Origin of the sequence: Actinoplanes teichomyceticus ATCC 31121, assembly GCF_003711105.1 — a bacterium.
GTDB classification, from domain to species: domain Bacteria; phylum Actinomycetota; class Actinomycetes; order Mycobacteriales; family Micromonosporaceae; genus Actinoplanes; species Actinoplanes teichomyceticus.
The window spans coordinates 925,271-1,386,643 of the sequence record NZ_CP023865.1; the positions used below are offsets into that span (position 1 = coordinate 925,271).

At 71.6% G+C, this 461,373-nt stretch carries 388 protein-coding genes, 8 tRNA genes, 3 rRNA genes, 1 other RNA gene, 11 pseudogenes and 1 riboswitch (1 of these 412 running past the window's edge); of the genes and pseudogenes, 231 read left to right on the forward strand and 180 right to left on the reverse strand.

Annotated elements, in window-relative coordinates:
* Positions 1-399 precede the first annotated feature (399 nt).
* From ACTEI_RS04250 to ACTEI_RS04260, 3 genes are read right to left on the reverse strand one after another with little or no spacing between them, the layout of a single operon-like run.
* On the reverse strand, positions 400-774 hold the full coding sequence (locus tag ACTEI_RS04250; RefSeq protein WP_122976442.1) for a DUF779 domain-containing protein: 375 nt from the start codon (positions 772-774) through the stop codon (positions 400-402).
* Positions 775-776: 2 nt separating this feature from the next.
* Positions 777-2,300: an acetaldehyde dehydrogenase ExaC gene (gene exaC, locus ACTEI_RS04255; RefSeq protein WP_122976443.1), complete on the reverse strand. Its 1,524-nt coding sequence runs from the start codon at positions 2,298-2,300 to the stop codon at positions 777-779.
* 32 nt (positions 2,301-2,332) lie between these two features.
* Positions 2,333-3,601 carry a sigma-54-dependent transcriptional regulator family protein gene (locus tag ACTEI_RS04260; protein WP_122981908.1) on the reverse strand — a complete coding sequence of 423 codons (1,269 nt, stop codon included), beginning with the start codon at positions 3,599-3,601 and terminating at the stop codon, positions 2,333-2,335.
* 73 nt (positions 3,602-3,674) lie between these two features.
* Here ACTEI_RS04260 and nfi point away from each other — a divergent pair, with 73 nt between their 5' ends.
* The 13 genes from nfi (at position 3,675) to hpf (ending at position 17,774) form a co-directional block, all read left to right on the forward strand.
* Positions 3,675-4,328 carry a deoxyribonuclease V gene (nfi, locus tag ACTEI_RS04265; protein WP_122976444.1) on the forward strand — a complete coding sequence of 218 codons (654 nt, stop codon included), beginning with the start codon at positions 3,675-3,677 and terminating at the stop codon, positions 4,326-4,328.
* A gap of 84 nt (positions 4,329-4,412) precedes the next feature.
* The gene (locus ACTEI_RS04270) at positions 4,413-5,792 is read left to right on the forward strand and encodes a phosphomannomutase/phosphoglucomutase (protein WP_122976445.1); all 1,380 of its coding nucleotides are present in this window, start codon (positions 4,413-4,415) and stop codon (positions 5,790-5,792) included.
* Positions 5,793-5,833: 41 nt separating this feature from the next.
* The gene (locus tag ACTEI_RS04275; RefSeq protein WP_122976446.1) at positions 5,834-6,025 is read left to right on the forward strand and encodes a Trm112 family protein; all 192 of its coding nucleotides are present in this window, start codon (positions 5,834-5,836) and stop codon (positions 6,023-6,025) included.
* Entirely contained in the window at positions 6,025-7,248 is a 1,224-nt protein-coding gene (locus ACTEI_RS04280) for an SIS domain-containing protein (RefSeq protein WP_122976447.1), read from the forward strand. The genes ACTEI_RS04275 and ACTEI_RS04280 overlap by 1 nt, the downstream gene beginning before the upstream one ends.
* Positions 7,245-8,207 carry a cation diffusion facilitator family transporter gene (locus ACTEI_RS04285; RefSeq protein WP_122976448.1) on the forward strand — a complete coding sequence of 321 codons (963 nt, stop codon included), beginning with the start codon at positions 7,245-7,247 and terminating at the stop codon, positions 8,205-8,207. The genes ACTEI_RS04280 and ACTEI_RS04285 overlap by 4 nt, the downstream gene beginning before the upstream one ends.
* A gap of 26 nt (positions 8,208-8,233) precedes the next feature.
* The gene (manA, locus tag ACTEI_RS04290; RefSeq protein WP_122981909.1) at positions 8,234-9,412 is read left to right on the forward strand and encodes a mannose-6-phosphate isomerase, class I; all 1,179 of its coding nucleotides are present in this window, start codon (positions 8,234-8,236) and stop codon (positions 9,410-9,412) included.
* 1,253 nt (positions 9,413-10,665) lie between these two features.
* Positions 10,666-11,523, forward strand: coding sequence for a helix-turn-helix domain-containing protein (locus ACTEI_RS04295; protein ID WP_122976449.1), 858 nt, complete (start codon positions 10,666-10,668; stop codon positions 11,521-11,523).
* A 51-nt stretch (positions 11,524-11,574) separates the two neighbouring features.
* Positions 11,575-11,778 (forward strand): DUF397 domain-containing protein, encoded by a 204-nt coding sequence (locus ACTEI_RS04300; RefSeq protein WP_122976450.1) that lies wholly within the window; start codon positions 11,575-11,577, stop codon positions 11,776-11,778.
* Between the two features lie 185 nt (positions 11,779-11,963).
* Positions 11,964-12,653: an MtrAB system response regulator MtrA gene (gene mtrA / locus ACTEI_RS04305; RefSeq protein ID WP_122976451.1), complete on the forward strand. Its 690-nt coding sequence runs from the start codon at positions 11,964-11,966 to the stop codon at positions 12,651-12,653.
* 29 nt (positions 12,654-12,682) lie between these two features.
* A complete protein-coding gene (mtrB, locus tag ACTEI_RS04310) occupies positions 12,683-14,329 on the forward strand; it encodes an MtrAB system histidine kinase MtrB (protein ID WP_122976452.1) in 1,647 nt (548 codons plus the stop codon).
* On the forward strand, positions 14,329-16,164 hold the full coding sequence (locus ACTEI_RS04315) for an LpqB family beta-propeller domain-containing protein (protein ID WP_122976453.1): 1,836 nt from the start codon (positions 14,329-14,331) through the stop codon (positions 16,162-16,164). The genes mtrB and ACTEI_RS04315 overlap by 1 nt, the downstream gene beginning before the upstream one ends.
* Positions 16,161-16,880 carry a ComF family protein gene (locus ACTEI_RS04320; protein ID WP_122976454.1) on the forward strand — a complete coding sequence of 240 codons (720 nt, stop codon included), beginning with the start codon at positions 16,161-16,163 and terminating at the stop codon, positions 16,878-16,880. Before ACTEI_RS04315 ends, ACTEI_RS04320 begins: the two co-directional genes overlap by 4 nt.
* Positions 16,881-17,159: 279 nt before the next feature.
* On the forward strand, positions 17,160-17,774 hold the full coding sequence (gene hpf, locus ACTEI_RS04325) for a ribosome hibernation-promoting factor, HPF/YfiA family (RefSeq protein ID WP_122976455.1): 615 nt from the start codon (positions 17,160-17,162) through the stop codon (positions 17,772-17,774).
* Here hpf and ACTEI_RS04330 read toward each other — a convergent pair.
* A complete protein-coding gene (locus ACTEI_RS04330) occupies positions 17,758-18,849 on the reverse strand; it encodes a GNAT family N-acetyltransferase (RefSeq protein ID WP_122976456.1) in 1,092 nt (363 codons plus the stop codon). The genes hpf and ACTEI_RS04330 overlap by 17 nt on opposite strands.
* Positions 18,850-19,033: 184 nt before the next feature.
* Here ACTEI_RS04330 and secA point away from each other — a divergent pair.
* Both secA and ACTEI_RS39280 read left to right on the forward strand, forming a co-directional pair.
* Positions 19,034-21,554 (forward strand): annotated as a pseudogene (secA, locus tag ACTEI_RS04335) (preprotein translocase subunit SecA); the annotation flags it as partial.
* Positions 21,555-21,643: 89 nt separating this feature from the next.
* Positions 21,644-21,940 (forward strand): annotated as a pseudogene (locus tag ACTEI_RS39280) (SEC-C metal-binding domain-containing protein); the annotation flags it as partial.
* Positions 21,941-22,774: 834 nt separating this feature from the next.
* Here the strand turns inward: ACTEI_RS39280 and ACTEI_RS04340 are convergent.
* Together ACTEI_RS04340 and ACTEI_RS04345 are read right to left on the reverse strand one after the other, a co-directional pair.
* Positions 22,775-23,263: an Rv3235 family protein gene (locus ACTEI_RS04340; protein WP_187645919.1), complete on the reverse strand. Its 489-nt coding sequence runs from the start codon at positions 23,261-23,263 to the stop codon at positions 22,775-22,777.
* 441 nt (positions 23,264-23,704) lie between these two features.
* Entirely contained in the window at positions 23,705-23,932 is a 228-nt protein-coding gene (locus ACTEI_RS04345) for a helix-turn-helix transcriptional regulator (protein ID WP_122976458.1), read from the reverse strand.
* A gap of 146 nt (positions 23,933-24,078) precedes the next feature.
* Between ACTEI_RS04345 and ACTEI_RS04350 the strand changes: the two genes are divergently transcribed.
* Positions 24,079-24,609 carry a DUF6912 family protein gene (locus ACTEI_RS04350; RefSeq protein ID WP_122976459.1) on the forward strand — a complete coding sequence of 177 codons (531 nt, stop codon included), beginning with the start codon at positions 24,079-24,081 and terminating at the stop codon, positions 24,607-24,609.
* Positions 24,610-24,615: 6 nt separating this feature from the next.
* On the opposite strand, the gene ACTEI_RS04355 is transcribed toward ACTEI_RS04350, so the two are convergent.
* Complete coding sequence (locus tag ACTEI_RS04355) at positions 24,616-25,752, reverse strand: hypothetical protein (protein ID WP_187645918.1); 1,137 nt, start codon at positions 25,750-25,752, stop codon at positions 24,616-24,618.
* Positions 25,753-25,897: 145 nt separating this feature from the next.
* Between ACTEI_RS04355 and pruA the strand changes: the two genes are divergently transcribed.
* The 10 genes from pruA (at position 25,898) to ACTEI_RS04405 (ending at position 36,314) form a co-directional block, all read left to right on the forward strand.
* On the forward strand, positions 25,898-27,526 hold the full coding sequence (gene pruA, locus ACTEI_RS04360; RefSeq protein WP_122981910.1) for an L-glutamate gamma-semialdehyde dehydrogenase: 1,629 nt from the start codon (positions 25,898-25,900) through the stop codon (positions 27,524-27,526).
* A gap of 236 nt (positions 27,527-27,762) precedes the next feature.
* A complete protein-coding gene (locus tag ACTEI_RS04365; RefSeq protein ID WP_122976460.1) occupies positions 27,763-28,278 on the forward strand; it encodes a PadR family transcriptional regulator in 516 nt (171 codons plus the stop codon).
* Positions 28,279-28,330: 52 nt separating this feature from the next.
* Positions 28,331-29,443, forward strand: a complete 1,113-nt coding sequence (gene prfB, locus ACTEI_RS04370; RefSeq protein ID WP_122976461.1) for a peptide chain release factor 2 — start codon at positions 28,331-28,333, stop codon at positions 29,441-29,443.
* A 141-nt stretch (positions 29,444-29,584) separates the two neighbouring features.
* Positions 29,585-30,265, forward strand: a complete 681-nt coding sequence (gene ftsE / locus ACTEI_RS04375; RefSeq protein WP_122976462.1) for a cell division ATP-binding protein FtsE — start codon at positions 29,585-29,587, stop codon at positions 30,263-30,265.
* Between the two features lie 66 nt (positions 30,266-30,331).
* Complete coding sequence (gene ftsX, locus ACTEI_RS04380; RefSeq protein ID WP_122976463.1) at positions 30,332-31,207, forward strand: permease-like cell division protein FtsX; 876 nt, start codon at positions 30,332-30,334, stop codon at positions 31,205-31,207.
* Between the two features lie 113 nt (positions 31,208-31,320).
* The gene (locus ACTEI_RS04385) at positions 31,321-32,565 is read left to right on the forward strand and encodes a M23 family metallopeptidase (protein WP_122976464.1); all 1,245 of its coding nucleotides are present in this window, start codon (positions 31,321-31,323) and stop codon (positions 32,563-32,565) included.
* Between the two features lie 52 nt (positions 32,566-32,617).
* A complete protein-coding gene (gene smpB, locus ACTEI_RS04390; RefSeq protein ID WP_122976465.1) occupies positions 32,618-33,094 on the forward strand; it encodes an SsrA-binding protein SmpB in 477 nt (158 codons plus the stop codon).
* 71 nt (positions 33,095-33,165) lie between these two features.
* A complete protein-coding gene (locus tag ACTEI_RS04395; RefSeq protein ID WP_122976466.1) occupies positions 33,166-33,882 on the forward strand; it encodes a cellulose binding domain-containing protein in 717 nt (238 codons plus the stop codon).
* Between the two features lie 26 nt (positions 33,883-33,908).
* Positions 33,909-34,290: a transfer-messenger RNA gene (gene ssrA, locus ACTEI_RS04400) on the forward strand.
* Positions 34,291-34,604: 314 nt separating this feature from the next.
* The gene (locus ACTEI_RS04405) at positions 34,605-36,314 is read left to right on the forward strand and encodes a DUF262 domain-containing protein (RefSeq protein ID WP_122976467.1); all 1,710 of its coding nucleotides are present in this window, start codon (positions 34,605-34,607) and stop codon (positions 36,312-36,314) included.
* A gap of 138 nt (positions 36,315-36,452) precedes the next feature.
* Here ACTEI_RS04405 and ACTEI_RS04410 read toward each other — a convergent pair whose 3' ends face one another.
* From ACTEI_RS04410 to ACTEI_RS04420, 3 genes are all read right to left on the reverse strand, one after another.
* Positions 36,453-36,827, reverse strand: a complete 375-nt coding sequence (locus ACTEI_RS04410; RefSeq protein WP_122976468.1) for a type II toxin-antitoxin system VapC family toxin — start codon at positions 36,825-36,827, stop codon at positions 36,453-36,455.
* The gene (locus ACTEI_RS04415; protein ID WP_122976469.1) at positions 36,824-37,075 is read right to left on the reverse strand and encodes a type II toxin-antitoxin system Phd/YefM family antitoxin; all 252 of its coding nucleotides are present in this window, start codon (positions 37,073-37,075) and stop codon (positions 36,824-36,826) included. Before ACTEI_RS04415 ends, ACTEI_RS04410 begins: the two co-directional genes overlap by 4 nt.
* 535 nt (positions 37,076-37,610) lie before the next feature.
* Positions 37,611-38,717 (reverse strand): glycoside hydrolase family 19 protein, encoded by a 1,107-nt coding sequence (locus ACTEI_RS04420; protein WP_122976470.1) that lies wholly within the window; start codon positions 38,715-38,717, stop codon positions 37,611-37,613.
* Between the two features lie 433 nt (positions 38,718-39,150).
* Here ACTEI_RS04420 and ACTEI_RS04425 point away from each other — a divergent pair, with 433 nt between their 5' ends.
* From ACTEI_RS04425 to ACTEI_RS04465, 9 genes are all read left to right on the forward strand, one after another.
* Entirely contained in the window at positions 39,151-40,344 is a 1,194-nt protein-coding gene (locus ACTEI_RS04425) for a thioester domain-containing protein (protein ID WP_122976471.1), read from the forward strand.
* 710 nt (positions 40,345-41,054) lie between these two features.
* Complete coding sequence (locus tag ACTEI_RS04430; RefSeq protein ID WP_122976472.1) at positions 41,055-42,584, forward strand: Re/Si-specific NAD(P)(+) transhydrogenase subunit alpha; 1,530 nt, start codon at positions 41,055-41,057, stop codon at positions 42,582-42,584.
* Between the two features lie 4 nt (positions 42,585-42,588).
* Positions 42,589-44,007 (forward strand): Re/Si-specific NAD(P)(+) transhydrogenase subunit beta, encoded by a 1,419-nt coding sequence (pntB, locus tag ACTEI_RS04435; RefSeq protein ID WP_122976473.1) that lies wholly within the window; start codon positions 42,589-42,591, stop codon positions 44,005-44,007.
* Positions 44,008-44,191: 184 nt separating this feature from the next.
* A complete protein-coding gene (locus ACTEI_RS04440) occupies positions 44,192-45,730 on the forward strand; it encodes a glycosyltransferase family 39 protein (RefSeq protein WP_122976474.1) in 1,539 nt (512 codons plus the stop codon).
* 40 nt (positions 45,731-45,770) lie between these two features.
* Positions 45,771-46,811, forward strand: coding sequence for a hypothetical protein (locus ACTEI_RS04445; protein WP_122976475.1), 1,041 nt, complete (start codon positions 45,771-45,773; stop codon positions 46,809-46,811).
* Positions 46,808-47,905, forward strand: coding sequence for an ACP S-malonyltransferase (locus ACTEI_RS04450; protein ID WP_122976476.1), 1,098 nt, complete (start codon positions 46,808-46,810; stop codon positions 47,903-47,905). The genes ACTEI_RS04445 and ACTEI_RS04450 overlap by 4 nt, the downstream gene beginning before the upstream one ends.
* Before the next feature lie 34 nt (positions 47,906-47,939).
* Positions 47,940-48,770: an ACP S-malonyltransferase gene (locus tag ACTEI_RS04455; RefSeq protein ID WP_122976477.1), complete on the forward strand. Its 831-nt coding sequence runs from the start codon at positions 47,940-47,942 to the stop codon at positions 48,768-48,770.
* Positions 48,771-48,808: 38 nt separating this feature from the next.
* Positions 48,809-52,429 carry a type I polyketide synthase gene (locus tag ACTEI_RS04460; RefSeq protein WP_122976478.1) on the forward strand — a complete coding sequence of 1,207 codons (3,621 nt, stop codon included), beginning with the start codon at positions 48,809-48,811 and terminating at the stop codon, positions 52,427-52,429.
* The gene (locus ACTEI_RS04465; RefSeq protein WP_164465831.1) at positions 52,426-54,486 is read left to right on the forward strand and encodes an MATE family efflux transporter; all 2,061 of its coding nucleotides are present in this window, start codon (positions 52,426-52,428) and stop codon (positions 54,484-54,486) included. Before ACTEI_RS04460 ends, ACTEI_RS04465 begins: the two co-directional genes overlap by 4 nt.
* A 229-nt stretch (positions 54,487-54,715) precedes the next feature.
* Here ACTEI_RS04465 and ACTEI_RS04470 read toward each other — a convergent pair whose 3' ends face one another.
* From ACTEI_RS04470 to ACTEI_RS04480, 4 genes and pseudogenes are all read right to left on the reverse strand, one after another.
* Positions 54,716-55,873 carry an NB-ARC domain-containing protein gene (locus ACTEI_RS04470; protein WP_239082296.1) on the reverse strand — a complete coding sequence of 386 codons (1,158 nt, stop codon included), beginning with the start codon at positions 55,871-55,873 and terminating at the stop codon, positions 54,716-54,718.
* A gap of 153 nt (positions 55,874-56,026) precedes the next feature.
* A pseudogene (locus ACTEI_RS39285) lies at positions 56,027-56,293 on the reverse strand (helix-turn-helix transcriptional regulator); the annotation flags it as partial.
* A 340-nt stretch (positions 56,294-56,633) separates the two neighbouring features.
* Positions 56,634-57,017 carry a hypothetical protein gene (locus tag ACTEI_RS04475; RefSeq protein ID WP_145831113.1) on the reverse strand — a complete coding sequence of 128 codons (384 nt, stop codon included), beginning with the start codon at positions 57,015-57,017 and terminating at the stop codon, positions 56,634-56,636.
* A gap of 171 nt (positions 57,018-57,188) precedes the next feature.
* Positions 57,189-57,677, reverse strand: a complete 489-nt coding sequence (locus tag ACTEI_RS04480; protein ID WP_122976482.1) for a hypothetical protein — start codon at positions 57,675-57,677, stop codon at positions 57,189-57,191.
* A gap of 231 nt (positions 57,678-57,908) precedes the next feature.
* On the opposite strand from ACTEI_RS04480, the gene ACTEI_RS04485 reads away from it, so the two are divergent.
* The gene (locus tag ACTEI_RS04485) at positions 57,909-58,715 is read left to right on the forward strand and encodes an SAM-dependent methyltransferase (protein ID WP_122976483.1); all 807 of its coding nucleotides are present in this window, start codon (positions 57,909-57,911) and stop codon (positions 58,713-58,715) included.
* Between the two features lie 143 nt (positions 58,716-58,858).
* Here the strand turns inward: ACTEI_RS04485 and ACTEI_RS04490 are convergent, their stop codons facing one another.
* A complete protein-coding gene (locus ACTEI_RS04490) occupies positions 58,859-59,524 on the reverse strand; it encodes a hypothetical protein (RefSeq protein WP_122976484.1) in 666 nt (221 codons plus the stop codon).
* 646 nt (positions 59,525-60,170) lie between these two features.
* Positions 60,171-61,199 (reverse strand): glycoside hydrolase family 11 protein, encoded by a 1,029-nt coding sequence (locus tag ACTEI_RS04495; protein ID WP_122976485.1) that lies wholly within the window; start codon positions 61,197-61,199, stop codon positions 60,171-60,173.
* A gap of 499 nt (positions 61,200-61,698) precedes the next feature.
* Here ACTEI_RS04495 and ACTEI_RS04500 point away from each other — a divergent pair, with 499 nt between their 5' ends.
* A complete protein-coding gene (locus ACTEI_RS04500; protein ID WP_145831112.1) occupies positions 61,699-62,028 on the forward strand; it encodes a hypothetical protein in 330 nt (109 codons plus the stop codon).
* Between the two features lie 747 nt (positions 62,029-62,775).
* Here the strand turns inward: ACTEI_RS04500 and ACTEI_RS04505 are convergent.
* A tRNA-Ala gene (locus ACTEI_RS04505) sits at positions 62,776-62,848 on the reverse strand.
* Positions 62,849-62,940: 92 nt separating this feature from the next.
* Positions 62,941-63,498 carry a YqgE/AlgH family protein gene (locus tag ACTEI_RS04510; protein ID WP_122981911.1) on the reverse strand — a complete coding sequence of 186 codons (558 nt, stop codon included), beginning with the start codon at positions 63,496-63,498 and terminating at the stop codon, positions 62,941-62,943.
* Between the two features lie 116 nt (positions 63,499-63,614).
* Between ACTEI_RS04510 and ACTEI_RS04515 the strand changes: the two genes are divergently transcribed.
* Positions 63,615-64,421, forward strand: coding sequence for an S-methyl-5'-thioadenosine phosphorylase (locus tag ACTEI_RS04515; protein WP_122976487.1), 807 nt, complete (start codon positions 63,615-63,617; stop codon positions 64,419-64,421).
* A 48-nt stretch (positions 64,422-64,469) separates the two neighbouring features.
* Here ACTEI_RS04515 and ACTEI_RS04520 read toward each other — a convergent pair whose 3' ends face one another.
* A complete protein-coding gene (locus ACTEI_RS04520) occupies positions 64,470-64,853 on the reverse strand; it encodes a response regulator transcription factor (protein ID WP_122976488.1) in 384 nt (127 codons plus the stop codon).
* A 144-nt stretch (positions 64,854-64,997) separates the two neighbouring features.
* Here ACTEI_RS04520 and ACTEI_RS04525 point away from each other — a divergent pair, with 144 nt between their 5' ends.
* A complete protein-coding gene (locus ACTEI_RS04525) occupies positions 64,998-65,837 on the forward strand; it encodes an LLM class flavin-dependent oxidoreductase (protein WP_122976489.1) in 840 nt (279 codons plus the stop codon).
* A gap of 39 nt (positions 65,838-65,876) precedes the next feature.
* Here ACTEI_RS04525 and ACTEI_RS04530 read toward each other — a convergent pair whose 3' ends face one another.
* The 9 genes from ACTEI_RS04530 to ACTEI_RS04570 form a co-directional block, all read right to left on the reverse strand.
* Positions 65,877-66,470 carry a type IV pilus inner membrane component PilO gene (locus ACTEI_RS04530; RefSeq protein WP_122976490.1) on the reverse strand — a complete coding sequence of 198 codons (594 nt, stop codon included), beginning with the start codon at positions 66,468-66,470 and terminating at the stop codon, positions 65,877-65,879.
* Positions 66,470-67,177: a PilN domain-containing protein gene (locus ACTEI_RS04535; RefSeq protein WP_122976491.1), complete on the reverse strand. Its 708-nt coding sequence runs from the start codon at positions 67,175-67,177 to the stop codon at positions 66,470-66,472. Before ACTEI_RS04535 ends, ACTEI_RS04530 begins: the two co-directional genes overlap by 1 nt.
* The gene (pilM, locus tag ACTEI_RS04540) at positions 67,177-68,199 is read right to left on the reverse strand and encodes a type IV pilus assembly protein PilM (RefSeq protein WP_122976492.1); all 1,023 of its coding nucleotides are present in this window, start codon (positions 68,197-68,199) and stop codon (positions 67,177-67,179) included. The genes ACTEI_RS04535 and pilM overlap by 1 nt, the downstream gene beginning before the upstream one ends.
* Before the next feature lie 36 nt (positions 68,200-68,235).
* Positions 68,236-69,021, reverse strand: coding sequence for a prepilin peptidase (locus ACTEI_RS04545; RefSeq protein WP_122976493.1), 786 nt, complete (start codon positions 69,019-69,021; stop codon positions 68,236-68,238).
* Between the two features lie 87 nt (positions 69,022-69,108).
* On the reverse strand, positions 69,109-69,612 hold the full coding sequence (locus ACTEI_RS04550; protein WP_122976494.1) for a type II secretion system protein: 504 nt from the start codon (positions 69,610-69,612) through the stop codon (positions 69,109-69,111).
* Between the two features lie 128 nt (positions 69,613-69,740).
* Positions 69,741-70,973: a type II secretion system F family protein gene (locus ACTEI_RS04555; RefSeq protein WP_122976495.1), complete on the reverse strand. Its 1,233-nt coding sequence runs from the start codon at positions 70,971-70,973 to the stop codon at positions 69,741-69,743.
* A 2-nt stretch (positions 70,974-70,975) separates the two neighbouring features.
* The gene (locus tag ACTEI_RS04560) at positions 70,976-72,076 is read right to left on the reverse strand and encodes a type IV pilus twitching motility protein PilT (protein ID WP_275412252.1); all 1,101 of its coding nucleotides are present in this window, start codon (positions 72,074-72,076) and stop codon (positions 70,976-70,978) included.
* Positions 72,077-72,244: 168 nt separating this feature from the next.
* Positions 72,245-73,912 (reverse strand): GspE/PulE family protein, encoded by a 1,668-nt coding sequence (locus ACTEI_RS04565; protein ID WP_122976497.1) that lies wholly within the window; start codon positions 73,910-73,912, stop codon positions 72,245-72,247.
* A gap of 69 nt (positions 73,913-73,981) precedes the next feature.
* Entirely contained in the window at positions 73,982-74,944 is a 963-nt protein-coding gene (locus ACTEI_RS04570; protein ID WP_187645917.1) for a GlxA family transcriptional regulator, read from the reverse strand.
* 19 nt (positions 74,945-74,963) lie between these two features.
* Between ACTEI_RS04570 and ACTEI_RS04575 the strand changes: the two genes are divergently transcribed.
* Complete coding sequence (locus ACTEI_RS04575; RefSeq protein ID WP_122976499.1) at positions 74,964-76,295, forward strand: MFS transporter; 1,332 nt, start codon at positions 74,964-74,966, stop codon at positions 76,293-76,295.
* A gap of 9 nt (positions 76,296-76,304) precedes the next feature.
* Here ACTEI_RS04575 and ACTEI_RS04580 read toward each other — a convergent pair whose 3' ends face one another.
* Complete coding sequence (locus ACTEI_RS04580) at positions 76,305-76,619, reverse strand: STAS domain-containing protein (RefSeq protein ID WP_122976500.1); 315 nt, start codon at positions 76,617-76,619, stop codon at positions 76,305-76,307.
* A 95-nt stretch (positions 76,620-76,714) separates the two neighbouring features.
* Here ACTEI_RS04580 and fxsT point away from each other — a divergent pair, with 95 nt between their 5' ends.
* Entirely contained in the window at positions 76,715-79,135 is a 2,421-nt protein-coding gene (fxsT, locus tag ACTEI_RS04585; protein WP_122976501.1) for an FxSxx-COOH system tetratricopeptide repeat protein, read from the forward strand.
* Between the two features lie 18 nt (positions 79,136-79,153).
* Here fxsT and ACTEI_RS04590 read toward each other — a convergent pair whose 3' ends face one another.
* The 3 genes from ACTEI_RS04590 to fxsA form a co-directional block, all read right to left on the reverse strand.
* Entirely contained in the window at positions 79,154-80,821 is a 1,668-nt protein-coding gene (locus tag ACTEI_RS04590; protein ID WP_122976502.1) for a putative bifunctional diguanylate cyclase/phosphodiesterase, read from the reverse strand.
* A 181-nt stretch (positions 80,822-81,002) separates the two neighbouring features.
* Positions 81,003-82,439, reverse strand: coding sequence for an aKG-HExxH-type peptide beta-hydroxylase (locus ACTEI_RS04595; RefSeq protein ID WP_122976503.1), 1,437 nt, complete (start codon positions 82,437-82,439; stop codon positions 81,003-81,005).
* A 14-nt stretch (positions 82,440-82,453) separates the two neighbouring features.
* Entirely contained in the window at positions 82,454-82,642 is a 189-nt protein-coding gene (gene fxsA, locus ACTEI_RS04600; RefSeq protein WP_122976504.1) for an FxSxx-COOH cyclophane-containing RiPP peptide, read from the reverse strand.
* Between the two features lie 164 nt (positions 82,643-82,806).
* Here fxsA and ACTEI_RS04605 point away from each other — a divergent pair, with 164 nt between their 5' ends.
* Both ACTEI_RS04605 and ACTEI_RS04610 read left to right on the forward strand, forming a co-directional pair.
* On the forward strand, positions 82,807-83,373 hold the full coding sequence (locus ACTEI_RS04605; protein ID WP_145831111.1) for a YbaB/EbfC family nucleoid-associated protein: 567 nt from the start codon (positions 82,807-82,809) through the stop codon (positions 83,371-83,373).
* Positions 83,374-83,422: 49 nt separating this feature from the next.
* Positions 83,423-83,755 carry a hypothetical protein gene (locus ACTEI_RS04610; RefSeq protein WP_122976506.1) on the forward strand — a complete coding sequence of 111 codons (333 nt, stop codon included), beginning with the start codon at positions 83,423-83,425 and terminating at the stop codon, positions 83,753-83,755.
* Positions 83,756-83,774: 19 nt separating this feature from the next.
* Here the strand turns inward: ACTEI_RS04610 and ACTEI_RS04615 are convergent, their stop codons facing one another.
* Positions 83,775-84,059, reverse strand: a complete 285-nt coding sequence (locus ACTEI_RS04615) for a DUF427 domain-containing protein (protein ID WP_122976507.1) — start codon at positions 84,057-84,059, stop codon at positions 83,775-83,777.
* A gap of 159 nt (positions 84,060-84,218) precedes the next feature.
* Between ACTEI_RS04615 and ACTEI_RS04620 the strand changes: the two genes are divergently transcribed.
* Entirely contained in the window at positions 84,219-85,301 is a 1,083-nt protein-coding gene (locus ACTEI_RS04620) for a hypothetical protein (RefSeq protein WP_187645916.1), read from the forward strand.
* Positions 85,298-86,839, forward strand: coding sequence for a hypothetical protein (locus tag ACTEI_RS04625; protein WP_122976509.1), 1,542 nt, complete (start codon positions 85,298-85,300; stop codon positions 86,837-86,839). Before ACTEI_RS04620 ends, ACTEI_RS04625 begins: the two co-directional genes overlap by 4 nt.
* Before the next feature lie 71 nt (positions 86,840-86,910).
* Here the strand turns inward: ACTEI_RS04625 and ACTEI_RS04630 are convergent, their stop codons facing one another.
* From ACTEI_RS04630 to ACTEI_RS04640, 3 genes are all read right to left on the reverse strand, one after another.
* Positions 86,911-88,719, reverse strand: a complete 1,809-nt coding sequence (locus ACTEI_RS04630; RefSeq protein WP_122976510.1) for a SpoIIE family protein phosphatase — start codon at positions 88,717-88,719, stop codon at positions 86,911-86,913.
* Positions 88,720-89,166: 447 nt separating this feature from the next.
* Positions 89,167-90,009: a bifunctional DNA primase/polymerase gene (locus ACTEI_RS04635; RefSeq protein ID WP_122976511.1), complete on the reverse strand. Its 843-nt coding sequence runs from the start codon at positions 90,007-90,009 to the stop codon at positions 89,167-89,169.
* A gap of 200 nt (positions 90,010-90,209) precedes the next feature.
* A complete protein-coding gene (locus ACTEI_RS04640) occupies positions 90,210-91,505 on the reverse strand; it encodes an AAA family ATPase (protein ID WP_122976512.1) in 1,296 nt (431 codons plus the stop codon).
* Positions 91,506-92,758: 1,253 nt separating this feature from the next.
* Here ACTEI_RS04640 and ACTEI_RS36720 point away from each other — a divergent pair.
* The 12 genes from ACTEI_RS36720 to ACTEI_RS04695 all read left to right on the forward strand — a co-directional run bounded on the left by ACTEI_RS36720 (position 92,759) and on the right by ACTEI_RS04695 (position 108,433).
* Positions 92,759-92,923: a hypothetical protein gene (locus ACTEI_RS36720; protein WP_164465833.1), complete on the forward strand. Its 165-nt coding sequence runs from the start codon at positions 92,759-92,761 to the stop codon at positions 92,921-92,923.
* 239 nt (positions 92,924-93,162) lie between these two features.
* A complete protein-coding gene (locus ACTEI_RS04645) occupies positions 93,163-93,831 on the forward strand; it encodes a hypothetical protein (RefSeq protein ID WP_122976513.1) in 669 nt (222 codons plus the stop codon).
* Between the two features lie 116 nt (positions 93,832-93,947).
* Complete coding sequence (locus ACTEI_RS38880; protein ID WP_262384650.1) at positions 93,948-94,079, forward strand: hypothetical protein; 132 nt, start codon at positions 93,948-93,950, stop codon at positions 94,077-94,079.
* Positions 94,080-94,260: 181 nt separating this feature from the next.
* Complete coding sequence (locus ACTEI_RS38885) at positions 94,261-98,529, forward strand: AAA domain-containing protein (protein WP_122976514.1); 4,269 nt, start codon at positions 94,261-94,263, stop codon at positions 98,527-98,529.
* Positions 98,530-98,865: 336 nt separating this feature from the next.
* Complete coding sequence (locus ACTEI_RS04660) at positions 98,866-100,551, forward strand: EAL domain-containing protein (protein WP_122976515.1); 1,686 nt, start codon at positions 98,866-98,868, stop codon at positions 100,549-100,551.
* Between the two features lie 19 nt (positions 100,552-100,570).
* On the forward strand, positions 100,571-100,960 hold the full coding sequence (locus ACTEI_RS04665; protein ID WP_122976516.1) for a cupin domain-containing protein: 390 nt from the start codon (positions 100,571-100,573) through the stop codon (positions 100,958-100,960).
* A 190-nt stretch (positions 100,961-101,150) separates the two neighbouring features.
* Entirely contained in the window at positions 101,151-101,606 is a 456-nt protein-coding gene (locus tag ACTEI_RS04670; protein WP_122976517.1) for a MarR family winged helix-turn-helix transcriptional regulator, read from the forward strand.
* Positions 101,607-101,971: 365 nt separating this feature from the next.
* On the forward strand, positions 101,972-103,057 hold the full coding sequence (locus tag ACTEI_RS04675; protein WP_122981912.1) for an S-(hydroxymethyl)mycothiol dehydrogenase: 1,086 nt from the start codon (positions 101,972-101,974) through the stop codon (positions 103,055-103,057).
* Positions 103,058-103,150: 93 nt separating this feature from the next.
* The gene (locus ACTEI_RS04680; RefSeq protein ID WP_122976518.1) at positions 103,151-103,342 is read left to right on the forward strand and encodes a hypothetical protein; all 192 of its coding nucleotides are present in this window, start codon (positions 103,151-103,153) and stop codon (positions 103,340-103,342) included.
* A gap of 508 nt (positions 103,343-103,850) precedes the next feature.
* The gene (locus ACTEI_RS04685; RefSeq protein ID WP_122976519.1) at positions 103,851-104,957 is read left to right on the forward strand and encodes an FAD-dependent monooxygenase; all 1,107 of its coding nucleotides are present in this window, start codon (positions 103,851-103,853) and stop codon (positions 104,955-104,957) included.
* 136 nt (positions 104,958-105,093) lie between these two features.
* Positions 105,094-106,851, forward strand: a complete 1,758-nt coding sequence (ctaD, locus tag ACTEI_RS04690) for an aa3-type cytochrome oxidase subunit I (RefSeq protein WP_122976520.1) — start codon at positions 105,094-105,096, stop codon at positions 106,849-106,851.
* Positions 106,852-107,011: 160 nt separating this feature from the next.
* The gene (locus ACTEI_RS04695; protein WP_122976521.1) at positions 107,012-108,433 is read left to right on the forward strand and encodes an MFS transporter; all 1,422 of its coding nucleotides are present in this window, start codon (positions 107,012-107,014) and stop codon (positions 108,431-108,433) included.
* Positions 108,434-108,510: 77 nt separating this feature from the next.
* Here ACTEI_RS04695 and ACTEI_RS04700 read toward each other — a convergent pair.
* The 3 genes and pseudogenes from ACTEI_RS04700 to ACTEI_RS04715 form a co-directional block, all read right to left on the reverse strand.
* Positions 108,511-108,825: pseudogene (locus ACTEI_RS04700) on the reverse strand (GNAT family N-acetyltransferase); the annotation flags it as partial.
* A gap of 529 nt (positions 108,826-109,354) precedes the next feature.
* Positions 109,355-109,936, reverse strand: a complete 582-nt coding sequence (locus ACTEI_RS04710; protein WP_122976522.1) for an isochorismatase family protein — start codon at positions 109,934-109,936, stop codon at positions 109,355-109,357.
* 8 nt (positions 109,937-109,944) lie between these two features.
* On the reverse strand, positions 109,945-111,231 hold the full coding sequence (locus ACTEI_RS04715) for a nicotinate phosphoribosyltransferase (RefSeq protein WP_187645915.1): 1,287 nt from the start codon (positions 111,229-111,231) through the stop codon (positions 109,945-109,947).
* 118 nt (positions 111,232-111,349) lie between these two features.
* Here ACTEI_RS04715 and clpS point away from each other — a divergent pair, with 118 nt between their 5' ends.
* The 5 genes and pseudogenes from clpS to ACTEI_RS04740 all read left to right on the forward strand — a co-directional run bounded on the left by clpS (position 111,350) and on the right by ACTEI_RS04740 (position 114,068).
* The gene (clpS, locus tag ACTEI_RS04720) at positions 111,350-111,640 is read left to right on the forward strand and encodes an ATP-dependent Clp protease adapter ClpS (protein ID WP_122976524.1); all 291 of its coding nucleotides are present in this window, start codon (positions 111,350-111,352) and stop codon (positions 111,638-111,640) included.
* Positions 111,641-111,660: 20 nt separating this feature from the next.
* Positions 111,661-112,161 carry a DUF2017 domain-containing protein gene (locus ACTEI_RS04725; RefSeq protein ID WP_122976525.1) on the forward strand — a complete coding sequence of 167 codons (501 nt, stop codon included), beginning with the start codon at positions 111,661-111,663 and terminating at the stop codon, positions 112,159-112,161.
* A 62-nt stretch (positions 112,162-112,223) separates the two neighbouring features.
* A pseudogene (locus ACTEI_RS04730) lies at positions 112,224-112,720 on the forward strand (M67 family metallopeptidase).
* A gap of 62 nt (positions 112,721-112,782) precedes the next feature.
* The gene (locus ACTEI_RS04735; protein ID WP_122976526.1) at positions 112,783-113,097 is read left to right on the forward strand and encodes a MoaD/ThiS family protein; all 315 of its coding nucleotides are present in this window, start codon (positions 112,783-112,785) and stop codon (positions 113,095-113,097) included.
* Between the two features lie 5 nt (positions 113,098-113,102).
* Complete coding sequence (locus tag ACTEI_RS04740) at positions 113,103-114,068, forward strand: PLP-dependent cysteine synthase family protein (protein WP_122976527.1); 966 nt, start codon at positions 113,103-113,105, stop codon at positions 114,066-114,068.
* 14 nt (positions 114,069-114,082) lie between these two features.
* Here ACTEI_RS04740 and ACTEI_RS04745 read toward each other — a convergent pair whose 3' ends face one another.
* On the reverse strand, positions 114,083-114,469 hold the full coding sequence (locus ACTEI_RS04745) for a hypothetical protein (RefSeq protein ID WP_122976528.1): 387 nt from the start codon (positions 114,467-114,469) through the stop codon (positions 114,083-114,085).
* 272 nt (positions 114,470-114,741) lie between these two features.
* Here ACTEI_RS04745 and ACTEI_RS04750 point away from each other — a divergent pair, with 272 nt between their 5' ends.
* From ACTEI_RS04750 to ACTEI_RS04775, 6 genes are all read left to right on the forward strand, one after another.
* Positions 114,742-115,488 (forward strand): MBL fold metallo-hydrolase, encoded by a 747-nt coding sequence (locus ACTEI_RS04750; protein WP_122976529.1) that lies wholly within the window; start codon positions 114,742-114,744, stop codon positions 115,486-115,488.
* A 64-nt stretch (positions 115,489-115,552) separates the two neighbouring features.
* Positions 115,553-116,767 carry a glycosyltransferase gene (locus ACTEI_RS04755; protein WP_122976530.1) on the forward strand — a complete coding sequence of 405 codons (1,215 nt, stop codon included), beginning with the start codon at positions 115,553-115,555 and terminating at the stop codon, positions 116,765-116,767.
* Positions 116,768-116,777: 10 nt separating this feature from the next.
* On the forward strand, positions 116,778-117,506 hold the full coding sequence (gene rph / locus ACTEI_RS04760) for a ribonuclease PH (protein ID WP_122976531.1): 729 nt from the start codon (positions 116,778-116,780) through the stop codon (positions 117,504-117,506).
* Positions 117,503-118,117, forward strand: coding sequence for an RdgB/HAM1 family non-canonical purine NTP pyrophosphatase (gene rdgB, locus ACTEI_RS04765; protein ID WP_122976532.1), 615 nt, complete (start codon positions 117,503-117,505; stop codon positions 118,115-118,117). Before rph ends, rdgB begins: the two co-directional genes overlap by 4 nt.
* 244 nt (positions 118,118-118,361) lie before the next feature.
* A complete protein-coding gene (locus ACTEI_RS04770; protein ID WP_122976533.1) occupies positions 118,362-119,429 on the forward strand; it encodes a MerR family transcriptional regulator in 1,068 nt (355 codons plus the stop codon).
* On the forward strand, positions 119,429-121,060 hold the full coding sequence (locus ACTEI_RS04775) for an MFS transporter (RefSeq protein ID WP_122976534.1): 1,632 nt from the start codon (positions 119,429-119,431) through the stop codon (positions 121,058-121,060). Before ACTEI_RS04770 ends, ACTEI_RS04775 begins: the two co-directional genes overlap by 1 nt.
* Positions 121,061-121,280: 220 nt before the next feature.
* Here the strand turns inward: ACTEI_RS04775 and hutH are convergent, their stop codons facing one another.
* The 6 genes from hutH to ACTEI_RS04805 form a co-directional block, all read right to left on the reverse strand.
* Entirely contained in the window at positions 121,281-122,816 is a 1,536-nt protein-coding gene (gene hutH, locus ACTEI_RS04780) for a histidine ammonia-lyase (RefSeq protein ID WP_122976535.1), read from the reverse strand.
* Positions 122,817-123,057: 241 nt separating this feature from the next.
* Positions 123,058-124,248 (reverse strand): imidazolonepropionase, encoded by a 1,191-nt coding sequence (gene hutI, locus ACTEI_RS04785; protein WP_122976536.1) that lies wholly within the window; start codon positions 124,246-124,248, stop codon positions 123,058-123,060.
* On the reverse strand, positions 124,245-125,546 hold the full coding sequence (locus ACTEI_RS04790) for a formimidoylglutamate deiminase (RefSeq protein WP_122976537.1): 1,302 nt from the start codon (positions 125,544-125,546) through the stop codon (positions 124,245-124,247). Before ACTEI_RS04790 ends, hutI begins: the two co-directional genes overlap by 4 nt.
* The gene (locus ACTEI_RS04795) at positions 125,543-126,697 is read right to left on the reverse strand and encodes an allantoate amidohydrolase (protein WP_122976538.1); all 1,155 of its coding nucleotides are present in this window, start codon (positions 126,695-126,697) and stop codon (positions 125,543-125,545) included. The genes ACTEI_RS04790 and ACTEI_RS04795 overlap by 4 nt, the downstream gene beginning before the upstream one ends.
* Complete coding sequence (gene hutU / locus ACTEI_RS04800) at positions 126,690-128,324, reverse strand: urocanate hydratase (RefSeq protein ID WP_122981915.1); 1,635 nt, start codon at positions 128,322-128,324, stop codon at positions 126,690-126,692. Before hutU ends, ACTEI_RS04795 begins: the two co-directional genes overlap by 8 nt.
* A 70-nt stretch (positions 128,325-128,394) precedes the next feature.
* Positions 128,395-129,240 (reverse strand): MurR/RpiR family transcriptional regulator, encoded by an 846-nt coding sequence (locus ACTEI_RS04805; RefSeq protein WP_122976539.1) that lies wholly within the window; start codon positions 129,238-129,240, stop codon positions 128,395-128,397.
* A gap of 448 nt (positions 129,241-129,688) precedes the next feature.
* Between ACTEI_RS04805 and ACTEI_RS04810 the strand changes: the two genes are divergently transcribed.
* Together ACTEI_RS04810 and ACTEI_RS04815 are read left to right on the forward strand one after the other, a co-directional pair.
* On the forward strand, positions 129,689-130,021 hold the full coding sequence (locus ACTEI_RS04810) for a helix-turn-helix domain-containing protein (RefSeq protein ID WP_122976540.1): 333 nt from the start codon (positions 129,689-129,691) through the stop codon (positions 130,019-130,021).
* A complete protein-coding gene (locus tag ACTEI_RS04815; protein ID WP_122976541.1) occupies positions 130,018-130,635 on the forward strand; it encodes a hypothetical protein in 618 nt (205 codons plus the stop codon). Before ACTEI_RS04810 ends, ACTEI_RS04815 begins: the two co-directional genes overlap by 4 nt.
* 23 nt (positions 130,636-130,658) lie before the next feature.
* Here the strand turns inward: ACTEI_RS04815 and ACTEI_RS04820 are convergent, their stop codons facing one another.
* The 5 genes from ACTEI_RS04820 to ACTEI_RS04840 all read right to left on the reverse strand — a co-directional run bounded on the left by ACTEI_RS04820 (position 130,659) and on the right by ACTEI_RS04840 (position 135,031).
* Positions 130,659-131,870, reverse strand: a complete 1,212-nt coding sequence (locus tag ACTEI_RS04820; protein ID WP_122976542.1) for a hypothetical protein — start codon at positions 131,868-131,870, stop codon at positions 130,659-130,661.
* A 19-nt stretch (positions 131,871-131,889) separates the two neighbouring features.
* Positions 131,890-132,978 (reverse strand): XRE family transcriptional regulator, encoded by a 1,089-nt coding sequence (locus ACTEI_RS04825; protein WP_122976543.1) that lies wholly within the window; start codon positions 132,976-132,978, stop codon positions 131,890-131,892.
* Between the two features lie 190 nt (positions 132,979-133,168).
* A complete protein-coding gene (locus tag ACTEI_RS04830; RefSeq protein WP_122976544.1) occupies positions 133,169-133,609 on the reverse strand; it encodes a ubiquitination-like system serine protease family protein in 441 nt (146 codons plus the stop codon).
* Positions 133,606-134,781 carry a ThiF family adenylyltransferase gene (locus tag ACTEI_RS04835; RefSeq protein ID WP_122976545.1) on the reverse strand — a complete coding sequence of 392 codons (1,176 nt, stop codon included), beginning with the start codon at positions 134,779-134,781 and terminating at the stop codon, positions 133,606-133,608. Before ACTEI_RS04835 ends, ACTEI_RS04830 begins: the two co-directional genes overlap by 4 nt.
* Positions 134,756-135,031, reverse strand: coding sequence for a multiubiquitin domain-containing protein (locus ACTEI_RS04840; RefSeq protein WP_122976546.1), 276 nt, complete (start codon positions 135,029-135,031; stop codon positions 134,756-134,758). The genes ACTEI_RS04835 and ACTEI_RS04840 overlap by 26 nt, the downstream gene beginning before the upstream one ends.
* A 303-nt stretch (positions 135,032-135,334) precedes the next feature.
* Between ACTEI_RS04840 and ACTEI_RS04845 the strand changes: the two genes are divergently transcribed.
* The 6 genes from ACTEI_RS04845 (at position 135,335) to ACTEI_RS04865 (ending at position 140,352) form a co-directional block, all read left to right on the forward strand.
* A complete protein-coding gene (locus tag ACTEI_RS04845; protein ID WP_145831110.1) occupies positions 135,335-135,697 on the forward strand; it encodes a hypothetical protein in 363 nt (120 codons plus the stop codon).
* Positions 135,694-136,656, forward strand: coding sequence for a hypothetical protein (locus ACTEI_RS04850; RefSeq protein WP_122976548.1), 963 nt, complete (start codon positions 135,694-135,696; stop codon positions 136,654-136,656). The genes ACTEI_RS04845 and ACTEI_RS04850 overlap by 4 nt, the downstream gene beginning before the upstream one ends.
* A 223-nt stretch (positions 136,657-136,879) precedes the next feature.
* On the forward strand, positions 136,880-138,130 hold the full coding sequence (locus ACTEI_RS36725) for a hypothetical protein (protein WP_164465834.1): 1,251 nt from the start codon (positions 136,880-136,882) through the stop codon (positions 138,128-138,130).
* The gene (locus ACTEI_RS04855; protein ID WP_164465835.1) at positions 138,127-139,152 is read left to right on the forward strand and encodes an ImmA/IrrE family metallo-endopeptidase; all 1,026 of its coding nucleotides are present in this window, start codon (positions 138,127-138,129) and stop codon (positions 139,150-139,152) included. The genes ACTEI_RS36725 and ACTEI_RS04855 overlap by 4 nt, the downstream gene beginning before the upstream one ends.
* 563 nt (positions 139,153-139,715) lie before the next feature.
* Positions 139,716-140,021 carry a hypothetical protein gene (locus ACTEI_RS39290; protein ID WP_222942275.1) on the forward strand — a complete coding sequence of 102 codons (306 nt, stop codon included), beginning with the start codon at positions 139,716-139,718 and terminating at the stop codon, positions 140,019-140,021.
* The gene (locus ACTEI_RS04865) at positions 139,987-140,352 is read left to right on the forward strand and encodes a hypothetical protein (protein WP_122976551.1); all 366 of its coding nucleotides are present in this window, start codon (positions 139,987-139,989) and stop codon (positions 140,350-140,352) included. Before ACTEI_RS39290 ends, ACTEI_RS04865 begins: the two co-directional genes overlap by 35 nt.
* A 395-nt stretch (positions 140,353-140,747) precedes the next feature.
* On the opposite strand, the gene ACTEI_RS36735 is transcribed toward ACTEI_RS04865, so the two are convergent.
* The 3 genes from ACTEI_RS36735 to ACTEI_RS04880 all read right to left on the reverse strand — a co-directional run bounded on the left by ACTEI_RS36735 (position 140,748) and on the right by ACTEI_RS04880 (position 145,702).
* Positions 140,748-141,251: a hypothetical protein gene (locus ACTEI_RS36735; protein WP_145831109.1), complete on the reverse strand. Its 504-nt coding sequence runs from the start codon at positions 141,249-141,251 to the stop codon at positions 140,748-140,750.
* A 504-nt stretch (positions 141,252-141,755) separates the two neighbouring features.
* Entirely contained in the window at positions 141,756-143,996 is a 2,241-nt protein-coding gene (locus tag ACTEI_RS04875) for a DUF262 domain-containing protein (protein WP_122976553.1), read from the reverse strand.
* A complete protein-coding gene (locus tag ACTEI_RS04880; protein WP_203723598.1) occupies positions 143,993-145,702 on the reverse strand; it encodes a DUF262 domain-containing protein in 1,710 nt (569 codons plus the stop codon). The genes ACTEI_RS04875 and ACTEI_RS04880 overlap by 4 nt, the downstream gene beginning before the upstream one ends.
* Positions 145,703-146,581: 879 nt before the next feature.
* Between ACTEI_RS04880 and ACTEI_RS04885 the strand changes: the two genes are divergently transcribed.
* Together ACTEI_RS04885 and ACTEI_RS04895 are read left to right on the forward strand one after the other, a co-directional pair.
* Positions 146,582-148,714 carry a zinc-ribbon domain-containing protein gene (locus ACTEI_RS04885; RefSeq protein ID WP_122976554.1) on the forward strand — a complete coding sequence of 711 codons (2,133 nt, stop codon included), beginning with the start codon at positions 146,582-146,584 and terminating at the stop codon, positions 148,712-148,714.
* Positions 148,715-149,119: 405 nt separating this feature from the next.
* Positions 149,120-150,751, forward strand: coding sequence for a hypothetical protein (locus ACTEI_RS04895; RefSeq protein ID WP_145831108.1), 1,632 nt, complete (start codon positions 149,120-149,122; stop codon positions 150,749-150,751).
* Between the two features lie 258 nt (positions 150,752-151,009).
* On the opposite strand, the gene ACTEI_RS04900 is transcribed toward ACTEI_RS04895, so the two are convergent.
* The 4 genes and pseudogenes from ACTEI_RS04900 to ACTEI_RS04915 all read right to left on the reverse strand — a co-directional run bounded on the left by ACTEI_RS04900 (position 151,010) and on the right by ACTEI_RS04915 (position 155,219).
* Positions 151,010-151,870: an HNH endonuclease gene (locus ACTEI_RS04900; RefSeq protein ID WP_164465837.1), complete on the reverse strand. Its 861-nt coding sequence runs from the start codon at positions 151,868-151,870 to the stop codon at positions 151,010-151,012.
* A 386-nt stretch (positions 151,871-152,256) separates the two neighbouring features.
* Positions 152,257-153,090, reverse strand: a complete 834-nt coding sequence (locus ACTEI_RS04905) for a PDDEXK family nuclease (protein ID WP_164465838.1) — start codon at positions 153,088-153,090, stop codon at positions 152,257-152,259.
* 248 nt (positions 153,091-153,338) lie between these two features.
* Positions 153,339-153,771 (reverse strand): annotated as a pseudogene (locus ACTEI_RS04910) (transposase); the annotation flags it as partial.
* A 56-nt stretch (positions 153,772-153,827) separates the two neighbouring features.
* Complete coding sequence (locus ACTEI_RS04915) at positions 153,828-155,219, reverse strand: PIN-like domain-containing protein (protein WP_145831107.1); 1,392 nt, start codon at positions 155,217-155,219, stop codon at positions 153,828-153,830.
* A gap of 878 nt (positions 155,220-156,097) precedes the next feature.
* On the opposite strand from ACTEI_RS04915, the gene ACTEI_RS04920 reads away from it, so the two are divergent.
* Positions 156,098-156,955 carry an IS5 family transposase gene (locus tag ACTEI_RS04920; RefSeq protein ID WP_122976141.1) on the forward strand — a complete coding sequence of 286 codons (858 nt, stop codon included), beginning with the start codon at positions 156,098-156,100 and terminating at the stop codon, positions 156,953-156,955.
* Positions 156,956-157,008: 53 nt separating this feature from the next.
* Positions 157,009-157,665 (forward strand): hypothetical protein, encoded by a 657-nt coding sequence (locus ACTEI_RS04925; protein ID WP_122976559.1) that lies wholly within the window; start codon positions 157,009-157,011, stop codon positions 157,663-157,665.
* Positions 157,666-157,715: 50 nt separating this feature from the next.
* Here the strand turns inward: ACTEI_RS04925 and ACTEI_RS04930 are convergent, their stop codons facing one another.
* The 5 genes from ACTEI_RS04930 to ACTEI_RS04950 form a co-directional block, all read right to left on the reverse strand.
* The gene (locus ACTEI_RS04930) at positions 157,716-158,456 is read right to left on the reverse strand and encodes an HNH endonuclease (protein ID WP_164465839.1); all 741 of its coding nucleotides are present in this window, start codon (positions 158,454-158,456) and stop codon (positions 157,716-157,718) included.
* 110 nt (positions 158,457-158,566) lie between these two features.
* On the reverse strand, positions 158,567-160,123 hold the full coding sequence (locus tag ACTEI_RS04935; RefSeq protein WP_164465840.1) for an AAA family ATPase: 1,557 nt from the start codon (positions 160,121-160,123) through the stop codon (positions 158,567-158,569).
* Positions 160,124-160,400: 277 nt separating this feature from the next.
* Positions 160,401-161,102 carry a hypothetical protein gene (locus ACTEI_RS04940; RefSeq protein ID WP_122976562.1) on the reverse strand — a complete coding sequence of 234 codons (702 nt, stop codon included), beginning with the start codon at positions 161,100-161,102 and terminating at the stop codon, positions 160,401-160,403.
* Positions 161,099-161,413: a type VII secretion target gene (locus tag ACTEI_RS04945; protein ID WP_164465841.1), complete on the reverse strand. Its 315-nt coding sequence runs from the start codon at positions 161,411-161,413 to the stop codon at positions 161,099-161,101. The genes ACTEI_RS04940 and ACTEI_RS04945 overlap by 4 nt, the downstream gene beginning before the upstream one ends.
* A gap of 1 nt (position 161,414) precedes the next feature.
* A complete protein-coding gene (locus tag ACTEI_RS04950; RefSeq protein ID WP_145831106.1) occupies positions 161,415-161,597 on the reverse strand; it encodes a hypothetical protein in 183 nt (60 codons plus the stop codon).
* Between the two features lie 93 nt (positions 161,598-161,690).
* Between ACTEI_RS04950 and ACTEI_RS04955 the strand changes: the two genes are divergently transcribed.
* Complete coding sequence (locus tag ACTEI_RS04955; protein WP_122976565.1) at positions 161,691-162,074, forward strand: YbaB/EbfC family nucleoid-associated protein; 384 nt, start codon at positions 161,691-161,693, stop codon at positions 162,072-162,074.
* Between the two features lie 209 nt (positions 162,075-162,283).
* Here ACTEI_RS04955 and lexA read toward each other — a convergent pair whose 3' ends face one another.
* The 5 genes from lexA to ACTEI_RS04980 form a co-directional block, all read right to left on the reverse strand.
* On the reverse strand, positions 162,284-162,922 hold the full coding sequence (lexA, locus tag ACTEI_RS04960; protein WP_122976566.1) for a transcriptional repressor LexA: 639 nt from the start codon (positions 162,920-162,922) through the stop codon (positions 162,284-162,286).
* Between the two features lie 521 nt (positions 162,923-163,443).
* Positions 163,444-163,989 (reverse strand): SLOG family protein, encoded by a 546-nt coding sequence (locus tag ACTEI_RS04965; protein ID WP_122976567.1) that lies wholly within the window; start codon positions 163,987-163,989, stop codon positions 163,444-163,446.
* Positions 163,990-164,353: 364 nt separating this feature from the next.
* Positions 164,354-165,382 (reverse strand): hypothetical protein, encoded by a 1,029-nt coding sequence (locus ACTEI_RS04970; protein WP_145831105.1) that lies wholly within the window; start codon positions 165,380-165,382, stop codon positions 164,354-164,356.
* A gap of 74 nt (positions 165,383-165,456) precedes the next feature.
* Positions 165,457-166,284, reverse strand: coding sequence for a hypothetical protein (locus tag ACTEI_RS04975; RefSeq protein ID WP_122976569.1), 828 nt, complete (start codon positions 166,282-166,284; stop codon positions 165,457-165,459).
* 152 nt (positions 166,285-166,436) lie between these two features.
* A complete protein-coding gene (locus ACTEI_RS04980; RefSeq protein ID WP_145831104.1) occupies positions 166,437-167,246 on the reverse strand; it encodes a hypothetical protein in 810 nt (269 codons plus the stop codon).
* Between the two features lie 335 nt (positions 167,247-167,581).
* Here ACTEI_RS04980 and ACTEI_RS04985 point away from each other — a divergent pair, with 335 nt between their 5' ends.
* Positions 167,582-167,833: a helix-turn-helix domain-containing protein gene (locus ACTEI_RS04985; protein WP_122976571.1), complete on the forward strand. Its 252-nt coding sequence runs from the start codon at positions 167,582-167,584 to the stop codon at positions 167,831-167,833.
* Positions 167,834-168,217: 384 nt separating this feature from the next.
* On the opposite strand, the gene ACTEI_RS04990 is transcribed toward ACTEI_RS04985, so the two are convergent.
* The 5 genes and pseudogenes from ACTEI_RS04990 to ACTEI_RS05005 all read right to left on the reverse strand — a co-directional run bounded on the left by ACTEI_RS04990 (position 168,218) and on the right by ACTEI_RS05005 (position 174,521).
* Positions 168,218-169,432 (reverse strand): hypothetical protein, encoded by a 1,215-nt coding sequence (locus ACTEI_RS04990; protein ID WP_239082585.1) that lies wholly within the window; start codon positions 169,430-169,432, stop codon positions 168,218-168,220.
* Positions 169,433-169,678: 246 nt separating this feature from the next.
* A pseudogene (locus ACTEI_RS39295) lies at positions 169,679-170,107 on the reverse strand (TniQ family protein); the annotation flags it as partial.
* Positions 170,104-171,255, reverse strand: coding sequence for an AAA family ATPase (locus tag ACTEI_RS04995; protein ID WP_164465843.1), 1,152 nt, complete (start codon positions 171,253-171,255; stop codon positions 170,104-170,106). The gene ACTEI_RS04995 and the pseudogene ACTEI_RS39295, both read right to left, overlap by 4 nt.
* Before the next feature lie 102 nt (positions 171,256-171,357).
* Positions 171,358-173,616: a DDE-type integrase/transposase/recombinase gene (locus tag ACTEI_RS05000; RefSeq protein WP_145831103.1), complete on the reverse strand. Its 2,259-nt coding sequence runs from the start codon at positions 173,614-173,616 to the stop codon at positions 171,358-171,360.
* Positions 173,607-174,521 carry a TnsA-like heteromeric transposase endonuclease subunit gene (locus ACTEI_RS05005; protein ID WP_145831102.1) on the reverse strand — a complete coding sequence of 305 codons (915 nt, stop codon included), beginning with the start codon at positions 174,519-174,521 and terminating at the stop codon, positions 173,607-173,609. Before ACTEI_RS05005 ends, ACTEI_RS05000 begins: the two co-directional genes overlap by 10 nt.
* Before the next feature lie 272 nt (positions 174,522-174,793).
* Here ACTEI_RS05005 and ACTEI_RS05010 point away from each other — a divergent pair, with 272 nt between their 5' ends.
* Positions 174,794-175,606: an MOSC domain-containing protein gene (locus ACTEI_RS05010; protein ID WP_122976575.1), complete on the forward strand. Its 813-nt coding sequence runs from the start codon at positions 174,794-174,796 to the stop codon at positions 175,604-175,606.
* Between the two features lie 85 nt (positions 175,607-175,691).
* The gene (locus tag ACTEI_RS05015) at positions 175,692-176,657 is read left to right on the forward strand and encodes an expansin EXLX1 family cellulose-binding protein (protein ID WP_122976576.1); all 966 of its coding nucleotides are present in this window, start codon (positions 175,692-175,694) and stop codon (positions 176,655-176,657) included.
* A gap of 323 nt (positions 176,658-176,980) precedes the next feature.
* Here the strand turns inward: ACTEI_RS05015 and ACTEI_RS05020 are convergent.
* The 3 genes from ACTEI_RS05020 to ACTEI_RS05030 form a co-directional block, all read right to left on the reverse strand.
* Positions 176,981-177,064 (reverse strand) — tRNA-Leu (locus tag ACTEI_RS05020).
* A 286-nt stretch (positions 177,065-177,350) separates the two neighbouring features.
* Positions 177,351-177,827, reverse strand: coding sequence for a thioredoxin-dependent thiol peroxidase (bcp, locus tag ACTEI_RS05025; RefSeq protein WP_122976577.1), 477 nt, complete (start codon positions 177,825-177,827; stop codon positions 177,351-177,353).
* Positions 177,828-177,848: 21 nt separating this feature from the next.
* Complete coding sequence (locus ACTEI_RS05030; protein WP_122976578.1) at positions 177,849-178,277, reverse strand: S-adenosylmethionine decarboxylase family protein; 429 nt, start codon at positions 178,275-178,277, stop codon at positions 177,849-177,851.
* 263 nt (positions 178,278-178,540) lie between these two features.
* On the opposite strand from ACTEI_RS05030, the gene ACTEI_RS05035 reads away from it, so the two are divergent.
* Positions 178,541-178,912, forward strand: coding sequence for an Asp23/Gls24 family envelope stress response protein (locus ACTEI_RS05035; protein WP_122976579.1), 372 nt, complete (start codon positions 178,541-178,543; stop codon positions 178,910-178,912).
* Here ACTEI_RS05035 and ACTEI_RS05040 read toward each other — a convergent pair.
* From ACTEI_RS05040 to ACTEI_RS05055, 4 genes are all read right to left on the reverse strand, one after another.
* On the reverse strand, positions 178,909-179,901 hold the full coding sequence (locus tag ACTEI_RS05040; protein WP_122976580.1) for a hypothetical protein: 993 nt from the start codon (positions 179,899-179,901) through the stop codon (positions 178,909-178,911). The genes ACTEI_RS05035 and ACTEI_RS05040 overlap by 4 nt on opposite strands.
* Positions 179,898-180,638, reverse strand: a complete 741-nt coding sequence (locus ACTEI_RS05045; RefSeq protein ID WP_122976581.1) for a DsbA family protein — start codon at positions 180,636-180,638, stop codon at positions 179,898-179,900. Before ACTEI_RS05045 ends, ACTEI_RS05040 begins: the two co-directional genes overlap by 4 nt.
* A complete protein-coding gene (locus ACTEI_RS05050; protein WP_122976582.1) occupies positions 180,635-181,117 on the reverse strand; it encodes a MauE/DoxX family redox-associated membrane protein in 483 nt (160 codons plus the stop codon). The genes ACTEI_RS05045 and ACTEI_RS05050 overlap by 4 nt, the downstream gene beginning before the upstream one ends.
* Positions 181,118-181,184: 67 nt before the next feature.
* Positions 181,185-181,733 (reverse strand): sigma-70 family RNA polymerase sigma factor, encoded by a 549-nt coding sequence (locus ACTEI_RS05055; protein ID WP_122976583.1) that lies wholly within the window; start codon positions 181,731-181,733, stop codon positions 181,185-181,187.
* A 96-nt stretch (positions 181,734-181,829) separates the two neighbouring features.
* On the opposite strand from ACTEI_RS05055, the gene ACTEI_RS05060 reads away from it, so the two are divergent.
* The 4 genes from ACTEI_RS05060 to ACTEI_RS05075 all read left to right on the forward strand — a co-directional run bounded on the left by ACTEI_RS05060 (position 181,830) and on the right by ACTEI_RS05075 (position 189,547).
* A complete protein-coding gene (locus ACTEI_RS05060; RefSeq protein ID WP_122976584.1) occupies positions 181,830-183,491 on the forward strand; it encodes a copper resistance CopC/CopD family protein in 1,662 nt (553 codons plus the stop codon).
* A gap of 133 nt (positions 183,492-183,624) precedes the next feature.
* A complete protein-coding gene (locus ACTEI_RS36740) occupies positions 183,625-188,304 on the forward strand; it encodes a hypothetical protein (protein WP_164465845.1) in 4,680 nt (1,559 codons plus the stop codon).
* 519 nt (positions 188,305-188,823) lie between these two features.
* Positions 188,824-189,381, forward strand: a complete 558-nt coding sequence (orn, locus tag ACTEI_RS05070; protein WP_239082584.1) for an oligoribonuclease — start codon at positions 188,824-188,826, stop codon at positions 189,379-189,381.
* A gap of 90 nt (positions 189,382-189,471) precedes the next feature.
* Positions 189,472-189,547, forward strand: a tRNA-His gene (locus tag ACTEI_RS05075).
* Positions 189,548-189,635: 88 nt separating this feature from the next.
* Here the strand turns inward: ACTEI_RS05075 and ACTEI_RS05080 are convergent.
* Complete coding sequence (locus ACTEI_RS05080; protein ID WP_122976586.1) at positions 189,636-190,037, reverse strand: hypothetical protein; 402 nt, start codon at positions 190,035-190,037, stop codon at positions 189,636-189,638.
* A 23-nt stretch (positions 190,038-190,060) separates the two neighbouring features.
* Complete coding sequence (locus ACTEI_RS05085) at positions 190,061-190,525, reverse strand: Panacea domain-containing protein (RefSeq protein ID WP_239082583.1); 465 nt, start codon at positions 190,523-190,525, stop codon at positions 190,061-190,063.
* Positions 190,526-190,815: 290 nt separating this feature from the next.
* Here ACTEI_RS05085 and ACTEI_RS05090 point away from each other — a divergent pair, with 290 nt between their 5' ends.
* From ACTEI_RS05090 to ACTEI_RS05100, 3 genes are all read left to right on the forward strand, one after another.
* On the forward strand, positions 190,816-192,072 hold the full coding sequence (locus tag ACTEI_RS05090) for a glycoside hydrolase family 12 protein (RefSeq protein WP_122976588.1): 1,257 nt from the start codon (positions 190,816-190,818) through the stop codon (positions 192,070-192,072).
* Between the two features lie 80 nt (positions 192,073-192,152).
* Positions 192,153-192,671 (forward strand): SigE family RNA polymerase sigma factor, encoded by a 519-nt coding sequence (locus ACTEI_RS05095; RefSeq protein WP_122976589.1) that lies wholly within the window; start codon positions 192,153-192,155, stop codon positions 192,669-192,671.
* Positions 192,664-193,494 carry a hypothetical protein gene (locus ACTEI_RS05100; protein ID WP_122976590.1) on the forward strand — a complete coding sequence of 277 codons (831 nt, stop codon included), beginning with the start codon at positions 192,664-192,666 and terminating at the stop codon, positions 193,492-193,494. The genes ACTEI_RS05095 and ACTEI_RS05100 overlap by 8 nt, the downstream gene beginning before the upstream one ends.
* 373 nt (positions 193,495-193,867) lie before the next feature.
* Here ACTEI_RS05100 and ACTEI_RS05105 read toward each other — a convergent pair whose 3' ends face one another.
* The 6 genes from ACTEI_RS05105 to ACTEI_RS05130 form a co-directional block, all read right to left on the reverse strand.
* Positions 193,868-194,353 carry a hypothetical protein gene (locus tag ACTEI_RS05105; RefSeq protein ID WP_164465846.1) on the reverse strand — a complete coding sequence of 162 codons (486 nt, stop codon included), beginning with the start codon at positions 194,351-194,353 and terminating at the stop codon, positions 193,868-193,870.
* Positions 194,354-194,450: 97 nt separating this feature from the next.
* Positions 194,451-194,705: a hypothetical protein gene (locus tag ACTEI_RS36745; RefSeq protein WP_145831101.1), complete on the reverse strand. Its 255-nt coding sequence runs from the start codon at positions 194,703-194,705 to the stop codon at positions 194,451-194,453.
* A 55-nt stretch (positions 194,706-194,760) separates the two neighbouring features.
* Positions 194,761-195,378 (reverse strand): DUF6518 family protein, encoded by a 618-nt coding sequence (locus ACTEI_RS05110; protein ID WP_122976591.1) that lies wholly within the window; start codon positions 195,376-195,378, stop codon positions 194,761-194,763.
* Between the two features lie 298 nt (positions 195,379-195,676).
* Positions 195,677-196,681, reverse strand: coding sequence for an MsnO8 family LLM class oxidoreductase (locus tag ACTEI_RS05120; RefSeq protein ID WP_164465847.1), 1,005 nt, complete (start codon positions 196,679-196,681; stop codon positions 195,677-195,679).
* A gap of 46 nt (positions 196,682-196,727) precedes the next feature.
* On the reverse strand, positions 196,728-198,209 hold the full coding sequence (locus ACTEI_RS05125) for a GGDEF domain-containing protein (RefSeq protein ID WP_122976592.1): 1,482 nt from the start codon (positions 198,207-198,209) through the stop codon (positions 196,728-196,730).
* Positions 198,210-198,520: 311 nt separating this feature from the next.
* Positions 198,521-199,177: a hypothetical protein gene (locus ACTEI_RS05130; RefSeq protein ID WP_122976593.1), complete on the reverse strand. Its 657-nt coding sequence runs from the start codon at positions 199,175-199,177 to the stop codon at positions 198,521-198,523.
* Positions 199,178-199,908: 731 nt separating this feature from the next.
* On the opposite strand from ACTEI_RS05130, the gene ACTEI_RS05135 reads away from it, so the two are divergent.
* Positions 199,909-200,505 (forward strand): hypothetical protein, encoded by a 597-nt coding sequence (locus ACTEI_RS05135; protein ID WP_145831100.1) that lies wholly within the window; start codon positions 199,909-199,911, stop codon positions 200,503-200,505.
* A gap of 954 nt (positions 200,506-201,459) precedes the next feature.
* On the opposite strand, the gene ACTEI_RS05140 is transcribed toward ACTEI_RS05135, so the two are convergent.
* Both ACTEI_RS05140 and ACTEI_RS05145 read right to left on the reverse strand, forming a co-directional pair.
* Positions 201,460-202,716: a L,D-transpeptidase gene (locus tag ACTEI_RS05140; protein WP_122976595.1), complete on the reverse strand. Its 1,257-nt coding sequence runs from the start codon at positions 202,714-202,716 to the stop codon at positions 201,460-201,462.
* A 151-nt stretch (positions 202,717-202,867) separates the two neighbouring features.
* Positions 202,868-204,124 carry a L,D-transpeptidase gene (locus ACTEI_RS05145; protein ID WP_122976596.1) on the reverse strand — a complete coding sequence of 419 codons (1,257 nt, stop codon included), beginning with the start codon at positions 204,122-204,124 and terminating at the stop codon, positions 202,868-202,870.
* 134 nt (positions 204,125-204,258) lie between these two features.
* On the opposite strand from ACTEI_RS05145, the gene ACTEI_RS05150 reads away from it, so the two are divergent.
* The 3 genes from ACTEI_RS05150 to ACTEI_RS05160 all read left to right on the forward strand — a co-directional run bounded on the left by ACTEI_RS05150 (position 204,259) and on the right by ACTEI_RS05160 (position 205,480).
* Positions 204,259-204,334, forward strand: a tRNA-Lys gene (locus ACTEI_RS05150).
* Positions 204,335-204,405: 71 nt separating this feature from the next.
* Positions 204,406-205,368, forward strand: coding sequence for an SEC-C domain-containing protein (locus ACTEI_RS05155; RefSeq protein WP_122976597.1), 963 nt, complete (start codon positions 204,406-204,408; stop codon positions 205,366-205,368).
* A gap of 36 nt (positions 205,369-205,404) precedes the next feature.
* Positions 205,405-205,480 (forward strand) — tRNA-Lys (locus ACTEI_RS05160).
* 35 nt (positions 205,481-205,515) lie between these two features.
* On the opposite strand, the gene ACTEI_RS05165 is transcribed toward ACTEI_RS05160, so the two are convergent.
* Both ACTEI_RS05165 and ACTEI_RS05170 read right to left on the reverse strand, forming a co-directional pair.
* The gene (locus ACTEI_RS05165) at positions 205,516-205,725 is read right to left on the reverse strand and encodes a hypothetical protein (protein ID WP_122976598.1); all 210 of its coding nucleotides are present in this window, start codon (positions 205,723-205,725) and stop codon (positions 205,516-205,518) included.
* A 146-nt stretch (positions 205,726-205,871) separates the two neighbouring features.
* Positions 205,872-207,668: a glycoside hydrolase family 9 protein gene (locus ACTEI_RS05170; protein WP_164465848.1), complete on the reverse strand. Its 1,797-nt coding sequence runs from the start codon at positions 207,666-207,668 to the stop codon at positions 205,872-205,874.
* Between the two features lie 111 nt (positions 207,669-207,779).
* Between ACTEI_RS05170 and ACTEI_RS05175 the strand changes: the two genes are divergently transcribed.
* The 3 genes from ACTEI_RS05175 (at position 207,780) to ACTEI_RS05185 (ending at position 210,854) form a co-directional block, all read left to right on the forward strand.
* Complete coding sequence (locus tag ACTEI_RS05175; RefSeq protein ID WP_122976600.1) at positions 207,780-208,508, forward strand: NADPH-dependent FMN reductase; 729 nt, start codon at positions 207,780-207,782, stop codon at positions 208,506-208,508.
* 452 nt (positions 208,509-208,960) lie between these two features.
* Positions 208,961-210,226, forward strand: coding sequence for a cytochrome P450 family protein (locus tag ACTEI_RS05180; RefSeq protein WP_122976601.1), 1,266 nt, complete (start codon positions 208,961-208,963; stop codon positions 210,224-210,226).
* 19 nt (positions 210,227-210,245) lie between these two features.
* Positions 210,246-210,854 carry an FIMAH domain-containing protein gene (locus ACTEI_RS05185; protein ID WP_145831099.1) on the forward strand — a complete coding sequence of 203 codons (609 nt, stop codon included), beginning with the start codon at positions 210,246-210,248 and terminating at the stop codon, positions 210,852-210,854.
* Between the two features lie 100 nt (positions 210,855-210,954).
* Here the strand turns inward: ACTEI_RS05185 and ACTEI_RS05190 are convergent, their stop codons facing one another.
* The 4 genes from ACTEI_RS05190 to ACTEI_RS05205 form a co-directional block, all read right to left on the reverse strand.
* Positions 210,955-215,748 carry a DNA repair ATPase gene (locus ACTEI_RS05190; RefSeq protein WP_122976603.1) on the reverse strand — a complete coding sequence of 1,598 codons (4,794 nt, stop codon included), beginning with the start codon at positions 215,746-215,748 and terminating at the stop codon, positions 210,955-210,957.
* Positions 215,745-217,667, reverse strand: a complete 1,923-nt coding sequence (locus tag ACTEI_RS05195; RefSeq protein ID WP_122976604.1) for a flotillin family protein — start codon at positions 217,665-217,667, stop codon at positions 215,745-215,747. The genes ACTEI_RS05190 and ACTEI_RS05195 overlap by 4 nt, the downstream gene beginning before the upstream one ends.
* The gene (locus ACTEI_RS05200) at positions 217,667-218,230 is read right to left on the reverse strand and encodes a hypothetical protein (protein WP_122976605.1); all 564 of its coding nucleotides are present in this window, start codon (positions 218,228-218,230) and stop codon (positions 217,667-217,669) included. Before ACTEI_RS05200 ends, ACTEI_RS05195 begins: the two co-directional genes overlap by 1 nt.
* A gap of 90 nt (positions 218,231-218,320) precedes the next feature.
* Complete coding sequence (locus ACTEI_RS05205; RefSeq protein ID WP_122976606.1) at positions 218,321-218,980, reverse strand: DUF305 domain-containing protein; 660 nt, start codon at positions 218,978-218,980, stop codon at positions 218,321-218,323.
* Positions 218,981-219,109: 129 nt separating this feature from the next.
* Between ACTEI_RS05205 and ACTEI_RS05210 the strand changes: the two genes are divergently transcribed.
* Positions 219,110-220,525, forward strand: coding sequence for an LVIVD repeat-containing protein (locus tag ACTEI_RS05210; RefSeq protein WP_122976607.1), 1,416 nt, complete (start codon positions 219,110-219,112; stop codon positions 220,523-220,525).
* 33 nt (positions 220,526-220,558) lie between these two features.
* Here the strand turns inward: ACTEI_RS05210 and ACTEI_RS05215 are convergent, their stop codons facing one another.
* Together ACTEI_RS05215 and ACTEI_RS05220 are read right to left on the reverse strand one after the other, a co-directional pair.
* Positions 220,559-221,713, reverse strand: coding sequence for an RsbRD N-terminal domain-containing protein (locus ACTEI_RS05215; protein WP_122976608.1), 1,155 nt, complete (start codon positions 221,711-221,713; stop codon positions 220,559-220,561).
* A 105-nt stretch (positions 221,714-221,818) separates the two neighbouring features.
* The gene (locus ACTEI_RS05220; protein ID WP_122976609.1) at positions 221,819-223,651 is read right to left on the reverse strand and encodes a sensor domain-containing diguanylate cyclase; all 1,833 of its coding nucleotides are present in this window, start codon (positions 223,649-223,651) and stop codon (positions 221,819-221,821) included.
* Between the two features lie 185 nt (positions 223,652-223,836).
* Here ACTEI_RS05220 and ACTEI_RS05225 point away from each other — a divergent pair, with 185 nt between their 5' ends.
* A complete protein-coding gene (locus ACTEI_RS05225; protein WP_122976610.1) occupies positions 223,837-224,181 on the forward strand; it encodes a hypothetical protein in 345 nt (114 codons plus the stop codon).
* A 663-nt stretch (positions 224,182-224,844) separates the two neighbouring features.
* On the opposite strand, the gene ACTEI_RS36750 is transcribed toward ACTEI_RS05225, so the two are convergent.
* The 4 genes from ACTEI_RS36750 to ACTEI_RS05240 form a co-directional block, all read right to left on the reverse strand.
* Positions 224,845-225,306: a hypothetical protein gene (locus ACTEI_RS36750; RefSeq protein ID WP_145831098.1), complete on the reverse strand. Its 462-nt coding sequence runs from the start codon at positions 225,304-225,306 to the stop codon at positions 224,845-224,847.
* Positions 225,307-225,514: 208 nt separating this feature from the next.
* Positions 225,515-226,339, reverse strand: a complete 825-nt coding sequence (locus ACTEI_RS05230; RefSeq protein ID WP_122976611.1) for a S1 family peptidase — start codon at positions 226,337-226,339, stop codon at positions 225,515-225,517.
* 237 nt (positions 226,340-226,576) lie between these two features.
* On the reverse strand, positions 226,577-226,792 hold the full coding sequence (locus ACTEI_RS05235; RefSeq protein WP_122981920.1) for a DUF397 domain-containing protein: 216 nt from the start codon (positions 226,790-226,792) through the stop codon (positions 226,577-226,579).
* A gap of 41 nt (positions 226,793-226,833) precedes the next feature.
* Positions 226,834-227,682, reverse strand: a complete 849-nt coding sequence (locus tag ACTEI_RS05240; RefSeq protein WP_122976612.1) for a helix-turn-helix domain-containing protein — start codon at positions 227,680-227,682, stop codon at positions 226,834-226,836.
* Between the two features lie 250 nt (positions 227,683-227,932).
* On the opposite strand from ACTEI_RS05240, the gene ACTEI_RS05245 reads away from it, so the two are divergent.
* From ACTEI_RS05245 to ACTEI_RS05255, 3 genes are read left to right on the forward strand one after another with little or no spacing between them, the layout of a single operon-like run.
* Positions 227,933-228,574 carry a GOLPH3/VPS74 family protein gene (locus ACTEI_RS05245; protein WP_164465849.1) on the forward strand — a complete coding sequence of 214 codons (642 nt, stop codon included), beginning with the start codon at positions 227,933-227,935 and terminating at the stop codon, positions 228,572-228,574.
* Positions 228,571-230,178 carry an APC family permease gene (locus ACTEI_RS05250; protein WP_307837895.1) on the forward strand — a complete coding sequence of 536 codons (1,608 nt, stop codon included), beginning with the start codon at positions 228,571-228,573 and terminating at the stop codon, positions 230,176-230,178. The genes ACTEI_RS05245 and ACTEI_RS05250 overlap by 4 nt, the downstream gene beginning before the upstream one ends.
* Before the next feature lie 9 nt (positions 230,179-230,187).
* Positions 230,188-230,802 carry a GNAT family N-acetyltransferase gene (locus ACTEI_RS05255; RefSeq protein ID WP_122976614.1) on the forward strand — a complete coding sequence of 205 codons (615 nt, stop codon included), beginning with the start codon at positions 230,188-230,190 and terminating at the stop codon, positions 230,800-230,802.
* A gap of 10 nt (positions 230,803-230,812) precedes the next feature.
* Here ACTEI_RS05255 and ACTEI_RS05260 read toward each other — a convergent pair whose 3' ends face one another.
* A complete protein-coding gene (locus ACTEI_RS05260) occupies positions 230,813-231,367 on the reverse strand; it encodes a hypothetical protein (protein ID WP_122976615.1) in 555 nt (184 codons plus the stop codon).
* A gap of 511 nt (positions 231,368-231,878) precedes the next feature.
* On the opposite strand from ACTEI_RS05260, the gene ACTEI_RS05265 reads away from it, so the two are divergent.
* Positions 231,879-233,600: a cellulase family glycosylhydrolase gene (locus tag ACTEI_RS05265; protein WP_239082582.1), complete on the forward strand. Its 1,722-nt coding sequence runs from the start codon at positions 231,879-231,881 to the stop codon at positions 233,598-233,600.
* A 359-nt stretch (positions 233,601-233,959) separates the two neighbouring features.
* Here ACTEI_RS05265 and ACTEI_RS05270 read toward each other — a convergent pair whose 3' ends face one another.
* From ACTEI_RS05270 to ACTEI_RS05280, 3 genes are all read right to left on the reverse strand, one after another.
* Positions 233,960-234,589 (reverse strand): LysE family translocator, encoded by a 630-nt coding sequence (locus ACTEI_RS05270; RefSeq protein ID WP_122976617.1) that lies wholly within the window; start codon positions 234,587-234,589, stop codon positions 233,960-233,962.
* A 385-nt stretch (positions 234,590-234,974) separates the two neighbouring features.
* Positions 234,975-237,785 carry a glycoside hydrolase family 3 protein gene (locus ACTEI_RS05275; protein ID WP_122976618.1) on the reverse strand — a complete coding sequence of 937 codons (2,811 nt, stop codon included), beginning with the start codon at positions 237,783-237,785 and terminating at the stop codon, positions 234,975-234,977.
* 167 nt (positions 237,786-237,952) lie between these two features.
* Positions 237,953-239,131, reverse strand: a complete 1,179-nt coding sequence (locus tag ACTEI_RS05280) for an ROK family protein (protein ID WP_239082581.1) — start codon at positions 239,129-239,131, stop codon at positions 237,953-237,955.
* Between the two features lie 206 nt (positions 239,132-239,337).
* Here ACTEI_RS05280 and ACTEI_RS05285 point away from each other — a divergent pair, with 206 nt between their 5' ends.
* The 3 genes from ACTEI_RS05285 (at position 239,338) to ACTEI_RS05295 (ending at position 242,878) form a co-directional block, all read left to right on the forward strand.
* Complete coding sequence (locus ACTEI_RS05285; RefSeq protein WP_239082580.1) at positions 239,338-240,945, forward strand: extracellular solute-binding protein; 1,608 nt, start codon at positions 239,338-239,340, stop codon at positions 240,943-240,945.
* Between the two features lie 65 nt (positions 240,946-241,010).
* Positions 241,011-241,937 carry an ABC transporter permease gene (locus ACTEI_RS05290; RefSeq protein WP_372443287.1) on the forward strand — a complete coding sequence of 309 codons (927 nt, stop codon included), beginning with the start codon at positions 241,011-241,013 and terminating at the stop codon, positions 241,935-241,937.
* Positions 241,934-242,878 carry a carbohydrate ABC transporter permease gene (locus ACTEI_RS05295; protein ID WP_122976622.1) on the forward strand — a complete coding sequence of 315 codons (945 nt, stop codon included), beginning with the start codon at positions 241,934-241,936 and terminating at the stop codon, positions 242,876-242,878. Before ACTEI_RS05290 ends, ACTEI_RS05295 begins: the two co-directional genes overlap by 4 nt.
* Before the next feature lie 124 nt (positions 242,879-243,002).
* Here the strand turns inward: ACTEI_RS05295 and ACTEI_RS38060 are convergent, their stop codons facing one another.
* The 3 genes from ACTEI_RS38060 to ACTEI_RS36760 all read right to left on the reverse strand — a co-directional run bounded on the left by ACTEI_RS38060 (position 243,003) and on the right by ACTEI_RS36760 (position 246,996).
* Positions 243,003-243,785 (reverse strand): peptidase inhibitor family I36 protein, encoded by a 783-nt coding sequence (locus tag ACTEI_RS38060; protein ID WP_239082579.1) that lies wholly within the window; start codon positions 243,783-243,785, stop codon positions 243,003-243,005.
* Between the two features lie 49 nt (positions 243,786-243,834).
* Entirely contained in the window at positions 243,835-244,695 is an 861-nt protein-coding gene (locus ACTEI_RS36755) for a peptidoglycan-binding domain-containing protein (RefSeq protein ID WP_164465850.1), read from the reverse strand.
* A gap of 150 nt (positions 244,696-244,845) precedes the next feature.
* Complete coding sequence (locus ACTEI_RS36760; protein WP_164465851.1) at positions 244,846-246,996, reverse strand: glycosyl hydrolase family 95 catalytic domain-containing protein; 2,151 nt, start codon at positions 246,994-246,996, stop codon at positions 244,846-244,848.
* Between the two features lie 45 nt (positions 246,997-247,041).
* Between ACTEI_RS36760 and ACTEI_RS05325 the strand changes: the two genes are divergently transcribed.
* Together ACTEI_RS05325 and ACTEI_RS05330 are read left to right on the forward strand one after the other, a co-directional pair.
* Positions 247,042-249,051, forward strand: coding sequence for a beta-galactosidase (locus ACTEI_RS05325; RefSeq protein ID WP_122976625.1), 2,010 nt, complete (start codon positions 247,042-247,044; stop codon positions 249,049-249,051).
* A gap of 10 nt (positions 249,052-249,061) precedes the next feature.
* Positions 249,062-249,646, forward strand: coding sequence for a hypothetical protein (locus tag ACTEI_RS05330; RefSeq protein ID WP_122976626.1), 585 nt, complete (start codon positions 249,062-249,064; stop codon positions 249,644-249,646).
* Between the two features lie 4 nt (positions 249,647-249,650).
* Here ACTEI_RS05330 and ftrA read toward each other — a convergent pair whose 3' ends face one another.
* Entirely contained in the window at positions 249,651-250,616 is a 966-nt protein-coding gene (ftrA, locus tag ACTEI_RS05335; protein WP_372443286.1) for a transcriptional regulator FtrA, read from the reverse strand.
* 77 nt (positions 250,617-250,693) lie between these two features.
* Between ftrA and ACTEI_RS05340 the strand changes: the two genes are divergently transcribed.
* On the forward strand, positions 250,694-251,122 hold the full coding sequence (locus tag ACTEI_RS05340; RefSeq protein WP_122976628.1) for a rhodanese-like domain-containing protein: 429 nt from the start codon (positions 250,694-250,696) through the stop codon (positions 251,120-251,122).
* A gap of 7 nt (positions 251,123-251,129) precedes the next feature.
* Here ACTEI_RS05340 and ACTEI_RS05345 read toward each other — a convergent pair whose 3' ends face one another.
* Both ACTEI_RS05345 and ACTEI_RS05350 read right to left on the reverse strand, forming a co-directional pair.
* Positions 251,130-251,804: a maleylpyruvate isomerase family mycothiol-dependent enzyme gene (locus ACTEI_RS05345; RefSeq protein WP_239082578.1), complete on the reverse strand. Its 675-nt coding sequence runs from the start codon at positions 251,802-251,804 to the stop codon at positions 251,130-251,132.
* Complete coding sequence (locus tag ACTEI_RS05350) at positions 251,801-253,027, reverse strand: FAD-binding protein (protein WP_122981923.1); 1,227 nt, start codon at positions 253,025-253,027, stop codon at positions 251,801-251,803. Before ACTEI_RS05350 ends, ACTEI_RS05345 begins: the two co-directional genes overlap by 4 nt.
* Positions 253,028-253,300: 273 nt before the next feature.
* Here ACTEI_RS05350 and ACTEI_RS05355 point away from each other — a divergent pair, with 273 nt between their 5' ends.
* The 3 genes from ACTEI_RS05355 (at position 253,301) to ACTEI_RS05365 (ending at position 256,046) form a co-directional block, all read left to right on the forward strand.
* Complete coding sequence (locus tag ACTEI_RS05355; RefSeq protein WP_122976629.1) at positions 253,301-253,858, forward strand: PadR family transcriptional regulator; 558 nt, start codon at positions 253,301-253,303, stop codon at positions 253,856-253,858.
* 155 nt (positions 253,859-254,013) lie between these two features.
* A complete protein-coding gene (locus ACTEI_RS05360) occupies positions 254,014-254,892 on the forward strand; it encodes a response regulator (protein WP_122976630.1) in 879 nt (292 codons plus the stop codon).
* A gap of 284 nt (positions 254,893-255,176) precedes the next feature.
* Entirely contained in the window at positions 255,177-256,046 is an 870-nt protein-coding gene (locus ACTEI_RS05365) for an MHYT domain-containing protein (RefSeq protein WP_122976631.1), read from the forward strand.
* 203 nt (positions 256,047-256,249) lie between these two features.
* Here the strand turns inward: ACTEI_RS05365 and ACTEI_RS05370 are convergent, their stop codons facing one another.
* The 3 genes from ACTEI_RS05370 to ACTEI_RS05380 form a co-directional block, all read right to left on the reverse strand.
* A complete protein-coding gene (locus ACTEI_RS05370) occupies positions 256,250-256,579 on the reverse strand; it encodes a PRC-barrel domain-containing protein (protein WP_122976632.1) in 330 nt (109 codons plus the stop codon).
* 183 nt (positions 256,580-256,762) lie between these two features.
* Positions 256,763-259,240 carry a lipopolysaccharide biosynthesis protein gene (locus ACTEI_RS05375; protein ID WP_145831096.1) on the reverse strand — a complete coding sequence of 826 codons (2,478 nt, stop codon included), beginning with the start codon at positions 259,238-259,240 and terminating at the stop codon, positions 256,763-256,765.
* Positions 259,241-259,564: 324 nt separating this feature from the next.
* Positions 259,565-260,824 carry a magnesium and cobalt transport protein CorA gene (locus tag ACTEI_RS05380; protein WP_239082577.1) on the reverse strand — a complete coding sequence of 420 codons (1,260 nt, stop codon included), beginning with the start codon at positions 260,822-260,824 and terminating at the stop codon, positions 259,565-259,567.
* Positions 260,825-260,930: 106 nt separating this feature from the next.
* On the opposite strand from ACTEI_RS05380, the gene ACTEI_RS05385 reads away from it, so the two are divergent.
* From ACTEI_RS05385 to ACTEI_RS05410, 6 genes are all read left to right on the forward strand, one after another.
* Positions 260,931-261,929, forward strand: coding sequence for a helix-turn-helix transcriptional regulator (locus tag ACTEI_RS05385; protein WP_164465852.1), 999 nt, complete (start codon positions 260,931-260,933; stop codon positions 261,927-261,929).
* Between the two features lie 497 nt (positions 261,930-262,426).
* Entirely contained in the window at positions 262,427-263,425 is a 999-nt protein-coding gene (locus tag ACTEI_RS05390) for a glycosyltransferase family 2 protein (protein WP_203723751.1), read from the forward strand.
* On the forward strand, positions 263,422-265,695 hold the full coding sequence (locus ACTEI_RS05395) for a hypothetical protein (protein ID WP_122976634.1): 2,274 nt from the start codon (positions 263,422-263,424) through the stop codon (positions 265,693-265,695). Before ACTEI_RS05390 ends, ACTEI_RS05395 begins: the two co-directional genes overlap by 4 nt.
* Positions 265,692-267,011: a lipopolysaccharide biosynthesis protein gene (locus ACTEI_RS05400; protein ID WP_122976635.1), complete on the forward strand. Its 1,320-nt coding sequence runs from the start codon at positions 265,692-265,694 to the stop codon at positions 267,009-267,011. The genes ACTEI_RS05395 and ACTEI_RS05400 overlap by 4 nt, the downstream gene beginning before the upstream one ends.
* On the forward strand, positions 267,008-268,225 hold the full coding sequence (locus tag ACTEI_RS05405; RefSeq protein ID WP_122976636.1) for a glycosyltransferase family 4 protein: 1,218 nt from the start codon (positions 267,008-267,010) through the stop codon (positions 268,223-268,225). The genes ACTEI_RS05400 and ACTEI_RS05405 overlap by 4 nt, the downstream gene beginning before the upstream one ends.
* Positions 268,222-269,382: a glycosyltransferase family 4 protein gene (locus ACTEI_RS05410; RefSeq protein ID WP_122976637.1), complete on the forward strand. Its 1,161-nt coding sequence runs from the start codon at positions 268,222-268,224 to the stop codon at positions 269,380-269,382. The genes ACTEI_RS05405 and ACTEI_RS05410 overlap by 4 nt, the downstream gene beginning before the upstream one ends.
* Here ACTEI_RS05410 and ACTEI_RS05415 read toward each other — a convergent pair.
* A complete protein-coding gene (locus ACTEI_RS05415; RefSeq protein ID WP_122976638.1) occupies positions 269,375-269,908 on the reverse strand; it encodes a GNAT family N-acetyltransferase in 534 nt (177 codons plus the stop codon). The two genes, ACTEI_RS05410 and ACTEI_RS05415, sit on opposite strands and share 8 nt — an antisense overlap.
* Before the next feature lie 25 nt (positions 269,909-269,933).
* Here ACTEI_RS05415 and ACTEI_RS05420 point away from each other — a divergent pair, with 25 nt between their 5' ends.
* Both ACTEI_RS05420 and ACTEI_RS38890 read left to right on the forward strand, forming a co-directional pair.
* On the forward strand, positions 269,934-271,388 hold the full coding sequence (locus tag ACTEI_RS05420; RefSeq protein ID WP_239082576.1) for a beta-N-acetylhexosaminidase: 1,455 nt from the start codon (positions 269,934-269,936) through the stop codon (positions 271,386-271,388).
* 132 nt (positions 271,389-271,520) lie between these two features.
* Entirely contained in the window at positions 271,521-273,908 is a 2,388-nt protein-coding gene (locus tag ACTEI_RS38890) for a M48 family metalloprotease (RefSeq protein ID WP_280525897.1), read from the forward strand.
* A gap of 285 nt (positions 273,909-274,193) precedes the next feature.
* Here ACTEI_RS38890 and ACTEI_RS05435 read toward each other — a convergent pair whose 3' ends face one another.
* From ACTEI_RS05435 to ACTEI_RS05445, 3 genes are all read right to left on the reverse strand, one after another.
* Positions 274,194-275,501 carry a helix-turn-helix transcriptional regulator gene (locus ACTEI_RS05435; RefSeq protein WP_122976639.1) on the reverse strand — a complete coding sequence of 436 codons (1,308 nt, stop codon included), beginning with the start codon at positions 275,499-275,501 and terminating at the stop codon, positions 274,194-274,196.
* 79 nt (positions 275,502-275,580) lie between these two features.
* Positions 275,581-276,579: a hypothetical protein gene (locus ACTEI_RS05440; protein WP_122976640.1), complete on the reverse strand. Its 999-nt coding sequence runs from the start codon at positions 276,577-276,579 to the stop codon at positions 275,581-275,583.
* A 12-nt stretch (positions 276,580-276,591) separates the two neighbouring features.
* Positions 276,592-277,254, reverse strand: coding sequence for a hypothetical protein (locus ACTEI_RS05445; RefSeq protein ID WP_122976641.1), 663 nt, complete (start codon positions 277,252-277,254; stop codon positions 276,592-276,594).
* 387 nt (positions 277,255-277,641) lie between these two features.
* Here ACTEI_RS05445 and ACTEI_RS05450 point away from each other — a divergent pair, with 387 nt between their 5' ends.
* From ACTEI_RS05450 to ACTEI_RS05465, 4 genes are read left to right on the forward strand one after another with little or no spacing between them, the layout of a single operon-like run.
* Positions 277,642-280,443 (forward strand): sensor histidine kinase, encoded by a 2,802-nt coding sequence (locus ACTEI_RS05450; RefSeq protein ID WP_122976642.1) that lies wholly within the window; start codon positions 277,642-277,644, stop codon positions 280,441-280,443.
* Positions 280,443-280,862 carry a roadblock/LC7 domain-containing protein gene (locus ACTEI_RS05455; RefSeq protein WP_122976643.1) on the forward strand — a complete coding sequence of 140 codons (420 nt, stop codon included), beginning with the start codon at positions 280,443-280,445 and terminating at the stop codon, positions 280,860-280,862. The genes ACTEI_RS05450 and ACTEI_RS05455 overlap by 1 nt, the downstream gene beginning before the upstream one ends.
* Before the next feature lie 10 nt (positions 280,863-280,872).
* Positions 280,873-281,238, forward strand: a complete 366-nt coding sequence (locus ACTEI_RS05460; protein WP_372443284.1) for a DUF742 domain-containing protein — start codon at positions 280,873-280,875, stop codon at positions 281,236-281,238.
* Positions 281,219-281,815 carry a GTP-binding protein gene (locus ACTEI_RS05465; protein ID WP_122976645.1) on the forward strand — a complete coding sequence of 199 codons (597 nt, stop codon included), beginning with the start codon at positions 281,219-281,221 and terminating at the stop codon, positions 281,813-281,815. The genes ACTEI_RS05460 and ACTEI_RS05465 overlap by 20 nt, the downstream gene beginning before the upstream one ends.
* Before the next feature lies 1 nt (position 281,816).
* On the opposite strand, the gene ACTEI_RS05470 is transcribed toward ACTEI_RS05465, so the two are convergent.
* Positions 281,817-283,481: an AfsR/SARP family transcriptional regulator gene (locus ACTEI_RS05470; RefSeq protein WP_122976646.1), complete on the reverse strand. Its 1,665-nt coding sequence runs from the start codon at positions 283,479-283,481 to the stop codon at positions 281,817-281,819.
* A 112-nt stretch (positions 283,482-283,593) separates the two neighbouring features.
* Here ACTEI_RS05470 and ACTEI_RS05475 point away from each other — a divergent pair, with 112 nt between their 5' ends.
* Complete coding sequence (locus ACTEI_RS05475; protein WP_122976647.1) at positions 283,594-284,373, forward strand: hypothetical protein; 780 nt, start codon at positions 283,594-283,596, stop codon at positions 284,371-284,373.
* A gap of 46 nt (positions 284,374-284,419) precedes the next feature.
* Here ACTEI_RS05475 and ACTEI_RS05480 read toward each other — a convergent pair whose 3' ends face one another.
* Together ACTEI_RS05480 and ACTEI_RS05485 are read right to left on the reverse strand one after the other, a co-directional pair.
* Entirely contained in the window at positions 284,420-285,469 is a 1,050-nt protein-coding gene (locus ACTEI_RS05480) for a LacI family DNA-binding transcriptional regulator (RefSeq protein ID WP_164465853.1), read from the reverse strand.
* A 65-nt stretch (positions 285,470-285,534) separates the two neighbouring features.
* Positions 285,535-285,732, reverse strand: a complete 198-nt coding sequence (locus ACTEI_RS05485; RefSeq protein ID WP_122976648.1) for a hypothetical protein — start codon at positions 285,730-285,732, stop codon at positions 285,535-285,537.
* Positions 285,733-285,842: 110 nt separating this feature from the next.
* Between ACTEI_RS05485 and ACTEI_RS05490 the strand changes: the two genes are divergently transcribed.
* Positions 285,843-286,901: a lactonase family protein gene (locus tag ACTEI_RS05490; protein WP_122976649.1), complete on the forward strand. Its 1,059-nt coding sequence runs from the start codon at positions 285,843-285,845 to the stop codon at positions 286,899-286,901.
* Positions 286,902-287,149: 248 nt separating this feature from the next.
* Complete coding sequence (locus ACTEI_RS05495) at positions 287,150-288,871, forward strand: substrate-binding domain-containing protein (RefSeq protein WP_122976650.1); 1,722 nt, start codon at positions 287,150-287,152, stop codon at positions 288,869-288,871.
* A 66-nt stretch (positions 288,872-288,937) separates the two neighbouring features.
* Here ACTEI_RS05495 and ACTEI_RS05500 read toward each other — a convergent pair whose 3' ends face one another.
* Complete coding sequence (locus tag ACTEI_RS05500) at positions 288,938-290,071, reverse strand: ROK family transcriptional regulator (protein ID WP_122976651.1); 1,134 nt, start codon at positions 290,069-290,071, stop codon at positions 288,938-288,940.
* Positions 290,072-290,155: 84 nt separating this feature from the next.
* Between ACTEI_RS05500 and xylA the strand changes: the two genes are divergently transcribed.
* From xylA to ACTEI_RS05525, 5 genes are all read left to right on the forward strand, one after another.
* Complete coding sequence (gene xylA / locus ACTEI_RS05505; protein ID WP_122976652.1) at positions 290,156-291,340, forward strand: xylose isomerase; 1,185 nt, start codon at positions 290,156-290,158, stop codon at positions 291,338-291,340.
* 2 nt (positions 291,341-291,342) lie between these two features.
* A complete protein-coding gene (xylB, locus tag ACTEI_RS05510; RefSeq protein WP_122976653.1) occupies positions 291,343-292,743 on the forward strand; it encodes a xylulokinase in 1,401 nt (466 codons plus the stop codon).
* Positions 292,744-292,952: 209 nt separating this feature from the next.
* Positions 292,953-294,410, forward strand: coding sequence for a pectinesterase family protein (locus ACTEI_RS05515; protein WP_122976654.1), 1,458 nt, complete (start codon positions 292,953-292,955; stop codon positions 294,408-294,410).
* A 2-nt stretch (positions 294,411-294,412) separates the two neighbouring features.
* Positions 294,413-295,885 carry an RICIN domain-containing protein gene (locus ACTEI_RS05520; protein WP_122976655.1) on the forward strand — a complete coding sequence of 491 codons (1,473 nt, stop codon included), beginning with the start codon at positions 294,413-294,415 and terminating at the stop codon, positions 295,883-295,885.
* 155 nt (positions 295,886-296,040) lie between these two features.
* Complete coding sequence (locus ACTEI_RS05525; protein ID WP_122976656.1) at positions 296,041-297,495, forward strand: MFS transporter; 1,455 nt, start codon at positions 296,041-296,043, stop codon at positions 297,493-297,495.
* Here ACTEI_RS05525 and ACTEI_RS05530 read toward each other — a convergent pair.
* The 7 genes from ACTEI_RS05530 to ACTEI_RS05555 all read right to left on the reverse strand — a co-directional run bounded on the left by ACTEI_RS05530 (position 297,409) and on the right by ACTEI_RS05555 (position 302,821).
* On the reverse strand, positions 297,409-299,034 hold the full coding sequence (locus ACTEI_RS05530) for a glycoside hydrolase family 13 protein (RefSeq protein WP_122976657.1): 1,626 nt from the start codon (positions 299,032-299,034) through the stop codon (positions 297,409-297,411). The genes ACTEI_RS05525 and ACTEI_RS05530 overlap by 87 nt on opposite strands.
* Positions 299,035-299,061: 27 nt before the next feature.
* On the reverse strand, positions 299,062-299,757 hold the full coding sequence (locus ACTEI_RS05535) for an HD domain-containing protein (RefSeq protein WP_244940667.1): 696 nt from the start codon (positions 299,755-299,757) through the stop codon (positions 299,062-299,064).
* A gap of 66 nt (positions 299,758-299,823) precedes the next feature.
* Positions 299,824-300,876 carry an MHYT domain-containing protein gene (locus ACTEI_RS05540; protein WP_244940668.1) on the reverse strand — a complete coding sequence of 351 codons (1,053 nt, stop codon included), beginning with the start codon at positions 300,874-300,876 and terminating at the stop codon, positions 299,824-299,826.
* Positions 300,877-301,055: 179 nt separating this feature from the next.
* Entirely contained in the window at positions 301,056-301,199 is a 144-nt protein-coding gene (locus tag ACTEI_RS36765; protein WP_014688232.1) for a GPGG-motif small membrane protein, read from the reverse strand.
* Between the two features lie 46 nt (positions 301,200-301,245).
* Complete coding sequence (locus ACTEI_RS05545; protein WP_122976660.1) at positions 301,246-301,998, reverse strand: metallophosphoesterase family protein; 753 nt, start codon at positions 301,996-301,998, stop codon at positions 301,246-301,248.
* The gene (locus ACTEI_RS05550; RefSeq protein WP_122976661.1) at positions 301,995-302,243 is read right to left on the reverse strand and encodes a hypothetical protein; all 249 of its coding nucleotides are present in this window, start codon (positions 302,241-302,243) and stop codon (positions 301,995-301,997) included. Before ACTEI_RS05550 ends, ACTEI_RS05545 begins: the two co-directional genes overlap by 4 nt.
* The gene (locus ACTEI_RS05555; RefSeq protein WP_122976662.1) at positions 302,240-302,821 is read right to left on the reverse strand and encodes a nucleotidyltransferase; all 582 of its coding nucleotides are present in this window, start codon (positions 302,819-302,821) and stop codon (positions 302,240-302,242) included. The genes ACTEI_RS05550 and ACTEI_RS05555 overlap by 4 nt, the downstream gene beginning before the upstream one ends.
* 138 nt (positions 302,822-302,959) lie before the next feature.
* On the opposite strand from ACTEI_RS05555, the gene ACTEI_RS05560 reads away from it, so the two are divergent.
* A complete protein-coding gene (locus ACTEI_RS05560; RefSeq protein ID WP_122976663.1) occupies positions 302,960-303,706 on the forward strand; it encodes a dTMP kinase in 747 nt (248 codons plus the stop codon).
* Between the two features lie 57 nt (positions 303,707-303,763).
* On the opposite strand, the gene ACTEI_RS05565 is transcribed toward ACTEI_RS05560, so the two are convergent.
* Positions 303,764-304,447 (reverse strand): SDR family NAD(P)-dependent oxidoreductase, encoded by a 684-nt coding sequence (locus ACTEI_RS05565; protein ID WP_122976664.1) that lies wholly within the window; start codon positions 304,445-304,447, stop codon positions 303,764-303,766.
* Between the two features lie 545 nt (positions 304,448-304,992).
* On the opposite strand from ACTEI_RS05565, the gene ACTEI_RS05570 reads away from it, so the two are divergent.
* Entirely contained in the window at positions 304,993-305,994 is a 1,002-nt protein-coding gene (locus ACTEI_RS05570) for a sigma-70 family RNA polymerase sigma factor (RefSeq protein WP_122976665.1), read from the forward strand.
* 87 nt (positions 305,995-306,081) lie between these two features.
* On the opposite strand, the gene ACTEI_RS05575 is transcribed toward ACTEI_RS05570, so the two are convergent.
* The 3 genes from ACTEI_RS05575 to ACTEI_RS05585 form a co-directional block, all read right to left on the reverse strand.
* Positions 306,082-307,053 (reverse strand): C40 family peptidase, encoded by a 972-nt coding sequence (locus ACTEI_RS05575; protein WP_239082572.1) that lies wholly within the window; start codon positions 307,051-307,053, stop codon positions 306,082-306,084.
* Positions 307,054-307,067: 14 nt separating this feature from the next.
* Positions 307,068-307,218, reverse strand: a riboswitch (cyclic di-AMP (ydaO/yuaA leader).
* 175 nt (positions 307,219-307,393) lie between these two features.
* Positions 307,394-307,720, reverse strand: a complete 327-nt coding sequence (locus ACTEI_RS05580; RefSeq protein ID WP_122976667.1) for a DUF3817 domain-containing protein — start codon at positions 307,718-307,720, stop codon at positions 307,394-307,396.
* Between the two features lie 72 nt (positions 307,721-307,792).
* Positions 307,793-308,224, reverse strand: coding sequence for a hypothetical protein (locus ACTEI_RS05585; protein WP_122981929.1), 432 nt, complete (start codon positions 308,222-308,224; stop codon positions 307,793-307,795).
* An 85-nt stretch (positions 308,225-308,309) separates the two neighbouring features.
* On the opposite strand from ACTEI_RS05585, the gene ACTEI_RS05590 reads away from it, so the two are divergent.
* Positions 308,310-308,561 (forward strand): DUF6158 family protein, encoded by a 252-nt coding sequence (locus ACTEI_RS05590; protein ID WP_122976668.1) that lies wholly within the window; start codon positions 308,310-308,312, stop codon positions 308,559-308,561.
* Positions 308,562-308,579: 18 nt separating this feature from the next.
* On the forward strand, positions 308,580-309,104 hold the full coding sequence (locus ACTEI_RS05595; RefSeq protein ID WP_122976669.1) for a DUF1360 domain-containing protein: 525 nt from the start codon (positions 308,580-308,582) through the stop codon (positions 309,102-309,104).
* A 3-nt stretch (positions 309,105-309,107) separates the two neighbouring features.
* Here the strand turns inward: ACTEI_RS05595 and ACTEI_RS05600 are convergent, their stop codons facing one another.
* Positions 309,108-309,320: a hypothetical protein gene (locus ACTEI_RS05600; RefSeq protein ID WP_122976670.1), complete on the reverse strand. Its 213-nt coding sequence runs from the start codon at positions 309,318-309,320 to the stop codon at positions 309,108-309,110.
* 363 nt (positions 309,321-309,683) lie between these two features.
* Here ACTEI_RS05600 and ACTEI_RS05605 point away from each other — a divergent pair, with 363 nt between their 5' ends.
* Complete coding sequence (locus ACTEI_RS05605; protein ID WP_122976671.1) at positions 309,684-310,523, forward strand: GAF and ANTAR domain-containing protein; 840 nt, start codon at positions 309,684-309,686, stop codon at positions 310,521-310,523.
* 50 nt (positions 310,524-310,573) lie between these two features.
* Here ACTEI_RS05605 and ACTEI_RS05610 read toward each other — a convergent pair whose 3' ends face one another.
* The 5 genes from ACTEI_RS05610 to ACTEI_RS05630 all read right to left on the reverse strand — a co-directional run bounded on the left by ACTEI_RS05610 (position 310,574) and on the right by ACTEI_RS05630 (position 314,587).
* Positions 310,574-310,885, reverse strand: a complete 312-nt coding sequence (locus ACTEI_RS05610; RefSeq protein WP_122976672.1) for an antibiotic biosynthesis monooxygenase family protein — start codon at positions 310,883-310,885, stop codon at positions 310,574-310,576.
* A gap of 68 nt (positions 310,886-310,953) precedes the next feature.
* Entirely contained in the window at positions 310,954-312,684 is a 1,731-nt protein-coding gene (locus tag ACTEI_RS05615; protein WP_122976673.1) for an MDR family MFS transporter, read from the reverse strand.
* On the reverse strand, positions 312,681-313,202 hold the full coding sequence (locus tag ACTEI_RS05620; RefSeq protein WP_239082571.1) for a MarR family winged helix-turn-helix transcriptional regulator: 522 nt from the start codon (positions 313,200-313,202) through the stop codon (positions 312,681-312,683). The genes ACTEI_RS05615 and ACTEI_RS05620 overlap by 4 nt, the downstream gene beginning before the upstream one ends.
* Before the next feature lie 46 nt (positions 313,203-313,248).
* Complete coding sequence (locus ACTEI_RS05625; protein ID WP_122976675.1) at positions 313,249-313,848, reverse strand: class I SAM-dependent methyltransferase; 600 nt, start codon at positions 313,846-313,848, stop codon at positions 313,249-313,251.
* Between the two features lie 259 nt (positions 313,849-314,107).
* Positions 314,108-314,587, reverse strand: a complete 480-nt coding sequence (locus tag ACTEI_RS05630; RefSeq protein WP_122976676.1) for an AfsR/SARP family transcriptional regulator — start codon at positions 314,585-314,587, stop codon at positions 314,108-314,110.
* Positions 314,588-314,801: 214 nt separating this feature from the next.
* Here ACTEI_RS05630 and ACTEI_RS05635 point away from each other — a divergent pair, with 214 nt between their 5' ends.
* On the forward strand, positions 314,802-315,458 hold the full coding sequence (locus ACTEI_RS05635; RefSeq protein WP_122976677.1) for a response regulator: 657 nt from the start codon (positions 314,802-314,804) through the stop codon (positions 315,456-315,458).
* A 102-nt stretch (positions 315,459-315,560) separates the two neighbouring features.
* Positions 315,561-317,003: a hypothetical protein gene (locus ACTEI_RS05640; protein ID WP_145831095.1), complete on the forward strand. Its 1,443-nt coding sequence runs from the start codon at positions 315,561-315,563 to the stop codon at positions 317,001-317,003.
* Between the two features lie 34 nt (positions 317,004-317,037).
* Here ACTEI_RS05640 and serA read toward each other — a convergent pair whose 3' ends face one another.
* Positions 317,038-318,255 carry a phosphoglycerate dehydrogenase gene (gene serA, locus ACTEI_RS05645; RefSeq protein WP_122981930.1) on the reverse strand — a complete coding sequence of 406 codons (1,218 nt, stop codon included), beginning with the start codon at positions 318,253-318,255 and terminating at the stop codon, positions 317,038-317,040.
* A 364-nt stretch (positions 318,256-318,619) separates the two neighbouring features.
* Between serA and ACTEI_RS05650 the strand changes: the two genes are divergently transcribed.
* Positions 318,620-319,618: a hypothetical protein gene (locus ACTEI_RS05650; protein WP_122976679.1), complete on the forward strand. Its 999-nt coding sequence runs from the start codon at positions 318,620-318,622 to the stop codon at positions 319,616-319,618.
* A 279-nt stretch (positions 319,619-319,897) separates the two neighbouring features.
* Here ACTEI_RS05650 and ACTEI_RS05655 read toward each other — a convergent pair.
* Both ACTEI_RS05655 and ACTEI_RS05660 read right to left on the reverse strand, forming a co-directional pair.
* Positions 319,898-319,970: transfer RNA gene (locus ACTEI_RS05655), tRNA-Arg, on the reverse strand.
* Between the two features lie 13 nt (positions 319,971-319,983).
* The gene (locus ACTEI_RS05660; protein WP_122976680.1) at positions 319,984-321,063 is read right to left on the reverse strand and encodes an alpha/beta hydrolase; all 1,080 of its coding nucleotides are present in this window, start codon (positions 321,061-321,063) and stop codon (positions 319,984-319,986) included.
* 184 nt (positions 321,064-321,247) lie between these two features.
* Between ACTEI_RS05660 and ACTEI_RS05665 the strand changes: the two genes are divergently transcribed.
* The 9 genes and pseudogenes from ACTEI_RS05665 to ACTEI_RS05705 all read left to right on the forward strand — a co-directional run bounded on the left by ACTEI_RS05665 (position 321,248) and on the right by ACTEI_RS05705 (position 331,545).
* Positions 321,248-321,865: a single-stranded DNA-binding protein gene (locus ACTEI_RS05665; RefSeq protein WP_239082570.1), complete on the forward strand. Its 618-nt coding sequence runs from the start codon at positions 321,248-321,250 to the stop codon at positions 321,863-321,865.
* Between the two features lie 239 nt (positions 321,866-322,104).
* Entirely contained in the window at positions 322,105-322,563 is a 459-nt protein-coding gene (locus tag ACTEI_RS05670; protein ID WP_122981931.1) for a hypothetical protein, read from the forward strand.
* Between the two features lie 43 nt (positions 322,564-322,606).
* Positions 322,607-323,569: pseudogene (locus ACTEI_RS05675) on the forward strand (cobalamin biosynthesis protein); the annotation flags it as partial.
* Positions 323,570-323,853: 284 nt separating this feature from the next.
* On the forward strand, positions 323,854-325,389 hold the full coding sequence (locus ACTEI_RS05680; RefSeq protein ID WP_122981932.1) for a cobyric acid synthase: 1,536 nt from the start codon (positions 323,854-323,856) through the stop codon (positions 325,387-325,389).
* Between the two features lie 266 nt (positions 325,390-325,655).
* Positions 325,656-326,735, forward strand: coding sequence for a M48 family metallopeptidase (locus tag ACTEI_RS05685; protein WP_122981933.1), 1,080 nt, complete (start codon positions 325,656-325,658; stop codon positions 326,733-326,735).
* A gap of 44 nt (positions 326,736-326,779) precedes the next feature.
* Complete coding sequence (locus tag ACTEI_RS05690) at positions 326,780-328,126, forward strand: dipeptidase (protein ID WP_122981934.1); 1,347 nt, start codon at positions 326,780-326,782, stop codon at positions 328,124-328,126.
* A gap of 18 nt (positions 328,127-328,144) precedes the next feature.
* Entirely contained in the window at positions 328,145-329,623 is a 1,479-nt protein-coding gene (locus ACTEI_RS05695; protein ID WP_122976683.1) for an FAD-dependent monooxygenase, read from the forward strand.
* 29 nt (positions 329,624-329,652) lie between these two features.
* Positions 329,653-329,946 carry a hypothetical protein gene (locus ACTEI_RS05700; protein WP_239082569.1) on the forward strand — a complete coding sequence of 98 codons (294 nt, stop codon included), beginning with the start codon at positions 329,653-329,655 and terminating at the stop codon, positions 329,944-329,946.
* Between the two features lie 72 nt (positions 329,947-330,018).
* Positions 330,019-331,545, forward strand: coding sequence for an ATP-dependent DNA ligase (locus ACTEI_RS05705; RefSeq protein ID WP_122976684.1), 1,527 nt, complete (start codon positions 330,019-330,021; stop codon positions 331,543-331,545).
* Positions 331,546-331,722: 177 nt separating this feature from the next.
* Here ACTEI_RS05705 and ACTEI_RS05710 read toward each other — a convergent pair whose 3' ends face one another.
* A complete protein-coding gene (locus tag ACTEI_RS05710) occupies positions 331,723-332,190 on the reverse strand; it encodes a hypothetical protein (RefSeq protein WP_122976685.1) in 468 nt (155 codons plus the stop codon).
* Between the two features lie 271 nt (positions 332,191-332,461).
* Positions 332,462-333,253: pseudogene (locus ACTEI_RS05715) on the reverse strand (SURF1 family cytochrome oxidase biogenesis protein); the annotation flags it as partial.
* Between the two features lie 137 nt (positions 333,254-333,390).
* Here ACTEI_RS05715 and ACTEI_RS05720 point away from each other — a divergent pair.
* Together ACTEI_RS05720 and ACTEI_RS05725 are read left to right on the forward strand one after the other, a co-directional pair.
* Positions 333,391-336,039 carry a cobyrinic acid a,c-diamide synthase CobB gene (locus ACTEI_RS05720; protein ID WP_239082566.1) on the forward strand — a complete coding sequence of 883 codons (2,649 nt, stop codon included), beginning with the start codon at positions 333,391-333,393 and terminating at the stop codon, positions 336,037-336,039.
* A 422-nt stretch (positions 336,040-336,461) separates the two neighbouring features.
* Positions 336,462-337,118, forward strand: a complete 657-nt coding sequence (locus tag ACTEI_RS05725; protein ID WP_122976688.1) for a TIGR03086 family metal-binding protein — start codon at positions 336,462-336,464, stop codon at positions 337,116-337,118.
* Between the two features lie 289 nt (positions 337,119-337,407).
* Here ACTEI_RS05725 and ACTEI_RS05730 read toward each other — a convergent pair whose 3' ends face one another.
* Positions 337,408-338,358, reverse strand: a complete 951-nt coding sequence (locus tag ACTEI_RS05730; protein WP_122976689.1) for a GlxA family transcriptional regulator — start codon at positions 338,356-338,358, stop codon at positions 337,408-337,410.
* Positions 338,359-338,430: 72 nt separating this feature from the next.
* On the opposite strand from ACTEI_RS05730, the gene ACTEI_RS05735 reads away from it, so the two are divergent.
* Positions 338,431-339,096 carry an HD domain-containing protein gene (locus ACTEI_RS05735; protein WP_122976690.1) on the forward strand — a complete coding sequence of 222 codons (666 nt, stop codon included), beginning with the start codon at positions 338,431-338,433 and terminating at the stop codon, positions 339,094-339,096.
* 106 nt (positions 339,097-339,202) lie between these two features.
* On the opposite strand, the gene ACTEI_RS05740 is transcribed toward ACTEI_RS05735, so the two are convergent.
* Positions 339,203-341,347 (reverse strand): transglycosylase domain-containing protein, encoded by a 2,145-nt coding sequence (locus ACTEI_RS05740; protein WP_122976691.1) that lies wholly within the window; start codon positions 341,345-341,347, stop codon positions 339,203-339,205.
* Between the two features lie 186 nt (positions 341,348-341,533).
* Between ACTEI_RS05740 and cobC the strand changes: the two genes are divergently transcribed.
* From cobC to cobA, 3 genes are all read left to right on the forward strand, one after another.
* Positions 341,534-342,586, forward strand: coding sequence for an Rv2231c family histidinol phosphate aminotransferase CobC (gene cobC / locus ACTEI_RS05745; RefSeq protein ID WP_239082565.1), 1,053 nt, complete (start codon positions 341,534-341,536; stop codon positions 342,584-342,586).
* A gap of 47 nt (positions 342,587-342,633) precedes the next feature.
* On the forward strand, positions 342,634-343,635 hold the full coding sequence (gene cobT, locus ACTEI_RS05750; RefSeq protein ID WP_239082568.1) for a nicotinate-nucleotide--dimethylbenzimidazole phosphoribosyltransferase: 1,002 nt from the start codon (positions 342,634-342,636) through the stop codon (positions 343,633-343,635).
* Positions 343,636-343,723: 88 nt separating this feature from the next.
* Positions 343,724-344,932: a uroporphyrinogen-III C-methyltransferase gene (gene cobA / locus ACTEI_RS05755; protein WP_122976694.1), complete on the forward strand. Its 1,209-nt coding sequence runs from the start codon at positions 343,724-343,726 to the stop codon at positions 344,930-344,932.
* A 162-nt stretch (positions 344,933-345,094) separates the two neighbouring features.
* Here cobA and ACTEI_RS05760 read toward each other — a convergent pair whose 3' ends face one another.
* Positions 345,095-346,507 carry an alpha,alpha-trehalose-phosphate synthase (UDP-forming) gene (locus ACTEI_RS05760; protein WP_122976695.1) on the reverse strand — a complete coding sequence of 471 codons (1,413 nt, stop codon included), beginning with the start codon at positions 346,505-346,507 and terminating at the stop codon, positions 345,095-345,097.
* A 114-nt stretch (positions 346,508-346,621) separates the two neighbouring features.
* Here ACTEI_RS05760 and ACTEI_RS05765 point away from each other — a divergent pair, with 114 nt between their 5' ends.
* The 5 genes from ACTEI_RS05765 (at position 346,622) to ACTEI_RS05785 (ending at position 350,744) form a co-directional block, all read left to right on the forward strand.
* The gene (locus tag ACTEI_RS05765; protein ID WP_239082564.1) at positions 346,622-347,176 is read left to right on the forward strand and encodes a hypothetical protein; all 555 of its coding nucleotides are present in this window, start codon (positions 346,622-346,624) and stop codon (positions 347,174-347,176) included.
* A 96-nt stretch (positions 347,177-347,272) separates the two neighbouring features.
* Positions 347,273-348,949: an energy-dependent translational throttle protein EttA gene (ettA, locus tag ACTEI_RS05770; RefSeq protein ID WP_122976697.1), complete on the forward strand. Its 1,677-nt coding sequence runs from the start codon at positions 347,273-347,275 to the stop codon at positions 348,947-348,949.
* 57 nt (positions 348,950-349,006) lie between these two features.
* Positions 349,007-349,372, forward strand: a complete 366-nt coding sequence (locus tag ACTEI_RS05775) for an acyl-CoA thioesterase (RefSeq protein ID WP_122976698.1) — start codon at positions 349,007-349,009, stop codon at positions 349,370-349,372.
* A complete protein-coding gene (locus tag ACTEI_RS05780) occupies positions 349,372-350,028 on the forward strand; it encodes a DUF8185 domain-containing protein (protein WP_187645978.1) in 657 nt (218 codons plus the stop codon). Before ACTEI_RS05775 ends, ACTEI_RS05780 begins: the two co-directional genes overlap by 1 nt.
* Positions 350,029-350,153: 125 nt before the next feature.
* Positions 350,154-350,744, forward strand: coding sequence for a type III secretion system chaperone family protein (locus ACTEI_RS05785; RefSeq protein ID WP_122981937.1), 591 nt, complete (start codon positions 350,154-350,156; stop codon positions 350,742-350,744).
* 170 nt (positions 350,745-350,914) lie between these two features.
* Here the strand turns inward: ACTEI_RS05785 and ACTEI_RS05790 are convergent, their stop codons facing one another.
* The 4 genes from ACTEI_RS05790 to ACTEI_RS05805 form a co-directional block, all read right to left on the reverse strand.
* The gene (locus ACTEI_RS05790) at positions 350,915-352,174 is read right to left on the reverse strand and encodes a WD40 repeat domain-containing protein (protein ID WP_122976699.1); all 1,260 of its coding nucleotides are present in this window, start codon (positions 352,172-352,174) and stop codon (positions 350,915-350,917) included.
* A 63-nt stretch (positions 352,175-352,237) separates the two neighbouring features.
* A complete protein-coding gene (locus ACTEI_RS05795; RefSeq protein WP_122976700.1) occupies positions 352,238-352,651 on the reverse strand; it encodes a globin in 414 nt (137 codons plus the stop codon).
* A 79-nt stretch (positions 352,652-352,730) separates the two neighbouring features.
* Positions 352,731-354,074: an MFS transporter gene (locus ACTEI_RS05800; protein ID WP_239082563.1), complete on the reverse strand. Its 1,344-nt coding sequence runs from the start codon at positions 354,072-354,074 to the stop codon at positions 352,731-352,733.
* Positions 354,075-354,339: 265 nt separating this feature from the next.
* Entirely contained in the window at positions 354,340-355,425 is a 1,086-nt protein-coding gene (locus tag ACTEI_RS05805) for a mechanosensitive ion channel family protein (RefSeq protein ID WP_122976701.1), read from the reverse strand.
* A 190-nt stretch (positions 355,426-355,615) separates the two neighbouring features.
* On the opposite strand from ACTEI_RS05805, the gene ACTEI_RS05810 reads away from it, so the two are divergent.
* Positions 355,616-356,170 carry an HNH endonuclease gene (locus ACTEI_RS05810; protein ID WP_122976702.1) on the forward strand — a complete coding sequence of 185 codons (555 nt, stop codon included), beginning with the start codon at positions 355,616-355,618 and terminating at the stop codon, positions 356,168-356,170.
* Positions 356,171-356,193: 23 nt separating this feature from the next.
* Here the strand turns inward: ACTEI_RS05810 and ACTEI_RS05815 are convergent, their stop codons facing one another.
* Positions 356,194-356,958 (reverse strand): class F sortase, encoded by a 765-nt coding sequence (locus tag ACTEI_RS05815; protein ID WP_239082562.1) that lies wholly within the window; start codon positions 356,956-356,958, stop codon positions 356,194-356,196.
* Between the two features lie 49 nt (positions 356,959-357,007).
* Positions 357,008-357,517 carry a hypothetical protein gene (locus ACTEI_RS05820; RefSeq protein ID WP_122976704.1) on the reverse strand — a complete coding sequence of 170 codons (510 nt, stop codon included), beginning with the start codon at positions 357,515-357,517 and terminating at the stop codon, positions 357,008-357,010.
* A 202-nt stretch (positions 357,518-357,719) separates the two neighbouring features.
* Here ACTEI_RS05820 and ctaJ point away from each other — a divergent pair, with 202 nt between their 5' ends.
* Both ctaJ and ACTEI_RS05830 read left to right on the forward strand, forming a co-directional pair.
* The gene (gene ctaJ / locus ACTEI_RS05825; RefSeq protein WP_122976705.1) at positions 357,720-358,010 is read left to right on the forward strand and encodes an aa3-type cytochrome oxidase subunit CtaJ; all 291 of its coding nucleotides are present in this window, start codon (positions 357,720-357,722) and stop codon (positions 358,008-358,010) included.
* The gene (locus ACTEI_RS05830; protein ID WP_122976706.1) at positions 357,997-358,386 is read left to right on the forward strand and encodes a DUF5130 family protein; all 390 of its coding nucleotides are present in this window, start codon (positions 357,997-357,999) and stop codon (positions 358,384-358,386) included. The genes ctaJ and ACTEI_RS05830 overlap by 14 nt, the downstream gene beginning before the upstream one ends.
* An 8-nt stretch (positions 358,387-358,394) precedes the next feature.
* Here the strand turns inward: ACTEI_RS05830 and ACTEI_RS05835 are convergent, their stop codons facing one another.
* Positions 358,395-358,988, reverse strand: coding sequence for a Uma2 family endonuclease (locus ACTEI_RS05835; protein ID WP_122976707.1), 594 nt, complete (start codon positions 358,986-358,988; stop codon positions 358,395-358,397).
* Positions 358,989-359,136: 148 nt separating this feature from the next.
* Complete coding sequence (gene pepN, locus ACTEI_RS05840; RefSeq protein ID WP_122981939.1) at positions 359,137-361,695, reverse strand: aminopeptidase N; 2,559 nt, start codon at positions 361,693-361,695, stop codon at positions 359,137-359,139.
* A 100-nt stretch (positions 361,696-361,795) separates the two neighbouring features.
* On the opposite strand from pepN (ACTEI_RS05840), the gene ACTEI_RS05845 reads away from it, so the two are divergent.
* From ACTEI_RS05845 to ACTEI_RS05860, 3 genes are all read left to right on the forward strand, one after another.
* Positions 361,796-362,422, forward strand: a complete 627-nt coding sequence (locus ACTEI_RS05845; protein WP_122976708.1) for a mycothiol-dependent nitroreductase Rv2466c family protein — start codon at positions 361,796-361,798, stop codon at positions 362,420-362,422.
* Between the two features lie 264 nt (positions 362,423-362,686).
* Positions 362,687-363,883, forward strand: coding sequence for a DUF1015 family protein (locus ACTEI_RS05855; protein ID WP_122976709.1), 1,197 nt, complete (start codon positions 362,687-362,689; stop codon positions 363,881-363,883).
* A gap of 7 nt (positions 363,884-363,890) precedes the next feature.
* A complete protein-coding gene (locus ACTEI_RS05860) occupies positions 363,891-364,808 on the forward strand; it encodes an alpha/beta hydrolase (protein WP_122976710.1) in 918 nt (305 codons plus the stop codon).
* Positions 364,809-364,935: 127 nt separating this feature from the next.
* Here ACTEI_RS05860 and rpiA read toward each other — a convergent pair whose 3' ends face one another.
* The 3 genes from rpiA to ACTEI_RS05875 form a co-directional block, all read right to left on the reverse strand.
* Positions 364,936-365,637, reverse strand: a complete 702-nt coding sequence (gene rpiA / locus ACTEI_RS05865; protein ID WP_122976711.1) for a ribose 5-phosphate isomerase A — start codon at positions 365,635-365,637, stop codon at positions 364,936-364,938.
* Between the two features lie 96 nt (positions 365,638-365,733).
* The gene (locus tag ACTEI_RS38065; RefSeq protein ID WP_239082561.1) at positions 365,734-366,144 is read right to left on the reverse strand and encodes a hypothetical protein; all 411 of its coding nucleotides are present in this window, start codon (positions 366,142-366,144) and stop codon (positions 365,734-365,736) included.
* A gap of 29 nt (positions 366,145-366,173) precedes the next feature.
* Positions 366,174-367,397, reverse strand: coding sequence for a GNAT family N-acetyltransferase (locus ACTEI_RS05875; protein ID WP_122976712.1), 1,224 nt, complete (start codon positions 367,395-367,397; stop codon positions 366,174-366,176).
* 102 nt (positions 367,398-367,499) lie between these two features.
* On the opposite strand from ACTEI_RS05875, the gene ACTEI_RS37695 reads away from it, so the two are divergent.
* Positions 367,500-368,318, forward strand: a complete 819-nt coding sequence (locus ACTEI_RS37695) for a DNA-directed RNA polymerase II (protein WP_187645979.1) — start codon at positions 367,500-367,502, stop codon at positions 368,316-368,318.
* Between the two features lie 27 nt (positions 368,319-368,345).
* Positions 368,346-369,242 (forward strand): glycosyltransferase family 2 protein, encoded by an 897-nt coding sequence (locus ACTEI_RS05885; protein ID WP_122976713.1) that lies wholly within the window; start codon positions 368,346-368,348, stop codon positions 369,240-369,242.
* Between the two features lie 6 nt (positions 369,243-369,248).
* Here the strand turns inward: ACTEI_RS05885 and ACTEI_RS05890 are convergent, their stop codons facing one another.
* Together ACTEI_RS05890 and ACTEI_RS05895 are read right to left on the reverse strand one after the other, a co-directional pair.
* Positions 369,249-369,755: an SRPBCC domain-containing protein gene (locus tag ACTEI_RS05890; RefSeq protein WP_122976714.1), complete on the reverse strand. Its 507-nt coding sequence runs from the start codon at positions 369,753-369,755 to the stop codon at positions 369,249-369,251.
* Complete coding sequence (locus ACTEI_RS05895) at positions 369,752-370,072, reverse strand: ArsR/SmtB family transcription factor (RefSeq protein ID WP_122976715.1); 321 nt, start codon at positions 370,070-370,072, stop codon at positions 369,752-369,754. The genes ACTEI_RS05890 and ACTEI_RS05895 overlap by 4 nt, the downstream gene beginning before the upstream one ends.
* Before the next feature lie 294 nt (positions 370,073-370,366).
* Here ACTEI_RS05895 and ACTEI_RS05900 point away from each other — a divergent pair, with 294 nt between their 5' ends.
* The 4 genes from ACTEI_RS05900 to ACTEI_RS05915 all read left to right on the forward strand — a co-directional run bounded on the left by ACTEI_RS05900 (position 370,367) and on the right by ACTEI_RS05915 (position 373,002).
* Positions 370,367-371,170, forward strand: a complete 804-nt coding sequence (locus ACTEI_RS05900) for a DUF2382 domain-containing protein (RefSeq protein ID WP_122976716.1) — start codon at positions 370,367-370,369, stop codon at positions 371,168-371,170.
* Between the two features lie 129 nt (positions 371,171-371,299).
* Entirely contained in the window at positions 371,300-371,524 is a 225-nt protein-coding gene (locus ACTEI_RS38070; protein WP_239082560.1) for a preprotein translocase YidC, read from the forward strand.
* A 119-nt stretch (positions 371,525-371,643) separates the two neighbouring features.
* Entirely contained in the window at positions 371,644-371,871 is a 228-nt protein-coding gene (locus ACTEI_RS05910; protein WP_122976717.1) for a hypothetical protein, read from the forward strand.
* Positions 371,872-372,045: 174 nt separating this feature from the next.
* Positions 372,046-373,002, forward strand: a complete 957-nt coding sequence (locus ACTEI_RS05915; RefSeq protein ID WP_239082559.1) for an SDR family NAD(P)-dependent oxidoreductase — start codon at positions 372,046-372,048, stop codon at positions 373,000-373,002.
* Between the two features lie 247 nt (positions 373,003-373,249).
* On the opposite strand, the gene ACTEI_RS05920 is transcribed toward ACTEI_RS05915, so the two are convergent.
* Complete coding sequence (locus ACTEI_RS05920; protein ID WP_145831094.1) at positions 373,250-373,453, reverse strand: hypothetical protein; 204 nt, start codon at positions 373,451-373,453, stop codon at positions 373,250-373,252.
* A gap of 383 nt (positions 373,454-373,836) precedes the next feature.
* Between ACTEI_RS05920 and ACTEI_RS05925 the strand changes: the two genes are divergently transcribed.
* Both ACTEI_RS05925 and ACTEI_RS05930 read left to right on the forward strand, forming a co-directional pair.
* Complete coding sequence (locus ACTEI_RS05925) at positions 373,837-375,012, forward strand: TolB family protein (RefSeq protein ID WP_164465854.1); 1,176 nt, start codon at positions 373,837-373,839, stop codon at positions 375,010-375,012.
* A gap of 327 nt (positions 375,013-375,339) precedes the next feature.
* On the forward strand, positions 375,340-375,609 hold the full coding sequence (locus tag ACTEI_RS05930; protein WP_122976721.1) for a hypothetical protein: 270 nt from the start codon (positions 375,340-375,342) through the stop codon (positions 375,607-375,609).
* Positions 375,610-375,981: 372 nt separating this feature from the next.
* On the opposite strand, the gene ACTEI_RS05935 is transcribed toward ACTEI_RS05930, so the two are convergent.
* Positions 375,982-376,527: an RICIN domain-containing protein gene (locus ACTEI_RS05935; RefSeq protein ID WP_164465855.1), complete on the reverse strand. Its 546-nt coding sequence runs from the start codon at positions 376,525-376,527 to the stop codon at positions 375,982-375,984.
* Between the two features lie 971 nt (positions 376,528-377,498).
* Between ACTEI_RS05935 and ACTEI_RS05940 the strand changes: the two genes are divergently transcribed.
* The 4 genes and pseudogenes from ACTEI_RS05940 to ACTEI_RS05955 all read left to right on the forward strand — a co-directional run bounded on the left by ACTEI_RS05940 (position 377,499) and on the right by ACTEI_RS05955 (position 382,014).
* Positions 377,499-378,977 carry a DUF1996 domain-containing protein gene (locus ACTEI_RS05940; protein ID WP_122976723.1) on the forward strand — a complete coding sequence of 493 codons (1,479 nt, stop codon included), beginning with the start codon at positions 377,499-377,501 and terminating at the stop codon, positions 378,975-378,977.
* A gap of 59 nt (positions 378,978-379,036) precedes the next feature.
* On the forward strand, positions 379,037-379,531 hold the full coding sequence (locus ACTEI_RS05945) for a DUF305 domain-containing protein (RefSeq protein WP_164465856.1): 495 nt from the start codon (positions 379,037-379,039) through the stop codon (positions 379,529-379,531).
* Positions 379,532-379,668: 137 nt separating this feature from the next.
* A pseudogene (locus ACTEI_RS05950) lies at positions 379,669-381,029 on the forward strand (tyrosine-type recombinase/integrase).
* Positions 381,030-381,468: 439 nt separating this feature from the next.
* Positions 381,469-382,014 carry a hypothetical protein gene (locus ACTEI_RS05955; RefSeq protein ID WP_122976725.1) on the forward strand — a complete coding sequence of 182 codons (546 nt, stop codon included), beginning with the start codon at positions 381,469-381,471 and terminating at the stop codon, positions 382,012-382,014.
* Between the two features lie 129 nt (positions 382,015-382,143).
* On the opposite strand, the gene ACTEI_RS36770 is transcribed toward ACTEI_RS05955, so the two are convergent.
* Entirely contained in the window at positions 382,144-382,296 is a 153-nt protein-coding gene (locus tag ACTEI_RS36770) for a hypothetical protein (RefSeq protein WP_164465857.1), read from the reverse strand.
* A gap of 105 nt (positions 382,297-382,401) precedes the next feature.
* On the opposite strand from ACTEI_RS36770, the gene ACTEI_RS05960 reads away from it, so the two are divergent.
* Entirely contained in the window at positions 382,402-383,334 is a 933-nt protein-coding gene (locus ACTEI_RS05960) for a 5'-nucleotidase (protein ID WP_203723743.1), read from the forward strand.
* A 238-nt stretch (positions 383,335-383,572) separates the two neighbouring features.
* On the opposite strand, the gene ACTEI_RS05965 is transcribed toward ACTEI_RS05960, so the two are convergent.
* A complete protein-coding gene (locus ACTEI_RS05965) occupies positions 383,573-383,911 on the reverse strand; it encodes a hypothetical protein (protein ID WP_203723742.1) in 339 nt (112 codons plus the stop codon).
* Between the two features lie 93 nt (positions 383,912-384,004).
* Between ACTEI_RS05965 and ACTEI_RS05970 the strand changes: the two genes are divergently transcribed.
* A complete protein-coding gene (locus ACTEI_RS05970) occupies positions 384,005-385,006 on the forward strand; it encodes a restriction endonuclease (protein WP_122976727.1) in 1,002 nt (333 codons plus the stop codon).
* 225 nt (positions 385,007-385,231) lie between these two features.
* On the opposite strand, the gene ACTEI_RS05975 is transcribed toward ACTEI_RS05970, so the two are convergent.
* Both ACTEI_RS05975 and ACTEI_RS05980 read right to left on the reverse strand, forming a co-directional pair.
* The gene (locus ACTEI_RS05975) at positions 385,232-385,702 is read right to left on the reverse strand and encodes an NUDIX domain-containing protein (RefSeq protein WP_239082558.1); all 471 of its coding nucleotides are present in this window, start codon (positions 385,700-385,702) and stop codon (positions 385,232-385,234) included.
* Positions 385,703-385,726: 24 nt separating this feature from the next.
* Entirely contained in the window at positions 385,727-386,944 is a 1,218-nt protein-coding gene (locus ACTEI_RS05980) for a helix-turn-helix domain-containing protein (protein ID WP_122981943.1), read from the reverse strand.
* A gap of 345 nt (positions 386,945-387,289) precedes the next feature.
* Here ACTEI_RS05980 and ACTEI_RS05985 point away from each other — a divergent pair, with 345 nt between their 5' ends.
* From ACTEI_RS05985 to ACTEI_RS38075, 7 genes are all read left to right on the forward strand, one after another.
* Positions 387,290-387,556: a hypothetical protein gene (locus tag ACTEI_RS05985; protein ID WP_239082557.1), complete on the forward strand. Its 267-nt coding sequence runs from the start codon at positions 387,290-387,292 to the stop codon at positions 387,554-387,556.
* The gene (locus ACTEI_RS05990) at positions 387,553-387,828 is read left to right on the forward strand and encodes a hypothetical protein (RefSeq protein ID WP_122976728.1); all 276 of its coding nucleotides are present in this window, start codon (positions 387,553-387,555) and stop codon (positions 387,826-387,828) included. Before ACTEI_RS05985 ends, ACTEI_RS05990 begins: the two co-directional genes overlap by 4 nt.
* Positions 387,829-387,911: 83 nt before the next feature.
* On the forward strand, positions 387,912-388,637 hold the full coding sequence (locus tag ACTEI_RS05995) for a GntR family transcriptional regulator (RefSeq protein ID WP_122976729.1): 726 nt from the start codon (positions 387,912-387,914) through the stop codon (positions 388,635-388,637).
* Positions 388,638-388,758: 121 nt separating this feature from the next.
* Positions 388,759-389,178, forward strand: a complete 420-nt coding sequence (locus ACTEI_RS06000) for a hypothetical protein (protein ID WP_122976730.1) — start codon at positions 388,759-388,761, stop codon at positions 389,176-389,178.
* Between the two features lie 100 nt (positions 389,179-389,278).
* A complete protein-coding gene (locus tag ACTEI_RS06005) occupies positions 389,279-389,512 on the forward strand; it encodes a hypothetical protein (RefSeq protein ID WP_149100730.1) in 234 nt (77 codons plus the stop codon).
* A complete protein-coding gene (locus ACTEI_RS06010) occupies positions 389,509-389,730 on the forward strand; it encodes a hypothetical protein (RefSeq protein ID WP_122976732.1) in 222 nt (73 codons plus the stop codon). Before ACTEI_RS06005 ends, ACTEI_RS06010 begins: the two co-directional genes overlap by 4 nt.
* A gap of 5 nt (positions 389,731-389,735) precedes the next feature.
* The gene (locus ACTEI_RS38075; RefSeq protein ID WP_239082556.1) at positions 389,736-392,102 is read left to right on the forward strand and encodes a site-specific integrase; all 2,367 of its coding nucleotides are present in this window, start codon (positions 389,736-389,738) and stop codon (positions 392,100-392,102) included.
* Between the two features lie 93 nt (positions 392,103-392,195).
* Here the strand turns inward: ACTEI_RS38075 and ACTEI_RS06025 are convergent.
* Positions 392,196-392,266 (reverse strand) — tRNA-Gly (locus tag ACTEI_RS06025).
* A gap of 129 nt (positions 392,267-392,395) precedes the next feature.
* Here ACTEI_RS06025 and ACTEI_RS06030 point away from each other — a divergent pair.
* The 7 genes from ACTEI_RS06030 to ACTEI_RS06060 all read left to right on the forward strand — a co-directional run bounded on the left by ACTEI_RS06030 (position 392,396) and on the right by ACTEI_RS06060 (position 398,588).
* Positions 392,396-392,469, forward strand: a tRNA-Pro gene (locus ACTEI_RS06030).
* A gap of 38 nt (positions 392,470-392,507) precedes the next feature.
* Entirely contained in the window at positions 392,508-393,857 is a 1,350-nt protein-coding gene (tig, locus tag ACTEI_RS06035) for a trigger factor (protein WP_164465858.1), read from the forward strand.
* Between the two features lie 207 nt (positions 393,858-394,064).
* Positions 394,065-394,700: a ClpP family protease gene (locus ACTEI_RS06040; protein ID WP_122976734.1), complete on the forward strand. Its 636-nt coding sequence runs from the start codon at positions 394,065-394,067 to the stop codon at positions 394,698-394,700.
* 11 nt (positions 394,701-394,711) lie between these two features.
* Positions 394,712-395,374: an ATP-dependent Clp protease proteolytic subunit gene (locus tag ACTEI_RS06045; RefSeq protein ID WP_122976735.1), complete on the forward strand. Its 663-nt coding sequence runs from the start codon at positions 394,712-394,714 to the stop codon at positions 395,372-395,374.
* A 210-nt stretch (positions 395,375-395,584) separates the two neighbouring features.
* A complete protein-coding gene (gene clpX, locus ACTEI_RS06050) occupies positions 395,585-396,874 on the forward strand; it encodes an ATP-dependent Clp protease ATP-binding subunit ClpX (protein WP_122976736.1) in 1,290 nt (429 codons plus the stop codon).
* Positions 396,875-396,984: 110 nt separating this feature from the next.
* Positions 396,985-397,518 carry a GNAT family N-acetyltransferase gene (locus tag ACTEI_RS06055; RefSeq protein ID WP_239082555.1) on the forward strand — a complete coding sequence of 178 codons (534 nt, stop codon included), beginning with the start codon at positions 396,985-396,987 and terminating at the stop codon, positions 397,516-397,518.
* A 275-nt stretch (positions 397,519-397,793) separates the two neighbouring features.
* Positions 397,794-398,588, forward strand: coding sequence for a carbon-nitrogen hydrolase family protein (locus ACTEI_RS06060; protein ID WP_122976738.1), 795 nt, complete (start codon positions 397,794-397,796; stop codon positions 398,586-398,588).
* A gap of 17 nt (positions 398,589-398,605) precedes the next feature.
* Here ACTEI_RS06060 and ACTEI_RS06065 read toward each other — a convergent pair whose 3' ends face one another.
* Positions 398,606-398,821 (reverse strand): hypothetical protein, encoded by a 216-nt coding sequence (locus ACTEI_RS06065; RefSeq protein ID WP_122976739.1) that lies wholly within the window; start codon positions 398,819-398,821, stop codon positions 398,606-398,608.
* Between the two features lie 607 nt (positions 398,822-399,428).
* Between ACTEI_RS06065 and ACTEI_RS06070 the strand changes: the two genes are divergently transcribed.
* From ACTEI_RS06070 to rrf, 3 genes are all read left to right on the forward strand, one after another.
* Positions 399,429-400,945 (forward strand): 16S ribosomal RNA (locus ACTEI_RS06070).
* Positions 400,946-401,284: 339 nt separating this feature from the next.
* Positions 401,285-404,392, forward strand: a 23S ribosomal RNA gene (locus tag ACTEI_RS06075).
* Between the two features lie 110 nt (positions 404,393-404,502).
* Positions 404,503-404,619 (forward strand): 5S ribosomal RNA (gene rrf / locus ACTEI_RS06080).
* The 16S, 23S and 5S rRNA genes sit together here, the layout of an rRNA operon.
* A gap of 317 nt (positions 404,620-404,936) precedes the next feature.
* Here rrf and ACTEI_RS06085 read toward each other — a convergent pair.
* A complete protein-coding gene (locus ACTEI_RS06085; protein WP_122976740.1) occupies positions 404,937-405,674 on the reverse strand; it encodes a hypothetical protein in 738 nt (245 codons plus the stop codon).
* Positions 405,675-405,748: 74 nt separating this feature from the next.
* Between ACTEI_RS06085 and ACTEI_RS06090 the strand changes: the two genes are divergently transcribed.
* The 3 genes from ACTEI_RS06090 to ACTEI_RS06100 are packed head-to-tail and all read left to right on the forward strand — an operon-like array spanning position 405,749 to position 410,133.
* The gene (locus ACTEI_RS06090) at positions 405,749-408,388 is read left to right on the forward strand and encodes a valine--tRNA ligase (protein WP_122976741.1); all 2,640 of its coding nucleotides are present in this window, start codon (positions 405,749-405,751) and stop codon (positions 408,386-408,388) included.
* Between the two features lie 27 nt (positions 408,389-408,415).
* On the forward strand, positions 408,416-409,741 hold the full coding sequence (locus ACTEI_RS06095) for a bifunctional folylpolyglutamate synthase/dihydrofolate synthase (protein WP_122976742.1): 1,326 nt from the start codon (positions 408,416-408,418) through the stop codon (positions 409,739-409,741).
* On the forward strand, positions 409,738-410,133 hold the full coding sequence (locus tag ACTEI_RS06100) for a DUF4233 domain-containing protein (RefSeq protein ID WP_122976743.1): 396 nt from the start codon (positions 409,738-409,740) through the stop codon (positions 410,131-410,133). The genes ACTEI_RS06095 and ACTEI_RS06100 overlap by 4 nt, the downstream gene beginning before the upstream one ends.
* 127 nt (positions 410,134-410,260) lie before the next feature.
* On the opposite strand, the gene ACTEI_RS38895 is transcribed toward ACTEI_RS06100, so the two are convergent.
* Positions 410,261-414,046 (reverse strand): VOC family protein, encoded by a 3,786-nt coding sequence (locus ACTEI_RS38895; protein ID WP_280525898.1) that lies wholly within the window; start codon positions 414,044-414,046, stop codon positions 410,261-410,263.
* A gap of 150 nt (positions 414,047-414,196) precedes the next feature.
* Here ACTEI_RS38895 and ndk point away from each other — a divergent pair, with 150 nt between their 5' ends.
* The 4 genes from ndk (at position 414,197) to ACTEI_RS06125 (ending at position 420,614) form a co-directional block, all read left to right on the forward strand.
* Complete coding sequence (gene ndk, locus ACTEI_RS06110) at positions 414,197-414,613, forward strand: nucleoside-diphosphate kinase (protein ID WP_122976744.1); 417 nt, start codon at positions 414,197-414,199, stop codon at positions 414,611-414,613.
* Between the two features lie 159 nt (positions 414,614-414,772).
* Entirely contained in the window at positions 414,773-416,293 is a 1,521-nt protein-coding gene (locus ACTEI_RS06115) for an alkaline phosphatase D family protein (RefSeq protein WP_122976745.1), read from the forward strand.
* Positions 416,294-416,694: 401 nt separating this feature from the next.
* Positions 416,695-419,805 carry an isoleucine--tRNA ligase gene (ileS, locus tag ACTEI_RS06120; protein WP_122976746.1) on the forward strand — a complete coding sequence of 1,037 codons (3,111 nt, stop codon included), beginning with the start codon at positions 416,695-416,697 and terminating at the stop codon, positions 419,803-419,805.
* Positions 419,806-419,945: 140 nt separating this feature from the next.
* On the forward strand, positions 419,946-420,614 hold the full coding sequence (locus tag ACTEI_RS06125; RefSeq protein ID WP_122976747.1) for a lysophospholipid acyltransferase family protein: 669 nt from the start codon (positions 419,946-419,948) through the stop codon (positions 420,612-420,614).
* 3 nt (positions 420,615-420,617) lie between these two features.
* Here the strand turns inward: ACTEI_RS06125 and ACTEI_RS06130 are convergent, their stop codons facing one another.
* Positions 420,618-422,024, reverse strand: a complete 1,407-nt coding sequence (locus ACTEI_RS06130) for a hypothetical protein (RefSeq protein WP_122976748.1) — start codon at positions 422,022-422,024, stop codon at positions 420,618-420,620.
* 243 nt (positions 422,025-422,267) lie between these two features.
* Between ACTEI_RS06130 and ACTEI_RS06135 the strand changes: the two genes are divergently transcribed.
* The 10 genes from ACTEI_RS06135 to ACTEI_RS06180 all read left to right on the forward strand — a co-directional run bounded on the left by ACTEI_RS06135 (position 422,268) and on the right by ACTEI_RS06180 (position 435,617).
* A complete protein-coding gene (locus ACTEI_RS06135; protein ID WP_122976749.1) occupies positions 422,268-423,065 on the forward strand; it encodes an alpha/beta fold hydrolase in 798 nt (265 codons plus the stop codon).
* Between the two features lie 29 nt (positions 423,066-423,094).
* A complete protein-coding gene (locus ACTEI_RS06140) occupies positions 423,095-425,605 on the forward strand; it encodes a SpoIIE family protein phosphatase (RefSeq protein ID WP_122976750.1) in 2,511 nt (836 codons plus the stop codon).
* 150 nt (positions 425,606-425,755) lie between these two features.
* The gene (locus ACTEI_RS06145) at positions 425,756-427,699 is read left to right on the forward strand and encodes a TIGR03960 family B12-binding radical SAM protein (protein WP_122976751.1); all 1,944 of its coding nucleotides are present in this window, start codon (positions 425,756-425,758) and stop codon (positions 427,697-427,699) included.
* Positions 427,700-427,748: 49 nt separating this feature from the next.
* Positions 427,749-428,483 (forward strand): TIGR03936 family radical SAM-associated protein, encoded by a 735-nt coding sequence (locus tag ACTEI_RS06150; protein ID WP_122981947.1) that lies wholly within the window; start codon positions 427,749-427,751, stop codon positions 428,481-428,483.
* Between the two features lie 130 nt (positions 428,484-428,613).
* Entirely contained in the window at positions 428,614-432,144 is a 3,531-nt protein-coding gene (locus ACTEI_RS06155) for an Rne/Rng family ribonuclease (RefSeq protein ID WP_122976752.1), read from the forward strand.
* Positions 432,145-432,247: 103 nt separating this feature from the next.
* Complete coding sequence (locus ACTEI_RS06160) at positions 432,248-432,778, forward strand: hypothetical protein (protein ID WP_122976753.1); 531 nt, start codon at positions 432,248-432,250, stop codon at positions 432,776-432,778.
* A 159-nt stretch (positions 432,779-432,937) separates the two neighbouring features.
* Positions 432,938-433,252, forward strand: coding sequence for a 50S ribosomal protein L21 (rplU, locus tag ACTEI_RS06165; protein WP_030443077.1), 315 nt, complete (start codon positions 432,938-432,940; stop codon positions 433,250-433,252).
* Positions 433,253-433,260: 8 nt separating this feature from the next.
* Entirely contained in the window at positions 433,261-433,518 is a 258-nt protein-coding gene (gene rpmA, locus ACTEI_RS06170; RefSeq protein WP_122976754.1) for a 50S ribosomal protein L27, read from the forward strand.
* An 83-nt stretch (positions 433,519-433,601) separates the two neighbouring features.
* On the forward strand, positions 433,602-435,110 hold the full coding sequence (gene obgE / locus ACTEI_RS06175) for a GTPase ObgE (RefSeq protein ID WP_122976755.1): 1,509 nt from the start codon (positions 433,602-433,604) through the stop codon (positions 435,108-435,110).
* 57 nt (positions 435,111-435,167) lie between these two features.
* Positions 435,168-435,617 carry a GNAT family N-acetyltransferase gene (locus ACTEI_RS06180; protein ID WP_122976756.1) on the forward strand — a complete coding sequence of 150 codons (450 nt, stop codon included), beginning with the start codon at positions 435,168-435,170 and terminating at the stop codon, positions 435,615-435,617.
* Here ACTEI_RS06180 and trpS read toward each other — a convergent pair.
* Positions 435,606-436,601 carry a tryptophan--tRNA ligase gene (trpS, locus tag ACTEI_RS06185; protein ID WP_122976757.1) on the reverse strand — a complete coding sequence of 332 codons (996 nt, stop codon included), beginning with the start codon at positions 436,599-436,601 and terminating at the stop codon, positions 435,606-435,608. The genes ACTEI_RS06180 and trpS overlap by 12 nt on opposite strands.
* Before the next feature lie 264 nt (positions 436,602-436,865).
* On the opposite strand from trpS, the gene pepN (ACTEI_RS06190) reads away from it, so the two are divergent.
* The 7 genes from pepN (ACTEI_RS06190) to ACTEI_RS06220 all read left to right on the forward strand — a co-directional run bounded on the left by pepN (ACTEI_RS06190) (position 436,866) and on the right by ACTEI_RS06220 (position 444,145).
* A complete protein-coding gene (gene pepN / locus ACTEI_RS06190; protein WP_122981948.1) occupies positions 436,866-439,358 on the forward strand; it encodes an aminopeptidase N in 2,493 nt (830 codons plus the stop codon).
* 280 nt (positions 439,359-439,638) lie between these two features.
* Positions 439,639-441,138, forward strand: coding sequence for an ATP-binding protein (locus ACTEI_RS06195; protein ID WP_122976758.1), 1,500 nt, complete (start codon positions 439,639-439,641; stop codon positions 441,136-441,138).
* A 14-nt stretch (positions 441,139-441,152) separates the two neighbouring features.
* A complete protein-coding gene (gene nadD, locus ACTEI_RS06200; protein ID WP_122976759.1) occupies positions 441,153-441,758 on the forward strand; it encodes a nicotinate-nucleotide adenylyltransferase in 606 nt (201 codons plus the stop codon).
* Positions 441,759-441,797: 39 nt separating this feature from the next.
* A complete protein-coding gene (gene rsfS, locus ACTEI_RS06205; protein WP_122976760.1) occupies positions 441,798-442,202 on the forward strand; it encodes a ribosome silencing factor in 405 nt (134 codons plus the stop codon).
* The gene (locus ACTEI_RS06210; protein WP_122976761.1) at positions 442,199-442,828 is read left to right on the forward strand and encodes a histidine phosphatase family protein; all 630 of its coding nucleotides are present in this window, start codon (positions 442,199-442,201) and stop codon (positions 442,826-442,828) included. The genes rsfS and ACTEI_RS06210 overlap by 4 nt, the downstream gene beginning before the upstream one ends.
* A gap of 35 nt (positions 442,829-442,863) precedes the next feature.
* The gene (locus tag ACTEI_RS06215) at positions 442,864-443,265 is read left to right on the forward strand and encodes a hypothetical protein (protein ID WP_122976762.1); all 402 of its coding nucleotides are present in this window, start codon (positions 442,864-442,866) and stop codon (positions 443,263-443,265) included.
* Positions 443,266-443,299: 34 nt separating this feature from the next.
* Positions 443,300-444,145, forward strand: a complete 846-nt coding sequence (locus ACTEI_RS06220) for a DegV family protein (RefSeq protein ID WP_122976763.1) — start codon at positions 443,300-443,302, stop codon at positions 444,143-444,145.
* Here the strand turns inward: ACTEI_RS06220 and ACTEI_RS06225 are convergent.
* A complete protein-coding gene (locus ACTEI_RS06225) occupies positions 444,142-445,188 on the reverse strand; it encodes a DUF1444 domain-containing protein (protein ID WP_122976764.1) in 1,047 nt (348 codons plus the stop codon). The genes ACTEI_RS06220 and ACTEI_RS06225 overlap by 4 nt on opposite strands.
* A gap of 9 nt (positions 445,189-445,197) precedes the next feature.
* Positions 445,198-445,959 (reverse strand): putative protein N(5)-glutamine methyltransferase, encoded by a 762-nt coding sequence (locus tag ACTEI_RS06230; protein WP_122976765.1) that lies wholly within the window; start codon positions 445,957-445,959, stop codon positions 445,198-445,200.
* A gap of 533 nt (positions 445,960-446,492) precedes the next feature.
* Here ACTEI_RS06230 and ACTEI_RS06235 point away from each other — a divergent pair.
* From ACTEI_RS06235 to ACTEI_RS06255, 4 genes and pseudogenes are all read left to right on the forward strand, one after another.
* Positions 446,493-447,329, forward strand: coding sequence for a ComEA family DNA-binding protein (locus tag ACTEI_RS06235; protein WP_122981949.1), 837 nt, complete (start codon positions 446,493-446,495; stop codon positions 447,327-447,329).
* Positions 447,326-449,827 (forward strand): ComEC/Rec2 family competence protein, encoded by a 2,502-nt coding sequence (locus ACTEI_RS06240; RefSeq protein ID WP_122976766.1) that lies wholly within the window; start codon positions 447,326-447,328, stop codon positions 449,825-449,827. The genes ACTEI_RS06235 and ACTEI_RS06240 overlap by 4 nt, the downstream gene beginning before the upstream one ends.
* Before the next feature lie 668 nt (positions 449,828-450,495).
* Positions 450,496-451,479 (forward strand): DNA polymerase III subunit delta, encoded by a 984-nt coding sequence (gene holA, locus ACTEI_RS06250; protein ID WP_122981950.1) that lies wholly within the window; start codon positions 450,496-450,498, stop codon positions 451,477-451,479.
* Positions 451,476-451,790 (forward strand): annotated as a pseudogene (locus ACTEI_RS06255) (hypothetical protein); the annotation flags it as partial. The gene holA and the pseudogene ACTEI_RS06255, both read left to right, overlap by 4 nt.
* A 1,233-nt stretch (positions 451,791-453,023) precedes the next feature.
* Here the strand turns inward: ACTEI_RS06255 and rpsT are convergent.
* Together rpsT and ACTEI_RS06270 are read right to left on the reverse strand one after the other, a co-directional pair.
* Positions 453,024-453,290 carry a 30S ribosomal protein S20 gene (rpsT, locus tag ACTEI_RS06265; protein WP_122976768.1) on the reverse strand — a complete coding sequence of 89 codons (267 nt, stop codon included), beginning with the start codon at positions 453,288-453,290 and terminating at the stop codon, positions 453,024-453,026.
* A 160-nt stretch (positions 453,291-453,450) separates the two neighbouring features.
* On the reverse strand, positions 453,451-454,458 hold the full coding sequence (locus ACTEI_RS06270) for a phosphotransferase (RefSeq protein ID WP_122976769.1): 1,008 nt from the start codon (positions 454,456-454,458) through the stop codon (positions 453,451-453,453).
* A gap of 54 nt (positions 454,459-454,512) precedes the next feature.
* Here ACTEI_RS06270 and ACTEI_RS06275 point away from each other — a divergent pair, with 54 nt between their 5' ends.
* The 4 genes from ACTEI_RS06275 (at position 454,513) to ACTEI_RS06290 (ending at position 458,292) form a co-directional block, all read left to right on the forward strand.
* Entirely contained in the window at positions 454,513-455,046 is a 534-nt protein-coding gene (locus ACTEI_RS06275; protein ID WP_122976770.1) for a DUF4240 domain-containing protein, read from the forward strand.
* Positions 455,047-455,114: 68 nt separating this feature from the next.
* On the forward strand, positions 455,115-455,960 hold the full coding sequence (locus ACTEI_RS06280) for an MOSC domain-containing protein (RefSeq protein ID WP_122976771.1): 846 nt from the start codon (positions 455,115-455,117) through the stop codon (positions 455,958-455,960).
* A 96-nt stretch (positions 455,961-456,056) separates the two neighbouring features.
* Entirely contained in the window at positions 456,057-457,934 is a 1,878-nt protein-coding gene (gene lepA / locus ACTEI_RS06285) for a translation elongation factor 4 (RefSeq protein ID WP_122976772.1), read from the forward strand.
* An 82-nt stretch (positions 457,935-458,016) separates the two neighbouring features.
* A complete protein-coding gene (locus ACTEI_RS06290; protein WP_122976773.1) occupies positions 458,017-458,292 on the forward strand; it encodes a GlsB/YeaQ/YmgE family stress response membrane protein in 276 nt (91 codons plus the stop codon).
* Between the two features lie 333 nt (positions 458,293-458,625).
* On the opposite strand, the gene ACTEI_RS06295 is transcribed toward ACTEI_RS06290, so the two are convergent.
* The 3 genes from ACTEI_RS06295 to ACTEI_RS06305 form a co-directional block, all read right to left on the reverse strand.
* Complete coding sequence (locus ACTEI_RS06295) at positions 458,626-460,257, reverse strand: PAS domain-containing protein (RefSeq protein WP_122976774.1); 1,632 nt, start codon at positions 460,255-460,257, stop codon at positions 458,626-458,628.
* Between the two features lie 115 nt (positions 460,258-460,372).
* Positions 460,373-461,221, reverse strand: a complete 849-nt coding sequence (locus ACTEI_RS06300; RefSeq protein ID WP_122976775.1) for a hypothetical protein — start codon at positions 461,219-461,221, stop codon at positions 460,373-460,375.
* Between the two features lie 81 nt (positions 461,222-461,302).
* On the reverse strand, positions 461,303-461,373 hold the final stretch of the coding sequence (locus tag ACTEI_RS06305) for an enoyl-CoA hydratase-related protein (protein WP_372443296.1). 700 nt of this gene lie beyond the right edge of the window; the window shows 71 of its 771 coding nt (coding positions 701-771); the start codon falls outside the window, past its right edge; the stop codon is at positions 461,303-461,305.

The window sequence follows — 461,373 nt, forward strand, 5'->3', positions numbered from 1 at the left end:
GGATGCTGCCGGACACCCGTCCGTGAACGTCAAATCGCGCGCGCCGGGGAGTACGGCGGCCTGCGGCGCCTCGCGAGCGGGCCGCGGGCCACGGCGGTTTGCGGCGCCTCGCGAGCGGGCCGGGGGCCACGGCGGTTTGCGGCGCCTCGGGACCGGGCCGGGGGCCACGGCGACCCGCGGCGCCCCGGGACCGGGCCGGGCCCGATCGGCCACGGTGGACAGGGCTTCCGGGACGCCGGCGCGGTCATCCGCCGGGCGGGCCGTCCCGCCGGGAGGCGAGCACGCTGATCACCGGCGTGGACGGCGTGGGCGCGGACGTGCTGCCGCACCGGCAGGGCTCGGGCGCGGGACGGTCAGGAGATCGGGATCGTGCTGCCGCCGGAGGGCGCCTCCGGGGGCCTAATCGGCCAGCTCGGCCCGTTCCCGGTCGGTGAGCAGGCGGGAGCGGATGAGGAAACGGACACCCTCGGGCGCCTCCAGCGAGAAGCCGGCGCCGCGCCCGGGGACCACGTCCACCGTCAGGTGGGTGTGCTTCCAGAGCGCGAACTGCGCGGCCGACATCCAGAACGTGATCGGCTCCGGCACTCCCTCGATCGCCAGAGACTCCAGGAGCACGTCCGAGGCGCCGGTGCGGAATTCGCCCGCCGGGTAGCACATCGGCGAGCTGCCGTCGCAGCACCCGCCGGACTGGTGGAACATCAGCGGGCCGTGCTGCCCCCGCAACCGCCGCATCATGTCCGCGGCGGCCGGGGTCACGTCGACACGGGACACCATGGTCAGAACAGGCCCATGGCCTTGGGGGAGTAGCTGACCAGCAAGTTTTTGGTCTGCTGGTAGTGGTCGAGCATCATCCGGTGGTTCTCCCGGCCGATCCCGGACTGCTTGTACCCGCCGAACGCGGCGTGCGCCGGGTACAGGTGGTAGCAGTTGGTCCACACCCGGCCGGCCTGGATCGCCCGGCCGGCGCGGTACGCCCGGTTGATGTCCCGGGTCCACACCCCGGCGCCGAGGCCGTACAGGGTGTCATTGGCGATCGTGATGGCGTCGTCGAAGTCGGCGAACGGCGACACCGACACCACCGGCCCGAAGATCTCCTCCTGGAAGATCCGCATCGAGTTGCGGCCCTCGAAGATCGTCGGCTGCACGTAGTACCCGCCGGCCAGGTCGCCGCCGAGCTCGGCGCGGGCGCCGCCGGTCAGCACGCGGGCGCCCTCCTGCCGGCCGATGTCCAGATACGACAGGATCTTCTCCAGCTGGTCGTTGGAGGCCTGCGCGCCGACCTGCGTCTCGGTGTCCAGCGGGTTGCCCTGCCGCAGGTTCTCCACCCGCTTCACTCCGGCGGCCAGGAAGTCCGCGTAGTGGCCCTGCTGGATCAGCGCCCGGGACGGGCAGGTGCAGACCTCGCCCTGGTTGAGGGCGAACATCGCGAAGCCCTCCAGAGCCTTGTCGAGGAATTCGTCGTCGGCGCCGCTCACGTCGTCGAAGAAGATGTTCGGGCTCTTGCCGCCCAGCTCCAGGGTCACCGGGATCAGGTTCTCCGAGGCGTACTGCATGATCAGGCGGCCGGTGGTGGTCTCGCCGGTGAACGCCACCTTGGCCACCCGGCTGGACGAGGCGAGCGGCTTGCCGGCCTCCACCCCGAAACCGTTGACGATGTTCACCACCCCGGCCGGGAGCAGGTCGCCGATCAGCGAGAACAGGTAGTGGATCGAGGCGGGGGTCTGCTCGGCCGGCTTGAGCACCACGGCGTTGCCGGCGGCCAGCGCGGGCGCCAGCTTCCAGGTGGCCATCAGGATCGGGAAGTTCCACGGGATGATCTGGGCGACCACGCCGAGCGGCTCGTGGAAGTGGTACGCCACGGTGTCGGAGTCCAGCTCGCCGGCGGTGCCCTCCTGGGCGCGGATGACGCCGGCGAAGTAGCGGAAGTGGTCGACGGCGAGCGGCAGGTCGGCGGCCAGCGTCTCGCGGACCGGCTTGCCGTTCTCCCAGGACTCGGCGACGGCGAGCTTCTCCAGGTTCTGCTCGATCCGGTCGGCGATCCGGTTGAGGATGTCGGCCCGCTCGGCCGGTGAGGTGCGGCCCCACGCGCCGGCCGCGGCGTGCGCGGCGTCCAGAGCCCGTTCCACGTCGTCGGCGGTGCCGCGGGCGATCTCGGTGAACGGCCGGCCGGTGACCGGCGTGGGATTCTCGAAGTACCCGCCCCTGGCCGGTGCGACGTACTCGCCACCGATGTAGTGGTCGTAGCGGGACTGGTAGCTGACGATGGCGCCCTCGGAACCGGGCGGGGTGTAAGTGGTCACGGGTCTCGCCTCCTCTTCGAGGCGGACGTTAGTCACGCGGACGTTGCACCAACGTTGCACGCGTACTCGCGGGCCAGCTCGGCGACCCGGCGGGCGGCGACCGGATCGTCCGGCGCCATCGAGGCGTAGGCCTCCCACAGCTCCAGGTCGTCGGCGCCGCGTGCGCTGCCCAGCCAGGACTGCAGCAGCCGCCGGTCGCCGCCGGTCGAGACCGCGGCGCGCACCCGGTCGTCGAGCATCCGGCGCAGGCGGACGACACCGGGCGCGTCCGAGGCCGGCAGCACCGGACCGGGGTACGCCGCCACGGCCTCCGCCACGCGGCCCCGGTCCAGCAGCCGGCGTACCCGGCCGAAGTCGGTCTCCACCTCGGCGCGCAGCCGGTAGGGCCGGGAGTCGAGCAGCTCCGGGCCGAGGATCCGGCGCAGCCGGGACAGCTCGGCACGCACCGTCACCGGGTTGGAGTCGTCGCCGTACAGGTCGAAGCCGAGCTGGTCCCCGGTCTGCCCCTCCGGGTGCAGGGTGAGCAGGACCAGCAGCTCGGAGTGCCGGCGGCCGAGCCGCAGCGTGCGGTCACCCAGCGCAAGCGACGCGTCGTCGCGGCCGAGCGCCGTGACCGCCGGGCGGGCCCGGGCCGGTTCCCACCCCCGCAGGTACGCCTCGGCCGCCAGCGCCGTGGCCCGCACCAGCGCCAGGCTGTGCGGATTCGCCAGATGATCACCACCGGTCACGTCGACCGCGCCCAGCAGCATCCCCGTGGCCGGGTCGTGGATCGGCGCCGCCGTGCACGTCCACCGCTGCACCGGGCGGCTGAAGTGCTCGGTCGCGAAGATCTGCAGCGCGTGATCGACGGCGAGCGCGGTGCCCGGGGCGTTGGTGCCGGCGTGTGCCTCGTCCCAGCGCGCGCCCGGCACGAAGTTCATCGAGGTGGCGGCGCGCAGGGTGGCGGCGTCGCCCTCGACCCAGAGCAGCCGGCCGTGCGCGTCGCAGACCGCCAGGATGTGGTCGCCGTCCTCGGCCAGCCCGCCGAGCAGGTCCCGGACGAGCGGCATGACCCGGGCCAGCGGGTGGGCCGCGCGGTACGCCCGCAGCTCGGCGCCGCAGAGGTCGATCGGCGCGGTGCTGTCCGCCCCGATCCAGGCGGCCGAGCGGGCCCAGGACGCGGCCACCACCGGACGCATCAGCTCCGGGTGGGTCCGCGTGGCGACGTCGTGCCCGTTGAGGAACCGCTCGTGGGCGCGGCCGACCTGCCGGATCCGTTCGGCCGGGTCGGCGCCGGGGGGCAGGGCAAGCCACGGGTTCACCGGCAGCACCTCCAGACCCACCCATCGTGACGCGCGCCACGACCGGAGACAACAGTCTCTATGCTGACGGGCCGTGCAGCCCTGGCCCCGTACCGAAGAGGACGCCCGTGCCGTGCAGGACCTGCTGCGCGGCCGCGTCGTCGCCGCCCCCGGCCCGGCGTCCCCGGCCACCGTGGCCGGCCTGGACGTCGCCTACGACGACTCCGGGCAGCGGCTGGGCGCGGCCGTGGTCGTGCTGGACACCGGCGACCTGTCCGTGCTCGACACCGCGGTGGTCCGGGGCCGGCCGGCCTTCCCGTACGTCCCCGGCCTGTTCGCCTTCCGCGAGGTGCCGGCTCTGCTGGCGGCGCTGGACCGGCTGACCGTGCGGCCGGAGGTGCTGATCTGCGACGGACACGGGTTGGCCCATCCGCGCCGCTTCGGGTTGGCCGCGCACCTGGGCGTGCTCACCGATCTGCCGTCCTTCGGTGTCGGCAAGACGCGGCTGGTCGGCGAGTGGGAACCGGTCGGCGCGACGCGGGGCAGCCGCTCGGCGCTCGTCGACGGCGGCGAGCCGGTCGGCGCGGTGCTGCGTACGCAGACCGGGGTGAAACCGGTCTTCGTCTCCGTCGGACACCGGATCGACCTGGACCACGCCTGCGCGCTGACGCTGCGGCTGGCGCCGCGGTACCGCCTGCCGGAGACCACCCGGGTCGCCGACCGTGTCTGCCGTGATCTTCTCACTTGACGGCCCGGTCGGGCGGATAAAACCTTGTCGCGGCCGGTGCTCCGATACCCTCGCCCCAACAGGGCTTTCCGAAGGAGTGAACGGGTGCTTGATCTGTCGCAGATCATCAAGGCGTACGACGTCCGGGGGGTCGTCCCGGACCAGTTCAACGAGCCGGTGGCCCGGGCGATCGGCACGGCGTTCGTCGAGATGCTGCGCGAGTCCGGCGACGAGCCCGACCAGATCGTGATCGCGCACGACATGCGCGAGTCGGGTCCCGGCCTGGCCGCCGCGTTCGCCCGGGGCGTCAACGCGGCCGGCACCGGTGTGATCAACATCGGACTCGCCTCGACCGACCAGCTGTACTACGCCTCCGGGTCGCTGAACCTGCCCGGCGCGATGTTCACCGCCAGCCACAACCCGGCGCAGTACAACGGGATCAAGTTGTGCCGCGCCGGCGCCCGGCCGGTGGGCCAGGACAGCGGGCTGGCCGTGGTCCGGCAGCGGGCCCAGCAGTTGCTCGGCGACCTGAACGCGGAGGCCGACGGGCCGTCCCGGGTGGTCGAGCGGGACCTGCTCGGCGCGTACGCCGAGCACCTGCGCTCGCTCGTGGACCTCACCGGCATCCGCCCGCTCAAGGTCATCGTGGACGCCGGCAACGGGATGGGCGGGTACACCGTCCCGGCCGTGCTCGGCGACCAGGTGCTCGCCGCGCTGCCGCTGACCATCGTGCCGCTCTACTTCGAGCTGGACGGCTCGTTCCCGAACCACGAGGCCAACCCGCTGGACCCGAAGAATTTGGAGGACCTGCAGCGGGCGGTGCGCGAGCAGGGCGCCGACATCGGCCTGGCGTTCGACGGCGACGCCGACCGCTGCTTCGTGGTGGACGAGAAGGGCGACGCGGTCTCGCCGTCGGCGATCACCGCGCTGGTCGCCGCGCGGGAGCTGGCCAAGTTCCCGGGCAGCACGATCATCCACAACCTGATCACCTCGGCCGCGGTGCCGGAGATCATCACCGAGCGCGGCGGCAAGCCGGTACGCAGCCGGGTCGGCCACTCGTTCATCAAGGCGGAGATGGCCGAGACCAACGCGGTCTTCGGCGGCGAGCACTCGGCGCACTACTACTTCCGGGACTTCTGGTTCGCCGACACCGGGATGCTCGCCGCGATGCACGTGCTGGCCGCGCTCGGCGGGCAGGACCGGCCGCTGTCGGAGTTCGCCGCGGAGTACGAGCGGTACACCGCGTCCGGTGAGATCAACTCCACGGTGACCGATGCCGCCGCCCGGACCGCCGAGGTGCGGGCCGCGTTCCCGGACGCCCGGGTGGACGATCTGGACGGGCTGACCTTCCAGTTCGACGACGGGGCCTGGTTCAACCTGCGGGCGTCCAACACCGAGCCGCTGCTGCGCCTGAACGTGGAGGCGCCGGACGCCGGGCGCATGGCGTCGCTCAGGGACGAGGTGCTTGCCATCGTTCGCGGATAGGATCGCGGGGACCATGCTTCGCCGCGCAAAGGAGTAGATCGGTGGCGCTCGATCCGCAGTTGCTGGACATCCTGGCCTGTCCGGACACTCACCACGCGCCTCTCGACTACGACGCCGGCGGGCAGACGCTGACGTGCACGGAGTGCGGCCGGATCTTCGACGTCCGGGACGACATCCCGATCCTCCTCCTCGACGAGGCCCGCCGTCCCGGCGCCGCGGGGGAGGGGAAGTGATGGTCAACCCGCTGGAGGGCGGCGCCGGCGTGCACGGCCACCGGGTCGCCGACGAGTCGCTGCTCAACGACGAGAAGTCGATGCTCGGCAACGACCCGGGCGGCATGCTGCGGGCCACCGCCTCGGCCGGCGCCCAGGTCCGCGAGTCGGCGGCCCTGGCCGCCGAGGTCGACCTGACCATGCTCGCCGACGAGGGGCGGCCCCGCGCCGTCGTGGTCGCCGGCATCGGCACCGCCGGCCTGACCGGCAACATCCTGTCCACCGTCGCCGGCCCGCGCTGCCCGGTCCCGATCATCGGACACCGCAGCGCCGGCGTGCCCGGCTGGGTCGGCGCGGCCGACGTGGTGATCGCGGTGTCCGCCTCCGGCCGCAGCCCGGAGGCGCTGGCCGCGGCCGAGGCGGCGGCCCGCCGCGGCGCCCGGCTGGTCGCCATCGGCAACCCGGACTCCGAGCTGGAGGCGCTGGCCGAGCGCGCGCGGGCCCCGTTCATCGGCGTGCCGCGCCGCGCGCCGGCCCGCGCCACGCTCTGGGGCCTGGCCGTCCCGGTGCTGCTGGCCGGCCGCGCGCTGGGCCTGGTCAAGGTCACCGAGGCGGACATCGCGGAGACCGCCACCCGGCTGGACGCCGACGCCGAGCGCTGCCGTCCGGCCGCCGACTCGTTCGTCAACCCGGCCAAGGCGCTCGCCCTCGGCCTGGCCGGCTCGGTGCCGATCGTCTGGGGCTCGTCCCCGCTGGCCACCGTCGCGGCCCGGCGGTTCGCCGACACCCTGGCGGCCAACGCGCGGTACCCGGTGATGGCCGGCGCTCTCGGCGAGGCCGGCCGCGGCCGGGTGGGCCTGCTGGACGGCGTCTTCGGCGGGCTCGCCGAGTCGTCCCGGGACATCTTCGCCGACCCGGAGGACGAGGACGACACGGTCACCCGGCTGCGCCTGGTGGTGCTGCGCGACGGCGGCCTCAACCCCGAGGACGACGCCGACGAGCCGGTCGCCGTCGAGGAGCGCCGCGCGGACGCCATCCAGACACTCGCCGATCGACGTGGCGTACGCTGCGACGTGCTGACCGCCGAAGGCGGTTCGGCGCTGGAACGGCTCGCCTCCCTGGTGGCGGTGCCGGACTTCGCGTCGTTGTACCTGGCCCTGGCGCACGGCTTGGACCCGATGGCCGTGCCCGCCATCAGTGAGATGAAGGAGCTGTCCAACCCGATGCCAGAGGGACTTCAGTGAGCGCCGAGGGCGGCACCAAAGCGATCATCGCGGCGCTGAGCGCCAACCTGGGTATCGCCGCCACCAAGTTCGGCGCCTGGGCGCTCACCGGATCGTCGTCGATGCTGGCCGAGGCCATCCACTCGGTCGCCGACTCCGGCAACCAGCTGCTGCTGCTCCTCGGCGGCAAGCGGGCGAAGAAGGCGGCCACCCCGGAGCACCCCTTCGGGTACGGCCGGGAGCGCTACATCTACGCGTTCATCGTCTCCATCGTGCTGTTCAGCGTCGGCGGGTTGTTCGCGCTCTACGAGGCGTACCACAAGATCCAGCACCCGGAGCCCATCACCGAGTGGAAGTGGGTGCCGGTCGCCGTCCTGGTGATCGCGATCGGCCTGGAGTCGTACTCCTTCTACACCGCGATCAGGGAGTCCAATCACACCCGGGGCAAGACCTCCTGGGTGGACTTCGTGCGCCGGGCCAAGGCGCCGGAGCTGCCGGTGGTGCTGCTGGAGGACGCCGGCGCGCTGGTCGGTCTGGTGCTCGCGCTCTTCGGCGTGGGGATGACCCTGATCACCGGCGACGGCATCTGGGACGGCATCGGCACCGCGGCGATCGGCATCCTGCTGGTCGTGATCGCGGCGATCCTCGCGGTGGAGACCAAGAGCCTGCTGATCGGTGAGGGCGCCAACCCGGAGACGCTCGCGACGATCGAGAGCGCGGTCCTGGCCGGCTCCGGCATCGAGCGCGTCATCCACATGAAGACGCTGCACCTCGGCCCGGAGGAGCTGCTCGTCGCCCTGAAGATCGCGGTGCCGCGGACCGAGCGCGCCGACGAGGTGGCCCGGCACATCGACGAGACCGAGAAGCGGATCCGGGACGCGGTCCCGATCGCCCGGGTCATCTACATCGAGCCGGACATCTACCGCGCCCGCGAGACGTCCGACGCGACCGTGACCTCCGCCCCGCCCGCCACCGCCTGACAACTGCTAATTTGCCGGGTATGACCGTGTACCCGCTGACCGGAGTGATCCGGCCGTACGCCTGGGGATCCCGGACCGCGATCGCCGAGCTGCAGGGCCGCCCGACCCCCACCGAGGGGCCGGAGGCGGAACTGTGGCTCGGCGCGCACCCGGGTGACCCGTCCACTGTGCCGGGCCCGGACGGGCCGGTCACGCTGACCACCCTGATCGACGGCGACCCGGCCGGCCAGCTCGGCGCCGCCGTCGCGGAGCGCTTCGGGACCCGCCTGCCGTACCTGATGAAGGTTCTCGCCGCGGCCGCCCCGCTCTCGTTGCAGGCGCATCCGGACCTCAAGTACGCCGCCGAGGCCTTCGCCCGGCAGGAGGCCGACCCGTCGCTGCCGAAGAACTACACCGACGGCAACCACAAGCCGGAGATGCTGGTCGCGCTGACGCCGTTCGACGCGCTCTGCGGGTTCCGGCCGGCTGAGGTGTCCGCGGCCGTGCTCACCGAGCTGGCCGTGGCCGACCTGGAGCCGGTGGTGGCCGTGCTGCGCGCCGGTGACCTGTCCGAGGCGGTGCGCCTGCTGCTCACCTGGCCGGTGGACCGGCGTCCGGCCCTGATCGACGCGGTGGTGGCCGCCGCGGCGTCGGCGCCCGCCGACCACCCGCACCACGAATCGTTCCGGCTCGCGACCGAGCTGGCCCGGCACTACCCCGGCGACCCCGGTGTGCTCGTCGCGCTGCTGCTCAACCTGGTGCACCTGGCCCCCGGCGAGGCGATCTGGATGCCCGCCGGGAACCTGCACGCGTACCTGAACGGCCTGGGCGTCGAGCTCATGGCGGCCAGCGACAACGTGCTGCGCGGCGGCCTCACCCCGAAACGGGTCGACGTCGACGAGCTGCTCCGGGTGCTGCGCTTCGAGACCCTGGACGACCCGCTGCTGCACGGCGCCGAGATCGCGCCGGGCGTGACCTCCTGGCGGGTCCCGGTGCCCGACTTCGAGCTGTACCGGGTCGAGCTCACCGCGGACCGGCCGCCGGTGACGCTGCCCGGGCACGGCCCGCGGATCATCCTGGGCGCGACCGGCGACGTCCACGTCGGTGCGGAGCACGGGATCCCGGTGACCCTGCAGCCGGGCACGGCGGCCTACGCCCCGGCCTCCGGGGGGCCGCTGACGGCCGCGGGCCTGGGCACGCTCTTCGTCGCCGCGGTGCCGGACTGACCGTTCCCCGGCCCGCCGCCTTGAGGCGGCTCGTCGGCGCTTCGCTGCCCACTGGTGCGCGGGCTGCGGCCGGGCGGTCTGCCGGTGGTTCACTGCTGCGGCTGGGGCGGTCTGCCGGTGGTTCACTGCTGCGGCTGAGGGCGGTCCGTCGGTGATTCGTTTGCTGCGGCCTGACCGGATCGTCAGCGGTTCGCGCGTCGCCTTGGGCCGGTTCCGCGGTGGTTCGTGCGTCGTCTCGGCCGGTTCCGCGGTGGTTCGTGCGTCGTCTCGGCCGGCTCTGCGGCGGTTCGCCGCCGCGCCGCCATGCTCTCGCCGGGAGCGGTGGCGCGGCGTGCGGTGCCGAGATCGAGCGCGACGCGCCCGAAATTTCTCGAAAAACCTTGACATGGCATGTGCGGAGTGTGAATCTATAACCACGCAGCGTCATTGGTGATCGGGGGGTCCCACGGACGCGCGCGGTACCAAACCGGGGGGATGAACGGGGCGGCAGGCTCAGGCTTGTCGCCCCGTTCGCTGTCCGGGGCAGTCCGGCCGGGCGGCGCGGCCTCCGTGTCGCGCTGGGCCGCCGCGCGTGCCCGGCCTCCACGTCGCGTGGGCTGGCGCGCGTGCCCGGTCTCCGCGTCGCGTGGGCTGCCGCGCGTGCCCGGTCTCCATGTCGCGGTGGACCGCCGGTCTCCATGTCGCGGTGGACCGCCGGTCTCCATGTCGCGGTGGACCGCCGGTCTCCGGTCGCGCTGGGCCGCCGCGCGTGCCCGGCTCCGCGCCGCGCTGGGGCCGCTGGTCTCCGCGTCGTGGTCGGCCGCCGCGCGTGCCCGGCTCCGCGCCGCGCTGGGGCCGCTGGTCTCCGCGTCGTGGTCGGCCGCCGCGCGTACCCGGGTCTCCTCGTCGCGGCGGGCCCGGCGCGCATCCGATTCCCCTCGGCGGGCGCCGCATTCGGCCCGAAGTCGGCTTCCGGACGCAATCGCCGGTCGAGTCCGTCGGTCACCTATACGTGTGACTACTCGAATCGTGATCAACCGCCGCCGCGCCCGGTCCCGCCACCGCTGACCGATCTTGGGAGCGGCGGGCGGCCAAGCCTCCGACCTGCGCCGCGATTGCGGAAAGGTGGCGGCCGTCACTGCGGAACAGCGGCGGGCGTCATCGCGGAAATACGCGTTCTTCCGGAGGCGGGGGAACGGACAAGTCGAGCGCTTTCCCCGCCGATCGGCATTGCAACTTGCAATGGGCCATTGATGCGCCGATATGGTGGCTCCGTGGCGAGGCCGACATCGACAGCGCGCCGGGAACTCGGCGGCGCATTACGCCGGCTCCGTGGCGAGCGCCGGGCGGTGGATGTGGCGACCGCGCTGGGCTGGTCGGAGTCGAAACTGAGCCGGATCGAGACCGCACACACCGGGATCACCGAGGCGGACCTGGACCGCCTGCTCACCCTCTACGGGCTGCCGGCCGAGGAGCCGGAGCGCGGCCGCCTGCGCGACCTGGCCCGGGAGGGCCGGGTGCGGGCCTGGTGGGCGCCGTACCGGTCGTCCGTGCCGGACCCCTACGACGAATACCTGGCGCTGGAGGCCGACGCCACCCTGATCTCCCAGTGGGAGGCGCAGGTGATGCCGGGTCTGCTGCAGACCGACGAGTACGCCCGCGCGGTGATCGAGACCGGCGCGGACATCGAGGACAACGACGTCATCCAGCGCCGTCTGACCGTACGGATGAGTCGTCCCGAGCGCTTCTTCCGCAAGCACCCGGAACCGCGCCTGGACGTCGTCCTCGACGAGGGCGTGCTCCTGCGCGAGGTCGGCGGCCGGCAGGTGCTGCTGCGGCAGTTGGAGCGGCTGCTCGTGGCGACCGGGCAGCCGGGCGTGGAGGTGCAGATCCTGCCGTTCGAGGCCGGCGCGCACGCCGGGCTGACCGAGTCGTTCCTGGTGCTGGAGTTCGCCGAGGGCACGCGTAATCCGGTGGTTCACTCCGAAGGGCTCACCGGCGGTCACTTCCGGGTGAAGCCGGAGGAGATCGAGATGTACCAGGATGCGTTCGATGACCTGCGGGAACGCGCTCTGTCGCCAGAAGAGAGCCGAACGGTCATCGCTGAGACGAGGGACCGGTTGGCTCGTTGAGCGTCTGCGTTGCTGTCCAATGGAAGTGCATTTTCCACGGAAGGAGAAACCATGCAGGACGCCACGATCACTTGGCGTAAGAGCAGCCGGAGTGGCGCTGCTGGGCATTGTGTGGAGGTCGCCAACGCTCCCGCAGCGGTGCTGGTGCGCGACTCCAAGGACGTCACCGGACCGGTGCTGAGCTTCGACGCGCGGGACTGGACCGGCTTCCTCGCCGGGATCCGCGCGGGAGAGTTCGACCGGCCCGGCGCGTAAGAGCCGATACATCGCGATGACGCGCCACGGGCGGTCCCGGCCAGGGACCGCCCGTTTTTATGTCTTCCCGCACGTTTTCCGGGCCCCGATGCCTTCTGGGCCGGGTGACTTCTCGCGTAGGCTGCCGGGCAAGATCGCCCCCCGGGTGGCGCGGGGGCCGGGAGGACAGTGCAATATTGGACCGCATGAGAGCCCGGGTACTGGTCGTCGACGACGATCCCGCGTTGGCCGAGATGCTCGGCATCGTGCTGCGCAGTGAGGGATTCCTGCCCTCGTTCGTCGCGGACGGCGAACGCGCGCTCGCCGCTTTCCGGGAGAACCGCCCGGACATCGTCCTGCTGGATCTGATGCTGCCCGGCATGAGCGGCATCGACGTCGCGCGCGCGATCCGCGCCGAGTCCGGCATTCCGATCGTCATGCTGACCGCCAAGAGCGACACCGTGGACGTGGTCCTGGGCCTGGAGTCCGGCGCCGACGACTACGTGGTGAAACCGTTCAAGCCCAAGGAACTGGTCGCCCGGATGCGGGCCCGGCTGCGCCGGGGCGAGGACGCCGCGCCGGAGATGCTGACCATCGGGCCGCCCGGCAACCAGATCAACATCGACGTGCCGGCGCACACGGTGTCCCGCGACGGCGAGGAGGTCAAGCTCACCCCGCTGGAGTTCGACCTGCTGGTGGCCCTGGCCCGGAAACCGCGCCAGGTGTTCACCCGCGAGGTGCTGCTCGAGCAGGTCTGGGGTTACCGGCACGCGGCGGACACCCGTCTGGTCAACGTGCACGTGCAGCGGCTGCGCGCGAAGATCGAACCGGACCCGGAACGACCCGAGATCATCCTGACGGTTCGTGGTGTCGGCTACAAGGCGGGCACCGGATAGTCGCTCGCAGCGGTTAACCTTGCCGCGACATGCGTGCTCCGGCTTGGCTACCCGAACGTGTCCGCCGCCCCCTGCGGGTGGTGCGGCGCCACTGGCGCGTGGTCGCGTCCCGGCTGGAGAGGTTCACCTCGCCGGTGCGCCGCTCCTGGCGGCGCTCCCTGCAGGTGCGCGTGGTCACCCTGACCCTGGTCGCGTCCAGCCTGCTGGTCGGCACGTTCGGCTGGTTCATCGCGGACCGCAGCGCCAAGATCCTGCTGCACCGCGCCCAGGACGAGGTGTCGGCGTCGCTCAAGCGCAAGGTGGTCTGGGCGTCCCAGCAGCTCACCGTGCACCCGCAGGCGTACGATCCGCAGCTGCCGAGCACCATCAGCGAGACCGTCAACGAGCTGTACGACGGTGACCAGGCCGACGACAGCGGCACCGTGGTGTCGATCCGCGCCGAGCGGTACCCGGAGCTCGCGCCGCAGACCGTGCCGGCGGTCGACACCGGCGAGCTGATCACCCCGGAGCTGATCCGCGCGGTCGCCGTCGACGGCCGGGTCGCCCAGCAGATCCGGACCGCCGAGGTCGGCGGGCGCACGACGAAGTACCTGGTCTACGGCTCCCCGGTGCCGTCGAAGTTCGGGCACGTCGAGCTCTACTACATGGTCCCGCTGACCACCGAGGACCGCGCCGCCAACCAGATCCGCAACACCGTGCTGGTCACCGGCCTGGCCCTGGTGATCCTGCTGGGGGTGGTGGCCGGTCTGGTGACCCGGCTGGTGGTCACCCCGGTCCGGGTGGCCGCGCGGACCGCGCAGCGGCTCTCGGCCGGCCTGCTGGACCAGCGGATGAGGGTGGAGGGCGAGGACGACCTCGCGCTGCTCGCCGCCGCGTTCAACCAGATGGCGGCGAACCTGCAGCGGCAGATCGTCCGGCTGGAGGAGATGTCCCGGCTGCAGCGGCGGTTCACCTCGGACGTCTCGCACGAGCTGCGCACCCCGCTGACCACGGTGCGGATGGCCGCCGACCTGATCTTCTCGGAGCGCGACGAGTTCGACCCGGCCGTGGCGCGCAGCGCCGAGCTGCTGCAGGCCGAGCTGGACCGGTTCGAGGGCCTGCTCACCGACCTGCTGGAGATCAGCCGGTTCGACGCCGGGTTCGCCGCGCTGGACGCCGAGCACACCGATCTGGTGCCGATCGTGCGGCGGGTCGCCGAGCGGCTCACCGGGCTGGCCGAGCGGGTCGGCGTCGAGCTCCAGCTGCGCCTGCCGGACACGCCGGTGATCGCCGAGGTGGACCCGCGCCGGGTCGAGCGGGTGCTGCGCAACCTGGTGGGCAACGCGGTCGAGCACGGCGAGGCCAGGCCGGTGCAGATCACCCTGGCCACCGACGACGCCGCGGTGGCGATCACCGTGCGCGACCACGGCATCGGCCTGAAGGCCGGTGAGGAGCGACTGGTCTTCAACCGGTTCTGGCGGGCCGACCCGTCCCGGGCCCGGCAGACCGGCGGCACCGGCCTGGGCCTGTCGATCAGCGCGGAGGACGCCCGGCTGCACGGTGGCTGGCTGGAGGCGTGGGGCGCCCCCGGGGAGGGCGCCCAGTTCCGGCTGACCCTGCCGGTCCGGGCCGGGGACCGGCTGGTCGCCGCCCCGCTGCCGTTGATTCCCCGAGACCGTACGGCGGAGGTGAGCTGATGCGTCCCCGGCACGCCGGCCCGATCGCGTTGCCGGTCGTGGTCACCCTCCTGGCGCTGCTGACCGGCGCCTGCGGCATCCCGGACGCGACCGGGGTGAGCGAGGTCGGCGCCGGCCCGTCGACCGGGATCAGCTCCGGCGACGACTCGGCCGTGACCGAGGTCGCCCGGGAGGACGTGCTCACCGACCGCGTCCAGTTCGTCGCGAACTATCTCAAGGCCGGGGCCGGCGACGTCGATTCGGCGGCCGTGCGGCTGCGGAAGTTCATGAGCCCGGACGCGGCCCGCCTGTTCAAGCCGACCGGCACCGACCTGCGGGTGATCCGCCTGGTCGAGGCGCCGTTGAACACTCCGGGTCAGGACCTGGTGAAGCTCACCTACGAGCCGGTCGGCACGCTGGACAAGTTCGGCCTGCTGGAGCCGGCCACCGAGAGCCGCCGCGACACGTACGAGATCCGGGTGGGCAACCTCCCCGGCCGCAGCGGCCTGTTCGTGACCGAGGCGCCCCCCGCCCTGCTGATCAGCGACGACGCGCTCGACCAGTTCTACGAGCAGAAGACCATCTACTTCTGGAACACCGAGTACACCGCGCTGGTGCCGGACGTGCGCTACATGCCCAGATCGACGCCGGCCGAGCAGCGCCCCAACACGATCATGACCTGGCTGCTGAACGGGCCGGCCCCCTGGCTGTCGGTCGCCGACCTGGACGAGGGCACCGCGGTGGTGGGCAAGGTGCCGGCGGCCGACAACAACCGGCTGCAGATCCCGTTGCAGGCGCTACCGGCCGACGACGCCGCGCAGGCGCTCGACCGGTTGCGCCGCCAGCTGCAGTGGTCGCTGCGGCCGCTGCTGCCGGGCGAGCTGGACCTGAAGATCGGCCACGCGGACGCCCACACGTACACCGGCGACGACTACCTGGCCGACAATCCGGCCGCCCGGCTGGTCGAGGACCCGGAACGCTTCGTGGTGTACGGCGGCCGGATCCGCCGGATCTCCGGCTCGCCCGGGTCGGTCGAGCCGGTGCCGGTGCTGAAATCGGACGAGAACCGGGACGTGGTGTCCGCGGCGTTGAGCACCTCGAAGACGCACGCCTTCGCGGCCGTGGTGACCGACGGCGGGCGCCAGGCGCTGCGGGTGGCCTCCGGCGAGCTGGGCCAGCAGGCCCCGCTGCAGCCGATCACCGGCCTGCCCGGCCCGCTCGGGCAGCCGGCCTGGGCGGTCACCGCGGACGGCTCGGCGGGCGGCGCGATCGGCCTGATCACCGCGAACGGCCGGTTGTACTCCTTCCCGGCCGGCCGGGGCGCCGCGCGGCAGATCCCGTGGACCGGCCAGGGCACCCGGATCACGTCGGTGGCGGTGGCCCCGGACGGCCGCCGGGTGGCCCTGGTGGTGGACGGCAAGCTGTACCGCGCGGCGCTGAGCACCGGTGGCGACACGCCGGTGCTCGGCACGCCGCAGCAGCTGCGCCCGGCCGACCTGGCCTCGGTGACCGCGGTGGACTTCAACAGCGAGGGCTGGCTGACCGTGGCCGGGGTGCGCGCCGAGGACCGCCGGGTGACGATCGTGGACGTGTCGATCGACGGCGCGCTGCAGTCGCCGCGGCTGTCCGACCTCGGCGACAAACCGGTGACCGCGCTGAGCGTGTACCCGGCCAATCCGCAGGACGCGAGCCCGCTGAGCGGGCGGTCGTTCTCCCGGGCGGTCTGCTACAGCGCCGAGGGCAAGGCCTGGGAGGCGCTCTCCACGCCGGATCAGATCGGCGCCGACAAACTGGCCGGGCCGGCCGGGAACCAGCCTCCCGGGACCGTGCCGACCGCGCCCTTCTACCTGGAATGACCGGCCTGCTGGGGGAGCTCGCCGACCTGGTCCTGCCCGGGGCGTGCGCGGGCTGTGGGGTGCAGCGCGTCCGGCTGCGCCGGGGCGCCTGCCCGGCGTGCGTGGCCGAGCTGGAGGGGCTGCGACCGTACCGTTGCGCCCCGAACCCGCCGCCGCCCGGCTTCCCGTCCTGCGTGACCGTCGGCCCGTACGGCGGGGCGCTGCGGGGCGCGTTGCTGGCGTACAAGGAACGGGGCCGGCACCGCCTCGCCGGGCCGCTCGGCGCGCTGCTGGCCGGCGCGGTGGCCGCGGTCGCGCCGCGCGACCGCCCGGTGCTGATCGTTCCGGTCCCGTCCACCCGCGCGGCGCGCCGGGAGCGCTACGGCGACCACATGTCCCGGCTGACCGCGCACGCGGTGCGCCGGTTGCGGGCCGCGGGCTGGTCCGCCCGGGCCGGGCAGCCGCTGCGGGTTCTGCCGCGGCCTGACTCCACGTCACTGGACGCTGCCGGAAGGTCCACCGCCGCTGTCAATTCGCTGCGAATCATTCCGGCCCGAATCGGCGTTCTGCGGCGCGGCGACGCGATGCGAGGCACGCTGGTGGTAGCGGACGACATCGTCACCACCGGGGCCACGCTGGCCGCGGCGGTACGTCGTCTAGAGGAGGCGGACATGCAGGTCACCGGCGCCGCAGTGCTGGCAGCGACACAACTTCGCCGAGGCTGTCCGGGATTTTGACTACAGTCACGCCTTCGTTCGCCGATAGAGGCGAACGTCAGCCGTCCGGTATCCCAACGAGGGGTGACTCGTCAGGATCGGCAAGTTAGCGTCTAGGTGACGAGGGTACGGTCGATCAACTTACCCGCCACCGGGAGCGCTTCTCGCCGTACCGGAAAGGAGTCGTCTCACCAACCTCTGCCGCGTAACGCCGTCTCCGGGCACGCGGCATCCCTCTGGAGGCAACACGATGCGCCGGCTACCGGCGCCCCATGTAAAACACGTTGGGGGAGGTCACGAGTGGACATTGTCGTCAAGGGCCGCAACGTAGAGGTTCCCGACCACTATCGAGAGCATGTCGCCGACAAGCTGAGCAAGGTCGAACGGTACGACCAGAAGCTGATGCGCGTGGACGTGGAGTTGTTCCACGAACGAAACCCGCGCCAGTCCGACACCTGCCAGCGGGTCGAGATCACGGTCATGACCAAGGGGCCGGTGGTTCGCGCCGAGGCCCAGGCACAGGATTTCTACGCAGCTCTGGACTGCGCCATCAACAAACTGGACGCCCGGTTGCGCCGCTCCGCGGACCGGCGCCGCGTCCACCGCGGACGGCACGCGCCGGTCTCGGTCGCCGCCGCCACGGCCAACCTTCCCACCGATCTGACCACAGGCGCCACCGCCACGCTGACCGCCGAACCGGCGGCTGACCTGGCCGAGCACGACGAGAGCCAGCCCTGGCGCATCGTGCGCGAGAAGGAGCACTCCGGCGAGCCGATGACGGTCGACGACGCGCTCTTCCAGATGGAACTCGTCGGGCACGACTTCTATCTGTTCCTGGACAAGGAGAGCGGCCGACCCAGTGTCGTCTATCGCCGTCGAGGCTACGACTACGGCATCCTCAGCCTGGCTGTGTGAGCTCCCCGCCGGAGGCCTGCGCCAGCAGGTCTTCGGCGAGCAGCACGAACTGGACGTCGTCGTGGCGGGTGCCGGCCACGCCGGGCAGCCGGGAGCGCAGGTAGGCCTCCCGCCGGAAACCGGCTTTCTGCAGCACCCGCTGCGACCCGATGTTGTCCGGAAGCGTGCCGGCGATCAGCCGGACGATGCCGGTCTCCGCGAACACCCACAGCGCCACCAGCTGCGCGGCCCGGGTGGCCAGGCCGCGCCCCCGGAAGCCGGGCAACATGCTGTAGCCGATCATCGCCTGCGCGGTGGGCGGTTCCTGGTAGTGCAGCGAGATCTCGCCGGCCGGCGCGCCGCTCACCGCGTCCAGCACGACCATGTCGGCCTTGATGCCGGCCAGCCAGTCCGCCGCCGCCCACGAGCAGCGCCGGCGCACCTGCTCGGGGCTGGGCGGCAGCGGCGGCACGCTGGTCGCCACCACGTCCGGCTGGCTGTGCAGCTCGGCGTAGAAACCGGCGTCGTCCTCGCCGAGCGGGCGCAGGGTGACCACGCCGTCGGTGAGCTCGCCGCCGGGCAGGTCGGGCAGCAGCCGTTCGGCCGGCTCGCCGGGGTCCCCGGCCAACCGGGCGTAGACCAGCACGTCGTCGTGTCCGCCGGCCGGGTTCGGCAGCGCGCCGCGCCGCTCGCCCTCACGGGTGTAACCGGCGGCCAGCGCGACCCGCTGCGCCACCGGGTTGTCCGGGTGGATCAGCAGCTCCAGCCGGTGCAGGGCGGGCATCCCGGGCCGGCCGCCGAGCGCCTGCTCGCTCAGGGCGCGCAGGGCGGCCGTCGCGATCCCGCGCCGCCGGGCCCACGGCGCGACCCAGAACCGCGCCTCGGCGGCGCCCCGCGAGGGCCGCGAGTGGTCCAGATCGATGCCGCCGACCGGGTCGCCGGCGCCCGCGGCGGTTATCACGTACGAACGATCGCTGCTCGTGGCCGGGTCGAGCGGCAGGAACCGGCGGCCCGCCGGATCGTCGCGTGCCGCGGCCAGGGCTGCCTCGTCCTGCGGGCCGGCGGCGCGCAGATGTACCCGGGTGTCGTGCTCCACCGCCCCATCCTTCCGCAGACTCGCCCGCGCGCGAAACGTGATCCAAACGGTCGCGGACTGCGCTCTCAGCGAACTTCCTGCCCCGTTTGATCCCTTTTGTGAGCTTGGCGGGAGGCTCGGGTCACAGGCTTGGAGAGAAGGTGCCTACGATGGTTCGGCAGACTGTCTAGGGGAGCGCTGACCCGTGTCGATATTGGAAAAGATCCTCCGTGCCGGCGAAGGCCGCATGGTGCGCCGGCTCAAGTCGATCGCGGACGCGGTCAACTCGATCGAGGATGACTACGTCGACCTCACCGACGACGAATTGCGTGAGTGCACCGAGCAGTTCAAGCAGCGCTATCAGGACGGCGAGTCGCTCGACTCGCTGCTCCCGGAGGCGTTCGCGGTGGCTCGGGAGGGCGCCAAGCGCGTGCTCGGCCAGCGGGCGTACGACGTCCAGCTGATGGGCGGCGCCGCCCTGCACTTCGGCAACATCCCGGAGATGAAGACCGGTGAGGGCAAGACGCTGACCGGTGTGTTCCCGGCCTACCTCAACGCGCTCAGCGGCGAGGGCGTGCACATCATCACGGTGAACGACTACCTGGCCCAGCGGGACGCCGAGTGGGTCGGCCGGGTGCACGTGTTCCTCGGCCTGACCGTCGGCGTGATCCTGCCCAACCGGCCGGCCGCCGAGCACCGCGCGGCGTACCAGTGCGACATCACCTACGGGACGAACAACGAGTTCGGCTTCGACTACCTGCGCGACAACATGGCGTGGTCGAAGGACGAGCTGGTCCAGCGCGGCCACAACTTCGCGATCGTCGACGAGGTCGACTCGATCCTCATCGACGAGGCGCGGACCCCGCTGATCATCTCCGGCCCGGCCGAGCACTCCGCCCGGTGGTACGGCGAGTTCGCCGCCATCGTCAAGCGCCTGGAGCGCGGCAAGGACGGCTCCGGCGACTACGAGGTCGACGAGGCCAAGCGGACCATCGCGATCACCGAGCGGGGCGTCGCCAAGGTCGAGGACCGGATCGGCATCGACAACCTCTACGAGTCGGTGAACACTCCGCTGGTCGGGTACCTGAACAACGCGATCAAGGCCAAGGAGCTGTACAAGCGCGACAAGGACTACATCGTCAGCCCCGAGGGCGAGGTCCTGATCGTCGACGAGTTCACCGGCCGCATCCTGCACGGCCGCCGCTACAACGAGGGCATGCACCAGGCCATCGAGGCGAAGGAGGGGGTGGAGGTCAAGCAGGAGAACCAGACCCTGGCGACGGTCACCCTGCAGAACTACTTCCGCCTCTACAAGAAGCTCGGCGGCATGACCGGTACCGCGCAGACCGAGGCCGGCGAGTTCAACAGCGTCTACAAGGTCGGCGTCGTGACCATCCCGACGCACCGGCCGATGATCCGGGTCGACCACCCGGACGTCATCTACAAGACCGAGCGGGCCAAGTTCAACGCGGTCATCGAGGACATCGCCGAGCGGCACGCCACCGGCCAGCCGGTCCTGGTCGGCACGGTCTCGGTGGAGAACTCCGAGATCCTGTCCCAGCTGCTGCGCCGCCGCGGCATCCCGCACAGCGTGCTGAACGCGAAGTTCCACGCGCAGGAGGCCACGATCATCGCGCAGGCCGGCCGGAAGGGCGCGGTCACCGTGGCCACGAACATGGCCGGTCGAGGCACCGACATCCTGCTCGGCGGCAACCCGGACTTCCTGGCGGCCCAGGAGCTCGCCCAGCGCGGCCTGGACCCGGTGGAGAACCCGGAGGAGTACGCCAAGGCCCTGGAGGAGGTCCTGCCGGTCGTCAAGGAGGCCTGCGAGGCGGAGTCCGCCGAGGTGCAGGCCGCCGGTGGGCTCTACGTGCTCGGCACCGAGCGACACGACTCCCGGCGCATCGACAACCAGCTGCGCGGCCGGTCCGGCCGGCAGGGCGACCCGGGCGAGTCCCGGTTCTACCTGTCGCTGCAGGACGACCTGATGAAGCGGTTCCGCGCCGGTGCGGTCGAGGCGGTCATGGAGCGCTTCAACATCCCCGAGGACGTGCCGATCGAGTCGAAGATGGTGACCCGGCAGATCCGCAGCGCGCAGACCCAGATCGAGGCGCAGAACGCCGAGATCCGCAAGAACGTGCTGAAGTACGACGAGGTCATGAACAAGCAGCGGCAGGTCATCTACGCCGAGCGCAAGCGCGTGCTCGACGGCGAGGACATGCACGAGCAGGTCACCCACATGATCGACGACGTCATCACGGACGTCGTCACGGTGGCCACCTCCGAGGGGTACGCGGAGGACTGGGACCTGGAGCAGCTCTGGACCAACCTCAAGCGCCTCTTCCCGCTCTCGCTCACCATCGAGGACGTGATCGAGCAGGCCGGCGGCGAGCGCAACGCGATCGACCAGGAGTTCCTGATCGCGCAGCTCAAGCAGGACGCGCAGGCGGCCTACGCGGCCCGCGAGGAGGAGCTGGGCGCCGAGGCGATCCGGGAGCTGGAGCGGCAGGTGCTGCTCGCGGTGATCGACCGCAAGTGGCGTGAGCACCTCTACGAGATGGACTACCTGCAGGAGGGCATCAGCCTGCGGGCCTACGCGCAGCGCGACCCGGTGGTCGAGTACCAGCGCGAGGGCTTCGACATGTTCAACCAGATGATGGACGGCATCAAGGAGGAGGCCGTCGGCTTCGTCTTCAACCTGGAGGTCCAGGTCGAGGAGCAGCCGGCCGTCACGGTCGACCCGACCCAGGCGTACGAGCTGCCCAAGGTCGGCGAGGAGGCGGCCGACGAGCCGGTCGGCGAGCCGCACGAGCACGTCGAGGTGCGGGCCAAGGGGCTCGGCGGCAACCGCCCGCAGAACCTGCGGTACACCGCTCCGGCGATCGACGGCGAGGCGGGCGGCGGCCGGCCGGTGATCCAGCCGGAACCGGAGGTGCCGGTCGCGTTCAGCCCGGGCGGCTCCCCGGTCCCGCCGAGCCCCGCGCACACCAGCGCGGCGCGCGCCACGTCCGGCCAGGCCGAGTCGAACGGCCCGTCCCGTAACGCTCCCTGCTACTGCGGCTCGGGCAAGAAGTACAAGCGCTGCCACGGCGCCCCGGGCGGGGCGGCCTGACCCGCGACGTCCGACGAGACAGCCCGTGCCCGGCTCCGGCCGGTGCACGGGCTGTTCCCGTTCCCGGGTTCCGAGGGGCTGCCTCGTGCCGGGCGCCCTGGACGCGCCGGGCGCTGGACGTCACCGTGGGGCGCGCTCTGTGCGGGCGTTGCTGGGCGCTCGTGTCGGGCTGTGGGGTGGTGTGCGCGCGTCGCGGGGGTCACCGTGGGGTTGCGTTGTGTGTGGGCGTTGGTGGCGGTTGTTGCGCGTGGTTGTAGTCCGCCGTGGGGCGGCCGTGTGGGGCTGTGGGGCGGTGTGCGCGCGTCGCGGCGGTCGCTGTGGGGCCTGCGTTGTGTGTGGGCGCTGGTGGCGGTTGCTGCGCGTGGTTGTAGTCCGCCGTGGGGCGGCCGTGTGCGGGCTGTGGGGCCGGTGTGCGCGCGCTGTCGGAGATCGCCGGTAGGGCGGCCTGTGCGGGCCGTTGGACGGTGGTTGCGCGTCGCTCCGGGGTCGCCGTGGGGCACTCGTGTGCTGGGCCGTTCGGCGGGTGCGGGCGTCGCCCGAAGTTGGCGCGAGGCGCTCCGCGGACCGGGGCGGGGTCGTTCGGCGGAGTGCGGGCGTCGCCGGGAGTCGGCGCGGGCGCACCCCGGGGCCGGATGGGGGCTACCCGCTGTTCGCGCCCGGGTCTGCGGGGCCGCCGCGGGTCTGCGGGGCCGCCGCGGGTCTGTCGGGCCGCCGCGGGTCTGCGGGGCCGCCCCGGATCTGTCGGGCCGGGCTCGGGTGCGCCGGGTGGGACCCGGAACGGCCACCGCCTGTGCCGCTCGGTGGACGCCCCGGGTGCCGGCCCTGCCGATCCCGTCAGATGAGGCGCAGTGTGGTGGCGCACCAGGCGTCGTGATGGAACTCCAGCCGGAACGCCATGGCCCAGGTGCGCTCGCCGGTGACGAGGGCGACGGCCACCTCGACCGCGCCGCGCCGTGGTTCGCAGAGGTTGACGCGGAGGACGGCGACCGGCGACGGCCGGTGCGGACGCCCATCGCCGGGCCGCCGCGGGCGGCGCATCTCGGCGACGCGGCGGGCGCCGGCCAGGCCCTGCGCGACCACCTCGGCGGCCTCCGCGGGCAGAGACACCCGGCGCAGGTGGGCGGCCGGTCGATGACCGTTGAGCACCTCGACGCACATGTGCACGAACCGCTTGACCGCCAGCTTCGCGTCCCCGGACGCGCCGGCCACCACCGGCGCCGCGGCCGGGACGGCGAGCTGCCCGCGCCCGGGCCCCGGACCGGCGCTCCAGCGGCCGTGCGCGTCATGGCCCGCCGGACGTGTACGCGACCCGGCGTAGCCCACCGGTCCCGTCCCGCCCGGTCCCGGGACGCCCGTCGCTTCGTGGCCCGGCGCCCGCGCTTCGACACCCCGCGCTTCGACACCCCGCGCTTCGACACCCCGTGCCGTGCCGCCCGTCCCGGTGGCTCCCGCCGGGCCCGTCCCGGCCCGCCGTGGCCTGCCCGTGCTCGCGGGGCGGGGCCACTCCAGCGCCAGCTGCTGGGCGGACGGCCACGCCTGGGGCGCCAGCTCGTCGTCGAAGGGAGGGTCGTACCGCGGGACCGGGCGCAGGCGAATCGCCGGCCGGGACCCGGCGGGTGCAATCTCGACCGCGGACCGCATCTCCACCGCCCATCCTTGCGTTTGGCTCCGTTTGCTTACGACTGCCTCAGTCTGGTCCCGACCGGCGTCCGTGGTCAATCCCGCTCGGGGCATCCGGAAAGAGGCGCAAAAGGAGCGATCCGCTCACTCCGCCTCGCGTTCGGTGAGCGGGTTGTCCCGCACCCACGCGGCCGTCTCCGCATACTTCGCCTGGATGTACTCCTCCAGCCTGGCGCGCTCCACCCGCCACTGACCGCGGCCACCGATCTTGATCGCCGGCAGTTCGCCGCTGCGCACCATGTGATAGACCTGCGAATCCGAGACGTTCAGCTCGGCCGCCACGTCGGACAGCAACAGGAACCGGGCCTCCACGTGGCCTCCCACTCTCGATCCTTCGGCAGCTTGAGTTTGCCACCGTTTGCCGCCGGCAGCCGAGTCCGGCTCCCGGATGTCCACGATTCGGAGACGCCTGGTGGAATGGGCCTCTCCCGGCCCGCGGCGGCGGTGTACTGACCGGGATGGCGAAGCAGGAGGAGAACGTGCCGATCACCGAGCTGGTCCGGGTTTACGTGCCGGCCACCGTGCCGATGCTGGCGGCCCTGCGGGACGAGGGCCGGCTCGGCGACGGGGCCATGGTCGCGCACGCGGTGACCCCCGCGCTCCGGGAGTGGTACGCCGAGGGCGACGACGAGGAGTTGGAGTACGTGGCCTTCACCCGTGCCGCGCAGGGCGCTCTGCAGCTGCTGCGGCACGACGCCGCGGCGCCGCGGCGTCGGGTGGTGGTCTCCGCCGACGTACCGGGCTCCTCCCTGGTCCGGGAGGACGTCGAGCTCGGATCGAGCACGGTCCGCCTGCCCGGCCCGGTGCACCTGGGCCAGGTGGCGAGCATCCACGTGGACGGGGCGGAGGCGACCGAGGCGGTCGCGGCGGCCGCCGAGGTGGTCGAGGAGGCCCTGGCGGGCGACCCGGACGCGCAGTTCACCGTCGACGGCGCCGAGGATCACGAGCTGGAGTGGTACGCGGTCTCCGAGCTGGACGAGCTGGTCTGAGCCGGATCAGTCCCGGTCGCCGGCCGGGGCCGCCCCGGCGGGCTGTGCGGCCTCCGGAGCGGGCGCCGGCGCCGACTCGCCCGTGGGCGCGGTCTCGCTGATGCGCGCGGTCTCGGCGGCAGGCGCGGTCCTGCTGGTAGGTGTGGTCCCGGCAGCGGTCCCGGTCTCGCCGGTGCGCGTCGGCTCCTCGCCGGTGCGCATCGCCTCCTCGTCGGTGGCCGCCTGCTCCTGCGGGTCGTCGGCGGGCGACAGGGTCCGGCCGACCGCGATGATCGCCGAGATCGCCCCGAGGAAGAGCACGATCATCGAGCCGTTCAGCCGGGAGGTGCTCAGCATCTGCTGTACCGACTGTTCCAGCTCGCTGACCTTCCCGGCCAGCTGGAGCACCTGCGCGCCGGCGGTGCGGGTGAGGATCTCGGCGAGCACCAGCAGCGCGCCGGGGCCGGCGCCGGCCAGCGCGTAGAACGGCCAGCGCAGCTCGAGGTCGCCGGCGCGGCGCCGGGCGCGACGCAGCACCGCGTACGACATCAGTCCGGCCGTCAGGCCGCCGAGCGCCGACTGCCCGAAGGCGAACCAGCGCGACACCCGGGCCATCTCCGCGGTGCTCCCGGCGCCGAAGGCGTCGAGCACCGGGTTCTGCAGGTACTTGTTGACCAGGAAGCCGAGCACGAAGACCGCGACGGAGGCGGACCCGGCGCCGGCGATCACCGGCGGAACGCGGAAGCCGGCCAGCGCCCCGCCGATGGTGGCGGCCGCGGCCACCGTGCCGCCGACCGCCGCGTAGATCGTGCCCTCGGTGTTGATCGAGATGATCGGCAGCGCGCACAGGACGCCGACCAGCAGGCCGGCGCCGGTGGCGACGGCGAACCGGGTGGTGGCGCCGAGCGGCCGGCGCCGGGCGATCAGGGTGAGCGCCAGCAGCGCCACCGCCGCGCCGCAGACCATGGCGGCCGAGACCGCGCCGGGCAGCGCGTACGCCGTCGAGGTGACCTCCATCGCGGCATCCGCCCGCGAGGTGATGCTGGCCCGGGCCGACTGGAGCATCGCGGCGGTCCAGCCGAGCGCGGCGACCGCCAGCAGGATCGCGGTGAGCCGCGAGACCTCGCGGGTCTCCGGGGCGGTCTGGGGCTCGGGGACGCTCATGGGGGCCAGGGTAACCGGCGAACCTGCGGGCACCTGACCGGCCGTCGGACAAGTGCGAGGATGGACGGACATCGCCCCGGCGACCCCGGGGGCGGCCCCTCCGTCACATCTCACTCACGAGGTCGAGCAGGTCGAGGAGCAGAACATGGACGCTCGGTTCACCGTGCCCACCCCCCGCAACGAGCCGGTCCGCGGCTACGCGCCGGGCAGTCCGGAACGAGCCTCGCTGGCGCGGCGGATCGCCGCCCTGCGCGGCGAGCGACCGGAACTGACCATGACCATCGGCGGCCGGCAGCGGATGGCCGACGGCCCGGCGATCGAGGTGGTGCAGCCGCACCGCCGGCACGAGGTGCTCGGGGTGACCGGCAACGCGTCCCGCGCCGACGCCGCGGCCGCGGTGCAGGCGGCCAAGGAGGCCGCGCCGGACTGGCGGGCGCTGCCGTTCAGCGAGCGGGCGGCGATCTTCCTGCGCGCCGCCGAGCTGCTCGCGGGCGGCTGGCGGGACACCCTGAACGCGGCCACCGTCCTGGGGCAGTCCAAGTCCTGCTACCAGGCGGAGATCGACTCGGCCTGCGAGCTGATCGACTTCCTGCGGTTCAACGTGCACTTCGGCGAGCGGCTGCTGGCCGAGCAGCCGGAGTCGGCGCCCGGGGTGTGGAACCGGTTCGACCACCGCCCGCTGGAGGGCTTCGTCTACGCGATCACCCCGTTCAACTTCACCGCGATCGCCGGGAACCTGCCGTCCGCGCCGGCCCTGATGGGCAACACCGTGGTCTGGAAGCCGGCGCCGACACAGCAGTTCGCGGCGCACTTCACGATGCGGCTGTTCGAGGCGGCCGGGCTGCCGCCCGGTGTGATCAACATGGTGACCGGCGACGGGCTGGCGGTGTCCGAGGTGGCGCTGACCGATCCGGATCTGGCCGGCGTGCACTTCACCGGCTCCACCGCGACGTTCCGGAAACTGTGGCGCACGGTGGGGGAGCACATCGAGCGCTACCGCACCTATCCGCGGCTGGTCGGCGAGACCGGCGGCAAGGACTTCGTGTTCGCGCACGCCAGCGCCGACCCGGACGCGCTGTTCGCCGCGCTGATCCGGGGCGCGTACGAGTACCAGGGCCAGAAGTGCTCCGCCGCGTCCCGCGCCTACGTGCCGCGGAGCCTGTGGGAGGGCGGCCTGCGCGACCGGCTCGCCGCGGCGGTCGCCGCCATCCGGTACGGGGACGTCACCGACCTGTCCGTCTTCGGCGGCGCGGTGATCGACGACCGCTCGTTCGCCCGGCTGGCCGGGGCCCTGGACCGGATCAAGAACAGCGCCGCCTGCACCGTGCTGGCCGGTGGCACGGCCGACGACTCCGAGGGCTGGTTCGTCGCCCCGACACTGGTGGAGTGCACCGATCCGACGCACGAGGTGTTCACCACCGAGTTCTTCGGCCCGATCCTGGCCGTGCACGTCTACCCGGACGACGACCTGCGGGCCACCGTGGAGCAGGCCGACGCCGCCGCGCCGTACGCCCTGACCGGTTCGATCTTCGCCACCGACCGTTCCGTCGTGGACTGGGCGCAGAACGCGCTCCGGTTCACCGCGGGCAACTTCTACATCAACGACAAGCCGACCGGGGCGGTCGTGGGGCAGCAGCCGTTCGGCGGCGCGCGGGGCAGCGGGACCAACGACAAGGCGGGTTCGATCCTGAACCTGCAGCGGTGGGTCTCGCCGCGCACGATCAAGGAGACGTTCGACCCGCCGGTTACGTGGGAGTACCCCCACATGGGTTGATTGTCCGAATGCACACGGCGACTCGCGGGGATCTGGGCGTTTCCTGCCCTGGACTGCCCGTCTGACCGGTTAACTGCTCCATTTTACCTGGTCAACCGGCTGTCGGGCGGCGAAACGCCCGGTCCGGGGGTTCGGTGTCGGACTGTCTGTGCGGGACAGTCGTTTGTGGAGGCGCAAACTGGACGGATCGTGCGAAATCCTGGACGCCGGAGCGACAAAGTGGCAGCTTAGAAGGCATGCCCGACTTCCAGATCAATCCCACGGCTGCCGCCTTGCTGGGCCTGCTTCACGAGGGGCCGATGACCGGTGGACAGCTCATGGCGGCTGCCGAACGCCGCCTCGGGCCCTACTGGTCGATGACGCGGAGCCAGGTGTACCGCGAATTGCCCGTACTGGCCGAAATGGGGTATGTACGCCTCGGCAAGCCGGGCCCGCGCTCCAGCCAGCCCTATGCGATCACCGCCTCCGGCAAGCGCGCCTTCGGGCGCTGGCTCACCGAGACGCCCGGGCGGGACGCGCTGCGCAACCCGGTCGCGCTGCGGGTCGCCTTCGGCCAGCAGCACAACCCCGACCAGTTGCAGACCCTCTACACCAACGCCAACCAGTACCACTCGGAAGCCCTGGCGATGGCGAAGGAGCAGGCCAAGGAGGCCAAGAAGAACGACGATCCGTACGGCGCGGCCGCGCTGGAGTTCGCCGTCGCCTACCACAAGGCGGCGCTCAGCTGGCTGAAGACCGTTCCGTCCGAATGAGTTGAGGACGCCCCGGCCAGTGATCTGGCCGGGCGGCGTAGTCTTGGGTGTCGTGACCGCTGCCGACTTCCCCGAACAACTCAAAGCGCTCGACGCCACCCTCCGCAACATCGAGAACGTCCTGGACGTCGACAAGCTGCGACGCGACAAGGCGGAGCTCGAGGAGCAGGCCTCCGCCCCCGACCTCTGGGACGACCAGGCTCGGGCGCAGGAGGTCAACAGCCGTCTGTCGTACGTCTCCGGCGAGATCTCCAAGCTGGAGCGCCTGCGCACCCGGCTCGACGACGCCGGCCTGCTGCTGGAGATGGCTGAGGACGAGGGCGACGCGTCGTCGATCGCCGAGGTCGGTGACGAGATCACCGCGCTGACCAAGGCCATCGAGGAGATGGAGGTCCGCACCCTGCTCTCCGGGGAGTACGACTCCCGCGAGGCCCTGGTGGCGATCCGGGCCGGCGCCGGCGGTGTGGACGCGGCCGACTTCGCCGAGATGCTGATGCGGATGTACCTGCGCTGGGCGGAACGCCACGGCTACCCGACCGAGGTCTACGACACGTCGTACGCGGAGGAGGCCGGCCTCAAGTCCGCCACCTTCACCGTCAAGGTGCCGTACGCCTACGGCACGCTGAGCGTCGAGTCGGGCACGCACCGGCTGGTCCGGATCAGCCCGTTCGACAACCAGGGCCGCCGGCAGACCAGCTTCGCCGGTGTCGAGGTGATGCCGGTGGTGGAGCAGACCGACCACATCGACATCCCGGAGAACGAGATCCGCGTGGACGTCTACCGCTCCTCCGGCCCGGGCGGGCAGAGCGTCAACACCACCGACTCGGCCGTGCGCCTCACGCACATCCCGACCGGCATCGTCGTCACCTGTCAGAACGAGAAGTCCCAGCTGCAGAACAAGGCGTCCGCCATGCGGGTGCTGCAGGCCCGACTGCTGGAGCGCAAGCGCCAGGAGGAGGAGGCCAAGCTGGCCGGTCTGAAGCAGGACACCACCGGATCGTGGGGCGACCAGATGCGTTCGTACGTCCTGCACCCGTACCAGATGGTGAAGGATCTGCGCACCGAGTTCGAGACCGGTAACCCGACGTCGGTCTTCGACGGCGACCTGGACGGATTCATCGAGGCGGGCATCCGCTGGCGCAAGCAGAATCAGGTCGCGGCCTAGCAAGATTCATCACGGTGAGCGACCCCGCCTGAGCGCTCGGTCAGGCCGGGGTCGCGCCGTTTTTGTTGTTGCCGCAGGTGGCGAAGATTCCCGACCCCGGCAGGCTTGGCGATTTCGTTACACCGCGTAGACTCCAGTCCCGTGATTCAGCTCGAGAACGTGACGAAGACGTATCCGAAGGCGTCTCGGCCGTCGTTGGACAATGTCAGCGTCGGGATCGAGAAGGGTGAGTTCGTCTTCTTCATCGGCCCCTCCGGTTCCGGCAAGTCGACGATCATCAAGCTGCTGTTGAAAGAGGTCTCGCCGACCCGCGGCAAGGTGGTGGTGAACGCCAAGGACGTCACCTCGCTGCGCTCCTGGAAGATCCCGCACTTCCGCCGTTCGATCGGCTGCGTCTTCCAGGACTTCCGGCTGCTGCCCAACCGCACCGCGTACGAGAACGTCGCGTTCGCGCTGGAGGTGATCGGCAAGACCAAGGCGGTCGCCCGTCGCGTCGTTCCCGAGGTCCTCGAGCTGGTCGGCCTCGGTGGCAAGGAGCACCGGTACCCGCACGAGCTGTCCGGTGGTGAGCAGCAGCGTGTCGCGGTGGCCCGGGCGTTCGTGAACCGTCCGCTGATCCTGCTCGCCGACGAGCCCACCGGTAACCTCGACCCGGACACCTCGATCGAGATCATGCGGCTCCTGGACCGGATCAACCGGACCGGCACGACCGTCGTGATGGTCACGCACGACTCCAACATCGTCAACCAGATGCGCCGCCGGGTCATCGAGATCGAGAGCGGACGGATCGTCCGTGACCAGGCCCGCGGTGTCTACGGCTGAGACCGGCTCCGCCCTCATGTTCAACGCTGAAGCAGCAACACGCGGAGTCCCGGAAGGATCCCCCCGATGCGCGTGAAGTACGTCCTCAACGAGGTCCTGGTGGGCCTGTGGCGAAACGTCACGATGACGGTCGCCATGATCATCACCATGTCCGTCTCGTTGACCATGCTGGGCGCCAGCGTGCTGATGTACCTGCAGGTCGACCGGATGAAGGACTTCTACTACGGCGAGATCGAGGTTTCGATCTTCCTGGCCGACAACGTGACCGACGGTCAGCGTCAGGCGATCAAGGCCAAGATCGACGGGAGTCCGCTGGTCAAGGAGAGCGCCTACGAGACCAAGGAGAAGGCGCTGGAGCGCTTCAAGGTGCTCTACGCCGACTCGCCCGACTTCGTGGCCGCGGTGAACGTCAGCAGCCTGCCCGAGTCGTACCGGGTGAAGCTGAAGAACCCCGAGGACTACGAGCAGTTCGCCAAGCAGGTCGAGGGCGAGCCGGGGATCCAGCGCATCATCGACCAGCGCGAGTTGTTGCAGAAGGTCTTCAACATCTTCAACTCGGTCCAGCTGATGTCCCTGGTGGTCGCGGCGGTGATGGCCTTTGCCGCGTTGCTGCTGGTGGGTAACACCATCCAGGTCGCCGCGTACAGCAAGCGCCGAGAAGTCGCGGTCATGAAACTCGTCGGCGCCTCGAACTGGTTCATCCAGGCGCCGTTCGTCCTGGAGGCGGTGGTCGCCGGCCTGTTCGGCGCGATCCTGGGCTTCGTCGCGCTGTTCATCGGCAAGATCGTCCTACTGGACAACAAGCTGCAGGCCCTGACCGCGATCCTGACACCCGTGCCGAGTGGCAACGTCTGGTTGATGTTGCCCCTGCTGGCCGGTGTGGGCGCGTTGGTCAGCGCGGTGACCGCCTGGGTCACCCTGCGGTTCTACCTCAAGGTCTGACCCGTACCGGGACCTTTGCCGACGAAGGCCGCGACCCTGCCGGGTCGCGGCCTTCGCGGCCTTCGGGCGGTTTACGCTTTTGCGAGCGATTAGTCAGAGTACGGTGACTCCCCGTGAGGTACCGCCGACCGAACCCGCTGCTGGCCGCCTGTCTCTGCCTGCTCAGCGCCGCCGGCCTGGTCATCGCCGCGCCGGCGCCCGCGCCGGCCGACCGGGGCGACGCCGCGCGGGCCGCCGAGGCGGTACGCCGGGCCGAGTCGCTGCTGGAGAACGCCGGCGCCACCGCCCGGGCCGCCGCCCGCCGCCTCGCCCTCGCCTCGTCCGCCCTTCCCACCGCGCAGCACCGGGTGGCCACCGCCCGCGGCGTCGTCATCGCCACCCGGGTGCAGGCCAACACCGCGCGCCAGCGCGCCGAGACCGCCCGGCAGCACCATCGGAAGATCGCCGCGGACTGGACGGCCGCGGAGGAGCGGGTGGCCGGCGCGCGGGCCCGGGTCGAGCAGATCGCCCGCAGCAGCTACATGGGCGGCTCGGTGGTCCGGTTCAACCTGCTGGTGTCGGTGACCGGCCCGGTCGACCTGATGGACCGGATGAGCCTGGTCGACGCGATGGTGCGCCAGGAGAGCGAGGACGTACGCCGGCTGGTCGGCGCCCGCCGGCAGGCCCGGATCGCGCAGGACCGGGCCGGCGCGGCGCAACGCTCCGCCGAGGCGGCCGAGGCCGAGGCCGCCGCCCGGCTCCGCGACGCCCAGGCCGCCCAGGCCGCGGCGATCCGCGCCGAACGCGACGTCTACCAGCTGGTGCTGGCCAGGCGCGCGGCGCTGAGCGCGGCGAACGCGCAGCGGGCCACGGTGCTCGCCCAGTACCGGGCGGCGCTGGCCGCGGAACGCAAGATCCGGGCCAGTATGCGCGGCTGGGAGAGCCGGTCGGGATACACCGGGCCGTACCGCGGCCGGCTGCTGATGCCGGTACGCGGCTGGAAGAGCAGCGACTACGGCAACCGGTACGACCCGTACTACCGGGTCTGGCAGCTGCACGCCGGCACCGACTTCGCCGCCGGTTCGGGCACCCCGATCCGGGCCGCCGCCGCCGGACGGGTGATCCAGGCCGGGTGGCGCGGCGGATACGGCAATTACACGTGCGTCAGCCACGGCCGGGTCGCCGGGACCGGATTCTCCACCTGTTACGGCCACCAGTCCCGGATCCACGTCCACGTCGGCGAGTACGTACGGCAGGGGCAGGTCATCGGTTCGGTCGGCAACACCGGCGCGTCCACCGGGGCGCACCTGCACTTCGAGACCCGATTCGGCGGCGCGCCCCGCAATCCGCTCGATTACCTGCCTCCCTGCCTCTGCTGACGGCCGCGATAGGATTGATCGGTTCGGTTCCCTCGTCGAAGGAGTCCGCGGTATGCCACGCGAACAGGGGCGCAAGCTCGTCGCCTCCAACCGCAAGGCGCACCACGACTACGCGATCCTGGACACCTACGAGGCGGGCATGGTGCTCACCGGCACCGAGGTGAAGTCCCTGCGCGCCGGGCGCGCCTCGCTGGTCGACGCGTTCGGCCACGAGAGCAACGGCGAGATCTTCCTGCACGGGATGCACATCCCGGAGTACACCCAGGGCACCTGGACCAACCACGAGCCCCGGCGGGTCCGCAAGCTGCTGCTCAAGCGCGACGAGATCCACAAGATGATGGGCAAGCTGCGCGACGACGGCGTCACGCTCATCCCGCTCGCGGTCTACTTCCAGAACGGGTACGCGAAGGTCGAGCTCGGCGTCGCCAAGGGCAAGAAGAGTTACGACAAGCGCCAGGACATGGCGGAACGGGACGCCAAGCGCGAGATCAACCGCGCCCTGGGCCGCCGTGCCAAGGGCATGGCCTGACGGGGTATCCTGCCCCGCCAGCTTGTTGATCACTTCGTTCTTGCTCGACTCTTCCACGAGGAGACCGGCTGTTGTCCAAGCACAGAGACCGCCAGTTCTTCATCGCCCGATCGGTGTTCGGGCTGATCGGGGCCGTCCTGGTCGGCCTGGTCGGGTGGATCGCGGTGCGGGCCGGTGGTCCGGCCTCCGCCGACGACACGCCGGTGATCGTGCAGCCCTCGGCGGACCTGCGGGCGGTCGAGTCGACGGTGGCCCCGCTGCTCACCGCGTCGGCCGTCGCGGCCGGCTCGCCCGTGCCCTCCGCGTCGCCGTCGGCCCCGGTGTCGTCGTCCGCCTCGCCGTCGGCCTCCGCGTCGACGTCGGCCTCGGTCTCGCCCACGCCGTCGAGGAGCTCGGCGTCGCCGACCCCGTCCACGACGTCGAAGAGCGCCACGCCGTCCCCGAGCCGGACCAGCCCCGCGCCGACCGCCTCGAACGACCTGAGCGCGACCTACGCCACCACCGCCTCGTGGGGCGACGGCTTCATCGCGACGGTGAAGGTGGTCAACAACGGCTCACAGGCGCACGACTTCACGGTGACCGTGAGCTATCCGTCCGGCGTCGGCCTGAACCTCCGCGGCGCCTGGAACGGCTCCGCGAGCGCCAGCGGCAACACCGTCACCATCCGCGGAAACTCGCTGGCCGCGGGCCAGAGCGTGACCGTAGGATTCCAGGCCGGCAAAGCCACCCGGGAGCGGATCCGGGCGACCGGGTGTGCGGTCACTGGCGGAACCTGCCGGGTGAGCTAAGATTGTCAGGCTGTAAGACATGTCCAGGGGGTGACTGGTTTCGACTTCGTACGTGGAGACAGGGGAAGCGAGCCGAGGAAGCCGACGTCGTCTCGAGAATCGGTCGTCGGAAAACTATAAGCGCCAACGATAAGTTTGACGCTGACCAGTACGCTCTCGCCGCCTGAGGCAAGTAGCGTGGTCTGTCGGTCTGGGAGCGCCTCCGTCCCAGTTGCCGGCATCAGCTAGGAGGCTGGCCAATCGGTCCCGGTCGCGGGGACCGTGCGGCGAGATCAATCAGCGACTGGGCCCGTCGTCCGGACTTGCTCACGTGAGCCGGAGGGCCGAGTAGGGACATAGTGAGCTGCGCTCGGAGAAGCCCTGACAAAACAACGAAGGACCCGGGTTCGATTCCCGGCACCTCCACGGCTCAACGGCCCCCGGTTCGCGGACAGCGCGAACCGGGGGCCGTTCCGGTTTGTCTGCTCCAAGGGCCGAGCCGCCGGATGTCTCGCGTTTCGGTGGGCGCGGCCCGCTGCCACCACGTGGTGGGCACTGCCCGCCCTTTGCGCCTCTCGCATCCTCGCGAGGGAGAGTTCGACGGCTCGTGGTGCCCTGAACTGTCCTTGAGCCGTACCGGTTTCCCTGGGGCGCGGGAAGCGCCCTGTTGGTAGCTCGGATGTGGCTGAATGGCGGAGTGGAAGGCGGTGTGTCCGTACCGGCTTGATCGGTAGCCTGGCGGCGTGGGCATCCAAGGACGTGAGTACAGCATCGGGCAGATCTTGAACTCGGCCGCCGGCAAGGTTGAGGTTCCGCCCCATCAGCGCCCATACAGCTGGGAGAACGCGGAGCTCAAGGAGCTCTGGGAAGACCTCATGTCGTTCAGCGACAATCTGTCGGGCAAGACGCCGGAGGGTAAGCAGTACTTTCTCGGAAGCATCGTCGGTCTGGAGAAGCCGGAGGAACGCTCCCTGGAAGTTCTGGACGGGCAGCAGCGGTTAGCCACAATCACCATCGCTTTGGCGACCATTCGTGACCTGCTCCATGAGGCAGGCCGTCAAGACCTGGCACAAAAGGTCAATATCGGGCAGATTGTCGCTAGTTCGAAGATGCTGGACGCGCCGCCAGAATATGTCCTCAAGCTGGGCAGGGTGGACGACGGATTTTTTCGGTTCACGGTGCTCGCTTATCCACCCGAGGAGCAAAAGAACATTCAGGCGAAGACGGCGAGTCAGCAAGCGATTCTGCGCGCCAAGAAGTTCTTCCGGAGCCAGATCATCGCGCATGGGGAGAGTCATGGTCTAGCACTCTCCGCCGTTGCTCTCCGTCTGCATCATGTGGTGATCAATCAGCTGACCGTGGTGCGCGTGTCGTCCGAGGCATTCGACGACGTCACCGACGTTTTTGAGCGTCTCAACGATCGCGGCAAGGGGTTGTCTACGCTCGATCTGCTGCGTGTCTATCTGATCGGAAAGAGCCCGAAGCAAGCCCAGGCGGACGTGGAGGAGGCGTGGGCGACCGTCTACGAGCTCTCGCAGTCCGCCACCAAGGTGGATGCTTTTCTGCGCCATAGCTGGATCACGCATCGCGGTGACGTTAAGAGCCGGTCGTTGTACAAAGAAATCAAGGCGGTCCTCGACTCGCCGGACCAGCCCGCCCCGCTGAACAACACTGTGCAGTTCAGTCAAAGCCTCGCCCAGGATGCCGAGCTCTACCGGAAGATGGTGGAGGGCAAGCATCCGGACGACCGGTGCTCCTACTGGCTTCGGGCCATCGGCACCTTGGGCGCCTCGAATCTCTGGCCGGCCGCGTTGGCGGGAAGCGCGGTGTGGGCGAACGTCCCTGACTACACCAACTACGCGACGTTGCTGCAGCGCCTGGTCAGCACGTTCGTGCGTTGGAACGTCATCTCGGGCGGGGAAAGTACTGTCCTTGAGGAGGCGGCGTTCCGAGTCGCCCGGATTGTTCGGGCTGGTGGAGGTGTCGAGGAGGCATCCGCGCTGCTCCGTCCCTATTTGCAAGAAGATGAGGCGATCGTGAGATCGTTCCAGAGGCTGTCGGTCGTTCGTCCTGGATATCAGCGGTACGTTCTCGAAGCGCTGGAAGATTGGTACGCGAATCCGAAGAGCAGCATGCCTCCGGAGAAGCCGGTGTCCGATGCAAAAACGCTCTGGATCGAACATGTCTACCCGCAGAGCCCGGACAAGCATTGGGGCCGGTGGGTCAAGCATGACGAGTATCTCAACCGTCTCGGTAACCTGACCCTGATCCATAAGCGGGTTAATGCGGCGATGAAGAATGGGGACTTCGCGGCCAAGAAGGCGCGCTACCGGGAGAGTGGTCTGCTTCTCAACGGTTATTTTGAGGGCGTGGACAGCTTCTCTCCGCAGGTCATCGATCAGCGGCAGTTCGAGATGGCGAAATGCGTTCCCGAGGTATGGAAAGCGTTCTAGTGCTCCAGCTCGCGGAAACGTGATCCGGCGGCGGTCGTTTTGGTTCGGCTGGTCCGGGGCTGAGCCCGCGGTAACCCCGGGTTACGGGGGTTGCGGCGCCTGCTCAGTCACGGTGTGGTGAGACCGTCGCCGATCGGCTCAGACGGCCAAGATGTCTATGTCATATTTCCGTATCTCGGCGTCGCGGGTCACCAGGGTCAGATGTTCCACCCCGGCTTGGGCGATGAGCATTCGATCGAATGGGTCCCGGTGGATGAGCGGAAGCCGTCCAGCGGCGATGGCGTGCTCGGCGGTAATATGCAGGTGCCGGAAGCCACTGTCGCGGATGCGTTCAGGGAGGTCGGCTGGTATGTCCAGCTTGCCGATCGACTGCTTGACGGCTACCTCCCAGATCGTCGCGGGGCTGACGTAGACGTCCGGCTCGTGGTCGAGTCGTTCCTTGATCTCGGCAGCGAGGGTAGGGTCGTCCGTCAGCCACCAGAGCACGACGTGGGTATCCAGGAGCAGGCTCATGTGAGACCGAAATCCCGGGCAATGGCTTCGTTCACCGCAGGGGAGTCCCAGTCGTCGGTTACGACGAGTTGGCCGGCTAGCGAGCCTCGGGCGGCTCTGTCGACCCTGCGGTTGAGCGGGATCACTTTGGCGACGGGGGTGCCGGCACGGCTGATGATGATTTCTTCGCCGTGCTCGACCCGCTCGATGATCCGTGAGAGGTTGGTCTTTGCGTCATGGATGTTGAACTGTGCGGCTGCTTCCGGCATGGCTGCCTCCTTAGCTAAGAGGCTAGCCCGATGACGCGGCACTGAGCGAGACTCGTGTGTCGAACGCCCGGGCTTCGACTCGACTCGGCCGTCTGGCTGCTACGTCGTGACATGGCGACAGTCGTCGAGAAGGTCGATATCGTGCCGACCACCTCATGTGTCGAGGTAGTGGCCTTGACGGGCGGCGATCTCTAGGTCAGTTGCCGTGATCGTGTGTCGGATCCAGCAGGGGTGCTGCTGAAGCAGCCCGGCGTCCGCCTGAGCGATGCTTTCCCGCAGGCGACGAGCGTTCACGGCCGAGCCGATAGCGTGCAGTGTCTTGTTCAGGGACGTAGGCTCTGGCGTATCACCAGTGCCATGCCGCGATGCCTGCCGTGCCGCCGCTGGAGAGCGCTCGCCGGTCTGCCGACAAGCGTGCTGGTCGACCCGGTTCCGCGCTGCGGCTGCCGCCGGCCAGTTCCGGAGCCCGGCCCCGGTGGCCCGCCCGCCGGGCGCGCCACCGGAGCCGTCACCGGCCTGATCGCCGGCCCGCCGGTCAGCAGGACAGGTTGCCGCCGGGGCTCACGCCGAGGATGGCGGCGAACCGGTTGTACGCGTCCACCCGGCTCTGCACCTGGGCCGGATTGCCGCCGTTGCACTCCAGCGACCCGTTGATGCTGCGGATGGTCTCGCCGAAGCCGCGGCCGTTGACCATGGCGTCGTGCGGGGTCATCGTGCCCGGGCCGCGCTGGGTCATCCAGTACCAGATCGCGGTCTGGTACGCGACGGACGACTCGTTCTTGACCCGGTCGGGGTTGTTCAGCAGGTCGATGCCGAGCGCGTCGCCGGCCGCCTTGTAGTTGAAGTTCCAGCTCAGCTGGATCGGTCCGCGACCGTGGTAGGCGCTCTGCCCGGCCGGGCAGCCGTACGGCTGGTTGCGGTCGCAGTAGTGCGGCCAGTTCGCCTGGTTGATCTCCTCGACATAGACCAGGCCGCCGGACTCGTGGTTGACGTTCGCCAGGAAGGCCGCGGCCTCCTGCTTCTTCACCGTGTCGCTGCCGGTGGTGGTGAACGCCGGGAACTTCTTGATCGCGTCGAGCAGGCCCGCGTACGAGTAGAACGGGATCCGGTTCGGGAACATCTGCTGGAACTGCGCCTCGCTGACCGGGAAGCCGCTGGACCCGCCGGTGGGCGGCGCGGTGGTGGTGCCGCCCCCGCCGGTGCAGGTGTACGGCGACCAGTACCAGGTGCTGATCACCGGGTCGTAGCCGGGGTTCTCGTGTGAGGCCCGGTAGTACTGGCCGTTGGTGTAGCGCACGATCGAGCCGGTCGCGTAGAACTGCCCGGCGACCCAGTTCGGGTAGTTGCAGCCGCTGCCGGCACCGGCCGGGGGTGGTGTGGTGCCGCCGCCGCAGGCGCCGTTGTCGCTCCACACGCCGGAGCCGCCGGTGCTCGGGGTCTCGCCCTGCGTCCACCACTTGGCGGTCCAGTTGTGACCGTTGTACGAGGCGCGCTGGTTGGCCGTGTAGGCCGCCGAGCTGCTGTACGCGGCGACGCAGGCCTCGGCCGCGTCGGACGCGGTCATCGGGATGATCGCCGCAGCGGCGCCGGCCACGGCGACACCGGCTGTGGCCAAGATCGACAGAAGCCGTCTTCTGGGCATGGCTCACCTTCCGTGCGTCCGGGGACGCACTGGCATGAGGGGGATGGAGGAGTCATCGACTCAACTAGATGCCGGGCGGTGAAGTCAAGATATCTGTAAACAAACTTCAGGGTTTGGTCGGGGGTGCGTTCGGTGTCCACCCGCGACCTCGGTAAGGTCCATGATCATGCGCCGGGAAAGGCCGATCGCGTTGCGCATCCACTCCACTTCGCACCGCCACAATTGTCTTCATAGGCGTGACGGATCGGTCGCGGTGCGCACATGTTTCGGCTTTCCGGCGCTGATCGGACCGAAGGGCACGTGACATTCAGATAAGTCTGTGCTCATAATGCCGCGTCAGTTCCCGCGCGTGGATTCGCAGAATCCCCGGGAACGGCGAACTCTGCCGTCCGCCATGCGCGGACGATCCCCTTCGGAGAGGTGCAAGAACCTGATGTTCGGAAAACGAGGACGGCTCTGGGCGCGGACCGCGCTCGCCGCCGTCGCGGGTGGCGCCCTGCTGCTCGGCTCCGCCACGCCCGCCGCAGCCGACGAGCCGGTCACCGGTGTCCCCACCACCATGCCGGGCGGCGGGGTCACGCTGCTGCTGAACGAGAAGCGCATGTCGATCGGCGGCCTCAGCCTCTCCATTCAGGAGCAGCAGGGGGTGCCGGTCTACTGCATCGACTTCCACACCCCGGTCGCCACCAAGCAGAAGTACGTCGAGGGCACCTGGGACCAGTCCGAGGTGAAGAACCTCAACAAGGTGCAGTGGACCCTCGCCCACGGCTACCCGAACGGCGACGCCGCCAAGCTGCTCGCCGCGGCCGGGGTCCAGGCCGGCGGCCTGACCGACGCGAGCCGCGACAAGCTGCTCTACTTCGCCACCCAGACGGCGGTCTGGCACTTCAGCGACGGCATCACGCTGGGCGGCTGGCAGGCCGGTCGCTCGCTGACCGACCAGGCGAGCTACGACGTCATCAAGAAGGTCTACGACTACCTGACCACCAACGCCGTCGACCAGCCCGAGCCGACCAGCGAGCTGGCCGTCGCCCCGGGCAGCGCCACCGCGAAGGCCGGCGAGAAGGCCGGACCGTTCACGGTCAAGGGCCCGGCGGACGCGATCAAGGTCACGGTCACCGGCGGCAGCGCCGTGGACGTCGACGGCAACCCGATCTCCGCGACCACCAACGGCGGGCAGTTCTGGCTGACCGCCGAGCAGGCCGGCAAGGCCACCGTCAAGGTCACCGCCGAGGACTCCGTCTCGTTCGGCCGGGTCTTCCTGTACAGCGGCGGCAAGGACAAGCACCAGAAGCTCATCCTGGGCAGCAGCGTCGGCAAGACGGTGACCGCCGAGGCCGAGGCCACCTTCACCGCGGCGCCCGTCGCGCCGTCCGCGTCGTCCTCGTCCTCGTCGTCGGCGTCCCCGGCGCCGTCCGCGACCACCTCCGCGCCGGCTGAGGCCACCCCGTCGGAGAGCCCCTCCGCCGCGGCGCCCGCGACCAGCGCCTCCTCGGAGGACGGCGGCGAGCTGGCGCTGACCGGCGCGCCGACCGCCACGGTGATCGGCGGCGGCGTCCTGCTGCTGCTCGTCGGCACCGGCCTGTTCCTGCTCGTCCGCCGCCGGCGGGTGAACTTCACCGCCTGACCGGGCGCCCCGGCGCGGATGTCCGGCCGGCTCGCCCGGCACGGAGCATCCGCACCGGCTCCAGCATGATCGAAGCGGCCTCCCGATCGCGAAACCCGCGATCGGGGGGCCGCTTCGCCATATCCGCGGTGCGCCGCGGTCTGCCTCCGCCGTCGAGGTGGGCCGCGAACCGGCCGCTCCGGCGCCCGGCCGCCCTTTTCCCGGGTACGGCTCCGGGGCCCCGTGCGCAGGCTCGGCAGCCGGGCCCCGTGGTGGACCCGCGCGGCGCCGCGGGCGTCCCGGCGGGGTCCGTGCACCCCGGCGCCGCCCGGCCGGGACGGGCGCACGGCGCCGCGGGTGTCCCGGGACCCGCGGCGCGGCTGCGGACCCCGGCTGGCGCGCCGGATCACCCGTACGGAGGGGTGGCGTCACGAGTGAAGAGTTCCGCCCTTCGGGGGCGGGGCGAACGGCCCGTGCGGCGCGGGCCGGGGACCCGGCACGCTGGAGGCGCGGCGGAACCACCCGGTGCACGTGGCGCATGATTAGCTTGGAATTACTGAGAGTGATGTGATGACTTGTACTGTGACAGCGGTCATGCGCGGAGTTACGCTACCGGCGAGTAACAAGCTCATTCCTGGAACGCGTTCTTGGTCGGCATCCGTGAAGACACCCTCCTTCGCGTGTCCGCCGTAGGTCCGGCACCGTCGCTAGAACTGCTGGGGAGTCGATTGATGATCATTGGTGTTCTGGGTGAGTCCGATCCGGGCGAGAGGCGCGTGGCGGCCACCCCCGCGACCGTGGAGCAGCTGCGCAAGCTCGGCTACGAGGTGGTGGTGGAACCCGGCGCCGGACGCCGGGCCTCGTTCGCCGACGAGGCCTACGCGGACGCGGGCGCGACGATCGGCGACCCGTACCGGGCCGACGTCGTCTTCACCATCAACGCGCCGGAGCCGGCCCGGCTGGACCGGCTCCGGGCCGGGGCGACGCTGATCGGCGTCTTCAACCCGCGACTGAACGCCGAGCTCGTCCAGGAGTTCGCGCGGCGGCCGATCACCGTGCTGTCGATGGACGCGGTGCCCCGCATCTCCCGGGCCCAGTCGCTGGACGTGCTCTCCTCGATGGCCAACATCGCGGGATACCGCGCGGTCGTCGAGGCGGCGCACGCGTTCGGGCGGTTCTTCACCGGGCAGGTGACCGCGGCCGGCAAGGTCCCGCCGGCGAAGGTGCTGGTCGCCGGCGTCGGCGTGGCCGGTCTCGCGGCGATCGGCGCGGCCGGCAGCCTGGGCGCCGTCGTCCGGGCCACCGACCCCCGGCCCGAGGTCGCCGACCAGGTCAAGTCGCTCGGCGGGGAGTACCTCGCGGTGCGGGCCGCCGACGTCGAGGTCTCGGCCACCGGGTACGCCAAGGAGATGTCCGACGACTACAACGAGCGGGCCGCGCGGCTCTACGCCGAGCAGGCCACCGAGGTCGACATCATCATCACCACCGCGCTGATCCCGGGCCGGCCGGCGCCCCGGCTGATCACCGCGCCGATGGTGGCGAGCATGAAACCGGGCAGCGTGATCGTCGACATGGCGGCGGCGAACGGCGGCAACGTCGAGGGCACCGTCCCCGGCGAGTCGATCACCACCCCGAACGGCGTGACCATCATCGGCTACACCGACCTGGCCGGCCGCCTGCCCGCGCAGGCCTCCCAGCTCTACGGCACCAACCTGGTGAACCTGATCAAGCTGATGACACCCGGGCGGGACGGCACCCTCGTGCTCGACTTCGACGACGTCGTGCAGCGCGCGATCACCGTCGTACGGGAAGGGGAACTGACCTGGCCACCGCCTCCGGTGGCGGTGTCGGCGGCGCCGGCCCAGGCGGCGCCGGCGGCCACCGCGCCGAAGGCCGTGGCGCAGCCGCCGGCCGCCGGCAGGAACCGGGGGCTCGCCCTGGTCGGCGCCGGGGCGCTCGCGCTGTTCCTGCTCGCGGCACTGGCGCCGGCCGCGCTGCGCGGACACCTGACCGTTTTCGCGCTGGCCATCGTGATCGGGTACTACGTGATCGGGCACGTGCACCACGCCCTGCACACCCCGCTGATGTCGGTGACCAACGCGATCTCCGGGATCATCGTGGTCGGCGCGCTGCTGCAGCTCGGGCACGGCGGCCTCGCGGTGACCGTGCTGTCGCTCATCGCCATCCTGCTGGCCAGCATCAACGTCTTCGGTGGCTTCGCGGTGACCCGCCGCATGCTCGCCATGTTCACCAGGAGCTGACCCGATGACCATCGAAACGGCGGCCCAGGCCGCGTACCTCGTCGCCGCTCTGCTGTTCATCCTCGCGCTGGCCGGGCTGTCCCGGCACGAGAGCGCCCGGCTCGGCAACCTCTTCGGCATCGCCGGGATGGCGCTCGCGCTGGTCGCGACGGTCGCGCTGGCCCTGGTCGGCGACCTGAGCGGCACCGGGCTGGTGCTGTTGCTGGCGGCGACCGGCGTCGGCGCCACGATCGGCCTGTACCGGGCCGGCAGGGTCGAGATGACCGGGATGCCGGAGCTGATCGCGCTGCTGCACAGCTTCGTCGGCCTGGCCGCCGTGCTGGTCGGCTGGAACGGCTACCTGCACGTCGAGGCCGACCCGGACGGCGCCGAGGCGGGCGTGCTGCGCGCCCAGGAGCTGCTCGGCATCCACAGCGCCGAGGTGTTCATCGGCGTCTTCATCGGCGCGGTGACCTTCACCGGCTCCGTCGTGGCGTTCCTCAAGCTCAGTGCCCGGATGAAGTCCCGGCCGCTGATGCTGCCCGGCAAGAACCTGCTCAACGTGGGCGCGCTGACCGCGTTCGTGCTGCTGACCGTCTGGTTCGTGATCGACCCGCAGCTGTGGCTGCTGATCGCGGTCACCGCCGTCGCCCTGCTGCTCGGCTGGCACCTGGTCGCCTCGATCGGCGGCGGCGACATGCCGGTCGTGGTCTCCATGCTCAACAGCTACTCCGGCTGGGCCGCGGCGGCCTCCGGCTTCCTGCTGGAGAACGACCTGCTGATCGTGACCGGGGCGCTCGTCGGCTCGTCCGGCGCCTACCTGTCCTACATCATGTGCAAGGCGATGAACCGGTCGTTCCTCTCGGTCATCGCCGGCGGCTTCGGCATTGAGGCCGGCCCGGCCGACGACACCGACTACGGCGAACACCGCGAGATCCAGGCCGAGGCGGTGGCGAAGATGCTCAGTGAGGCCGAGTCGGTGATCATCACGCCGGGCTACGGCATGGCGGTCGCCCAGGCCCAGTACGGGGTCGCCGAGCTCACCCGCAAGCTGCGCGAACGCGGCGTGGACGTCCGCTTCGGCATCCACCCGGTGGCCGGCCGCCTGCCCGGGCACATGAACGTGCTGCTCGCCGAGGCCAAGGTGCCGTACGACGTGGTCTTCGAGATGGACGAGATCAACGACGACTTCGCGCGCACCTCGGTGGTGCTGGTGATCGGCGCCAACGACACGGTCAACCCGGCGGCCACCGAGGACCCGTCCAGCCCGATCGCCGGGATGCCGGTCCTCAAGGTGTGGGAGGCCGGCGAGGTGATCGTCTTCAAACGGTCGATGGCGTCCGGGTACGCCGGGGTGCAGAACCCGCTGTTCTTCCGGGAGAACAGCGCGATGCTCTTCGGGGACGCCAAGGACCGGGTGAACGACATCCTGCGGGCCTTCTGACGCTCGCCGCGGCCACGGCCGGCGCGACGCCCGGACTCCGGTCCGGGCGTTTCGCGTCGGTGGCCGTCGACCGGCATGTTCACCGGCAGAACGTCCGGCATCGTGAGGTTGCCGCCGATTCTGCCGGGTCACCGCGGGGTCACCGCTCGTACGCTCGCTGACGTCCCGACAAGCCGGAGGCGTCATGACCAGCGAACGGATCGCGACAGGCGGCGGCCACGTGCCGGCCGCCGCAGCGGCCCGCACCGTCGTGCCCCCGGTGGCCTGGCCCCTGCTGAGTGCCGTCGCGGGCGTGGCCGTCGCGGTCATCGTGGCCGCCGCCGGCCGTTACGGCCCGCACCGTGACGAGCTGTACTTCATCGTCGCCGGGCGGCACCTGGCCTTCGGCTACGACGACCAGCCGTCCCTGGTTCCGCTGCTCGCCCGGCTCATGGACGCCGTCGCCGGCGGGTCGCTGACCGTGCTGCGCCTGCCGAACGCGCTCGCGGTCGGCGCCACGGTGCTGCTCACCGGCCTGCTCGCCCGCGAGTTCGGCGGCGGCCGGGCCGCGCAGGCGCTGGCCGCGGCGGCCTGGGCGACCGCGCCCGCGGTGCTCGTCGCCGGTCGGATGCTGGTCACCCCGCCGTTCGACATCCTCGGCTGGACGGCGGTCGCCTACCTGTTCGCCCGCTGGGGCCGTACCCGCGACGACCGGTTGCTGCTGGCGCTCGGCCCGATCGTCGGCCTGAACCTGCACGTCAAGACGCTGCCGTTGCTGTTTCTGGCGGCGTTGGCGGTCGCCGTCGCGGTGACCGGCCCCCGCGAGGTGCTGCGCCGGCCCGCCCTGTGGACCGCCGCCCTCGTCGCCGTCGCGGTGTGGGCGCCCAACCTGTGGTGGCAGGCCGCCAACGGCTGGCCGCAGTTCCACAAGGCCGTCCAGCTGTCCGGCGACGGGCTGTACGGCACCCGCGCCGAGCTGCTGCCCGCCCAGCTGCTCTACATCGGCCCGCCGCTGGCCGCGATGTTCCTGCTCGGCCTGTGGCGGCTGCTCACCGACCGGTCCGGTGGTCCGCAGCGGGCGCTCGGGGTGGCGTTCGTGGTGGTTCTCGGCCTCGTGTTCGTCACCGGCGGGCACGCCTACTACCCGCTCGGCGCCATGCCCGCGGTCGTCGCCGCCGGCGCCGTGGCCGGGACCGCCTGGGCTCGTACGGCGGCGCGCCGCCGCTGGCTCGGCGCGGCCGTGGCCGCGAACGCGGCGCTCAGCGCGGTGGCCGCGCTGCCGGTCCTGCCGGTCGACCGGTTCGCCGGCTCGCCGGTGGCCGCGCTCAACGTGGACGCCGGCGAGATGATCGGCTGGCCGGAACTGGCCGCGACGGTGGCCGGCGTGTACCGCACCCTGCCGCCGGAGCAGCGCCGCACCGCGGTCGTCTTCGCCCAGAACTACGGCGAGGCGGGCGCCCTGGACCGGTACGGCCCGGCGCTGGGCCTGCCCCGGCCGTACAGCGGGCACGTCGCGTTCTGGCGCTGGGGGCCGCCCCCGGACGCCGCCACCGGCCCGGTCATCGCGGTCGGCTGGTTCACCGCCGAATCGCTCGCGCCGCTGTGCGCCGCGCCCGTGGTGGTCACCCGGCTGGACAACGGTCACCGGCTCGCCAACACCGAGCAGGGCGCACCGGTGTGGCTCTGCGACGCACCGCGGCAACCGTGGTCGGTGGCCTGGCCGGCGCTGCGCCACCTCGGCTGATTCCTCCCTCCCTGCCCCTTTCGGCGAAAGGAACCCCACCGTGCCCGTTTCTCCACTGACGACCATCAGTGGCGTCGACGGCATCGTCAACCAGGACCGGGTCAACCACCTGAACTGTCGCAAGGGACAGCTGCTGGCCGTGACCGCGAGCCGGTCGCCGTGGAGCGACCTGCTGCTGTACGGCGCGCTCGGCTCGACGTTCGCGATCTACCGGCACTGCTTCCGCCGCGGCGGCTACCGCTGGGACTTCCCGGCGCCCTACGTCGTGGACGAGGATCTCGCGCTGCTCGGCTTCCAGGCGCCGCGCCTGGCCAAGCTGGATCTGGCCGACGTCCGCGCCGGCCTGCCCGACTTCATCGCGCGGGACCAGCCGGTGTTCTTCGACGCGCCGCGCGGGGACTTCGGCTACTGGGTGGACTTCATGCGCCGCACCGGCACGGTCCCCGAGGAGTACCGGGAGCTGCACTCGTACCTGGTGGGCGGGCTCAGCGCGGACGGCGAGACCGTCCTGATCGTCGACAACACCACCGACAACCTCCAGTTCCAGCGCTTCGAGATCCCGATGGCCGACCTGGTCGCCGGGTACGCCCGCGAGCCGCAGCGGTGGTTCCTGGACTGCCAGACGCTGATCCGTACCGGCGAGCCGGACTTCGCCGGGTTCGTGGCGCGCTACCGGGCGTTCGTCGAGAGCTGGCAGGACGGCTTCGAGATCTACGACCTGATCGCCGACAGCCTGCCGTCCGAGCGGACCCGCTTCGAGCACACCTACCAGACGCCGAGCGTCAACAGCCTCGCCCTGCTGGCCGGATCCCGCGGCATGTTCCAGCGGTTCCTGCGGCACACCGGGCACAGCCCGCAGCTGGCGCACCGCTACGAACGGCTCGCCTCGGCGATCGCCCTGCTGCAGGACCAGGCCGCCCGGTTCCACGGCGGCGCCGCCGACGTGTCCCTCGACGACATGCGCCGCGACCTGCACGCCCTGCGGCTGCGCGAGCAGGACACGGCCCGGCTGCTGCGCGCGGACCTGGGCCGCGGCCCGGTGTCGTTCCCGGCGGCCGACGCCCTGGCCGGCCGGGCATGACCGAGGGGGAGGGGATGCGGCAGCTCTACATCTTCGACGGGCTGGCCGGCAGCGACGGGCCGCCGCTGGCGCAGCTGCGCGCGCTGGCCGCCCGGCCGGAGAACACCCGGTTCTTCCGGGTCGCGGCCGAGGCGGTCCAGGCGAGCTTCGACCACGTCGGCGCCCAGGTGTACCGGCGTGAGCTGCCCGGCGGCCTGCCGCTGCGCGAGCTGCTGACCGGCCCGCCCGCGCCGCCCGCGGTGCTCGGGCACTCGCTGGTGCAGGGCATCTGCGCGCACGTCTACCAGCTGTGTCTGCTGCAGCCGGGGCCGGACGCCGCCCCGGCGCCGGTCGCCGCGGCCGGGCACAGCATGGGCGTGCAGGCCGCGATCGCCGCGGGCCGCCGGCTCACCGACCGCCGCTCGTTCCTGCGGTTCAGCCGCGCCTCGATCAGCCTGGCCGCGATGATCATGCTGCGGTGCCACCAGGTGTTCGAGGAACGGGTGGCGAGTCCGGCGGTGACCCGCGCGTACCAGGAGCGGGCGGCCGCCCCGGCGGTGCGGCCCACCGCGATGGCCGCGGTGCTGGCGATCGACGAGGCCGACCTGCGTGCCCGGGTGGCGGCGTACGCCGGCCCGGTCGAGCTCGCCATCGTCAACTCGGCCCGCTCCCACGTGCTGGCCGGGACGCCCGGCGCGCTGGCCGAGTTCTGGCTGGCCAACGCCGACGACTTCGAGCGGCGGCGGGTGCGCTGGATGTTCCTGGCCAGCACCGCGCCGTTCCACTCCAGCCTGCTCGCCCCGGCCGCCGAGCTGATCCACGGCGACCGGGGGGTCCTCGACTACGAGGTCACCGGCGACGGTCTCGCACTACCGGTGTACGTCGCCGAGGAGCCGCGCAACCTGCAGGACCGGCCGGACCTGTGGCTGGATTTCGTCGAGCAGTCCTTCTGCCGCCCGGTCGACTGGCTCACCACCGTGACCACGGCGGTCGCGGCGACCCGCCCGGACCAGGTCGTCGACTTCGGGCCCGGCCCGGGGGCCCGGCTGTTCACCCGGGAGAGCCTGCGGCACGCCGGCTACTCCGTGCCGCTGAAGGCGCTGGCGCCGCGATGAACCCCACCCTCCATCGAGCAGGCAGGAGAGCATCATGAACGGACTCGTCTTTCCCGGACAGGGCGTCCAGCGCAAAGGCATGGGCGGCGAGCTGTTCGACGACGCCAAGGACCTCGTCGAGGAGGCCGACGAGCTGCTCGGCTACTCCATCGTCGAGCTGTGCCTGCAGGACCCGGACGGCCGGCTGGCCGACACCCGGTACGCCCAACCGGCCATCTACTTCGTGAACGCGCTGGCGGCCCGGGAGCGGACCGCCGCCACGACCTACGACTGGTTCGCCGGGCACAGCCTCGGCGAGTACAACGCCCTGCACGCCGCCGGGGTGTTCGACCTGATGACCGGGCTGCGGCTGGTCGCCGCCCGCGGCGAGCTGATGGCCGGCGTCACCGGCGGCGCGATGGCCGCGGTCACCGGCCTGCCGGGCCGGCTCGTCGAGGGCACCCTGCGCGCCGCCGGCCTGCGCCAGGTCTACGTCGCCAACCGCAACTCCGACCGGCAGACGGTGATCGCGGGCGACCGGCTGGAACTGCGCCGGGCGATCCAGGCGGTCCGGGAGGCCGGCGCGGCGAAGGTCACCCCGTTGCCGGTGAGCGGCCCGTTCCACACCCCGCTGATGGCCCCGGCGGCCCGCGAGTTCACCCGTACGCTGTCCGGTTTCGCCTTCGCGGCCGGCCACACACCCGTCATGTCCAGCGTCACCGCCGACGTCTTCGACCCGGCCGAGGCCGCCGGCCTGCTGAGCCGGCAGATCGCCGAGCCGGTCGAGTGGGTCCGCACGGTCCGCGCCCTGCGCGCGGCCGGCGTCACCGACATCGACGAGGTGAACGGCACCACCCTGACCACCCTGATGGGCCGGATCCGCTGACCCCGGCCCGACGACCAGCTTCGAACAGCGAGGTAGGCATGGCGAAAGACATCGCGATCATCGGTATGTCCGTCGAGGTGCCGGAGGCGCGGAACATCCACGACTTCTGGCAGCTCATCCGCACCGGCCGTACCCTGACCCGGCCCTTCCCGGCGCAGCGGCGGGCCGACATCGAGCAGTACGTGGAGTACCAGCGCGACTCCGCGATCGCCGAGTGGACCGAGCGCAACATCTCCTTCCACGACGGCGCCTACCTCGACCGGGTGGACTCGTTCGAGCCCGAGTTCTTCCAGATGACCCCGAAGCAGGCGAGCGTCGCCGACCCGCACCAGCGCCTCATCCTGCGCAACATGTACCTGGCGCTGGAGGACGCCGGCTACACCGGCGAGCGGGTGGCCGGCTCCCGGACCGGCGTCTACGTCGGCTTCGCGGCCAACCCCGGCTCGTCGTACCTGGAGTACTGCTGCCGGATCGACCCGACGCTGACCCAGCTCGGGCTGACCGGCAACATCACCACGATGCTGGCCAACCGGCTGTCGTACCTGATGGACCTGCGCGGGCCCAGCATGGTCGTCGACAGCGCGTGCTCGGCCTCGCTGGTCGCGGTCCACCTGGCCGTCAACGCCCTGCTGGCCGGCGACTGCGAGATGGCCGTGGTGGCCGGCTCCCGGATCGTGCTGGCCCCGGTGCAGCACCCGAACACCCGGATCGGCATCGAGTCGTCCGACGGCATGACCCGGACCTTCGACGAGGCCGCCGACGGCACCGGCTACGGCGAGGGCTCCGGCGTGGTGGTGCTCAAGCCGCTCGACCGGGCCGTCGCGGACGGCGACCAGATCCACGCGGTCATCAAGGGCAGCGCGGTCAACCACGACGGACACTCCAGCAGCATGACCACCCCGGATGCCGCCGCCCAGGCGCGCCTGCTGCTGGCCGCCTGGTCGGACGCCGGCATCGCCCCCGAGACGGTGGGGTACCTGGAGGCGCACGGCACCGCCACCCGGGTCGGCGACCCGATCGAGTTCGACGGCCTGCAGCGCGCGTTCCGCGAGCACAGCGACGCCACCGGGTTCTGCGCGGTCGGCACGGTCAAGGCGAACATCGGCCACCTCTTCGAGGGCTCCGGCGTCGTCGGCCTGATCAAGGCGGTGCTGACCCTGCGCGAGCGCGAGGTGCCGCCGCTGGCCGGGCTCACCACCCCGAACCCGCGGCTGGACTTCGCGAACGCGCCGGTCTACCTGCCGACCTCGGCGCAACCGTGGCCGCAGGGCGCGACCCCGCGCCGGGCCGGGGTCAGCGCGTTCGGGCTCGGCGGCACGAACTCGCACGTGGTGCTGGAGGAGTACGCCGGGCAGCCGCCCGCCGCGACGCCGGGCGCCGGGCCGTACCTGTTCACCCTCAGCGCCCGCACCGAGACCTCGCTGCGCCGCCTCGTCGACCGCTACCTCGACTGGCTCGGCGAGGGCCCGGCCGCCGGCAAGTCGCTCGCCGACATCTGCTGGACCACCAACGTCTCCCGCGCCGGGCACCGGAAGCGGATCGCCTTCGTGGTACGCGACGTCGCCGAGCTGCGGGCGCACCTGGCCGCGTACGCCGACGGCGCGCCCGTCCCGGCGGCCCCGGCCCCGGACGAGCTGGCCACCCTCCGCGACGACTACCTGGCCGGCGCCGACGCCGATCTGCTGGCGCCGTACCGGGCCGCCCGCCCCCGGATCGTCGGGCTGCCCGGCTACGAGTTCGACGAGCAGCGCTGCTGGGTCGACTTCCCGGCGGACTGGGCGGCGCGCTGGGGTGGCGGCAGCCGCCCGGAGCCGGTGTCCTACACCCAGACCCACGAGGTCGGGTTCGCGCCGACCGACCCGGCGCCGGCCGGCGACCCCGCCGAAGCGAGGGTGCTCGCGCTCGTCGACCCGGAGTGCGCGGCCGGCACGGCGCTCGACGCGGCGCTGCCGGCGGGCGCCACGGTGCTGCGCCTCGGCGAGGACTTCCAGCTCGACGAGGCGGACCTGGAACGGGTCGCCGACGACGCGATCGACGAGGAGTACACGCACGTCGTGCACGCGCTCGCGGTCGAGGCGACGCCCGCCGGCGACCTGGCCACCTTCGACGCCCGGGTGCACAAGAACCTGACGTCGCTGCTCATGCTCGGCAAGGCGCTGATGGCCGCCGGCGGCCGGCTCACCTTCACGGTTCTCACCCGCCGGGCGGTGGCGGTGACGGCCGGCGAGCCGGAGGTGGTCACCGAGAACGGCTCGCTCGTCGGGCTCGCGAAGTCGATCGCCCGCGAATACCCGTACCTGACCGTGCGGGTGGTCGACGTGAGCGACGACGTGCCGGCCGAGCGGCTGCGCGACGAGCTGCTGTGCGCCGAGCCCGGCGTCTACGTGCTGCGCGGGGAGACCCGTTACCACGAGTACTTCGCCGAGCTGCCCGAGGTGCAGGAGCCGGGGCAGAGCCGGCCGTACCTGAGGTCCGGCGGGGCGTACCTGATCACCGGCGGCACCGGGGCGATCGGCCTGGCCATCGCCCGGTCGTTCGCCGCCGCCCAGCCGGACGTGCACCTGACCCTGCTCAGCCGCTCCGGCCTGCCCGAGCCGGCCGAGTGGGACGCCGTGCTCGCCGCCGACCCGGACAGCGCGGTGGCCGGACGCATCCGCGCCGTCCGGGAGATGACCGCGCTGGGCGCCGAGGTGACCGTGTCGGCCGTGGACGTGGCGGATCCGGAGCAGCTGGCCGCCGTGGTCGCCGGCATCCGGCAGCGGCACGGCCGGGTGGACGGCATCGTGCACGCGGCCGGCGTACCCGGCAACAACCCGGTCGTCGACCAGGACGTCGCGCAGTTCGCCTCGGTGCTGCGCCCCAAGATGCACGGCGCGTTCCTGCTCGACCAGCTGACCGCGGACGACCGGCCGGACTTCGTGCTGCACCTGTCCTCGGTGGCGGCGAGCATGCCGGCGCTGGGCCAGTCGGACTACGCGGCGGCCAACTTCTACCTGGACAACCTCGCGATGGCCAACACCGACCCGAACTGCCACGTGCTGGCGATCGACTGGGTCGCGTGGAAGGAGATCGGCATGGCCGTCGACTACGGCATCGGCGAGGACATGTCGTTCAAGGCGATCCCGACCGCGCAGGGCGTGGCGCTCGTGGACTCCGGCCTGCGGTCCCGGCGCCGCCGGATCTTCGCCGGTGAAATCAACTACGGCAACGAGCTGATGAACTTCATCACCCTCTATCCGCTGGCCATCGAGCCGGTGATCCGCGAGCGGATCGCCACCGGGATGGCGCAGCTGGAGGAGCGGTCCCGGGTGGCGATGGGCCGCATCCGCGACGCCATCGCCTCCACCACGGTCGAGCTGGCCGGACGCCCCGACGGCGGGTACACCGCCCGCGAGTGGATGGTCGGCCGGTGCGTCGCCCACGCCTTCGGCTTCTCCACCGTCGATGTCGAGGCCGACTTCCGGGACATGGGCGCCGACTCGGTCTCGGCGCTGACCGTGGCCACCCACATCAGCGCCTGCCTCGGCACCCCGTTCGACGCGATCGACCTGCTCACCGAACGCACCGTGGCCGGGGTCGCCCGCTTCATCGACGAGATGCACGGCCCGATGGGCGACGACCTCGCCATCGCCGACCGGGAACCGGTGGCCGCCGGGTGAACGACCTGACGCGGGGGCCGGTCCTGGCGGCGATCGTCCGGTTCGGCCTCCCCCTCGGCGTCGCCAACCTCGCCCAACAGGGGTACCTGCTGGTCGACAGCGCCATCGTCGGCCACTACCTCGGGGTGCCCGGGCTGGCCGCCGTGGGCGCCAGCCAACCACTGTTCACCCTGCTCAGCGCGGTGTTCATCGGGATCGCGACGGCCTTCACGGTGCGCCTGAGCCACCGGACGGGCGCCGGCGTGGCGCCGGACCGGGCCGTCGCCGGCGGACTGGTCCTTCTCACCCTGGGCTGGTCGGTCGCCTGCCTGGCGCTGACCGTGCTGTTCGCCGACCCGTTGCTGCACCTGATCGGCGTACCGGATCCCATCGCCGCCGAGGCCCGGCGGTTCCTTCTCGGGCTCGCCGCCGGCCTGCCGGCCGTCTTCGGGCTCGGCGCGGTCACCGCCGTCCAGCGCGGGCTCGGCGACCCCGGCTCGGCGATGTCCGTCACGATCCTGACCAGCGTGCTGAACGCCGCCTTCGTGTGGTGGTTCGTCGGCCCGCTGGACGGCGGGATCACCGGGGCCGCGCTGGCGACCGGCGTGGCCAACCTGCTCGGTCTGGGCGTCGCGCTGCTCCAGGTGCGCCGCGTCTGGCGACCGGCCGCCACCCCGGCGGCCGGCCTGCGCCGGGAGCTGCGCGAGACACTCCGGCTCGGCGTGCCGATGGGCGCCCAGCAACTGCTCATCGGGCTCGGGGTGCTCGCCCTGGTCGGGATCGTCACACCGTACGGCGACGTGGCGCTCGCGGCGGTCACCGTGGTGGCTAGGCTGGAGCTGTTCATCGGGCTGGTGTTCCTCAACCTGTCCGGCGCGCTGATGGCCTTCGTGGCGCAGAACCGCGGCGCCGGGCGGCCGGACCGGGTCCGCGACGGCGTACGCCGCACGCTGTGGCTCACCGTCGCCCTGACCGCGGTGGTCTCGGCCGGCATGCTCCTCGGGCGTACGCAGATCGCCGCCGCGTTCGGCGGCGACCCGGCGACCCAGCAGGTGATCGTCCGCTATCTGGAGATCACCGGCCCGTTCCTCGTGCTCTACACCGTGATGGTGGTGGCCCACGGCTGGCTGACCGGCATCGGCCGCCCAGCGGTGCCGCTGATCTGCACGGTGCTGTCGTTCGTGCTCGTCCGGCTCCCCCTGTCGTATCTGTTCGGCATCTGGTGGGGCGTCGACGGCATTCTCTGGGCGATCGTCGCCGGCTGGCTGGTGGGCGCCGCCTACACCGCTCTCGCCGCACGCCGCCGCTCCCATCCCGCACCCACCATGGAGGACACCGTGGACACACTGAAGATGGTCGACCTCGGCCCCGGCCTCACCTTCTGGGCGCCCAGCGAGCGCGAGGCGCGCTTCGTCTACGAGGAGATCTTCGAGCAGGGCTGTTACGCCGGGCTGTCCCTGCCGGACGACGCGTTCATCGTCGACGTGGGCGCCAACATCGGGCTCTTCTCCTACTTCATCCGGCAGCAGCGGCCGGGCGCGCGGATCCTCGCGTTCGAGCCGATGCCGGAGACGCTGGCGGCGCTGCGCTCCAACGCCGACCGGCACGGTTTCGCCGATCTGCGCATCGAGGAGTGCGCGCTGGGCGCCGACCACGAGGAGAAGGTGGAGTTCACCTACTACCCCCTGCTGCCCGGCAACTCCACCCGGTACCCGGAGGAGAAGGAGCTGCAGAAGTCGGTCATGGTGGAGATCGAGCCGCCGGACGACGTCGTCCGCGAGCTCACCGGCGAGACGGTCGTCGCGGAGGTGCAGCGGCTCTCCTCGTTCCTGCGCGCCGACCAGCGCGTCGACCTTCTCAAGATCGACGTGGAGGGGGCCGAGCTGGACGTGCTGCGTGGCATCGACGACGAGCACTGGCCGCTGATCCAGCACGTGGTCCTCGAGGTGCAGGACATCGAGGGGCGGCTCGCCGTCATCCGCGACCTGCTGGCCGGGCACGGCTTCACCGTCGACATCCAGGCCGCGCCGATGATCCCGGCCGCGGTCCGGCACTTCGTGGTACGCGCCGGTCGCTGAGCGCGGGCTCGTCCCGCGCGGCCGTCGGGCGATGGGTGCGCCCGGCGGTAGGACGGCTGCATGCGGCGGTGCGGTGGGTGCGCCCGGCGGTAGGACGGCTGCATGCGGCGGTGCGGCCGGTGCACCGGCGGCAGCGCTGGTGCACCCGGCGGCCGGGCCGGTGCACGGCGGGTGGGGCGGTGTCCGGGGCCGGGCCGGTGTCCGGCGGCGCCTGGCCGGGCCCGGGCGGTCACGGCGGTCCGATGGCGACCGCGCCGCGCATCGCCGTCCCGCCCAGCCCGCCGGCCCGGGAACGTACCGCGATCGAGTGCGGCGCCGAGCCGCGCACCGCGCGGCGTACCCGGCCCAGCTGCCACCGCGCCGCCCGGTCCCGTGCCACCGCCCGGCCCGGCCCGTCGTCATCGAGGCATTCCGCGGCGAACGACCGGACGAGCTCGTGGAAGCTGTAGCGGTCGGCCGTGCCCTGCAACAACCCGGCGTCGAGCAGGTCCTCGCACGCCGACGCGGCGGTCTCCTCGTCGATCCCGGACACGGCCGCGGCCAGCGCGGCGTGGAAGTCGGCGCCGGGAATGACCGCGGCGCTGCGGAACACCGCGGCGGCCACCGGGTCGAGCTGCCGGTACGACTCGGTGAACGCGGCCCGCAGATCGAGGTCCCCGGCGTTGAGCAGGCCGAGCCGTCGCCGCTGGTCGCGGAGCCGGTCCAGCAGGTGCCGGACGCCCCACGCGGGCCGGCTGGCGAGCCGGTTGCCGGCCACCCGCAGCGCCAGCGGCCATCGGCCGCACACCCGGACCAGCTCGTCCATGGCCGACGGGTCGGCGGCGACCCGCCGGTGACCGGCCGAGGTGGCGAGCATCTCCCACGCCTGGTCGTGACCGAGCACGTCGAGCCGGATCCGTTCCGCGACGTCGAGGCCGCTCAGCGGGCGCCGGGCGGTGACCAGGACCGCGGCGCACGTGCCGGCCGGCAGCAGCGGGCGGACCTGCGCCTCGTCGTACGCGTCGTCGAGCACGAGCAGGATCCGGCGGTCGTGCAGCAGGGTGCGGAACAACCCCTCCCGGGCCGCTCCCGGTGCCGGGATCGCCGACTCCGGCACGGCCAGCGATCGCAGCAGGTGGGCCAGTACGTCCGCGGCGGGGACCGGCCCGCCCGGCGCCGCTCCGCCCAGGTGGGCGAAGAGCTGCCCATCGGGGAACCACCCGGCGATCCGGTGTGCGGCAGCGACGGCGACGCTGGTCTTGCCGATGCCCGGCGCGCCGTGCACCAGCAGGACCGGCCCCCGGTGCGGGCCCGCGACCGCGGCTCCACCGGTGCGCCGGGCGATCATGGACAGCTCCGGCTCCCGTCCGACGAGGTCGGTGGGCGCGGCCGGAAGCTGGCGCGGCACCGGGACCGCAGCCGGGTCGTCCAGAGCGACATCACGTATCGCTGTTTCGCTGTGACCACCGGAAAAGCGGTTCATCTCGCCCAGCGCGACGAACCGATTGCGGACAACGTCAGAAAGCCGTAACGCGTCGGCAATCAGATGTACCGTACGCCGGTGCGGATTGCGCACCCGCCCGCGCTCCAGCTCACGGATAGTACGCACACTGGAGCCCGAGATATCGGCCAGATCCTCCTGGCTCATCCCTGCGCAACGCCGTAAGCTGCGGAGATAGTCGCCGAAGCGCTCCTCGTCGGACACGACCGGCACCCCTCTCGAATAGCTGCCGCTGACGGATAGGCATCGATGATGGCATGTCGACGCCAGCAGAAAGTGGGTTGAGCCGGGCATCCGACTGCTGGTCCTCGGAGACATGGAACACATTGACGGACCAATTGTTAACCGGTTCAGTCAGTAGTCACATTGGCGCACACTCCTCTTCGGACCGGCGCAATGACCGCGGGGGTGACGGCCCACAAACAGCGCCGCCGAGCGTGCGGTTGGGTCCGCCGGCTCGCGGGGTCTCTGCGCCGGATGTCGCAGGTGACCGGTGGGGTGCCGGAGGTGATCGGCGGGTGCCGGAGGTGACTGACGGGGTGCCGGAGATGATCGGCAGGGGCCGGAGATGATCGAGGGCGAGATGCCACAGGTGATCGACGGCTCCGCGGCCGCCGCATCGCCGGGGTGGTCCGGTCCGGCCACGCGGGCCGGACCGGACCGGACCTCAGCCGGCGGTCACGGTCAGGACCGGAGGACCGCTGGGGATCGGGTTGCCGGCGTTGTTCGGGTAACCCCACATGCTGGTGTTCCCCGCCTCATCGGTCAGCGAGAAGCCGATCGTGTACTGCCCGGGTTCCAGCCGGCCGGTCGACACCGCGAGGTGGAAGACGCCGGTGCCGTCGTCGTGCTCACCGCCGGACATGGTCCAGGTCAGATTGACGGTGGCGTAGTCCTGCGTGACGTCGACCTGTGCGCGGTCGAAGGCGATCGACTTGATCTCAAGAGCCGGACCGGCAGCCGGCGCGGAAACCGCCGGAGTCGTGAACGACAGGGTGGCCGCGGCAGCCGCCACGGTTGTCCCGAGCGCGCGGAGGCGCCACAACCTCATCTGCTCTCCCCGTACAACAAGATCTTTCGATGGATGGCGCCTGACAACAGCCACGGGGTACGACAGGAACCGCGTCAGGAGACCGGGCGGTCAGCACGGCGGTGCCCGCCGCGCCGCCGGACGCCCGGTCGGAACCGGATCCTGCTCACGGACGCCGAACCGGCGGCCGGTCTAGACGTGCCGGGGCAGCAGCCTGGCGGAGATCGTCACGTCGCGGAGCTCGGCCCACCGGACGGTGCCGTAGTAGTAGTCGTCGTTCTTCTCCCAGAGGAACCCGTCCGGGATGGCCTGGGTGGGCTCCGGGTTGTCGCCGTACCACCAGGTCGCCCGCACCGTGCCACCGTCGCGGGCCTGCAGCTCCAGCAGGCCGCCGCCGCTGTGCCGGGCGGTCGTGGTGAACAGGACGGTCAGCGCGATCCGCTCGTGCGGTACGCGGCCGATCCAGCGCCCGGACTTTTCCTGGTGGGCACCGGGATGGTCCGGGCGCACCACCACCGCGACACCGTCCGGATCCCAGGCCGCGTACGCCTGCTTCAGCAGCTCCCCGTCCACCAGGACGTACCGGCCGGCGAGCACGCCGTCGCGGGCCAGGGCACGCGAGCGGGCCGCAAGGAACACGGGGTCCCCGAGCTCGGCGGGATCGATCGCGTCGGCGCCCATACCCGCATGCTATCGCCGCGTTCCGCCCGTGATCATGCGGCGAGCGGCGCCGGCAGCCCTTTCCGGAAGGACCGGGGCCGACACCGTCGAGCGCGCTTGCGGACGGTCGTCCGACCGGCACGCCGCCCGGCGTTTCCGAGCATCCCGTCGGATCGCGTGCGTCCGGCCCGCGGCCTTCCGCGCCGGCCGCCCACTTGCGTAACCGTCCCTCCGGCGCGGAAGAATGCGCTCATGACCGAGGACCGGGGACTGCCCGCACAGTCCAAACTAGACACTACGGTTCCGCACTCGGCGCGGATCTGGAACTACTGGCTCGGCGGCAAGGACAACTTCGAGGTCGACCGGGCCGCCGGCGATGAGGTGATCGCGCACATCCCGGACATCCCCATCGGTGCGAAGGCCGAGCGTGCCTTCCTCAAGCGCGTGGTCGGATTTCTCGTCGGCGATGCCGGCATCCGCCAGTTCCTCGACGTCGGCACCGGGCTCCCCTCGGCCGACAACACCCACGAGGTCGCGCAGTCCCTCGACGCGAGTTGCCGGGTGCTCTACATCGACAACGACCCGCTCGTCATGGCGCATGCGCGTGCACTTCTGGCCAGCACGCCCGAGGGCGCCTGCGACTATGTCGAAGCGGATCTGCGCGATCCGGAGAGGATCCTCGCGTCCGCGCGGGAGACGCTCGACTTCTCGCAGCCCATCGGGCTGATGCTCCTCGGCGTCGTCAACCACCTCATGGACGACGACGTGGCATACGGCTCCGTCGCGCGGTTGGTGCAGGCCATGCCCGCCGGCAGCTACCTGGTGCTCAGCCACTCCACCGCGGAGATCCACGGCGAGCCGATGCTGCGCGTGATGCGGGAGACCACCGAGCGCGGCGGCACGCCGATCCGCGCCCGGACGAAAGTGGAGCTGGAGCGCTTCTTCGACGGGGTGGATCTGCTGGAGCCCGGCGTCGTGACGTGCTCGCGCTGGCGCCCCGAGCCCGAGTCCGATGAGCCGGAGGTCTATCTGTTCGGCGGTGTCGGCCGCATCGGGTGAGCTGAGCGTCGAGGGTGATCGGTCAGGAGGGCATCCGAACGAGATGCCCTCCGACGTGAAGGCCCGGTCCTGCCGCCACCACCGGGCCGGGTCCAGGAGCCCGGATGAGGGTGCCTCGCCCGGGACGGGCGTGGAGCCCGGAGTCAGAGTTGCTCGACGAACCCGAGGCGGTCGACCGTCAACCTCACCACCTGACTGTCGACGACTGCTTGGAGCGCTGTTCGGTCCGGAACCTCCGCCAGCGTCAGTTCCAGACACTCGTCCCTGAGGTGAACGCCATCCGGTCGATACGCCCACGATTTCGCCAGTTCCACGACGAAGGCGGTCTGTTCCGCCATCACCCGCTCCGACCGGCTGAACCTGGCGAGAGCGAGCAGGTTCTTCACCTCATTGCTCGGCCCGCGTCCGGACACCGGGTCCGAGAGCAGATGGTCCCGATACGCGCCCAGAATCTCGTCCAGTGTCGGATTCCGGTCAAGAGGCAGGGGCGACTGGGCGCGTAACCGATCTGCCGCGTCCCGGATGTCGGCCTCGCCGGCCGTCGCCGACACGCTCTCGTTGCCGCCGTGCCGCCCGGCGAGCCGATGCCCCAGACTGAGCGAGATCACCGGAAAGTCCATGGTGAGCGGGTGGACATGCGAGGTCGGGAAGTAGTGGTCCCGGCCGGGTACCTGATCGAGGCAGATGCCCTGCAGCACCGGCCCGATACGGCGCAGAAGGCGCATCGGTCGCCAGATGTCGAGGCCGGGGAACGACTCCTGCCACGCCCGGCTGATTCGCCGCCGAGCCTTCGCGTCGATCCCTGCCACAAACCTAACCGTATCGGACGGATGGGACGGCTCGGACCCTCATCGCCTCGCACGCGCCGCCGATCGCATTCCACGAGCGTCGTAGACCTCCCACTGACGACCGTGGTATCCGAAGGTCACATGGTGTACGAGCCGGCGGCCATCGCTGATCCGTGTGATTGACGCTGTGCGGCGACCTCGGCGGGTTGTGGTTCGGCGTGAGGGGGTGAGGCGGGCTTCGCGGAGCAGGTCGCCGCCCCTGTAGCGGGCGGGTTCGGCTGGCCCGACGACTCGACGCCATCGAGGGAACTCCGCTCGCTCGGGCCGGGAAGTTCCGGCCGGCGTGCTCCATCTGCCCGCCGGATCACGCGAGCGGTATCGGCGGGGCGCACGAGACCGGCCGTCGCGTGCTGGGCCGAGGCTTCTTCGCCGAGGTTCTGCCGGCCGATGGGCGGCACGCCGCCCGCGGGGGAGCCGCCGCGCTGCTCGCTTCCGTGGTCACCGTGACGCGGGGTGTCCGGGGGGCTCGGTCAGGCGGCGTTCCCGATGGTCGTACCGATGGAGGCGATGCCCGCGCATCGACAGCATCCCGCTGCTGCCGTCCTCATGAAGGTGGCGCGGCGGGTTCGCCCGCCGCGCCACCGGTGCTCTCCGGGTGTCGGTGCGGTCAGCTCGTCCGGCAGGTGACCGTCGGCCAGGTCCAGTTGCCGTTGGCCATGATGGTCACGCCGAAGTTGTTGCCGTTGCCGTTCGGCCGGGCGGTGACGGTCCCGGTCGTGCCGCTGACCGAGGCGTTCCAGCTGTTCTGGATGCTCTGGCCGCCGTTGAGGTTCAGCGTGACGGTCCAGTTGCTGGCGTTCTGCACCGCCACGTTGAGGTTGAACCGGTCACCGTACTGCTGGCCGGCGGAGAGAACGGCCGTGCAGTTGCTGCCGGGGTCCTGCGTCGGCCCGCTGGTGGGCGTGGTCGGGTTGCCGCCGCTGCCCTCCCGGACGGTGATGTCGGAGCTGCCCTGGCTCTGGTAGCCCTCGGTGGCCATGATCTGGTAGCTCCAGCTCGTGCCGAGGTTCAGGCCGGCACGCGCCCAGGCGTCGAAGTGGTTGGCGGTGGTGATGGTGCCGCTGCTGCGCTTCTGCTGGCGGACGCTCCAGTACTGGTAGAACGTCGCGGTGCCGTCGATCGACGGCTGGTTGACCCGCTGGGTGCGCAGGATGTCGTACGTGCCGCCGTCGGTGGTCACCGTACCGAGCCGCTGGGCGCCGGTGCTCGGGTTGTAGCTGCCGTAGTTCTCGACGATGTAGTACTCGATGAGCGGGCTGCGCGTCCAGCCGTACAGGGCGAGGTAGGTGTTGTTGTTGCCCGGGTTGTAGTTGCCCGAGTAGGTGATCGTCCGGCGGCTGCCGGTGGCCCAGCCCTTGCCGCCGACCCAGTTGTTGGTGCTGCGGTCCCAGCTGCTGGAGTACCGGCCGTCGGCGCGCAGCGTCATGCTCGCGTTGCCGCTGTCCTTCCAGAACGAGAAGTAGTACCCGTTGTGGGTTCCGGTGGTGTTCGAGCTGACGGTCCGGTCGGCCTCGGCGTGCGCGGCACCGGCCGTCAGCACGCCGGCGACGGTCATCGCCACGGCGCAGGCGGCGCCGGCCAACAGGCGGAGGCGGCCGCGCCTGCGGCGGTTCGGGGAAGCGAGATCTGCGGTCATCTGAGTGCGTCCTCCTGATGAGGGGGCGGGGAGCGGCTCCACGGGCACGACCACCCCGGGTCGGGATGTGTCGGTGACGAAGACGGCATCACCGTGCATCGATGTCGCCCCCGTGGTGGGGGTGACAGCTATTGAAGCCTGTCATTGCGCGATCCTGACTCGCCGGCCATCAGCTTGTCAACAACTTTCGGAAATCTTTCGGAAATACCGAACTTGATCTTCCGTGATCGTTGTGGAGATAAGGGGAGGTGGCGGCCACTTTTGACCCTCCTCGCGATGCGGATGTGTTACCTGCTGACTACAGGGAAGTGGCGTCGATACCGAGAGTTCCGAAACTTTCGGAGCCTCGTGCGGCGCGCCCGCGGCGACGGCGGGCGGATCGGCCCCGCACCGGTCAGGGCCGCCGGGCGGCCGGACCGGATCAACGCGTTCGGCGCTCCCGGGACCGAGGTACGGGCCTGCGACGTCATCCCCCTGCACATCAGCGGACGGGGTGGCGATGACCGCCCTGCTCATGATCGGTTCCGTCCTGCCGCTCGTGCGCCTGGTCGGCCTCGCCGTGCTGCTCCGGGCAGACGAGCCGGCGGCGAGGGCCGAGCGAGCCCCGGCGGGCGGGCCCCGAGCGGGGTCCGGCGGGCGGGCGTCGAGCGGGGTGGGCGTCGAGCGGGGTCCGGCGGCGAGGGCCGAGCGGGGCCTGGCCTGGATCCGGATAGAGCACGCCGGCCTGCTCGCCGCCGCCCGCGCCACCCTCGCCGCCCACCCGGGCGACGAGGAGGACCTCTTCTGCTACGTACGCGACGAAGTCGCCGCGCAGCGGAAAGCGCGATGAGGGCGTACGGCAGGCGACACCGCCGGTGGCGCCCTCAGGGACAACCGCTGCCCCTGGTCGCCGACGAATCCCGGCTCGCCGGGACCGTCGCCGGTCGCGGTCGGCTGGCTTACCGCTACCGCTCCGAGCTGGCCCCCCGGCCACGGTGGCCGTCATCCTCGACCTGACGGCCGCCGTCCTGGACCACTACCCGACCATCACCCTGCCCGGCAGCCTCCGTGAGGAGATCACCAAGCGAATGGGCACCGCCCTGACCAACGCGGCCGGCATCAACGCGGATCTCCACGCGCGCATCGGGGAACGGCTTGGCACCCCGAGCACCAGGAGTACAGGACCGCCTGCTCGACCTGGTCGGCGACCCGGGTCAACCGCAGGAGAAGAGCGCCGCACGACTGCGCAAGATCCGCGACGAGCGGGCCGGCTCGCCGAGCAACTCGACGACATCGAGGAACCTCCGCTCATCAGGCCCCGCGAAGTTCTGGCCGACCTGTCCAGTTTGCTCACCCAACCACGCGAGGTGTACCGGCGGGCCGCGCCGGACCGGCCGTCGCGCGCTGGATCGGGCGTTGTTCGCCGAGCTCTTTCCCGACCGGCGGGCCCGCATCGCCGGTGACGAACCCGCAGGGCTGATCGCTTCCGTGGCCACCGTGATGCGGGGTGTCCGGGGGCTCGGCCCCCGGAGCAGAAATGACGAAGGGCGACCCGGATCCGCGTTTCCCGCGGACACGAGTCGCCCATTCGCGCTCGTGGAGCTGAGGGGACTCGAACCCCTGACCCCCACACTGCCAGTGTGGTGCGCTACCAGCTGCGCCACAGCCCCTTGCTGCACTGCTTTCTTCCGTCGTCCCCGGCGTTTCCCCCGGGCACGCTGGAAATACTACACACCCCTCCAGGGGCCTCTGCAGCACCCCCTCAGTTGAGCGAGACGTCCGGGGGGAAGTGGGCCACAGCAGCCAGAATGTCGCCCTGGCGGCGCAGGACCATGGCCCACAGGTCGTCCGGCCGGTTCACGAAGGGGTCGCCGGGGAGGGCGTCGAAGACGAACCAGGAGCCGGCGGCGATCTCCTCCTCCAGCTGGCCGGCGGACCAGCCGGAGTAGCCGGCGAAGACCCGGATGCCGGCCACGTTCTCGCGGAGGCGCTCCGGGTCGGCGGAGAGGTCCAGGGTGCCGAGTGAGCCTGCGACCGGGTGGAAACCGGTCACCCGCTTCTTCACCTCGGGCCGGGTGCGGGCCAGGCAGATCGCCGACTCCGGCTGCACCGGGCCGCCCTCGAAGAGCACGGCCGGGTCGCCGGCCAGCTCGCCCCAGTTGCCGAGCACCTCGGCGACCGGCACCTCGGTGGCCCGGTTGAGCACCACGCCCAGGGCGCCGCCCTGCTCGTGGGCCACCAGCAGCACGACCGTACGGTCGAAGTTGGGATCTTTGAGGGTGGGCGTGGCCACCAGCAGCTGGCCGGTCATCGACTCCATCGACCGGCCTCCGATCCGCTGCCCCTCACCGAACACGGGATGCCTGCCGCTCGCTCGACGTCATCGCCATGCTCAGCACATTAGCCTGCGTTTCCGGCCACCGATAAGGTCTGCGCATGAACCCGTCACCCCCGGCAGCAGAGATCGGCGTCATCGGCGGTTCCGGCCTGTACACGCTCCTGGACGGCGCCATTGAACATCAGGTGCAGACGCCGTACGGTCCGCCATCCGACAGCATCACGGTGGCCGAGGTCGGTGGCCGCCGGGTGGCGTTCCTGCCCCGGCACGGCCGCGATCACCGGTTCGCGCCGCACGAGATCCCGTACCGGGCGAATCTGTGGGCGCTGCGCTCGCTCGGGGTGCGGCAGATCATCGCCCCGTGCGCGGTCGGTGGCCTGCGGCCCGAGCTGGGGCCGGGCACGTTCGTGGTGCCGGACCAGCTGATCGACCGGACCAGCGGGCGGGTGCAGACGTTCTACACCTCCGGCGCGGTGCACGTCTCGTTCGCCGACCCCTACTGTCCGGCCGGCCGGGCCACCGTGCTGGAGTCCGCCGCCGGGGTGGACGCGGTCGACGGCGGCACCATGGTCGTCGTGGAGGGTCCGCGGTTCTCCACCCGGGCCGAGTCGCGCTGGTTCGCCTCGATCGGCGGCACGATCGTGAACATGACCGGTCATCCGGAAGCTGTGCTGGCCCGTGAGCTGGCCCTCTGCTACACCCCGATCGCCCTGGTCACCGACCTGGATGCGGGCGTCGAGGGCGGGCACGGGGTGACGCAGGAGGAGGTCTTCCAGGTCTTCGCGGAGAACATGTCGCGCCTGCGTGACGTGCTCCTGGAGGCGGTGACCCGGCTGCCGGCCGAGCGCACCTGTCCCTGCAAGGATGTGCTGGCGGGTGTCAAGCTGCCGTTCGAGCTGCCCTGAGGCGGCCCGCCGTCCCCGGGGCACGCCGCGGCGTGCCCCGGCCGCGGCTCAGCCGGCCGCCCGGCGGCTGATCAGCGTCTGGAGCTCGGCGACCAGCGCCTTGGGGGCGAGTGGCTTGCCCAGGTAGCCGTCCGCGCCGGAGATCAGGCCGGCGTCCACGTCGTAGGCGTGGTTGTTGCCGGACACCATGAGGATCGCCATGTCCTTGATGTCCGGGGTGTTGCGGGCCAGCTGGCACAGCTCCATCCCGTTCATCGACGGCATCCGTACGTCGGTGATCATGCCGATCGGTTTGGCGACGGTCATGATGCGGGCGGCGGTGTGGCCGTCCTTCGCGCCGACCGTGCGGTAACCGGCGGCCTCCAGGGTGACCGCCAGCATGTCACGGACGTCGGCGTCGTCGTCGGCGATCAGGATCAGGTTCTGGTTCATGTGGGCGTGTCCCCTCCTCGTCGACCCTCCTCATCGGCGGGCGGCCGCACGACGACAGGCATCGCGCGGTTGCGGTCGCGGTGCGGTGTCTGCCTGCGGCAGAAGAATGCGGCGTACGGCCGGTCGGGTGGGCAGACTCCGGCAATGGCCACCTTCTGTCTGCACACCCAACCGACCGGCGCCGCCGACTGGCTCGACCTGGCCCGGCGTGCCGAGGCCGCGGGCTTCGAGGCGCTCTACGTCGCCGACCACCCGGGCACCTGCGCCGCGCCGTTCGTGGCGCTGGCCGCGGCGGCCGCGGTCACCAGCACGATCCGGCTCGGGTCGTACGTGCTCAACGCCGGGGTCCGGGAACCGATCCTGATCGCGGCCGACGTCGCCACCCTGGACGTGGTCTCCGGCGGCCGGGCCGTCCTGGGGATCGGGGCGGGGCACACCCCGGCGGAGTGGACCGCGGTCGGGCGGGAACGTCCCGGCGTGCGGGACCGCGTCGACCGCTGCATCGCCGTCGCCGAGGCGACCGCGCGGATGCTGGCCGGCGACGGGCTGGAGAAGCCCCGCCCGGTGCAGGACCGGGTGCCGCTGCTGTTCGGCGGCGGCAACACCCGGCTGCTGCGCTGGGCGTCCGAGCACGCCGACCGGATCGGGCTGTCCGGGCTGGGCCGCACCCTGGCGGACGGGCACATGCACCGCGCGCGGTTCTGCCCGGAGCAGGTCGACGCGCAGGTCGAGCTGGCCGGCTCGACACCGGTGGAGGCGCTGGTGCACCACGCGGAGCTGACCGACGACGGGGGCGCGGTGTACGCGCGGTGGGCGAAGGACGCCGAGATCAGCGAGTCCGAGATGGCCGCCACGCCGTACGTGCTGGCCGGGACCGAGGCGGAGATCCGGGCCAAGCTGGCCGCGAACGAACGCCGCTGGGGCCTGACCCGCTACACCGTCCGGCGCCCGGCGTTCGAGGTCGCGGCCGCGCTGATGGCCTGAGCCGGGCCGGCCGGGCCGCGGTGGATGCCCGGCCGGGTGTCACTGGGTGGTGGCCACCGTGGTGGTGGAGGTGGCGGTGTTGCGGAAGGCGACCAGGGTCAGCGCCATCTCGGTCTGGTCGTAGCCGTCGGCCTCGCGGCCGTCGATGGTCAGGTTCGCCGTCTGGATCAGCACCGCGCGCGGCTGCGAGCCCTGCAGCTGCTTCACGAATCTGCTGATGTCGGCGACCTTGCCGACGGCGTTGAGCGTGATCGGCAGTTCCTCCACGGTGCTCACCGCCTTGCTCTGGGTGCGCCCGGTGGCGGAGTACGCGGTGACCTCCACGTCCAGCTTGGTGCCCATGTTCTGCAGCTGGCGCAGCAGGGCCGGGATGTCGTCGCCGTCCGGCAGCGCCTTGCGGTTCTTCGCCAGCTCGTCCTGGTACTTCTTCAGGTTGGCGTTGTCGGCCTTCAGGTCGGACAGCTGGCGGCGCAGCGTGGCCAGCTGGGCGGTGGTGTCGTCCACCTGGCTGCGCACGTCCGACGCCTCGGTGTACTTCGGGCTGATCAGCAGGAACCAGCCGGCGGCGATCAGCAGGGCGATCACGGCGAGGCCGCCGAACAGCCAGATCCGGTCGGTACGGCGTACGTTCATCACTTGCCTCCGGCCTTGCACTGCGCCGCGCTGAACCGGCCGCAGAGCCCCTTGTCGGTGATCAGCAGGGTCAGGGTGAACTCGACCTCCGGCTCGTCCTGCCGCTCCGGATCGTCCTGCTGGGTGACGCTGGTGACGAACGGGTCGGTCACGTAGGTGAGCTTGGCGAGCGCGTCGACGTACTTGGCGACGGCCTTCTTGTCCGGGGCGGTGCCGGTGACGTTGAGCTGGCCCAGCCCGGTGTTGGCGGCGCTGCCGGGGGCGTCGTCCGGGGCGAGCCCCCCGGTGATCCCGGTGAGCTCCACGCCGGCCTTGTCACCGGTGCTGCGCAGCAGGTCGTAGAGGTTCTGCCAGGACAGGTCCTTGGCGAGCAGCTTCTCCAGCTGCTGTTCCATGACCTTGTTGCTGTTCTTGGTCTGGGTCAGCTTCTGGAACTGCCCCTGCTGGCTCTGCACCGCGGTGATCTGGCGGGTGACCTGGCCGAACTCCTTCTCGGCCTCCTGCTTCGCGGTGGTCGCGTGCCAGTACCAGCCGCCGAGCAGCGCCAGCACCAGGAAGGCGGCGCTCAGCACGACGGCGCGGGTGCGCCGGGCCCGCCGGCCGTCACTGATGTCCTGCGGCAGCAGGTTCGCGCGGATCGGCAGGATGCGGGCCGCGTGCCGCGGGGAGACGCTCGGGTCCAGCGGCATCAGTGCGGTCGTGGTCATCAGGCCGCTCCCAGGGTGAGACCGATCGACACGGCCGCCGACGGCACGAAACTGTCGAATCCGCGCTCCCGGGCGCGGCGGGTGTCGCGCAGGCGGGAGGTGCTGTCCGCGTACATCACCCCGATGCCGAGCTGTTCCTGCAGGTGCTCGGCGAGACCGGGCATGAGCGCGCCGCCGCCGCACAGCGACAGGCGGGTGACCTGCTTCTGCCGCTCACCGGAGGCGAGGTAGGTGAAGGAGCTGCGCAGCTCGCTGGCGAGCGGGCGGACCGCGTCGGTGATCGCGGCCACGCTGTCCGGGTTGCCGTCGCCGTGCAGGCCGTACCGGCACTTGAGCTCCTCGGCCTCGGCGGCCGGGACGCCGAGCCGGGTGGCGATGCTGCTGGTGATCTCGGCGCCGCCGCGGGGCAGGGTACGCACGAACAGCGGCTCGCCGTCGGCGTGCACCACCACGCTGGTGTGGTCGGCGCCGATGTCGACGATCGCCTCGACCTGGGTGTCCAGCCGGGAGGCGGCGCGCAGCAGGGCGAACGAGGCCAGGTCCACGCCGGTCACGTGCAGGCCGGCCCGCTCCACCGCCTGCACCAGGTCGACCACCGCGTCCTTGGGCATGGCGATCAGCAGGCCGCGCACGGTCGCGCTCTCGCCCGGCTTCTCCAGCGGGTAGAAGTCCAGCAGCGAGCGTTCCACCGCCAGCGGCAACGCGTCCTTGACCTGGAACGGCAGGGCCTGGCGCATCTGACCGGCCGGCAGGTTGGCGATCGACATCTCGCGGACCACCAGCTGCGGGTTGGTCACGCCGAGGCTGACCCGCTTGGTGCCGAACCGCGACGCCGCCCAGAGCTGCTTGAGCGCGCTCGTGACGGTGACCGGGTCCTGCACCACGCCGCCGTGCACGGTGCCCGGGGCCAGCGGGATCTGCCCGAAGTTGGTCAGCGAGTATTCGTCCTTGGAGCGGCGGACCTCGACCGCCCGGATCGAGGACGAGCCGATGTCCAGCCCGATCGGTGTTGCGCCAGCCATCGGTCTTCCTTTCTTCCTTCCTACACGAGCTATCGGTCAGTAGGTGGCGGGCATGAGCAGCCCGGCGTACCAGTCGGTGATCGGCGTCGCGGCGAAGACCGCGAGGAACGCGCCGGCCAGCATGTACGGGCCGAACGGGACCCGGCTCTTGCGGCCGACCGCCCGCACCAGCAGCAGGACCGCGGCGACCAGGCCGCCCAGCAGGAAGGCGCCGAGGGTGCCGACCGCCACCGCGCCCCAGCCGAGCCAGCCCAGGTGCAGGCCGAGCAGCGGGGCGAGCTTCACGTCCCCGCGGCCCATGCCCCAGAGGGCGAGCACCCGGTAGATCAGGTAGAGCAGGCCGGCGGCGAGCGCGCCGCGCAGCAGGGCGCCCGGATCGCCGGTGAGCAGGGCGGCCGGGACGAGCAGGGCGGCGGCGACCGGGTACGACGGCCGGACGATCCGGTCGGGCAGCCGCATGACGTCCAGGTCGATCAACGCCAGGGCGATGGCGACGGCGGCCAGGTAGAGGTAGCCGGGCAGCGCCCAGGACCAGCCGAACCGGGCGGCCACCGCCACGAACAGGACGGCGGTGCCGGCCTCGACCAGCGGGTAGCGGGCACTGATCGGGGTGGCGCAGTCGGCGCACCGGCCGCGCAGCAGCAGCCAGCCGAGCACCGGGACGTTGTGCCAGGGCCGGACCGCGTGACCGCAGGCCGGGCAGTGCGAGCCGGGGTGGACCAGCGACTGGTCACGGGGCACCCGGTGGATCACGACGTTGAGGAACGAGCCGATCGCGAGACCGAGCACGCCGACGACGATGAGCAGCGGGGCCAGTGGCATGGCCGGCTCCTTCCTTGTCGAGCGTGGCCGGGGGGAACGACGCGGGTGGCGCCGGAGGGGCGCCACCCGCGTCGATGGTGCGGTGGATCAGCAGGTGGCCCGGGTCAGGGAGCCGCTGACTGCCTGGACCGAGCCGCCGGCCGAGGAGTCGTAGCGATACCACTTGCCGCTGCCGCCGGCGTTCTTCGCGCAGATCTTGTAGGTGGGCGTCGTGTTGGTGGCACCGGCGGGAACCAGCACGTAGCCCAGCTCGGTCTTGTCCGACAGGGTGATGGTGGCCGGCGAACCGTTGGCGCCGATCCCCGGCAGGGTCAGGGACGAGCCGCCGGCCGTGTCCTTGGACGCCGGGTACTGGTTGCCGTTGTTGGTGTAGAACTGCTCCACCGCGCTGATGGCGCCGCGCACGTCGGACTGCGCCGACTTGTCGGCCGCGCCCTCGCGGTAGTTCAGGTAGACCGGGACGGCGATCGCGACGAGGACGCCGATGATGACCACGACGACCAGGAGCTCGATCAGGGTGAAGCCCTCGTCGGCCTGCTTGGCGCGCAGCTCGTTCTTCTTGGCGGCCAGGCGGGCGGTGACGTTCTGCATGTGGGGTGCCTCCGTGGGCATCAGGAGTGGAGCGGGGAAGGGGAATCCGGGCTCGGGTGCCCGTGAGGTGGTGCGCCGGCCGTCGGGAGCGGCCGGGTCCTGCTCGCGTGCCTCGTCGCACGCCGGTGTCAGTTCGACTGGATGTTCTGGTAGACCGAGAACATCGGCATGTAGAGACAGATCACCATGCCGCCGACCACGGCGCCCATGACGAGCACCATGATGGGTTCGATCGACGCGGCCAGGGACTCGGCAGCGGAGTCGACCTCTCTGTCGTAGAAGTCGGCAACCTTGTCGAGCATCTGACTGATCTGACCGCTCTCTTCCCCGACCTCGATCATCTGGTTGACCATCTCGGGGAAAATCTTGTGGTTGCGCAGCGCGGTGGACATCGGCTGGCCGTCACGCACGGTGGCCTGGACGTCCTTCATCGCGATGTTGATCACCTCGTTGCCGGTGGTCTCGCCGACCACCGCCAGCGCCTGCATGACCGGGACGCCGACGTTCAGCAGCAGGCCGAGGTTGCGGGAGAACCGGCTCATCGCCAGCTTCTGCAACAACTGCCCGAAGACCGGCAGGCGCAGCTTGAGCCGGTCCACCTTCAGCCGGAAGTCGGCGCTGGTCCGCAGCTGCCGCTTGTAGGTCAGCGCGCCGCCGATGCCGGCGGCCAGCACCAGCGGCCCGATCCACCACATGTTGTGGCTGGTCGTGACCAGGAACTGGGTGATCGCCGGCAGCTCGCCGCCGAGGCTCTTGAACATCCCCTCGAAGATCGGAACGATGAAGATCAACATCGCCGCGATCAGTACGAAGGTGAAGGCCAGCACGATCGCCGGGTAGGTCAGCGCGCCCTTGATCTTGCCGCGGAGCGCGGTGTCCTTCTCCAGGCTCTCGGCGATCTGCTCCAGAGCCCGGTCGATCATGCCGCCGGTCTCGCCGGCCCGGATCATCGCGACCATCAGCCGCGGGAAGACCCGCTCGTGCTTGGCCATCGACGCCGAGAGCCCGCCACCGGCGGCCACGTCGGTACGCACCTCGCCGATCGCCTTCTTCAACGGCGCCGACGAGGTCTGCTCCTCCAGGATCGACAGCGAACGCAGCAGTGACATGCCCGACGAGGTCATCGTGGCGAACTGCCGGGCGAAGACCGCCAGATCCTTGAGCTTGACCCGGTTGCCCAGGCCCGGGATCTTCAGCTCGCGCTGCAGACCCTGGCCGGCCTCGGTCAGGCCGAGCGGCATTTCGCCCCGCTGCCGGAGCATGTGCGTGGCCGCCGCCTCGTTGGGGGCCTCGATGGTCCCCTTGGCCTTCTTGCCGGAGGCGTCGATGGTGCTGTAGGTGAAGACCTTGTTGACGGCCATGGTCAGCCCCGCCCGACGAGTCGTTTGAGCTCTTCCGGCGAGTGGCTGATCTCCAGGGCGGTCTGCATGGTGATCACGCCCTCCCGCACCTTCTCGGCCAGGTGCTGGTCGAAGGCGAGCATGCCCTCGTTGCTGCCGGCCTGCATGAAGGACGGGATCTGGTGCGACTTGCCCTCCCGGATCAGGCTCCGGATGGCCGGGGTCGCGGTCAGGATCTCGCAGATCACCGTCCGGCCCTTGCCGTCCGCCTTGGGCGCCAGCGCCTGGGTGATCACACCCTGGAGACTGGCCGCCAGCTGCGCGCGGATCTGCAACTGCTGGTGCGGCGGGAAGATGTCGATGACCCGGTCGATGGTCTGCGTGGCGCTCTGCGTGTGCAGCGTGGCCAGTACCAGGTGACCGGTCTCGGCCGCGGTCAGCGCGGTCGCCGTGGTGGTCAGGTCGCGCAGCTCACCGACCAGGATGATGTCCGGGTCCTGGCGCAGCGCGTGCTTGAGCGCGCTGGCGAAGGTCTCGGTGTCCGAGCCCACCTCGCGCTGGTTGACGATGCTGCGCTTGTGCGGGTGGAGGAACTCGATCGGGTCCTCGATGGTGATGATGTGCTCGGCCCGGCTGCGGTTGGCCAGATCGAGGATCGCGGCGAGCGTGGTGGTCTTGCCGGAACCGGTCGGGCCGGTCACCAGCACCAGACCGCGCGGCAGGTGGGCGAAGCGGCCCACCGACTCCGGCATGCCCAGCTCGTCCAGCGGCTTGATCTTGTGGGGGATGGCCCGGAACACCGCGCCGCACGAGTTGCGCTGCATGTACAGGTTGCCGCGGAAGCGGGAGACGCCGACGATGCTGTGCGCGAAGTCCATCTCCTGCTCGCGCCGGAAGGTCTCCCACTGGGTGCGGGTGACCGCGGCGCGGGCCAGCAGCTCGGTGTCCGCCGCGTTCAGCTTGCCGTAGCCGGGAACCGGGCGCAGCGAGCCGTCGACCCGCATCATCGGCGGCGACCCCACCGTCAGGTGCAGGTCGGAGCCGCGCGACTCGACCAGCGTGATCAGCAGCTGGTCGAGCACGGCGAGGTCGTCCGGGCTGGCCGCCATATGCGGCTGCCGCACCTCGTGCTCGATCGTGTCCACTGTCCCGGCCCTCTCGCTCGCGTTCCGACGCCTGTTGAATCGGCACCGCGGTCACCCGGTTTAGTAGCGACTCGGGTGCCGTGCAGCGGCGGACCGCGGACGCCGGCGCCGGGCCCGGACGGCCACCGGCGGTGTCCGCGACAGCGGTCAGACGGCCACCCGGGAGATCTCCCGGACCGAGGTGAGGCCACCGGCCGCCTTGGCCAGGCCGTCGGCGCGCAGCTCGTACATGCCCTGGGCGAGCGCGACCTCGCGGATCTCACCGGCTGAGGCGCGCCGGATGGTCAGCGACTCGATCTCCGGGCTGATCGGCATCACCTCGTGGATCGCGATCCGGCCCTTGTAGCCGGTGTTCGCGCAGTTGCGGCAGCCCACCGGCCGGTACAGCACCTCCGGGAAGGCCAGGTCCTCCAGCGGCCAGCGGGCGCCGAGCACCTCCTCCTCGGTGGGCGCGTACGCCTCCTTGCACCAGTCGCAGAGCCGTCGCGCCAGCCGCTGGGCCAGCACGCAGTCCAGCGACGAACCGACCAGGAACGGCTCGATGCCCATCTCGGTCAGCCGGGTGACCGCGCCGGGCGCGTCGTTGGTGTGCAGGGTGGACAGCACCAGGTGGCCGGTGAGCGAGGCCTCCACGGCGATCTGCGCGGTGTTGCCGTCCCGGATCTCACCGATCAGCACCACGTCCGGGTCGGAGCGCAGGATGGCCGGCAGCACCGCGGCGAAGGTCAGCCCGGCCTTCGCGTTCACCTGCACCTGGTTGATGCCGCGCAGCCGGTACTCGACCGGGTCCTCGACGGTGATCACGTTGACCTCGGGCTTGCTGATCCGGCCCAGGGTGGCGTACAGGGTGGTCGACTTGCCGGAGCCGGTCGGGCCGGTGACCAGCACCATCCCGTGCGGCTTGCTGAACGACGCGGAGAACCGGGCCAGGTTGTGCTCGGTGAAACCCAGCTTGCCGATGTCCAGGTCGATGCCCCCGGTGTCGAGCACCCGGAGCACGATCTTCTCGCCCCAGACCGTCGGCAGCGTGGCGGTACGCAGGTCGACCGTCCGGTCCCGGATCAGCGCGGTGATCCGGCCGTTCTGCGGGACCCGCTTCTCGGTGATGTCGACGCCCGACATGATCTTGAGACGGGAGGTGAGCGCCGCCATCACGCCGCGCGGCACCACGTCCACCTCGTGCAGCACGCCGTCGATCCGGTAGCGCACCCGCATGTCGTCCTCGGTGGGCTCCAGGTGCAGGTCGGAGGCGCGGTTCATGACCGCCTGCTCGATCAGGCTGTTCACGTACCGGACGATCGGGGCGTCGTCGGCGCTGGTCTGCTGCGCGGCCATGCCGGCCGAGTCGTCCAGCCCGGCGTCGGCCAGGTCGCCGAGATCGCTGTCCTCCCGCTGGAGGCGCTCGATGATCCGCCGCACCTCGCTGCGGGCCACCACCACCGGGCGCACCGTCATGCCGGTGGCGGCCCGGACGTCGTCGAGCGCCACCACGTCGGCCGGGTCGGTCACGCCGACCACCAGCTCGCCGTCGTTGATGGCCAGGCCGAGCACCCGGTGCCGCAGCACCACCGGCAGCGGGATGCGCTTGAGCGCGGTCGGGTCCGGGGTGAAGCCGACCAGGTCGAGGGTGTTGATCCCGAACGCGGCGGCGGCCGCCTGGGTCAGCTGCTCCTCGGTGACCACCTGGTCGTTGATCAGCACCGCGCGTACCGAACGGCCGCTGCGCTGCGCCTCCTCGGCCGCGGCGTCGACCGCGTGCGGGTCGACGCCGATCTGCTTCAGGGCATCGAGCAGCGGACGGAAGGTTTGATCCATGGAATCCTCAAGCGCGGCGGCACGGGGTATACACCCCTCCATCGGACATCGCGTCGCAAACCTGAGTTGCTACCCGGCGTGCCGGAACGTCCGCCGGTACGCCGACGGCGCGACCCCGATCGTGGCGTGCAGATGCTGCCGCAGGGCGGCGGCGCTGCCCAGCCCGGAGCGCCGGGCCACCACGTCCACCGCGAGGTCGGTGGACTCCAGCAGCAGCCGGGCGTGCTCGACCCGCTGGCGCAGCAGCCACTGCCGCGGGCTGGAGCCGGTCTCGTCGCGGAACCGCCGGGTGAACGTGCGCACGCTCATCCGGGCGTGCCGGGCCATCTCCTCCAGGGTGACCGGCTCGCTCAGCCGGTCGAGGACCCAGGCCCGGGTCGGCTCGGTGCCGGACCCGGCGGCCGGCGGCACCGGGCGCTCGATGTACTGCGCCTGGCCGCCGTCGCGCCAGGGCGGCACCACGCACCGGCGGGCCGCCGCGTTGGCCACCTCGGCCCCGTAATCGGACCGCACGATGTGCAGGCACAGATCGACCCCGGCGCCCACCCCGGCCGAGGTCAGCACGTCGCCGTCGTCCATGAACAGCACGTCGAAGTCCCAGCGGACCCGCGGGTAGAGCCCGCCGATCCGCTTCGCCCAGCCCCAGTGCGTGGCGGCCGGGCGGCCGTCCAGCAGGCCGGCCGCGGCCAGCACCGAGGCGCCGGTGCAGATCGACACGATCCGGGCGCCGCGATCGGCCGCGGAGTGCAGCGCCGCGCGGACCGGCTCGGGCAGCGTGCCGTCGGTGACCGGGCCGCCGGCGTTGATGCCGGGGACGAGCACGGTGTCCGCGCGCTCGGCGGCGCTCAGCGGATGGTCCGGCGTCACCGTGAAACCGGCCGCGGTGCGCACCGTGCCCTCGCCGCAGAACAGCACCTCGTAGGGGCGCCCGCGGGCCACCCCGTGCCGCGCGGCGCCGAACACCTGGGCCGGGACGCCGAGATCGAAGGGGACGACGGCATCGAGGACGAGAACGGCGATCACATGCGGCATGGCCCGATTCTTGCGCACGATGGCCTACTGGCCACTCGTCCGGGCGGGCCGGCGTACCCAGAATCGGACCGTGAAACCACGCTTTCATCCCGCCTGGGCGGTCGCCGCGGTCGCGTTCGTCGCGCTGATCGGCGCGGCCGGCTTCCGTTCCACGCCGTCGGTCATGCTCCAGCCGCTGCACGAGGAGTTCGGCTGGTCGCTCGGCACCGTCTCCGCCGCCGTCTCGGTGAACCTGCTGCTCTACGGGCTGACCGCGCCGTTCGCCGCGGCGCTGATGGCCAGGTTCGGCATCCGCCGGGTGGCCGCCGCCGCCCTGGCGCTGGTCGCGCTCGGCTCCGGGCTGACGGTGTGGATGAACTCCAGCTGGCAGCTGATGCTCTGCTGGGGCGTGCTGGTCGGGCTCGGCACCGGCTCGCTCGCGCTGGGCTTCGTCGCCACGATCACCGGACGCTGGTTCGTCCGGCACCGCGGGCTGGTCACCGGGGTGCTCACCGCCGGCGGGGCCACCGGAAACCTGATCTTCCTGCCGCTGCTGTCCCGGATCACCGAGGCGAACGGGTGGCGCACGGCGGCGCTCACCGTGACGGTGGTCGCGCTGACGGTCGTACCGCTGATCCTCTGGCGTCTGCGGGACCACCCGGCCGACCTCGGGGTGACCGCCCTCGGCGGGGTCACCGAAGTGCCGGCGAAGCCGGCCGGAGGGGCCGCCCGGCTCGCCCTCGGCGCCCTCCGCGACGCCGCGCGGACGCGGGCCTTCTGGCTGCTCGCCGGCGGCTTCGCGATCTGCGGGGCGACCACCAACGGACTGGTCGGCACGCACTTCATCCCGGCCGCGCACGACCACGGCATGCCGGCCACCACGGCGGCCGGTCTGCTCGCCCTGGTCGGCGTCTTCGACGTGGTCGGCACGATCGCCTCCGGCGCGCTGACCGACCGGGTGGACAGCCGGATCCTGCTCGGCGCGTACTACGCGCTGCGCGGGCTGTCGCTGCTGGTCCTGCCGTCCCTGCTGGCCGCCGTCGCGCACCCGGGGATGCTGGTGTTCATCCTGTTCTACGGCCTGGACTGGGTGGCCACCGTGCCGCCCACGGTCACCCTGTGCCGCGAGTACTTCGGCGCGGCCGGGCCGGTCGTCTTCGGCTGGGTGTTCGCCTCGCACCAGATCGGCGCGGCGGTCGCGGCCACCGCGGCCGGCCTGGTCCGCGATCAGCTCGGCGAGTACACCTGGGCCTGGTACGGCGCCGGCGCGCTCGCCCTGCTCGCCTCGCTGCTGAGCCTGATGCTCTTCGCCGGCAAGCACCTCAAGCCGGTCGCGCCCGGGCTCGGGCTGGCCGTCCCGGCCGACGCGTGACGCCGGGGCCTACGGAATCACCTGGACCACTTCCATCAGGCCGCTGAGCACGAGGATCTGCCGCACGCTCGCACTCGGCCGGGCCAGCCGGAAATCGATCGCCTGATCGCGGGCCCGCTGGAACCCGGAGATCAGCGCGCCCAGCCCGGTCGAGTCGATGAACGCCACCCCGGCCATGTCCACCACGATCCGGCCGGGCCGGCCGGCCACCGCCTCACCCAGCGCCACGCGGACCTGCTCGACGGTCAGCACGTCGATCTCCCCGCGCAGCGAGACGGTGGTGGTGTCACCGTCCGCATCCAGGCTCGTCACTTGTTCGATCACCGGGGGGCCTTCCGTCTCGCAGGAGCGCGCCCGCTTTGCTGCCGCGGGGGTTCCACGTACGGTAATCGGCATCACCAAGATGTGAGGAGCACGGTGTGCCGATCCGTGGCGGTCTGCCGCCGCGCAACCCCCGCTTCGTGGGCCGGGAGGAACTGCTCACCCGCGTGCGCGGTCTGCTCGGCAACGGTCCGGTGGTGCTGCTGCCGAGCCCGGACCACCAGCTCGGCGGTACCGGTCGTACCCAGTTGGCGGTGGAGTATGCCTACCGCCACGCGGACGCCTACGAGCTGGTCTGGTGGATCCCGGCGGAGCAGAGCGCGGGGATGCGGGCGGCGCTGGCCGGGCTCGCCCAGAAGCTCGGCCTGCCCGAGGCCCGCGACCTCAACCGCACCCTGGGCGCGGTCCGTGACGCGCTGAGCCGGGGCGAGCCGTACCGGCACTGGCTGGTCGTCTTCGAGAACGCCAACCGGCCCGAGGACATCATGCCGTACCTGCCGTCCGGCGCCGGGCACGTGCTGGTGACCAGCCGTAACCCGCGCTGGACCGCCGAGGTGGCGCAGGTGCTGCCGGTGCCGGTGTTCGACCGCTCGGACGCCGTCGACCTGCTCCGCGGCCGGGTCACCGAGCTGTCCGCGGCGGACGCCGACCGGCTCGCCGACCGGCTCGGCGACGTGCCCATCGCGCTGGACCTGGCGGCCGCCGTACGCGCCGCCACCGGCTGGCCCGTCGACGAATACCTCGACCGGTACGACCGGCGCGCCGCCGAGCTGGCCTTCCCCACCCCGATCCGGGTCGCCTGGGGGCTGGCCGCCGAGGCCCTCGACCGCGCCGCCCCGGCCGACCGGGTGCTGCTCGAACTCTGCACCTTCCTGGCCAGCGCCCCGATCTCCTGGCAGCTGCTCTGGGCGGCACGCACCCTGCCGCTGGAGGAGGAGGTGGCCCGCACCGTCCGGGTGGAGCGCCGGCTGCGGGCCGCGATGCGGCGGATCGCCCGGTTCGGGCTGGCCGGGCTGGACCCCTCCGGCGAGCGGCTCACCGTGCACCCGCTGATCCGCGGCATGTTCGGCCAGGAGCTCAGCTCCCAGCGGCACGCCGGGCTGTTGCGGACGGTGCGCGGGATGCTGGCCGCCGCCGACCCGGGCGACCCGGACAACCCGGCCGGCTGGTACCGCTACGCCGAGCTGGCGCCGCACCTGATCCACTCCGACCTGCTCGGCGGGGAGGCCGAGGAGGCGCGCCAGCTGGTGATCAACTGCATCCGGTTCCACTACGCCCGCGGCGACTACGACTCCAGCCGCGAACTGGCCGGCGCCGCGGTGACCCGCTGGCGTGACGCGCTGGGCGAGTCCGCCGAGCAGACCCTGCTCGCCTCGTTCCATCTGGCCAACGCGCTGCGGGCGGTGGGCCGTACGGCCGAGGCCCGGAACCTGAACCTGCACACCCTGCGCACCCAGCGGGAGGTGTTCGGCGCCGACGACGAGGCCACCCTGGCCACCGCCAACAGCGTCGGCGGCGACCTGCGGATGCAGGGCCACTTCGGCCAGGCCCGGCAGCTGGACGCGGACAACCTGGTGCGGTACCGGCGGCTGTTCGGCGAGAGCTTCCCGACCGCGCTGCGCTGCGCCAACAACCTCGGCATCGACCTGCGCCTGCTCGGCGACTTCCGGGGCGCCCGGGCGCTGGACGAGCAGACCCTGCGGCACCGGCAGGCGGTCCTCCTCGACGGGCACCCGGAGACGTGGGCGTCGCGGGCCGCGCTCGCCTACGACCTGTTCGGGCTCGGCGACTACGCCGGGGTCGCCGCCGTGCTCGCCGGGCACGCCGAGCACGTCGCCGAGGATCACCCGTTCGCGCTCTGGGCCGGCCGGCTGACCGCGATGGCCGCGCACCGCCGCGGGCTGCCCGAGGCCCGTGAGCTGGCCGCCGCCACCCTGGCGGCGTGCCGGCAGCGGTTCGGCGACCTGAGCGTCGACACCCTGGCCACCGCCGTCTCGTCGGCCAACTGCGCCCGCGCCGCCGGTGACCTGGCCGGCGCGCACGAGCTGCTGGAGCGCGCGGTGATCCGGCTGCACGCGGTGCTCGGCGACGAGCACCCGTTCACCCTGGCCGCCTCGGCGGGCCTGGCCGGGGTGGTGCGCGCGGCCGGCCGGCACGCCGACGCCCGCACCATCGACGAGGAGGTGCTCGGCGGTCTGCGGCGCAGCGTCGGCGCCGATCATCCGTTCACGCTCAGCTGCGCCAACGGGCTGGCCGCGGACCTGTTCGCGGCCGGTGAGGCGCAGCGGGCCCGGGAACTGGCCGCGGACACCCTGCGCCGGTCCCGGGTGGTCCGCGGCGCCGACCATCCGGACACCGCCGCCTGCGCGTGGAACCTGGCGCTCACCGACGGCGACCGGGCGGCCCGTCAGCAGGCGCTGGCCGCGCTGGCCAAGGCGTACGGCGACGGCCACCCGGTGTTCCGGGCGACCGCCGCCGGGCAGCGGCTGGAGACCGACATCGATCTGCCGCCGCTGTGACCCGCGCCGCCGTGCGGCTCAGGCGCAGATGTCCCTGTCGGCCTGCCGGTCCAGCAGCTCGGTGACCCCGAGGGCCGGCATCGGGCGGGCGAAGTGGTACCCCTGCGCCCGGCTGCACGCCAGCTCCCGCAGCCATTCCGCCTGCGCGGCGTCCTCCACGCCCTCGGCCACCGGCGCGAGGTTGAAGGTGCGCGCGATGTGCAGCACCGCCTCGGCCACCGACGCGCCGCCGCTGTCCGGCATCGCCTGCACGAACGACCGGTCGATCTTGACCACGTCGACCGGCAGCGCGCTCAGGTGGCTGAGCGAGGAGAAACCGGTGCCGAAGTCGTCCAGCGCGATCCGCACACCGAGCGACTTCAGCTCGCTGAGCACCCGCGCGGACTCCACCAGGTCGGTCAGCGCGACCGACTCGGTCAGCTCCAGCACCAGGTGCTCCGGATCCAGCCCGGTGCGCTCCAGGATCGCCCGGACCTCGGCGACCAGGTGCGGGTTGGTCAGCTGGGAGGCGGACAGGTTGACGTTCATCTCGAAGCCGGGGAACTGGCGCTGCCAGTTCACCGCCTGCCGGCAGGCCTCCTCCAGCACCCAGCCGCCGAGCCGGGGGAGCAGGCCGAGCGACTCCGCCATGTCCAGGAAGACGCCCGGCGGGACCAGGCCACGCTCCGGGTGCCGCCAGCGGACCAGCGCCTCCACGCCCACGGTGTGCTCGCCGTCCAGGTCGACGATCGGCTGGTAGTGCACCTCGAACTCGCCCACGTCCAGCGCGCGGAGGATGTCGCCCTCGGCCTTGCGGCGCTGCTCCTCCAGGGCGAACAGCTCCGGGTCGAACCGGCGCACCGTGCCGCCGCCGTCGAGTTTGGCGCGGTGCAGCGCCTGGTCGGCCTCGCGCAGCACGGCGTCGATCCCGCCGCCCGCGGTGATCGCGACCCCGGCGCTGGCCCGGACGCTCATCGTGACGCCGTCGAACTCCAGCGGCCGGTGCATCTCGGTGAGCACCCGCTCGGCGACCGCGACCGCGGCCTGCTCGTCCTCCAGCCCGGGCAGCAGCACGACGAACTCGTCGCCGTCGAGCCGCGCCACGGTGTCGTTGGCGCGGACGTTCGCGGCCAGCCGCTCGGCCGCCGCGCGCAGCAGGTCGTCGCCGATCTCGTGGCCGTGGGTCTCGTTCAGCTCGCGGAAGCCGTCCAGATCGACCACGATCACCGCGGTCATCGTCCGGCTCGCCTCGGCCAGCTCGTGTCCGGCCCGCTCCAGGAACATGCGGCGGTTGCCGACCCCGGTCAGCGGGTCCCGGTACGCCTGCCGGGCCAGCAGCGCGCGCTGGGTGCTCAGGTCGCGGATCAGCGCCCCGTCCGAGCCGGCCCCGGCCCAGCGCCGGAACAGCACCGCGACGGCCATGCCGAGCAGCAGCCAGATCGCGCCGGCCGCCAACTCACCCTGCACGTGCCGGATGCCGCTGACGGCCAGCGCCGCGGCGGTCGGCGCGAACCGCAGGATCGGCCGCTCCGGCACGACCAGCAGCATCGCCAGGCCGAGACAGAGCGCCGCGGCCAGCGGCACGAGCCGGGCCGTCCAGGTCACGTCCGCGGCATCCGCCGGCCACACCAGCAGTACCAGCGAAGCCAGCACGATGCCGTCGTCGACGACGCGCCGCATCCGGTCCAACAGTGCTCTGCGAGCCACGATCCACCTCCAGCCGCTCACATCGGGCCGGTGACCGCCCGGTTGAGTGATCCGGCTCGCGTTCCACACCTGCTACCGAACGCAGAACCGCAGGTCAACCGAGTTGCAACCGAGCGCCGCCGGGCCGGGGCGGCGGCGTCGCTCGTGCGGCCGGGCGTCCGCCGGCCGGTGCGTCCGCGGGTCAGCGCGACAGCCAGGCGGCCAGGTCCGCGATGTCGGCCTCCGGCGCGGCGAGCGCCGCGGCGCGGACCAGCTCCGGCCGGTGGCGCAGGGCCGGCTGCGGGGCGACGAGAGCGAGCCCGCTCCAGGCCGCGCCGTCGGCGCGGTCGCGGCGCACAGCTTCCCGGTACGCCGTGAGCGCGGCCGCACCGTCGCCCCGCACACAGGCGGCGTCCGCGGAGCCGGCGGCCGGAGGGTCGCCGCGCAGCACGGCCCGGATCAGGCGCAGCCGGGAACCCGCATCGGTGACCCGCCGGCCGGGGGCCACCACGGAGGCCACGGCCGGGGCGGCGCGGCCGGCCCGCCACGCCCGGGCCACGGCGGCCACGTCGTCCGGCGCGATCGTCAGGTTCCGCAGCCGCCAGCGCGCGTGATGGTCGGCCCGGGCCAGGTCGGCCAGCCGGACCACCTCCGGATCGACCGGCTCGGCCAGCCACGGTTCGACCTCGTCCCGCAGGGCGGTCACCAGCCGGGCGCCCGCCGCGGTCAGCCGGCCCCCGCCGAGCAGCCGGCCCGCCATCCGGTGCACCGCCGCCCGCCAGCGCGCGAACTCGAACTCGGCCTCACCGCCGCACCCGCCCCGCAGCTCGGTACGCCAGAAGCGGGTCACGGCGAGGAAGGCGTAGCCCCCGTGCAGGATGCCGAACGTGGGGCGCGGATCCTCCCGCCACGGTGAGTACCCCGGCTCCGTACCCGGGTGGACCAGCTCGAACAGGCCGTGCACCGCGTTCAGCACGCTGTGCTGCGTCTCGTGCAGCAGCGCGACGGCCAGCTGGACGCCGCTGGCCGGGGCGGACAGCGCGACCGCGCCGAACGCCTCCGCCGACGTCGCGCTCACCCCCTCGGCGAGCGGGTCCGGCCGGGCCGGGACGATCACCCGCAGCACCCCGGCGAGCGTGCCGGCCGCCTCCGGGTGCCGGGTGACCAGGATCGTCCAGGCCGCGTCGAGGTGCTCGCGCCACCGCGCCACCTCGTCCGGGCGCAGTGGCGCGGCGGCGGGCAGGCCGAGCAGGTGGCGCAGCGGGCCGCGGTCGTCGAGCCGGACGGTCAGGCGGCGCCCGGCGCAGGTCACGCTGAGCGGGTGCCCGGCCGGCTCGGGCAGGTCGCCGAGCGCCGCCCGGCCGGGTTCGGCGGGCGGGCCGGTGCGGAGAGCGGCGAGCGCTCGGGCCGCCCACAGGCCGGTCATCGGGTCGGCGCAGTGGGCGCGGAACTCGTCGGAGCTCAGCGCGTGCAGCCGTACGTACCAGGCGGGGTCCTCGGCGACCGCGCGCCGCACCTCCCGCAACAGGAGCAGATGGCGGCTGAGCCGGGCTCGGCGCAGCACGCCGAGCGCGCCGGCCGAGGGCCGGCCGGCGCCGAGGCCGGCCAGCTCGGCGTCGGCGAGCCGGAACGGGTGCAACGGAGCCGGGCCGTTCAGAGCGCCGAGTTAAAGCCGGCGATCTGCTCGCTTGGGCCGGCCAGATCGTCGGCCAGGCGGCGCAGACAGCGCTCCAGCGCGGAGTCGTCGCGGGCGACCAGCTCGGCCAGGGTGGATCCGGAGACGTCGAGCATCGCGGACTGCCACTCCGGCGCGTGTCCGTCGTCCGGCTGACCGGTCTCCACGGCACCCCCCTCTCGATCGTGGCGGTCGATGCGTTGCTTGAAGGTTACGGCGGTCGCCGGGTCGGGTGAGCGCCGGGAGTCGCTACCGTGGGTGCTCGCGGGGATGGCGCGGTCGTGATCTGATGGGACAACACCACCGCGATTCGGTAACGGAGGGCGAGAACGTGCTGGGTGGAGATCTGGGCGCTGGCGACGGCGCGCCCCGCCCGCGGGGCGCGGCAGCCGCGTTGGCGGACCGGGTGGCGACGCTGCGCGCGTCGGCCTCCGGTGCGGACGGCGCGATCCTGGTCACCGTGGCGAGTTCCGGCAATGTGACCGGGCTGCAGCTGGACGAACGCTGTCTGGGCCTGGGCGCGCCCGGCCTGGCGGCGGAGATCCTCTCGACCGTCCGGCGGGCCCAGTCGGCGCTGGCCGACCGGGTCGCGGACGCGGTCGAGCAGACCGTCGGCGCGCGGACCGAGACCGGCCGGGCCGTGCTCGACAGCTTCGCGCGGCGCTTTCCGGCGGAGCCGGACGGGTGGCGCGGGCCGGCGGAGCCGGACGGGTGGCGCGGGCCCGCGGAGCCGGACGGGTGGCGCGGGCCCGCGGAGCTGGGCGAATGGTCCGGGGCGGACGCCGCCCCGGTGATGCCGGCGCCGCCGCCGTTCCCGTCCTTCACCGCCACCCCGACGTTGCCGCACCAGACGCCGGGCAACGGGTTCGAGAGCGGGCGGGACAGCCGTGCACGCTGAGCCGAGCCCTCGCCTGCCGCGGCGCGGACCGGCGCCGCCGGTCGACCGGATGAGCAACGCCGAGCTGGCCCGGATGGTCGAGGCCGAGCATCCCTACCGGGGCAAGGCGCTCTTCGAGCTCTGCGACCGGTTGCCGCACGACGACGACGCGGTCGGCAAGGTGGCGATGCTGACCCGGCTCACCTCGCTGCGCCGGGCCCGGCTGTTCGACCGGGTGTCGCTGGCCTGGTCGGCGATCATCGCGCTGCTCGCGGCGGAGACGGCGAACGCGCGGGGCGAGGCGTATGCCGCCTTCCGGGCGCTGGATCCCGACGAGCAACGGGACATGCTGGACTATCTGGAGGTCACCGCGATCGAGGAGGCCCACCCGCGCATCGCGTGAGTGGGCCTCGTGGTCGGGTCTAGCTCTGCACCTGCACGTCCTTGCGGAAGGCGATGCGGTCACGGATCGCCGCCGCGTCCGGCTTCGGGTCCGGGTAGTACCACGCGGCGTCCGCGACGGTCTGCCCGTCGGTGCGCAGCGAGTAGTACGACGCCCTGCCCTTCCACGGGCAGACGGTGTGCGTGTCGGAGGGGATGAGCAGGTCCTCGCGGACCGAGGCGCGAGGGAAGTAGTAATTCCCCTCGATCACCACCGTGTCGTCGCTCTCCGCGATCACTTCGTCGTTCCAGATGGCCTTAGGCATGTCCCGAACCTAGCGCGCTACGCGGAATACGACGGATATGCGCGATTTATTCACCTCTCGGGGGTGAAACCCGGTGCCATTGCCGCCGCCGGGTAAGAAGATCTACAGTCTCTGGTTGGTGCGCCCCCGTAACGCCCAGCCCCGATCAGAACGGCCCTGATGACCCGGCTCGACCAGCTGCGCGGCCCCGGGAAGGCCAAGCGGCACAACGCTCGCACGATCGCCGCCCTCACCGGCAATCCCGGCTGCAACCGGCGTGCCGTGCTGGACGCGGCGGGCGTGGACAAGCTCAAGCTGGCCGAGGCGGTCGGCTTCCCGGGCAGCTTCGGCCAGTCCCGGTTCGCGCTCACCCGTGGCAACGCGTTCGAGGCGATGCTCAAGGCCGACGACTGCGCGCTGCTGCGCTCGGCGCTCGGCGCCGGCGACGCGAAGCTGCGCTACCAGGATCTCGGCGCGGACTCCGACGACACGCTCACCGACCGGCACGAGCGCACGCTGCGGCTGCTGGCCGGGGCCGAGGCCGCGCTGATCGACCACCCGCTGCTCACCCTGGAGGTGGCCGGCCAGACCGTCTACCTGGAGCCCGACCTGGTGGCGTACGCGCATCGGGGCCGCCTGCAGGTCGTCGAGATCAAGTCGTTCGCGATCGTGGACGGCCAGGCGGACAGCGCCAAGGTCTCCGCCGCCGCGACCCAGGCCGCGGTCTACGTGCTCGCGCTGCGTGAGCTGCTCGGCCGGCTGGGCATGGACCCGCTGCTGGTCGACCACGAGGTCATCCTGGTGTGCCCGGAGAACTTCGCGATGCGCCCGGTCGCGGTGCGGCTGGACGTCCGCAAGCAGCTGGCCACGCTGCGCCGGCAGCTGTCCCGGCTGTCCTCGGTCGGCGACCTGATCGCCGCACTGCCGGACGGGCTGACGTTCGACCCGAGCCGGCCGGCCGAGGAGCTGACCGCGGCGCTCGGCCACGTGGCGCCGCGCTACGCCCCGGAATGCCTGTCCACCTGCGAACTCTCGGTGTTCTGCCGGCACGAGGCGGCGGGAACCACCGGGGCGCTGGGACGGCCGGTGCGGGAGGCGCTGGGCGGCATCGAGAGTGTGGCCGAGGTGCTCGCGCTGGCGTCCGGGGCCCGCGAGCCGGAGCCGGCGCAGGCCGAGGCCGCCGCCCTCCTGCGCGCCGCGCTGCGCCTGCGCGAGGAGGCGGTCGCCGCCGCGGACGGCTCCCGGGCCGGGGCCGCCCGTTGAGCACGCTCACCGCGCTGGCGCGGGCGCAGGCCGTCGCGGCCGGGCGGGCACAGCCCATCGCCACCGTCCGCCACCTGCACGTGCACGACCATCCGATGGTCCTGATCCCGCTGGCCATGGCCGGCGAGGCCAACGCGCCGCTGGCCGCCCTGGCCGGCACCGACCCGGCCAGCCCGGAACTGCTGGTGGTCACCCAGCCCCGGGACCGCGACGAACGATTCCGGTTCGCCGACCGGCTGGGGCGGATCCTGATCCGGTACGTCGACTCGTTCACCGACGCGACCGAGGACGTCCCGACCGACCGGGGCAAGGACATCCGGACCCGGTACGCCGACGCCCCGCAGCTCTGGGTGCCGAACCCGGGTGGCGTCGACTTCCTGCGCCTGTTCGGCCGGTCCACCCGGTTCCGTACCGTGGACGGCGAACACCCGGTCCCGGCCACCGTGCCGCTGCTCGGGCGCTGGCTGACGTTCTTCGCCAACAGCGCCGAGGTGCCCGGCTCGTCGCTGCTGGCCAACGCGGTGCAGGCGCTCACGCTGCACTGGGCCACCGGGCAGAGCGGCGCCGAGGACGCCCAGCTCGGCGTGCTGCTCGCGTGGATAGAGGAGGGGGCCGAGGCGGCCCGGGCGGTGGAGAACGGGCCGGTCGCCGGGCCGGCCACCGATCCGGACTTCGACAACCGGGTGCTCGGGCCGCTGATCGAGCGGGACGCGCCGGAGCTGCCCGAGGTGCTGCGCGAGCTGATGCTGCCCACCTGGGAGCGGATGTGGCGGACCCTGAACCTGCTGCGCCGGCTGCCGGCAGGCTCCCGGGTGGCCGGGCGCTGGGACGGGGACAAGGACGCGTACACGGCGTTCGCCCAGTACGTCGCGGAGGGCGGGGCGCCGCAGCCGCGCCGGGACGGCGCGGTCGCGGCGGCGGCCCGGCTGCAGCGGCTGGAGAGCGCGGCCGCGCGGTACGCGGTGCAGCGCGCCTTCGACGACCCCCTGGTGCTGGCGGAGTATCGGCTGGCCGGGGCGGCGTTCGCCGGGACGGTGACGCTGGCCGCGCCGGACCGGATCGACGACAGCGGGAAACGGCCGGTGCTGCGGCCGCGGATCATGGTGCGGACCGCGGAGGCGGTCCGGGTCGAACCGGGCGCGGTGCTGACGTCACCGGCGCGCCCCGGCCAGAAAGCCCGGGTCGTCTCGGTCACCCCGGTCCCGGCGGCCGGCCTCGCGGCTTCCGCGGGCGATCGGGCTGCGGTCCCCGCGGCGGACCGGACCGGGCTCGCGGCTCCTCCGGGCGATCCGGCGGTGGCCGCCGCGGACCCGGCCGCAGCCCCGCCGGTTGCCGGGGAGTTCGATGTGCTGCTGGAGCTGTCCGGTGGGATGGGGCGCAAGCTGGTGGCCGAGCCGGGCAGCGTGCCGGCGGTCGGTGAGCGGCTGGTGCTGACCACGTTGAGCGACGAGTTCCGCCGCGGTGGAGTCCTCCCAGACCCCTCCGAGACGCCCTGGACCCACGGCGGCCCGCCGGTCGGCGACGAGTCGCCCGCCTGATGCCGCCACCGGGTCGGGCGCGGCGGCGGTGAGCGGCCGGAACGCGGCCACGGGTGGACGGCGATGTCCCCTCAGCCGGTGAGCCGGACCAGCAGCAGGGCGATGTCGTCGCTGCGGCGGGAGGCCACCTCCAGCAGCCGGTCGCACAGCTCGTCCCCCGGGTACACCGCGCAGGAGCGCAGCACCTCGGCGAGCCGCGTCACCCCGTCGTCCAGCATCTGATCGCGGTCCTCGACCAGGCCGTCGGTGTAGAGCACCAGGGTCGAGCCGGGCGGGACGTACCGGACCGAGGTGGTGCGCGGCTCCTGCAGGGGCAGGCCGAGCAGCGGCTCCGGCGGCACCCACCACACCTGCACCCGGCCGTCCGGCAGGAGCAGCAGCGGTGGCGGGTGGCCGGCGTTGGCGAAGCCGATCGCGTACCCCGACCAGGACTGCCGGACCCGGGCCAGCACCGCGGTGGCCGCGGCCGGCACCCGCAGACCGTGCAGCGTCTGGTCGAGCTGGGCGAGCAGGACACCGGGCTCGTCGTTGCGGCCGTACGCATTCCCGCGCACCAGGTTCCGCAACTGCCCCATCGTGGCCGCGGCTTCGATGTCGTGCCCGGACACGTCCCCGACCGCGACCATCACGCTGCCGTCCGGCTGGGCGAAGGCGTCGTACCAGTCCCCGCCCACCGCCGCGCCGTCCTGCGCCGGCAGGTAGCGGGCGTGTAGTTCCACCCCGGGCAGCGCGGGCAGCTCGGTGAGCAGGCTGCGTTGCAGCACCTCGGCGACGTGCCGCTGCTCGCGGTAGAGCCGGCTGTTCTCCACCGCCAGCCCGGCCCGGCGCCCGATCTCCGCCGCGATGCGCTCCTCGGCCTCGGTGAACGGCGGCCGGCCCGGCCCGTTGACCAGCAGCACCGCGCCCAGCACCCGGCGCCGCACCGGCGAGATGATCGGCGCGACCATCGACGAGCCGAGCCCGGCAGCGGTGGCCAGCGCCGCCAGCTCGGCGTCGCTGACCCGGCCGCGCAGTTTCTGCGGGCCGTCGGCGTGCCGCACCGGCCGGCCGTGCCGGCGCGCGGCCAGCACGACCGTCTGCAGGTCGGTGCGGGAACGGGCGGCCAGGTCGGCCAGCCGGGCCATGTCGGCGGCCCGCGCCGGATCCCGGTGTGCCGCGCTGACGTGCGGCGCGGCGCCCGGTGCGTCGGCGTAGGTGACCACGCACCAGTCGGCCAGCCCGGCCGTGACGATCCGCCCGAGCCGGCCCATCGCCTCGTCCACGTCCATCGTCGCGGCCAGCGACTCGGTCAGGTCGGTCAGCAGCTCCAGCTGCTGGTGGGCCGACTCGGCGGCCCGCTGGGTCTCCTCGGCCACGGCCCGGGCGATCCGCAGGCACACCTCCGACGAGCAGACCGCGGCCAGCTCGGTGAGCAGCGCGACCTCGCTCGGCGTCCAGTCCCGTGGCTCGCGGTCCACCGCGCACAGCGCGCCGACCACCAGGCCGTCCGGGTCGGTGATCGGGGCGCCGGCGTACGAGATCGCGCCGACCTGGGTGATCGCCGGGTTGCCGCACATCCGCGGGTCGGCGCGCACGTCTGGGATCACCAGCATCTCGCCGGCCACCACCACGTGCCGGCTGAACGAGTGGGTCAGCGGCATGATGCGGTCACTGGCGAACGGCTCCGGCATGCCGACCTGGCCGGCCAGGTACTGCTTGTCCGCGTCGACCAGACAGACCACCCCGATCGGGGCGTCCACCAGCTTGCGGACCAGCATCGCCACCCGGTCGAACGCCTCGTCCGGCCCGCGGCCGCCCAGCCGCCGCACCGAACGCAGGCGCACCGGATCGGCGAGCACACTCTGCTCGGTGTCGCCGATGACGTCCCACTGAAGCACCATCGCCCCCCGGCCGGTCGCCTGTCAGGCTACCGGCGCGGGCCGCGTGCGGTCCCGCACGCTGCCGACCCGATCATCCGTTTCCGGTGGGCCGATCGGCCGGTATCGAACCCCTCATCCGTGCCAGCGCCCCAGGTGAGCGCTATATTGACCGACCGCGGCGATAGGTGACTCATCCCACAGTCACCTGTTCGTGCCGCGGGCCCGGCGCCGCCCGGCGCGGCGTGCGACCCACAGCCGGGTCGTGTGGCCGCTGAGGCCGCTCATGCCGCGGGACCGCTCAGGGGGCGTGGTCGCTCAGGCGGCGTGGCCGCTCAGGCGGCGTGGCCGCTCAGGGGGCGTGGCCGCTCAGGGGGCGTGGCCGCTCAGGGGGCGTGACCGCTCAGGCCGCTCGGGCCGCGTGGTCGCTCAGGCCGCGTGGCCTTCAGGTCGCTCAGGGGGCGTGGCCGCTCAGGCGGCGTGGCCGGATGGGCGGTCGAACGGCCGGCGGGCGCCCGCCCGCATACCGGACCGGATGGTGCCGCGGATCTCACCCGGCGCCAGCCCCGCGTACCGCGCCGCGGCCGTCAGCTCGCGGCCGACCACGGCGGCGTCGAGCAGGCCCGCGCCGACCAGCCGGCCCAGGCCGAACGCGGCCCGGTTCAGCGTGTCGTTGCGGCAGCCCACGGCGGCGGAGGCGACCCGCTCGACCGCGGCGGCCAGGGCGACCTCGGCATACCGGTCGGGGTGGGCCAGCGGTGCCGGCGGCGCCGGGGGCGGACCGGCGATCATGGCGAGCAGCGCGGGCGGGCCGGCCGGCAGCGCCGGACCCGGGCGGCGGATCCAGGTGTACCCGGTGCCGGTGGCGTGCCGCGACGGCGGGGCCAGCACATATCCGCCCGCGCCGCGCCAGTCCAGGCCGGGCAGCAGGCGGACCCGGTTGCCGAATCCGGTCGGGTGGAACCACAGGTGCCGGCCGCCCCGGCCGGTGCGCACCTGCGGGCCGGGCGGGACGTCGCCGCCGAGCAGGTGGCGCAGCCCGTGCCAGCCCTCCGGCGAGTCGACGTCGGCGACGTCCATGAAGACGCCGGTGCGCAGGCCCACGTTGGCCCGTGGCCAGTGCGCCCACCAGAGCTGGATCTGGCGCGGATCGGTGCTCGCCTCGCGCACGCCGTGCCGCGATCGCGGGTGCTTGCCGGGACGGTCGCATCGGGCTCCCCGCCGGCAGGAACAGCACCCACCCCGGTCAGGCGTGTGCACCGGCAGGACGGGGATGCCGTGCCGGGCGTACGCGAGTGCGGCCGTGAGCGACATTAGAACAACCGTACGACAGATCCGGCTCCCCGGCAGCGCCCGGACCGCACGTGCCAGGCGACCCGGCTGCCCGCGCGCCGGGCGATCTCCGCGTCCCCCGGGCGGACCGGGCGCCCGTGGACGGCCACTGCGGCGAGGTGACCGGCGTCCGGCGCCGGCCGTGACAGCGGCCGGCGCGGCGTTCGACGGCCACCGCCGGGTCACGTCCGGTACAGATGCGCCAGCATCGCGTGGTTCGCCTCCCAGCCGTCCGGGAACCGGACCGGCACGTTCAGGTGCACCGGCTCGATCGACGGGTGCGCGTCGAGCAGCTCGGGGATGCCGGCGCGGGTCACCACCACGCACGCGTGCCGGTGCCGTGAGGTGAGCACGCAGAGGCGACCGGACTCCAGGTGGAAGGCGGTGGCGTCGCGTCGGCCGGAGAGCGGGTGCAGCACCACGGTGAGGTCGTACTCCCGGCCCTGCAGGCGGTTCGCGGTGTCGACGGTGACGCCCGCCGCCTCCGGCGGCAGCAGCGCGCGGATCGCCGCCGCCTGGTCGCGGTGCGCGGCGCCGATCGCGATCCGGCCGGGCGTGAGCACCCCGCTGCCGGCCTCCGAGGCGGCCACCCCGCCACGGGCCAGAGCGCGGGCGGCGAGCCGGGCGCAGGCCGCGGCCGCCTCGGCGTCGGTGCGCACGGTGAACCGGGCGGGCAGCTCGTGCAGCCCCCAGCCGGTCTTCGCCGCGACGTCCAGCACCCGGTCCAGGTCGGTCTCGGCGGGCCGCTCGAAGCGCAGCGTGCGCTCGCCCGGGCCGGTGCCCGAGCGGAACCCGGTGAACGGGTAGAACGCCTCGGCGACCACCGGCGCGGCCGACGCCGGCAGCCGCCAGGAGACCGGCAGCCGATGCACCGGAAGGTCCGGGTTGTGTCGCAGCAGCACCGCCACCGCGCTCTGCATCGGATCCCAGGACAGGCCGGTCCAGCGGTCCACCTCGACGGTGGAGAACGGGTCGAGCTGACCCGGATCGCCCACGAACAGCGCCCGCTCGAAGCGCGGCGCGACCCGCAGCAGCGCGTCCGAGCGCATCTGGTACGCCTCGTCGACGATCGCCCACGGCCAGCTGCCCTCGGTCACGGTGGCCCACTTGGCGGCCGTGCCGATGGTGACGGCGGGGGACGCCAGGTCCGGCACCTTGGCCGCGACCCGGCAGTTCGGATGCTCGCGGACCCGGTCGGTGCGCTGGTAGTCGACCGCGGACAAGCGGCCGACCGTCACCTCGGGGCTGCGCGCGCCGAGCCGCTCGATCAGGTCGTCGACCTGCTCGTTGGTCTGCGCCACGATCATCAGCGGCGCACCGGTCGCGGCCAGCTCCCCGGCCGCGCGCACCACGAGCGTCGACTTGCCGGCGCCGGGTGGGGAGTCGACGACGATGCCGCGATGCCGTCCGGAGCGGAGATCGCCGAGCACCGCGGCGATGACGGTGGCGGCCTCCTCGGCCGGGCTGACGGAACTCACCCGGGCACGGTAGCGCGGTCCGCCCGCGGCCCCCGTCCGGCGGGCGCGAGGGCCACCACGGTGGCAGTCCGCCGGTGTGGGCGGGCAGCCGCCACCCGGGCGTCCGGCGGGCCGGACGGGCCGGCTCCGTCCGGGCGCCGCGCGGCGGTGTGAGCGCTGCCGGCGGGGCGGCGGAACCGATCCGCCGCGCCGGCGCCGGTCGTACCGAAAGGCCGTGAAGTTGATCCGGCGGCGCGCCGCGACCGCCGCGTCCGGCCGGTTTCCGCGGCGTTCCGGCGCGGCGACCGGAAAGGTGCGGCGTGGCCGGACCGACCCTGTCCACGGCCGCCGCGGGATTCCCCGGCGGCGGCGCTCGGCGTACCCGGAAAGGGATCGATCGGCGTGACGCGGCGCCGCGCCGGAACCGTGCGGCGGCACGCCGGGCCCTTTCATGGATCGGGATTAATGGACACGACACCGGCGGCGTCGCGGCCCGCCCGGCGGCCGCCGGGCCGGGTTCCGGCCTCGCGTCGCCGCCCGGCGTCCACCCGGGTCGTCGTGCCGCTGCGCGCCACCCCGTCGCCGGCCGTTCGCGCGCATCGGGCCCGGTGACGGCTCGTGGCCGGGGCGGCGATCCGGGCCGGCGATGCCCGGCGCGGCCTTGCGGTCGTGCCGGGCGGCCCGGCGCGAGGCGGTGCGACCAGGCGCTCCGCGTCCGTCCGGGTGCGGCGCGCGGCGGTCGCCGGCGTGGCCCCGGGCGCCTGCCGCCGGACCGAATGCAATTGTGCCGCGCCGCGCCGCGGGGTGCGGCCGTCCGCTGATTGGCGCCGGTGCCGCCGATCCGTTCGGAAGCGATGTCGCGGGCCGGTCGAATCGCGTCCGTTCCACTCCATTGGCGCTTCCGGCGTTTCCCGGTCGCCTTCATCCGGCCGTGCCGTTTCGTTCGGGAATTCCTTTGTCATGAGCCCGGCGCCGCCATTGTGGCGGTGTTGCGGCCCGCGGGCGACGGTGGAATCACGGCTTTTCGGCGCGCCGCCCGGGGCGCCCGCGGATATGCTCTCCGGTGGTGCGGCGTCACCGGCTCCGGCGGGCCGCGGGCGGGTCCGATCCGCAAGATCCACTTCGCGCCGCCGGCCGGTTGCCGGACTTCGTGGCCGGCGAACGAATGTTCTGACGGGTATCCGACACTCGCCCTGGCCGGCTTGCGCGGAGCTGGGGGCTCGGCCTGCTGATGGCATCCGGGACGCGACCGGATGGATCTAGGTGAAAGCGGGATGCAGTGGATGGAAGTGGTTTCGATCCTCGGCGGCCGCCCGGGCGCCCCGGCCAAGATGATCACCAAGTGGGTCATGGCGCAGGTGATGGACCTATTGATCATGCCGTGTGTGGTGATGTTCGCGGAGTCGTCACCGGTCGGAAATAGTTCAGGGGTTCAATAGTGGGTGCGCAGGAATAGCGAAACCGGCCTGCAACTTGCGCGTGCGGTTCGCCGCGCAAGTTGCAGGTTCGGTCATCTCCGCGCGCGACGCCCCGGCGTGGTGGCTAATCGTTGATCGACACCCGAGATTACATTCATCGTGATTTTTATGATCTCGTTGTGGCCCCTTCCAGTCGATCATTGGAAGTGCAACTCTTCTAGCCAGCAGTGACGTCTACATCACGGACGGTGGTGGTGGGAATGCGTCCAGACGTTCTCGTCGGTCCGAGCGATTGGCTGGTCGAGCAGTTCGGTGACAAGGTCGCCGACGAACTGTGGACTCGGGTGCCGGAAGCGCTGAGCACGGCCATCGACCGCGAGGTGCACGCCCACCCGGCCATGACCCAGACCGTGGAGCGCGTGCTGGGCAACCCGCGGTGGCCGCTGCCGTACGAGGAACTCGTCCTCTTCCTCGGCACGCTGCCCGGCGCCGAGATCATCAGCGTCCCGAAATCGGTCTACCAACTGGTCCTGATCAACGGCCACGTCCTGGTGCCGTGGTGCTACGGCCAGTCCGCGCTGATCTCGATGGCCGACGCCGAGGTCGGCCGCTCGTTCGGCCGGCTCGCCCGCGAGCTGCTCGGCCGGTTCGGCCCGCAGTGGCGCCGGTCCCCGGTGGAGTCGCCGCTCCCGCTGGACGCGGTCGACGAGCGCGAGGTCGCCAAGATCTGCGCGGCGATCGCCCGGATCGAGCCGAAACCCGAGGTGGTCATCGCGGGGTACGCCGGCGCGCCGAACCTCGGCCTGCTCCGCGCCTGCCTCGGCGAGGTCAAGTCCACCGACAACGGCACCCTCAACTGGAGCCACCTCGACGACCTGCCGTTGCCGCCGCCGGTCATCCCGCGCCCCCGGCGTATGCGGTTCCCCTGACCCCTGTGCCGCGGCGGGCCGGAGCCGCCTGGTGGACGCCGCCCTCCCGCCCTGGGCGGCGTCCACCGGTTCCGGCGCAGGTTCCGCCCCGGGCCCTGCTCCAGCGGCTCCGGCGGATGGGACGCCCGGCCGAGGTCGCGGAGGTGGTCACCGTCCCGCTCTCCGACGCGGCGGCGTTCCCCAGCGGCGCGATCATCCCGCTGGACGGCGGCCGGTCCGCCGTCGGCCGCGACCCCGAGGAGGCCTGATCCCGGTGCGGCGGACCGTGCCTCCGAAGCACGTGTCCGGGCCCGGGGAGGCCTGATCCCGGTGCGGCGGACCGTGCCTCCGAAGCACGCCCCCGGCCGTCGCGATCCCGGGCCGGACGCCCCGCTACGGGCTGACCACCGTGCCGACCGGCGGGCGCGCCCCGCCTCTAAACTCCACGGGATGGAGTCGCCCACGACGATCCGGGACCGGGCTGTCGCGGTCGCCGACTACCTCCTCGCGGTGCGCGCGCAGATGGACCGCCCGGCCCGCACGGTGCCCTCCGACGCGCACTGGCTGGACGCCCTGCCGGCACATCCGGACTGCCGGACCGGCCCGGGCCCGGACGGCGCCTCCTGGCTGCGGGTCGGCCGCCCGAAGCCACCGCCCCCGGTCACTTTGCGCCCCGAGCCCGCTGCTGACGTCACCGGCGGTGCCGAGCCCGCTGCTGACGTCACCGGCGGTGCCGAGCCCGCTGCTGACGTCACCGGCGGTGCCCAGCCCGCTGCTGACGTCACCGGCGGTGCCGAGCCCGCTGCCGGCGCCGAGGCCGACGTCATCGCCGGTGCCGAGCCCGCCGGCGCCGAGCCCGCCGCCGACTCCGAGGCTGCCGAGCAGACCCGTGACCTGCACCGCCGGCTCCTCGACCGGATGCACCAGCTGGACATGGCGGCCGCCACGACCGAACTGGTCTGGGGACACGGCATCCTGGAGACCGCGATCGACGGCGCCCGGGTCCGCTATCCGCTGGTCGCCACCCCGGTCCTGATCGAGTACGACGCGGACCGCGCCCTGATCACCGTCTCCCCGTCCGGTCCGGCCCGGCTGCAGACCGATGCCCTGCACGGCCTCGACGAACGGCATCTCGCCCGGTTGCGGGACCTGGCCGGGCCGGGCGGCGTGGTGCAGGTCGATCTCTGGGACGACCTCGAACGCCGCGAGTTCTTCCAGCGTGCCCTGACCTGTCTGGGCCACGACCGCGCCGTGCTCGTGGCGGGCGCGGCTGCGGGGCCGGGGGAGCGGGCGTCGGTCCGCGATACGGCCGTTCTCTTCGCCCGCCCACGCCAGCGGCAGCTCCGCGGTTTCCTGGAGAATCTGCGCGACCGCCTGACCGCCGGGCGCGCCACCGATCCGGTCGGCGCCCTCGCCGCGATCCTGGCGCACGAGCCGAGCCGGCTGGCCATGCCGGACGACCGCGCGCGGGACTGGCGGCGGGTCGGTGAGCGGCTGCTCATGCCGCTGCCGACGAACGCCGCGCAGGAGTCGATCGCGCGCCGCCTGGCCCAGCACCGCAACGTGGCCGTTCAGGGTCCGCCGGGTACCGGTAAGACGCACACCATCCGCAATCTGATCTGCCATCTGATGGCGAACGGCAAGCGGGTGCTGGTGGTCGCGCAGAAGGAGGAGCCGCTGCGGGTGCTGCGCGACGGCCTGCCCGAACAGGTGCGGGCGCTGTGCCTGGCGGTGCTCGGCCGCACCACCGATCAGCTGGCCCAGCTGCAATTGGCCGCGCGGGAGCTGTCCGACCGGGCCGCCACGCTCGACATCGAGGCGCAGGCGCGCCGGGTGGAGCGGCTCACCACCGGTCTGGAGGAGGCCGAGCGGGAGCTGACCGACGCGATGGCGGGGCTGCGGCTGATCGCCGAGAGCGAGGCGGCGACGTACCGGATCGGCGGGGTGAGCCTGCTGCCCGCCGAGGTCGGCGCCTGGCTGCGGGAGCGGGCCGCGGCGCACGGCGGGATCCCGGACTCGGTGTCCGGCCCGCCACCGCTGACCATCGAGGAGTTCGCCGCGCTGCTCAAGCTGGCCGCCCGGCTGACGCCGGACGACCGGGCCGCCGCGATGCGGCCGCTCCCGGAGATCATGGACCTGCCGGACGCCGCCACCGCGGCGGCCCGCCGGGCCGGGATCTCGGCGGCGCGGGAGCGTCTGTCCCGGTTGTCGGAGCATGTCGACCTCGCTTGCGTACGCCGTGAGCAGCAGACCGCCCACGCCGAGCTGACGAGCGATCTGCGGGATGCGGTCGCCTGGCTGCGCCGCCGCGAGGGCACCTGGACCGACCGCCTCGGCCGGTTGATGGACGACCAGCACTGGCGCACCCTGTGGGCGGACCACGTGTCCACCGTCGCGGCGCTGCTCGACGAGCTGGCGGCCGGCGCCAGGGAGCAGGCCGGGCACCGCGTCGAGATCGGGGCGACCCTGCTCGCCGAGCCGAGACTGCTGCTCGCCCGGCTGGCCGAGATCCGGCAGCGGTTCGCCGCCGGCCGGGGGCTCAACCGGCTCCTGCAGGCCGGGCTGTTCCGGGTCGCCGAGGAGATCCGGGTGGACGGTGAGCCGATGCGCACGGTCACGGACGTCGATCTGGTGGCCGCCCGGGTGCGGCGCGCGCAGGCGCACCGGCGGCTCGGTGACGTCTGGGTGGAATGGGTGGAGCGGCTGCGGATCGACGAGCCGAGCGGCGGCTGGACCGACCCTCCGGTGTGGGCCGGGGCGCTGCTGGCCGAGGCGGCCCAGTCGCTGGAGTTCGATCTGCGGCGCTGGCCCTCGTTGGTGGAGCGGGTGACCGCCCGGGTGCCGCAGGCCGGCCTGCAGCCGGACGGCGCGCGACTGGCGGCGGTGGCCGAGATGATCGACGGGGCCGGTGAGGTCTTCGGCCTGGACCATGCGCAGGCCGCGGAACGGGCGGTCACCGAGCGGCTGGCGCCGTGGCCGGAGCTGGCCGCGGCCTGGCGCACCCTGGACGGCTGGGACGAGGCGATCGCCGAGATCCGGCGGGTGGCCCTGCTGCAGCCGGACGTGCTGCGCTTCCAGGCGCTGCACGACCGGCTGGCGGCGGTCGCGCCGGAGTGGGCCGCGAAGATCGCCACCGGGGGACATCCGGTGGTCTCCGGGCCGGCTTGCCTCCAGGCGTGGGAGTGGCGCCGGGCGCAGACCTGGTTCGACAGCGTGGTCGGCGACGTCGACCCGGCGGCGCTGGGCCGCCGGGTGGAGCGGGCCCGGACGACGATCCGGCGGCTGACCGGCGAGCTGGTGGTCGCCTCCGCCTGGCTGGAGGTGGCCCGCGCGTTGGACGACCGGCGCCGGGCCGCGCTGGCCGACTGGACCACCGCGCTGCGCAAGATCGGGAAGGGCGCCGGGCGCGGCGCCGCGCTCTGGCAGGCGCACGCGCAGCGCGCGCTGGAGTCCGCGGTGGCCGCCGTGCCGGTCTGGGTCATGTCGGTGGACCGGGCGATCGAGCAGTTCGCCGGGGGCGCGAAGTTCGACGTGGTGATCGTGGACGAGGCGTCCCAGGCGGATCTGTTCGCGCTGCCGGTGCTGTCCCTGGCCGAGCGCGCCGTGGTGGTCGGCGACGATCAGCAGGTCGGCCCGCAGCTGAGCTTCGTCGGCCCGGTGCAGGGGCTGATCCGGCGGCATCTGAGCGATGTGCCCTCGGCCGAGCACTTCGACCCGGAGTCGTCGCTCTACGACCACGCGGTGCGCCGGTCGCCGGAGCGGATCCTGCTCACCGAGCACTTCCGGTGCGTGCCGCAGATCATCGAGTTCTCCTCGCGGCACTACTACGCCGGCAAGATCATGCCGCTGCGGGCGGATCGGCCGTCCCTGCCGCCGATCCGGAACGTGTACTGCCCGGACGGGGTCCGGCGGAACCTGCCCGGCTTCGGTGAGGTCAACCCCGACGAGGCGGACGCGCTGGTCGACCGGGTCACCAGGATCGTCACGGATCCCCGGTACGACGGCCGCACGCTCGGCGTGATCAGCCTGCTCAGCAGCGGTGGGCAGGCGGGTTACCTGCTCCGGCGGATCCGCGAGGCGATCGGCGAGGACGAGATCCAGGCGCGGCGGCTGCGGGTCGGTGACGCGTACACGTTCCAGGGCGACGAGCGGGACGTGGTGCTGCTGTCCATGGTGGTGTCCGGCCGGGACCAGCGGATCGCCGCCTTCACCAGGCGGGACTACCACCGGCGGATCAATGTGGCCGCGTCCCGCGCCCGCGACCAGCTGTGGATCTACCACTCGGTGCGGCCGGAGGAACTGCTCGCGGACGACGCGCGGGCGCTGCTGCTGTCGTACGCGATGCGGCTGCCCGCCGCCCGGACCGCCGCGAGCGATCCGGCGGCGGCGTGCGAGAGCGATCTGGAGCGCTACGTCCTGCGGCTGCTCGTGGCCCGGGGGCACCGTCCGATCCGGCAGTTGCCGATCGGCGACCATCGGATCGACTTCGTGCTGGACGCGCCGGACGGCCGCCGGCTGGCGATCGAGTGCGACGGCGACGCCTGGCCGGGCGCGGAGCGGTGGGAGAGCGACATGCGCCGGCAGGCGCTGCTGGAGCGGGTGGCCGACTGCGTGTTCGTCCGCATCCGGGGCAGCGTCTTCGCGCGCGAGCCGGAGGCGGCGATGCGGCCGGTCTGGCAGCGGATCGCCGAGCTGGAGATCCGGCCGGCCGCCGATTGACGATCACGTACAGCGAGATTGCCGGAACGTGGCGTGCATGTGGACGGCGCCGGGCGGGTAGGAGATCGCGCAAGGTTCCCCGTCGGATACTGGTAGTGACTGTCCGTCATGGAGGGCGAGACGCTTTTCGGTGGAATTGAGCGGTAAAGCGGTCCGCCGTTCGGTTGTTTCGATACTCTGGATGGGCGATAATTCCCTGCTCCTGGCCTTGCCTACGGAAACGTCAAAACTTTGACTCTGGCGTCCCCTGTTACTACGGCCCGGTGACAGGTCGTAATAGGTGAGGGGCCCGGCGGCAGGTGAGGCGGCCGTGGCCAAGGGGGGAGGTGTCGGCGGATGACCGTGCCCGAGGAGCGGGAGCGCTGTGCGTTCCCGGCGACGCCGCTGCCCGAGCAGCGCCCGCCGGCGCCGGACCGCGCGGCCTGGTTCTCCTACACCGCGGCCAGCGACCAGATCGTCTGGTCCGCCGCGCTCTCCGCGATGCTCGGCCGGGCGCCCGCCGAGAAGGAGATGACCCGCCAGATCCTGGCTCGCTACGTGCACCGGGACGACCTGGCCGCGGCGCTGGGCGCGATCACCGAGGTCTGGACCACCCGCGCCGGCGTGCCGGTCACCGTGCGGCTGATGCGTGGCGACGGCGGCTGGTTCGACGTGGACTGCCGGCTGGAACCGATGATGAGCCCGGACGGCACGGTCCGCGGCATCCGCGGCACGGTGCGCGACGTCACCGCCCGGGAACGCGCCCGCCGGGAGGACGACCGGCTCACCCGCCGCGGCGAGACCGTGCAATCCTCGCTGATCGAGCCGGACCCGGCCACCGGCCTGCTGACCCGGCCACGGTTCGCCGACGAGATCGACCGTGCGCTGCGCCTGGCCGCCGGCGCGCTTCTGGTGCTGCGGGTGCAGGCCGAGGGCGCCGGCGACGGCGGGGCGGGAGTACGCCCGGAACGCAACGCCGACCTGCTGCACCGCGCCGCCCGCACGCTGGAGGGCCGCCTCGCCCCCGAGCAGCTGCTCGGCCGGGTCGGACCGAACGAGATCGCGGCACTGCTCCCGGCCACCACCTGGACGGTCGCCCGCAAGCAGGCCGGCGCCCTGGTCGAGGCGCTGCGCGCGGACATCGGGGCGCGGGTCTGGGGCGGGCTGGTCCGGTTCCGCCCGGACGGCGAGGCGGGCAGCCACGATCTGCTGATCGACGCCGAGCAGGCGTGGCGGCAGTCCCGGGACGCGGACCGGCCGCTCACCCTGGTCGCGCATCCGGTGCCGGCCCGGGACCGGCAGGGGTCGTACCGCAACCGGGTCGCCGACGCGCTGGGCACCGACCGGTTCACCCTCTACTCGCAACCGATCCTGGAGTTGCAGACCAACCGGGTGACCCGGCACGAGCTGCTGCTGCGGGTGCTCGACGAGGCGGACGGCCCGCAGTCGCCGATCCAGGTGCTGGACACCGCGGAACGGCTGGACGCGGTCTTCGACATCGACCTGTGGGTGGTGGAGCGGGCCATGCGGCTCGCCGCCGAGCAGCCCGGGATGGGCCTGCAGATCAACCTGTCCGGCCGATCGGTCGGCGATCCCCGGCTCACCGCGGAGGTCGAGCGCCTGCTCGCCCAGTACCGGGTCGATCCTCAGCAGCTGACCTTCGAGATCACCGAGACCGCGCTGATCGGCAACCTGAGCGAGGCGCGCCGATTCGCCGACCGGATCCGGGATCTCGGCTGCTCGCTGGCGCTGGACGACTTCGGGTCGGGCTACGCGTCGTTCCGCTATCTGCGGCTCTTCCCGATCGACCTCGTCAAGATCGACGGGGAGTACGTCGTCGACCTGGTCGACAACCCGCAGGACCAGGTGCTGGTGCGGGCGCTGGTGCAGGTGTGCCAGGCGTACGGGATCCACACCGTGGCCGAATTCGTGCAGGACGACGCGACCCTGCGGATGTTGCGCGAGCTCGGCGTCGACTACGTCCAGGGCTATCTGATCGGTCGCCCGTCGCCGGTCGTGCCGGGCCGGTTGCCGAGCGCCTGAGACGGGTACACGTGGGCGCATGGAGCACTTCACGATCGCCACTGTCGCCGAGAAGAGTCCGGATTTCCGCCGCGTCCTGTGGACCGGCAAGCACACCCAGCTCGTCGTCATGACCATCCCACCGGGTGGCGAGATCGGTGAGGAGGTCCACGAGGTGGACCAGATCCTCACCTTCGTCAGCGGCGTCGGCAAGGCCGTCGTCTCCGGGCAGACCCGCTCGGTCGCCCAGGGCGACCTGGTGGTGGTGCCGGCCGGGCGCAAGCACAACTTCCTCAACGACGGGCCGAACCCGCTGGTTCTCTACACCGTGTACGGCCCGCCGGAGCACGCCGACGGCGCGGTGCACAGGACCAAGGAGGAGGCGGACGCGGCCGAGGAGGCGGGCAAGGACGAGCCGCCGTCCGCATGACCCACGGGTACACGACGCCGGAACCGGCCGAGGCCCCCCAGCCAGCCGGTTCCGGCGTCGTGTCGGGGTAGAAAGTCCTCGGACAGCGTACTCGCTGAGGTTCACGTAAGTCGATCGATTCGGTGACCCGCTGTGGATTGCTGTCCGCCCGGCCCATGCCGGACTGTCCGAACGCCACTAACCTTCGAGCATGGACGAGCCCCGCTGGTTGACGCCGGAGCAGCAGGCGACCTGGCGGCGGCTCGTCGAAGTGCTGGTCAAGGTGCCCGCGGCGCTGGAGGCCCAGCTGCAGCGGGACGCCGGCCTGACGCACATGGGCTATCTGGTGCTGATGACCCTGTCCGAGCGGCCCGACCGCCGGCTCCCGATGAGCCACCTGGCCCGGCGCGCCTGCGCGTCGCTGTCCCGGCTCTCGCACGTGGTCAGCCGGCTGGAGCAGCACGGCTGGGTGCGGCGCGAGCGGGACCGGACCGACGGCCGGGTGCAGATCGCGGTGCTCACCGAGGAGGGGCACGCCAAGGTGGTGGCGACCGCGCCGGGCCACGCCGAGGCGGTCCAGCAGCTGATCTTCGACCGGTTGACGGCCGCGCAGGTGCGCCAGCTCAACCGGCTCACCGGCGCTCTGCTGGATGATCCACCCGCCTGAGCCGTCCTGCGGCGTGCACGGCAGTCCGGTTCCGTCCCGCGGTGTGCGGTCTGGCCTGCGCCGCGGTGTGCGGTCGCGCCCGTCGCGCGCTGTGCGGTCGCGCTCGTTCCGCGCTGTGCGGTCGCGCTCGTTCCGCGCTGTGCGGTCGCGCTCGTTCCGCGCTGTGCGGTCGCGCTCGTTCCGCGCTGTGCGGTCGCGCCCGTCGCGCGCTGTGCGGACTCGCCTGTCCCGTGGTGTGCGGACTCGCCTGTCCCGTGGTGTGCGGACTTGCCCGTCCCGCGGCGTTCGGGATCTCGCCCGTCCCGCGGCGTGCGGATGAGAGGGTGGTCCGGATCGGACCGGTCGACGAGGAGAGGTGCGGCGAGATGAGTCAGCGGGTTCGGGGCGTGATCGCCCGGGCGAAGGGCAAGCCGGTCGAGGTGGCCACCATCGTGGTGCCCGATCCGGGGCCGGGCGAGGCGGTGGTGCAGGTGAAGACGTGCGGGGTGTGCCACACCGACCTGCACTACCGGGAGGGCGGCATCAACGACGAGTTCCCGTTCCTGCTCGGGCACGAGGCGGCCGGCGTGGTCGAGGCGGTCGGCGCCGGGGTGACCGACGTGGCGCCCGGCGACTTCGTGGTGCTGAACTGGCGGGCCGTCTGCGGCGCCTGCCGGGCCTGCACCCGGGGCCGGCCGTGGTACTGCTTCGCCACCCACAACGCGGCGCAGAAGATGACCCTGGAGGACGGCACCGAACTGTCCCCGGCGCTGGGCATCGGCGCGTTCGCGGAGAAGACGCTGGTGCACGCCGGGCAGTGCACGAAGGTTGACCCGCAGGCCCGGGCCGCGGCGGTCGGGCTGCTCGGCTGCGGCGTGATGGCCGGGCTGGGCGCGGCGATCAACACCGGCGGGGTGACCCGCGGCGACTCGGTCGCGGTGATCGGCTGCGGCGGGGTGGGCGACGGCGCGGTGGCCGGCGCGGCGCTGGCCGGAGCGACCACGATCATCGCGATCGACACCGACGACCGGAAGCTGGAGTGGGCCCGCGGCTTCGGGGCCACCCACACGATCAACGCCCGGGAACACGACGTGGTGGCCCGGGTACGGGAGCTGACCGGTGGCTTCGGCGCCGACGTGGTGGTCGAGGCGGTCGGCCGTCCGGAGACGTACGAGCAGGCGTTCTACGCCCGTGACCTGGCCGGCACCGTGGTGCTGGTCGGCGTGCCGACCCCGGACATGCGGATCGAGCTGCCGCTGCTGGACGTCTTCGGCCGCGGCGGCGCGCTCAAGTCCAGCTGGTACGGCGACTGCCTGCCCAGCCGGGACTTCCCGATGCTGACCGAGCTCTACCGGCAGGGCCGCCTCGACCTGGACGCGTTCGTCACCGAGGAGATCCCGCTGGACCAGGTGGAGCAGGCGTTCGCCAAGATGCACACCGGAGAGGTGCTGCGCTCGGTCGTCGTCCTGTAGCCCCTACGTCACGCGCGGGGTGGCGGACGTCGCCCCGCCGGTGAGCGTGATCGGGCGCCCACGCCGCGCCCCGGCCCGGGTCACCGCCGGGGCGTGGCGCCGGTTCCGGTCAAGGTCACTGACCGGAACGCGAGCGTGCCCGGCACGGTGATCCTGCGGCGGGGCGTGCAGGCGATGCAGTCGCCGCGCACCACCGCGCGCGATCCCGAGCCGAACCGGGTGGTCAACCCGCCGCTGTCGGTCTCCTTCCGGACGGCAACGTGCGTCGGAGCAGCGACCGCATAACGCGGCGTCATGACCAGGCGACTCGACGTGGACCGTGGTCGTGCCGCGGTCCCGGCGGCCTCCGGAGCCTTGGTCGTAGCCGGGGCGGCGGCCGCCAAGTCCACAGCGGCGTTGGTGACCGCGGGTCGACGCGAGCCGGGTGTTGTACCGCTTGAGCCGGTAGAAACCACCCGCACGAACGTCGGTGGAACCGGAATTGTCGTACCCCGATGGTTGGGTCTCGTGCATGCCGCCGTCGTTTCCCCCGCCGCATCTGCCCGGCCTGCCGCTCGCCGCGCCGGTGGCCGGGATGCGCAGGCTCGTCCGGGCGCGTCGCGCCGTCGCGCTGGCCCGGGCGAGTCGCGCCTTCCACCACTGTGGCACCACCCGATCGGAGGACAGCGAGGCGCCCGCCGGCGCCGCGCCCTCCCCGGATCGGCGTCGGTGGTGATCGCAGGTTTCCCGCGAGGGTGGCGCGCGGTAGTGTTCTGGCTCCGACGCGTATCCATCGACAGGGAGGCGTTGGCCGATGACGTTGCGCATCCTCGTGGTCGGCGCCGGCATCGCCGGGCTGGCCGCGGCCCGGGGTCTGCGGGTCGCGGGCTTCCGGCCGGACGTCGTCGAGGCCCTGCCCGCCACGATGAGCCCGGCGGCCGGCATCTACCTCCCCGGCAACGCCTCTCGCGCGCTGCGCCTGCTCGGTCTCGACGTCCCGCTGCGCCCGCTCGGTGACCTGATCTTCCGCCAGGTCTTCCTGGACGCCCGCGGTCGTGAGCTGTTCCAGATGGACGTCGCCGGGCTCTGGGCCGGCGTCGGCGAGTCCCGCGCGCTGTCCCGCGCCGATCTGCAGCAGGTGCTGCTCACCGGGGTCGGCGGCGAGGTGCGGTATGCCACCGGGGTGCGCGACGTGCAGGTCGTCGACGGCGCCGCCAAGGTCGAGTTCACCACCGGCGCGATCGCGGAGTACGACCTCGTGGTCGGCGCGGACGGGCGACGCTCGACGGTCCGGGAGAGAGCCGGGCTGGGCGGCCCGGCCACGCCGACCGGCCAGGTCGTCTATCGCGCGGTGGTCTCCGGCGGCCCGCCGCTCACCGACTGGACGGCCGTGCTGGGCCGGCGCGCGCAGTTCGTCGCGATGCCGATGGGCGGCCGCCGGGTCTACTGCCACGCCGACGAGACCGCGCCGGACGCCCCGGACCCGGTCGACCCGCTGGGGCGGCTGCGCGAGGTCTTCGGCTCGTTCGGCGGCCCGGTCACCGGCATCCTCGACCGGATCGAGAAGGTGTCCGTGGCCCGGACCGACGAGGTGGTCCTCCCGGCCTGGTCGCGCGGGCCGGTCGTCCTGGTCGGCGACGCCGCGCACGCCACCGCGCCGACCCTGGCCCAGGGTGCGGCGATGTCCTTCGAGGACGGTTATGTGCTCGGCCAGGAGCTGCGCCGCTCGGCGCAGGACATCCCGGCCGCCCTGCACGCCTACGAGCAGCGGCGCCGGCCGCGCTGCGCGCAGGTGCGCGACCGCACCCGTGAGCGGGACCGGACCAGGGACGTGCCGCCGTCGGTGCGCGACCCGATGCTGCGCCGCCGCGGCGCCCAGATCTTCACCGATCATTACCGGGGTCTCGCCGCGCCGGTCTGACGCCGGACCCTCGTCCTAGGTGGTCCTTTGGTCACCCCGCGAAGGCCGAAGGTCGGTGGGGGACTATTCTGCCAGCGAGGTACGCCCGATCTTCGCGGCGTGCCGAGTGGGACGAACGAGACAACGGAGGCAATTCGTGACGACCGTTGCGCCGTCGCCGATCGCGACCCGTCCATATCCGGTGCGACGGCAGGTCAAGGGTTCGGCGCTGGCCCGAATCCTGCGCACGACGGACGCGAAGCAGATCGGGATCATGTACATGATCACCGCCTTCGTGTTCTTCCTACTGGGCGGCCTCATGGCGCTGCTGATGCGCGCCGAGCTGGCCCGGCCGGGCATGCAGTACCTGTCGCCCGAGCAGTTCAACCAGCTGTTCACCATGCACGGCACGATCATGCTGCTGTTCTTCGCGACACCCATCGTGTTCGCGTTCGGCAACTACGTGGTGCCGATCCAGATCGGCGCGCCCGACGTGTCGTTCCCGCGGCTGAACGCGTTCGCGTACTGGCTCTACCTCTTCGGTGGCCTGATCACCATCGGCGGGTTCCTGACCCCCGGCGGCGCGGCCGACTTCGGCTGGTTCGCCTACACCCCGCTGAGCGACTCCCTGCACTCGCCGGGCGTCGGCGGGAACATGTGGGTGGTCGGGCTGGCCATCTCCGGTCTGGGCACGATCCTCGGCTCGGTGAACCTGATCACCACGATCCTGACCCTGCGCGCGCCGGGCATGACCATGTTCCGGATGCCGATCATGGTGTGGAACATGCTCGTCACGGCGCTGCTGGCGGTGATGGTCTTCCCGTTCCTGGCGGCCGCGCTGTTCGCCCTCGCCGCCGACCGCGTGCTCGGCGCGCACGTCTTCGACGTGCAGACCGGCGGCCCGATGCTGTGGCAGCACCTCTTCTGGTTCTTCGGCCACCCCGAGGTGTACATCATCGCCCTGCCGTTCTTCGGCATCATCACCGAAGTGATCCCGGTCTTCAGCCGCAAGCCGGTCTTCGGCTACAAGGGCCTGGTCGCCGCGACGCTGCTGATCGGCGCGCTGTCGATGAGCGTGTGGGCGCACCACATGTTCGTCACCGGTCAGGTGCTGCTGCCGTTCTTCAGCTTCCTGAGCTTCCTGATCGCGGTCCCGACCGGCATGAAGTTCTTCGTCTGGATCGGCACCATGTGGCGCGGCCAGATCAGCTTCGAGGCGCCGATGCTCTTCGCGGTCGGCTTCATGGTGACGTTCCTCTTCGGCGGCCTCTCCGGCGTGCTGCTGGCCTCGCCGCCGATCGACTTCCACGTCTCCGACTCGTACTTCGTGATCGCGCACTTCCACTACGTGCTCTTCGGCACGATCGTGTTCGCGGTCTTCTCCGGCATCTACTTCTGGTTCCCGAAGATGTACGGCCGGATGCTCGACGAGCGCCTCGCCAAGGTGCACTTCTGGCTGACCTTCATCGGCTTCCACACCACCTTCCTGGTGCAGCACTGGCTGGGCACCAAGGGCATGCCGCGGCGGTACGCCGACTACCTGCCGACCGACGGCTTCACCACGCTGAACACGGTCTCCACGATCGGCTCGTTCATCCTGGGCGCGGCGACGCTGCCGTTCCTCTACAACGTGTGGAAGTCGTACAAGGTGGGCAAGGTCGTCACCGCGGACGACCCGTGGGGCCACGGCAACTCGCTGGAGTGGGCCACCACCACCCCGCCGCCGCTGCGCAACTTCGACCGGATGCCGCGGATCCGCTCCGAGCGGCCCGCCTTCGACCTCAAGTTCCCCGAGCTGGCGGCCGGCGAGCAGTCGCTGGCCGGTCCGCCGGAGGGCGGCGCCCGGGTGTTGACCCGCGAGTCCGACGGCGGGGCGACCTACCCCGAGGACGTCACGGACAACCGCGACAAGTAACGATCTTCACGACCGGGCCGGCCCGCGCTTGCAGCAAGCGCGGGCCGGCCCGTTTCGCACCCGTTGCCAGAAAACCGGGGCCGGGCACGTGAGCTGCGCCAAAGGCATTGGTTTCTGTCGTACGCCTGGGAGAGGATCGGCGGCGGAGGTCAGGATCGTCATGTTGCTCAAGCCTTACCGGGAAACCCTGGCGCTGCCCAAGATCCCGTCGTTGCTGGTGGTCGCCACGCTGGCCCGCGTCCCGATCGCGGCCGCCGCCGTGGTGCTCACCCTGCACGTGGTCACCGACCTCGACCGGGGTTACGGCGCGGCCGGGCTGGTGGGCGCGGCCGCGACGATCGGCGGGTCGCTCGGCGCCCCGGTGATGGGCCGGCTGATCGACCGGCGCGGCCTGCGGCCGGTGCTGGTGCTGACCACCGTCGCCGAGGTGATCTACTGGCTGGTGGCGCAGGCGCTGCCGTACTGGGCGCTGCTGCCGGTCGCCGTGCTCGGGGGCTTCCTGGCCCTGCCGGCGTTCTCGGTGGCCCGTCAGTCGATCGCCGCGCTCACCCCCGAGTCGCACCGGCTGCCCGCCTTCGCCCTCGACTCGATGACCACCGAGCTGTCGTTCATGGCCGGCCCGGCCCTCGGTGTGCTGATCGCCACCAGCGACGCCGGACCACGCGTCGCCATGCTGACCCTGGCCGGCGGCATCCTGCTCGCCGGTGTCGGCCTGTGGCTGCTCGACCCGCCCACCCGGGCCGAGCACGAGGCCCCGGTGTCCGCCGGGGAACGCGTCGCCCGGCGGGAGTGGCTCAAACCCCGCTTCGTCGCCATCCTCGCCGTCACGATGGCCGCCACCCTGGTCCTGTCCGGCACCGACGTGTCGGTCGTCGCGGTGCTCCGCGAGTCCGGGCAGCTCGGCTGGAGCGGCCTGGTGATGTCGCTGTGGGCGCTGTTCTCGCTGGTCGGCGGCTTCGCCTACGGTACGGTCCGGCGCGGCGTGCCGATCCTCGCGCTGTTCGCCCCGATGGCCGTGCTGACCGTCCCGGTCGGACTGGGCGGCGAGCACTGGTGGCTGCTGGCCGTGCTGCTGATCCCGGCCGGCATGCTCTGCGCCCCGACCATCACCGCCAGCTCCGCCGCGATCAGCCGGCTGATCCCGGCCGGCGCCCGGGGCGAGGCGATGGGGCTGCACAATTCGGCCCTCACCGTCGGCGTCGCGCTGGGCGGTCCGCTGGCCGGCCTGGCCATCGACAACCTGGGCCCGAAGTGGGGTTTCGCGGCGGTCGGCGCGGTCGGCGTGCTGGTCGCGCTGATCGTCCTGCCGGCCGAGCTGCGCCGCCGCCCCGGCGCCCCGGCCGATCCGACCGACGCCGCCGCGCCGTCTCCGGGTGCTGCGCCGTCGCCGGTGGTGCCGGGGGCTGCGTCGTCTCCGGGTGCTGCGCCGTCGCCGGTGGTGCCGGGGGCTGCGTCGTCTCCGGGTGCTGCGCCGTCGCCGGCTGCGTCGTCTGCGGCCGCTGCATCGGCTGCGTCGGCTCCGGACGCCGTGCCACCGGCGGTGGCGGCGACGAGCGCGGCGCCGGGGTCCGCTTCGACCTGACGGCGGCCGCCGCGCCCCCGTGGTGGCGGTGGGGGACCGCTGCGCCGGGCCGCCCCGGCGCTTCCGGTACATCGCTCCTAGAACTCCAGGTACATCACGTGCAGGCCGACCCGGCCGCGCGTGGGGTGCTCGAAGGCGCGCGGGACGGTGCCGATCACCTGGAACCCCAGGCGGCGGTACAGGCCCACGGCCGCGGTGTTCGACTCGGCGACGGCGTTGAACTGGATGCCGGCGTACCCCTGGCGCCGCGCCCAGTCGATGACGAACCGGCAGAGGGCGGCGCCGACGCCGCGCCCGCGGCTGCCGGCCGCGACCATGAAACTCGCGGTGGCGACGTGGGCGCCGGGTCCGGGCCGGTTCGGCCCCATCTTCGCGGTGCCGGCGATGCGCTCGGCCGCCCCGGCCGCGTCCCCGCCGGGCCCCTCTCCCGGTACGCCGGAAGCGCCGTGCCCGCCGGACAGCAGCGCGCCCGCCGGTACGCCGGAAGCGCCGTGCCCGCCGGACAGCAGCGCGCCCGCCGGTACGCCGGAAGCGCCGTGCCCGCCGGACAGCAGCGCGCCCGCCGGTACGCCGGAAGCGCCGTCCTCGCCGGACAGCAGCGCGCCCGCCGGTACGCCGCCCCGGAGGCGCTCCGCGCCGGCGTCCGCACGGGAGCGGACGGGCTCGGCGGCCACCACGGTCAGGCCGGGTGGGCGTTCCAGCCAGATCTCCCGCGCCTGCGCCTCGGTCATCGCCGGGTCGTAGGTGTACGTGTCGGCGGCCCGCACCACCTGCCGCACGATCGGCCACACCTGAGCCCAGTCCGCCTCGGCGAACGGGCGGATCACCGCGGCGGGGCGGCGGGCCAGTTCCGGCCGGCCGGGCGCCCGGCTCGGGTCCCGGGGAGGGGGTGGCGCCGGGGCGGCGGGTCCGGCCATCGGGTCAGACCGGGTCGACGACCGGGGCGCCGGTGGTCGTGATCGACGCGGCGCGGAACTGCTCCAGGGCGGCGGCGGTGGTCGCATGGGCGACCCCGGCGGTGAGCTCCAGCACCACGGTGGTGTCGAAGCCCTCGGCGGCGGCGTCCAGCGCGGTGGCTCGTACGCAATGGTCGGTCGCGATGCCGACGACCTCGACCTCGGTGACACCCCGGCCCCGCAGCCACCCGGCGAGGGTTTCGCCGCTCTCGGTGCGGCCCTCGAAGCCGGAGTACGCCGCCCGGTGCTCACCCTTGTGGAACACCGCCTCGATCCGGTCGGTGACCAGCTCGGGATGGAAGTCGGCGCCGGACGAGCCGACCACGCAGTGCGCCGGCCAGGAGTCGACATAGTCGGGATGGTCGCTGAAGTGCGTGCCCGGGTCGATGTGGTAGTCCTTCGTGGCGACCACGTGGTCCCAGCGCTCGCCGGCCTTGGCGAGCACCAGCGAGATGCCCTTGGCGACCGCGGCGCCGCCGGCGACCGGCAGCGATCCGCCCTCGCAGAAGTCGTTCTGCACGTCCACGATGATCAGCGCGCGTGACATGGGACCCCCTAGACGGTGGGAATGATGATGACCGGGATGGCGGGGTCGCCCGCGGAAAGTTTGAGGCCCTCCCACGGGATGGAGATCAGGCACTGCCGCAGGTGGTCGCGGGACTCCAGCAGGCTCGGGCGCTCCTGTGGCTCGCCGTCGGCGATGAACGTGCGCTGCAGCAGCCGGTCGTTGGCCTGGTGGTCGGGCACGCCCTGGGAGACGATGACCTCCTCGATCGCGGTGCCGGTGGGCTTGTGCCGGCGCACCGCGGTCTTGCGGCCGCCGACCGTCGCCTTGTTCTCCGAGCGCTTGACCACCGGGCGGCCGGCCACCTCGACCAGCTTGTAGACCAGGCCGGCGGTGGGCGCCCCGGAGCCGGTGACCACCGCGGTGCCGGCGCCGTACATGTCGACCGGCTCGGCGGCGAGCGTGGCGATCGAGTACTCGTCCATGTCGCCGGAAACAATGATCTTCGTTTCCGTGGCGCCGAGCGAGTCGAGCAGCTCCCGCGACTGCTGCGCCAGCACGGACAGGTCCCCGGAGTCGATCCGCACGGCCCGCAGGTCCGGCCCGGCGACGGCGATCGCGTTGCGGATGCCCTGGCTGATGTCGTACGTGTCGACCAGCAGCGTGGTGTTCTTGCCCAGCGCGGCCACCTGAGAGCCGAAGGCGGCCGGCTCGTCGTCGTGCAGCAGGGTGAACGCGTGCGCGGAGGTGCCGGTGGTCGGGATGCCGTAGGCGCGGCCGGCGGCCAGGTTGGACGTGGACGCGAACCCGGCCAGGTAGGCGGCCCGGGCGGCGGCGACCGCGGCCTGCTCGTGGGTGCGCCGCGAGCCCATCTCGATGATCGGGCGGCCGCGGGCGGCGGTGACCATGCGCGCGGCGGCGGCCGCGATCGCGCAGTCGTGGTTGAGCACCGAGAGGATCAGCGTCTCCAGCACCACGCACTCGGCGAACTTGCCGGAGACGGTGAGGATCGGTGAGCCGGGGAAGAACAGCTCACCCTCGGGGTAGCCGTCGATGTCGCCGGTGAAGCGGTAGTTCGCCAGCCAGGCGGCGGTGGGCGCGTCGATCACACCGGACGAACGCAGGTACTCGATCTCGCCGGCGTCGAACCGGAACCCGGCGATCATGTCGATCAGCCGGTCGGTGCCGGCGACCACGCCGTAGCGGCGACCGGTGGGCAGGCGACGGGCGAAGACCTCGAACACGCACGGCCGGTCGGCGGTGCCGTCCTTGAGGGCGGCGCTGATCATCGTCAGCTCGTAGTGATCGGTCAGCAGGGCCGGCGCGATGGTCTCCACGGTCCCTACCCTATTGCGCTCGTGGCGGTACCGCGGCCGGTGCCCCGGGAAGGGGCTTTCACCTGCGGTTCGGTGCTCCGGTTCACAGGTACGGCGCAACCGGTGGCACCATGGGGGCATGGCGTTGCCTCAGGTTGCTCCCGTCGAGACGCCGGAGATCGAGGAAGTACCGGCCGCTGACCGGCCCTGGGTGACCATCGTCTGGGACGATCCGGTCAACCTCATGTCGTACGTGACCTGGGTCTTCCAGAAGCTCTTCGGATACAGCAAGGAGAAAGCCGAACAGCTGATGATGGACGTGCACACCAAGGGCAAGGCGGTGGTTTCCACCGGCGCCCGGGAGCGCATGGAGATGGACGCCAACCAACTGCACGGATACGGTCTCTGGGCAACTGTGGACCGAGCCTGACAAAGCGGGTGGGGAAGAGCATGTTCCGACGCAGCGGCGGTCAGTGCGTGGCCACGTTCGCGCACGACGAGGTGCGTGTCCTGCGGAAGGTGGCCGCCGAGGTGGTGGGGCTGCTGACCGACGGGATGGATCACACCGATCCGGTGGTGGGCCGGCTCTTTCCGGACATCTATCCGGACCGGCCGGAGGACTCCAGCGAGTTCCGGCTGTACACCGAGGGCGACCTGAAGACCGCCAAGATCGATCAGGCCGGCGCGATCCTGGCCGCGCTGCCCGACGAGGGCGAGGGCGAGGTCCGGCTGGACGGCGAGGCCGCCGAGGCCTGGCTGCGGGCGATCAACGACGCCCGGCTGGCGATGGGCACCCGCCTCGACATCCAGGCCGACACCGACCTGGCCGAGGAGCTGGACGACGCGGTCCTGGAGGACCCGGGTTCCAGCCGGGTGTTCCAGCTCTCCGTCTACGCCTACCTGGGCTACCTGCAGGAGTCGCTGCTCAACGCGCTTCCGGAGATCGAGTAGCGACCCGGAGTGTGTGCCTCGCCACGCACGGCTCGGCAGAATACTTCGGTAATGTGAACGACGTGCTGACCATCGACAGTTCGATCGTACGTGCGATCGTCGCCCACGCCCGCCGGGACCACCCGGACGAGGCCTGCGGTGTGGTTGCCGGCCCGATCGGCAGCGACGTGCCCACCCGGCACATCCCGATGGACAACGCGGCGCGGTCGATGACGTTCTACGAGTTCGACTCGATGGAGCACCTGCGGGTGTGGCGCGAGATGGACGACAACGACGAGGAGCCGGTGGTCATCTACCACTCGCACACCGCGACCGAGGCGTACCCGTCGCGGACCGACATCTCCTTTGCCGGTGAGCCGAACGCGCACTATCTGCTCATCTCGACCCGCGAGCCGGATTCCGAGGAGATCCGCTCGTTCCGTATCGTGGACGGTGTGGTGACCGAGGAAGAGGTCAACATCGTGGATGCGACGGTGAAGTCGTGAAGGTGAGTGCCGTGCAGTCGTACATGTTCGGGCAGAGCCCGGTGTCGGTCGTCTACGAGTGTCCCTGTCGCTAGACAGCGACCGATCGACCCCTGCCCGCAGTTCGGCTTTCTTCCTTTCTAGGAGCATGACAATCATGGCTATCGAAGTTCGCGTCCCCACCATCCTGCGCAGCTACACCGGCGGCGCGAAGGTCGTCGAGGGCGCTGGCGACAGCCTCTCCGCCCTGATCGACGACCTGGACGCCCGGCACAGCGGCATCAAGGGCCGGCTGATCACCCCCGAGGGCGGCCTGCACCGCTTCGTCAACATCTACGTCAACGACGAGGACGTCCGCTTCCTCGGCGCGCTCGACGCCAAGCTGAACGACGGCGACTCGGTCACCATCCTCCCGGCCGTGGCCGGCGGCGCTCTCGGTTTCGCGGCCGCCGCCGCGCTGCTGGGCCGCTAGAAGCGATGGCTCGCTTCGAGAGCCTGCTGGACGCGTGCGGGGGCACGCCGCTCGTCGGCCTGCCCCGCCTCTCCCCGGCGGTGCCCGAGGGGGCGCCGCCGGTGCGGCTCTGGGCCAAACTCGAGGACCGCAACCCGACCGGCAGCATCAAGGACCGTGCCGCGCTGTTCATGGTGCGCGAGGCCGAGGAGTCCGGGCACCTGCGCCCGGGCGACACCATCCTGGAGCCGACCAGCGGCAACACCGGCATCGCCCTGGCCATGGTGGCCAAGCTGCGGGGTTACCGCCTGGTCTGCGTGATGCCGGAGAACGTCTCGGCCGAGCGCACCCAGCTGCTCCGGATGTACGGCGCGGAGATCATCTTCTCGCCGGCCGCCGGCGGCTCGAACCAGGCGGTGGCGACCGCGAAGCAGATCGCCGCCGAGCACCCCGACTGGAAGATGCTCTACCAGTACGGCAACCCGGCCAACGCCCGCGCGCACTTCGAGACCACCGGCCCGGAGCTGCTGCACGACCTGCCCACGATCACCCACTTCGTGGCCGGTCTGGGCACCACCGGGACCCTGATGGGCACCGGGCGCTTCCTCAAGGAGAAGGTCGAGGGCATCCAGATCATCGCCGCCGAGCCGCGGTACGGCGAGCTGGTCTACGGTCTGCGCAACATCGACGAGGGGTACGTCCCCGAGCTGTACGACGCCAGCGTGCTGGACCGCCGGTTCTCGGTCGGCACCCGGGACGCGGTGCTGCGGACCCGCCAGCTGGTCGAGGTCGAGGGGATCTTCGCCGGCTTCTCCAGCGGCGCGGTCCTGCACGCCGCGCTCGCGGTCGCGCACGAGGCGGTCAAGGCCGGCAAGCGGGCCGACGTGGCGTTCGTGATCCCGGACGGCGGGTGGAAGTACCTCTCCACCGGGGCGTACGGCGGCACCCTGAACGACGCGGAAGAGGCCCTCGAGGGCCAACTCTGGGCCTGAGCCGCCCGGCGCCCTCAGTAAGCGACGGCCAGCAGCAGCGCGCCGGCCATCGGTGGCGCTGCGCTGAGCAGCAGGATCCACGGCAGGGCACGCCGGTGGACGGCGAGGAACGCGCCGACCGCCGGCGCCACGCTGAGCATGGTCAGCAGCGCCAGCGCCGGCAGGTACCATCCGGGCGCGCCGCGCAGCACCGCGATCACCGCGTACAGGCCCACCCCGGCGCCGGTCAGGCCGAGCATCGCGGTGTACCCGGCCATGGTGAGGACCCGCGCCGTGCCGGGCGCCGGGTCGCCCTCCGCCGGGAACCGGAACACCGCCGGCGCCTCGTCCCACGACGGTTCGAACGACCCGATTTCGGGTACCGCGTTGCGTGAGATGCGGGTCGGCTCGACCGCGGTCACATGGCCTCCATCAGATCGCCGTCAGTCCTCACTCAAAGCAACGCGGAGGGCTTACCGGACGTGACGGTGGAAAAGGTGACGACCGAGGTCACAGCGGCTGTGATGTACGTTGTCGATTTAGCGACAAATCGATCAGTCCTGTACGTCAGGCAGGGGTCACGGCGTACGCTTCGCTCCGTGATTGACTGGTCTGACAAGTCCAGCGCGGACCGGTCGGGCGGGGCGTGGACGACCCGGATGTGGCCGACCCAGTGTGAGTCAGAGGGACCCGCATGCGACTAACCGTTCTCGGTTGTGCCGGCAGTTTCCCCGGCCCCGAGTCGGCTTGTTCGGCCTATCTCGTGGAAGCCGAGGGATTCCGGCTGCTCATCGACTTCGGGTCGGGAGCGCTCTCCGCCATGCAGCGGTACTCGGACATGCGGTCCGTCGACGCGATCCTGCTCACCCACCTGCACTGCGACCACATGTTGGACGCATGCACCTACGTCGTGGTCCGGCGCTACGATCCGGCCGGCCCGCTGCCGCCGCTTCCGGTGTACGCGCCGATGGGCGCCGCCGAGCGGATCGCCGCCGCGTACAGCGCCGAGGGTGAGCCGGTGGACGACGTCTACACGTTCTACGGGCTGCAGCCCGGCACGTTCCCGATCGGGCCGTTCCAGGTCACCGTGGACCGGGTCAACCATCCGGTGGAGACATACGGCGTACGCATCGAGCACGACGGCCGCGTGCTGGCCTACTCGGCCGACACCGCGCCGTGCGAGGCCCTGCTGCGCCTGGCCGCCGGGGCCGACCTGTTCCTCTGCGAGGCGAGTTACATGGACGGCGTGGTCAACCCGCCGGACCTGCACCTGACCGGCGGCGAGGCGGGCGAGGCGGCCACCAAGGCGGACGTCGCCAAGTTGTTGTTGACACATCTTGTCCCGGCCTGGGCCAGTGAGGCATCTATTGTGGAAGCGGCCGGTGCGGCGTACGCGGGACCGGTCGAAGTCGTCCGCCCGGGGGCCAGATACGATCTCTGAGCCGGTACGGGGGTGAGATCGGCTTACACCGGTGCACCACGTGTCGTGACTTTGGAGTTGTTGCATGCGCATCGTTCGCCTGGCCAACTTCGTCACGGTCCACACCGGCGGCCTGCGGACCACCCTGCGCGAGCTCGGCAAGGGATACCGGCGGGCGGGCCACGAGCCCGTCCTGATCATCCCCGGCCGGCGGTTCAAGGATCAGCAGGTCCGGCAGGGCCGGGTCATCACGCTGCCCAGCGCACCCATCCCGCGGACCGGCGGGTACCGCGTGCTGGCCGGGCGGCGTGAGCTGATCAGGCTGCTGGACAGCCTGGAACCGGACCGGATCGAGGTCTCCGACCGCACCACGCTGCGCTGGACCGGGAACTGGGCCCGCCAGCGCGGGGTCCGGTCGATGATGGTCTCCCACGAGAGCCTGGCCGGGCTGCTCGGCGTCTGGGGCATGCCCAAGCGCGACGCCCTCGCCGACCGGCTGAACCGGCGTACCGCGGAGGCCTTCGACACCATCGTCTGCACCACCGCGTACGCCGCCGCCGAGTTCCGCCGCCTCGGCGTGCCGAACCTGGTCGAGGTGCCGCTCGGTGTCGACCTGAAGGTGTTCCACCCGAGCCGGATGGACATCGGGGTCCGTTCCCGCTACGCCCGCCCGGAAGAGCTCCTGATCGTGTACGCCAGCCGGCTCTCCGGGGCGAAACGCCCGGAGCTGGCCGTCGACACGGTGGCCGCGCTGCGCAACGGCAAGGTGCCGGCGGTGCTGGTGATGGCCGGGGACGGCACCCGGCGGGCCGCGCTGGCCTACCGGGCGGCGCGACTGCCGGTACGTTTCGCCGGGCACATCTCCGACCGCAAGGCCGTCGCCGCGCTGCTCGCCTCGGCCGACGTCGTGCTCGCGCCCGGGCCGGTGGAGACGTTCGGCCTGTCCGCGCTGGAGGCGCTGGCCTGCGGCACCCCGGTGGTGGTGGACCAGCAGAGCGCGCTGCCCGAGGTGATCGGCGAGGCCGGGGCCGCGGTCCCGGGCACGCCGGACGCGTTCGCCGACGCGGTCTCCCAGTTGATCGAGCGCCCGCGGGACGAGCGGCGCGCCATCGCCCGCTCGCGCGCCGAGCAGTTCAGCTGGTCCCGCTCCGTCGAGGGCTTCCTGCGGGCGCACGACCTCGCGCCGGCCCCCGCCGCCGCGCCCGTCCCGGCGCCGTCGCTGATCCGCCCGGCGGTCCCGCGACCGCGCCTGGTGCGTGATGCCGGGGCGGACGAAGCCGGCGCGCCGCGTTACGCATAGGGTTGGGGTCATGGCGCGACCCGACGGCCGAGCGGCCGACCAGCTGCGACCGGTGACCCTGACCCGGCATTGGAGCATCCACCCCGAGGGATCGGTGCTGGTGGAGTTCGGCAACACACGAGTGCTCTGCACCGCCAGCGTCACCGAGGGGGTGCCGCGCTGGCGCAAGGGCTCCGGGCTGGGCTGGCTCACCGCGGAGTATGCGATGCTGCCCCGGGCCACCAACACCCGTGGCGACCGGGAGAGCGTCAAGGGCAAGGTCGGCGGGCGTACCCAGGAGATCTCCCGTCTGATCGGCCGCAGCCTGCGGGCCTGCATCGACCTCAAGGCGCTCGGCGAGAACTCCATCGTGCTCGACTGCGACGTGCTGCAGGCCGACGGCGGCACCCGGACCGCCGCGATCACCGGCGCCTACGTCGCCCTGCACGACGCGGTGACCTGGCTGGCCCAGCGCAAGGCGCTGGCCGGCAAGATCGACAAGGTGTTGCACTCCTCGATCCAGGCGGTCAGCGTCGGGATCGTCGCCGGCGAGGCCCGGCTGGATCTGATGTACGAAGAGGACGTCGCCGCCGAGGTCGACATGAACGTGGTGTGCACCGGCGCCGGTGACTTCGTCGAGGTGCAGGGCACCGGGGAGAACGGCGTGTTCCGCCGGGCCCAGCTGGACGCGATGCTGGACCTCGGCGTCCGCGGCTGCGCCGAGCTGGCCGCCGCGCAGCAGAAGGCGCTGGCCGCGTGAGCGCCCGCCTGCTCCTCGCCACGGGGAACCGCAAGAAGCTGGTCGAACTGCAGCGCATCCTCGACGCCGCGCTCGGCATGAGCCAGATCGAGCTGGTCGGGCTGGGCGACTTCCCGGGGTACCCGGACGTGCCCGAGACCGGGCTCACCTTCGGCGAGAACGCGCTGATCAAGGCCCGCGAGGGCGCCAAACGGACCGGCCTGCCGACCGTCGCCGACGACTCCGGCCTGGCGGTGAACGCGCTCAACGGCATGCCCGGCGTGTTCAGCGCCCGCTGGTCCGGCCGGCACGGGGACGACGCGGCCAACCTGGACCTGGTCCTGGCCCAGGTCAGCGATGTCGCCGACGAGCACCGCGGCGCGGCGTTCGTCTGCGCGGCCGCGCTGGTTTTGCCGAACGGCCGGGAGCACCTGGTCGAGGGCCGGCAGACCGGGCGGCTGTTGCGCGCCCGGCGCGGTGACGGCGGCTTCGGGTACGACCCGATCTTCCTCGGTGACGGGCAGGAGCGGACCAACGCCGAGCTGGAGCCGGCCGCGAAGGACGCGATCAGCCACCGCGGCAAGGCGTTCCGGGAGCTGGCCAAGGTGATCGCCAAGGAGCTGCCGCGCTGAGTCCCGCCGCTGGTCGGGGTCTCGGCGGGGTGCGGTGGGTCGTGCCGCTGGTCGGGGTCTCGGCGGGGTGCGGTGGGTCGTGCCGCTGGTCGGGGTCTCGGCGGGGTGCGGTGGGTCGTGCCGCTGGTCGGGGTCTCGGCGGGGTGCGGTGGGTCGCGCCGGTGGTCCGGGTCTCGCCGGGTTGCGGTGAGCCGCGCTCCGGCGGGTTGACTTTGCCCCTGGGGCAAGGTTCAGCATCGAGGACATGCTCTCGATCGGCGCGTTCGCCCGGGCCACCCGGCTCTCCACCAAGGCTCTCCGGCTCTACGACAAGTTCGGCCTGCTGCGGCCGGCCGTCGTCGACGAGACGTCGGGCTATCGCTTCTATGCCGAGGAGCAGCTGGAGCAGGCCCGGTTGATCGCCTCGCTGCGCCGTCTCGGCATGCCGCTGGCCGAGATCCGGCGGGTCTGCGCTCTGCCGCCGGAGGCCGCGGCCGAGGCGGTGGCCAGGCATTGGGCGCAGGTCGAGGCGGAGACGGCCGCGCGCGCCCGCCTCGCCGGCCTCCTCGTCGAACACCTCGCCGGCCGAGGCCGGGCCACGGTCCGCCTCGGCCTGCGGTGCGCGGCCAGCGCCCGGCCCGGCCCGGTGCGGGACACCAACGACGACTATGCGTACGCCGGATCGCGCCTGCTCGCCGTCGCCGACGGTATGCGCGGCCCCGGCAGCGACCGGATCGGCGCGGCGGCGGTGGCGGCGCTGAAACCCCTGGAAACCCTGGAGACCCTCACCGTCGCGGCCGACGACCTGCTCGGCGTGCTCGCCGACGCGCTGCGCGAAGCGGAGCGGGCAATCGCGGAGATCTCCGAGGACGCGGTGACCACCCTCACCGCGCTGCTCTGGTCCGGGTCCCGGCTGGCCCTGGCCCACATCGGCGACACCCGGGCCTACCTGCTTCGCGACGGCCGGCTCGGGCAGATCACCCATGACCACACCTACGTGCAACAGCTGATCGACGAGGGCCGGCTGACCGCGGCCGAGGCGGCCGTCCACCCGCAACGGTCGCTGCTGGTGCAGGCGCTGACCCCCGGCGGTGGCGCCTGGCCCGACCTGTCGGTGCACGACGCGCGCGCCGGCGACCGGTATCTGCTGTGCACGGACGGGCTCTCCACCGTGGTGCCGGCGGCGGAGCTGCGCGGGGTGCTGGCCGGGCCGGGGGAGCCGGGGCAGATCGTCGGTGAGCTGATGCGGCGCGCCTATGCGTACGGCGCCCCGGACAACGTGGCGGTGGTCGTCGCCGACGTGGTGCGGCTCGACGAGCCCGAGGCGGCGTGATGGACCGGCGCCCGCTGGCCATCCCGGCGTACCGCCGGATGTGGCTCGCCTCGCTGGTGTCCGCGGTGGGCGGATCGTTCAGCGTGGTCGCGGTGCCGGTGCAGCTCTACGCGACGACCGGTTCCTCCGCGACGGTCGGGCTCGCCGCGGTGGTGTCGTTCGTGGCGCTGGCCGGCTCGGCGCTCGGAACCGGTGCGCTGGCCGACACCCGGGACCGGCGTCAGGTGCTGCTGGCCGCTCAGTCCGTCCTCGTCCTGGCCCATCTGGCGCTGTGGGCGCAGGCGGCGCTCGGCGGCGTCCCGCTGCCGCTGCTCCTGCTGCTGGTGGCCGGCCAGGGGTCGAGCCTCGGCGCGATCAGTACGACGTCCGGCGCGGTGCTGCCCCGGCTGGTCCCGGCCGACCTGCTGCCCGCCGCGAACAGCCTGAACTCTCTGGTGCGTTCCACCGGCTCCATCCTCGGCCCCACCCTGGCCGGCCTGCTGATCCCGCTGACCGGCCTGTCCACGCTCTACCTCTGCGATGCGCTGGCCCTGCTCGCCGCCCTCCGCGCCGTCCACCTCCTCCCGCCGCTCCCGCCGCTCCCGCCGTCGGCCGCGTTCCATGCCGGCGCGCCGTCCGCCGGTGGTTCGTCGTCCTCGCCGTCCGCTCCCTCCCACGTCGGCGCGTCGTCCGCTGGTGGCTCGTCGTCCTCGCCGTTCCACGCTGGCGCGCAGTCTGCTGGTGGTTCGTCGTCCTCGCCGTCCGCTCCCTCCGACACCGCCGCGTCGTCCGCCGCTGGCGCGGCTTCTTCGCCGTCCCCGCCGCGGCTCTCCTCCCGGGTCGGCGCGTCCTCCTCGCTGTCCGGGTCCTCTCCGTCGGACGCCTCCTCCGCCCGGCCCGCCGCTTCCGCACCGCCCGGCACGGTCCCGGGCCGGGCAGCGCGAAGCGTGGCGGGGCAGGTGCTGGCCGGTTTCCGCTACCTCGCCGGCAGCCGGATGCTGCTCGCGGTGCTGGCCGTCGATCTGGCCGCGATGGTGTTCGGGATGCCGGTGGCGCTCTTCCCCGAGCTGGCCGAGCGGGTGTTCGGCGGCCCACCCGGTGGCGGGCCGACGCTCGGCCTTCTCTATGCCGCCTATCCGGCCGGGGTGGTGCTGGCCGGGCTCGGCTCGGCCGCCTTCACCCGGGCCCGGCGACACGGCCTGCTGATGGCCGGGGCCGCCCTCGCCTGGGGCGTGACGGTGGTGCTGTTCAGCCTGACCACCCGGCTGTGGCTGGCCCTGGCCGTGCTGACGCTGGGCGGGGCGATCAACCTCGTGCTGAGCACGTTCCGTAACGCCATCTCCCAGGACTGTGCGGATGACGCCATGCGCGGCCGGATCCAGGGCGCGCTGATCGTCGTGCTGGTCGGTGGCCCGCAACTGGCCAACCTGCTGCACGGCTGGATCGGCTCACTCGCCGGGCCGCGCCTGACGATCGCCGCCGGCGGACTGCTCACGGTCGCCACGGTGGCGGCGATCGTGCGGGCAGTTCCGGAGCTGCGCCGATACTCGGTGTGCCAACCGGAGGCGGCCACCGGCCCGGGGAAACCCCCTCCGGCGAGCCGGCCAACCCACCCTGATGGCGGTGCCGGGCGGCTCGGCGGTGCGAGGTGATCGTTCCACCTTGATGTCCGTGCCGGGCGGCTCAGCCGTGCCGGGTGATCTTCGATTCTGATGTCCGTGCGGGCGGCTCGGCGGTGCGAGGTGATCGTTCCACCTTGATGCCCGTGCGGGGCGGCCTGGCAGGCGGGGGTGATCCCGTCCCCCTGACGCCCGCGCCGAGCGGGATCAGAGGGATCAGGCCTCCGAGGAGGAGAGCTCAGGGGAGTACGGATCAGAGGAGTGGGCCGGTGGCGGATTCGATGGTGGCACGCAGGCCGGGGCCGGCGACCACCGCGCGGGCCTGCTCCAGCACCGGGGCCAGGAAGACGTCCGGGCCGGGCCGCCCGGCGAACGGCTCCAGGGCGGCCATCGCGGCGCGGCCCGCCGGGGACGGTGTGATCGGCGCGCGCAGCTGCAGGCCGCGGACGGCGGCCAGGAGTTCGACGGCGAGGAGGCTGGTGAGGTTGTCCAGGACGGTGCGGAGTTTCTTGGTGGCGGCCCAGCCCATCGAGACGTGGTCCTCCTGCATGCCGCTGGTGGGCAGCGAGTCGACCGAGGCCGGGGACGCCAGCCGGCGGTTCTCGGCGACGATCCCCGCGGCGGTGTACTGCGCGATCATCAGGCCCGAGTTCACCCCGGCGTCCGGGCTGAGGAACGGCGGCAGGTCCCGGCTGCGGGTCACGTCGAGCAGGCGGTCCACCCGGCGCTCGGCGATCGCCCCGACCTCGGCGGCGGCGATGGCCAGGAAGTCCGCTGCGAAGCCGAGCGGGGCCCCGTGGAAGTTGCCGGTCGACTCGACCCGCCCGTCCGGCAGGACCACCGGGTTGTCGACCACCGAGACGAGTTCACGGGCGGCCGTGACCCGTACGAAATCGAGCGTGTCCCGGGCCGCGCCGGCGACCTGCGGCGCACAGCGGATCGAGTACGCGTCCTGTACCGCGTGGGCGAGGTCCTCCCGGTGCGAGTCCATGATCGCGGAGTCCTGGAGCAGGCGGTGGATGTTGGCGGCGGAGGCGGCCTGCCCCGGGTGCGGCCGGATCGCGTGCAGCTCGGGCAGGAACGGCCGCTCCGAGCCGAGCATCGCCTCGGTGGCCAGCGCCGCGGTCACGTCCGCCATCGCGAACAGGTGCTCCGCGTCCGCGATGGCCAGCAGCAGCATGCCGAGCATCCCGTCCGTGCCGTTGATCAGCGCCAGCCCCTCCTTGGCGGCCAGTTCCAGGGGGCGCAGCCCGGCCGCGTGCAGGGCGTCGGCGGCGGGCGCCCGCTCGCCGTCCTTGCCGACCACCCAGCCCTCGCCGAGCAGCACGATCGCGCAGTGCGCGAGCGGGGCCAGGTCACCGGAGGCGCCCAGCGACCCGTGTTCCGGCACCCACGGGGTGATGTCGTGGTTCAGCAGGTCGATCAGGCCCTGGGCGAGCACCGGGCGGACCCCGGAGCGGCCCAGCGCCAGCGAGCGCACCCGCAGCAGCATCATCGCCCGTACCACCTCGCGGGGCATCGGCGCGCCCACCCCGGCGGCGTGCGAGCGGATCAGCGCGTGCTGCAGCTCGGCGCGGCGTCGCGGCTCGATCGAGGTGTTGGCGAGCGCGCCGAAACCGGTGGAGACGCCGTACACCGGCCGGCCGGAGGCTTCGATGCCGTCCACGATGGCGCGGCTGGCGGCCATCGCCTCGACGGCGGCGGGGGAGAGCTCGACCCGGGCGTCACCGCGTGCCACGGCGAGCACGTCGGCGGGGTCGATCCCGGTGGGCTGGACGATCACGGTCATTGCGGCACTCCGTCGTGCATGGTGGCGGCTGGGACGGTGGAGGAGGCAGCGGCGGCGGGCGCCCGCCGGATCCCGATGGAACGGCCCGCCCGGTGCCTGTGGGGTGTCGGTCCGCGGTGGCCGGCCGGGGCCGGTGTCGCCGGTTTCTCCGGGCGGCCCGCCCGGTGCGTGTCGGGTATCGGTCCGCGGTGGCCGGCCGGGGCCGCTTTCTCCGGGCGGCGGCCCGCCCGGCTGGCCGTGGTCACCGCGGGGCTCCGACCGGGCGGCCGCCGTGCACCACGGTGCGGATCAGGGGCATCCCCGGGCGGTACGCCAGGTGCAGGCAGGACGGCGCGTCCAGGATGATCAGGTCAGCCCGCGCACCGACCCGGAGCACGCCGATGTCGTCGCGGCGCAGGGCCCGCGCCCCGCCGAGGGTGGCCGCCCGCACCGCCTCGACCGGCGTCATCCGCATCTCCCGGACCGCCAGCGCGATGCAGAATGCCATCGACGAGGTGAACGACGACCCGGGGTTGCAGTCCGTGGCCAGCGCCACGGTCACCCCGGCGTCCAGGAGCCGCCGCGCGTCCGGGTACGGCGACCGGGTGGAGAACTCCGCGCCGGGCAGCAGCGTGGCGACGGTGCGGTCGGACCAGCCGCACGTGCAGATGCCCGACCCCGACGAGGCGAGCGCGTCCACGTCCGCGTCGCTGAGGTGGGTGCAGTGGTCGACGCTGGCCGCCTCCATCTCGACGGCCAGCCGGACGCCGGGGCCCGGGCCGAGCTGGTTGCCGTGCACCCGTACGCCCAAGCCTCTGGCCCGGCCGCACTCCAGGATGTTGCGGGCCTGGTCCTCGTCGAACGCCCCGCGCTCGACGAACACGTCCACCCACCGGGCGTGCGGGGCGGCGGCGGCCAGCATCGGTCCGCAGACCAGGCCGACGTACTCGTCCGGCCGGTCGCGGTACTCGGCCGGCACCACGTGCGCGCCGAGGAACGTGGTCTCGGTGGTGAACTCCGACGCGATCCGCAGCGAGCGGGCCTCGTCCGCGACGTTCAGGCCGTACCCGGACTTGATCTCGATCGTGGTGGTGCCCTGCCGCAGCGCCTCGCCGACCAGGCGCCGCGCATTGCGGCGCAGCTCCTCGTCGCTCGCCGCCCGGGTGGCGCCGACCGTGGTCCGGATCCCGCCCCCGGTGTACGGCTGCCCGGCCATCCGCGCGGCGAACTCGCCGGCCCGGTCCCCGGCGAAGATCAGGTGCGCGTGGCTGTCCACGAAGCCGGGCAGCACCGCCGCCCCGTCCGCGTCGATCCGCGCGTCGGCGTCCGGCGCGTCGGCGGCCGGGCCGATCCAGGCGATCCGCTCACCGTCGACGATGACCGCGGCGTCGCGCGACAGGTGGTGGTCGGCGTTGGTGAACAGCTCGCCGATGTTCGTGATCAACAGGCTCATCGGAGCACCCCCTCGATCGTCTCGCGCAGGAGCCGGGGCACGTCCATCGCGTGGTGCCGGCCCCCGGTCACCACCGGCCGCCCGTCGACGACCACGTCGGTCACGTCGGCCGCCGTGGCGGCGAAGAGTACCCCGGCGGGATCGATCCCGGCGGTCCGGGCGCTGGACAGCGACACCGCTACCAGGTCGGCGCGCTGCCCGGTGGCGATCTCGCCGGCGTCCGGCCAGCCGAGCGACGCGTGCCCGGTGGCCGTGGCCGCCCTCAGCAGCTCCCCGGCGCCGAAGTGCCCGCGCCGCCGGGTGGCGAGCCGTTCGTCGAGTTCCACCCCGCGCGCCTCCTCGAAAAGGTCGATCACCGCGTGGCTGTCGCTGCCCAGGGTGAGGGTGGCGCCCGCGTCGGCGAGCGCCCGGGCCGGGCCGATGCCGTCGGCCAGGTCCCGCTCGGTGGTCGGGCACAGGCACACGTACTGCCCGGCCAGCAGGTCACGATCGGCATCGGTGAGGTGGGTGGCATGCACGGCGGTGGTCATCGGCTGCCAGACGCCCATCGTGTCGAGCAGCTCGGCGGGGGAGCAGCCGTGTACGGCCTGACACTGCTCGTTCTCCGCCGGCTGCTCGGACAGGTGCACGTGGACCGGCAGCCCGTCGGTGCGCCGCGCGAACGTCGCCATGCCCTCGACCGGCGCGGCGCGCACCGAGTGCAGCGCCGCGCCGATACGCACCCCGGCCCCGCCGCGCAGCCGGTCGAAACGGGCGTGCCAGCCGTCGTAGCTGCCGTCGGAGAACCGCCGCTGCACGCCGTCGAGCGGTGTGCCGTCCACGCCGGCGGTGAGGTACACCGTGTCGAGCAGGGTGATCCGGATGCCGGCCGCGGCGGCCGCCGCGATCAGGGCATGGCCCATCGCGTTCGGATCGGCGTACGGGGTGCCGTCCGGGCCGTGGTGCAGATAGTGGAACTCGCCGACGCAGGTGATCCCGGCCAGCGCCATCTCGCCGTAGACCGCCCTGGCGAGCGTGAAGTAGTTGTCCGGGTCGAGCCGGCCGGCGACCCGGTACATCAGCTCCCGCCAGGTCCAGAAACTGCCGCGGTCGTGGTGGGTGCGACCGCGCAGGGCCCGGTGGAAGGCGTGCGAGTGCGCGTTCGCCAGTCCGGGCAGGACCAGTCCGGTGAGCCGGGTCGCCGAGGGGTCCGGCGAGCCGGGGGTGACCGCCCCGAACCGCCCGTCGGCCACCTCGATGCGGACGTCCGGCTCGACGCGGCCGCCGACCCAGGCGTACTCGGCCAGATAGGCGGTCACGTCAGCGACTCCAGCACCCGGGCCAGGGCCGCGACCCCGGCCTCGCAGTCGGCGTCGGTGGCGTTCTCGGCGGGCGCGTGCGACACCCCGGTCGGGTTGCGCACGAACAGCATCGCGGTCGGCAGATGCGCGGAGAGCACCCCGGCGTCGTGGCCGGCCCCGGTCGGCAGGATCGGCGCGTCGCCGAGCAGGGCGGACAGCCGCCGGGCCAGTTCGGTGTCGAAGGCCACCTCGGCGGTGACCGATTCGGCGACGACCGACACCTCGGTGCCGTCCAGGCCGGCCCGCTCGGTGGCTTCTTTGAGCACCGCTTCGAGCAGCCGGTCGAGCGTCGCGGTGTCCGCGGCGCGGGCGTCCAACCATCCGCGGACCAGCGACGGGATGGCGTTGGTGGCGTTCGGTTCGGCCTCGATGCGGCCCATGGTGGCGTGCGCCCCGGCCAGCCGGGCCTCGCGGTTCGCGGCCAGCACGGTGTGCGCGAAGGTCAGCATCGGGTCGCGCCGGTCGGTCATCCGGGTGGTGCCGGCGTGATCGCCCACGCCGGTGAACTCCATCCGCCACCGCCCGTGCGGCCAGATCGCGCTGGCCACCCCGACCGGCGCCGCCAACGCCCGGCCCTGTTCGATGTGCAGTTCCACGAACGCGGCGAGGCCGCCCAGCGCGGCGACCCGCCCGGTGGGCGCCGCCCCGAGCGCCGTGCCGAACGTGACCCCGTCCCGATCGGTCAGCGCCGCCGCCCGCTCCGGCGTGATCGCCCCGGTCAGCAGGCGCGAGCCGAGGCAGGGCACGCCGAAACGCCCGCCCTCCTCGTCCACGAACGCCGCGATCGCGATGCCGCGTGGCGCGGACATCCGGTCCAGGGCGAGGAAGGCGCTGACGATGCCGAGCGGCCCGTCGTAGCCCCCGCCGTGCGGGACCGCGTCGAAATGCGAGCCCGTCAGCACCGTCCCCGGCGCCCAGGGCGCGCCGCACCAGGCGAACAGGTTGCCGTTGCCGTCCCCGGTCACGGTCATCCCACGCCGGTCCGCCTGCGCCCGGAACCAGTCGCGCAGCGCCAGCTCGGGCGGGGTCAGGGCGTACCGCAGGTAGCCGCCGCCGCGAGTGCGGCCGATCGGGGCGATCTCGGCCCAGAGGGCCGCGAAGTCACTCATCGCGCATCGGGATCCGCACACCGGACGCGGACGCCGACTCGTAGCCCGCGTCCACGTGCCGCAGCACGCCCATCGCCGGGTCGTTGGTCAGCACCCGCTCGATCTTCTGCCCGGCCAGCGCCGTCCCGTCGGCCACGCACACCTGCCCGGCGTGGATGCTGCGCCCGATCCCCACCCCGCCACCGTGGTGGATCGACACCCAGCTCGCCCCGGAGGCCGTGTTGACCAGTGCGTTCAGCAGCGGCCAGTCGGCGATCGCGTCCGAGCCGTCGAGCATCGCCTCGGTCTCCCGGTACGGCGAGGCCACCGACCCGGAGTCCAGGTGGTCCCGGCCGATCACGATCGGCGCCGACACCTCGCCGCGCGCCACCATGTCGTTGAACCGCACCCCGGCGCGGTCCCGCTCGCCGTAACCCAGCCAGCAGATCCGCGCCGGCAGGCCCTGGAACGCGACCCGCTCGCCGGCCAGCCGGATCCACCGGGCCAGCGGCTCGTTGTCCGGGAAGAGGTCGAGCACGGCGCGGTCGGTGGCGGCGATGTCGGCCGGGTCGCCGGAGAGCGCGGCCCACCGGAACGGTCCCCTGCCCTCGGCGAACAGCGGCCGGATGTAGGCGGGCACGAAACCGGGGAAGTCGAATGCCCGGGCGTAGCCGGCCAGCTGGGCCTCACCGCGGATCGAGTTGCCGTAGTCGAAGACCTCGGCGCCGCGGTCCAGGAAGCCGACCATCGCCTCGACGTGCCGGGCCATGCTGGCCCGGGAGCATTCGGTGAACTCGTCGGGCTTGGCGCGGGCGAGCGTGGCGGCGTCGGCGACGTCGACGCCGATCGGCACGTAACTGAGCGGGTCGTGCGCGCTGGTCTGGTCGGTGACGATGTCGATGTCGACGCCGCGGCGGAGCAGCTCGGGGAAGACCTCGGCCGCGTTGCCGACCACCCCGATCGAGACGGCCGACCTGGCGGACCGGGCGGCCAACGCCCGGGTCACCGCATCGTCCAGGCTGTCGGCGATCACGTCGAGGTAGCGGGTGTCGACCCGGCGCTGCAGCCGGGCGCGGTCCACGTCGACGATCAGGCAGACACCGCCGTTCATGGTCACCGCCAGGGGCTGCGCGCCGCCCATGCCGCCGCACCCGCCGGTCAGGGTGAGCGTCCCGGCCAGGTCGCCGCCGAACCGTTTGGCGGCCACCGCGGCGAACGTCTCGTAGGTGCCCTGCAGGATGCCCTGCGTCCCGATGTAGATCCACGAGCCGGCGGTCATCTGCCCGTACATGGTCAGGCCGAGCTGCTCCAGCCGGCGGAACTCCGGCCAGGTCGCCCAGTCGCCGACCAGGTTGGAGTTGGCGATCAGCACCCGCGGCGCCCACTCGTGCGTGCGCAGCACCCCGACCGGCCGGCCGGACTGCACCAGCAGGGTCTCGTCGCCGCGCAGCCGGTCGAGCTCGCGGACGAGGGCGTGGAAGGACGGCCAGTCCCGGGCCGCCCGGCCGGTCCCGCCGTACACGACGAGATCCTGTGGCCGTTCGGCCACGTCCGGGTCGAGGTTGTTGAGCAGCATCCGCTTGGCGGCCTCCTGCGGCCACCCCATGGCGGTGTACGCGGAACCGCGCGGGGCACGGATCTCGTTCATCGTCTTCTCCTCCCTGTGCGGTCGCACCCGGCGCCGCCGGTGCGCTGCGCCGGGTGCGACCGGTGCGGTCTCACGCGACGAAGATGTTCCGGCGGGTGGCGGACGCCTCGAACTCCTCCAGGCGCCGCTGCACCGCCTCCGGGGCGGCGTCACACATCGCCTCCAGCAGCACCATGGCCATCGTCATCGGCCCGGTGTGCAGGTCGAACACGAGCTGGGTGCCGACCGCGGCGGGCAGCACCACGTCGGCCGTGCCGGCGACCGGGCTCACCGCCGAGTCGGTGATCGCGACCACGGCGTACCCGGCGGCCTTGGCCTCGTGGACCGCCTCGACCGACTCGCGCGGGTAACGCGGCAGCACGATCGCCAGCATGGCACCGGCCCCGGCGGCGCGGGCCTGATCCAGCCGGTCCAGCAGTCCGGTCCCGCCGCTGTCGAGCACCCGCACGTCCGGGAAGACCTTGGCGGCGAAATAGCCGAAGTACGACGCGAGTGGCGCGGCCGCGCGCAGGCCCAGCACCGGCAGCGGCCGGCTGGCGGCGAGCAGCCGGGCCGCCTGCCGTACGCCGTCGGGCCGGTGCAGGTCGTCGGCGAGCCGGCGCAGGTGCTCGGTCTCGGCCAGCACCGCGCGTTGCATCCCGTTCTGCCCGGCCGGCTCGCTGGGCGCGCCCGAGGCGACCGCTCGCAGCTCGCGGCGCAGCGCCGGATAACCCGAGTAGCCCAGCGCCATGGCGAACCGGGTCACCGACGGCTGGCTCACCCCGGCCAGCGCGGCCACCTCGGCCGCGGAGAGGTAGGCGGCCTTCGCGGCGTGTTCCACCAGGCTGTGCGCGATCCGCCGCTGGGTGGGCGTGAGCCGCGCCCCCTGGAACAGATCGAGCACCCGCTCCGCCGTCCTGACCACCCCGTCATTCACATGGTCAGCCTATGCATAAAAACTTTCACAGGCCAGTGCCTCACCCCGCCCGACGTGTTGTGAGCTTTAGTTTTAGTTGGCGCTTTGAGAGTCAGTTGGCGCGTCTGTTGGGGATAGTTGGCACCCGGAGCGCCGGGAGGGGCGCAAGCGGCTTCCGGCGGCGCGGTCGTCTTGCCCGCCGATGCTCTCGAGGCGTCTCGGCAGAGTGAGGCTGGCGTTCCCCGTACGAGACGGGCAGCCGACTCGATGTAAAGCCACCATCCATCTCCTCCTTGCCGGTACAACTAGCCACCCCGGGGACCGGATGCGAGTTCGAGGTCGCGTCTGCTGGGGCTCGCCGTGTGATCCCTTGTTGGGGCCGGCAGGCCTGAGTTCAACCATCGAACTTTCAGCAGTCTGGGACTGTGAACGCGTTGAATAGCGAATCGCGATTCGCTATTCTTTGCTCATGGCGGGACAGGGGGTGCGGCAGGTTTCATCCGCGATCTTCGGCAACAAGTACCGGCTCGAACTGCTGCTCGCACTTGCTTCGGCGGCCGAAGAGGGGATCTGCGTGAAGGACTTGGCCGACGCGTGTGACGCGCCGACGAGTGTGTTCCAGCCGCAGCTACGTGCGCTCATGTCCGCTGGTTTCGTGCGACGGTTACCACAGTTGGGCCAGAACCGGCGCGTGTTCTATGCGTTGACCGATATGAGCACCTGGACAGGGCTCCGCCGGCTGGTGCAAGATCTCCAGCCTGACGAGTTGCGGACGGGCGTCAGGGAGGGGGCGAACCGATGAGCGTCGCAGCGACGTTGGAGCGGTTCGCGGCCACGATGCCGCAGGCCGCCGCGCGGGACGAGATCGGTGTCGCCCGAGTGAGGTGGCTCGGGACACGCGGCTGGGTTGCCTACAGCCCTGATCGAGCGCAGCAGCAGTTCAGGAAGGCGAATCGAATCCCGCCGATCCTCGCCCTCGACCTACTCGACACGCTGATGTACCTGCCCTTCGGGCATGAGGTCGCGGTGCAGTCGATGGCCGTGGCCGCGCAGCGGCGCCTGCGGCGCCTGCCGGCCGGTGCAGTGACCTGGTCCTCGACCACGGTCACCCGGCGGATCGCTCCGCCGGTCACGCCGCTGCTTGCGATGGTGCAGGCCACAGATTGGGCGACGGGGCTACGCGCGGCGTCGCGGTTCGCGATGTACTGCCGCCGCCTCATGGTGATCCCCGAACTGCCGGCTGATGAGCGAGCCGCCTTGGCGGAGGCCTCGTTCTACGGCATCGGCGTCGCCGTGCGCCGTGGCGAGTCGCTGACGACGGTGCTTGAGCCGGAGGAGTTCACCGAGTGGCAGCCGACAGCGGCCTGGTGGCGGTTCACTGAAGAAGTCGCTCGCGGAGCCGGGAAGGAATCCTGAACCCGGCTCACCCGGCGTCAGGATCACTCGGCCGGCCACGCCGGTAGCTTCGCCCACCGCTTCAGGGGCTCTTGGGGCTCGAAGGAGTCGGGTCGGAGAAGTCGCGTGGCGAACATTTTGTGCTCTTTGACCGCGCTTTCACAGATGTTGCGCCAGTAATCGGCGCGCTCCCGCACGGTCGGCTGATCGAGCAAACCCTCAGCGATGACGGTCCAGGCCGCGACGGCGTGCGCGATCGCTTCAGGCTGATCCTCCTTCTGCAGGAACCGGGTCAATGCCTGGTCGCCGCAGGTACCGCAGTGGCATCGGGGGGCGCGGCTCGGTGCCGCACCGCACAGCTCGTTGATCTTCGAGCCCTTCCACCAGCACATGAGATCCGGGACCAGGACGCTGGGTGACTTGTCGCGGCCGTTGAACGACAGCGGCTCGCGCGGATACGGCACGGTGTGCCGGATGCTGCCGCCGGTGCCGATCGCCGCGGCGAACGCGCCGTGGGCGACCAGGTCTAGGCCGTTGAAGTCGGTGCAGATCGGCATGAGCGGCACGGTGGCTGCCAGGGTGCGCAGGTTCGGGATGATCCGCACGGACTGGGTCAGAGGATCGCCCTGCTTACCGAGAACGAGTGCGATCGGGCAGCCGGCATCGTGCAGGATCGCCTGGGTCTGGGTGAAGAAGGCCCGGTCGATCAGGGAGATGTCCAGCGGAGCCACGAACAGTGTGTCGGTGCGTCCGAGCGCTTTGACCTGCTGCGCGGCGGCCGCAAGGCTGGCCGTGTCCCCAGCGCCGATGTAGCCGGTCGGGGTGCACGCTACCGTGTAACCCGCCTTGAGCTGGGCGTCCAGCACCTGCTCGAGGGTGGGGTTGGTGCCGGCCAGGCCATCGTCCGGCAACAGGAAAGGCTTATCCGGCGTGGCCTGGTGGTGACCGTAGGCGTCGGGGTCGATCGCGATCGGGCCGTCGTAATCGAGACCAGCGACCTGGGGGATCGGTTTGCCCGGCCCCGGGCCGGTGATCATGAGGCCGCTGCGGGCATGGTCGATTACCGGCAGAACAGTGGGGATGTGGGTGCGGCGGGTGTACACCAGCACCCGATCGGCCAGCGTGCCGACGGCGCCCGCAGGGGTGGGCGGATGCGGCTGATGGCCCAGCCACTGCCAGCGTTCTGCCAGGTCACCCGCCGGGTTACCGTGCGTCGGGGCGGCGGAAGCCGCCACCTTGTCGCCAGGTTCGGTCATTGTCCATCCTGGTGCGTGCTCAGTCGGCGACGGCGTCACCGAACAAGTTGGTCAGGCGTGCCGGTGTTGTTCCGGCGGCTGCGGCCGCGGCATCGAGCCCGCCGGTCGCATGGATCGCTGCCCGGACGATCTCGGGCACCCGGCGCGGTCGTTCTGCCGGTAACGGATCCGGTTCCTCGGTTCGCCAGCCGAGGGCGGAGATCTGCGCGTTGATCGTCCGGTAGCGAGAGTCGGTGATGACCGCAAGGTCAGCAGCACGGCGCAGGACAGCGGCGGCGGAGATCCGCCACTTCGCCTTGAGCTGCAACAGCCGGGCCGGCGTGACGGGCGCCGCCGTCAGATCGGGATAGATGCCGGCGTTAGGGGCGAGGAACTCCCCGGCGAACGCCTGGGCCATCTCCTCGGCGTCCACCCCGGCGCCGGGAACGCAGACACAGTGCCCGAGCTCGTGCATCAGCGTGAACCGCTGGCGGTCGATCGGCGCATCGGTGTTGATCACGAAGATGGGTGCCTCGCCGGGTGGATGCAGGCTCGTCGCGTCGACCTCACGCCCGCCCAGTGACATCGGCACCACCAACGCCCCGAGCTGCTCAGCGATGGTGGTGGCGGAGGCGATCGCGCCGGGCGGAACGGCCAGTTGGGCCCGGAGCTGTGCGGCGACGGCCTGCGGGCCGACGACACCTTCCACCCTGGTTGCCGACGCCGAGAACGTTGGCAGCGGGGTTCCGGCGACGTTCGCCAACCGAGTCAGGTGCAGCCGGGTCAGATTGATCTGGGCGTGCAGCCGCCGCAGCGTCGACGCCTTAGTGGAACGCCGGTTGCGGTGGTACAGGCAACCTTCGCCCAGGGCCCACAGCTTGACGTCGGCGGTCAGCAGCTCCGGCGTGGTCTCCAGCGCAGTGGCGAACTGCCGCAAGCGCACACCGGTCACCGACAGCGCGCCCTTCTCCGCCCGTGAAACATAGCCTTGGGTGGTTTTGGCGCCGTTCTGGTTCAGGGTGCTGAGGCGTTCGGCGACCTCGGCCTGGGTCAGGCCTAAAGCTTCGCGCGCGGCGACCAGCAGCTGGGGATTCGCTGCCGGTTCATCGATGGTGAAGAGCGCGCTCACAGAACATACCTTAACTCATGCCGACGAAAATGCGTGAAAATATTCCGAGCAACATTCCAGGGGGTCCGGTTTGGTATCCAGCGGCTGCGGTCAACAGCGCCACGGCACCCACCGGGCCGGTGCCGGTCACCACCTCGCGAGCGGTGATGACCAGCACCTCGCCGCCCCCGGGCGGGATCGATACGCGCCGTCAGGCGCGCTTGCCACCAGGAAGGTGCCGCCTCAGCCACGCCCATGCGGTCGCGGCCACCGGCCGCAGCCGCCCCGCGAAAACACCCCAACGCCGACCCGGACTACCGGTCGGGTGGTCGCCGGTTGGCTCCCCGCGCCGCGCGGGGATCTCGGGGTCACGATCGCGGGCCCACTGGATCCGGTTCTGGCGGATGAAGTAGTGCGAGCGGCACGGTTGATTCCAGTTACCGATCGACGGGTGCAGCGTGACGGACGCCCCGTCGAAGGTAAGGCTCCAGCCGGTGCGGCTGATCGGAGTGACGATCTCGTTCCCGCACCCGCACGCACACCGATGCAGGGCGGTGGCGTACGGGATCGAGACGTAGAGCACCCCGTCGTCGAGGACCTCGGGGGCCGAGTCGACGAAGCGGTGCTCGAAGACGGTTCGCCGGGTGATCATGTCTGGTCGTCACCGACCAGACAGTTGGTGGCGATGGTGTACACGCTGTGGTGCTCGTGCTCGAGGTCGGCGTAGAAGCCGCGCTCCTTCTTCCACTTGATCACCGCGAAGACGGCGTTGAGCGCGTTGAGCTCACCGATCTGGATGTTGGTGCCGTATTCGTCTTCCCCGCCGTCGTCGAATGGGATCCGCCGGCGGTCCCGCACGTGGTCACGTTTCCGCGGGGTGCTGGTGGTGGTCCGCAACTGCCCGGCGATCATCCCGTCGGCGGTGTAGAGGCCCATGCCGACGTCGACGAATGCGATCCCGGCGGCTTCCATCACCTTGACCAGATGCCGCTTCGCGGCGCCCTGGTCCATACAGAGGAAGACGAACGACATCGAGTTCAGCTCACCGGCGGTGGACTCGTCGAGGAAATACGGGTGAGCGACGATCCCGCGGCGCATCGCCCCGTACAGCCCGGCGTAGTGATCGACCTTCTTCGGCCGCTCCCGCAACTGCTGCACCGACGGCGCTCCGGGCGCCCGGAACGCGTTGTGCTGCAACAGGTCGTCGCCGTCGAACAGATGGATCTCGCCGATCGGCGCCTTCGCGATCAGATCCAGCACATACGAGCCGCTGCCGCCGAGACCGACGATCGCGACCCTGGGCACGACCAGCTTCGCGTTAATCTCCGGAATGCCCGCGCGGCTGCTGGCCGTGTCGAGGTACCGGAAGACCGACTCCGCCTCGTCGGTCTCCTCGACCCGGAACGTGCACGCGGTCGCCGTGGGATCCACCACGGCCACGTGCTTGCCCAGCAACGCCACGTAGGTCGTTATCTTGGCGTAGAAGTCCGGATATCCCTCGTCGGGCTTGCAGGAGAACATGAAGTTCACCGTGAGCTCGGGCGTGATCTGTTCCTGGACCGGGCTGTTGATTACGGTATGGGGCCGGCCCTGGTCGTCGCACGGCTGCTCACCCGCGAAACGAACCACGTGGTCCTGCGGGGCGACGGTGACGTCACCGGCCAGGTTGAGCGGGCATACCAGGACACCGAAACGGACCTGCCGCTGCGCGTTGAGGTACGGGACGTGCGAGACCACGAGGTGACCGTTCTCGACGGTCACCTCGTAGCCCTCGTCGCGTAGCCGGCGCAGATCGGCGCTACGAGCGACGAGTGCGCGTGACATCGAAGATGGTTCCGTTCTTAACGGTGACCGTGCCGCCCTCGCTGAGGTTGCCGTCGCGCTGCGGGCCGACGGCCCGATGATAGGTGACGGTGAAGACCACGTCGCCGCCCTGCGCGCCGGGGAACGCGAGAGCGACGACCTGCGCGAAGCTGAGCGTGCGGTCCTCGACCGTACGCTCCCGGGTGTTGACGATGATCTTGTAGCGGTGCCGGACCTGCCGGTCCTGCTCCGCGATGCCGATGTCGGACATGGGGACCCCCCTTGCTTTGTGCGGTGTGGACGCCGGTGACCCCTCCGGCGTCCTGCTTCTGCCGATCTCTGACGGCGCACCGCTGCCGCTTGTCCGATCTCGAACACCGTCACTGTGTGTGTCGGTGATCACATGTCCGGAATGGGGGTGTGAAGTAGTGGTTGCGGCGGCTTGCACCGCAGGTCACGGACGATGCCGACCGTCGATACCGGAGTGTCGGCTAAGTTGCCTCAGCACGGTCGGTATCGTGTTTGTCGCCGTTCGCCGACGTGAGCCGGGCGGTAGGCAGGAGAGCAGTCCACGATGACGTGGCCCAACCAGCGGTTGTGGCAGCCGTACGTCGGCCTAGTCGCGGTATTGCCCCGCGACTACTACAACGAACGGGATCCGCACGCACGCCGGCCTACGGTTGTGGTGCGCGTCCGGCAGACGGACCGTGCCTGCCTGGTCATGACCCGGACCAGTGATCCGCTGATCAACCACACCGGCGACATCTGGCACGACAAGGACCCGGAACTGCTCTGCGACCGGCAAGGCTGGTGGCAGCCCCACCGGGTTCATCCGGTTGACTTCGGCGCCTACGACGACGAGGACACCAAACCGCACAAGAGGATGACCGGCGACCTGCTCGCCCGCATCATCGCCGCCTACGAGGAGTTCGCATGAGCGCATGGGCGGAGCTGCGGCGCGACGGCGCCTTCGGGACCACCGCGACCGTCGAGCTGTACCGGTGCGTCCGGGCGGTCGCCCGGGCGGGAAACTTCCCCCCGCCGACCGGCCACCAGCAGTGGACCATGGACGCGATCATGGAGACCGCGCACGAGGTGTTCGCGGACGCGAAAGGACCGCAACGCCTCGTCGAGCTCGCGATGAAAGCGCACGACGACGACAGCTTCCGCCGGGTGCTGGAACAGGTCGTCCGTAACTTCCTGCGGGAGAAGGCTCGGGCCACGACTAAGGGCCGGCTGATCCGCCGGCTGCGGGAGGTCCTGGACGACGACGCCCGCTTCCGGGTCGTCGCCGACGGCCAGCCCGGCGCTGGCCGCAACATCGAACTGGCCGACGGCACGACGCCCGGAGTCTGGAACGGCCGGCTCAGCGACCTGGTCACCGCGGCGTACAAGGTGACCGACGTGACGATCGTGCGGTGGCGCTTCGATGCCCGCCGCGAGTCGCCGGTGGCCGACGCGCAGAGCCTGGCCGATGTCTGCGAAGCCACCCTGCGGGCCGCCGGGGCGTCCGTGGCCGTGGCAGAGCTGGCGGACGTGGTCGCCGCCCGGTTCGCCGTCGGGCCGACGCCGGTGGTCACCCCGGTCGACGACGTCGATGCGTGGCTGCCCGGCGTCGACAGCATCGACCTGGCCGAAGCCGAGGCCGACGTCCGCGCCGGCGCTCAGCGCCTACTCGGTCAGCTCACCTCCCGTGAGCAACTGGTGCTCGCCTACCTGGATCAGCCGGTCCGGCAGATCGCCGATCACACCGGGCTCGGCAAGAGCGTCGCCGCGCAGATCGCCGCCCGGGTCAAGGAGATCGCCGGGCAGGTACTCGGCGCCGAACCGCGCCGCGACGACATGCTGAGCCTCGCGCGAGCACTGGCCACACCCCGACCGCCTAATGATCATTAACGGTCAGGCGGGGCCAGCCGTGGTGCGTAATGATGACGCCACGACGGCCCCGCGGGGCCGGACAGGACGCGGCGGTGCGCCGTTTCAACTAAGTACACAGGTCAAGTGGAGAGGGCATGAGAATGCGGGGAGATGACCTGCGGAAGGGTAGGCACGTGGTGACCCATCAGCCCATTTGTTCACGACTGAGGCAGGCCGGCACCGGCCTGGCTGGTGTACTGCGATGACCGGTGACTGGTCGAACCGCTACGACCCGGCGCAGCAGGTCTTCGCCAATGTCGACCTGAACCCGCCGGTCGCGATCGCCGGAGCCCACCTGCTCGACACCGAACTGCTGGCACCGTCGCAGGCCGGCAGTAAACACCTGGCCGAATGCGGCTGGTGCCAGCAGCGGCAGCAGGCCGCCGGCGGTCACTATGACGACGGCCTCGACGACGACGCCTTTCTTCAGGCTGCCTACCAGCGCGCCGTCGACGGCGGGACCGCCGCCCTCGCGCCGCTGACCACCCTGTCACCCGAACTGCTGGAACTGACCGCGCCCACCGACGCCCGCGACGACGTCGCGGTCGGGCAACTGTGGCGGCTGCGGTGGCAGGACGTCACCGAACTCGCCTTGGTCGTCAAAGTCGACCGCTGGTGGGTGACCGTCGCCCCGGTCACCATCGACGTGAACGCCGCCGACGAGTTCAGCCTGATCATGCCGGCGTCTGCCAGCCTGCTGGGCACCGACTTCGCGGTCTGCTTCAGCCTGGAGAGCACCGTCCCGCTGTTCGTCTTCGACCGCCAAGTCACCCCAGCCAGCCGGCCCACCCTCGACGCGCACCAGGCTGCCGCTCAGCTACCACCACCCGAAGTGATCAAAGACGTCTGGCGGGCCTGGCGCCGGGGAGTCGCCGGCCCCGCTGGTCTGCCCTACGGCCTCCCTGTCGACGACGCCGACCTGGACCGGCGCGAACTGCGCAACGCCGTCGCCACCGGATTCACCCACCTCGCCAGCGCCGCCGCTTGCGTGCCCGGTGACCCTGTTGGTGACGTCGTGCCGCTCCTGCAACAGATCAAGAGCCTTGGTCTGCCGCCGGCCGAGATGAAGGTCCGCTCGGGTCTCGACGTGACCGTCTTCGTGCGGATCAAGAAAGGCGGCCGTGTCACCCGTGACGAAGCCGCGCAGCTGACCTCATTGCTCGGCACCGACACCCGCGCCATCCTGAACGCGAATCCGCCGTTCGACGACGCCTTAGTCACCGAAATCAGCCGGCCCGCACACCGCCCCGCACTGCGAACACTGGCCGGAACTCACAGTTCTGAAGACGACCAACGGTGGAGGATGGCGGACAAGATTGCACCGCAGGCCGCCCGCACTGTCAGCACCGCGTCGACAGCCGGAGCCGGCGCCATCGACTGGGCGGCAAAAGTGGCGGTATATCTCCAGCAGCATCTCACGGAGCTCGGCGATCCCTCGGAGGACCGGCGGTGAGAAGCAGCCACCAGCAGTTGATCGACGCGCTCGTCTCGGTGACGCTCGATTACCTGACCGACATCGGCGTTGACGTCCATGACCTGGCCGCCGACCCCGTCACGGTGATCCAAACCGTCGACGGCATCGTCATCGACTGGGTCGATCCCGCCTCGCTCGGAAACGGTTGCGCAGTCGCTGCGCTCTACTCTGGCACCGAGGCCCCGCCCCGGATCTCGGTGCTGCGAGACGCCTCGCAGGGACGACGAAACTTCTCTCTGCTACACGAGTTCGGCCACCACCTCTGCGCCCGGATCGACGACATCGCCGCCGCCCTGTGGGAACTGCCCGACGGTGACGAAGGACCGTTCGAGGAAGACCTGGTCAACCAGTTCGCCGCCGCGATTCTGCTGCCCGCCGATGTCGTCAGCGAAGCCTTTGCGGACGGCGTCACCGCAGCCGCGGTGCTGCGCCTCTGGCAGGGCACCACAGCCTCACGCGAGGCCTGCTGCGTCGCCGCTGCTCGCTGCCTGCCCGCACCCGGCTACGTCATGCTGCTCGAACCCGGCGGCAGCAGCCAGTTCGCCGCCCGGCATGGCGACATGCTGCCCATCGCCCGCGACAGCCGGCAAACCGGCACCCGACTGCGTTCCGCGCTGCGCACGGGCACCGCCCGAGGCCTCGACCGGCCGACCTACGCCAGCGGAGTCAGCGGACAGGAAATGTACCTCGACGCCCGCACCGCCGGTGGCTACACCGTCGCGGTCTGGGTTACCGATTCACCGGCCTGGCAATCCCTGGCGGCACCGCTTGCCGCAAGCCCTGTAAATCTCGATGGACACTGCGATGACTGCGGCAAGGACTTCCAGACCTGGAAGCCACCTTGTACCACCTGCGGCGAGCCATCTTGTCCAGATTGCAACGCCTGCGACTGCGCGCCCGGAGGTCCCCGGCCCGTCGATGAGCGGTTGTGCATGTCCTGCTTCCTCAAGCTGCCGCTGCGGGAGTTCGACGGAGATTCGACCACCTGCATGCAGCACTGAAGCCCCCGCCGCAGACGCCGGCCCAATGAGAACGTTTTCGTCGGCACTGGCCCGTCGGGCCGGCTACGCGAGACGAACGTCACACCTACTCCGCATAGTCGAACGGGTGCTCATAATCTGCCCGACGCTGGCCGATGCCGCACTTCGGGTTTGTCCAGGCCTTCGATCGGGTGACGCATGTGGCGCCCGGGATCACGGTCAGGAAGTCTTGCGGGCATAAATCCCGCCGATAAGCAGGTGGAGGACCGCTATGGCAGCGCGCGCGAGTGATGGCGACGAGAACTGGCAAGCCGGACGCCGAGGCCGTGTCAACGGTCGCCGTCCTCGGCGAGGTGGCCCGCCGGGCCGGCCGGATCGCGGACCGAGCCATGCGGATCAGCTAAGTCATCCCCACCCCCGGATGCCGGTACTGCTGAGGTTCGATCCACACGACAAGGGCCCGGTTGAACAGGCATTTCGCAGGCTCGCGCTCATGGTGGCGGATCTCCCTGGCGCTGAGTGATCTCGTCATCTGTACGCCGAGATCGCGGGTACGCAAGCGGGAGACGGCGCCCGTACGGCCTTTGGTTGCGCGGCTGGTCGAGAGCATGGCTGGCATGCCGGCGTACGTTGGCAACAACCGCCTCGAGGTGCTGTCCATCAACCAGTTCGGCTGGGCCCTGCTCACCGATCTGGTCGGGTGCGGCCCCGGGCGTGATCGAGATTTCTTGAGTTGTTCGGTACTCGTTCCACGAGCATCACGCCGAAGACCTCGACCGCTCGTACTGCTGGAGAACAGGTTCGCCGCGCCGCTGGCGCCGCTGGACAACGCCGACGATACCCTCAGCGTCGCTGTTGCTGCGCCAGGCCGTCCTCGTCATTCTGCGTGACGCGGACTCTGACCAGCATGTCAAGGACCTGCTGAACATCACCACCGAACTTGCCGTGATCGCCCTGGCGAGAGAAGCTCTCGAGAGAACCTGGAAGGAAGCTGGCGTGGCCGTCGACCTGTCACAGACTGAACTGGCTCAATCATTTCGGGCTGAGGGACGCTCCGAAGGGCAACTGGCTACCGTCGCAGCGATCCTCCGGCACCGCGACGGCCTCGCCGAAGACCAGCTGAGCGACATCGCCGAGAAGCTGGTCGCACACAACGGTGACGAGGCGGGCTTCACCGCCGCCGTCACTCCTGTGGAGGAACTCATCGGGTTGCTCCGGTAAGCGAAGACCTCCGAACATCATCCAGTCCGTGACGACCTCACGGGCCGGATTTCTGCCCCAGGGATGGGGCGAGTTCGATCCGGCGTGCACCTCTGTGGTGCTGCGGACCGTGTCGGACCTAGTGTCAGTGGACGTCTTCGACTGCGGTCGACGCATCGGGCTGGGAAGTTCCAGCACATCAGGGCCGTTCCCCTCGGCGCCATCGTCGGCCCACCGCAGCTCCTTCAAATCTGGGCTGGAGGCGGCCATCTGCATCGATAGTGGTCGGCGCGCCTGCTGGCCGGTCTGGGCCATGCCGCGGTCATCGCACTAACGCTCCAACCCTGGGCTATCGGAACGTGAGTCCACGGGATTCTCGGTCGAGACGTGGTTCACGGTGAGCTGTTCTGATCGGGTCAGGCAATCTGGACGTCGAGCCCTTCCATCTCCAACGCTTTGGTGAGAACACTCCGGGCCCTTTCACCGAGTTGCGCGAACCTCATGTTATATCCGGTCTGCCATGTCGTATCGGCTCGGACGATTCGGTAATCGGCCCGGCAGTCGTCTACTACCGCCCCGAAATCCTCATTGAGCTCTTCGGGATCCAACTGCAAGACGACCAGTCCGGTGGGGAATCCGATCTTTGCCGAGACCTGATCAAGCGTGGGATCAAACATGAGTCGCTCTTGAGGCGTGTATAAGACCAGATGCCCGGCTCCTGCCCAATCGCCCAAAGACGACGTATGGGCAACAGCGGTGTCCTCAGCCACGTCGAAGGCTGTACCGAGTTGGAACGCTCCGGTGCGCCCGTGGGCGAGGACAGTGACGGGTACGGGTTCAGTTCGGATGCGCAGCAGTCCGGCCACACGGTCGAGTTGCGCAACCCTTTCTATGCATTCGGCTCGCTGCGCGTTGAGCATGTTGATCAGGCGCGCGGAACTATAAAGCAGCTGGACCCGCGTGGTGCCTGGCAACGAACGAAGCCCATTCTGCTGCGATGACCTTCCCATCGTCCCCCCTACTGACGTCCAGCGCTTCGGTGCCGGTCGTCAGCGTAGCGGGGCAGGTGCCGCGCCGACTTTGCTGTCCTACCTGCCGGTGAATCCTTAGTTGGCCCTCGATACGACGATGGCGGACGGCGGGTGGGACACAACCCGTCTTTCGATGGACGGGCGCCGCCTGGAGTAAATGTCCGGGCGGCCGGTGACGGGCGTCACCGGCTCTTGGCGGCGGTCTGCGGTGAGGGTTTGGCCCAGCCGTTCTCGTTGGGTTGAGGGTCGGCCGGCGAAACGACTTCGTCGATACGGTCGAGGGTCTCGGCGCTGAGTTCGACGGTGGCGCGAGCATGTTCGAGATGTTCTGTCGGGAGGGCTCTGACGATCGGAGCGGTGATTGCGCGGTGGCGCGAAGCGTTCGCAACTCCGTCATAGCCCGGCGGCAATGAGGTCCTTGAGCAGCTGCACTCCCTTTTGGACGCGATCTTCATCATCGAACAGGCGGCCGTCGCGTTGGTGTTGCGGGAGCCGCAGCAGATTGTCATCCCCGATTCCCCAGGCATGGCAGACTGCCGTGAAGGCCAGGAGATCAGCCTCGGTGGGTGGCGGCATGAGCTGGAAGCCTTGAGTGACGCATCTGATTGCTGTCCTGCTCTTGTACAGGGTCATCCAACGCGCGGCGGTCTCGTAACCCATGAACCACGGATCTTCGACAGCGCCCGGACAGTCGACCTCTTCCCACACAGCCAACAGGAACGGGTCGCGGTACCAGCTGTTCAACTGGGTCTTGTCCAGCATGCACAGCCGGAAGCTCATGTGGCCGCCTTCGGCGAAGTAGATTCCTGACTTTCCCGCGCGCATGGCGTCGTATTTGACGAGGTAGTACCGCCAGTCGAAGGTGTCTTGTTCAGCGAGCCAGTCATTGCGAATCGTGCGCAGCGCGCCGGGTAGGTCGGTGGTAGCGCCGGCGACTGCGTCAAGTAGTTCGGCAAGGACCTTCGCGGTACGGCTCAGGTTAGCCCGCCGTGTACCGGTGAGCAGCTCACGCCACCAGCGATCATCTTCGGGGGATCCAAACCTGAAGGAACGGGGATTGCGGCGCCGGGAATAGTCGCCGGTGGCCAGGAGGGCGCCGGTCAAAGCCGGCCACAGGCTTTGGTCAGCCATGATCTTCCGGAAAAGGGCTGCACGGGCGGGGAGCCGGTCGGCATCGAGTTCGATGCCGACGAGGGAGCCGCGCAGCAGCCGATGATCCTCAAGATCGAATACGATATCGGTCAGGTCGGGATGTACCGCGAGGAACGCGGCCTTGGCTCTCTCATCGTCGATTTGGGCTTCGTTGAAAGCCGACAGATTCGCCAACGCTTGCTCATGTGAGGAGCCGCGGACCAAGGCCGCGACTTCCCGCACGAGGGCGGGCATGTTCTCCAGACGAAGCTCGTTGCTAGAAGCTTCCAGCAGATTGCGCAGGATCCGGAGCCGGCGGGGAAATCCCTCGGTCCGGTGGATGCGGTGGATGAGGACGGCGTACAAGGTGAGGGTCTCGGCCCAGCCGAACGGCCGACTTCCGCCAAATGTATAGCTGTCGCAGCAGGCCCGGAAGTGGTCGATCTGCCTGGCGCCGAATAACAACACCTTCTCCGAGCGACGCGAGATGTCATTAGTCAACAGGCCTGCGAAAAGGCTGGCGACATCGATGTCCCGCCAGGCGTCGAAGGCGTCGAAGAGGAAGTCGAGGTTAGCAGGACCGTTCGCGGTGTCCGGGCTGAATACGGCCTCTGCTCGTGGCTCCAGCCGCCCTCGGGCGATTGTTCCGTTCTGCCACTCGGTGACCTGGGTGACGAAGGCGAAGTAACGAATGAGCTCATCGTCAACGATGTCGTCGGTGCCGCGATAGGCCCAAAACACATCAGACCAGGCGCCGTCGATGCGTTCAGCGAACTCTGCTGCCCGCGGTGAGCCTTCCAGCGCCTTCTCGAACCTGGCCTTGAAGTTCTCGAATGGCGTCAGCGGCTTACCGCGGGAGTTCATCTTGATATAGAGCTCGTCACCGGCGCCCATCTCCTCAATAGGCAGCAGGTGGAACGAGATCGCCGGTTCCGCTTCGTCGGTAAGCCGTACCCAGGCCATTGGCAGGTCGATGTCGTGGAAGCGGCTGTCGATCGCGTCGATCATCACCAGCATGGACCGGATGGTCGGATCGTGACGCCACACGTGCAGGTACCACGACTGGTCTTTGATCCAGGCGGACGGGTTCGTGACCGTCGCAGGCGGCGGGTTCTCGGTGAGCCGCTCGCAGAACAGCCGCGCACTGGCTCTGGTTGCATAAGAGAACCGCGTCCAGTCCAGGCCGGCCTCGAGTCGTTCCGTGCGGAAGGCGATATACCAATGAAGTAGGAACAGGGTCGTGAGCCGTTGCTGACCGTCTAGCGGCCGCAGCGTGCCGTCTCGGACGTCACCGTAGACGAAGTCCAAGCCCACCCGGGTTTCTCCGGCGGCCGCCGCGAGCAGGACGTCGAGGAAATCGGATCGTATGTCGGCGACGTCGGCGTCGGCTCGTCCCTGGGCGTAGTCGCGCTGGATCAGCGGGATCTCGATACGTTCGATGGTGAGGGCTTCGTCGTCACGGGGACAAAAGAGGCCGACGTAGCTGGTGACGATGCCGCTCATACAGTGTCCGAATCGGTGAGATATGGGGTGAGCAGACGCAGCATCTCGGCGAGGTAGCCTTCCCGGTCCTTGGCTCCCCAGAAATGCAGCTGCTGAGCGGGCGCGTCGGTGTAGTACTTCAGGAACGCGTCGCGCGTGCACGCGGGTATGTACGTGCCGGCCTTGTCCCGTTCGATGATCGCTTGCCGTTTCACCTCGAAGACGGAGTTGCTCAGGGCGCTGTTGTCGCCACTAGCGAGTAGAGCGAGGTTGGCGATCGAGTGCACCTCGTCGCCGGTGTTGCCATCGGCGGAGAGGCGGCGAACGATGCGGTCTTCGAGTTCACGGAACTTGTCCTCGGGCAGCGGGCTGGTCGCCAGCGCGGCGGCGATGTCGGCGAGCAGGCTGTCGCGTTCGGCCTCGTCGTCGGCCGGGACGGCCGTCAACGCCTCGCGGTGCAGCCGAAGCCAGGCCGTCCACTGTTCGGCCCGGCGCAGGGGCTCCGCATTCTGGGCGTGGATGTGTTCCAGCGACCAGGTCCCGGACGCGTGAGCTTGGAATGAGTACCGCTCGGAGGAGCGGGTACGCCGGCGGATGGACTCCACGTTCATCAGTAGCAGGACCTCGGTGCACTTCTCAGCGGGGTATGTCAGCTCTTTAACCTGGTCAGCTGACCTACTGAGCCGGGCGCGGATCCGGTCTGTGAGGGCGACATCGAGCGCGGATCTGGCCTGGTCGCGGGCGAGGTCCACCACAGCCTCGAACGGCTCCCCGACCGCCACCAGAAAACCGATCCGGTGATAGAGGTCCCGGTCTTCGTACCAGCCGAGCAGCATCGAGTGCATGTCCTGGATGTCGTTCCACACCGCGTGCGCCGACTGCTCGATGCGGGGCCGCAACGTTTCAAAAGTGTGAAAAAGAGGCCGCGGCCCTCTTGCCGGCGGCTTGGCGATGGCGTCGGCAAGGGTGTCGAGGATCAGGCGAATGTGTGTCGCCTCTTCACGGGCCTTCTTGGTGACGAACGCCCAGACCTCGGGCGCCCGCAAGTCCCGTTCGATCACATCCCATTGCGCCGCGACCTCGTGGGCCCGGTCGGTTTGCCCGGCCGTGTCGCGAATCCTGGCCAGCAGCAGCGCCTTGATGAGTTCGGCGTCGGTCAGCGGGATCCGGCCGACGTTGAGTCGCCGGAAGAGTTCTTTGGAGTCCATGTGCGGGGGCGCTTCGTACCAGATGACCTGTACGAACTTGGACATGGCGGTGTACAGGTCGATCGCTGCCTGTAGCTGATTAGGCTGACGTTCAAACCACCCGCGGATGCATTCGTAGGCTTGGTATATGTGAAAGAAGTCGATGTTGCGGGTGTGATCGTCGGCGTTCAGTTCCGACAGGTAGACATGGCTCTCCGGCCTCGTTTCGTACTCCAGGGAGTAGCGCGGGTTCGCTGCGGGAAGCGCGTTGCGCCGGATGTACTCAAGAATGAGAAAGAGTGTCGTCAAGCGCTGCTGTCCGTCTACAAGCTCCCACTTGCCGTTGGTCAGCTTCTTCACCACGATGGGCTGAAGATAGTACGGTTTGCCGTCGCTGTTCTGGATGTCGTCCAGTAGCCGGCCCACCTCGTGCTCGCCCCACCGGTAGCCGCGCTGATACCCGGGAACGAAGAAGTGACCGTCGATGTCGCCGACGAAGCGCCGGTGCAGTGTCGCCTCTTCGAAGATCGGATCAGGCACGCCCACAATCTAGCTGAACGGTGGGTGGGACTGGGAGGTATCAGCGCTCGTGCGAACAAAGCTTCGCCTGCTGCGCGAGGCCAGACGGATCCCGTCGGCACCCATCGGGCGGCACGCTTGTGTTGATGCCGCGCATCGACGTCGACACAAGCGTTGGAGCACCCGTCTCAACTCATGGCACCAAGCGCAAGACCGGACGCTGGTGTGTCATCCCGAGGAGTTCCCGCGTCCGGGCGACAGACCAGCCGATTCCTGGGCGAGCACCGGGACACTCAATCCGGTTTCGCGGGCTGCGAGGTCGAATGCCTGGCCCAGCATGACCGGCTGCTCGCCGGGATAGCGGCCTACCGACTCAGTAGCGAAACCGGGGTATGACGGAGTTCCGCGAGGCGCCGCCATGCCGGCCTGCCGCCTGATCCGACAGAATCCGGATCTCGCGGCAGCGATACAGCAACGAGTCGACCGAAACTCTCCACGCCTGTTGCAGTTCGGCCAGGCGGCGCAGATCAGCTCGAGCCGGCAGCGCCGGCTTCCGTGGACCGGGCGGCGCGTAGGCGGATCAACGTCACGTTGCCGGGGCCATCGTCCATTGTGACCCGCGGGCCTGGTCACCCGGACCCGGCGGCCGTTGTCACCTCATTGCTGCCCTCATTTAAACAGTCCACCGCACACGCGCTTCATATCAGAGAGGCGACAGTGAGGGCCTATCTCACGCGCCTTCGAGAAGCTCTGCGCGTCCGACCGGAGCTCTGCTGTCCGGCGGGCCATCAACCTCGGCCTGCTCGATTGACCCACCCGCTGCCAGGCGTTCCGCGACATCGTGAAGACCCTCGCGATCGACGATCTTGAAATGTCATACCCTGCTGAGAATATGATCAAGTGACAGATACACCGGCTCGTCAGCGGACGCCTCTCCGTGAAAGCCACCCCACACTCGTCGTTCAGATCCATCCCGTACGCAACGGTGCTCTGGACGTAGCCGCACTCAGCTTCGGCAGCAACCGTAAGGTGTGGTGGCAATGCGCGGTAGCACCGGATCACGAGTGGGAAGCGATCGTGTCCAGCCGAGCCCGAATGGGCAACGGATGCCCGAGCTGCGCCGGCTATCAGGTGTCGGTGACAAACTCATTGGCTACGCGGTTTCCGCAGGTCGCTGCCGAACTGGATCCCGATCGCAACGACGGCCTGACCGCCGACCAGATCGTTGCTGGCAGCAACCGCAAGCTGTGGTGGCGCTGCACCGCCGGCCCCGACCACACATGGCTCACCACTGTCAGCAGCCGCACCAGAGGTGGCACCGGGTGCCCGGCTTGCTCCGGAAATCAGGTGTCGGTGACGAACTCACTGGCCGCCCGGTTTCCGCAGGTCGCTGCCGAACTGGACTCCGATCGCAACGACGGCCTGACCGCCGACCAGATCGTTGCTGGCAGCAACCGCAAGCTGTGGTGGCGCTGCACCGCCGGCCCTGACCATCAATGGCAGGCGACAGCCAACCGCAGAACCAGCCAGGGCACCGGATGCCCGGCTTGCGCCGGCTACCAACTGTCGGTGACAAACTCGCTGGCCGCGCGATTCCCGCAGATTGCCGCGGAACTCGACATGGACAGCAACGACGGCCTCACCGGTGACCAGATCGTCGCTGGCAGCACCCGGAAGGTGTGGTGGCAGTGCATCAAGGGAGACGATCACCGATGGCAAACGACGATAGACAACCGCACTAGCGGCGGGCACGGCTGCCCATGCTGCGCCGGACGTAAGCCATCAACCACCAACTCGCTCGCTGCTCTGTTCCCTCAGATTGCCGCTCAGCTAGATCGTGAACGCAACGATGGCCTCACCGGGGAGCGCATCGTCGCAGGTAGCAACCGCAAGGTGTGGTGGCAATGTCCCGAAGCAGCCGATCACCGCTGGCGAACTACGGTCAGCAACCGTACTGGGCTCGGTCACGGTTGCCCTTGCTGCGCGGGTTTGCAGGCGTCGGTGACCAACTCACTCGCCGCTCGTTTCCCCGTGATCGCAGCCCAACTGGATCCCGACCGTAACAACGGGCTCACCGCCGACCAGATCGTTGCTGGCACCCACCTGCGCGTGTGGTGGCGCTGCCCCATCGCCGCAGACCACCTTTGGCAAGCCAGCGTCGTGGACAGAACCAGAGCTGGTCATGGTTGTCCAGGCTGTTCAGGGCGTCAGGCGTCGGTGACCAACTCACTCGCCGCCCGCTTCCCTGCGATCGCAGCCCAACTGGATCCCGACCGTAACAACGGGCTCACCGCCGACCAGATCGTCGCCGGCAGCAGCAGCATGAAGGTGTGGTGGCGCTGCCCCGTTGCTGATGACCACCGATGGCAGGCCACGCCAGGAAGCCGCACCGGGGGTGGAAACGGTTGCCCGGCGTGCGCGGGGCAACAGGCGTCCGTGACTAACTCACTCGCGAGCCGATTCCCGGAGTTGGCCGCCCAGCTCGATCCCGTCCTCAACGGTGAAATCACGGGCCATCACCTGGTCCCCGGCAGCGATCGGAAGGTGTGGTGGCGGTGCATCGTTGATGTGAGTCACGCTTGGCAAGCCACCATCGCCAACCGAATCAACGCGGGCAGTGGATGCCCCGACTGCGCAGTCACGGGCTACAAACCGAATCTTCCAGGTTTCATCTATCTGCTTACCCGCGGGGATTCCACCATCCAGCGCAAGCTGGGGATTACCAACGTTCCCAAGCGCAGGCTCACAACACATACACGCAACGGCTGGACGGTCTTGGAGGTTTCCCCAGCGTTCGACGGCGCCGAAGCCCGGCGGGTAGAGAACGGCTTCTTCGCGCTACTGGCCTCACGTGGCGTGCGGCAACAACGCGCCGACATCGTCGACCGCTTCGATGGATACACCGAAACGTGGGCCTACGATCACCTTCCGATCGACTCATTGGCCGAGGTGTACGTGCTGATCGGCTGGCAGCCAAAAGAGCTGGATCCCCACCAGATCCCGCTGCCCACCGAGACCAATCCCGAAAGCTGACGAACTTAAGCAGCGGATCGACGACGTCTCGCCGCAGAAGAGGCCTGCCCAACTCCGGCGACCTCGGTCACTGCCAGTGGTGAGCGCAGGGGTGACGCGGATTGACGTTGCCGATGTGGCCGCGTAGTTCGCGCAGGTCTACCCGGCCGATGCGGTGGTGTAGGACGTCGACGGTGTCCACGGAGCCAGATGTCGCCATCGGCAGCCGCTTCGATGCCCCAGGACTTCCCCGGGTATGCGGATGCCGCCATCGCCTGTAGCCGTGGAGCCGGTGTGGGGAACAATGACTACTACTGGCCGGCTTGGCATCGTCGATATCCGAGTGTCGGCCGCCTCGAACCAGCCGTACGTCACGGAGCCGAGCGGATGACGGCGTCGGGTCACACGGCCCGGAAGGGACATGTCGTGGTGACTGAGGCGCCGGACGTTGCTGAGCCCGACCTGGTCTATTGCGTGCACGGCACGTTCGCCGGTGATCGCGAGGGCAACGACGTCGGCAGCCGGTGGTGGCAGCGGGGAAGCGCCACCTGGCAACAACTCGAGGAGCGGCTGCCTCCGGGCACGGCCCTGCCTGCTGACGACATGCCTCTGTTCCATTGGACCGGCCGTAACTCCCTCGCTGACCGCCTGGACGCCAGCCATCGGTTGCTGGCACGCCTTCTGGAACTCGAAAGTCGCGGACGGCCGTACCACCTGATCGGGCACAGCCACGGCGGATCCGTGATCTGGGAGGCGCTCATCACCGCCCATCTCATGCGCGAGCAGCGCACCGTCTTTCCCGCAGTCCGGCCCTACTTGCAACAACTGGGCCTGATACCTCCTGCGCCGCGCCGGACAGCCTGGCGACGAGTCGCCGATTGGCCCGACCCCCACCGCTTCCCGCCAGCCGGGCGGACAAAAGATGAGTATGCCCGGCTTAGCCCTCTTCTGGAACTGAAGCACCTGCGGAGCTGGACGACGGTCGGCACGCCGTTTCTGCACTATCTGCCGCAACACAAGAGCTTCGTCGTTCGGGGCTGGCCACATCATGCCTTCTCCCTGGTGAAAGTGGGGCAGAGCCGGGCCATCGACATCCTGTTCGCAGCGCTTCCTCAGGTCTGGATGATCATCCCGATCTTCGCGGTCCTCGCGGCACTGTCCGGCGAAGCAGTGATCGGCCTATCGGTCGCGGTAACGACCTTCCTGCTTGGCATAGTTCCGACCGGGTGGGAGAGCCGCCGAAGCACCGCACGCTCGGTGAGCACGCGCGCGGTCGCCGCCCGCGAGGCCGCCGCCCGCTTCGGCGACCGATGGCTCGGACTGTGGGCGCCCACCGACGAGGCCATCACCGGGCTGAGCAATACCATCGGCGCTGGCGGGCCTTCGTACCGACGGCTCTGCGTTGAGCCGACCAACCGACCAACCGTCCCCGCCGAGCCGGCACCGCCTACCCCCGCGGAGCTCCTGCCACTTCCCATGATCAAGCTTGGTGTTCCCGGCTACACCGGGCGCCTCGCGCCGGATGCGGTTCCGTGGAGCAACCGCATCATCCGTGGCCCTCTCGCCACGATCGTCAATCACACTGCGGCGCCGCTTGCGCAACGTCTGGTGGCCGGCACGATGGTGCGCGCCGCGCAGGGGTCGGACATCCCCGGCACGGTACTCGCCTACGTCAGCGCTACTCCGCTGCCTTTCGATCAAGTCCCCGACGGACTGCCGGTACGTGTCGCCGCTGACCTGGAAATACAGGCGACGAAGCAGACCGGTGTCCTGGGCGCGAGTGTCCGCCAGGCGTACGCGCAGGCCGCCCTCAATGGCCTGCCGATGCGTACGCTCGGCGGCGCTGTGGCGCGTATCCCCGCCGCCGACACCGCGCTGGTGCATACCTCGTATTTCGGCAACGATGCCGTTCTTGAGCTGATATGCCAGCAGATTGGTCGTACTGCCAGCAGCCCCGGCCAGAGCAGTACAGCGGATCAGGACCTGGTTCGGTGGCACGATGAGACAGCTGCGGCCACCGCGGCGAAGCTCGCGCGCTACATCACGACCAAGACCTGACTGCCGCCGAGGATGTCGTCGGCGTCATGAAGGCGTACGTCTGATTTCGGCAGTGAGTATCGCACCGACAGAGCCAGCCATGTCCACGACTCGGTGGCGGGTGGTTAGTGATCTTGCACCCTCCGTGCCGCCCGACTGGCCCGCGCCGCGACTGAAACGGCGCACATACGATCTCGGCCAGCGAGCATCCGGGTCAGCATCCTCAGGCACGCGGATGCCTCGGCTGCGACGTGCGCCGGGCCGGGGGGCTCGGCCTGATTATTCGACGAACGTGACGATCGTCTTGGACCGCCGCCGCAGCTGGTTCATCTCCGATTCCAGCCGATAGGTCTTACGGGAGTTGCACAGCCAGTGAGCGCACTGGACGTTGTCGCGTCGGTGCTTGCCTCCGCGTACTAGCGGGATCACATGGTCAAGGCTGACCGACCAGAGGTTCGGGAAGATTAGGGTCCGGTCGACCGGCTGTTTGCAGATGCCACAGACCCAGCCGTCGCGTTCGTAGATCTCGATGTCGGTGAACTTCTCGGAAGCCGGATCCCGGCGCGCAAGCCGTCGGTTGCGTTTGTTGTTGCGGTTCTTGACCCGGCGGATCTCCGGCCGATCCTTGAGCCACTGCTGAGACTGCTGCTTCCACGCTCGTTCGGCACAGGACGGGCACCGTTTACGGAAGTTTCCGTTACGCCCGATCTGCTCGATGGTCTTGCCGCAACCGAGGCAGGTCGTGCGCCACACCGTCGGTGGCAGCGCATTCGCATCCCGGCGCGCCTGCTCGGCGCGACGTGCATACTCCGGCCGGCAATCCCGGCAACAGACGGGGATCTGACCATGCCGGGCAACCGGCCTCGCCTCGCCGCAGATGACACAGGTGAAGACGACGGGCCGCCGGGCCGTCGTCGCCGCCCGGTTGCGGGCGTTCTGGCGCTGCCGCAAGTTCGCTGTCGTGCACGACAGGCAGTTGCGGGGCGGGTTGCCGCCGCGTGCCTTCCAGCCAAACTCGAGCCCGCAGGCGCCGCACGTGTAAACCTCCGGTCGCCTCGGATAGTTGTCGGCGTAGTACTGGCGGGCGTACTGGATCCGCCGCTCACGGTTGTGAGATTCGGCGCAGGATGTGCACCGCACCGGCCGCTTCCCTCGTCCCGGGATCTGTGGCAGCGGACCGTCGCAGCCGACGCATCGGCGCTCCAACTCCGCCCGAATGCGCGCCTCGCGTTCCGGTGCGCGCTTACGGCGCTGAGCTTCCCGTGTCTGCTGACGCTTGCGTTCGCGCTGGCAGTCGCCACATCGCGGGGAATGACGGCCACCTCCGGTGACCAGGGGGAGTTCCCTCGGGCAGTCCTCACACCGCCGGATCTTCGTCTCCACGCCTTCTGTAGTCCTTCCTGTTGGTCGAGCAGGTCATGCAAACTGATGAGCCCATCGAGGCCGTTGCGTGAGTCGTGGTACGGCCCGGCAGGGGCGATACTGCTAAGCGCTCCGGGTACCGCCCAGCGGCGGTCGACACGCCGCTACGCTTGACGGCCGAGGTGTCGACGCAGTTCTTCCACCAGACGGCGCTTTAACTCGTCGTCGGTCCCGAGGTCCTCGACGGCAAGCCGGACCACCGGAATCCCTGCCCGCTGCCATTGCAGGTCCCGGTTGCGGTCGTCGACATAACGGCGTTGGTTGCGGTGGTGCGGTCCGTCGGTTTCGACGATGACAGCGCTGCCCCGTCCGAGAACCAACAGGTCAGGAGACCAAGTGTTTCCGCTGCGCAACCGCACTCCGGGCAGCGGAGCGATCGCGATGGCGTCGTGCTCGGGCATCGCGGCCTGGAGCTGCGACAGCGCCTGGTAGACCCGCAGTTCCTCCTTGCTGCCGAAGGTGAGGCCGTCCTGCACGGGATGATTGGCGGCCCCGGACTCTCGGCGAGCCTGATTGGTCGGCCTCTCCAGGCGCTGTGCGTAACTTGTGCGCCAGTCGCCCTCGATGACCGGCAAGGCCGGCCGCACGCGCACGGAGGTGACGTCCGGTCGACTGTTGCGCTCCGCGACGTACTTCAGAGTGTTGGCGATGCGCTGCCGAATCTCTTCGGTGAACCGCTCGACGAGATGGTCATCGACGTCGAGGACCGCGACCCGGGAATAAATCTTCACGGTGATCAGGTCGTACTCGCTCAGACCGAACGGCGGGCTCACCTGTTGTGTGCGAAGCAGTTCGTCGGTGTCGACGATCGTGATAGCTCGGACGTCGACGAGCAACGCCACCGATTGATCGTCACCGCGCTGGGCGAGCAGACCCGCGGTCTGGCCGAGGATCCGGTCGCAGACCTCTACCTCGTTATGATCCCACTCGTCTGTCACCGTCATACCCCCTCAGGCCGGCCCGCGATGAGGGTATGCGTGAGGTATGACATTCCCGCAGCCGTGCGGCATCAGCCGAGGGACGTGGTGAGGCGACCGGCTCGCAACGCGGCCCCGTGTTCACCCGGCGGCCGCCGACACCGCGTGGCTAGGCAGATCCACCACGGTCACCCAGCACTGCGGCTTCGGCCCTGATCTACTGGTGAGAGCGCCTGAACGTCAAGGTCGAACGCGCAAACTCAGCGGCACAACTGCCGGTCGATCACGGCATTCCCGCCGCGCTGAGCGGTAGGCGAGAAAGACACCGATCTGGCAGTTCTCGATCCGCCCGCGTTCCCGGAATGCCGCCGGCCTACACCCGCAGACTCCGCACCCTCTCCAGGAAGCAGGTGTCGTCGATGATCAGCACTCCGCCCGGGTCGCCTAGATGCTCGATCACGTAGTCGCGTACCTCGTCACGCACAGCGTCGATTTCCCAGTCCGCCCTCCGCAACAGCCGCGGCGTCCCATCCGGCGATAAGTCACCGGCCTGCTCGGCCAGGGTCCAGCCCTTTCTCGCGATCAAGACCGGCGACCAAGCCCGGACGGATACCGCCGAGCCCGCCGTGGCCCTGGCCGGGTGAACCGAGCATGCAACCGGTCCAACCCACCCTGCCACTGATCAATCTCGCTCGCCGCCATGCACCACGCAAGAGGGCTGACCATCGATATGTTGATCTGCCGAATGCCGTTGAGCGCTAGAGGGGGAGTTCGTCCTGGCCGTCGACGAGATCAGCGAGGTCGGTGAGGTCTCTCATCTCGACGCCGAGGCTTCCCCCGAGTTTCAACTCGAGTGGCGTATACGACCCCGTATAGATCATCACCTTATGGGTGGCCGGCAGCGCGTCCGCGGCAACGACGAGTCCAGCCAGCGCCGTATGCATGTTGTGTCCGGACGTTCGAACAGCGATGGCGGTCTTCTGTCCACCGCGGTGCACGACCATGTCCGCTCCCGACTCCCTGACCTGAAGATCGGCCACCTCATATCCCGCCCGGGCGTACAACCGCGCCACGAGCGTGGCGAGCTGGTCGATGCCGAGGCGATCGAAGATGTTGTCGAGGCCCTGAAGCAGGCGATGGGTTAGCAGGCCGATGTTATCGGGGGGAGCGGTGGAAAGCCCTTCGGCCTGTTCCAGGGTTTCGTCGGAGATGTCGGCGTTGAGGAAGGTCTTGGCGCCGGTCAGGAAGTCGTGCAAGGTGACCATGAGTAGTTCGGCGCCGGTTTCGTCGTACATTTCCTGGACCAGTTCCGGCCGGGCCCTCACCGGATGGCGGTCCTTGTCATCGAGGACCCACAGGTCCTCTTTCACGTCGGTGGTGATCCAGACGACCTTCGTGAAATCGCCCTCGCCGTAGCGGAGCCTGTCGAGTACCTGGTACCAGAGGATCACATCGCCGGCGGCGCCGAGCGCGTTCTTGTTCTCGGCGTCCCTGTAGCCCGGCGGGATCTGGTTGGGGAACCGATACTCGACCGTCTCCTGGACGATTTGCCGTACTCGCGCCGCGTCGTAACGAGGGCCGACCTTGCCGTCGAGGATCGTCGACAGCCGCGCCAGGATGAGATCCGTGGACGCGTCGGCGAAATCCCGGACCGTCACGTCATGCCCGCCTTGGATCGCCGAGAGTTCGTCGGTCACAGGGCTGAGCATGTCCGTCAGTCTCGTCTTGATGTCGTCCTTGGCGAGACCATGCTGAGCGGCGTGCCATTCGGCTTCGGCTAGGTACTTCGCCCGGTAGTCGGTAAGCGTCTCCACAGCATCGCTGATCGCCCTGATGGCCTTATTCAGGGAGTCGCTGACCTGCTTCTTGGTTTCGCTGTGGCGCTTCTTCTGGTCCGGAAGAACTTTGTCGCGGTTGCGCGCGAACTCCAGGGCTGACTGGTGCGGAACCCACAGCCTGTCCTGGTGGTTTTCCAGGGTGCTCAGGAGTTGCTCGCGGGCGGCCGGGCCGATGCGATAACAGCCGAGCAGGATGTTCGCGTCCGGGACGAATAGGCCAGACTTGAAGTAATTGTCCTGGATGCTTTGCTGCCCCAGCCAACCTGGGAACATGCTCCGGAACTCGGTCCGCTCGCCTGTCACGCTGGTCATGGTATTGCGGTCTAGTTGTTGCCCGAAGCCTGAACCTTCCACGTCATGGAACCAGCCCCACAAGCAGAGGTCGCATGGCATGCCGCGGATCCGGTAAGTCTCGGGAGGAGACTTGTCGGCTGGCGACTTCGGTCCGCAGTACGCCGCCGTCGGGTGCTGGGACGACGTTGAGCCCAACGGCTCCAGCGGAGGCTGGATTGATCACAGCCGTCGTCGATACGACCTCGACGTACGTCGACCAGGGTGCGGGCCGGCCGTCGTCGTCCCAGAAGACAGTCTCGGCGCCGGTCGCGAACAGCCCGGCGTTGAGTGACGCGATGGCCGCCGCCGTGGCTACCGCGTCCACCGAGTTTCCTCGCCAGCCTGGAGAACTACCGGCGATGACCACACGCAATAGGTGTCTTTCCGGCCGTGACAAGACACCGAAATGGCGTGTCGGCGACACACGATCCGCGGGTACGGTCAGCATCCGTGACCGAAGCAGATGCGGGCCAGGCACCGTCATGGCAGCCATTGAGCCGACGAGAGGCCGGAATCCCGGCCGGCGGTTTCGTCGAGGACATGCCGGATTGGCTCTACACCCAGGTCCAGGAGTGGCTCTTCCGAGTGCTTCAGTACATGCCGGGGCCAGTGACGACATTGCGGCCGGGACACGGTCTGACTGGACGTTTTAATAACGTTGGTGAGTTATCGGAGGGTTGAGAACCCGCGATCATGGCTACGGCTGGCCGATACGCCCGAATCAACCCTTTCGAGATGACTCTGATATGAGGAGATCTGCGGCCTTTGATCCCTCGATCGTGTTTGATTAGTTTTCCGCCCGGAATCGACGGACCTGGTGTCCCCCTCGCCCGCCGATGCCACCGTATCCCCAGGTCATGACCGAACGACGCGCATACCCATCCGACTTGTCCGACGCTCGCTGGGCCCTGATCGAGCCGCGCCTGAGCGCCTGGCGCCAGGCCCGCACCGACGCCCGAACCCAGCTCGGCATCAAGGGCCGCGTCCCCACCCACGACCTGCGCGAGATCTTCAATGCGATCCTCTACGTCAACCGCACCGGCATCGCCTGGCGCTACCTGCCCCACGACTTTCCTCCACATGCGACGGTCTACGGCTACTTCGCCTTATGGAGCAAGGAAGGGATCTTCACCGAACTCAACTACAACCTCACCGGACTCGTCCGCGACCACCACGGCCGCACCGTCGAGCCCACCGCAGCGATCATGGACACCCAAAGCATCAAGACATCCACGAACGTGCCGCTCGAAACCCAGGGCATCGACGCCGGCAAGAAGATCGCCGGCCGCAAACGCGGCATCATCACCGACACCCTCGGCTTACTGCTCGCTGTGCTCGTCACCGCCGCCAACGTCAGCGACAACGTGATCGGCAACGACCTGCTCGACCAGGCCACCGCCACCTACCCCACTCTGGCCAAGACCTGGGTCGATGCCGGTTTCAAGGTCAAAACCGTCGAACACGGCGCCACACTCGGCGTCGACGTCGAGATCGTCACCAAAGACCCACAGGTCAAAGGCTTCAGCGTCACCAAACGGCGCTGGGTCGTCGAGCGCACCCTCGGCTGGCTCATGCACCACCGCCGACTCGCCCGCGACTACGAAACCCTGCCCGGCAACTCCGAATCCATGATCACCCTCGCCATGATCGACAATCTCGCCCGCCGGCTCACGGACGAAAACACCCCAACCTGGCGAGACCCCCAAATCACATAGCACCACAAAATACGTTAATCAGACGTCCTCTGAGTGCCGATACCCGCCAGATCATGTTGCGCATCCGCACCACCGTCCAGCCCTGGAATCTGCCCGCGGACGACCCGGCATTCCTTGATGCCGTCGACGCCGCGATCCGTTGGATCGACTGGGGTGACTGGTCATCATTTCGTACCGAGCACGGCAGCCCCGAGTCGTTGGAAGCGATTCTCGACGCCGCAAACTCGATGTGGCGTGCCACCCGCCGCGGCCTTGAACGGCGCCAGAACCCCACCGTCACCGCCGCGAACGCGATAGCGACGCGCGACGCCGGCGACGAGGCAGCCCGACATCTCGCCGCGGCGTGGGACGCCGCCTACGGCCGCCAGCCGGACCCGGACAAGGCCTACGACCAGGCCGTTCTCGCCGTTGAAGCAGTCGCTTGCCCGCTGGTCTGCCCGGCTGATCCCCGCCGGACCCTGGGCACCGTGATCAGGGATCTGCGCAACCAGAGCAGCCGCTGGCGACTGACCATCGGGGATCGCCTCGGCCAGCCCGCCGAGCCGGGGCGGCTCATCGAGATGCTGGCGCTGCTATGGGAAGGACAATCCCGTCATGCCGGCAGCCCGAACTCCCGCACCCAAACTCCGGCGGAGGGTGAGGCAGCGGTGCACCTGGCGGCCACCCTGGTGCAGTGGCTCGGCCATGGCGTGCTGTACCGGCTGCCCTGAGGCGCCTGCCGCCACACTGTCAGCGATCGAGGGCGATCTTTTGCGAAGGTCTAGAGTTCGTCGACGAAGGTCCGGTCCGCGGCCATCGCCTCATACGCGGCACGCTGCCAGCAGTTGACGGAGGTCGAGACCCAGCTCTGCGCGCTCGCCCGGAGGTGTTTTGCGAGCAGCTGCGAGCCTCCGGCGCTACGCAGGTCCGCGCGCAAGCCTCGTTCGCCGGCGATTAGCCGCTGTGCTTGGATGGTGTAGAGCTCAGCCAGCGCGTATTGCTTGAACTGATGTCGGATTCGATTCGCGATCACCTCCGAAAACGACCCGTCCGGTTCCGCGAAGAACTGCACGACCGGAGGCAGTCCAGGCAGTAGCCGTGCCGTCAGCCACCTACCGGTATCGGCATGCTCGAAATACGGGTGGAGCGGTTGTTCGTCCGCGGCGGCCGCGGTCCTGTTGTTCTTGCGGTGGTTGCATGGGGTGCAGGCTGGCACGAGGTTGTCCGGGGTCACCGACAGCAACGCGAACTCGGACTTCGGCAGAACATGGTCCAAAGTATCGGCCGGAAAGTGCCCGCAAAACGGGCACGCGTCCGCGGCAGCGGACACCAGGAGGTCGTAGACGACCCGGCCGGCCTTGTTCTGCACCAATCCCTCCGAGTACAAGCGGACCAGTTCGGCCCGGTCGTCCTTGTTGGGCCTGACCGACGGGTCCTTCTCGGTCCTGTTACGCAGAGCGGAAAGATCATGAAGGCCGCCGGCCATCGCCGCCTGGGCGTATACGACCGCGGCTGCCGCCACGTGCGGCGCCAGCTCCGTCAGGCGGGCTCGACGGCCTGTGTCCCGGACCCCGCGCGCGCACGCTTCATACATGTGGGCGGCACTGATTCCAGGCCTCCGGAGAGGCCACATCAAACACCGCCAGCACTGTCACGAATCGCGACCAAAGCCCGCGCGATCCCGCGGGCTTCCAGGCCGAGGCGGTCTTTGAACAGCTCGAGAATCGCTTCGTAGGACAGGCCGGCGTCGACGGCCTCACGGATCACACGGTGGTAACCGGAGTGCGTCACCTCCAGGGAAAACACCTCATGGGTGAGAACACCCACGTTCTCTCCGAACGTCTCCATCGTCGGCCGGCGCGGATCGCTGACCACTCCGGTCGCGTGGATCACCCACACGCAGTCCGACGGCACTTCCTGCAGGACGACTGGTGAGTGCGTCGCCACGATCGCAACACCGTTACGGTCGAGCAGCAACTCTGACAGCGCCGTGATGAACGCTGCCAGGAGCGGCGGGTGCAGATGAGCCTCCGGCTCGTCCAGAACGACAAGGGTTCGTTCGTGAACGAGTTCGACCAAGCTCGTCATGATCAGCAGCACGATGGCATGACCAGAACTGAGCCGGCTGAACATGGACGTCGCCAGGCGCTGCCGGTCCTCGAACGTAACGGCAAGGAAGTTCTCGACCCAGGCCTCATCCTCCAGGAAACCGGACCCCGGATAGCGCAGCGTCTTGACCGCACGTAGCCACCGATCGGCCGCCTCACCGACCAAGCAAGCATCCAGGCTGGCCGCGAAGCGCTGAGCCAACTGATCACGTGTCGAGGGGGTAGCTTCCTCCCCGTCATGTGGTTGATGAACGCCGATGCGCCGGTATGGCAGAACTTGGCTTTGCTCAGGAATGTCAACGAACGCGTCGAACGCACTGAACGAAACGGCGACCACCCCGCCGGAGAAGGTCACCATCGGTCCTGGGTCACGCTCGATGATCCTGCCGACCTCCGACTCCACCGCGGCTGAGTCGGCAACCGCTCGGGTGAGGCCACGCAGCAGGTGCGATTTGCCGGCGGAGTTCCGCCCGATTATCACGTGGATGTTCGTCGGCGGGAGCCGATTCGGTACCACCGCGAACCTCAACGGCTGCGTCCAGAGTCGTGAGTCCGCCGAGTTGAAGAACGACGCAGGCTTGTAGTCGAACACGTACTCGGCAATCCGGTCGCCGCCGATAGCGGCTCGGTGAAACTGTGCCTTGACCACCTCAAGTGGAAGATCACGTAGCAGCGAGGTCAGAGTGACATCCTCGTGGCGGGCTCTTTCCAGCAGAGCTGGCTTGTAAGCCAAGTCGTTGAGGGCGGTGAGAACCTCGACCCGTACATCAGGCCCAAGTTGCTGCAGCCGCTCGTAGTACGTCGCTTCCCTAGCAAGTGAGAAGAACGCGGCGTCGAGTCTTTCGAACCGATCCGGCAAGCTCGGAGCGGCATCCCAGTCGACCGGGACACCGAAACCGCCGATTCGCACGTTGCCGATGTCGTGAGGTGAACCGTCGTGATCGATCAGAACCAGGTAGAACTGAGTGACGTAGCCGAAGTCGTTCCAACGGTCTTCGATCAGGTAAGCGAAGCCAGGGAGGGCCGGCACCTGAGAGCCACTCGGCACACGCGTGCCACGCGGGAGCCGGACGAACTGCACGAACACCCTCCATCGCACTCACCAATGGGCGCGTGATTTCATCGGTCGGTTGGGACCCGCCCACTCGCACAGTAACGGCTGGTGGCTCGTACCCTGCTCGTATCCGGTCGGCGGCATCTCACTCGTCACGCTAGATCACTGAAGGTAGCTGCGGTGTACCCGCGTCCCCGGGAACGAGGATGTTTGTCTGTCGCGGCCGGGTTATCTCGATGGAGGGAGACGGGATCCGCGCCGGCTGCGGTTTCCGTATGGTCGCCGACCTCTGCCGTGCCATCGGTCAGTCGCCGCCGAATAGTTCCTTGCGCTCTTTACGTACTTTGCCGACGTCCTCCGGTGACGCCTCGGTCCAGATGGCGCCGACCTCTACGAGCCATAGTGCGAGCCACATCACCGCTTTGGCGCACTGCTCGAAAATCCAGCCGAACCCGTCACCGAGCGCACCGGTCAGGCCCATCACCGCCAGCAGAACCTTGTCGAAAACAGCGCGTAGCCCTGCCCAGATGAATGCGAGCTGGCCGGTGTTGCCACTGCCGCCGGAGCGGATGAGCAGCAGGACGGTGACGACCACGGCGGTCACCGCGGACACGTAGGCGATCGCGTCACCGATCCACCGCAGCATTGCGCCGATCGCGTACAGAAGCAGAGCGACCAGCATCAGCAGTGCCGCGACGATGAACAGGATGATGGCGCCGATCCAGCCCAGGACCAGCAGGATCCAGTCCAGGGCGCTGCGGCCGCTGTCTCCACCGGCGCCCTGCCAGGCTAGTTCGGTCCGGGTCTGCGACAGTTCGGCGGTCAGGGTGTTCAGGTCGTCGGCGATCGACCGGTACTCGTGCAGCGAGGCGGTGATGCGGTCGAAGTCGGCGTCGATCTGGCGCAGCGGTTCGAGGATGTCTGGCAGCGGCTCACCCATCAGGGATTCGAGCCGGCGCACGCCGGACATGTCGATGCCGTACTTGGCCTCGACGTCGGTGCTCATCCGATGTCCCGTAGCAAGTCCGCGGATCTGGTGTCGGTGTCCTCGTATCGTGCCGCAGCCGTCGAGATCCTGCCCGAGGTGTCGGAGAGCATCTGCGACGCCAGCCGCAGACCGTCGGTGAAGACCGGCCGGGCGTCGTCCCAGATCGTGCCAGCACGCTGCCCGTAGTCCGCCTCCGGGAAGTCCCCGGTTGTCAGTCCCCGCTGGCCCGCTTCCGCCTTCTGTGTGAGGTGGCTGGCATGGTCGGCGTAGCCCCGCAGGCGAGCGGCGACGTTACGCAGGTGGTCGGGATCGACGTCGAAGGGTGTCATGTCAGTCATCCCCTGCTCCGAGATAGCGGCCGGCGGCGAACAGGACCGCAGCTGCGCAGAGGATGTACCCGGACCACAGCAGCCCCTGAACCGCTGTGTCACCGAAGTCCGGTGAGGTCAGCACGCCGATCACCAACGCGACAACAGAGGCCAGGGCTCCGAGCACGCCGACGGCGAGCGCCACCGCGGCAAGTCTGCGTAACACCCTGCCGGTTCTCGGCGCCGACACCATTGATGCCCCCTGTACACCGATCGAAGTCGATTACAGTAATCGTCTATGGCTACCGCTGGGGACCCTGGCCGGTTCATCGACCGGATGAACAGTCTGTCGGGTGTCGGCCTCTCCGATGATCGCCTGGTCAGAGTCGGTGTCGACGGATCCGGTACGCCGCAGACTGTCGTCATCGAACCCGAGGCGATGCAGTTGAGCTGTCAGCAGCTGAGCGCATCAGTGCTGACGGCTGTCACGGCCGCCCTCGACGACGTTCGTGGGCAGGTCGCCGCACTCATGGAGAGCGAGCTCATGGTGCAGCCCGACGATTTCGGGTCAGCGTCTGCGTCGCCGGAGGCCGCCGTGTGGCGGTTGTCCCGGCAAGCGGAACAGACGATGGGCGACTTCGACGCTGTTCGTCGGCACCTGTTCGACCGCTTGCCGGAATGACGGCAACTCGGCCATAGCTGTCACATCACCGCTTTCCTGGATGAGCCCGTACGGCAGGTGATTCAGGTCGGTGCTGGTCCAAACCGTCCCGGTCGGTGGGTCCCAGCGGGGACTGGCTGGTGTGCGGTCGCTGTCTCGAACCAGAGTTACAGCCACGCCAAAATCCGGTTGATCATTACGCTCATCACTTCTCTTTAGACCCTCGCGTCTCACAAATGCCGCAGAACGCTGACCACCTTGCCGAGGATGACGGCGTGATCTCCGGCGATGGCCGGGTATGCGGTGTTACGCGGCAGCAACTGAACATGTCCGTTGCTACGGTGCAACTGTTTGACCGTTGCCTCGTCGTCGAGCAGCGCGGCGACAACCTCCCCCTGCTCGGCGTTCGGCTGCTGCCGAACCACAACGATGTCTCCGTCGCAGATCGCCGCATCGACCATCGAGTCGCCGCGAACCCGCAGAGCGAACAGCGTGCCTCTGCCAGTCACGATGATGGGCAGAGCCAGCCATTCCTCGATCATCTCGTCGGCGAGAATCGGCCTACCGGCAGCGACGGCACCCACCAGCGGAACCAGCACCCGCTCAGGCTCCGCCTCCTCGACGGGGCGAAGCAAGCTGATGGCCCGAGGCCCCGGCTGGCGGGTCAGCCAGCCGCGGCGTTGCAGCGCGTCGAGGTGATACGTGACCGCAGAGGGAGAGCTCAGCCCCACCGCCAGCCCGATTTCACGGACCGTCGGCGGGTATCCGTACCGTCGCACCCAGTCCTGGATCACGCCCAGAACGCGACGTTGTTGCCAGGTCAGGCCCGCAATCGGTTCGCCGTCATCGCCGCTAACACCCGTCTTCACCTGGAGAAACTAACACTTCTTCGATCATATGTACGATAGCCGGATTGGGTGTCGCCCGTAGGTGGTCCGCGCTGATTGTGTGCGCGATTCCGTTCGCGCGAACACAATCAGCACGAACTGGAAGTGCGGCCCCTGTAGAGGACTGACCGTCTGTGTGGCATCTCGTGCGGGCGCGGTAGCGATCCGCGCCGTTCCCATTCCGGTGGATGTTCGGCGTAGCCGTCCCGTCGCTTGCTGGCTCGCCCGCCATCGGGGAGATCGCGTCGACCGTCCCTAGCGATCCTCATCTGGGCGCGTAGCGAAGTAACGGTCCAACGCACTGCTGTCGAATCTAGGATCAATCGTTTGCTTTTGCCGCCCGGCTCCGGTGGAACACGCAGTCACGCGCCCGGTACTGCCGGGATCGGCGTTTCTTCGCTGGAGGGCCCTTATTGATCGATGTTCTTCAGCCGCGAGACGAAAGCCGAAGCGCCGTAAAAGTGAAGGAAGGCGCGTCCGTCTCGGACGTACCGCGGCGCTAGTCAGGCGGGTGGCAGGTCGAACAGGCCCGGCGGTGTCGGCGGCTCGAGCCTCAGTTCGCGGCGGATCCGGTTGGTGCGATTGCTCGGGAACTCGTCCTGGCTCAGCCAGCGGCCGACCTGCGGATTCGCGGCGGTAACGAGCCACACCGGGACTCCGGCGAGTAGGCCCCGCAAGCACATGTCAAACGTCCCGCCAGCTGCCGGATCGAACCGGTCTTGGAAAGCGACGATCAACCGAGGTCGTTCGTCGATCAGCATCAGGGTGTTGCGCTCCGGTCCCGCGAGCCGCCAGTCATCCGGCCGGCTGTGCCGCATCGCGACCCAATCGACCGGATAGCAGCGGTGCTGCCGTGTGCTCAGGGCATGGGCTTCGCACCAGCGGTGCGCCGCGCTGTCGGCTCCGGTAGCCGCCCCCTCGATGACGACGAGACGATCGCCGTGCCGGGCGGCGAGCCGGTCAAGAACTGCGGTGACCGTCCCCGGCCATCTCCAGCTGCGGCTCCCGCAGACCAGGACGCGGGGATCACGTAAGACAAGGAGGCTCACTTACTTACCGCTTCTGGCGATGTGACCATTGTTCTGCCTGACGGGCCAATGGTTCATGCCGACGCTTTCGAGGCGCTCAATGGTGCGGTCATCGTCGATGCGTCCGATCCGGGCGCGTCCGCGAGGTCGGCCTGCCGCTGTGGGCCCTGGTTCCACAGGTGCATCCCGACCGGCTCCAGGGTGAGACACAGTCCCACACTGCGCAGCAACTGTCCGGTGAGCATTCCGTGGATCCCGCATGACGCGTAACACCGCATGAATGATCGAAATCTCCGGTGCCGCCTCTACTGCGGCAGTCTCGTCCGCGCCCTCTTGACCAGGAGGCATGTCCTACACCGACCTCAGAAGGAGCATGGTCAACGTACTACGACGCCTGTGACGTCCTCTTAAGCCGCCGGTACGCCTCGGCCATGCTCAGACCCGCCGCCCGGTACGCCTCGTACTGGGCGACATCGCGCCAGCGGACTCCGACGGGTGCGGCCCAGGCCACGCCCGCAGCCTCGTCGCTGTCAGAGCGGGAGATGATCACCTGGTCGATGTGCGGTAATCCGGCTCCGCCGCTGACAGCGGCGAAGATCGCGGCCATCGGCAGGCGGTGGGGGGACAGTAGATCGGTGCGGGCGGATGCTGCTTGCAGGAGCCAGCCGGTCGCACCCGCTGCTCGGGCGGCGGTAACCGCGCGGCGGGCGGCCTCGTCGTAGGCGTCACGGGTTAGGCAGCCGGTGACACTGGTAGCCCACCGCAGACTGCTCAGCAGTTGCCGGTCGGCATCTGGGTCAGCGAGGGCGGCGGAGAGCCAGTGGAGCAAGGCGGGGTGTGGCTGAGGGCAGCGCAAGATGCGCCTGCGGTGCGCCGGCCGGCGGCGGCCGGGACGGACTCGCACGCTGCGCCCGGGCATCCGGCGGAGCCGGCCCAGCGCCTGTGCCGGTGTCATCCGATCTACTCGGAGCAGGTCGTAGTAGTGCCGCTGATGCGACGAGAGCCAGTCGGGCGCCGCCCACGCCCGGGCGGTCACGTCGGCCCAGGTGCCGCAGTAGTTTGCCGTGATGGTGACCTCGACGAGGTCGATGTCGGGCAGCGGGCGGGGCCTCGCGATTTCGTCGAGGTAGCAGACCGCAATGTCTGCGTCACTCTGACGCTGTAGCCACTGCGCTGGTAGCAACTGAGGGTCGTTGCAGGCGACCTCGATCTCGATGATCGGCAAGCTCTTCGTCTGCTCGCGGGCAGCGGTGAGCGCCCGGTCGGCGGCTTGGATATACGAGCCCGAGCTCAGACGGCCGGTGGTGACCGCCCAGGCGATCCGGGCGCGCAGGAGGGGGTCGACACCGTCGGGGTCTTCGCGGAACTGTGTGTGCCACCCGGATAGCACCGGATGCGGTTCGGATTCGCTCATGCCCGGTGCCCTTCCGGAACAGACGGTGGCTGCTTCCCCAGAGGGGCCAACACTCACTCTTGGACCCAGCGGGGTCAGGCGTTGATTGTCTGCACTGCGGCACCCCGTGCCGGGACCGCAGCGGCAGTGGTCGAGTCTGATTGATGCCGTTCGCGGCGGCTGTTCAGCAGACAGTTGGCGTGATACCACCGGCGTCGCCGCACGGGCCGACCGGCGGCGATGAGATCCCCGACCGCGATGGGATCATCACAATAGGCACACTGCCCGCCATCGAACTCGGCGGCGACGGTCTGGCGTGCCAGACCGAATGCCATCATCAGGCCTGGGTCGTCGGCTCGAGACTCGACGGCGCCCGACGGTGACGTATGGCCGCAGCCGAGGTCGCCAACGAGGCCTTGCGGTGCTGCCGTGACGGTTCCGCAGTCGGCGCAACGGGTCCATTGATAACCGCCGGCCAAGAGCGTAAGCATTGATTGTTGCTGGTTGTCGACCGGTCCGATGTCGGTCATCTCCTTGGGGGCAGGAATGTCGCCGACGTTGTAGAGCACGAGATTGGCCAGCCACCGGCTGTCTCTGATCGGGGCGATCGTGTGCAGCCCGTGAGCTTCGCAGCGCATCCCCGGGGTGTACTGATGGCGGGCCGTACAGTGCTCGTTCACCTCGGTAGCCGCCGCGAACTCCCGCCATCGGCGGTAGTCCGGCATGCTGGCATGTTCACCCGGCACCTGCATCCAGATCCGCTGCTGCGGCAACCAGAAGTCGGGTTCGTATTCGCTGCCACCACTCAATGGAAAGGTGATAGGTCGATACGACCATGGCACGCCGAGGTCCTCGCAAATCAACGCCCAGCGGGCGTGTAGGAGGGTAGAGAACCCCACACCGGCGTACTGGGTTTTGGTCATGATGCCGTTGCTTCTCTCGTCTCGATGACTGTTAGCCGGGGCGTCGTGTGACCCGAGCCGACGCGGTCTTCATGCACTGCGCTTGAGGTGGACCTCGACACGGCGCGGCGCGCGGGGAAAACCTGGGCCTATCGACGGCGGATACAGCAGGTTCAAGCAGCGGATCCCTGAGAAGCACTGAGTTCCCGGTGGTTCGGCTGTGTGCCGTGCCCGTCATCGCCGCAGTCGTCGCTGAGTCGCAGGTGACATTCGGCGTGATACCACCGTCGGCTCCGCACGGCGGTGCCCGCAATGATCAGCTCGCCGAGACGAAACCAGGAACGACACCCAGCGCAGGTGCCGTCTTGCAGCGCCACCGTCGTATACCGGGCGGCGGTAAGAGCTCGTTGCAGCAGAGGATCGTCGGCGACTCCGTTGTGCATGGCGTCGTGCTCGCATGCCGCGTCGACCGCGACGTCGTCGTTGACCGCACTCACCGTGCCGCACTGGGCGCATCGACGCCATCGGTAGCGCCAGCCCACGCCGGAATACATCGAACTGCGACGGCTGCTATCGAACATCCCACTCGCCTCGGCATCTGTCGCGTCGGGCAACCCGCCGCCGGCATAGAGAACCAGGTCTGCTCGTCGCGCCTTCGGCAGCCACGGCACGGTGTGCGGGTACAGGTGGTGGTCACATTCCGCGCCGGGGGTGAACCGTTGACGCGCCCGGCAGCGCACAGTGTCGGCTGCCGGCGCGAACTGCCGCCAGTCGGCGAAGGCTTGGTTGTTCCAGGACACCGCCCCGATCTGCAGCCAGTACCGCTGTCGAACCAGGTGGAAATCGGGCGTAAACGGCCGGCCATCGGGCAGCGTAATCTCGATCGGGCGGAACCGCCATTCAACGGCTAGGCCGTGCAGGAGTACGGCCCACTGAGCGTGCAAGAGCGTCGGAAACCGGACGTCTTTGAAGCGGATCTCCATGGAAGATGGCTGGCTTTCCGTGTCGAGTAACAGGGCTGCCATACCCCTGGCCGGGGAGATGAGGTCACCTAACACAACCGCAGTCAAAGCCCCGCGTCAGGAGACCAACAGGCCGACCAGCAGACCGGACCACGGCCTGCAGGCGCACCAGCGGTGACCATACCTCGTAGTGCGCTACAGCGCACAACGAGCAACGGCGGTGTGTCCCCCGTTCGAGCAGTAGCCGTAGGCGAACGTGCCACCAATCGCCGGACCTCCCTACACCAGCCCGCCGCTGCCAACTTTGTGCGCTACAGCGCACTGACAAGTCGACCATGTCCGGATTGCCTTGAGCAGTGATCACCCAACGCCCCGCATACGACTATGCGGCCCTGGGCGTGGCGATCTCGAAAGCTAGACGCGCCGCAGAACTCACGGTGGAGGCGCTCGGGGAGCGCAGCGGCGTCTCCAGACGCCATCTGATCGACATCGAGCAGGGCAACAAGAAAGTTTCAGCCGGACTTCTCTATGCGATCGCCGCAGGCCTCGGTATTGACGGAGGCGACCTGTTCCGGGAGGGGTACCCGGACTCCGCGCGGGACAGCTAGCGGGAGGGGCTGCCAGCCCTGGCCTGACGCCACAACCGGCACTTTCATAAAGGCGCTACGTCTGATCCACTCACCCTCAAGAGCTAACGCAGCGCCGGTCGTTCGCCTTGGTTCAGAGGCTGTACCTGCCGCTAGGAGCCGCATGCTGAATCATCGGACAGATGGCAGGTCGTCCGTTGGCATGGATTTGCATAAGCACAAGCGTTTGGCTTTCGTCGCCATCAGCGACACCAAGCGCCGAGGACAGGAGGCTAAGGCGCGTGAGTCTGCTGATCCCAAGCCGCCGATTGAGAGGCTGACGCTTTTGCGCGGGAGGATGTGCCGGAGACGTGCCGTCCTTAGGTAGGCGCTCGGCGGCTGGGCCCGCCCGGGGGATGGGCACAGCTAGGCGGCGTCTATTCGGCGAGCTAGAGTCTCCGCGAACTCCGTCAGGATTTCGTTCAAAGTACCATAAAAGTTACTTTCTCGCGGTTGTTGGATGCGTCGATAAATGCTTGCTAAGTAAAGCCTGCGTCTCATCCCGTATGTCTCGCGGGTTTCCGCCATGCCGTATCCTGGCGCGAAGAAGTGCTCCGTTCCAGTCACCTTCTGCCAAACAAATATCGATCCCGCTATTCGCTTTAAGTCGCCTATTCTTGCATTTCCTGGTGTTCGTACGTCAGCTACTAGCGCGTCCCATTCGGGAGGGCTGATCTGCCATCCGTGAAGACTTCCGCGACGTTGAGCGTAGTTGATCGGATTCGAAGAGCAGTCGATGTGGTCCGCCAATGCCATGACAGCTCGCGTATATACCTCCGGATCCGCTTGCCTGAGAGCCCAAAGCCTAACCACTTTAATGCTCGATGTGCATCGAACTACTGATTGAGGCGTGTCTGGCAGGCCAAGTTGTGCCACGGCCCTATCGACGGTTCCACCTTCCGCTATCTGCACCAAGTGCACTGCTACCGCGCGCCGGATTCGCACCTCGCTGATACCTGGAAGGTGCGCCAGGAAAGTATCAAACCACGACTGCTCCAAGAACTGAGCAACGTGCTTTGACCCAAACTGCATACGGCGAATCGGAACATCCAAACCTCGGGCATGCCTGTGTCTTACCTGAGGCTGCAAGATTGGTGCGACGGCACGCCGCATTCCTTCACTGGAATCAGGTAAGGAATGACGGAAAGCCCGTGTCCATGGCTCGCGGCCGACGCGGCGGGCGCTGTAACTAAGAAGATGCCGAACTCCAGCGGTCAAAACTTCCGAGGAGCTCGCCGTCAAAAGCTTATCTGCGATTGCAATGAGGGAGGCGCAAGCGGTAATGTCTGTAGGCGGTGTCCGGGCTAAGAGGAAGAGATTTCGCTCGATAGTAGTATTCTTATGGGTGCTGCTCTCCACGGTGCGCCGTTCGGCCTCAAGGTAATCGCCGAGAACGGCTGTGATCGGGGAATATGGAATCAAGTCTTCTGGTAACGGCCATGACAGGCGAATGAGCTGCGACATCACCATAATGTCAGTAAAATATTGATAGGGACTGGCAGCAGATCCCAAGACGCCGATTTCATTTCCGCGCAAGGCCAGGTCGATGCGGCGCTGAGTATCGAGAAGCTCGCTGGGCATCGTTGACGTGAAGTGAGAGCTCTCGGGGAGCCATAGACCGCAGGCCGCCATCATACGTTCCTGGCGGCCGCGGGGCCGGTCTGGTGTCTCCCTGCATTGAAGAGGGTTCAGGGATCCGTCGGACCATCTCGGAATAACGCGGTGATGCTTCCGCAGGCTGAGGTGTCCACGTGGACACCTATCGGCCAAGTAGGTTTGATGAACAGTGCAGCCGAACACCACCGGAAAACGCCACACTCTTCGCCAGGCACCTCCAAATCTTCCTGTATCCGTATCAATATCATTTTTGAGACAGCTGGGACAGAATCGTGTATGTGAAGTGAAAAGCCAGGGATCCCTGGCAAATCTGGCGCCGCCGCGGCCGGCTGTGCTGACGCGTGGTAGAGCTGGCGGGTATACGCCTGCATACCCACCCAAGAAGAGAGACTTTGCCTCATCGAGGCTAAGCCTCGTTGATTCCGCGAACCGGGTAAGAGTATGAGGATCAACACTTGACAGCAGTCCCTGCCACGTCCCAAGGCGTTGACCCGATCCCCGTGCGCGGTCCAATCCGACAACGACGGCCAGCCGTGCGGGAGAGGTCCTCAGCCGAAACGATAGGCGAAGCAGGTACCCCACTATGGATTCATCCGACAGCGGATCCAGGCTCCTAGGAAGTGCCGTCCAGCGGTTCATGCGTGTTGCCGGTCGGGGATGCCTTGGTCGTCGAGCGTGCCATTGTGAGGGCGCTTGCCGGCTTGATGTTGCGCGGGTGCCATCAGGGGCGCTCGCGGCACGTCGGGTACCTCGCCGGCAGCCGCTACTCGGGAGTTGTCCTTGCTGGGGTCAATCGTGCACGTATCTAGCAAAGATTGCGTTATGTTTTCACCACCACTGGTGATCGCTTTGAAGCTCGCTGTTCTTATCAAGATTTTGAGTAATCCAACCACCCCGTTCGTCCGACGGAACAGATACTCCGGCATCGTGCCCTCAGTGAGCATCCCCGGACGCTTTTCCCAGAGCGGTAGATAATCTTCGATCACTTTCAGGTGTGTGGTCCATGCCTCGATCTCTTCCGGAGAGTTCCTGCGAAAAGGCATGAGGTGGTAGAGCGGGCAGCGTCGGCCAAGCTGCTCCGGAAGGTCGTCACCGAAACGGGCGGCGGACGCGCTGGGATTGGTGCCCCCGACAGGTCCGCGGAGTCCGGACCCAGGGATGTCGACCCCCGTCAGCATGAGAGTTATACCCATGTCCATGAACTCGCGTAGGAGATTCAGGGCATGCTCATCATCTTTTCGGTATAGCTTCAAACGAGTGATGTCGTCGATTGCTAGAACGCAAACGTCATGGTCTCTCAGGGAATCGTGTACCAGATTTGTCAGTTCTCCCTCATTCATGTCGCCGTAATCGGCACCAAAAAAACGCAGGATCCGTTCACACAACCTCTTGGGCGTAGGCTTCGCGGGGGTCTGGACGTAGACGACTGGTATGTGCTCATCCCTGGTTCCCGCAATATACCTAGGATTTGATCCACTGAACTGTCTTAGTCGATATTCCTCGAACTTCGCCAGGATCCTGCAGATGGTCTCTGTTTTGCCTTGAAATCCTCCTCCCGTTGTCATAACTCCTGGCACGGTCTCTTCGCTCTCGACCAGAGAGTTCATGATGAGTAAGGCATCGATTTCGTCGGTAATGGCCAAAGACATTGGTGTTTCCTGCATGGGAAGGTTGGCGCAGGTGCGAAGGCGGTCCATTGTATGCGCCCGCTGCGCTTCGGCGTCCATCTTTTTATATTTCTTGCGTTTTATAGTCGGTGCCGGCTTGAATGAGTCGCGGTTCGCCACCCATCTCCGCCACCCTGCGAGGGTTGTTCGAGAGCGGAGGGAGTTCGGCATGTCGTCGATTTTTGAAATCGACGACGTTGTTGCCCCTCGACGTGGCATGTGTCACTCCTCGTTGATCTTCGGAGCTTTTTTGGCCTTGGGAGGCAAGTCGTAGAAGCCCGAAGACCCAGAGCCTAGCTGTAACGGTGCGGCAGGCTCGGGACGCCCGGATAATGCTTTTTCGCGACGCTTTGCTTGCGCCTTATCGATGGCATTCTGCTCTTCCTGCCGGCGCTCTCTCGCTGTGCGCCGGGTGGGCTTCTTTTGCTCCGGAATACGCGGCTGATCAGATGTTAACCGCTGGTCCACCTGCGCAGGTCTGTCGGCTTGAGCGGTTTCAGCGCTCAAGACTTCGCGAGCGCGGGCCACTCGGTCTTTTTTGGTCTTCGTCGTGTACCAGTCGTCTATGCGACTGTATTCATCGAGCAAGTCCAGGAGAAATGGCAGAAGGTCTTTGTCTGATCGGGGCCGTAGTCCGGCGTCTCGCGCCTTTGCTAGAGCAGCTTTGACCGTAGTGTCACTGAACGCGGGTAGCTCGGCGCCTTCGGGTATCCCGACCCAAGCGAGCGAATGCCAGGTGTCGGTCGTGTCGTCATGGAAGTACACATGCCGGACATCGCGAGGATCTCGAGCGACTCTCCAACCCTTATGCTTTCCTCCCCTGGGGGAGTACTTGGGTTTGCCGGCAAGAATCGCGCCGTAGTACCAGAGCCCGCCGACATGGACACCACGGTTCGGCTGGTTAGCGAGGTAGTGCTGGCGAAGCACCTCGTAGTACAGCTCCGGCCTTGGAATCTCCATGGCGAAGCCGTCTTGTTCCATCGCTGCTGCGAACAGCGTGTTCGGACTGTGATCGCCGGTGGGGTCCCAGGCCGGGCCGGCCCCATCGAGCTTGCGGTTCTGCCAGTACCCGACGACCCAGGTGGCGATCAGATGCTCGAGCTCCTCGATGTATAGGACTGCCCCGCCCTCCGGATCCGGACCGCGGTCGGCCACATCGACACCGGTATACGAGATCAGCTTCTCGAACAGCAAGCTGCGGATTGCCCCGAACGCTCGCTCAACCGCCTGTTTGTCAGTAGGCCTGAGCAGCCGAGAAGGCCGGATAGAGGAGCGGAGAACCCGCAGCACCTCCCGCACGTGATAGTTGCGGTACACCGAGCCGTGGTCGGTGGTCACCGTTTCCGGGTGGAGGAACGGCAGTCCCGCTACCGAATATCCGGCAAAGTCAGCGACCAAATCCTTCGGGATACCCGGATAAGGCCAGGCAAGAGCGCTCGACCAGCCTGGCCGCATCGGCAGCGGCATCGTCATGTCACGCAGAACCATCGCGACGTCGAGCGCGCTGTCGGAGAGGAGGGTCAACCTGAAAGCCACGATTGAGTGCGTGTACAGATCCAGGGCAAGGGTCAGGTGTACCGAGACGACTTCGCCGAACACCGACTCCCGCACCTTCACCGGGACGATCGTCGTGTCCAAGGCGACTACCTGCCCTGGCCGGTGAACTACCAGAAAGTTATGACGCACCCTTGGCAACGGCTCGTTGACATACCGTCGACGAGTGCGCGATTTGCCGAACCACTCGAACCAGATCAACCGAAAGGTCGCGTACTTTGGCACCTCGTCAAGTGACTCAGGGCCATACTTTTCCCGCATAAGCTGCTGAACCAGCACAACATGGGTTTTCATACTGATATCGGAACGTTCGAACGTCTCTTGATAGACCTGATGGATTGCTGCGTGAGCACGTTCCGTCAGCGGGCGATGACCCGTTCGCCGACGGGTCCAGCGACCATCGGCGCAGCCGACGTAGCCATCAGAGCCGCGTTTGCTCTCCCAGCGCTGCAGCGTCCGATAACTGGCCCCGCGTATCCCCAGAAGCTTTTTCTCGAGCGATCGCAGATTATTCAGCTCAATAATCTTCGCCCGACGCCTTTCCGTCAGCGTCGTACGGTCAGGGTCATAGCAAGGTTTTGGCTCGCCCTCCGCCGGTAGCAGCGGGTCACCACTGCGGAATCCGCAGTGAACCTCCTGTAAGTGCTCCTCCCGAAGCATGGCCCGATCCCGTTGGATCTCCGTGAGATCCGGGTTCGGCGATAGACGTTCGCTGAAGGCGTTTGTCGAGGCTGCATCGGCGGGCTGTTGCAGATCGGGGTGGTAGATCAGTTCGGACAACGTCATCTTGATGCCCTGCCTGTTGGGCGAGGTCAGAGACAACTCCGAGCGATGAGGCGCGACCTCTTTGACGGTCCACTTCTGGCCGCCGAGAACCACAACCGCACCCGGTTTCAACTGGATGCGCCGGTTGGGAGTCAGGACCACGGCTGCTCCTCAACGCGGTACACCATGGTGGCGTCCCCGAACGGAGCGCCTAACTCGATCGAGAGACGCCGGTGCCACAACAGATGGCGCGTGTACGCCCGCGCGATCACCGGGTAGGAGGTTGCCTCAGCGATCTCCGCGAACAGGCGCGGGCCTTCCTCGACCGTGCTTAGTACTTGACCGATCATGTTCCGGACGTTGCTCAGCGGCCGCCGCTCGGCGGCGAAGTTGCGCAGGACTGAAACGCCATACGGATGCCACCCGATGACCGCCGCATATCGCCAACCCGCTGCCAGCGTCACCTCGGCGGTCGCCGCGAAGTCGATCAGCGTCTTGGCAGTCAGACGTCTCTCAGGGCGCACGTCAATCAACCACTGGCCGGTGCGGGTAATCGCCAGGAAATCGGGTGTGTGTTCGCTTCGGCCCTCATGAGTCCTGTACGTCAGTTTGATCGGCTGGGACAAGGTCTCAATGAGGTCGCCAGCGAACTCCAGTGCGAGGAGGAGGTTCGCTTCAAGTCCCGATTCGGCTCCGTGGTGGCGGGTTGTGACACCCATGTACTCGAGGCTCGGTCTGTGCTGCTGCTTTTTGCTCCATGTGAACTGACGCATGAGCTGGAGACCCGCCGATGGCATGGCGCCCAGCTCGGAAGCCGGCGCTACCACCTCGCCCGAGGTTGTTCTCCATGCAACCGTCCACTGCTGCGCCCACGGCCCACTGAGGTCCAGCTGCTCGCGGTCGGAGTTCGAGCTGGGCAAGATCTCGGCCAACTGATGCCATGAGCAGTCATGGGACCAGCAGCCGACAAGGCCCCTCGCTGAGGAAGGGCCGCCTCCAGGTGCAGGGCCATGCGTAGTCATGAGTACATGAGACTTCTGCGCAGATGCCCTTAACAAGGCATGCATAGGCTGAAGCGCCAACTATCACTGAAAAAGGTGACAACTAAACCTAAAAACGATCTATGTCCTCGCAGGTCGCGAAGTACTGATGGTGTCAACTAAAACTAAAACTCACAACGACCCGGATCAGCCCTCCGCGGCGGGCGGCCGCTGTCCCGGCCGACCGGGTCGTCGCCGGTGCGGGAGTCCTGGCGGCGGGCAGCCGGTTCACCCGGGCGGGGCCTCCCGGGAGGCGGGAGCGGGGTGGCGTACCGGAAGGGACGTGAAAGGGTGGAGCCATGCGGATCACGCAGCTGCATTCGTACCCGGTCAAGGGTTGCCACCGCCTGGACCACGACGAAGCCGGAGTGGAACCCTGGGGCCTGGCCGGCGACCGCCGCTGGATGATGGTCGATGCCGAAGGCGTCGGCATCACCCAGCGGGACACCGCGCGCCTGACCCGGCTCGCCGTGCGGCCGCGCCCCGGCGGCCTGCGCCTGAGCGCGCCCGGCCTGCCCGACCTCGACGTGGACGAGCCCGCCGGCGGCCCGAAGGTCGCGGTCCGGGTGTTCCGCAACAAGCCGGAGGTCCCCGCGCGGCTGGCGGAGAGCGCATGGAGCAGCGCGTTCCTCGGCCGGGACGTGCGGCTGGTCTGGCAGGCCGACCCGACCGGGCGCGCCGTCGCCGAGTACGCGCTGCCGGGCGACCGGGTCAGCCTCGCCGACGGCTACCCGGTGCTGCTGGCCAACGCGGCCTCGCTGGCCGCGGTCAACGGCTGGCTGGCCGAGCGCGGCGACGAGCCGGTGCCGATCCACCGGTTCCGGCCGAACCTGGTGCTCGACGGCGCGCCCACCTGGGCCGAGGACGGCTGGGTGGGTCGCCGGCTGCGGATCGGCGACCTGGTCTTCCGGGTGGCCAAGCCGTGTTCGCGGTGCCGGGTCACCACGATCGACCAGGAGACCGGGGTGGCCGGTCGGCAGCCGCTGCACGTCCTCGGCACGCACCGGCGGTTCGACGGCGGGCTGATGTTCGCGGTCAACCTCATCCCCGAGCTGACCGCCGGGGACACCGCCGTGCTGCGCGTCGGCGACGAGGTGACACCGCTCGAGTGACCCGGCGCTCCATAGCGGTACGCGTGTCTTAGGAGTGTCTTAGGAAATTTGCTGGGAGCGCTCCAACGGACCAGTATCGCTGGGCGTGAGTGCTCATCGACGCCCGTTCCCGACCCGATGGCTCGCCGCCGGCGGCGCGGCCACCCTCGCCGGCATCATCGGCGTGGCCCTGCTGCTGCAGACCGGAGGGTCGGCCTGTGCCGCGCCGCCGAGCGCCAGCGCGAAGACCGGCCAGGCGACCTTCTACGACCTGGCCGCCACGTCCGGCAACTGCTCGTTCGAGGTGCCCGCCGACGATCTCTACGTGGCGCTCGGCCCGGACCAGTACGCCGCCGGGGCCTCCTGCGGCGCGTACCTCGACGTCACCGGCCCCAAGGGCAGGGTTCGCGTCAAGGTCTTCGACTCCTGCCCGGAGTGCGCCACCGGCCACCTGGACCTGAGCCGCACCGCGTTCAAGCGGATCGGCGCCGAGGTCGACGGGATCATCCCGATCAAGTACAAGCTGGTCACGAACCCGTCCGTGCCCGGGCCGATCTCCGTGCGGATCAAGGAGGGCGCCTCGCAGCACTGGTTCGCCGCGCGCATCGACAACCACGCGAACCTGCTGTCCTCGGTCAAGGTCGCGGGCTCCGGCGGCAGCTTCCGGACCGCGCACCGCACCGACTACAACTACTGGCTCATCGACAGCGGCGCCGGGCCCGGACCCTACAAAATCAAAATCACCGATGTGTACGGCAACAGCACCACGGTGTCCGGCATCGACATGAGACCCGGAGTGGTGCAGAAGACGTCGGCCTCGCTCTCCGGCGGCTCCAGCACGGTCGCCGAGACGGCCGCCCCCGCCACGACCCGAAGCTCCGCGTCGCCGGCCGCGAGGAAGTCGTCCGCGCCGGCCAAGCCGACGACCGCCGCCCCGTCGCCGGCGTCGCCCGCGCCGGCGGTGAGCGCGCTGCTCGCATCGACCGAGGCGGTGCCGAGTGCGACCGGGAACGCGCTGGTTGATCTGGCGGCTGGGGAGGTCGACGCTTCCGCCTCCGCTGAGTGCGGATAGGTTCGCGCGGCTGGTGCTGGTGCTGGTGCTGATTGTTCGAGCGGGCAACGCTGAGCAGCAGTGGCCGGCGGTTTGCCGCATTCACCCGGGTGCCCGTGAGCATTCCCGGACCTTCGGCGCGATCGCCGACCGACGGCGCGCCGAGTCGACTGTCCACACCCCTGTGGAAAACGATCGCGGACGCGGCGCGGGGTCGGCGACGACCGAGCACCCTGTCTGGCGGCGGCGGCCGGGATGCCGCGCCGGCCACCGCGGTCCGGGGCGCCCGAGGCGCTCGGCCCGGACGACCGGCGGTGCCGGCAGCGGGACCCACCGACCGTTTGTGCGGGAGAAGGGACTCGAACCCTCACGCCCTCTCGGGCACGGGCACCTAAAACCCGCGCGGCTGCCAATTTCGCCACTCCCGCCCGTCTCGCCCATCACGAGCAAAGCGTTGGGTGGAGTCTAGACGGTCGGGCCTGCCATCGGCTCCTCGGTTCAGGTCGAACGTGTCGTCCGGGTATCGACCGCGGTGTCCGGCTGACGGTGGTTGCGAGCGTGCACGGCGGCCGCCTTGCGGGTTGGCTACCGCATGACGGCCGCCGTGAGTCCGGGCCGCTCCGCGCCGGTGCGGGCCGGGCGGAGTGCCCTTCTCATCGGCGCGGCCGGTCCGGACTTGCACACTTTCCGGGATTTCGTGCCGGATCCCGGAAATCAGTCCAGGCCGAGGTCGCGCCGCAGCTTGGCGACGTGCCCGGTCGCCTTGACGTTGTAGAGGGCGCGCTCGATCGAGCCGTTCTCGTCGATCACGAACGTCGAGCGGATCACGCCGGTGACCGTCTTGCCGTAGAGCTGCTTCTCACCGAACGCCCCGTAGGCCGTCAGCACGCTCTTGTCCTCGTCGCTGACCAGCGGGAACGTGATCGCGTCCCGCTCGCGGAACGTGGCGAGCTTGGCCGGCTTGTCCGGGGAGATGCCGATCACCTCGTACCCGGCGGCCTGCAACGACGCCAGCGAGTCGCGGAAGTCGCAGGCCTGCTTGGTGCAGCCGGGCGTCATGGCGGCCGGGTACGCGTACAGCACGACCTTGCGTCCGCGCAGGTCCTTGAGCGACAGGTGCTCGCCGGTGTCGGTGGGAAGGGTGAAGTCGGGCGCGGCGTCGCCGGCGCCCAGACGCACGTTCTCAGTCATGGGTCCGACGATAGTGCCGGGTCACGTGCCCACCCGGTGGCCTCTCCAGAGTCGCCCGGCGGCGGTCAGATCGCGCGGCCACTCCTCGCCGCGGCGTCGCAGGGCCTGCTCGGTGATCTCGAAGTCGCCGACCAGTCGCCGGAACTCGGCGAGCACGTCGGCCTCCCGGAACGGCTTGCAGGAGAACACGTTGACGAAGATCTCCCGCAGGTGCGGATAGGTGTGGATGGCGGCGTGCGACTCGGCCAGGATCACCACCGCCGACTTGCCGGCCCGCTCCGGCGGGCCGCCCTCGGTGGCCACCATCGGCCCGGCGATCACCGTCATGCCGATCCGCTGCACCAGTTCCCGCATGAACCGGGTCAGCGCCTGATCGTCGTCGAGCGCCGTGACGTCGGCTATGCCGGACAGGCGCAGCGTCAGCTCGTCGCCGTAGTGGTCGTTGCCCATGACGCCTCCCAAGGCTGTGAAACGTACGTTACCGGCCGGAGAAGCCGGTAAATGTGCCACGTTTCCGCTGGCCAGGGCGGGAGCGCGGGTGTTTGCCGAATCCGTTCCGGCGGGGCATGGTCACCGTGAATTCCGTATCGGAAACACCGTGGAGAATGGGATTTCCGGTGTTCCACTACGGACAGTCGGATACCGGTCTGGCGGCGCCCCGTGGATCTTCAGTACGCTCCCGGGCAGACGCGTCGAGAGCGGAGATCAGGGTCATGACCGAGCCCACGGGCGGTATCACGGCGAACGGCACCACCACCGTCTCCGGCGAGGTGGTGGAGAAGATCGCCGCCGCGGCGGCGCGCACCGTCCCCGGGGTGGCCGACCTCGGCGGCGACGTCGCGCGCTTCGTCAACAGCGTGCTCGACAGGGTCGGGCTGGACCAGGTCGGCGACGCCAGCCGGGGCGTCTCGGCCCGGGTCAAGGACGGCACGGTGACGGTCGACGTGGTGGTCGTGCTGGCCGCCGGCACCGTCGTCGCCGAGGTGACCAGCGCCGTCCAGCAGAAGGTCACCGAGGCGGTGCAGGGTTACGGCCTGCGCGTGCTCGCCGTCAACGTCAACGTGGACGACATCGCGATCGGCTAGTCCGCCGTCGCGCCGGTGGCCACCGGCTCCGCGGCGGGTACGGCGGCGCGCATCCGGAGCAGGCCGGTCAGCGCCAGCGCGGCGCCCGCCGCGATGGTGACCGCCACGCAGGCGCGGGCCAGCCAGTCCGGGCCCGCGGCCGGGACCACGGCTGCCAGGAACGCGTCCGAGCTGCCGAAACCGGCGAAGGCGGCCAGCACGAAACCGGACAGCGCCAGATAGAACGGCGGGTGCCGCCAGGCCGCGCCCACGGCGAGGGCCCCGGTCACGAGGAGCACCCCGGACCAGCCGGCGCCGTCCAGGCCGCGCATCACCGCGTACGACACGGTGGAGGCAGCGGCACCGGCCGCGAGCGGCGCGACGCACCGCGGCCAGACGCGGACCAGGGCCGTCAGGCCGGCGCCGAGCAGGACCACCCCCACCCACCAGGCCCAGGTGAGCGGCGGCGGCTCGTAGTCGAGGGTGCCCCGGATCTCGAAGACCCGGGCCTGGTCGCGCAGCGGCACCGCCCAGTCGCGCAGCCGGTGCGAGTGATCAGGGTCGGCCACCGCCTGGGGCGGGCGGGCCGGGCCGAGCCAGTGCGTGCGCTGGTCGTGCCAGCGGACCGTGGTGCCGGCGGAGATCCGCTGCCAGGCGGGCGCCGTGGTGGGGTCGGCGGTGGCCGGCACGGGGGTGTCCCCGGCCAGGGTCTCGTTGAGGTACGCCGCGGGTGACGCCGCGTTGCGGTAGACGCCGTCCGGGCGGATCTCCAGGTACGGCTCGCCGGAGTAGCCGAGCACCTCGATCGGCCGTCCGGTGTCGTTGGTCAGCTCCAGCCGCGCGCCGCCCTCGACGGTGCGCACCGAGAGGCCGTCCAGCGGGCCGGTGACGCCGGTGATCTCGGTGCGGTACGACGTGACGTTCGCCCCCTCGCCGCCGTGGGCGAACGCGGGCGTGGCCGGCACGATCGTCGCGCCGGCCGTGGCCAGGATCAGGGCGACGCGCCTCACCCGGCCGCCCTGTCGATGGTCTGGGTGATCAGGTCGATGCCGGGCACCGTGTCGTCCGGCCCGGTGAGCTGCTTGCCGTTGACCGCGATGCTCGGGGTGCCGGTGAAGCCGCGCGCGGAGAAGGTGTCGGTCGCCTTCGTCACCCACGGCTCGTACGTGCCGTCCTCCACCGCCGCGACGAACCTGTCGCTGGTCAGCCCGGCCGACCGGGCCAACTCGACGATCGTCGCGGTGCTCAGGCCGGTGCTGCCCTCCGCCGGCTGGTTGGCGTAGAGCGCGTCGTGGAGCTCGGTGAACTTGCCGTCCTCGGCGGCCGCCGCGGCGGCGGCGGCCGAGCGGGTCGAGTACCGGGTGCCGTTCGAGTACCGGTCCAGGATGGACACCACGTGGTACCGCAGGGTGATCTTGTTGGAGCCGGCGAGCTGCCGCAGCGTGGCGCCGCTGGTGGCCTCGAAATTCTTGCAGTTCGGGCACATGAAGTCCTCGTAGAGGTCGACCGTGACCGGCCCGCTGCCGACGGCGAACGCGGTGCCCTCGTCGACCGCCGCACCCGGGATGACCAGCTTGCCCTGGTCCCGGCCGGAGACCGTGGCGTACCCGATGAAACCGGCGATGAGCAGCACCGCGACCACCGCCACCGAGGTCCAGATGGTCACTTTGCGGCGCCGTTCCGCCGCGCGCTGCTGCTCGATGATCTTCCGGGCTTTCGCGGTCCGGTCCCGATCCGCCTTGCTCATCGTTCCCCCATCAGCACACCGTCGAGTGAGAACCGGGTACGCGGCCGCCACAGCAGGATCCCGGAGAGCGCCAGGAAACCGAGGTCACGCAGGATGTCCAGGCCGTAGGCGGTGTCCCGGCCGGCGGCGAGCTCGCCGCCGGAGCTGAAACAGCCGCAGTCGATGCGCAGGCCGCGCGCCCAGGCCGAGACGATGCCGGCGATGAAGATCACCAGCAGCACCGCGGAGATCGCCGCGGTGAGCCGGGTGGACAGGCCGATCAGCAGCAGCAGGCCGAGCGCGATCTCCAGGAACGGCTGGATCCCGCCGATCACCTTGGCGACGTCGTACGGCATCAGGTCGTATGCGTTGACCGCGCGCGCCGACTCCGCCAGGTCACCGATCTTGGTGGCGCCCGCGACCAGCCAGACGGCGGCCAGCCCGAGCCGGGCCACCGTGGAGATCCACGGCCAGACCGCGGGCCGCGTGGTGGTTTCCATGGTCACACCCCGTTAGACGGAGATGATCGGGCTCTGGTTCCGGCGTACGTCCGGTTTCCCGAGTCTCTCAGCTGGCCTGGGCCCGGGCGACCGCGGTGACCAGCTCGTCGCGGGCCCGGGCGACCCGGGACCGGATGGTGCCCACCGGCACGTCCTCCACCTCGGCGGCCTCCGCGTACGACAACCCGAGCACCTGCGTCAGCACGAACGCGGTGCGCCGCTCCTCACTCAGCCGGCCCAGCAGGTCGGCGCTGCTGAGCCGGTGAGCCGGGTCGGGCGCCGGCGCGTCGGTGGCGACCTGCGCGGCCAGCCGGACCGCCAGCTTCCGGCGGCGCACCACCGCCCGCAGATGGTCCGCACAGGTGCGCCGGGCGATGCCGAGCAGCCAGGTACGCACGGTGGAGCGCCCCTGGAACGAGGCCAGCGCCCGGAACGCTCGCAGATAGGTCTCCTGGGTCAGGTCGTCCGCGGCGCCCGGGTCGATCAGCGCGGCGGTGAACCGCCACACCTCGGCCTGCGTCGCGCGCACGAACGCGGCCTGCGCGACCGGGTCGCCGTCGCGGGCGGCCAGCGCCAGCGCGGTGGCCTCGTCCCTGTCGTCGTCCCCAGCCGTCACGAGGCGTCATGGTACGCGGCGCGGGACCATCTGGAACCATGCGAGGGCCACACGGCACTACCCGCACGTGGCCGAACGGATGGGTGATCAGAGAGCATGGCCGTCATGACCGTTGACCGACGCCGGGGCGCGACCGTTCTGATCGGGCTGCTGATCGGCCTGGCCGGGGTGCTGCTGTCGGCCGTTCCGGCCAGCGCGCACGCCGCCCTGGTCAGCAGCGACCCCAGCACCGGCACGATCGTGCCGGACGCCCCCAACAAGGTGACCCTGACCTTCAGCGAGTCGGTGCAGCTGATCACCGGGAAGATCCGGGTGATCGCGCCCGACGGCGCGCGCGCCGATCAGGGCGAGCCGTCGGTGGACGGGACCCGGGTGTCGATCCCGCTGCGCTCCGGGGGCGGGCGGGGGACGTACCTGGTCACCTTCCGCGTGATCTCGGCGGACAGCCACCCGGTGAGCGGCACGATCACGTATTCGGTGGGCGCGGCGTCGACGCCGCCCGCGGCGGACGACGGCGAGGGCGTCCGGGCCGACCCGGTGGTCCGGGCGCTCATCCCGGTCGGCAAATATCTCGGGTACGCCGGACTGGTGCTCCTGATCGGCCCGGTGCTGGTGCTGGCACTGCTGTGGCCGCAGCGGCTGTCCCGGCGCGGACCCGGCCGGCTGATCTGGACCGGCATCGGGCTGGTCGCCGGCAGCACCGTGCTCGGGCTGTGGCTGCAGGCGCCGTACACGCTCGGCACCGGCCTGCTCGACGTCCGGGTCGGCGACCTGCGCGACGTGCTGGGCAGCACCTTCGGGGCGGTGATGCTGGTCCGGCTGGCCGTGGTCGTCGCGGCCGCGTTCCTGCTGCGGCCGCTGCTGGTCGGCTCCGGTGGCGAGTCGCGGCTCGACCTGGCGCTGCTCGGCGTGCTCGGCGTGGCGGCGCTGGCCACCTGGCCGCTGACCGGCCACCCGACCGCCTCGCCGGTGGCGGGGGTGTCGGTGGTGCTGGACACGCTGCACCTGGCCGCCATGTCGGTCTGGCTCGGCGGCCTGGTCATGCTGTTCGGGTTCCTGCTGCCGCGCGCCGACGCCCGCGAGCTCGGGGCGATCCTGCCGATCTGGTCGCGCTGGGCGTTCACCGCGGTCGGCGCGCTGCTGTTCGCCGGTGTGGTGCAGGCGCTCATCGAGGTGTCCTCGCTGGACGGGCTGTTCAACAGCACGTACGGGCGGCTCATCCTGACCAAGGTGGCGCTGGCCGCGATCGTGATCGCGATGGCGGCGTACTCGCGGAAGCTGGTCAGGGAGCGCAGTGCCGAGGAGTCGCCGCGCGGGCTGCGCCGGGTGGTGCTGGCCGAGCTGGGGATCACCGCGGTGGTGCTCGGCGTCACCGCGGCGCTGGTGCAGATCGCCCCGCCGCGGACCGCGGAGGCGGCGTCGACCACGGCCACGTCCACCACGGTCACCCGGACGCTGACCGACAAGACCATGTCCCTGCAGGTCGACATCTACCCGGCCGCGGTCGGCAACAATTCGATGCACCTGTACGCGTACACCCCGGACAACAAGCCGCTGCCGGTGATCGAGTGGCGGGCGACCGCCGCCCTGCCGGCCAAGAACATCGAGCCGATCGAGATCCCGCTGCTGCGGATCACCGACTTCCACGCGATCGGGGAGTACGCGCTTCCGCAGGCCGGCGAGTGGACGTTCAAGTTCACCGCCCGGACCAGCGACATCGACCAGACGACGTTCACCATGACCGCGAAAATCTCCTGATCGCCGTACGGCGAAGGCCCGTTCCGGATCGGATCGGGCCTTTGCCGTATCTATCGAGGGCCGCCTGATCGTTTGACCATTTTGGGGTCATTTGCCTCGGTATGGTGCGCGCAGTAGGGCCTGAGAAGGGGGAATGAACATGCGGCTGTTCCGGCCGGTCCTCGGCATGCTGCTACTGACGATCGGACTGCCCGCGCTGCTGACCGGGGGATGCCTCTGGGCCGTTCTGCGGCACCGCGACGCCGGCGGCGCGTTCAGCGCCGAACTGCAGCGGCTCAGCGTGCCCGGATACGCGATCGTCGTACCCGACGTCGACCGCCTGCTGCGCGACGACGCCTCCTTCGCCCGGATCGGCGACACCGAACTGCGGGTCACCGCGTTCACCGCCGCCGGCCCGGCGTTCGTCGGACTGGCCCCGGCCGACGCGGTCGCCGGATACCTGCGCGGCGTCCCGCACACCGAGATCCGCGGCGTCCAGGTCGGCACCGGCGAGCTTCCCCTCACCACGGCCGCCGTCAGCGGCGTCCAGGTCCTGCCCTCCGCCCCCGGCCGCCAGGACTTCTGGACGCGCACCGGCGGCGGCGCGCTGCGCTGGAGCACCACCGAACTCACCGGCGCCCACAGCCTGGTGATCATGAACGCCACCGGCGCCGCCGACCTGCGCCTCAACGGCACCGTCGAAGCGCGCCCCGGCTGGCTGGACCCGGCCGCATGGGGCCTGCTCTCGCTCGGCGCGCTCCTGCTGATGGCCGGCGTGGTGGTCCTGGCCACCCCGAGCCGCCGCCGCGAAGTGGTCTATGTCGTCGAGCCGAGCCAGGTCCCGGACCTGATGCGCGCCATCGGAGCGCCGATTCCGCTGCGCGCCCTCGCCCCGATGAGCACCGCCCATCTCGACCGGGGCGCTCCGCCGGTCCCGGCGTCGAGCGGCGTGAACGACGGCACGCCGCGCGGCCTTGACGGAGCTGCTCCGCTCGTCCCGGCGTCGAACGCCGCCGGGGACGGCTTCGGCGGCGATGTTCCGTTGCTCGCCGCGTCCAGTGCCACCGGGGACGGCGTCGCACGCGATGTTCCGTTGCCCGCCGCGTCGAGCGCCGCCGGGGACGGCGTCGCGCGCGGTGCCGGCCACGGCACGGCGCGCCGACCGCGCACGCTGGCCGATTCCCGGCCGGTGCGCCCGCCGGCGCTGCCGCAGTTCGCCTGGCCGCCGAAGAACCCCGGGCTCACGGGCGGCGGTTCGGTTCCGCTCTCGCCCACCCCGGCCGGCACCCTTTCCGGTACGCCGATCAGCACCCCCGGTCACCAGGACGCCCCGGACGGCATCCGCCCCGGTGGAATCACTCCCGTGGTGCCGGGCGCCCTGCCGATCCCCGCGGTCCCCGGCCGGTCAGATCTCCACGCGCCCGACGCCGCACCTCCCGGCGTCCCCGAACCGGCGCTCGGCGCGGTCGTCGGCCTCGAATCGGCGTCCGGCGCGGTTGTCGGCCTCGAACCCGCACCCAGCGCGGTCGCCGGCCTCGATACGGCGTCCGGCGCGGTTGTCGGCCTCCCATCGGCGTCCGGCGCGGTCGTCGCCCCCGAAGCCGCGGCGGGCACGGTCATGGCCTCCGGAGCCGCGGCTGCCGCAGCCGTGGACGCCGCCGCGACGGCCGGAACCGCTGGCGCTGACCTGACCGGTTCCACCGGCTCGGCCGCCACGGTCGCCGCCACGCCGAACCCCGCCCCGGGAAAGCCGCTGGGCCTGCTCGGCGACACCGGCCCGCGCACCGCTCCGCCGGGATCCCGCCCGGACCGGCCCGGCCGCCGGCGCGGCCCGGCCCCGGCCGACCTGGCGGAGTTCCACGCCACCGCGGTCGGCGCCTGGGTCGCCGAGACCGCCCCGGAGCGTGCCCGCCAGACCGAGGCCCGGGCCGCCGCCGCCCTGGCCGAGGCCGCCCGCACCCGCGCCGCCAAGTCGTCGCCGGCCGCCGGCGGGACCGCCCGCACCGGTCCGACCTCCCCGCCGGGCGAGACCCCCGAGGCCGCCACGGGCGGGTCCGCCGGGGTTGCCACGGGCGGGTCCGCCGGGGTTGCCACGGGCGGGTCCGCCGGGGTTGCCACGGGCGGGTCCGCCGAGGTTGCAGCCGCCCCATCGACCGGGGAGGGTGGCGCGGACGCCATCGGGGCGACAACGGGCCGCACGGCCGACACCGCTGGGACGTCCATGATGGATGCCCCCGAGGCCGCATCGGCCGGCGCCGAGGTCGAGCGGGCGCATCCGGCTGACGAGAGCGGGAGCGCCGAGGACCGGCAGCCGGGCACAGCCGAGCATCCGGTGGATGCCGGTGGGCGGCCCACGCGGGACCGGCGCAAGGACGGCGCAGGCCGCAGGACCGGCGTCTGGCCGGCTCCCGCGCCGCGCCGAGTGGCGCTACTGACCGGCCCCGGTGCCACGGACTGGGCGGCGACCGGCCTGACCCGGATGGGCGGCGGCCGGCCGTCCTCGAAAGCAGGCCGGCCGGCCGGTCCGGACGCGCGGCACACCGATGCGTCTCCGAGCGCGGCTGGCGACACCACCCCGGTTCCCGCCGAGCGGGCGTCGGACGGGAGGTCCCCGGACCCGTCGAGCGCCCGGCCGTCTCCGGCCCTCCGACAGCGGTCCGGCGAGCCGGAAGCCGCCGCGCCCGCCGCGGAGCCGCCCACCGGGGAGCCGGAGTCGGCCGTCCCCCCGCAGCCGGCCCCGGCCGATGCCGACTCCACCCAGCCGGCCGAACGCACCGCCACCGAGCCCGGAACAGGCGTGCCCACCGCGTCCGGAACGCCCACGCCCACCGGCTGCGGAACGGCCGCGCCCGCCGAATGCGGAACGGCCGCGCCCGGCAGGTCCGAAATGGCCGCGTCTGCCGAGTCCGGAACGGCCGCGCCTGCCGAGTCCGGAGCGGCCGTGCCCGCCGAGTCCGGAACGGCCGTGCCTGCCGAGCTCGGCGCGGGCAACCCGCAACGGATCGAGAACCGCCCGGACTCCGCTGCCGGCGAAGACCTCGATGCCGGGGCGGAGACGATCGTGCCTCCGGAGGCCCTGCCGGAGTCCGCGGGGCGGGAGACCGAACCGGTTGGCGCTCCCGCCTCGCCCACCCGGCCGGAGACGCAGGCCGCCGACCAGGGTGATACCAGCATCACGGTGAACGGAGGCACAGCCGCGGGTGATGGCATGACCGCGGCAACCGACGCTCCCGGCAAGCCGGAGCCGTCCGCGGCCGTCGCCGTGGCGGTCGAGGGCGAGGGTGATCCGGTTCCGGAGGAGGAGAAGCGGGACGAACCCAAGCCGCCGATCATCCCGATTCCCACGCGCCGGCCCCCCGAGCTCGCCAAACCGGTGCCCTCTGCCCGGACGGCCGGGGAAGAGCGACTGTCGATCCACGCGGCCGAGGCGGGGCTGCCGGTCCCGAGGATCGCCGACGAAGCGGGGGAATCGACCGGTGTCGCCGAGGCGGGGCTGCCGGTCCCGAGGATCGCCGACGAAGCGCGGGAATCGACCAACGCGGCCGAGGCGGGACTGCCTTCCGCCCGGGCTGTTGAGGGCGCGCGGGTGTCGGTCCACCAGGCCGAGGCGGGGCTGCCGGGGGCGGAGGAAGCTGTGGCGGCGGAGATCGGGAGCGGTGATCGTACGCCGGAGGCGACCGTGGTCGACCGGCTGCCCGGTGGCGAGAAGCCCGCGGTGACGCCGGGGCCGGCACGGAAAAAGGCGACCACCGGTCCGGCCCGTGCCCTGATGCCGAAGCAGGCCGCCGCCCGGCGAGCGGCAGCCGGCGCGGGGGAGCGGCTCGGCGATCACAGCGGTGTGGGACAGCGGCCACCCGCCGTCGACGGCGCGGGCGAGCAGTCCGGGACTCCGGGTTCCGAGGTGGGTGCGGCAGAGCAGGTTCCGGATCCGGAGATCAAGGCTCCGGTCAAGCCCGCGGCGAAGCGGACCGGCGCGAAGCGGGCCCCGAACAGCCCGATGGCCCGCGCCCAGGACCGGCTCAGCGGCGCCGCGGCGGACCGTCAGCCCGGCACGACCGGGGCGCGTAAGGCCCCGGCCGCCTGGGTCAAGGCCGCCGAGTCGGTCTCGGCTCGCGCCGCCGCCCCGTCGGATCCGGCGTCAGCCGCGCCACCTGCGTCGGCCGAGCCAGCTGCGTCGGCCGAGCCACCTGCGTCGGCCGAGCCACCTGTTTCGGCCGCGCCACCCGCGCCACCCGCGCCACCCGCGTCGGCCGAGGCCGTGCCGTCCGAGGCGGAGGCTCCCGCGACGCCCAGCCCTGCGGCGCGGAAGTCCCGCCCACGGGCGGCATCGACTCGCACGGCCGCCAAATCCGCGGTCAAGGCGACTGCGGCAGCTAAGCGCGCGGCGGCGGAGCCCGCGGTGCAGGACGCGACTGCGCCGGGCAGCGCCGCCGCCGGGAAGCCGGCACCTGAAAGCCTGCCCGCTGAGACGTCGTCAGCGGGCAGCGTGCCCGTCGTGAAGTCGTCAGCGGAGGGTGCGCCCGCTGGGATGTCCCCGGCAGAGATCGGCCCCGCGACGGAGCCCGGAGGGGCGAACCTGTCTACCGGGCTGGAGGTCGCGGAGCGGCTGGTGGCGGCGGAAGGTGCCGTCGCGGGCGACCCGGGCCCGGCCCCGCCTGCCGCGGGCAGCGACCAGCCGGCGGAAGACGAGCACGAGGCCACCGATCCGGGACAGTCGACGGAGCGTATGCCCAGCTACCGCGAGGAGGCCGCCGAACTTCTGGCCGCCGGCGACCGCAAGCGCCGCCGCGCCACGACCCGCAGCCGTCCCAAGAGCGCGGCCGAGGAGAGCTGAGCGAGGAGAGCTGACCGAGATTGATCGCCCCCGGCGAGGCCGGGGAACGAGGGCCGCCCGCCGGGCGGCCCTCGTCGTCACCGAGCACGGGGGACCGGCGGCAAGCGCGCCTGGCGTCGAGCGATGCCGGCTTGTTGCTCCACGGGCTCCGACCGCGCGGTCACGGATGCCCGGTGTGTCCGGGACGTCCATGACGGCTGGTGTGTCCGGGACATCAATGGCCGCCTGGTGTGTCCGGGATGCCGATGGCTGCCTGCCGTGTCCGGGGGTCCAGAGCCCGAAGGGGCTCTCCGCGCTGCCGACACGGAGAGCCCCGTTACCGGGGGGAACGGAGTAACCGAAGGGGGCTTCGTCCGTTAAACGCACTTTACCCCCTCAACCCGCCAACCGGGAAGCCGCACCCCTAAAGCGGACAAACAACGCGAAGGTCGGCTGGGGTGACACTCGCGTCGAACAACCTCGCGGCCTGCGGCGTACGCTGTTCGGGTGGCGGATCTTCTGGTGTGGATCGACTGTGAGATGACCGGTCTCGACCTGGGCAAGGACAAGCTCATCGAGGTCGCGGCGCTGGTCACCGATCCCGAACTCAACATCCTGGGCGAGGGTGTCGACCTGGTCATTCACGCCGACGACGCGGCACTCGACGCGATGCCCCCGGTGGTGCGCGACATGCACGCGAAGTCCGGGCTGACCGAGGAGGTGCGCCGCTCGACGCTCACCATGAGCGAGGCCGAGGAGATCATCCTGGCGTACGTCAAGGAGCACGTCCCCAACCCGCGCACCGCGCCCCTGTGCGGCAACTCCATCGCCACCGACCGGGGTTTCCTGTCCCGGGACATGCCCGCGCTCGACGCCCACCTGCACTACCGCATGATCGACGTCTCGTCGATCAAGGAGCTCTGCCGCCGGTGGTACCCGCGGGTGTATTTCGGGCAGCCGGCCAAGGGGCTGTCGCACCGCGCGCTCGCCGACATCCGGGAGAGCATCCGTGAGCTGGAGTACTACCGCCGCACCATCTTCGTCCCGCAGCCCGGCCCGGACGTGGAGACCGCCAAGGCGGTCGCCGCGGACCTCTGACGCGCCGGAGGCGTAACCCGCTCGACGGGCCCGGCGGGCGTGTGGCTATGATTGTCCGGCACCACGGGGAAGGTTTCCTGTGCGGGCATGGTGGTCGTAGCTCAGTTGGTAGAGCACCGGGTTGTGGTCCCGGGTGTCGCGGGTTCAAATCCCGTCGATCACCCCAACGGAAGTGTGGACGAGAGGGTCTGACCGCGAGAGCGGTCAGACCCTCTCGGCGTTGTGGGTGTCGGAATCCGGTGGCGGGAGCGCGCTCAGGGCGCCGGCTCCGGCCGGTCCATGCCGTCGGCGCGCCGGACCTCGGCGGGCGTCAGCGCCTGTACGGTGCGGAACTTGCTGCACTCCAACCAGGGCGGGTTCTCCGCCTCGTGCACCCGGAAGAAGCACTGGACCCGGAAGTAGCCCGTGTCGTCGTCGAGCCAGTCGGCGCCGGGCACCCACATCCACCGCTGGTTCCCTTCCGGGTCGTTCTGGCGGCTGACACGCGCGGCGGCCCACCACTCCAGGCGCTGTCTCAGGCGGGGCCACCACCGGTCGACGCGGTGCACCACGTCGTCGGGGGGATGCGTGGTGTCGCGCCAGCGGGCGATCTGAACCCGGAATTCCCGCAGATCCCAGTCACCCCAGATGGCCCACGCGTCCGGATCTCTCGTCACGCATCCCCCTCGTCCTCGTGCGGTCAGGGTCGCCCGGCGGCCAGATGTGCCTCCACCTCGGCGATCTCGGCGCGGTTCGGGCGTTCGTCGTCCGGGTCGTCGGTCTCGTCCGGCCGGCGGAACCAGTCGGTCAGCCAGGCCCACTCGATGCGGGCCTCGTCGCCGGCCTTGCGGGCGAGTTGCCAGGGCAGGGCGGCCTGCACGAGCGTGCGCAGGTCGGCGGCGGACAGGCTGCTGTAGCGGACGAGGACGTCGCTGATGGTGCCGAGGAGGGCCGCGCCGGTGATCGGTGTCGGTTCGTCGATGTCCGTCTCGTCGAGGGTGACGCCGCGTTCGGTGGCGTACAGCGCTTCCACGAACAGCGGCTCGTCGGCCCAGGCCAGGTGGTGGCCCTGAGCGAAGAACAGCAGCAGATGCTTCTTGGCGGTGCCCAGGCCGGGCCGGCGGCCCTCGATGGCTGCGATGACGTCGGTAACGCTCGTGGTCATCGGCGGACGGTATCGCCAGGTGCGGTGGTGCACAGTCCCCCGATGCGGGGCCGTTACGCCGGATGGCATGATCCCCTTCAATCCGTAAGCGCCAGTTACACTCACGGTAATTTCGCCGCCCGGTCGGCACAGTCCTCGATCCGACGTTGCGGTGATGGCTGTCGATCCCTTCCGGGCGGGTGCGGTCGGGCGGGCCGGATCCGGGGAAAATTTCCCGGCGGGCGCGCAACCTTTCCGGTCCGCGGGGCCACTGGGATGGTGATCACCCCTCATCCCCCGGGAGTCCCCTGATGCTCGCCAAGCGTTTCGTCGTGCCGCTCGCGGTGGCGACGGTCGGCACCGGCGCCGCGGTGTTCGGCGTCCTGAACGCCGACGCCGCCGAGGTGGCCGGCTGCGCCGTCACGTACACCGTCACCAGCCAGTGGAACGCGGGCTTCACCGGCGACGTGAAGATCCGCAACACCGGCGCCTCGGCGATCGACGGCTGGACCCTCGGGTTCGCGTTCCCCTCCGGCCAGAAGCTCGCCTCCGGCTGGAACGGCACCTGGACCCAGACCGGCGCCACGGTGACCGTGACCGACGCCGGCTGGAACAGGAGCATCCCCGCCGGGGCCACCGTGGCGCTCGGCTTCAACGGCACCTGGGCCGGAGGCAACGCGATCCCCACCGGCTTCACCGTCAACGGGGTGACGTGCGGCGCGAGCGCCACCGCACCGGGCACGGCCGCACCGGGCGGGACCGCGACCCCGACGGCGGCTGCGACCCCGACCAGGACGGCCGGCGCCTCGCCGACCGCCACCAGGACGTCCTCCGCGGCCCCCACCGCCACGGCCAAGCCCATCGCCACCGCCGGCCGGGGGCCGGAGAACTGCACCGACTACGCCGCCCTGGTCCGCGGCCAGTACTGGGTCAACAACAACGTCTGGGGCCGGGCCGACGGGGCCGGCAACCAGTGCGTGTGGGAGAACGGCCTCTCCGGCGACAACCTCAGCTGGGGTACGAACTGGACCTGGTCCGGCGACACCACCAAGGTCAAGTCGTACGCCAGCGCCGTCCTCGGCTGGCACTGGGGCTGGAAGGCCACCGGCACCGGCCTGCCGGTGCGGCTCAGCGCGGGCAAGGCGGTCCGGGCGAACTGGAACTTCGCGGTCACCCAGAAGACGTCCAACATCATGAACGTCTCGTACGACCTGTGGTTCCACACCACGAGCAACCCCGACTGGCAGGACCAGCCCACCGACGAGGTGATGGTCTGGCTGTACCGCTCGGGTGGGGCCGGGCCGGTCGGCACCAAACAGGCGACCGTCATCGTCGGCGGCACGACCTGGGATCTCTACAAGGGCAACATCGGCTGGAACGTGTACTCGTTCGTGCGTACCTCGAACACCACCTCCGCCGACCTGAACCTGACCGACTTCACGAACGACCTGGCGGGGCGGGGATGGCTCGACAAGACCAAGTATCTGTCCAGCGTGCAGGCCGGAACCGAGGTCTTCACCGGGTCGGGGCAACTCGACACCAGCGCCTACTCGGTGAAGATCAGCTGAGCCCGTCCGCCCCGGGCGACGCCCCCTCGTCCCGGGGCGGACGGCACGTCCCGTATTCCCTGACGGTCAGGAAGAGCCGCGTGCCGGAGCGAGACGCCGAACGCGCCTTCAGGCGCTTCTTCGACGAACACCACACCGATCTGTCGCGCCTCGCGTACCTCGTCACCGGCGAGACGCAGGTCGCCGACGATCTGGCGGCGGACGCGTTCGTCGAGGTCTGGCGGCACTGGGAGCGGGTGCAGCAGGCGCAGAGCCCGATCGCGTACGCCCGCGGCATCGTCACCAACCTGGCCCGCCAGTGGATCAAGCGGCAGAGCCGGGAGCGGTCCGGGTTGCTGCGCCTGGGTCTGCTGCGGCGCGAGCGCGGCGAGACCGACACCCCCGCGGTCCTCGACGTGCGCGCGGCGCTGCGGCGCCTTCCGCTGCGGCGCCGCGAGTGCGTCATCCTCCGGTACGCCTTCGACGTCCCGGAGAAGGAGGTCGCCGAGATCCTCGGCATCTCGGTCGGTGCGGTGAAGAGTCACACGTCGCGGGGCGCCGCGCAGTTGAGCGAGTTCCTCCGGGAGATGCCGCTGATGATGGGAGGTCACCGTGGCTGAGCGGCCCCAGTCCGACCTGGGTGCGGTGCTGCGCCAGGAGGCCGAGCGGCACGTGCCGGACAGCGAGGCGATGTTCGCCCGGATCAACCGGCGACGCGCCACCCCGGTGCGGCACACCGCGCCACCCCGCACGCTGTGGGGCTTCGCCGCGCTGCGCCCGGTCGCGGCCGCCTTCTCGGTGGCGGCCACCCTGGTCGCCGGGTTCACCGGGATCCGGCTGCTGACCGGTGACGATCCGCGGGACACACCGGCCGCCACCACCGGTACGCCCTCGGCCGCCCCGACCAGCAACCCGCCGCTGCCGCCGGCGACGACCCGGCCGGCCCCGGGCACGAGCGACCGGCCGCAGCAGACCGGCGGCGGCGATGACAGCCCGACCCGGACACGGTCCGGCCGGACCCCCTCCTCGGCGCCGCCGTCGTTCCAGCCGGTGTCCGGTTTCGCCAGCTCCACCGGTGTGATCAACCCCTACTCGACGGAGACCTGGGCGCAGAGCGACGTGGCGATCACCACGACCCGTGAGCTCACCGCGCTGGACGTGGCGATCAGCGTGACCCGCACCGAGGGCGTGCAGAACACCGGCAGCTGGAGCACCATCCCCAACGCGATGATCAAGATCACGCTGACCGAGGAGAAGGAAGCGCTGATCTACCGCTTCACCCTCGTACCGGGCGGCACCCTGGCGGCCGGCACCTACACCTTCGCCGCCCAGTACCAGCACGCCCCCGGCAAGCGCGATCCCAGCCGCGACCTCTACCGCGCGACGGCCTCCGGCGGAGGTCGGAAAGCGGAGGTCACGGGCACTTTCGTAGCCGCGGGCTGAGCCGCCCCGGCGGCCGAGGCTCGCCTCCCCGGCCGGGCCCGATCGACCCGAAAGGTCGGGCCCGGCCACCACCCCACGCCGCCGGCGCCCGGTGGTCCCGGTGCGCTCCCGGCCCTCCGCTCCGTCCGGCCGCCGCTCTGACCCGCCGGTTCGTGCGGTGCGGTCCCGGCCGTTCCCGTTCGGCCTCCGTTCCCGCCCGGCCATCCCATTCGGCTGCTGATTCCGCCCGGCTGCCGTTCCGGTTCGGCTGTCGTTCCCGTTCGGCCTCCGATCGCGCTCGGCTGCTGATTCCGCCCGGCTGCCGCGGCGCGTCCGAGCCGCCATCCGGGGCCTCCGGCTCGCTGGTCAGTGAGGTGTCCATCCGCATCGTTGGTCAGCCGGCCGCGTCCAGGCCGCTGTCGGCGCAGACCTGCGACATGTCGGCCGCGGCGGCGCTGACCGCCGCCACCGCATCCGGCTCGCCGGCGCTGCCATGCGAGGCCACGGCTTTCTCGTACGCCCGGGCGAGCGCCGTCGCGGCATCGGCCACCGGCGCATCCGCGGTCGCGCTGGCATCGGTGATCTCCTGGATCACCCCCGGCTCCATCAGCGACGCCGCGCGGATCGCCGCAGCCAGCCGCCCGCAGGTGAGCAATCCCGGCGGATCATCGACCGGCGACGACGCGCCCGGCGCACCGCCCGCTCCGCTCGCCGCACCGGATGCACCCGCCGGCCCGCTGACCGCGCCGGGCCCGCCTGCCGGCGCGCTGGCCGCAATGGACCCGCCCACGCCGCCCGGCGCAGGGCCCGTCCCGGACTCGCAGCCGACGATGCCCGCAAGCACGGCCACCGGCAAGACGAACCGCACAACTGCCGCCATGACCCCAAGCTACGGCCCGAGGGCCCGCAGCCGGCGTCCATCCGCTCAGACCCGTCAGCAGAGACCTGTGACGGCATGGATTTCCAGCGATACGAATTCAGGCGACGAATCGGTATGAACCACCCAGGCGCCAACCGTCCACGTCCGACCGCCCATCGCCGGCCCGCAGCCCCGTGGGGCTGGTTGCCGGGTGGGCGTTCCACGGCCACCGGATCGACACGTGTCCGCTGGCAACGTTGGTCACTCGCGCTTCGGTGAACACGCAGGAGACCTGAAGCACGTCGCCGGCACGGAATTCGTTGTCGACCACGAGGCGAAGATCCTTCGCCGGGTCATCGGCTTCGTCGAACAAACGGCGAGGTCCCTGCTGTCGGCGCCGCGGCCGTGCCCGTCGTGCCAGCCTCTGATCAGCGGAATCCGGTGAGGGACAGCAGGACGTATCCCACCGTGGTCAGCGGAAGGGCGAGCAGCAGCGCGAGCCCGCGCTGAGGCCAGGACCGGCTCACCAGCACGGTGAGTGCCACCCCCAACGGGACCAGGACAACGGTGTACTCAACGGTGTCCGCGGTTTCGTAGTTCGGGTCCCCGATGCGCCTGAGCTGCATCGTGGCCTCGGCGAACAGCACCGCACCCGGCATGGCTGCGGCGGCTGCGCGAAGACGGCCCCCGGTTCGCGCCAGTACGCCTGCCGCACCGAAGACCGTGCCGGCCACCACGCCCGACCCCATCCACAGCAACGCGGTTGCGTTGTACATGCTCGCCGGGGCATCACCCTGGATGAGCGTGGCGGCGAAGTAGTAGCTCGGCACGGCCAGGACCAGGCAGACGATCGCACCGAGGATGCCGACCGGCAACGTCCACCGGCTGAGGAAGGTCAGCAGGAACGCCGCCACGGCCCAGACCGCGATGGAGTTGCCCAGCCCGCCGAACGGAAAGGGCACGTACTTGATCCATACGAAGTCAAGGGCGCCCAAGAGCACGCTCGCGACGGGAACTACTACGGCCACGTTCCGGTTGATCGCCATGATCGCTGATCGTAGGAACCTGAGGAGCCCGGCACATCGAACCGCGGATGGACCACGCGGCCCGATGATCCGCCGAAAGGTAGACCGCCGGAGCAGGCACCCTCGACGCGTCACGCCACGGTGAGCCGGTCCGGGCCCGCCACCGGATTCCGTCGATGATCGTTCTGATGGTCCGTCTGCGCGGCCGATCACGGCCCGGGCGGCGACCGGTCGCAGACCTACCGGGCGCTCAGCCGGGTGGTCCCGGCGCTCGAGGCACGCGGCCTGCGATCCATCGGCGCCCTGACCGGCCCGGGCGTCAGCCGGCCTCCGCGCGACCGAACAGGGCCGCGAGCGTCGCGTCCGAGGCTGCCAGGGCGGCCCGGTCGAAGGTGCTGCCGGCCGCGACCAGCTCGGCCGCGCCGGTGCGCTCGACCAGCTCGGCCAGCCGGCTCTCCACCTGGGCCGGCGTGCCGGTGATCGCGGACGCGGCGCTCCGTTCGACGTACTGCTGCTGCCGCGGCGTGCGACGGGCGGACCGGACCGCGGCCACCGGTTCCAGGGGCGGGAACACCCCGGTGGTACGGCTCACCGCCATCGCCCAGGCCTCGGGCAGGATCAGTTCGGCGGCCTCCGCGGCGGTGTCGGCGACCAGCACGTCGAGGCTGACCGCCACCCACGGCTCGGGCCGCGTGGCGGTCGGCCGGAAGGCCCGCCGGTAGCCGGCCAGCGCCTCCCGCCCGGGCGCCGGGTCGCCGCCGACCCCGAGCAGCGGACCGCCCACGATCACCGGCAGCCCCAGCTCGGCCGCGATCGGCAGGCCCGTGCCGGTGGCGAGCACGTACAGCGGCACCGGGCCGTCCGGCTGCGGGTGCAGGCCGATCTCGGCCGTCCCGGTCAGGAAGGCGCGCAGCTCGGCCAGGTCGGCGGCGAAGTCCCGGTCGGTCTGGCGCAGCGCCCGGCGCACCGGCGCGGTGAAGCCGGGCGAGCGGCCCAGCCCCAGGTCGACGCGGCCCGGCGCGAACGCGGACAGGGTGGCGAACTGTTCGGCGACCACGAGCGGCTGGTGGTGCGGCAGCATCACCCCGGCCGAGCCGAGCCGGATGCGGGTCGTCGCGCCGGCCAGCGCGGCGAGCAGCACCGCCGGCGCCGCGCCCGCGACGCCGGGCACCCCGTGGTGCTCGGCCACCCAGATCCGGTCGTAGCCGAGCCGTTCGGCGTGGGCCGCGCGGGCCACCGTGCCGCGCACCGCCGCCGGCTCGGGCTCGCCGGCACGCGTACGGGAACGGTCCAGCAGGGAGAGCCGGGGCGCGGAATCGATCACGCCAGGTGCAGCGTCGCCGGGCGGAGGCTTGTTCCTCGGCTCGCCGTCACGCCGACCGGGGCAGCGGCGCCGCCGGGTCGCGCGCCGGGCGGGTGCCGGCCTTGCGCGCGTACATCGCCATGTCCGCCTCGTGCAGCAGCAGGTCCGGATCCCAGGCGGGCCCGGCCGTGGCGGCGCCGATGCTGGCGCGCAGCGGCACCACCGCGTCGCCGATCGGCACCTCGGCGTGCAGCGCCTCGGCGAGGGCGGCGGCCAGCTCGGCGCGGCGCCGCGGGTCCGGGTCCTCGACCAGCACGGCGAACTCGTCACCGCCGAGCCGGGCCACCACGTCGGTGCCGCGCGCGCAGCCGCGCAGCCGGCGGCCCACCTCGGTGAGCAGCTCGTCGCCCGCCGCGTGGCCGTAGCGGTCGTTGACCGGCTTGAACCCGTCGAGGTCGATGAGGAAGACCGTCGGGGTGGCCGCCACCGTCAGCCGGTCCATGAACAGCGCCCGGTTCGCCAGCCCGGTCAGCCGGTCGTGGTAGGCCAGCTCGCGCAGCCGCTCGGACAGGTCGGCGATCTGCCGGAACGCGGCGAGCTGCCGCAACCCGACCAGGACGCCGCAGACGAACATCCCGACCAGCAGGATCCACGCGTGCGCGGTCAGGCCGTGCCGCAGCAGCTCGACGACGAGCAGGGCGAAGGTCGCCACGATCGCCAGGTACGGGGTGAGGCTGTACCGGAGACCGCGCTCGCGCGCCGGGGCGTCCGGCGCGCCGGCGTGCAGCAGTTGAAGCCGGGCGCCGGCCGCGAGCAGCAGCGCGCCGACCACCTCCAGGCTCAGCACCGCCCCGGCGTGCGCGAGGGCCCAGCCGTCCGGCAGCCCGAGCAGCACCCCCTGGCAGCCCGCGGCGACGCCGCAGACCCACCCGGTAACCGGGGCGAACGGCGGGTTGCCGCCCATCAGCAGCTTGATCATGGCGAGGACTTCCAGGAACAGCGGCGCGGGACCGGTCACCAGCGCCGCGATCCACTGGACCTGGGACTGGCCGGCCTGGTCGCCGGCGGTCAGGTCGATCGCGTAGAGGCTGACCGCGGACGCCGCCACCATGACGGTCGTGACGTCCAGCCGATACCGGATCCGGGCCTGCCCCGAGGCGACCGCCGGCGGCCCGCTGAGCAGCCCGACCAGGACCGCCGCGGTTCCCGCGCTGAGCGCCGTGGCGTACGCGCCGGTGCCCAGCACGACGCCCGGCGCGCGGGCGTCGCGGATCGCCGCCGCGAACTGGATGAGCCCGGCGAGCACGAACCCGGCGCCGGCGAGCACGCACGTGCCCCACAGCCGCCGGACCCCGCGCGACGAGGTCGTCCGGGCGACGCGCCAGCTGATGACGGCGAACCCGGCGAACCCGGCGGTCACCACCGGCCACACCACCCGCCCGAGCCAGGCCGCATCGCCGACGGCGCAGCACGCCAGGACCACCACGGCCACCGCGCCGAGCAGGACCAGTCCGCCGTCGACACGCCGGACGGCACCGATCCGCTCCATCCCGCATCCCCTCGTCCGCCGGCTCACCCGAGCCGACCCCTACCGATCGGCAGGCCCTTGGTGCGGTTGAGCCGCCGGCCCGGCCGGGTTGCGGGCCGGTCGCACGACCGCGTTCCGTGCGTTGCGCCGCCCGCGCGCCCGCTGCCGGGACGGGCGCCGGAGCAGCGAGCGACGAGAATGTCGGACCACCGAACCGGCCCGCGCGGCGACCGGGGCGCGGTGACGCCCGAACCGGGCTCATCGCGATCAACTCGACGAACAGCTCGTCATGACGGACTTCTCGTGGCGCCTGGCCGGCGAGCCGTAGCCGGCTAGCCTTCGGTGATCTTGGCCGGGACGGTAGGGGCTGGCAGCGGGTCGTAGCCGGTGATGGTGAGCGTCCAGGCACCACGCGCCATCTTCATGGTCAGGCCGGTCAGGCGGCCCTGGGCATCGAGGGTGGCGGTGAACGGAAGCCGGTCCCCGCCGGTCAGGTCGGCCGCCACTGGCAAGAGCTCGCCGGGGGCGGTCTTCATCGCGCTGGTGTCGATCTGGCCGGTCAACGTCGTTCCGGTCAGGGTGACGTCGCGGGCGGCGGTGAGCAGGGCGGTCGCGCCAGTGCGGTCCGGGTTGTCGAAGGTGAGTCCCAGCCTCGCACTCCTCTCGGCGTACGGCTCCGCGGCCAGGTCGAGGTGCTTCCAGGCGCCGCCGTCGGTTCTGGTGTACTCGTCAGTGCCGACGAGGACGAACTCGTAGACGATGCTGTCAATGGTGGAGCGATGGGACCAGGCCGGTTGGTCGTGGTCGTAGACACCCTCGATCTTCTGGCCCGGAAGGGTGACGGTGTAGCGGTAATCGCCGGAGGTCAAGCCCACCGCGGCCAGCGCCAGGTCGGGCTTGGCGGGGGTGTCTGTCGCGGGCGTGGCGTCGTCGCAGGCGGCCAAGGTGAACAGGACACAGAGCGCGGCCGTCGACCGCCGGATGATCATGTCGCTGATGCTAGGCGGTGAATGACCTGGCAATCGCATCGCTGTTCATCGCCCATAATGCCGCCGGTTGCTCCACCCGAAGTCATCCAGTCATCGGTACAGTCGTGGTCATGTTCCGGATGCCATGAAGGCGGCGAGGCTGTAGTGAGCATCTGCTCCAACTCGCCCAGAAACTGCGGCATCTCGTCCGAGAAAAGCTCCCGCCTTCCGTACGGTTCGATACCGTCAAGCATCGGGGTCGACCTGCCGCGAGCCGGCCGCCCTGAGCGGCACGCTGTCCGCGGCTACTCATTTACTGGTGACGAATGTCGGCGGTGCGACGAACACGACATCGCGTATGGGCGGGAACGGCGTGCAGATCGCCGCAGCGCCTGTTCGGCCGCGGTCACCCGGGAATCACTGGATTCGGGTACGCGGCACGCGATTGGCGCGGCGATCCGTCCAGGGTCGATTGCCGGCCTGCTCGCAATGCGAGATGCTACGCCACCGATCCGCCTTCCGCGATGTTGGCATTCTTCAATACCGGAACGACTTCGGCGTGCAGTCCGAGCAGGCACCTCCCCACGGTCGCGCGGATCCCGGCATGTGACATTCCGTGCACCGGCATTATAGGCAGCGCTGACGGACCGGCGACCCGTTGTGCGCATGGATCGGACAAGCCCGGGACGACCCGAAACCGCAGCCGGCCCGGCGTAGCATGTCCGGAGAACTTGGCTCTTTCCGAAACAAGCATGGAGAACGACATGGCATTCGGAGCGGACCAGAACATCAACATCGCAAACGGTTCTGGACAGGACATTTATGTTTTGGCAGCGGGAAACACGGCCTGGACGATCGCTGATGTACTCGGCAACGCGGCGCTCATGTTCACCGGCATCGGCGAGCTGAAGGGCATCGTCTCGGCCGGTGAACTGCCCGCGGCGATCAACACCATCGGCGACCTCTACAAGGCGCTGCGCGTCGGCGCCGCCCTCGTCCGCGCCGGCGGCCGGGGCTACGAGGCCGGCCAAGCCGTCGTGAACGCCTTCAAGAAGAACTCGGCCGACATCCCGAACGGTCAAGTCAAAAACGTACGGGAACAGGGCACCCTCAGCACCTTCCTGAACCCGAGCGGCATCGCCGGCCTGCTCGGTGCGGGCACCGTCTCACTGACGATCATGAGTAACGACGGTTTGCAGGTCGCGCAGTTCAACAGCGGTCCCGACGACTCGTGGATCGCCACCAGCAACCAGACGATCGTGCGCTCCGTCTACGGCACGCTCTGGGACCAGGATCCCTCGGCCGGCTCCCAGAGCTGGCCGGTGGTCCCTGCCGCAGCCAACGCCTGACAGGCCTCGAATCCCCGCGCGCGCAACCCGGCTCCCGGAAAGACTCGCCGGGGCCCGCGTACACCGCGGTCCGCCAGCTCTCGTCGTCGACTGCACCACCGGCGGTGACACGCACCGCGATCCTGCAGGCCATCCTCGTCCTGCACCACGTCGATAACCCGGTCTGCCAAGGTTGATGAACGTTCATTGTAGAATGCGAAATCAGACCTGGAATTGATCGGCTGTCCGATCTCCCGGTCCGGGGATCTTTCCGGAGCCACTTCAAGTCGTACACCGACAGTGGGCGTTATGCGGCCCGGGTAACCACCGTCAGTGCCAGCCGGGTGTGTCGGGCTGGTGGTGGTGGGTGTTATGCGGCCCAGGGTGACCACCGTCAGTGCCCGCCATCCTTGCTCGTCCGGTCCCGCAGGCGCCCGCTCCTCCGACACAGACGCCAACCCCGCCCGCTGCCGGCCCGCAGCCGTGACCAACCCGCTGCCGACACCGCCATGCCGGAATTCCGCACCAGCAAACCCGCAGCCGCGGCAGAACCGCGCGCAGGCAAGGTTGTGGGCGGGGATGGTTTACGCAGGGATCAAGCCTGACCGCCCGGAGTGGGCCATCCCCGCCCAAAACCGTCCCCCTCGCGGCCGCTACGGAACCTGCGCGGCCGCTACGGAACCTGCGCGGCCGCTACGGGAAAACCCACCACGGGCCAGAAGCCGCCGAAGCGTCAACGACGGCCGAAGCGCCGGCGCGGCACGGGCTGCTCGGACAGAGCCCCGGCGGCAACGACAGCGCGGCAGGCATCGTCCGGAAAACCCGGTGGGGGCGGCAGCCGTGGCGTCCGGAAGGTCTTCCGGGAGCGCTGCGCCCGATCCGGTGGCGGGTCGCTCGGAGCGCACCCACCGACGGAAAACGCAACGCGGGCCCGGTCGTAACGACCAGGCCCGCGCCGAGCGGGGATGCCGGGGATCAGTGCAGGGCGCTGCCCTTCTTGTACTGCTCCCAGCTCATGTTCCAGTCCGTCCAGCCGTTGCCGTTCTTCAGCTTCTCCTCGGTGCCGGACACCGTGATCACGTCACCCATCATGGTGCGCTTGAACAGCCACGCCCCCATGGCCTCGGAGACGTTGACGCAGCCGTGGGAGACGTTGGCGCGGCCCTGCACGCCCTCGGACCACGGGGCGGCGTGGATGAACTGGCCGCTCCAGGTGATCCGCTGGGCGTAGTCGATGTCGGTGCGGTAGCCGTTCTTCGGGTCGGTGTCGGTGGTGTCGAAGACGGTGTGCTCCTTCTTCTCGATCACCACCATGGTCCCGCTGGACGACGGCGTGCTCGGCTTGCCCAGGCTGACCGGCAGCGTCTTGATGGTCCGGCCGTCCTGCTTGACCGTCATCTTCTTGGTCTTGTTGGAGACCGTCATGATCAGCGAGCGGCCGATCTTCATGTCGACGCTGAGGTCCGAGCGGCCGTACCACCCGTCACCCATTTTCACGCCCTTGAGCTGGACCTTGTAGAAGACCTTCGAGTACGCCTTCCAGTACACCTTGGGCCGGTAGTGCACCTCGGTGGAGCTGACCCAGTGCCAGGTGCCAACCTGCGCGGGCGTGGCGGTGACCACCATCTTGCGCTCGACGTCGGCCCGGTACTTCTCCGGGATCGAGCGGCTGAACTTGATGATCAGGGGCATGCCGACCCCGACGGTGTTCCCGTCGCCGAGGAAGCTGGTGACGCGGACCAGCTTCGCCGGCTTCTTCATCGTGGTGAAGGTGCTGGTGACCGTGTTGTTCTTGCCCTCGGTCGCGGGGGTGGTGACGGTCACCGTGTACCTGCTGCCCCAGTCCATCGACTCGCTGGGGTGCCAGACGTTGTCGTCCTTGTCGACGGTGCCCTTGACCTCTTCGCCCTTGGCGTCGGTCACCTTGACGGTGGTGTTCTCCGGGTCCTCGCTGGTGTATTTCACGTCGGACCAGGCCTCGACGCCGGTGGCGGCGGCCTTCGGCGAGGTCACCGCGACGGTGCTCAGCGTCGGCTCGGGCGACGGGGACTCGGACACGGGGGCGCCGGCCGCGTTGCCGCTGCCGTTGCCGCCCTGCCAGCTCGGCGACTTGCTGCCGCTGCACGCGGCGGTGAACAGCAGGCTGCCCGCCAGCAGCGCGACGAGGGTCGCGCGCACCCGGCGACCGCTGCCGGCCGGCTGGCTCAACCCCGCCGACCGAACTCCATCCATTTCCATGGTCCCCTCACGGCGTCGTTTCTCCCCGGCGCCCAATACTGCTCCATGAAAGCCAGTTGACCAATCCCGGTTTCGTGCCGGAGCTCACCGGTTGCCCGGTCGGCACGGCCCGGCGAACGCGGGGCCGCGCCGGGCCGGGCGCCGGTCAGCCGAGGTCCGCCGGCACCGGCAGCGCGCTGCCCGCGGCGAACTTTTCCCAGCTCACGTCCCACGGCGTCCAGCCGTTGCCGTAGTCCAGCTTGTCCTCGGTGCCCTTCACCGTGACCGGGTCCCCGACCAGGGTGCGGTCGAACAGCCACCTGGCGTTCGACGGCGACACGTTGACACATCCGTGCGACACGTTCCGGTGACCTTGCGCATAGGTGGACCAGGGTGCGGAGTGGATGTACTGCCCGCTCCAGGTCAGCCGCTGCGCGTAGTCGATCGGGGTCTTGTAGCCGTTCACCGGGTCGGTGTCGGTGGTGTCGAAGACGGTGTGCGCCATCTTCTCGATGATCACCATCGTGCCGCTGGAGGACGGGGTGCTCTTCTTGCCCAGGCTGACCGGCATGGTCTTGACCACCTTGCCGTTCTTCACCACGGTCATCTTCTTGCTGGCGTTGTCCACCTTCATCTCGAGCCTGCGCCCGATCTTGGCGGTGGCCGAGCGGTCCCGGTCGCCGTGGTAGCCCTTGCCGGTCGGCAGGCCGCCGACCGCGATCCGCACGGTCAGCACGGTGCCCGGCTGCCAGAACTGCGGCGCCCGGTAGTACGCCTGGGTGCCGCTGGACGTCCACGACCAGGTGCCCGGCTGGGCCGGTGAGGTCTCCACGAACATCCGCTTCTGCACGGCGGCGCGGTCGGCCTTCCGGATGCCCGGGTTGAACTCGACGACGACCGGCATGGCCACGCCGTACGTGTGGTCGTCGAACAGGTAGAGCCCGGTGCCGGTCCGCCGGCCGGGGGCGCCCATCGTGGTGAACGTCGTCCGCGCCGTCGTGGTGGAGCCGTCGGCGGCGGTGGCGGTCACCTCCGCGGCGTACTTCTCCTTGGTCTTGAGGGTCTTGGCCGGCACCCACGCCGAGCCGTCCGCGCGCAGCTTGCCGGAGACGGCCTTGCCCCGGCTGTCGGTGAGTTTGACCGAGGTCACCTCGCCGTTGCTGACCTTGACCCCGATCTCGGCGCTGACCGGCACGTTCTTCTTGCCGGCGGCGGGGGTGACCGACAGCGTGGCCGGGCCGGCGCCGGTGGTGGTGCTCTCGGTGACCGGGGACGCGCCCGAGGCCGCTGAGGCGGACGGGGCGGCGCCGGCGGCCAGGGCCGGGTCGGCGAGCGCCGGCTTCCGGTCGTCACCGCAGGCCGCGAGCGGCACGGTCACGGCCAACGCCAGCAGTGTCGCCACACAGCGGCGGAAGTCAACCATCGTCGTGCCCCGTTCTGGAGTTCTCGGCGCAGACATACTGCCGCATGGGCGCAAGTCATGGGTCCCCCTTACGGAGGGAAGCGGGCGATTTCGAGGATCTCCCGAGCCCGTGCTACCGTTTTCGTCGTTGCCAGGCGTCGCTAGCTCAACTGGCAGAGCAGCGGACTCTTAATCCGCGGGTTGTAGGTTCGAGTCCTACGCGACGCACCACAGGAGCGAAGGCCGCGCGACACCACCGGTGTCACGCGGCCTTCGTCGTGTTCGCCGGGTTAGGGTGGCGCGTGCCCTCCGACGCCACGCTCACCCTCGACGACCTCGACGCCATCGCCCACCGGGCGGCCGGGCTGGACGACCCGTCCCCGGTCGTCGCCGAGCTGGTCGCCGCGGTCGAGCAGGGCCGGCTCGCCGAGCCGGCCGACGCGGCACACGCGTTCCTGCTGGCCTCGGAGATCACCGAGCGCGCCGGCGATCTCCCGGCGGCGCTGGGTCTGGCGGAACGCGCGGCGGCGGCGCCGGGCGCGGACGGCTTCGTCCGCGCCGGTCACGCCGAGCTGCTGGTCAGGTCCGGGCACGCGGAACAGGGTCGGGCGGTCTTCGCCGATGTGCGCCCGGAGCTGCTGCAGGACCCGCTCGCCGCGTCGTACCTGTCGGAGTCCCTGGAGGCGGCCGGGCTGGCCGGCGTGGCCGAGGAGTGGCTCTCCGCCGCGGTGCGCACGCTGCTGTCCGGCGACCAGCCGGTCCTGGACCGGGTGGAGGTGATGTTCGCGCTGGTGAAGGAGCGGCACCGGGTGCGTGAGGGCCTCGGGCTGGAGCACGACGAGCTGGACGACCTCTACCACGAGATGCAGGTCGCGGTGGACACGCCGGATCCGGACGAGGGCCGGGCGCTGCTGTTCTGGCCGGAGGCGGAGCTGGCCGCGCTGCTGGCCCGCTGGCCCGGGCAGGCCGAGACGTACGGGTCGGACTGGGACGAGCACCGCGCCGGGCTGGAGCGGACCCTGGCCGGCTGGTCCGGCTCCGGGGTGGTCCGGCTGGGCCTGTTCGTGGGATCGGTGGACGGCCTGCTCGCCTTCGCCGCCGAGGAGGGCGTGGATCCGGCGGACCCGCAGGCGCACCTGGAGTACGCCGACGTGGTCGGGGAGACCGCCGGCGCGGTCGAGTGGCCGCCGCAGCGCAACGCCCCGTGCTGGTGCGGCTCCGGCGTCAAGTACAAGAAGTGCTGCCTGCCCCGCTCCCGGGGCTGATTCCGCGGGTGTGCTAACGTTCTTCCTCGTTGGCAGGCGCTGCTAGCTCAACTGGCAGAGCAGCGGACTCTTAATCCGCGGGTTGTAGGTTCGAGTCCTACGCGGCGCACCACAGAGAAGGGCCCCGATCCGGGGCCCTTCTGCTTTTCACCCGGCGTGGCCGTCGACCAGGACCCGGTCCAGCGGGTTGAGGCAGATCACCGCCACCCGGCTGCAGAAGTCCGCGCACTCGGCGTCGTGCCGGGCCAGCCAGGCCGCGGCGGCCAGGGTCTCGCCGCACATCGCCGCGGTGTACTCGCCCGGCCGGGCCGGCTCGGGCCACCCGTCGATCGCCACGGTGAGGTCGGATTGCGTCATTGCAGTCACACTCCCGGTCGTTGTCCGATGCCGGTCGCGCCGGGCAGAGGCGGTCCGGCCGCCACCGCCCGGCAACCCTGCCCGGCGCGACTCGCATCGAAGTACGCCTACCGCCGGTGAACAGTTCACCGATCGGCGGACCGGGGTCAGCCGGCGGCGAGGGCGAAGGCCAGCATCCCGGTCGCGGTGAAGTCGATCGACGGCTCGTTGGTGGCGGAGATCCGCATGTCGTCCAGGTACTGCGCGTCCGGCCGGTCGAACCGGGTGTAGGCGCCGGCCGAGCACAGCGTGCGCGCCTGCGCCAGCTCCAGCGACTCGACCCGCTCGGCGGTGTTCGGGCCGTTCACCACGGCGCCGGTCATCGGGGTACGGGTGAGCGTCGCGATCTGGTCGTGCGGGCATCGCGGGTACGCGTCGCCCGCCCCGATGACCAGCGACATCCCCCAGCCGTTGGCGCCGAGCACCACCGCGCGCTGGGCGGTGGCGAACGCCGCGTACCGGTCGTCGCCGGTCATCCGCCGGTAGAGCGCGGCGGTGGCGGCCCAGCCCAGTTGCCGGGCCGCGTAGTCCGCTCCGCCGCTGCCGGAGGCCGCGCCCATCGGATCGGCGGCGGCCGCCTCGACCGCCCCGTTCAGGCGGCCGCGCAGGTCGTCGACCAGCTCGCCGGCCGGGGCCAGCCGGTACAGCTCGGCGTCGGCGAGCGGGGTGACGTCGTACACGCTCAGCCCGTCGTCGCCACCGGCGGCGGCGTCCGCCCAGCGCTCCGCCTGGTCCACCCACTCGGCGGCGCGCGGGTCGTCGAGCGCCTTGCCGGCCAGGGCCAGCTCGGCCGCGCCCAGCGCCAGATCGTCGGCCCAGCTCCGCTCCGGGTAGAAGGCGTGCGGCACGGTCGTGACCAGGTCGCCGGCGCTGATGTCGGCCTGCCCGAAGATCCGGGCGGCGGTGTCCAGGCGGGTGTGCGCGCGGCCGGGGTCGTCGGCGGCGTCCAGCTGGGCGGCCAGCGCGAAGGCGGCGGCCACCCGGCCGGCCAGGTTGGGGCTGATCGGCTCGCCCGGCTCGGCGGCCCGGAAGACCGGCCGGTACCGCTGGTAGTAGCGGCGGTCGCCGGGCTGCACCACCAGCGCGTCGTCGTCCTGCGGCAGCCGCCAGCTGTCGTGATCGCCCAGGAAGTGATCGTTTCCGGCCACTCCGACCTGGGTGTACAGCACGCCGTCGCGGTACATCTTGGTCAGCCACGCCAGACCGTGATCGATCTCCGCGGCCAGGGTCGCGGGCGCCGGGCCGTCCCGCCGCACCAGCTGCAGGAGGATCAGGGCGTACGCCGTGGTGTGGGTGAACTTGAGGTAGTCGCCGGCGTCGTACCAGCCGCCCTCCACGTCGATCGTCGTGCCGGTGGACTCCAGGGAGGTGTCCTCGTCGGCCGGGGTCTCGTAGACCGTCGCGGCCCGGTCGGCCAGGTGCGCCGGGGAGCGCCGCCACGGGCCGTCGACCTGGCCGGCGCCGTCGCGGTGGGCCTGGAAGTAGCGCACCGCGTCGGCCAGCAGCGGCGTGTACAGCGCCGGCGCGGTGTCGATCCGGAACGGCGGCGATTCCGCGCGGACGCGGTCGTCGACGCGTACCCGATAGGTGCCCGGCGTCCGCAGGTCGCTGAGGTCCAGGGGGTGGACCGCGCGGTAGTGCGCATTCCAGGCGCCCCGGCCGGGGCCGGCGGCGACCGTGCGGACCGCGCGCCCGCGCTCGTCCACCACGGTGGCCTTCGCGCCGGTGACGTCGGCCGGCGCCAGCAGCATCGCGACCTTGCTCTCCCCGGTGGCCCAGCCGACCTGATCGAGGCGGACCAGCGCGGCCGGCCGCACCGGGCGCGGCGCCGGCCGCGGCGCCTCGCACGACGTGGTCACGAGCAGGAGCAGGATCAACGGTACGCAGCGCAGGGGTGATCTCACGAGGCGCAAGCCTCACCGAGCCCCGATTCGACCGGCCGCACCCGGTGTGCGCCGAAGATCTGACAGTTCGCTGTGAGCGGGCGTTCGGCGCGGGGTCGTATCGTCGGCGTCATGACCCGCGTCCTGCTGATCTCGGGGAGTACTCGCGAGGGCTCGCTGCACACCGCGGCCCTGCGCACCGCGGCCCGGTTCGCCCCGCCGGAGGTCGATGCCACGCTGTATGCGCAGCTGGCCGGCCTGCCCGCGTTCGTGCCGGGGGAGCCGGCGCCTCCGGAGCCGGTGACCGAGCTGCGCCGCCGGGTGGTCGCCGCCGACGCGCTGCTGCTGTGCACCCCGGAGTACGCCGGATCGCTGCCGGGCAGCCTGAAGAACCTGCTCGACTGGCTGGTCGACGGCGGCGAGCTGACCGGCCGGGCGGCGGCCTGGCTGTCGGTGGCGGCGCCGGGCCGGGACGAGGGGGCCCGGGCCGGGCTGGAGTCGGCGCTCGAGCACGGCGGCGCGCGCCTGCTGCGGGCCGCCTGCGTGCGGGTGCCGCTGGACATCCGCTCCGTCGACGAGCACGGGCTGGTCGCCGATCCGCGGTTGCACACCGCGCTGGGCGACATGCTGCGGGCGCTGGTCCGCTGGTCGGCGCCGGAGCCTCGCCGGGAGCCGTCCTGGCAGGTGCAGTCCAGCCTCTACCCGGTGATCACCGGATCGGACGCGCCCGGCTTCGGCCGCCGACCGGATTTCCGCGGGCGACCGGACCTCGGCGGTGGGCCGGATTTCGGCGGTCGGCCCGACTTCGGCGGTCGGCCGGATTTCGGCGGGCCGCCGGATTTCGGCGGTCGGCCGGGCTGATCCGGTGCGGGCGCCGGGTGTCGTGGGCCGGCGGCGCGGGAGCGGCCCGACCGCGCGTCGGGGGTCAGCCGTCGCTGAGACGATCTTTAAAAGAACCTCAAGTCCCGGACCGGATCCGCCAGTCGTGGCGCATAGTGGACACCCGAGCCGCTCCCGGAAGGGAAACCGTCACTGTGGCCAGCGCCGACCCGTTGCACCCCCGTATCGTTGCGATCACTCAAAGTACCTTCGTCGGGTCGGAGCGCCCGGTCCGCCCCGCACCGCGCCGGCCCCGCCTGCCGGTGCGCCCGCCGCGCTCGCCGCGCCGCTGCGGCGGCTGACGGGCGGCTCACCCGCCGGAGCGACCCTGCGCGAACACGGGTGGCACGCCGTGCGGCGAACGAGCGATCTGCGCGTTCTGCCCCCGGATAGCCGGTATTGTCGGCAGTCGATACCGATCCACGGAGGGAACGATGACGCAGGAGATCGTCGACCTGGGCGACCCGGCATTCCAGGCGGACCCGCACCCGGCGTACGCGTCCTGGCGCCGCACCGGGCCGGTCCGCCGCGCCCGGCTCCCCAGTGGCCTGCCGGCCTGGGTGATCACCCGCTACGACGACGCCCGGCGGGCGCTGGCCGACCCGCGACTGTCCAAACGGTCGTACCCGATGGGGTCCGGCCTGGCCACCGGCCAGGGGCGCGCCGCGACCGGAGCGCCCGCCGTGGGCGGCTCCCGGACGGCCGGCGCCGCGTCGGCCGGCGACCTGGCGCCCGGGATCGGCGCCGCGATCTCCCAGCACATGCTGGCGGTCGACCCGCCGGACCACACCCGGCTGCGCCGCCTGGTCTCGGCCGCCTTCACCGCCCGCCGGATCGAGGCGCTGCGCCCGCGCATCGAGCAGATCGCCACCGAGCTGCTGGACGCGATCGACGGCGAGACCGAGGCCGACCTGATCGACGCGTTCGCCTTCCCGCTGCCCATCCAGGTGATCTGCGAGCTGCTCGGGGTGCCGGTCGAGGACCGCGACGACTTCCGCGACTGGTCGAACGCGGTGGTGGCCGGCTCGCAGGCGGGCCCGCGGCTGGCCCCGGCGATCGAGGCGATGGTCCGGTACATCCACGCCCTGATCGCCGAGCGCCGCGCCGAGCCGGGCGACGACCTGCTGTCCGGGCTGATCCAGGTGCGCGACGCGCGGGACCGGCTGACCGAGCAGGAGCTGTCCTCGATGGTCTTCCTGCTGCTGGTGGCCGGGCACGAGACCACCGTCAACCTGATCGGCAACGGCGTCTACCTGCTGTTGCGCGACCGTGCGGGGTGGGAGCGGTTGCGCGCGGACCGCGCGCTGCTGCCGGGCGCGATCGAGGAGTTCCTCCGGTATGAGGGTCCGGTGGAGACGGCCACCTTCCGGATCGCCACCGAGGACGTGGAGATCGGCGGCGTGACCATCCCGGCCGGCGACCCGGTGGTGGTCGTGCTGCTGTCCGCCAACCGGGACGCCGACCACTTCCCGCACGCCGACGAGCTGCGCCTGGACCGGCCACCCGCGCACCACCTGGCGTTCGGGCACGGCATCCACTACTGCCTGGGCGCCCCGCTGGCCCGGCTGGAGGCGCAGATCGCGTTCACCGCGCTGCTGGACCGGCACCCGGACCTGCGGCTCGGCGTCCCGGTGCACCAGCTGCGCTGGCGGCCCGGCCTGGTGGTGCGCGGCCTGGAGCGGTTGCCGGTCGTTCTGTGAAAGCGGCATGATGTCGGCCGTGTCCGACCGCCATGATCCACGACCGTCCGCCCCGCACTGGCCCACGGCGGTGCTGCCGACGGTGGCCGAGCGCAGCCGGGAGCAGGTGGCCGGCCGGCGCCGGCGGATCGTGCTCGGCTCGGCCGGCGCCTTCCTGGCGCTGTCGATCGGCTACTGGGCGGTGTCCGACCCGGACGACGACACCCCGGCGCCGGCCGCCGCCCCGGTGACCGCCTCCGCTGCGGCGCCCGTCGTGACCACCACCGAGCCGGAGGCGACCGCCGAGGCCACCACCACGTCACCGGCCGCCCCGCCAGCGGCCACCGCTGAGCCGGTCGCCACCCGGCAGGTCCGGCCCGGCGCCCTGCTCGCCCAGATGCAGCGCGAGATCAACCTGCTGGTCCGGCGCGAGCAGCTGGAGCGCGACGACGCCGAGTCGCTGACCAAGCGGCTGCGCAGGGTGGCCGAGCAGCTGCGCCGGAACGAGCCGGAGGCAGCCGCGCGCCGGCTCAAGGACTTCGCCAAGAAACTGGTCGGCCTGCACCGGGACGGCGACATCAGCCAGGACGGGTTCGACGCCCTGGCCCGTGGCGCCGGCCTGCTGGCGCGGCAACTCCCGCCGCTGTGACGGTCGCCGCGGCGGCGCCGGCCGCCAGACCGGCTCGGCCCGGCCACGCCCGGGCGACGGCTGTCCCGCCGGGCCGGCGCCGCGGCGGGACCACCGCGCCTCACCCGGCGAGCCGGCCGATCGCCGCCTCCACCCCCGCGACCCGGTCGGCCACCAGCGCCACCGCGCCCGCCGCGCGCACCATCGGATCCGCGTCGGTCCCGCCCAGCGCCTGCTCGCGCAGGTAACCGGCCTTGACCTCGGCCCACCGTGCGGCCCGTGCCGGATCCAGCCGGCCGCGGATCTCGGCCAGTTTCAGCAGGTTCGCCTCCGCGCCGCCGGTCAGGGTCTGCGCCTCGCCCCGGTAGTGGTCGTCGAGCACCCGCTCCAGCTCGTCGTCGTTCATCGCCGGCACGATGCGCTCGGCGAGCTTGTTCATGTCGCGATAGGAACCCTGCAGCTGGAACGGCGGTTCGGTGCGGCTCGCGCCGGCCTGCGCCGCCGACGCGATGTACGCCTGATTGACCCGCAGCACCACCCGCTGCACCCGCCGCATCCGGCGCAGCACGGCGAGGATCTGCTCCAGCTCGGCCGCCGTATACGGGTACGACAACCGGTCCGCCCGAGCCGTCTCGTCACCGTCGGCCAGCCGCAGCAGCAGCGGCAGGTCCCCGGCGTCGCGCGCGGCCAGTGGCGCCAGCACGGTGTTCGAGGTCAGCGCGTTCTCCAGATAGGACAGCGCGAACAGGTCCTCGCGGCCGGCCAGCACGTCGCCCAGGTTCCACACGTCGGCCCGGTTGGCGAGCATGTCCGGGATCCGGAACCGCCGCCCGCTCCCGGTGTACGGGTTGCCCGCCATGCACACCGCGAACCGCTTGCCCCGCAGGTCGTACGTGCGGGTCCGGCCGTTCCAGACGCCCTCCATCCGGCGCTGCGCGTCGCACAGCGAGATGAACTTCTGCAGCAGCTCGGGGTTGGTGTGCTGGATGTCGTCGAGGTGGAGCAGCACGTTGGTGCCCATCTCGAGGGCCAGCGAGATCTTCTCCACCTCCTGCCGCGCGGTGGCGTCCGGGGCGTCGGCCGGGTCCAGCGAGGTGACGCCGTGCCCCAGCGCCGGCCCGTTGACCTTGACGAAGACCAGGCCGAGCCGGTCCGCGACGTACTCCATCAGCGTGGTCTTGCCGTAGCCGGGCGGGGAGATCAGCAGCAGCAGTCCCGACCGGTCGGTCCGCTTGTCGTCGCCGGCCGCGCCCAGCTGCCGGGCCAGGTTGTCGCCGATCAGCGGCAGGTAGACCTCGTCGAGCAGCCGGTTGCGCACGAACGTGGTCAGCACCCGCGGCCGGAACTCGTCCAGCCGCAGCCGGTCGCGTTCGGCGGCGGCCAGCGCGGCCCGCTGCCTCTGGTACGCCCGGTAGGCGGGCATCCGGACGGTCCGGAACTCGGCGGCCCGCGGCAGCAGCTCGTCGATGCGGATGTCCAGGTGCCCGTCGGTGATCCGGGGGTGCACCCCGAGCAGCCCGGACACCGTCTCCCGGGTGGCCGCCGACACGTCGTAGCGGGTCAGCGCGGTCCCGGTGAGCTCGACGGCCACCGCCTCGTCCACATCGGATGCCCGGCCCGCGTCCGGCTCGGCCGCCAGGAACGCCGACAGCCAGGCGTGCGCCAGCTGACGCCGGGCCGCCGGGTCGGACTCCAGGGTCCGCAGATCGTCGGTGAATCGCGCGCCACCCGGCTTGCGGTGGAACCGGTCCAGCAGGGTGCGTGCGCCCGCGCTGGTGGCGAAGCCGTGCCCGGCGGCCAACTCCTCGACCAGGTACCCGCCGACCGGCGCGCCCGCCGCGGTGTCCAGCTCGGAGCGCAGCTCGTCCAGGGCCGGCCCGGCCGAGCCGAACAGCTCCCGGGCCCGGACCAGCGAGGAGGCCCGCAGGGACCAGAGCCGGCGCTGCTCGGGCGTGGTGCGCAGCGCCCAGAACAGCTGCGCCTCGGCCCGCATGGACGCGTCGAACCGCAGCAGCCCGGCCGCGGCGTGCAGGCGCAGCAGCGCGTCCAGGATCGTGGTGGCGTCGGCGTCATGCACGCCGCGCTCGTACCCCTCGTCGTACCGCTGCTCGGCGGCGCGGCGCACCAGGTCCCGCAACGTGCCGCCGACCTGGGCGGCGGCCGCGGCGGCCGGATCCTCGGCGAGGATCGCCGCGGCCAGATGCTCGGCCCGGTACAGGTCCCGGGACTCGGAGATCAGCGGCTGGTCCCAGAACCGGCGGGTCTGGGCGAAGGCCGGGTCGAGGACCGGCGCGCGGTAGTTGGTGCCGGTGATCGCGTACGCCAGGCCGCCGTCGTGCGGCACCAGGGTCAGGTCGATCGCCTGCTCGTTGACGGCGAAGGTGTGCCGGCCCAGCCGGATCCCGCCGTCCCCGAACAGGTCGAGCCGGTCCCGCAGCGCCCGGCCGGCCTCCTGGCGCGCCGCCTTGAGCCGCCCGTCGAGCTCCTCGGCGCGGACCGTGTCGCCACCGGCGCGCAGCTGCGCGGCGACCGACCCGACCTTGGCCACCATCGGATCGGTGGCGAAGTACGTGTTCACCTCGTCCGGGTCGCGCAGCGTGGTGATCCGGCGGTGCACCACGTCCAGGATCCGGCGGGCCGAGTCGGCCAGTCTGTCGGCGCGCCGGGCCCGCTCGTCGACCAGCGACTGGCGGCGGCCGGCGATCGCCTCGTACACCTCGGTGCGTTTGGCGGCCAGCCGCTCGCCCGCGTCGTCGACGTCGCCGAACCGGGTCTCCAGCGTCTCCACCTGCGCCATCAGCCGGGCCAGGTGCTCGTCGCAGCGCTGCGGGGTGTCCGCGGCCGCGAGCGCGGCGGCCACCGACTGGCCGAGGAGCGCGAATTCGGCGGCGAACGCGGCCCGGCCCTCGACCGCGGCCAGCTCGCGGCGGCGGCTCTCCAGGGTGGCCCGGGCCCGGTTCAGCCCGCCCAGCACCGCGCCGATGCGCTCCAGGACGGACACCCGCACGGTGGCGTCGGCGATCTCCAGCCCGCCGACCACCTCGGTGACCACCTGCAGGCCGTCGGACTGCTCGGTGATCCGGGCCGCGACCGGTTCCGCCTCGGCCACCGTGCCGATGCCGCTCGCCTGGGCGGTCAGCTCCTGCACCCCGGCCTGGTAGTCGGCGAACGCGTCCGGCCGGCGCAGGAACTCGACCGCCCGGCGGGCGGTCTCGTCGGTCGCGCGGACCAGCGCGTCGGTGATCCGGTCCAGCGCGGCGACGTCCGCGTAACGCATCTCCCGCAGGCCGGCGAGCTTTCCGCGCTCCCGGCGCAGCTCGGCGAGCCGGCTCACCCAGCCGCCGGTGGTGGCCGGCGCCTCCGACCCGGCGCGCCGGATCAGCGTGTCCGCGGCCGTCTCCGCCCTCGCCAGGGCCTGCGCCGCCTGCTCGGTCAGCGCCTGCACCGAGGCGAACTCGTCGAGCACCTGGACGGCCGTGGCGCGCACCTCGGCCAGCGGCGCGGCGAGGTTCTCCAACTCCGGATCGGCCAGCCAGTGGTAGGTGTCGAAGGCCCGGGTGCAGGCCGCGATGATCGCCTCGAAGACCGGCCCGGCGGCGGACATCTCGTCCACCATCCGGGTCACCGAGAGCGCGTCGGCGATGCCCCGGACCAGGTCGGCGTTGCCGATCCGGCCGAGCGGCCCGGTGGCGGCGGGCTGGGCGGCGGCGTGGGCGTCCGAGACGTACGGCGTCCGCCACATCTGCACCGGGTGCACGCGCGCCGGTTCGTCGCCGGGACTGCGCAACACCACCAGCGTGCCGTCATCGAAGATCGCGTAGCCGTGGCCCGCGATCGGCGTCGCCACCTCCTTGCGGATCACGTTGTACGGCAGCAGCAGGTACCGCCCGGACCCGGCGTCGTGGAAGACGTGCAGCACGTCCTCGCCGTTGACCGAGCGGATCACCCGCTCGAACGCCAGCCCGCTGGTGTCCTGGTCGAACGTCTTGGCCACCCCGGTGGACAGGTAGTACCCGCCGGGGAAGATGACGCCCTGGTCCTCGGGCAGCCGGCGGCACGCCTGGCCGATGCCGTCCAGCCGGCGCACGTCCCGGGTGCGGGTGTTGAACACCAGGTGCCGGTAGGTGGTCTCCTGGTACGGCAGCACGCGCAGCAGGATCAGCGGCCCGACCCGGGCGTACGCGATCTCCGCGTCCGCCAGGCTCTGCAGCGGCTCGTCCACCGGCTCGGAGAAGACGCCCTCGCCGTCCTCGGTGTTGTTCTCCACCTTGACGGTCAGGGTGCCGCCGACCGTCTCGACGAACACCTCGTCCTCGATCGACACGTGCGGGTGCCGGCCCGGCACGTGCTGCTCGCGGGTGGTCGGCGTCCAGGTGAAGTCGTGCGTGGGCGGGAGCACGTGGTCGCGATCCCCGCGCGCGTCCTGGTAGGTCACCGATCCGTCGAGGCCGACCCGCCAGCGCAGCACCTTGAGGTCGTCGGCGCGCGCGCCGGTCTGGAAGACGGCCAGCAGCAGCCCCTCGAGCCGGCGCAGCTGCCGCAGCCGGGTCTGCCGGTAGTAGCGGTACAGCTCGGCGAAGTCCCGGCGGAAGCCCGGGTCGTCCAGCAGCCCGGGCGCCTGCGCCGGCTGGAGGTCGCGGTCCACCACGGTGAACACGTCCTCGACCGAGGTCTCGGCCTTCATCCCGAGGAACGCGTTCGCCCCGAACAGCAGCGCCTCGCCGGCCGGTGCGATGTCGGCCGGGACGCTGCTGTTGGCGGTCCGGATCCGGTCGGCGCCCAGCAACTCGGTCTGCTGGGCGCCGAAGGCCTCGACCCGGCGGTCGTTCAGCGTCTCGGCCCGCGCGGCCAGTTCCCGCGCCTTGGCGCCGAGCCGGGTCCGCAGCACCTCATAGGTGCCCGCGTCGATGGTCACTCAGCCCGGTCCTTCCGGACGGAGTTGGCCACCGCCGCCGCCACGCTGAGGTTGGCGACGTCCGCGGTGGAGACCGCACCGGCCACCTTGCGCAGGTCCTCGGCGAGGTCGCCGTCGCCGCCGAGGTAGCGGGCGCCGACGGTCTGCGCCACCGAGCTGTGCTCGACGAACCCGTCGATGCTCTTGCCCAGCGCGATCGAGCCGACCAGCTTGTCGAAGAAGACCGAGTCGCCGCCGACGATGTCGATGTCCGCCTTCTCCAGCCCGGCCGCGAGCACCAAGGCCTGCGCCTCGGCGATCTCCTTGTGCACGTTGATGCCGGCCAGCCGGATCTCCTTCTCGGTCTCCAGCCGCAGGCGGTACTCCTCGTGCGCCCGGGTGACGTCGTCGAGCGTGGCCATCGCGCCGGCCTTCTGCTGCAGACCCTCGGCCTCGCCCTTCAGCCTCTCCTTGATCGCCTCGGCGGCGACCAGCGCCTTCTCCCGCTCCACGGCGGCCTCGGCGCGACCGGTCTTCTCGATCACCTCGGCGTCACGCTCGCGGACCTGGACGTCGGCCAGGCCGGCCGCGGCCGCCTCCGCCTGCAGACCCTCGGCCAGCCGGATCTTGGCGCGGGCGTCCAGCTCCGCCGACTGCTGCCGGGCCTCGGCCAGCAGCAGCTGCTCACGGGCCTTGAACTGGGCCGCGGCCTCCGCGGCCTCCGCCGCCTTGATGTCCTTGACCAGGGCCTCCTGCGCCTGCGCCTCGGCCTGGATGACGACCGCCTGGCGGGTCCGCTCGGCCTCCTCGACGGTGCGCAGGCGCTTGATGTTCTCCTCCTGCTCGGCGACCGTCTTCTCCACCACGATCCGCTCCCGGATCACCTCGGCCATCGACCGCTTCTCGGTCTCGACCTCCTTGTCCTTGGCGATGGTGGACAGCTCGGTCTCCCGCTCGCGGCCGATCACCTCCAGCATCCGGTCCTTCTCGATGCGCTCGGTCTCGATCGCGATGACCCGCTCGCGGTTCTTCTCGGCGACCGCGATCTCCCGGTTCTTGTTCTCCTGCTGCACGCCGAGCTGCTGCTCGGTGCGCAGCCGGGCGGCCTCGGCACGCAGCGTCTCCTCCGCCCGGGCCAGCGCGATCTCGGCCTCCTCGCGGGCCCGGACGGTCTCGATCTCCCGCCGCTGCTTGATCTCCGCGTCCGCCTTGCGGCGCTCCAGTTCGAGGATCGCCTCGCGGGCGTCCACGTCCTGCCGGGTGATCTCCTTCTCCTCGTTGCGCCGGAAGTCGTTGGTGCGCACCGCCTCGATCGCGGTCAGCTCGGTGATCTTCCGGATGCCCTGGGCGTCCAGGATGTTCTTCGGGTCCAGCGAGGTGAGCGGGGTCTGTTCGAGGAAGTCGATGGCCGCGTCCTCGAGGCTGTAGCCGTTCAGATCGGTGCCGATCACCTCGATGATCTGGTCCCGGAAGTCGTTGCGCTTGGTGTAGAGGTCGACGAAATCGAGCTGCTTGCCGACGGTCTTGAGCGCCTCGGAGAACTTCGCGTTGAACAGCTCCTGCAGCGTCGACTCGTTGCTGGCCCGGCTGGTGCCGATCGCCTGCGCCACCTTGATCACGTCTTCGGTGGTCTTGTTGACCCGGACGAAGAAGGTGATCCGGATGTCGGCGCGGATGTTGTCCCGGCAGATCAGGCCCTCCCGGCCGGTGCGGGAGATCTCGATCGTCTTCACCGAGATGTCCATGACCTCGGCCTTGTGCAGGACGGGCAGCACCACCGCGCCGGTGAAGGTGACGTCCACCCGGCGCACCTTGCTGACGATCAGCGCCTTGCCCTGCTCCACCTTCCGGAACATCCGGCTGAGGAAGAACAGCACGCCGATCACGACGAGTACGACGACGGCGATGAGCACACCGAGACCGGTGGAGACAACGTCCATCAAAGGCCTTTCCTGGCGATGTCGGCGGGAACGACCCAGAAGAACTCGCCCTCCGGGTCGGTGTCGTAGATGAGGGCGACGGTGCCGGCGGTCAGCCGGTCGGCGCCGGCCTGGCGGACCTGGACGATCGCCGAGGAGCCGTCCGGGGCGCGGACCTCGGCCTGGCCGAACGTCGTGGTCACCCGCCCGGTGCGGATGACGCAGGTGAGACCGACGAAGTCCGCGCGGGAGGCGTCCGGCCCGGTGGGCAGCAGCCGGCGCAGCGGGATCGCGACCAGCCGGGTGACGGCCGCGGCGGCCACCAGGGCGGCGACCGGGATCACGCCGAGCGGGACCGCCCCGTGCCACTGCGCGCCGGCCAGCGTCCCGAACCAGGCCAGCGCCACCAGCAGCGACACGAAGACCGGCGCCGGAATCCCGAGCAGCGCGCCGGCCTCGCTTCCGGCCTCCGGGTCGGCGCCGCCGGCGATCACCACGATCCAGTACCCGACGACCAGGATCAGCAGCGGCGTCAGCAGGACGGTCGGGAAGCTCAGCGCAGCCTCGATGAATCCGTTCCCCATGAGCCCGTCCCGTCCTCCCGGTAGCGGCCCACAGGGTGACAGCCCTCGTCAATCGTGGCTGTCCAGCGGTCGCGGCGCGGGCGGCCCGGGTCAGGTCAGGCCGAGATCTTTCAGGCGGCGGATCTCGCTGCCCTGCTCGACCGCCGTCTCGTTGGCCATTTCGGACAGTCGCTGATCCGCCCCGCTGCGCAGCAGGTCCCCGGCCATCTGCTGGGCGCCGCGGTGGTGGGCGATCATCATGACGACGAAGCGGCGGTCGAAGTCCGCGCCCCGGGCCGCGGTCAGTGCGCCGATCGCGGCCGGCGTCTGCATCCCGGGCATGTCACCGTGGTCGTGGCCGGGGTCGCTCTCCGGCTGCCCGCGGTCCTTCAGCCAGGCGCGCAGCACCCCGATCTCGGGACCCTGGGCGGCGCTGATACGGGCGGCGAGCGCGCGCAGCCGGGTGCTGCCGGCCCGGTCCGCGGCCAGCCCGGCCATCTCGACCGCCTGCGCGTGGTGCGCGATCATCATCTGCGCGTACGCCACGTCGAGCGAGTTGTACGCCGATCCGTCCGGCGCCCGCACCCGATCGGAGTCGGACACCTGCGCGGACTCTCCGGGCCGCCCGGGCAGCACCACCCGAACCGGTGGGGCCGACGCCGTCGCGGTCGTCGGCCGCTCCTGCGGGGCCCGGACCAGCAGCACGACGACCACCGCGCCGAGCAGCGCCGCGCCCGCCGCGGCCCAGGCCCACCCTCGTTGCCGATCCATCGATTCTCTCCCGCCGCACGTCCCGCCACCCGGCTCCGGCGGCTATCGTAACGAGAGCCATCGATGCCGTCGGTGGGACGCGCACACCCACATGCGGGTCGCCGGTGGCTCGCAGCCGGAAGGAGCTCCATGAAGCATCTGGCCTCACGAGGGCTGGCCGCCATCACCGTCCTGCTCGGCCTGGTGACCGCCGCACCCGCCCGGGCCGGCACGACCACCGTGCCGGGCGTGGACGAGATCGTCAGCAGCCCGAACATCACCCAGGTCGGTCACGTCGACAACAAGACCGGCGGCCCGTTCGCCGCGGAGAACTCGTACAACACCGACTGGGCCTTCCGCGGGACGTACGCGTTCGGCGGCAACTACAACGGCTTCACCGTCTACGACATCAGCGACCCGCGCCACCCGCGGATCGCCACCCAGGTGGTCTGCCCCGGGTCGCAGAACGACCTGTCCATCCACGGCGACCTGCTGTTCCTCGCCACCGACTCGCAGCGCTCGGACGACTCGTGCAACAGCGCCCCGGTGCCGGCCAGCGCGCCGGCGGAGACCCCGCGCTGGGAGGGCATCAAGGTCTTCGACGTCAGCGACCCGCTGAACCCGCGCTACGTCGCCGCCGTCAAGACCGACTGCGGCTCGCACACCGAGACGCTGGTGCCCGGCCGCGGCCGGGACCGGTCGGTCTACCTGTACGTCTCGTCGTACAACCTGTCGCGCGCCAGCGTGCCCAACTGCGCGCTGCCGCACGACAAGATCTCCATCGTGAAGGTGCCGCTGCGTGACCCCGCGGCCGCGGCCGTGGTGGCGACCCCGGTGCTGTTCCCGGACGGTGGCTTCGAGGGCGACGAGGACAGCTCGGCGACCACCGGGTGCCACGACATCACGGCGTACCCGCAGCGGGGCATCGCGGCGGGCGCGTGCATGGGCGACGGCGTGCTGTTCGACATCCGCAATCCGGTGGCGCCCACGGTGATCACCACGGTCCGGGACACCGAGAACTTCGCGTTCTGGCACTCCGCCACGTTCAACAACAACGGCACCAAGGTCGTCTTCACCGACGAGCTGGGCGGTGGCGGGGGCGCGACGTGCAACCCGACCGTCGGCCCGGAACGCGGCGCGGACGCGATCTACGACATCGTCGGCAAGGGCAAGCGGCTCACGCTGGAGTTCCGCAGCTACTTCAAGATCCCGCGGGAGAACGCCGCCACCGAGAACTGCGTGGCGCACAACGGTTCGCTGATCCCGGTGCCCGGACGCGACATCATGGTGCAGGCCTGGTACCAGGGCGGCATCTCGGTCTGGGACTTCACCGACTCGCGCAAGCCGGTGGAGATCGCGTACTGGGAGCGCGGGCCGCTGAGCATCGAGCGCCCGGCCTTCGGCGGCTCCTGGTCGGCGTACTGGTACAACGGCCACATCTACTCCAGTGACATCCAGAAGGGCCTGGACGTGCTGAAGGTCGACGACCGCCGGCTGCGCGGCGCGGCGCACTTCCGCGCCCGGCAGTTCAACGCGCAGACCCAGGACGACTACCGCACCTGGTGAGGCATGGAGTGAGGCCGGCCCGCCGGGCCGGCCTCACTCCGCGAAGGCCGCCTGCGACCACGCCCACAGCGCCCACCACCAGCGCACCGTCTCCAGCACGGTGAGCTGCTCGCCGGCCGCCCCGAAACCGGTCAGCTCGTGCAGCCGCCGCAGTCGGTAACGGACCGTGTTCGGATGCAGATGCAGCGACCCGGCGGTCAGGTCCAGCCGCTGCCCCCGGTCCAGGTAGGCCAGCGCGGTCCCGGCCAGATCCCGGTGGAAGTCGTCGGCCGGGTCCAGCGCGCCCAGCAGCTCGTCGCGCAGGAAACCGGCCAGCATCGGCTGCCCGGCCAGCGCGGTCTCCCCGGCCAGACCGGTCACCCCGTGCGGCCCGGTCATCCCGCGGACGCGAGCCGCGTGCAGCGCGGCGAGGGCGAGACGGTGCGCGGCGGCCGCGCCGGTCAACGGTACCGGCGGAGTGCTCACGACCAGCGCCGGCGGCGTCCCCCCGGCACACCCCGGCAGCCGTGGCGTCAGGCCGCTCAGCCGCCCGCCGACCGGCGCCAGCACGCCGCCGCAGCGCGCGAACGCCTGCTCCAGCTCGCGCACCCGCGCCGGATCCGTGGCATCCGACACCACGCAGTGGTACCGCCCCTCGACGGTCAGCCCGAACCGGCCCAGGTCGCCACCGGGGTCCGTCCCGTCGGCGCGGTCCGGGCCGAGCAGCAGGTGCCGTAGCACCCGCATCCGGGCCGCCCGCCGGTCGGTGTCCAGTTGCCGCTGCGCGGTCCGGTATCCGTCCAGCACGTGCCGTTCCAGGGCGTTGCCGTACCGGTCCAGGCGCAGCAGGCCCTGCAGCAGCACGTGGTCCGGCAGCCCGGCGGCCCGGCCCCGGGCGATGGCGATCTCCAGGATCCGGCTGCGCCCGCCGTGCACCCCGGACAGCAGCGCCCCGACCGGCACGCCGAGTGCCGCGCCCTCCGCCCCGAACCGCACCGCGTCGGCGAAGTCCTCGTCATCGGGCTCGCCGGCGCGCAGGAACGCCGTGCAGCCGGCGGTGATCAGGGCGGCCACGTGCCGGCGGCTCTCGGCCGGCGGCAGCCGGGCCGCCTCCGGCGACTGCGCCCGTGCCGAGGCGACCACGTCGTCCACCAGCCGGGGATCGGCGACCAGGGCGTGAACCAGGGTGGTGAGCGCGTTCGCAGTCATCCGTCGCCCATCGAGACGATTGTTCTCCCACGGTTACCGCAACGTAACAGTTATCGACATCGATGGAAACGCCTCCACCGCGACGCTGACGGCGCCGCCGCCGGGTCAGCGCAGCGAGGTCTGGTGGGCCTTGCGGTCGTGCTTGCGCCGGTACATCTCGGCGTCCGCCTCGCGCAGCAGCCGGTCGCCCTCGCCCGGGCGGCCCGAGGCCACCCCGACGCTGGCGCCCACGGTCAGCCAGCGGTTGTTGACCAGCATGGGCTCGGCGGCCACGGCGGCGATCCGGTCGGCCAGGGCCGCCGCCTCCCGCGGCCCGGTGCCGGGCAGCAGCACCGCGAACTCGTCCCCGCCCAGCCGCGCGGCCATCTCCCCGGCGCCGAGCAGCCCGCCCAGCCGCTCGGCGACGATCACCAGCACCTGGTCGCCGGCGTGGTGCCCGTGCCGGTCGTTGATCGCCTTGAACCCGTCCAGGTCGATCAGCAGCATGCTGACCGGGGCCCGATCCGGGGCGCCGGCCGCCTCGTCGATCCGGCGTTGCAGCAGCACCCGGTTGGCCAGCCCGGTCAGCGCGTCGCGGGTGGCCTGCCGCTGCAGCTCGTCGTGCAGGGCGCGGGCCTCGCTGGCGTCCCGGGCGTTGATCACCACGCCCCGCACGTGCGGGTTCCGGCTCAGGTCCGTGCTGATCAGATCCAGCCAGCGGTACGTACCGTCGGCGTGGCGCCACCGTACCTGGGCCCCCGTGCTCTGCCCCGGGTTCTCCGCCTGCCACGCCACGTGCCTCCGCACCGTGGGCATGTCGTCCGGGTGCGTGCGGTCGTGCAACGAGGTGCCGACCAGCTCCTCCGCGGGCACGCCGAGCACCCGCCGGGCGGCCGGGGTGGCGTACTCCACGGTGCCGTCGAGCCTGACCACAACGGTCAGATCCGAGGTGTTCTGCACCAGCGCCCGGAACCACTCCCGTTGCCGGTCGAGCTCGGTGAGCAGCTGCTCGTTGTCGCGGACCGCGGAAAGCTGGCGGCTGAGCACGAGCGCCGTGATGGCCACCGCGCCGATCGCCACCCCCCAGGTACGCAGATCCGGCCCGCCGTCGCGGAGCGCGTTCACCACCAGCAGCTGGACGGCGATCACCGCCAGGTACGGCAGCACGCTGGGCCGCTGCCGCAGCGCCCGGCCCCGGGCCGGATCGACCGGCCGGGTCTGCAGCAGCTGCAACCGGAACGAGGCCGCCATGACCACGCACGGAATCAGCTGGGCCAGATACATCACGCCCGGCGGCCGGTCCCCGCTGGTCAGCACGCTGGCCACCGACGCGCTGAGCGCGGTGCTCGCGACGCCGAGGCTGCCCAGCACCCCGGCCGCCCGGCTGAACGGCGCGGTGCCGCTGAGGACCAGTTTGAGTACGCCGAACGCGATGAGCAGCATCACCACCGCGGTCGCCGCGGCGGCCCACCGGTCGATCGCCTGCCGGCCGCGCAGCTCGTCGGCCAGCAGGAAGTACCACAGGAAGACCGCGACGGCGGTCAGCACGGTGCCGGCGTCGAGCCAGAGCCGCAGCCGCTGCCGGCCCTCGCCGCCGAGCGGGTGCCGCAGGGTGGCCACCAGCACGATGATCATGCCGGTCACCACGAACCCGGTCTGCACGACGCTGACCTGGTCGCCGGCTCCGGCGTACGTCAGAAGGGTCTGATAGGTGTCGCCCACCGCGGAGGCGCAGCAGGCGGCGACCACCGCGCCCCAGAACCGGCGGCCGATCGCCGGGACGTCCGGATGGCGGGCCAACCGCCAGGCGAACCAGACGTCGAGCCCGTCCAGCACGGTCTGCACGGTCCAGGACGCGGCGCCACCACCGAAGCCGCCGAGGAACAGCGGGATCAGCAGCAGGCCGCCCAGCACGAGGGCGAGCAGCACGGGGTCCACGGCGCCCGCTCTATTGCGCATGCTCGCTCCCGTCCTGGACGTGCGTCGGTCCGAACCAATCCATCGGCCCGGAGCCCGGGGACGTGAGCGAACCGCCGCCGTGATCGGCGCCGGCGGGCGTGCCGACTCCACCTGCGGGTGAACCCGCTCGCCGGGCGCGCCGCGTCCGCGGGCCGGCCGGCGTCGAGGGGGTTACCTTGACGGACATGACTCCGACCGCGCGCCGTACCCCGGTGCCGCGGTCGCTGCCCGCGCTGCTGGCGCTGTTGCTGACCCTCTTCGCGGCGCCCGTGGGCGCGGCCGGCCACCCGGTCGACGTCTCCTCCGCGGTCGCCCAGCACATCGGCGCATCGGTCGCCGCCGCCACTGGGGCCCGCGCCGCTTCGGCGCAGCCGGCCGCTCCGTTCGTCCTCGCCGCATCGGCCGAGGTCATCGCTCCGCCCGCTGAGCCGGTCGCCGGCCGGCCGGTCACCGACCGCACGCGGGTCCGGCCCGCGCAGCGCTCGGCGCGCGTCGCGGGCTCGCGCGCACCGCCCCGCACCGCCGCCTGAACCCGGAGGGCGCCCGCCCCGGCGGTCGTTCCCCGGTCGCGTGCACGTGCCCGGCCAGCGGAGACCCCCGACGAGCGGAACGGAAAGTCCGATGAACATGCTTGCCGAAATGCTGCTGCAGGAGCCGGCCCCGGTGGCGATCTGGGCGGCCCTGTGCCTGGCCACCATCCCGGCGATGACGGTCCTCGCCAGCCCGGCGGGAGTGCGCAACCCGGGGCGGGCGCTGCTCGACGCGTGGGCGTTCCTGATCGGCCACCCGGCCCACCGCCCGGCGCCGGTCGAGATCGCTGCGGCCGACCACCACACGACCGACGGGCACGTCCTGGACGCCTTCTTCGCGCGTGCGGCGTTCGCCGCCCGGGTCCCGGCCGACCCCGCTGTCACGTACGCCGCTCCGGCTTGCGCAGCCGCCGGTCCGGTCGGCCCGCCCGCCGTCGCCGCACGCACGGCCCTCGCCCGCGGCGCCACCCGGGTGATCTCCGCGGAGGCCGGGGCGGATGTCTCCGCGTTGCCGGGTCCCGGGCGGGGTGCGGCGGCGCACGGTGCGTACCGGGACGGCGCCGTGGCGGCCCGCCGGTCGCCTCTCGGCCGACTCCGGCGGCGGGCCGCGGCGCGGCGCGCGGAGCGCTCGCTGCGTGCGGCCGCGGCGGTCCGGGCGGTCCGTCACGCGGACGAGGTGCGGGCGGCGGCGGTCCGGGCGGGGTACGCCGCGGATCGCTGGCAGGACCACTGGGAGGCGGCCGCGGAGCGCGTCGACGCGGCGTTCCGGGTCTGGCAGGAAGCCGATTCGCGGGTACGGCGCAGCCGGGAGGCGGCGGCTTTCGGCACGCCGGCCACCGAGCAGACCCCGGCCGAGTACGCCGATCGGGAGCGCCACCTGCATCTCGTGGTCCGTGCCGCGGCCGACCGCGGGGAGCTGCCGACCAGCGCGGTCGCCGATGCCCTGACCGGCCGGGGCGGCTGGGACGCCCGGCTGCACCCGGTGGACCAGGAGCTGGTCGTCCAGCGGGCGGCAGCCGCCCACCTGGCGGCGGTCTGGCGGCGCGCCCGGGAGGCCGAGGAGAGCGCCTGGCGGGACGCGCAGCGGGCCCGCCGCAACTGGCAGAGCCTCTGCCAGGAGGCCATCGTCGCAGCCGCGCACGCCCGCGCGCTCCGGCATCTGCTTCCGGCCGGGCCGGCCACCGTCGCGCCGCCCGGCCCGGCGGAGCCGGCGGTGAGCGGCGTCGTGGCGGGGGACCGGCCGCGGGCGGAACCCGTCGTCCCACCGGCGGCCGTGGGGCCGTTGAGGCCGCGTCCGGCCGGGGGACCTCCGGCCGGACGCGGGCCCGGCCGCCTAGGGCTTGGTCAGCAGGCAGCCGGCCTTGTTCAGGTCGATGGTGCGGGTGCCGGTCAGGCAGGTGGTGAACCAGTACGTCTGCTCGCCGTAGCTCTGCCCCTGGTACGCCCGCGTGGTGCCGTCCGCGGCGACCTCGCACGGGTTGTTGAGGGTGCACATCTCGCCGTCGTCGTTGCCGGTGTTGTTGATGCCGACGATCTGGTTGCTGGTGGCGTCGACGATCGGGGAGCCGGACGTGCCGTGGATGGTGTCGCAGGCGGCGTCGTAGCGGATCGAGTCGCGCCAGGTCCACTCGTCCTCGCGGAGCGTGCCGACGAAGCTGTCGATCTTGCAGGTCCAGATCCGCTTCCAGTAGCTGGACGGGATGGTGATGCTGGCGCCGGCGCTCGGGTGGCTGGCCGAGATGGTCAGCGCGGTGGCGCCGTAGCGGCTGGAGATGGTGGCGTAGGTGCTGGTCAGCCGGTAGAGGGCGACGTCGGTGCCGGTCATCGTGGCGTACAGCACGCGGTCCGCGCGGACCGTGCCGAGCGAGCCGCCGCTGGCGTTGAGCAGGGTGCCGGAACGGCTGCTGGTGCGGTTCTGCAGCACGGTGCCGGCCGGGATCAGGCCGCCCTCGTAGCAGTGTCCGTTCGTGAGCATCATCGCCCGGTCGCTGCTGACCGAGGTGGGGTAGCGGACCAGGGCGGCGGAGCAGTTGCTCAGCGCGATGGTGGAGGCCAGGCCGGCGGCGGTGGCCGCCCGCGCGGGGGAGGGGCCGGCGAGAACGGCGGTGGTGGCCGCGACGGCGGTGGCCACCACGGCGACTGCGCGACGTAGGCGCATGCGAGGTCGTCCCTTCGGTAAGGTGACGGAGCCCATGGCCGGTGGGCGGGGATCGTCACCGATCGGCGGTGCCCGTACCCTCGCATTGGTATTCTTCTATGTCAATGGTCATGGATCGCAACTGCGAGTGACCATACAGAAAGCCGCAACACCCGGATGGGTGTTGCGGCTTTCTTCAGATCGTGCACCGCGGAAGTTCAGTACAGGTCTTCCATCGGTGCGAACCTATCGGTAGGCTCACGAAGCGATATCGAACTCGCCGTCCTTGGCAGAGTCCACGAAGGCGGTCCACTCCGCCGGCGTGAACATGAGAGCTGGCCCCGTCTGGTTCTTGCTGTCACGGACGGCGATTCCCTCGTCGAGGAACGCTACCTCGACGCAGTTGTTGCCACCGTTGCCGTTGCTGCGGCTGCTTTTCTTCCAGACGGCACCCTTGAGCTGGTGCGCGAGCAACTCGTGCACCTCCCTCCAGTATGAGAGTGCTTCGGGAGTCGCTAAGCGGTGAGCAGACCCTCGATCATCTTTATGGTAGTGCGATGGTCGAGCGCCTTCGTGCTCAATCGCTCGAACTCCTGCCGGTATCGGGCAACCTCAGGCGGCTGCTCCTCGTAGTAGTCTCCCGCGAGCCCTTCGAGGTAGACAACATCCGAAAGAGTGGTATCCCGGAATTCCAAAAGGGTTGCGGAGCCACCCAGGAACGGGTGTTCACCGGCGCCGAACGGCATGATTTGCAGCGAAATATTCGGCAATCTAGACGTTTCTATCAAATGGGCGAGCTGCGCTTTCATCACGTCCGGCCCGCCGATCACGCGGCGCACCACCGACTCGTCGACGATGGCGGCGAGCTCCAGCGGCCGCTCGCCGCTCAGCCGGCTCTGCCTGGTCAGCCGCAGGGACACCCGCCGGTCGATGTGCTGCGGCGGGTCGTTGGACCGACCGGTACTGATCAAAGCCCGCATGTACGCCTCGGTCTGCAGGAGTCCGGGAATGAGCACCGGTTCCCAGGACCGCATGGACGTGGCGGCCGCCTCCAGCCCGACGAAGTTGCCCGGTCGCATGATGTCCCGGTAGTCGGTCCACCAGGTGCGTTCCCGGGAGAGCCGGGCCAGCTCGACCAGGGCGTCCCGGTACTCCGGATCCTCGACCCGGTAGAGGGTCAGTAGATCTCGGACATCACGCGGGGTGACCGCGACGCGCGCCGTCTCGATCCGGGTGACCTTCGCGGAGTGCCACTCGAAATGTTTGGACACCTCCTGCTGGGTCAGCCGGGCCGCCTCGCGGCACCGTTTGAGCTCCGTGCCGAGGCGGCGGCGGCGCAGTGTCGGACCCTCGATATCGGACACCTGTGACTCCCTAATGATCCCTAGGAAGTTGATATTACGAGTCTTCCTCGCAAGTCAGATACCCCCATTCATGATCGACAATGGACGATCGGTGATCGGGGTGGTGAGCAGCGGGGCCTGAATAAGAAGTCTAGTACTTCTTGCATTGACCTTGCTGTTGGGGACATGATGCTGCGGACATCGAGTTCTGTCTTGTTTGCTACATAGGCGAAATGATCATTGGAACTGGCGTCTAAGGGGCGTGGCGCAAGTGTTGGCTGACCAGTACTACCTGATCGCACACGAGGACCGCACCGGACGGTCCAGGCTGCATCCCCGTGCGACCGGCCTCGGGTTGGCCGCAGCGCTGCTGTCCGAGCTCGTGCTGGAGGGCCGGATCGGTGTCAGCGACGGGGACCTTTTCATCATCGATCAGCGCCCGCCGCGTGACGCTCTCGCACACGACATTCTCGATCTTCTCTGCGCCCAGTCGCAGCACCGCGACGTACGCACCTGGCTCGCCTTCCTCGCGCAGGACTCGGCGCTGCGGGTGGCCGAGCGCCTGATCCGGGTGGGCGCCGTCGAGGCGGTCACCCGGCGCCGGATGCTCGGCGGCGCCCAGACGCTCTACATGCCGAACACCGCCCGCCAGCGCAACGCCGCCGCCTGGGCCTCCACCCGGATCGCCAACATGCTGGTCCGCGGGATGGAGCTGAACGCCGCCGACCGGATGCTCGTCGGCATCGTGGTCGCCACCGGACTCACCCGGCACGTCATGTACGGCTTCGAGATGTACCCGCACATCTACCACGCCCTGCCCGGCATGATCGCCTCGCTCCCCAACGATCTCCGTGAGCTCGTCGAGGCCACCGAGGCCTCGGTCGGGTCGGCGCTGACGGTGGGCCGGCGGTGAGCCGCGGACGCCATCAGCGCCGCCGCCACAACGCCGACCGCTGGGCCGGGACGATGCTGACCGACCTGCACTCGCGGCCGGCGGGGCCGGGGGACATCATCAGCCAGACCCTGGCCAGCAACCGGCTCGGCGTACCGTCGGTGGTCTTCTTCGGGGTGGCCGGCGCGGCGCCGCTCACCGTGATCATCGGCGCCATCTCGACCATCTACGCGGTCGTCGGCAACACCGCGCTCCCGCTGGTGTACGTGGTGGTCGCCGCCATCCTGTCGATCTTCACGGTCGGCTTCGTGGCGATGAGCCGGCACATCGTGAACTCCGGCGCGTTCTACTCGTACATCAGTCACGGGCTGGGCCGGGAGCTGGGCATCGCCGGGGCGCTGGTGGCCCTCGCGGCGTACTCGATGATGCAGGCCGGGCTCTTCGGCCTGTTCGGCGTGGTGTCGTCGAACGTCCTCGCCGCGGTCGGCCTGAACGCCTCCTGGGTCGCCTGTGCCCTGGTGGCCTGGGCGATCGTCGCGGTCCTCGGCATGCTGTGGGTGGACCTGAGCGGCAAGGTCCTCGGGGTCCTGCTGATCGCCGAGATCGCCGTCGTGCTGATCTACGACCTGGTGATGGTGGCCAACCCGGCCGAGGGCTCGGTCAGCGTCGCCACCCTGAACCCGAGCCAGCTGATGACCCCCGAGGTCGTCGCGATGATGGTGCTGGCCATCGGCGGGTTCACCGGTTTCGAGGCGACCGTCGTGCTCTCCGAGGAGGCCAAGGACCCGAAGAAGACGATCACCCGGGCCACCCACCTCGCGGTGCTGCTCGCCGGTCTGATGTGCGCGCTGTCCGCCTGGGCGATGTCGGTCGGCGCGGGGACGACCCGGATCGTGGCCGACGCCCGGCGGGAGGAAACCGACCTGGTCTTCACCCTGGTCAGCCCACACGTGCCGGACATCATGATCACGATGGGCTATCTGCTCTTCATGACCAGTATCTTCGCCGCCCTGCTGGCCTTCCACGCGGCGGTCTCCCGCTACCAGTTCGCGCTGGGCCGGGAGCGGATCCTGCCCAGCCGGTGGGGGTACACGCATCCGCGGACCGGCGCGCCGGTGGTCGGCTCGATCACCCAGAGCGTGCTGTCGCTCGGGGTGATCCTCGGGTACTCGGCAGCCGGCGCCGACCCGCTGGTCCAGCTCTTCGGCTACCTCACCTCGGTGGGCGGGCTCGGCGTGCTGATCCTGATGTGGGCCACGTCGGCCGCGGTCATCGCGTTCTTCCTGCGGCACCCGCACCGGGAGAACGTGTGGCGCAGCAAGGTCGCCCCGATCGTCGCGTTCTTCCTGCTCAGCGTCATCCTGTTCGCCACCGTGGTGGGCCTTGGCGACATCCTCGGGCTGGCCGACGACTCCATCTTCAACTGGGCGTTCTCCGCGGGGTACGCGGTGCTCGCCGTGCTCGGCGCCCTCTGGGCCGCCATCGTGCGGTACTCCCGCCCGGACGTGTACGCGGCGATCGGCCGCGGTGTGGACAACCGGCTGGTCCCGGACTACCTGGAGCCGCCGATGCCGCACTCGCACGCGATGGCCCTGCAGAGCCACTATCCGACCTCGACCAATTAGGGAAGCCCGATGACGTACGCCATCCAGGAACTCGTGATCCGGCACGTGTCGCCGTTCGACACCGAGGAGATCACCGACCTCGTGGCCGAGGCGATGTGGGACGGCCCGGTCGCCCGCTGGCTGCACCCCGACCCGGTGATGCGCCGGCGCACCTCGCCCCGCTACTTCGAGATCTTCGTGGAGTACGCCCTGCAGTACGGCGAGGTGTACAGCACCGCGGACGCCGACGACGGCCGGATGTGCGGGGTGGCGCTCTGGTTCCCGCTGACCTCGATGATCCCGCCGCCGATCGACTACGAGCGCCGGATCAAGGAGGTCACCGAGACCGCGTTCGACCGGGTGCAGCAGCTGGATGCGGCGCTCGACGCGCAGCACCCGCTGGAGCCCCACCACTATTTGGCGTTTCTCGCGGTACGCCCGACCCGGCAGAACGAGGGCATCGGCAGCGCGCTGCTGGATCGCCATCACGCCCGGCTGGACCGGGCCGGGCTGCCGGCCTACCTGGAGGCGAACGATCCACGTAACCGCGATCTCTACCTCCGGCACGGATACCAGGTCCGGTCCGTGATCCAGCTCCCCGACGGCCCGCCGCTGTGGGCGATGTGGAGGGCGCCCATGGCCTGAGACGTCGAAGCTAGGCGGCCGCCGGGAACTCGTAGATCCAGAACGACTGCTGGTCCATGCACTCGGCCCGCAGCGCGCCACCGGACAGTCGGCGCAGCATCAGCCGCACGACCCGGCCGAAATTGCGCTCGTCGTCGTTGTAGCGGCAGTAGTCGATCGCGATCATCCCGTTCCGGTCCGAGGCGGTGCGGTGCATGGCCTCCACCAGTTCCGCGAATGCCCGGGTGTCCCGGGCGTCCGTCCCGACGGCGGCGAACCCGACGTAGTAGATCTTCCTCTGGTGGTAGAGATCCGGCCAACGGCGCTCGAAGTACTCGGGGGCGATCAGCGGTACCGCGGAGAGATCGTTGGTGAAGGTGGACAGCCCGCAGAGCCGGCCACCGTCATCGAGGCAGAGGTACTTGTCGACCCGCGGATCACGCATGACCTCGTCGAACTCCGACCGGTACATCAGGTGCCGCTGGACGGCCAGCGCCCGTAGGTCCTTGAAGGCTCCCTCGTAGAGCTCCCAGGCGGCCTTGTGCATCTCATCGTCAGGGATCTGGTCGACGATCTTGACAAGCATGGCTGCTCCCCCACGGGCCCGGTAAAGCCGCCCGTTCATCGCACTCGACTTGATCGATGATGGTTGACCAACAGAGTACGTACGGCAATCGTCCCGGGACAATGTGTTCCGGGGAATTGGGTGTGCCACTTTCCAGAAAGGAGGGTGCCGTTAGAGGAACTGTGCGCAAGTTGCGTAGTAGCAGGTGGCAAGCCGTATCGAACCCGCTCGAACCCCGCTGGAATTGGTCCCGGGAAAGGTTCAGGATTCCGCGAGTCGGCCTTTTTGCGGAATGCACCGAGTACTGGACTCCGTGCGCTGAACACGGAGTGTTCGCCTGAGTGCGACATGGCGGGTCCCTTCGACGACGGAGCGGGACCGGTGCGGCCGGGCACCGCGGGCCATCTCGGTGAGGCGTACGTCCCCCCGCCCCCGGATGGCCCGCATCCATGTCAACCGATTGACATAGTTTAGTGTCCGAACATAATCTGCCGAGGCCACGTCCTGGTGAAGGAGCGTCATGCCCGGTAGGTTGCGAAGCCTCTTAGCCCTGTTGATGGTCGGCGCCGGCCTGGCCGTCCCGACCGGCGCGCACGCCGCGCCCCGGAGCGCGACGGTCCCCGCGCACGCCGTGCCCCGGAGCGCGACGGTCCCCGCGCACACCGCGCCACCCGACGTGGCCGCGGCCGTCGCCGCCATGCAGCCCGGCTGGAACCTGGGCAACACGTTCGACGCCACCGGCGCCGACGAGACCTCCTGGGGCAACCCGCGGGTCACCCCGGAGCTGCTCGCCGGCATCCGCGCCCAGGGCTTCCGCAGCATCCGGATCCCGGTCACGTGGAGCCAGCACCTGGGCGCCGCACCCGGTCACCCGATCGATGCCGCGGCGCTGGCCCGCCTGCGGGAGGTGGTCGCCTGGGCGCTCGACGACGGCTTCCACGTGATGATCAACATCCATCACGACTCGTGGCAGTGGATCAACACGATGCCGGCCGACCACGACACCGTGCTGGCCCGGTACAACGCGATCTGGACGCAGATCGCGGCCGCCTTCCGGGACGCCTCGCCCCGGCTGCTCTTCGAGAGCGTCAACGAGCCGCAGTTCGCCGCCGGCGGGGACGACGCGGCACTGCTCGCCGAGCTGAACACGTCGTTCCACAGCATCGTGCGCGGCTCCGGCGGCGGCAACACCGAGCGCCTGCTGGTGCTGCCCACCCTGCACACGTCGGCCGACCAGGTGTACCTCGACCAGCTGGCCGGCACGATCACCGCGCTCGGCGACCGCAACGTGATCGCCACCGTGCACTACTACGGCTACTGGCCGTTCAGCGTGAACATCGCCGGCGGGTACCGCTTCGACGCGACCGCGCAGCAGGACCTGCTCGGCATGTTCCAGCGCGTGCACGACACCTTCGTCGCGCGCGGCATCCCGGTCGTCGTCGGCGAGTACGGCCTGCTCGGCTTCGACCGCAGCACCGGCACCATCGAGCAGGGCGAGAAGCTCAAGTTCTTCGAGCTGTTCGGCCACCAGGCGCGGGTCAACCGGGTCACCACGATGCTCTGGGACAACGGCCAGCACTTCGACCGTACCGGGCTGACCTGGCGTGACCCGGAGCTCTACGGGCAGATCCGGTCGAGCTGGCGGACCCGTTCCGGCACCGCGGACAGCGATCTGCTCTTCACCGCCCGCTCGGCGCCGGTCACCGCCCGCACGATCACCCTCAACCCGAACGGCACCGGTTTCGCCGGCCTGTACCTCGGCCGCGCCGCGCTGCGGCGCGGCAGCGACTACACCCTGTCCGGCGATCAGCTCACGCTCACCGCGAAGTTGCTGCGGCGTCTGCTCAAGGACCGGACGTACGGCGTGCGGAGCACCCTCTCGGTACGCTTCACGCGCGGCGTCCCGTGGCGGCTCGACGTGCTCAGCTACGACACCCCGGTGCTGACCGCCGCGACCGGCGACACCGGCTCGTTCGCCATCCCGACGGCGTTCAACGGCGACCGGCTCGCCACGATGACCGCCACATACGCCGACGGCTCCTACGCCGGCCCGCAGAACTGGACCGCCTACAAGGAGTACGACCGGACCTTCGCCCCGGACTACACGGCCGGCGTGATCAGGTTGACCTCGGACTTCTTCGCCGAGGTCACCGACGCCGCCCCGGTCACCCTGACCTTCATCTTCTGGAGCGGCGCCAGCGTCACCTACCACGTGACCCGCACCGGGACCACGGTCACCGGCGCCGCCGGCTGACCCTCGACCCCCAGCCGTGGCCGACCGTCGGGGCCGGCGGAACGCCACGGCTGGGCAGACTGCTGGATGGCGGCGGCTCTCCACGGGGGCGCCGCCATCCGGCGGTTCCGCGCGTCGGTGCGGGCGGTCGCGGGTGCGTGTGCGGGCGGTGGCGTGCGCGGGTGGTGGCGTGTGCGGGTGGTGGCGTGTGCGGGTGGTGGCGTGTGCGGGTGGTGGCGTGTGCGGGTGGTGGCGTGTGCGGGTGGTGGCGTGTGCGGGTGGTGGCGTGTGCGGGTGGTTCTGCGCGCCGGTGCGGGCGGTGGCGTGCGGGGTGCGGGCGGTGGCGTGCGTGGGTGTGGGCGGCCCCGTGGCCGTGCGGCTCAGCCGGTGGCGGCCAGGCGGAGGCCGAGGCTGACCAGGACCGCGCCGGTCAGGGCGTCCAGGGCGCGCCGGACCCGGGGGCGAGCCAGAGCGCGGCGCAGGGCGGCGACCAGGGTGGCCACCACGGTGAACCAGGCGACGGTGACCGCGACGGCGACCGAGGACAGGAGCAGGACGTCGGTGGGGTGGCCGTCCATCGGGACGAACTGTGGCAGCACGGCCATGAAGAAGACGCCGCACTTGGGGTTCAGGATGTTGCACAGGACGCCGTCGCGGAACGAGACGCCGAGGCGGGCGCGGGTGCCGCCCTCCGTGGGGATCCCGGTGGCCCCGCCGCCGCGACGGGCAGCCAGCAGGGCGCTGACGCCGAGCCAGAGAAGATAGGCCGCGCCGACGAGTCTGACGACCGTGAAGGCCACGGCGGAGGCCCGCAGAACGGCGGCGACCCCCATCGCGGCCGCCACCGACCAGACGAAGACCCCGGTCGCCACGCCCAGCCCGGCCACCACGCCGTGCCGGCGACCGGCCACCACGGACCGGCGCACCACCACCGCGAAATCCGGCCCGGGTGAAGCCGCCGCCAGCGCGATGACTCCGGCGAAAGCCGCCACCTGCCCCGCGGTCGTCATCCTGCGCCTCCTCGTCGGTCTGCCTGACTGCCTGTCTGCCCGCGACTCTGCCAGGCCCCCCGGCATCGCGGCATGCCTTTCTCCTGGCTGTGGACAACTCGTCCACAGCCACCGGCCGGCGCCCGGACAGGCGGGAGCCCCGGAGCAGGCAGCGGGACGGAGCAGGCGGCGGGGTCAGAACAAGACGGTCGGGAGTAGGCGGGGTGTCCGGAGGAGACGGCCCGGAAGCAGGCGGTTGTGTGGGTGGGTCTCAGGAGCCAGCGAACGGCCGGGCGCAGTCCGATGTCCGCAGGAGACGCGTCGGGAGCAGGGGAGGGCCGGGAGCAGGGCGGGGCCGGGAGCAGGAGGCGGTCGGGAGCACGAGACGGCCGGGAGCAGGGCAGGGTCAGGAGAAGGACAGGGCGGCGAGGGTGATGCCGGGCCGGTCGAACACCACGAAGACGTCATGGACCCCGCCGACCGGGGCGATCCGGGCGTGTGTCGGCAGGACCGCGCGACCGGGGGCGGCCGGGGCCGCAAGCGTCGCCAGGACCGGCCCGGTGACCGGGTCGCCCAGGCGTACGGTGAGCGCGCCGCCGTCGCCGGAGGAGGCTGCGGTGGCCGAGATCTGTTGCAGGCCGCCGTCGAGATCCACGCCGTCGAAGACCGCCCAGGCGCCGGGTGTGACGCTGTGCAGGGCCTCGCCCGGGTCGGTATCGATCGCGGTGGGGACGGTGCCGGCGTACGCGTCATTGTCGATCAACCGCAGCCCGCGGCGGGCCGCGCGCGGGGGGATCTGCTCGCCGCGCACGCGCAGCGTCGCGGAGAGCTTGAGGGCGAGACCGGAGCCGCCGACCGCGATGGTGTGCGCGGCCCGTTCGACCACCCAGCGGGACCGGGTGACGTCCCAGAACGCCAGGTCGGCGGCGTTCAGCGCAAACGAGACACGGGTACGCCCGCCGGGCGCGAGCCGCACCCGCCGGTAGTCGCGCAACCGGCGCAGCGGCTGCTTGACCCGGGAGTGCTGCTGGCGGGTGTAGAGCTGCACCACCTCGTCGCCGGGCCGGTCGCCGGTGTTGGTCACCTCGACGCTGACCGTGACGGCGCCGTCGGCGTCCACGGTGTCCGCGCTCAGGCGCAGGTCGGCGTACTCGAAACGGGTGTAGCTGAGCCCGTGCCCGAACGGGAACAGCGGGGTGCCGCGGTAATACAGGTAGGTCGCGTCGGTCGCGATGATGTCGTAGTCGAGCAGGTCCGGCAGCTCGCTGTCGTCGGCGTACCAGGTCTGCGTGAGCCGGCCCGCCGGCTCCGCGCCGAACAGCACGTCGGCCAGGGCCGCGCCGTGCTCCTGGCCGCCGTGCGCGGACCAGAGCACGGCCGGCAGGTGGTCCCGGGCCCAGCCGATCGCGTACGGATAGCTGCTGGTCAGCACGAGCACCGTACGCGGGTTGGCGGCTCGCACCGCCCGCAGCAGCTGGTCCTGGGTGCCGGGCAGGTCGAGGTCGCGCCGGTCGATGGTCTCCCGTCCGCAGACCATCGGGTGGTTGCCGAGCGCCAGCACCACCAGGTCGGCGTCCGCCGCGACGGAGGCGGCCGCCGTCACCCCGTCGACCAGCACGTCGACGCTGAACACGGTGGCCTCGTCGAGCCGCTCGGCGGCCGGGCGCACCACCGCGTCCGGGCCGGCCTGCAGGAACCGGGCGGTCTGCAGGTGGCGCAGCGCGACCCCGTCGCCGGCCGGGACGAACGCGAACGTCTCCTTGACCTCCCAGCCGTTCGGGCCGGGCTGGTCGTTGAGCAGCAGGCCGTCGCTGAGCCCGACGAACCGGCCGTTGGCCACGGCGCGCAGCGAGATGGTCTCCTGACCCCAGTCCAGGATGTCGAAGAGCGCCTGTTCGGGCGTACCGGAGACGGTGGCGACCCGGAGCGGGCCGCCGTCGGCGACCAGCGTGCCGGCGCCGCAGCGCAGCAGCACCCGGTCGACGCCCTCGTGGAAGACCACGTCGCCGGCGCGGGCGGTGATGCCGGCCCGCAGGGTCTTCCGGTACGGCGGGGTCCCGCTGTACCAGTCCTCGAAGACCGCGTCGCCGAGCGGCCCGATCACCGCGATCCGCCCCGGCGCGGACTCGTCCAGCGGCAGCGTGCCGTCGTTGCTGAGCAGCACGATCGAGGCGCGCGCGGCCTCCCGGGCCAGCTCCCGGTGCGCCGGGCAGTCGATCACCTCGGGCCCGGTCGCCCGGTACGGGTCCTCCTGCGGGTCGAACTCGCCGAGCCGGATGCGCACCGACAGGATGTGCCGCACCGCCGCGTCCACGTCGGACTCGGTGATCAGCCCGCGTTCCAGCGCCGAGGTGAGCCGGGCGATGGTCGGCGCGGGGTCGTCGCCGTCCTCGGTGACGCAGTCGACGCCGGCTCGCAGCGCGGCCGCGAACCCGGTCACGTGGTCGTCCGCCCAGCGCTGGTCACCGGCGATGTTGTGGACGGCCATGGCATCGCCGACGACCATCACGTCGTCCTCGGCCCAGCCGCGCAGCACCTCGTTGATCAGTGGGCTGAGGTGGGTGGGGCGTCCGTTGACCAGGTTGTAGGAGGCCATCACGGCGACCGCGGCGCCGGCCGCGATGGCCGGGCGGAACGCCGGCAGCTCGTACTCGTGCAGCACCCGGGGTGGCACGTTGCTGGAGGTCACGCAGCGGTCGGTCTCGTTGTTGTAGGCCAGGAAGTGTTTCAGGGTCGGGGCGGTGCGCAGCCACTTCGGGTGGTCGCCGCGCAGGCCCGTGGCGTACGCGGTGCTCAGCTGGCCGGTCAGCCACGGGTCCTCGGAGTAGCCCTCCTCGTTGCGGCCCCACCGCGGGTCGCGCAGCGGGTTCACCACCGGCGCCCAGACGTTGAGGCCGACCCTGGCGTCGGCGTGGTGCATGGCGCGCACCTCGGCGCCGACCGCCGCGCCGACACGGCGCAGCAGATCCGGGTCCCAGCTGCTGGCGAGGCCGATCGCCTGGGGGAAGGCGGTGGCGGTGCCGAGCCAGGCGACGCCGTGCAGGGCTTCGGTGCCGGTCCGGAAGGCGGCCATGCCGAGCGCGGGCACGGGCGCCTGGTGCTGGTGCAGCAGAGCGATCTTCTCGGCCGGGGTGAGGCGGCTGAGCAGGTCGGCCACGCGCGCGGCGAGTTTCTGCTGCGGGTCGCGAAAGACGACGCGAGAGGGGAATTCGGTCATCACAACGTGTTCCTTCGGGGCCGAGCCCGTTTGTCGAAGCGCTTCGACAAACGGACGGAAGATGCCACGCGAGTGGTTTCGCGAATGTTTCGGACGGAGTTCCATGAGGCTCGCACCCTGGTCGCAGCTAGGTCAAGGTGCAGCCGACATGTTTCGCTGTCGATGGACTAGCCGAGCGGCCGCGGGATCCGGCCCGTGTCAACCTGATCAAGGTGGGACACTGCGCCGCCCAGAGCGGCCGCATGCAGGCCGAGTCCGGAAGCGGTGATCCGGGTGCCGCGAATCGACGTGTGCCGGTTCAGCTCCGCCTCGGCGGCCGGGATCAGCCACTCGGCGAGCGTGGCGAAATGATCCCCCAACACGATCACCTCGGGGCTGAGCAGGTTCACCAGCAGGGCCATGCCCTGACCGAGGTAGCTGCCGGTGTGCCTGAGGGCGGCCAGCACGCCAGGGTCACCGGCCCGGGCGCGCACGGCCACCTGCTCCACGGCCGGGCCGAGGTCGGCCAGAGCCTCCGGATCGAAATCGGGCAGCGCGCGTCGGACCAGCGGTTCGATACCGGCGTTGTCCTGCAGGCTCGGGGTTCCGGCCGGGCCGAGCGTGAAGCGCCCGAGCTGGCCGGTGTAGCCCCGGCCGCCGCGCAGCGGCCGGCCGTCCACGATCAGGCCGGCCTCCAGGCCGGCGGCGCCGGACACGTACGCCAGGGTGGCCTCCGGGTGGCCGCCGTGCCGGTGCTCGGCGACCGCGGCCAGCGCGGCGTGGTTGGCCACCGAGACCGCCAGGTCGCCGCTCCGCAGCGAGCCGGCGACCTGCGCGCGCAGGTCGAGGCCGGACCAGCCGAGCGCGGGGGAGAGCCGGACCGTGCCGTTCTCCTCGACCAGGCCGGGCACCGCCACGGTCAGGCCGAGGACGTGCCGGCCCTGCTGCCGGACCCGGCCGGCGGCGCGCTGGGCCAGCGCGGTGATCGCGCTGGCGTTGCGCGCGGCCCGGTCGACGGCGCGGTGCCAGAGCAGCAGCTGGTCGCCGGAGTAGTCGACGGCCAGCGCGGTGAGGCGGTCCGGACCGACCTGGATGCCGATCGACGCGTACGCCGAGCCGTCCAGCGCGAGCACGGTGGCCGGCCGCCCGATCCGGTTGCCGCTCAGCCCGGTCTCGCGCAGCAGCCGGTGCCCGATCAGGTCGCCGGTGAGGCTGGAGACGGTGGCCTTGGTCAGTCCGGTGGACGCGGCGATCGCGGCCCGCGAGCTCGGGCCGTGCGTGCGCAGGTGCCGCAGCACCACCGCCAGGTTGGTGGTGCGCACGTCGGCGAAGTCGGCCGGCTGGGGTTCGGCCCGTGTGGTGGTCACGTCAAGCTCCGCTCTCGGCCGGCCGGTTCCGTGGTTCATCCTGCCGCATCACTGTCTGGGCGCGCTCCCAACTCCGTCTTGTCGGGGTGCGTCACGTCAGTTAGCTTGTCTTCGATGCACTTAGTTTAGAGCCTAGACAAACTAAAGTCATATAGGAAGGCGGGTGCGCCGTGGGCGCGTCTACTAGCAGGCGTAGTTTCCTGGGGTTGGCCGGCCTGGGCGCGGCTTCCCTGGCTCTCGGTTGCAGCAAGAAGCCCGGCTCCACCGGTTCGGCCACCAACGCCGAGCAGGCCGCCGGGGTCGTGCCGACGTTCAAGGACTCCACCCTTCTCCCGCCGGACATCAAGGGCGTGCGCCCGATGGCCGACGGCTACGTGAAATATCCGACGAGCCTGGTCGACGCGGTCACCGAGAAGGCGATCACCAGCGGCAAGCCGGTCACCGCCGTGACGCCGTGGTGGGGCCCGGCGCCGCCGGCCGACAACAGGTACGTCCAGGCGGTCGGCGCGGACATGGGCGGCACGATCACCTTCAGCGTCCAGGACGGCAACACCTACGGCGACAAGCTCAACACCATGCTCGGCGCGCGCGACGTCCCCGAGCTCACCTGCATCCCGGGTTGGGAGATCCAGAAGCTGGCGCGCTTCTCGGACGGCGTGCACGTGCTCTTCGAGGACCTGACGCCGTATCTGGCCGGGGACAAGGCGAGCGCGTACCCGCTGCTGGCCGGGCTGGACACGGCGGCCTGGAAGGATTCGGTCTGGGGCGGCAGGCTGATGGGCGTCCCGTTCCCCACCGACACGCCGTACCCGACCGCGCTCTACATCCGCCAGGACGTCGCCGAGCAGCGCGGGGTCGCCGCCCCCACGTCGCTGGACACGCTCTACGAGTTCGGCAGGACGATGACGAACCCGGACCGGGGCGAGTGGGCCTTCGGCGACATCTTCCTCGAGGTGCTGCAGATCTGCGGCGCGCCCGGATCGCAGAACGGCTGGACCAGGGGCGCCGACGGCAAGGTCGTGCACCGCTACGAGACCGACCAGTACAAGCGCGCCCTGGAGTGGATGGCCCGCGTCTACCGGGAGAAGCTGATCCACCCGGACCTGGCCAGCAGCAAGGGCGGCGACGTCACCACGCTGTTCAAGGGCGGCAAGATCTTCTCGTACGGGACCGGGCTGGGCAGCTGGAAGGAGACCCAGCGCGAGATGACCCGGCAGGGCAAGGGCTTCAACATGCAGGCCGTCAAGGTCTTCGGCGCGGACCCGGACACGCCCCCGGTGCGCTGGGCCGGTACCCCGTCGATCATGTGGACCTTCGTCAGGAAGGGGCTCGGCAAGGACCGGACCGAGGAGCTGCTGCGGGTGCTCAACCACACCGCCGCGCCGTTCGGCAGCAAGGAGTACGAGCTGCAGAACTACGGCGTCGAGGGCACCCATTTCACCCGCGACGCCAACGGCGCCCCGAAGACCAACGACGTCTTCACCAAGGAGTTCGCCAACCAGTTCATCTTCCTCGGCGGCCGGCCCGCCGTGGTGGTCAGCGACCCGGACCTGCCGCACTACGCCCAGGACGTGGTGGGCTGGGGCAACGACGCCACCAAGTACCTGGAGAAGGATCCGTGGGCGGGCATCAAGGTGGAGGTGCCCTCCGAACAGGCGGCCATCCAGCAGCCCACCGACGACAAGGTCACCGACATCCTGCGCGGCCGGCGCCCGCTGACCGACTTCGACAAGGTGGTCAAGGAGTGGCGGGCGGCCGGCGGCGACAAGGCCCGGGACTTCTACGCCAAGGTCCTGGCAGACAACGGCCGATGAGCAGCTCACCGATCGTGGAGGGGGCCGTCGAGCCGGCGGCCCCCGCCGTGCACGCCGTCCGGAAGATGTCGTTCGGGGCCCGGCTGCGCCGGGACTGGCCGCTGATCCTGATGTGCGTGCCCGCGATGCTGCTGCTGGCGGTGTTCCACTACCTGCCGGCGCTGGGCAACGTCATCGCGTTCCAGGACTACAACCCGTTCGCCGGGGACAGCCCGCTGCAGGCGTTCCTGTCCAGCGAGTGGATCGGGTTCGGCAACTTCCAGTACCTGTTCGAGACCCCGGCGTTCTGGGAGTCGGTCCGCAACACCCTCGGCATCACCGCGTTCCAGCTGGTCTTCTACTTCCCGATCCCGATCATGCTGGCGATGCTGCTCAACAGCATCCTGTCGCCGCGCATCCGGTCGTTCGTGCAGAGCGTCGTCTACCTGCCGCACTTCTTCAGCTGGGTACTGGTGGTCTCGCTGTTCCAGATGATGCTCGGCGGCGCCGGATTGGTCGCCCAGACGGCCCGTGACGCCGGCTTCACGGCGCCGGACTTCATGACCGACCCGGACACCTTCTACTTCCTGATCACCTCGCAGGCGCTGTGGAAGGACGCCGGCTGGGGCATGATCGTCTTCTTGGCCGCGCTGGCCGCGATCGACCCGAGCCTCTACGAGGCGGCCGCCGCCGACGGCGCCGGGCGCTGGCGGCGCCTGTGGCACATCACCCTGCCCGGACTGCGCCCGGTCATCGTGCTGCTGCTGATCCTGCGCCTGGGCGACGCGCTCAACGTCGGCTTCGAGCAGTTCTACCTGCAACGCGAGGCGGTCGGCCGGGATGCCGCCGAGGTGCTCGACACGTACGTCTACTACCAGGGCATCGGGGTCCAGCAGTGGGGCGTCGGCGCCGCCGCGGGGCTGTTCAAGGCCCTGGTCGGGCTGCTGCTCATCCTGGGCGCCAACAAGGTCGCCCACCGCCTCGGCGAGCAAGGGATCTACTCGAAGTCATGACCACCGCCGCTGAAAGCCTCAAGCCCCGGCGCGGGGAACTGCGCCCGGCCTGGGAGGAGAAGCCGTCCGTGCTCGGCCGGCTCGGCAAGGGCACGATCCTCACCCTGGTCGTGCTGGCCGTGCTGGTGCCGCTCTGGGTCGTGGTGGTCACCAGCCTCTCCTCGACCGAGACCATCAACCGGGCCGGCGGCTACGTCTTCCTGCCGCGTGAGTTCAACGCCTCCGCGTACGTGGTGATCTTCTCGGGTGGGCAGGTCACCGACGCCGTGCTGGTGAGCACGCTGGTCACGGTGATCGGCACGGCGCTGAGCCTGTCCGTCACCGTGCTGGCCGCCTACGGGCTGTCCCGCACCGGCAGCCTCGGTCACCGACCGATCCTCTTCTACTTCCTGCTCACCTTCCTGATCTACCCCGGCATGATCCCGAGCTACCTGGTGGTCACCGGGCTGGGCCTGAAGGACAATCTGCTGGCGCTGGTGCTGCCCGCGGCGGTGAGCGCGTTCAACCTGGTGGTGCTGCGGGCGTTCTTCATGAGCATCCCGGCCGAGCTGCTGGACAGCGCCCGCATCGACGGCGCCGGCGAGTGGCGGATCCTGCTGCGGATCGTGCTGCCGCTCTCCCGGGCGGTCACCGCGGTCGTCGGCCTGTTCTACGCGGTCGGCTACTGGAACACGTTCTTCAACGCGGTCCTCTACATCGACCGCAACGACCTGCAGCCGGTGCAGCGCGTGCTCCAGCAGTTCATCCTGGCCGGGCAGGTCCCGACGAACGCCGGCGCGGGCGCGGTGGTGCACCTGCCGGGGATCGGGTACACCGCCCCGCCGAACCTGGCCATCAAGATGGCGGTCGTGGTGGTCACCGTGGTCCCCGCGCTGATCGTCTACCCGTTCGTCCAGCGGCACTTCACCAAGGGCGTGATCGTCGGCGCGGTGAAGGGCTGACGCGGCCGGATGGCCCGGGCGTGGCGGCTGCCACGCCCGGGCCATCGCCCGGGTTCCAGCGACACTCCGGTCCGGGCCGGCAGCGCGTCAGGTCACCGGCCGTCCGGGCCGGCGCCGCGCCGGGTCACCAGCCGCCCGGCACGTACGCCCAGCCCAGGTAGTCCGACCGGTCCCGGAACGTGCTGGTCTGGTAGACGGTCGGTCCGGTGCTGATGGCGCTGTTGCCGCCGATGGAGAGCATGACGTGCCCGGCGGACGTGGTGGACGTGAAGAACACCGCCGACCCGGCCGGCGGCACCGAGCCGGTGTGGATGCGACCGTTGGCCTTCTGCCAGTCGTAGTGCGCGCGCGCCGTGGCGAACCGGCCGCTGGTGCCGAACGCCCGCTCGACGAACAGCTCGCACTCGTTGTTCCAGTCGGTGTGCCCGAGCCGCGCCTTGGCGAAGGCGATCGCCTCGGACGCGCGCGGGTCGGCCGGGTACGTGCCGCTGGTGGAGCCGCCGATCTGGTGCGAGGCGTTGTTGTTCTTCAGCGTGGCGTTGAGGTTGCCCTTCGCCCCGGAGGCGAACGACTGGGTGGCCCCGGCGTAGTTGCTGTTGTAGTAGACCACCACGGTCTTGCCGGTGCGGTTCCACACCGACGCGGCGTTGTTCTTCACGCACAGGCCCTTGCCGTTGCCCGCGCCCTTGAACTCGTAGCAGGACGGCTGGGTGGTGCCGTAGTCGTCGATCGACTCGGTGAAGTCCGAGATGGAGCCCTCGTTGTCGCTGTTGTAGTAGTAGCAGAACTCGCCGCTGTCGCAGACCCCGTCGCGGGACGCCGCCGAGGCCGGCGAGGCGCCGCTCAGGACGGAGGTGATCGCGGCCAGCGCGACGCCGGCGACGGCAAGACTCTTACGGATGTTCATGGTGTCCTCTCGGTGGACATGACTGACTGACGTGGATGGATGGGGCGGGTCAGCGCCCGCGCTGGTACTGCTCCCAGGTCTGGATCGGGATCCGCGGACCGTCGTCCGGGGCCCGGTTGGCCAGGCCGTTCAGGCCCAGGTAGTAGTCACCGACCTGGTGCTGGGCCGGGCTGGACAGGTCGGTGTCGTTGATCGCCGCGGCGTGGATGTGCCACGGCCAGTCCCCCTGGCTCGGGTCCCGCACCCAGGCGGCGAAGCCCACCTGGCGCAGCGCGCGGGCCACGGCGGTGCGCCTGGCCGCGGTCATCCCGGTGACCGCGATGTCGACCACGCCGCCGCCGTCGTGCGTGCCCGCCGAGGTCGGGTCGCCGCCGGGGTTGTAGGAGCCCTGGTCCAGCACCAGGGCGTAGCCGAGCAGGCGCTCGGCCTCGGCGAGCATCGCCTGGGTCCGGGCGTCGACGACGTACCCGTCGCGCTGGACGCGTGCGCCCGGCCCGATGGTGTTGACGACCGTGTACCGGTTCTGCCCGAGCTTGGTCAGCGACGTCGTGCCGGGCAGCCCGTTGGCCGCCAGCCCGGTGTAGCCGAGCGAGCGCTGGTAGGCCGCGTACGCCGAGATGGTCTCGGTGCCGAAGTAGCCGTCGACCCACTGCGCGGCCAGCAGGTTCTTCGCCTGCAGCGCCTGCTCGACGGCGAGCACGGAGCTCTTGGCGCCCGGGGTGAGCGTGTGGTCGGCGCGACGGGGGTCGATCTGGGCGGCCAGGACGGTCGCCTCCATGTCGACGGACGGCGGCGCGGCGGCGCCGCTCACCGGTGGAGCGGGTGCCCGGGGCGCCGCGCTCACCGGGCTCGGGAGGCCGACGGTCAGGCAGACCGCGGCCAGCCCGGCGGTGAGCCAGGAACGGTGCATGGTGGATCTCCTCGCAAGGTCGAAGCCGTCTGGGAACGGCGATCACCTTGCGAGAGCGGGCCGGCTGTTCGGTACCCCGTCCGCCGTGTCAGATCCATCTGACGGGCGCTGACCTGCTCGGACGCCGGTGTTGTCAGGTGTGGCGGGGCCTCACGCCGAACGCGCTGACTCGCGGCCGGGCAGCGACAGGCGGTGCGGGACGCCGGCGGCCAGGGTGACCGGGACGGAGCCGCCGGGCCACACCACCACCGCACGGCGGGGCACCGGAGAGGTCAGCGTCACCTCCAGCCGCTCCGGCCGCCAGGACAGGTCCACCCGTACCGGCCCGCGTGCGATCAGCCCCCGGACACCGCCCACCGGCCACTGCGGCGGCAGCGCGGGCAGCAGCCGCAGCCGGGCCACGCCATCGGCCAGGACGTCACCGCTGGCCAGCAGCATGGCCGCGACCAGGGCCGGGAAGCCCCCGGCCAGGTCCACGTTGAACATGTGGTCACGGTTGTGGGTCGGCACCAGGTTGTCCCGCCAGTACGCCGAGGCGATGCGCGACAGCGCGGCGTACGCCTCGGCGGCCAGCCCGAGCCGGGCGGCGGCCACGCCGAGCAGGCTCAGGCCGTACCCCATCTCGTCGGACGCCTCGCTCAGCCACCACCGCAACCGGGCCCGCACCGCCCGCACCGCCGCGGCGCGCAGCGCCGGATCCGCCTCGATCACCGGGTCGCCCGCGTAGTAGAACGGGTAGAGGTGGCTGCAGTGCCGGTGCTCGTGGTTGTCGTCGAAGCGCGGGTCGAGCCATTCGGCCAGTTCGCCGTCCGGCGTGATCCGGTACGCCGGCAGCGCGTCGAGCAGCTCCCGCCAGCGGCCCGCGTCCGGATCGTCCGGCGCCAGCGCCAGCAGGGCGCGCAGCACGTCGCCGACCGCCTGCACGTCCAGCGTCGCGTCCACGGTGGCCTGCGAGCCGGTGTTGCGCGGATGGTTCTCCGGCGAGTACGACGGGCTGAACCGCGCCCGGCCGCCGGTGATCTCGGCGAACCCCAGGTGGAACTGGGCCACCTCGCGCAGGTACGGCAGGATCCGGCCGGTCAGCACGGCCTCGTCGCCGGTGTGCTGCCAGTGGTCCAGGTAGAGGCGGCCGAGCCAGGCGGCCCCGGCGGTCCAGAAGGTCAGGCACCAGAGGGGGCCGAAGTGGTTCTGCCGGCCGTGCGTGCCCAGGTGGGCGGGGACGTAGAGGCCGGGCAGGCCGTACAGGCGGCGGGCGTTGTCGCGCAGGTCGTCGCGGAGCTCGTCGATCAGGTCGAACAGCGGCGGCATCAGCTCCGGGGTGCCGGTGGTGTGCACGGCCAGCAGGGCGGCCTGCAGGTTGCCGTCGATCGTCCAGGCGCTGCGCCAGGGCGGCGACCAGGTGCCGCTCCAGACCCCCTGCAGGGTGGGCGGGCGGGTGCCGGTGCTGCTGATGACGGCGTACCGGCCGGCGTCGAAGAGCAGCGTGGTGCGCTTGTCCGGCAGGTCCAGGCGGGCGCGGCCGAACAGGTCGCCGTGCGCCGCGGCGTGCGCGGCGAGCAGCGCCTCGAAGCCGGCGCCGGGTGCGGGGAGCGCGGCGAGGGCCGCGGCCGGGGAGCACAGGCCCGGCGCGGTGCGGGCGACGAGGATCAGGCCCTGCGGGGTACGCCAGGAGCGGCACGCCACCGTGTACCCGTCCAGCGCGCCCGGCCATCCCGCCCGGAACCGTGCGGTCAGCACCGTCTGGTCGTCGCCGCCGGCCAGTTCGAAGCCGACCGGCCGCTCCGGCGTTCCGGCGACCGGGGCGACGCGTACCGTCGCGCCGCATCCGGTGATCCGGACGATCAGCGCGTCGGCCGGCCGGGACACGAACGCCTCGCAGGTCACCCCGTCCCACCGCTGCACCACGACACCGGTGTGGAAGTCGGTGCCCCGCGACCAGCCCGGGCCCGGCCGGTCCGGGGTGACCGTCAGCGTGGCGGCGCCGATCAGCGGGTCCACCCAGCGGGTCCCGGCGTACCCGGGATCGCCGGCGACGGCGAGGTCGCAGACCTCGTGGGCGGCCTCGGCGAACCGGTCCGCGGCGAGCATCGCCCGCAGGCGCGGCAGCGCGGCGGCGGTCGCCGGCGCCGGCAGCGGTTCGGTGACCGGCTGGAAGACCGCCTCGTGGGCGAGGGTGAACAGCAGCGCCTCGGGCGAGCCGTAGCACAGCGCGCCCTGCCGGCCGTTGCCGCTGATCAGCGCGTGCTCCCAGTCGGTGGTCGTGGTCGGGGAGCGGAAGGACGGATTGACGTGGCTGGTCACCCGCCCTACTTTGTTCAGAGTCCAAACTAAAGTCAAGGTGGTGCGATGCTGTTCTTCGGCGGTGACTACAACCCCGAGCAGTGGCCGGAGGAGGTCTGGGAGCAGGACGTCGCCCTGATGCGCCGGGCCGGTGTCACCATCGTCTCGCTCGGTGTCTTCGCCTGGTCGCACCTGGAGCCCGAGGAGGGCCGGTTCGAGTTCGGCTGGCTCGACCGGATCATGGACCGATTGCACGAGGGCGGGATCCGGGTCGCGCTGGCCACCCCCACCGCCTCGCCGCCGCCCTGGTTCACCCTCGCCCACCCGGAGGGGCTGCCGGTCACCGCCGACGGGGTACGGCTCAGCCACGGGAGCCGGGACACGTACTGCGTCTCCGCCCCGGCCTACCGCGCCGCCGCCCGCCGCATCGCCGCCGCACTGGCCGGACGTTACGCCGGGCACCCCGCCCTGGCGCTCTGGCACGTGCACAACGAGTACGGCACCGACTGCCGCTGCGACCTGACCGCCGCCGCCTTCCGCGTCTGGCTGCGCGACAAGCACGGCGGCCTGGACGCGCTCAACGACGCCTGGACCACCGCGTTCTGGAGCCAGCGGTACTCCGACTGGGCGCAGATCCTGCCCCCGCGCGCCACGCGGTACCTGCCGAACCCGGCGCACGTGCTGGACTTCCGCCGGTTCCTCTCCGACGAGCTGCTGGGCGCCTTCGTCGAACAGCGTGACCTGCTGCGCGCGGCCACCCCGGACATCCCGGTCACCACGAACTTCGTGCAGGGCGGCTGGGTCAGCGTGGACCACGCGCGCTGGGCGGCCGAGCTGGACGTGGTGGCGGTCGACCACTACCCGGCCACGACCGACGGCGCCGAGGCGGAGACCGCGTTCGGCGCCGACCTGGCCCGCGGCTGGGCGGCCGGCCAGGGCGGGTCGTGGCTGCTGATGGAGACCGCCCCGAACCTGATCTACACACCCGGGCGGATGCACGCCAAGGAGCCCGGGCGGCTCACCCGGCACAGCCTGAGCTATCTGGCCCGCGGCTCCCGCGGGGCGATGTACTTCCAGTGGCGGCAGCCGCGCGGTGGCGCCGAGCTGTTCCACTCCGCGCTGGTGCCGCACGCCGGGCCGGACAGCCCGGTGTTCCGCGAGGCGGTCGGGCTGGGGCGCACGCTGAAGGCGCTCGACGGGCAGGTGGCCGGGCCGCTCACCGCACAGGTCGCGATCGGCTGGGACGCGCCGTCGTGGTGGGCGTTGCAGGGCGGCGGGCTGCCGGCCGCGGACATCGACTATCCGGCCGCGGTGCAGCAGACCCACCGGGCGCTGTACCACGCCGGGATCGCCACCGACTTCGTCTTCCCGGGGCTGGACGGCCTCGGTGAACGGCTGCGGGCGTACCGGATGGTCGTCCTGCCGCACCTCTACCTGGTGTCCGACGAGGCCGCCGCGGCGCTGCGCGAGTTCGTCGCGAGCGGCGGCCACCTGGTGGCCGGGCACCTGAGCGGGATCGCGGACCCGGCGGGCCGGATCCGCCTCGGCGGATATCCCGGCGCCTTCCGCGACTTCCTCGGCGTCCGGGTGGTCGAGTGGCGGCCGCTCGCCCCCGGTACGACCATCGCCCTCGACAACGGCGACCGGGGGGTCCGCTGGAGCGAGCGGGTGGAGACGGCCGGCGCCGAGACCGTGGTCCGGTACGCCGCGGACGTGCTGGCCGGCGCGCCCGCGATCACCCGCAACCGGTACGGCGACGGCGCCGCCTGGTACGTCTCGCCCGGCCTGGACGACGACGCCCTGCGCCGGCTGCTGGACCAGGTGGCCGCCGAGGCCGGGGTGCTGCCGGTGCTGCCCGGACTGCCGCCCCGCCTCGACGCGGTCCGCCGCGGTGACCTGGTGTTCCTCTTCAACCACGGCGACGCGCCGGCGCCGGTGCCGCTGCCCGGGCCGGGCACCGACGCGGTCACCGGGCGCCCCGCGCCCGGCTCGGTCACCGTGCCGGCCGGCGGTACGACGGTCGTCGCGCTCCAGCCGCCGGACCGGCGGCCCGCCGCGGCTGGTCCGCACCTGTGACACTGGTGCGATGACCGATCCCGGCACCGGCCCCTCCGCTGTCGCGCCGGCCCCACACCGGCGCCGTCCGATCGTCGTCGCTCTCGGGGTCCTGGCCGCCGTCGTGCTCGCCCTCGCCGCCTGGGCGTGGACCCGGCCGGCGCCGGAGACCGCGATGCGGGACCGGGCGCTGGCGGCCGTGCTGGCCGGCGGTGGCCCGGCCGGCTGGGCGGTGGCCGGCGACCCGGACCCGGCGCCGGAGATCGAGGGGGTCTCGGCCGACGCGGTGTGGACCGACCGGGACGGGCAGCCGGTGCTGCTCGACGGCGACGGGTTCACCGTGCTGTGGTCGGTCTCGCCCGCGACGCCGCGTGACTGCACGGCGCTGGCGGTCTGGGCCCGCGACCGGATCGCCCCGGAGGCCGCGCCGGACGTCACCGCCTCGTGCCCGGCCGCGATCGGCGGCGATGTCGACGAGCCGGCCGTCATCGCCGCCCACGGGACCGAGCCCGGGGCGAACGGGCGGTACCTGTTCTCCGCCTCGGTCGTGCCGCGCAGTGGCCGGACGGCCCTGTTCGCCGGCCTGACCTACGAGGGCCCGGACACCGCGCGCTAGTGCGTCACGCGCGGCCGAACGCCCTGCGGTACGCCGACGGGGACGTCCGCATCGCCCGGGTGAAGTGGTGCCGGAAGGTGACCGGCGAGTCGAAGCCGACCGCGGCGGCCACCTCCTCGATCGGCGAGCCGGTGGTCTCCAGCAGCGCCAGGCTCGCGTGCACCCGCTGGTCGATCAGCCAGCGGATCGGGGTGGTGCCGGTGGCCCGGGCGAAGTGCCGCAGGTAGGTGCGCGACGACATGTGCGCCCGCCGGGCCAGCACCTCGACGGTGATCGGCGTGGCCAGGTTGCCCAGCGCCCACGCCATGCTGCGGGCCAACCGGTCGTCGGCCGGATCGTCGGTCACCGGCGCCTCGATGAACTGCGCCTGGCCGCCGTCCCGGTGCGGCTGCACCACCAGCCGGCGGGCCACCGCGTTGGCGATCGAGGGGCCGTGGTCGCGGCGGACCACGTGCAGGCACAGGTCCAGGCCGGCGGCGCTGCCCGCGCTGGTCAGCACGTCGCCGTCGTCCAGGTAGAGGACGTCCGCGTCGACGTGGACGCGGGGGTGGCGGGTGCGCAGGGCCTCCGCGTACCGCCAGTGCGTGGTGGCCCGGCGGCCGTCCAGCAGGCCGGCCCCGGCCAGCGCGAACGCGCCCGAGCAGATGGACATCACGCGAGCGCCCCGGGCGTGCGCCGCGCGCAGCGCCGCCACCAGGGCCGGGGACGGGTCGGCGCGGACGTCCGCGACGCCGGGCACGATCAGCGTCCCGGCGGCGGCGAAGACGTCCAGGCCGTGCTCGGTGTGCAGGGTGGCGCCGCCGACCACCCGGACCGGCCCGGGGGTCTCGGCGCAGATGGTCAGGTCGTACCACGGGCGGTCGAACTCCGGGCGGGGCAGGCCGAACACCTCGGTGACGATGCCGAGCTCGAAGACCGACATCCCGTCGTAGGCCAGCACGGTGACCGCCGGGCCGCGCCTCTCGATCATCGGCATGGCGAGATCTTATCGGTACGTGGCATCAGCGCCACTGGGCCGGACCGCCCGCGCCCGGCACGATCGGCGGTATGACGAACACCGAAGCCATCGCCCACTTCACCCGCCGCCTGGCCTTCGAGACCGACGTCAGCGACGTGCGCGCGGACCTGGAGGCGGGCACCCCCGGCCTGGTCGTGGTGGACTCGCGCAGCGACGAGGCGTGGCGGCAGGGACATCTGCCGGGCGCCGTGCACCTGCCGACCGGGCAGATCGCCGCCCGGGCGGCCGGGCTGATCCCGCCCGGCAGCTCGGTGGTCACCTACTGCTGGGGCCCGGGCTGCAACGGGGCCACCCGGGCGGCGCTGGAGTTCGCCCGGCTGGGCTACGCCGTGCGGGAGATGATCGGCGGATACGAGTACTGGGTGCGCGAAGGGTTCCCGGTGCGCGGCGAGCACGGCGAGTGGTCGCGCCCGGCCGACGAGCTCACCGCCCCGGCCGGCGCGGCCTGCGGATGCTGAGCGCCACCTAGCCGAGGGTGAGCGGGCGCAGCCCGGCCGGCGCCGGCCCGCCCGGCTCCCGGCCGGTGGCCCGGCGCAGCAGCCGGTCCGCCGGTCCGGGCAGCTCGTCGGCCGGCCGCTCGAAGAGCAGCCGGAGCACCACCCCGGCGGCGGCCGGGGTGAGCCAGGCCGGCCGGCCCAGCGCGTCGGCCAGGTCCAGCCCGTGCACCGCCAGCTCGACCACCCGGGTGGTGAGGAAGTCGTCGAGCAGCATCGCGTCACCGTGCCGGGTGCGCACCACCCGGCCCGCCGGCTCTGCCGCGCAGCGGCCGGTCAGCTCGGCGGTGAGCGTGCGGAACTCGCGTACCTGCCGGCCGGGCGTGGCGAAGGACGCCGCGTGCTCGCGCGCGAGGCGGATCCGGGCGGCGTCGGTCTCCGGGGCGAACCGGTGGTCCGGGCGGTAGTAGCCGGCCGCGGAGGTGTCCGGCGCCGCCGGCGCCGGGGCGGCCAGCATCCCGGGCAGCCAGGCCAGAACGACGTGCACGTGGGCGAACAGTTCCCGGACCGGCCACGGCGCGCACCGGGTCGGCCGGGCCCAGTCCGAGTCGGCCCACCGGGCGGCGGCGTGCCCGAGCGCGTCCGCCTCGTCACGGAACGCGTCGAGAACCGTCCGGTCCGGGTCCACCGGTCGCGCCGCGCTCACCCGAGCAGCCGATCGAGGAACTCGTTGCGGAACGTGCCGGACGGGTCGAAGCGCCGGGCCAGCGCGGCGAAGTCGGCCAGCCGCGGGTAGCCGTCGGCCGGCGCGGTGGTGAAGATCTTGCCGAGGTGCGGGCGGGCGCCCAGCGGCCCCAGGGCGCGCTCCAGATCGGCGACCACCGGCAGCACCGCCTCGGTGTCGGCGATCCAGGTGAAGTGCAGGGCCAGGCTGTCCCGCCGGTAGTTCGGGGAGAGCCACAGGTCGTCGGCGGCGATCGTGCGGATCTCGCAGATCTGCAGCACCGCCGCGACGCGCTCGCGGAGCCCGGCCACCGCCTCGATCGCGGCTGCCGCCTGCGCCCGCGGCACGTGCCACTCCGACTGCAGCTCGGCCCCGCTGCTGGGGGTGAACTCCATCCGGAAGTGCGGCAGCCGCTCGTGCCACGGGCCGGGCACGCCGTCCTGCCGCGTGCAGTTCTCGGCCGGCATCCCGGGGACCGGGTGGCGCGGGCCGTCGGCGGGGGTGGCGCCGAAGTAGTCGCCGGTCATCGGCTCCAGCCGCTTGAGCCAGACCATGTCGACGTGGTTGCCGGTCCATCGGGTGAACAGGCTGACGCTGTAGCCGTCGGCGAGGATGTCGGCCAGGTGGTCGCGCACCGACGTGGCGGGCAGGTTGTCGTAGACGTACTGGCGCAGCTCGAACGCCGGGTGCACGTCCAGGGTCAGGGCGACCACGACACCGAGCGCGCCGAGCGCGGTCACCGCGCCGGGGAAGTCCGCGTCGCCCCGGGTCAGGGTGACCAGCTCGCCGTCGGCGCGGACGACCTCGATGCCGCGGACCGCGGTGGCCAGGTTGCCGTGGCGCACCCCGGAGCCGTGGGTGGCGGTGGCCACCGCTCCGGCCACCGAGATGTGCGGCAGCGACGCCATGTTGTGCAGGGCCAGGCCCTCGGCGTGCAGGCGGGCGGCGAGCTCGCCGTAGCGGATGCCGCCGTCGACCCGGACGGTGCGCCGGTCCGGTCCGATCTCGACGGTGCGCGGCAGGTCGGCGAGCGTCAGCAGGTCACCACCGGTGTCGGCGAGCCGGTTGAACGAGTGTCCACTGCCGAGCACACGCATCTCGGTGGCAGCGGCGACCAGGTCGCGTAGCTCGTCGGTGGAGCGTGGCCGGAGCACCCGCCGCGCGCCGAAGGTGATGTTGCCGGCCCAGTTCGTCAATGGTTGCACGGCGCCCACCCTACGGCTCGGGGATCGATGCCCGACGTGCTGCGCCGGGGCGGGAGACCGCTCACCGTCGATCCGCCGCGCCAGTGGGCCGGTGAGCTGGGCCGGCGGGCGGTCGCCGGGTGCGGCCCGCGCGGCGTAGGGGAGCGTGCGTGCCCCGGAGCCGCTAGATCTGCCGGGCGACGGTGCGGGACGCCATGTGCCAACCCTCGCGTACCCGGAGATCCGGGTCAATATGGGGTTGTCTCTAGGTGTATACGCCCATAACGTGGGCTCATGCCGTTGGATGCCTCACGGAACAGTCTGGTGCTCCCGATCCTCGGACTCCTCGCGGAGCGGCCGGCACACGCCTACGACCTGGCGACCCGGCTCCGGGAACGCCACGCGCATCTCACCGCCACCCGCAGCACGGTAACCACCCTGCTCAAGTCCCTGCACCGGGCCGGGCTGGTGGAGGCACGCGAGCCGGGCCAGGTCGGCAACCGGCCACCGCGCACGGAGTACGAGCTGACCGAGGCGGGGCTCGCCGGCTTCCGGGCGAAGGTCGAGTCCGGGCTGCGCGACACCCCGGTCGCCTCGGTCGACTTCGCGCTCGCGGTGGCCCACCTGGGCAGCCTGCCGGTAGATCGGGTCGGCGCGCTGCTGTCGGCGCGGGCCGAGCGGCTGGCCGCCGAGCAGGCCGCGCTGCCGCCCGGCACGATGACCGAGGTGCACACCCTGGCGCACGGCTACCGGCGCGGTCTGGTGGCGGCCGAGCTGGCCTGGATCGCGGCGCTGGTCGAGCGGATCCGCTCGGCGGAGCTGGCCTGGGCGACCGACCCGGTCCCGGCATGACGGGTGTGCGGCCCGGGCGGCAACGCCTCCCGCCCGCCCCGGTCGGGGTGGGCCCGGGGAGCGGCGCCGCCGGCCGTCCCCGGTTTCGGCGGATCCCGGGCGGGGCCCCGGGCTAGAGTCGGTGCGAGCGTGCGGCCGACCGAGGAGGGCTGGTCATGGCGTCCATCGTGATCGCGGAGGACGACCGGGACATCGCCGAGCTGCTCAAGGAGGTGCTGAGCGGCGGCGGTCACGCGGTGCGGATCGCCGGGAGCGGGGCGGCCGCGCTGGACCTGATCGGGGGCGCCGTACCCGACCTCGTCGTCCTCGACCACCACATGCCCGGGATGAGCGGCCTGGAGGTGGCCGACCGGCTGCGCGCCGACCCGGCCACCGCCACGCTGCCGGTGATCATGCTGTCCGCCGCCGCGCCGGCCGCCGCCCGGCAGCTCTGCGACGTCACCATCTCCAAGCCGGTACGCCCCCGGCACCTGCTGCAAGCGGCCGAGCAACTGCTGGCCGCGCGGGCCGCGGGCGGGCCGGCGGACACCGCCCACCCGGACCCGGCCGGTCAACTGACCGACGTGCCGCGCCTGCTGGCCGTCTCCGACTTCCTCACCCGGCCGGCCTACGCCGCCGGGCTGAACTCGTTCGCCGAGCGGCTGGCCGTGCTGACCGGCGTGCCGGCCGCGGCGGTCACCCTGATGCTCAACGACACCGTGGTGGTGGCCGGGTCGTACGGGCTGCCCGCCTGGGTGCGGGAGGCGGGCGGGGTGCCGGCCGAGTGGTCGCCGGACACGATCGTGGTCGCCGAGGACGTGCCGGTGCTGATCACCGACAGCCGGGACAGCGCGGAGTACGCGGACAGTCCGCTGTTCGCGGTGAGCGGGATCCGGTCGTACGCGAGTGTCCCGCTGCACTCGCCCGAGGGCCACATCGTCGGCACCCTGTGTGTGATGGACGACGAACCGGGCACCTGCACCGAGGACACCGTGCAGATCCTGCACTCGCAGCGCGCCCCGGCGCTGGCGTTGCTCGCCCCGGCCGGCGCGTGACGAGAGCACCGCGCCGAAGTCGCGCAAAGTAGTCATAGTGCTGTCCGGTGACGGCCGGTCCACTTGGTGGCCGCATCATGACGGATCCGGCACGGAGCCCTTCCGATGGGCAAAACTGGACGTCAAGCCGCCGACACGTCCGGTGTCGATCGCCTCTGGCCCGCGTCGAGATCATCCGCTAGCGCCCGGGTAACGAAATGTGGGTCACAATCAGTGACGATTGTGGGGTGGTTCGGGCAGGATGCAGCGCGGCACCAACGCGGCGCGAGGGGGAGCGGGGCACCATGGCGGAGATCCATCACTTCAACCACGGATGGATCACTCCGGCGGTGAGCTACCTGCTGTCGGTGCTCGGCTCGATGCTCGGCCTGACCAGCGCGGCGCGCCTGCGCTCGGCCCGTACCGGCGGCGAGCGCGGCTGGTGGCTGGTGCTGGCGGCGCTGGCGATCGGCGCCACCGGCATCTGGAGCATGCACTTCGTGGCCATGCTCGGTTTCGACGTGACCGGCACCCCGATCCGCTACGACAGCACGCTGACCGCGGCCAGCGTGCTGATCGCGTTCGGGTCGGTCGGCGCCGGCCTGGCCATCGCGCTGCTGGGCGCCACGGCCCGGCAGCCGCGCATCCTGGCCGGCGGCGTGCTGGCCGGGCTGGGCGTGGCCGCCATGCACTACACCGGTATGGCCGCGATGCGCCTGACCGGCGAGATCCACTACGCCGGCAGCCGGGTGGCGCTGTCGGTGCTGATCGCGGTGGTCGCCGCCACGGTGGCGCTCTGGCTCACCCTGGTGGTCAGCCGACCGGCGATCATCTTCGTCTCCGCGCTGGTGATGGGCGTCGCGGTGAACGGGATGCACTTCACCGGCATGTCCGCGATGTCGGTGGTGGCGGGCTCCGGCCGCGGCCCGGTCGAGGGCGCCTCCGCCGGATCCCTGCTGGTCCCGATCGGCGTCGCGGTGATCTTCGGCATCCTCGGCATGGTCTACGCGCTGGCGGCCGCCCCGAGCGAGGAGGACCGCGCGGCGGCGGAGTACCTCGCCGCCCGCCTGCAGGCCCGGACCGGGCAGCCGGCCGCGCCCGCCCCGGGCGGCGCGAGCGGCCGGAGCACGCTCGGCGACGGGTCCTGGACCTACCGCGACCGCTCCGCGCGGTGACGGCGGCGCGGACCGGGCCGCCTGCGTCGACGTGAACGCGGTCCGCGCCGGCTGCGTCTTCGCCCTCGGGGTGGCCAACGGCCTGGTGGCGCGCTGGCCGCGGGCCACCACTACGGGCGCCTGCCTGCTGCGCTGCGGCCGCTGGCCGGCCGCGCGGCCTCGGTGGTGCTCCGGCGCGGACGGCCACCCGGAGCCGCGCGGCGCTACCGCGGCTGGACCAGCCAGTCCCAGGCGCGTTTCAGGGCGCCCGCGTGGCGGCCCTCGGGCAGGTCCGGGCTCGGCCGGGTCAGCCGCTCGCCCGGCTCGGTGAGGATCGCGCCGTTCTCGTAGAGCCCGGCGACCTGGTCACCGGCGGCGAACCGGTGCCCGTCCGAGGTACGGATCAGCAGCCCGTGGAAGACGTCCTCGGGCTCGTCGGCCAGGACGTGCTCGACCGTGCCGATCCGGTCGCCGCTCGGCGCGTACACCGGGACGCCGTCCTTGAGGACCAGGTAGGCGACCGGTTCGCCGAGATCTTCCGCCTTCTCCGTCATGCCGTCGGATTACCCGCCCGGCCGGGTTTTCAGTCGCGCCCGGGGCGGGGCGGCACCGGCTTTTCGGGTGACCGGACACGGACCGGCCGCCGGACGGGGGTGGTCCGGCGGCCGGTGGCGCGCTCGGCCGGCCAGGGGGGCGGGCCGGTGCCGGGCGCGGGCTCGTGTGCCCGGGGCGGCCCCCTAGCGGCGGGCCATGATCAGGCCGGCCGGGTCGCTGCAGACGAGGTCCAGGGCACGCTGCAGCAGCCGCGGGTCGTACGTCGAGGCGTGGAACGTCGCCTCCAGGTGCAGCACCCCGTTCATCTCGCTGGTGGTCAGGGTGACGCCCTCGGGCTCGGCGAGCGTCGGCACGCTCTCGTTGACCCGGCCGGCCGGGTCCACCGCCCACGGCAGATCGCCGAGCATGTCGTGCCGGCCCTGGCTGATGAAGGTCAGCCGGGGCCGCGGCTCCACCGCGACCTCGGCCGGGAACGGCTCGGGCATCCCGGGGGCGCCGGTCAGCAGGATCTTCGCCTCGCGCAGCATGATCATGGTCAGGATCCGGCCGGTGGCCAGCTCCGCCTTCAGCGTCCGGTGGATCGCCACCGGGTCGGTCAGGCTCGCCGGCCGCAGGTACGGCCCCATGCAGAAGTTGCTGTCGACGCGGACGCCCGCGCCCAGGTAGCGCCGGGCGTCGGCGAGGAACGTGCCGCCGGTCAGATCCGGGTCCAGACCCAGCTCGACCAGCGCCGAGGTGAACGCCGCGAAGGTGATCGCCGAGGTGGTGACGCCCGGGGCGTGCTCGTCGCGCCAGGCCCGCATCTGTCCGAGCACCCGCGACGAGCGCGCGGTACGCACGGTCAGGTCGGGCTGCCACGGCCGGGTCGGCGCGGGCGCCGGGTGCGGCGGGGTCGGGAGGCTCAGGCCCGCCCGCCACCGGTCCGGGTGCCAGGCGAACTGCTTGCACCACGCCTTCGGCAGCGCCCAGCGGTGCCGTGCGGACGGGGCGACCCGGGCTGCCCGGCCCTCGTACGCCGCCGTGATCAGCTCGCGCAGCAGGGCGTTGGCCGGGCCGGCGTCGCCGTACGCGTGCGAAACCTTGAGCGCCACGTACCCGCCGCCGGAAAGGATCCGCACCGGGTGGTGCCCCCGCGGCTCGGCCTGCAGCTGCCGGGTCATCGCGTCGAAGTCCACCGGCGCCGGGCCGAGGTCGGTGACCGCGTCGGTCACGTGGGTGGCGAAGCCGGCCGCGTCCATGTGCTGCCACTTCGCGCCGGAGCGGTCCAGCCGGGACACCGCCCGGTGCGTCGGGTCGGCGGTGTGCAGGCCGATCAGCGCATTGCGGAGCCGGTCCGCGGTGACCCCGGTCAGCGGGCCGACCGTGCGGATGTACTCGAGCGGCAGCCAGGCCCGCTCGTGCAGGGTCAGCCTCGTGGTAGACATGACATGCACTCCCTCCGCCTGCGCCGTCGCGTCGACGACGGGCGCGAACACAACCTTCAGCACGGTCGGCGCGACCAGCACGGCCTCGATCGCCATCACCACGGCCACCCAGGTCACCAGGTCGTTCAGGTCCCCCTGGCGGCCACCCCACCAGGCGGCCAGCAGCTCGGCCGCGCCGGCGAAGACGGAGAAGACGCCGGCGCCGCGCACCCTGCCGTGCACCCGGGAGATGGCCAGGAAGAAGTGGTGGAGGACGAGCGGGACGTAGGTCAGCGTGAGAATGGCCAGCGCGGTGCCGGCGGTGTCCGCGTACGCGCTGCCGAAGATCGACATGATCGGGTCGGCCAGCGCCATCACCACCAGCGCGGCCGGCAGGCCGCCGGCCAGGCAGACGAGCAGCCCCATCCGGACCTTGCCGCGCAGCGCGGCCCGGTCCCCGCTGGCCACCGCGAACAGTGTGAGCGCGACGTTGCCCGGCACCATGCCCAGGACCGACAGCACCATGAACGCGGTGTAGAAGGCGGCGTTCGCCTCGGCCGACAGCGTCGCGGTGACCACCAGCGGCAGGGTGGCCCGGGGCAGGTAGGCGGCCAGGTTCAGCAGGTTGTGGTCGAGGGTGGCCCGGCCCCGGCCGCGCAGCAGCGACAACCGCGGCCGCAGCGAGTCGATCATTCCGCGCCGGCGCAGCGCCGCGTGCAGGATCGCGGTCGACGCGACGATGCCGGCCACCCAGGTGAGCAGCAGCTCGCCGCCGGTCAGGGTGATCGGCAGCAGGGCCAGCGCGCCGAGCAGCACCAGCTTGAGCCCCGCGAACCAGGCGTTGCGCATCAGCTGCAGCGGGCCCTGGAGCAGCCCGACCATGGCCTCGTCGAGGACCAGGGTCATGGCGTTCGACGCGATGCCGACCACCAGCAGCACGGTGGCCGGGACGCCGCCCATCGCCTCTCGCAGGCCGGGGATCCACAGCTGGGCGGCGGCCACGTAGAGCAGGCCACCGGCGGTCGCGGCGGCGCCCGCCACCAGCAGGCACGTGGAGATCAGGGCCCACCGGCCGCGGGCGAGCGAAGGCAGGTCGGCGATCAGCATGGTGCCCATGCCGAACATGCCGATGGTGCCGATCAGGGTCATCGCCGACACCGCGGCGGAGGCCTGGCCGACGGCGGCCGGGGAGGCCACGTGCGCGGCCAGCCACCAGTACGCGAAGCCGAACGCCGAGGTGACCAGGGTGGTCGCCATCAGTGATCCGGCGTTCAGGAAGAGGTCGGCGTGACCGCGCAGGGCGGCCAGGACGCCACGCCGGCCCCGCGGCTGCGTCCCTGGCCGCGGTACGGCCTCGGTTGCCGGCACTTCGTCCTACCCCCCAAGATCGGCGCACCGAGAAAGCTAGTAACTCGCCGTGTTCACGGGCCAGGGCGAAGCCGTCCGGTTTCGTCGTCTGTCCGGTCTGGAAATCGGCCAAGTCGGTGGATGAGGTGGCCCAATCGTACGATCTTCAGCGCCTGTGCCCCACAGTGGATCGGGGTGCGCGCCGGCTGCCGGTCACGCACCGTGAGTTGCCGGTCAGAGCCATCCGGTTTTCCGCAGCCGCCGGTAGAGGCCGCCGCAGAGCACCACCATGGCGGTGACCGCACCCGGGAAGCCCCACGGCGAGTCCAGCCCGGGCATCGTCGCGAAGTTCATCCCGTAGATCCCGGCGATCACCGTCGGCACCGCGGCGATCGCGGCCCACGCGGCGATCTTGCGCATGTCGTCGTTCTGGTCGATCGAGATCTGCGCCAAACGGGCCTGCAGGATCGAGTTCAGCAGGTCGTCGTAGCCGGCCACCCGGTCCACCGCCCGGCTCAGCCGCCCGCGCACGTCGACCAGGTAGGGCCGCACCGCGGCCGGCAGATCCCGGCTCTCCAGCAGCCGCAGCAGCGGCTCGGCCAGCGGCAGCACCGCCCGCTTGAACTCCACCATCTCCCGTTTGAGCTGGTAGAGGTGCGCGATCTGGGTGCCCCGGTCGGCGGAGAAGGTCTCCTCCTCCAGGCGTTCCAGGTCCCGCTCGACGTGCCCGGCCACGTCGAGATAGCTGTCCACCAGGCGGCTGCCCACCGCGTACGCCACCGCCCACGGGCCATGCCGCAGCACGTCCGGGCGTCGCTCCAGCTCCTGGCGGACCTCCGCGAGCGGGCCGACCGGGCCGTGTCGCACGGTGATGGCGAACCACGGGCCGACGAGCACGGTGACGTCCCCGGTCTCGACCACCTCGGAGGTGTCGGTGAGCCGGTCGTGCTCGACGTAGCGCGCGGTACGCAGCACCAGCCGGGTCACGTCGCCGGCGACCTCCACCCCGGGCCGGTGCCCACCCTCGGCCGCCCGCTCGGCGAACAGCTCGTGCACCCCGAACACCTCGGCGACCAGGTCCATCGTGGGCCGGTCCGGCTCGTGCAGGCCGAGCCAGACGAACGCGTCGCGGTGGCGCCTGGCGAGGCGGGCGGCCTCCGGGAACGGCACCTGGCGCGGCTGCCCCGGCGCGGAACGCCGCATCCCACCGGCGTAGACCGCGCAGTCGACGACCGCGCCCATATTGCCGCGGGGCGCGACCGGGCCCGGCGCCACCGGCCGGCGGACCAGTCCGTCCAGCAGGGTCCGGAACGGGCCGGGCAGCAGCGCGCCGGCCCGCCGCCGGATCCACCGCCGCGGGCGCGACCGGTCCGGCTCGTCGGCGGTCTCGCGGTGCCAGCCCGGCTCGGGATCCTCGGGCGGCCGGAACTCGTCCAGGATGGCGGGATCGTCCCGCCGGCCGCGTCGCCGCCCGAGCATACGTGTGCCCGCCACCTTCCTGCCTCGCGTCGCGAAGGGATGCGACAGAGAAGGTAGCGCGTGGCGGCAGCGGATCGAGTGCTGCCTCACCGGTCAGTGACATCGGTGCGAGCCTTGAGGCATGGCGAACACGAGTGCCCGGATGCTGCGACTGCTGTCGCTGCTGCAGACCCACCGCTACTGGCCCGGCGCCGAACTGGCCGATCGCCTCGAGGTCTCCCCGCGCACCCTGCGCCGGGACGTGGAGCGGCTGCGCGAGCTGGGGTATCCGGTGCAGGCGACCCGCGGCGTGGCCGGTGGCTACCAGTTGCGGGCCGGGGCGGCGGTGCCGCCGCTGCTGCTCGACGACGAGGAGGCGGTGGCCATCGCGGTCGGGTTGCGCAGTGCCGCCGCCGGCGCCGTCGCCGGCTTCGAGGAGACCTCGGTGCGGGCCCTGGCCAAGGTGGTCCAGCTGCTTCCGCCCCGGTTGCGCCAGCGGATCGACGCCCTGCAGGCGGTGACCAGCCCCGGCGTCCCCGGCGGCGGGCCGGTGCTGGACGCCGCGGTGCTCACCACGATCGCCACGGCCACCCGGGGCGAGGAGCGGCTGCGTTTCGACTACACCGCGGGCGACGGCGAGGCGCGGCGCCGGCACGCCGAGCCGCACCGGCTGGTGCCGCTCGGCCGGAAGTGGTACCTGCTGGCCTGGGACCTGGACCGGGCCGACTGGCGCAGCTTCCGGGTGGACCGGATCACCGGCCCGGCGCTGACCGGGGCGCGGTTCCGGCCCCGGGAGATCCCGGGCGGGGACCCGGCGGCCTGGTTGCGGTCGCGGATCCGCTCGATCCCGCACCGGTACGAGGTCAGCGTGCTGCTGGAGACCGGGCCGGAGACGGTGCGCGCGCTCACCGGCGACTGGGCGGTGTGCGAGCCGGTGCGCGACGGTGTCTGCCGGATGCGGATGAGCGTCGATGACCTGAGCTGGCCGGCGATGGTGTTGAGCGTGCTGGCCGTGCCGTTCGCCATCGAGTCGCCGGTCGAGCTGCGCGAGCGGGTCCGGGCCGCGGGGCGGGTGTTGCTGCGCGGCGCGGACGCCTCTGATGTGGACGGACCGACGCCCCCGTGGCGCCGGTCCGCATAACGAAAATACCCACCGCATGCGACACTTCCCCGACTTGATTAAGAAGCAGCTTATATAAAATTCACTGGATTCCCTTCGCTGTCCACTCCGGACCGGTCGGATCCGGCCCCGGTGAGCGCCGCCGCACCCGCTCCGCTGTCGTGCGGGATGACCCTCTACGGCCACGGCGGCGGGATCTTCGGGTACGCCACGGGCAGCTCCGGCCCCCGGTCGGCCGGGCGACCGGAATGCCGCCCCGCGCGTGCCGACCGCCCCGACGGCCGGATCGGCACCCGCGGGCAGGGACCGCCCCTCGTTCGGTGCGCGCCACCGTCGGGTGGGGCCCGCGGCCGTCACAACGTGCTGCCCGGCGCGTACGCGCGGTCCAGCGGGAGGACCGGATCGACCGTTCCGTCCCTTGATCGCCGCGCCCTATCGTTCCCGGGACACCCGAATCTCCCCGTGTCCCCGCGGGTCGTGCCCGCAATCCCTTCGATGTCCTTCCCGGGAGTTCCGCCTTGCCCGAATTCGCGTCGCGAGCGATCGGCCCCACCGGCCGGGCGCCGGTCACGCTCACCAGCAGCGTGATCATCTGCGCCTACACGATGGAGCGCTGGGACGACATCGTTCGAGCCGTCGAGTCGGTGTTGGCGCAGACCCGCCCGGCTGACGAGATCATCCTGGTCGCCGACCACAACGACGCGCTCGCCGACCGGGCCGCCGCGACGTTCCCCGGGGTGCGGGTGCTTCGCAACGAGGAGACCCGCGGGCTGTCCGGCGCGCGCAACACCGGTGTGCGCGCGGCCCGCGGCGACGTCGTGGTGTTCCTCGACGACGACGCGGCGGCCGCGCCGGACTGGCTGGGCACCATGCTGCTGCACTACCGCGACCCCGCGGTGCAGGGCGTCGGCGGCTCGGCCACCGCGGTCTGGTCCCGCGGCGCGCGCCCGGCCTGGATGCCCGCCGAGTTCGACTGGGTGGTCGGCTGCACCTACGTCGGCCAGCCCACGTCCCCGGCGCTGGTGCGCAACCTGGTCGGCTGCAACATGTCGTTCCGGCGCGAGGTCTTCGCCCGGATCGGCGGCTTCAGCTCCGACATGGGCCGGGTCGGCAAGCGGCCGCTCGGGTGCGAGGAGACCGAGCTGTGCATCCGGCTCAGCCAGGCGCAGCCGGACGCGAAGGTCCTGTACGACCCGGCGGTCAACGTGTCGCACCGGGTCAGCGCCGACCGCCACCGGTTCCGCTACTTCCGGTCCCGCTGCTACCACGAGGGCATCTCCAAGGCGCTGGTCTCGCGTCTGGTGGGCGCCGGCAGCGGTCTGTCCGCGGAGCGCTCGTACGTCCTGCGGGTGCTGCCGCTCGGCTTCGCCCGGGCGCTGCTGCAGGCGCTGATGCTGCGCCCGGCCGCGGCGGGACGCGCGTTCGCCATCGCGTTCGGCCTGGTCGCGACCGCGACCGGATTCATGTACGGCAGCCTGGAGCAGATGTGGCTCGCACCGCACAGTGAGACCGCGTGACCACGGTGGTCCTGCCGGTGCGCACGCCGGCCCACCGCGCCCCGCGTGACCCCCGGTCCGGCGTCGCGCCGCTGACCCTCGGCGCGGCCGCGTCCGTGCTGCTGGCCGGGCTGGCGGTCACCGCGTCCCGCGGCGGCTGGTACGAGGCCGGGGTGCTCACCTTCTTCCTCGCGGTGCTCACCCCGTTCGCCGCGGGCGTGTCGGTCCTGCTGCGATCGGAGGTCAGCAGCCGCGTCCGGCGCTGGGCGGTGCTCACCGTCGGCCTGCTGCCCACGGTGGTGTACCGGCTCACCGACCCGCTGCTGCTGACCGGCTTCGACGAGCAGCTGCACCTGCGTACGCTGGTCGACCTGGTCCAGGGCGCGCCGCTGTTCAGCCCGAACCCGCTGCTTGCGGCCAGTCCCCGGTTCCCCGGCCTGGAGCTGCTCACCCTCGCCGTGCACCGGGCCAGCGGGCTGCCGCTGATGGCCGCGGTCACGCTCGTGGTGCTGCTGTGCCGGCTGATCCTGGTCCTCGCCCTGTTCCGGCTGGCCGAGCACGTCACCGGGGACGAGCGGGCCGGCGCGCTCGCCGTCGGCGTGTACGCCGCGTCCCCGCAGTTCTACTTCTTCAACTCGCAGTTCGCGTACCAGACCCTGGCGCTGTCGCTCGCCGTCTCCGGGGGCTACCTGCTGGCCCGGGCCACCCGGTCGGCGCGACCGTGGATGCCGGTGCTCGGCGCGGTCGTCTGTCTCGCCGCGACCGCGATCACCCACCACCTGACCAGCTGGATCACCGCCGGCGCGCTGCTGGTGTGGACCGCGACCGCCGGCCGCCGCGACCGCCGGCTGGTCGGGATCGGCGCGCTGGCCGCCGTCGCCGCCGTGGTGGCGCAGGCCGTCCCCATCGCCGGGCAGCTCTCCGGCTACCTGGGCCCGATGGTCGACTCGGCCGTGGCGCAGGCCGGCGCCCTGTTCGGCGGCAGCAGCCAGCGGACCCTCTTCGCCGACTCGGCCGGGGCCAGCACCCCGGTCTGGGAACGGCTCGTGCTGGTCGCGTACGCGGTACTGATCACCGTGGCCGCGGTCGTCATCGCCCTGGCGCTGTTCCGGCACGCCCGGCGCCGTGGTGACGCGCAGCTGTTCGTGCTGGGGCTGCTCGCCCTGCTGCCGCCCGCGTCGTTCGCCGGCCGGTTCGCCCCGCAGATCTCCGAGATGTGCGACCGGGCGACCACGTTCACGTTCATCCCGTTCGCCATCGCGGCGGCCTGGGTGTTCCGGCACGGGCGCCTCTCCGCGCCCGGCGGCGCCGCCGGGCGCACGCACGCCACGCTCACCCGCACCGGCGTGACGTTGCTGCTGACCTGCCTCGGTTACCTGGGCGGGCTGATCCTGGGCTCCGGACCCGACTGGGGACGGCTGCCCGGCAGCTTCCTGGTGGTCGCCGACAGCCGCTCGCTCGACGCCGAGACGCTGGCCGCGGCACGGTGGAGCGCGGATCATCTGGCCCCGGGCAGCACCATCATGGCCGACCGGATGCCGGCGACGCTGTTCGCCGCGACCGGCCGGCTGTGGGTGGACGTCGCGCCCCGCGCCGGCCTGGAGCCCGCCACGTTCTACTTCTCCGAGACGTGGGGCGCCGAGCAGACCCGTACGGCACGCGCGATGGGCCTGCGCTACCTGTACGTCGACACCCGGCTCGCCGAGAGCCTGCCGCACCAGCAGTGGTACTTCTACGCCGGGGAGACCCCGCAGCAGCGGCAGCTCACCGCCTCGGCGCTGACCAAGTTCGACGGCGTCGACGGGATCCGGGCGGCCTACCGGCACGGCCCGGTGTCGATCTACGACCTCGCCGGTCTCGGAGTCGTCAGCCAGACCCGGGGCTGGACCGGATCCGCGGACCCGCATCCCTGGCGCGACCTCTTCCTCGGCGCGGCGCTGCTGCTGCTCCTGCGCTGGCGGGCGGTGCCCGCGATGGCCCGGGAACTCGGCCCGGCCGGCTCCCTCGCGGTGGCCACCGCCCTCGTGGCGCTGGGCGCCGGCGCCGCGGTCGCGGTCGGCTTCCGGCCCGGGTGGTGGCTGACCGTGGGCCTGCTGCCGGCGCTGCTGCTGATCCCGGTGTCCCGCCCGGCCCGGCGCCCGCGGCCCGCGGCGCACCCGTCGATCGTGGTGACCGCCGTCCTCGCGGCGCTGATCGCCGCGGGCGGTGTCGCCCTTTCCGTGCGATCCGCCTGGTCCGTCGACGTGACCCGGGTCGACCGGATCATCGCGGCCGTCCGGGAGAGCGGGTGAGCCGTGGACGGCGGCGCCGGGAGAGCGCCTTCACCGCGTTCCGCCGTTCCCGGGTGGTCGCGATCGCCGGCTCGATCCTGGGCACCCAGGTGGTCACCAGCGCGCTCGGCTTCGTCTACTGGACGGTGGCGGCGCGCACGCTGAGCGTGCCGGTGGTCGGTCATCTCGGATCGGCGACCGCGGCCGCGATGCTGCTCGGGATGCTCGGCATGGTCGGCTGTGGCACGCTGCTCATCTCCCACCTGCCCGAGCTGGGCCCGCACCGGCAGCGGGTCATGCTGGTCACCGCGATCGGCGCGAGCGCCGGCGTCACCGCGGTGCTGTCCGTCCTGTTCGGGCTGGTGGCCTGGCGGTCGCTGCCGGCGTTCGCCTTCCTGGACCCCGCCGGCGGCACGTTCTGGCTGCTGGTGGCGGTGGCGGTGCTGACCGCGCTGGGCAACCTGTTCGACCAGGCGATGCTCGTGCTGGGCCGGCCCAGCGCGCAGGTGACCCGCAACGCGGTGGCCAGCGCGTCGAAGATCGTCCTGCTCGGCGCCGCGGTGCTGGCCGGCCGGTCCGGAGTGGACGCCGCGCTCGGCGCGTGGCTGGCCGGGCAGCTGGTCGCCTGCCTGCTGGCGGTCCGTGCGGCGGTGCGGCTCACCCCGACGGCCGGCCGGGTCACCGGCGGCCAGATGCGCGCGGCGGTGGCCCGGTTCGGCGGCTCGGCGGGCCGCCACCACGGCATGAACATCGCGCTGGCCGCCCCGGCGGCGCTCCAGCCGGTGATCATCTCGGCCTTCGTCACCGCGGACGAGAACGCCGTCTACACCACCGTGCGGCTGGTCGCCACGGTCGCCTTCATGGCCCCGTACGCCCTGGCGATGGCGTTGTTCGCGGTGTCCGCGAACGACCGGCAGGGCGCCGAGCAGCGGGCCCGGTCGGTCTTCCGGCTGTCGCTGGCGGTCAGCCTGCTGCTCAGCCTGGTCCTGCTGGCCGGCGCGCCGCTGATCCTGCGGGTGTTCGGCGCCGACTACGCCCACGGCGGCATGGCCGACCTGCGGCTGCTCGGGCTGGCCTGCCCCCTGCTGGTCGTCAAGGACCAGTACATCGCCCGGGTGCAGGCCGACCGGGTGCTGGCCGAGGCGACGCCGTTCGTCGTCGTCACCACGGTCCTGGAGATAGCCGGGACCGTGGCCGGAGCCGCCACCGGCGGCCTGACCGGCAGCCTCGTCGGCTGGCTGCTCGCGCTCGCCGCGGGCGCGCTCTGGCTGGCGTCGCGGCATCTGAGCACCCCTGGCAGCAAGGTACGACGCAGCACGGCTGGAGCCCCCGTATGAAGATCCTGATGCTCGCCCAGTTCTTCCCGCCGGACATCGGCGGTGAGGAGCGGCACGTGCTCAATCTGGCCAACGCCCTGGTCGCCCGCGGCCACCAGGTGGTCGTCGGTACGCAGCTGCTGCCCGGCACCGACCGGGTGGAGACGCTGCCCGGCGGCGTCGTGGTGCACCGCTTCACCAGCAGCGCCATGCGCCTGGGCGCGCGCTACTCCGACCCGCACCGCCCGCACCACCTGCCGCTGCCCGACCCGGCCCTCACCACGGCGCTGAACCGCCTGGTCGAACGGGTGCGCCCGGACGTGGTGCACGCGCACAACTGGATCGTCAACAGCGCGGTCGCCCTCCGCCGGCGGTACCCGTTCAAACTGGTGCTGACCCTGCACGACTACAGCAACGTGTGCGCCACCAAGCGGATGATGCGCGACGGCCGGCCCTGCCCCGGTCCCGGCGCGCGGTGCCTGCCCTGCGCCGGCGGGCACTACGGCACGGTGGTCGGCGCCGGCACCGCGCTCGCGGTGAAGGCCATGCACCGGTGGAAGGACCACGCGGTCGACCACATCGTCAGCGTCAGCAACGCGGTCGCCCAGCGCAACGGGGTGCCCGGCGGGCCGGTGCCGTCCAGCGTGATCCCGAACTTCGTCCCGGACACGGTGGCCGAGCTGATCGAGCACGCCGACAACCCGGACCTGCCGCCCGGGGACTTCCTGTTCTTCGCCGGGGATCTGCTGCGCGACAAGGGTGTGCCCACGCTGCTCGACGCCTACCAGCGGCTGGGCGCCGGCCGCCCGCCGCTGGTCATGGTCGGCCGGCGGAGCCCGGCGGTCCCCGACGAGCTGCCCGCCGGCGTGCGGGTGTTCGAGCAGTGGACCCACCCGAGGGTGATGGCCGCCTTCCGCCGCTGCACCCTGGCGGTCCTGCCGTCCACCTGGCCGGACCCGTGCCCCACCACGGTGCTCGAGGCGATGGCGGCCGGGCGGCCGGTGATCACCACCAGCACCGGCGGCATGGTCGACATGGTGCAGGACGGCGTCAGCGGAGTGCTCGTCGCGCCCGGCGACGCGGCGGCGCTGGCCAAGGCGATCGGTCGGCTGCTGGCCGACCCCGGGCTGCGGGACCGCCTCGGCGACGCCGGCCGGGCCCGGGTCGAGCACTTCACCGCGTCGTCCGTCGCCGCCCGTGTCGAGAAGGTCTATCAGGAAGTGATGGCAGCATGAGCACGACCACCCCCGACGAAACCCGGCTCCGGTCGCCCCGGACCGGCGGCCCGCTGCGGGTGCTCGAGGTCAGCACCCGCTATCTGCCCGACATGGGCGGCATCGAGACCCACGTCGACGAGGTGTCGCGCCGGCTCGCCGCCCGCGGCGACATCCACCTGACCGTGTTGACCAGCGACCGGACCCGGTCGTACCCGCACCGGGAGCGGCGCGACGGGTTCGAGGTGCGCCGGGTGCCGGCGTGGCCGTCGACGCGCGACTACTACCTCGCGCCCGGCATCCTCCGCGGCGTGTTGGCCGAGCGCTGGGATCTCGTGCACGTGCAGGGCATCCACACGCCGGTGCCGCTGCTGGCCATGCTGGCCGCGCGCCGGGCCCGCACGCCGTACGTGGTCACCCTGCACACCGGCGGCCACTCGTCGACCGCCCGCCACGCGATGCGCAGCCTGCAGTGGCAGCTCGCCGGGCCGCTGCTGCGTCAGGCCCGGCACGTGGTCGCGGTCAGCCGGGCGGAGGGCCGGCTCTTCCAGCGGCTCGCGGGGGTGCCGGCCGGCCGGATGTCGGTGATCCGCAACGGTGGCGGGCTGCCGCCGGCCCGATCCACGGTGGACCCGGTCCCGGGGCGGCTGGTGTCGATCGGGCGGCTGGAACGGTACAAGGGCCACCACCGGGTGATCGAGGCGCTGCCCTACATCCTGCGCCAGGTCCCGCACGCCCACCTGGACATCCTGGGCGCCGGGCCGTACGAGGCGCAGCTGCGCCGGATCGCCGACGGCCTCGGCGTCGCCGCGGCGGTGACCATCCGGGCCATCCCGCCGAACGACCGGGACGGCATGGCCGCCGCGCTGGGCGCCGCCCAGGTGATCGCCGCGTTCTCCGACTACGAGGCGCACCCGGTCGCGGTCATGGAGGCGTTGACCACCGGCCGGCCGGTGGTCGGCTACGACGTCGCCGGGATGGCCGACCTGGTGGAGGACGGCCTGGTCACCGGTCTGCGGCCGGGCACCCCGCCGGAGGTGGCGGCGCGTGCCCTGCTCGACGCGATGGGCGGCCCGGGCCGCCCGCTGGACAGCCTGCCCACCTGGGACGGCTGCGCGGACGCGCTCGCCGAGGTGTACCGTGCCGCGGTCGGGCCCCGGGCGGCGTCGGTCAGGTGAGCGGACGGCTGCGGATGTGGTCGTCGTGCCACTCCGAGCCGACCAGGAACCGTTTGACGCCGATGATGTCGAAGCCGTGCTTGGCGTAGAACGTGGCGGCCCGGACGTTCCGCTGGTTCACGCCGAGCCAGCAGGACACCGCGCCGGTCGCGGCGGCCGCCTCCAGGGTGGCGGTCATCAGCGCGTGGGCCGCGCCGGACCCGTGGCGTTCCGCGGCGACGTAGAACTTGCTCAGCTCGATGCTGGTGTCCGCGTCGACGACGGCGGCCACGTCCGGGTCGGCGATCGGCCCGCGGACCAGCATCGCGTACCCCAGTGGCTGATCGTCCTCGGACACCAGCAGGAGGGTCCGGCCCGGATCGGCGAGGTATCCGGCGAAGCGCTCGGCGGACAGGTGGGCGGCGACGAACGCGTCGATGTCGGCCTGTGCGGTGCCCGGTGGGCAGGCCAGGCCGAAGGTGCGTGCGGCCAGTCGGTGCAGCGGTAGCTCGTCGCCGAGGACGGCATGACGCGTAGTGATCGCCATGGCGCAACAGTTTAGAGTGTTCAGAGTGCGCCCTCTGACGAAGCGGCTCGGCGATGTGGTCCCGGCCCCGGTCTCGGTGCGGCCGGACCCGGCCGCGACTTTCCCGATCGTCCCCGGTACGACGGTGAGCGCGTCCCCGGACGCCGCCGCGGTCGCCGCGCGGCTGGCCACCGCCCTGCACGAGGTCACCGGGCACCCGGTCGGGCTCGGCGCCGGCGGCCCGATCCGGCTGGAGCTCGACGGGGTGCGCGAGCACGGGCCGGAGGGGTACCGCCTGGAGATCACCGGGTCCGGGGTCGTGCTGCGGGCGCTCACCCCGGCCGGGCTGTTCTGGGGCGTGCAGACGCTGCGCCAGCTCGCGGCCGGCGACGGGGTGCTGCCCGGCGGGGTGATCGAGGACCGGCCGCGCTTCGCGTACCGCGCGGCGATGCTGGACCTGGCCCGGCACTTCTTCACCCCGGCCGAGATCCGGGCGCACCTCGACCTGCTCGTCCAGTTCAAGATCAACCATCTGCACCTGCACCTCACCGACGATCAGGGCTGGCGGCTGGAGATCCCCGGCCGGCCCCGGCTCACCGAGGTCAGCGGCGGCCCGGGCACCGGCTGCGACGGGGCCGGACCCGGCTTCCTGACCCTGGCCGACTACGCGGACGTGGTCGCCTACGCCGCCGACCGGCACGTCACGATCGTCCCGGAGATCGACATGCCCGGGCACGTGAACGCCGCCCAGGTGGCGTACCCGGAACTGACCGCGGACGGGAAGCCGGTCGAGCCGCGCACCGACACCGAGGTCGGGTACAGCTCGCTGGTCGCGGACAGGGCGGAGACGTACGCCTTCGTCGAGGCCGTGCTCCAGACGGTCGCCGAGGCCACCCCGGGCCCGTGGCTGCACATCGGCGGCGACGAGTGCCTGTCCACCTCGGCCGAGGACTACCGGACGTTCCTGGCCCGGGTGCTGCCGCTGCCCGGCCGGTACGGCAAGCGCGCGATCGGCTGGCACGAGATCGCCGCCGCCGACCTGCCCGAGGGCACCGTCGTGCAGTACTGGCGGCGGCAGGACGACGATGCGCAGACCGTCGCCGCGGCCGCCGCCGGACGTCAGGTGATCATGTCGCCGGCCGACCGGACCTACCTGGACATGAAGTACGACGAGAGCACCCCGATCGGGCTGGACTGGGCCGGATTCCTGCCCCTGCGGCAGGCGTACGACTGGGACCCCGCCCAGCGGTTGCCCGGCGTCCCGGAGGACGCCCTGCTCGGGGTGGCCGCCCCGCTCTGGTCGGAGACCCTGCGCAGTGTCGCCGACATGCAATACCTCACGTTCCCCCGGCTGCCCGCCGTCGCCGAGGTGGCCTGGACCCCGCAGGACGGCCGGGACTGGGCGTCGTTCCGCGCCCGGGTGGCCGCGTTCGGCCCGCGCTGGGCGGCGGCCGGCGTCACCTACTTCCGGTCCCCGGAGATCGACTGGCCGCCGGCCTGATCGACTCGGGGCTCCCGCCCGTACCCCTGGGGGAGACCTGTGCCGAGCGGCCGGCGCCCGGCCACAGGCCCGGTCCGGCTCCGGTGAACAGCCTCTAGGCTGGGAGCCCGATTCCGGTGGGAGGAGAGCGGCTTGAGCAACGACGCGCGGGCGGCGGCGAGGTCGGCAGCCGCCCTGGCCGGGTTCCCGATCGTCGCGGGGCTGCAACTGGCCGTGGTGCTCGGCGTGCTCTGGACGGTGCTGAAACTGCTGCCCGCCGACATCGCGCTGCGCGCCGGCGTGCCGCTGAGCATGGCCACCTTCGGCGCGCTCGGGTACGCCACCTGGCGCGCCGTGCACACCCGGCGCCGGGTGCCGGCCGGGGTCGCGGTCACCCGGGCCGACGCGCCGGATCTGTGGGCGCTGGTCGACGGGGCGGCGTCCGCCGCCGGGGTGACCGCGCCGGCCGGGCTCACCGTGGTCGCCGACGCGGCGGTCGTGGTCGGCGAGCGGACCCGCGCGTTCGGGCTGCTCGGCGGACGCCGGGACCTCTACCTCGGACTCCCGCTGCTGCAGGCCTGGGACACCGCCCGGCTGCGCGCGGCGGTCGCGCACGAGCTGGCGCACGGCTCGGCCGGGTTGGGGCGGTGGGCGCCGCTGGCGTACCGGGGACGGGTCGCGGTGGGGCGGCTGGCCCCGCGCTGGGGTCGCGGCCGCAACCCCGCCGCAGCGGTCTTCCGGGCGTACGCCCGCCTCTACCGCCGCTGGGACGCGCCGTTCAGCCGGGCCCAGGAGCTGGCCGCCGACCGGGTCGCGGCACGGTTCGCGGGGACCCCGGCGGCCGTCGCCGCGCTGCGCGACCTGCCCGTGCTGGCCGGGATGCAGCGGCTGTTCCACGCCGAGTACGTCGGGCCCGGCTGGCAGGCCGGGCACGTGCCGGAGGACGTGTTCGGCGGTTTCCTGCGGGTGCTCGCGGCCCGCGCCGAGGACGTGGCCATCCTGCGCGCCCGCGGGCCGGAGCCGGCCGGCGCCTGGGACACCCACCCGCCGCTCGCCGAGCGGCTGGCCGCGCTCCAGCCGGCCGCCGAGCCGGCGGTGGGCGGTGCATCGACGCCGGGAGCCGGACCGGCGGTGGACGGTGCGACGATGCCGGCCGCCGAGCCGGCGGTGGGCGGTGCGTTGTCGCCGGGAGCCGGACCGGCGGTGGACGGTGCGACGATGCCGGCCGCCGAGCCGGCGGTGGGCGGTGCGTTGTCGCCGGGAGCCGGACCGGCGGTGGACGGTGCGACGATGCCGGCCGCCGAGCCGGCGGTGGGCGGTGCGCTGACGCCGGGAGCCGGACCGGCGGTGGACGGTGCGGCGACGCCCGGTGCCGATCAGCCGGATTCCGGTGCGGCGGTGGGTGGCGAGGACCCGTCCACAGCGGAGCCGCCGGCCGGCGACCCGGTGGCGCCCGGCGGCCGGCCGGCCGGAGCCGGGCAGGCCGCCGCTGCCGAGCCGCCCGATGCGGCGGTCGGTCAGGGCCCGGACGGGGGTGCCGCCGGGACCGCCACCCCGGATCGCCCCGTCCCCGCGGAGGCCGCCGACGAGCTGGTGCCCGACCTGCCCGGACTCGGGCGGGCGCTGCAGGCGGTGGCGTTCCCGTCGCACGGGCGTACCGAGGTGGGCTGGGACGACTTCCTCAGCGTGGCGCGCACCGCCGAGATGGAGCGGGAAGCCGAGGCCGCGCTGGCCACCGTCGCGCGGGCGGTGGGCGCCGCCGTACCGGACGCGGAGCGGGTCCTCGAACTGGCGGCCGACGGCCGGCTCCGGACCGCCGCCGCCACCATCTTCCCCGGCCTCTCCCCGGAGGAGACCGCCGACCGGATCGTCGACCTCCTCTCCCTGATGCTGGCGCTGGCCGCGCTGCGCAGCGGCGTGGCCCGCTGGCGGCACAGCTGGACCGGGACGGCCGAGCTGGTCGCCCGGGACGGCACGTTCCTCAACCTGACCGACGTGGCCGCGGCCGCCGCCGACCCGGAGCAGGCCGAGGCGGTCCGCGCCTACCTGGCCCGGATCGGGGTGGATCTGGCCGCGCCCGGCGACGAGCGGCCGGCCGCCCGGGCGCAGGCGCTCGGCGGCCTGGTCAACCTGTCCGCCGACGGCGAGCGCACCGACCTGCTCGTCACCGACCTCGGCTTCCTGCTGGTCCCGGGGCTGCCGCGGGGCCGGGGGGCGGAGGCGAAACGGCGGCTCACCGAGATCGCCGCGGGCGGTGTCCCGGTGAGCCCGGCGACCCGGCCGCAGCGCGCGCCGGGTTCCGCACCGGAGGCGCCGGCCGGGGCGGTGGCCACCGTGGACGCGCCCGCCGACGGGCGCCGGTTCGTGCCGTTCGCCGCGGTCGCCGCGGTCACCACGCTGCCCGGACGGCGGCGTGGCTGGGTGATCGGCCTGCACGGCGGCGGCAGCCTGACCCTGCGCCCGTCGCTGGACACCGACGAGCTGCCCGGCGGCTGGACCGCCTGGGAGGACGCCGTCGCCTTCCTCACCGGCACCCGCTGACCGCCCGGCCGATCCGCGTCACAAAACCTCAGCGGATGTTGGCTTCCCGGACGCCTCAATCGGGTAGCTAGATGCCGGCTCCGGGCGGAAGAATCGCCCGGGACGCTGGGGGGAGGCGCTGATGGAGCGGGGACCGGTGACGCTCTTCGGGGCCATCGTCGTGGTCGGGATCGGACCGGCCCTGTGGTTGGGCGTGCAGCTCGGCACGGGCGAGACCCCGGCCCGCCCGCCGGCCACCACGATCCGCCAGCAGCTGCCCGCCGCCGCGGAGACCGACCAGGGCGGTTACGGCGCCGGCGAGGAGTCGCAGACCTCCGGCCCGCCCGCTCGCTGGACGCTGCCACCGACGGACCGGCAGGTGTCCGCCAGTCCGTCCGCGGAGCCGTCGCGCACCACCGCGGCCGCCGTGCCGGCACCGGCGAGCGAGTCGCCGGACGCGGAGCCCGGCGAGGTGGTGACCACGCCCACCGCGGGGGAGCCGAGCACCCCGCCGCCCACCGAGTCCACCACCGAGCCTCCGGGTGACGAGGAGCCGGACCCGCCGGTCCCGTCGGCGGGCGACCCGAGCGACCCCGGCGACCCGGGCGGCGACGTGACGCCGACCGAGCCGGCCCCGGACGGCACCGCGTAGAGCTCGGTCAGCGCCCGGGCCGACGCCTGGATCCGCGCGCGCAGCTCGGCGGGCGCCAGCACCTCCACCTCCGCGCCGAATCTCAGCAGCTGCAGGTGGCCGTGCTGCAGCGACTCGATCGGCACGACGGTGGTGCGCCAGCCGTCCGGGCCGGGCGGCCCGGCGCAGGCGTGCGCGACCCGGTACATCTCCGGGACGAACAGGAAGGACATCATCCGCAGAGCGGCGGGCGAGACCCGTACCGTGGCCTGCCCGGTGTAGACGCTGCGCTCGTAACGCTCGGTCCACTCCCGCCAGTGCCGTGCCAGGTCGAATCCTGGCGGGCGCTCGGCCGGCTCGTCCAGCACCGTCGAGTCCAGCACGTTCGACACCCGGTACGCGGTGACCCGCCCGTCGCGCTCGGCGACCAGATACCACCGCCCGGCCTTGAGCACCACGCCGAGCGGGTTCAGTTCCCGTTCCACCTCGCGCGGTCGCTTCCACCGCAGGTAGCGCACCCGCAGCCGCCGTGCGTCCCACACCGCGCCGGCCACCGTGGCCAGGTGCGGCACCGGCTCGTCGCCGTGGAACCAGCCGGGCGCGTCCAGGTGGAAGCGGTCGCGTACCAGATCGGCGCGGCGGGCCAGGTCGCCCGGCAGCGCGGCGCGCAGCTTGAGCTGCGCGGCGGCCAGCAGCGAGCCGAGCCCGAGCTCGGCCGCCGCGCCCGGCATCCCGGCCAGGAACAGGGTGCCGGCCTCGGCGCCGGTCAGCCCGGTGAGCCGGGTGCGGTAGCCGTCCAGCAGCCGGTATCCGCCGGCCGGACCGCGGTCGGCGTAGATCGGCACGCCGGCCGCGCCCAGCGCCTCCACGTCGCGGTAGACCGTGCGCACCGAGACCTCGAGCTCGTCGGCGAGGGCCTGCGCGGTCATCCGGCCCCTGGTCTGCAACAGCAGCAGGAGTGAGACGAGACGGCCGGCGCGCATCCTGCAAAGGTAGGACCCGCGGGGGAAGAGGGAGCCGGCCGGCTCCCTCTCTCGTCGTCCGGCGGTACGCCGCCGGGTCTCAGAGCCCGAGCAGGCGGTCCAGCACGTCCCGGTACGCGCGCAGCTCCACGCGCAGCGCCTCGGTGTCGTCGGCGCCGGAGGCCAGCGAGCCCCGGTGCCGCCGGAGCGCGTCGGTCAGCTTCTCGATCGTCTCGTCGACCAGCGCGGCGGCCTCGGCGGTGCTGCCCTTGGGGTCGTCGACGAAGCGCAGCTGGATGTCGCGCCAGCGCTCGCGCAGCGGCTGGGTCTCGGCTTCCGGGAAGAACGACGCCGGCCCGCCGGCCGCCGTGCCGCCGCTGCCGGCCGCCGCGACCGCGACCACCGGCTCCGGCTGCGCGCGATCCGGCCCGCCGGTCCCGGCCGCCGTGACCGGTTCGGCGGCCGCGGCCACCGGTTCGGCGCGGTCCGGCGTGGTCGCGGTGTCCGCCACGACGTGCGGGTCGTCGAAGGTGCCGCGGTCCTCGATGGCCTCGTCGACCGTGGGATGCCCGGCGCGGTCCGCGGGCTCCTCGCCGGTCCGGGCGTGCTCCTCGCCGGCGACGTGCGGGTCGTCGAACGTGCCCCGGTCCCGGAGCGCGCCGTCGGCAGCGGTGTCCCCGGGCCGGTCCTCCAGAGGCAGGTCCACCTCGGGGTCCGGTCCGGCGTCGGGCTGCCGGTCGGCCGGCGCGGCGCCGGCCGGCCACGCCACCGTGTCGTCGTCGGCGAGGCGGCGGTCGCCGACCGCGCCGTCGCCGGGCGCCACGCTGCGGTCGTCGGCCACTCCGGACGCCGCGTCGGTGGCGCGGTGGGTGTCCCGGTCCGCGTCGTCGTACGGCCCGGCCGCGGCCGAGGCGGCGACCGCGCCCCCGACGGTGCCCGCCCCGAAGGCGGTGGGCTGCGGCGCCGGGTCGTGCACCACCTGCCCGGTGTCGCCGGGCGCGTCGCCCCACGGCGAACCGGCCCGCTGCTGCGGCACGGCGACCGTCCGGTCGTCCTGGTCCTCGGCGTTGTCCTTGGCCTCGTTGGAGAAGAAGCGCATCTGGGGTGCTCCTCAGCGGCTGGTGGCGTCGGGCCGGGTCGGGGCGACGCCGGGTTCAGGGGCGGGCTGGTCGGTCACGGAGTGCCTCTCGGCGGTGTCCGCCGTGGCCGTACCCGGTGCGGGTGCGGTCCGGGCGCCCGGCACCGGGTCCGCGCCGAGCAGGTCGGCGAAGAGCGCCCGGTAGTGGACCAGCGCCTGGCGCAGATCCTCGGTGCCGGTCCGGCCGTTCCTGCTGCGCACGCTGATGTCGTGGGCGGCGCGGTAGTGCTGCAGCGTGGCGGCGTGCTCGACGGAGAGGTCGGCGAGCTGCTCGGCGTAGTCGCCGGTCGGGTATCCGCGCTCGGCGATCAGCCGGGTGACCAGCTCGTCGGCGACCTCCACCGCCTCCGCCGGGTCGTCCACGAAACGGATCTGGACCTCTTCCCAGGCGGCGGCGTACTTCGCCCGGGACTCCGCGGTCAGCGGGCGCAGCTCCAGCTGGGCGTGCCGTTTGGTGCGTTCCAGCAGTTCGCGCTCCGCCTCGGTGCGGTTGCCGGTGTCGGCGACGACCCGGTCGTACTCCGGGCCGAACCGCTGCTGCAACCGGCGGCGCCGCGCGGCCCGGACCCCGAGCGCGATCGCGGCCAGCACCAGCAGGATGACGACGATCAGAACGATGGTGGCGGTGGGGGACATGGGGTTCCTCCTTCTTCGATAGGAGGTATTCCCACCCCCACCCGCTCGCCAATCGCCTTCGGCGGAACCCTTCGGAAACCGGTCGCGGTGCCGCGCTGTCACGGCGCGGTCACCGGGCGTCGGTGGATGTTTCCGGAGCGGGGTGGCCGGACGGTAGTCCTCTGTCGCATCTCCGACCGTCGCACGGTGACGGTCGGACCCGCTCCGTGATGGACAAACGGAATGGAAGGGAAGTTTCCGATGCTCCGGGAGCTAGCTGTGACGGACGTCTTTACGTATTCTTCCGGAGCGCATCTTGCCCGGGGCGCGGCCGAGCGCCTCTCCATCGGCCGGTTCCGGGCCGGTCGTGTGCCGCCGTTTCCTGCCGGACCCCTCGGGCGGAGCTTGATGAGAAGCCGCAACTGGTCGATCCGATCGAAGATCATCGCGATGGTCGCGGTGCCGCTCGCCGCGTTGCTCGCGCTCTGGATCTTCGCGACCGCGGCCACCATCGGCCCGGCGATGGATCTGCTGGCGGCCCGCGACGCGGTGCACCGGCTGGGCGACCCGGCGCTGCAGCTGATCGCCCAGTTGCAGCGCGAGCGCCACTTCTCCGCGGTGTACCTCGCCGCCGAGAAGACGCCGCTGACCGACCTGCGCGCTCAGCGCGCCGCCACCGACCAGGCGATCACCGGCTTCCGTGCGGCGGTCCGCGGGCTGGACATGTCCGACGAGCTGACGAACCGCACCGGCGTGCTGCTGAGCCGGCTCGACGCCCTGACCGGCGTCCGCAACCGGATCGACCGGCGCGACGTCCGCGTCGACTCCATGATGGACGCCTACAGCGACGTGGTCGACGCCGGTTTCGACGTCTCCACCTCCGCCGCGGTCTTCTTCCACGAGCGGGTCGACCGGGAGGTCCGCGGGCTGATCACCGGCTATCGCGGCCAGGAGTACCTGAGCCGGGTGGACGCGATGCTGGCCGGCGCGAACGCGATCGGGGTGATCGACGCCGGCTCCCGCGGCGAGGTGATCGAGAACATCACCACCTCGCGGTACCTGCTGCGCACCGGGGTGGCGGACATGCCGGAGCAGGCCCAGGGTGACTACGCCCGGCTGATCACCAGCTCGTCGTTCATCCGGCTGGACATCATGCAGAACCGGCTGATCGAGCAGAGCTACAGCGGCGGGGCGCCGCCGGTGGACGGCACCGAGTGGCAGCCGGTCTACGACCAGGTCTCCGCCGACCTGCGCGCCTTCGAGTTGCGTACGGTCGATCGGGTCGCCTCGGACGCCACCCCGCTCGCGGTCCGGGTGTTCCTCTGGCTCGGCCTGTCCGCCGGTCTCGGCCTGATCGCCTTCGTCCTGGCCATCTGGGTGTCGGTGCGGCTCGGCCGGTCGATCGTGGGCCGTCTGATCAAGCTGCGCCGGGAGGCGCTGGAGATGGCCGCCGAGCGGCTGCCCACCGTGGTGCGCCGGTTGCAGCGCGGCGAGGCGGTCGATGTGGACGTGGAGACGCCCCCGCTGGAGTACGGCCGGGACGAGATCGGCCAGCTCAGCCAAGCCTTCAACGACGTGCAGCGCACCGCCGTGGAATCCGCGGTCGAGGAGGCCAACGTCCGGCGCGGCATCAACGAGGTGTTCCTCAACATCGCCCGGCGCAGCCAGACGCTGCTGCACCGGCAGCTCTCACTGCTGGACAAGATGGAGCGCCGGGAGACCGAGCCGCAGGAGCTGGAGGACCTGTACCGGGTCGACCACCTCGCCACCCGGATGCGGCGGCACGCCGAGGACCTGGTCATCCTGGCCGGCGCGGCGCCCGGCCGGGGCTGGCGCAACCCGGTGCCGGTGATCGACGTGGTCCGGGGCGCGATCAGTGAGGTGGAGGACTACAAGCGGGTGGACATCCGCACGGTGGCCGCCTCCGCGCTGTACGGGCGCGCCGTCGGTGACGTCATCCACCTGCTCGCCGAGCTGATCGAGAACGCCGCCTCGTTCTCCCCGCCGCACACCCGCGTGCAGGTCTCCGGACAGGTGCTGCCGAACGGCTACGCGATCGAGGTGGAGGACCGCGGCCTGGGCATGACCCCGGAGGGCATCGAGGAGGCGAACCGGCGCCTGGCCGAGCCGCCCGAGTTCGACCCCGCGGACAGCGCCCGGCTGGGCCTGTTCGTGGTCGCCCAGCTGGCCGCCCGGCACCACATCCGGGTGTCGTTGCAGCCCTCGCCGTACGGCGGGATCACCGCGATCGTGCTGGTGCCCGGCGAGCTGGTCACCGAGGCGCCCGGCCCGGCCGCGCCGGCCGGCGTCCCCGGCGGCAGGAGCGCGCCGAAGGGCCGCAACGGCGCGCCGGTCGGGGCGGGTCCGGCCGATCCGATGCGGAACTCGCCGACCGCGGCGCCGGCGGTGCCGCGGCAGCGGGTCAACGGCGAGGCCGGACCGGCGGCGGCCGGGGAGAGCCGGACGCGGGTCAACGGCGATACCGGGGGGCCGGCGCCCAGCTCGATCGCGGCCGAGCTCAGCCCGGACGGCCTGGTCCAGCGGCGCCGGGTGCGGCGCGGCTCGGAGGCGACGCCGGCCGCGCTGCCGCCGGAGGCGACCCCCGGACGGCTGGACGACGTGGCCGGCGCGCTCGGCGCGCCGCGCGCGGTGCCGCGCAACTCCGGGCCGGTGCCACCGGCGGTACCGCCGGTTCCGGCCGGGCCGGGTATTCCGGCCGCGCCGTCGGTTCCGGCCGCGCCGCAGGTTCCGGCCGCGCCGCCCGCGGCCCCGGGCGCCGGTGCGGTGGGCTCCGCCCCGGCCGGGGAGGCCGGGGCCGACGAGGAAACCGCGCGGATCGGCCCGGACGGCCTGCCCAAGCGGGTCCGGCAGGCGAGCCTGGCGCCGCAGCTGCGGGAGCCGGTGGTCGAGCAACGGTCCACCGCGCCGGAGCGCACCCCGGAGCAGGTCCGTACGCTGATGAGCGCGCTGCAGCTGGGCACCGCCCGGGGCCGGATCCAGGCGTCCAAAGTGGCCGCGGCGCCGGAACCGGCGACGCGGGAGCCGGTCGGCGGCGGTGGCGGCGACGCCGGTTTCGCCGAGGCGGCTACCGTCACGTTCCCGGCGATCGTGGACGTGGCGGACGACGGGGGAAAGACAGTATCCGGGGCCGGGGGAGGCGCCGACGGCCCCGGCCGTGACGAAGTGAACAGGCCGGAGAAGGACGCATAGTGGCACAGACGACGAAGCAGAGCGCGAACCTCACCTGGCTCCTCGACGACCTCGTCGAGCGGGTGCCGACCGCACAGCAGGCCGTGGTGCTCTCCGCGGACGGCCTGATGCTGGGCGCATCGGCGGCGATGACCCGGGAGGACGCCGAGCACCTCTCGGCGATGGCGGCCGGGTTCCAGAGCCTGGCCAAGGGGGCGAGCCGGCACTTCCAGGCCGGCCAGGTCCGGCAGACGGTGGTGGAGATGGAGGAGGCCTTCCTCTTCGTCACCGCCGCCGGGCAGGGCGCCTGCCTGGCCGTGCTCGCCTCGGCCGACGCCGACCTGGGCCTGATCGCGTACGAGATGGCGATGCTGGTCACCCGGGTCGGGCAGACGATGAGCGCTCCGGAGCGCACCGTTTTGGCGCCCGATGCCCTCTGAGCCTGCGCGGATGGCACACGACTGGATGGACCACGAGGCCGGCCCGGTGGTCCGCCCGTACGCGATGACCCAGGGTCGTGTCGCGCCGTCCGGTGGCGACTTCGACCTGGTCGCGTTCGTGGTCGCCACCGTGCCGGACCTGGCGCCGGGCGTCGCGTTGCAGCCCGAGCACCACGCCATCGTCGCCGCCGCCTGGGAGCCGATCTCCGTGGTCGAGCTGGCGTCGCACCTGGACCTGTCGATCGGCGTGGTCCGGGTTCTTCTCGGTGATCTACGCTCAGCGGGTCTCATCTCGCTGTACGAACCCCCGGCGGCCTCGCAGCCGCACGACGTCGACGTACTCAAGGCGGTTGTCAATGGACTCCGTGCGCTCTGACCGCAACGGCGGCTCGCGCATCCCCGTGGCCCTCAAGATCTTGATTGCGGGCGGCTTCGGCGTGGGCAAGACCACCATGGTCGGTTCGGTCAGCGAGATCCGCCCGTTGCAGACCGAGGAGATCCTCACCGGGGCCGAGGGCGCCGACGACCTGTCCGGGGTGGAGGGCAAGACCACCACCACGGTGACCATGGACTTCGGCCGCATCACGATCACCGAGGACCTGCAGCTGTACCTGTTCGGCACGCCCGGCCAGGACCGGTTCTGGTTCCTCTGGGACGAGCTGTCGCAGGGTGCGCTCGGCGCCGTGGTGCTGGCCGACACCCGGCGGCTGGCCGACTGCTTCCCCTCGATCGACTATTTCGAGCAGCGTGGCACGCCGTTCGTGGTGGCGGTGAACTGCTTCGACACCGAGCAGCGGTTCGGCCCGGAGGCGGTGGCCCGCGCGCTGGACCTGGACCCGGGTGTGCCGGTGGTGCTCTTCGACGCCCGGGACCAGGTGGCCGCCCGCAACGTCCTGATCGAGCTGGTGGAGTACGTCGCCCGGCGACAGTACGCGGCGGCCGGCAGCCGCTGAGTCAGCCGGCCGGCGCGGGCTGCTGGCCCGGCGGCAGGCAGAGCAGCCAGGACTCGATCCGGCGCAGCTTGGCCGGGGCCAGCAGCCCGCGCGTCGCCAGGTCGGCGGGCTGCCGGTAGGGCCCGTTCTGGTACCGGTCCAGGGCGATCCGGTGTGCCTCGAACGGGGTCATCCCGGGCAGCCGGGCGAGCTCCTGCGCCGGGGCGTGGTTGAGGTCGACCAGCCCGCCGTCGTCGAAGAACCGGAGCAGGTCGGGCCGCCCGATGCCGGCCTGCACCGCGCCGGCCGGGTGGACCCCGGCGAACCGCCGGGCCAGGTCGCGGCGGGCCCGGGCGGACCGGGTGTCGCCGGGGTGTGCGGCCAGGATCGCCCCGTGGACCGCCGATGCCGGCCAGAGCAGCAGCATCGAGAGCACCGCGATGTCCTCGGCGGCGCTGGTGGTCTCGGACTCGACCGGGGTCGGGTCGACCGCGAACATCACCACGACGAACACCGCGAGCGCGGCGTAGAGCGCGGCGACGAGCAGGTGCCGCCGGCGGCCGCGTTGGACCGCCGCGTAGACGAAGTACACCCAGCCGGCGAATCCGCAGGTGAACAGCGGGAGCGCGGCCGCGGCCACGACCTGGAGCCAGGGGATCCGGCCGTGCCCGGGGCGCAGCATCGCGGTGGGCAGCGGCTCGATCGGCCAGAGCGGGTGGGGTGGCGCCGGCGATCCGGGCGCCGCCGGGTGGCCGGTTCGCGGGGCCGGTGGCGCCGGGTGGGGTGGCGCCGGCGATCCGGGCGCCGCCGGGTGGCCGGTTCGCGGGGCCGGCGGCGCCGGGTGGGGTGGCGCCGGCGATCCGGGCGCCGCCGGGTGGCCGGTTCGCGGGGCCGGCGGCGCCGGGTGGGGTGGCGCCGGCTGTTCGAGCTCCCCGCGCAGGATGCGGCGGTGCACCTGCTGCATCCGCTCACCCGGTTCGGCGCCGAGCTCGTCGAGGAAGTACTCCCGGGCGTCCCGGAACACGGCCAGCGCCTCGGCCTGCCGCCCGGCCCGGTACAGCGCGATCATGAGCTGGGCCCGCAGGCCCTCACGCAGCGGGAACTCGCCGGTCAGCCGGGTCAGTTCCGGCACCAGGCCGGGGTCGTCGCGGGCCAGCCCCAGCTGCGCCCACAGCTCCCAGGCGCCGGCCCGGTCCTCGGCCAGGCGGGCGCGGGCGGTGTCGAACAGCGGTCCGGTCAGCCCGTCGAGCGCGTCGCCGTGCCAGAGCGCGAGCGCGTCCGCGACGATGCCGGCGGCCGGCTCGTTCCGGCCGGCGCGGTGCTCGGCCACGGCGCGGGCGATCTCGGCCCGGAACACCTCGGCGTCGACGGCGTGCGGGTCGGTGCATAGCAGGTACCCACCGCCGGTCAGGGTGAGCCGTTCCCGGCCGAGGGCGCGGCGCAGGCCGGCCACGTACTTCTGGACCACGTTCGTGCCGTTCTCCGGCGGGTCCTCGCCCCACACCGCGTCGACGATCCGGTGGGTGGGCACCGCCCGGCCGGGATGCAGCAGCAGCACCGCCAGCACCGCGCGCTGCTTGGCCGGTCCCAGGTCGATCGGGTCGGCGCCCCGGAAGGCGCGCAGCGCACCGAGGATCTCGAACCGTGGTTCCGGCTCCACCCCGGCGACCCCCCTCCAGCAGCGCATTCGGCCGATCCGGCAGCCCGACGGCAGCCGGCGGCAGCATATCCGCAGCGCGACGGCAGCCCGATCGCGGAGGCTCTGCCGCGTCGATGGAAGTTCGCAGAGAGACGAAGCGATGACTGTGCTGACCAAGCGACTGGCCGCGGTGGCCGCCCTTCTCACGCTGGCCGGGTGCGGCGTGTCCGCGGAGGCGGGCGAGCCGGCGCCGGCGACGCCCGCGGAGACCCTCAAGCGCGGGGTGCCGACCGGCTCGGCCGAGACGTTCCACTACGCGATCGAGGGCGACGGCCAGACGTTCTCCGGCGTGGTCGACTCGTCGCGCAAGACGATGACGACCGATTACCGGGAGCGGATCCCGGAGACCGACATCACGCTCACCATGCGGTTCCTGGTGGTCGACGCCGACTCCTGGGCGAAGATCTCGTTCGGCGGCGCCACGGCCGGGCTGGGCCTGCCGAAGCTGCCGAAGAAGTGGATGCGGCTGGACACGGCGCGGCTGGGCGCGGACGCGCGGAAGGACCTGACGTACGCCGGCCAGTCCGACCCCGGCTTCGTCAGCACCCTGGTCGACGCGGCCGCCGGGCTCACCGAGACCTCGCCCGGTCACTTCGCCGGCACGGTGGACCTGACCCGGGCCACCGAGGCCGAGGTGGTCGACGCGGACACGCTGGCCGCGCTGGGGGAGCGGGCGAAGGCGGCGCCGTTCGAGGCGGTCCTGGACGCCCGGGGCCGGATCAGCACCGCGACCGTGCGGGTGCCCGCGGCCGGCAAGGCGAAGGCCACCACCTACCGGGTGACCTACGACCGGTACGGCACCGCCGCGTCGCCGGCCGCCCCGCGCGGCACGGAGCAGGTGGCCGCCCCGGCCGCGGCCTACGAGCTGCTCAACGGCTGAGATCACCGGGCGCGCGGGTCGGACGGGGGTCCGCGCGCCGGGTGTCTCAGGCCGGTGCCGGGCCGGTGCTGCCGCGGACCACGAGGGTGGCCGGCAGCAGCACCCGGGCCGCGTCACCCCGGTCCGGGCGCCGCAGCGCCGCGGTCAGCAGCGCCGCGGCGCTGCGGCCTTTCTCCTCCACGTCCTGCCGGACCGTGGTCAGTCCCGGCTGGATGCGGCTGGCCAGCGGGCTGTCGTCGAAGCCCACCAGGGACAGGTCGTCGGGCACGCGCAGGCCGAGGTCGTCGGCGGCCTGCCGGACGCCGACCGCGGTGGCGTCGGAGAAGCAGAGCACCGCGGTCGGCCGCTCCGGCCCGGACAGCAGCTCCCGGGCGTCGCGGCGGACGTCGTCGACCCGCTCGAACGGCTCCCGGATGATCAGCGGCCGGATCCCGGCCGGCTGCAGCACGTCGTCCCAGCCGAGGCGGCGCTGCACCGAGGCGTATCCCTCGGTCGGCACCGCGGCGGCGGTGAGCAGGCCGTACGGCCCGTGGGCGCCGACGGTGGCGTAGGCGATCCGGCGGTGGCCGAGGTCGAGCAGGTGCCGGGCGGCGGCCCGAGCACCCTCCCGGTCGGCGACGTTGACGCAGGCGTAGTCGTCGACCGGCGCCTGGTCGACGAAGACCAGCGGCAGCCGGCGGCGCTGCAACCAGGCGACCGCCGGTGAGGTGGGGTCGCAGGAGTAGACCAGGGCGCCGTCCATCGCGACGTCCCGGGCCGGGATCAGGTCGCCGGAGCCGGCCGAGGTGAGCAGCGTGATGGCCAGGCCGGTGGGGGCCAGCTCGTCGGCGATGGCGCCGAGGAAGCCGCCGGCCACCAGGTCGGTGAACGCGTAGCGCAGCGAGTCGGTGAGCAGGATGCCGATCGCGCCGGTGGTGCCCCTGGCGAGCGCGCGGGCGGTCGGGTCGGGCCCGGCGTAGCCCAGCTCCTGCGCCGCGTCCAGGATGCGCCGCCGCAGCTCGGGGGAGAGCTGGTCGGGCCGGGAGAACGCGTTCGACACCGTCATCCGGCTCACGCCGACGCGATCGGCGATGGTCTGCAACGTCACCCTGGGCACTGCTACACCGTAGGTCGGGCGGGCGGCGCGCCTCCAGCCGGACGGTGGCCGGAGGCGCGCCCCCGTCACTGGAAGAGGGCTTCGGGCCGGCGTCCGGCCGGGGCGACGGCGGCGGACACCCGGTAGAGCATGCGGGCCAGCGACAGGCGCAGGCGCGGCGTGCCCGGCGCGGCGGTGGCGACCACCGGGGCGTCCGGGCGGGCGCTGAGCAGCTCGCGGTTCGTGTCGTGCAGTCCCCGCAGGTAGGCGGCGGGCAGTTCCATGAGGTCCTCCCTGACTGGCTTCTGTACCGGTACAGTAAGCCCCGGTTTCTATACCGGTCAAGAAGAGTTGCCTGCCAAGTTTTCCGGCCGTTCTGTGGTGGGATCGGGGCATGGGCGCGAACGCTGAGTACGTCTTCGTCGGTTGCTACACGGATGACAAGGGTGGTGAGGGCGACGGCATCACCCTGCTGCGACGCGACCCGGCCACGGGTGAGCTGACCCGGCTCGGGCTGGCCGCGCGCACCCCGTCACCGTCCTTCCTGGCCCAGCACCCCACCCTGCCGGTGCTCTACGCGGTCAACGAGCTGGACGAGGGCACGATCTCCGCCTTCAGCGTCGCCCCGGACTGCGCGCTGATCCCGCTGGCGGTCCGGCCCACCGGCGGCGCCGACCCCTGCCACCTCGCGGTCACCGCGGACGGCCGGCACCTGGTGGTCGCCAACTACTCCAGCGGGTCGGTCGCCGTGCACCCGCTGGACGCCGAGGGCGCCCCGGGCGAGCGCAGCGATCTGCTCACCCTCGCCGGCTCCGGGCCGGACCGGGAGCGCCAGGCCGGCCCGCACGCGCACATGGTCGTGCCCGACCGTAACGGCCCGGAGCTGCTGATCTGCGACCTGGGCTCGGACCGGGTCTGGCGCTCCCGGCTGGACCCGGTCTCCGGCCGGCTGGCGCTGCCCGAGCCGGCGGTCGAGGCCGAGCCGGGCACCGGGCCGCGGCACCTGATCCGCTCGGCGGACGGCGCGCTGGTCCTGGCCGGCGAGCTGAGCGGCACGCTGAGCTGGTACCGGGCGGCCGGTGGCCCGGTGTACGAGGCGCGCGGCAAGATCTCGGCCAGCGAGGCGGCCGGCGCGGTCCACCCGTCCGAGGTGACCATGGGCCGGGACGGCCGGTTCGTGTACCTGGCGAACCGCGGGCCGGACACCGTGTCCACCTTCGCGTGGGACGGCGAGACCGCCACCGCGGTCGCCGAGACGTCCACCGGCGGGGTGTGGCCGCGCCATATGGTCTTGATTGGCGATCACCTCTACGTAGCCAATCAGCGTTCACACAACGTGACGGTTTTCCGGATCGATCCGGACAGCGGAATTCCCGCTCCGGCGGGTGAGCCGACGGCCGAGCCGAGCCCCACCTGCCTGCTCCGCTGGAACCCTTCGATGATCAGGCCGTAGGCCGCAGCGGGCAGCCGGACACGTTGGTGATCAATCCGAGGAAATCCGGCGGCCGGCTGTCCGAAGTTGATACTGAGCGAGATGCGCCGGTCACGGTCAGTGTTTTCTAGATCGGAGAACGCCAATCTGAGTAACTTTCGACCGAACGTATATGGCATTCAGGTCCTGGGATGCGCACTATGGAGCGCGTGTCTGGCCGCCATCGTAGAAACTTCAACTTAAACGGGGCGAGCGTCGTCGGCGGTGCGATGGCGATCGTCGTCGTAATCGCGGGGACGTGGTTCGCCTATAGCGAGCTGGCCGATTCCGGCTGCAGTGGCTCGATCAAGCTGAACGTCGCCGCGGCCCCGGAGATCTCACCCGCTGTCACCCAGGCCGCGCAGAAGTGGTCGCAGGCCGGTGGCAACGTCAACGGCACCTGTGTCTCGGTCGCGGTGAGCAGCGCGGCGTCGGCCGACGTCGCCAGCGCCATCGCCCGCGAGCACGGGGTGAACCTGACCGGCCTGGGCGACCCGTCCGGCTCGATCACGGTGCCCGACGTCTGGGTCCCCGACTCGTCCACCTGGCAGCTGCGCCTGCAGAACGAGGCGTCCGGCTTCGTGCCCACCAAGGTCACCTCGGTGGCGCAGAGCCCGCTGGTCGTCGCGGTGCCCGAGCCGATCGCCGAGAGCGCCGGCTGGCAGGGCCGCAAGGTGTCGTGGAACGCGCTGCTGGGGCAGCTCAACTCGACGACCGCGGAGGCGCCCAAGTTCGGCATCGTCAACCCGGCCCGGGACGCCTCCGGTCTGATCACGCTGATGTCGGTCGGCCAGTCGATCGGCACCGGCAACGGGGCCCTGGAGAAGCAGGCGCAGGCGCTCACCTTCCTCTCCAAGGACCTCTCGCAGCTGCGTGACGAGCTGCTGGAGCGGTTCCCGAAGTCCGCCGACGAGGCCGACCTCGCGGAGAGCCTGGGCGCGGCGCCGCTGTCCGAGGAAGACGTGATCTCGTACAACGCCAAGCGTCCGCCGGTCGAGCTCAGCGCGATCTACCTGGAGCCGAGCGCGGTCCCGCTGGACTATCCGTACTCGATCCTGCCGCAGGTCGTGGACGGCCAGAAGGTGAGCGCGGCGCAGGAGTTCCTGAAGCAGCTGACCTCCTCGTCGTTCAAGAACCAGCTCGCCGCGCAGGGGCTGCGCGCCCCGGACGGCACGTACGGTTCCGGGTTCGGCGCGCCGGCCGGCGCGCCCAAGGCCTCCCCGCCGATCAACTCCGGGACCTCCGGCGGCGGTGACGAGGGGGGCACGGCCGCGGCCGGTCTGGACGCCAGCTCGGTGAGCAAGGTGGTCGGCACCTGGAACGCGATCACGCAGCCCGGCCGGGTGCTGGCGGTCTTCGACGTCTCCGGCTCGATGGACAACGTGGTGCCGACCGCGGGCAACCGAACCCGGGCGCAGGTCACCCAGGCGGCCGCCACGGCCGGGCTGAAGCTGTTCAGCGACGAGTGGGCGGTCGGTGTGTGGCGCTTCTCCACCGAGATGGGCCCGGGTAAGCGGCCCTGGCAGGAGCTCGTCCCGATCACCCCGCTGAGCAGCGGGCGCGACCGGGTGGAGGCGACCATCCCGCAGCTGAACCCGAAGCCGGAGGGCAACACCGGGCTGTACGACACGGTGCTCGACGCCTACAACTACGCCAAGTCGCACTGGAAGAAGGGCAAGGTCAACTCGGTCATCCTGTTCACCGACGGGAAGAACGAGAACGACGACGGCATCAGCCAGGACAAGCTGCTCGCCGAGCTGAAGAAGGCCCAGGACCCGACCCGCTTCGTCCGGCTGGTGCTGATCGGCATCGGCGACGAGGTGGACAAGGGCGAGCTCAACAGGATCCATGACGCGGTGAAGTACAGCGGCGTCTACTTCGCCGAGGACCCCGCGAAGATCAGCGACATCTTCCTGCAGGCGATCGGCTCGCGGACCGGCCTCAACGGCTGAGATCGTGCGCGCGGCGAGGCGGCCGTCATCCCCGGCGGGATGGCGGCCGCCTTTCGCGTACGACGGTCAGCCCACCCGCCGCAGCCACGCCGCCGGGTCGTCGCGCACCCGCCGGATCACCGCGTCCGCCGCTCCCCGCACCGCGGCATCCGCGCCGAGCCGTGCGGCCCGCACCGTGACCGGCGCCAGCCCGGCGGTCAGCACCCGCCGCCGCAGCTGCGTCTCGATCCCGTCGCGCAGCCGGTCGAAGTACGGCCCGTACGCCCCGCCGAGCACGATCACCGGCACGTCCAGCAGGTTGACCACCGCGGACAGTGCGATCCCGAGCGCCGCGGCGGCCAGCGGCTCACCGGCGGCCAACGCTTCCTGACCGGCGTACTGCTCCAGGCAGCCGGTCGCGCCGCAGCGGCAGGGCCGCCCGTCCGGGAACACCGTCAGGTGCCCGATCTCGCCGCTCCAGCCCCGCACGCCGCGGTACAGCTCGCCGTCGATCACCAGCCCGGCCCCGATCCCGATCTCGCCGGAGACGTACAGGAAGGTGGGGTCGCCGCCGGCCACCCGCAGCTCGCCGAGCGCGGCCAGGTTGGCCTCGTTGTCGACGGCCAGCGGCAGGTCGGCGAGCTCGGGCACGGCGCGCAGCTGCGCCGGCGCGTCCACCTCCTGCCAGCCCAGGTTGGGCGCGACCCGGACCAGCCCGGCGGGGGAGACCAGGCCGGGCACGGCGAGCGTGGCGCCGGCCACCACCAGGCCGTCGGCCTCGGCGGCGAGCCGGGCCCGGGCGGCGAGCCGGCCCAGCGCGGCCAGCGCGCCGGCGGCCCCGGCCGGGCGCTGGTCGGCGTGCTCGGTGAAGCGCTGGCGGACGGTGCCGGTCAGGTCGACGACGCAGGCGGCCAGGTAGTCGACGTTGATCTCGCAGCCGAGTCCGGCCGGGCCGGCCGAGGTGAGCGCGAGCCCGGCCGCCGGCCGCCCGGCCCCGGTGCGCGGCGGCGGGTCGAGCTCGATCAGCAGCCCGCCCTCGATCAGGTCGTCGACCAGCGCCGAGACGGTGGCCCGGGTCAGTCCGGTGGCGGCCGCGACGGCGGCCCGGGAGGGTGGATCCGCGCTGTTGGCCACGGTGTTCAGCACCAGCGCGAGATTATGGGCTCGCACGCTGGACTGCCGGACGGGGGCGCTCGAGGGGGAGGAGATCCGGGCCGTCACGGTCTTGACAATGCCATACCCCGCCCAAATAATTCAGCCAATAAACAAATCGCAGCTGTTTCCTGCGTTTCGTGGAGGTAACCCGTGTCGCTCCAGGCCACACGCGAAGACAAGTTCTCCTTCGGTCTCTGGACCGTCGGCTGGCAGGCGCGCGACCCGTTCGGTGACGCCACCCGGCCCGCCCTCGACCCGGTGGAGGCGGTGCACAAGCTGGCCGAGATCGGTGCGTACGGCATCACGTTCCACGACGACGACCTGGTGCCGTTCGGCGCGGACGCGCAGACCCGCGACGGCATCGTCGCCGGGTTCAAGAAGGCGCTGGACGAGACCGGCCTGATCGTGCCGATGGTGACCACCAACCTGTTCACCCACCCGGTGTTCAAGGACGGCGGCTTCACCAGCAACGACCGCTCCGTCCGGCGGTACGCCATCCGCAAGGTGCTGCGCCAGATGGACCTCGGCGCCGAGCTGGGCGCCAAGACCCTGGTGCTGTGGGGCGGCCGCGAGGGCGCGGAGTACGACTCGGCCAAGGACGTCAAGGCCGCGCTCGACCGTTACCGCGAGGCCCTCAACCTGCTCGCGCAGTACTCCGAGGACCGCGGCTACGGCTTCCGCTTCGCCATCGAGCCGAAGCCGAACGAGCCCCGCGGCGACATCCTGCTGCCCACCGCCGGGCACGCCATCGCGTTCGTGCAGGAGCTGGAGCGCTCCGAGCTGTTCGGCATCAACCCCGAGGTCGGCCACGAGCAGATGTCGAACCTCAACTTCGCCCAGGGCATCGCCCAGGCGCTGTGGCACGGCAAGCTCTTCCACATCGACCTGAACGGCCAGCACGGCCCGAAGTACGACCAGGACCTGGTCTTCGGCCACGGCGACCTGCTCAACGCGTTCGCCCTGGTCGACCTGCTGGAGAACGGCCCGGACGGCGGCCCGGCCTACGACGGCCCGCGGCACTTCGACTACAAGCCGTCGCGCACCGAGGACTTCGACGGCGTCTGGGCGTCGGCCGCGGCCAACATCCGGATGTACCTGCTGCTCAAGGAGCGGGCCAAGGCGTTCCGCGCCGACCCGGAGGTGCAGGAGGCGCTGGCCGCGTCGCGGGTGGCCGAGCTGAGCACGCCGACGCTGAACCCCGGCGAGACCTACGCCGACCTGCTCGCCGACCGCAGCGCGTTCGAGGACTTCGACGCCGACGCCGCCGGCGCTCAGGGCTACGGCTTCGTCCGGCTGAACCAGCTCGCGATCGAGCACCTGCTCGGGGCGCGCTGACCATGGCGCTGGTTGCCGGGATCGACAGCTCCACCCAGTCCTGCAAGGTCGTCGTCCGGGACGCCGAGACCGGGAAACTCGTCCGGCAGGGCCGGGCAAGCCACCCGGACGGCACCGAGGTGCATCCGGACGCCTGGTGGGCGGCGTTGCAGCAGGCGATCGAGGAGGCCGGCGGCCTGGACGACGTGGCCGCCGCGTCGGTCGCCGGCCAGCAGCACGGCATGGTCGTGCTGGACGAGAACGGTGACGTGGTCCGCCCGGCGCTGCTGTGGAACGACACCCGCAGCGCCGGCGCGGCCGCCGACCTGATCGCGGAGCTCGGCGGCGCGGACCGGTGGGCGGAGGCGGTCGGCATCGTGCCGGTCGCCAGCTTCACCCTGACCAAGCTGCGCTGGCTGGCCCGCCACGAGCCGTCGAACGCGGCCCGGGTGGCCGCGGTCTGCCTGCCGCACGACTGGCTCACCTGGAAGCTGTCCGGTTCCACCGACCTCGCCGACCTGCGGACCGACCGCAGCGACGCCAGTGGCACCCTCTACTGGTCCGCCAGGACCGGGCAGTACCGGCCCGACCTGCTGGAGCTCGGCTTCGGCCGGCCGCTGCGGGTGCCCGAGGTGCTCGGCCCGACCGGTGTCGCCGGGCACCTGCGCAACGGCGCGCCCCTGGGGCCGGGCGCCGGTGACAACGCGGCGGCCGCTCTCGGCGCCGGCGCGCTGCCCGGCGACGTGATCGTCTCGATCGGCACGTCCGGCACCGTGTTCGTCTCGTCGGACACGGCGCCGGTCGACCCGAGCGGCACGGTGGCCGGCTTCGCCGACACCACCGGGCGGTTCCTGCCGATCGTGGTCACCCTCAACGCCGCCCGGGTGCTGGACGCGGCCGCCAAGCTGCTCGGCGTCTCGCACGAGGAGCTGTCCCGGCTCGCGCTCGCCGCGCCGGCCGGTGCGGACGGCCTGGTCCTGGTGCCGTACCTGGAGGGGGAGCGGACCCCGAACCGGCCGGACGCCACCGGCGCGATCCACGGGCTCACCCTCCGCACGTCCGACCCGGCGCACCTGGCCCGGGCCGCCGTCGAGGGGATGCTCTGCGCCCTCGCCGACGGGCTGGACGCGCTGGTCGCGCACGGCGCCGAGGCGAACCGGATCGTGCTGGTCGGCGGTGGGGCGCGCAGCGAGGCGGTCCGCCGCGTCGCGCCCGCGCTGTTCGGCAAGCCGGTGCTGGTCCCGCCGCCCGGCGAGTACGTCGCCGACGGCGCGGCCCGCCAGGCCGCGTGGGTCACCGCGGGCGGGAGCGCCCCGCCCGTCTGGTCCGCGGAAACCCCTGCGCTGTACGAGGACGCGCCCGTCCCGCTCATCCGCGAGCAGTACGCCGCCGCCCAGCACGCCGTGCTGGACCGCGCCCGCTGACCGCCCGAGCGACCCGGTTCCGGCCGGTTCCCGCGGTGTCTCGAGGCCCCCCGAGACACCGCGGCGAACCGGCCGGAACCTTTTTCGCCAGAACCTGTTGTCACGCCCCCACGGCGGCATCTACGTACCGGCAGCCTCGATCGGTCCTCGATCGCGGGCGGCCCGGCCGACACCCCCTCGGCCGATCCCCGTGCGTAGGAAGGACCGCAGTGCCAGAGGGAAGATCTCGCAAGCGGAAACTGTTCGGCGCGGCGGCCGCCGTCGCCGTGCCGGCCGGCCTGATCGGCTGGGCGGTGCTGCCGTCGGACGCGGCCGTGGCGCCGGTGGCCGGCAGCACGTACACGCTGGCGGTGAAGAAGAGCGGCATGTGCCTGGACGTGCCGTCGGCGTCGAAGGACAACGGCGCGCTGTTGCAGCAGTGGGGTTGCACGTCGGGCGCGGCGTGGCAGCGGTTCACGCTGGTGGCGGCCGGGTCGGCGTACCTGATCCGGAACGTGAACAGCGGCAGGTGCGTCGACGTGCCGGGCGCTTCGACGGTGTCGGGCACGCGGGTGCAGCAGTGGGGTTGCGCGAGCGGGCAGAGCAACCAGCAGTGGAAGCTGACGGCGAGCGGGACGGGTACGTACCAGATCGTCAATGTCGGTACCGGACTGTGCCTGTCCGACCAGGCGGCGTCGACCGCCTCGGGCGCGGCGATCATCCAGGAGACGTGCACCGCCAACAGCAACAAGCAGTGGGCGTTCAACCCGGTCGGTTCCACCGCGACCCCGACCGCGACCGCCGGCTCGTACACCGTGGCGTCCGACGGGACCGGTAGGTACAAGACGGTGCAGGCGGCGATCAACGCGGTGCCGGCGAACAACACCGGCCGGGTCACCATCACGATCAAGCCCGGGACCTACCGTGAGGTCGTCACGGTGCCGGCCAACAAGCCGTACATCACGCTCGAGGGCGGTGGCAGCGCGGCGTCCGACGTGGTGATCGTCTACAACAACTCCGCGCACACCAGCGGAACCTCGGGCAGCGCGAGCGTGGCGGTCGCCGGCAAGGACTTCGTCGCGAGCAACCTCACGTTCGCCAACGACTACGACGAGGACACGTACGCCGACGGCGACCAGGCCGTGGCCCTGAAGATCGACGGCGACCGGGCGCAGCTGGACAACGTCCGGGTGCTCGGCGACCAGGACACCCTGCTGATCAACAGCGGCCGGACCTACGTGCGCAACTCGTACGTCGAGGGCACCGTCGACTTCATCTTCGGCAGCGGCACCGCGGTCTTCACCGCGACGAAGATCTACGAGAAGCGGACCACCGGCGGCCCGATCACCGCGGCCCGCACGGACCCGGCCAACCCGTACGGCTTCCTCTTCCACAGGTGCACGATCACCGGCGCCACCAACAACACCACCCAGCTGGGCCGCCCGTGGGGCCCGACCGCGCAGGTGCTGTTCCGCGAGAGCAGCCTCAGCGCCACCATGAGGACCGCCCAGCCGTGGACCGACATGTCGGGCAACTCCTGGAAGAACGCCCGGTTCCTGGAGTACCGCAACACCGGCCCGGGCGCGACCGCCAACAGCAACCGGCCGCAGCTCAGTGACGCGCAGGCCGCCAACTACACCCCGCAGAGGTACCTGGCGGGCTCGGACAACTGGAACCCGGTGGGTTGATCATGACAATCTCGACGAAGCGGGCCGCGCTGACGGCCGTCGTCCTCGCCGTCCCGGCGGCGATCATCGGGTGGGCGGTGCTGCCGTCGGACGCGGCGACCGTCCCGGCCGCGGGCGGCACGTACACGTTGACGGTGACGAAGAGCGGCAAGTGCATCGACGTGCCGTCGGCGTCGAAGGACAACGGCGCGCTGCTGCAGCAGTGGGGTTGCACGTCCGGCGCGGCGTGGCAGCAGTTCACGCTGGTCGCGGCCGGGTCGAACTACCTGATCCGGAACGTGAACAGCGGCAGGTGCATCGACGTGCCGGGCGCCTCGACCGCCTCCGGCACGCGGCTGCAGCAGTGGGGTTGCGCGAGCGGGCAGGCCAACCAGCAGTGGAAGCTGACCGCCGGCGGCGCCGGCACCTACCAGATCGTCAACGCCGGCAACGGCCTGTGCATCTCGGACCAGGGCGCGTCGACCGCCTCCGGCGCGTCGATCATCCAGGAGACCTGCACCGCCAACTCCCACAAGCAGTGGACGTTCAACCCGGTCACCACCGCCACCGCGACGGACGGCCCGACCGCCGGCGGCCGCACCTGGTCGAACACCGCGGACGGCTTCGCCTCCACCGGCGGCGGGACGACCGGCGGCGCGGCCGGCCCGACGGTCACCGTCACGACCCTGGCCGACCTGACGAAGTACGTCACGGCCACCGAACCGTACGTGATCAAGGTGGCCTCGGCGATCACGGTCATCCCGAAGGGCACCGAGCTGAAGGTGAAGTCGAACAAGACCATCGTCGGGGTCGGCACCAGCGGCCACATCGTCGGCGGCGGCTTCTTCCTCGGCGCCGGGGTGCGCAACGTGATCATCCGGAACCTGACCATCCGGGACGCGGCGATGACCGAGGACGACCCGGACGACAAGGTCTACGACCACGACGGCATCCAGATGGACACCGCCGACCACGTCTGGATCGACCACAACACCATCACCAGCATGAACGACGGCCTGATCGACAGCCGCAAGGACACCTCGTACCTGACCGTGTCGTGGAACATCCTGGCGAACCAGAACAAGGCGTTCGGCATCGGCTGGACCGACAACGTGACCGCGCGGATGACCATCCACCACAACTGGATCCACGACACCAACCAGCGCAACCCGAGCGTGGACAACGTGGCGCTGGCCCACCTCTACAACAACTACATGCAGAACATCACGTCGTACGGCAACCTGTCGCGGGGCTCGACGAAGCTGGTGCTGGAGAACAGCTACTTCGACCACGTGGCGAACCCGTACAACGTCGACGACCCCGCGAAGGGTCAGCTCAGGCAGTCCGGCAGCATCGTGGTGAACTCGTCCGGCAGGCAGGTCACCAACGGCTCCGCGTTCAATCCGTCCAGCTACTACCCGTACACGCTGGACGCCGCCGCGGACGTGCCCGCGCTGCTGAAGAAGTACGCCGGTCCGCAGGCCGACATCGGCTGAGCTGACCGGCCGCGCTGCGCCCGGCGATGACCCGGAGTGCCGAGAACGACCAGCGAAGCGTGGTCGTCCTCGGCACTCACGTCATCGCCGGGCGGAATGCGTGGTCGCCGACCGGCGGCGGCGCAGCACGGCGCGGCGGCTAGCCTTCTCCCGTGATGAGCAGGGGCGGGGCCACGCACCGCGGCTACAGCGTCGTGGTCTTCGTGCTCCTGGCCTCCCTGGACAACGTGGCGATCGGCATCGTGCCGCCGCTGTACGGCAGCATCGCCGGCGACTTCGGCGTGGGCGAGGGGCACATCGCCCTGGCCACCACGATCATGTTCGGCATCAGCGCGGTCGCCGCGATCGGCTGGGCGTACGCCGGTGACCGCACCGATCGCAAACCGGTGCTGATCCTGGGCACGGTGATCTGGGTCGCCGGCACCGCATGGTCCGGGCTGGCCGGCGGCTACGGCTGGTTCCTCGGCGCCCAGGTGCTCGCCGCGGTCGGCCTGGGCGCGGTCGCCTCGGTGAGCTTCTCGGTGGTCAGCGACCTGATCTCGCCGCGCCGCCGGGGCCTGGTGATGAGTTTCTGGGGCCTGTCGCAGGGCGTCGGCACGCTGGCCGGCACCCTGACCGGCGGGATCCTCGGGCACACCGACTGGCGCCGGCCGTTCCTGGTCACCGCGGTCGCCGGGCTCGCCGCCACGCTGGCCTACCTGTTCACCTACAACGTGCCGCGCGGCGACAGCCAGCCCGAGCTGGCCGGGGTCGACTACGACGAGCGTATCCACCACGACCACCTGCCGGTCATCCTCGGCCGGCGCACCAACGTCTGGCTGATCCTGCAGGGCGGCACCGCGCAGATCGCCTTCGGCTCGCTGGTCTGGCTGCCGGTGCTGTTCCGCGCCCGGGCCGAGGACCAGGGGTACTCGACGCCGACCGCGGTGCTGGTCGGCAGCGTGTTCGCGACCGTCTTCCAGCTCGGCGCGGCGCTGTCGATCCTCGGCGGGCTGGCCGGGGACCGGCTGCAACGCCGTACGCCCCGGGGCCGTGCCCTGGTCGCGGCGATCGGCGTGCTCGCCGCCGTGCCGTTCTACGTGGTGTTGTTCTTCGTCCCGATGCGGATCACCGTGCCGGACGGCGCGGGCACCGGCGCGGTGATCCGTGGCGTGCTGGACAACGTGGTGACCGAGCCGACCGTCGCCGCCTGCCTGGCCACCGCGGTCTTCGCGCTGATGCTGACCTCGGCCAACTCGCCGAACTGGTTCGCCATGATCGCCGACGTGAACCCGCCCGAGCACCGGGGCACCGTCTACAGCCTGGGCAACCTGGTCAACGGCGCCGGCCGGGCCGGCGGCAACGCCCTGGTCGGGGTGGCCTTCCAACGGCTGTCCGGGGCCTTCCCGCCGCCGCTGAACTACGCGGTCGGGCTGGCCGCGTTCCAGCTCTTCTTCATCCCCACCGGGATCATGTACTGGCTGGCCAGCAGGACGGTCGCGGCGGACATGGCCGCCACCCACGCCGCCCTGCTGGCCACCGCGTCAGGCAAGCGCCCACACGGTGACGTCGGTGGGGACCCGGCCGTCGACGTCGAGCGGCTCACTGCTGAGCAGGACCCGGACGCCTGACGGCAGCGCGACCGGCTCGGCGCCGAAGTTGGTCAGCACCAGGATCCCACCGTTGCGGAACGCCAGCACGTCGGCGCCGCCGCCCTCCCACGCCAGGCTCCCGTCGCCGAGAGCGTGCTCGCGGCGCAGCCGCAACGCCGACCGGTACAGCTCGTACGTCGAGCCGGCCACGTCCACCTGACGGTCCAGGGCGTACTCCGCCCAGGTTGCCGGCTGCGGCAGCCAGCTGCGGTCGGCCGGGCCGAACCCGTACGACGGGGCGTCCGCCTCCCACGGGATCGGCACCCGGCAGCCGTCCCGGCCGCGTTCGGCGTGCCCGGACCGCTCCCAGGCCGGATCCTGCCGGAACTCGTCGGCCAGCGTGGTGTGCTCCGGCAGCCCCAGCTCCTCACCCTGGTAGAGGTAGGCCGACCCGGGCAGGCCCAGCATCAGCAGGATGGCCGCCCGCGCCCGGCGCAGCCCCAGCCCGGTGTCCGGCTGCGGGTCGTCGGCCCCGATCCCCGGCTTGCGGCCCTCGGTGACCGGATAGCCGAGCCGGGACGCGTGCCGCACCACATCGTGGTTGGACAGCACCCAGGTGGTGGTCGCGCCGACCGCTCCAGTGGCCGCCAGCGAGGAGTCGATCACCTCGCGCAGCTGCGCCGGCGACCACGGCGCCTCCAGGTACGGGAAGTTGAACGCCTGGTGCATCTCGTCCGGCCGGACGTAGCGGGCCAGCCGGTCCTCGGGCTGCACCCAGGCCTCGGCGACCAGGATCCGGCCGCCCGGGTAGCCGTCCAGCACCGCCCGCCACTGCCGGTAGATGTCGTGCACGCCCTCCTGGTCCCACATCGGCGGCGGCGGACCGGCCGGCTCCAGGCCGCCGAGCACCACGGCCGGCTGCGTCCAGTCGGTCAGGTCGGCGTCCTTGATCAGGCCGTGCGCCACGTCCACCCGGAAGCCGTCCACCCCGCGGTCCAGCCAGAACCGCAGGATGTCGAGGAACTCCGCGCGGACCTCCGGGTGGTCCCAGTTGAGGTCGGGCTGGGAGACGTCGAACAGGTGCAGGTACCACTGCCCGTCGTCGAGGCGCTGCCAGGCGGACCCGCCGAAGACGCTCTGCCAGGAGTTGGGCGGCTCCGCGCCGTCCGGGCCCCGGCCCTCGCGGAAGATGTACCGCTCCCGTTCGGGGCTGCCGGGCGGGGCGGCGAGGGCGGCCCGGAACCAGGCGTGCTCGCTGGAGGTGTGGTTGGGCACCAGATCCACGATGATCTTCAGGCCCAGGTCGTGCGCGGTGGCGATCAGCTTGTCGGCGTCGCCGAGGGTGCCGAAGCGCGGGTCGACGTCGCGGTAGTCGGCGACGTCGTACCCGGCGTCGTGCTGCGGGCTGACGTAGAACGGGGAGAGCCAGACGGCGTCCACGCCGAGCTCCCGGAGGCGGGGCAGGCGCGCGGTGATGCCGGGCAGATCGCCCATGCCGTCGCCGTTGCCGTCGGCGAACGAGCGTGGGTAGATCTGGTAGATGACGGCGTCGCGCCACCAGGCGTCAGTGGAGGGCATGACGCCCAGCGTAGGCGGATGCCCTCCTCAGTCGTCGAGGATGGCGGCGAATCGCTCCTCGGCCAGGTCCAGCTGGTCCAGGATGTGCTCCTTGGCCTGGGTGGAGAGCGGGGTGTCCGGCCGCCCGATCAGCTCGCGCAGCTTCGGCACCAGCGGGCGGTACTTGGTCGCCGAGCGGTGCGCCCGCTCCAGCGGGGTGTGGATCACCCCGACCCCGTTGTCGGTGAAGTCGGAGATCTTGATGACCCGGGCCCACGGATCCCGGTCCAGGCTCTCCGCGACGTGCTGGCGGTACTGCTCGTGCCGGTCCCGCCGCGGGTCGTACGCCGGATTGGTGACCGACCGGACCAGGGCGGCGACCCGCGGGTTGAACCGGTCCGCGAGGACGTTCAGCGCCGCCTCGGTGGCCTTCTCGTACGACGTGTCCGGCGCCAGCCCGGCCAGCTCCGCCGGATGGTCCTCCACCGCGTCGTGCAGCAGCGCCGCGACCAACACGTCGACGTCCCGCACCTGGTAGTACCGGATGATCCGGATGGCGACCCGGAGCAGGTGGTTGAGGTACGGCTCGCGGACCCGCCGATCGGCCGCGTGCAGGGTGCTGGCCAGGTCCAGCGCCGCGCCCAACCGCTCCCGTTCCGCCTGCGGGAAGCTCTCCAGCTCCAATCCGAACCGTTGCCGGAGGCCGGCTTCGCCGTACACCTCGGTGATCGCGTGCAGTGGCATCGAGAGCAGCATCCTTGGTGCCATGCGGACCAGATATACCGGATCATGCGCCGGTACGGGGACCGCTCATGTGCCGGATGTGGCCGGACCCACCGGGTCCACCGCCGGACCACCCGGTTCGGTGAACGCCGTCGGCGGGGCCTCGGGCGCCGATGGCGCCCGCGTGCTCACCGGCACGGCGGGCGCGGGCGGGCCGGACGCCGGCGGGCGCGGCGAGGACCGCGGGCCCGGCGACGGGCGGGCCGAACCTGCGGCCCCGCCGGCCGCCACCGCACGGGCGGCGGGGGAGAGGCGGATCGCGCCGAGCGGGGTCTGCCGTAAGGTCCACGGCTGCGGCGGCTCGGCGTGCACGCCGCGCCGGGGCGTGCCGGCCCCGTCGGTGAACTCCTCCTCGGTCATCGCCTGCAGCGCGCTCAGCGCCACCCCGACGATGACCACCGCGGTCAGCACGGTGATCGGCAGGATCATGCTGAGCGGCCGGACCCCGGCGCCGGTGGGCGGCACCGACGGGTCCAGCTCCACCGACATCGCGGCCATCCCGGTGTAGTGCATGCCGCAGACCGCGACCGCCATCACCGCGGCGGCGGCGGCCACCCGCCGCAGGCCCCGCACCGAGACCGCGAACCAGAGCGCGGCCGTGCACGCCACCAGCGCGATCAGGGCCGACGCGGCGACCAGCAGCGGGTCGTAGCGGACCACCGCGGCCAGCCGCATCCCCTCCATCCCGGTGTAGTGCATGGCCAGCACCCCGCCACCGGTCAGCACCCCGGCCGCCACCGTCTTGCCCGGGCTGCGCCCGCCGTGCCCGACCACCACCAATCCGATGCCGACGGTGACCACCGAGAAGGTCAGGCTCAGCAGGGTGGTCGGCAGGTCGTAACGGACCGGGCTGTCCGGCACCTCGAAGCCGAGCATCGCGGAGAAGTGCATGAGCCAGATGCCGCCACCGCCGATCGCGAACGCCGCGATCACCAGCCACCGGTTGCGCCGGCTGCGGCTGTGCGCCTCCCGGGCGCGCCCGGTGCAGAGCAGACCGAGAAAGGATCCGAGGTACGCCAGCAGGGTCGCCGCCATCGGATTGAAAGCGCCGTAGGTGAAGTGGTGAACATGAGCAGCCACTGGCTTACCTCGCGAAGAGTCGGCGATCGTCCGCGGGGGATTGAGTCAGATTTCAGCTGTTGTTCATCGCACCTCGTGTGCGTCGGTGCACCAAAGAGAACCGGGACCGCGCCGCGTCGGAGGACACGGGGCGGTCCCGGGGCGGGTACCGACGTGGATGGGATGCGGGGGATGGGGGATCAGGTGAAGATGCTGACGCCGCCGGGACCGACCAGCAGGCCGACGATGATCAGCACGACGCCCCAGAGGATCTGCCGCCGGAACAGCGCGAGGATGCCGGCGACCACGAGGATTACGGCGAGAATCCAGAGCAGTAGGTCCATGCCGGTGCGATACCCGATGTCCGGAAATCGAAAACCTGCCGGGGAATCAGGCGCTCACCAGGGTGTCGTGCCTGGTGTCCACAGTGTCGGACAGCAGTTGGTACACGTTGTACGCCTGTTTGATCACCGGGTGCGCGACGTTGCGTACCGGCACCCCGCCCGGCGTCCGGCCGCGCTCCGAACCGTGGTGCGCGTGCCCGTGCAGGGCCAGCGCGGTCGGCGCCGCGTCGATCGCGTGCCCGAGCTGGTAGCAGCCGAGGAAGGCGTAGATCTCCAGCGGCTCGCCGGCCAGCGTCTCCGGGACCGGCGCGTAGTGGGTCAGCGCGACCAGGGCGTCGCACTCCACCGACAGCAGCGCGTCGCGCAGCACGGTGGCGTACCGCTCCGTGGTGCCGACGAAGTCCTTCATCTCGCGCTCGCCGAAGTTGCTGGCGCAGGCGCCGGCGAAGCCGCCGCCGAAGCCCTTGGTGCCGGCCACCCCGAGGCGATGTCCGTTCAGTTCCAGGACGGTCGCCTCGCCCTCCAGCACGGTGATCCCGGCGTCGGTGAGCACCTTGGTGACCTCGTCCTGCTGATCGCTCTGATGATCGTGGTTGCCGAGCACCGTCACCACCGGGACGGCCAGGCCGCCGAACTCGGTGGCGAAGCACTCGGCCTCGGACACCGTGCCGTGCCGGGTCAGGTCACCGGCGATCAGCAGCACGTCCGCCCGGTCGGGGAGTTCCTCGAGGGCCGGACGGTACCGGCCCACCACGTCCTTGTCCACGTGGACGTCGCCCACGGCGGCGATCCGAATCATGAAATCTCCTCCACCTCGTCCGGCGCCTGGATCCGGGTGATGCCGATGTCGCAGGCGATCTCCAGATCCGGGTAGTGTGCGTGGATCTGCCGGCAGATCTCGTCCCGGCGCTGCGCGCTCTCCACCTCGCCGGTGAGGACCAGCACGCTCTCCCGGCGCTGCACGTTCACGCCCTGCTCGGCGATCCGGTCATCCTCGGCCAGCAGCCGTTGGATCTCAGCCTCCAGATCGATCTGTTTGGTCATTTCTGGCCCCTACCCTCCTCAGACGGAAACGGCACGACGTCGAGTCGGTCCAGCAGGACGAGGAAGGCTTCGGCGTACGGGGACTTCGCGGTCTCCCGCCACACCCGGTCCCAGTCGATCTGCTCCCGCAGCGAACGGGCCACCGGCAGTCCCTGCGCGAAGTCGCAGTGGTGCTGGCTGTAACTGAGCAGCTTGTGGATCATGAGCTGGGTGGCCGACAGCACGGGCATGTAGATGGCCTCGACCGAGATCCGTTCGGTGTCGGCGAGCGTCTCGTCGGTGACCGGCGTCTCGACCGGGCGGTAGATCAGATCCACCATCCGGCCCTCCTCGAACACCTTGACCAGCCAGTCCTCCGGCGGCTCCTCCGTCTCGAAACCCACCGCGGCCAGCTCGTGCAGAGCCTTGTCCTTGTCCTGCTCGCGGATCAGAAAGTCCACGTCGTGATCGCTGGAGTGACCGCCGTGGGCGTACACGGCGAAACTCCCGCCCAGCGCGAAGGGGATATCCGCGGTCTTCAGGGTCGCGGCGACACGCTTCAACGTGCCGGCCAACCCCTCGTCGACGCGGTGCGGCATGGTGACCTCCTGTTCCGTGTCCGGTTCGTGACGACTACCCCGGGTGGCCCTCCCTGAACCCCTGGCGATCATTGTGTTCCGATTCGCCCGCTGGCGACGGGGAACGCAGCGTGCGGCCCCCGGCTACCGTCAGTTGGTATGTCCGTCACCGCTTTTCCCGCCCGCCTGGCCGGCGCCCGCACCATCGCCCTGGTCGGCATCGACGGCTCCGGCAAGACCACCCAGGCCCGGCTGCTCGCCGCGGACCTGGCCGCGGCCGGCCTCCCGGCGGTGTACCGGCAGAACGCCGGCGGGCGCGCCTGGTTCGGCCGGCTGGCCGTCCGGTTCGGCCGCCACGACGCCGAGGACCTGTTCGGCCGGCGCGGCACGCTGCTGATCGAGTCACTGCTGCGCTGGCTGGCGATCGCCCGGACGCTGCTGCGCCGCGCCTGCCGCCGGGAGATCGCCGTGATGGACCGCTACGCCGCCTGTCAGTACGCCAGCCTCCGGGCGCGCGGCGCCGGCCCCGCCGCGGAGCGCCGCGCCCGGCTGGCCTACCGGTTGTTCCCCCGTCCCGACGTGACGTTCCTGCTCGCCGTCGACCCGGCGACGGCCCGGGACCGGATCGACCGCCGGGGCACCGACCACGAGTCGCTGGCGTACCTGACAGCGGCCGATCGGGCCTACCGGTCCCTGCCGGAGTTCCGGGACTTCGTGGTGATCGACGGGAACGGCTCACCCGAGGAGGTGAACGCGGCTCTGCTGGCCTGGCTCCGCCGGCCGGACTCCCTGCGCGGCGATCCGCCCGGTGACCGGTGCGAGGGGTCCCGGTCTGCCGCCCGCACACCCCGCGAGTGGGAGGCCGGGACGTCTCGCACCGGCGGCGAATCGCGGTTCCACCCGTGACGGGGCGCATCGGCGAACTCCGGGTGGGGGCTGTGGACGGTGCCGGCGGTGAGGGCTTCAGGACTGGCCGTAGACGGGGATGTGGGCGGCGGTGGTGGGGCAGGACTCGTCGGAGGCCAGGAAGAGGATGGTGGCGGCGATCTCGGCCGGGCTGACCCAGCGGCGGTGGTCGGCGTCCGGCATCGCCCTGCGGTTCGCCGGGGTGTCGATCACGCCGGGCAGCACCGTGTTGCACCGCACGTGCTGCTTGCGGTACTCGGCCGCGACCGTGTCGGCGAACGCCAGCACCGCGGCCTTCGCGGCGACGTAACCGGCGGCGCCCGGGAACGGCGCCACCGCGGCCCGGGACGAGACACAGACCACCGCCCCGCCACCGGCCGCGACCAGATGCGGCAGGGCCGCCGCGGTGGTCAGGTAGGTGGGCCGCAGGTTGGCGGTGAACATCGCCTCGAAGTCCTCGACCGGGGTGTCGGCGATCAGCCCGCCTCCGGTGTACCCGCCCACCAGGTTGACCACCGCCTTCAGCGGGGCCCGCGGCTCGGCGGCGGCGGTCGCGGCGGCGGCGGCCGCGCCGGCCGGGTCGAGCAGGTCGGCGGGCACGGCGACGGCGCCGGCCGGCACCCGGTCCACGGAAGCGGGCCGGGCCGGGGCCACCACGCGCCACCCGGCGCTCAGGAACGCCGTGACGGTGGCGGCGCCCAGCCCGCCGGTGCCGCCGGTCACGAGAGCAGTCTTGGTCATGGAAGCATCCGAGCAGCTGGCCACACGGTCGTGGGTGTGCTTTTGCTCACTTCCCCGGATGCCCGAGGCCGGCGCGGGGAACGTCACCGCTTCGGGGAGCGTCACCCGTGCGGGCGAGTGATCTGTGGCGCGGCGTGGCGCATTGTGGCCGATGGTCCCGTTCGGCAGGGGCGGCCCGGGTGGTCGAGAACTTTTGATGGCCACGTTTGATTCAGGCCTGGCGTCGACTGGTCGATGCTGCACGTGAACCCCACGGGCGGAAAACCCGTAGAACCAGGGTGACGAGCGTCGCGGCGCCCAGGTGATGCCCGTCGCTGTGGACGATGAGAGGCCGATGGTGTCATGTGGCGCGCGAGGGGTATCCGTCTATCCGCAAGGCGGTCGCCGGAGGGTGGGACTCAGCTACCGCGCACTGGGCTCTCAGGTAAGACCCAGGCATTCGTGACACTTTCGATCGGCCGGCCGGAATCAGCGCAGGCAGCCATTTGTTGTGTAGATGTCAGCAACCGCAATGCACGAGCTGCGGACGTTACGGGAGAGGGCTGATGGACGCAGGTAATGCCCGTAACAGGGTTAGTGACGGCAATGAGGGGACCGTGGGCAACGTGGAGAAGAACACCGTGATGCGTACCGACCAGGTTGCCGAGGAGCGCGACCTCGTCGGAGTCTACCTGCACGAAATCTCCCGGACGCCGCTGTTGGACGCCGCGCGGGAGGTCGAGCTCTCCAAGGCGATCGAGGCGGGACTCTACGCCGAGCACCTTCTGGAGCAGGGTGAGGAGCGTCGCGGCGTCAGCCGGGAGGAACTGGAGCGCCTGGTCACCGAGGGCCAGCGGGCCAAGGACCTGTTCATCCGGGCGAACCTCCGACTGGTCGTCTCGATCGCCCGCCGCTACGTGCGTTCCGGTATGCCGATGCTGGACCTGATCCAGGAGGGCAACACCGGCCTGGTGCGCGCGGTCGAGAAGTTCGACTACGAGCGCGGCTACAAGTTCTCCACCTACGCCACCTGGTGGGTGCGCCAGGCGATCAGCCGGGCCATCGCCCAGCAGGAGCGCACCGTTCGTCTCCCCGTGCACCTGGTCGAGGACGTCAACCGGATGCGCAACGTGACCCGCCAGCTCGTCCGTGAGCTCGGCGGCGACCCGGAGCCGGAGCAGGTCGCGGCGGCTCTGGGAGTGACCGTGGAGCGGGTCAACGAGCTGACCCGCTGGGCGCAGGACACCGTGTCGCTGGACACCCCGGTCGGCGACGACGGCGACACCAACCTCGGTGACCTGGTCGCCGACAGCGACGCGCCGTCGCCCGAGGAGATCGTGCTGAGCGCGCTGGAGCGCCAGCGCATCGAGGGTCTGCTCAACCACCTGGACGACCGCTCCGCCGGCATCATGCGCGCGCGGTACGGCCTGGAGGACGGCCGGGAGCACTCGCTGACCGAGGTGGCCTCGCGCTTCTCGCTCAGCCGGGAGCGGATCCGCCAGCTGGAGATCCAGGCGCTCGGCCGGCTGCGTGAGCTGGCCCGGGCCGAGGGCCTGCAGGCCGCCTGAGCCACCGACACACGAACCTCAGTCACCCGATACGACACGAGGGCCGGCACCCCGCCAGGGGTGCCGGCCCTCGTCATGCCCGTGGTGTCAGGACACCCGGCCGAAACCGGGGCTGTCCGGGGTCATGATGTTCATCGTCCGGTGCAACACGTCCCGGCCGGCCGAGGGGGCGTCGATGATCATGCCGTCCCCGACGTAGATCGCCACGTGCCCGCCGTTGCGGTAGAACACCAGGTCACCCGGCTGCAGCTGGCTCTTGTCGCTGAACATCCGCACGGCGCCCTTCTGCGCGGCCGCGTTGTGCGGCAGCGACCTGCCCGCCGCCGCCCAGGCCGCCATGGTCAGACCCGAGCAGTCGTACGAGTTCGGGCCGGCGTCGCCGAAGCCGTACGGCTTGCCCACCTGGTTGAACGCGAAGGTGACCGCCTTGCCGGCCGAGCCCGCGACCTTCGGGATCTTGCCGGTGTAGGAGCCGGTGTCCTCGGTGGCGCTGCCGTAGAGGTCCTCGCGCATGTCGTACAGCTTCTGCAGATCCTTCTTGATCTTGGACTTCTGCGCGGCCAGTTCCTGGATCTGCAGGTTCTGCTTCTTCTCGGTGTTCTTGAGAGCCGCCTGCCTCTGCGCGAAGGTCTCGGTGGTCTCGGTGTAGGTGTCGATGTCCTGCCGGTTGGCGAGCGTGATCTGCTCGAGGTAGCTCATCCGCTGCAGGAGACCGCTCTGGTCGCCGCTGAGCAGCACGGTCATCGGCCCGACCCGGCCGGTGATGTACTGCGACGTGGCGATCGTCTGCATCTTGGCGCTGGCCTTGGTCAGCGCCTCCTGGGCCGGCTTCAGCGAGGCGCTGAGCTTGACCGCTTCGGCCTTGGTCTTCTTCAGGTCGAGCCGCGTCTTGTTGTACGTCTCGGTGACGTCCTCGAGTTTCTCCGAAGCCTGGTCGATTCGCTTCTTCAGTTCGCTCTCGGACGGGGCCGCGTGTGCGGCGACAGCTCCCGTCGTGGTGATCGCCAGCGCGGTCAGCGCGACCACCAGCGCCCGGAGCCTGGTACGGGGGTGTGGCACTGGTCAGGGGCCTTTCTTCCGCTTTTGGCCGCCTACCGGGTTAGCTGACGGGTTCGGGCTCGGAAGAAGGCCCTACCGCTGCGACGCGGATTCACCCCGGGAGATGGTTCCCCGGTTCGCGGGCGGCGACGGGGGTCGACGCCCGTGATTCGGCGGCGTTGGCCGGCGCCATCGGAGGGTTTGTGGCTGCGGACCGAACCAACCGCATCAACTTATCGGGGCAGAAAACAAAATCAAGACCTTGCCGAGTGATTTCTGCCAATGGCCGGTCTTGCGAGGTTAATCCTGATAACCGGCTGTTATTCGGCCCGCGCTGAGCGTTATTTCACGTCCCGGCGGACTAATCGTTGAGCGCCGGCTCGAGCGGGGCGCCATTCGGCACCCAGTGCCGGGTCACCCGGCGCTCGGCCCAGAACGAGAAGAACGGGATGGTGCCGGCCAGCATCACCACGATCATCCGGCCGAACGGCCAGCGCGCCCGGCGGGACAGGTCGAACGTGAAGAGCAGATAGACCATGTAGAGGAAGCCGTGCAGCGGACCGATCATCGCGACCAGCGTGGCGTTGTCGCCGAGGTACTTCAACGGCATGCCGATCAGGACGAGGACGACGAGGAGCACGCCGACGATCCAGGCGATGGTCCGGTAACGGGTGAGGGCGCCCTGCACGGTAGATCTCCTTCTGTTCTTGCGCGCCGCTGGTTGCGGCTTCTCGGCGACACGGCCCGGACGGCCGGCGGCTCACTTGCTGACGGTGCGGCCCGGGTAGTCGCCCGGCCGGGCGCCGGGGTGCTCGGCCAGCCACGCCAGGTAGTCGTTGTAGGCGTCCAGCTCCGGGTCCGGCTCGGCGGGGCGGTCCGGCCGTACGGCCACCCGGATCGGGCGGCCCAGGGTGACCGGCGCGCCGGGATCGCGCGGCGGGGCCGGCTGGTCCACGGCGGGCTCCGGCTCGGTGGCGGGCGCGGACCTGCGGCGGTGCAGCTGGATCTCCCGGAACCAGATGAACACCACGAAGCCGGCGAAAACCGGCCACTCGAACATGTAACCCCAACTGAGCGAGTTGCCGCCGGTCGCCCGGCTGTACTGCCACCAGCCGAGCCCGAGGCAGGCCGCGGTCAGCACCAGCGCGAGGACGTGCCGGGCGATCCACGCCGGAGTCCACAGCCCTTTCATGACCACGAGCGTACCGGCGGGTTTGGTGGTCGCCCGCTCGGGCAAGCCAGCAGACGACGATTCGTGACAGCAGCGGAGGCGAAGGATGACGAACGCGCAGAGAGTGGACGGCGCGGTGGCGGACTTCGGCACCGGCATCGACCCCGCGGGACTGGCCGACGACGACCTCTTCCGCGAACTCGGCAGCCTCTACCGGACCCGGTTGCAGACCCTGCGGCACGGCCCCGATGCCGCGCTGGAGAACCACTTCCGGCGTACCGCCGAGCTGGAGACCGAGTACATGGCGCGCTATCCGGGGCGCGAGGTGGACCCCGAGCGCCTCACCCAGGAATTCTGAGAAGGGATCCTCCAGCTGATGACCAATCTGCAAGCCCGGGCCGCCGAGATGGCCCGGGCTTACGCGCCGCACGAGCACCGGCCACTGGACGGGTACGTGGTGGCCATGGGCGCTTTCGGCGCGCTGGCCACCGCGCTCGCGGCGGCCGCCAAGATCACCGGCCGGCCGGCGCCGCACCGCCCGGCGCTGGCCGACGTGGCGCTGGTCTCCATCGCCACCCACAAGCTGAGCCGGCTGATCGCCAAGGACGCGGTGACCAGCCCGCTGCGCGCGCCGTTCACCCGCTACACCGAGCCGGCCGGCGCCGCGGAGCTCAACGAGGAGGTTCGTGACGAGGGCAGCACCGTCCGGCACGGGCTCGGTGAACTGCTCACCTGCCCGTTCTGCCTGGCGGTCTGGGTGTCCACCGGGCTGACCGGGGGACTGGTGCTGGCGCCCCGGCTGACCCGGCTGGCGGCGACCGCGCTGACCGCCACCGCCGTCTCGGACTTCCTGCAGATGGCGTACGACATCGCCAAACGGAAGGCGGAGGGCGGCGACTGAGGCTCAGGCCGCCGGGGCCTGCAGCGCCTCGGCGGCCTCGTCCTGCAGGTACTCGCCCTCCGGCAGCGCGTCGATCCGGGTCATCAGGGTCGCCGGAAGGTCCTGGGCGATCGCGCGGCGCTGCAGGTCGCCGCTGGTCAGGCGCTCCTCGGCACGGTAGGCCTCGTCCAGGAAGGCGGCCAGGCGGGAGTCGTCCGCGTTGAGTTCATCGGTCACGGCGCCAGGGGTACCCGAGCCGGCTCGGGACAAACTCCGCGATGTTAGCCGGCTCACAAGGACTACCGGAATCACGACGGGGTACCGAAGGTTGTGAACGGATGCCGGTGTGCCCAGTGTCCCCGGGCCTCACCCATCGCCTGCACGGAATACCGTTCGGCTGGAGCCGTGTTGAGCCACTCGCCGCGAGGCGACCTGCACACCGGCATCTCTTCGCTCGGCCCCCGGGTTCACCCGGGGGCCGAGCCTTTTTCCGGCCTCGCCGGCACACCGCCCCGCGTCCTGGGGGTTTAACCGGACAACACCCCCCGATCGGGGCACCGAACCGGGACCACGCCGGATCGACATGGCAGTATCCGTCGAGTGTCAGTACCGCACCGTCGTGTCCCAGCCGGGCAGCGCGGCACCCGGTCCCGCCGGCGCGCCACCTCCGGCGCCACGACCGCACCCGGCAAGACCGGGCGGCTGGTCGCCGGCGTCCGGCCCCGGCACACCGGCGTCGTGTCGCAGACCGGCGCGGGACCGCACCCGGTCGAGCTGGCCGGGTTGTTGCACGAGGTCACCGTCGGCCTGCTGGCGTCCGACACGCTCGGGCAGGCGCTCGACCGGCTCGCCTCGCTCACCCTCGGCGCGCTGCCCGGCGCGGTCCGCTGCTCGGTCGCGCTGATCGGCGAGGGCGGCCCGCCCACCGTCGTCGCCGCCGGGTCCGCCGGTGAGACGTCACTTCAGCTCCAGTACGCCCAGGGCAGTGGCCCGGCGCTGGAGGCGGCCCGCACCCGGGCCCTGGTCACCACCTGCGACCTGGCAGCCGACGAACGCTGGCCGGAGCTGGGCGAGGCGGCCCGCGCGGACGGCATCCGGGCGGTCGCCTCGATTCCGCTGGACGTGCGCCGGACCGCGGTGGGCGCGCTCACCGTGTGCCTGGACCGTCCCGGCGAGGTCGGGCCGGACGTGCTGCTCACCGCGATGGCGGTGGCCGGGCAGGCCGAGGTGCTGCTCGGTGAGCTGCACCGGCGCGAGGCGCTGGGCGAGGGGGCCGCGGTGGACCGGGCGGTCGGCGTGATCATCGCGCAGCGCGGGTGCGGGGTGCAGGAGGCGTTCCGGGTCCTGCAGGAGAGCGCCCAGCGGCTGGGCCTGGACCGGCGCACGGTGGCCGAGCGGCTGGTCGCCGCGGCCGCCCGGGACCGCCAGGTCAGCCACTAGACAGCCCCGGCCGTGGAGCCGGCCGGGGCGTCGCCGGGGTGCGGCGCGGGTTACTCGGAGGGTTTCTCGACGTGCTGGACGACCTCGAACTCGAGCAGGGTCGCGCCGGTGGCGACCGGCTTGGCGCGCTCGCCGGCGTGGGCCGCCTTGGCGTTGCCCTGCGCCCAGTTCTGGAACGCCTCCTCCGACTCCCACCGGGTGTAGACGAAGTACCGGTTGTCGCCGGCGACCGGGCGCAGCAGCTCGAAGCCCAGGAAGCCAGGCTCGTTCTCCACCGCGCCGTGCCGGGCGGCGAAGCGCTTCTCCAGCTCGGGGCCGGCGCCCTCGGGAACCTCGATCGCGTTGATCTTCACAACAGCCATGGGGGTAACGCTAGTGCGTGCGCGGGGGCACGGACGGCCGGGCGGCCGTTCGTACCCCCGCAATCGCGTCAGTGACCGGGACCGTCGCCGCCCGCCCGGACCCCGGCGGGGTTCGGGTCGCCGCCGGCGCCCGGTCCGGCGCCCGGACCGGGCACGCCGGCGCTCTGCTGGGCCTGCAGCGCGTCCTCGGCGCGCTGCTGCTGCGCGGAGCGCTGGGAGAGCGGGATCTCCGGCAGGAAGAACACCACGATCAGGCCGAGCAGCATGACCGCGAACGCCATCAGGTAGACCACGTGCACGCTGTCCGAGAAGCCGACCTTGAACGGGTGCGCCACCGCGTCGGCGAGCTTGTTGATGAACGACGTGTCGCTCAGCGCGTTACTGCCCTGCGCCTGGTCGAGCAGCCGGCGCTGCGCCGGGTCGGCCATCGCCTCGACGAACGCCGGATCCTTCTCGGCGGCCCGGTAGGCGTCCGAGATGTTGCCGGGCAGGACGTTGAACAGCACCGACAGGAACACCGCGGTGCCCAGCGTGCCGCCCATCGAGCGGAAGAACGTGACCGCGCCGGTGGCCACGCCGATCTCCCGCGGGGAGACGGCGTTCTGCACCGCGGTGATCATCGGCTGCATGTTGCCGCCCAGGCCCAGACCCATCAGGACCATCACCAGCATGGTCCGCCACAGCGGGGTGTCCGCGCCGACCCGGGAGAACAGGAAGAGCGCGATCACCATGAGGACGCTGCCGACGATCGGGAAGATCCGGTAGCGGCCGGTCTTGGCGATCAGCTGACCGGAGATGATCGAGCCGGACATGATGCCGACCACGAACGGGATCATCTGCAGGCCGGCGAGGGTGGCCGAGGAGCCCTTGACGATCTGCAGGTACAGCGGGACGGTCATCAGGCCGCCGAACATCGCCATGCCCAGGATGGTGCTGGCGGTGGCGCCGACCCCGACGGTGCGGTTGCCGAACAGGCGCAGCGGCAGCAGCGCCTCCTCCTTGTACGCCCGCTCGGCGAGCACGAACGCGATCAGGCCGATGCCGCCGACCACGTAGCAGAGGATCGCCCGGCCGGAGTCCCAGCCCCAGTCCCGGCCCTGCTCGGCGACGGTGAGCAGCGGCACCAGGCCGACGATCAGGGCGACCGCGCCCGGCCAGTCGATCCGGTGGTCGACCCGGTGGTGCGGCAGGTGCAGCACGCGCGCCACGACCGCCATCGCGGCCAGGCCGATCGGCACGTTCAGGTAGAACACCCAGCGCCAGCCGTCCACCCAGAGGATCTCGTCGGCGCCGGCGAAGAAGCCGCCCAGGATCGGGCCGAGGACGCTGGCGGTGCCGAAGACGGCCAGGAACAAGCCCTGGTACTTGGCGCGCTCCCGGGGCGGGACGATGTCGCCGATGATGGCCAGCGCCAGTGACATCAGGCCGCCGGCGCCGATGCCCTGGATCGCCCGGAACGCGGCGAGCTGGTACATGTCGCCGGAGAGCCCGCAGAGGAACGATCCGACGATGAAGATGCCGATGGCGAACAGGAAGAACGGTCGCCGGCCGTAGATGTCCGACAGCTTGCCGTACAGCGGTGTCGAGATGGTCGACGTGATGAGGAACGCCGTGGTGGCCCACGCCTGCAGGTCGAAGCCCTTGAGGTCGTCGGCAATGGTCCGGGTGGCCGTGGCCATGATCGTCTGATCGAGGGCGGCGAGGAACATGCCCATCATCAGGCCGGCGAGGATCGTGAGGATCTGCCGGTGGGTGAATTCCGTGGCCGATGACTCGGCCCGCGGGCTGGGGTGGCTCACAGGTTCTCCCGTGGTGGTGTGCCGAGGTCGGTGCGGAGCAGGGCCTCGACGGAGCTGTTGAATTCTTCGAAGAGCCGGGCGAAGGCGTCGACCCGTTCGGCCGGCCAGTCGCTCAGCGCCCGCTCCAGCAGAGCGGCCCGGGCCGTGCGCAGGCGCTCGCAGGCGGCCACCCCGGCCTCGGTGACCGCCAGCCGGGAGGCCCGGCCGTCCGCCGGATCCGCCTCCCGCCGGGCCAGCCCCGCCTTGACCAGCTGGGCGACCTGCCGGCTGACGGTTGAGGGGTCGGCCTGTTTCAGGTCGGCGAGGTCGGTGACTCGCATCGGGCCCATCGCGTGCAACGGCGGTAGGAGCATCAATGCGGAGAACTCGGCGCCGAGGTCCCCGGTCTTGAGCATGCCCCGGAAACGCGGTCCCATCCGGATCAATCGGATGATTTCCTCGGACAGCCGGGCCGCGCCGGCCGTGGCGTTCTGCTGATCCTGCACGGGGTTGCCGTCCTCATGAGCGCCGGCGGACAATACGTGTAGCGTACAACTTGTTGCGTGGTGAACGCATATTGTGCGATCAGCGCATCCGCCACACGCCGGTCCGCAGCTCGCCGGTCTCCTCCAGGGGCTCCGGGACGGGCACCACGTACTCGGTGACCAGTTCGAACAGGCGCTCCGGGAAGTACCCCCGGCCGGGGTCGCCGACCAGCACGCACGCCCCGTCCCGCCGGGCGGCGCGCAGCTGCGCGGTCATCCGCGGGGCCACCGTGGGGCTGTAGAAGACGTCACCGGCCAGCACCAGCTCCGGCCGGTCGAGGCCGTCGGCCAGGGTGACGCCGTTGGCCGCCGCGTTGCGGTGCGCGGCGGCCACCGCGGCCGGATCGATGTCGGTGGCGGCCACCAGCGCGGCGCCGCAGCGGGCCGCGGCGATCGCGGCCACCCCCGAACCGGTGGCCAGATCCAGCACCCGGCGGCCGGCCGCCTCGTCCGGGTGATCCAGCAGGTAGCGGGCCAGCGCCTGGCCGCCGGCCCAGACGAAGGCCCAGAACGGGGGCGGGGTGTCGCTGCGGAACTCGCCACCGGTCAGATCGAAGAGGCCGACCGGGGCGGTGACCAGGTGCAGCGAGATCTCCGGGGCCAGCGGGACCGGGAGCAGAGCGGTCGGAGTGTCGAACACCCGGCGATTCTCCGCCGGTACGCCGAGGATTTCCGCCGGTTTTCGGCCCGTGGGCGGCGGGCCGGCCCCGGGTCGGGGCGGTCCGGTCCGTGGGCGGCGAGCCTGCCGTGGGTCGGGTGGTGGGTGGGGCGATCCGGTCGGTCCGGTCCGCGGCCGGCGGGCCCGCCGTGGGTCGGGCGGTCCGGCCCGTGGGCGGCGGGCCCGCCGCGGGTCGGGTGGTTGCGGCGGGCGGGTCGGGCGGTTGCGCCGGGCGGGCGGGTCAGGCGGCGGTGGCGGTGGGGCGGGCGGTCCGCAGCTTCGCGCGGTACTGCGCGCGCAGCTGCGCGGCCCACGGGGTGTCCTCACCCTCCAGCAGCGGGCGCGCGGCCAGGAAGGTGGCCGCGGTGAGCGGCCGGGCGGCGCGTTCCGGGGTGCGGCCCCGCGCGGCCGCGAGCAGCTGGTCGAAGGTGGCGACGTCGACCCGGACACGCTCGGTGTCCAGGCGGTAACGCCCGTGCCGGCCGACCAGCACCGAGTCGTGCGCGTCCGGGTCCAGCCGCTCGCGCAGCACCCGCAGGTCGGCCCGTACGGCCGCGGGCGGGGCGTCCACCCGGTCGGACAGCTCCACAAGCGACTGCTCGCCGTGCAGCGCCAGGAGGGCGAGCAGCTGGCGGGGGCGGTCGCCGCCGAAGTCGTCACCCGCGAGGCGGATGCCACGGGTGCGGACCTCGATACGGCCGAAGAGCTGGATGTCGTACATGATCCAGCATCGTGTCCGCGGCGCCAACCACCGGCAAGCCCCAATGCGGGGGGTGGCCTCGGCCGAAAGACTGGGCAAGACCACCGCTCGGGTGGCACCCTAACGTCGCCGCGCCACAACGGTCGCCTGTTGGTAGGGCGGGCGGTAGGGCGGGTAGTCCTTAGACTGCGCGGGGCCCTTCGGGCCGGACCGCTGGACAGAGGATGGTGTACGCATGGGCAACGACGAGGCGATCCGAGTGCTCGTCGTCGACGGTCACCAGACCTTTGCCGAGCTGCTCGGACACGCCCTGGCCGGGCAGCCCGACCTGCTCTGGGTGGGTCATGCGCGGACCGGTCAGGAGGCGCTGCACCTCGCGTCGGAGGTCGCGCCGGACGTCATCCTGCTCGATCCGGAACTGTCCGATGCCGACGGCATCGCGATCGCGCAGCTGATCCGGGTGCGCCAGCCGGACGTTCGTGTGGTGATCCTCACGGCGCGGGAGGATCAGGCGCTGATCAGCCGGGCCACCGCGTTCGGCGCCGCCGGCTTCATCTCCAAGAACGGCGCGCTGGCCGAGGTGCTGAACGCGTTGCGGACCGCGCACGGCGGCGGGATGACCGTCTCCACCGACATCATGGCCCGGCTGCTGCGCAGCACCACGCCGGCGACGGTGACCCGGCAGAGCGGGCTCACCGCCCGTGAGGACGAGGTGTTGCAGCTGATGGCGGCCGGTTTGGACGCTCGCGCGGTGGCCCGCCGGCTGGGCATCAGCGTGCACACCTGCCGGGGCTACCAGAAGGCGGTGCTGGCCAAACTCGGCGCGCACAGCCAGCTCGAGGCGGTGGCCATCGCGACCCGGCGCGGACTGGTCCGCCCGGACCGCCGGTGAATTCGCCGATCACTGTTCGATTCCGCTCATCCGCGCAGGGCTGCGATCCGTATTGCCTTGCGGGCGCCAAGTGACGGCGCTGCTGGGGAGAGGACATCCGCCGTGGACCGTACCGCCATCGACGGCGCAACGCCGGAGCCGGTAGCTCCTTCGCCGTCGGCGCCGGCCGCAGACGAGCTGCCGGTGCGGCGGCCGGGCGAACCTGACCGCGTCTACCGCCGCCCGCCGGCGCAGGAGGCCGCGGAGAGCGCCGGGATGCCGGCCGGCTGGTTCGGCGACGCCCGCGCGGGGGGCGGGACGGCGGCGCCGGAGGCCGGAGCCGCGGTGCGGCCGGAGTCCGGGCCGGCCACCCCGGCCGGGACCGGGCGTGCCTCGTTCGGCTTCGGCACCGGCCCGATCAGCGGGAACCGGCCGCTGGGCGAGCCGGAGGAACCGGGCACCCGGGCGGGGGGCGAGGCCGATTCCGGCGGGCTGCCGATCGTACGTCGTCAAGGCCCGGAATCCGCGCCGACCGTGCCGGGCGCAGCGGCATCGCCATCCGCGTTCCCCGGCTGGGCGGCAAGCGCCTGGGGCGACGGGACGGACCGTGCCCCGGCTGCATCTGCGGCGTCCTGGGGTGGTCCGGCGGACCGTGACCCGGCCGCGTCGCCCGCGTCGTGGGGCGGTGGGGCGGACCGTGACCCGGCCGCGTCGCCCGCGTCGTGGGGCGGTGGGGCGGACCTGATCCCGGTCTCGTCGGCGGCGGCCGCGTCGGCTGCCGTGCCCGGCGGCGGGCGGCTGCCGCGGCGGCAGTCCCGGGTGGTGACCGTCGGGATGACCGTGCTGGGTGTGGTCGCCGGGCTGGTGATCGCGCTGACCGGGGTGGTGTTCTACGCCGGCCCGGACTCCCGGGTGAACCAGATGCTGAACCTCGGCGGCGACGGCGACCGGGGCGCCGGCCCGCGTACGGTCACCGCGCCGCTCGACGGGCGGACCCGGGCCACGTTCGAGATGTTGGCGGCCAGTGACCGGGTGCGGGTGCGGGTCGCCGACATCGGCAACGACCTGTTCCGGATCAGCACCCCGGACGACTCCCCGCTGCGGCCCAGCCCGCAGCTCGCCGACGACCGGGTGCGCCTGCAGATGACCCGCGACGGCGACGGCGCGGACGGCGAGGTGGACGTGGTACTGGCGATCTCGGTGCGCTGGTCGCTGCGCTTCGCCGGGTACGCCGCGGAGCGCGAGGTCGACCTGGGCCAGGGGCGGGTGACCGGGATCGAGGTGGTCGGCGGGACCCGGCGCGCGGTGATGGCGCTGTCGTCGGCCTCCGGGACCGTGCCGGTGAAGATCACCGGTGGGATCGAGGAGCTGACCCTGCGGGCGCCGGCCGACAGCCCGATCCGGGTCCGGGTCGGCGGCGGCGCGACGACGGTGACCGCCGGGACCCGCACGCTGCGTGACGTCGCGCCGGGTTCCACGCTGACCCCGAAGGACTGGAACACCTCCGGACGGTACGACGTCGAGGCGGTCGCCAAGCTCACGCTGCTCAGCGTGGAGGCGGGCTGACGCACGGGCGGGCCGTGCGCCAGCCGCCCGATGGTCAGGACAGCACGCGCAGGCGGACCGTCTGCTCCATGGCGCGCAGCTGCTCCAGCACCTCGTCGCTGTAGCCCTTGCCGATGTCGGTGATCAGGTAGCCGTACTCGCCGCGGGTGCTCAGCAGCTGACCCTCGACGTTGACGTTGTGCTCGGCCAGGATCCGGTTGACCTGGGCGAGCACGCCCGGGGTGTTGATGTGCACGTGCACGATCCGGTGCAGGCCGGGCTGCTCCGGCAGGACCACGCCGGGCAGGTTGACGCTCAGCGTGGTGTTGCCCTCGGTGAGGAACTTGGCCAGCTTGTTCGCCACGAAGCCACCGATGTCCGACTGCGCCTCCTCGGTCGACCCGCCGATGTGCGGGGTGAGGATCACGTTCGGCAGGCCGCGCAGCTCGGAGACGAACTCGTCGCCGCGGCCCTTCGGCTCGGTCGGGAACACGTCCACCGCGGCGCCGGCCAGGTGGCCGCTGACCAGCGCGTCACGGAGCGCCAGGTGGTCGACCACGATGCCGCGGGACAGGTTGAGGAACAGGCTGCCCGGGCGCATCTGGGCGAACTGCTCGGCGCCGAAGAAACCGGCGTTGCCCGGCCGCCCGTCCACGTGCAGGGTGACGATGTCGCTGCTCACCAGCAGCTCCTCCAGGCTGGCGCAGCGGTGCGCGTTGCTCAGCGCGAGCTTGTCGGCGGTGTCGTAGAAGGAGACCGACATGCCGAGGTTCTCGGCGAGGACGGAGAGCTGGGTGCCGATGTTGCCGTAGCCGACGATGCCGAGCCGGCGGCCGCGGATCTCGTGCGCGCCGTCCGCCGACTTGTCCCACACGCCGGCGTGCATCAGCTGGTTCTTCTCGGTCAGCCGGCGGGTCATCGCGATGATCTCGGCGATCGCCAGCTCCACCACCGAGCGGGTGTTGGAGAACGGGGCGTTGAAGACCGCGACGCCGGACGCCGTGGCGGCGGCCAGGTCGATCTGGTCGGTGCCGATGCAGAACGCCCCGATCGCTACCAGGCTGTCCGCCTTGTCCAGCACCTTCGCGGTGACCTTGGTCTTCGAGCGGACGCCGAGCAGGTGCACCCCGGAGATACGCTCGATCAGCTCGGCCTCGTCCAGCGCGTTCGGCACGGACTGGACCTCGAAGCCGTCCTCCTCGAGACGGGACACGGCATCGGGATGGATGCTCTCCAGAAGCAGGACACGCACCTTGGCCTGATCGATCATCATCTTCCGTTCCATGTTTCGGTAGGCCGCCCGGGCCGCCACGCCGAAGCCCAGTTCACGAGGCGTCAAGCCTAGTCCCCCCGGTGGTGCGGGCCGGTGCGGTGTGGGTGAGGTCCCAACCACCGGTCTGTCGTACGGCCAGGGCCGTCCGGCCGGTTCAGTCCTCGCTTGCGGTTAGTGCAACGCGCGATCCGGATCCTGGCAGCGCCGGCGGCGGCCGGAAACGAAATTTCCCGACCGGTGGGGTGGGAGTGCGTCGTGACCGGGGTGCCGGCTGTGACGATCTTCCCGGACCCACCGTTGATCCACTGTGGGAGCGCTTCCGTATCGATGGCCGAAGCACTCGCCATGGGGAAGGCACAGGCCGATGAACAGATCCCGAATCAACAGGTCGCGCCGCTGGCAGATCGTCGCGGTGGCCGGGGTCGCGGTGACCCTCGCCGGCATCGGACTCGGCGTGGCCTCGGCCGCGGAGTCCGCGCCCACCGTCAACTGCCCGCAGGTGCGGGTCGACGTGGCGATCCCGGCGCAGGCCCAGGACGAGGTGCGGCGCAACCTCGACCTGCTGCGGACCCAGATCGCCGAGGCCGACAAGCGGCTCGCCTCGTCCGCCGGCGAGGGCGGTGCGAACTTCATCCAGAACGCCATCCTCGGCCCGTTGAAGGACAAGCGGTTCGCCACGATCAACCGGATCGAGACGGCGATCGGCCGCAACGCGCCGCAGCCGGACCTGAACGCCGAGGGCCTGTCGGCCTGCACGCTCAACGGCTCGCCCGCCCCGGCGACGCCGGTGGCCACCGCCACCACCGCGGCCCCGGGTGGCAACCTCGGCGTCCTGACGAACAGCTGCGCGAGCAGCAACCTGCCCGCGCACGACGGCTTCCAGAAGGGCGACCGCTGCGTCTCGACCGAGTTCGGCGAGGTCGGCTCGGCGGCCAACAACCCGTCACTGCTGATCACCCAGGCCCCCCGGCAGGTCAACCGCAACCAGCCGTTCACCCTGCAGGTCAGCACCCGCAACCTGATCCGCGACCGGTTCCTCGCGGCCGGCCAGGGCGGCTACTACGTGGAGTCCAGCGTCCTGCGAAACGGCCTGGTCCGCGGCCACTTCCACACCGCCTGCCGGATGCTGGCCAGCACCAACGAGGCACCCGCCCCCGAGCCGGTGCCGGCATTCTTCGTCGCCACCGAGGACAGCAACGGCGGCGCCACCCCGGACACCGTCACCATCCAGGTCCCCGGCCTGCCACAGTCCGGCACCGCCCAGTGCGCCTCCTGGGCCGGCGACGGCTCGCACCGCATCCCGATGATGGAACGCGCCAACCAGACCCCGGCCTTCGACGCCGTGCGCATCCGGGTGCGATGACGCCCGCGCCGGCGGTCGCATCGACGGCCGCCGGCGCCGGGACGGCCGGCGGCCTCACCCCGCAGCTGTCGCCCCCGCGCCGCCCGGTCCTCTCGGCCGCAAGACGGCGGCTCGCGGGCCTTCCGCCGCCCGGTGCGGCGCATCCCGCGCGGCCGTGCCGGTGGTGAGAAGCAGCCGTTGCGGCGGTGAAGACCAGCGATGGTTCCGGTGGTGAGGAGCAGCCGTTGCGGCGGTGAAGAGCAGCGATGGTTCCGGTGGTGAAGAGCAGCAAGGAAAAGGCGCGCCCGGTAGGATTCGAACCTACGACCGACGGATTAGAAGTCCGTTGCTCTATCCGCTGAGCTACGAGCGCTGGCCAGCACATACTAAGCGGTCGTGCCGGACTTGTCGTCCGCCTCGTCGGCGGCCCGTTCCACGGCGGCCTCGGCGGCCTCCAACACGACGGCCCGGCCGCCCTGGTCCTCCGGCGCGGGCGGGATCGTGACCTCCGGCGTTCCCGGCGCGGGCACGAACGCGTCGACCCATCGGCCCAGCTCACGGAAGACCTCGGCGCGGACCTCCTTGCCGGACAGGGTCAGGTCGTGCTTGCCGCCGTTGAACTGGGCGATCGTGACCCGCGGGCCGAGGCCGGGCGCCCACCGGACGATGTGCTCGACGTCCAGCACAGAATCGGACACGTGTACGTCGTCGTGCCACTCCCGGCCGCGGAAGGTCCGGTCCGAGCAGGCGACCAGGACCGGCGCGTCGATGGCGAGGCCGGCCTGCAGGCGGCGCTGGCCGCGCCGGATGGCGGCGAGCCAACCCATCCGGACCGGGAAGCCCAGGATCGGCTTCCACGCCAGGTCGTAGGACCATTCGCCGTGGTAGTCGCGGTGCAGGCTCTGTCCGTATAGGCCCAGGGAGGACGTCGGCAATTTCCGGTACGGACTACGCCCGGTCGCCGCGATCAGCATGGACAGAGCCGGCCGGCGCATGAACCACGGCAGGTTGAAGTCGAAGAACGGGCTGTTCAGGAACAGTCCGTCGACGATGCCCTGCCCGCGCCGGGAGTGCGCCCACAGCGAGGTGATCAGCCCTCCGGTGGAGTGGCCGGTCACCAGCAGCTGGTCGTGGCCGTCCTCGGCTCGGATGATCCGGGCCGCCTCGTCCAGTTCGGGGTAGTAGTCGGTGAGACTGTGCGCGAAGTTCGGCGTCTGGTGGGGGAGCAGGCTGCGGCCGTACTTGCGCAGGTCGAGGGCGTAGAAGTCCCAGCCGCGTGCGACGAAGAAGTCGGCCATGTGCGTCTGGAAGAAGTAGTCCACGAAGCCGTGGACGTGCAGCACCGCACGGCGCGACGGCCGCTCGGCGCGCCGCCGGACCAGCGTGGCCACGACCGGGCCCTCGTCGTCGGTGCCCAGCTCGATGGTGTGCCGTTCGTACGGCCAGCCCAGGACGTCGGTCTCCACCCCGACAGGTTACCCGTGGGTACGCGGCCGTGCGCCATATCAGATCGACCATGATCCGCGGCCGTCGTGCACATCCGCGCCCCGTCCACAGCGTGCTCCGCCCCGCGGCGCCGCCCGGAGCAGGCTCTGCACGTCCGCCGCAACCGACGTTCTGTCGGCGGCACCCGACGTCAAGGAGAGACCAGTGTTCGACACCACCATCGCCGTCGTCGGCAACGTGCTGACCGCCCCCGAGTGGCGCCGCACCAAGGAGTCCAACCAACTCGTGGCGAACTTCCGGATCGCCTCGACGGCCCGCCGCTACGACCGGGAGAACCGCTGCTGGGTCGACGGGAACACGCTGCGGGTGCGGGTCTCCGCCTGGCGCCGGCTCGCCGAGGGCGTCGCGTCCTCGATCACCGTCGGCGACCCGGTGGTCGCCTTCGGCCGGCTGTACACCCGTGACTGGCAGGACGAGGAGGGCAACCACCGCGTGTCGTACGAGATGGAGGCGCTGGCGATCGGCCACGACCTGGCCCGCGGCCGGGCCCGGTTCTACCGCAACCGGGCGGCCGCCACCAGCGCGGTCGAGGACGGCGAAGCGGACGCCATGATCGGCGGCGAGGCGGCCGACGCGGTGGCCGACGTGCCGGTCGGGCTCGGTGACGGGCTGCCCGAGCTGCTTCCCGGTGAGACCGAGCCGGATTTCCTGGAGGTGGTCGCCGGGCCGACCGAGGAGTCGGACCAGCCGGCGGCGGCCGAGCCGGGGACCGCCGAGGTGCGGCGGAGCCGCCGGCCGAGGCGGGAGCCGGTGGCGGCCTGAGACCTTCCCGCACCGCCGCCGCCCGAGGATCCTCCCCTGCGGATCCGACGGGTGGTCGGCGCCCGGCGGCCCGGCCGGATCGGGGTCCGAGGCCGGGCCGCCGGTTGCGGGAGCCCGGATCGGTCGACGGCGCCCGATTCCCTCGATGGGGATGGGCCGATCGTGCCGGTTCTCCCGGCCGTCGGGCGGAGCGGCCCGATTGGTCGGGAGACTAGCCCAACCGGCAGACTGAAGCGGTGATGCTGAAGGACATCCGCGCCGTCGCCGACGAGACGATGGTGCTTTCGCCGGAGGATCAGGACGCCGAGCACGTCAACACCAATTGGTTCGGGGCGCCACTGCACGAGCGCATCGGTATGACGGCCGACGAGGTGGTGGCCGCGTTCCAGGAGACCGCGGCCGTGCTGCGCGAGCAGGTGGCGGCCTCCGGGCACCGGGGTACCGCGACGTTCTACGTCTGGCACGACACGGACGCCGGCCAGCTGCGCTGCTCGGTCGGCACCCGTAAGCCGGCCGACCTGGTGTTCCCGGTCGCCTATCAGGTCACCGAGGACCTGCACGGCATCGTGGTGGAGTTCCTGGAGGACCGCGCGCCCGGTTCGATCCAGTGGGGCGCGCTGGAGCCGGTGCCGTACCCGGAGTCGGAACCGCCGGCGCTGGCCGTCTGGGCGTGCGATCTGACGCCGTTCGGTCGCTGAAGCGTAGCCGGCACATCGGTCGCGAGTCGTGGAAAGGGAACCAGTGTCGTACCGGTGGACCGCGGACGCGGCCGGACTGCTCGCCGGATATCTGTTGGACGCCGCGGTCGGCGACCCGCGCCGGTTCCATCCGGTCGCCGGGTTCGGCACGGCGGCCGCCGCCCTGGAACGCCGGGTCTACCGTCCCGACCGCCGGGCCGGGGCGGTGTTCACCGCGGTCGCGGTGGGCGTGCCGGCGCTGGCCGGACTGGCCGCCGGCCGGGCGGCGCGGCGGTGGCCGGCGGCCCGGTTCGCGCTGACCACGGCCGCCACCTGGACCGTGCTCGGTGGCCGGACCCTGCGCCGGGAGTCCCGGGTGATGGCGGGGCATCTGCAGGCCGGTGACCTGCCGGCGGCCCGCGGTCGGCTCAACCACCTGTGCGGGCGGGATCCGTCCGCGCTGGACGAGCCGGAGCTGGCCCGGGCCACGGTCGAGTCGGTCGCCGAGAACACCTCGGACGCGGTCGTCGCCCCGCTGTTCTGGGGCGCCGCTCTCGGGCCGGCCGGCCTGCTCGGCTATCGCGCGGCGAACACGCTGGACGCCATGGTCGGGCACCGGTCGGCGCGGTACGAGCGGTTCGGCACCGCCTCGGCGCGGCTCGACGACCTGCTGAACCTGGCGCCGTCGCGGCTGACCGGGCTGCTGACCGCCGCGGTGGCGCCGATCGCCGGCGGGTCGCCGCGGGAGACGCTGCGGGTGTGGCGGCGCGACCGTGCCGACCACCCGTCCCCGAACGCCGGCCAGTGCGAGTCGGCCATGGCCGGGGCGCTGGGAGTGCGGCTCGGCGGACGTAATGTCTATTTCGGACGCAGCGAGACGCGGCCGTTCCTGGGCGACGGGCCGCGGCCGTCGGCGGTTCACCTGAAGCGGGCGGCGCGGGTCTCCGGAGCGGTCGGCGCCGTGGCCGTGCTGCTCGCGGCGGGTGGCGCGATGGCCCGCGGCGGCCTCGCCGCGGCCCTGCGGCGGCGCGGGCCGGCCCGGACGCAGCGGATCCCCTCGCTGCCGTGGGCCGCGGTCGCTGGCCGGTCCGGGGTCGCTGGTCGGTCCGGGGTCGCTGGTCGGTCCGGGGGCGCTGGTCGGTCCGCGTTCGTGGGCCGGTTCGGGGTCGCTGGCCGGTTCGGGGTCGCTGGTCGTTCCGTGGTCGTTGGTGGATCCCCGTCCGCGGGCCGGGCCGGGATCGCTGGTCCGTCCGCGGCCGCCGGTTCGTCCCGCGGCACGGCCGCCCGCGCCGGCTCCGCAGGGTGGGCGCGATGAGCGGCGGGCTGCTGGTCGCGGGGACCACATCGGACGCCGGGAAGAGCGTGCTGACCGCCGGCATCTGCCGCTGGCTGCACCGCAACGGCGTCCGGGTGGCGCCGTTCAAGGCGCAGAACATGTCGAACAACTCGGTCGTCGTGCTCGGCCCGGACGGCCGCGGCGGCGAGATCGGCCGCGCCCAGGCCATGCAGGCCGAGGCCTGCGGTCTCGCCCCCGACCTGCGTTTCAACCCGGTGCTGCTGAAACCGGGCAGCGACCGGTCCAGCCAGGTGGTCCTGCTCGGCGAGGCGATCGACACGGTGACCGCGGGCAACTACCGGTCGCTGCGGCCCAGGCTCGCCGAGACCGCGTACGCCACCCTGACCAGCCTGCGCGCCGAGTACGACGCCGTGATCTGCGAGGGCGCCGGCAGTCCCGCCGAGATCAACCTGCGCGAGGGTGACTTCGTCAACATGGGCCTGGCCCGGCGGTTCGGCCTGCCGGCGATCGTGGTCGGCGACATCGACCGGGGTGGCGTCTTCGCGGCCTTCTTCGGCACCCTGGCCCTGCTTTCCGCGCAGGACCAGGCGCTGGTCGCCGGCTTCGTGATCAACAAGTTCCGCGGCGACCTGGGCCTGCTCCGCCCGGGCAACGACATGATCACCGCGGCCACCGGCCGACCCGTGCACGGGGTGCTGCCGTTCCACCGCGACGTGTGGCTGGACGCGGAGGACTCCCTGGCGTACGGCACCACGCTCGGCCGCCCGGGCCCGCCGCACGGCCGCGAGTGGCTGCGCGTCGCGGTGGTCCGCCTGCCCCGGATCTCCAACGCCACCGACGCCGAGGCGCTCGCCGCCGAGCCGGGCGTACGGGTGCACCTGACCGTCGAGCCGGGCGACCTCGCCGACGCCGACCTGGTGATGCTGCCCGGCTCCAAGGCCACCGTCAGCGACCTGGCCTGGCTGCGGGAGACCGGGCTGGCCGACGCGGTCCGTGCGCACGCCGCCGCCGGCAAACCGCTGGTCGGCGTGTGTGGCGGCTACCAGATGCTCGCCGAGTCGATCCACGACGAGGTGGAGAGCGGGCACGGCGTCACGCCCGGCCTCGGCCTGCTGCCGGTCGGCATCACCTTCGCGGCCCGCAAGACGCTGGCCCGCTCCGAGGGCAGCGCTCTGGGCGCGCCGGTACGCGGCTACGAGATCCACCACGGGTTCGTCTCGTCCGGCGAGCCCGAGCCGCTGCTGCGCTACGACGGTGGCGAGCCGGAGGGGGCGGTGGCCGGAAACGTCTACGGCACGCACTGGCACGGCGCCTTCGAGTCCGACGAGTTCCGCCGCCGCTTCCTGACCGTGGCGGCCCGGCAGGCCGGGCGGCGCTTCACGGTGGCCCCGGACACCCGGTACGCCACGATCCGCGAGCGTGCCCTGGACGTGCTCGGCGACCTGGTGGCCGAGCACCTGGACACCGAGGCGCTGTGGCGGCTGATCGAGAAGGGGCCGGTGGCCGGGCTGCCGTTCGTCCCGCCGGGAGCCCCCGCGCCCGTCCGGTAGGGGGGCGGCGGGGCGTGGGTGCGGCCACGGGGCGTCCCGCGCCCGTCCGGTAGGGGGGCGGCGGGGCGTGGGTGCGGCCACGGGGCGTCCCGCGCCCGTCCCGTAGGGGACCGACCCTGACGACACCGTTGCGTTCCGGGCGTACGTTGGGTCCGGCGCGCCCGGCGCGTATGCCGAGGTGATCGGCGTGCGCCGGGGTGGCGCCGCCGATGTTGCCGCACGCAGCCACGACCGTCGCGACCGCGGCGGAGGACGGGGTGGAAACGATGACGACCGACGAGGCGAACCGGCCGGTGCGCCGCCGGGTGACGCTGACCGGGATCAGCTCGCGGGCCTGGGAGCACCCGGCCGACCGGGGCGCGCTGTCCGCGTTGCGGGAGCTGCGCGGCTTCGACGACGTGGTGAAGACGTTCTTCGGGATGTGGAACGAGCGCGGGTTCCGGCTCAGCTACCTGGCCGGCTCGATCCGGGTGGACCACCGGCAGTACCCGCGGGTCTACCAGCGCTACACCGAGGCGGCCAGCACGCTGGACATCGCCGAGCTGCCCGAGCTGTTCGTGACCCAGTCGCCGGTCATCAACGGATCCGCGATCGGCCTGGACCGGCCGTTCATCGTGATCACCACGGGCGCGGTGGAGAAGCTCGACGACGACGAGCTGCGCGCGATGCTCGGACACGAGCTGGGGCACGTGCGCAGCGGCCACGCCGTCTACAAGACCATCATGATGATCCTGACCAACTGGGCGGCCAACCTGAGCTGGATCCCGGTCGGCGCGATCGCGCTGCGGGCGATCATCGCGGCGATGCTGGAGTGGTGGCGCAAGGCGGAGCTGTCCGCCGACCGGGCCGGTCTGCTCGCCGGTCAGGACCCGGCCGCCTCGCTGCGGCTGCTGATGAAACTGGCCGGTGGCGGTGACCTGTCGCAGATCGACACGACCGCGTTCCTGGAACAGGCCGCGGAGTACGAGGGCGGCGGCGACCTGCGTGACAGCATCCACAAGCTGGGGATGACCGCGTGGAGCACCCACCCGTTCCCGGTCGCCCGGGCCGCCGAGCTGCGCAAGTGGATCGACTCCGGGGCGTACGCGCAGATTCTGGGCGGCGACTACCCGCACCGTGACTCCGACGGCGACGCCTCGGTGACCGAGGACGTGAAAGCGGCCGCCAGGTCGTACCGGGAAGACTTCGCCAATTCGCAGGATCCGCTGGTCGGACTGCTGCGCCGGGTCGGCGACGGCGCGGCCGACATGGCCGGCACGGCCGCCGGCCGCGCGATGAACTGGGCCAGCGAGGCGCGCCGCCGCGGTCGCGCGGAGGGCGGCGGAGGTGGCACCGAGGCCGGCTGATTGCCGAAAGCGGCCCGGGACAGTTCTACGATCAGCCGATGAGCCTGACTGAATCCGACCTGCGCGCCACCCTCGCGCGGGAGATGCCCGGTGTCCGCGCCGACCTGGAACGGTTGGTGCGGATCCCGGGCATCGCTTTCGAGGGTTTCGACCACTCACACGTGGAGCGGTCCGCCGAGGCGGTCGCCGAGCTGCTGCGGGGCTGCGGCCTCGACACGCGGATCGTGCGGCACGGCGGCCAGCCCGCGGTGATCGGCCGTAGGCCCGCCCCGCCCGGAGCCCCCACGGTGCTGCTCTACGCGCACCACGACGTCCAGCCGGCCGGTGACCCCGCGCTGTGGGAGAGCGACCCGTTCGAGCCGGTCGAGCGGGACGGCCGGCTCTACGGTCGCGGCGCCGCCGACGACAAGGCCGGCGTGATGGCCCACGTGGCGGCGCTGCGCGCCTTCGGGGACCGGTTGCCGGTCGGTGTGGTGGTGTTCGTCGAGGGCGAAGAGGAGTACGGCTCGGACTCCCTCGACGCGATCATCCAGGCCCACCTGGAGGAGCTGCGCTCCGACGTCATCGTGATCGCCGACTCCGGCAACTGGGACATCGGCCGGCCCGCGCTGACCACCTCGCTGCGCGGTCTGGTCAACCTGTTCGTCGAGGTCAAGGTGCTGAAGAGCGCCGTGCACAGCGGCATGTTCGGCGGCCCCGTGCCGGACGCGCTGATCACCCTGGCCCGGCTGCTGAGCACGCTGCACGACGACGACGGCGAGGTGGCGGTCGCCGGTCTGGTCGGCCGCGAGGGCGCCAGCGTCGACTACCCGCAGGACCGGTTCCGCCACGAGGCCGGGATGCTCGACGGGGTCGGCCTGATCGGCCGGGGCACCATCACGGACCGGATCTGGACCAAGCCGGCGATCTCGGTGCTCGGCATCGACGCGCCGCGCACCCTGGAGGCGGCCAACGCCCTGCAGGCGACGGCCAAGGCCAAGATCAGCGTGCGGGTCGCTCCCGGCGACGATCCCGGATCGGTGTACGCCGCGGTCAAGAGCCACCTGGAGAAGCATGTCGCCTGGGGCGCCCACGTCGAGGTGACGCTGGAGAGCGAGGGCAACCCGTCGGTGATCGAGGCCACCGGCCCCGGGTTCGAGGCCGCCCGCGCCGCGTTCCGGTCCGCCTGGGACGGCGCCGAGCCGGTGGACATGGGCGTCGGCGGCTCGATTCCGTTCATCGCCACCTTCCAGGAGCTGTTCCCCGATGCGACGATCCTGGTGACCGGTGTCGAAGACCCGCACTCCGCGGCGCACGGGCCGAACGAGAGCCTGCACCTGGGTGAGTTCGAGCGGGTCTGCGTGGCCGAGGCGCTGCTGCTCAAGAACGTTGCGGAGACCCTGACGAAGTGACATAGGACGGAGTCGACGATGGCCGAGCTGTCGTGTGAGGTCCTCGTGGTGGGCGCCGGTCCGACCGGCCTGATGCTCGCCAACTGGCTGACCCGGCTCGGCGTGCGGGTGCTCGTGGTGGACGGCAAGGATGGTCCCACCCGCGAGTCCCGGGCGCTCGTGGTGCAGGCGCGCAGCCTGGAAATCTACGACCAGCTCGGCATCGGCGACCAGGTGCTGGACGCGGCCCGCCGGGCGCAGGCGCTCGCGCCCGGCACCGGGGCGCGGGTGTTCGGGCGGATCCCGCTCGGGGCGCTCGGGCGCGGGGTCACACCGTACCCGTACATCGAGGTGCTGGAGCAGAGCCGCAACGAGGAGATCCTCTACGACAACCTGCGCAAGCTCGGTGGTGACGTGGTGTGGGAGACCCCGGTCACCGCGGTCGTGCAGATCGAGGAGGGCGTCGAGGCGAAGGTCGGCAACGACACCGTCCGGGCCCGGTTCTGTGTCGGCTGCGACGGGGCGAACTCCGCGGTTCGCAAGGCGCGACGGATTCCCTTCGAGGGCAGCACCAGCCCGCAGCGGTTCTACGTGCTCGACGCGGTCGCGGCGACCGGGCTGGCCGCCGACTCGATCAACGCACGGCCCGGCGGGCGCGACTTCCTGCTGGCCTTCCCGATGCCGGGGCCGGGCAACTGGCGGCTGATCGGGGTCGTCCGGGACTCCGACGGCGACGGCCGGCTGGACGAGGAGGACGTGCGGGGCCGGCTGCGGGAGAGGTTCGCGGTGACGTTCGCCGAGGCGCGCTGGTTCGCCACGTACCGGGTGCACCACCGGATCGCCGCGGCGTTCCGGGACGGGCCGTTCTTCCTGGCCGGTGACGCCGGCCACGTGCACTCGCCGGTCGGCGGGCAGGGCATGAACACCGGGCTGCAGGATGCCCACAACCTGGCCTTCAAGCTGGCCGACGTGCTGCGCGGCCGGTGCCGGGACAGCTGGCTGGACCGGTACGAACAGGAGCGCCGCCCGGTCGCGAAGACCCTGGTGGCCACCACCGACCGGTTGTTCCGGGTGATCACCTCGGACCGTCCGGTGACCCGGGTGGCGCGTGCCGCGGTGATCCCGCTGATCGCCCCGGTGGCGGTGCGGGTGCTGCCCCGGTCGGCGGGCGGGTCCCGGCTCTTCGAGTACGTCTCCCAGGTGCGCATCCACTACCCGGTCGGGCCGCAGGCGCGTACCCCGGACGGCAAACGCGACCCGGTGGTCGGCCGCCGGCTGCCCTGGACGGGCGGGAACTTCGCGGTGCTGCGCACCGCCGACTGGCAGATCCACGGGTACGGCGGGGTCGAGGGCACCGAGGCGCCCGATCTGGGGCTGCCGGTGCACGTGTTCCCGGCGGCGCCGGCGACGCCGCTGCAGCCCGGCCACTTCTATCTGGTACGCCCGGACGGCTTCGTCGCGGCGCGGGCCCGCCCGGCCGAGGCGGAGATGAGGTTCCGCCACGCGATGGCGCTGTGATCGGCGACCGATCCTGTTAGGATTCGAACATGCGTTCGATAACTGCTGTTCCGAACGGCAGCGTGGCCCGGGCCAGGTCTGCCGGGCCCCGCGCCACGCTGGATCGGCTTCGGACTCGCGATCGGATCGAGTCGATCGCGCGGCTGCGTGCCGCGGTCCGGGCTTTGGGGGACGTCGACGTCTCCGGGTGGGACGACGCCACCCTCACCGAGCATCTGGACGAGCTCTCCCGGGCGCTGTGCGGCATCGACGCCGAGCTCACCCGGGTGGCCGAGGCGGTCCGGGCCCGCGGCTTCCGGATCGACGAGCGACTCGCGGCCTGACCGCCCGGCGCGCCCGGCTCTGCGATTCGTCGGGACCTCCGGTGCACGGATGTGCCTGCCAGGATGAGAGCCATGCGATTTGTGGACATCGCGGCGACGTCGGCCGCCGTCGCGGCGACCGCGGGACGGAAGGCCAAGATCGAGCTGTTGGCCGACGCGCTGCGGCGGCTGGAGCCCACCGAGATCGCGGCCGGCTCCGCGTACCTCGCGGGCGAGCTGCGGCAACGCCAGACCGGGGTGGGATATGCCGGTCTGCGCGACCGGCCCGTCCCGGCCACCGAGCCGACCCTGACCGTCGCCGCGGTCGACGCGGCGATCGCCGAGATCGCCACCGTGGCCGGCGCCGGATCGCAGGCTCGCCGCCGGGAGCTGCTCGGCGCGCTGTTCGGGGCGGCCACCGCCGACGAGCAGCGGTTGCTGGTCGGGCTGTTCGGCGGGGAGCTGCGCCAGGGCGCGCAGGCCGGGCTGCTGGCCGAGGCCATCGCGGTGGCCGCGCAGGTGCCGGTCACCGGCGTACGCCGCGCCCTGCTCCTGTCCGGCGACCTCAAGCAGGTCGCGGTCGCCGCGCTGACCGGCGGCGCCCCCGCGCTCGCCGCGATGCGTCTGCGGGTCGGCACCCCGCTCACCCCGATGCTGGCGCAGAGCGCCCCGGACGTCGGCGCGGCTCTGCTGGCCACCGGCACGCCCGCGGTGGTCGACGCCAAGCTGGACGGCATCCGGATCCAGGTGCACCGTTCCGGTGGCGAGGTGGCCGTCTTCACCCGCAGCCTGGACGACATCACCGCACGGCTGCCCGAGGTGGTCGCGGCGGTCCGGGCGCTGCCGCTGCGCGAGGCGGTGCTCGACGGCGAGGCGATGGCGCTCGACGAGCGGGGCCGGCCCCGCCCGTTCCAGGAGACGTCCAGTCGTGCCGCGACCAGGGGAAAGACCAACCCGCTCGCCCTGGTGCCGTACTTCTTCGACGTTCTCCATCTGGACGGCGCCGACCTGCTCGACGAGCCGGGACGGGTGCGCTGGGCCGCTCTGGCCGACACCCTCCCGGACAGTCTGACCGTCGGGCGGCGGACGGCGGAGACCGAGGAACAGGCCGCCGCCGCGTTCGCCGCCGCCCTGGCCGCCGGGCAGGAGGGGGTCGTCGTCAAGGCCCCCGACGCACCGTACGACGTGGGCCGCCGCGGCTCCGCCTGGGTGAAGGTGAAACCGCGGCACACCCTGGACCTGGTGGTGCTGGCGGTCGAGTGGGGCCACGGGCGGCGCCGGGGCTGGCTGTCCAACCTGCACCTGGGCGCCCGCGATCCGGGGACCGGCGGGTTCGTGATGCTCGGCAAGACGTTCAAGGGGCTCACCGACGAGCTGCTGCGCTGGCAGACCGAGCGGTTCACACAGCTGGCCGTCGAGGACGACGGCTGGGTGGTTCGGGTGCGGCCGGAGCAGGTCGTCGAGGTGGCGTTCGACGGGGTGCAGACGTCGCCGCGGTATCCGGGCGGGGTGGCGCTGCGGTTCGCCCGGGTGCTGCGGTACCGGGAGGACAAGACCGCGGCGGAGGCGGACACCCTCGACGCGGTCCGGGCGATCGGCGCTCGCCCGGATGGCGCGTGACCGGCATCGCCCGGTCGGTGCCTTGACCGATACGGCCCGCCGGCTTCCGCGTGCCGGGCGCCGGGAACCCCGGCCGGGCGTGAGAAAGGCGGGCAGCGCGGCAGGACGGGACCGTGGCGGGCAGCGCGCGGCGGGTGGCGGCAGCGATCAGGGCGGACGCCGGGCAGCGCTGGGGGATTACAGGGCCGCCAGACTCCGTACGTAATTGACCTGCTGGTTGATGGTGACCACGTCGCTCTCGTCGTGGACCGGGATGCGGGCGACGTAGTGCCGGGGGCCGCTGGTGACGGTGACCTGGACGGTGCCCAGCGGCGCCGACTCCTTGACGAGCAGGAGCAGCAGGCTGAGGCCCAGGGTGAAGCAGACCGCCCCGAAACCGATGAGCTTGGCCCACGTCGGGGTCTGTCGCCGGCTCACCCAGAACTCGTTGACCTGCCACTGCGACCCGGCCAGCGGGAAGTCGCCGGCCGGGGTGCTGATCGTGGACGAGGTGATGTCGATCTCGGCAATCTGCACGATGACCGGCCCGGGCGCGGCCGGTGGCGGACCGGCCGGTGCGGATGGCGGAGCGAGGGGGGCCGTCGGCGACGGGCCGGCCGGGGCCGGTGCGGGCACACCCCAGGGTTCGTCCGGCGGGAAGGTCATGCTGGGGACATTAATCCGCGCCGTTCTGCGCCGCGAGGCGCCGGTCCGCCTCCGCCACCCGATCCGCGGAAAGTTCGGTGGCGTGGCGTTGGTCGGCTTCCGCGACGCGGTCGGTCGGCCGTTGGGTGGCGCGGCGTTGGTCGGCTTCCGCGACGCGGTCGGTCGGCCGTTGGGTGGCGCGGCGCCGGTCGGCCTCCTCGACCCGGTCGCGGGGCCGGGACCGGGTCTCGCGGCGCTGGTCGGCGGCCTCCACGCGGTCGCGGGAACGCTCGGCCGGCCGGGCGGCAGCGGTCCGCTCGCCCGCCGGGGCGTTCAGGCCGTGCGCCTCCCGGCGGGCCTGGTAGCCGTAGAGCACCAGCGCCATCACCGCGAACAGCCACCACTGCACCGCGTAGCCGCCGTTCTGCCAGGCGTCCTCGTGCGGGATGGACACCCGCACGAACGCCGGGTCGTTGGCCGGTGTCTGCGAGTTGACCAGCACATACGCCCCGTAGACCGGGAAGGGCAGAGCCTGCGCGATCCGGGGCAGGCTGATCCGGCGGGTGTCCAGGCGGCCGTCGCGTCGCTCGACCGGGGCCGGTCGGCTTTCCGACAGGTGAATCTGCCCGATCACGGTGACCTCGCCGGTCGGGGCGGGCGGAACCCGCGGCGGGGCCAGCGCCCCACCGGCCGCCGGGGGCACCCAGCCACGGTCGATCAGCACCGCGGTCCCATCGGCGAGGATCAGCGGAGTGAGGATCTCGAAGCCGACCTCGCCGGCCACCGTGCGGCCCCGCGCCTGGATCTCGTTCGCCGGGTCGTAGCGGCCGGTCACCGTCACTTTCGTCCAGGCCAGCGACTCGCCGGGGGAGGCCCCCGGGGTGCCCTGGGCGGCCGGGGCGGCCAGCACCGAGGTCAGCGGAACCGCCTGCGCGGAGTCCGCGGCGTCGACCCGGTGATTGATCTCGCTGCGTTCGTGGTACCGGCGCAGCTGCCAGTTGCCGAGCAGCACCATGATCACTGAGGCGACCACGGCCAGGGCGGCGGCGGCCAGCCAGCGGGGGGACAGCAGGAACCGGTACACCCCCCGAGGCTACCCGGCGAGGCGGCAGCCACCGCCGCAGCCGGGTACTGTGCGACTTCCGGCGGCCAATATCACGTGACCGCCGGTCCGCGAAACCCTCGGGGGAGACATTGATCAGCGCCCAGCCCCGTCTGGTCGTGAGCGCGCCGTCGTCCGGCCACGGCAAGACCGCGATAGCCGTCGGGCTGCTCGCCGCGATGGCGGCACGTGGCCTGCCCACGGCGGGTTTCAAGGTCGGCCCCGATCACACCGACGCGGCGTACCTCGGGCTGGCGGCCGGACGCCCGGGCCGCAACCTGGACCCCCGCCTGGTCGGCGCGCAACGCATCGCGCCGCTGTTCGGGCACGGCGCCTCCGGGGCGCAGCTGTCCGTCATCGAGGGCGCGATGGGCCTGTTCGACAGCCTCACCTGGCAGCCGGAGGTCGACGGCACCGCCGCGGTCGCGGCCACGCTGCGCGCGCCGGTGGCGCTGGTGGTGGACGTCGCCGCGATGGGCCACTCGCTCGCCGCGCTGGTGCACGGCTTCCGGATGTTCGACGAGATGGTGCACCTGGGTGGCGTGATCCTGAACCGGGTGGCCTCGCCGCGCCACGAGCAGATGCTGCGCAGCGCCCTGGACGACATCGGCATGCCGGTGCTGGGCGCGCTGCGCCGCGGTGACCTGCCGAACGTGCTGCCCTCCCGGGCACACGGCCTGGTGCCGGTCGCGCACCGTACCGTCGAGGCCGGCCGCGCCGTGCGCCGCCTCGGTGAGGCGGTCGCCCAGGCGCTCGACCTGGACCGGCTGATGGCCCTGGCCACCTCCGCCCCGCCGCTGCCGGGGCCGCTCTGGACGCCGGCCGAGGCGGCCGGCGAGCCGGCCGAGCTGCGCCCGGTCGTTGCGCTCGCGGGTGGTCCGGGTGCTCCTTACACGTACGTGGAAACCGCCGAACTGCTCACCGCCGCCGGCGCCGACGTGGTGGTGGTCGACCCGCTCCGCGACGAGTCGCTGCCGCCGGGCACCCGGGCGCTGATCGTCGGTTCCGGACTGCCCGAGGGGTATGCCGAGGAGCTTTCCGCCAACCACCGGCTCTGCTCCGACGTGGCACGGTTCGCCCGGGACGGGTGGCCGGTGGTCGCCGAGGGGGTGGCGCTGCCCTGGCTCGGCCGTGAGCTCGACGGTCGGCCGATGTGCGGAGTGCTGGACATCACCGGCGTCACCGGGGAGCAGACCGTCGCCGGGTACCGCGAGGCGACCGCGCCGGGCACGTCGGTGCTGGCCCCGGCCGGCGCCCGGATCACCGGGTACAAGCAGCACCGCGCGGTCGTGACGCCGCGGGCCGGCGCCGCGCCCGCGTGGACCTGGTCGGGAGGCAACCCGGAGGGTTTCGTCTGGCGCCAGGTGCACGCCTCACAGCTGGGGCTGCACTGGGCGGCCGCGCCGGAGATCGCCAAGCGCCTGGTCGCGGCCGCGATCACCGGCCCGGGGAAGCCGGGCGGTCATGGCCCGCAGCCGGGCGGTCATGGCCCGCAGGTGGACGGTCACGGCGTGCCGGTCGGCGGTCGCGGGCCGCAGGCCGGCGGGCACGGCTCGCAGAGCGGCGGTCCGACGCCACAGATGCCCGGTGCGCCGGCGCAGCCGGTGCCGATGAGGCCGCCGGTGTCCGTTTCGGCGCAGGGGATGCCCGGCTCGGAGCCGGCTCCGGCGGGGTACTTCGATCCGGAGTTCACCGGCCATCCCGCACCGGAGTTCGCTCCGGCCGGGTATTCCGGACCCGGCCCGGTCGCGGCGGGCGCGCCGGGCGGCGGCCCGGCCGCAGCGCCCAGCTTCGGCGCGGTGCCGGGGGACGGGCGAGGCCCGGGACCGGTGCCGCCCGGGATGCCCGGGTTCGACCGGGTGCCGATGGACGCTCAGGGTTCCGGTGCGGTGCCGGGGTTCGGTGGCGTGCCGATGGACGCTCAGGGTTCCGGTGGGGTGCCGGGGTTCGGTGGCGTGCCGGTGGATGCGCATGGTTCCGGGCCGCTGCCCGGTGGGGCGCCCGGGTTCGACCGGGTGCCGATGGATGCCCCGGGTTCGGGTGGGGTGCCGGGGTTCGGTGGCGTGCCGGCGGATGGGCACGGTCCGGGCCCGCTGCCGCCCGGGATGTCCGGTGGCGGCGCGCGGGTGACCGCGAACGGCCCCACGTCCGGGCCGATGTCCGGCTCCGTCTCCGGTCCGATCCCCGGCGCCGTCTCCGGCCCGCTGCCGGACGAACTGCCGCCCGCCGACCCGGCGCCGACCACCGGCCCGGTGCCCGGGATGTTCCCGCCCGGCGTCCCGGCGCCGGGCATGGGGGCGCCGCACAGCACGGCACACGGTCCGATGGCGTTGCCCGCCGGTCCGGGGCCCGGGCCGGCGTCCGGCAACGGGCCGGTCCACCCGCGCCCGGGTTCCAATATGCCGAACGTGGGCCCGGTTCACGGATCCGCCAACCCCGGCCCGGTGCACGGCCCGCACGGCCCCGGCCCGGCGGGGCGGGCGCACGGCGCAGGCCCGCCGCAGGGACCGCGTGGCGCGGGCCCGGGACAGGCGCCGCACGGCATGGGCCCGGGTCAGGGCCCGCCCGGGCTGGGCCAGGGCTCGCCCGGCGTGGGCGCGGGTCACGGGACACCCGGCGTCGGCCCGGCTGGGCACGCGGTGTCGGGCGCTGGCTCGGCCGGGCACGGGATGCCGGGCGCTGGGCCGGCCGGGTCCGGGACGCCCGGCGCCGGCCCGGGACGGGATGCGGACGACCGCCCGACCTCCGACATCCCGGTGTCCTCCTGAGCGTGGCCGGCGACCGTGGCCGGCTGCCGCGGCAGGCTGACCGTGGCCGGCTGCCGCGGCAGGCTGACCGTGGCCGGCTGCCGCGGCAGGCTGACCGTGGCCGGCTGCCGCGACAGGCCGACCGTGGCCGGCCGCTGCGGCAGGCTGACCGCGGCGGGCTGAGCGTGGCCGGCGGGTGTTGTCCCCGGCGGATGACCGATTGACCGATTCCGGCGGGTACGGCCGTCGCCCGTCGCGTCCGGCCGTCGCCCCTCCGGCACCGCCCGGACGGCTGCGCCGCGCCCGCGCCGCGCCACCCGCCCGGCCAGTGCCCCGGGGCGGCCCATCGGGAGCCGCCCAGCGACCCGGAACGGCGTCCGGCGGTCCGGAACCGTCGTATCCACCTCGTACCGTGGGAGCACGACAACCGAAGGAGGACGACCGTGGCCGCTCGCCTGCCGCTGGATCTGGACCCGCCGGTTCGTCAGCTCAGGGCACTGCTGCTGGGGGTCGACGACCGCGAGCTGATCGCCCCGACGCCCTGTCCCGGCTGGTCCGTGGCGACCCTTCTCGATCATCTGATGAGCCTCGCCGAGGCGTTCACCGAGGCGGCCCGCCGGGGCGCTGACGCGGGTGGTGACCGCCCGCCGCGCCCGCCGTCGGCGGCACACCTGTCGCCGCACTGGCGCAGCCGCCTGCCGGTCCGGCTGGAGGAGCTGGCCACCGCCTGGCACGCCCCGGTCGCCTGGCGCGGTCTGGCCCGGGCCGGCGGGATCACCATGCCGGCTCCCGAGATGGGCGTGGTGGCCGCCAACGAGCTGGTCATGCACGGCTGGGATCTGGCCCGGGCCACCGGCCAGGATTTCGCCGTCGACCCCCGTGTCCTGGCCGCGCTGGTCCCGTTCCTGTCGGCCGCCCCGGCCGAGGGCACCCCGGGTTTCCTCGGCCCGCGGGTGCCGATCGACCCGGAGGAGGACGAGTGGCCCCGCGCGCTGGGTCTGGCCGGCCGCGATCCCGCCTGGCGACCACCCCGCAGCCACGACGTGCCCACCGTCCGCCGGGGGAGCCGGGAGCAGCCACCCGCGGCACGTCGCGCCTGATCGGTCTGCCCACCGGGCGGCGGGCCGCTGTGAACGGCGACGGGCGGACGGGCCCGGAATCGGGTCTGCGGCGCGCGGGAAGGGGCGACGACTAGCGGCCATGATCACCGCCGGAACCGATGCCACCGTACGGTCGGCTCGCTGGTCCTTCCTTGGACAACGCTCGGCTCCCGCACGGCGGGTCTGGTGGCTCCGGGGTCCGGGCTGGGCGTCTGGCGCGAGCATCCTCACCGCTGCCGAGGTTCCGGTGTCGGCCGCGGGAAACCCCTCCGGTGGCCGACCCGGGCGGTCAGGACACGTCGGCCGTGGTCCGGAAGGCGCGACGATAGGCGCTCGGGGTGGTCCCGACCAGATTGCGGAAATGGACCCGGAGATTGATGGCGCTGCCCAGACCGGTGCTGTCGGCGATCTGCCCGATACTGAGGGTGCTGCTCTCCAGCAGTTCGCGGGCGCGGTCGATGCGCGCGTGCAACAGCCACTGCAACGGGGTGTGCCCGGTTTCGGCGACGAAGCGGCGGGCGAAGGTGCGCGGCGCCATGGCGGCGTGGCGGGCCAGTTCGGGCACGCTGACGGGGCGGTCGAGGTGGGCCAGCGCCCAGGCGCGGACGCCGGACAGCGCGGCGTCGTCGTCGGCGGCGACCGGCGACGCGATGAACTGGGCCTGGCCGCCGTCCCGGTGGGGCGCGGCGACCACGTTGCGGGCGACCCGGTTGGCTGCCGCGGCGCCGTGGTCGCGCCGCACCAGGTACAGGCACAGGTCGATGCCGGCGGAGACGCCGGCGGAGGTGAGCAGTTGCCCCTCGTCGACGTAGAGCACGTGCGGGTCGACGGTGATCCGGGGATATCGTCGCGCCAGCTCGGCGGCCCGGCTCCAGTGCGTGGTGGCCCGCCGTCCGTCCAGGAGCCCGGCGGCGGCGAGGGCGAAGGCCCCGGAGCAGATGGAGACCACCCGGCCGCCGCGGGCGTGCACCTGCGTGATCGTGTCGAGCACCTGGTCCGGCAGGTCGCCGCCCGCGCCGGTGTAGCCGGGGACGATCAGCGTGTCGGCGCGGCGGGCGTCGTCGAGCGTCCCGGGCACCCGGATCGAGAAGCCGGTCGTGGTGGCGACCTCCGGATCTCGGCCGCAGACGGTCAACCGGTACGGCAGATCCGGCTGCTCGCCGAAGATGCCGGCCGGAATGCTGAGGTCCAGGGGTACCACCCGGTCCAGCGCGAGCACCGCGACAGCATGTGTGACCATGGCAGGATCCTATCGAAGAGGGGCTTTCCAGCCACTCACCGTCGGGCCGCCGGTCCGGCCACGATGATTGCCATGACGACTCACCACCCCGTACCGGGGCAGGCCTCCGGCGTGCTCCTGCTGCCCGGCACCGAGCTGGCCACCGCGGCGCTCGCCCTCGTCGGCGACGCGGAATGCGCCGCGGTCGCCAACCACAGCGTCCGCAGCTACCTGTTCGCCCGGCTGCTCGCCGACCACCTCCAGGCCGTGCCGGGCGGTGACTACGACCCGGAACTGCTCTTCCTGGCGTGCGTGCTGCATGACATCGGCCTGTCCGAGCACGGCAACCGCCATCAGCGCTTCGAGGTGGACGGGGCGGACGTCGCCGCCGAGTTCCTGACCGCTCGCGGCCTGCCCGCCGCCGAGGTCGACGCGGTGTGGGAGGCCATCGCCCTGCACACCTCGCCGGGCATCGCCGAGCGCCGCGGTCTGCTGTGCCAGCTGGTCCGGCGCGGGGTGGGCGTGGACATCGGGTTCGACGCCGGATTCGTCGCCGAGGCGGACGCCGACCGGATCCACGCCGCCTACCCGCGGCTGGAGATGACCCGGTCGCTGGTCGATGTGATCGTGGGGCAGGCGCGGGAACGGCCGGAGAAGGCCCCCGCGTACTCGCTCGCCTGGCAGATGCTGCGCGAACGTGGCGCCGGGCATGTCACCGCCCTGGAGGCCGCGGCCACCGGGTCGCGCTGGGGCAGCTGAGGCACGCCGGATGCGAACGGGGCACGATGCCGGCGAAGCGCCCCGGGGCCGCCGCGGCAAGCCGTGACGGCCCCGGCCGGTGTCGCGGGTCAGCAGCCCTAGCCGGTCACCGGACGAGCTTGGCCGAGGGCGGGGTGAAGCCCAGTTCCGGTTGGTCCTCAAGGGCGTCCCGCAGGGTCTGTGCCACGGTGTACTTGGAGATCCTCGACCGGCCGGCCCCGACGTAGTGCTCCGGATTGTCCGGGTCGGCCACGAACGCGGACGCGGCCAGCTGCGGGGTGAAGCCGCTGAACCAGGCGGTCCGGTTGTTGTCGGTCGTGCCGCTCTTGCCGGCGACCGGGCGGCCGACGGTGGCGTACACCATCGGCGACGTGCCGCCGCCCCCGCACCCGCCGCGCGCCGCGCCGTACCCGGTCACGCAGCGCGCCGCGTCCGTCGCGGCCCGCGCGACGTTCCGGCTGAGCACCCGGTGGCAGCGGGGCGCGGCGACGAGCTTGCCCCGGTACGTCGCGTCGCTCCCGTCCGGCCTGCGGATCGCCAGGACGGGCAGCGGCTGACAGTACCGGCCCTCGGCGGCGACCGTCGCGAACACGTTGGCCATCTCCACCGGGGTGGCGTCGCTGACCCCGAGGGTGAACGCGCCCCATCCGGAGGCGTGTTCCGGCGTGGCCAGCTTCCGGTCCACCGGGGTACGCCACCTCAGTCCGAGCTTCTCGGCCATGGCGACCGCCTTCTCCGCGCCCACCCGCTGCTCGAGCTGCACGAAGTAGGTGTTCACCGACTTGCCGAACCCGCTCCACATGGTGTGTGTGCCGGTCATCGTCGGGCTGGAGTTCTTCGGGCACCAGTGCACGCCGCAGGTGGCCGGCCCGGGTGCGGTGATGTACTTCGAGACGTAGCGCTGCGGCGCGTAGAACGACGTGGAGAGCGGCATCCCGGCGTCCAGGGCGGCCAGCAGCGTGAAGATCTTGAAGGTGGAGCCGGCCTGGTACCCGGCCATCTCGCCGCCGCCGAGCAGCGGGTTCACCGTGTTCGGGTAGTTGCCGCGCACGTCGTCGCGCTGGGCCCGGTCGCTGTGCTTGCCGTTGTTCTCCTGCTGCAGCGAGTACCGCCGGTTCACCGCCATGCTGACGATCCGCCCGGTGCCCGGCTGGATCACCACCTGGCCGTGGGCGAACGGGCTCCTGCGCCGCTCCTTGTCCAGCACGTGTCTCATCGCGGCCGCCTGGATCCGCGGGTCGAGGGAGGTGACCACCCGGTAGCCGCCGCGGCGCAGGTTCTCCTCGCGCTCCTGGACGGTCCGGCCGAAGGCCGGCTGCTCGCGCCACCAGCTCTTGAAGTAGTCGCAGAAGAAGCCCCAGTCGTTGTGCTCGGCGGGGACCGAGACGCAGTCGTTGGGCGGGGCGCTCAACCGCAGCGCGATCCTGGACCGCTTGGCGGTCGCCGCCTGCGCCGGGGTGATCGTGCCCATCTTGAGCATCTGGTCGATCACGTAGTTGCGCCGCTCCCAGGCCGCCGCCTGGTCGCGGGTCGCCGGGTCGAACGCGGAGGGCGCCTTGACCAGGCCGGCCAGCAGCGCCGCCTCGGTCAGGGTGAGTTCCTTGGGAGGTTTCGAGAAGAACACCTCGGACGCGGCGTAGATGCCGTACGCGCGGTGGCCGTAGTAGGCGGTGTTCAGGTACCGCTCCAGGATCTGCTGCTTGCTGAGCCGCTGTTCGACCTCGACGGCCAGCCGCATCTCGCGTATTTTCCGGGCGGCGGTCTGCTCGGTGGCCTCCAGCGCCTCCCTCGGGGTGCGGGCGTTGTCGCGCAGCGTCATCCGGACGTACTGCATGGTGAGCGTGGAAGCGCCCTGGGACACCCCGCCGGCCTGCTGGTTGGCCACGAAGGCGCGGGCCACCCCCTTGGCGTCGACCCCGTGGTGCTCGTAGAAGCGGGTGTCCTCGGAGGCCACGATGGCCTGGGTGATGTACGGCGACATGTCCTTGAGCGCGACCTGCCGCCGGTACTCCTCGTAGAACATGGTCAGCAGGGTCTTGCCGTCGCGGGCGTAGATGTAGGTGGTCTGCGCCGCGGGCGCTTCGGCGAGTCGTTCCGGCATGTTCTCCAGCGCGTCGCTGCCGGCCTTGACACCCATCCCGGCCAGGGCGGTGAAGGGATAGGAGAGGCCGGCGACGACCAGGCCCGCGATGAGGCCGGCGCGGATCAGGAGGGCGACTCTTCCGGCTACGGTGAGGTGTCGGTCAGTCACTCTTCGAAGGTAGGACAGACGGCTTCACGTTCTCCGGGAACCACTGAAGTGAGACATTTCCGCGATAGCGGGGGTAAGCCGGCGGGAGTCCGCAAAACCTGGCAGTGAGCCGGGTGGCCGCCCGCGCCGGGGCGTCGGCGAGGGCGCGGAGCGCGGCGTGCCCGGCGCGTGCGGCATGCTGACCCCATGACGTTCGACCTCGATCATCACGGCGACGCCGAGGTGGGGGCGGGCCTGATCGATCTCGCGGTCAACGTGCGGCACCAGGCGATGCCCGCGTGGCTGGCCGAGCCGATCGCCGCCTCGCTCGGCGGTCTCTCCGCCTACCCCGACGCCACGGCCCCGACCGCCGCGGTCGCCGCGCGGCATCGCCGCGACCCGGCGGAGGTGCTGCTCACCGCGGGCGCCGCGCAGGCGTTCGTGCTGCTCGCGCAGGCGCTGCGCGGGGCCCGCCGCCCGGTGGTGGTGCACCCGCAGTTCACCGAGCCGGAGGCCGCGCTGCGCAACGCCGGGCACCGGGTGGACCGGGTGCTGCTGACCGAGGCGGACGGGTTCCGGCTGGACCCGGCCCGGGTGCCCGACGACGCCGACCTGGTGTTCGTCGGCAACCCCACGAATCCCACCTCGGTGCTGCACCCGGCGCGGGACCTGGCGAAGCTGGCCCGCCCCGGCCGGGTGCTGGTGATCGACGAGGCGTTCGCGGACACGACGTACCGGGACGGGTGTCCCGGCGAACCGGAGTCGCTGGCCGAGCGCCGCGACCTGCCCGGCCTGGTCGTCCTGCGCAGCCTGACCAAGACCTGGGGCCTGGCCGGCCTGCGGATCGGCTACCTGCTCGCCCCGGCCGAGCTGGTGCCGCGGCTGGCCGCCGCGCAGCCGCTCTGGGCGGTCTCGACGCCGGCGCTCGCCGCGGCGACCGCCTGCGCGTCGCCGGTCGCGGTCGCCGCGGAACGCGCCATCGCGGCGGCGCTCGCCACCGAGCGCGCCCACCTGGTGGAACGCCTGCGGCACGTGCCGAGCGTCACGGTTGTCGGCGACCCGGCGTCCGCGTTCGTCCCGGTACGCCTCGCCGGCGCCGATCAGGTGCGGATCGAGCTGCGTAAACGGGGCTACGCGGTACGCCGTGGCGACACCTTCCCGGGCCTGGGCCCCGACTGGCTCCGGATTGCGGTGCGCGACACTGCCACCACGGACGGATTCGTGCAGACTCTGCGAGACGTGATCGAGGAGCGACCGTGACCCTGGAGACCACCCTGGCGGCCATCCGCCCGGCCGACGAGCAGGCCATGGCGGCCGCCCGCGAGTTGCAGGCCCGGCTGACCAAGCCGGCCGGCTCGCTGGGCTCGCTGGAGGAGCTGTCGGTGCGCCTGGCCGGCCTGGCCGGGGTCTGCCCGCCCCCGCTGCCCGCCCCGGCGACCGTCGCCGTCTTCGCCGGCGACCACGGGGTGCACGCGCAGGGCGTCTCCCCGTGGCCGCAGGAGGTCACCGCGCAGATGGTGGCGAACTTCGTGGCCGGCGGCGCGGTGGTGAACGCGTTCGCCCGGCAGGCCGGCGCGGACGTCATGGTGATCGACGCCGGGGTGGCGATCCCGCTGCACGGCGGCCCCACCCTGCTGGACGCGAACATCCGCCGCGGCACCCGGGACATGACCGCCGAGCCGGCGCTCACCCGCGAGGAGGCCCGGGCCGCGATCGAGGTGGGCATCGCGGTCGCCGGGCAGCTCGTCTCGTCCGGCGCGAAGTGCCTGCTCACCGGCGACATGGGGATCGCCAACACGACTCCCGCGGCGGCGCTCACCGCGGTCTTCACCGGCGCCGACCCGGCCACCGTGACCGGGCGGGGCACCGGCATCGACGACGCCATGCTGGCCCACAAGACCGCGGTGATCGCCGCGGCGCTGGCCCGGCACGCCCCGGATCCGGCGGACCCGCTGGGCGTGCTCGCCACGGTCGGTGGCCTGGAGCACGCCGCGCTGACCGGGTTCATCCTGGGCGCCGCCGCCAACCGGGTGCCGGTGATCGTGGACGGCGTGATCGCCGCCTCGGCCGCGCTGGCCGCCGCCGCGTTCGCCCCGGCCGCGGTCGCCGCGATGGTCGCCGGGCACCGCTCGGCCGAGCCGGGCGCCACCGTCGCGCTCGCCCACCTGGGCCTGGAGCCGCTGCTCGATCTCGGGATGCGCCTGGGCGAGGGCAGCGGCGCGGTGCTGGCGCTGCCGATCGTCTCGGCCGCGGTCCGGGTGCTGCATGAGGTGGCCACCTTCGACTCGGCCGGCGTGTCGGAGAAGTGAGCGCGGGCGGGCCGGAGAAGTGAACGCGAGCGGCTCGGCCGGATGAGCGCGAGCGTGTCGGACAGATGAGCGCGGGAGTGACGCAGATATGAGCCTCTACCCCTTGGCCCTCCGCCTGGAGGGCCGCCGTGTGCTGGTGGTCGGCGGCGGCTCGGTGGCCACCCGGCGGGTGCCCGCGCTGATCGCGGCCGGCGCCCGGGTGGACATCGTCTCGCCCGAGCTGACGCCGGCGCTGCGGGCCCACGTGGACGCCGGCCGGGCGAGCTGGACGCCACGGCGCTTCGTGCCCGGCGACGTGGCGGGCGCCTGGCTGGTGCACGTCGCGGTCGACGATCCGGAGGCGGCGGCGCAGGTCAGCGTCGCCGCGGACGAGGCGCGCGTCTTCTGCGTACGGGCCGACGACCGCGACGCCGCGACCGCGTGGACGCCCGCGGTGACCCGGCACGGCCAGGTGACCGTGGCGGTGACCGACGGTGGCGACCGGCGCCGCGCGATGGCGGTCCGTGACCTGGTGGCGCACGCGCTGGAGGCCGCGCCCCCGGCGTCGCCGGAGTTCTCCGGCGTCGCGCTGGTCGGCGCCGGCCCCGGCGACCCGGAGCTGATCACGGTGAAGGGGCGCCGGCTGCTGGCCGCCGCCGACGTGGTGGTCGCCGACCGGCTGGTCCCCGGGATGCTGCTCGGCGAGCTGCGCCCGGAGGTGGAGCTGATCGACGCCGCCAAGATCCCGTACGGGCCGTCGGCCGCGCAGGAGGAGATCAACCGGATCCTGGTCGACCGCGCCCTGCGGGGCAGGTTCGTGGTCCGGCTCAAGGGCGGCGACAACTTCGTCTTCGGCCGCGGCGGCGAGGAGGCGCTGGCCTGTGCCCGGGCCGGCGTCCCGGTCGTGGTCGTGCCCGGGGTGACCAGCTCGATCGCGGCGCCCGCGCTGGCCGGCATCCCGGTCACCCATCGCGGGGTGGCGCACGAGTTCACCGTGGTCTCCGGGCACATCCCGCCGGACCACGCGGACTCGCTGGTCGACTGGCCGGCGCTGGCCCGGCTGCGGGGCACGCTGGTGGTGCTGATGGGGCTGAAGAACCTGCCGAAGATCGCGGAACGGCTGATCGCCGAAGGGCGGGCCGCGACGACGCCGGTCGCGGTGGTCCAGGAGGGCTCCACGGCGCATCAGCGGTCGCTGCGCGGCACCCTGGGCACGGTGGCCGAGCAGGTGTCGGCGGCCGGGATCCGCCCGCCGGCGGTGGTGGTGATCGGTGACGTGGTCACGGTCGGCGAGGGGTTCGCGCCGGCCGGGGGCTGAGCCGGCCCCGGCGGATGTCGCCGCGCGCCACGGCCCGCGGTGGCCGCGGCCTCGCGCGGGCGAGGCCGGGGCCCGGCCGGTGGCCTGCGGGCGGGACGCGACAGGTCGTACCGGAAAGCGTCGGCGCCGGGCCGAGCGGCCCGGCGCCGACGGACGGCGCGGTCAGGCGTCGGCGGGCTTCTCGGTGTCGTCGACGCCGAGCTCGTCGAGGAACGTGCGGGCCCACCGGGCGACGTCGTGGGTGCGCAGGTGCCGCTGCATCACCCGCATCCGACGCTTGAGCTCGGCCGGCTCGGCGCTGATCGCGCGCAGCAGCGCGTCCTTGACACCGTCCGGGTCGTGCGGGTTGCACAGGAAGGACTGCCGCAGCTCGGTGGCGGCGCCGGCGAACTCGCTGAGCACCAGCGCGCCCCCGGTGTCGCCGCGGCAGGCGATGTACTCCTTGGCGACCAGGTTCATCCCGTCCCGCAGCGGGGTCACCATCATCACGTCGGCGGCCGCGTACATCGCGGCCAGTTCCGGCTTGCTGACCGACTGGTGCAGGTAGTGCACGGCCGGGGTGCCGATGGTGCCGAACTCGCCGTTGATCCGGCCGACCTCGCGTTCCACCTTGACCCGCAGCGTCTGGTAGTGCTCGACCCGCTCCCGGCTGGGCGTGGCGACCTGCACCATCACCGCGTCGCCGACGGTCAGTTTCCCGTCGGCCAGCAGCTCGCGGAACGCCTTCAGGCGCAACTCGATGCCCTTGGTGTAGTCCAGCCGGTCGACGCCGAGGATGATCGTCTTCGGGTCGCCCAGCTCGGCCCGGATCTGCTTGGCGCGGGCCTGCACCGCCGGGTCGGCGGCCAGCCGCTCCATCTCCCGGGTGTCGATGCTGATCGGGAACGCGCCGGCCTTCACCTTGCGCCCGTCCACCTGGATGGACTGGCCCTCGTAGCGCAGGCCGAGCAGGTGCCGGGCCAGCCGGACGAAGTTCTGCGCGGCCAGCCGCTGCTGGAAGCCGACCAGGTCGGCGCCGAGCAGGCCGCGCAGGACCTCGGCCCGGAACGGCATCTGCATGAAGAGCTCGATCGGCGGGAACGGGATGTGCAGGAAGAAGCCGATGCGCAGGTCCGGGCGCATCTCGCGGAGCATCGCGGGCACCAGTTGCAGCTGGTAGTCCTGCACCCAGACGGTGGCGCCCTCGGCCGCCACGTCCGCCGCCGCCTCGGCGAACCGCTGGTTGACGACGCGGTAGGAGTCGCGCCAGCGCCGCTTGTAGACCGGGGTCTCCACGGCGTCGTGGTACAGCGGCCAGATCGTCGCGTTCGACTGGCCCTCGTAGTAGCGTTCCAGTTCGTCGGCGCTCAGCGGCACCGGGTAGATGTTTATGCCTTCGAGTTCGAACGGATCGGGGGCGTCACCGGCTCCGCCGGCCCATCCGATCCAGGTGCCGCGGTGCTCGGTGAGCACCGGATGCAGTGCCGTGACCAGGCCACCGGGGCTGGGTCGCCACTGACGCTCCCCGCTGGGCAGGGTCACCTCGTCCACGGGCAGACGGTTGGCGACGACGACGAAGGAACTTCGCTGGGCCACGCTGAGTACACCTCCGGGTGGTTTCTGTTCCCAAGCCGAGCCTACTGTGCGTAGCCAGCTCGGGTCGTACCCACTCTGGTCGTGCGGTTGTGAGCGGAGTGCCATCCTGTGCCGGTGACACCCCTCGATGATCATTCCCAGCAGCGGCGTCCGTTGTTCTTTCCTGTGGTGATCGCCACGGTGCTGCTCACCATTATCGGGATGCTCGGCGGGTATCTGCTCGGCGAGCGACGGAATCGGCACCCCTCGGCGTCGTCGTCCGCATCCGTGCCGGCGTGGGCCGCGCCGCAGCCGGGGGCCTCGTCGGCGCCGCCGCTGCTGCCCACCGACGGCGACTGCCCGCCGCAGACGCAGAAGATGGGTCGGCTCAACGGCGCGTACGGCGCGCTGGGCCGGGTGCTGCGGGTGACCACGAGCCGCCGGACGGTGGTCTGGATCTGCCAGGACGGCCTGGGCAACCTCTACTACCACGCGAACAAGGGCGGCGCGGACGCCGAGTGGGTGGAGTACCGGACCGCGCTGTTCCTCACCGGCGTGCGGCAGGAGCCGGACGGGAGCTTCTCGGCCACCGCCGCGTGGGACGGCACCGCCTTCTCGGTCAACCGCGAGCGCGTGTTGATCACGAAGCCGGGCGGCGAGCCGGAGGAGCAGAAGGTGGTCCCGGACTGACCGCCGGGGTTGGCGTTGGTGGTGCTGGTGGGACCTGGAAAGATTGTCCTTTGATCCCGGCACCGAAAATCCACGATCTCGGAGGTAGGGCACACCGTGGCCCAGTACATCTACGTCCTGGAAAAGGCGCGCAAGGCGCACGGCGACAAGGTCGTGCTCGACAACGTGACGCTGAGCTTCCTGCCAGGCGCCAAGATCGGTGTCGTCGGCCCGAACGGCGCCGGTAAGTCCAGCCTGCTCAAGATCATGGCGGGGCTCGACACGCCGAGCAACGGCGAGGCCCGGCTGATGCCCGGCTACACCGTCGGCATGCTCGCGCAGGAGCCGCCGCTCAACGACGCGAAGACGGTCCTCGGCAACATCGAGGAGGCGGTCGCGGAGACCAAGGCCAAGCTGGAGCGGTTCAACAAGATCGCCGAGCAGATGGCGACCGACTACTCCGACGAGCTGATGGAGGAGATGGGCAAGCTCCAGGAGGAGCTCGACCACGCCGACGCGTGGGACATCGACTCCCAGCTGGAGCTGGCGATGGACGCGCTGCGCTGCCCGCCGCCGGACGCCGACGTCACCCAGCTCTCCGGTGGTGAGCGCCGCCGGGTCGCGCTGTGCAAGCTGCTGCTGGAGGCGCCCGACCTGCTGCTGCTCGACGAGCCCACCAACCACCTGGACGCGGAGAGCGTGCAGTGGCTGGAGCAGCACCTGGCGAAGTACGCGGGCACCGTCCTGGCGATCACCCACGACCGGTACTTCCTGGACAACGTGGCCGGCTGGATCCTCGAGCTCGACCGTGGCCGGGCGATCGGCTACGAGGGCAACTACTCGACCTACCTGGACAAGAAGGCGCAGCGTCTGGCGGTCGAGGGCCGCAAGGACGCCAAGCTCAAGAAGCGCCTCACCGAGGAGCTGGAGTGGGTCCGCTCCAACGCCAAGGCCCGCCAGACCAAGTCCAAGGCGCGCCTGGAGCGCTACGAGGAGATGGCGAGCGAGGCGGACAAGACCCGCAAGCTGGACTTCGAGGAGATCCAGATCCCGCCGGGCCCGCGTCTGGGCAACACCGTCATCGAGGTCAACGACCTGGTCAAGGGCTTCGACGAGCGTACGCTGATCGACCACCTGTCGTTCTCGCTGCCGCGCAACGGCATCGTCGGCATCATCGGCCCGAACGGCGTCGGCAAGACCACCCTGTTCAAGACCATCGTCGGGCTGGAGCAGCCGGACTCCGGCTCGGTGCGGATCGGCGAGACGGTCAAGCTGTCGTACGTCGACCAGAACCGGGCCGGCCTCGACGGCGACAAGACGGTCTGGGAGGTCGTCTCCGACGGCCTGGACCACCTGGTGGTCGGCAAGGTCGAGATGCCGTCCCGGGCGTACGTCGCGGCCTTCGGGTTCAAGGGCCCGGACCAGCAGAAGCCGGTCAAGGTGCTGTCCGGTGGTGAGCGCAACCGCCTGAACCTGGCGCTGACGCTCAAGATCGGCGGCAACGTGATCCTGCTCGACGAGCCGACCAACGACCTGGACGTGGAGACCCTCTCCAGCCTGGAGAACGCGCTGCTGGAGTTCCCCGGCTGCGCCGTGGTCATCTCCCACGACCGGATGTTCCTGGACCGGGTGGCCACCCACATGCTCGCGTGGGAGGGCACCGAGGAGGACCCGGACCGGTGGTTCTGGTTCGAGGGCAACTTCGAGGCGTACGAGAAGAACAAGGTCGACCGCCTCGGCGCGGACGCGGCCCGGCCGCACCGGGTCACCTACCGCAAGCTGACCCGAGACTGATCCGGTGTGACTGAAACCCATCGGTTCGTCTACGACGTGCCCGTGCGCTGGTCCGACATGGACGCGTACGGGCACGTCAACAACGCGCGTTTCCTCACCCTCTACGAGGAGGCGCGGGTGGCGATGTTCTTCGTGGGCGCGCGCAAGCACGGCCTCGGTTCGTTCGAGGAGGGCATCGTGATCGCCCGCCACGAGATCGACTATCTGCGCCCGGTGGCCTTCGGCGAGCCGGTGCGGATCGAGATGTGGATCTCCGAGCTGCGGACGGCGGCGTTCACCGTGTCGTACGAGCTGTTCGACGACGGGGTGCTGGCCAGCCGGGCGAGATCGGTGTGTGTGCCGTACCACCTGGCGGCGGGTCATCCGCGGCGGTTGTCGGCGGAGGAACGGGCGTTCCTGAAGCCGTACTCCGGGGTGGCCTGATGTCGCACGGCCTGCTCGGCGTCCCGGATGCCGGCGCGTTCCTGGCCCGGCTGACCCGGCTGGATCCGGCGGCGCCGGTCCGGCTGCGGTCGGCCGGCGGCCGGACCACGCTCTGGGCCCAGCTGCCGTGGGGCGTGCTGGTCACCCGGGAGGTGGCCGGTCCGGGCCCGGGTGACGCCACGGTCTCGGCCGCCGCGCTGCTCGACGTGCTCGCCTCCGGTGGCGAGGAGCTGCCGGAGCGGCGCGACACGCAGTGGCGCTGGCCGCTGCCGCCGGCCGCCAGTCAGGCGATCGAGTCGGTGTCCGGCGCCGAGCTGTCCCGGCTGGCCGCCGCGGCCGCCGGGACGCTGCGGGAGATCGCCGCGGGCGGGATGTCCGGCCGGGCGGTGGGGCAGCGGGCGGTCCGCGACGCGCTGCTCGATCACGTCGCACTGGTCGTCACCCCGGAGCGTGGCGAGCCGGTGCGGGTCTCCCAGCGGCTCGTGCAGGCGGTCGCCCGGATGGGCTTCCTGGGTCCCCGGGACGGGGGACCGGTGCAGGCGCGGGTCCGCACCGCGGGTGGCTGGGTGGGAATTTCAGCACCATATGGAGTCGCGTGGCGACAGAGCGCCCACAATTTGACCGTTTTGACGAGGTCAAGTCACCCGAACGGGTGAGGCCACATCGTCCTTCCGGTTTCGCCCTCCCGTTGGGGGGATGACCTTCAGGAGTGGTCCGGGTACCGTCGGCCCTCGGATCCACTGCTACGTCCGGCGGTGGGTCTGTTGGGGAGGTGCACACGATGCCGTGGTGGTCATGGCGTCCGGGATCGGCCGCGGGTGACGAGCCGGATGCCGGTGGTGAGGTTGCGGTGCAGAGCACGGTTCGCGTCGGCGTTCCGGCCCAGCGCGAACCAGCCCGGCCCGGACCCTCGCCGGCTCCGTCCGAACTGTCCACGACCGGATCCTCCGATCTGGTCGAGCCGGTGTCGCTGACCCGCATCGGCAAGGCGCTCGACCTGCTCGACATCCGGTTCCTCGCCGACGGCGGGGGCAGCCTGCTGGCCATGTGGGAGCGGCACGCCGTGCTGTTCACCCTGGAGGGTCCCGATGACGAGATCCTGGTGATGCGGGCGCGTCCGCACGCGACGGTCCCGCCGGACTGGGCGGACCGGGCCTACCGCGTGGTCAACGAGTGGAACCACACGCGACGTTTCTGCAAGGCCTACGTGGGCGACCCGACCGAGCGCGGCCAGCTCCCCATCTACGCGGAGCTGCAGGTGCCGCTGGCGGCCGGGACCCACGATCCGCTCCTGGTCGAGCTGCTCGACTGCGGCGCCGCCGTGGCCACCTCGTTCGTCGACTGGCTCCACGACGAGGGCGCCCTGCTCTGACCCGCCGACCCACTCCGTAGCGTCGGCCCGCGCCGGCACGGTGATCCCGGCGAGCTTGCGTCCCCCGCGATACGCGACCGATGACGGGAGGCCCGGTTCCACCCGCGGTGTTCGCGGGCGGGGAACCGGGCCTCCCGTCATCGGTCACCCGGCGAATCGGCGCGGCCAAGCTAGATCGGGAACATCCCGATCCGCCCGTGGTACTCCTTGCCCAGCTCGTCGGTGTCCGAGCCGACCAGCAGCCCCTCCGGGACGGTCAGGAAGGCCCGCACCCCGACCCCTCGGGAACGGGTCGGGTTCCACTCCAGCGCCCTACCGGTGGCCGGGTCGACCGCGCCGATGCCCGGGCGGGAGACCGCTCCCGGGCCCGGCCCGTTGCCGTCGGTGCCGAACGGGTTGTCGAACCATCGCTGGTGCCCGCCGAGGTAGACGGCCGGGCCGGTGATCGCCACCGCGTACAGCGAGTCCCCGCCGGTGCGCTGCACCCAGGTGGGGTGCTGCTGCCCGGACCGGTTCGCCTCGAACCGGGCCGCCGAGTCGCACAGTTTCTGCGCCGACGAGGCCCGCCCGGTCGCGGCGACGACGAAGTACGCCCCGTCCGGGGAGAACTTGACCTGCCGCAGGTAGGTGTCGAAGCCCTTCATGCACTGCGGCTTGTAGTCGTCGGTGTACCACCCGGTCAGTTGCGCGGACGCGCCGCCGACGTCGAAGACCGCGATCTGGGTCCGGTCCGCGCCGCCGGATCTGAGGAACGCCCCGACCGCGACCAGTTTGCTCCCGTCCGAGGTGACGTCGAAATGCTCCACCCGGGTCCGCTTCAGCCCGGGCCCGCTCAGGTGCGCGTCGAAACCCGGGTCGACGGTGCCGGTCACGGCGTCCATCCGGGCCAGTCCGACCCGGGCGACCCCGTTGATCGAGGAGAACGTGCCGGCGGCGTAGAGGCGGCTGCCGCGGGTGACCAGGGCCCGCACGTCACCCCAGTTCACCTTCGCCCGGAACGAGGTGTCCCGGTTGCCGCTGCTGAGCCAGAGCCGGGCCAGGCCACGCGAGGCGGCGCCGTTCACCGTCTTGAACGCGCCGCCGACGTAGACCGTGGTGCCGTCGGGGCCGGGCGCGAGCGAGTAGACCGCGCCGTCCACCGCCGGGGCGAACGACCGGATCGTGCCGTCGTACCGGTCGTACGCGAAGATGTTCTTCCGGTTCAGGGTCTGGCGCCGGCCGCTGTCCTCGACCTTGGTGAACGCGCCCCCCACGATGACCGTGTCGCCGACCACGGCGAGCGCCCACACCGTGCCGTCCAGCACGTGCGGCGTCCAGTCCACCGGATCGGTGGAGACGATGCCGGACTGCGCGATGTCGGCCAGCGCCGGCGGGGAGCCGCCCAGGGCGGTGAGGAGGACGGTGGCGACGGCCAGCAGGCGACGACGCATGGGGCGGCTCCAGAATCGTGGTTCGACAATACGATCAACGAACCAGGAGCGCCCGCGTTGCTGTCAGTGCGCGGGCTCCGTGGGATCCATGGTGTTCACCAGGAAGTAGGCCGCTCGCTCCAGGTACTCCCAGAGCGCGGTGCGGTGCGGCCCGGGCAGGGCGAGCGAGTCGACCGCCGCGCGCATGTGGGTGAGCCAGGCGTCCCGTTCGGCCGGGCCGACCCGGAACGGGGCGTGACGCATCCGCAGCCGGGGATGGCCGCGGGTGGCCGAGTAGGTGTTGGGCCCGCCCCAGTACTGCATCAGGAACAGGGTCAGCCGGTCGGCCGCCGGCCCGAGGTCCTCCTCGGGATACATCGGCCGCAGCAGCGGGTCCCGCGCGACGCCCTCGTAGAACTTGTCGACGAGGCGGCGGAACGTGGGCTCGCCGCCGACGGCGGCGAAGAAGCTGGCCTCTTCCGGTACGGGTGCGGTCACCGTTCCATCCTGCCAGCCTTCCCCGGAACCGGCCGATACGCCGGTGGCCGCCGTGGTGTGACGCTCGGCGCTTCCGCGGTCAGGCGGCCGGGTGCTCGGCCGTGGTGGCGCTCGGCGCGGCCGGGGTGGCGTTCGGCTCGGCCGGGGTGTCCGGCGGTCCGGCCGGTTGCGCCGGGGCGGCCGACCCGGCGGCGCCCTGCTCGACGGCGGCCCGCTCCGCCTCGGTGAACCGCTCCCGGCTCGGCCACAGCGCGGCGACCGCGCCCATCGCCGCCGTGCCGGCCACGCTCCACAGGCCGACGACCAGCGGGATGCGGAAGTGGTCGGCCAGCGTGCCGGTGATCAGCACCGCGGCGAACTGGCTGGCCTGCATCCCGCTGGTCATCACGCCGAACGCCCGGGCCCGATGGGTGGGCGGCAGGACCAGCACGAACGTCGCGTTGAGCGTCGGTTGCAGGGCGCCCTGGGCCATCCCGGAGACGGCCACCAGCACCGCGACGACGGCCGCCGGCGGCGCCGCCAGGGTCGGGGTCAGCGCCAGCGGGGTGATCACGGCCAGCAGCGGGGTGAGCCGCCGGCGCCGGTCGACCGGCACCAGCCGGCTGAACAGCAGACCACCGGCAACGAACCCGAGCGGCCCGGCCGCCATGATCAGGCCCTGGTCGAGGCCCCGGGTGCCGCTGGCGGCTTCGGCCGCCCAGGACGCGGCCAGGCTCTCCGGTACGACGAAGAACGCGACCACGGCGAAGACCACCACGGCGATCGAGCGCAGCACCGGCTGCCCGAAGACCACCCGGAAGCCCTCGGCTGTCTCGCGCAGCAGGTGCCGGCGCTGCGCCGGGGCCACCGCGGCCGGGCGGGAGCGGACCCCGGTGGCGATCAGCAGCGCCGAGACGGCGAAGGTGGCCACGTCCATGCCGAGCGCGAGCCGCGGGTCCAGGCCGACCGCCACGGTCGCGCCGACGAGGTACCCGAAGACCATGGCGGCCTGGGCGGAGGTCGATCCCGTGGCGATCGCCAGGGTGAGCCGGTCCCGGCCGACCACCAGCGGCAGCAGCGCCGACCGTGCCGCCTGGGCGGGCGGGCTGCCGAGGCTGGCCAGCAGGACGGTCGTCAGGACCGCGGCCGGCGGCAGGCCGGGGATGAGCAGCAGCGCGGTCAGGACCATCCGGAACAGGTCGGCGACCACCATCACCCGGCGGTGCGGGTACCGGTCGCCGAGCGAGGCGAGCAGCGGGCCGGCCAGCATCCACGGCAGGTAGCCCACGGCGAAGGAGACCGCGGACAGCAGCACCGACCCGGTCTGCTGGTAGACGAGCACGGTGACGGCGGCGCGGGACAGGTAGTCGCCGATCCAGCTGATCACCATGGAGAGGTAGACCGCCCGGAACTCCCGGAGCGCGAAGAGACTGCGGAAAGTCACATTCGTGACACTCTCCGTAGTTGCACTGGCCGGTGCTGGTCCTTCCGGGTCGCTGGCCACGGGCCCCTCCATCGCTCTCGACGACCGCCGAGAGTCCGGCGACGGCCGCACCCGCCGCGGTGGCTCGATCGGCGCGTACGTGCCTATGCATGTGCAGAAGCTGCCCCGGATTCTGCCCGATCGTCCGAGGCGATGCTAGGGCGGTCAGCTCGAACTTTGGCCGTTCGGCGGAGGGTGTAACCGGGTCTTCTCGCGTATGCGCAGGTCAGGACGCCCCGTCCGGGCGCCGCTCAGTCATCGAAGAAGGGGAATTCTCTGGCGCGGTGTACCAGCCGGCCGGGGGTACGGCGGAGCGCGGCATCAGCCGGGACGCGGCGATCCGCTCGGACAGCCCGGACGTCTCCAGCGACTCGGTCAGCGCCCGGCGCAGCTCGCGCTGCACGGTCACCTGGCTGTCCGCGGTGGTCTTGGCGATCGTCCGGATCACCGCGCCGTCCACGGTGAGTTGCTCGACGCCGACCACGTCCGGCGGCTCGATGAACTCGGTCTGGTGCTCCGGGTGGTCGGCCACGGACCGGGCGGCCTCGGTCAGCACCGCGATGGCCTCCTCCGAGTTGACGAAGCCGATCGGGATGTCGATCACCACCATGGCCCAGCCCTGGCTCTTGTTGCCGACCCGGACGATCTCGCCGTTGCGGATGTACCAGAGCACCCCGCGGGCGTCGCGGACCGTGGTGATGCGCAGGCCGACGGTCTCCACCACACCGGTGGCCTCGCCGAGGTCGACCGTGTCGCCCACGCCGTACTGGTCCTCCAGCAGCATGAACAGGCCGGCGATCAGATCCTTGACCAGGCTCTGCGCGCCGAAACCGAGGGCCACGCCGACGATGCCCGCGCTGGCCAGCAGCGGCGCCAGGTCGAACCCGAACTCGCCGAGCACCAGCAGCGTGGCCATGGTGAAGACCACCGCGCTGACGAAGCTGCGCAGCACCGAGCCGATCGCCTCGGCGCGCTGGCGGCGGCGCTCCGGGATGAACTGGGCCTCCTCCGCGACGACGTCGGCCCGCTCCTTCAGCGGCTTGAGCAGCGCCGGCATCGCGGCCCGCGAGGTGCTCGCGGTCAGCCGGCTGATCGTGCGGTGCAGCAGCCAGCGGATCAGCATCGCGACCAGGACGATCATGATGACCCGCAGCGGCTTCACCACGAAGAGGTAGCTGCTCTTCGCGATCCACTCGCTCACACCCGCCTCCTTGGTCAGCCAGCTGCAGACGGCGTCCGCCCGGCAGGACTTGGTGAGGTCGATGTCGGGTACCGAGAAGGTCGGCGCGGGGGTCGGGTCAACGAGCAGCACGGGGAGTCAAGGTACCGGGTCCGGCCGGGTGAACGACGTCAGACGTTTACCGCCCAGCCACAGATTCTGCTCGCAATTTGGTCATCCATCAGGGACTATTGGCGCACAGGCTTCCTCGGCGAGGCCCAGATCACACACGGCTGAGCTACAGGAGCGGTTAGCGGCGACTGACACCGGAAGGGTGACTGCGATGCCTGACATACGACCTACAGTGGGCTCTTCCGCGTTGGTGCTGAACGCTACGTACGAGCCGCTGTGCGTCGTATCGGTGCGTCGAGCGACCATCCTCGTCCTCACCGCCAAGGCGGAGTGCGTGTCGGACGGTGACGGCATCCTGCACAGCGCGCATCAGCATCTTCCGGTCCCCTCGGTGGTCCGCCTCACCCGGTACGTGAAGGTGCCGTACCGCACGCACGTCGGCCTCTCCCGGCGGGCCGTGTTCGCCCGCGACGGTGGCCGCTGCGCCTACTGCCGGGGCTCCGCCGAGACCATCGACCACGTCTTCCCGCGCAGCCGGGGCGGTCTGCACGCCTGGGAGAACGTCGTCGCCGCCTGCGCCAAGTGCAACCACAGCAAGGGCGACAAGACGCCGGCCGAGCTCGGCTGGCGGCTGCACTCGACACCGCAGGCGCCGCGCGGGATCGCCTGGCGGGTGCTCGGGCACCGTACCCCCGACCCCCGTTGGATGGACTGGCTCGACCTGCCCGACAACCACGCCGCCGCGGCCCCCGCCGAGGCGGCGTAATCGTCTCCGCCGGCGACGGCCCCCTAGCGGGAGTCGACCAGGGAGGCGAAGACGACGATGTTGTCGGAGTAGCCCTGGTCGCCGCCGAGCCACTTGCCGCCGCAGGTCATCAGGCGTAACGACGGCCGGCTGTAGTCACCGTAGACACGGTGCACGGGCAGCCGGTCCTTGTCGTAGTGCTCCACCGAGGTGACCTCGAAGACCGCGACCGTGCCGTCCGCCCGGGACACCTCGATCCGCTGTTTCGGCTCCAGCCGGCTCAGGTCGTGGAAGACTGACGGCCCGGTACGCGTGTCCGCGTGCCCCACCAGCAGCGCCGGGCCGAACTGTCCCGGTGTCGGGCCGCCGTCGAACCAGCCCACCTCGTTGTGCCGTTGCAGCGGTGGCACGTCCACCGACCCGTCGCCGGCCAGTCCGACGTCCAGCACCGGCGCGTCGACCCGGATGTCCGGGATGGTCAGCCGCCGCGGCCGGCTCGGCTCCAGCACCGGGAAGGCGCGCGACGGCGGCGCGTCCGGGTCGCGGAACAGGCCGCCCGGGTCGAAGCCGGTGGCCACGCCGAGTCCCATCCCGACGCCGAACAGTCCGACGAAGAACAGCACCAGAGCGATCCAGCCGATCGGCCGGCCCCGGCGCAGGCTGCGCGCCGCCCTCGGGGTGGGGAGCCGGCGGCGCGGCCCGGGCACCCACGGCTTGCGGCCACGGATCCGCGGCGGGGGCGGCAGCGGCCCGGTGACCACGCCCGGCGGCGGGGCGCCGACCACCTCGGCCGGCTGCTTGCGTCGCACCGACTCGGGCATACGGGGCGGTTCCCCGGGCTTGTCGGTCATCGTGGCCTCAGCTCGGACGCCGTCGGCGGGCCGCCAGCAGGCCCAGCCCGGCGCCGACCGCCATCATCGCCAGCCCGCCACCGATCAGCAGCGACGCCGCCCGCCCCGGCGCCGTCCCGCCGCCTCCGGTGGCCGGTCCCCGAGCCGGTTCCACCCTGGCGAGCACGTGCATGGTCGCGCTCGCGGTCTTCCCGTCCGGGCAGCGCAGGGTGACCCGGTAGTCGCCGGCCCGGTGATCGGCCGGCACCCGCGCGGTCGCGGTCAGGAACCCGAACTCCGGCTCGACCGGCACCGATCCGATCGGCTCCGCGCCGACCGTGGCGGCCTTGAGGTTGTCGTCGCACGAGGCGCGCACCGACACCGCGTCCCCGGCGCGCACCGTACTGGGGTTGAGCTCGACGAACACGGCCGCGGCGGCCCGCGCCGCGGACGCCGGCGGCGGGAGCGGGGCGACGGCGCCGATGACGGCCAGAGCCGCGATCGACGCCGCGCGGGCGGCGGGGACGGTCAGGCGCATGGAATCCCCCTCCTGCCGTTCGCGGGCGGAAAGTGCGCGGACGGCGCGTGCAGGTGATTTTCGCATCGCGGCACACATTCCGCGTAGATCCCGACGGCGTGAGACCCCGGTTCGAGACCCGACGGTCCGGCACGACACGTGCTCCGCTACCGTGATTGATGTTCAGCATCAAGATGGATCACCGGCGCCTGGGGGCGTTCAGTTGTCTGTAATCACAACCGTTCTGGTCTATGTGATCATCCCGGCCGCGGTCATCGGCGTGGTGGCGGCGATCGTGTTCGCCAGCTCCGACAAGGCCAAGCCGGCCCGGCGCTACCGCCCGGGCCGACCCTACGAGTTCGCGCCGATGTGGTTCCTGGCCTCGCCCAGGCGGGCCGCCGCGGCGGACCACGGCCACGCGACGCCGGCGATCGAGCGCGGACTGGTCATCGAGGACAGTTCCGGCGCTCCGGTCCGGCCCGGCCCGACAGGAGGCGCAAGTGACAAGTGGTGAGCTGGTCGAGGTGGACCGCGAGGGTCCCTTCACGACCCGTCAGCTGCTGCGCCTGGACGAGGCGCTGCGGATCGCCGACCAGGCGACCGGCCTGACCTTCAGCATCTACCTCGGCGAGCTGGCGGAGCCGCTGCGCGAGTCGGCCGAGAAACTGCACAGCCAGATCGCCGACCCGCAGCGCGCGGTGCTCATCGCGGTCTCCCCGAACCAGCGCCGGCTGGAGATCGTCACGGGCGACGAGGCCCGCCGGCGCATCACCGACCGGGACGCGAAGCTGGCGGCCTTCGGCATGGCCGGCTCGTTCGCCGGCGGCGACCTGATCGGCGGCCTGATGATCGGCCTCGACCAGCTCGCCACGCACGCCGGCCGCGCCTGAGCCGCCGGTCAGCGGACCGAGCCGCCGGCCGCTGAGCGGCCGGGTCGCCAGGTCTCCGGAGCCACCCGAACCGGGTACGGGGCGTCGAGCTTCACCCGCTCGGCGCCCGTCACCCGCCGGACATGCTCGTACGCCGAGCCGTCCAGCGTGTAGACCTGCAGCGTCCCCGCGGACTCCACCCGCCAGTAGGCGGGGATGCCGCCCGCCGCGTACACCACCGGCTTGAGCAGCCGGTCGTACCGCCGCGTCTCGGCCGACTCCACCTCGACCACCAGGGCCACGTCGGCCGGGTCCACCCAGCAGACGCCGCCGGCCGATCCGGGCCGCAGCACGGTGACGTCCGGGACCAGGCTGCTCGTGTCGAGCTCGACGCCCAGCCGGCCGCACACCCACCAGTCCGGCGGCGCGGCCGCACGCAGCGTGGTGATCACCGCCTCGACCACGGGGTCGTGCGCGGCGTCCACCGGCGGGGCGACGTGCAGACAGCCGTCGACGATCTCGTACCGGTGGCCGTCCTGGGGGAACAGGTGCAGGTCGGGTTCGGTCCAGCGGCCCTGCGGCGCGCTCCAGCGCACCGGCGCACCGTCGTCGCGCCTCGTCACGGGCCACCTCCAACGCCGTGGGGTGCCAGACTACTCACTCTGCGTCGTCGCCGGTGGCTTCCGCGGCGGCAAGTAACCCATGCGGCAATCCACGGAAAACGGCCCCGCCCGGGTGACCGGGCGGGGCCGTTCGTCGTACCGGCGGAGGTCAGCTCGCCGAGCGGTCCCTGGCCCGCGCCTTCAACGCCCGCAGCACGCCGTCGCGGCCCTCGGCGACCAGCCGGCGCAGCGACGCCGGGTGCCCGTCCTGGGCCAGCCACGCGTCGGTGAGCGCGACCGTCTCCTCGCTGATCTGCAGCGTCGGGTAGGCCAGAGTGGCGAACTCCTGCGCCGGCTCGCTGTCCGAGCGGGCCCACACGTCACCCACCACCGCGAAGAACTTCTCCGCGTACGGCGCGGTCAGGGCCACCTGGCGGGTGCTCTGGAACCCCTGCAGCAGCGACCGGTTGAGCCAGTTCGGCGGGGTCCGCGGGCCGGTCAGCTCGGCCCACACCCGGGCCTTGTTCTCCGGCGTGGGCAGCAGCGCGCGGGCGATCGCCGCCTCCCGCTCGCCGCTGGCCGTCTTGTCCCCGGCCAGCTCCGCCTCGATCTCCGGCTCGCCGGCCGCGCCGAGGGCCGCCAGCGCCTGCAGCAGCGACCAGCGCAGCTCGGTGTCGACCACCAGACCCTCGGGCTTCGCCTCGCCGTCGAGCCAGCCACGCAGCACCGCCGCCTGCTCCTCGGTGCGGGCCGCGGTGATGTACGCCCGCGCCCAGGTCAGCTGCCAGCCGCTGCCCGGCTCGGCGACGGCCAGCTGCCGCTGCGCCAGCTCGGCCAGCATCGCCCAGCCGCTCGGCGCCCACTGCGGGTCGGCGAAGCTGGCCAGCGCGCTGGCCGCCTGCCGCAGCGTGGCGGTGGTCAGGTTGATGTCGGTCTCGGCCGGCAGGCCCGAGCAGACCAGCTCCACGTAGTCGCGGGCGGCCAGCTCGGCGTCGCGCAGCATGTCCCAGGCCGCGGCCCAGCACAGCGCCCGTGGCAGCGCGGAGTCGAAGCCCGCGATGTGCTTGACCAGCACGCCCATCGAGCGCTCGTCCAGGCGCAGCTTCGCGTACGTCAGGTCGTCGTCGTTGAGCAGCAGCACGTCCGGCGCCGGCACCCCGGTCAGCGCCGGGATCTCGGTGTGCTCCCCGGCCACGTCCACCTCGAGCAGATCCCGCCGCACCAGCCGGTCGCCGTCCAGGTCGTAGAGGCCGATGCCGATCCGGTGGGTGCGCAGCGTCGGGTACCCGGCCGGCGCCTCCTGCCGCACCGCCACGCTGGTGTAGCGGCCCTGGTCGTCCAGTTCGACCACCGGGCGCAGCGTGTTGACCTGCGCGGTCTCCAGCCACTGCGCGGCGAACTTGCGCAGTTCCCGGCCGGACGCCGTCTCCAGCTCGGTGAGCAGGTCGTCGAAGGTGGCGTTGCCCCAGGCGTGCTTGGCGAAGTACGCCCGCAGGCCGGTCCGGAACGCGTCCAGCCCGACGTACGCGACCAGCTGCTTGATCACGCTGGCGCCCTTGGCGTACGTGATCCCGTCGAAGTTGACCTCGACCGCCTCCAGGTCCGGCATCTCGCAGTAGACCGGGTGGGTGGAGGACAGCTGGTCCTGCCGGTAACCCCAGGCCTTACGGATGGACAGGAAGGTCGACCAGGCGTCGGTGAAGCGGGTGGCGTGCGTGTTGCACCAGTGGCTGGCCCACTCGGCGAACGACTCGTTCAGCCACAGGTCGTTCCACCAGCGCATGGTGACCAGGTCGCCGAACCACATGTGGGCGAGCTCGTGCAGGATCGTGTTGGCGCGCTGCTCGTACTCGTAGTCGGTGACCTGCGAACGGAACAGGTAGTGCGCCTCGGCGTGCGTCACGCAGCCGAAGTTCTCCATCGCGCCGGCGTTGAAGTCCGGCACCCACAGCTGGTCGTACTTCGGCAGCGGGTAGCGCACCCCGAACTGCTCGTGGAAGAAGTCGAAGCCCTGCTTGGTGATCAGGAACAGGTCGTCGGCGTCCAGGTAGCGGGCCATCGAGGCGCGGCAGAACACGCCGAGCTCGATGCCGTCGTGCGAGTCGCGGACCTCGTGGTACGGCCCGGCGCAGATCGCCGTGATGTACGTGCTCATCCGCGGCGAGGTGGCGAAGTGCACCGTGCGCGCGCCCGTCCCGGCCGGCTCCTCCCGCTCGACCGGCATGTTCGAGACCACCTTCCAGTGGTTCGGCGCGGTCGCGTGCCAGGTGAAGACGCTCTTGAGGTCGGGCTGGTCGAAACACGCGTACACCCGCTGGGCGTCCGCGGTCTCGAACTGGCTGTACAGGTAGATCTCCTGGTCCACCGGGTCCAGGCTGCGCTGCAGGCCCTGGCCGCTGGCCGAGTACGCGAAGTCGCCCTCCACCAGCAGGACATTGGTCGCGGCCAGACCGGTCAGCCAGAGTCCTTTCTCCGCCGACCAGGCGCTGAGGTCCAGCGGCTCGCCGTTGAGGGTGGCGCGGTGCAGCTTGACCGCCGCCGCTTCGACGAACGTCTCGGCGCCGGGCTCGGCGCACTCAAACGAAATGATCGTGGTGGAACGGAAGGTGTCGGATCCGGGGCTGCCGTTTCCGTCGGTCAGGTCGAGGGTGATGTCGTACCCGGTCACCTCGAGCAATCGACTCCGCTCCGCAGCCTCGACCTGGGTCAGGTTGTGAACACCGGCCACGTGCACTCTCCTTCGAGCTGACTGCTTTTCCTCGCAGCCTATGCGGCGCGCGCGTATAGCACCGCACCCGCACCGGCTTCCGTGGTGGCAGGATCTATCCATGACTGAACGCGCCACCGTCGACATGTGGTTCGACCCGCTGTGCCCGTGGGCCTGGATCACCTCCCGCTGGCTGCTCGAGGTGGAGAAGGTGCGCCCCCTCGACATCCGGTTCAACGTGATGAGTCTGTCCGTCCTGAACGAGGGCCGTGACCTCCCGGAGCAGTACCAGGAGCTGATGAGCAAGGGGTGGGGCCCGGTCCGGGTCTGCATCGCCGCGGCCGAGACGGCCGGCCCGGAGGTCCTGCGCGACCTCTACACCGCCCTCGGCACCCGCATCCACCTGCAGAAGTACGAGCTGGACGAGAAGCTTCTCCGGGAGGCGCTGGCCGAGGTCGGCCTCGATCCCGAGCTGGCCGCGGCCGCGCACACCGACGCGCGCGACGAGGCGCTGCGGGAGAGCCACAACGCCGGGATGAAGCCGGTCGGCACCGACGTGGGCACCCCGGTGATCCACGCGCCGGGGCCGAACCCGGACGAGAAGATCGCCTTCTTCGGCCCGGTGGTCACCCCGGCGCCCAAGGGTGAGGCCGCCGGCCGCCTCTGGGACGGCGTGCTGCTGGTCGCCGGCACGCCGGGCTTCTACGAGATCAAGCGCAGTCGCGAGCTCGGTCCGATTTTCGACTAGTTCACCACCCGGCGCGCCCGGCCGTCGTTGGATGGGGTGATGTACACCTCATCCAGCGCGGCGGCCGGCGTGACCATCGGCGTCCAGCGCGAAGTATGGACGGATCTGTCTCCTGAGCTGGCCGGCCTCGTCGCCCCACCGGTCGTGGTGACGGCGCGGCCGGTCGAACGCCCGGTGAACGCGCATCGACGGGCGCAGTTGAGCAGGTCACGAGGGAACATGCCGGTGGGTAGGCATCGGCGGCCGGCCGGGTAAGTTGCCCCCATGACGGTCGTGCACCCGATCAGCCGGGCCTGGATCACCACTGGCGGTACCGGAGCCCAGAACTACGACGAGTTCGCCGACGACGCCGAAATCACCGACATCATCACGGCCAGTCCGCACAGCGCGCTGGCCGTGGAAATGCCGCATCTCGCGCCCGAGTCCCTCGGCAAGACCTTCGCCCAAGCCCTCCCGGACGCCGTCGTCCGGCTGGAGCGCGACAAGTCCGAGGGCAACTACCGGCAGGCCGAGCACGTCGTGGTGCTCTACCGGATCACCGCGAGGGAGGAGGCGCCCGCCTACGGCCTGTGGTGCATGGTCGAGACCGCGCAGATCTCCACCAGCGCCGACGAGCCCGGCCTGGTCATCCGCAACGAGGACGTCTTCATCGCCAAGGTCCGCGAGCGGGTGGCGCTCGCCGACGCGCTGCAGACCCTGCTCTCGCCGGTGCTGCTGCTGCAGACCGGCAAGGGCGAACAGCTGCACGCCGCGCTCGCCGACGCCTGCGACGCCGCGGGCGAGCCGGCGGCCACCGACACCGACCAGAGTGGCCGCACCCACGCCATCTGGGTGGTCGGGGCGGGCGCGCTGCAGGACCGGCTCACCGCGCTGGCGGGCGGTGGCGAGCTGGTGGTCGCTGACGGCAACCACCGCAGCCTGGCCGCGCAGACCGGGGGCCTGCCGCGCTTCCTCGCGGTGATCACCACGCCCGCGTCGGTCGCCATCCAGCCGTACAACCGCCTGGTCAGCGAGCTGCCGGCGCCACCTGAGGAGCTGGTGGCGCGGCTGCGCGCGGCCGGTGCGACGGTCACCGAGCTGCCGCGCGCCGCGCAGCTGCCCGGCAAGGGCACGATCGAGATGTACGCCGGGGGCCGCTCGTACGCCGTCGCGCTCCCGGCCGACCCGGCCGGCACCGCGGTGGAGAACCTGGACCACGCCCTGGTCGAGCGGGTGCTGCTGCGCGACGCGCTGGGCCTGGACCCGGGCGACAAGCGGATCTCCTACATCGGCGGCGACTACCCGGTCGAGTGGCTGCGCGGCGAGGTCGACGCCGGCCGCGCCGAGCTGGCCGTGCTGATCGCCCCGGTGACCGTGGACGACTTCGTCGCGGTCAACCTGGCCCGGCTGAAGCTGCCGCGCAAGAGCACCTGGTTCACCCCGAAGGCGCGCGGCGGCCTCGTGCTGGCCCAGCTCGGCTGACGCACGGATGCTGCACCCCCAGGTGACGGCGGCGGCGAAGTTTCGCCGCCGCCCCTCCGCCGAGCAGCTGGCCGCCGGCCCCTACGAGCAGCTGCGGCACGTCCGCGCGGCGATGGAGGAGGCCAACGAGGCGGAGACCGGACCGGCGTGGCCGCTGCCGGTCGTTGCCGACCTGGACGCCGGCGGCGTGCCGTGCCGGCTGTACGCCACCCGTGCCGGCGCGCCGGTCCTGGTCTACCTGCACGGTGGCGGGTGGTGCTACGGCAGCATCGAGACCGTGGACCGGTTCTGCCGCCGGGTCGCCGACCGTTCCGGCTGCGCGGTGCTGTCGGTCGGCTACCGGCTCGCCCCGGAGCACGTCCACCCGGCGGCCCTGGACGACGCGGAGACCGTGCTCGACCACGTCCGCCGGACCGGCGCCGAGCTCGGCGTCGACCCGGCCCGGCTGGCGATCGGCGGGGACAGCGCGGGCGCGCAGCTGGCCACGGTCGCCGCCCGCCGGCAGCGCGACGCCGGCACCCCGGTGGACTACCAGGTGCTCATCTACCCGGCCGTGGACCCGCTCACCTCCGCCGAGTCCTACGACGAGCTGGGGGAGTACGGCCTGGACCGGGCCTCGATGAGGCTGGCCTGGGAGACCTTCGTCCCGGACCCGGCGACGCGGCTCACCCCGGACGTGGCCCCGCTCGCGGTGGCCGACCTGTCCGGCATGCCGGCCACTCTGATCATCACGGCCGAGTACGACGCGCTGCGCGACGAGGGCGCCGACTACGCGAACGCGCTGATCGCCGCCGGGGTGCCGGTGGTGCACACCCGGTACATGGGCGTGAACCACGGCTTCGCCCGGAAGATCGCCACCATCGACGCGGCGCGTGCCGCGGCCGACCAGGTGGCATTCGCGCTGCGTGCGGCCCTCACCTTCTGAAGAGGGCCGCACGGCCCGCACCCGTGGAAGGGCCGCACGGCCCGCACCCGTGGAAGGGCCGCACGGCCCGCATCTTCGCCGAAGGGCCGCACGGCCTGCGCGACCGGGCCGGCTCCGCGGATCCGGCTCAGCCGGCCAGGACGAGCTCGAAGTCGTAGCCGAAGAACAGACCCGTCTCGACCACGCCGGACATCTGCTTGAGCCGGGCGTGCGCGTCGTCCGCGATCTCGCTGAACCGCAGGTCGATGATCAGGTTGCCGCGCTCGGTGATCACCGGGCCGTCCTTGCCGCCGGCCGCCCGCAGGGTGACCTCCTGCAGGCCGGGGAAGTCCTCGAGCTTCTCGTAGATCAGGCTGAGCGCGGCCGGGTCGATCTCCACCGGGGCCGCGAAGTTCATGCCCAGACGCTCCACGATCTTGGACTGGTCCACCACGATGAACACCTTCGGCGCGGCGGCCATCATCAGCTTCTCCTGGTAGAGCGCGCCACCGCGGCCCTTGATCAGCCGTTTGCGGTCGTCCACCTCGTCCGCGCCGTCGAAGCACCAGTCCGGGCGGGCCTCGTTGAGCGTGGCGGTGCGCAGGCCGAGCGACGCGCACGCGTTCGCCACCTCGATCGAGGTCGGGATCGCGGTGAAGGACAGGTTCTCCTTCTCGGCGCGGGCGGCCAGCGCCTGCAGGGTGAGGAAACTGGTCGAGCCGGAGCCGATGCCGACCGTCTGCCCGTCCTGCAGCTCGGCGGCCAGGCGCGCCGCGGCCGCCCGCTTCGCTTCCTCGTTCTTGATGACGCCTGACCAGGTCAGGCCGTTGGGGCGGTTCTTCCACTGCATGGGCTGTTCAACCGTTTCAGGTCATGCGTCCGGTGGTCCACCTCATCGTAGTGGTCCGGGCGGTTCGGCCGCCGGGACCGGGCGTTTCGGCCCGTCTCAGCGGCGCGGCAGGTCCTCGCGCGGCAACCAGTTGCGCCGCACGATCACCAGGTCCCGCTCGGCCTCGGCCAGCTGCTCGTCGGTCGGCCGGGAGGCGTCCCGGGCGCGCAGCGCCGCGCCGACGCTCACCTGTGACGAGCCCGAGCCGACCAACCCGCGCAGGCCGCGCTCGGCCTCGCGCTCCTCGCCGGCGCCGCCGGAGGGCGCCGGCCGTTTCGCCGGCCGCGGCGGCCCGGGAGCGGCCGGCGGCGGCCCGGGAGCGGCCGGCGGCGGCCCGGGAGCGGCCGGCGGCGGCGCGGGCACCGGCACCGGCACCGGCGCGGCGGGTGCGGGTGCCGCCGGTTCGGCCGCGGGGGTCGCCGCGGAGGGCGGTCGTACGCGCCGGCGGCGGCGCTCGGGCTCAGCCATGATCCCGACGGTACCGCCGCCCGGCGCCCCTAGAACACCTCGGTCACGCTGGGCGCGCGGTGCCAGCCGAACGCCGTGCTCGGATCGTTTTCGGTCAGCTGCCGGACCCGACCGGCCGCAGCGAGCGCCGCCGGCGAGGTCCCGCCGAGGTACGCCGCCCCGAGATCGCTCACCGAGCAGCTCAGGTCGGCCGGGTCACCGGTCCGGACGCAGGTCGCGCCGTCCGGGCCACCGGTCAGCCGCCACCGGCCGGTGTTGGCCGCCAGGATCGGATCCTCGACCTCCAGCACCACGTCCACCGGCGCGCGGTATCGCCGGGCGGCCAGCGCGCCGGGCAGGTCGACCAGCCGGACGAAGAGCGCGTCGGCGAGCGCCGCGCCCAGCCGCCGCGGCTCGTCCACCAGGTACTGCAGCGGCTCGTCCACCGCGGCCATCGAATACGTCACGGTCCGGCTCAGGTCGATGCCGAGCAGGAACCGCCAGAGCGCCTGGTACACCTCCGGGTCACCGGCGGCCACCTCGCGGACCGCCACCTCGGAGTCCGGCCCGTGCTCGTTCCAGCCGTGCCGCACCCGCCAGAGCGCGTACCCGTCCGGGCCGCCGGCGCCCTCGTGCACCACCGCGTACTGCCGGGTGGCGCCGTCGCGGCGGTCCTTCGGGTCGCTGAGCACGAAGCGCCACCAGCGGTCGTCGCGTTCGGACCAGCCGACCCGTCCGGGGCGCAGCCGGTCGTACACCCGGCGCAGGTCGGGCAGCAGCGTGGCCGGGTCACCCATCCGCAGCCGGCCGGGCTGCGCGGCCGGTGCGGCGGTCAGCCGCACCTCGCGATTCATGATCGAGAATTTCAGGCGGCCGATGGCCGGGCCGTACCCGAAACGGGGATAGATCGACGTCTCGCTGGCCCACAGCACGGCGATCGGCTCGCGCCCGGCTTCGGCGATCTCCCGCAGCTGGCGGTGCATCAGCGCGGTCAGCAGGCCCCGCCGCCGGTGTGTGGGCCGCACCCCGACCATGGAGATGTGGGCGGCCGGCAGCGCCGCGCCCGGCACGGTCAGCCGGCGGCTGAAGGCGATGGCGTGTCCGGCGACCACACCGGAGTCGTCGGCGATCAGTGACCGCTCCGGCTCGAAGACCGCTTCCTCGGCGGCTCTGGCCTCGCCCTCGATATCCTCGTGAAAGACCAGTTCGAGCAACTCGCAGACCGCCGGGAAGTCCTCGATCGTGCCCGGCCGGATCCGCACCATGTCATCCATGGAGCTTGTGTAACGGACCGTCGTGTGTGCGAGCCACCGATTTGCGGCCTCGTTACTCTCGACAGCGGACGGCCGTCCGGCCGTCGAATCGAGAGGGGAATCATGCCGGAGCAACCGCAGTGGTCGGAGCGGACGCTCGACATGCCGCCGCAGGATCCGTGGGCCGAGCCGCCGACGATGCCCGCGCCGGCCGTCCCGCACGCCGGCGACCCCACCCGGGTGCAGCGGCCGCACGGGTCGGTCCCCCCGGCGCCGCAGGACGGCGAGCGGACCCGGGTGCAGCCGCCGCCCGGCGCCTCCGCCGCGGTGCCGCCGGGCGCCTCCGCCGCGGTGCCGTGGGGCGCCTCCGCCGCGGTACCGCCGGGCGCCTCCGCCGCGGTGCCGCCCGGCGGCGAGCCGACGCGGGCGCAGGTTCCGCACGGGCCGGTCTCCCCGGCGCCGCAGAGCGCGCCGCCCTCGCCGTTCAGCCGCGGCCGGGCCCAGGTGACGCCGCGGCCGGAGCGGCACGACCACACCGCCGAGCACGAGCCGACCGGCACCGGCTGGCCGGGCGCCGAGGCGCCGCGCCCCCAGCACAGCCTCGACTGGCACCTGCGCCGGCTGCGGCGCGGCGGCGAGTGGAGCACCGCGGCCGTGCTGTTCGCCTTCGTCTGCTGGGGGATCTGGGCGCTCTCCGCGGGCGGCTCGCTGGGCACCCCGGTGGTCGCGTTCGTGGTGACCCTGCTGGTGGCGGCCGGTGTCTTCGCGCTCTGCCGGCTGGTCGGCCAGCTGGTGCTGGAGCGGCAGCTGGGCCGCACCAGGCACACCGCCCGTGGCTCGCACATGGTGGCCGGTCTGTTCCTGGTCGGCGCCGGTTTCACGTTCCTGCAACAGACCGCATGGGTGATGGATGCCGTCAACTGGGTGAAAGACGTGTTTTAGGCCCCGATCCGGGTATCCCGCGCCGTCATGGGGGACAACCGGGTAGGGGTCGTGGTGATCACCTGGCAGCGCCGGGACGAGGCGCTGGCCTGCGTGGACCGCCTGCTGGCGCTGCCGGAGCAGCCGCACGTGGTGCTGGTGGACAACGGTTCGACGGACGGGACGGCGGACGCGGTCCGCGCCCGCCATCCGCGGGTCGAGGTGGTCGCTCTGCGCGAGAACCTCGGGGCGGTCGGCCGCAACATCGGCGTACGCCGCCTGCGTACGCCCTACGTCGCCTTCTGCGACGACGACACCTGGTGGACGCCCGGCTCGCTCACCCGGGCCGCCGACGTGCTCGACGCCCATCCCCGGCTGGCGCTGGTCAACGCCCGGATCGTGGTCGAGCCGGCCGGCGTCGAGGACCCGATCGTCACGGAACTGCGCGACTCCCCGGTCCCGGGCCCGGACTGGCTGCCCGGCCCGGCGCTGGGCAGCTTCCTGGCCGGCGCCTCGGTGCTCCGGCGCGACGCCTTCGAGCAGGCCGGCGGCTTCAACGCGCGGCTCTGGCTGGGCGGCGAGGAGGAGCTGCTGGCCACCGATCTGATCAGCGACGGCTGGGAGCTGTGCTACCTGGAGGAGCTGACCGTCCACCACCGGGCGTCCCGGCTGCGCGACGCCACCCACCGGCGCCGGGTCGGCCTGCGCAACACGCTCTGGTTCACCTGGTTGCGCCGGCCGCTCGGCCCGGCCGTACGTCGTACCGCGTTCCTGGCCCGCACCGTCCCGCGCGACCGCACCTCGCTGCTGGCCGCCTGGGACGCCGCCCGCGGCCTGGGCTGGCTGCTGACCCACCGCCGCCCGCGGCCACTGCAGGTGGAGGCCCGCCTCGGCGTGCTCGACGAGGCGCAACGCCGGTCTACGGCCCGCCGCTACGTGGGCTGAGCCCGGCTATCCGGCGGCCATCACCTTGCCGGTCTCCAGCAGCGACTTGAGGTCGCTGAGGACCCAGGCCCAGCCGCCCCCGCCCTCGGCGCCGGCGTCCGGATTGCCCTGCACCATGGCGGCGTGCGCCGGGGCGCCGGTCAGCTCGTGGGTGATGGTGACCCGGCAGACGCCCGGCCCGGAGTCCTCGATGTCGTAGGTGAGCGTGGTGAACGGCTCGGACGCGGTGGACGGGTCCATCAGCATCCGCCAGGTCTGCACCAGCCGGCGCGGCGGCTGCGCCTCCAGCACCTCACCCTCGACGATGACGTCCGGCAGCGAGAAGCCGTTGGCGGTCGCGTACTCCTTCATCTCCGCGGTCGCCGTCGCGTGGTACCGCCCACCCTTCTCAAGCTCGTAGAACTGCGGTGCGCCGTAGCCGTAGCGCGCGCTCCACTCCGGGTCGGTGATCGCCTGCCAGATCTTCTCCGGGGTCGCCTTGATCCAGATGCGGAACACCTTGGTGTCGCTCATGACTCCTCCTCCAGCGTGTGCTTGAGATCGATGAGGGTGGTGATCTGGTGCTCGGTGTACTTGTCGATCCACCGGTCGTGGATCTGCCGGATCGGCACCGGGTTGAGGTAGTGCAGCTTCTCCCGGCCCGACCGGCGGGTGACGACGAGTCCCGCTTCCTCGAGCACCCTCAGGTGCTTGGCGACGCCGAACCGGGTCATCTCCAGCTCGGCCTCCAGTTCGCTGAGCGTGCGGCCGTCCCGCGCGAACAGCAGGTCGAGCAGGAAGCGACGGCTCGGGTCGGCCAGAGCCTTGAACACCCGATCGTCGTTCGTCATGACGCAAAGTTATGTGACCAAAGGGTCACCTGTCAAGGGCGACCGGGGTGCGGCGGAGCGGCCGGCGCGTCCGCACCGCCGGGCCGGACGCGCCGGCACGGCCGCGTACCGGCGCGCCGCGACCACCGGGAGATGACTCCGCTGCCCGCCGAAGGGCCGCCGGGACGCCGTGCCCGGTTCCGGGCCGCCAGTGCCGCGCTGACCGAATAGTGGCGCTCTGAGCTGCGGAAACATGATGCGTGGCGGCGACCGCGGCGGGTACGCGTCCAGGGATCCAATCGAGAGGAGCCTGCCATGATCGCGCAGGAGCAGATCCATTCGCTGTACGGCCGCGACGTCTTCGACCGCGACGGCGAGAAGGTCGGCAGCATCGGCGAGGTGTGGACCGACGGGGCGGGGCAGCCCACGTGGGCATCCGTGCGTACCGGGCTGTTCGGCATGAAGGAGTCGCTGGTCCCGCTGAACGATGCCGACCTACGCGGTGACGGGATCGTGGTGCCGATCCCCAAGGCACAGATCAAGGACGCCCCGAACATCGACGCCGCCCACGACGAGCCGCTCAGCGGCGAGGAGGTGGACCGTCTCTACCAGCACTACGGGATGAGCTGGCCGGACAGCTACCGCGCCTACCAGGCCGGCGCCGAGCAGGCGCGCAGCAACTACCCCGGCCCCGGCGAGCAGGCCGTCGACGCCGGCTACCGGACCGGATCGGCCGACGACGCGATGACCCGCTCGGAGGAGCGCCTCACCGTCGACACGCAGACCGAGCAGGCCGGCCGCGCCCGGCTGCGCAAGTACGTGGTGACCGAGCAGCAGCAGATCACCGTGCCGGTCACCCACGAGGAGGTCCGCCTCGAACGCGAGCCGATCACCGAAGCGAACCGGGAGGCCGCCTACAGCGGCCCGGACATCACCGAGAACGAGTACGAGGTCACCCTGCACGCCGAGCGGCCCGTGGTCACCACCGAAGCCGTCCCGGTCGAGCGGGTGCGCCTGAGCAAGGAAGCCGTCACCGAGCAGCAGACCGTTGCCGGTGAGGTACGCAAGGAGCGCATCGAGGCGGACCTGCCCGACGAGACGCGCCGCACCATCGACTGACGCGCGGCGCGGGTCACCGACGACGACCTGTGGGCGGCCAGGTCCTGGCCACCGCAGGTTGCCGCGGTCCCGGCACCGCGCGCCGGGGTCGGCGTGCATGAGTCGATCCCGGCGGGGTATGCGCGCCGGATGACGACGAATGAGCGACCCCGTACCGGGGACCTGCCGGTGGACCCGGACACCAAGGCCGAGGAGGGCGCCCCGGCCACCCAGGCGGAGACCCGGCGGCCGGGCGGGGACCTGCCGGACGCGGACATCGTCACCGAGTCGGACGGCTCCGGTGCCTCCGGTGGCGCCTCCGGTGGCAGCGGCGGCGGATCCGGTATGCCGGGCCACCCGGACGCCACCCGGTGACCACCCGGACCCGGACGTCCGGGCCGGCCCGGAAGCCCTCGGTGACCCGCCGCCGCGTGGCCCGGTGACCGCACGTGCTGATCGGGTGTTTCCGTCACGTTCGCGGGTAAGCGTCGGACATGGCAGACGAGACCTTGATCCGTGTCCGTGAGACCGCAGCCGCCTACGCCGAGGCGGTCCGCCAGACCCAGCGCTTCTTCGACGGCCTGGACGACACCACCGACCCCTCGGCCCTGGCCCAGTACGCCAACCTGGTTCGCCAGGAAGAGAGCGCGCTGGCCGATCGACTGGCCGCGCTCACCGAGGCCGGGCTGCGCGCCGGCAGCTTCGACGCCAGTGACGCGTGAGGGCTGCCGGCGATGTGCCGGCACACCTGCCCGCCGCCACCGGGCCGGCCGCCACCGCGCCGGTGCCCGCCGGGCTGCGATGCGATTCCGCGGTGACCGTCGCCGCCGGGCGCACGGCCGGTCCGCGGCGTTGCGGGGACCGTGATGGGCGGGCGGGGAAGCGTCCGTGACGCCGTGGTGCTGATCACGGGGGCCTCCAGCGGGATCGGCCGGGCCACCGCGCTGGCGTTCGCCGCCGACGGGGCCCGGCTGGTGCTGGCCTCCCGGAGCGGGGAGGCGCTTGCCGAGGTCGAGCGCGACTGCCGGGCGCGGGGCGGGCAGGTGCTGGTCGTGCCGACCGACATCACCGATCCCGCGGCCGTCGAGCGGTTGGCCCGGCTGGCGGTGCGACGGTTCGGGCGGATAGACGTCTGGGTCGAGGGGGTGGCCGTCGGCATCGCCGGGCCGCTGGGGTCCGAGTCGGTGGACGAGATCCGCAGGCTGGTCGACACCAACGTCTTCGGCACCGTGCTGTGCGCCCGCGCCGCCCTGGCCACCTTCCGGGCACAGGGCGACGGGATCCTCGTGGTCGTCGGATCGCTGCTGTCGCTGTTGCCGAACCCGATGGTGCCCCTCTACTCGATGACCAAGTTCGCCGTCCGAGGGCTGGCCCTGAACCTCCAGCAGGCGGTCGCCGGGCATCCCCGGATCCGGGTCTGCCTGGTGTTGCCCGGGCCGGTCGACACGCCGTTCTTCGAGCGGGCCGCCAACCACACCGGCCACCAGTTGCGAGCCATCCCGCCCGCGTACGCCCCCGAGCGTCTCGCCGCCGCCATCCTCGCCTGCGCCCGCCGCCCGCGCCGGCTGGTGACCACGGGGGTGGTCGCCCACCTGGCGCTGGTCGCCCACCGCGTGGCGCCACATACCACCGAGTCCCTGGTCGCCCGATGGAGCGCGGCGTTCCTGACGAAGCCCGCCTCGGCCGCACCCGGGCCGGGATCGCTGTTCGACCCACCGCCGACCGGAGCGGTGCACGGCGGGCACCGCCGTGGCCGGCTGCGCCGTCGGCTGGGTGAGCGGCTCGGCATCGCGCAGGCACGCCGAGGCGAACGGGCGCGGGTGGCGCGCGACGGGAACTCCCGGATCCGCTGAGCGGCTCCCGCACGGTCCTCGTCCGGGAACTGCTGGATCCGCTGAGCCGTGCCCGGCACGAACCGCACCCGCACCCGTTCCTCGTCCGGGAGCTGCTGGATCCGCTGAGCCGTGCCCGGCACGAACCGCACCCGTTCCTCGTCCGGGAGCTGCTGGATCCGCTGCAACGCCGGGGCCGCGTCGCCGGCGACGGGACGACTGCGACTCGTGCTCGGCGGCCCGACCCGCAGTCGTCCCGGGAACGGCCCTACGTCTCGGTGTCGTCGGGCACGGCCGGGTCGGTGGCGGGCGGGACGTCCTGCGACGCGTACGGCTTCAGGCCCGCTGCGACACGTTCCCGCTCGGTACGCACGGCCAGCCCGTCGTCGCTCGGATGCGTCGTGGCGCCACCGTGGGCGCTGCGGTCCCGAGGCTGGGGCGGTACTTCGGTGTCCATCGGCTCGCTGGTCACGGTTACCTCCGGTTCGTCGGTCGCCGGCCCTGTCCGGCGGTCAGCGCTGCCATACCCGGAGAAGACCGGCATAAGCGCCTTTCTCCGGTAGGTCGGGCGGCAGAGCCGTGGCGCGCCGGCCGAGGCGGGCCGCGGTCGCCGTGATGTCCCGGTGGATCGGCAGATCCTGCGTCCGTACGCCCCGGGCCTCGCCCGCCGGACGGCCGCGGGCCGTGCGGCTGTCGCCGGTGTCGGCCCGGGCTTCCCCGCCATGACGAAGTCACATGGTTCTATGTAGTTTGGTACGGTCTGGCGTGCACGCCCGGAGGTCGACTGGCCACCGGCAGATCATGTCCATGGGGGATACTGTGCGATCACCGCTGCGCGCCCGGACCGCGCGCGTCATGGCTCTCGGGGCCGCCCTGGCGCTGGTGCCCACCGGCGCCGCCGTCGCCGAACCGAAGCAGACCGCGACGCGCATCTCGGTCGGGTACGACGGCTCCCAGGCGGACGGCAGCTCCAACGCCCCGTCCGTCAGCGACGACGGCCGCTTCTTCGTCTACAGCTCGAACGCCACCAACCTGGTGCCCGGCGACACGAACAATCTGCTCGACATCTTCCGGTACGACCGCGGCACGGGCGTCACCGAACTGGTGACCCGGGGCGTCGGCGGCGTCGCCGCGAACGGCCGCTCCACCGACGAGAGGATCAGCGCCGACGGCCGCTACGTCACGTTCAGCTCGGAGGCCTCCAACCTGGTGCCCGACGACACCGACGGCGAGGCGAACGTCTTCGTCTGGGACGTCGGCTCGAAGACCATCACCCGCCTGCCCGGCGCGCGCTCGCTCTGGCCCGACGTCAGCGCCGACGGCCGGTACGTCACCTACTCGACGTACGCCGCGCTCGTGCCCGGTGACACGGACGACCGGATCGACGTCTACCTCCACGACCGCGAGACCGGCGCGACGGATCTGGTCACCCGACGGTCCGACGGGACCGCATCCGGCGGCTACGAGTCGGTGATCAGCGACGACGGCCGGTACGTGGCGTTCCAGGGTTCCGGAGGGGCGCGGCTGTTCGACCGGGAGACCGGCACGAGCACGGCGATCACCGGCCGGGCCAGCAGCCTGGCGATCAGCGGCGACGGCGCGTTCGTGACGTTCACCTCGTACACCTCCCTGGTCCCGGGCGACACCAACACCGACGCCGACGTCTACCTCTGGGAGCGGCGCACCGGCGAGTTCACCGCGGTCTCGGTCACGCCGGACGGTCACACGCCGGACGCGTTCTCCACCGAGAGCCGGATCAACCGTGACGGCCGCTATGTGACCTTCTGGTCGACCGCCACGAACCTCTCCGGCACGGATGCGGGCGGCTGGCAGACGCAGGCCTACCGCTACGACCGGCAGTCCGCACGCAACACGCTGATCACGGTGCCGGTCAAGGGCGACGACGGCGGCGCCGAGGGCGCGGACCTCTCCGCGGACGGCACGGTCATCGGGTTCATGTCGCTCGGCGAGGATCTGGTCGCCGACGACACCAACGGCGAGCGCGACGTCTTCGTGACCGTCCTTCCCTGACGAAGCGGCCGGCGAGCGGCGTGTCCGCCTGCTGATCGGCTGTCCCCGCTCGCACGGAGCCAACCGGCGAGCGGGCCGGCCGGGCGACCAAGGCCCGGGCTTCGGGACCATGATCCCGAAGCCCGGGCCTTCGCCCTGTTCCGCCAGGTGGAGCGGGGCCCGGGGCGCAGCGGGCCGGCCGATCGGCGGGACGGCCCGGCGACGCGCCGGGCCGGCGGCCACGCCCGATGCTCCCTACCGTGGCCGTGTCGCCCCGCGCGCGACCATGCCCTCCCACCAGCCCGGACACGGCTGTTTGACCGGAGACGTCGCGGGTAGCCGGGACGGATGAACGATACAAATGCCATTTTTGTCGGCGGCCCCTGCGACGGCGAACTCTTCGCCGCCGAGGACGCGGCGCTGGTCGAGGTCGAGATCGATGGCCTGCTGCATCGCTATCTCGTGACTCCGGCGACCCGCGACAGCGAAGGCGGCAGCCGCCGGATCTACAACTACGACGGGGAGATCCGCGGTGAACCGACCGCGGACGGCGTGCAGAGCGGCTCCTCCGGTGAGCGCGTTCTACGGCTCAGCCGCCCGGTGAACGCACAACAGTGAGGGAAACCGAACGCGAAGTCTGCCACGACCACGATGTGCCGTTGATCGTCGGCGAGGCGTGGCCCTCCTGGCAGACTGTTTCACGGGCTGACGAGCCGCTCCGCTGACCTGGGCCTTCGCGTACTGAGGGGCGACGGGAACGGGATTCGCGTAGTCGGTTCGGAAGCAACGAGTCGACCCGGAAGCGGTCCGCCCGGTCCCGGCAGATCCGTATGACCAGGTGTTTGCGCCAGCTCCGTCCCGGTGGATCCGGGGTGTGGCGGACCGTTCCGGTCGGTTCCCTGTCGATGCCTGGTGCTCCACCGGGTCGGTGCGGTGTTCCAGCAGGCGTTGGAATCCGCTACCGGTGCCCCGGCTCGACCGGACCTGTCTTCAGTGGCGCCAGACCTGGTTCCGGTAATCGCCCCAGACGTTGATCGCAGCGACATTTACATCGGGCTGCTCAGAGCCGTTCGCGAAGCTCTGCTGCAACACCTTCCCGCTGCTCACGTTCTCAAGGAAGTATCCGGTGACGTAGTATTCCGCCGGTCTGATCCGCCACTGCTGGTTGGAACCGCCATTGCAGGCAGCCGCCTTGACGTCCGGCTGCTCAGAGCCGTTCGCCCAGCTCTGCTCCAAACACTTACCGCTCTTCTTGTTCTTCACGGTCATGATGACGGAGGACCCGTTCACCCCGGTGAACGCCCACTGCTGATTGTCGCCCCCCGTACACGCGACCGCCTTGATGTTCGGCTGCTCAGAGCCGTTGGCCCAACTCTGCTCCAGGCATTTTGTGCTTCGCCAGTTCCGCATGGGCACCCAAAAGTCCGCGGCGACGGATGCGGCAGCGGACCCCGGTTCAGGCGTCGCCAGCGCCACGGCCGGTGCCGCGAGGATGGCCGCACCGGCCGTGGCGAGAGTGATCACGAGACGTCTCACAGATACCTCCGAAAAGTCGGTGGGAAGGTGTCGGGACGAGGCATGGATCATTCCGGACGTACAAGGGATCAGATTTTCTTTCCCGGAGATCGAAGTAGCGGCATAGCCGTACCTGGACTACGGGTTGCCGCGGAATGGAATTTCGCTAGAGCTCTCACCTCCCCGATATCGTGCAATGGGAGTATGAAGCATCTCGATGGCTGCAATGACATTACCCACCCAGAGAGGCTATGTAAACAGCACGCACTTGGACGCTCAGGTGGGTCACCGACTCCCGAAAGCCGACACATCGGCGTCGGCCGGCTCGGATTCAGGACACGGGTTGCAGAGCCGTCGAAAGTAGTCGAGCAGGATCATTGCGTTGTCGGACAACTGCTGGGCACAGCTTGAATGAGGTCATCCGGTCGGCGCGTCGGTTGGCGTCGGCGATGTCGATCCGATGCCAGCCGATCACTGTATCGCGGCTGTAGCCCGGAGGGCTGCGGGTAAGTCGACGGGCTCCTCGCGGACCTCGCGATCACAACCTGCTGGCAGGTGGCCGAGCAGGCCAGGCATGCGGCTGAACTGTCGAGGTCGTTCTCGGCGTGGCTCGGCCGCGGGCGGACGGTCAGGCCGGCGACCCACCGGGCGCGCTCGGGGTCACGGCAGAGCGGCCCGGCGCCCAGCACCCGGTCGGCCAGCGGGGGCGGCCGAGGGCCGCGACCTGGCCGGGCGGCGGGCCGGGAGATTCCATCAACAAGGGTGGGCTGATACCCAGCCATGTGCGGATCAGGCACGACCCTGTCGCCGACCTTAAAGAAAAATTAAAGGAAGGGGGGCCGGAAAAACTGTTATTCCATTACCGGATCGCGGCTACCAGGGGCGCTCTGAGCTGGGCAAATGTTTTTTCTCGCGACGTGTTGAAAGCCCTCGGAAAGCATGCACATAATGCGTGCCGCAGGTGATCTACGCCCTTGATTTGAGGAATCGGTATGGCTTCAGAATCTCGGCACGCCGCCCCGGGGAACCCCCGGCGGCGACGCCGGACGACCAGGGCGATCCTGGGCGCCGCCGTGGCCACGGCCGTCGGCGCGAGCGGCGTCTACGTCGCCACCGCCGACGCCGGCGAGGTGGCGGTCCCCGGCGCGCTGCAGGCCGAGGCGTTCTCGGCACAGTCCGGCGCGCAGACGGAGAGCACCTCGGACACCGGTGGCGGCAAGAACGTCGGCTGGCTCACCAGCGGCGACTGGCTCGAGTATCGGGACGTCACCATCAATGGGTCCACGATCAGCGCCCGGATCGCCTCCGACAACGCGGCGGGCGGCTCGATCGAGGCCCGGCTCGGGGCCAAGGACGGGACGCTGCTGGCCACCTTCCCGATCGTCTCGACCGGCGGCTGGCAGAAGTGGACGACGGTCACCGCGACGGCCGCGAAGGTGCCGGCCGGCGCGCAGGATCTGTTCCTCGTCATGAAGAGCACGTCCCGCTCGGACTTCGTCAACATCAACTACCTGACGCTGGGTTCGTCGTCCCCGACCTCCGCGGCGCCCACTTCCGCGGCTCCTACTTCCGCGGCGCCGACTCCCACGGCGCCCGGTTCGGCCGCCCCCAGCTCCTCCCCCGGTGGTTGGGTGCCCGTCGACCAGGCCGCCTGGAACACGGCGCTGGCGCAGTACAACGCGGTCAAGGCGCTGCCGGTGCCGGCCGGGACCACGATGGTTCCCGAGTTCCACACCGACTGCGAGGTGTCCGGCGAGGCGCCCGACGACCCGATCGTCTTCCCGAACCTGCCGGGCGCGTCGCACCAGCACACGTTCTTCGGCCCCAAGGTGACCGCGAGCAGCACCGTCAAGGACCTGCTGGCCGCGTCGACCACCTGCAACGCGCCAGGCGACAACAGCGCGTACTGGGCGCCGACGCTGCTGCTCAACGGCAAGCCGGTCAAGATGAAGAGCTTCCGGGCGTACTACGGGGCGAAGATCAAGGACTCGGCGACGGTCAAGCCGTTCCCGCCCGGACTCGTGATGGTCCAGGGTGACCCGAAGCGCCAGGTCGCCACGCCGAAGGGCGCGCCGGCGCAGTTCTGGTGCGCGGGCAGCGCCGAGATCGGCCGCAGCGCCGACGGGAACTGGCCCAGGTGCGCCCCCGGCGGCAATCTGATCTACCAGCTGACCTTCCAGGACTGCTGGGACGGCAAGCACATCGACTCGCCCGACCACAAGTCGCACATGGGCCCGGCGGTCGACGGCGTGTGCAAGGGCGACTACCCGGTCGCGATCCCGAGCGTGTCGCTGATGCTCGGCTACGACTCGCTCGGCGGGGACGGGCTGTCCCTGTCCTCCGGAATGGCCTCGTCGATCCACGGCGACTTCATGAACGCATGGGACCAGGCGAAACTAGGCGCGCTCGTCAAGGTCTGCATCAACGCTCACGCCAAGTGCGGCATCACCCCGTCGTTCACCGGCGGCTGACCTTGCGGATCCTCGCGACCGCGGCGGCGCTGCTGCTCCTGACCGGTTGTGGTCAGGAAGTGGCAGCGCCGTCCCCCTCCTCCGCCAATGCCTTCGGCGGCACGGATCTCGCCTGGATCGAGGTCACCCTGGCGCTGAACGAGCAGCTCGTTCCGCTGCTCGACGCGATCCCCCAGCACACGAGCACGCCGGCCGTCACCGACCTCGCGGCCCGGGTGCGGACGTTCACCGAGGCGGAACTGCCCACCCTGCGCGCCCTGCACGATCGGGCCGGCCTTCCGGCCGACAACCCGCACGTGGGAATGCCGATGCCGGGCATGGTGACCGCCACCGAGCTGGCGGCGATGACGAAGCTTTCCGGTACGGACTTCGACACCGCCGCCGTCCACCAGCTGCGGGAGAGCGTGGAACAGGGGATGACGCTCGCCCGCGGCGAACAGGAGCACGGCGCCGACCAGGAGACCCGAGACCTGGCCGGGGCCGTGCTCCGGGCGCGCGCTCCGCTTGTGGTTGACGGGTCCGCTGCCTCCAGGTACGGCAGCCGCCGTTCGTGAGGTGACCTCGGGTTCCGCGGGAACGAGGACGGCCACCGCGTGATCGTCTGTGCGTTGTGGACGTACCGTCAGGCCTTGCGGTGGCCGAGAGTCACAGCGCAGAGCCGGCCCGGTGGCGGCACACCATCGACCTGGTGATCGACTCATTGGCCGGCCGGTTCGCCCGGGTCGAGCCCCGCCGGGCGGCGGCCGGGTGCGTCGACGGGCTCCCCGCGAACCTCGCGATCACAACGTGCTGGCAGGTGGCCGAGCGGGCCGGGCATGCCCGGCCGGATGTGGAGGGCCGTCTGATGGCGAACAAGCCGGGCAAGCGGCGTTTCGGCAACGTCCGCAAGCTGTCGTCGGGGCGGTGGCAGGCGCGTTATCTCGGGCTGGACGTCTGACGCGCCACGCACCGATGACCTTCGAGGCGAAGCGTGAGGCCGGCAAGTGGCTCGTGCTGGTGGAGTCGGAGATCATCCGGGGACATTGGCAGGTTCCGGACAGCGGTGAGGTGCTGCTGCCGGCGTACGGCCAGGGGTGGATCGCGGAGCGCAAGCTGGCGCCGCGCACCCGGCAGGGCTACGAGTATCTGTTCAGCCTGCACATTGATCCGCACCTGGGGCGGACGGCCCTGGGCGCGATCCAGCCCGCCACGATCCGGGCCTGGCGGCGCAGGCTGCTCGACGCCGGGACTCCCGAGCCGCAGGCGGTGAAGGCGTACGCCCTGCTGCGGGCGATCCTGAGCACGGCCGTCCGGGAGGACGAGATCATTCGGCAGAACCCGTGCCGGATCCCCGGGTATGACCGATACCACACTCCGGAGCGGCCGACGGCGACCGTCGCCCAGGTGTTCGCGCTCGCCGACGCCATGCCGCCGCGGTTCCGGGCGCTGATCGTGGTGGCGGCGTTGTGCGGTCTTCGCTGGGGGGAGCTGGCGGCGCTGCGCCGGTGTGACCTGGACCTGGCGGCCGGGATCGTGCGGGTCGCGCGCAAGCTGGCGATCCTGAACGGGCGGATCGAGTTCCGCCCGCCGAAGTCGGCGGCCGGCGTACGGGTGGTGGCGCTGCCGGTCGCCGCCGTCGACGCGCTGACCGGGCACCTGGACGAGTTCGCCGATGACGGCCCGGAGGCGCTGGTGTTCACCGGCAACAAGGGTCAGGTGCTGCGGTCGAGTTCGTTCGGCAGGGCGACCCGCTGGCGCGAGACGGTGGCGCGGCTGGGACTGGGCGACTTCCACTTCCACGATCTCCGGCACACCGGCAACACCCTGGCGGCATCGTCCGGCGCGAGCACCCGGGAGCTGATGCACCGGATGGGCCACGCCACGATGCGGGCCGCGCTGATCTATCAGCACGCGACGAGCGAGCGGGACCGGGAGATCGCCGCCGCGATGGACCGGCGCATCGCCAAGGGAGCCGACCCGGCCGCCGCGAAGAAGCCGAAGGGCAAGGGCGCCGGCAAGAAGGCGGGCAAGGGCAAGCGGGGGAAGGCCGACCGGCCGGGCTCATCCGGCTAATGGCCCGCCAATGGCCCGCAAGATCATCCGGAAGGGCGAACAACGAAGGCCCAGGTCAGCTAAACTGCCGCTGACCTGGGCCTTCGCGTACCGAGCGGGCGACGAGAATCGAACTCGCGTAATCAGTTTGGAAGATCGCTGCGGCCTGTCATGATCCGCCCGGATTGCCTGCTCAGCGCATGATCGCGAGTGCCCGATCATGACCGTCGGAGCCCGCCAATGGCACGGCCTAATGGCACGCTCCTGGCACGCGCCGCGCCCCGCTCGCCGGCGTCCCGCCTACCGTGACCACCGTTCCCGGTGGCAAGCCGCGAAGCGGCGCGGCAGCAACTACGGCCGAGACGACCAGCATCCGCGACAGATCTGGGGAGTCTGACGCAAAGCTGCGTCCAGGAATGAGCGCGCTCGACGGTTTGACGGTCGAGGCCAGACTGTCGACATGACCTCAAGTACACCGCTGTGGGTCCCGATCCTTGTGGCAGCCTTCGGCGTGGCCGGGTCTGTGGCGGCGGCATGGCTCACGCAACGCTCGAACCGCAAGCGCGAGGACGAGCGTTGGCAGCGCGAGCGGGAGGCCGACGAGCTTCGGTGGTCACGCGAGAAGGCCGAGCGGATGCGTGAGCTAAGAGTGGATCTCTATGTCGACGTCGCCGAGTATGTTCAGCGCCGCGAGTCGAGTCTTGGGGCCATCACCGACCCATACGGAGTTGGGTCTTCAGGTTGGTCTGAACAGCTAGTTCATCCACAACGGTTGAGCGCGCGGGTGAAGCTCCTGGCGCCTCGGTCGGTGCGGGACGCTTGGACGGTCTTCGAACGGGCGGAGGAGCACCTTCTCTGGGACATCAACGAGAACCCTGATGGAGTCCACGAGGGTGGACCGTACCTGGATTCGGACAACGTGGTAGTGAAGGAGGCCAGGCGTTCCGTCGAGGCACTCCAGGAGGCACTTCGGCAGGCGATGAGCGATGTCGACCTGGCCGACTAGCTCCACCGCTCTTCGACTCGACCTGTTGAGCATTGGGCCGGCGCGCCGGCCGATGCCGGCCGGAGGCCGCCAGCAGGCCGAGCGTGCCGGCCGCGCCGCGCTTGCGCGGCGCCTTGATCCAGAAGAGATCTATTCGGCAAACATGCCTTGCTGGCCTTTGTCCTCCGGCGGCTGATGTGTGACACGCATCCGCCAGACGATCTGCGGCCAGTCGGATGCGCGGATCGCGGCATGGGAGTAAATGAGACGACTTCGCTCAATCGCCTCAGGAAAGCGCGTCATGCTTCATGAGACTAGAGCGAGCTTTCGCCCTCTAGACACCTCGCCTATAATAATCAACCAGAAACGCAACGGCGGAAGATTCGAGGGCGCGAGTTGCCGTATAACTTGGACAATAAACTCGTCATAGGGATCGCGTCGAGCGCACTTTTCAATCTTGAGGCATCGGATAAGGTCTTTCGCGAAAGCGGCGAAGAGGCATACCGCAGTTACCAAGAGGAAAACCTCGATAATCCCCTAGACCCTGGTGTTGCATTCCCCTTCATTAGGAGGCTCCTGTCACTCAACGACCTAGCCGATGAAGATGGCGCCCTCGTTGAAGTGATAATCCTTTCACGGAATGATCCGGACACGGGTCTGAGGGTGATGAAGTCAGTCGAACATCACGGTCTTCCAATCACCCGCGCGATCTTCATGCAAGGCAAGTCGCCATATAAGTTCATGCCCGTTCTGCACATGTCACTCTTCTTATCTGCCAATCCTATAGACGTGCAGGAAGCGACAGCCCGAAACCTTCCCGCTGGCCAGGTTCTTCCCTCTAACTACACGGAGGACGACAAAGACTCCGATCTGCGGATTGCGTTTGACTTCGACGGCGTCCTTGCGGATGACGCCTCTGAGCGAGTTATGCAGGCCGAGGGGCTCGACAGATTCCATGCTCACGAAACAGCGAACGCTGTCACCCCGCATTCACCTGGTCCCTTGCAAGACTTCTTGAGGCAAGTCAATGAGATCCAGCGGCGTGAGGAAGCAAGGCGAGCTGCCGATCCGGAATACCGAATCCGATTGCACGTCTCCATCGTAACGGCGCGGAATGCGCCTTCTCACCAACGAGCCATTGCTAGCCTCAAGGCATGGGGAGTTACGGTTAATGATGCTTTTTTCCTGGGCGGCATTGACAAGGGTGCTGTCATAAGTGTCCTCAAGCCGCACATCTTCTTCGATGACCAACAGGGCCATCTAGTATCAACGTCCCAGGTGGCACCTAGCGTTCACGTGCCCTTTGGGGTTATCAATACTGCGCCACGTCCTGGTTCATGAGGCGATTCATCGCCTCCGATTACGACAGATGGAGCGGCACACTATCGGCGGCACGACAAAGGCGCCGGACCGTCACGGCCGACCACCGGTCGTGACGGCGACGGCTGGCCCGAGCGCGGACAGCAGCCGTCTACCCCAAGGTGCCGGGAGCGATACGCTTCGTGACTTTCCCCAAGTGATGACCGCTGCTCGGGGCCGACTGTCAAGCCCGCAGTCGTACACGATCCCACGACGAGGGCTACGGGCCGGCGGCGTCTCGTTCGGCCGCCACATGGCCGTACCGGCGATGTGCCGCCTGCGCCGAGACGCCGAGTTCATCACCTACCTCACGCCACGTCATCACGTCGCCTGAAACTCTTTGACTCCGGTCGGGCCCTCCGCGAGTTCCACCGGACGACCAACTCCTTGTGCGTGTCTCCGCCTTGATGCACTCCTCAACAGCCGCCCTGAGGTCGGCCAACGCCCGCAGCTTCGTGCCACCGCCATCGGCGACCGCACGCTCAGCAAGGCGATCGATGGCTGCCTGGAACGTCGTGCCTTCGATGGGACGGTTCGGATCGGGAACGTGGCGTGCCATCAACAAATGTTGACACGGCTTCGCGCCGTACTTGCAAACGTCCTGCTCAGCGCCTATTTGATACCGACACAAAGCTAAGTAGCGTTGTGTCTCATGAACGGCTCAAAGTCGCTCTCCGCCCGTCGAGGAGGATCATCGTTGTCGGACGCTAGCTGGCATCACGCACCGGATCTCGTGGAGCGGCTCGTTGACACCATCCCGACCCTAGTCAAGTCCAAGCAGCAGACGATTGACTTCTTCAGAAGTGCCGGGGTCCCCGATTCAATCTTGCAGAAACACCAGGCGGCTCTACGCGCCGATTCTTCGTCAGTCAGTAAGTACGGCATCGCGCGATCTGTGATTCAAGATTTGAATGCGGGCGGTGATCGGTTTCTGCGGGAACGAAGAGAGATCGTCCGGCTCGTCACGCAGTGGGAAGACTTTTCGCTTTCCTGGCCAAACGATCAGGACAAAGCGAGAGGTCTAGTTGCAGCCGTAAGGCAGATCGTTGGCGCAAGAGACTCATTTGCCCGGATGCAGCGCGAACGGGATCAGGAGCGGCAGGCCCGAATACGGGAAAGTGAACGACTCGTCGATCAGAAGCGAAAGCGTCAAGCCGCTCGGACAGCGCTTCGCGCGCGAATCGTCGAGCTCAGAGGTGAATCCAATGCGCAGCGACGAGGCGTGCTAATCGAGTCAATCTTGTCTGACCTATGCGCGGTTGAAGGCATACAGGTGCGCGAGCCGTTCGAAATCCGTAACGCCGGCACAGTGGAAGAGCAGATTGACGGAGTCGTGATGGCTGACCATCATCTGTATTTGGTTGAGGTTAAGTGGTGGAATGCTCCAATCGATATAACACCGATGTCGAGCCACCTCCTTAGGCTCTTTAGGAGGCCTGATGTCCGAGGTCTGTTCATTTCCAATTCTGGCTACACGGAGCCAGCCGTGCAAGCGTGCCGTGAGGTGCTATCTCAAAAACTGATGATTCTTGCTGAATTGAATGAGATTATATTCCTTCTGGAAGGTGACCGACCCCTTGAAGAATGGATCCGGGAGAAGGCTTCAATTGTGTTAATGGAGCGAGAGCCTTTCCGTGTTGTTATGAATCACTGACGCATGCGAATTCTTATATTTGGCGCAGCGTTCATGCTGACTTACAAGGCGATTAAGTGCCCGCCCTAGAGTCGCTTTCTCTCGCATAAGGTTATTCGTCTTTGGTATTGAGGGTGAGACGCTTCGCTGCCGCGGTTGCCCTCTTTCGGCTCGATCGAGTGCGCTCGTCTCCGGCAGAAGTGCGCACCGGATCTTAGATGTAGTTGTCACTGCGAGAGGTCGACACTATGCAGGAACCTCGCCGTGTTCGGCGTATACAGCTGCTTCATGCTGCTTTGCGTTGATTGCGGTACGAAGCCGGCGAGATAGGCGGCCCGGCAGGTAGCGGTCCAAGTCGTCGTGAGCGACGAACGCCGATTCGGTTAGTTCGCCGTCAGTGAAACGGATCTCGGCGTGAGCTTGGTCGGAAAGAGTGCCGGCGTCGAAGACGAACAGCATTTTGTCTCCCTCCTTTTCTGCGGGAGCCCAGTCGATGACGAGGAGCGAGCTGGGGTTCACGCTGATGCCCAACTCCTCGCGAACCTCGCGGATGCATGCCGCCCGCGGCGATTCCCCCGGTTCGACGTACCCGCCGGGGATGTCCCAACCGTTCTTGTAGGTGGGCTTCACGAGCAGGACACGGCCCGCTTCGTCGAAGAAGAGGGCTCCGGCAGCGACGCGCGGAGTGGCCATCGGGGGCATCTCGGAAGTCGTCACACCGAGCAGGGTAGAGCGAGTGGATCAGTCGAGCACGCGGAGACGGCGTGCCAGGCCGACAAGCTCTGAAGATGGCTTGCCGCGCTGCTGCCTGATCCAGGTAAGTACGAGTTGGCGGCCCAGGTAGTGGTGCCGGACCTGTTCTGGGGCCATTTGTTCGGCGTCGAGCAGCACGGACAGGGCTTCGTCTTGACGGTTCCAGGCACCGTAAGCCCGGGATACCTCCAGGGCGTGGCGGACTCGGCGCTCCATCGGAAGGCCGGCGGTGTTTACCCGCGGCCCGAGGTCGATCGCTACCTGGACGTTCCCAAGCTCACCAGCAGCGGCGACCCGGTGGATCGCGACGTTTGTGGGTCCGAAAGCCGTCCACAGATGGTTGGCATCCTCGCCCAGCCGGCCCGCGGCCTCGTCGGCGGCGGTGAGGAAGGTCCGCGCCGTGCCGGCATCGTTCGCCCTGGCGGCGGCGACCGAACCACCCAGCAGCAACGTCCCGTAGACGGATAGCAGCTCCGGCCCTGCTTCGGTGAGGTACTGGTCCAGGTAGTCGGCGGCGTCGGTGGTCAGTCGCACGGCGTCCTGGTAGCGCCCGGTAGACAGAAGGGCGTGGCTGACTGAGCGGAACAGCGACCCGGTGATCGTCGGGTCTCCTACGGGCCGGACGACGGAGAGGCCGCGGTCGGCCGCGATCCACGCGAGATCCGTCTCGCCGAGCTTGGTGAGCTGCGTCGCGGCAAGCTGGTAGGTGAGGCCGAGCAGACTCCGGGCCTCCTCCTGCTCACGGCCGTCCAACTCGTCGGCGGCGGTCTGTGCTTGGCGGAGTAGCCCGGGAAGCTGGCCGGTGACGAATCCGAAGCGGGATGCTTGGTAGGCGTCCCAAAGCTTGCCCGTCTCCCGCCGGAGTTCGTCCAAGCTCGGCCGGTCGCCGTCCTCATCGCGGGTACCGAGATAGGTAATCGCCCGGTACTCCATGAGCGCGCTGCGCAGGGCCGGCACGGTCTCCATGCCGCTGTCTGTGGTCCACTCGACCAGCGACGGCTCCGCGAGTAGATCACCGAGCGAGACATCCAGGACGTCGGCGAGCGACTTGATAACCGAGAGGCGGTCAAGCTCGATGCGGTTGTTCTCGATCTTTCCGAGCCAGTCCGCGGTTCGACCGATGAGGCCGGCGAGCACCTCCTGAGACAGGCCGCGCCTGCGGCGGTACCAGGCGACTCGCTCGCCGATCGTCAAGTTCATGGTCATGCCGCGCATCCGCTGACCCTCCCCGCTTGGAGATCGGCGACCCCGGAATGATTTTCCGGGTTCTGGGGCGGTTTTGGCCACAGCCTGTCTCCGTGACCGTTCCTACCGCTTCCGCCTCGGCCCCCGCCTGCCGCTCGTGCGCCGGTATGGGCTGGAAGTACACGACCCATCGCACTGCGCTGCGGATGGTCGCGCAGACGTGCCGTGACGCCCGGGTGACCGCCCGGCGCTCCTGCATGGACTGCGGCGGGCGTGGCCGGCTGGTGGTGGCGGCCTCATGAGCCGGCACCGGGGCGGGTGCCGGCGCGCATGCCCGCCCGTCCCGGTGCCCTTCGATCCGGTGTGGTGGAGGACTCCGTGATCCCGCGTCCTGGGGATGTCGTCATCGTCGACGGCAATGCGTCGGTGCAGTTCGCCGATACGCGGCGGCTGCTGTTCCGCGTGATCTCGGTCGGTGACAGACCGACCTACGAAGGCTGGGCTTGGCTCCAGGGCTACTCGCTGAACAGCGCGGGGGAAGCCATCGAGCGCCGGGAAATCTTCGTCCGCCACGAGGGCCTGCGGTTCTGCACGCCGCGGGCCGGCGGCCCGAACGTACGGAGCCGAAGGTGAGCGTCTTCCTGTCAGCGGCGGCCCGCGAGCAATTGGACTTCGCGCAAACTCAGCTCGACCGGCACGTGGCGCCGAGCGCCGACGGGCGCTGTGCCGTCTGCGGCGAGGAGGATCCGTGCGCTCTGCGCCGGGTCGCGCTGCGGGTGTTCGGCCGGTACGGATGCCTACCGCGTCGCTGGCCCGGCGCCTCTCGACCGGAACAGCTCAGTGCGCCGAAGGCCTGGTCCGGCTGGCTGCAGGCGACCACCGGGGTCGACGACCCGACAGTCTGACCCATCTTGTTCAGTCGTCCTGACAGGCCTTATGGTCCTGTGTTGACATGCTGTGATCCGGCCGAAGTCGATGGGTGGACCCGATGGCGTACGAGATTCCGACGCCGAAATACCTGCGCGTGCTGAACGCGCTCCGCGGCCGCATCGAGGACGGGACCTATGCTCCCGGCGCCGGCCTGCCGTCCGAGAGCCAACTGTGCGCCGAGTTCGACGTCTCCCGCCCGACGGTGCTCAAGGCGCTCGGGATCCTTAAACAGGACGGCTGGATCGAGTCCCAGCAGGGCAAGGGCAGTTTCGTACGCGGTCGGCCGCCGTCCGAGCGCAGCTCACCGCAGTACGCGCGTGACGCGATCGACCTGGACGAGACGGCGGAAACGGAGATCCTGCACGTCGGCCCGGTTCTGGCCGTGCCGTGGGTGTCGGCTGCGCTGGGGATCCCGGAGGGGACTCCGGTCTATGAGCGGCGTCGGCGCACCACTTCGTCGTCGGGACCGATCGACCTGATCTCGACGTTCGTGCCGGTGGATATCGCCGTCGGGACTGACGTGATCGAGCCGGACCCGATCTCAGGCAGCATCCTGGAGCACATCAGGAGCCGGAAGAAGCTGCGCGCGGACTACGCGACCGAGCGACTGACCGCCCGGCCGGTCGACCATGCCGAGGCCGACGCCTTGGAGGTGCCGGCCGACGAAGCGGTCTTGAGCGTCGTCATCACGGCTCACCAGTCCACCGGCGAACCCATCATGACCTCGCTGATCGTGATGCCGGGGAGCCGGCACGAGATCGAGGACACTTACCCGCTGTCCTGATTGCTCGTTGCGCCATCTGAAGATCAGACATAGATCGTTGCTTGTGCTTACATGCTGTCCTAGCTTGTAAGCATAAGCGGATGTCACATTGATGTCCGTGCGATCAGGAGGTCAGGTCCGGATGGTCCCGCTGACGTTGAAAGTCCCTGTCCCGTTCGATTACGTCTTCCCTGCCGGCGTGCTCTGCCTCGGGGTGGATGCCGCGGTCGACTTCGAGCGCCGCCACGACCCGGACAACCAGGTCCGCGACAAGGAGACCGGCGAGCGGGTCTGGGTGGTCCGGGTGATGGACCTCGACCCGGCCGCCGGCAAGTTCGGCCGCAGCACCGAGGTCAAGGTGAAAATCTGCGCGCCGCAGCAGCCGGTGCCGCCGGCCTCGGCCGTGCCGGGCTACCCGCCGTCGATCGAGTTCGACGGTCTCACGCTCACGCCCTACGTGGACTCCCAGCGCTGCAAGGGCACCGGGCAGTGCAAGGCGCGGATGGCGTACTCGCTGCGCGCCACCGCCATCCGCCCCGCCGTCGTCGGCGCTGCTGCCTGACGGCTTCTCGCTGGTTGCGCGGGCGGGCCGTTTCCCCGCCAAGAGTCCCGGCCCGTCCCGCGCGGCAACCCTCACTCCTCGACAGATGAAGGAGGGCTTCGTGCCCACCGTAGTTCAGGCTGCCCTGACCGACCTGCACACCTTCTCCGCTGCCCTCTGCGGGCTGCTGGCCGACCGGCCCACCCTCGCCACCCCGGGCGGTGAGCGAGCCGACTGGTTCGACCGTAAGGCCGCGCTGCTGGAGCGTGTCGGCGCGACGACGCCGGAGGCCGCCGAGCTGGCGGCAGCGGCCCGGGAGCGTGCTTCCCAGCTACGCCGGGGAGGTGCGGCGTGAAGGGCCGCCGCCTGGACCGCCGCCAGTCGCGGTTCGTGACCCGATCGATAGCGCTGCTGCGGCAGGTCACCGGCCGGTCCCACCTGTCCGTGACGGTGGCGATCTACTGCCCGTGGTGCCGGCTGTGGGAGAGCCCGCGGCGGTTCGACCTGAGGCACATGGCCTGCCGGACCTGCGTACGAACGCTGGCCCGGCCGACCCGGATCGGCCGGGGGTGATCGTGATGCCTCTGGTCAATGTGATCCCTGGGGAGAAGATCCCCACGGCTCCGCTCAACACCCGGCTGCCGGTGTGGCGGATCCCGGGATGGCTGCTCGTCTTCGTCTGGCTTGGCCGGGGGACCTATCGGTCGGTCGTGCTGGCGGCCCGGTACTGGTGGATCACCGGGCCGCTGGTCGCGTCCTGGTGGATCACCCGGACGTACGGATGGCCGGTGCTGGTCGGGGTCGTCGCCGGCCTCGGTGCCACCGGTAGTGCCTGGTGGCGGTTGCACCCGAGGACCTGGCTGCGGTTCGGGTGGTATCCGGCGGTCGGCCGGTGCCGGCAGCTGTGGACCTATCGGCGCGGATGGGTTCCGGTGATGACCGCGTGCGGTCTGGCCAGTGTGCACGCCGGGGAACGCTGGGTGCCGAGCCTGCTGGGAGTGCGTTCGGATCGGTGGGGCGATCGGGTGACGGTGCGGCTGCTGCCCGGTCAGCATCCGGACGACTGGGCGGCGGCTGCGCCCCGGCTGGCGTACTCCTTCCGCCTTCGGGAGGCGCGGGCGTACACCGCCGGGCGTCCGGATCGGGTGGTGTTGCACTTCGTCCGCCGCGATCCCCTCGAAAACACGGTGGGTCCGCTGCCGGTTCCGGCGCTGCCCGACCTGTCCGGCCTGGAGCTGGGGGTACGGGAGGACGGGACCGCCTACCGGCTGCGGCTGACCGGCTCACACGTGCTGATCGCCGGGGCGACCAACTCCGGCAAGGGCTCGGTGATCTGGTCGCTGCTGCGGTCGCTGGCCGCCGGGATCGCGTCGGGCCTGGTCGAGGTGTGGGCGTTCGACCCGAAGGGCGGCATGGAACTGGCTTCTGGCGCCCCGCTGTTCGCCCGCTTCGCGTACGACGAGCCGGAAGCCATGGCCGGCGTCCTGGAGGAGGCCGTCAAGCGGATGCGGCAGCGGGCCGCCCGGCTGCGCGGGGTGACCCGCCAGCACACGCCGACGGTGGACGAGCCGCTGATGGTGGTGATCGTCGATGAGCTGGCGGCGCTGACCGCGTACCTGACCGACCGGAAGGTCCGCGACCGGATCCGGGAGTCGCTGGGCCTGCTGCTGTCACAGGGCCGCGCGGCCGGGGTGCACGTGGTCGCGGCGTTGCAGGACCCGCGCAAGGACGTGCTGCCGTTCCGGGACCTGTTCCCGACCCGGATCGCGCTGCGGAGCCCACTGATGGCCAACAAGAAGGGGCACCGCCGTTTCGGCAACGTCCGCAAACTCCCGTCAGGCCGGTTCCAGGCGCGCTACCTCGGCCCGGACGGCATCGAGCGGAAGGCCCCGAACACCGTCGACACCGAGCGGTTGGCGGCCCAGTGGCGCACCCTGGTCGAGTCCGAGATCATCCGCGGCGAGTGGCAGGCGCCGGAGGCCGGCGACGTGCACCTGGCCAGGTACGGCCGGGAGTGGATCGCGCATCGCAAGCTCCAGCCGCGGACCCGGGAGAACTACGAGGACCTGTTCCGGCTGCACATCGAGCCGACCCTCGGCCACCTGGCGCTCGGTGCGATCAAGCCGCAGACGATCCGCTCCTGGCGCGGCAAGCTGCTCGAGGACGGCACCAGCGAGCCGCAGGCGGTCAAGGCGTACTCGCTGCTGCGGGCGGTCCTCAACACCGCGGTCCGCGAGGACGAGATCTTGAAGCAGAGCCCGTGCCGGATCCCCGGATACGACCGGTACCACACCCCGGAGCGTCCGGTCGCCACCGTCGCCCAGGTGCTCGCTCTCGCCGAGCAAATGCCGCCCCGGTACGTGGCGCTGATCACTGTCGCCGCCTTCTCGCGACTGCGGTGGGGCGAACTCGCGGCGCTGCGGCGCTGCGATGTCGACATGCAGGGCGGCACGGTCCGCGTACCGAGGAAGCTGGCCGCGCTGAAAAGCGGCCTGGAGTTCGGGCCGCCGAAGTCTGCGGCCGGCATCCGGGTCGTGGCTCTTCCGGCAATGGCCCGGCAAGCCCTGACCAGGCACCTCGCCGACTTTACCGGCGCTGATCCGGAGGCGCTGGTGTTCACGGGGGACAAGGACATGCCCCTGCGGACCGGCAACTTCCGGCGGGCGGTGAAGTGGTCGACGGCGCTGGCGGACGCGGGGATGCCGGTCGGCTTCCACTTCCACGACCTGCGGCACACCGGGAACCACCTCGCGGCGGCGAGCGGTGCCAGCACCCGGGAGCTGATTCACCGGATGGGTCACGCGAGCATGCGGACGGCGTTGATCTACCAGCACGCGACGAGCGAGCGGGACCGGGAGATCGCCGAGAGCATGGACAAGCGGATCGCCAGGAGCGCGAAGCCCAAGCGGGCCGGCCAGGACAAGCGTCGACGCCGCGAGGGCTAATGGCACGCCAATGGCACGCAAGATCCACCAGCGGGTGAAACGAAGCGGCCCAGGTCTGACGATTTGCCGTCTGACCTGGGCCGTTACGCTATGAGCGGGCGACGAGAATCGAACTCGCGTAATCAGTTTGGAAGACTGAGGCTCTACCATTGAGCTACGCCCGCGAGGCCCCGGAGTGCCCGGGTCTCGTGCACAGCTTACTGAATCATCTCCCGTCCGCGCGAACCGGATTCCCCAGCAGGTGACTCCAGCGCACACGCGGGCAAGCAGACCGCATACACTGGCCGACGCCACGGGGTGTGGCGCAGCTTGGTAGCGCACTCGCTTTGGGAGCGAGGGGCCGTGGGTTCAAATCCCGCCACCCCGACTGATCATCAACTATCCGCAGCAACAAGGAGTACGCCTGTGAAGAGCACCGTCGAGACTCTGAGCCCGACCCGGGTGAAGCTCGCCATCGAGGTGCCGTTCGACGAGCTCAAGCCGAGCCTGCAGAAGGCGTACCGGGAGATCGGCGCGCAGGTTCAGGTGCCGGGCTTCCGTCGTGGCAAGGTGCCGGCCGCGGTCATCGACCAGCGGGTCGGCCGTGGCGCGGTCCTGAACGAGGCCGTCCAGGAGGCGATCCCGCAGCAGATCCTCGCCGCGGTCCAGGAGCACGACGTCAAGACGCTCGGCCGGCCCGAGGTGGAGATCACCGAGTTCGCCGACAACGCGCCGCTGAAGTTCACGGCCGAGGTCGACGTCCGCCCGGAGATCGTCGTCCCGGATCTGTCGACCATCACGGTCGAGGTTCCGGCCGTCGCCATCGGCGACAACGAGATCGATGAGCAGATCAACGGCCTGCGTGAGCGCTTCGCGACCCTGAAGACCGTCGAGCGTGCCGCTGCGGAGGGCGACTACGTTCAGCTCGACCTCAACGCCACCGTCGACGGCGAGGAGGTGCCGGGCGGCTCGGCCACCAACATCTCCCACGAGGTCGGCAGCAAGCAGCTGCTCCCCGGCCTGGACGAGGTGCTGGTCGGCCTCTCCGCCGGCGACGAGACCACCTTCACCACCCAGCTGGTCGGCGGCGACTTCGCCGGCCGCGACGCCGAGGTGAAGGTCGTCGTCCGCACCGTCAAGGACAAGCAGCTGCCCGAGATCAACGACGAGTTCGCCCAGCTGGCGAGCGAGTTCGACACGCTGGAGGAGCTGCGCAACGACCTGCGTGAGCGGCTCACCCGGGCGAAGAAGGTCGAGCAGATCTACGCGGCTCGTGACGAGGCTCTCAAGCAGCTCGTCGAGGCCGCCGCGATCCCGGCTCCGGAGGGCGTCGTCAAGGACGAGGTCGAGGGCCGCAAGCAGGCGATGACCGACCAGCTGGAGCGGATCGGCGCGTCCCTGCAGGACTACCTGGCCTCCGAGGAGAAGACCGAGGAGCAGATCGACCAGGAGCTGACCGAGGCGGCCCAGGAGGGCGTCCGGATCCAGCTGCTGCTCGACACCATCGCCGACGCCGAGGACGTGCAGGTCTCCGACGACGAGTTCGGCCACGAGATCGTGCACCGGGCGCAGCGCGCCCAGATGCAGCCGCAGCAGTACTACGACCAGCTGGTGCGCTCGGGCGCCGCGGCGGCCGTCTTCGGCGACGTGCGTCGCGGCAAGGCCCTCGCGTCGGTCATGGAGCAGGTCACGATGAAGGACAGCGAGGGCAACACGCTCTCCCTGGACGACCTGCGCGCGGCCAGCGAGGACGAGCACGCCGGTCACAACCACTGACCGACAGGCGTCACCCGGCCACCGCGCACCGCTCACGGTGCGCGGTGGCCGGTGTCATTTCCGGCGTACGGCCGAGGCCCGGTGCGCTGTCAGCGAACACCTGCCCGAGCGGGAAGCTGATGCGCAATCGACCGGTTAGGTTGGTCGTACGACGGACAACCTGCCGGCCGCAACCACGGCCGACACAGCAAGCTGTGAAGGGCTGCCATGACCGATCTCCACACCCCCGCCGGGCCCGTGTCGCGGCGCGGCGGCGACACCCTGAGTGGCAACCTCGACGACTCGGTCTTCAACCGCCTGCTGCGTGAGCGGATCATCTTCCTCGGCAGCGAGGTGACCGATGCGGTCGCCAACCGCATCTGCGCGCAGCTGCTGCTGCTCTCCGCCGAGGACCCGGAGCGGGACATCCACTTGTGGATCAACTCGCCCGGTGGCTCTGTCTACTCGGGTATGGCCATTTACGACACGATGCAGTTCATCGACAACGATGTGTCGACCGTCGCGATGGGCATGGCCGCGTCGATGGGGCAGTTCCTGCTCTGTGCCGGAACGCCGGGCAAGCGTTACGCCCTGCCGCACGCCCGCATCATGATGCACCAGCCGTCCGGTGGCATGGGTGGCACCGCCGCCGACATCGCCATCCAGGCGGAGCAGATGCTCTACACCAAGCGCATGTTCCAGGAGCGGATCGCGTTTCACACCGGTCAGTCCCCGGAGCAGATCGCGGCCGACTTCGACCGGGACCGCTGGTTCACGGCGCAGGAGGCGAAGGACTATGGCTTCATCGACCAGGTGATCACCGGGGCCGTGCAGGTCCCGGACGGTGCCGGAACGCTGAACTGAGGAGCTGAACCATGACCGACCTTTCCCTGCCTCCCGGGTTCGCTCCGGTGCACAACCGCTACGTGCTGCCCTCGTTCTCCGAGCGCACCTCGTGGGGGATCAAGGAGTCGAACCCGTACAACAAGATGTTCGAGGACCGGATCATCTTCCTCGGCGTCCAGGTGGACGACGCGTCGGCGAACGACGTGATGGCCCAGCTGCTGACGCTGGAGAGCACCGACCCGGACCGGGACATCACGATGTACATCAACTCGCCCGGTGGCTCGTTCACGGCCATGACGGCGATCTACGACACCATGCAGTACGTCCGTCCGGACATCAGCACGGTCTGCCTGGGCCAGGCGGCCAGCGCGGCGGCGGTGCTGCTGGCGGCCGGCACGCCGGGCAAGCGGATGGCGCTGCCGCACTCGCGGATCATCATCCACCAGCCGGCCACCGAGGGCGGCTACGGCCAGGGCTCGGACATCGAGATCCAGGCCCGCGAGATCATGCGGATGCGGACCCAGCTCGAGGAGATGCTGGCCCGCCACTCCGGCCAGTCGGTTGAGAAGGTCCGCAAGGACATCGACCGCGACAAGATCATGACGGCGGAGGAGACCAAGGAGTACGGCCTGGTCGACACCGTTCTGGTCAGCCGGAAGAAGAGCCTGCAGACCGTCGGCGCCGGCAGCTGACGCACTGATGTCGGGGACCGGATCGGTCAGGCTAGACTGGCCGGTCCCTGACACGCCCGTTTTGGGGGGTCGGAGAACAGCCCCTTTGCGGGTAACGTCGAGCCAGCAGCCTCAGTTACGCGGGTCGGCAGACGATGAGATGGCAACGAGGCAATCCGTCTCGGACACGGACCGGCTAGTGGCCGGTCGTTGAGCGCAGGGAGAACGTAGGTGGCACGGATCGGCGACGGTGGCGACCTACTGAAGTGCTCCTTCTGTGGGAAGTCGCAGAAGCAGGTCAAGAAGCTCATCGCGGGCCCCGGGGTCTACATCTGCGACGAGTGCATCGATCTCTGTAACGAGATCATCGAAGAGGAGCTGGCCGAGACCGGCGAGGTGAAGTGGGAAGAGCTTCCCAAGCCGATGGAGATCTGCCAGTTCCTGGACAACTACGTGGTGGGCCAGGAGCAAGCGAAGAAGGCTCTCGCTGTCGCGGTCTACAACCACTACAAGCGCATCCAGGCCGAGTCGAGCGGCGCTCCCGGATCGGGCAGCGACGTCGAGGTGGCCAAGTCCAACATCATGCTGATCGGCCCCACCGGCTGCGGCAAGACCCACCTCGCCCAGACCCTGGCCCGGATGCTGAACGTGCCGTTCGCCATCGCGGACGCCACCGCGCTGACCGAGGCGGGCTACGTCGGTGAGGACGTCGAGAACATCCTGCTCAAGCTGATCCAGGCGGCGGATTACGACGTCAAGCGCGCCGAGCAGGGCATCATCTACATCGATGAGGTCGACAAGATCGCCCGCAAGAGCGAGAACCCGTCGATCACCCGGGACGTCTCCGGCGAGGGGGTCCAGCAGGCCCTGCTGAAGATCCTTGAGGGCACGGTGGCGAACGTTCCGCCGCAGGGCGGCCGGAAGCACCCGCACCAGGAGTTCATTCAGATCGACACGACGAACGTGCTGTTCATCGTGGGTGGCGCGTTCGCCGGCCTGGACCGGATCATCGAGCAGCGCGTGGGTCAGAGCGGCGTCGGTTTCGGCGCCCGGCTCCGGTCGATCTCGGAGCGGAACACCGACGACATCTTCAGCAAGGTGATGCCGGAGGACATGCTGAAGTTCGGGCTCATCCCCGAGTTCATCGGCCGCCTCCCGGTGATCACCACCGTCCGCAACCTCGACCGCGAGGCGCTGATCCGGATCCTCACCGAGCCTCGCAACGCCTACGTGAAGCAGTACCAGCGTCTCTTCGAGCTGGACGGCGTGGAGCTGGAGTTCGACGAGGGCGCGCTGGAGGCCATCGCCGACCAGGCCATGCTCCGTGGCACCGGTGCCCGCGGGCTGCGCGCCATCATGGAAGAGGTCCTGCTCTCCGTGATGTACGAGGTGCCCAGCAACCCGGACGCCGCCCGCGTGGTGATCACCCGCGAGGTGGTCCTGGAAAACGTGAACCCCACGATCGTTCCGCGCGAGTTCGTCGGCCGCCGTCGCCACGCACGCGAGGAGAAGTCGGCCTGACCGGCTCCCGCGATCTGGCGACCATCCTCGCCGGCATCGAGCGTGGCGACCGGCACGTGCCGGACCCGTGGCTCGAGATCGTTCCACCACCGTCGCCCGATCGGGCGGCGGTGGTGTCGTTTCCCGGCCACGTCGTCGTCGCCGCTGACGTCGACTACTCCTGGGCCGAGAAGCTGGCCGGTGAGGATTTCGCCGCGCCCAGCGGCCCGCGCTTTCTCACCGCGCTGGAGGACCGCTTCGGCCTGCACGCCGGAGCCTTCGACATCTCACTGCTCGCCGGTCCGCTCACCGGGGCCCCGCCGGTGCGGCTCACCCCGGTGGAGGCGAGCGAACACCCGCGGGCCCTGCGCGCCCACCGGTACCGCACCGGCGTGCGCCTGTGGGAGTCGGAGCACGGCCTGCTGGTGGTCGGCCGCGGGCTCGGCGGCCGCTGGGAGGTGGCGTTCGAGGTGGATCCTGCCGCACAGGGCCGGGGGCATGGCCGCCTGCTGGCGACCGCGGCCCGGCACCTGATCCCGGACTCCCGGCCGGTGTGGGCGCAGTGTGCGCCGGGCAACGCCGCCAGCCTGCGCACCCTGCTGGCCGCCGGTTACCAGCCGGTCGGCTCCGAGGTGCTGCTCATGCCCGGCAGCGCCGGCTGGTGACCCGACCGATCCCCGGCTCTACGGCGCGGCCGGAGCGGGCCGGGCGCCACCGCACCGGCGCGCCGGCGCTTCCCCTGTCCCTCGGCGCGCCCGGAGGGGACCGGGCGTCGCTGGACCGACACGCCGGCGCGTCCCCTGTCCCTCGGCTCGGCCGGAGCCAGCTGGGCGTCGCTGGACCGGCACGCCGGCACGTGCGCTGCTCTCCGGCGTGACCGGGTGTCATATTTTCGGGACGCCGGGTGTGGGAACGGGCGTTTGGACGTACGCTCGCATTCATGCGCGTCGCAGTCTGCCAGCTGAACTCTCGCGAAGACCGGGACCACAACCTCTCCGTCGCTCGCTCGCTGCTCGAGCGGGCCGCCGCAGGCGGCGCCGAGCTGGCGGTCCTGCCCGAATACGTCGACTTCCTGGGTCCGGCCGCCGACGCGCCGAAGCCGGAGCCGGTCGACGGCGAGTTCGCCACCTTCTTCGCGACGGCCGCCCGCGAACTCGGCATGTGGGTGCACGCCGGTTCGTTCCACGAGATCGGCCCGGACGACACCCGGACCTTCAACACCACGCTCGTCTTCCGGCCGGACGGTTCGCTCGCCGCGACCTACCGCAAGATCCATCTGTACGACGTGGAGATCGCCGGCCGGGTCTCGTACCAGGAGTCGCGCACCGTCGCGCCGGGCGACCGCACCGTGGTCACGGAGATCGACGGTGTGCCGACCGGCCTGAGCATCTGCTACGACCTGCGCTTTCCTGAGCTGTACCGGCAACTCGCGGTGGCCGGCGCGAAGATCGTCGTGGTACCCGCGGCGTTCATGATGCACACCGGGCGTGACCACTGGGAGGTGCTACTGCGCGCGCGGGCGATCGAGAATCAGTGCTACGTGCTGGCCGCCGGGCAGATCGGTGATCACGAGCCGGGGCGGACCTGTTTCGGCCGCAGCATGATCATCGACCCGTGGGGGACGGTGCTGGCCCAGGCGGCGGACACCGCGGGCGTCACCATCGCGGATCTGGACCTGCACCGGCTGGACACGATCCGCGCGGAGCTCCCGAGCCTGGCCAACCGGCGACTCTGAGCGGGGTGTATCCGGGGTCACAGACTCTGGATCAGGTAGCTCACCACGGCCAGCCCCACCACCGCGGAGCCGAGCAGGAGCAGGGCGCCACCCATCCGTGACGGGCCCCGCAGCAGCAGCTTTCGAACCGAGACAACCACGGTCACCAGCACAAGTACGCCGATCACGACCTGCCAGAGCGGAACCAACAGGCCGAGGAACGCGTCGACCGCCAGCGTCTCGGATGCGTCCATGAGGCCACTCTGTCACGGTTTCCGTCCCGTGTGTGCCCGTGGCGCAGCAGGTCGCGTGCATGTTCGTCGATTTGCGGTTGAGGCGGCCGGTCAAGTAATTTCTTCTCTGCCCGCGGGAAACCGGTACGGAGAGCCACGAAAGTGATAATCCGGATCGGCACATCGGGGGCCGCTGAGGCGAGCTAAGCTGGTTTCAGTGCCGGGCGGTGCAGAGCAGATCCAGAAAGTTGGAGTTGCGCAAGCGCGACCGACCGGGTAGAGTGACTCAGCCAGCAGGAGCCGGGCGGACTGAAAGTCGGCCGGTCTGCATGAGCCACCTCCACGGATCATCCGCCTCGGGCGGTAATCATCGTGGGAAACACTTGGGCGAGGCCAGCGAGATCCCCGGATTTCGCGAGGCGAGAACGACCAGGTAAGCTTGAACGGTTGCCTCAAGGGCGGATCTCCAAACGGGGTTCGAGCTTGATGTGCGGTTGTTCTTTGAGAACTCAACAGGGTGCTTGATAAGCCAGTGCCATTATGGCAATACCCCGGCCAGGCCTTTGGGTCTGGTGGGAGATTCCTTTGGCAACTTTTTTGTTGTCGGGATTCGCTTTTTGACAAGTTTTTGTTGGAGAGTTTGATCCTGGCTCAGGACGAACGCTGGCGGCGTGCTTAACACATGCAAGTCGAGCGGAAAGGCCCTTCGGGGTACTCGAGCGGCGAACGGGTGAGTAACACGTGAGTAACCTGCCCCAGACTTTGGGATAACCCTCGGAAACGGGGGCTAATACCGGATATGACCTTCGGCCGCATGGTTGTTGGTGGAAAGTTTTTCGGTTTGGGATGGGCTCGCGGCCTATCAGCTTGTTGGTGGGGTGATGGCCTACCAAGGCGACGACGGGTAGCCGGCCTGAGAGGGCGACCGGCCACACTGGGACTGAGACACGGCCCAGACTCCTACGGGAGGCAGCAGTGGGGAATATTGCACAATGGGCGGAAGCCTGATGCAGCGACGCCGCGTGAGGGATGACGGCCTTCGGGTTGTAAACCTCTTTCAGCAGGGACGAAGCGTAAGTGACGGTACCTGCAGAAGAAGCGCCGGCCAACTACGTGCCAGCAGCCGCGGTAAGACGTAGGGCGCGAGCGTTGTCCGGATTTATTGGGCGTAAAGAGCTCGTAGGCGGCTTGTCGCGTCGTCTGTGAAAACTTGGGGCTCAACCCCAAGCTTGCAGTCGATACGGGCAGGCTAGAGTTCGGTAGGGGAGACTGGAATTCCTGGTGTAGCGGTGAAATGCGCAGATATCAGGAGGAACACCGGTGGCGAAGGCGGGTCTCTGGGCCGATACTGACGCTGAGGAGCGAAAGCGTGGGGAGCGAACAGGATTAGATACCCTGGTAGTCCACGCTGTAAACGTTGGGCGCTAGGTGTGGGGGACCTCTCCGGTCTTCTGCGCCGCAGCTAACGCATTAAGCGCCCCGCCTGGGGAGTACGGCCGCAAGGCTAAAACTCAAAGGAATTGACGGGGGCCCGCACAAGCGGCGGAGCATGCGGATTAATTCGATGCAACGCGAAGAACCTTACCTGGGTTTGACATCACCGCAAATCTTCCAGAGATGGGAGGTCCTTCGGGGGCGGTGACAGGTGGTGCATGGCTGTCGTCAGCTCGTGTCGTGAGATGTTGGGTTAAGTCCCGCAACGAGCGCAACCCTCGTTCGATGTTGCCAGCGCGTTATGGCGGGGACTCATCGAAGACTGCCGGGGTCAACTCGGAGGAAGGTGGGGATGACGTCAAGTCATCATGCCCCTTATGTCCAGGGCTTCACGCATGCTACAATGGCCGGTACAAAGGGCTGCGAAATCGTAAGGTGGAGCGAATCCCAAAAAGCCGGTCTCAGTTCGGATCGGGGTCTGCAACTCGACCCCGTGAAGTCGGAGTCGCTAGTAATCGCAGATCAGCAACGCTGCGGTGAATACGTTCCCGGGCCTTGTACACACCGCCCGTCACGTCACGAAAGTCGGCAACACCCGAAGCCGGTGGCCTAACCCCTTGTGGGAGGGAGCCGTCGAAGGTGGGGCTGGCGATTGGGACGAAGTCGTAACAAGGTAGCCGTACCGGAAGGTGCGGCTGGATCACCTCCTTTCTAAGGAGCAACTTTCACCGAAAGGTGACAGTGGCCCGCGACCTGCGAATGTCAGGTCGGGGTGCTCATAGGCGGAGACACTGGCTAGTTCGAGCCGGCAACGGCCGGGACATCTAGTACACGCCTTCGGGCGGCGGAACGGGTTCTGGTGCGGCTGGTGAGGGCGATAAGCACCCTGTTGGGTATCTGAAAGAACAACCTTTGGGTTGGTCTTCAATGCCAGGCACGACCTGGTCTTCCATACCGGCTGTTTTGGCAGTGCTGGTGGTTGATCGTGGTGGTTGTGGGTTGGTCGTTGGTTGAGAATTGCACAGTGGACGCGAGCATCTTGTTTTCTGTGGTTAAGTTGTCAAGGGCGAACGGTGGATGCCTTGGCACCAGGAGCCGATGAAGGACGTGGGAGGCCGCGATAGGCCTGGGGGAGCTGTCAACCTAGCTGTGATCCCAGGGTGTCCGAATGGGGAAACCTGGCACGAGTCATGTCGTGTCATCCATGCCTGAATTCATAGGGTGTGTGAGGGGAACGCGGGGAAGTGAAACATCTCAGTACCCGTAGGAAGAGAAAACAACCGTGATTCCGTGAGTAGTGGCGAGCGAAAGCGGATGTAGCCTAAACCTTGCGTGTGTGATACCTGTCAGGGGTTGCACGTGGGGGGTCGTGGGACCTGCTTGTCATAGCTGACACTGTGGCGAAGAGTTACAAAGTTAGTGGTTAGCCGAATGGTGTGGGAAAGCCAGCCGTAGACGGTGAGAGCCCGGTAGGCGAAAGCTTCTAGCCTCTTTGCAGTGTTCCCGAGTAGCAGCGGACTCCTAGAATCTGCTGTGAATTTGCCAGGACCACCTGGTAAGGCTGAATACTTCCTGGTGACCGATAGCGGACTAGTACCGTGAGGGAATGGTGAAAAGTACCCCGGGAGGGGAGTGAAATAGTACCTGAAACCGTTCGCCTACAATCCGTCAGAGCCTTTCGGGGTGATGGCGTGCCTTTTGAAGAATGAGCCTGCGAGTTAGTGGCATGTGGCGAGGTTAACCCGTGTGGGGTAGCCGTAGCGAAAGCGAGTCTGAATAGGGCGTTTTTAGTCGCATGTTCTAGACCCGAAGCGGGGTGATCTAGCCATGGGCAGGTTGAAGCGTGGGTAAGACTGCGTGGAGGACCGAACCCACCAACGTTGAAAAGTTGGGGGATGACCTGTGGTTAGGGGTGAAAGGCCAATCAAACTCCGTGATAGCTGGTTCTCCCCGAAATGCATTTAGGTGCAGCGTCGTGTGTTTCTTGCCGGAGGTAGAGCACTGGATGGTCTAGGGGGCCTACAAGCTTACTGAAATCAGCCAAACTCCGAATGCCGGTAAGTGAGAGCGCGGCAGTGAGACTGCGGGGGATAAGCTTCGTAGTCGAGAGGGAAACAGCCCAGATCGCCAGCTAAGGCCCCTAAGCGTGTGCTAAGTGGAAAAGGATGTGGGATCGCATGGACAACCAGGAGGTTGGCTTAGAAGCAGCCACCCTTTAAAGAGTGCGTAATAGCTCACTGGTCAAGTGGTTCCGCGCCGACAATGTAGCGGGGCTCAAGCACACCGCCGAAGCTGTGGCATTGACGCATTGCTCGGTAGAGTTCTTCGGGATTCTATCCAGGCGCGTTGATGGGTAGGGGAGCGTCGTGTTGCGGGTGAAGCGGCGGAGTGATCCAGTCGTGGACGCTACACGAGTGAGAATGCAGGCATGAGTAGCGAATGAAGGGTGAGAACCCCTTCCGCCGGATGACCAAGGGTTCCAGGGCCAGGCTAATCCGCCCTGGGTGAGTCGGGGCCTAAGGCGAGGCCGAGAGGCGTAGTCGATGGATAACGGGTTGATATTCCCGTACCCGCAAAGGAACGCCCAAGATGAACCTCGGGATGCTAACTGCCTGAAGCGTCTGCGGTCTTCGGACCAAGGGCGTGGAGGCCAGGACCCTTCTGGGTAGTAGTTTAGTGATGGGGTGACGCAGGAAGGTAGCTGATCCCGGCCGGTGGTTGTGCCGGGGTAAGCGTGTAGGCCGTGTCATAGGCAAATCCGTGACACATGAGGCTGAGACGTGATGCCGAGCCGTTCTGGTGAAGTCAGTGATCCTATGCTGCCGAGAAAAGCCTCTAGCGATGTTCCGAGCGGCCCGTACCCGAAACCGACACAGGTGGTCAGGTAGAGAATACCGAGGCGACGGGTGAACTGTGGTTAAGGAACTCGGCAAATTGCCCCCGTAACTTAGGGAGAAGGGGGGCCGGACGCGTGAAGCCCCTTGCGGGTGGAGCGTGGTATGGCCGCAGAGAGCAGGGGGAAGCGACTGTTTACTAAAAACACAGGTCCATGCCAAGTCGTAAGACGATGTATATGGACTGACGCCTGCCCGGTGCTGGAACGTTAAGGGGACCTGTTAGCTCTTTGGGGCGAAGCGGAGAACTTAAGCGCCAGTAAACGGCGGTGGTAACTATAACCATCCTAAGGTAGCGAAATTCCTTGTCGGGTAAGTTCCGACCTGCACGAATGGCGTAACGACTTCCCCACTGTCTCAACCACAGGCCCGGCGAAATTGCAGTACGAGTAAAGATGCTCGTTACGCGCGGCAGGACGGAAAGACCCCGGGACCTTTACTATAGCTTGACATTGGTATCTGAATTCGATTGTGTAGGATAGGTGGGAGCCGGTGAAGCTCGGACGCCAGTTCGGGTGGAGGCGTTGTTGAAATACCACTCTGTTGGGTTTGGGTATCTAACTTGCGGCCCTGATCGGGTCGAGGGACAGTGTCTGGTGGGTAGTTTAACTGGGGCGGTTGCCTCCTAAAGGGTAACGGAGGCGCCCAAAGGTTCCCTCAGCCTGGTTGGCAATCAGGTGTTGAGTGTAAGTGCATAAGGGAGCTTGACTGTGAGACTGACGGGTCGAGCAGGGACGAAAGTCGGGACTAGTGATCCGGCACTTGCGTGTGGAAGCGGTGTCGCTCAACGGATAAAAGGTACCCCGGGGATAACAGGCTGATCTTCCCCAAGAGTCCATATCGACGGGATGGTTTGGCACCTCGATGTCGGCTCGTCGCATCCTGGGGCTGTAGCAGGTCCCAAGGGTTGGGCTGTTCGCCCATTAAAGCGGTACGCGAGCTGGGTTTAGAACGTCGTGAGACAGTTCGGTCCCTATCCGCCGTGCGCGTTGGATACTTGAGAAGGGCTGTCCCTAGTACGAGAGGACCGGGACGGACGAACCTCTGGTGTGCCAGTTGTTCCGCCAGGAGCATGGCTGGTTGGCTACGTTCGGAAGGGATAACCGCTGAAAGCATCTAAGCGGGAAGCTCGCTTCGAGATGAGGTATCCCACCACCTTTGAGTGGGTAAGGCTCCCAGCTAGACGACTGGGTTGATAGGCCGGAGATGTAAGCACGGTAACGTGTTGAGTTGACCGGTACTAATAGGCCGAGGGCTTAACCACTCTATGCTTTATGCTTAGCGTCCACTGTGTGATTCACAGCAAACGAACAACCATCCCATGCTGCTGTTTGTGGTGTGTGGGTTGCTGGTTGTGGTTTCGCTGATGGCTGTTTCGGTGGTCATAGCGGAGGGGAAACGCCCGGTTACATTCCGAACCCGGTAGCTAAGCCCTCCAGCGCCGATGGTACTGCACTCGGGAGGGTGTGGGAGAGTAGGACGCCGCCGGACTTAACGTTGAGAAAGGCCCACCCCTGACGGGGTGGGCCTTTCTTCGTTTCCACGGCGAGTCATGGTTTCCACGGCCAGTCATGTGACCGGTGGCGGTTGTCGTGCCGGTCGGGCGGTAGCTCAGGGAGGCGGAGCACGACCGGACCGGCAGGCCGGCCGGTGTGCGACAACCGGCCTTGCCGCTGTTACTGGACTCAGGGCCGGGCTCGGAGGAGCGCTGGATGGGCCGGCTCGGATGGGAGCTGACGCGGCGAGGTCCGGGCCGAACAGGGGCTCGGCTCAGCGTGACTGGGCTCGGGCGGGCCCAGGGCGTACGGTCAATTGCGGGTTTGAATGGCGTCTCGCATCTGCCGCATGAGCGTGGCGGCCTCCGGAACCGGGCGGTTGAGGAACATCGCCAGGGCGAGACTTCCGTGGTCGGCCCAGCCGCAGACGGCCAGATCGCCGCTCTCGGTCTTGGTGGTTCCACACTTCATGGTGCCGCCCAGGGCGCCGGCGTCGACGTCGTGCAGATCGGTCACCGCGCCCTGCTCGTCGGAGATGAGGTCGAACGAGGTGTTCAGATCCCGCTCCGGGCTCCAGAGCAGCGTGCTCCCGCCGAAGAACAGCACGTCCCGGTCCGCGTCGGCGTGGTAGACGGCGCCGACGGTCCGGTCGAGGTCGACCTCGGCGGACAGGGCGGTCTGCAGATAGTCCGCGGTGTTCTGGGCGTTCTCGCTGGTGTCCAGGGCGAGCTCGCCGATCCGCGAGGGCAGGCTCAGGGTGGCGTCGCGCTGCGAATGGATCTGCCAGTAGAACCAGCCCAGAGCGGCGACGGCGGCCAGCCCGACGGCGAGCAGGGAGCTCAGCACGATGGTCCGCGTCCGGCGCCGTGCGGCGGTGACCGGGGCGGCCCCGGGCTCCACGTCGTCGGGGGTCAGCGAGAACGGAGTCTCCCGGATCTCGATCGGCTCCCCGGCCGGCATCGACTCCTGCGCCGCGGCGGGCGAGGGGTGTCCGGAGGGATCTGGCCCGGGGGCGCCGGAAGGGGGCGTCTGGTTGCCGCGGTCGGACATCCGGCGAGCCTACCGTTATCCACAGGTGGTGGTGCGAATACCAGGTCCGGCTCGGGAATCCGTAGACTTGCCGGGTGACCGATGCAACCGATACTCGCACTCCCGACAGCCGGCCCACCGGTGGACTCTCCGCTCAGTACCAGCCGGGCGACGTAGAGCAGCGGCGGTACGAGCGGTGGGTATCGGAGGGCTATTTCACCGCCGACCCGAAGAGCGACAAGCCGCCGTTCACCATCGTCATCCCGCCGCCGAACGTCACCGGTTCGCTGCACGTGGGCCACGCGCTCGACCACACGATCCAGGACACCCTCGTGCGTCTCAAGCGCATGCAGGGCTTCGAGGTGCTCTGGCTGCCCGGCATGGACCACGCAGGCATCGCCACGCAGAACGTGGTGGAGCGCAAGCTCGCCGAGCAGCAGCTGTCCCGGCACGATCTGGGCCGGGAGAAGTTCGTGGCGAAGGTCTGGGAATGGAAGGCCGAGTCCGGCGGCGCCATCCTCGGCCAGATGCGCCGGCTGGGCGACTCGGTGGACTGGAGCCGTGAGCGCTTCACCATGGACGAGGGGCTGTCGCGCGCCGTCCAGACCATCTTCAAGCGGCTGTACGACGACGATCTGATCTACCGCGCCAACCGGATCATCAACTGGTGCCCGCGGTGCCTCACCGCGCTCAGCGACATCGAGGTGGAGCACACCAACGACGAGGGCGAGCTGGTCTCGATCCGGTACGGCGAGGGTGAGAACTCGATCGTGGTCGCCACCACCCGCGCCGAGACGATGCTCGGTGACACCGCGGTCGCCGTGCACCCCGACGACGAGCGGTACCAGCACCTGGTCGGCACCGAGGTCGAACTGCCGCTGACCGGCCGCCGCATCCCGATCGTCGCCGACGAGCACGTCGACCCGACCTTCGGCACCGGCGCGGTCAAGGTGACCCCGGCGCACGACCCGAACGACTTCGAGATCGGCCAGCGGCACGGCCTGCCCAGCCTGACCGTCATGGACGAGCGGGCGGTGATCACGGTGCCCGGCCCGTTCCAGGGCCTGGACCGCTACGAGGCCCGCCCGGCCGTGGTCGCGGCGCTGCGTGAGCAGGGGCGGATCGTGGCGGAGAAGCGGCCGTACGAGCACTCGGTCGGGCACTGCTCGCGGTGCAAGACGACCGTGGAGCCGCGGCTGTCGCTGCAGTGGTTCGTGAAGACGGGACCGCTCGCCAAGGCCGCCGGTGACGCGGTCCGCGACGGTCGCGTCACGATCGAGCCGGTGGAGCTGTCCAAGCGGTACTTCGCCTGGGTCGACAACATGCACGACTGGTGCATCTCCCGCCAGCTGTGGTGGGGGCACCGCATCCCGGTGTGGTACGGCCCGGACGGCGAGGTGGTCTGCGTCGGGCCGGACGAGGAGCCGCCGACCGGCGAGGGCTGGCGCCAGGACGAGGACGTGCTGGACACCTGGTTCTCCTCCGGGCTGTGGCCGTTCTCCACGCTCGGCTGGCCGGAGCGTACCGCCGAGCTGGAGAAGTTCTACCCGACCAGCGTGCTGGTCACCGGCTACGACATCCTCTTCTTCTGGGTCGCCCGGATGATGATGTTCGGCCTCTACGCGATGGACGGCGTGCAGCCGTTCGACGTGGTCAACCTGCACGGCATGGTCCGCGACCAGTTCGGCAAGAAGATGTCGAAGTCGTTCGGCAACGTGGTGGACCCGCTGGACTGGATCAACCGGTACGGCGCCGACGCCACCCGGTTCACGCTGGCCCGCGGCGCCAACCCCGGCTCCGACGTGCCGATCAGCGAGGAGTGGTGCCAGGGCTCCCGCAACTTCTGCAACAAGCTGTGGAACGCCACCCGCTTCGCGCTGATGAACGGCGCGACGGTGGCGGGCGACCTGCCGCCGGCGACCGAGCTCAGCGCCGTCGACAAGTGGGTCCTGTCCCGGCTGCAGCACACCATCGCCGAGGTCAACGAGCACTTCGACGGGTACGAGTACGCCAAGGTGTGCGACACGCTGTACCACTTCGCCTGGGACGACGTCTGCGACTGGTACGTCGAGCTCAGCAAGCCGGTGCTGGCCCAGGACACCGCGGAGGCGGCGCGTACCCGGCGCGTCCTCGGGCACGTGCTGGACCAGCTGCTGCGCCTGCTGCACCCGGTCATCCCGTTCGTCACCGAGGAGCTGTGGATCGCGCTGACCGGGGGCGAGACCGTGACCCGGGCGTCCTGGCCGGCTGTCGACCAGGCGCTGATCGACGACGCCGCCGAGGAGGAGCTGGCCGCGCTGCAGAAGGTGGTCACCGAGGTCCGCCGGTTCCGCTCCGACCAGGGCCTCAAGCCGAGCCAGCGGGTCTCCGCCGCGCTGACCGGCCTGGGCAACGTCGGGATCGACACGCACGAGCCGCTGATCCGGTCGCTGGCCCGGCTGGACGCGCCGGCCGCCGACTTCACCGCCACCGCCACCCTGGCGGTGACCGGTGGGATCACCGTCGACCTGGACACCCGCGGCGCCATCGACGTGGCCGCCGAGCGGGCCCGCCTGGAGAAGGACCGCGCCGCCGCCGAGAAGGAAGCCGCGCAGTGCCGGGCCAAGCTGGGCAACGAGGCGTTCGTCGGCAAGGCGCCGGAACACGTGGTCGCCAAGATCAAGGACCGGTTGGCGGCCGCCGAATCGGACTTGGTCCGGATCGCAGCCGCCATTGAGGCACTGCCGACAGCCTGAGCCGTGACGGCTCAGGCCGGGAGAAGAATGAGCGAGTACACCGAGGTCGAGACCGCGCTCAACGAGCGCGGTTTCACCCGCATGGTCTTCGACATGCAGAAGATCCGCGATCTGATGGACGTGCTGGGCAGCCCGCAGAGGGCGTACCCGGCGATCCATCTGACCGGCACCAACGGCAAGACCAGCACCGCCCGCATGATCGACGCGCTGTTGCGGGCGCACGGGCTGCACACCGGGCGGTACACCAGCCCGCACCTGGAGACGGTGCGGGAACGCATCAGCCTGGACGGTGAGCCGATCTCCGAGGACCGGCTGGTCAGCACGTACCGGGAGGTGGCGCCGCTCGCCGAGCTGATCGACGCGCGGAACTCCGAGCCGCTGACCTACTTCGACATGACCACGGCCATGGCGTACGCGGCGTTCGCCGACGCGCCGGTGGACATCGCGGTGGTCGAGGTGGGGCTGGGCGGCGAGGAGGACGCCACCAACGTGATCGAGGCCGGGGTGTGCGTGCTCACCCCGATCGGGCTCGACCACACCGAGTGGCTGGGCGACACGATCGAGGACATCGCCTGGGCCAAGGCCGGAATCATCCACAAGGGCGCCACGGTGATCACCGCGTTGCAGACCGAGGAGGCCATGCGGCCGATCCTGGAACGCTGCGCGGAGATGGGCGCCACCCTGGCCCGCGAGGGCGGCGAGTTCGGCGTGATCCAGCGGACCCAGGCGGTCGGCGGGCAGGTGCTCACCCTGCAGGGGCTGGGCGGCGTCTACGACGAGATCTTCCTGCCGCTGTTCGGCGCACACCAGGCGCAGAACGCGGCGATCGCGCTGGCCGCGGTGGAGGCGTTCCTCGGCGCCGGGGCCGGCAAACAGCTCGAGGCCGACCTGGTCCGCGAGGGCTTCGCGCAGGTCGACTCGCCCGGCCGGCTGGAACGGGTGCGCAGCGCCCCGGCGATCCTGCTGGACGGCGCGCACAACCCGCACGGGATGGCCGCCACGGTCACCGCGCTGGAGGAGGAGTTCAGCTTCCGGCACCTGGTCGCGGTGCTCGCCGTGCTCGGCGACAAGGACGTGACCGGCCTGCTCGACCTGCTCGAACCGGTGGTCGCCCGGATCGTGGTGACGCAGAACAGCTCGCCGCGGTCGATGCCCGCGGCCGAACTGGCGCGGCTCGCGATCAACGTGTTCGGCGAGGACCGGGTGACGACCGCGGAGAACATGCCGGACGCCATCGAGGAGGCCGTGGTGCTCGCCGAGGAGGATGCGTCCGGCGAGTTGAGCGGCGTCGGGGTGCTGATCACCGGTTCGGTGGTGACCGTCGCGGACGCGCGGAAGCTGCTGAAACGATGAACGAGCCGGAGGACGGCCGGAGACCGGCGGAGGGCGAGGCGGGCGCCACGGTGCGGCGTTCCGGGTTGCGCAATCCCGAGGCCGCCGTACGAGGTCTCGGGGCGGGCACGCTGGCCCTCGAAGCGATCGTGCTGCTGCTGGCGATCCAGCCGATCCGGATCCTCGGCGGTGACCTGAGCGGCTGGGGCATCGGACTGGTGATCTTCCTGGCCGTGGTCGCGGCGGTGCTCGCCGGGTGCATGCGGCGGGGCTGGGCCTGGGGGGCAGGGACAGCGCTGCAGGTGCTGCTGCTCGCCGGCGGGCTGGCACATTGGTCGCTCACGGCGCTCGGGGTGATCTTCGGGCTGGCGTGGGCGTATGCGTTGTACGTACGCAGGTCGATCCTGGGCTGAGCGGCACGCGTCCCTGGCCGCGGGAGTTCCGCGGCGGCGATGCCGCTGTGCCGGCTCTGGTCACGCGATGAGGGGAGCCACCCTGGTGGCTCCCCTCATCGCGTGTCCGGGTCCGAAGCTTCCCCGGTCAGGCTCCCGGGCGGACGGCACGCCACTGCGTGATGGCGATGTTGTGGTTGTCCGGGTCGCGGAAGGTCGCGGACCAGAGCTCCAGCTTGTCACCGCGGTTGACCGGGCGCGGCGGGTGGACGAACTCGACGCCCTTGGCCTGGAGCTCCTGGTGGACCGCCTCGATGTCGCCCACCTCCAGGTTCAGGTAGACCAGGCGGTCGGCTTCCGCGGCAAGGTTCGGCACGGTGCGCAGCACCACCCGGGTGTCGCCGGACGCCAAAACCGAGCTCTCGTCACCGGTGTCGATCTCGTAGAAGCCGAGGGTGTCCCGGTAGAAGACGATCGAGCGGGCCAGGTCGGTCACCAGGATGGTGATGCCTACCCCGTGGATCGCACCGGCGGGGCCGGGGCGGGCGCTCGGATAGGCGGTGATGACCTCGGCTGCCCGGTCGTCCGGCTCGCCGCGGCCGGAGAAGTCGCCCCACGGGCTGCCGGTCGGCCGCGAGGTGGGTCGTCCGGGGGCCGGCCTGTCGTCGGGCACGGGTTCGGGCTCGGTGGTGGCGGGGGCGCCCGCCGGCTCGGGATCGCCGGTGATCCGGTCGTTGCGGGGCGGCCCGGTCGGGGTGCGCGGAGCCGGATCTTCGACGGGCGGGGCGACCACACCCGCGGCCATGCCCCGGACGGCGGCCGGAGTCGCCTCCGGGGGAGTGTCCGGGTTCTCGTCGAGCGGGATGTCGATGTCGTCCGCAGGAAGCAGCGGCCGACCGGTGGCCGGGGGCGGCGCGGTGGGGAACGGCCGGTCCGGCGCAGGGGCGGCCGGCGGCTGGGTGAGCGGGACCGGGACGATCGGGGTCGTGGACCGGATTGCCTCCGGGGTGCGGGGTGCGCGGGAATCGGCCGGGGTGGGCTCCGGCCGGGCATCAGCCGGGGCGGGCTCCGGCCGGGCGGCTGGGCGGGCATCGGCCGGGGTGGGCTCCGGCCGGGCGGCCGGGCGGGCATCAGCCGGGTGCTCCGCAGCGGAGGCTGACGGGTGCTCGGCGGCCGGGAAGGACATGGGCCGGAGGTCCGGATCGTCGCGCCCGCCGGAGTGCGGCACCGGGGATGCCGGCGGCTCGGTTCCCGGAAGGCTCGTGGTGGCCGCCGGGGCCGTCGGCGCGGGCTCGTCGGACTCGGTGGGCTGCATGATGAACCGGGTGCGGCCGGAGAGGGTGGGGCTCGGCTCCTGGCCGGTTGCCGCGGCGGGCGCTTCGGCCTCCGGGGTGCCGGTGGCCCGGCCGGTGGCGTCGGCGCCGGGGTCCGGCCGGTCAGCGGGGTCCGGGCCGGCGGCCGGCTGGTCCGCGACGGTGACCGCGGAAGCCGGGAAGGCTGCGGGCGCCGTATCGGCGACGGGTGCGGGGGACCGGTCGGCCGTGGATCCCGCGGTGGTCGCCGGGAAGGCCGCCGGATGGTCGGTGCCGGGTGCGGTCGCGGGCCGGTCCGGGCGGGCGGTTGCCGGGAAGGCGGCGGGCCGGTTTGTGCCGGTGTCGGCGGTGGGTGTGGTCGCGGGCTGGTCCGGGTGGGCGGTTGCCGGGAAGGCGGCCGGTGGGGTCGGCTCGGCGCTGGGGGCTGCCGGGGCTGTGGCGGAGCGGTCCGGTGCCGCCTCTGCGGCGGTTGCCGGGAAGGCGGCGGGCCGGGTGGTCTCGGGGTCCGCGACGGTGGCCGGCGCCGTCCCGGGCGGGGCCGGGTCGTCCAGCGGGACGTCGATCAGCGGATCCGTGTCGGCGCCGGACTCGGCCGAGGTGCGCTGCATGGGCGGGCGGCCGGACGAGGCGGCCGCCCGGTCCGGTGCGGTGGCCCGGGGCTCGGCGGTCGCGGTGCCGGCGCGGGGCCTCGGGCTCGGACGTGTGCCCGGTGGGCGGCCGGTGACGGTGCGCACGGCCGACACGGCGGCTCCGGCGGCCATGCCCGCGGCGAACGCCGCACCGGCGGAACTGCCGGGCACGGACGGGCGGTCGGTGGTGGCCGGGCCGGGGGACGTCGCGTAGCGGGCTGTGGCCGGTCCGGACGGCGCGCCGGACGCCGGCGCGGCCTCCGGTCGGGTGTAGCCGGGACCGTCGGGGTCGGGCCGGGTGTAGCCGGGACCGTCGGGGTCGGGCCGGGTGTAGCCGGGACCGTCGGGGTCGGGCCGGGTGTAGCCGGGACCGTCGGGGTCGGGCCGGGTGTAGCCGGGACCGTCGGGGTCGGGCCGGGTGTAGCCGGGACCGTCGGACTCGGGCGGGGCAGCGTAGCCGGTCGAGGCCGGGCCGGACGGTGTGCCGACGATCCGCCCGGAGGCGGACGGCTGGTCGGGCGTGGCCGCCTCGGCCGGTGTGCCCGGCACCGGTCGCGACGGCTGGTCGGGCATGGCCGGGCCGGGCGGGGGCGGGTAGTCGAAGTCGTCGGACGGCGTCTGGCGCGAGGTGGCCGGGCCCGGGGGCGGCGGGTAGTCGTCCGGCTCCAGGGCGGTGGCGGCCGGGCCGGGCGGGGGCGGGTAGTCCGACACGCCCGAGCCGGGGTAGCCGGTGGTGGAGGGGCCCGGCGGCGGGGGATAGCTGGCCGACGCCCAGGCCTCGGAGGATGCTCCCGAGCCGGGACGGTCGGTGGCGGTGCGCGCCGGAGCCGGGTCGCGCTCCTTGTAGCCGGCCGGGTAGCCGCCGGAGGACGCGACCGGGGAGCCGCCGGGAGACGACCCCGGCGCAGTGCCGGGCGTCGAGCCCGGGGAGCCGGTTGCGGGCGGAGGCTCGGCGAGCAGGCTGCCGGGAGCCGGGGTACCGGCCGCGCCGGCCTGGTCGGCGGTGTCGGCGGCCGGGTAGCCGGCGCTCCGGGAGGCCGTGACGTCGTCGGCCACGTCAGCCGGTCCGGACGCCACGTCACCCGGTCCGGACGCCACATCAGTTGCTCCGGACGCCGCGTCAGCCGGTCCGGACGTCGCGCCGGTGCGGCCGGACGGTGCGTTGGCGGCCGCGGGAGCGGGGGAGCCGGGCGCCGGGGCCCGCCCCGGACCGGGCGGCACCGGGTCGGGGCCGATGGGGTCGAAGCCGATCGGATCGGTGGCGGCCGTGTCGAAACCGCCCGGCCGCGGGCCGCTGCCCGCTCGCCGGGGCAGCGGGGTGACCTGCTCGTCGCTGCCGACGAGCTGACCCTCGATGATGGTCCCGTTCGGCGTCTCGCGGACGCCTACCGGTGCCGGGACGCGGCTGTCCAGGTACGCCGAGGTCGTCTCGTAGTCGTTCGCCCGGCCCTCCCAGGGCCCGGGCGCGACCGCGCCGAGGACGTCGTCGTCCGCCTCCTCGTCGGGGTCCGGGCCCAGGTCCGGCAGCATCGACTGGGGCGCGGCGCCGGAGTCGTCGCGGAGCGGGGCGTCCTTCCAGTTGACCCGGACCCGGCGGGTGTCGTCGACGTCGACGGTGATCGGGACCGTCGCGCCGATCGCCGGCCATTTCGCGAGCGGCACCCGGCCTTCGCGGATCAGCCGGTCGAAGGTGCCCAGACCGGGCGCCACCACGATGGCCTGGATCTCGGCGCGGCCGTACGCTCCGGCCGCCGGCGGCGCGGTGATGTCCACGACCTCCGCGCTGCCGGCCACGGTGGCACGTCCGCCGCGGCGCACGTTGCTGACCATGGCGAGCGCGACGGCTATCGCCACCACGACAAGGCCGAAGATCGCCACAGGCCAGCTCGACAGGCCGAGCCCGTAAACGATCACAAAGACGCCGAGCGTGCCCATGACCGCCGCCACCAACTTGCGTGCCGGAGCGATGGGCCGTCCGGTCTGGTTCGCCACTGTGGACCTCCCGGTTGTTCCCGTCAGGTTATGGCCCGCCGGTCGCTTGGCGGAAGTACGGCAGTCCGGGCATCGCTGCTCGCCGTGTCGCCAGGTACCGATAGGCTGAACCTCAGGCGTCTCGGCCTGTCGTCTTCCCTAAGGAGCTACGTGTCCAGCAACACCGAGCGGTCGCTCGTGCTCGTCAAGCCTGATGCGGTCCGCCGCGGTCTGCTCGGTGAGATTCTGTCGCGTTTCGAGCGTAAGGGCCTGGTCATCGAGGCGCTGGAGTTGCGCACGATGGATGCCGAGCTGGCCGACCGGCACTACGCCGAGCACGTCGACAAGGCGTTCTACCCGCCGTTGAAGGCGTTCATGACCAGCGGCCCGCTCGCCGCCGTGGTGCTCTCCGGCGACCAGGTGATCGACGTGGTCCGCGCCATGATCGGCGCGACCGACGGGCGCAAGGCGGCCGCCGGCACGATCCGGGGCGACCTGGCGCTCTCCAACCGGGAGAACCTGGTGCACGCGTCCGACTCGCCGGACAGCGCCAAGCGCGAGCTGGCGCTCTGGTTCCCGAACCTCTGACGGCTCGCCGCCGGGGCATCCGCGGCCCGGCTCGCCCCGCGACGCGCGGCGGCGGGCCGGGCCGCAGCCGTGATGGGTGCGGCTGTCCGGCGCTGATCACGGCGTGAAGTTCAGGGGACGGCCACCTGCGGGCCACGTCGGATCGATAGGCATCTGGTCATGGCATCGATGTCACGACGGAATCTGTTGCGCGCCGGAGTGGCCGGCGGCGTCGCCGGGACCCTGTTCGAGGCGCCCGCGTTCGCCTCGGCCGACAGCCGGCCGGTGATCACCCACGGGGTGCAGAGCGGCGACGCCACCGCCGACTCGGCGGTGGTCTGGGCCCGGGCGGACCGGCCCGGACGGCTCTGGGTGCAGGCCAGCCGGCGCCCCGACTTCCGCGGCTCCCGGGTGGTACGCGGCCCGCTGGTCACCCCGGAGACCGGCCTCACCGGCAAGGTGCGCCTGCGCGGCCTGCCCGCCGGGGAGCGGATCCACTACCGGGCGCGGGTGGAGAGCCTGGACCGGCCCGGACGGTTCAGCCTGCCGGTGGACGGCACCCTGCGGACCGCGCCGACCCGCCGCGCCGACATCCGGTTCGTCTGGACCGGGGACGTGGCCGGCCAGGGCTGGGGCATCGACCCGGAGCACGGCGGGATGCGGCTGTTCGAGTCGGCGCGGCTGCGGCGGCCGGACTTCTTCCTGCACAGCGGGGACACCGTGTACGCCGACGGCCCGCTGGCCGAGACGGTCACGCTGCCGGACGGGCGGATCTGGCGCAACCTGCTCACCGACGCCAAGCTGAAGGTGGCCGAGACGCTGGACGAGTACCGCGGGCAGTACGCGTACAACCTGCTCGACGACGCGTACCGGCGGTTCGTCGCGTCGGTGCCGCAGATCAACCAGTGGGACGACCACGAGGTCACGAACAACTGGTACCCGGGGGAGATCCTGGACGACGCGCGGTACACCGAGAAGCGGGTGGACGTGCTGGCGGCCCGGGCGCATCAGGCGTACCACGAGTGGGTGCCGACGCCGCAGCGCACCGGGCCGGTGTACCGGAAGATCCCGTACGGGCCGCTGCTCGACGTCTTCGTGCTGGACATGCGCACGGTCAAGGATCCCAACGACGGCAACACCTACGCCGACCGCACGCGCGGGCTGCTCGGGCGCGAGCAGCGGCAGTGGCTGATCGACGGGCTGCGCCGCAGCCGGGCGACCTGGAAGGTGATCGCCAACGACCTGCCGCTGGGCCTGGTCGTGCCGGACGGGGCGGTCGCGCAGGAGGGGGTCGCGCAGGGCGACGCGGGCCGGCCGGCGGGCCGCGAGATCGAGTTCGCCGAGGTGCTGCGGGCGGCGCACCGGCACGGGGTGACCGGGATCGTCTTCCTGACCGCGGACGTGCACTACACCGCCGCGCACCACTACGACCCGGCGCGGGCGGCGGTGGCGGACTTCACCCCGTTCTGGGAGTTCGTGTCCGGCCCCGCGCACGCGGGCGCGTTCGGCCCGAACGCGCTGGACGGCACGTTCGGGCCGGAGGCGGTCTTCGTGCACGCCCCGCCGGTGGCCAACACCTCGCCGGCCCTGGGTTACCAGCACTTCGGCGAGGTGGAGATCGACGGCGAGTCCGGCGCCTTCACGGTGCACCTGCGGGATCGGGACGGGGTCGCGCTCTGGTCCACCACGCTGCGGCCGTGACGCCGCGCCGCCGACCGGCCGCGACGCGCGTCGCGGCCGGCGCGGTGGCCGCGACGCCGCGCCGGGCCGGCACGGGGCTCGGCCGGCAGGCCCGCGGGCGGGACCGGAGCGTTCGTACCCGGAACGGGTTTGATCCTGATGGTCCGGACCCGGGGAATGCGGATGGGGGAATCGAACCGTGCCCGGTATCGTTGTCGCCGACGCAGGCGACGAACCGGCCATCACCGGGGAGCCTCCGGAAGAACCGGCTTCCCTCCACGGGGAGCCCCAGTAGAACCGGGCGGAACGGCACGCGCGACAGCCGGCGAATGAGCGGGCGGGCCCCAAACCCGTCAAGCGAGGTGGTACCGCGGGCATGTCGCTCGTCCTCGCAGTCAGGCGATGACTGTTTGAGGAGCACCATGTATCCCAAGCACACCGATGCGACCGGCGTCCCGGCCTCCCCGGACCTGCCCGCGGTCGAGCGCGCGGTCCTGGACCACTGGGCGCAGGACCGGACCTTCGAGGCCTCGGTCGAGCAGCGCCCGGCCGGCGACAACGGCGCCAACGAGTACGTCTTCTACGACGGCCCGCCGTTCGCCAACGGCCTGCCGCACTACGGCCACCTGTTCACCGGGTACGTCAAGGACCTGGTCCCGCGCTACCAGACGATGCGCGGCAAGCACGTGGAGCGCCGCTTCGGCTGGGACACCCACGGGATGCCCGCCGAGGTCGAGGCCGAGAAGCAGCTGGGCATCACCACCAAGGCGCAGATCGTCGAGCTGGGCATCGACAAGTTCAACGAAGCGTGCCGCACGTCCGTGCTCGCCTACACCAAGGACTGGCAGGGGTACGTCACCCGGCAGGCCCGGTGGGTCGACTTCGAGAACGACTACAAGACCCTCGACCCCAGTTACATGGAGTCGGTCATGTGGGCGTTCAAGACCCTGCACGACAAGGGCCTGGTCTACGAGGGTTTCCGGGTGCTCGCCTACTGCTTCCGGTGCGAGACGCCGCTGTCGAACACCGAGACCCGGATGGACGACGTCTACCGCGACCGCACCGACCCGGCGCTGACCGTCAAGTTCCGCCTCGACACCGGTGAGGACATCGCGGTCTGGACCACGACCCCGTGGACCCTGCCGTCGAACCTGGCGCTGGCCGTCGGGCCGGAGATCGAGTACGCGGTGCTGGCCGACGCATCCGGGCAGAAGCTGATCCTCGGGGCCGGGCGGGTCGGCGCCTACGCCAAGGAGCTGGAAGGCTACGAGCAGGTCGGTACCGTGCGCGGCAGCGAGCTGGTCGGGCGCCGCTACACGCCGCTCTTCGACTACTTGCGCGAGCCGGCCGGCCCGAACGCCTTCCAGGTGCTCGGCGCGGAGTTCGTGACCACCGAGGACGGCACCGGCGTGGTGCACATGGCGCCCGCGTTCGGCGAGGACGACCAGAACGCCTGCAACGCCGCCGGCATCCCGACCGTGGTGACCGTGGACGAGCGGACCCGGTTCACCTCGCTGGTGCCGGACTTCGAGGGTGTGCAGGTCTTCGACGCGAACAAGCCGGTCATCGCCGCGCTCAAGGAGCGCGGCGTGGTGGTGCGTCACGACGCGTACCTGCACTCGTACCCGCACTGCTGGCGGTGTGACACCCCGCTGGTCTACAAGGCGGTGTCGTCGTGGTTCGTGGCGGTGACCAGGTTCCGTGACCGGATGGTCGAGCTGAACCAGGAGATCACCTGGACGCCGGCGCACATCAAGGACGGCTCGTTCGGCAAGTGGCTGGCCAACGCCCGGGACTGGTCGATCTCCCGCAACCGGTTCTGGGGCTCGCCGATCCCGGTGTGGAAGTCCGACGACCCGCAGTACCCGCGCGTCGACGTGTACGGGTCGTACGAGGAGCTGTCGCGGGACTTCGGCGTCACCGTCACGGATCTGCACCGGCCGTACATCGACGAGCTGACCCGGCCCAACCCGGACGACCCGACCGGGAAGTCGACGATGCGGCGGGTGCCGGAGGTGCTGGACTGCTGGTTCGAGTCCGGCTCGATGCCGTTCGCCCAGGTGCACTACCCGTTCGAGAACAAGGACTGGTTCGAGCACCACTACCCGGGTGACTTCATCGTGGAGTACATCGGGCAGACCCGCGGCTGGTTCTACACCATGCACGTGCTGGCCACCGCGCTGTTCGACCGGCCGGCGTTCCGCAACTGCCTGAGCCACGGCATCCTGCTCGGCGAGGACGGGCGCAAGATGTCCAAGTCGCTGCGCAACTACCCGGACGTGTACCGGGTCTTCGACACCTACGGCTCGGACGCGATGCGCTGGATGCTGATGTCGTCGCCGGTGCTGCGGGGCGGGGACATGCCGGTCACCGAGACGGCGATCCGCGACTCGGTCCGGCAGGTGCTGCTGCCGCTCTGGAACGTCTGGTACTTCTTCAGCCTCTACGCGAACGCGTCCGGCTACGAGGCCTCGCTGCGGGTGGACTCCGGGCACCTGCTGGACCGTTACATCCTGGCCAAGACCGGTGAGCTGGTCGCGGACGTGCAGCGTCAGCTGGACGAGTACGACATCTCCGGCGCCGCCGGCAGCGTGCGCTCCTACCTGGACGCCCTGACCAACTGGTACGTCCGGCGCTCCCGGGACCGCTTCTGGTCCGGCGACGCCGACGCGTTCGACACCCTGGCCACCGTGCTGGAGACGCTCTGCCGGGTGGTGGCGCCGCTGGCCCCGCTGACCGCCGAGGAGGTCTGGCGCGGGCTGACCGGTGGCCGCTCGGTGCACCTGACCGACTGGCCCGCGGCGGACGCGTTCCCGGCCGACCACGAGCTGGTCGCGTCGATGGACGCGATCCGGGACGTGGCGTCCGCGGCGCTGTCGCTGCGCAAGGCCAAGGGTCTGCGGGTCCGGCTGCCGCTGGCCACGCTGACCGTCGCCGCCCCCGACTCGACCGCCCTGGCCGGCCTCGGCGACCTGCTCAAGGACGAGGTCAACGTCAAGGACGTGGTCTTCACCGACGACGTGGCGGCGTACTGCCAGCAGGTGCTCACCGTGGTGCCCCGGGCGCTCGGCCCGCGCGTCGGCAAGCAGGTCCAGCAGGTCATCAAGGCGGTCAAGTCCGGTGACTGGCAGCTGGTCGACGGCGCCCCGGTCGCGGCCGGGGTCACCCTGGCCGAGGGCGAGTACGAGCTGAAACTGGTCGCCGCGGACGCGGAGAACTCCGCGCCGCTGCCGGCCGGCGGCGGCGTGGTCGTGCTGGACGCCGCGGTCACCCCGGAGCTGGCCGCCGAGGGCCTGGCCCGGGACGTGATCCGGGTCGTGCAGCAGGCGCGCCGGGACGCCGACCTGGACGTCTCGGACCGGATCGCGCTGGTGCTGTCGGCGTCGCCGGCGGTGCGCGACGCGGTGGAGGCGCACCGCGAGTTCGTCGCCGGTGAGACGCTCGCCACGTCGCTGACCTTCGGCGAGACCACCGGTTTCGGCGGCGAGGTCGGCGACGGCGAGCAGGTCACGGTCGCCGTCACGGCCGTGTGACATAACCGACTGGCCCGGATGTTCGCCTGACGCGGCGAATGTCCGGGCCGCTGGCAAGATCAATAGTCCACGGCGGTCTCCCGTCCGTTAACCTCTCCTCACCCCGCAACTTTCTTTGCACTGGTCTTTCGGAGGACGAGTTGCCGCTGCTCTACTCGATCGGCAAGCTCACCGTCGGCAACGCGCTGATGGTGGGCTGGAAGCCGCGCGTCGAGGGCCTCGAGCATGTGCCGCGGACCGGCGGCGCGATCTTCGCCGGTAACCACCTCTCGGTCGCCGACGAGCTGTTCCTCGGCGCGTCGGTGCCACGCCACCTGGCGTTCTGGGCCAAATCGGACTACTTCGTCGGTGACGGGGTGAAGGGCTTCCTCTCCCGCAAGCTGATGGAGGGCCTGGGCGCGATCCGGGTGGAACGGGCCGGCGGGCGTGCCGCGCTCACCGCGTTCGACGCGGCCATCCCCGCGCTCAAGGCCGGCGACCTGGTCGCGGTCTACCCGGAAGGCACCCGCTCGCCGGACGGGCGGCTCTACCGCGGGCGCACCGGCGTGGCCCGGCTGGCCGTCGCGGCCGGTGTTCCGATCATTCCGGTCGGGATGCTCGGCACCGAGGTGGTGCAGCCGATCGGGCGGTTGTACCCGAAGCTGATGCGCGGCGTGGTCACGGTCAAGTTCGGCAAGCCGATCGAGACCGTCGGCCGGGCCGACGACCGGACCTCGCTGCGCGAGCTCACCGACCAGGTGATGGGCGAGATCCAGAAGCTCACCGGCCAGGAGTACGTGCCCCGGTACGCCCCCAAGCGCGAGCAGTGACGCTCACGCCCCGAACTTCGGGCTGAGCACCTCCTGGCGCATCCGGGCCACCAGTTCCGCGCTCTCGGCCACCGACCGCCGGGTGAGCAGCACGGTCGCCAGGCTGCCGTGGTCGGCCCACGTGCAGACCACGGTGGACGTGCCGTTCAACCGGCCGGCGCCGCAGCTCTCGTAGGCCCCCGGCACGTCGAGCGGGTAGTCCTGGATGCCGGTGAGCCGGGCCTCGTCGGAGAGCCGGCGCAGCTGGCCGGTCACGTCGGAGTCCGGGGTGAACCGCCAGCCGGTGACGCCGAACACGGTGACCCGCTTGCCGTCGCCGTCGCCGTAGACGCCGGCGAACGCGTCCCCGCTCGCGCCGGCCGCGTCCAGCTGCCCGGCCAGGCGCTCGACGGCACGCCGGCTCGCGTCGTCGGCGCGCAGCCGCAGGTCGCCGATCCGCTCGGGCAGCGAGGCGGTCACCGGGAACTGGGCCAGGGCGGGCCATTCGGCGTACGCGTAAGGGGCGCCGAACCACATCCCGGTCAGCACCGCGACGATCAGCACGAGGCGCCGCAGGCGCCGACGCCGGGGGCGGGGTCGCGGTGGCAGCGGTGAGGGCGCGGGGCGCGCGGCGAGCGGTGGGCGCGCGGCCAGCGGTGGTTGCGCGGCCAGCGGTGGGCGCGCGGCGAGCGGCCGGGACGGCTGGACCGGGCCGCGGTCCGGCACCGGCTTCCGCTTCGGCCGGCGCAGCCAGCCCCGGCCGCCGGGCGCCGGTCGGGGCGCGACCGGTGGGACCGGCGGAAGGCCGCTGCCGGCGGCGGGCGGCGGATAGGTGCCGGGCGCGGGGAAGACGGACGGCTTCGGCGGTACGGCGGCCGGCGCGCCCCGGGTGGCCTGCGCCGCCTTCGCCGCGAGGTCGTCCAGCAGCGCCCGGATCTTCGCCGGGAGCTCGGGTTTCGCCGGGCCGCCGGGGCCTGCCGGGCCGCCGGGGCCTGCCGGGCCGCCGAGGCCTGCCGGGGCGGCCGGCGCCGTGCCGGGCGGCGCGTCGATCCGGGTCGGCGGGTTCGGCGGGGGCCCGGCCCCGGCCGGTGTCTCGATCCGGGTCGGTGGCATTCCGGGTGCGGCCGGTGTCTCGATCCGGGTCGGTGGCATCCCGGCCGGTGCGGGCGGGACCGGCTGCTGCGTGGTCCAGAGCGGAGTGTCCTGCCCGGCCCACGGGTCCACCGCCGGGACCGTCGCCCAGTAGTCCGGCTCCGGTTCCGGCTCCCCGGTCACCCGGTCGACGAGCCGGCTCCACAGCGACCTGCGCGGCCCGGTCTGCGGCACCGCGGCCGCGCCGCTCCACCGGGGCGGCAGGAGCCCGGTGGGCGGCTCCTGCGGCACGGGCGATGAGGCGATCGGGGTGGTGTCGCCGGGCTTCGCGTCCGCCATGGTGTCCGATCTCCCTCCGCCGGCCGGTTGCGAGCGTCTGCCACCAGGTTAGGGATGGGATGCCAGCGGGACGGGCGGGGCGAATCCGGCCACCGTACGCGAATGGCGGACAACGGGGGCGATGTGCGAAACGCTCCGGAGTCGTATGGTTACCCGGACTCGACTTCCGTCCCCGTGGGTGACCGCTCTCACCATCGAAACCTGGCGGAACCCACCACGTGCACTCGGGAGGGCGCGTACCGCATGGGCAGCACGCAGAGGAACGCCGTCACGATCTCCGGCCGTGAGTCCGGGCAGCCGATGCTCTTCGCGCACGGGTACGGGTGCGACCAGCACATGTGGCGGCTGGTCACCCCGGCCTTCGCCGACACGCACCGGCTGGTGCTGTTCGACCACGTCGGCAACGGGCGTTCGGATCTGTCGGCGTACGACGACGCCAAGTACTCCAGCCTGGACGGATACGCCACCGACGTGCTGGAGATCGTGCACGAGCACGACCTGCGGGACGTGCTGTTCGTGGGGCACTCGGTGAGCGCGATGATCGGCGTGCTCGCCGCGGTCCGCGAGCCGGAGCGCTTCGCCGGGGTGGTGATGGTCGGGCCGTCGCCGCGTTACCTCGACGAGGAGAGCACCGGCTACGTCGGCGGGTTCGGCCGGGCCGACATCGAGCAGATGCTGGAGTCGCTGGACAGCAACTATCTCGGCTGGTCCAGCGCGATGGCACCGGTGATCATGGGGAATCCGGACCGGCCGGAGCTGAGCCAGGAGCTGACCAACTCGTTCTGCCGTACCGATCCGGAGATAGCCGGGAAGTTCGCCCGGGTCACGTTCCTCTCCGACAACCGCGAGGATCTGCCCCGGATGCGGGTGCCCTCACTGGTCCTGCAGTGCGCCGACGACGTGATCGCGCCCGCCGTGGTCGGCGAGTACGTCCACAAGCACACCCCGCAGAGCACGTTCGCGGCGCTGAACGCGACCGGGCACTGTCCGAATCTGAGCGCTCCCGAGGAGACGGTTGACGCGATCAGGTCCTGGTTGTAGACAGCGGGCATGATCGGCGGAGCGGTGGCGTGAGCGAATCTGGCGGGCCGGACGTGACACAGGAGCTACGGCTGCCCTGGGACGACGATCCCGCGGACCTGTACGACCATGCGCCCTGCGGTTACCTGACGACGCTGCCGGACGGCACCGTGCTGCGGGTCAACCGGACGTTCCTGGAGTGGACCGGGTACACCCGCGCCCAGCTGGTCGGTCACCGCCGGTTCCGTGAGCTGCTCACTGCGGGTGACCAGATCTACCATGAGACCCATTACGCACCGTTGCTGATGATGCAGGGCGAGGTGCACGAGATCGCGCTCGAGGTGGTTCGTGCCGACGGTCTGCGCCTGCCCGTACTGGTCAACTCGGTGATGGAACGCGGCGACAGCGGCGCCCCGCGGCTGATCCGGACGATGGTCTTCAACGCCGCCGAGCGGCGGCGGTACGAGAAGGAGCTGCTGCACGCCCGGCGCGTCGCCGAGGCCGCGGAGAAGCGCGTCCGGGTGCTGCAGCAGATAGTGGCCGATCTGGCCGCCGCGCCCACCCAGGCGGAGGTGGCCGAGGCGGTGCTGCGCGCGCCGGAACCGGCGTTCCAGGCCACCAGCGGCAGCGTCCACCTCATCGACGCGGAGCGCGACCGGCTGGTCGCGGTCGCCTCCACCGATCCGGCCATCGGCGCCGGAGACGACATGCCGCGCGACTCCCCCCGGGCGGTCGCCGAGGTGGCCCGCCGCGGCGACCTGCACGTCGTGCACAACCTCGCGGAGGCCGCCGAGCACTTCCCGGACCTCGCCGCGTCGATGACCCGCGCCGGGCGCCGGACCGTGGTGCTGCTCCCGCTGACCACCGGCCCGGCCGAGGACCAGGCGGGCGTGACGGTGCTCGGCGTGCTGGCGTTCAGCTTCGCCGGGGAACGCGAGCTCACCGACGGCGAACTGCGGGTGATCCGCCTGCTGGGCCAGCAGGCCGGGCAGGCGCTGGACCGGGCCCGGCTCTACGACGACGCCCGCCGCCGGGAGGAGCGGGCCGCGTTCCTGGCCGCCACCACCCGGGCGCTGGACGAGGAGCACCGGCTGCTGCAGCGCAGTCGCCGGCTGGTCGAGCGGGTGGTGCCGGAGATCGCCGACTGGGCCGCGGTGCGGCTGCACGTCGGGCCGGCCGGGCTGCGCGAGGACGCCGGCGGTCCGCCCCCGGCCGAGGACCTGCTGGCCGAGCGGATCGCCGAGGCGACCCGGTCGGCGCGGCCGGTCTTCGCCACCGAGGGCGACCCACTGGGCTGCACGGTCCTGCCGCTCACCGCCCGCGGCCGGGTGCTCGGCACCCTGTCGCTGCGGACGGCGGCCGAGCCGCGCGGCGCCGCGGCCGAGCGGGCGTTCCTCGCCGAGCTGGCCGACCGGGCCGGGCTGGCGCTGGAGAACGCCCGGCTCTACGAGCAGGAACGGGCCATCGCCCAGTCGCTGCAGCGCAGCCTGCTCGCCACCGACGTGCCCGGCGGCGACCCGCGCTTCACGGTGGAGACCCACTACCGCTCCGGCGGGCAGGGCCTGGAGGTCGGCGGTGACTGGTTCGACGCCTTCCTGATCACCGCGGACAAGCTGGCCGTGGTGGTCGGCGACGTGGTCGGCCGGGGCCTGGAGGCGGCCGGCACGATGGGCCAGCTGCGCAGCGCGGTCCGGGCCCTGGCCACCGCGGAGAACGGCCCGGCCCGGCTGCTGGACGGGCTGGACCGGTTCTGTCAGCGGGTCGAGTCGGCGCGGATGGCCACGGTCGCCTACGCCGAGGTCGATCTGGACTCCCGCGAGCTGGTCTACGCCTGCGCCGGGCACCTGCCGCCGCTGCTGCACCAGCCGACCGGCGCCGGCGAGTTCCTGGCGCAGGCCCGCTCCGGCCCGATCGGGTCACGCGCCGCCGGGCCGCGCCGCACCGAGCACCGGATGCGCCTGGCCCCGGGCAGCCGCCTGCTGCTGTACACCGACGGGCTGGTGGCGCGCCGGGACCGGGCGGTCGACCGCGGGCTGGAGGTGCTCAGCCGGACCTTCGGCCGGTTGCGCGGCGCGCCGACGAAGGGCCTGACCGCGGCGCTGGCCGACACCCTGGTCGGCCGGGAGCACAGCGCCGACGTCTGCCTGCTGTGCCTGACCCTGGGCACGGAGGAGCGGCTGGAACGGTCGCTGGGCGCCGACCCGCTGCAGATCGCCCTGCTCCGCTCCGACCTGCGGGCCTGGCTGACCGGGCACGGGGTGGACGAGGACTGCCTGAACGCGGTGCTGCTGGGCTGCTCGGAAGCGATCGCCAACGCCATCGAGCACGGGTACCGGGACGACCCGTTCGGGATGGTCGACGTGTGCGCCACGATCACCGACGACGCGGTGGAGGTCCGGGTCGCCGACCGGGGCGTCTGGCGCGGGCCCGGGCACGCCCGCGGGCGCGGCATCCGGCTGATCGAGGACTCGATGGACGAGGTCTCGTTCGACCGCGGCGAGGGCACCACGGTGACGATGCTCCGGCGCCGGGGGCCGGCGCGCGGACCGGTCGGCGGGTGAGGTCCGTGCGGCGCGGCCAGGGATGACACCGCGGCTGCGCGCGGGCCCGACCGGCCCGCGCGCGGTCCATCCGGATCGGGCAGCGGTGTACTTCGCGGTCCGGACGGGCACGAAGACCCGCCCGGCTAGTCTCGCGTACCCTGGACACCCATGAGCGTGAGTTCCGTCTTCCCGCAGCTCGAGCAGCTGCTGCCGCGGGTCAGCAAACCGATCCAGTACGTGGGCGGCGAGCTCGGCGCCGTTGTCAAGGACTGGGACGCCACCGTCGTCCGGTGGGCGCTGATGTACCCCGACGCCTACGAGGTCGGCCTGCCCAACCAGGGTGTGCAGATCCTCTACGAGGTGCTCAACGAGCAGCCCGACGTGCTCGCCGAGCGGACGTACGCGGTGTGGCCGGACCTCGAGGCGCTGATGAAGGAACACGGCGTCCCGCAGTTCACCGTCGACGCGCACCGGCCCGTCAAGGCGTTCGACATGTTCGGCGTGTCGTTCGCCACCGAGCTGGGGTACACCAACCTGCTCAGCGCGCTCGATCTGGCCGGCATCCCGCTCAACAGCGCGGACCGTACCGAGGACGACCCGGTCGTGCTCGCCGGTGGGCACGCCGCGTTCAACCCGGAGCCGATCGCCGACTTCATCGACGCCGCCGTGCTCGGTGACGGCGAGGAGGCGGTCCTGGAGATCACCGGGATCATCCGGGAGTGGAAGGCGGAGGGCCGCCCCGGCGGGCGTGACGAGCTGCTGCTGCGTCTGGCCCGCACGGAGAGCATCTACGTGCCGCGCTTCTACGACGTGGATTACCTGAGCGACGGCCGCATCCAGCGCGTCGTGCCGAACCGGCCGGACGTGCCGTTCCGGGTGGCCAAGCGGACGACGATGGACCTGGATGCCTGGCCGTACCCGAAGAAGCCGCTGGTCCCGCTCGCCGAGACGGTTCACGAGCGGTATGCCGTGGAGATCTTCCGGGGTTGCACCCGGGGCTGCCGGTTCTGCCAGGCCGGCATGATCACCCGCCCGGTGCGGGAGCGGTCGATCACCACGGTCGGCCAGATGGTCAAGGAGGGCCTGGAGTTCTCCGGCTTCAACGAGGTCGGTCTGCTCTCGCTCTCCAGCGCCGACCACTCGGAGATCGGCGACATGTGCTCGGGCCTGGCCCAGCAGTACGCCGACAGCAACGTCTCGCTGTCGCTGCCGTCCACCCGGGTCGACGCGTTCAACATCGATCTGGCTCAGGAGCTGTCCCGCAACGGGCGGCGTACCGGCCTGACCTTCGCGCCGGAGGGCGGCTCGGAGCGGATCCGCAAGGTCATCAACAAGATGGTGACCAAGGAGGACCTGATCCGGACCGTGGTCACGGCGTACTCGAACGGCTGGCGGCAGGTGAAGCTGTACTTCATGTGCGGCCTGCCCACCGAGACCGACGAGGACGTGCTGGAGATCGCCGACATGGCGCACGAGGTGATCCGGGCCGGGCGCGAGGCGGCCGGCACCAAGGACATCCGCTGCACCGTGTCGATCGGCGGATTCGTGCCGAAACCGCACACCCCGTTCCAGTGGGCGAGCATGGAGCGGCCGGAGGTCATCGACGCCCGCCTCAAGCTGCTCAAGCAGGCGATCAACAGCGACCGCTCGCTGGGCCGGGCGATCGGCTTCCGCTACCACGACGGCGAGCCGTCACTGATCGAGGGCCTGCTGTCGCGCGGCGACCGCCGGGTCGGCCAGGTCATCCGCCGGGTCTGGGAGAAGGGCGGCCGGTTCGACGGCTGGTCCGAGCACTTCTCGTACGCCCGCTGGGTCGAGGCCTGCGCCGAGGTGCTCCCGGAGTACGGCGTCGACCTGGACTGGTACACCACCCGCGAGCGCGAGGAGGCCGAGGTCCTGCCCTGGGACCACCTGGACTCCGGCCTCGACAAGGACTGGCTCTGGCAGGACTGGCAGGACTCGACAGCCGAGTTCGAGCAGGACGACTGCCGCTGGACGCCGTGCTTCGACTGCGGCGTGTGCCCGGCGATGGACACCGAGATCCAGATCGGTCCGACCGGTAAGAAACTGCTTCCCCTGACCCGGGTGAACGGCCTGCGGGTCCCCGTTTAGGAGTAGGACGATTCCGAAGAACCAGCCCGTGGGCGGTCAGGCCCCGGTCGTGCAGCGGATCCGCCTTCGCTACGCGAAGCGCGGACCGCTGCGTTTCACCTCGCACCGGGACTTCGCCCGCGCCTTCGAGCGCGCGCTGCGCCGTGCCGGCGTGCCGATTGCCTTCTCGCAGGGCTTCACCCCACACCCCAAGATCTCGTACGCGAGTGCCGCGCCCACCGGCGTCGGCAGCGAGGCGGAATACCTGGAGATCGGCCTGCAGTCCGTGGTCGATCCGGAGCAGTTGCGGGCCGCGCTGGACGCCGCTCTGTCCCCGGGCCTGGACGTGCTGGAAGCGGTGCCGGCCGGCGAGGGCAGCCTGGCCGACCGGATCGACGCCTCGCAGTGGCGGCTGGAGCTGCCCGGGGTGGCGCCGGCCGCCGCCCGCGACGCCGTGGACGCCTTCCTGAACGCCTCCGAGGTCCTGGTCGAACGCATGACCAAGCAGGGCCGCCGGTCGTTCGACGCGCGTGCCGCGGTGACCCGGTGCGCGGTGGCCGGGGAGCCGGACCTGCCTTTCGAGGCCGGTGGAGTACCGTGTGCGATAATCGACCTTGTCGTACGGCAGGTAACGCCCGCCGTGCGGCCCGATGACGTCCTGTCCGGCCTGCGCGTGGTGGCCGGCCTGGAGCCGCCGGTACCCCCGCGGGTGACCCGGCTGGCCCAGGGCACACTCACCGCGCAGGGGGAGATCGTCGATCCGTTGGAGGCGGATCGCGTGGGCGTCGGCATCGGCGAGCGCTGACCGGGATCCGGCCGGCGTTCATTGGCAGACTTCGGCAGCTCGTCCGGCTCGGACGGGCCCGAAACACTTGCAGCGACCCTGCGTGGCAGCGCTCACCCGCGCCCGGGGCCGCCAGAACTGGAGAGCGCCCATGCTCGATAACGAGCCCCCAGTCAATCTGGGAGAACAGGGCGGTGAACGGGACGGTGCAGTCACGCCGCCCGCAGATGCCGCCACCGGCACCACCCCGGCCCGCCGGACGCGAGCCCCGCGCCGCAAAGCGGCGGCACCCCCGGCAGAGCCCGACACCGCGGCCGCCCCGGCTGAGCCCGCCGCAGCGACGGCCGATCCGGCCGCTGCCGCGTCCGAGCCCGAGCCCGCAGCAGCGGAGCCGGTGAAGGCCGCGCCGGCGAAGAAGGCGACGCGTACCCGCCGCAAGGCGGCCGCGCCGGCCGCCTCGGAGACCCCCGCTGCGGAGACCTCCGCTCCGCAGACGTCGCCTGCCGAGGCCCCGCAGACCGCCGCTCCGGAGGTAGCCGCGGCCGACGCTGCCGCTCCGGAAGCCACCGCCGCCGCTGCGGAGGCTCCCGCCGCGGAGGCCGAGGCCCCCGCCAAGCCGGTGAAGGCCGCGGCGAAGAAGGCCGCCGCGGCGAAGAAGGCCGCGCCGGCGAAGAAGGCCACGCGTACCCGTCGCAAGGCCGCCGCGCCCGCCGGCGAGGAGACTACGGCCGCGGAGACCCCGGCCGAGCAGCCCGAGACCCCGCAGCCCGAGCCGGTCGCCGCCGAGGTGGCCGGGCCGGCGGAGCCGGTCGAGGAGGAGACCGCCGAGGAGACGGCTCCCGTGGCCGCCGCCGAGGAGACCGCTCCGGCGGCCGCCGGGGTGCCGGTGGTCGGGATCCTGCCGCTGGACGACGACTTCGTCGAGGAGGCGCCGGCCAAGCCGGCCCGCAAGCGCCGTGCCGCGCTGCCACCCGCCGTGCTGTTCATGCCGCCGGAGGCGACCGAGGCCGAGCCCGCGCCGGTGAGCCGGCGGCGCCGCCCGATCGCGGATCCGCTCGCGCCGGTCGCGGCTGCCGAGCCGGCCGAGGCGCCGGCCGAGGCGCCGGTCGAGGCCGAGGCGCCCGCCGAGGCGCCCGCCGAGACCGTGGCCGAGATCGCCGAGGAACCCGCCGCCGAGGAGGTCGCCGAGGGCACCCGGCGCAGCCGCCGCCGTCGCCGCGGTGCCGCCGAGGAACCGTCCGCCGAGCCGGTGGCCGCCCCGGCCGAGCCGGCGCTGGACGAGTTCGACGAGGGCGCGGAGGACGTCGAGGAGGGCGTCGAGGACGAGTCCGAGGACGACGAGGCCGCCGGTCGCCGTCGCCGTCGCCGCGGCCGCCGCGGCCGGGGTCGCGGCAAGGGCCCGTCCGACGAGGGGGACGAGGCCGAGGGCGAGGCCGAGGAGAACGAGGGCGACGCCGAAGCCTCCGCCGAGGAGGAGAGCGAGGACGAGGAGTCCGAGGAGGGCGAGGGCGGGGTCACCCGTCGTCGCCGGCGCCGGCGCCGCAAGGGCTCCGGCGGGGACGCCGAGACCGGCGGCATCGAGGACGGCGTGCACACCGTCGTCCGGGTCCGTGAGCCCCGGCGCACCGACGAGGTGCAGGGCGTCTCCGGATCGACCCGCCTGGAGGCCAAGCGCCAGCGCCGCCGCGACGGCCGTGAGCAGCGCCGCACCCGTCCGGCCATCCTCAGCGAGTCGGAGTTCCTGGCCCGCCGCGAGGCGGTGGACCGGGTCATGGTCGTACGGCAGAAGGCCGACCGCACCCAGATCGCCGTGCTTGAGGACGGCATCCTGGTCGAGCACTACGTCGCCCGGGCCACCTCCGGCACCATGGTCGGCAACGTGTACCTGGGCAAGGTGCAGAACGTGCTGCCCAGCATGGAGGCCGCCTTCGTCGACGTCGGGCGCGGCCGTAACGCGGTGCTCTACGCCGGCGAGGTGAACTGGGACGCCACCGGGCTGGAGGGCCGGGCCCGCTCCATCGAGCAGGCCCTGCGCTCCGGTGACTCGGTGCTGGTGCAGGTCACCAAGGACCCGATCGGCCACAAGGGCGCCCGGCTGACCAGCCACATCGCGCTCTCCGGGCGGCACCTGGTCTACGTGCCCAACGGCAACGCGTCCGGGATCAGCCGCAAGCTGCCGGACACCGAGCGCAAGCGGCTGCGGGACATCCTGAAGAAGCTGGTGCCGGACGGCGCCGGGGTGATCGTGCGGACCGCCGCCGAGGGCGCCAGCGAGGACGAGCTGGCCCGCGACGTCAAGCGGCTGCAGGCGCAGTGGGAGGACATCCAGGCGAAGGCCGCCGAGGGCAACGCCCCGCGCGCCCTCTCCGAGGAGCCCGACCTGGTCATCCGCGTGGTCCGCGACCTGTTCAACGAGGACTTCCGGGAACTGGTCGTGCAGGGCGAGCAGGCGTACAGCGAGGTGGAGAACTACCTCCACTCGGTCTCTCCGGACCTGGTCGAGCGGCTGCACCGGCACACCGGGACCGGCGACGTGTTCGCCGAGCACCGGATCGACGAGCAGATCCTCAAGGGCCTGGACCGCAAGGTGTTCCTGCCGTCCGGCGGCCACCTGGTGATCGACCGGACCGAGGCGATGACCGTGGTCGACGTCAACACCGGTAAGTACACCGGCGCGGGCGGCAACCTGGAGGAGACGGTCACCCGCAACAACCTGGAGGCGGCCGAGGAGATCGTGCGTCAGCTGCGGCTGCGTGACCTCGGTGGCATCGTGGTGATCGACTTCATCGACATGGTGCTGGAGAGCAACCGCGAGCTGGTCCTGCGGCGGCTGACCGAGTGCCTGGGCCGGGACCGGACCAAGCACCAGGTCACCGAGATCACCTCACTCGGCCTGGTGCAGATGACCCGTAAGCGGATCGGTGCCGGGCTGCTCGAGGCGTTCAGCGAGACCTGTGACCACTGCAAGGGCCGCGGCGTGATCATCCACCCCGAACCGGTGCCGGAGAAGCGGTCCGGCGGCGGGGGCGGCAACGGCGGCGGCGGTGCGGCGACCCAGGTGAAGGTGGTCGCGGCGGCCGTGCGTACCGAGGCCCCGGCGCAGCCGGCGAGCAGCGGGCGGTCGCGGCGGCGGCGTGGCGGGGAGACCCCGCCGGTCGAGAGCGTGCCGGCCGAGGTGGCCGAGACCGTCGAAGCGCCCGAGACCGTCGAAGCGCCCGAGACCGTCGAAGCGCCCGAGACCGTCGAAGCGCCCGAGACCGTCGAGGCCGCGGAGGCCGTGGCGAGCGCGGCGGCGCCGGTGGAGGCTGTGGCGAGCGCGGCGGCGCCGGTGGAGGCCGGACCGGCCGCTGAGGTGGCCGAGGTGCCCGAGGTGGCGGCTCCGCCGGCCCCGGTGGCCGGGTCCGGGGTGATCCGGTCCGGCATCGTGCGGCCCGCCAAGCCGGTGCTGACCACCTCGGACGACGACGAGTACGACATCAGCGGGTACGACCTGTCCCGCTACGAGTCCCCGGAGGACGACGCCGGATACCCGGCCGACACCGAGCCGATGCGGCTGGTCGGCGCGGACGATCCGGACGCCGCGGACGACGAGGACACCGAGGACGGCGACGAGTCGGTGGGCGCCGGTTCCGGCCGCCGCAGGGCGCGGCGCAACGGGGCGCGGCGGCGTACCCGACCCTGAGTGAGGGAACCCGGCCTCGCGGTTAGCTGTAAGGAAAGTTAACTGCGAGGCCGGGTTTTCCGTTACCCTCGTCGGGATCGATCCCCGCCCCCGAGGAGATCCCATGCGACGTCTGCTCGCGGCCGCTGCCGCGCTGTCCTTCGTCCTGTTCGCCGCCGGCTGCTCCGGTGCCGACCAGGAATCCACCACGGCTGCCCCGGCCGCCGGCACGACGGCCACCGCGACCGGTGACGCGGCCGCCACCGGCCCCGCCGCCGGCACCCCGGACCCGGCCAAGGGCGCGGCGGGCGACGCCGCGCTGGCCGCCGACACCGCCGCCATCTGCGCGCAGGCCGCGCGTACCAGCACGAACTTCGGCACCACTTTCGCCGCCGACCACAAGCTGCTGACCGGCGCCGCGTCGAAGGGCGCCGAGGCGAAGGCGCAGGCGCAGCAGAAGGCGACCCGGGACGTGGAGAGCTTCTCCTACGCGCTGCTCGACATGTCGAAGCTGGCCGGCGACCCGGGGCTGAAGAAGGCGCTCGCGGCGATGGGGGCGCAGGTGGCCGCGCTCAAGGGCGATCTCTCCAGGATCGATGACCGGAAGCTGGCCGCCCTGCGCGCCACGCTCGACCGCGCCTGCGGCAAGAGTTAACCCCGTTTTGGCTCTCGGCGCGCCGATGAAGTAGGCTTGCCGACGGCGCTTTTTCGGCGCCTGTTCCGTGCGTGCGGCTCGAATGATCGCCGCCGGAACCCCTAGCAGTATCCGCCAGCAGCTTCTTTCGGCTGCGTAAGTCTCAGGGAGTCCGCGTCGATGTACGCGATCGTCAAGACCGGCGGCAAGCAGTACAAGGTTGCCGAGGGCGACGTGATCGAGGTCGAGAAGCTCGCGGGTGCGCCCGGCGATGCGCTGACGCTCGCCGCAGTCCTCCTCGTCGACGGTGACAACCTGGTGACCGACGCGGCCAAGCTTGCCAACGTTACGGTGTCCGGCGAGATTGCCGAGCACACCAAGGGTCCGAAGATCCGGATCCACAAGTTCAAGAACAAGACCGGCTACCACAAGCGCCAGGGGCACCGTCAGCCGCTGACCCGCGTCAAGGTGACCGGCATCTCCAGCGGGAAGTAGGCGCAGCCATGGCTCACAAAAAGGGTGCATCCAGCTCGCGTAACGGCCGTGACTCCGCCGCCCAGCGGCTCGGTGTCAAGCGGTTCGGCGGCCAGCTGGTCAACGCCGGCGAGATCCTGATCCGTCAGCGGGGCACGAAGTTCCACCCGGGCGACCTGGTCGGCCGTGGTGGCGACGACACGCTGTTCGCGCTGTCCGCGGGCAACGTGCTCTTCGGCACCAAGCGCGGCCGCAAGACCGTCAGCATCGTGCCGGTCGCGGAGTAGATTTCTTCTCAGCGGGCCGTGGACCCTCGGGTCCGCGGCCCGCTGTTGTTTTTCCCCGAAGCCGGTAAGAGGAGAGCTCTGAAGTGACCACGTTCGTCGACCGGGTCGTGCTGCACCTGCAGGCGGGTGACGGCGGGCACGGCTGTGTCTCCGTGCATCGGGAGAAGTTCAAGCCGCTGGGCGGGCCGGACGGCGGCGACGGCGGCCACGGCGGCAGCATCAGGCTGGTCGTCGACCCGCAGCAGCACACCCTGCTGGACTTCCACTTCCACCCGCACGTCAAGGCGAGCAACGGCGGCGGTGGCGCCGGCTCGAACCGCGACGGCGCGAACGGCAAGGACCTGGTCCTGAAGGTGCCGGACGGCACCGTGGTGCAGACCCCGGACGGCGAGGTGCTGGCCGACCTGGTCGGCGCCGGCACCGAGTTCGAGGTGGCCCGGGGTGGCCGGGGCGGCCGGGGCAACCGGTCGCTGGCCAACACCCGCCGGAAGGTGCCGGGCTTCGCCGAGCTGGGCGAGCCGGGGGACCGGATGGACGTGGTGCTCGAGCTCAAGAGCGTCGCGGACGTGGGCCTGGTCGGCTTCCCCTCGGCCGGCAAGTCGTCGCTGATCTCGGTGCTCTCCGCGGCCAAGCCGAAGATCGCCGACTACCCGTTCACCACCCTGGTGCCGAACCTCGGCGTGGTGCAGGCCGGCGAGGAGACGTTCACCATCGCCGACGTTCCCGGCCTGATCCCCGGCGCGGCCACCGGCAAGGGGCTGGGCATGCAGTTCCTGCGGCACATCGAGCGCACCTCGGTGCTGGTGCACGTGCTGGACGCCGCGGCGCCGGAGATCGAGCGGGACCCGCTGGCCGACCTGGACGCGATCGAGGCCGAGCTGGCCGCGTACGGCGGTCTGGAGGACCGGCCCCGCCTGGTCGCCCTCAACAAGATCGACATCCCGGACGGGCGGGACCTGGCCGAGATGGTCCGGCCCGACCTGGAGGCCCGCGGCTACCGGGTGTTCGAGGTGAGCGCGGTGACCCGGGAGGGTCTCAAGGAGTTCACCTACGCGCTGGCCCGGATGGTCGCCGAGCACCGCGCCGCCCGGCCGGTGCTGGAGCCGACCCGGATCGTGCTGCGCCCGCGTGCGGTCGACGACAGCGGCTTCACCGTCGAGCAGGACGAGGACGGCGTGTACGTGGTCCGCGGCAGCCGGGTCGAGCGCTGGATCCGGCAGACGAACTTCGACAACGACGAGGCCGTCGGTTACCTCGCCGACCGGCTGGAGCGGCTCGGCGTCGAGGAGAAACTCGCCAAGCTGGGCGCCCAGCCCGGCGACCCGGTCCGGATCGGCGAGCGTGAGTTCGACTGGCAGCCGAACGCCGGTGAGTTCGTCTCCGGGCCGCGCGGCACCGACGCCCGCCTGGAGGAGAGCAGCGGCCGGGCGTCCGCCGCGCAGCGGCTCGCCGCCCGCAAGGCGCGCCGGATCCGCTCCGAGGACGAGGTGCTGCACATGGACGCCGAGGGCACCGTCTCCAGCGTCGCCAACTCGCAGGTGCCGGTGCTGGTCACCGACGAGAGCGACGACGAGGACTACACCGGCGAATAGGGCATAGGCCAGTTCGTCGCAACCCGCAGGAAAGGGACGTCACCTACAGTCACCGCCGTGCTGATCGAATCCCGTCCCGCCCTGGACCCCGAGCTCGCCGCTCTCGTCACCGCTCAGCAGCAGGAGCTGGCCGCGGTCGGGGTCCGGCCGGGACGGGTCTTCGAGCCGCACGACGAGGCGGCGTACCTGATCGGTGTGGTGGACAGCCGGGCGGTCGCCTGCGCGGCCTGGCAGGCCCTGGACGCGGGCGTGGCAGAGCTGCTGCGGATGTACGTCCGCCCGGCGTACCGGGGCCGCGGCCTGGCCCGGCAGATGATCGTGGCGGTCGAGGAGGAGGCGCTCGCCGCGGGCCGCCCGGTGATCCGGCTGGAGACCGGGGTGCACCTGCCCGCGGCGATCGCCCTCTACCGGGCCTCGGGTTACCGGCGGATTCCCGCCTTCGGCGGCTGCACCGGTGGGCCGGGCAGCGTCTGCTTCGAGAAGCGGCTCCCGGCGCTAGTCCAGTAGCCCGATGGCGGCGCGGGCCCGGCGTACCGTCTCGGCGGCGATCGGGCGTACCCGCTCCGCTCCCGCCGCGAGGACCCGGCGCACGTGCCCGGGATCGGCGGCAAGCTCCGCGTGCCGGGCCCGGATGGGCGCGAGCAGCGCCTCCACCGCGTCGGCCACCTCCCGTTTCAGCGCGGCGTAGGACGTCGGGTCGGCCGGCGGCCGGCCGGTGCACGCGGCCAGGATGTCGATCAGGTTGGTGATGCCGGGCTGGTCGACCCGGTCGCGGCGCACCAGCCCGACCGTGTCGGTGGCGGCCCGCGCGACGGTCCGCCGGATCACCTCGGGCGGGTCGAGCAGGGCGATGCGCCCGGCGCCGGAGCCGCTGCTCTTACCCATCTTGGTGGCCGGGTCGGCGAGGTCCATGATGCGGGCGGCGGAGTCCGGGCGGACCCCCTCGGGCACCACGAAGGTCCGGCCGTACCGGGTGTTGAACCGGGTGGCCAGGGAGCGGGTCAGCTCCAGGTGCTGGTCCTGGTCCGCGCCGACCGGCACCTGGGTGACGTCGTAGAGCAGGATGTCCGCGGCCATCAGCACCGGGTAGGTGAGCAGGCTGAGCCGTACCGGCCCGCCGGCCGCCGACTTCTCCTTGAACTGGATCATCCGGGCCGCCTCGCCGTAGCCGGCCACGCACTCCAGCAGGTAGTGCAGCTCGGTGTGCTCGCGGACCTGGGACTGCAGCACGATCGGGGTGCGTTCCGGGTCCACCCCGGCGGCCAGCATGACCGTCGCCTGTTCCAGCGCGCACGTGCGTACCTCGGCGGGGTCGTGCTCGACGGTCATCGCGTGCAGATCGGCGATCAGCGCGATGGACTCCGCGGCGTCCTGCGCCGTGACCAGCGGGCGCAGGGCGCCCAGCAGGTTGCCCAGATGCAGGTGGCCGGTCGGCTGGAAGCCGCTGAGGCGGCGGGTCCGGGCCGGCGCGGTGGTGACGGTGGTGGTCATGACATCTCCGATCTCAGGGGTACGAAGGTCCGCCCGATCCCGGAGAGTCCGAGGTGATGCACCGCACGACCGCCCGGGAGGGGCGGCCGCGGAAATTGAAGACGCGCGTCGGGGTGGGCCGCCCGATCAGGGCAGCCACCAGCAGTGTCGAGACGCGCGCACGAAGGCAGGCTAGCAGGGCCGGCCGGGGTGGCGGCAAGAGCGCACGCATGATCACCGACAGGGCGGCGCGGCGCCGGACCGGTTACCGGCATGATGGTCGTCATGCCGACCCTGACCCGTGCCGAGGCCGCCGAGCGCGCGTCCCTCATCGACGTCGATAACTACCACGTCGACCTGGACCTGACCGGTGACAGTGACACCTTCCGGTCCCGCACCGTGGTGCGGTTCCGCGCCCGGCCCGGCGCCGCCACCTTCCTCGAGTTCGAGCCGGTGGAGGTCGGATCGATCACGCTGAACGGGCAGCCGGTGCCGCCCTCGGCGGCCGGCGGCGCACGGCTCGCGCTGACCGGCCTGGCCGCGGAGAACGAGCTGGTCGTCGACGCGGTCATGCGGTATTCGAACAACGGCGAGGGCCTGCACCGCTACACCGACCCCGCCGACGGCTCGGTCTACCTCTACCAGCACCTGTTCATCAACAACGGCGGCCGGGTGCTGCCCTGCTTCGACCAGCCCGACCTGAAGGCGTCGTTCCGGGTCAGCGTGACCGCGCCGGCCGACTGGACGGTGGCCACCAACGGCCGCCTGGTCTCCGCGGACGGCGGCCGCTGGGAGTTCGCGCCCACCGAGCGGATCTCCACCTACCTCGCCACCCTGATCGCCGGCCCCTGGCACGTGCGCACGGCCGAGCACGACGGCATCCCGCTGGCGCTGTACGCCCGGGCCGCGCTCGCCGAGCAGCTGGACGCGCAGGCCGCGGAGATCTTCGAGGTGACCGCGCAGTGCCTGGACCGGTTCCACGAGATGTTCGAGATCCGTTTCCCGTTCGGGCACTACCAGCAGGCGTTCGCGCCGGAGTTCAACTTCGGCGCGATGGAGTACCCGGGGCTGGTGGTGTTCCGCGACGAGTACATTCCGCGCTCCGCGATGACCGAGACCGAGCGTGAGCAGCGGGCCAGCGTGATCGCGCACGAGATGGCCCACCAGTGGTTCGGCGACCTGGTCACCATGGCCTGGTGGGACGACCTGTGGCTGAACGAGTCGTTCGCGGAGTACCTGGGCTCCCGGGTGGCCGCCGAGGCGACCCGGTTCACCGGCACCTGGACCACGTTCGCGATGCACCGCAAGGCCTGGGGGCTGCGCGCCGACCAGCGGCCGTCCACCCACCCGGTCGCGCCGTCCGAGGTCGGCGACACCGACGAGGCGCTGCTCAACTTCGACGGCATCTCGTACGCCAAGGGCGCCGCCGTGCTCAAGCAGCTGATCGCCTGGCTCGGCGACGAGGCCTTCCTGGCCGGTCTGAACGCGCACTTCGAGGCGCACGCGTTCGGCAACGCGACGCTGGCCGATCTGCTCGGCGCGCTGTCCAAGGCGAGCGGGCGCGACCTGTCCGGCTGGGCCGAGGTGTGGCTGCGCCGGGCGCAGGTGAACACGCTGCGACTGGAGGCGCGGGTCGACGGGGACACGTACCGGGAGGTGGCGGTGGTGCAGTCCGCGCCGGACGGGTTCGCGACGCTGCGCCCGCACCGGATCGGCATCGGCCTCTACGACCACGCGGACGGCGCGGTGGTCCGGCGCGAGCTGATCGAGGCGGAGCTCGACGCCACCGGGCGTACCGTGCTGCCCGCGCTGGCCGGGGTGCGCGCCGCCGACCTGCTGCTGCTCAACGACGGCGACCTGGCGTACGCGAAGATCCGCTTCGACGAGGAGTCGGCCGCCGCCGTCCCGCGGCTGCTGCCGCTGCTCGACGACTCGCTGGCCCGCGCGGTGATCTGGGCCGCGACCCTGGACGCCGTGGTGGACGGCGAGCGCCCGGTGGCCGAGCTGGTCACCCTGGTGCTGGCCGCGCTGCCGGTGGAGACCGAGACGGTGATCGTCGAGGACGTGCTGCGAGCCGCCCGCGGCCTCGTCGACCGGTATGCCACCGCACAGACCCGCCCGGCCGCGTGCGAGCTGCTCGCCCAGGCCGCCGACCGGCTGCTCGCCGCCTCCCCGGCCGGCAGTTCCCGGCAGCTCGCCGCGGCGCGCGGACTGATCGGCGCGACCGTCGACACCGCCCGGCTGCACGGCTGGCTGGCCGGTGACGCGGTGCCGGACGGGCTGGCCGTCGACGCCGACCTGCGCTGGCTGATCCGGTACCGGCTGTCCGTGCTGGGCGCGGCCGGACCGGACGCGATCGAGGCGGAGCTGGCCGCCGACCGCAGCGCCACCGGCGAGCAGTGGGCGGCCCGGTGCCGGGCCGCGCTGTCCGACCCGGCGGCCAAGGAGGCGGCGTGGAGCGCGATCATCGGGGACGCGTCGCTGTCCAACCGGCTGGCCGAGCTCACCGCCGCGGGGTTCTGGCAGGCGGAGCAGCGGGAGCTGCTGGAGCCGTACGTGCAGCGGTACTTCGCGGACATGCCGGAGATGATGCGGATCCGCTCCGGGATGAGCGCGGAGAAGACCGCGGCGGCGGCGTACCCCGCGGTGATGGTCGCGCCGCGTACCCGGGAGCTGGCCGCCGGCCTGCTGGACCGGCCGGGGCTGAACCCGATCCTGCGCCGGGTGGTGCAGGACCACGACGACGACATGCGGCGGGCGCTGCAGAGCCGCGGCTGACCGGGACAGCGGCGGCGCCGGCGCGGGGCTGTGGTGATCGGGAGAAATCCGGGTCCGCGCGGTCCCGGCCGGGCCGTGGGTGATCGGTAGGACCTCGGGCCGGTGTGGTCCCGGCCGGGCCGTGGGTGATCGGTAGGACCTCGGGCCGGTGTGGTCCCGGCCGGGCCGTGGGTGATCGGTAGGGCCCCGGGCCGGGCGGGGTCGGCGCGGGTCCGCGCGTGACCGAAATTCCGGTTTTATAGGCGTGAACCCCGTAACCTGGTGCTACGGGGGTGAATGCGTGGAATGGTCCGCTGAATTGTCCACCGGCCTGCTACAGGCGGCGCCGGACGCGATCCTGGTCCTCGAAGACCTGCGGATCGTGCTGGCCAACGACCGGGCCGGGCAGATGTACGGGTGGTCCAGCGCCGAGCTCGTCGGCCAGTCCGTCGAAGTGCTGATGACCGAGGAGTCCCGCGCGCTGCTGCCGGCGCGCCGGCAGCTGGTCGGGTCGGCCCGGCCCGGCTCGATCGGCACCCTGGTGACCACCGCGCGCCGCCGGGACGGCACCGAGTTCCCGGTCGAGTCGTCCACCGCGATCGTCGAGACACCGCGGGGCCGGCTGGCCGTCGCGGTGATCCGGGACATCACCGACCGGGTCCGCGTCGAGGAGGAGAAGGCCCGGCTGCGTGCCGAGACGCAGGCACACCGCAGCCAGCGGCTGGAGAGCCTGGGGCAGCTGGCCGGTGGCATCGCGCACGACTTCAACAACATGCTCGGGGTGATCCTCAACTACGCCAACTTCGTCATCGAGGAGGCGGAGACGCCCGCGCCGGACCTCAAGGCCATCGCCGCCGACGCCCGCCAGGTGGTCCGGGCCGGCACCCGCGGCACCGATCTCACCCACCAGCTGCTCGCCTTCGCCCGGCGCGAGGTGGTCCGCCCCGAGCCGCTCGACCTGAACGCGGTGATCGGCGAGGTCCAGGAGATGCTGCGCCGATCGCTGGGCGAGCACATCACGCTGCTCTTCCGGCCCGGCCCGGACCTGCCGTCGGTCATCTTCGACCCGGGGCAGGTCGAGCAGCTGCTGGTCAATCTCGCGCTCAACGCCCGGGACGCGATGCCGTCCGGCGGCAACCTGGTGATCGACACGGCCCGGCTGGGCGACCAGGTCCGGCTGCGGGTCAGCGACTCCGGGCGCGGTATGCCGGCCGACGTGGCGGAGCGCGCCTTCGACCCGTTCTTCACCACCAAGGCCAAGGGGGAGGCCACCGGGCTGGGCCTGGCCACGGTGTACGGGATCGTCACCCAGGCCGGTGGCGAGGTGAACCTGACCAGCGAGCCGGGCCTGGGCACCACGGTGACCGTGCTGCTGCCGGCCGGCGGTGAGACGGTGCCGGAGCCCGCCGAGGAGCCGGCCGCCACCCAGGGGCGCGGCGAGACGGTCCTGGTGGTGGAGGACGAGGACGCGCTGCGGGACGTGGCCGGCCGGATCCTCACCGGGGCCGGGTACCGGGTGCTCTCCGCCGAGGGCGGCAGCAGGGCGCTGGAGCTGGCCGCCGGCCACGACGGCGAGATCGACCTGCTGCTCAGCGACGTGGTGATGCCCGGGATGCTGGGCAAGGAGCTGGCTGAGCGGCTCACCGGCGCGCGGCCGAGCACCCGTGTGCTCTACATGTCCGGTTATGCCCAGCCGGTGCTGGCCTCGCAGGGGACCCTCGACCCCGGGGTGGCGCTGCTGGAGAAGCCGTTCACGGCGGACGACCTGCTGGCCGCCGTCCGGAAACGCCTAGACAGCTGAATTATTCTGCACGGATGTCTGGCAGGCGGATCGGAATCATGGGTGGGACGTTCGATCCCATCCATCACGGCCATCTGGTCGCGGCGAGCGAGGTGCAGGCCCGGTTCGGGTTGGACGAGGTGACCTTCGTCCCGACCGGGCAGCCGTACGAGAAGGGCCGGGTCTCGCCCGCCGAGGACCGCTACCTGATGACGGTCATCGCGACCGCCTCGAACCCGCGCTTCCACGTCAGCCGCGCCGACCTGGACCGGGACGGGCCCACCTACACCGTCGACACGCTGCGCGACATGCGCGCCGTCTACGGCCAGTCCGCCGAGCTGTACTTCATCACCGGCGCCGACGCGCTGTCCCGGATCATGTCGTGGAAGGACGCGATGACCATGCTGGGTCTCGCCCACTTCGTCGGCGTCACCCGGCCCGGCTTCGAGCTGTCCGCGGCGAACCTGCCGGCCGAGAGCGTGACCCTGGTCGAGGTGCCGGCGATGGCGATCTCGTCCAGCGACTGCCGCCAGCGCGTCGCGGCCGGTCTCCCGGTGTGGTACCTGGTCCCGGACGGTGTCGTGCAGTACATCAACAAGCGGGGCCTGTATCGGGACTCGGGGATTGCCGGACCCGCGTGAGACACTTGGTACATCTGGAACCCGACCGAGGGGACTCTTTTGCCCGTCACTGAGCGCGCCCTGGAACTGGCGATGACGGCCGCGCAGGCCGCCGCCGACAAGAAGGCGCAGGACATCTCCGTCATCGACGTCGCCGATCAGCTCTACATCACCGACGCGTTCGTCATCGCCTCGGCGTCCAACGAGCGCCAGGTGGTCGCGATCGTCGACGCCATCGAGGAAGCTCTCGTGAACCTGCCGGAGAAAGCGAAGCCGGTGCGCCGCGAGGGCGAGCGGCAGGGCCGCTGGGTGCTGCTGGACTACGTCGACATCGTGGTGCACGTGCAGCACACCGAGGAGCGCGAGTTCTACGCCCTGGACAAGCTGTGGAAGGACTGCCCGACCATCCCGTTCGTCGACCGTGACATGGTCGACGCGGGAGCGTCCGGCACCGAAGCGCCGTGACCACCCGCCTGATCGTCTGGCGGCACGGCAACACCGACTGGAACGCGGGCAACCGCGTGCAGGGCCACGCCGACGTGCCCCTCAACGAGCGCGGGCGCCGGCAGGCGGCCGAGGCGGCGCAGCTGCTGGCGGCAATGCGGCCGGACGCGATCGTGGCCAGCGACCTGTGCCGGGCCGCGGACACCGCCGCCGCGCTGGCCGCCCGCACCGGGCACACCGTCACCTACGACGAGCGGCTCCGGGAGCGGTTCTTCGGCGCCTGGCAGGGCCTGACGATGGACGAGGTGATCCGGTCCCGCCCGGAGGAGCACGCCCGCTGGAGGGCCGGCGAGGACGTGGGCGGCGACGTGGAGAACCTCGACGACATGGGCAAGCGGGTCAGCGAGGCGCTGCAGGACGCGGCCGCGCTGGCCCCGGCCGGCACCGTGGTGGTCGCCACGCACGGCGCGGCCGCCCGCCAGGGCGTCGGCCACCTGCTCGGCTGGCGCCGGGAGCACCTGCGCACGCTGCGGACCCTGCAGAACTGCCACTGGGTCGAGCTGACCCACGACGACAGCCGCGGCTGGCAGATGGCGGCGTACAACGTGGGGGTCCTGGCCCAGCGGCCGGTCCCGCCGCCGGTCTGACGGAACCGTTCACCACGCCGGAGCGTCCAACCCCCATGATCCGTAGATCTGTCGTACCCGCCGCACTGCTCCTGCTGCTCGCCGCCGGCTGCGCGAGCCGGCCGGACGACACCGGGCCCGCCACGCCCGGCGCCGCGCCGTCCGCGGCCGTCACCGGGACGACGCCCTCCGCCGTCCCGGAGGCGACCCGGACGACCGGGAAGCCGGCCGCCGGCTCGACGACCGTCACCGGCACGGTCGCGTCCGGCGTGGAGCCCGGCTGCCTGATCCTGCGCGCCGGCAAGACGACCCACCTGCTGATCTTCCGGGACGAGGCGCTGCGGGCGTCCGCCGCGGTGGGCAGCCGGGTGCGGGTGAGCGGCACTCCACGCCCCGGCCTGATGACCACCTGCCAGCAGGGCGAGCCCTTCGAGGTGTCGTCGGTCACACCAGGCTGAGCCGGGCGGGGCCGCGAATCAGTAGAGTGCCTGCATGACCATCGCGGTCGTCACCGATTCCACCGCCTATCTGCCCGCCGAGCTGGACGGGCGGTATGAGCTCACCATCGTGCCGCTCACCGTCGTGATCAACGGGTGGGACGGCCTCGAGGGCTCGGAGATCTCCCCGGCCGAGGTGGCCCGGGCGCTCGGCGCGCGCCGCTCCTCGGTGAGCACGTCCCGGCCGGCCCCGTCGCAGTTCGCCGACCAGTACCGCAAGCTCCTCGACGCCGGGGCCGACGGGGTGGTCTCGGTGCACCTGTCCGCCAAGCTCTCCGGCACCTTCGAGGCCGCCCAGCTGGCCGCGGCCGAGGTCGGCCCGCAGGTGCGGGTGGTGGACAGCGGCACCGCGGCGATGGGGCTGGGGTTCCCGGCGCTGGCCGCCGCCGCGGCGGCGGTGCGCGGGCAGGACCTGGAGGCGGTACGCCGCGCGGCGGTCGAGCACGCCGCCCGGGTCAGCACCTTCTTCTACGTGGACACGCTGGAGTTCCTGCGCCGCGGGGGCCGGATCGGGGCCGCCTCGGCGCTGCTGGGCACCGCCCTGTCGGTCAAGCCGATCCTGCACGTCGCGGACGGGGCGGTGGTGGTGCGGGACAAGGTGCGTACCGCCGGGCGGGCCCTGACCCGGCTGGTCGACCTCGCGGTGGAGGCGGCCGGGCCGGGCGAGGCGGACATCGCGGTGCACCATCTGGGCACACCGGAACGCGCCGGTGCGCTGGTCGACGCGATCACCATGCGGCTCGGCGACCGGCTGCGCGACTGCTACCTCACCGAGGTCGGCGCCGTGGTGGCCGCGCACACCGGACCCGGGTTGGCCGGTGTGGTCGTGCACCGGCGCTAACCCGCCGCCGGCCAGGAGGTGGCCCGCCAGCGGGCCGGGCTCAGCTGCGGCACCGGAGTGAGATCCAGGTCGGCCCAGGGCACCACCCGGTCGCCGAGCTGCACCTCGTCGGCGGCCGGCAGCAGGACCGGGGCGTCGCGCACCCACAGCGCCCGGGTGCGCCAGCCGTCCTCGTCCGACCCGGTCAGCGCCAGCTGTGCGGCGTCGGGCAGCTCGGCCGCCTGCCGGTTGTACTCCTCGACGGCCAGGATCCGCTCCGCCCGGGACACCGCGTGGTGCAGCGGATGGCCCGGCGGCGCGGGATAGGGGATCGGGCAGCCGTCCAGGCCGCTGACGTACGCCATCGGGGTCAGCGACCGCGACGAGCGCGCGTAGATCTCCTCGGCCTGCGCGAACAACGCCGGGAGCAGCTCGCTGCCGTCCGCGGTGACCAGCAGCGTCCCGCGTTCCGGGGCGAACGCCACCGGCCGCCCGCCGACCTGCCCGGCCAGCCGGTCCAGCCAGCCGGGCAGCAGCAGGTGCGACGTCCAGTAGGAGTTCCCGTCGTCGACGAACCGGACCACCACCGGGCGGCTCGCGGGGGCGCCGTGCAGCACCGCGCCGGACAGGTTGGCGCGGGCGGTGTCGAACACCCGCTCGGCGGTCACCTCCCAGGCCGCCAGCTGGGCCGGGGTGACGTACGCGATGGTGTCCGGAAGATCGACCACCACGAACTCGGACAGGAACGGCAACGCCGGGCGCTGCAGCGGCGCGCCGGGCGCGCCGCCGCGCAGCACCGGGCGAAGCATCGGTGCGGCGGTCGCCCAGTCGTCCGGCACTTTCCCGGTACGCACCAGGCCGGCCAGGAATTCGCCCAGCTCGCGGCGGTCCCGGCCGAGCAACGGTGTCAGCGGCAGGATGGTCGGCTCGGCGTCGCCGGGCAGCGTGAACCGGACCTCGAAGCCGGCCGCATGGTAGCGGGCGTCCGGAATGCCGGCTTGGCGCAGCCTCCGCACCACCCGGCCGGCCAGCCGGGCGCGCGCGACCCTGCGGAACAGCCCCACGGCGGCCGCCTATCGTCTCGCGGATATCACACGGGCGTCGAGATCATCGTCGCTCGCCACGGCGGGCGTCAATCCGTTCCCATCGACGGCGATGATCGCCGGGCCGGTCTGTGCCTCGGTGATCTCGGAGAGCAGCAGGCCGCCGGGGGCGAGCCAGTCACGGGCCCCGGCGAGCACGGCGCGGAAGATCGTCAGCCCGTCGTCGCCGCCGTCGAGAGCCAGCCGGGGCTCGTGGTCACGCGCCTCGGCGGGCAGGAACGGCAGGTGGCGGGTGGCGACGTAGGGGACGTTGGCCAGCAGCACGGTGATCCGGCCGCGGAGCTCGGCGGGCAGCGCGGCGAAGAGGTCACCCTGATGGACGTTGCCGCCCAGATTGTCCCGTGCGGTGGCGACCGCCACCGGGTCCAGGTCGGCGGCGTGCAGGGTGATGCCCGGGACGCGGTGCCGGACCGCCAGCCCGAGCGCCCCGGAGCCGCAGCAGAGGTCCACCACCAGGGGGTCCGGGCGGCTGCGCGCCTCGGCCACGGCCACCCGGACCAGAAGCTCGCTGCGGACCCGGGGGACGAAGACGCCGGGACGCAGCCGGACGCGGACGCCACCGAAGTCGGCATAGCCGACCACCTGTTCGAGTGGCTCGCCGGCGCATCGCCGCTCGACCAGCGCGCCGAGGGCCGGGCCGGTCGCGGCGGCCTCGGCGAGCACGGCGGCCTCGTCCTCGGCGAAGACGCAGCCGGCCGCGCGCAGCCGGAGGATCGCCTCTTCTCTGGTCACATGCCGTCCTTTAGCAGAGCGGGGGAGCTCTCGGGGGACGTCCACAGTGCGAGGGCGTCCACAGCGGGGCCGGTCTCGTCCGGGTGGAGGCCGGAGACTTCACCCCCGTGCGAGAGGCGAAGGATACCGACGGTGTCGTGGCGGCCCGGATGCGGGCGCTGCACGGCGGGGGACCGGCGCGGGCGGGAGATGCCGGCGAGCTGACCGGCAGTGGCGGGCCGCTGCGGTGGTCGGACATCGTTCCGGGCTGGTCGGACGTCGTCGCGGGGTCGCCGGGCGTCGATCCGGGGGCGTCGGGCGTCGTCGCGGGGGCGCCGGGTCTCGATCCGGGGTTGCCGGGTCTCGATCCGGGATTGCCGGGTGTCGTCGCGGCCCGGCCGGACCGGGCGGGCGGCTCTCATGACCGGATCGATTCAGGGGGTGAGGGGCGTGGTCTGCCTGGCGGGTCTGGGACGGCCGGCGAGGTTCCGCTGTCTTCCGGGGTTTCCCGGGCGTCTGCGGGGCCCGGGGTGGCGCCGGTGGCGACCGGGTCGATGGCGCCGTGGACGGCCGGGGAGCCGGTGGGGCGCCGGGTGGCCGATGAGCCGGTGTGGCCGCCGCCGGTGGCCGGGCCGGCGTCGCCGGACGGGGAGCGGCCCTTCGACGAGAGGTACGCCTGGCGGTTCGAGGAGGCGCCGGCGCTGCCCGGGACCGGGGCGTTCGGCGAGGACCGGGGCGGGTCCCGCAAATGGCTGCACGCGTTCGACCCGGGGCGGCCCGGGGTCCGGGCGATGGCCGTGGTCGCCGTGGTGGTCGTGCTGGTTGCGGCCTTCCTGGCGTGGCGGGCGCGACCGCGGGTGGACCAGATCGCGCCGGGCTCGGAGAGCACCCCGGCGAGCAGCGCGGATCCCGGTGCCGCCGGTCCGGTCGCGGCGACCGCGGCCGGCGCACCGGCGGAGGTGGTGGTCGCGGTCGGTGGCAAGGTGCGCACGCCCGGTCTGGTCCGGTTGGCCCCGGGCGCCCGGGTGGCCGACGCGTTGACCGCGGCCGGCGGAGCCGATCCGGGTGTCGACGTGGCCGGGCTGAACCTGGCCCGCAAGGTCACCGACGGAGAGCTGATCATGGTGGGCGTGAGTGCTCCGCCGGGAGCCACCACCGCGCCCGCGGCGGTCGTGCCGGGCGCCGGTGGGGCCGTCGGCGGGCTGGTCAACCTCAACACGGCGACGCTCGCCGAGCTGGACCGCCTGCCCGGGGTGGGTCCGGTGCTGGCCCAGCGGATTCTGGACGCGCGTGACGCCCAGGGCGGCTTCCGGGCGGTCGGCGACCTGCGCAAGGTGGACGGGATCGGGGACGCCCGCTATGAGCAGCTCAAAGATCTGGTGACGGTGTGAGCCGGCGGTCCGCGGGCCCGCGCTCCGCCGGGCGGCCGGCGGCGTCCGGGCAGCCGGGAGCGCCGGGCGTTCCGGATCTGCGGCTCGCCGGGTTCCTGGTGGGCGCCTGGCTCGCCGCCCTGGCCGCCCTCCACCAGTCGGCCCGGGACGGGTTGCTCACCGGCGGCGGCGCGCTGATCGTCGCCGGGGTGGCCGTGCTGGCCGGGCGGATCCGGCGCACCGCCGCACGGCGGGAGGTGGAGGTGGCCGCTGGCCGGCGGCAGCCCGCCGCGGCGCGGGGCGGGGCGCCGGGCGCATCGCGGAGGGCCGCCGGGGCGCCGGGCCGGGCGGCGCTGCGGTGGATCGGGGTGGCGCTGGCGCTCGGGACCGGGTGCGGGGCGGTGGCCACCGCGGCGCGGGTCAGCGTGCGCGAGGCGGGGCCGCTGGTCGCGCTCATCGAGGCGGGTGAGCCGGTGCAGGTGTGGTCGGTGGTGCGCGACGACCCGCGGGCGCTGCGCGCGACCGCGGGGCCGCCGACGTATCTGGTCGCGGTCGAGCTGGAGCGGGTGCGCGCGGTGGACGGCGGCGAGCCGATCCGGCTCGCCGCGCGGGCGCTGGTGCTCGGCAGCGACCCCGGCTGGCGCGGTCTGCTGCCCGGCCAGCACGTGAGCGCCACCGGTCGGCTGATGCCACCCCGACCGGGCGACCTGCGGGCCGCCGTGGTCTCGGTCCGCGAACCGCCGCGCCCGATCGGCGAACCGTCCTGGGCGCAGCGTGCCGCCGGGGTCTTGCGCGCCGGACTGCAGCGGGCCTGCGAGCCGCTCCCGGACGACTCCGGTGGCCTGCTCCCCGGCCTGGTGGTCGGCGACACCAGCCGGCTCGACCCGGCCCTGGAGGCGGACTTCCAGGCCACCGGCATGACCCACCTGAACGCGGTCTCCGGGTCGAACGTCGCCATCATCCTGGGCGTGGTCCTGTTCCTGGCGCGGCGCACCGGCGCCGGTCCGGTGCTCTGCGCGGTGGTGTGCGCGGTGGCGCTGGCCGGCTTCGTGATCCTGGCGCGGCCGTCGCCGAGCGTGGTCCGGGCCGCCGCGATGGGAGCGATCGGCCTGCTCGGGCTGGCGTCCGGGCGCTCCCGGGCGGCGGTTCCGGCGCTCGCCGCGGCGGCGTCGGTGCTGCTGCTCACCGATCCGGAGCTGGCCGCCGACGCCGGGTTCGCGCTGTCCGTGCTGGCCACCGGCGGCCTGCTGCTGCTCGCCCCGGTCTGGCGGGACGCGCTGCGAGCCCGCGGCTGGCCGCCCGGAGCGGCCGAGGCCCTGGCCGTGCCGGCCGCGGCGCAGGTCGCCTGCGGTCCGGTGATCGCCGGGTTGTCCGGCACGATCAGCCTGGTCGCGGTGCCGGCGAACCTGGTCGTGGTCCCGGCGATCGTCCCGGCCACGCTGTGCGGGGTGACCGCCGCGCTGCTCTCCCCGGTGTGGCCGGCCGGCGCCGAGTTCGCCGCCTGGCTCGGGCACTGGCCGGCCGAGTGGCTGGTGCTGGTCGCGCGGACCGGGGCCCGGGTGCCGGCCGGCGCGCTGCCCTGGCCGGACGGGGTGCCCGGCGCCCTGCTGCTGGCCGGGCTCACGGTGGCCGCCCTGATCGCGGCCCGCCGGGCGATCGTCCGCAAGCTGGCCGCCGTGGTGGCCGCCTGCGCGGTGCTCGGCGCCCTGCCGGTGCGCCTGCTCGCCTCCGGGTGGCCGCCGCCACGCTGGCTGGTGGTGACCTGCTCGGTGGGGCAGGGCGACGCGATCGTGCTGCCGGCCGGCGGCGGGCGTGCGGTGGTGGTCGACGCCGGCCCGGAGCCGGACCCGGTGGACCGGTGCCTGCGCCGGCTCGGGATCCGGCAGGTGGTGCTGTTCGCGGTCAGCCACTACCACGCCGACCACGTGGGCGGGGTGGACGGGCTGTTCCGGGGACGGGCGGTGGCCGCGGTGATCGGCCCCGACTGGCCCGAGCCGGAAGGCGGCCGCGGCCACGTCGAGGCGGCCGCCGGGCGGGCCGGGACGCCGGTGCGTGCGGTGGGGCCCGGCTGGGCGTACCGGGTGGGCGGGCTGCGGCTGGAGGCGCTCGGACCGTTGGAGCCGCTGCGCGGCACCAACTCGGATCCGAACAACAACTCGCTGGTGCTGCGGGCGACGATCGACGGCCGTACGGTGCTGCTGCCCGGTGATGCGGAGACCGAGGAGCAGAGCGATCTGGTGGAGCGGCTGGGAGCGGCGGCGCTGCGGGCGGACGTGCTGAAGGTGGCGCACCACGGCAGCGCGCTGCAGTCGCCGGCGCTGCTCGACGCGGTCGACCCGGCGGTGGCGCTGGTCTCGGTGGGGGCCGGCAACGACTACGGGCATCCGAACCCGGCGCTGATGGCTCGGCTGGCGCGGGACGGGGCGCGCGTCATGCGTACGGATGTGTCCGGCGACCTCGCCGTGCTGCGGCACGGTGGGGGCCTCGCCGTGACCGCCCGCGGGTCGGGCGAAGGCTGACCTCGCCCGCCGCGCCGGATGCCGTGGACAGCCGGCCCGGCCGGGCGGGACCGTGCGGGCGCGGATGCGCGGGGTCTGGGTGGTGCGGAGCCCCGGGGGGGTCGGGTGGCTGCGGATGCCAGGGACCTGGGCTGCGGATGCTCGGGGCCGGGTGGGCGCGGACGGCCAGGGACCTGGGCTGCGGATGCTCGGGGCCGGGTGGGCGCGGACGGCCAGGGCCGGGTGGGCGCGGATGCTCGGGGCCGGGTGGGCGCGGACGGCCAGGGCCGGGTGGGCGCGGATGCTCGGGGCCGGGTGGGCGCGGACGGCCAGGGCCGGGTGGGCGCGGATGCTCGGGGCCGGGTGGGCGCGGACGGCCAGGGCCGGGTGGGCGCGGACGCTCGGGGCCGGGTGGGCGCGGATGCAGGGCACCGGGCGGGGGTGAGGCCAGGGGCCGGGGTGTCGGCTGGCCGCGGACGCCCGAGCGACATGCCCGATTTATGGGTGAGTTTCGGAGTCCTTCCGGATAGAGGGGGGTCGTCGGGCGGTGTCCGGGCCCGGCCGGTGCGGGCGCAGGTCAGCCGGGCAGAACCATGCTCGCCAGCCGATATGTCGGGTTTCGCGTTCAGTGATCGGTTGCCCTGCGCCAGAGAGTGAGCCGCGCCGGACCGTCCGCCGGACGTGCGACGATATCCGGCGTGAACGCCGCGCCACCGCCCTCGTTGCTGCTCGTCCAAGGCGATGAGGAACTTCTCGCCGCCCGTGCTGTCACCGCGGCGGTGGAAGCGGCTCGCGCCGCCGACCCCGGCACCGACGTCCGGGAGTACGAAGCCGGCCAGCTCTCGCCCGGTGAGGTCGCCGAGATGCTCAGCCCGTCGCTGTTCGGCGGACGCCGCGTGCTGGTGCTCCGCAACGGGCAGGACGCGCGCAAGGAGCTGGCCGCCGCCCTGCTGGCGTACGCGAAGAGTCCCGACCCGGACGTCACGCTGATCGTCACCCATCCGGGCGGCGCGAAGGGCAAGGCGTTCGCCGACGGCCTGCAGAAGGCCGGCGCCACCGTGGTGCCCGCCATGAAGCTGAAGAACGACCGGGAGCGCACCGCCTTCGTCCGCGACGAGTTCCGCCGCGCCGGCGGCCGGTGCGACGAGGCGGCCGCGGCCGCGCTGCTCGCGGCGGTGGGCAACGACCTGCGGGAGATCGCGGCGGCCTGCTCACAGCTGCTCGCCGACACCGACGGGAAGGTGACCGAGGCGGTCGTCGCCCGGTACTACCGGGGCCGGGCCGAGGTCAGCGGCTTCACGGTCGCGGACGCGGCCATGGTCGGCGACCTGCCCGGGGCGCTGGAGGCGCTGCGCTGGGCGCTGCACGTGGGCGTCGACCCGGTGCCGATCGCGGACGCGCTGGCCGACGGGGTGCGGACCGTGGCCCGGGTGGCTTCGGCCGGCAAGGGCAATCCGTACCAGCTGGCCAGCACGCTCGGGATGCCGGCCTGGAAGATCCAGCGGGCGCAGGAGCGCAGCCGGGGCTGGACCCCGGACGGCCTGGTCGACGCGATGCGTGCGGCCGCCGACTGCAACGCGGCGGTCAAGGGTGGCGCCGAGGACCGCGGGTTCGCGCTGGAGCGGGCCGTCTTCGCGGTCGCCACGGCGCGGCGCGGGGGAGGCGCCCGATGACCCGCACGGTTCGCTCCCGGCGGGCCGGAGCGGCCCACCAGCCGCTGTACTCCCGGATGCTCCGCCTGCGCCATCTCAGTCCCAGCGGGCTGCTCTGCTTCGTCTTCCTGGAGGGCGCGATCGCGCTCGGCATCCTGCTCGCGCTCGCCGAGCTGGTCAGCTGGTGGGGGGTGCTGGTGCTGCCGCTCGCGGTGGCGGTGATGGTGAAGTTCAACGACCTGGTGGCCGGGTGGCTGGCGCCGCCCGCGGCGGCCGCGGAACCGGTGGCGGCCCGGGTCGCGGTGCAGCGCGGGGAGCGGTACCCGCATCGGCCGCGTGGCGGTGGGCACGCGGCCCCGTGGCCTGCGCCACCGCCGCGGGTGCGGACCCCGGTCGTGACTCCCCCGGTGGACGCGGCGCAGGGACGCTCGACCGCGGTGGTCTGGTTCCCGCCGGAGAACCGGTACGGACCGCCGGACCGCGGCGCCGAGCCCGCCCTGGACAGCCCGGATGAGCGGGCCGAGGCCTACGACGGCCGCGACGAGTGGACCGGCGGCGCCCCCGGTGGCCGGTGGGTCGAGAGCGCTCAGGACGACCGGCAGGAGTGGGTCGAAAGCACCCACGGCACCCGGGGTGAGTGGGCCGAGAACGGGCAGGGTGGCCGGGAGGACTGGCCCGAGAACGGGCAGGGTGGCCGGGACGAGTGGCCCGAGGGCGCGCGGGGCGACCGGGAGGACTGGCCCGAGAACGGGCAGGGTGGCCAAGACGAATGGGCCGGCGACGCCCGAGCCGGCCAGGACGGGTGGACCGGGACCCCGCAGGAGAGCCGGGACGACTGGGTGGAGAGTCCGCCTGGCGGCCGGCCGGAGTGGACCGGGAGCCCGCCCGGTGGCCGGGACGGGTGGACCCAGGGCGCTTACGGCGGTCGCGGCGGGTGGGCCGAGGACGGCACGAGCGGACGGGCCGAACCGGGCTGGGGCGGGGCGGCGCAGGCCGCCGTCCAGGGCGGCGGTGTGGCCAGCGCCGAGGCGGTCCGGGGCGAGGCGCCGCACGGGCGGTTCGCCGGGGCCGAGCAGGCGGGCACGCCGCCGATGAACACCGCGCCGGTACGCCGCCCGTGGGCCGACGAGGTCGACGTGCGGCAGCAGATGGCGCGACAGTCCGCGGCGCGGCGGTACGAGTAGCGCCCCCCGAACCTCCAGCGGGCCCCGTGCGGACAGCCGTGCGGGGCCCGCTGCCGTCTGCCCCGCCGCGCCCGGCGGCCCCGGTGGGATGCCACGATCGCCCGCGCCCGGCGGCCCCGGTGGGATGCCACGATCGCCCGCGCCCGGCGGGCCGATGGGGTGTCGCGATCATCCGCGCACGGCGGCGCCGATGGGGTGCCACGATCGCCGGGGCGCGTGACCGCGGGTGGGAGTGGTAGGGCGTACCCCGGAGAAACGAACCGGGCACCGCGGGAACCGTGACGGTCCCGCGATGCCCGGGTGTGGTTCGTTCTGCCCGCCCGCCGGCGGGCGGAGCCAGCGACCGCTACCGTGCGGCCGCCGATCTGATCCGAAAGAGGATCAGGCGGACAGCGAGGCGATCTTCTTGGCGATGGCCGACTTGCGGTTGGCCGCCTGGTTCTTGTGGATGACGCCCTTGCTGACAGCCTTGTCGAGCTGACGCGAGGCGTCACGCAGCAGCGCGGTCGCCGTCTCCGCGTTGCCCGCGTCGCTCGCCTCGTGGAGCTTGCGGATCACGGTCTTCAGCGACGACTTGACCGACTTGTTGCGCAGACGGGCCTTCTCGTTCTGCCGGTTGCGCTTGATCTGGGACTTGATGTTCGCCACGCGACAGCCTTGTCCTGACTAGTTCGGAAAATGGTCTCAAACGAATGGTCACCGCGCGGCCGTCTCACCCGGCGATGCCGGTGCAGGAAACAACAGCGTGTCACCACACGCGAGGAACCAGATTACCAGCACGCCTCCGAGCCGCCAAAACGGCTCCGGCTCACCGGCGCAGCCACCCCCGTTTCGGCGGCTCGTCCGCGCTCCAGCCACGGCGCTCGGCGAGCCAGGCGAGCGCCTGCCCGCCGCTGAACCGCTGGTGCTGGCGGCTGTGCGGGGAGGCGCTGCTCGGACCTCCGGCCGCGCGGACCAGCCAGTACCCGGAGAGCGCGGCCAGCGCCCCGTCGACGCCCTCGTCCGGCGCGCCCCAGGCGCGCAGCACGGCGTCCGTGTCCAGGCCACTGGCGTACGCGCTGACCAGCAACGTGACCGTGTCGAACCAGGGCGCGCCCAGGCACGGCCAGGTCCAGTCGCACAGCCAGGCCCGGCCGTCCCGGTCGATCAGCACGTTGTCCAGCCGCAGGTCGCCGTGCGACATGGTGTCCCCGGCGGCCAGTCGCGGCAGGGCGCGTTCCAGCCGGGCCAGCTCGGCGAGCCGCCGCGGCGCGACGGTCCGCGCGGCGGACTCCGGCATCGGGGCCCGCCGTCCGGCGATCAGTGACCACCACGACATCTCCGCGCGCAGGATGTCCGGCAGGGCGGGCAGGCCGACGGCCAGCAGCCGTGGCGACGGGTAGGCCAGCGCGGTGGCCGCGGCGGACCAGCTGCGCAGCGTGCTGTCCAGGTCGGCCGGCGACCACGGCAGCGCCGGGACGCGGCCGTCGACCGCCTCCAGGCAGAGCACGAACCAGCCGGACGCGGTCGTCGTCCAGCGCGGGCGGGCGGCGGTCACCTCCGGCGGGAGGGCCTCGGTGATGGCGGCTTCCCGGGCGTACCACCGGGCGGTCGGGTCGCTGTCCGGTGCGGCCTTCACGAACGCGCGGGTCCCCGCCTCGGTTGTCAGCACGGCCGCGAAGGCCCGGGTGAAACCGCCGCCGGCGCTGCGCGCGGCGCGGACCGGAGAGCCGAGGCGCGCGGTGATCGCGTCCCGCACGGCCTCCGGCAGCTCGGCCCATTCCGGGCGTACGGCGGTGGAGTCGTACGGAACGTCGGGCAGGGTGATCGGCCGCATGGCTCCATCCTGCCGCCGGGGATTCTGTCGTACCGCACTGGCAGGATCCCAGGCATGCGAACCGACGATTTCTGGGCGGTCATCGACCGCGCGACCGCCTCGCGGCCGGCGTCCCCCGCCGAGGTGGCCGAGCGTGCCGTCGCCGAGCTGGCCACGCACGATCCGGAGGAGATCGTCGCCTGGGGCCGCCACCTGGACAAGGTGCTGGCGGCCTCCGGGACGGAGGATCTCTGGGCCGCCGCCTATCTGATCAACAGCGGCGCCGACGAGGCCGGCTTCGACGCGTTCCGGGGCTGGCTGATCGCCCACGGCCGCAAGGCGGTGGCCGCCGCGGTGCGTGAGCCGGACGTGCTGGCCAACGTGGTGGCGATCAAGGCGGCGGCGGAGACCGGCGCGGTGTTCGAGGCGGAGGAGGTGCTGGGCATCGCGGCCCGGGCCTACGAGCGGGCCACCGGCGAGCCGCTGCCGGCCGGGGACCGGCCACGCACCCGGCCCGCGGTGGCCGACCTGTGGGACTTCGACAACGAGGACGAGATGCGCCGCCGCCTGCCGCGGTTGTCCGCGCTGTTCCTGGAGCCACCGGACTGAGCGGCCGCCCCTGCCACGGGTGGGGATCCGTGTCGAGCGGGGGCCGGCGCGCCGGTAAGAATCACGGCATGAGTGACGACACCGGAACGATCGCCGCGGTCAGCAGCAACGACGCCTATACGTTCACGAAGCCCAATCGGGACGAGATCGTCCTGGTGGCCGGCCTGGGTGTGGCGGGGGACATCCACGCCGGGGTGACGGCGCGGCACCGCAGCCGGGTGGCCGCGGATCCGAGCCAGCCGAACCTGCGGCAGGTGCACCTGATCCAGGCTGAGCTGTTCGACGAGGTGGCGGGGAAGGGCTTCGACGTCTCGGCCGGTGGCATGGGGGAGAACGTCACGACGCGCGGGATCGACCTGCTGGCCCTGCCGCGCGGCACGGTGCTGCGCTTCGGCGCCCCGGGCGCGGCGGGCAGCGCCGGCGACGACCCCGCGCGTCCGGGCGTGGGGGCGGCCGGCGGTGTCCCGGGGGAGCCGGGCGGGGCCGGTGCGGCGGTGGACAGCGCTCCCGCCGGAGCGGGCCGCTCGGCGCCGGGCGGGGACGGGCCGGTCGCGCCGGGCGGGGACGGGCCGGTGGCGCCGGTGCTGGCGGCGGCCGCGGCGGCGACGCTGGACGAGGCGACGGCGCGGGCGGTGGCGGCGGTCACCGCCGCGGTCGAGCGGGAGCGCGACGGCGCGGCCGGCCACGACCCGCGACCCGCCGTGATCCTCGCCGGGCTGCGCAACCCGTGCGCGCAGATCAACCGGTACCGCGCCGGGCTGCTCAAGGAGGTGCTGAAGCAGGACCCGGACGGCACCGTGGTGCGCAAGGCCGGGGTGATGGGCGTCGTGCTGCGCGGTGGGGCGATTCGTCCGGGCGATCCGGTCGCCGTGGAGCTTCCGCCGGGCCCGCGGGAGCCGCTCGAACGGGTGTGATCCGACCTGCCCTCGCGGGCGTGGGACGATAGGTAGCGCCGGCACTCGCCCGGCGCCACCCGAACCGCAGAACCAGCCCGAGAAGAACGGACGACCGTGCCTGGACCGCTCGACCCCGGCGTGAACGTGATCGGATCGACCGATCCCAGCCGCATCCGCAACTTCTGCATCATCGCCCACATCGACCACGGCAAGTCGACGCTGGCCGACCGGATGCTGCAGATCACCGGGGTGGTCGACCCGCGGCAGATGCGCGCTCAGTACCTGGACCGGATGGACATCGAGCGCGAGCGCGGCATCACCATCAAGTCCCAGGCCGTACGCATGCCCTGGACCGTGCGTGCCGGCGACCGGACCGGCGAGTCGGCCGTCCTCAACATGATCGACACCCCCGGCCACGTCGACTTCACCTACGAGGTCTCCCGCAGCCTGGCCGCCTGCGAGGGCGCGATCCTGCTGGTCGACGCCGCGCAGGGGATCGAGGCGCAGACCCTCGCCAACCTGTACCTGGCGATGGAGAACGACCTGCACATCATCCCGGTGCTCAACAAGATCGACCTGCCCGCGGCGCAGCCCGAGAAGTACGCCGAGGAGCTGGCCAAGCTGATCGGCGTGGAGCCCACCGACGTGCTGCGCGTCTCCGGCAAGACCGGTGTCGGCGTGGACCACCTGCTGGACGAGATCGTCCGGCAGTTCCCGGCCCCGGTCGGCGACCCGGCCGCCCCGGCCCGCGCGATGATCTTCGACTCGGTGTACGACGTGTACCGCGGCGTCGTCACCTACGTCCGCGTGGTCGACGGCCGGATCGAGGCCCGTGACCGGATCAAGATGATGTCCACCGGCGCCGTGCACGAGCTGCTGGAGCTGGGTGTCGCCTCACCGGAGATGGAGAAGGCCGGCGCGCTCGGCGTCGGCGAGGTGGGTTACCTGATCACCGGTGTGAAGGACGTCCGCCAGTCCCGGGTCGGTGACACCGTCACCGGCAACAACCGGCCGGCGAAGGAGGCCCTCGGCGGCTACAAGGACCCCAAGCCGATGGTCTACTCGGGTCTCTACCCGATCGACGGCTCGGACTACCCGGCGCTGCGCGACGCGCTGGACAAGCTGAAGCTCAACGACGCCGCGCTCACCTACGAGCCGGAGACGTCGGCGGCGCTCGGCTTCGGCTTCCGCGTCGGCTACCTCGGCCTGCTGCACCTGGAGATCATCGGCGAGCGGCTGGAGCGGGAGTTCGGCCTCGACCTGATCTCCACCGCGCCGAACGTGGTGTACCGGGTGATCACCGAGGACGCCAAGGAGACCGTGGTCACCAACCCGAGCGAGTTCCCGGCCGGCAAGATCGCCGAGATCCACGAGCCTGTGGTGCGCGCCACAGTTCTGGTGCCGAACGAGTACGTCGGCGCCGTCATGGAGCTGTGCCAGAGCCGCCGGGGCTCGCTGCTCGGCATGGAGTACCTGTCCGCCGAACGGGTGGAACTGCGGTACACCCTGCCGCTGGCCGAGATCATCTTCGACTTCTTCGACCAGCTGAAGAGCAAGACCAAGGGGTACGCCTCACTCGACTACGAGCCCTCCGGCGAGCAGGTCGCCGACCTGGTGAAGGTGGACATCCTGCTGCACGGCGAGCCGGTCGACGCGTTCAGCGCCATCGTGCACAAGGACAAGGCTTACACGTACGGCACGACGATCGCCGCCAAGCTGCAGAAACTCATCCCGCGGCAGCAGTTCGAGGTGCCCATCCAGGCGGCCATCGGCTCCCGCATCATCGCCCGCGAGACGATCCGCGCGATCCGCAAGGACGTGCTGGCCAAGTGCTACGGCGGTGACATCAGCCGCAAGCGCAAGCTGCTCGAGAAGCAGAAGGAAGGCAAGAAGCGAATGAAGATGGTGGGCCGCGTGGAGGTCCCGCAGGAGGCCTTCATCGCCGCGCTCTCCACCACCGAGGCACCGGAGGCGAAGGGCGCCAAAAAATAGGGCGGTTTGATTTCTCGAGGGGTCGGGAACTCTGGGGCTCGACGGACGCAACCGACAAGCACCACCCCCGAGGAGGAACCACATGACCGTCACCGGAATCATCACCGCGCTGATCGTCGGTCTGATCATCGGTGCCCTGGGTCGCCTGGTCGTACCCGGCAAGCAGAACATCCCGATCTGGCTGACCATGGTCATCGGTGTGGTCGCGGCGCTGCTGGGCACGGTGCTGGCCCGGGCGTTCGGTGTCGCCGACACCAACGGCTTCGACTGGATCGAGTTCTTCTTCCAGGTCGTGCTCGCCGCCATCGGTGTGGCCCTGACCGTCGGCGTTGTCGGCCGCCGGAGCCTCACCCGATAACACCCGCAAAGCCGAAAAGCGCCGGGCCTTTCCAGGCCCGGCGCTTTCGCGTTGCGCCAATAGCGGCCGATCGGAAAGCGGCGGCCTGCCGGGGTGTTCATTTCCGGACAATCCGCCGGTCACGGAAACGGAAGTGCCAGCGGGCGCAGCGGCCGGAAGTGGCGGCGGGCGCAGGGATCGGAAGTGCCAGCGGACGCAGCGGCCGGAAGTTGGGGGGAGGCGGCGGCCCGAAGTGCTGGTGAAGGCAGGGATCGGAAGTGGCGGGGAGGCGGCGGCCCGAAGTGGCGGGGCGGGGGTGGCCGGCGAGGCCGGGTGGCCCGAGCCCGGAGCAGGTCAGTACCGGAACCGCTGCTGCGCGGACCGCCGGTTGACCCAGGCCGGCATGTCACCGCCGTGCTCGGCGTGCGGGTGCCGCTCGGCCGGGTCGTGGTTGCGGGTGATGTCCCGCATGGTCACCACGAGGCCCTGCACCAGGCGGTCCTCCCGCAGGTCCCGGTAGGTGAGCTCGATCAGCACCTGGGTCAGGTCCGCGCGCTGCAGGGCGCAGTGCAGGACGCCGTCGCCCTGGGCGCGCAGCGCGTCGCGCACCATCGCCCGGTCGTCCGGGTGGATCAGCTCGTCGAGGGTGGTGAGCGGGGGTAGTTCGTCCTGGCCGAGCAGGTCGCGCAGCGCCGGGCTGGAATACCGGATCCGCTGGTCGGCGTCGATCACCGCCATCAGATCCGCTGTGTTGCGGATCACGGCGCGCAGGTAGAGGTCGCTGTCCCGCCGGCCGACCGCCTCGACCAGGGTGATCCGGTCCAGGGCGAGCGCGGCCTGCCCGGCCAGCACCTCCAGCGCGTCGTGCCCGGTGGCCAGGGACTCCCGCCGCCCGGTGAGGACCAGCGCACCGCCGCTGGGCCGCGCCACGTCGAGCGGTTCCAGCCGCAGCGGGCAGACCATGGTGCGCTCGTCCGGCTCCACCGCGTCCAGCCACCAGCTGCGGGTCGCCGGGCCGGCCGGCTCCGGCGGCAGCTCGGCGGGGGTCAGCTCGTCGACGAGCGCGACCCGGCGGACGTCCTGAGGTGGCAGGAGCTGGGCGACCGCCGCGCGCACCGCGGCGTCGACGGCCGGCCGATCCGCGGCCGCGACCAGCGCCGCGGTCGCGGCGCGCAGGACGTGCTCGCGGGTCAGGGCTTGGCCGTGCCGGCGGATCGAGTCGGCCAGCCGGGTGATGACGAGCAGGAGCGTGATCGCGCCGGTGACGGCGATCACCACGCCGTCCCGGACGGTGCCCTGAAGCGCTTCGATGAGCAGCACCGTGGGCGGCACCCCGGCCGACGCGGCGAGCAGCACCGCCCACCGGAACTTGCCGGGGTCGTGCGGGGTCGGCGCCGGCTCGGTCAGCCGCACCATCGACGGGTGCAGGGCGCTCGCGGCCCAGCCGACGTAGAGCACCACGAACAGCGACTCGGTGAGCGGGCCCTCGGCGAGCGGGTAGCACACGTCGCCGGCCAGCAGCCCCAGCGCGCCGATCAGCAGCAGCCGCGCCGACACGTTGCGCCGGTCCGCGGTGGCCAGCCGGCCGGCCACCACCACCAGCAGTAGGCCGCCGATCACGTCGGCGGCCGGGACCGCGCCCATCCGGCCCTGTGCGCCGATCACGAAGACCCAGATCACCAGCAGCGTCGAGCAGGCGAAGGCGAGCAGGTCGATCAGCCGGGCCCGGTCGGGGAGCAGCACGCCGCCCCGGGTGAACTGCAGCAGGCAGAGCGACACCGAGCCGAACATCGACATGTAGAAGGGTTCGGCCAGGTCGCGGTGGCCGTACGCGTAGCAGACGTCGCCCACGGTCAGGGCGGCCACCGAGCCGGCGAGCAGCCACCAGGGCGCCGTCCGTGCCGGGCGGTGGCGGCGCACGCCCCAGGCGATCGCGGCCACGCCTCCCACCCCGAGCAGGCTCCATGCGAGGGCTCCCCAGAACACGCCCTACTTAGTACCAGGGTGGTTGCGCACTGTCCACGTCGATGTATACGCAGCGCAATTCCCGCTCCGGCGGCCACAATTACCGCACGTCACCGAAAGTTGCGGCGGCGTGACGTCAGTTGAAGACTTCGGCGACGACGCGGCCCTCGTCGTGGGCGCCGGTCGTGGTTACCTGCTGCCACTTTCCGTCCGGGGCCGTCCACTCCAGGGCGCCGAAACGTACCCGTTCGAGACCGGTCGCCGAGGCGTGCGAGACCAGCCAGTGCGCGTAGCGCCAGCCGGAACTGGGATTGCTGACCGAAACCGTCAGGCCGGCCGCGTGCTCGCTGGCGGAGTCCAGTTTCTTGCCCCAGTCCAGTTTGAGACCGGCCATGAGGGCGGACGCGGCCGCGGCGCCGCGCACCGCCGGGGCGCCGGTCACCGTGCAGGCGACCGCGCCGGTGGCCCGGCCCAGCAGCGCGCGGGCCAGGACCCGGGACTCGTCCGCCCACTTCTCGTACGCGTTCGGGTACGCCGAGCGCTGCACCTTCTGCGCCGCGTCGGTGACCCGCATGTCCTCCCAGCCCTTCACCTTCCTCAGTGCGGTGTAGAACTTGGCGGCCGCGTACCTCGGGTTCTTGATCTGCTCGAACGTGCCCCACCCCTGGCTGGGACGCTGCTGGAAGAGGCCGACCGAGTCGCGGTCGCCGTCGTCCAGGTTCTCCAGCTTGGACTCCTGCAGGGCGGTGGCCAGCGCGACCACCACCGCCTGCTCGGGCATCTCCTTGCGCACGCCGACCGCGGCGATCGTCGCGGCGTTGGCCATCTGCACCGAGTCCAGGGTGACCTCGCCGTCGGCGCGGACCGTGCACTCCGGGCCGATCCGGGGCAGCTTGATGCCGCCGGGAACCTTGCTGAGCACGAAGAACACGCTCACCACGGCGATGAGGGCCAGCGAGGCGAACACTCCGATGACCGCTTTCAACCTCACCGCACCTCCTCACTGTCGGACGCCAAGCCTAATCAACGAGCGCACGGAGACATCCGTGACTGTCCGGATGTGCCGTCAGGGCGCCGGGATCCAGCTCGGGTCCCGCTTCTCCCGGCGGGCGGCCACCCCCTCCCGGCCCTCCGCAG

Bases quoted from the DNA above. Each gene is read 5' to 3' on its own strand.
- ACTEI_RS04250 (WP_122976442.1), bottom strand. From the start codon at position 774: ATGGTGTCCCGTGTCGACGTGACCCCGGCCGCCGCGGACATGATGCGG.
- ACTEI_RS04280 (WP_122976447.1), top strand. From the start codon at position 6,025: ATGGTCAACCCGCTGGAGGGCGGCGCCGGCGTGCACGGCCACCGGGTC.
- ACTEI_RS04300 (WP_122976450.1), top strand. From the start codon at position 11,575: ATGCAGGACGCCACGATCACTTGGCGTAAGAGCAGCCGGAGTGGCGCT.
- mtrA (WP_122976451.1), top strand. From the start codon at position 11,964: ATGAGAGCCCGGGTACTGGTCGTCGACGACGATCCCGCGTTGGCCGAG.
- mtrB (WP_122976452.1), top strand. From the start codon at position 12,683: ATGCGTGCTCCGGCTTGGCTACCCGAACGTGTCCGCCGCCCCCTGCGG.
- ACTEI_RS04315 (WP_122976453.1), top strand. From the start codon at position 14,329: ATGCGTCCCCGGCACGCCGGCCCGATCGCGTTGCCGGTCGTGGTCACC.
- ACTEI_RS04320 (WP_122976454.1), top strand. From the start codon at position 16,161: ATGACCGGCCTGCTGGGGGAGCTCGCCGACCTGGTCCTGCCCGGGGCG.
- ACTEI_RS04350 (WP_122976459.1), top strand. From the start codon at position 24,079: ATGGCGAAGCAGGAGGAGAACGTGCCGATCACCGAGCTGGTCCGGGTT.
- ACTEI_RS04355 (WP_187645918.1), bottom strand. From the start codon at position 25,752: ATGAGCGTCCCCGAGCCCCAGACCGCCCCGGAGACCCGCGAGGTCTCG.
- pruA (WP_122981910.1), top strand. From the start codon at position 25,898: ATGGACGCTCGGTTCACCGTGCCCACCCCCCGCAACGAGCCGGTCCGC.
- ACTEI_RS04365 (WP_122976460.1), top strand. From the start codon at position 27,763: ATGCCCGACTTCCAGATCAATCCCACGGCTGCCGCCTTGCTGGGCCTG.
- ftsX (WP_122976463.1), top strand. From the start codon at position 30,332: ATGCGCGTGAAGTACGTCCTCAACGAGGTCCTGGTGGGCCTGTGGCGA.
- smpB (WP_122976465.1), top strand. From the start codon at position 32,618: ATGCCACGCGAACAGGGGCGCAAGCTCGTCGCCTCCAACCGCAAGGCG.
- ACTEI_RS04410 (WP_122976468.1), bottom strand. From the start codon at position 36,827: ATGAGCCTGCTCCTGGATACCCACGTCGTGCTCTGGTGGCTGACGGAC.
- ACTEI_RS04415 (WP_122976469.1), bottom strand. From the start codon at position 37,075: ATGCCGGAAGCAGCCGCACAGTTCAACATCCATGACGCAAAGACCAAC.
- ACTEI_RS04420 (WP_122976470.1), bottom strand. From the start codon at position 38,717: ATGCCCAGAAGACGGCTTCTGTCGATCTTGGCCACAGCCGGTGTCGCC.
- ACTEI_RS04425 (WP_122976471.1), top strand. From the start codon at position 39,151: ATGTTCGGAAAACGAGGACGGCTCTGGGCGCGGACCGCGCTCGCCGCC.
- ACTEI_RS04430 (WP_122976472.1), top strand. From the start codon at position 41,055: ATGATCATTGGTGTTCTGGGTGAGTCCGATCCGGGCGAGAGGCGCGTG.
- pntB (WP_122976473.1), top strand. From the start codon at position 42,589: ATGACCATCGAAACGGCGGCCCAGGCCGCGTACCTCGTCGCCGCTCTG.
- ACTEI_RS04440 (WP_122976474.1), top strand. From the start codon at position 44,192: ATGACCAGCGAACGGATCGCGACAGGCGGCGGCCACGTGCCGGCCGCC.
- ACTEI_RS04450 (WP_122976476.1), top strand. From the start codon at position 46,808: ATGACCGAGGGGGAGGGGATGCGGCAGCTCTACATCTTCGACGGGCTG.
- ACTEI_RS04455 (WP_122976477.1), top strand. From the start codon at position 47,940: ATGAACGGACTCGTCTTTCCCGGACAGGGCGTCCAGCGCAAAGGCATG.
- ACTEI_RS04460 (WP_122976478.1), top strand. From the start codon at position 48,809: ATGGCGAAAGACATCGCGATCATCGGTATGTCCGTCGAGGTGCCGGAG.
- ACTEI_RS04475 (WP_145831113.1), bottom strand. From the start codon at position 57,017: ATGAGGTTGTGGCGCCTCCGCGCGCTCGGGACAACCGTGGCGGCTGCC.
- ACTEI_RS04480 (WP_122976482.1), bottom strand. From the start codon at position 57,677: ATGGGCGCCGACGCGATCGATCCCGCCGAGCTCGGGGACCCCGTGTTC.
- ACTEI_RS04485 (WP_122976483.1), top strand. From the start codon at position 57,909: ATGACCGAGGACCGGGGACTGCCCGCACAGTCCAAACTAGACACTACG.
- ACTEI_RS04495 (WP_122976485.1), bottom strand. From the start codon at position 61,199: ATGACCGCAGATCTCGCTTCCCCGAACCGCCGCAGGCGCGGCCGCCTC.
- ACTEI_RS04500 (WP_145831112.1), top strand. From the start codon at position 61,699: ATGACCGCCCTGCTCATGATCGGTTCCGTCCTGCCGCTCGTGCGCCTG.
- ACTEI_RS04510 (WP_122981911.1), bottom strand. From the start codon at position 63,498: ATGGAGTCGATGACCGGCCAGCTGCTGGTGGCCACGCCCACCCTCAAA.
- ACTEI_RS04515 (WP_122976487.1), top strand. From the start codon at position 63,615: ATGAACCCGTCACCCCCGGCAGCAGAGATCGGCGTCATCGGCGGTTCC.
- ACTEI_RS04520 (WP_122976488.1), bottom strand. From the start codon at position 64,853: ATGAACCAGAACCTGATCCTGATCGCCGACGACGACGCCGACGTCCGT.
- ACTEI_RS04525 (WP_122976489.1), top strand. From the start codon at position 64,998: ATGGCCACCTTCTGTCTGCACACCCAACCGACCGGCGCCGCCGACTGG.
- ACTEI_RS04530 (WP_122976490.1), bottom strand. From the start codon at position 66,470: ATGAACGTACGCCGTACCGACCGGATCTGGCTGTTCGGCGGCCTCGCC.
- ACTEI_RS04535 (WP_122976491.1), bottom strand. From the start codon at position 67,177: ATGACCACGACCGCACTGATGCCGCTGGACCCGAGCGTCTCCCCGCGG.
- pilM (WP_122976492.1), bottom strand. From the start codon at position 68,199: ATGGCTGGCGCAACACCGATCGGGCTGGACATCGGCTCGTCCTCGATC.
- ACTEI_RS04545 (WP_122976493.1), bottom strand. From the start codon at position 69,021: ATGCCACTGGCCCCGCTGCTCATCGTCGTCGGCGTGCTCGGTCTCGCG.
- ACTEI_RS04550 (WP_122976494.1), bottom strand. From the start codon at position 69,612: ATGCAGAACGTCACCGCCCGCCTGGCCGCCAAGAAGAACGAGCTGCGC.
- ACTEI_RS04555 (WP_122976495.1), bottom strand. From the start codon at position 70,973: ATGGCCGTCAACAAGGTCTTCACCTACAGCACCATCGACGCCTCCGGC.
- ACTEI_RS04565 (WP_122976497.1), bottom strand. From the start codon at position 73,912: ATGGATCAAACCTTCCGTCCGCTGCTCGATGCCCTGAAGCAGATCGGC.
- ACTEI_RS04570 (WP_187645917.1), bottom strand. From the start codon at position 74,944: ATGCCGCATGTGATCGCCGTTCTCGTCCTCGATGCCGTCGTCCCCTTC.
- ACTEI_RS04575 (WP_122976499.1), top strand. From the start codon at position 74,964: ATGGCCTACTGGCCACTCGTCCGGGCGGGCCGGCGTACCCAGAATCGG.
- ACTEI_RS04610 (WP_122976506.1), top strand. From the start codon at position 83,423: ATGAGCAACGCCGAGCTGGCCCGGATGGTCGAGGCCGAGCATCCCTAC.
- ACTEI_RS04615 (WP_122976507.1), bottom strand. From the start codon at position 84,059: ATGCCTAAGGCCATCTGGAACGACGAAGTGATCGCGGAGAGCGACGAC.
- ACTEI_RS04620 (WP_187645916.1), top strand. From the start codon at position 84,219: ATGACCCGGCTCGACCAGCTGCGCGGCCCCGGGAAGGCCAAGCGGCAC.
- ACTEI_RS04630 (WP_122976510.1), bottom strand. From the start codon at position 88,719: ATGGTGCTTCAGTGGGACGTCATCGGCGACACCGAGCAGAGTGTGCTC.
- ACTEI_RS04635 (WP_122976511.1), bottom strand. From the start codon at position 90,009: ATGTCGCTCACGGCCGCACTCGCGTACGCCCGGCACGGCATCCCCGTC.
- ACTEI_RS36720 (WP_164465833.1), top strand. From the start codon at position 92,759: ATGCAGTGGATGGAAGTGGTTTCGATCCTCGGCGGCCGCCCGGGCGCC.
- ACTEI_RS04645 (WP_122976513.1), top strand. From the start codon at position 93,163: ATGCGTCCAGACGTTCTCGTCGGTCCGAGCGATTGGCTGGTCGAGCAG.
- ACTEI_RS38880 (WP_262384650.1), top strand. From the start codon at position 93,948: ATGGGACGCCCGGCCGAGGTCGCGGAGGTGGTCACCGTCCCGCTCTCC.
- ACTEI_RS38885 (WP_122976514.1), top strand. From the start codon at position 94,261: ATGGAGTCGCCCACGACGATCCGGGACCGGGCTGTCGCGGTCGCCGAC.
- ACTEI_RS04660 (WP_122976515.1), top strand. From the start codon at position 98,866: ATGACCGTGCCCGAGGAGCGGGAGCGCTGTGCGTTCCCGGCGACGCCG.
- ACTEI_RS04665 (WP_122976516.1), top strand. From the start codon at position 100,571: ATGGAGCACTTCACGATCGCCACTGTCGCCGAGAAGAGTCCGGATTTC.
- ACTEI_RS04670 (WP_122976517.1), top strand. From the start codon at position 101,151: ATGGACGAGCCCCGCTGGTTGACGCCGGAGCAGCAGGCGACCTGGCGG.
- ACTEI_RS04675 (WP_122981912.1), top strand. From the start codon at position 101,972: ATGAGTCAGCGGGTTCGGGGCGTGATCGCCCGGGCGAAGGGCAAGCCG.
- ACTEI_RS04685 (WP_122976519.1), top strand. From the start codon at position 103,851: ATGACGTTGCGCATCCTCGTGGTCGGCGCCGGCATCGCCGGGCTGGCC.
- ACTEI_RS04695 (WP_122976521.1), top strand. From the start codon at position 107,012: ATGTTGCTCAAGCCTTACCGGGAAACCCTGGCGCTGCCCAAGATCCCG.
- ACTEI_RS04710 (WP_122976522.1), bottom strand. From the start codon at position 109,936: ATGTCACGCGCGCTGATCATCGTGGACGTGCAGAACGACTTCTGCGAG.
- clpS (WP_122976524.1), top strand. From the start codon at position 111,350: ATGGCGTTGCCTCAGGTTGCTCCCGTCGAGACGCCGGAGATCGAGGAA.
- ACTEI_RS04725 (WP_122976525.1), top strand. From the start codon at position 111,661: ATGTTCCGACGCAGCGGCGGTCAGTGCGTGGCCACGTTCGCGCACGAC.
- ACTEI_RS04735 (WP_122976526.1), top strand. From the start codon at position 112,783: ATGGCTATCGAAGTTCGCGTCCCCACCATCCTGCGCAGCTACACCGGC.
- ACTEI_RS04740 (WP_122976527.1), top strand. From the start codon at position 113,103: ATGGCTCGCTTCGAGAGCCTGCTGGACGCGTGCGGGGGCACGCCGCTC.
- ACTEI_RS04750 (WP_122976529.1), top strand. From the start codon at position 114,742: ATGCGACTAACCGTTCTCGGTTGTGCCGGCAGTTTCCCCGGCCCCGAG.
- ACTEI_RS04755 (WP_122976530.1), top strand. From the start codon at position 115,553: ATGCGCATCGTTCGCCTGGCCAACTTCGTCACGGTCCACACCGGCGGC.
- rph (WP_122976531.1), top strand. From the start codon at position 116,778: ATGGCGCGACCCGACGGCCGAGCGGCCGACCAGCTGCGACCGGTGACC.
- ACTEI_RS04770 (WP_122976533.1), top strand. From the start codon at position 118,362: ATGCTCTCGATCGGCGCGTTCGCCCGGGCCACCCGGCTCTCCACCAAG.
- ACTEI_RS04775 (WP_122976534.1), top strand. From the start codon at position 119,429: ATGGACCGGCGCCCGCTGGCCATCCCGGCGTACCGCCGGATGTGGCTC.
- hutH (WP_122976535.1), bottom strand. From the start codon at position 122,816: ATGACCGTGATCGTCCAGCCCACCGGGATCGACCCCGCCGACGTGCTC.
- hutI (WP_122976536.1), bottom strand. From the start codon at position 124,248: ATGAGCCTGTTGATCACGAACATCGGCGAGCTGTTCACCAACGCCGAC.
- ACTEI_RS04795 (WP_122976538.1), bottom strand. From the start codon at position 126,697: ATGAGTGACTTCGCGGCCCTCTGGGCCGAGATCGCCCCGATCGGCCGC.
- hutU (WP_122981915.1), bottom strand. From the start codon at position 128,324: ATGAACGAGATCCGTGCCCCGCGCGGTTCCGCGTACACCGCCATGGGG.
- ACTEI_RS04810 (WP_122976540.1), top strand. From the start codon at position 129,689: ATGGCGGGACAGGGGGTGCGGCAGGTTTCATCCGCGATCTTCGGCAAC.
- ACTEI_RS04815 (WP_122976541.1), top strand. From the start codon at position 130,018: ATGAGCGTCGCAGCGACGTTGGAGCGGTTCGCGGCCACGATGCCGCAG.
- ACTEI_RS04820 (WP_122976542.1), bottom strand. From the start codon at position 131,870: ATGACCGAACCTGGCGACAAGGTGGCGGCTTCCGCCGCCCCGACGCAC.
- ACTEI_RS04830 (WP_122976544.1), bottom strand. From the start codon at position 133,609: ATGATCACCCGGCGAACCGTCTTCGAGCACCGCTTCGTCGACTCGGCC.
- ACTEI_RS04835 (WP_122976545.1), bottom strand. From the start codon at position 134,781: ATGTCACGCGCACTCGTCGCTCGTAGCGCCGATCTGCGCCGGCTACGC.
- ACTEI_RS04840 (WP_122976546.1), bottom strand. From the start codon at position 135,031: ATGTCCGACATCGGCATCGCGGAGCAGGACCGGCAGGTCCGGCACCGC.
- ACTEI_RS04845 (WP_145831110.1), top strand. From the start codon at position 135,335: ATGACGTGGCCCAACCAGCGGTTGTGGCAGCCGTACGTCGGCCTAGTC.
- ACTEI_RS04850 (WP_122976548.1), top strand. From the start codon at position 135,694: ATGAGCGCATGGGCGGAGCTGCGGCGCGACGGCGCCTTCGGGACCACC.
- ACTEI_RS36725 (WP_164465834.1), top strand. From the start codon at position 136,880: ATGACCGGTGACTGGTCGAACCGCTACGACCCGGCGCAGCAGGTCTTC.
- ACTEI_RS36735 (WP_145831109.1), bottom strand. From the start codon at position 141,251: ATGCTCAACGCGCAGCGAGCCGAATGCATAGAAAGGGTTGCGCAACTC.
- ACTEI_RS04875 (WP_122976553.1), bottom strand. From the start codon at position 143,996: ATGAGCGGCATCGTCACCAGCTACGTCGGCCTCTTTTGTCCCCGTGAC.
- ACTEI_RS04915 (WP_145831107.1), bottom strand. From the start codon at position 155,219: ATGACCAGCGTGACAGGCGAGCGGACCGAGTTCCGGAGCATGTTCCCA.
- ACTEI_RS04920 (WP_122976141.1), top strand. From the start codon at position 156,098: ATGACCGAACGACGCGCATACCCATCCGACTTGTCCGACGCTCGCTGG.
- ACTEI_RS04925 (WP_122976559.1), top strand. From the start codon at position 157,009: ATGTTGCGCATCCGCACCACCGTCCAGCCCTGGAATCTGCCCGCGGAC.
- ACTEI_RS04940 (WP_122976562.1), bottom strand. From the start codon at position 161,102: ATGAGCACCGACGTCGAGGCCAAGTACGGCATCGACATGTCCGGCGTG.
- ACTEI_RS04945 (WP_164465841.1), bottom strand. From the start codon at position 161,413: ATGACACCCTTCGACGTCGATCCCGACCACCTGCGTAACGTCGCCGCT.
- ACTEI_RS04955 (WP_122976565.1), top strand. From the start codon at position 161,691: ATGGCTACCGCTGGGGACCCTGGCCGGTTCATCGACCGGATGAACAGT.
- ACTEI_RS04970 (WP_145831105.1), bottom strand. From the start codon at position 165,382: ATGAGCGAATCCGAACCGCATCCGGTGCTATCCGGGTGGCACACACAG.
- ACTEI_RS04975 (WP_122976569.1), bottom strand. From the start codon at position 166,284: ATGACCAAAACCCAGTACGCCGGTGTGGGGTTCTCTACCCTCCTACAC.
- ACTEI_RS04980 (WP_145831104.1), bottom strand. From the start codon at position 167,246: ATGGAGATCCGCTTCAAAGACGTCCGGTTTCCGACGCTCTTGCACGCT.
- ACTEI_RS04990 (WP_239082585.1), bottom strand. From the start codon at position 169,432: ATGCCCAGCGAGCTTCTCGATACTCAGCGCCGCATCGACCTGGCCTTG.
- ACTEI_RS05005 (WP_145831102.1), bottom strand. From the start codon at position 174,521: ATGCATGCCTTGTTAAGGGCATCTGCGCAGAAGTCTCATGTACTCATG.
- ACTEI_RS05010 (WP_122976575.1), top strand. From the start codon at position 174,794: ATGCGGATCACGCAGCTGCATTCGTACCCGGTCAAGGGTTGCCACCGC.
- bcp (WP_122976577.1), bottom strand. From the start codon at position 177,827: ATGACTGAGAACGTGCGTCTGGGCGCCGGCGACGCCGCGCCCGACTTC.
- ACTEI_RS05030 (WP_122976578.1), bottom strand. From the start codon at position 178,277: ATGGGCAACGACCACTACGGCGACGAGCTGACGCTGCGCCTGTCCGGC.
- ACTEI_RS05035 (WP_122976579.1), top strand. From the start codon at position 178,541: ATGACCGAGCCCACGGGCGGTATCACGGCGAACGGCACCACCACCGTC.
- ACTEI_RS05045 (WP_122976581.1), bottom strand. From the start codon at position 180,638: ATGAGCAAGGCGGATCGGGACCGGACCGCGAAAGCCCGGAAGATCATC.
- ACTEI_RS05050 (WP_122976582.1), bottom strand. From the start codon at position 181,117: ATGGAAACCACCACGCGGCCCGCGGTCTGGCCGTGGATCTCCACGGTG.
- ACTEI_RS05060 (WP_122976584.1), top strand. From the start codon at position 181,830: ATGGCCGTCATGACCGTTGACCGACGCCGGGGCGCGACCGTTCTGATC.
- ACTEI_RS36740 (WP_164465845.1), top strand. From the start codon at position 183,625: ATGAACATGCGGCTGTTCCGGCCGGTCCTCGGCATGCTGCTACTGACG.
- orn (WP_239082584.1), top strand. From the start codon at position 188,824: ATGACCGGTCTCGACCTGGGCAAGGACAAGCTCATCGAGGTCGCGGCG.
- ACTEI_RS05085 (WP_239082583.1), bottom strand. From the start codon at position 190,525: ATGACCACGAGCGTTACCGACGTCATCGCAGCCATCGAGGGCCGCCGG.
- ACTEI_RS05090 (WP_122976588.1), top strand. From the start codon at position 190,816: ATGCTCGCCAAGCGTTTCGTCGTGCCGCTCGCGGTGGCGACGGTCGGC.
- ACTEI_RS05105 (WP_164465846.1), bottom strand. From the start codon at position 194,353: ATGGCGGCAGTTGTGCGGTTCGTCTTGCCGGTGGCCGTGCTTGCGGGC.
- ACTEI_RS05110 (WP_122976591.1), bottom strand. From the start codon at position 195,378: ATGGCGATCAACCGGAACGTGGCCGTAGTAGTTCCCGTCGCGAGCGTG.
- ACTEI_RS05125 (WP_122976592.1), bottom strand. From the start codon at position 198,209: ATGGAGCGGATCGGTGCCGTCCGGCGTGTCGACGGCGGACTGGTCCTG.
- ACTEI_RS05130 (WP_122976593.1), bottom strand. From the start codon at position 199,177: ATGATCATCCGGCGGTCGACGGCCGCGCTCTGTGTCCTGTTCACCTTG.
- ACTEI_RS05135 (WP_145831100.1), top strand. From the start codon at position 199,909: ATGGAGAACGACATGGCATTCGGAGCGGACCAGAACATCAACATCGCA.
- ACTEI_RS05140 (WP_122976595.1), bottom strand. From the start codon at position 202,716: ATGGATGGAGTTCGGTCGGCGGGGTTGAGCCAGCCGGCCGGCAGCGGT.
- ACTEI_RS05145 (WP_122976596.1), bottom strand. From the start codon at position 204,124: ATGGTTGACTTCCGCCGCTGTGTGGCGACACTGCTGGCGTTGGCCGTG.
- ACTEI_RS05165 (WP_122976598.1), bottom strand. From the start codon at position 205,725: ATGACGCAATCCGACCTCACCGTGGCGATCGACGGGTGGCCCGAGCCG.
- ACTEI_RS05175 (WP_122976600.1), top strand. From the start codon at position 207,780: ATGACCCGCGTCCTGCTGATCTCGGGGAGTACTCGCGAGGGCTCGCTG.
- ACTEI_RS05180 (WP_122976601.1), top strand. From the start codon at position 208,961: ATGACGCAGGAGATCGTCGACCTGGGCGACCCGGCATTCCAGGCGGAC.
- ACTEI_RS05195 (WP_122976604.1), bottom strand. From the start codon at position 217,667: ATGGACGTTGTCTCCACCGGTCTCGGTGTGCTCATCGCCGTCGTCGTA.
- ACTEI_RS05200 (WP_122976605.1), bottom strand. From the start codon at position 218,230: ATGGGGAACGGATTCATCGAGGCTGCGCTGAGCTTCCCGACCGTCCTG.
- ACTEI_RS05205 (WP_122976606.1), bottom strand. From the start codon at position 218,980: ATGGATCGGCAACGAGGGTGGGCCTGGGCCGCGGCGGGCGCGGCGCTG.
- ACTEI_RS05210 (WP_122976607.1), top strand. From the start codon at position 219,110: ATGAAGCATCTGGCCTCACGAGGGCTGGCCGCCATCACCGTCCTGCTC.
- ACTEI_RS05215 (WP_122976608.1), bottom strand. From the start codon at position 221,713: ATGACTGCGAACGCGCTCACCACCCTGGTTCACGCCCTGGTCGCCGAT.
- ACTEI_RS05220 (WP_122976609.1), bottom strand. From the start codon at position 223,651: ATGCGCAATAGAGCGGGCGCCGTGGACCCCGTGCTGCTCGCCCTCGTG.
- ACTEI_RS05225 (WP_122976610.1), top strand. From the start codon at position 223,837: ATGACTCCGACCGCGCGCCGTACCCCGGTGCCGCGGTCGCTGCCCGCG.
- ACTEI_RS36750 (WP_145831098.1), bottom strand. From the start codon at position 225,306: ATGGCCTCCTGGCAGAGGCTCTGCCAGTTGCGGCGGGCCCGCTGCGCG.
- ACTEI_RS05230 (WP_122976611.1), bottom strand. From the start codon at position 226,339: ATGCGCCTACGTCGCGCAGTCGCCGTGGTGGCCACCGCCGTCGCGGCC.
- ACTEI_RS05255 (WP_122976614.1), top strand. From the start codon at position 230,188: ATGACGTACGCCATCCAGGAACTCGTGATCCGGCACGTGTCGCCGTTC.
- ACTEI_RS05260 (WP_122976615.1), bottom strand. From the start codon at position 231,367: ATGCTTGTCAAGATCGTCGACCAGATCCCTGACGATGAGATGCACAAG.
- ACTEI_RS05270 (WP_122976617.1), bottom strand. From the start codon at position 234,589: ATGACGACCGCGGGGCAGGTGGCGGCTTTCGCCGGAGTCATCGCGCTG.
- ACTEI_RS05275 (WP_122976618.1), bottom strand. From the start codon at position 237,785: ATGACCGAATTCCCCTCTCGCGTCGTCTTTCGCGACCCGCAGCAGAAA.
- ACTEI_RS05290 (WP_372443287.1), top strand. From the start codon at position 241,011: ATGTCGTTCGGGGCCCGGCTGCGCCGGGACTGGCCGCTGATCCTGATG.
- ACTEI_RS05295 (WP_122976622.1), top strand. From the start codon at position 241,934: ATGACCACCGCCGCTGAAAGCCTCAAGCCCCGGCGCGGGGAACTGCGC.
- ACTEI_RS38060 (WP_239082579.1), bottom strand. From the start codon at position 243,785: ATGAACATCCGTAAGAGTCTTGCCGTCGCCGGCGTCGCGCTGGCCGCG.
- ACTEI_RS36755 (WP_164465850.1), bottom strand. From the start codon at position 244,695: ATGCACCGTTCCTGGCTCACCGCCGGGCTGGCCGCGGTCTGCCTGACC.
- ACTEI_RS05325 (WP_122976625.1), top strand. From the start codon at position 247,042: ATGCTGTTCTTCGGCGGTGACTACAACCCCGAGCAGTGGCCGGAGGAG.
- ACTEI_RS05330 (WP_122976626.1), top strand. From the start codon at position 249,062: ATGACCGATCCCGGCACCGGCCCCTCCGCTGTCGCGCCGGCCCCACAC.
- ftrA (WP_372443286.1), bottom strand. From the start codon at position 250,616: ATGATCGAGAGGCGCGGCCCGGCGGTCACCGTGCTGGCCTACGACGGG.
- ACTEI_RS05340 (WP_122976628.1), top strand. From the start codon at position 250,694: ATGACGAACACCGAAGCCATCGCCCACTTCACCCGCCGCCTGGCCTTC.
- ACTEI_RS05355 (WP_122976629.1), top strand. From the start codon at position 253,301: ATGCCGTTGGATGCCTCACGGAACAGTCTGGTGCTCCCGATCCTCGGA.
- ACTEI_RS05360 (WP_122976630.1), top strand. From the start codon at position 254,014: ATGGCGTCCATCGTGATCGCGGAGGACGACCGGGACATCGCCGAGCTG.
- ACTEI_RS05365 (WP_122976631.1), top strand. From the start codon at position 255,177: ATGGCGGAGATCCATCACTTCAACCACGGATGGATCACTCCGGCGGTG.
- ACTEI_RS05370 (WP_122976632.1), bottom strand. From the start codon at position 256,579: ATGACGGAGAAGGCGGAAGATCTCGGCGAACCGGTCGCCTACCTGGTC.
- ACTEI_RS05375 (WP_145831096.1), bottom strand. From the start codon at position 259,240: ATGGCGACCACCCTGGTCACCTCGGCGTTCGGCTTCGCGTACTGGTGG.
- ACTEI_RS05385 (WP_164465852.1), top strand. From the start codon at position 260,931: ATGGCGAACACGAGTGCCCGGATGCTGCGACTGCTGTCGCTGCTGCAG.
- ACTEI_RS05405 (WP_122976636.1), top strand. From the start codon at position 267,008: ATGAAGATCCTGATGCTCGCCCAGTTCTTCCCGCCGGACATCGGCGGT.
- ACTEI_RS05410 (WP_122976637.1), top strand. From the start codon at position 268,222: ATGAGCACGACCACCCCCGACGAAACCCGGCTCCGGTCGCCCCGGACC.
- ACTEI_RS05415 (WP_122976638.1), bottom strand. From the start codon at position 269,908: ATGGCGATCACTACGCGTCATGCCGTCCTCGGCGACGAGCTACCGCTG.
- ACTEI_RS05435 (WP_122976639.1), bottom strand. From the start codon at position 275,501: ATGCGCGCCGGCCGTCTCGTCTCACTCCTGCTGCTGTTGCAGACCAGG.
- ACTEI_RS05440 (WP_122976640.1), bottom strand. From the start codon at position 276,579: ATGCGCTTCTTCTCCAACGAGGCCAAGGACAACGCCGAGGACCAGGAC.
- ACTEI_RS05445 (WP_122976641.1), bottom strand. From the start codon at position 277,254: ATGTCCCCCACCGCCACCATCGTTCTGATCGTCGTCATCCTGCTGGTG.
- ACTEI_RS05450 (WP_122976642.1), top strand. From the start codon at position 277,642: ATGAGAAGCCGCAACTGGTCGATCCGATCGAAGATCATCGCGATGGTC.
- ACTEI_RS05460 (WP_372443284.1), top strand. From the start codon at position 280,873: ATGGCACACGACTGGATGGACCACGAGGCCGGCCCGGTGGTCCGCCCG.
- ACTEI_RS05465 (WP_122976645.1), top strand. From the start codon at position 281,219: ATGGACTCCGTGCGCTCTGACCGCAACGGCGGCTCGCGCATCCCCGTG.
- ACTEI_RS05470 (WP_122976646.1), bottom strand. From the start codon at position 283,481: ATGCGCTGCTGGAGGGGGGTCGCCGGGGTGGAGCCGGAACCACGGTTC.
- ACTEI_RS05475 (WP_122976647.1), top strand. From the start codon at position 283,594: ATGACTGTGCTGACCAAGCGACTGGCCGCGGTGGCCGCCCTTCTCACG.
- ACTEI_RS05485 (WP_122976648.1), bottom strand. From the start codon at position 285,732: ATGGAACTGCCCGCCGCCTACCTGCGGGGACTGCACGACACGAACCGC.
- ACTEI_RS05490 (WP_122976649.1), top strand. From the start codon at position 285,843: ATGGGCGCGAACGCTGAGTACGTCTTCGTCGGTTGCTACACGGATGAC.
- ACTEI_RS05495 (WP_122976650.1), top strand. From the start codon at position 287,150: ATGGCGATCGTCGTCGTAATCGCGGGGACGTGGTTCGCCTATAGCGAG.
- xylB (WP_122976653.1), top strand. From the start codon at position 291,343: ATGGCGCTGGTTGCCGGGATCGACAGCTCCACCCAGTCCTGCAAGGTC.
- ACTEI_RS05520 (WP_122976655.1), top strand. From the start codon at position 294,413: ATGACAATCTCGACGAAGCGGGCCGCGCTGACGGCCGTCGTCCTCGCC.
- ACTEI_RS05525 (WP_122976656.1), top strand. From the start codon at position 296,041: ATGAGCAGGGGCGGGGCCACGCACCGCGGCTACAGCGTCGTGGTCTTC.
- ACTEI_RS05530 (WP_122976657.1), bottom strand. From the start codon at position 299,034: ATGCCCTCCACTGACGCCTGGTGGCGCGACGCCGTCATCTACCAGATC.
- ACTEI_RS05535 (WP_244940667.1), bottom strand. From the start codon at position 299,757: ATGCCACTGCACGCGATCACCGAGGTGTACGGCGAAGCCGGCCTCCGG.
- ACTEI_RS36765 (WP_014688232.1), bottom strand. From the start codon at position 301,199: ATGGACCTACTGCTCTGGATTCTCGCCGTAATCCTCGTGGTCGCCGGC.
- ACTEI_RS05545 (WP_122976660.1), bottom strand. From the start codon at position 301,998: ATGATTCGGATCGCCGCCGTGGGCGACGTCCACGTGGACAAGGACGTG.
- ACTEI_RS05550 (WP_122976661.1), bottom strand. From the start codon at position 302,243: ATGACCAAACAGATCGATCTGGAGGCTGAGATCCAACGGCTGCTGGCC.
- ACTEI_RS05555 (WP_122976662.1), bottom strand. From the start codon at position 302,821: ATGCCGCACCGCGTCGACGAGGGGTTGGCCGGCACGTTGAAGCGTGTC.
- ACTEI_RS05560 (WP_122976663.1), top strand. From the start codon at position 302,960: ATGTCCGTCACCGCTTTTCCCGCCCGCCTGGCCGGCGCCCGCACCATC.
- ACTEI_RS05565 (WP_122976664.1), bottom strand. From the start codon at position 304,447: ATGACCAAGACTGCTCTCGTGACCGGCGGCACCGGCGGGCTGGGCGCC.
- ACTEI_RS05570 (WP_122976665.1), top strand. From the start codon at position 304,993: ATGGACGCAGGTAATGCCCGTAACAGGGTTAGTGACGGCAATGAGGGG.
- ACTEI_RS05585 (WP_122981929.1), bottom strand. From the start codon at position 308,224: ATGAAAGGGCTGTGGACTCCGGCGTGGATCGCCCGGCACGTCCTCGCG.
- ACTEI_RS05590 (WP_122976668.1), top strand. From the start codon at position 308,310: ATGACGAACGCGCAGAGAGTGGACGGCGCGGTGGCGGACTTCGGCACC.
- ACTEI_RS05595 (WP_122976669.1), top strand. From the start codon at position 308,580: ATGACCAATCTGCAAGCCCGGGCCGCCGAGATGGCCCGGGCTTACGCG.
- ACTEI_RS05610 (WP_122976672.1), bottom strand. From the start codon at position 310,885: ATGGCTGTTGTGAAGATCAACGCGATCGAGGTTCCCGAGGGCGCCGGC.
- ACTEI_RS05630 (WP_122976676.1), bottom strand. From the start codon at position 314,587: ATGTACGACATCCAGCTCTTCGGCCGTATCGAGGTCCGCACCCGTGGC.
- ACTEI_RS05635 (WP_122976677.1), top strand. From the start codon at position 314,802: ATGGGCAACGACGAGGCGATCCGAGTGCTCGTCGTCGACGGTCACCAG.
- serA (WP_122981930.1), bottom strand. From the start codon at position 318,255: ATGATGATCGATCAGGCCAAGGTGCGTGTCCTGCTTCTGGAGAGCATC.
- ACTEI_RS05650 (WP_122976679.1), top strand. From the start codon at position 318,620: ATGAACAGATCCCGAATCAACAGGTCGCGCCGCTGGCAGATCGTCGCG.
- ACTEI_RS05670 (WP_122981931.1), top strand. From the start codon at position 322,105: ATGCTGAAGGACATCCGCGCCGTCGCCGACGAGACGATGGTGCTTTCG.
- ACTEI_RS05680 (WP_122981932.1), top strand. From the start codon at position 323,854: ATGAGCGGCGGGCTGCTGGTCGCGGGGACCACATCGGACGCCGGGAAG.
- ACTEI_RS05685 (WP_122981933.1), top strand. From the start codon at position 325,656: ATGACGACCGACGAGGCGAACCGGCCGGTGCGCCGCCGGGTGACGCTG.
- ACTEI_RS05695 (WP_122976683.1), top strand. From the start codon at position 328,145: ATGGCCGAGCTGTCGTGTGAGGTCCTCGTGGTGGGCGCCGGTCCGACC.
- ACTEI_RS05700 (WP_239082569.1), top strand. From the start codon at position 329,653: ATGCGTTCGATAACTGCTGTTCCGAACGGCAGCGTGGCCCGGGCCAGG.
- ACTEI_RS05705 (WP_122976684.1), top strand. From the start codon at position 330,019: ATGCGATTTGTGGACATCGCGGCGACGTCGGCCGCCGTCGCGGCGACC.
- ACTEI_RS05710 (WP_122976685.1), bottom strand. From the start codon at position 332,190: ATGACCTTCCCGCCGGACGAACCCTGGGGTGTGCCCGCACCGGCCCCG.
- ACTEI_RS05730 (WP_122976689.1), bottom strand. From the start codon at position 338,358: ATGGTCACACATGCTGTCGCGGTGCTCGCGCTGGACCGGGTGGTACCC.
- ACTEI_RS05735 (WP_122976690.1), top strand. From the start codon at position 338,431: ATGACGACTCACCACCCCGTACCGGGGCAGGCCTCCGGCGTGCTCCTG.
- cobC (WP_239082565.1), top strand. From the start codon at position 341,534: ATGACGTTCGACCTCGATCATCACGGCGACGCCGAGGTGGGGGCGGGC.
- cobT (WP_239082568.1), top strand. From the start codon at position 342,634: ATGGCGGCCGCCCGCGAGTTGCAGGCCCGGCTGACCAAGCCGGCCGGC.
- cobA (WP_122976694.1), top strand. From the start codon at position 343,724: ATGAGCCTCTACCCCTTGGCCCTCCGCCTGGAGGGCCGCCGTGTGCTG.
- ACTEI_RS05775 (WP_122976698.1), top strand. From the start codon at position 349,007: ATGGACGCGTACGGGCACGTCAACAACGCGCGTTTCCTCACCCTCTAC.
- ACTEI_RS05780 (WP_187645978.1), top strand. From the start codon at position 349,372: ATGTCGCACGGCCTGCTCGGCGTCCCGGATGCCGGCGCGTTCCTGGCC.
- ACTEI_RS05785 (WP_122981937.1), top strand. From the start codon at position 350,154: ATGCCGTGGTGGTCATGGCGTCCGGGATCGGCCGCGGGTGACGAGCCG.
- ACTEI_RS05790 (WP_122976699.1), bottom strand. From the start codon at position 352,174: ATGCGTCGTCGCCTGCTGGCCGTCGCCACCGTCCTCCTCACCGCCCTG.
- ACTEI_RS05810 (WP_122976702.1), top strand. From the start codon at position 355,616: ATGCCTGACATACGACCTACAGTGGGCTCTTCCGCGTTGGTGCTGAAC.
- ACTEI_RS05820 (WP_122976704.1), bottom strand. From the start codon at position 357,517: ATGCGCCTGACCGTCCCCGCCGCCCGCGCGGCGTCGATCGCGGCTCTG.
- ACTEI_RS05845 (WP_122976708.1), top strand. From the start codon at position 361,796: ATGACTGAACGCGCCACCGTCGACATGTGGTTCGACCCGCTGTGCCCG.
- ACTEI_RS05855 (WP_122976709.1), top strand. From the start codon at position 362,687: ATGACGGTCGTGCACCCGATCAGCCGGGCCTGGATCACCACTGGCGGT.
- ACTEI_RS05860 (WP_122976710.1), top strand. From the start codon at position 363,891: ATGCTGCACCCCCAGGTGACGGCGGCGGCGAAGTTTCGCCGCCGCCCC.
- rpiA (WP_122976711.1), bottom strand. From the start codon at position 365,637: ATGCAGTGGAAGAACCGCCCCAACGGCCTGACCTGGTCAGGCGTCATC.
- ACTEI_RS38065 (WP_239082561.1), bottom strand. From the start codon at position 366,144: ATGGCTGAGCCCGAGCGCCGCCGCCGGCGCGTACGACCGCCCTCCGCG.
- ACTEI_RS05875 (WP_122976712.1), bottom strand. From the start codon at position 367,397: ATGGATGACATGGTGCGGATCCGGCCGGGCACGATCGAGGACTTCCCG.
- ACTEI_RS37695 (WP_187645979.1), top strand. From the start codon at position 367,500: ATGCCGGAGCAACCGCAGTGGTCGGAGCGGACGCTCGACATGCCGCCG.
- ACTEI_RS05885 (WP_122976713.1), top strand. From the start codon at position 368,346: ATGGGGGACAACCGGGTAGGGGTCGTGGTGATCACCTGGCAGCGCCGG.
- ACTEI_RS05890 (WP_122976714.1), bottom strand. From the start codon at position 369,755: ATGAGCGACACCAAGGTGTTCCGCATCTGGATCAAGGCGACCCCGGAG.
- ACTEI_RS05895 (WP_122976715.1), bottom strand. From the start codon at position 370,072: ATGACGAACGACGATCGGGTGTTCAAGGCTCTGGCCGACCCGAGCCGT.
- ACTEI_RS05900 (WP_122976716.1), top strand. From the start codon at position 370,367: ATGATCGCGCAGGAGCAGATCCATTCGCTGTACGGCCGCGACGTCTTC.
- ACTEI_RS38070 (WP_239082560.1), top strand. From the start codon at position 371,300: ATGACGACGAATGAGCGACCCCGTACCGGGGACCTGCCGGTGGACCCG.
- ACTEI_RS05910 (WP_122976717.1), top strand. From the start codon at position 371,644: ATGGCAGACGAGACCTTGATCCGTGTCCGTGAGACCGCAGCCGCCTAC.
- ACTEI_RS05925 (WP_164465854.1), top strand. From the start codon at position 373,837: ATGGCTCTCGGGGCCGCCCTGGCGCTGGTGCCCACCGGCGCCGCCGTC.
- ACTEI_RS05930 (WP_122976721.1), top strand. From the start codon at position 375,340: ATGAACGATACAAATGCCATTTTTGTCGGCGGCCCCTGCGACGGCGAA.
- ACTEI_RS05940 (WP_122976723.1), top strand. From the start codon at position 377,499: ATGGCTTCAGAATCTCGGCACGCCGCCCCGGGGAACCCCCGGCGGCGA.
- ACTEI_RS05955 (WP_122976725.1), top strand. From the start codon at position 381,469: ATGACCTCAAGTACACCGCTGTGGGTCCCGATCCTTGTGGCAGCCTTC.
- ACTEI_RS36770 (WP_164465857.1), bottom strand. From the start codon at position 382,296: ATGACGCGCTTTCCTGAGGCGATTGAGCGAAGTCGTCTCATTTACTCC.
- ACTEI_RS05965 (WP_203723742.1), bottom strand. From the start codon at position 383,911: ATGGCACGCCACGTTCCCGATCCGAACCGTCCCATCGAAGGCACGACG.
- ACTEI_RS05970 (WP_122976727.1), top strand. From the start codon at position 384,005: ATGAACGGCTCAAAGTCGCTCTCCGCCCGTCGAGGAGGATCATCGTTG.
- ACTEI_RS05980 (WP_122981943.1), bottom strand. From the start codon at position 386,944: ATGACCATGAACTTGACGATCGGCGAGCGAGTCGCCTGGTACCGCCGC.
- ACTEI_RS05995 (WP_122976729.1), top strand. From the start codon at position 387,912: ATGGCGTACGAGATTCCGACGCCGAAATACCTGCGCGTGCTGAACGCG.
- ACTEI_RS06000 (WP_122976730.1), top strand. From the start codon at position 388,759: ATGGTCCCGCTGACGTTGAAAGTCCCTGTCCCGTTCGATTACGTCTTC.
- ACTEI_RS38075 (WP_239082556.1), top strand. From the start codon at position 389,736: ATGCCTCTGGTCAATGTGATCCCTGGGGAGAAGATCCCCACGGCTCCG.
- ACTEI_RS06040 (WP_122976734.1), top strand. From the start codon at position 394,065: ATGACCGATCTCCACACCCCCGCCGGGCCCGTGTCGCGGCGCGGCGGC.
- ACTEI_RS06045 (WP_122976735.1), top strand. From the start codon at position 394,712: ATGACCGACCTTTCCCTGCCTCCCGGGTTCGCTCCGGTGCACAACCGC.
- ACTEI_RS06060 (WP_122976738.1), top strand. From the start codon at position 397,794: ATGCGCGTCGCAGTCTGCCAGCTGAACTCTCGCGAAGACCGGGACCAC.
- ACTEI_RS06065 (WP_122976739.1), bottom strand. From the start codon at position 398,821: ATGGACGCATCCGAGACGCTGGCGGTCGACGCGTTCCTCGGCCTGTTG.
- ACTEI_RS06085 (WP_122976740.1), bottom strand. From the start codon at position 405,674: ATGTCCGACCGCGGCAACCAGACGCCCCCTTCCGGCGCCCCCGGGCCA.
- ACTEI_RS06095 (WP_122976742.1), top strand. From the start codon at position 408,416: ATGAGCGAGTACACCGAGGTCGAGACCGCGCTCAACGAGCGCGGTTTC.
- ACTEI_RS06100 (WP_122976743.1), top strand. From the start codon at position 409,738: ATGAACGAGCCGGAGGACGGCCGGAGACCGGCGGAGGGCGAGGCGGGC.
- ACTEI_RS06115 (WP_122976745.1), top strand. From the start codon at position 414,773: ATGGCATCGATGTCACGACGGAATCTGTTGCGCGCCGGAGTGGCCGGC.
- ileS (WP_122976746.1), top strand. From the start codon at position 416,695: ATGTATCCCAAGCACACCGATGCGACCGGCGTCCCGGCCTCCCCGGAC.
- ACTEI_RS06130 (WP_122976748.1), bottom strand. From the start codon at position 422,024: ATGGCGGACGCGAAGCCCGGCGACACCACCCCGATCGCCTCATCGCCC.
- ACTEI_RS06135 (WP_122976749.1), top strand. From the start codon at position 422,268: ATGGGCAGCACGCAGAGGAACGCCGTCACGATCTCCGGCCGTGAGTCC.
- ACTEI_RS06145 (WP_122976751.1), top strand. From the start codon at position 425,756: ATGAGCGTGAGTTCCGTCTTCCCGCAGCTCGAGCAGCTGCTGCCGCGG.
- ACTEI_RS06155 (WP_122976752.1), top strand. From the start codon at position 428,614: ATGCTCGATAACGAGCCCCCAGTCAATCTGGGAGAACAGGGCGGTGAA.
- ACTEI_RS06160 (WP_122976753.1), top strand. From the start codon at position 432,248: ATGCGACGTCTGCTCGCGGCCGCTGCCGCGCTGTCCTTCGTCCTGTTC.
- rplU (WP_030443077.1), top strand. From the start codon at position 432,938: ATGTACGCGATCGTCAAGACCGGCGGCAAGCAGTACAAGGTTGCCGAG.
- rpmA (WP_122976754.1), top strand. From the start codon at position 433,261: ATGGCTCACAAAAAGGGTGCATCCAGCTCGCGTAACGGCCGTGACTCC.
- trpS (WP_122976757.1), bottom strand. From the start codon at position 436,601: ATGACCACCACCGTCACCACCGCGCCGGCCCGGACCCGCCGCCTCAGC.
- pepN (WP_122981948.1), top strand. From the start codon at position 436,866: ATGCCGACCCTGACCCGTGCCGAGGCCGCCGAGCGCGCGTCCCTCATC.
- nadD (WP_122976759.1), top strand. From the start codon at position 441,153: ATGTCTGGCAGGCGGATCGGAATCATGGGTGGGACGTTCGATCCCATC.
- ACTEI_RS06215 (WP_122976762.1), top strand. From the start codon at position 442,864: ATGATCCGTAGATCTGTCGTACCCGCCGCACTGCTCCTGCTGCTCGCC.
- ACTEI_RS06220 (WP_122976763.1), top strand. From the start codon at position 443,300: ATGACCATCGCGGTCGTCACCGATTCCACCGCCTATCTGCCCGCCGAG.
- ACTEI_RS06235 (WP_122981949.1), top strand. From the start codon at position 446,493: ATGGCGCCGTGGACGGCCGGGGAGCCGGTGGGGCGCCGGGTGGCCGAT.
- ACTEI_RS06270 (WP_122976769.1), bottom strand. From the start codon at position 454,458: ATGCGGCCGATCACCCTGCCCGACGTTCCGTACGACTCCACCGCCGTA.
- ACTEI_RS06275 (WP_122976770.1), top strand. From the start codon at position 454,513: ATGCGAACCGACGATTTCTGGGCGGTCATCGACCGCGCGACCGCCTCG.
- ACTEI_RS06280 (WP_122976771.1), top strand. From the start codon at position 455,115: ATGAGTGACGACACCGGAACGATCGCCGCGGTCAGCAGCAACGACGCC.
- ACTEI_RS06290 (WP_122976773.1), top strand. From the start codon at position 458,017: ATGACCGTCACCGGAATCATCACCGCGCTGATCGTCGGTCTGATCATC.